Below are 458,058 nucleotides of genomic sequence, written 5' to 3'. Positions count from 1 at the left end.
AGGATGGCGGCCGGCTTGCCGACGAGGGTGATATGCGCCAGGCCTTCGCTTGCCGCCCGCGCGGCCGCCTGCAATACGCGCACATCGTCGCCCTCGCACAGGACGATGTTTTTCGGCACGGTGCGGGCTTGGGCTATGATGCGGTGCAGGGCTTTCATGGGTACTCCAATTCGGTAAAAAAAGTGCCGGAACCATGGAAGCACAAAGATGGCTCCGGCACATAAAACCCGGCGCGGTGCCGGGGTCATACAAGGATCGGTCAGGGTGGTGTCGGATTACGCCAGCACCACGCGTAGGTTGGGTAGGTTGGATTAGCCCGGCAGGGCGTAATCCAACACTCCAGCAGCAAATCAGACGTAGTCTTTATATTTATCCAAGTGACGCACCGGCTTGCTCAGCGCATCGCGGCGGAACGGGTCGCCCAGCTCGCGCGTGCACATGATTTCGATGATGGTCGTCTTGCCTTCATTCATCTGCATGTCGATGGCCTTCTTCAAGGCTGGGCCCACGTCTTCCAGCTTGTCGACCGTGATGCCTTCGGCGCCCATGGCGCGTGCAATCTCGGCGAAGCTCTGGTTGTCGAGTTCACCGGCGACGAAGCGGCGGTTGTAGAAATCGACCTGGTTTTTCTTTTCCGCGCCCCACTGGCGGTTGTGGAACACCACGGCCGTCACCGGAATGTTGTGGCGCACGCAAGTCATGGTTTCCATCAGGCTCATGCCCCAGGCGCCGTCACCCGCATACGACACGGCCGGACGGTGCGGTGCGGCCACTTTCGCGCCGATGATGGTCGGAAATGCATAGCCGCAGTTGCCAAAGCTCATCGCCGCAAAGAAGCTGCGCGGTTTTTCAAAGCGCAGATAGCTGTTGGCCACCGAGTTGATGTTGCCGATGTCGGTCGATACCATCACGTCTTCCGGCATGGCTTTTTCCAGCTCGCGCAAGACCTGGCGCGGGTGCAAGTAATTGCCCGGCTCTTTCTTTTGCTCTTCGATCATGTCCAGGCTGTACGCATCCTTCTCGTGCGTCCAGTTGTCCAGTTCGTTTTCCCACGCGGCTTTTTCCGCTTGCACGGTGGCAAAGCGCTCCTCGCGCGTCGCGTCGCAATCGAGCGTCTTGCCATCCAGGCGGGAAAGAATCGCCTTGGCGGCCGCCTTGGCGTCGCCGCAGATGCCCACCGAAATCTTTTTGACCAGACCCAGCATCTTGTTGTCCGCGTCGATCTGGATGATCTTGGCGTTTTTCGGCCAGTAATCCATGCCGTGCTGCGGCAAGGTGCCGAACGGTCCCAGACGCGAACCGAGAGCGACGACGACGTCGGCCTGGGCGATCAGTTTCATGGCCGCCTTGGAACCCTGGTAGCCCAGTGGGCCGCACCACAGCGGATGGCTGGCGGGGAACGAGTCGTTGTGCAAATAGCTGTTCACCACTGGCGCGCCGAGGCGTTCGGCCAGGGCCTTGCACTCTTCGATCGCTTCGCCCATGACCACGCCGCCGCCCGAGATGATGACGGGGAACTTGGCTTTGGCTAAAAGTTCGGCCGCCTCATTGAGGCTGTGTTCGCCGCCGGCGCCACGGTCCAGGCGGTTCGGCTTGGGGATCTCGGCCTTGATTTCGCCATAGAAATAGTCGCGCGGGATGTTCAGTTGCGTCGGGCCCATTTCCGACATGGCGCGGTCAAAGCAGCGGCCCGTAAATTCCGCCATGCGGGCAGGATTCGTCACATGGCCTTGGTATTTCGTGAATTCCTCGAACATCGGCAACTGGTTCGCTTCCTGGAAGCCGCCCAGGCCCATGCTCATCGTGCCCGTTTCCGGCGTGATAATGACGACGGGGGTATGCGCCCAGTAGGCGGCGGCGATCGCCGTGACGCAATTGCTGATGCCGGGGCCGTTCTGGCCGATGACGACACCGTGGCGGCCCGATACGCGGGCATAGCCGTCGGCCATGTGGCCGGCGCCCTGTTCGTGCACGACAGGGATCAGGCGGATGCCGGCCGGGGCAAAGATGTCCATCGGGTCCATGAAGGCCGAGCCCATGATGCCGAACATGTCGGTCACGCCATTGGCGGCCAGGGTTTCCACGAACGCTTCGGAAGGCGTCATCTTTTGCGGGCCGGTGGGGGTGGCCGCTGCGGCGGCGGCTTTTTGGTCGGACAAATCGGTCATGGCTCAGTCTCCTTACGGTTTTATGAAAAATCGGTATATTTTGTTCCGATATTTGAAATACGTGTTCAATTTAACGGTTGCGAAATGCGCTGTCAATGAAAATTCATGAAAAATCGGACTGTTTCATTCCTGAATCCGGAATCCGTGCATGTGCACCACTGCTGAAACAACAATGGCGGACTATCCGCAACAGACAGCCCGCCATCGATACCTGCTGCGCTGCGGCTTAGAACTTCAGGCGCATGCCCGCCGTGAAGGCGCTGGAGTCATGCCCAGGCAAGGGCACGCTGCCGCCGCTGGAAGCGTCGCCAACGAAGTTGCTGCCCGCGCCATCGTTGTTGATGCGCCCGTACGAGGTGTACAGATTGGTGCGCTTGGACAAGGCATACGTGTAGCCAATGGCCAGCTGGCGCCCGCCGCGGCGCGCATTCGTGCGGTCATCCTTCTTGATGTACGACGCCATCACGCTACCCGCCGCGCTGACCGGCGCAGACACGCCCAGCATGACGTTGCGGAAATCCGTGCCCGCATCGTCCTTGTCCGTCTCATACGCGGCGTGCAGCTTGGCGGGGCCGAAGTCGTAGGTGCCGCCCAGCAAAGTCACCTTGGCTGTGTTCAGCTCGCTATCCTTGCGGTTGTCGTGCGCCAGGGTCAGCACCAGCGGGCCGTTGGCGTAGTCGATGGAAAAGTCGATGGTGCGGCCCAGGCTGGCACTGTCCGGCTTTTCACCGAGGCCAACCATGATGGCAGCCGACAAACCGTTCACCTTCGGCGTTTCGTACATGATGGCGTTTTTCGTGCGCAGGCTGGCCACGCTCATCAGGTTGAGCGAGGCGCCCGTCAGGCCCGTCTCGAACGGGTCGATATTGTCCAGCGCGGTAAACAGCGGGTTGTGTTGCAAGCCCAGGTTGACGGCGCCGAAGTCGCCGGACAGGCCCACATAGGCCTTGCGGCCAAACAGCGCGCCCTGGCGGTTGGCGCCCGTATCGAGGTCGAGGCCATTTTCCAGCAAGAAGTTGACCTTCAGATTGTTGCCCAGGTCTTCCGTGCCCTTGAAGCCGATGCGGCTGCCCGACTGCACGCCGGTGGCCAGCTTGGTGACGGAACCGTCCGCGCCGCCGTGTTCGGACGTCAGGCCCGCGTCCAGCAAGCCGTACACGGTGACGGACGATTGGGCGCTGGCGCTGCCGGCAAAGAGTGCGGCCAGGACGGCCGCCGCTACGAGTGTGTGTTTCATGTCATCTCCAGGTATTGTGGTTTTTATAAACGCTTGAAACGAAAATCAACTACGGTGCTACAAATCGGGTTCAGGCGATCAGCCCGGCCATCGGCGACGAGGGCGTAGCGTTCATGGCGCCTCCCCCTGAGATATTTTTCAGCATGCGTCCGGCCAGATAGGCCTCGCGTCCGCCCTGCACTGCCAATTTCATGGCGCGCGCCATGCGGATCGGCTCGCGCGCCGCCGCGATGGCGGTATTCATCAGGATGCCGTCACAGCCGAGTTCCATGGCGATGGCCGCGTCCGACGCCGTGCCCACGCCGGCATCGACCAGCACGGGGACCTTGGCTTGCTCGATGATCAGCGACAGATTCCACGGATTCAAAATGCCCATGCCCGAGCCGATCAGGGACGCCAGCGGCATGACGGCGATGCAGCCGAGGTCTTCCAGCATGCGCGCCTGGATGGGGTCGTCACTGCAATACACCATTACCTGGAAACCATCGCGCACCAGCTCCCCGGCCGCTTTTAACGTTTCCGGCATGTTCGGAAACAGCGTCTTTTCATCGCCGAGAACTTCCAGCTTGCACAGTGGGTGCCCGCCCAGCAGCTCGCGCGCCAGTTGCAGGGTGTAGATGGCGTCGCGCGCGTTGTAGCAGCCGCCCGTGTTGGGCAAAATCGTGTATTTCGACGGCGGAATGAAGTCGAGCAGGTTCGGCTCGCCCTTCTCCTGGCCGATGTTGACCCTGCGGATCGTGACGGTGACGATCTCGGCGCCGCTTGCTTCAATGGCGAGGCGCGTTTCCTCGAAATCCTTGTATTTACCGGTCCCCACCAGCAGGCGCGACTGATAGGTGGTGCCGGCCAGAGTCAGGCCGGTCCGTGGTTGGCTGGGGGTGGCGTCGTCTCTCATCGTGGTGCTCTCCTAAGTTGAACCAAGGCGGTCTCTGGCCGGGGTGGCTCCCCGCAAAACGCAAAATCGACGTCGGGCCGCCGTCCCGACACGAGGTCGGCGATCGCCCTGCCCGCGCCGCAGCCCATGGTCCAGCCCAGGGTGCCGTGGCCCGTGTTGAGGAACAACTGGCGGTAGCGCGTGGCGCCGATGTAGGGCACATTCGACGGCGTCAGGGGGCGCAAGCCGGCCCAGTAGACGGGATCGCTGTAATCGCAGGCGTGAGGGAACAGCGCCTGCACGCGGTGCGTGATGGCGGCGCAGCGCACGGGATTGAGTTCGCGCGTGTAGCCGTTCAGCTCGCACGTGCCCGCCACGCGCAGGCGCGATCCCAGGCGCGAAAACACCAGCTTGTGGCCGTCATCCGTCAGCGATACGCTCGGTGCGCTGACGGGGTCGATGATCGGATACGTGGCGGAATAACCTTTACCCGGATACAACATCAGGCGGATGCCCAACGGCTGCAGCAGCGGCGCGGAAAAGCTGCCCATGGCCACCACCACGGCGTCCGCGTATTCCAGGCGGTGGCGGCCTTGCGCGTCGATGCATTCCACGCCCGTGATGCGCTCGCCATCGGACAGCAAGCGCGTCACCATCGTGCCGTACTGAAAATCCACGCCGGCCTTGGCGGCGCGCGCGGCCAAGGCCGTGGTAAACAGATGCACGTCGCCCGACTCGTCGCTGGCCGTAAAGTCGCCGCCGACGATGCGGCTGCGCGCGTGGCGCAAGGCCGGTTCCAATCGCACCACTTCATCGGCGCTGACGGTATTGCGCGGACAGCCCAGTTCGCGCAAGAGCGCGGCGCCCGCTTGCGATTTGTCGAACTCTTGCTGGTCCGTATAGAAATGCAAAATCCCCCGTTCCAGGTGGTCATACTGGATGCCCGTCTCGCGCCGCAGCGCCTGCAAACTCTGCCGGCTGTACTCGGCCAGGGCGACGATCTGGCGCATATTGCGCGACACCCGCGACGGCAGGCATTCGCGCAGGTAGTGCAAGGCCCACTGCCATTGCAGCGGGTCCAGGCGGGGGCGGAACAGCAGCGGCGCGTCGTCCTTGCCCAACCACGTGAGCACCTTGCGCAGGGTGGCGGGATTGGCCCACGGTTCCGCATGCGAGACGGAAATCTGCCCGCCGTTGGCAAAACTGGTTTCCTGCGCGGCGCCCGCCTGGCGCTCGAGCACGCGCACATCGTGGCCCGCCTGGTGCAAATACCAGGCCGATGCCGTGCCGACCACGCCGGCGCCGAGGACAAGGATCTTCATGGCGGGCCCGGCTCGCTTAGCGCGTCAGCAGGACGGCGATGGCGACGAAGGCGGCGATCCACACCGTTTCCATCACCAGCATGATGACGGGACGCCAGCCCAGCGAGGCCAGCGACTGGAACGAGGTTTTCACGCCCAGCGCGGCAATCGCAATGACCAGACAGGCGCGCGAGGCATTGTTGATCCAGCCATTCACTTCCTGCGGGATCAGGCCCAGGCTGTTGGTAATCACCAGCCAGACAAAGCCGATCAGGAAAAACGGCACCAGCGGCGGCGCATCGACTTCGCTCTTGCCATCCTTGCGCTTGAACATGATCGACAGGCCCAGCACGACGGGCACGAGGCAAGCGACACGCGTCAGTTTGACGAAGGTGGCCACGTCGCCCGTATGGTTGCTCACCAGATAGCCGGCGCCCACCACTTGCGCCACGTCATGGATGGTGCCGCCGATGAACACGCCCGCTTCCGTCGGGTCAAAGCCCAGCAGCTTGACCAGCAGCGGGTAGACGATCATGGCCAGGGTCGACAGCGACGTCACGCCCACCACCGTCAGCAGCGTGAACTTTTCGTTTTCCTTGGTTTGCGGCAGCACGGCCGAGATGGCCAGCGCGGCCGAGGCGCCGCAGATGGCGACCGAGCCGCCCGACAAAATGCCTTCCGTGATGGGGCGTTTCAGCCACTTGGCCAGCAGGTAGCCGAAGCCTAAAGTCGCCACCAGGCCGCCGACGACGATCAATAGCGGCGTCACACCGACCGAGGCGATCTGGTTGAAAGTGATGCGCGCGCCCAGCAAGGCCACGCCTGTGCGCAGCAGGATCTTGCTGCAAAATTCGATGCCGGGCTTGCAGGTGGGGTCCGACGCGAGGAAGTGGAAGGCCAGGCCGAAGAACAGCGCATACAGCAGTTGCGGGCCACCGTAATTGCTGGAAATAAAGGTGGCAGACAGGGCGATCACCAGCGCGATGGCCACGCCGGGCCAGCTGCGCAGCACGGCGCGGGGGCGCCAGATGGCGACGGCGGAAGACAGGTAGGGAATGTTCTTGTCGACAACGCGTGTTATCGCTGAGGAGTTGGTTTTCATGCGGGTCCGCTCATAATGTTTTAAAAATTGGGACATTTCATCTCGTTTTTTAATAATACACGATGAGCTAGCGAAGTCCACGCTTTTCCATGAAAATCGAAACCCGATGTTCCGGAAACTGACGTTTTAATGATATCGACGCCGTAAACGACAAGCGGCGCGGCCCTTTGCAGGGACGCGCCGCCGTTGCTGATGCTTGAAAGATTATTTTTTGTTCAAACGGGTAATCAGGCTGGACGTGTCGTAACGGTTGCCGCCCGCTTGCTGCACTTCGGCATAGAACTGGTCCGTCAAGGTCGTCACGGGTAAGTCGCTGCCGTTGCGCTTGGCTTCGGCGAGGCAGATGCCCAAGTCCTTGCGCATCAGGTCGACGGCGAAACCGAAGTCGAACTTGCGTTCGATCATGGTCTTGCCGCGGTTTTCCAGCTGCCACGACTGCGCCGCGCCTTTCGAGATCACGTCGACCACCAGCGCCGCGTCGAGGCCCGCGTTTTCCGCAAAGGCGATGCCTTCGCTCAAGGCTTGCACCAGGCCCGCGATACAGATCTGGTTGACCATCTTCGTCAGTTGGCCGGAACCGGAGGCGCCCATGTAGGTGACGGCGCGCGAGAACAGGGCGATGACGGGCTCGGCCCGCGCGTACGCCTCTGCATCACCGCCCACCATCACCGTCAGCTTGCCGTTTTCCGCGCCCGCCTGGCCACCGGACACGGGCGCGTCGAGGAAGAACACGCCCTGCTCTTGCGCCGCCGTATGGATGGTGCGCGCCGCTTCGGCGGAAGCCGTCGTATGGTCGATCAGGATGCTGCCCGGCGCCATGGCGGACAGCAAGCCGCCCTCTTCCAGGATCACCTGGTACAGGTCGTTATCGTTGCCGATGCAGGTGAAGACGAACTCGGCGCCAGCGGCAGCGGCGGCCGGCGTGGCGGCGCTGCTGCCCTTGTGCTGCTCCAGCCAGGCGGCCGCGCGGGCCGGGTTGCGGTTGTACACGGTGACGTCATGCCCGCCCGCCGCCAGGTGACCTGCCATGGGGAAACCCATGACGCCCAAACCGATGAATGCCACTTTTGCCATATTGTCCGTCCTGTCGAGGTATGAATCCGATTATTGTTACATTACCTTGCGCAAGATCAAAGCACTTCGCGCAATGCGGCCATCAAGGCTGCACACTCGGCCGGGTTGCCGATGCTGATGCGCAGATACTGGCTGATGCGCGGTGCATTGAAGTGGCGCACGATCACGCAGCGGGCGCGCAAGCCGGCCGCCAGTTGCGCCGCGTCATGCTGCGGGTGGCGGGCAAAGACGAAGTTGGCCACCGAAGGCAGCACCTCGAAGCCCAGCGCCGTCAAGTCTGCCGCCAGCTGCTTGCGGCTGGCGATGACGGCCTGGCGCGTCTGCTGGAAATACGCTTCGTCGTGCAGCGAGGCGACGGCGCCTGCCAGCGCCAGCCGGTCCAGCGGATACGAGTTGAAACTGTTCTTGACTCTTTCCAGCGCCTCGATCAGGTCCGCATGCCCGAAGGCACAGCCCACGCGCAAGCCGGCCAAGGAGCGCGATTTCGAGAACGTCTGCACCACCAGCAAGTTCGGATAACGCTCGACCAGGGCCACGGCGCTTTCGCCGCCAAAATCCACGTACGCTTCATCAACCACCACCACCGCGTCGGGATGGGCGCGCAACATCGCTTCCACGCCGGCCAGCGGCAAGTCCACGCCCGTGGGCGCGTTGGGATTGGGGAAGATGATGGCGCCGCACGGCCCCTGATAGTCTTCCGGGCGGATGCGCATGGCGTCGTCGAGCGCTACCGTGCGGTAATCGATGCCATACAGTTTGCAATACACGGGATAGAAGCTGTAGCTGATGTCGGGGAACAACAGCGGCGCATCGTGCTTGAGCAAGGCCATGAAGGCCAGCGCCAGTACTTCGTCGGAACCATTGCCGACGAACACTTGCGCGCTGGTCAAGCCGTGGTAGTCGGCCAGGGTTTGCTTTAGTTCGCTGGCGGACGGGTCCGGGTACAGGCGCAGGCTGTCGTTACTTGCTTCACGCAGGACGGCCAGCACCTGCGGCGACGGGCCGTAGGGATTTTCGTTGGTGTTGAGTTTGACCAGGTCGGGCAGTTTCGGCTGCTCGCCGGGGATGTAGGGGGTCAGCTCGCTGACGATGTTGCTCCAGAATCGGCTCATTGCTTTGCTTTGGTATGGGGGCAGGATGGGGATACGGTAGATTACCATGGCAGAGGTAGATCAAGGTGGCGGGGGCGCTGGGAGTTACTGCCTGAATGAAGGAAAAATCGCCTTGCGCTGCGCGCTTTGGGCGGTTTTTCTACCTGCCTTGTTGCGCTGGTGGCTTGCATATGTGGTGGGCATAAAAAAAGCTCCCTTGCGGGAGCTTCTTCTATGTATTCTGGCGGAGAGGGTGGGATTCGAACCCACGGTACGATTTAACGTACGCTTGATTTCGAGTCAAGTACATTCGACCACTCTGCCACCTCTCCGTTTACTGCGGTCTATTCATTCAAACTGGCGTGCCGGTTTGAACGAGGCGCTATTTTAGCATGGGGATTGTTGGGTTGGGTAGGGGTTTATTGGCGATTTGCAACTTGGGGCTGGCAATTAAAACCAAAACCTATATGGACGATTCGGGGAGCCCCGCGCAAATATGCGCGGAGCTTCGAATCCCACGCGCAAGGCGCGCAGGCGCCTTGCTCCTCTTCGCCGGCACAAATAAAAAAAGCTCCCTTGCGGGAGCTTTCTCTATTTGTTCTGGCGGAGAGGGTGGGATTCGAACCCACGGTACGATTTAACGTACGCTTGATTTCGAGTCAAGTACATTCGACCACTCTGCCACCTCTCCATTTACTGCGGTCTTTCCTCGCATTGCTGCGAGAAGGCAAGATTATAGCAGCCCGCAACAAAAAGAAAAGGACTATTTTTAAGCCTTCAAATGCGTCAGGCCACCCATATACGGACGCAGCACGGCCGGGATCTCGACGCTGCCGTCTGCTTGCTGGTAGTTTTCCAGCACGGCGACCAGGGTGCGACCCACTGCCAGGCCGGAGCCGTTCAGGGTGTGCACCAGTTCCGGCTTGCCGGCGGCGTTGCGGAAACGCGCCTGCATGCGGCGGGCCTGGAAGGCTTCGCAATTCGACAGTGACGAGATTTCGCGATAGGTGTTTTGCGCCGGCAACCACACTTCCAGGTCGAAGGTCTTGGTGGCGCCGAAACCCATGTCGCCCGTGCACAGCGACATCACGCGGTATGGCAGGCCCAGGCGTTGCAAGATCGCTTCCGCATGGCCGACCATGTCATCGAGCACCTGGTACGACGTGTCCGGATGCACCACTTGCACCATTTCCACCTTGTCGAACTGGTGCTGGCGGATCATGCCGCGCGTGTCGCGGCCGTAGCTGCCCGCTTCCGAGCGGAAGCATGGCGTGTGGGCCGTCATTTTCAGGGGCAATTGATCGAGCGCCAGGATTTCATCGCGCGCGATATTGGTCAGCGTCACTTCCGATGTCGGGATCAGGTAGAAGGTCTCGCCCTCGCCTTCCGCGCCGCCTTTTTTCACCGAGAACAGATCGGCTTCGAACTTCGGCAACTGGCCCGTGCCGCGCAGCGAGTCGGCGTTGACCATGTACGGGGTATAGCATTCCGTGTAGCCATGCTCGTCCACGTGCGTGTTGAGCATGAACTGCGCCAGTGCGCGGTGCAGACGGGCGATGCCGCCCTTCATGACGGAGAAGCGCGAACCGGTCAGCTTGGTGGCCACTTCGAAGTCCAGGCCCAGCGGGGCGCCCACGTCGACGTGATCCTTGACTTCAAAATCAAACGTGCGCGGCGTGCCGACCTTGCGCACTTCCACGTTGCCCGCTTCGTTTTCGCCCGCTGGCGTCGATTCGTGCGGCAAATTCGGTACGGCCATGATGAAGTCGCTCAGCTTGGCTTGCACCAGGGTCAGCGCTGCTTCATCGGCTTTCAGCTCATCGCCCAGGCCGGCCACTTGCGCCATCACGGCCGAGGTGTCTTCCCCCTTGCCTTTCAACATGCCGATTTGCTTGGACAGCGCGTTGCGCTTGCCCTGCAGTTCCTCGGTGCGCGTCTGGATCGCCTTACGTTCGGCTTCGAGGGCGGTAAAACCGGCCACGTCGAGCGGGAAATTGCGCGTCGCCAGGCGTTCTGCGACGGTAGCGATGTCTTTACGGAGAAGTTGGATATCTATCATGGGTGGATGGCGGTGCCGATGTATCGAAAGCACTCATTGTACCAAGACCCGTTCAGTTCTTTATGAGTTTTGCGCACGCTCCACCATCGTCATGGCGGCATGGCTGGGCACTCGCGCCCGCTTTACAACTTGTGTTCAGATAAAGGCGGCTTTTTCGGCAGCGGTCAGGCGGCGGGCGCTGACTGTCACGACGGGCATCGTGCTGTCGGCAGCCTGGGCGATCAAGGTGCTGCTGGCGCTCACTTCCACGGTGTTCGCGCCGGCGGTGGCGAAGCTGGCGCCGATGGCGATGATGGCGGCGGCGACAAAGGTGATTTCCATGTTTTTCAGTGCGTGCATGATGTGACTCCTGGTTAGTTTGCGTCGTTGACTGCTGCTGGTATGGTGGTACTTTAGCCAACGGCGACAAACAACGCCACCGGCTTGCGACCAGCGGCGAAAAACAGGGAGCGAACGGTGAAAAACAGGCACTGAAACGCAAACAATAGTTACAAGGCCTCATGCACCAGGCGGCCCAGGCGGCCAATCGCCTGCTCGATGCGCGGCGTCCACGCATTGCCGCAATTGAGGCGCAGATAATTGCTGAACTTGCCCGAGGCCGAGAACAGCTGGCCCGGCATATACGCCATGCCGTCAGCGATGGCCTGGCCATGCAGGGCCAGCGCATCGACTTGCGGCGGCATCTGCACCCACAGCACGAAACCGCCCTGCGGCTCGGACAGCATGCACTCGGCCGGAAAGCTGGCCACCACGGCGTCGGACATGCGGGCGATGCGCTGCACCAGGGTGCGCCGCATCTTGCGCAGCTGCTGGTCGTAGCTGCTGCCTTCCAAAAAATCGGCCAGTACGGCCTGGAAGAAATGGCTGGTGGCGCCGCTCGACACGGTTTTCAGCAAGGCCACTTCCTGCGCGAAGCGCCCGGCCAGCACATAGCCGACGCGCGAGGCGGGCGTGATCGCCTTGGAAAACGAGGAGCACAGCAAGACGTTGCCGCTCGTATCATAGGCCTTCACGGGCCAGGGACGCTGCGGCGCAAAGCACAGGTCGCCATATACATCATCTTCCACCAGCGGAATATTGAATTCCGACAGCAGGCCCGCCAGCCGCTTCTTGTTTGCTTCCGGCATGACGCAGCCGAGCGGATTGTTAGCGTTCGGCACGAACAGACACGCTTGCACGAGGCCGGCGCGCAAGGCCAGCTCCAGCGCATCGAGCGACGGCCCCGTCTTCGGATCGGTGGGAATTTCCAGCGCCTTCATGCCCAGACTTTCTATCATCTGCAGCAGCACGAAATACGTGGCCGACTCGATGGCGATGGTGTCGCCCGGTTTGGCCACGGCGCGCAGGCACAGGCTGATCGCTTCCGTGCAGGAATTCGTCACGACGATCTCGTGCGGGTCCAGCTTGCCCCAGTCCAGCGCGCGGCGCGTCACCTGGCGCAAGAAATTGCCTTCGCTGACGTCGTAGCAGCTGACCTTGCTCAACAAAGCGGGCTCGCGCCGCGCGACAAAGCTGATGGTGCGCTGCATGCGCTTGATCGGCAATATTTCGTCCGGCGGCCAGGCCGTGCCCAGCTGCACGATATTCGCCGTCTCGTTGTCCTTCAGCACGCGCATCAGCAGATTATTGATGCCGACAAAGGCCGGCTCCTTCAAATGCTGGGCGTCGGCACTGCACGGGCGGCGCGGCGCCCGGTGGCGCACGAAATAGCCGGACTGGGGCCGCGCGTCGACCTGCCCCCGGTCTTCCATCAGGCGCAAGGCTTGCATCACCGTGCTGACGGAAATGCGTTTTTGCTGTGCCAGGTGGCGGATCGATGGCAGGCGGTCGCCGGGCGCAAACACGCGCGCGTCGATCAGGGCGCCCAGCTCGTTGGCCAGGTGCTCATACAGATTCAAATGCGCGCTCATGTTCATCCCTTCAGTATGCGGCTGCCGCGCGCGGCACGCACAGATACAGTTGCCCGATTTTTTGACAAGCACAGTGTACGGCAAGGGGCACTGTGATCATCACAATTTCGTTTTCCTGCATCTGTCATGGTTTAAGGCAAGCGCCTAAGCTGTTCCTGTCAGCACAACAGGAGCGATGCCATGCATACCGACCACGAATTACGCAGCGAACGGCCCCTGCGCCTGGAAAAAGCGCACGCCAGGGTCATCGAATGCCTTTCCGGCATGGCGTGGATCACGGCCTACGCCCAGTTCGAGGATTGCGTGCTGCGCAGCGGCGAACGCTACACGATACCGAATGACGGCCTGGTGCTGGTCGAAGCCGTGGGTAGCGGACGCATCCGCGTGCACGGGACCGCCGCACCGCGCCCCGCCCTGCTGCGCTGGCTGCATCGGCACCGCCCTCAAACATTAATCACAAGGAATACATGATTCAAAAACCACTGCGCGTCCTCGTCACGGGCGCCGCCGGCATCATCGGCACCGCTTTCTGGAAGCGCCGGCACGGGGAATTTTCCCTGCGCCTGGCCGACCTACACACAGGCAAGCTGGCCGAAGCGCCCTGCCCGTCCATGCAGCTCGACGTGGGCGACTATGCCGCCTGCCTGGCCGCCTGCATGGATACCGATGTCGTGCTACACCTGGCCGGCGTGCCGCACGCCAGCGCCGATTTCGATGCGCAATTGCTGCAGCCGAACATCATCGGCACGCACAACATCTTCCGTGCGGCACAGACGCAGGGCGTGAAAAGAGTGGTGTTTGCCAGCAGCGCGCAAGCCATCGAGGGCTATCCGCTCGATATGCAAGTGCATGAGCACATGCCGGCCCGGCCCGCCAACATGTATGGCGCCAGCAAGGCCTTCGGCGAAGGCGTGGCTTCCGCGTTCGCGCACCAGCATGGCATGACGGCAATTGCCGTGCGCATCGCCAACGTGGCCCACTTTGCGCCAGGCCAGCAGCACAGCGCGCGCGACATCGCCGCCTTCATCAGCGAGCGCGACGTGGTGCAGCTGCTGGCGCGCTGCGTCAGTGCACAAGTGCCGGCCGGCTACCACGTCGTGCATGGGGTGTCGGACAACCGCTACAAGCGGCTGGCCATCGAAGCGACGCGCCAGCTGGTCGGCTACGCGCCGCAGGATGACGGTTTCAGCTTGCTGGGCTTATAGCCTCAGCCCTTGCCGGCTGGTTTTCCTGCTTTTCTGTCCAGCTCGCGCAGCCAGGCCAGCTTGTCGGCAATTTTACTTTCCAGGCCGCGCGGCACGGGCTGATACCAGCCCGGCTCGGCCATGCCGTCCGGGAAGTAGGTTTCGCCAGCCGCATACGCATCGGGTTCATCGTGCGCGTAGCGGTAGGCGTGGCCGTAACCGAGTTCCTTCATCAATTTGGTCGGCGCATTGCGCAAGTGCACGGGCACTTCCTTCGACTTGTCTTTCTTGACGAAGGCCATGGCCGTATTGAAGGCGTTGTAGCCGGCATTGCTTTTCGCGGCGATGGCCAGATAGATCACGGCTTGCCCCAGCGCCAGCTCGCCTTCGGGCGAACCGAGCCGCTCATAGGTTGCCGCCGCGTCGTTGGCCATGGTCAAGGCGCGCGGGTCGGCCAGGCCAATGTCTTCCCAGGCCATGCGCACGATGCGCCGCGACAGATACCGCGGGTCGGCGCCGCCATCGATCATGCGGCAAAACCAGTACAGGGCCGCATCCGGGTTCGAACCGCGCACGGATTTATGCAGGGCGGAAATCTGGTCATAGAAATTGTCGCCCCCCTTGTCGAAGCGGCGCGAATTGAGGGTCAGCGCATTGTCGACAAAGGCCGCGTCGATTGTCGTCGTGCCCGTCGAGCTGGCGGCCGTCTCGGCCTGCTCCAATAAATTCAGGAAACGCCGCGCATCGCCATCCGCGTAGCCGATCAGGGTGTCGGCGGCCGCCTCGTCAAACGTCAGGTGCGTCAGCGCCGTCGATTGCGCCTTGGCCAGCAGCAGCTTCATCTCGTCTTCGTTGAGCGATTTCAACACATACACTTGCGCGCGCGACAGCAGCGCCGAATTGACTTCGAAACTGGGGTTTTCCGTCGTCGCGCCAATGAACGTCACCAGGCCCGATTCGACGAAGGGCAGCAAGGCATCCTGTTGCGACTTGTTGAACCTGTGGATCTCGTCGACGAACAACAAGGTGTGCTTGCCGAACTGGTCCAGGCTGTGGCGCGCCTGGTCCATGGCTGCGCGAATATCTTTCACGCCGGCAAACACGGCCGACAGGGCGATGAATTCGCTGTCGAAGGCGTTCGCCATCAGGCGCGCCAGGGTGGTCTTGCCCACGCCGGGCGGCCCCCACAAGATCATCGAATGGGCCTTGCCCGCCTCGAATGCGAGGCGCAGCGGCTTGCCCACGCCCAGCAAATGCGTCTGGCCGATGACTTCGTTGAGGGTAGCAGGCCGCAAGGCTTCGGCCAGCGGCTGGCGCGGTGCGGTGGAAAAGAGATCCGCCATAATGAGTTACCTAATAAGAATGCAAAAGCCCCGCATCGCTGCGAGGCTGGCTCATACGCAACGCGCGACAGTCTTAATTGTTGATGACGTCCGCGCCCTTGGGCATGACAAATTTAAAGTGATTGGCAGACAAGGCCGGATTTTTCTGGAAATTCTTGAACGACAGCACCGAGGTCTGCCCGAACGAATCGCGCAATTCCATCGCTTCCGGCACGCCATTGCGCAGGCCGATGGTGATTTCATCGAAGGTCGTGTCCTTGGCTTTCGGCGTGGCTTTCAGCCATTCCAGGCCATCGCGCGTGCCCGCTTCGGCCAACGTAAAGTTCTTTTCCAGGTCGTTGCTGCCGAACAAGATGGCCGCTGGCGAGGAACCGAGCGCGTCGCCCAGCTTCTTGACTGTCACCTGGCTCAAATCCTTGTCGTAGATATACAGCTTGTCGCCATCGGCTTGCAGCAATTGCTCGTACGGCTTCAGATAGGTCCAGATGAACTTGCCTGGACGGGCGAATTCAAACGTGCCGCTGGCGGGGGTCGATACTTTCGCCTTGCCGCTGGCGTCCGCCTTCTTGACTTGCCGCTGCACGAACTCGCCTTTGGCCGACTTGGTGCCGGCCGCAAAGCTCTTGAATTGCTCCAGCGCGCTGGCCGAGGCGCTGGCGGCGAACAGCAGGCTGCAGGCGACGCTGGCCGCGCCGATGATCATTTTTGTTGCGAAAGTCGTGTTCTTCATTCTGTTTTACCCTTGTTCACTACTCGCCGCCGGCACCAGGATTTCCCGGTTGCCATTGGATTGCATGGTTGATACCACCCCGCTCTGCTCCATCTGCTCGAGCAGACGGGCGGCGCGGTTGTAGCCGATGCGCAAATGACGCTGCACCAGCGAAATCGAGGCGCGGCGGTTTTTCAGCACCACCGCCACCGCCTGGTCGTACAGGGCATCGGCCTCGCCGCCCCCCTCGCCCGGCGCGCCGCCTTCGGCGCCATCGCCTTCCAGGGTGCCGCCTTCGAGGATGCCCTCGATGTAGTTCGGTTCGCCCTGCAGCTTCAAATAGCTGACAACGCGGTGGACTTCTTCATCGGACACAAACGCGCCGTGCACGCGCATCGGCAAGCCGGTGCCGGGCGGCATGTACAGCATGTCGCCCATGCCCAGCAAGGCTTCCGCGCCCATCTGGTCGAGAATCGTGCGCGAGTCGATCTTCGACGAGACCTGGAAGGCGATACGCGTGGGGATATTCGCCTTGATGAGGCCCGTAATCACGTCTACAGATGGGCGCTGCGTGGCCAGAATCAAGTGCAAACCGGCGGCGCGCGCCTTTTGCGCGATACGCGCGATCAATTCCTCGACTTTTTTACCCACCACCATCATCAAGTCGGCCAGCTCGTCGATGATGATGACGATGGTCGGCAGTTTATCCAGTGGTTCCGGCGAGTCCGGCGTCAGGCTGAACGGATTCGGGATGTGCTCTTCGCGCTTTTTCGCGTCGGCAATCTTCGCGTTGTAGCCGGCCAGGTTACGCACGCCCATCTTGCTCATCAGCTTGTAGCGGCGTTCCATCTCGTTCACGGCCCAGTTCAGCGCGTGGCCCGCCTGGCGCATGTCGGTCACGACGGGCGCCAGCAAGTGCGGGATGCCTTCATAGACGGACATTTCCAGCATCTTCGGATCGATCAGGATCAGGCGCACGTCGAGCGGGTCGGATTTGTACAGCAGCGACAAAATCGTCGCATTGATGCCCACGGACTTACCGGAACCGGTGGTACCGGCCACCAGCAAATGGGGCATCTTGGCCAGATCGGCCACGACGGGCTTGCCGGCGATATCCTTGCCCAGCGCAATCGTCAGGCTCGACACGCCATCGTTGTAGACCTTGGAGCCGAGGATTTCCGTCAGGCGCACGATCTGGCGTTTGCTGTTCGGCAGTTCCAGCGCCATGTAATTCTTGCCGGGAATGGTTTCCACCACACGAATCGACGTCAGCGACAGCGAACGGGCCAGGTCGCGCGCCAGGCCGACGATCTGGCTGCCTTTGACGCCCGTGGCCGGCTCGATTTCATAGCGCGTCACCACAGGGCCGGGGTAAGCGACCACTACCTTGGCATCGACGCCAAAGTCCGACAATTTCTTTTCGATCAGGCGGCTCGTAAATTCCAGGGTTTCCACGGACACCGTTTCCACCACGGGCGGCGCCTCGTCGAGCAGGGACAGCGGCGGCAGCTTGCCGTCGCCGGGGGTGTCAAACAGATGCGCCTGGCGCTCCTTTTCCACGCGCTCCGATTTCACCACGCTCACCACCTGCGGCTCGATCTTCACGGGCGGCGCGGCCACGTGCTTTTCCACATGCTTGGCGCGTTCGATGACCACCACTTCGTCGCGGCGCACGGCGGCCACTTCGCCCTGGCGGCGGTCTTCACGGTCCTGGTAGCGCAGCACGAACCAGTTGAAGGCGTCTTCGATGGCGCCGCCGATGCGTTCGGCCACTTGCAACCAAGAAACGTGGAAGAACAGGCTGAAACCCAGGCCGAACAGCAGCAACAGTAATAAAGTGGCGCCCGTGAAACCGAAGGCCACGTGGGCCGAGTGGCCCACCAGCTGGCCCAGCACGCCGCCCGGCTCGCGCGGCAGCTGCACGTGCAGGCTTTTCGCCATGCGCAGGTATTCCAGGCCCATGCTGCCAATCAGCATGATGGAGAAGCCGACGATGCGGATCAGCATCTCGACATGGTGTTCGCGCTCCACCTCTTCCTCTTCCAGCAGGAAGCGCTTGCTCAGGCGGCGATAGCCATTCCATACCGTGCGCAGCAGCCAGATGCACCACCACCAGGCGGAAAAGCCGAAGATATACAGCAACAAATCGGAAAAGGTCGCCCCCAGCTTGCCGCCCAGGTTGGCCACCTTGTCGACGGAGGTCGCGTGCGACCAGCCCGGGTCGAGCTTGTTGAAGCTGGCCAGTATCAGCACGAAATACAGGGCAAACGCGGCCAGCGCGAACCAGCGCGCCTCGGACAGCAGCCGCACCAGCCGGTTCGGCAGAGGCCGGCGTTCGACCGGTTTACGGGTGTAGCTATTTTGATTGGCCTGGGCTGGTTTAGTCATTCTGGGAAGCGCTGCAAGGTGATAAATGTTTCTGAAAGGGAATTTCCCATAATAAGGAAGTATTCTAAGCCATATATGCCCCGGACGGCCCCACGATTCGTCGCTACAGGCGGCTTGGTCTATAATCGTGGATTGCTTGCGCAAGCGCAATACGCCCTTGTTCTTCGCGCGTATGCCCCCAATTCGGACAGACCCCACTCATAGAGAAGCCTCCCATGACCACTACCAAACACGCCCGCGTTTTGATCCTCGGCTCCGGCCCAGCCGGCTACAGCGCCGCCGTCTACGCCGCCCGCGCCAACCTGAACCCGATGCTGGTCACCGGCGTGGAACAGGGCGGCCAGTTGATGACCACCACGGACGTGGAAAACTGGCCCGGCGACCCGATGGGCGTGCAAGGCCCGGACCTGATGCAGCGCTTGCTCCAGCATGCCGAGCGTTTCAATACGGAAATCGTGTTTGACCATATCCACACCACCTTCCTCAACGAAAAGCCGATCCGCCTGAAAGGCGACAGCCACGAATACACGTGCGACACCTTGATCATCGCCACGGGCGCATCCGCGCAATACCTGGGCCTGCCATCCGAAGCGCACTTTATGGGCAAGGGCGTGTCCGCCTGCGCCACCTGCGATGGCTTCTTCTACCGCAACCAGGAAGTAGCCGTCGTCGGCGGCGGCAATACGGCCGTAGAAGAAGCGCTGTACCTGTCGAACATCGCCAATAAAGTCACGCTGATCCACCGCCGCGACAAGTTCCGCGCCGAAGCGATTTTGATCGACCGCCTGAACGCCAAGGTTGCCGAAGGCAAGATCGTGTTGAAATATAACCACACCCTGGAAGAAGTGACGGGCAACGACAGCGGCGTGACGGGCTTGAACATCAAGTCGACCATCGATGGCAAGGTCGAAGCATTGAGCGTGCACGGCGTGTTCATCGCCATCGGCCACAAACCGAACACGGGCATCTTCGAAGGCCAGCTGGACATGCACAACGGCTACATCAAGACGAAAACCGGCCTGGAAGGCATGGCCACCGCCACCAGCGCGCCGGGCGTGTTCGCCGCGGGCGATGTGCAAGACCATATCTACCGCCAGGCGATCACCAGCGCCGGCACCGGTTGCATGGCAGCACTGGACGCCCAGCGCTACCTGGAAGGCCAGGAGTAAGCGTCGCATGGCGTCGATGAAAGACTTTGCCGACCTGAAAGCGGTCAGCAAGCAGCTCAAGGAGCAGGCCGATGCGCGCGCGCAAGCCGCGGCTGAGCGCGCCCAGCAGGTCAAGGTGCAGGCCGTGGAAAGCAATCTGTTCAAGGCCAGCATCGGCGGCGTCAAGCGCCTGCCCGAGTCGGACCGCTACGTGCCCAGCGTGCCCAAGGCGGGCGCCATGGCGGCCCAGCAGCCGGCGCGCAAGCTGACGCCCGAAGAGGACCATGCGGCCGTGCTGCGCGAGTCGCTGTCGGACTTGTTCGAGGTCGACCATTACCTGGAAAACGATCCGGCCCTGAACTACGCCCGCCCCGGCGTGGGACCGGACGTGGTGAAAAAGATGCGCAAGGGCCACTGGCCCATCCAGGATGAGCTGGATTTGCACGGCTTGCGCCGCGACGAGGCGCGCGACGGCATCGGCGCCTTCTTGAACCAGGCAACGCGGCGCAAGCTGCGCTGCGTGCGCGTGATCCACGGCAAGGGTTTTGGCTCGAAAGGCCAGGAACCGGTCTTGAAATCGATGGTGCACAGCTGGCTCGTGCAAAAGGATGAAGTCATCGCCTTTTGCCAGGCGCGCCGCTCCGAAGGGGGCGATGGCGCCCTTGTCGTATTGCTTTCTTCCGCCCTGCAGCCCATCCGCTGAGCACCGCAGCAAGAAATTACAATTCAGTAACAAGTTAGCCCACGCGCACGGCCCCGTTTGTCACCATTCGGGGCCGTGTCATGTTAACCTGTGACAATTATTTCCTGCTTAGCGTCTCGTGCACGCGCTCCCCCCATGATGCCACCCCAACTACCGCCTGGCTCGCTGATCAAGATCATCGAGGTCATCGCCATCCTGGTGGGCGCATTTTCCGGCTTCATCGAAGCGCGCCGCAAGCGCATGGACCTGGTCGGCGTATTCGTCGTGGCCTTCATCACGGCGTTCGGCGGCGGCACCCTGCGCGACATCCTGCTCGACAAGCGGCCCCTGTTCTGGGTCTCGCACCAGGAATACGCGATTCTGATTTTCGTGCTGGCCCTGACGGCCGCGCCCTTGATCCAGCATTTGCGCCAGATCGTCTCGGAACGCCTGATCGTCATCGCCGACGCCATCGGCCTGGGCATGTTCGCCATCGCGGGCGTGGCCGAAGCGACGCGCGCCGGCATGCCGCTCTTCATCGCCTCGATGATGGGGGTGATTACGGGGATTTTTGGCGGCGTGATGCGCGACATCGTCTGCAATGAAGTGCCGATGGTATTTCGCGACGGCAAACCCTACGCCATTTGCGCCTTTTTCGGCTGCTGGGCTTATTTATTGCAGATGCACTTCGGCGCCCAGCACGACTTCGCGCTGTGGACCAGCGCCAGCGGCATCACGATACTGCGCCTGATATGCTGGAAATTCGACATGCGCTTGGGGCGGTGAAGCGCGCTGCTGCGCAATCCGGCAGCTTTGGTGGCTCAGCAGCGTCGGCTTACGCGCTGGCGCGCTAAGCCGACCTACGGCCAGACAAGCGATACATCGCGTAGGTCGGATTAGGTCTGAAGGACCGTAATCCGACAACATTGTTGACCCAGACTTACACCGCGTCCGGACCCGTTTCACCCGTGCGGATGCGGATGACTTGCTCCACGTCGCGCACGAAAATCTTGCCATCGCCAATCTTGCCCGTGCGGGCCGCCTTGATGATGGCGTCGACCACCAGTTCCGACACGCTGTCGTCCACCACCACTTCGACTTTGACTTTCGGCAAGAAGTCGACCACGTACTCGGCGCCACGGTACAGCTCGGTATGGCCCTTCTGGCGGCCAAAGCCCTTCACTTCCGTCACGGTCAAGCCCGTCACGTTCACATCGGCCAGGGCCTCGCGTACTTCGTCGAGCTTGAATGGTTTGATGATGGCGGTAATCTGTTTCATGGCTTTCTCCTTATTGGTAATCGTCAGTTCTTCATTAGCTGGCTTAACGGGACCCCGCAAAACCGTAGCGAGCAAGTTCAATACCGGGTTGAGTAGCGGAGCCGTACTTTAGTACGGTGAGCAACGGATGCCCGGTAGTGAGCTGCGCAGTAGGTTTGGCGGGGTTCCCCACGTTATTCGTAGAATTTCGAGGTAATCGGGTAGCGCCAGTCGCGGCCGAAGCCACGGTGCGTGACGCGGATACCCACCGGCGACTGGCGCCGCTTGTATTCATTGATCTTGATCAGGCGCGTGACCCGGGCCACATCGGCCGGCGGGTAGCCAGCCTCGATAATCTCGGCGATCGGCCGGTTTTCTTCCATGTACAGCTGCATGATGCCGTCGAGTACGTCATACGGCGGCAAGGAATCCTGGTCCAGCTGGTCGGCGCGCAGCTCTGCCGACGGTCCGCGCGTCAGGATGCGCTCGGGAATCACGTCCGAGACACTGTTGCGGTACGCGCACAGGCGGTACACAAGCGTCTTGGCGATATCCTTGATGACGGCAAAGCCGCCCGCCATGTCGCCGTACAGGGTGCAATAGCCGACCGCCATCTCGCTCTTGTTACCCGTCGTCAGCACGATGCTGCCATGCTTGTTCGACAGGGCCATCAGCAAGGTGCCGCGGATGCGCGCCTGGATGTTTTCTTCCGTCGCGTCTTCCGCCAGCCCCGCGAACTCACCGGCCAGGGTGGCGCGGAAGGCGTCGAAGGTTTGCTTGATCGGAATTTCATCGTAGCGCACATTGAGGCGTTTTACCATGTCGCGCGAATCGATCCACGAGATATCGGCCGTAAATTGCGACGGCATCATCACGGCGCGCACCTTGTCGGCGCCCAGCGCGTCGACGGCGATGGCCAGGGTCAGCGCGGAATCGACGCCGCCCGACATGCCGATCAGCACGCCAGGGAAACCATTCTTGCCGATATAGTCGCGCACGCCCAGCACCAGCGCCTGGTACACCTGCGCTTCCGTCGTCAACGGCGTGGCCAGCGGCTGCGGCACGGGCGTGGCGCCGTCGAACTCGACCAGCTGCAAGTCTTCCTCGAAGTGGCGCAACTGGGCGCAAATCGTGCCGGCCGCGTCCATGACGAACGAGTCGCCGTCAAAAATCAGCTCATCCTGGCCACCGACCAGGTTAGCGTACACGAGGGCCATGCCTTGCGCGCTGACGTTCTTGCGCATGGTTTCATAGCGCAGATGCTGCTTGTTCATGTGATACGGCGAGCCGTTCGGCACCAGCAGCACTTGCGCGCCAGCCGCGCGGGCGCGCATCGGCGCGTGCTCGAACCACGTGTCTTCGCAGATATTGATGCCGAAACGCACACCCTTCACGCCAAATACGAAAGCCTGGTCCGCCGAGGTGAAATAACGCTTTTCATCGAAAACGGTGGTATTGGGCAAGTCGTGCTTGCGGTAGGTGCCCAGCACTTCGCCATTGACCAGCACGGAGGCGGCATTGTGGCGCACGCCCTTCTCGTCCTGCAGCGGCAAGCCCACCACCACGTGCAAATCGGTGAACTGCGCCAGGTCCGCGGCCAGGCCCGCAAACGCTTCCTGCGTTTTTGCGTAGAATGCATTGCGCAGTAATAAGTCCTCGGGTGGATAGCCGACCAGCGACAGTTCCGGGGTGAGCACGATATCGGCGCCCGCTTCAAAGGCGCGGCGGGAAAGGTCGAAGATCTTGGCACGGTTGCCGGCCAGATCGCCGACCGTACTATTCATTTGAGCAATTGCGACTTTGACTGTCATGATGATGATGGATATTTTCGTTCTATTAAACAAGACAGGGGCGCGCAGGCTGACGGCGGCGCCCCGAGAGTGATGAATGCACACTACAACAATGAATTATCGCACGGCTATCGTCTCTACCCTGGCTGAAATTGGCGAAGCGGCCTGGTCTGAACTGCTGGCCAGCCAGCAGGATGCCACTCCCTTCCTTTCCTATGCCTTCCTGCACGCGCTGCACGAGTCCGGCTGCGCCAGCGCGGACACGGGCTGGCAGCCGAATTACCTGGTGCTGTGGCAAGGCGAGACCCTGGCCGCCGCCCTGCCCCTGTACCTCAAAACGCACTCGTATGGCGAATACGTGTTCGACTGGGCCTGGGCCGACGCGTATCAGCAGCATGGCCTGGAATATTACCCGAAACTGTTGTCGGCTATTCCCTTTACGCCCGTGAGCGGCACGCGCTTGCTGGCCCGCGATGGGGAAGCCCGCGCCGCCCTGCTGGCCTTCCTGCAGACGCAGCAGCAAGCCAGCAAGGTGTCGTCCTGCCACATCCTGTTCCCGCCGGAAAGCGAAGCGCGCCAACTGGAAGAAGCCGGCTACCTGATGCGTAGTGGCGTGCAGTTTCACTGGCTCAATCCCGGCTACACGGATTTCGAGCAATTCCTCGCCACCCTGGAACACAAGAAACGCAAGAATATCCGCGCCGAACGGCGCAAGGTGCGCGAAGCGGGCGTGACCCTGCGCCAGGTGCGCGGCGTCGATGCTGTTGATGCCGACTGGAAGCTGTTCCACCGCTGCTACAGCAATACCTATGCGGAACACCGCTCGTCGCCGTACTTAAGCCTGGAGTTCTTCCAGCGCATCGGTGCCAGCATGCCGCAGAACATTTTATTGGTGATCGCCGAGCGCGAAGGCCGGGCCATTGCCGCCTCGCTGGTGATCCATACCAAGGACACCCTGTATGGCCGCTACTGGGGCGCGCTCGAGCACGTACCCTGTTTGCATTTCGAGACGGCCTACTACCAGCCGCTGGAATTTTGCATCGCCAACGGCATCGCCACCTTCGAAGGGGGCGCCCAGGGCGAGCACAAGATGGCGCGCGGCTTCCTGCCGCAAAAGACCTGGTCGGCCCACTGGCTGGCGCACCCGGCCTTCGCCGACGCCGTGCAGCGCTTCCTCGAACGCGAACGGGGCGGCATCGATGCCTACCTCGATGAATTGAACGAGCACAGCCCGTTTCGCAGCTAGAAAAGTAAAAACGCTCCCGGCCATCGCTGGCGGGGAGCGTTTTGAACGGTGAGCGGCAGTGAAGCGCCCCGTTATTTATGCTTTTGCAGCATCTGCCTTGTAGGCGGCGACGCCGTTCAGGATTTCTTCCTTGGCCACGTCAGGACCATACCAGCCGTCGATCTTGACCCATTTGCCTTTTTCCAGATCTTTGTAGTGCTCAAAGAAATGCTGGATCTGGCGCAAGCGCAGCTCATTCAGATCTTCCGGCTTTTGCCAGTGGCTGTAGATCGACAGGACCTTGTCGACTGGCACGGCCAGCACTTTCGCGTCTTCGCCCGACTCGTCGGTCATTTTCAGCACGCCGATAGGACGGCAGCGCACGACCACGCCCGGGATCAGCGGGAACGGGGTGATGACCAGCACGTCAACCGGGTCGCCATCCGGCGACAGGGTGTTCGGCACATAGCCGTAGTTGCACGGGTAATGCATGGCGGTACCCATGAAGCGATCGACGAAGATCGCGCCGCTTTCCTTGTCGACTTCGTACTTGATCGGATCGGCATTCATCGGGATTTCGATGACGACGTTGAAATCGTTCGGCAGGTCGCGGCCGGAAGAGACGTTATTCAAACTCATGGGGTTCCTCATTAGCGGATTGTGTTTTAACCGCGCAATTATAGCGAAGTACAGGCGGCTTGTGCGATGCAGCAGCGGCCAGCCGGCGTTTTGCGCAACAAGCCAACAACAGTGGCATGCACGCTCCGCTGGTCACCGCAGCCTGCCAGCGAAAGAATAAACAGGCTGCCGGAAACAATAAGTAGAAACACCTAAGTAATACTACGACCACTCCACAGATAATATCTTGAATACCTGTGCATTTTCATTTCAATATCACCCTGCAGCAGGCATGGTTATTATAAGACGAATTGCATTTATTACAGCGATTTATAACAACAATCTCACCATCATTCATCCCGCGATGTCTTCGCATAATGACGCAGGCGCTTCACCATGCTACGCCGAACGCTTGCGCAGCCCCGCAATCCACTCTTCCAGCATAATATTTGCGCTTATTTGAAGCATGTATTTGATTCAAATAGCTCCCCAGCCAAAAAAGGGCGCGACCAGAAGATAATCACCAATTCTGATAAACTGTCACATTCTGGTGATTCCAAACTTTGTATATTCTGCAATCGACGCTCTCCCTGAATTCAATATGGCGCATCAACGCGCCACCGATAAATCCTTGCAAAAAGGAATATGATGATTCCCTCTTTCCGGCCCGGTCCTTTATTAAAGGTCACCGGCGTTATTTTCGTTCTGTTCGGCCTCGCCCTGCTGGGCGGCGGCATCTGGCTGGCCACGCTCGGCGGCTCCTGGTACTACTTGCTGGCCGGCATCGGTATGCTGATCGCAGGCGTGCTCGTCTTCAAAGGCAAGCGCAGCGCGCAAGCGTTCATGGCGCTGCTGCTGATCGCCACCCTCATCTGGTCCGTGATTGAAGTGAAATTCGACTGGTGGCAATTGCTGCCACGCCTCGACATCTGGTTTGTCGCCGCCGTCTGGCTGCTGCTGCCCTTCGTCAGCCGCCGCCTGGCCCCACCCGCCGCCGAGAAACAGCCGCAAGCGGGCAAGATGGCGCTCAGCGCTGCCGTGGCCCTGACCGTCATCGCTGGCGTCATCGCCCTGTTCCAGGATTACCATGACCTGCATGGCGAGGTGCCGGCCGAAAACATGGCCGCCACCGCCGCCGGAGATTTCGCTCCCGGCGTCGAGCACAACGACTGGTCCGCGTATGGCCGCTCCGGCTATGGCGACCGCTATGCGCCGGCCGCGCAAATCACGCCGGCCAATATTTCCGGCCTGAAAGAAGCCTGGACCTACCACACGGGCGACTTCAAGGGTCCGAACGACCCGGGCGAGATCGCCAATGAAGTCACGCCGCTGAAGGTCAATGACATGCTGTACCTGTGCACGCCGCACAATATCGTCATCGCCCTGAACCCGGACACGGGCAAGGAAATCTGGCGCCACGATCCGAAGATCAACCGCGATGCGGCCAGCTACCAGCACATGATCTGCCGCGGCGTGGCCTACTGGGACGTGAACGCGGGGCGTGCCAAAAACAATCCGGCCCCCGAAGCTGCCAGCATGGAATGTCCGCGCCGCATCCTGGCGCCGACCATGGATGGCACCATGATCGCCGTCAACGCCGATACGGGCGAGTCGTGCAAGAGCTTTGGCAACAACGGCGTCGTCAACCTGTATAAAAACATGGCCATGATCAAGCGCGGTTTCCTGATGCCCACGTCCCCGCCGGCCGTGGCGCAAAACGTGGCCGTGATCGCCGCCAGCGTGACAGACAACCATTCGACGGAAGAACCATCGGGCGTGATCCGCGGTTACGATCCCGTCACCGGCAAGCTGCTGTGGAACTGGGACCCGGCCACGCCGGAAGATACCAAGCCCTTCCCTGAAGGCAAGAACTACACCAACAACTCGCCCAACTCGTGGGGCGTGGCCAGCATCGATGAAAAGCTGGGCATGGTGTACATTCCGATGGGCAATGAAACCCCCGATACCTGGGGCGGCAACCGCAACAAGAATGGCGAGAAATTCAACAGCGCCATCGTCGCGCTGGACCTGGCGACCGGAAAAGTGCGCTGGGTGTACCAGACCGTGCACCACGATATCTGGGACATGGATATCGGCGGCCAACCTTCGCTGGTCGACATCGACACGCCGAAAGGCAAAGTTCCCTCGGTTGTTGCCACGACGAAACGCGGCGATATCTACGTGATCGACCGCCGCGATGGCAGCCTGGTCGTGCCGGCGCCGGAAAAACCTGTGCCGACGAGTAATCCTGCCGCTGGCGACACCTTGTCGCCCACGCAGCCGTTCTCCGCCCTGACCTTCTTGCCTGAGCGCAATATCAGCGAAGCGGACATGTGGGGCACCACGCCGTTCGACCAGCTCGTCTGCCGCATCATTTTCAAGGAACGCCGCTATGAAGGCCCGTTCACGCCGCAAACGGCTGGCAAGGGCGCCGTCATCTCGCCGGGCCCCTTGGGCATCTTCGAATGGGGCGGCGCGGCCATCGATCCCGTGCGCCAGTTGTTGATCGTCAACCCTGACTACATGGGCTTCCTGGAAAAACTCGTGCCACGCGCCGAAACGACGGCCAAGGGCGGCACGGGCGGCGAAATGGGCTTGCAGCCACAGACGGGCGTCCCGTTCGCCGTGGAAATCAAGGCCTTTTTGTCGCCACTGGGCTTCCCATGCCAGGCACCGCCGTGGGGCTATGTGGCCGCCGTCGACCTGCGCACCATGAAAAAAGTGTGGATGCACAAGAACGGCACCACGCGCGACAGCGGTCCCGTGCCGATTCCCTTGCCACTGGGCGTGCCCAGCTTGGGCGGCATGGTCACCACCGGTGGCGGCGTGACCTTCCTCAGCAGCACGCTCGACTACTATATCCGCGGCTACGATGTCAGCAACGGTAAAGTACTCTGGAAAGCGCGCTTGCCGGCAGGTGGCCAGGCTACGCCGATGAGCTATGTGTCGAACAAGTCGGGACGCCAGTTCGTCGTCGTCATGGCTGGCGGCCACGGCTCGCTGGGCACGAAGATGAGCGATACCCTGGTCGCGTATGCCTTGCCGGAAGGCACTGCCGCAGCGAAGAAGTAAAGCTCGAAGAAGTAAAGTAGCAAGGTAACAGCGCAAAAAAAAGCCGTTCAGTCTGCACTGAACGGCTTTTTTACGTCTGATGAAATGGCTTACAGGATGGTCGCCAGCGCGCACTGCCGGTAATGCGCGGCGGCCTGTTCCGTCTGCTGCAAGGCATCGTGCATCTGCGCCAGCTTCAGGTGGGCGTCGCGCACCATTTGCGGCTCGTTTGCGTCCGACAAAGCCTGCTCCAGGTGACGCTGGGCCTTGCCCCACAGTTTTTGCTTGAGGCACAGGGTACCCAGGGTCAGCGCCAGTTCCGCATCCAGCGGACGCTGTTTCATCCATTGCTCGCAATGCTCGATCTGCAGCAGCAGGGCCGGCGTGCCGGCGGGCGCCGCCGCTTCGCGGTAGGCGCGCACGACGCGCTCATCCCAGTCGGCGGCCAGCGACTCTTCGCACACGAGGCGCGCCTCATCGTGCAGGCTGCGCGCATTCAGGGCCGTGGCGGCGCGGCAGGCGATATATGGCTTGACCCGATCGCTGCTGGGCACGGTGGACCAGACGCGCATCAACGATTCGGCGTCATGCGAGGGGTCGGACAGCAAATGGTCGTAGGCCAGCTCGCGCAGGCGCGACGACAGGGCCGGATGCAGGGCGCGGTGCTTGTCGAGCGAACGCACGAGGCGCAGCACTTCCGGCCAGTTCTTCGCCTGCTGCTCGGCCTTCAGCGACCATTGCAGCGCGTGGATATGGCGCGTGCCGCTGGCATTGAGTTCGCGCACGGCCGCCAGGGCCGCTTCCGGCTGGTGGTCGTCGACCAGCAATTCCGTCACCGTCATCAAACGGGCCGTCTTCAGGCTGGCATCGCCTTCGACACGGGCCAGCCAGCTGTCGCGGCGCTCGGACTGGCGCATGCGGTGCGCGGCGCGCGCGCCGATCAGCGCGGCCAGGCCGGCATTTTCTTCCAGCTCGGCGGCGCGCAGGGCGGCTTTTTCCGCATGGCCGAAACGGCCTTCGAACAGGGCTTTCAAGGCTTCGCGCAAGCCCTTGTTGCCATCGCGTTCACGCTTGCGCTGGCGATAGGCCGCCACTTGCGCCGGCATGCGCACGGTGCCGCGCACGGCGCGTACCAGCAGGTACAGCAGCACGAACAGCACGACCTGCAGCAGCAGGAAGAAGTTCAGCGACAAATCGATGCGGTACGGCGGATAGAACAGTACCACGTTGCCGGGGTTGAAACGGGCCGTCACGGCGATACCGATCGCCGCGGCCATCAGGGCGAGTAACCAGAGAAATAGACGCATGGGCTCAGGACTTCGCTTTGTAGTTGCGCACAGCCGCCAGGCTGTCGGACAAGGTTGGCATTTCGATGGCCAGGTTGCTGCCCTGCACCTGGCGCAACAGGGCTTGCGCCGTCTGCGTGTTCTTGGCGCGGGTGTCGAAATACTTGGCCAGCGCATCCTGGGCGGCGATCAAGTCATTCCTGAATGCCGTTTCATTGCGCGACAACAAGGCCATGCGGGCATTCAGCAGGCGCAGCTTGACGTTTTCCCGCAAGAAATACGATTGCGTCGGCGACAGCATCAGCGCTTCCGGCGTATCGACCCGGCGGATGCGGATCAATTGACGCACGTCATTCCACATGTCGCCGCTCCAGGTATTGAAGCCGTCGCGCACTGTTTGCAGCAGCGGTTCCGGCGCCGGCGGTCCGACCAGCTTGCCGCTGGCATCGCGCACGGGCTTGGCCTTGGCCTTGCCCGGTTTTTCCGGCGCGGCCGGCAAGGCCGGCGTTTCGTCGGACAGCATCGGCAAGGCGTCGATCTGGGCGATCACGGCGTCGAGGCGCAGGGCCACGCCCGTCGAATCGACGCTGGGCAGGGCCTTGAGTTTTTCCATGTCGCGCCCGATGGCGCGGCGGATGGTGATGAATTGCGGCTTGTCGGAACGCGACAGGCTGCGGTCGGCGTTTTGCAGGGCGATCAGTGCACCGGGCACGTTGCCGGCCAGTTGCAGCTGCTGGCTGGCCGTCGACAGCACTTGCTCGATTTCCGTCAGCGCCCACTCGTCGCGGTTCTTCGACAAGTCGTTATACAGTTGTTCCAGCGCCAGCTGCTGGCTTTGCGTTTCGCTCTGGCGGTTTTCCAGCGCGCCCACCTTGATTTGCAGCTCTTTCGTGCCTTCTTGCACGTTGCGCGCCAGCACGCCCGTTTCGGCGTTGCTGACATCGCCCTTTTGCAGGCGCTTGGCCACTTCTTCGCGCAGGTTGCGGATCTGCTTGCTGGTCGACCAGCTTTGCGCAGCCAGCAGCACGGCCAGCACGATGACGGCGATGCTCATGGGCTTTTGCAGCTGTTCGAGCAAGGTCGGCGCGCGGCCAGCAGGTTGGTCGGCCGCCTGCGGCGCCGTCTTCACGGCGCTGCCAGGCGTTGCATTCGGTTCGGAGAGTGTAGGCATTTCGTTCATGGTCGTGATTGTAACGCGGCGAGCACTCCTGCGTCGCCTGATCCTGTCAAGGTGACACGGGCAAAACCCAGGGCCGCCGCCGTTTGTGCAATGCGCGCGTGCGGCACGATCAAATGCTGCTGTTGCATTTTCACAACAGCCATCTTTTCATCGCCCATTTCGCCCAGCAGCGCCAGCAAACCGCGCAGCGCTTCCGAGCTGGTGATGATCCAGTCATTATTATGCTGCAACAGGTTTTCCAGGGTCGCGCGCAAGGCTGGCGTCAGCGTTGGCACCTTGCGGCGGTAAGCCGTGACGAACTCGACTTGGGCGCCGGCGGCGCGCAAGCCGTCAGCCAGATAGTCGCGTCCGCCGTCGCCGCGCACGATCAGCACGCGCTTGCCGCGCAGGGCCGGCAAGTCCAGCGCCAGCAACAGATGTTCGGAATCGCTGCGCGCCGTGTCAAACGGGCTGGTGATGCTGGCGTTGGCGTGCGTGACGCCATGCGCGGCCAAGGCCATCTTGCTGCCCTCGCCCACCACGGCCAGCGGCACGCCAGGCGGCCAGGCGGGCAGGTGCGCAAAGACGCAATCGATGGCGTTGGGCGAAACAAACGCCACCAGGTCGTATTGCGCCAGGCGCGCCAGCACGGCTTGCAGCTGCGCGCATTCGTCCTCGCCGTCCAGCGCGTGGATTTCCAGCAGCGGCAGCAGGGTCACGGGCCAGCCCAGCGCCGCAATTCTGGCGGCCAGCGGCCCCGCCTGCGCCGCAGGCCGCGTGATCACCACGCTGTCAGGCATGCGGCGCCAGGCCTTCATGGTTGTCGGGCGTGACCGCGCACGAGGCGAGGATGCCGGCGGCATCTTGCCCGCGCAGCAGTTCGGCTACTTGCTCGCCCAGCTGTTCCGGCGCGCTGGCCGGGCCACTGACGTCGGCGCTGGCCATGCGCGCGCCATCGGGCGTGGCGACCATGGCGCGCAAGCGCATCTGTTCGCCCTCGACGGTGGCAAACGCGGCCAGCGGAATCTGGCAGCTGCCGCCGAAAATCTTCGACACCTTGCGCTCGGCCGTGACGGCTTGCGCCGTGGCCGTGTGGTTCAGCGGCGCCAGCAGGCGCACCAGGTCGGCGCCGTCGACGCGGCCGCTGCGGATTTCGATCGCCATGGCGCCCTGTCCTGCGGCCGGCAGGCTGTCTTCCGGCGCCAGCACGGCGCGGATGCGCGATGCCAGGCCCAGGCGTTTCAGACCGGCGGCGGCGAGGATGATGGCGGCGTAATCGCCACGGTCCAGCTTGCCCAAACGCGTATCGAGGTTGCCGCGCAGTGGCAGGATCGTCAGGTGCGGGTAGCGCGCGGCGATCAGCGACTGGCGGCGCAAGCTGCTGGTGCCGACCACGGCGCCGTGCGGCAACTCGGCCAGGCTGGCGTAGTCGTTCGATACAAACGCATCGCGCGGGTCTTCGCGCTCGAGGATGGCGGCCAGGCTGTAGCCTTCTGGCAACTCCATCGGCACGTCTTTCAGCGAATGCACGGCCAGGTCGGCGCGGCCTTCTTCCATCGCCACTTCCAGCTCCTTGACGAACAGGCCCTTGCCGCCTACCTTGGACAGGGCGCGGTCCAGAATCTGGTCGCCGCGTGTGGTCATGCCGAGAATTTCAACGCTACACTGCGGATACAGGGCGGCCAGGCGCGCACGCACATGTTCAGCTTGCCACATGGCAAGGCGGCTCTCGCGCGTGGCGATCACCAGGCGGGCGGGAATGGTCAATTCGTTCGGGGTCAATTCGGATGCTTTCAAAACAAGTTCTTTCGCTGTGGCTGTCGTTGTCATTATCGTTGCCAATTCGCCCGTCCGATATCAATTTATATCGAAAAGGCACCCGGCGTCGCTATAATCGTTATCCCTTGGCCTAGAAGGCCAAGTCAGGCTAGCGTCCATGTTGAAGACCACAAATTTTATCATGCGCCCCCTCCCCTCTGCGGCCAAACGCCCGGTGCGATCCACATTCCCTTGCTTTTACACTTACTTTGGTTCTTTATTATGCTCAATGACGCAGTAGCACCAGAAATAGTTCCAGCGGCCGGCTCCGACAAGGACGCGCCACTGAAAGAAGATATCCGCCTGCTGGGCCGCCTGCTGGGCGACGTGCTGCGCGAACAGGAAGGCGACGCCGTCTTCAATGTGGTGGAAACCATACGCCAGACGTCCGTGCGCTTCCGCCGCGAAGCGGACGCCGGCGCCGCGCTGGAACTCGACGCCATGCTGAAAGAACTGAGCCGCGAACAGACGATTTCCGTGGTGCGCGCATTTTCCTATTTTTCACACCTGGCCAACATTGCGGAAGATCAACACCACATCCGCCGCCGCCGCGCCCACCTGCTGGCCGGCTCGCCAGCGCAAAAGGGCAGCATCAGCTTCGCGCTGAAAAAGCTGCGCGCCGCCGGCGTGCCGCGCAAGACGGTCGACACCTTCTTCCAGGAGGCGCTGATCGCCCCCGTGCTGACGGCCCACCCGACGGAAGTGCAGCGCAAGAGCATCCTCGACGCCGAGCACGACATCGCCCGCCTGCTGGCCGAGCGCGACCTGCCGCAGACGCCGAAAGAGCGGCACGCCAACCTGCAACTGCTGCGCTCGCGCGTCTCCACCCTGTGGCAGACGCGCATGCTGCGCTACTCGAAGCTGACGGTGGCCGACGAAATCGAAAACGCCCTGTCCTACTACCGCATCACCTTTTTGCGCGAACTGCCGGGCCTGTATGACGACATCGAGGACGACATCGCCGCCGAGTACCCGAACGGCGACGGCACCATCGAACCGATCAATGCCGCCTACGTGCAGATGGGCAGCTGGATCGGCGGCGACCGCGACGGCAACCCGAACGTGAATGCGGGCACCATGCAGCATGCGCTGGCGCGCCACGCCACCACCATCCTCGATTTTTACCTCGACGAAGCGCACGCGCTGGGCGCGGAATTGTCCGTCTCGACCCTGATGGTGGGCGTGAGCGCCGAACTGCAGGCACTGGCCGACCAGTCGCCGGACGCCTCGCCGCACCGCAGCGACGAACCGTACCGCCGCGCCCTGATCGGCATCTATGCGCGCCTGGCCGCCACCGCCCGCGCGCTGGGCGCCACCAACATCCTGCGCAAGGAAGTGGGGCCAGCGGCCGCCTATCCGGACGCGGGCGCCTTTGTCGCCGACCTGCGCACCATCGTCACCTCGCTCGAATCGCACCACGGCGCGGCCCTCGTGCGCCCGCGCCTGGCCACCCTGGCGCGCGCGGCCGACATCTTCGGCTTCCACCTGGCATCGCTGGACATGCGCCAGACGTCCGATGTGCACGAGCGCGTGCTGGCCGACCTGTTCGCGCAAAGCGGCGTGGCCGCCGATTACACGTCGCTGTCCGAGGAAGACAAGCAGGCACTGCTGCTGAGCGAACTGGCCCAGCCGCGTTTGCTGTACTCGCCCTACATCGCCTACGCCACGGAAACGGATTCCGAGCTGGCGATCCTGCGCGCGGCGCGCGACATCCGCCAGCGCTACGGCGCGCGGGCCATCCGCAACTACATCATTTCGCACACGGAAACCGTGTCCGACCTGCTGGAAGTGTTGCTGCTGCAAAAAGAAACGGGCTTGCTGCGCACCGATTGGCAAGCTGGCGAGAGCACGTGCGAGCTGATGGTCATTCCCCTGTTCGAAACGATCCCCGACCTGCAGCGCGCGGCCGGCATCATGAGCGAGGTCATGGCTTTGCCTTTGGTCAAGCAATTGATCGCCAAGCAGGGACAGTTGCAGGAAGTCATGCTCGGCTATTCCGATTCGAACAAGGATGGCGGCTTCCTCACATCGAACTGGGAACTGTACAAGGCGGAACTGGCATTGGTGAGCGACTTCCAGAAGGCCGGCGTCAAGCTGCGCCTGTTCCATGGCCGCGGCGGCACGGTAGGACGCGGCGGCGGACCCAGCTACGAAGCAATCCTGGCCCAGCCGCCGGGCACCGTCAACGGCCAGATCCGTCTGACGGAACAGGGCGAAATCATCGCCTCGAAGTTTTCCAACGCGGAAATCGGCCGGCGCAACCTGGAATTGCTGGTCGCCGCCACCCTCGAAGCGAGCCTGGCGCCGCAGGCGGCCAATCCCGCGCACGCAAGCGAACTGGCGCAGTTCGAAGCCGTGATGGCGCAGCTGTCGGACCTGGCCTATCACGCCTACCGCCACCTCGTGTATGAAACGCCGGGTTTTACGGAGTACTTCTTCTCGGCCACGCCGATTGCGGAAATCGCCGAGCTGAACCTCGGTTCGCGCCCCGCCTCGCGCAAGGCCAACCAGCGCATCGAAGACTTGCGCGCCATTCCCTGGGGCTTTTCCTGGGGCCAGTGCCGCTTGCTGCTGCCGGGCTGGTTCGGTTTCGGCAGCGCCATCGAGGCCTGGATCGACCAGGCTGACGGCGCGTCGAAAGATGAAAAAATCGCCACCCTGCGCGCCATGTACGCCGAATGGCCGTTCTTTGCCACCTTGCTGTCGAACATGGACATGGTGCTGGCCAAGACGGACCTGGCGATTGCCTCGCGCTATGCGGAACTGGTGGCAGACCAGGACTTGCGCGAACGCATCTACAAGCGCATCACGGACGAGCATGGCAACACCTTGCGCTGCCTGGAGCTCATCACCGGCAACACGGAGCGCCTGGCCGGCAATCCGCTGCTGGCCCGCTCGATCCAGAACCGCTTCGCCTATCTCGACCCGCTGAACCACTTGCAGGTGGAATTGATCAAGCGCAACCGCGCCCTGTCGGCGGAAAGCAAGATCGACGAAAGGGTGCACCGCGGCATCCAGTTGTCGATCAACGGCGTGGCGGCCGGTCTGCGCAACACGGGCTGATCGCGCCAGGCTGCCATCGGCAGACAAGGGCCGGCACCGCAAGGGCCGGCCCTTTTGCTTGCCCAATTGCAAAATATTCTCAATAAAACAACAATTGGTATTACACTAGCGGTTGACACCTTCCCAACTTAGGCCCCATGCACACCGCAGCGGCCAACCATGACGCCAGGGACGCGGATGAGCAAATGGTCGATTGAAACGCTGAGTGCTGCCTGCGCCGCCCTCATCCTGATCATGCTGGGCTGGCTGGCCGGTGCGGCCTGGCCGGCGCTCGACTTCTGGGAGCATGTCTGGCTGACCCTGCTGCTGGCGACCGCCGCCGGCACGGCCATGTGGCTGATGCGCAGGCTGCGCGCCCACCTCGCCAGCACGCGTTCGCAACTCGACGCCAGCCTCCTGCGCTACCAGAACCTGAGCGAAACGGCGCAGGACGGCATGTGGCAAACGGATGCGCAAGGCCGCATCCTGTACGTCAACCAGCGCCTGTGCGACATGCTGGGCCTCCCCGCCGAGCTGCTGCTGAACCACTCCATGGAGGAATTCCACGACGAGGCCACCTTGCTGCGCCTGTGTCCGCTACGCCAGACGGCGAGCGATAGCTGCATGGGCGAATTGCAATACCGGCATGGCGACGGTACACAGCGCTGGGCCATGCTCAGCGGACGCCGCCTGTACGACCAGCACGGCACTGTGACGGGCGCACTGGTGCTGGCCAGCGACATCACCGAACACAAGCGGGCCGAACACGCGTTGAGCCTGGCCCATGCGGAGCTGGAAAGCCGCGTGGCCCTGCGCACAGCCCAATTGCTCGATGTCAATCTCCAGCTCTCCGCGGAAATCGCCATGCGCGCACAAACGGAAGCGGCCCTGGCGCGCAGCGAAGAGCGGCTGCAGGACATCATTTCCATGATGCCCCTGTCGCTGTTCCTGAAAGATGCCGATTCGCGCATGCTGCTGATGAACCAGGCCTGCGAGCAGCAATGGGGCGTGCAATTCCAGGATATCGCCGAAGGACGCGACGTGCAGCACTTCCCTGCGGAGCAGACCCAGGGATTCCACACGGCGGACCAGGAAGCGTTTGCCAGCCGCCAGGTGGTGATCCGCGAAGAACTGGTATGGAATGCGCGGCTGCAGGAAAACCGCCTGCTGCAGACGCATAAAAAACCCATCTTCGATGCGCAAGGACGGCCGCAGATGATCATCGCCATGGGCATCGACATCACGGAAAGCAAGCGCAACGAGGAAAACCTGCAGCGTACCCTGGCCCAGCTGCGCGAACTGAGCGACCACCAGCAAACCATCAAGGAACAGGAAAGACGGCGCATCGCGCTCGACATTCATGACGACCTGGGCCAGAACCTGATGGTGCTGCGCATCGATGTGTCGCTGCTGCACGCGCGCACGGCCACCACCCACCCGCGCCTGCACCGCCACGCACAGCGCGTGCTCGACACCATCGACGCCACCATCCGCTCGGTACGCACCATCATCAATGACTTGCATCCCAGCACCCTGGAACTGGGACTGGGCCCGGCGGCCGAATGGCTGATCCACCAGATGGAAAGCCGTGGCACCATCCGCTACCGGCTCACGCTCGACAGCGAGGCGCCCGACCTTGGCCTGGACCAGCGCCAGACGTCGGCCATCTTCCGCGTGCTGCAGGAATCGTTGTCGAACATCGTGCGCCACGCCCAGGCCAGCGAAGTGGAGGTGGCGCTGGAGCAAGATGCGGACGCCATCGTCCTGCGCATCAGCGACAACGGCATCGGCATGCAGCCGGGCGACCACGGCAAGCGGGCCGCCTTCGGCCTGAAAAGCATCCGCGAACGTGTCCATGCGCTGGGCGGCGAATTGCGCATCGACAGCCAGGCGGGCCGCGGCACGGCGCTGGCCATCCACCTGCCCCAGCAGGCAGGCCAGCAGCATGTCGATCATGCCAAAACACAAAAATCAGCAAAAACAGTAGTAAATTAAGCATGTATTTGCAGCATAAAAAAGGATAGCAAGTTTTTTCTTTGAGGAAACTATCATGCCCCACGGTTCGCCTGCTTCCCGCCCCACTGCTCGGTCTGCTCCTGCTGGCCGCCATCCCCAGCGCCAGCGCCACCATGTATGCCGAACGCGGCTTCGGTGAGAGGGATGGCAATGGCAGCATCGCATCCGACCTGAACCCGGCCGGCATGCGCGACCTGGGTATCCTGGGCGGCGCCAGCAGCTATGCAAGCGGCCTGAACACACATGGCGCGGTGGTGGGCACGGCGCAGCGCGGCGACGGCTACCGCCGCGCCTTCGTCTACCGCCCCGGCACGGGCATGCAGGAAATCGGCACCCTGCCCGGCGGACGCATCAGTTCAGCCACTGCCATCAATGACGCCGGCCTGGTCGTGGGCGCGTCGGATACGGAGCAGCGCCGCTGGCACGCGTTTGCCTGGGACGGCAAGCGCATGCTCGATCTGGGCGCCATGATCGGCCAGGGCGACAGCTACGCCACGGCAGTCAACGCGGCCGGACATGTCGTCGGCAGCGTCAGCATCAAAGGCTTTGAACCGATGACCTTTGTCTACAAGGAAGGCGTGATGACGGTGCGCCGCCGCGACGACGGCCTGTACCTGACCAACAAGATCACCGATGCGGGCCTGGTGGTCGGCGCCATCTACACGGCGCACAAGTTCCAGGCCTTCGCCGTGCCGTCGCAAGCGGCGCTCGCACCGCAGCGCAGCAATCCATTGGACTGGCTGCTCATCACCATCCTCATCTCCGCCAGCGGCGTGGTGCTGTACAAATTGCAGCGCAACTATCGCATGGGCCTGCTGGGCGCGCGCACGCGTTTCATGTAAGCCAACGCTACGGATGGACGAAAAAAAAAGAGGCTTGCGCCTCTTTTTTTGTGTACTTGCCCTACGCTTAGTTTTGCGTGAGGAAAGTCTTGAGTTTGTCCGAACGCGAAGGCTGGCGCAGCTTGCTCATGGCTTTCGCCTCGATCTGGCGGATGCGCTCGCGCGTCACGTCGAACTGCTTGCCCACTTCTTCCAGCGTGTGGTCGTTCGACATTTCCACGCCGTAACGCATGCGCAGCACTTTCGCTTCGCGCGGCGTCAGCGAATCGAGCACTTCCTTGATCACGTTGCGCATCGACGCATGCAGTGCGGCGTCCAGCGGTGCCAGGGTGGTGTTGTCTTCGATGAAGTCGCCCAGTTGCGAATCGCCATCTTCGCCCATCGGCGTTTCCATGGAAATCGGCTCTTTCGCGATCTTCATGATCTCGCGTACCTTGTTTTCCGGCATTTCCATCTTGACGGCCAGGGTCGCCAGATCCGGTTCGCTGCCCGTTTCCTGCATGATCTGGCGCGAGATGCGGTTCATCTTGTTGATCGTTTCGATCATGTGCACAGGCACGCGGATGGTGCGGGCCATGTCGGCGATCGAACGCGTGATCGCCTGGCGGATCCACCAGGTGGCGTAGGTCGAGAACTTGTAGCCGCGGCGGTATTCGAATTTATCGACCGCCTTCAGCAAGCCGATGTTGCCTTCCTGGATCAGGTCGAGGAATTGCAAGCCGCGGTTGATGTATTTCTTGGCGATCGAAATGACCAGACGCAAGTTGGCGACCGTCATTTCGCGTTTTGCGTGACGCGCACGCTTTTCGCCGGCAGCCATCTGCTTGTTGATCTTGCGCAAGTCAGCCAGCGGCAGGGCCACGCGCGCTTGCAGGTCGATCATCTTCTTTTGCAGTTCCTTGACGGCAGGCACGTTGCGGCTGAGGATGGCGCTGTACGGATACTTGCAATCGACTTCGCGGTCGACCCATTCCAGGTCGCATTCATTGCCCGGGAACACCTTGATGAAGTGGGCGCGTGGCATGCCGCATTTGTTCACGCACAGTTCCAGCACGGCGCGCTCGATGTGGCGCACCTCTTCCATCTGGCCGCGCAGGGTATCGCACAGCTTTTCGACGACCTTGGCCGTGAAGCGAATGCCCAGCAATTCCTGCGAAATGGCTTCCTGCGCCTTGACGTAGGCTTTCGAGTTGTAACCCTCGGGCGCCTTGCGCATCTTCTCGTACTGCGTCGAAATGACGTTGAATTTCTCCAACGCATTCTTTTTCAGCTGCGCCAGCTGCTCGCTGGAGAAACCGGCCGCGCCGCCATTGGCGTCGCCATCTTCTTCCTCGGCTTCTTCTTCCTCTTCCTCGTCGTCACCGCTGGCGGCAGCGGGCGCGGGGGCAGCGGCAGGCGCAGGTGCGTTGCTTTCGTTCAAGTCGACAAAGCCGTCGACCACTTCATCGACCTTGATTTCGTCGCGCGCGATTTTTTGCGACAGCGCAACGATTTCGCCGATGGTGGTGGGGCAGGCGGAAATCGCCTGGATCATGTCTTTCAGGCCGCCTTCGATGCGCTTGGCGATCTCGATCTCGCCTTCGCGCGTCAGCAGCGCCACGGCGCCCATTTCACGCATGTACATGCGCACGGGGTCGGTGGTGCGGCCGAAGTCGGAGTCGACCGTCGACAGGGCGGTCGCGGCAGCCGCTTCCACTTCATCGTCGCTGGTGACGGTGGCGACGTTGTCAGTCAACAACAGGCTTTCCGCGTCAGGGGCGCGCTCGTAGACGGCGATGCCCATGTCGTTGAAGGTGGCGATGATGCCTTCGATCGCTTCCGGATCGATGATGTTTTCCGGCAATTGGTCATTGATCTCGGCATAGGTGAGGAAACCGCGTTCCTTGCCCATGTTGATCAAGCCCGTGATCTGCTTGCGGCGGCGTTCCAGGTCCGCTGCCGAGGCTTCCGGATCGCCCAGTGCATCGGCCAGGCCGCCCTTGGCCTTGCGGTCGCGCGCTTTCGACACGGCCTTCAATTCGGCGCGCTCGACAGCGTTGAGTGCTGCCACTTCATCGTTTTCCGGCGTGAATTCGCTTGGCTTGCGGCCACGGCGGCCTGGTACCTTGACGGTCGGCAAGAAGTAATTCGAGGTATCGATGGCGGCCAGGGCATCGGCGTCGGTGGTCTTGCTGACCACTTGCGCGCCGGTGATGATGGTCACGGGCGCCACTTCAGGCTTGGCGCGCACGACTTTCGAACGGGCTGCCGTCACCACCTTGTTCGTGGCGGCGCTTTCGCTGATCTTGCGCGGCGCGGCCGGGGCCTTGGCGCCGGGGGCGATCTTCACGCTTGGCGTCTTGACCGGTGCGGCTTCGGCGGCCTCGGCCACGTCGGCAACAGCCTCGGCAGCCGGGGCGCTGACGGCCGCTTCCACAGCCGCATCGGCCGGTGGCACGGCGGCCAGGCGCGAGCGGCTTTTCTTCACCACGGTGACGACGGTGGGCGCCGTCGTGACGGTCGCTTCCGGATTCGCTTGCGCATTATCGATGAAGTAAGATAAAGTCGTTTTGGGTACGGCAAGTGGTGCCGCGGCTGGGCGTGGCGCCTTGGCGGACAACGTTAAAGTTTTTGGCGTATTCTTCATGAGATATCTCTTAATGCGAGACCAGATGGTGTCGGCGCGAAGTGAATGATTCCACCTAAGCCTGCGAAACCGGACTCGATGGAGCGTATTGTTGCGGCTGCCGTTAACGGCAGCGGCGCCTTCTTATCAGGGCGCTCAAAGCCCGCGCATCCCGTAACGAGGGCGGCGGGGCCGAAGCCGGATCAGATAAATAAGCGATGTACATTGCGGAATGAAAAAAAGCCCGTACCAGAACGGGCTTGAATCTATTGTTGTTCAGTGAAGACACAGCGGAGAGCAAGATTATGCACGAAGGCCAGTTATCTGGATAATTGATAAGCAAAATATCTGATATCAAAAATACCAATAATGATGGCCCTGCACCGCACTGCTCCTATCCCCTGCACACCTGAGCCAGACCGTCAAATACGGGGTCCAGTCATCAGCGCAAGCCGACATTATACACATTTCCCGCATTTCGCGCTGCATGCACTGTAGTACCGCCCCGCTTATCTGTGCGCAAGTTGCCAAAAAAGACAATGCACTTGCCTGTGGCGCGTGCTATGCTCCCCTTTTATAGCCCAACCAATGATGTCGATGACCAGCTCCACGCCAGACCAGCAAGCCACCACTCCTGACACGCCAGTCGATGCAGCCCCTGCGGCAGCACCGGCCGCAGCGGCGACCACGCCGGCACCTGCCGGCCTGACCGCGCGCGCGCTGCTCAAGCAGTTCCAGGAGCAATTCCCGCCATTCCGCGATTGCCTGCCCTTGTCGATCGGTATCGACAAGCAGATCCTGGCGCGCCTGCCGGACCTGGACCGCAAGCTGATGCGCACGGCGCTGGGCATCCACACGGGTTCGCTGCGCTACCTGCGCATGATGGAAAAAGCCAAGATCCGCTACGACCTCGACGGCACTGCCGGCGCGGAAGTGACGCAAACCCACCGCGACCACGCCACGCAAGTATTGCAGCAGCGCTTCAAGAAAGAAGCCGAGCGCAAGAAAGCCGAACGCGACGCGGCCGCCGCCGAAGAAGCGAACCGTTTGCGCCTGGAAAAACTGAATCAGCTGACCGCGAAATTCTCGCGCAAAGGCTGATCCGGTTTCATGGACACAGCTGCCGCACCGCCACTGCCCCCGTATCAAGGCATTGCACTCGAGCACGTCAAGCTGGTACGCACCAGTGACGATGCAAAAGCAGCCATGGCCGCCCTGCTGGCGGCCGACGCCATCGGCTTCGATACGGAATCGAAGCCGACGTTTGTCAAGGGCGAGTCCTCCACGGGACCGCACCTGATCCAGCTGGCCACCGACGACATCGCCTACCTGTTCCAGGTGGGCAGCACGCCGGCGCCGGCCCTGGCCGAACTGAAAGCCATCCTCGAATCGAGCACCACCCTGAAGGTGGGCTTTGGCCTGTCCGACGACGTCAAGCGCCTGCGCAACAAACTGGGCATTGTTCCAGCTCAGGTGCTCGACCTGTCCGTCGCCCTGCGCGGCGGCCAGCGCAACGACCTGGGCGCGAAGACGGCAGTGGCCAAGTTCTTCGGCCTGCACCTGCAGAAATCGAAAAAAATCTCCACCACCAACTGGGCCACCTCGCGCCTGACGGAAAAGCAGATCCTGTACGCGGCCGACGATGCGCAAGTGGCCCTGCGCGTGTACCGCCGCTGGATCGCCGATGGCGGTAAAGTCACACCGCAAAAAGCCCCGCGCGCCAGCACGCCACCTGTCCCGCCGCCTATCGCCGCCTGAGCCGGCGCGCCATCCTGCAGCATGAGCAAGAACAAGTCCATCGGCACCAGCCAGGCAGCGATCGCCGCCGCCGAACAGGCGCTGGGGCGAACGCTGCCCGCGTCCTACGTGCAATGGTTATTGGTCAACAATGGCCGCGCGCTGGGCGCCTTGAGCGTGTTTCCCGTCTACGATGAAGCGAATGCGCGCAAGACGTGGGAATCGATCGCGCGCCACTACAACACGAGCTGGCAGGAATGGCTGGAGAATGTGGATGGCGGCAACGATGCGAGTACCCTGCTACCCTTTGCCCAGTTCGGCACTGGCGACTATTACTGCTTTGACTATGCGCAAACGGGGCCGAGCGGTGAACCGGTGGTTGTGCTGTGGTCGCACGAAACAGGCGCCACCAGCACGGTGGCGCCCGACTTTGCGACATTCCTGATACTGCCCGGCCGTCCGGGATGAAACCCGGCGGCCGGCGCAAGCTTATTTGACGAGGCGCAAGGTCAAGGGATAACGGTAAGTGATGCCATTGCTGGCCTTGACGGCCGCGACGATCGAGCACACCAGGTTGGCCAGCGCCACCACCCAGAACAGGAACAGGCCAATCAGCACGAACGACAGGATGAAGCAGGCGAAATACCAGATGATCAGGGTGATCTGGAAATTCAGCGCTTCGCGGGCGTTCTCGGCCGAAAATTTATCCGCATCATCCTTCTTGATCAAATAAATGATCAGCGGCGCCACCCAGCTGGTGAACAAGCCGCCAACGTGGGACAAAATGGCCAGCGTCGTATCTTGCGTACGCCCCACTTCGGGCTGCGTGTTATCCATTATCATTCCCATCATTAGTTATAGATACACCAATATAACAGCAATATTTCTTTTTGGAATGAAACACTTGCTGCCGCAAGGGACTTTTTTTCACGCGCCGCTTGCCGCCGCCAGCGCCAGCCGCCCCAGCGTGGCGATGGCGTCTTCCAGCTGCGGGCTCCACGGGTGGCCGTAATTGAGGCGGATGCAATGGCGAAACGCGCGCGTGGCGGAAAAGATGGGGCCGGGCGCGATGCTGATGCCGGCCGCCAGCGCGCTGCGGTGCAAGGCCAGCGCATCGACGCCTACGGGCATCTCGACCCAGACGAAATAGCCGCCCTGCGGCCGCGTCACCCGTGTGCCGGGCGGAAAATGCACGGCGATGGCTTGCAGCATGGTGTTTTGCTGCGCCGCCAGGGTCAGCCGCAGCTGGCGCAAATGGCGGTCGTAGCCACCGTGCATCAGGTAATCGGCCAACGCCATCTGCAGCGGTATCGGCGCCGACAGGCTGGTGGTCAGTTTCAAACGCTCGACCTGGCGCGCGTAGCGGCCCGCCACTGCCCAGCCCAGGCGGAAACCGGGCGCCAGCGTCTTCGAGAACGAACTGCAATGCATGACCAGACCCGCGCTGTCATGGCTTTTCGTCAGGCCGGGGCGCTGCTTGCCGAAATACAGCTCGCCATACACATCATCCTCGATCAGCGGCACGCCATGGCGCGCCAGCAGTTCCACCAGTGCGCGTTTCTTTTCCGGCGGCATCAGGCTGCCCAGGGGATTCTGGAAACTCGTCATCAGCCAGCACGCCTTGGGCTGGTGGCGCTGCAGCAACTCTTCCAGTGCCGCCAGGTCGACGCCGTCGCGCGGACTGGTGGCGATCTCGACGGCCTTGAGTTCCAGCCGCTCCAGCGCCTGCAGGCAGGCATAAAAGCTGGGCGACTCGATCAGCACCGTGTCGCCGGGCCGCGTGACGGCTTGCAGGCATAGGTTCAGCGCTTCCAGCGCGCCATTCGTGATGACGATGTCGTCGCTGGAAACGGGCACGCCGTCGAGCTGATAGCGCAGCGCGATCTGGCGGCGCAATTCCGCATTGCCCAGGGATAAATCCGTGACCGTGCTCCACGGGTCGAGGCGGCGCATGCTGGCCGACACGGCCCGCGCCAGCCGTTCCATCGGGAACAGATGCGGACTGGGAAACGCCGAGCCGAAGGGCACGATATCGCGCACGCCGACGGCGCCCAGCACCTCGAAGACCAGGTCGCTGACATCGACGGTGGTGCTGGCGTCGAGCGGGCGCGAGCTGTCCGGCTCTGGGGCCAGCGCGGCGCGCTGCGGCGCCACGTAATAGCCGGAGCGGGGCCGCGAGACGATCATGCCGCGCGCTTCGAGCAAATAATACGCCTGGAACACCGTCGACGGGCTCACGCCCCTGCGCGCATGCTGCTGGCGCACGGAAGGCAACTTGTCACCAGGCAGCAACAGCTGCGTGCTGATCATGGCGGCGACTTCTTCCGCCAATTCTTCATAGCGTTTCAATCCTGCTCCTCAAACTGATCCGTATTTTTATTGCACAACTGATCCTGTCACAGTGACAGCGCCCGTTATATGCTAGGGTAACAACATCCGGGCAGCAACACCGGCACGCCATATCGACCGACGAGACAGGTTACTTTTCCATGCAACTCTCCATGCTACTGCATTCCCCCCTTGTGCTGGTGCTGGCCCTGGCTTGCGCCTTGCCCGGCATGGCGCTGGCCGCACCGGCCAGCGTGCCAGCCGGCCACGACAGCCTGGAACAGCGCATCAAGGCGTGCACGGCCTGCCATGCGCCGAAGGAACGCCACGACGCCTTCTTTCCCCGCATCGCCGGCAAGCCGGCCGGCTACCTGTACCACCAGCTGCTCAATTTCCGCGAGGGAAGGCGCCAGTATCCGATGATGAACTACATGGTCGAGCACTTGCCGGACGATTACCTGCGTGAAATCGCCGAGTATTTTGCGGCGCAGCACCCTGCCCCGCCGCCAGCCCAGCCCAGCAGCGCCGGTGCGACAGCCCTGGCGCGGGGCAAGCAACTGGTGCTGCACGGCGACAGTGGGAAAAAGATTCCCGCCTGCATCGCCTGCCATGGCGAGAAACTGGCCGGCGTGGCGCCCGCCATCCCCGGCTTGCTGGGCTTGCCGCGCGACTACATCAACGCCCAACTGGGCGCCTGGAAGAACGGCATCCGCCGCGCCCATGCACCCGACTGCATGGCGCAAGTGGCGCAGCGCCTGTCGGACGCGGACGTGGGCGCCGTCTCGGCCTGGCTGGGCACGCAGGTGGCCAGCGCCGACGCGCGTCCCGCCAGCGGCATCGCCCTGCCCTTGCCGCTGCACTGCGGCGGCGTGCCAGGCTCTACCGCGCAGGTGGCGCCATGAAGAAATGGATGATCGCGGCCGGCCTGGTGCTGATCGCCGGCGGCAGCGCCAAGTTCCTGCTGTACCCGGACGACGACATCGGCCCGCCCGCCGTTGCCAGCACCCTGAGCCAGCAACAGCTGGTCGCGCGCGGCGCCTACCTGGCCAAGGCGGGCGATTGCATGGCCTGCCACACGACGCGCGGCGGCGTGCCCTACGCGGGCGGACGGGCCTTGCAGACGCCGTTCGGCAAGGTGCTCTCGCCCAACCTCACGGCCGACAGGGAAACGGGCATCGGCAGCTGGACGGCAGACGATTTCTGGCGCGCCATCCACAACGGCAAGTCGAAAGATGGCCGGCTGCTGTATCCGGCCTTTCCCTACACCAGCTACACCAAGGTGCAGCGCGAAGACAGCGACGCCCTGTACGCATATTTCCAGAGCGTGCCGCCGCACAAGCAGGCGAACGCGCCGCACGCGCTGCGTTTCCCCTACAACCAGCAGATCGCGCTGGCCGCCTGGCGCGCGCTGTATTTCAAGCCGGGCGTATACCAGCCGCTCACCAGCAAAAGCATGGAGTGGAACCGCGGCGCCTACCTGGTGCAGGGCCTGGGCCACTGCAGCGCCTGCCATAGCAGCCGCACCACCCTGGGCGGCAGCGACGACGGCCTGTCGGGCGGCCTGATCCCCGTGCTGGGCTGGTATGCGCCCTCGCTGACGTCGGACGCGGAAGCGGGCCTGGGTGACTGGGACACGGCGCATATCGTGGAATTGCTGCAAACGGGCGTCTCGCCGCGCGCCACCGTCTTCGGCCCCATGGCGGAAGTCGTGCGGCAAAGCTTGCAGCACATGGGCAGCACCGACGTGCAGGCGATGGCCGTGTACCTGAAAAGCTTGCCCGGCCCCGCGCAAGCGGCGAAAAAGGCGCCGCGCGAGACTTCGGAGCAAGCTCGGCAGCAACTGGCGCTGGGCGCGAAACTGTATGAAGCGCAATGCGCGAGCTGCCACCAGGCCGACGGCAAGGGCGTGCCACCCGGCTACCCGCCGCTGGCCGGCAACCGCGCGCTGACGACGGACTCGGCCGTCAACGCCATCCGCCTCGTGCTCAACGGCGGCTTTGCACCGGGGACCACCGGCAACCCGCGTCCCTACGGCATGCCGCCGTTCGGCCCCGTCATGGATGACGCCGAGGTGGCAGCCGTGGTCACGTATCTGCGCGCTTCGTGGGGCAATGATGCACCGGCGGTGTCGGCCCTGGAAGTGAACAAGTACCGCAGCGTGCCGCTGGAGTAGCCCTCAATCACCCCCCTAAGCCCGGCTACAGCCGGGGTCGGACCCTGAGGGTCCGACCCCAGTGGTGCGCGGGTTACCCATAAAAAAACCGGCTCGCGCCGGTTTTTCAAGTCAAACAACCGTTCTCAACGGAACTTGCTTTTATGTCCCGTCTTCAGATCCAGCGCATAGCGCACGCCATTGTCCGTCAGCATGACTTCATCGGGCGGCTCTTCGCCGGCCAGGGCGCCGTCGATCAGGGGCAATCCTTCGCCCTTGCGCATCAGGTCGTCGCAGCGCTCGTACACGTTGACGCAGCCGGTGGACGCCATCAGCGATTGCACGATGGCCACTTTCCAAGCGTCGACGCCACCGGCGTTGAATTCGCAGATCAGATAGCCTTGCACGCCGCCAAACAGCTGCACCACCAGACCGGGCAAGCCCTCGTCTTCACCCTTGATCAGGGTCAGCAGCTGGTTCTCGCCAGCCTTCTTGATGGCTGGCAGCTTTTTCTCAATGGCGGCCTTGACCCTGCGCTTGATCAGCGCGTGGTCGACCGGTTCGTCTTCCTTGAAGCTCCAGATGCGCGCGCGGATCTGCGACTTCGAATTGTAGGCGGCGCGGGCGATGAACTGCTTCGAAGAACTCTGCACGATGGCCGTCGAGCCGGGCTTCATTTTTTCCTGCGGCTTGCCTTCGACTTTTTCAATCGCGGACGCGTAAATCCACGATTGGCCCAGCAAGCTCTTTTCCTTGCCCTGTTTGATGGTGATGATCAGCATGTAATTCCAGTAGTGTGAGCGGCGCGTACCGCTCGTCGTATGTCCAATACCGGCATGATACCTCATGCCATCCTGTCGCATCTTCCTGCATTCCATGCCGCCGCTGGCGCAGTCTGTCGCAGGGCGCTGCGCAGGCGTGGCCCGCTGGCATACCATGCAGGCAGTCCAATTCAAAACAGGGAGCAAGAATGACACAGCCACTTTTCCATCCGCGCCATGCCAGCGTCGCTACCGCCCTGCTGCTGGCAGTCTGCGCCCTGGCCATACCGGCCGCGCCGGCGCTGGCGTCGCCGCTCGACTGGATCTCCGGCAACAGCATCCAGGGCAGCGGCAAGCTGCAAAAACAGACGCGCGAAGTGGGCAGCTTCCATGGCGTGGCGCTGAATGTGCCGGGCACGGTCGAGCTGCGTATTGGCAACACGGATAGCATCACCATCGAGGCTGACGACAATATCCTGCCGCTGGTCGAGACGGTGGTGGAAAACGGCACCCTGCGCATCCGCCCCGCCAGGCGCAATACGTTTTTCCGCCAGAGCAGCCTGACCATCGTCATCCAGGCGCGCCAGGTGGAACGCATCAGCGTGGGAGGCTCTGGCAGCATCACGGCGACGGGCTTGCGCGCCGAGAAACTGCGCTTCGACGTGGGCGGTTCCGGCTCCATCGATGCGCGCGACCTCGACAGCCGCGCGGTGGCTATCGCCATCGGCGGCAGCGGCAACTTCAAGGCCAGCGGCAAGACGGAGCAGCTGACGGCGTCGATCGGCGGCTCGGGCAATATCCAGGCGAGCCGCCTGGCCGCGCGCGAGGTGCAGGTGAGCATCGGCGGCTCGGGCGAGGCGCAAGTATGGGCCAAGGATGACTTGAGCATCAGCATCGGCGGCTCGGGCGAAGTGAGCTACTACGGCGACCCGCGCATCAGCCGCAGCATGCAGCGCTCGAGCAGCATCAAGCGCCTGGGCGCTGCGCCGAATTAAGCGCCCGCAATGACAAAAGCCCGGAGCGATCCGGGCTTTTTGCGTTTCAAACCGTCAACATCAGCGCGCCGGCTTCACCGGTTCGCGCTCGATCAAGACCGTGTTGACGCTGTCGGTCAGCCAGATCTGGCCATCCTGGATCGTGCATTGCAGCTGCATGTTGCGCTGCGCCAGCTTGCTCATGTCTTGCGCCGCGTCGGATGGCAGGTTGATCACGGTCAAGTTCTTCGCCCGTTCCAGCTTGTTCGCGATCTGCTTCCACCAGATGTGGCTGGTTGCGCCATAGCTATAGACGATGACCTGCTCCGAACGCCCGCAGGCCTTCAGGATGCGCTTTTCGTCGGGCTGGCCCACTTCGATCCACAACTGGATGGCGCCCGTCAAGTCTTTCTGCCACAGGTCGGGCTCTTCCGTGTCGAACAAACCCTTGGTGAAGGTCAGCGCCTCGTCGGCGTGGATGGCGAACGCCAGCAGGCGCACCATCATGCGCTCATCCGTTTCGGACGGGTGGCGCGCCAGGGTCAGCGCGTGATCCTGGTAGTAATTGCGGTCCATGTCGGCGATCTGCAGATCGGCTTTGAAAATTGTTGCTTTAAGGGCCATCGTATTTCTGTCTCGGTAATGTGAATAGTGAAGTCGGTATCAGCGGAAAACCACGGTCTTGTCGCCATTTTTCAGGATGCGGTGCTCGACGAACCATTTCACGGCGCGCGCCAGCACCACGCACTCGACGTCGCGGCCGATGGCCGTCAGGGTCTCGGCATCCATCGCATGGTCGACGCGCTCGACATCCTGCTCGATGATCGGGCCTTCATCGAGGTCGCCCGTGACGAAATGGGCCGTCGCACCGATCAGCTTGACGCCGCGGTGGTGCGCCTGCGCATACGGCTTGGCGCCCTTGAAGCTGGGCAGGAAGGAATGGTGAATATTGATGGCGCGGCCGTCGAGCGCCTGGCACAGGCCGGGCGAGAGGATTTGCATGTAGCGCGCCAGCACCACCAGGTCGATCTTGTGCGTGTCCATCAGCTCGATGATCTTCGCTTCCTGCGCCAGCTTGGCCGCTTCCGGCGCGCCGGCCGCCAACGGCAGGTGGTGGAAGGGAATATTGTAGCTGGCCGCCAGCTGGTAGAACTCCATGTGGTTCGAGACGATGGCGGGGATTTCCACGTTCAGCAAGCCGCTCTTGTAGCGGAACAGCAAATCGTTCAGGCAATGGCCGATCTTCGACACCATCAGCATGACGCGCGGCTTGACGCGCGCATCGTGCAATTGGCCATGGAATTGGCCATTGAGCTGCATGACTTGCGACAGCTCGGCGAAGTCGCTGCGCAACTGGGCGTCGCTGACGGCGCCGTCTTCCAGCGCGAAATGCACGCGCATGAAGAACAGCTGGGATTCCTGGTCGCCGAACTGGGCGGAATCGAGGATGTTGCAGCCGTGTTCGGCCAGGAAGCCGGACACGCGGTGCACGATGCCGCGCTGGTCCAGGCAGGACAGGGTCAGGATGTATTCGGGATGCGTCATGGTCGCGGAATAAGGCAAAAAAGGTGGGCTATGCTCGGCTCAGCCACGCGCGCCGGCCATCGGCTGCGCTGCCGCGAGCCGGCTATTGTCGCACGGCCGGGCTTGTAAACCTGCATTTTCCACACAAGCAGCATGGCTGCCCGCAGCGGCAAGCTGATTGACGTTCCTTTGATCTGGCACAAAGTCATCGCTTTTTTCAGGCGACCAGGCACCATTCTCGCGCAAAACCGGCACCTGGCGTGGAACCTGGCACGCCGTCCGGCGTCTATCTCTTTGCTTGTTTCAGCACACGTCGCATCCGGCACACCGGGTGTTTCTCGGACCAGATTTTCATTGAGGTAGAACATGTTCACCAACAGTATCCCCCCCAGTCTCAGCCCCGCCCTGAAGTCCCACCTGAAGGCCCAGTGCAATTTCGCCACAGAACTATCGCGCAAGCTGTTCGATACGGCGCAGCAACTGAGCGAGCTGCATCTGCGGCTGGCGCAAGACTTGCTGCAGGAATGGAGCAACGCCAGCCAGCAACTGCTGTCTGCGCGCGACACGGGCGAGTTCATGTCGCTGGCCGCGGCCCAGTTGCAGCCGGGCAGCGACAAGCTGCGCCAGTACCAGCAGCAACTCGGCAACCTGGTCGCCAACGCCAATGTCGAGATGAACCGCACGGCAGAGAACCACCTGCCCGAAGCGAGCCGCACGGCCGTGGCCTTCGCCGATGAAGTGGTGCGCAAGACGGCCGAAGAAACGGAAAAAGCCACGCAGCGCCAGCGTGACATGATCGAAAAAATGCATGCCTCGGGCCACCGCGATGGCGCGGGTCACGGCCGCGAGACCGGCAGGCAATCCGATCAGGCGCATTGAACAGTGACCCCACCCGACAGCAAGGAGAGCGACATGGCTAACAGTAATGAGCAGGGCAAAGGTGCTGGCAGCAGCCAGAAAGCCGGCGAACCGGGCAGCAGCAAAGGCACGAGCAAGCGCGGCTTTGCCGCCATGAACGAGGAGCAGCAACGCGAAATTGCCAGCAAGGGCGGTCAGGCAGCCCATCAAAAGGGCACGGCGCATGAATTCGACTCGGAAGAAGCACGCCGGGCCGGACAAAAAGGCGGTGAAGCCGTCAGCCGCAACCGCGAACACATGGCGGAAATCGGCCGCAAGGGCGGCGAAAGCCGGCAATCGGCCCAGCGCGCCAATGAAAGCCGCGGCAGCACGGCGGCACGCGGCGGCAGCGCCGAGCAACAGTCGAAGGCTAGCCGGCAGGGCAACAAGGACGGAGACGACAAGGGCTGACCTGGCTGGCCTGGCACGCGGCTTGACGACGGTACGGGGCGGCCCTGGCAGCCCCGTACCGGGGCAGGCGCAGCGCGGGGCGCAGCGGTATGGTACATTCTCGCCTTACTGACACATTCGCGCCCCGCCCTTCCCCGCATGCAGCCATCCCTGAAATACCTGAGCGCCTATTCCGAACAAACGCAAGCGCAAGTGCAACAACTGATCGCGCAGGACAAGCTGGGCGAAGTGCTGTTAAAACGCTACCCGAATGCGCATGATGTGCGCAACGACAAGGCGTTGTACCAGTACGTGCAAGACTTGAAGAATGAATTCCTGCGCAATGCCGAGCCCATCAACAAAGTGGCGTTCGACAGCAAGATCCACGTGATCCAGCATGCGCTGGGCTTGCATACCTCGATCTCGCGCGTGCAGGGCGGCAAGCTCAAGGCCAAGCATGAAATCCGCGTGGCCACCATGTTCAAGGAAGTGCCGCTGGAATTTCTGCGCATGATCGCCGTGCACGAACTGGCGCATGTAAAAGAAAAGCAACATGACAAGCCGTTCTACAAGCTGTGCACGTATATGGAACCGCAATACCACCAGTACGAATTCGACGTGCGCCTGTACCTGACCCAGCTCGACCTGTCGGGCCAGCGCCTCTGGTCGTGACGCGCGGCGCTCAAGCACTTTCCAGGGCCTAGGGCGCGCATTCCTTCAGGCGTTGCAGCAGCGCGGCGGGATCGGCGTCGGCATTGAGGAAGGCTGCGTGCTGTGGGCGGATGAAGCCCTGTTCCTTGCCGTTATCCACGAACGCCAGCAAGCCATCATAGAAACGGTCGACATTGAGCAAGCCAATGGGCTTGGCGTGCAAGCCCAGCTGGGCCCACGTGAGCATCTCGAACAGCTCTTCCAGGGTGCCATAGCCGCCGGGCATGGCGATGAAGGCGTCGGACAGGCTGGCCATCATTGCCTTGCGCTCGTGCATGTCCTTCACGATGAACTGGCGCGTCAAGCCCATGTGGCCCACTTCGCGTTCAACCAACTGGGTGGGAATCACGCCCGTCACCTCGCCGCCCAGGCGCAGCACTTCATCGGCGATCACGCCCATCAGGCCGACCTTGCCGCCGCCATACACCAGTGAAATATTTTCCGCCACCAGCACGCGCGCCAGTTCGCGCGCCGCCACCGCATAGTCGGGCGAGACGCCCGCGTTGGCGCCACAGTACACACATAAAGCCTTGATCACAGTAGTCCCTAGTCTTTCAATTCATCGATCGCCGCCTCGACTTCGAGGCGTTCCTTGGCGTCCAGTGCCAAGCACTCGGCCGCCTTTTCATACAGGGCCAGCGCTTCCGCCAGCTTTTTCTTTCCGTCAAGCATGTTCAAGGCGCGCGCATACTCGCTGTGCGCCAGCGCCGAATACGGCGTCAGGGCCAGCGCCGTCTTGAAGTGCTGATAGCCATCTTCCTTGTTGGCGCCATAGGTCAGGCTGCCGATCATGGCGCCGACCTTGTCGATAATTTCCGTATGATAAATCCCGAACGCAATATGCGCTTCCGCATGCATGGGCGCTACAGTCATGGTGCGGTCCAGGCTGTTGCGCACGCGCGCGCCCATGCCCTGCGCCAGGGCCTTGACGACGGAGGTGCCCAGCGCATAGCGGCCCAGGCTATACGCATGCCAGTAGTAGCCGGCCGGGTTGTCCGGCTGTTCGCTCTGCTGGCGCTCGCAGCGCTCCGCCACTTCTTCGTACATGTCGAGTTTCTGGCGGTCCTCCACTTCCAGGTGCGTGGCATAGATGCAGGTCGCCTTGTGCGCCACCGCATAGCCGGGCACGCCGACGGCCAGGCCCAGCTTCACGGCGCGTTCGAAGTCGCCCGCGTGGAAGGCCAGCCAGGCTTGCACCAGCGCCGGATGCGTGGGAAACGGTTCCACATCGCCCGCATGCAGGCGCGCCCAGGCCGCTTCCAGGGTTTGCGGCGTGTAGACATAGGCTGCGTCCGGATAGGGGAATTGTTTCCAAGCCATATATCTCTCCTGTAAATGACGACGTGACGCCAGCAACCGAGTCAGTCGTTCTTGAGTTTGGTCACATACTCTTCCGACAGTTTGCGAAACAGCAAATGCGTTTCATTGCGTAAATACGGGCCGATCAGGGACAACACCTGGTAGCAGCCGCGTGCCAGCGCATCGGACATCGATTGCTGCTCGCTGTACTTGCGCGGGTTGCGCACATATTCGTACGACAGCCAGTAGGTGGCGACGACCACCATATTCGTCGCCATGGCAGCGACTTCCATGTCCGACGCTTCCAAAGACTGTTCGCTGCGCAAATCTTCGCACAGCTGCGTGGCCACCTTGATCTTGTGCGCCAGGATCAGCTTGAAATGCAGTTCCAGCTTGCGGTTGCGCGACAGCAAATCATTGAGGTCGCGATAGAAAAAACGGTAGCGCCAGATCAGTTCGAACATCAGGTGCAAATACAGCCAGACATCCTCGATATTCGAACGGCGCCCGTCAGGCACGGTCAGGATGCGTTCGATTTCCGCCTCGAACTGGACGAAGATCGAGTTGACGATGTCATCCTTGTTACGGAAGTGGTAATACAGGTTTCCCGGCGAAATATTCATCTCTTCCGCAATCACGGTCGTCGTGATATTCGGCTCACCAAACTCATTGAACAGGCGCAGCGACAACTCCAGGATGCGTTCGCGGGTACGGCGTGGTGCTTTTTGTAGCATGGCGGGCAATCTCTCTGTGTTCTGCCTCAAGCATACCACCTAAGATAGCCGCAATGAAACACTGCGCCCCACGGCGCAGGTGAAAAACGCAGGCAAAAAAAAAGCCTGCGCGAGCAGGCTGGAGGAATGCTGCGCCAACTCAGGCCGGCGCTGCTTTTTTCTTCGCCGCCACTCTCGCGGCGGGTTTGCTCACCGCTTTGCTCACTGGATTGCTCACTGGCTTGCTCACCGGCCTGGCTGCGGCGCGCGGTGCGGCCCTGGTCGCCGGCTTGGCAGGGGCCTTGTCGACGGCCGACTTCGGTGCCGCCTTCGGCGCGGCTTTCGCTACGCTGCTCGGCGCCGCTTTCACGGCGGGCTTGGCCACCGCCTTCGGCTTGGGCGCCGGCGCGGCCTTGCCCGACAGCGCTGCCACCTGCAAGCTCAAGGCATCGATCTTGGCATGCAACGCGGCGATATCGTTTTGCATCGGCACGCCGATGGTGGCCAGGGCACGCGCCACGCGCTCTTCAAACACCTGTTCCAGCTTGTCCCAGGAGCCGCTGGCCTGCTTGCCCACGCCATCGGCCAGTTTGCTGACGCTGTCGCCGACATCGGCCACCTTGTCTTCGGCGCGCTTCTGGAATTCCGTGCCTTCCTTGACCAGCTTGGAAAACACGCGCCCACCCTCTTCCTGCGCCTTGGCGAAGGCACCGAGGCCCGCTTGCCAGATCTGCTGCGCGGACGAGCGCACGGCGCTCGCCAATTCCTTGTCTTCCGTCAATTCCTTCAATTTCTTCACCATCGCCCGCTCCCGTCATATGAAAGGCCATGCCACTTCATGGATGCTTTTATTCTAGAGAGCAAAACTAGAGACGGGAGTCTAATTCGATACAAAGCTGCGTCTGAACGTGCGCCAGCACACGCAGTGGCAAGCGTCTAGGCGGCCGCTTTCACCGGGCCATGCAGCAGCTTGTGCAGGCGGAAGCCTTCGCGGATGTTCTCGCGCAGCACGGCGCCTTTCCACGGCTTGGTATAGAAGCGGTCGACGGCGCCGCGGTTGATGGCCGCCATGATGGGCGTCAGGTCGGCAAAAGCCGACAGCATGATGCGGAAAGTATCGGGGCACAGGTGCTTGACACGCTCCATGAATTCGGTGCCGCTCATGAGCGGCATGCACTGGTCGCACAGGATCACCTGCACCTTGTGGCGCGCCAGGATGTCGAAGCCCTCGGCGGCCGTCTGCGCCGTCAGGATGCGGTAGCCATCCTGCGCCAGGAAGTCGCTGAGCACGTCGAGCATGAAGACATCGTCGTCGACGATCAGCAAGGTTTGCTGCTCTTCGCTGCCCGCGTCCTGCGGCGCCTGCAGCAGCTTGCCCGCCATCAGCATCTGCTCGAATTCTTCCTGTGGCACGGGGCGGCTGAAATAATAGCCCTGCATCTCGTCGCAGCCGTGGCGCCGCAAATAAGCCAGCTGCGCATCGTTTTCCACGCCTTCGGCGATCACTTCCAGCTTCATGCTGTGCGCCATGCTGATGATGGCCAGCACGATGGCCGCGTCGTCCGGATTGCTGGTCACTTCGCGCACAAAGGCGATGTCGATCTTCAGCTTGTCGATGGGGAAGCGCTTCAGGTAGGCCAGGCTGGAATAGCCGGTGCCGAAATCGTCGATGGAAATCTGGATACCCAGCGCCTTCAGGTTGCGCAGCACGGCGATGGTTTCCTCGGCGTTCGACATCAGCGAGCTTTCCGTCAGCTCCAGTTCCAGCAGGTCGGGCGCGATATCGTGCTTGCTGATCGCCTTGAGCACCTCTTCTTCCAGGCCGCCGACAAAAAACTGGATGCCCGAGACATTCACCGACAGGTGCACGGGGCCAATGCTGCTGGCGCCCCATTCGCTGATCTTCTTGCAGGCTTCGTCCAGCACCCAGTTACCGACGCGCACGATCAGCCCCGTTTCTTCCAGCAAGGGGATGAACAGGGCCGGCGAAACCATGCCGTGGCCGGGGCGGCGCCAGCGTATCAGCGCCTCGGCGCCGCTGATGCGCCCCGAGATGATATTCACCTTGGGCTGGAAGAACAGCACGAATTCCTCGTTGTCGATGGCACGCCGCAGGGCATTTTCCATGTCCAGCCGCGCCATCGATTGCGCGTTCATTTCCGCCGTGAAGAAGCGGAAGGCGTCGCGCCCGGCCTCCTTGGCGCGGTACATGGCCGTGTCGGCATACTGAATCAGGGTGTCCGCATCGACGCCGTCTTCGGGGAACACGGAAATGCCGATGCTGACCGTCACCGTTACTTCGTGGCCCTGCAAGTCGAAGGGCTTGCGCATCGCTTCGCGGATCTTCTCGACCACGCCCACGGCATGCTGGACGCCTTCCGGCAGCACCAGGATGGTGGCAAATTCATCGCCGCCAAAGCGGCCGATGGTATCGCGCACGCGCAGGCAATCGACGAGACGGCTGGAAAACTGGCGCAGCAGGTCGTCGCCGATGGTGTGGCCCAGGGTGTCATTGATATTTTTGAAGCGGTCGATATCCATGAACAGCACGGCCACGGCCCACTGGTGTTCGGCCGCCTGGGACAGCGAATGGGTCAGCGAGGCGTAAAACTGGCTGCGGTTCGGCAAGCCCGTCAAGGTATCGAAATGGGCCAGCTTCATCAGGCGCTGCTCGGCATCCTTGCGCTCGGTGATGTCGCGCGCCACGGCCACCAGAATCCAGCTCTGCCCCGAGCGCAGGGTACGCCGCTGCACTTCCACCGACAGCGGCGAGCCATCCTTGCGTTGCAGTTGCAATTCCGTCATGGGCCCGCCCTGGTCGCCGGCCAGCAGCTTGTTGTACAGTTCTTCCAGCTGGGCCTCGCCCTCGTTCGCGCGCCCCGGCCCCACGCGCAGGAAATCCTCGCGTTCAAAGCCCAGCATGCGGCAGGCAGTCTGGTTGACGTCGACGAAGCACATGCCGGCGCGGTCGACGAGAAAAATCGCGTCGGCCGTGGCATCCATCGCCAGGCGGAAGCGGCGCAAGTCTTCATCGAGACGGATGCGCGCCGCCATGTCCAGGGTCAGCTGCTCGTGGTGGCGCTTGATCTCGTCGTACAGCAGCAGGTTGTCGTAGGCGACGGCGATCTGCGCCGCCACCGTGGCGGCGACCCGTTCGTCGACTTCGGAAAATTCATTCGCCCCCAGCTTGTCGACCAGGTACAGCCAGCCGTGGCTGCGCTCGCGCGAAGCGATGGCAACGCCCAGGAAGGAATGCACGGGCGGGTGCGTGTCGGGCAGGCCCAGCGCGCCGGGGTCGCCCTTCAAGCCATTGACACGGTAGGGCTGGCGCTGTTCCAGCAAGCGGTTCAGGATGCCCGTGCGCGGCGCGCTGGCAATGCGCTCGAGGTCTTTCTCGGCGCCGCACGAAGAAAAATAACTGAGTTTCTCGGCGCCCTCTTCCAGCACGCCGATGCAGGCATACCTGGAGACGCAGATATTCTGCGCCACCTTGCAGCCCGCCTCGATCAAGGCGCGCGGATCGCGTTCGGCGCCCAGTTCAATGCCCAGCTCGATCAGGGCCGTCAGGCGCAGGCTCACCGCCTGCAGGCTCGACAGAGAGCGCGACAAGCGCTCCGTCATGATGCCCAGGTCTTCGGGCATGGCGGCATGGCTTTCGCGCAGGCTGACCAGCTGCGAAATCTGCTGGCTGCTGGACTCGACTTCGTCGAGGTAGCCGCTGACCTGGTGATCGATGCCGGCCAGCTTGCCAGTGGCGGGACGCGCCGCAGCACCGCCCGGCACAATGGGCGCCTGGGCGGCCGCCGGCATCAGTCCCAGCGCCTCGTTGACCGTGCGCACGATGACTTCAGGATCGGACGGCTTGGGCAACACCCAGCGCACGCCGCACGCCTGCGCCAGCAAGATCGCTTCCTGCTCGCGGTAGGTGGCCGTATAAAAAATGATGGGCACGGCGGTCAGCGCGGGATCGGCATGCACGCGCGTGACGAATTCATAGCCGTCCATGTTCGGCATGAGGATGTCGGAGATGATCAGGTCCGGCCGCTCGGTGCGCAATATTTCCAGCGCGTCGGCGCCATTGGCCGCCTCCAGCAGGCGGTGGCCGCCGTAGCCCAGCAGTGCGGTCAGGAATTCGCGGTTCAGCACATGATCGTCGACGATCAGGATGGTCGCTATGTCGTTTTTAACTGGCGTCGACGGCGCCCCGGGTAAAAAAGATTCCAGCTCCGCCACGAACAGGTCCGGCTCGATCGGCTTGCCGATATAGCCATTGAAACCGGCTTCGAGCAGGCGTTCGCGGTCACCCACCATGGCCAGCGCCGTCACGGCCAGGGCCGGGATCTTGCGCAGCAGCGGGTCTTTCTTCAGCTCGGCCACCACGCCATAGCCATCGAGCTTGGGCAAATGCACGTCGCAGATGATCAAGTCCGGCAATTCGCTGCGCGCCATGCGCACGCCCTCTTCGCCGTCATAGGCGGCCAGCGGCGTGTACCCGAAGGCACGTAACAGGTACACCATCAATTCCATATTGGTGGCGTTATCTTCGATAATCAGGATACGTGCGGACAATTAGCACCCCCATGAAAACTGCATAGTCTCATTTTCTGCCTGTACCGATTTTTCCGCTTGCGCGGCAACATGCTGATCCTACAACATCCTGCCATGCATCCCCGCAAATATCTCGCATGCGGCTCGCTGTGGCGCGGCGCATACGGCCTCGGCAATCATTGCTGGCCGTCACCTTCGTGCTGCTAGCTTAATACAGGACGCCTGTGGAAAACAGCATTTTCTGGGCCTGTACCTGTTAAACCTGGGCAACAGCAGAGTCAAAAGAGACAGTCTTGCCATGCTGATAAAACACAACAGGATTCAGGAAAAATGCGGGCTGGACGGGGTCTGGGCGACTTCGTCCTTGATAGTGATTTCCGCTAACAGCCGGCGCAGCACGCGCGCATCGCTGGCCAGCGCCACATGGCCGATGCCGCCGAAGGCCAGATTGCGCGCGCCGGGCAAGTGTGCGGAAGTTTGCGGCACGACAATATTATCGTGATGCGAGTACATCGATGTGATCAGGGCGCGCGTTGCCGGTGCCTCGCTGGCGGCCAGCTGCGCCAGCCAGCCGCTCGGTGCGCCATCGATACGGCTCATCTGGCGCGCATTCGCGCCCGCCGCCAGGTTGGCCAGCGCCGTGCCGTGGTGCGGCGTGCCGATGGTGATGATGCGCGCCACGCGGGCCGCGCCATAATGGCGCAGCCAGGCACGCGCCACCAGGCCACCCATGCTGTGGGCGACGAGCATCACGCGGTCGCTGCCCGTGCGAGTACACAGCTCGGTGATGGCTTGCTCGACCTGCGGCACGAACGCCTCGATGTCGCCGTTGATCGGTTCCAGGTCGATCGCCTTGTGCACGATGCCCGCCTGCGCCAGCTGCCGGCTCAGCTTTGTCCAATAGCCGCGGTTGCACACATAGCCGTGCACCAGCAGCACCGGCAAGCCCTGGCCAGCCGTGATGCAATCGGCCGCATGCAGGCGCGGACGCAGCATGCCCCACGACGAGGTCCACAAGGTGGCGCACAGTTCGCCGAAAAACAGACGCGCGGCACCCATGGCGCCCAGCCGGTATTCAAGCGGTACCGGGCTGCCCAGGCGCCGGCTTTCCCAAAAATTGCGCGCCACGATCAGCGCGCGCACGGCCAGCAGCATGGCGACCGCCAGCAGCAGAGCCAGCACCGGCGAGACGACGCCCCACGCCTGCATCGCCAGGTACGCCACGCCCAGCACGGCCAGCACCTGCAGCAGCATCAGCCACTTGAGGATGCGCGCGATCATGCGGCGGCTGGGGCGGCGACAGGCATGGGCACGGGGGCCGGCTTGCCCGTCAGTTGCTGCGCCAGGCCGCTGGCCAGGCGCGCCGCCAGCGCATAGATGCTCAGTTGCGGATTGGCGCCGATCGAGGTGGGGAACAGCGAACCGTCGTGCACGGACAGGTTGCGCACGCCGTGATAGCGGCCGTCGGCGCCCGTCACGCCCAGGCGCGCATCGTCCGACATGGCGCAGCCGCCCATCACGTGGGCCGACACCACGCGCGCCAGCAGCGCCTGCATCGGCAAAGCGCCGATGGCCTGTTTCGCCTGCGCCCAGCTGGTGTAATGGCTGGCCAGTTCATGCACGGGATAGACACTTTTCGCGCCGGCGGCGAACTGGATTTCCGCCATCGACAGCAGCGCGCGCCGCGCGCCATCCCAGATAAAAGGCGTCAATGGATAGTCGAGCACAGGCGCGCCGAAGCTGTCGATGGACACGCTGCCGCCCGCCGAGTCGTGGTGAAAGCCGTCGCGCAGCAGCGCCAGCAAGCCGTGCACATGGGGGAATTCGCGCATGGTGCGCGCATGTTCATCGCCGAAGCCGCCCATGGTGGTGGCCATCAGCAGCGGGTGCAAAGGCGGCGCTTCGAGCTTGTAGCCGATGGGGCCATCGATGGGTGCCAGGTGCAGGAAATGGTCGGAATAAATCGTCTGCGGCGCGCCCGCATAGGCATCGACGCGCTGGGGGAACAGGCCGGCCGAGATCAGCGTCGGGTGCAAAAAGGTACGCTGGCCCAGCAAGCCGTGCGGGTCGGGCGCCTGCGAGCGCAGCAGCAGCGCCGGCGAATTGATGGCGCCGCCGGCCAGCACAAAATGCTTCGCCTTCAGCGTGAGACGCACGCCCGTCGGCACTTGCCCGGCGGCGTCCAGCGCCGTCACCTGCAAGCTGTCGATGCGCTCGCCCTGGAAGCTGAAACGCTCGGCGCGCGCATGCACGAGCAGGCCCGCGCCCAGCGCCAGCGCCGAGGGGATCGTCGTCACCAGCATCGACTGCTTGGCATTCGTCGGGCAACCCATGCCGCAGTAGCCGAGGTTCCAGCAGCCGTTCACATTGCGCCGGATGGCGGCCGTGGGGATGCCCAGCGCCGTGGCGCCACGGCGTAGCAGATCGTTGTTTTCATTCGGCGGCACGGCCCAGTCGCTCACGTGCAGACGTTTTTCCATCATGGCAAACCACGGCGCCATGGCGTCCACCGAATAGCCGGACAAGCCAAAGTGCTGGCGCCAGTATTCCAGGGTGCCGGGCGGCGTGCGAAAGCTCGAGGTCCAGTTGACGGTGGTCGAACCGCCCACCGTGCGCCCCTGCAGGATGTTGATGGCCTTGTCGCGCGTCTTGCGCGCGGCCGATTCCTGGTACAGCGCGGGATAAGCGTCCGCTTCGCGCATCTTGAAGTCTTTCGAGGACTTCAAGCCGCCCTCCTCGACGATCAGCACTTTCAGGCCGGCCAGCGCGAGGATTTCCGCCGTCACACCGCCACCGGCGCCGCTGCCGATGACGACGACATCCGCTTCCATGGTGCGGTCGGTGCGGAGGGTGCTGGCGTCGGTGACGTTCCAGCCGGCGGCAATGCCGGCGGCGATGGGATCGGGTATGGGGGATGTACTCATGGATGCTCTCTTAACTCAGCTCGGGCAGCGGTCCCGGATAGCCGATGGCGGCCCAGTGGGCGGCATCGGCATACCAGGCGCCGAGGATCAGGTCGTGCAGGGCCAGGTAGGCCGTCTGCAGGGTGGCCAGGCGGTGCGTGCGCCACGACTGCAGGAAGGCGGCCACCTGGGCCGGGTCGGCCTCGGGCCAGCCATCTTTCACGCCGGCGACGAAGCGCCGCGCGGGCGCCAGCGCCAGCAAACCAAACAAATCCTGCACTTCCTGCTGCGCCGCCAGCGGCAAGCCATGAATGGCCGTGTCCACGCCGGCGATGGCGCCGTCGAGGGCCTTGCTGCGCGCATCGCCCCCGTGCGGCAAGGCCTCGCCCAGCATGGCCGGCACGATGGCCGCCAGCGCCGCACGCGCCGCACCATCGAGCACGAAGCGGCCAGGCGCCGCTGGCCCCCGCAGCGCGCGGTACGCGGCGCCGCTGGCAGCCAGCGCGCAGGCGCCCAGCACACCCAGTTTCAGAAACGATCTGCGTTGCAATCCCATGTGTCCCCTTGTTTTGTACGGCCTTTTGCAGGCCAGTGTACGCCAAAGGCCGTGGGCGTTTGAACGCAAAAACTAGAGCGGCGCGTCTAGTTTGCGCGACTGGAAGCACAGCAGCAGCATGGCCAGCAGCGCCGCCAGCGCGCCGCCGATGGCGATGCTGGGCAAGCCGAAGGTGACAATCAAGGTGGCGCCCAGCGCGCCGCCAAGGGCCGTGCCCGCATTGAAGGCCGCGATATTCAGGCCCGCCGCCACGGCGTCGCTGCCCGGGCAATGCCGCTGTGCCAGGAGCAAGAGGCGCATGGTCGACAGGGTCACGAGGGCAAAGAACAGCATGCCCAAAGTGCCGCACAGGGCCAGCATGGCAAACGGATGCGTGCGCAGCACATGGAACCCCAGCAGATTACACGCCAGCGCGGCCAGGGCCAGCATGGCCGCACGATCCGCGTGTGCGGCATCGGCGCACTGCCCACCCAGCAGGTTGCCGCCGATGGCGCACGCGCCAAAGCACAGCATGGCGGCACTGAGCCAGCCCGCATCGAGTCCGCCCAGTTGCAGCAGGAAGGGCGAGATATACGTGAAAAAGCTGAAGGTAGCCACGCTGACCAGCGCCGCCACGCCGGCCGCCAGCAGCAGGGGCGGCTGCAAGATGGCGCGCAAGCTGGCCAGCGCCGATACGGCAGCGCCCTGCTGGCGCGCGGCCGGCATGGCGCAGCGCAAGCCGGCGCCGCCGCACAGGGCCAGCACGCCGATGGCGGCAAACACCCAGCGCCACGACGCGACGGCGCCCAGCCACGTCCCCAGCGGCACGCCACCGGCCAGTGCCAGGGTCAGGCCCAGCCAGACGATGGAGAGCGCCCTGCCCGCGCGGGACGGGTCGACCAGACTGGTGGCCGCGTGCGAAGCCACCGCCATGAACACGCCATGCGCCAGGCCCACGACAAAGCGCACACCGAGCAGCGCACCCAGTGCCGGCGCTTGCGCCATCGCCACGCTGCCGGCCGCCAGCACGAGCATGCTGGCCACCAGAATCTGGCGCGTGGGGCGGCGCGCCAGCATCGCCGTCAGGATCGGCGCACCGATGGCCGCCCCCAGCGCATACGCGGCGATGGCGCCGCCGGTCGCCGCCACGCCGGCGTGCAGGTCGCGCGCCATGGGCGACAGCAAGCCGGCGGCGATGAATTCGCACAGGCCGAAAGCAAAGCTGCACAGCGACAGCCAATAAATAGAGGGAGGCAGCGCGCGGCTGCGCGAGGACATGGTGGACATGGCAGTTCCTGACAATCAAAAACGCCATGCTGGCCCCTGGCCCATCATCTGTAAAATATCTTATTTATATTGAAACGAGACTTTGAATGTCTCAATGGCTGGAAAAGTGCCGCAGCTGCGCCAGCAACCGCTCGCGCACGGGAGAGTCTCGTTGCGAATCCCACGCCATGTACAGATCCAGCTGGCGCAGCGCTTCGGGCGCGCTGCTTGCCAACGGCAGCATGACGACACCCGCAGGCGCGCACACGGCCAGGCTGGCTGGCAGCAGGGCCACGCCGAAACCGGCCGCCACCAGGCCCAGCACCGTTTGCAAGCGGCGCGCCTGCTGCACCACGTGCGGCACGAAACCCGCATGCAGGCACAGGCTGGCCAGTTGATCGTGGAACCCCTGGCCCAGCGCGCGCGGCGAGGCGACGAAATCGTCACCGGCCAGGTCCGCCAGATCCACCCTTGCCTGGCCCGCGCAACGGTGGCCGGATGGCAGCGCGATCACGATGTCTTCACCCGACAAGCGCTCGAAACGCAAGCCCGGCGTGCTGCGCCCCGGCGCGCGCAGCAGGGCGATATCCACCTCGCCCTGCTCCAGCCACTCGACCTGCTGCTGCGTCGACGCTTCGCGCAAGGTGAATTGCACGGCGGGCGAGGCGAGGCGGAAGGCGCGCAAAGCATGCAAGATGTGGGCATACGGGGTGATGTGGATGAAACTCAGGCGCAAGTGCCCCTCGATGCCCTGCGCCACGCGGCGCGTGGCGGCCACGCCCTCTTCCAGGCTGGCCAGCACCTGGCGCGCCGTGGCCAGGAAAGCATCCCCCGCTGGCGTCAGGCTGACCTTGCGATTCGTGCGCTCGAATACGGGGTAACCCAGGGCTTCTTCCAGGCGCAGGATCGCCTGCGACAACGGCGGCTGCGCCATGTGCAGCCGTTCTGCCGCGCGGCGGAAGTGCAGTTCCTCGGCGACGGCGATGAACTGGCGCAGCAGCCGCGTCTCGATCATGGGCCTTTTTTGGCGACCGCCAGGATATGCCGGGCGATGCCGCGCAGGATATTGACTTCTTCCGTCTCCAGCCCCGTGCGCGAAAACAGGCGTTTCAGGCGCGGCATGAGTTTTTTCGGGTTGTCGGCATCGAGGAAGTCGATGGCCACCAGCGCCTGCTCAAGATGCGCATACATGCCGTCGACCTGCGCCAGGCTGGCCGCGTCGCCATGGAAACCGACGGGGCTGGCGAGCTGCCCATCGCCGAGGGCCGCCACGCGGCATTCATAGGCGACCACTTGCGCCGCCTGCGACAGGTTCAGCGACGAGTAAGCGGGATTGGCGGGGATGTTGATCAGCACATTGCACTGCTCGACGATCTCGTTGGGCAAGCCGAAGCGCTCGTTGCCGAAGATGACGGCAGCGTGCAAGTCTTCGCTGGCGGCCAGCTGGCTGGCGATGGCGCGCGGGGCCGTGACGGGCGGCGAGAATTCGCGCAAACGGGCCGACACGGCGGCCGCGTAATTGCAGCCTTCGAGCGCCTCGGCGATGGAGCCGACGATGCGCGCGCCGGACAAAATATCCTGCGCGCCGCTGGCGAAGGCCACCGCTTCCGCATCCGTCAAGGCGTCGGGAAAACGCGGGTTGACCAGCACCAGATCGGAAAAACCCATCGTTTTCATGGCGCGCGCGACGCCGCCAATGTTGCCAGGACGACTAGTTTCGACAAGAATAAATCGCAGGCGTTTGAAAAGAGACGTGTTGATTTCGGGCAGATTCATTTAAAATAGCGCTATTGCGCGGTATCGATACAGGAAATTTCGGGAAACGGAGTCACAAAACGCTGACGCCAGGCCGGGATTTTAACCACTTCGGCACCGCTCCGCTCTTTAATTCATTCTTGCACTCTATCGTACCGGCGCCGCAAGGCGGCCATGGGCGGTCGCGTGCTTTTAACGGAAGCTCACATGCACCCAATGCTCAACACGGCGATCAAAGCCGCCCGCCGCGGCGCCGCCGTCATCAATCGCGCCTCTTTTGACCTCGACCGCGTCGTCGTCACGGAAAAACAACATAACGATTTCGTCACCGACGTCGACCAGGCGGCCGAACAAGCCATCATCGAGGTGCTGTCCAAAGCCTACCCGGACCACGCGTTCCTGGCTGAGGAATCGGGAGCTTCCGCCAACTCGCACGACGAGAATGAATATCAGTGGATCATCGACCCGATCGATGGCACCACCAACTTTATCCACGGCTTCCCGCAATACTGCATCTCGATCGCGCTCGCGCATCGCGGCGTCGTCACGCAAGCCGTCATCTACGATCCGGTCCGCAACGACCTGTTCACGGCCACCAAGGGCGCCGGCGCCTACCTGAACGAAAAACGCATCCGCGTCACCAAGCTGGACCGCATCTCGAACGCCCTGCTGGGCACGGGCTACGTGGCCGGCAGCGCCCGCGCACTGGACGAATACCTGAAGATGTACGCGATCATGGGTGAGCGCAGCCAGGGCGTGCGTCGCGCCGGCTCGGCCGCGCTTGACCTGGCCTACGTCGCTTGCGGCCGCCTGGACGGCTTCTACGAAAAAGGCCTGAAGCCCTGGGATATCGCTGCCGGTGCCCTGATGATCACGGAATCGGGCGGCATCGTCGGTGAATTTTCCGGCGAATCGGACTACCTGTACAAGGGCGACGTCATCGCCGCCAGCCCGAAGATCTTTGGCCAGATGATCACGCTGCTGACGCCTTTCGCCTGATTGACAGACGCGCTCTGATGTAAAAAAAGCTGCCGGAGGAAACTCCGGCAGCTTTTTTATCGCCCAAATGTATAGTGATCAGTCGCTGACCGCATACGACGTCGACGTCAGGATGCCATTCGGCGTGCGTACCGTCACCGTCAACAAGCCGTTGCGCACGTTGTTCGGCTGGCACGCGGTGCCGATCTGGGTCACGTCGCTGATCATCTGCACGGGATAGATCCAGTTTGCGGAACTGGCGCTGTCCATGCTCGGCACGACAAAGCTGGTGCCGCTGACGATGCTGCCATTGCTCGCCGAGAAGGTGATCGTCGTGCCGGCCGGCAGAGGATTGCCAGGCAAGTCCATCGCCTGCCCCGTAACGGCGGCACGATTCATGGCAAACACGGTGTCATTGCTATCGCGGATGGCGAGCGGGAAGGTGCGTACCCGGTTATCGAACACGCTGCCATCGACGCACTTGTCCAGATCAATGGTGGCAGCGCCCAGCGGCGTGAAACGCGCCGTGCTGCCGGACAGCACCTGCACCAGTGCCTGGCGTATATGCACGGTGTTGGCAACCGTCGTATTGGCGCTGGAAGCAGCGCGTCGGATGCCATTGTATTGTCCATCACCGGCCTGGTCCCAGATGCCGTTGCCATTCGAATCAGTTGGTTTTTCGGGACTGACAAGCACGGCGTTGCCCGTGCTGTAGGCGTCATCCTTGAAATTGGCATTGCTGCCAACAATGGCGCGGTCATTGCGGAACGGTTCACCGAGGTCGACATAGCTTTCACCGGTATCATACAAATTGTTGCTATTCGCATCGACAAAGCTCTCCTCGCCCAGGGCAACCGCCAGGATGGTCACGCGGCCGTCAAGCGGGCGGGTGCTGCCGGGGCAGAAACGCACGCTGCACGAACCCGGTATGCCCTTCTGCGTGATCACCGTACCGTCCGTCAAGGAAGTGTTGACCAGGCCCGTCAGGCAGGATGCATCGACGGTGCCGCCTTCGGCCGTGAAGCTGACGGCCGTGCCATCGGGCACGGGATTGTGGAAATGATCGCCCAGGCGCGCCGTGATGGTGGCGCCCGTCGGTGCGGTGCAGTCGGCAAAATCGCCGCCTTCCGTATTGAACATCGATGTGCTCAAGGTAAAGCTGTCCTGCTCGGGTATGCCGGTGGACACCACCAGTTGGTCCGACACCGTCGACAGGCTGGTGCCTTGCAGGCTGGCCGTGACGCGGATCGGCGTACTCATGGTGCCGGAAGCGACCGTGGTGCTGACGCTGCCATCGGCGCCGCTGGTCGATTGCGCCGGATTGAGGCTCAGGCCGCCTGCCGTGGTATTGAGCGAAAAATTGACCACTTTGCCGCTGACGGGATTGCCGTTCCTGTCGAGCACCTTGAAGGTGACGATGGACGACTCTTGCCGGCCCGCACCGCCCGTGCCTTTCAGGGCGATGTTTTGCGGCAGCGCCGAGACAAAGCCGATCTGGCCGGCACTGGCCGTCTGCACCGTCAGGGTGCCCGTCTGGCTCAAGGTGGTGGCATTGAAGACGGTGCTGGCCGTGATCACGTCGGGCGCGCCGCAGCCCTTGTCGATGTATGAGGTGCTGGCCACGCCATTGACCGTATTCACGGGGCTGCTGATGGCCGCCTTGCCGGCTGCGGCGCAAGGCGAGCTGAAGACGACAGACTGTACCGGCGCATACACGGCCGCGCCATTCATCACCGTCACGCTCAGGCCGGCCGTGCCGCCCGCCGACAGGGTCGCCGGCACGACGCCCACGCCGCCCAGGGTCAGGGTCGGGTAGACCACCGTGTAATTGATATTCGACGTCAACACGCTGCCGTTCACCGTGGCGCTGGCCGTCAGCGCAAAAGCGCCGCTCTGGCTACCGGCCGCGATGACGATGCTGGCCACGCCGTTCGCGTCCGTCAGGGCGCTGGCCGCACCCGGGGTGAAGCTGGCGCTCTTGTCGCTGCTGTTCAAGGTCAGCAAGACACCCGACAGCACCGCACCCTTGCCATCCTTCACGACGGCTTGCACGGTGGCGCTGTTGCCCGGGCTGACCGAAGTGGTCGCCTTGCCGGCCCCGTCTTTCAGGCTCAGCGCCAGGGTCGCCGGCACCGGTGTCACGGGAACCACCGGCGTGACGGGTGGCACCACGCAGCCGGGCAGGTTCGGATTGCGGCCCGGGTCCAAGGTGCTGCAATCGCTGCTGCCGGAACCGCCACCACCACAGCCGGCCAGCAACGTCACTGCCGTGCCGGCAGCCAGACACAGCGCCCAGCGCGCCGGCACACCGCTACTCATCAATCCAGACATTCACTTCTCCCTGTTATTTTGCTGCTGATCATGTGTTACTGCTATCTTGTTCAAGCCTGGTCGCGTCCCAGGATCAGGCGGATGCCGGCGCCGCGCCCCTGGCTGGCGACGGCCACCAGTTGCACGGCCTCCCCCCGCTGCGCCAGGGCTAGACGCAAGGCATAGGCCTGGCGTGCGTGGCCGGGCGCGTACAGGATCTGGCTGCGTTCCTGGCGAAAGCCGGGCTGGTTACGCAGCCGGCTGACCGCCATGCCCCGCGCCTGCACGCGCAAGCGCATCTGCGCCGCCATGCCGCGTATGCCATTGCCATTGATGATTTCGATCTCGGCCAGCGCCTCCGGCGCGACGGCCACGGCTGGCGCGGCTGGCGCGGCCGGCACCAACGCCAGCTGCGCCGCCTGCACCAGTTGCAAATTATTGCGCGCCAGTGCCGTGCCACCATCGCGCGCCATCGCCTGCTCGAGCATGCTGGACGCTTGCGCCAGCTCCCCTTGCAGGTAATACACATAGCCGAGATTATTCAGGGGCTGGGCAGCCTCGGGAAAGTCGCGCACCAGCACCAGCAGCGCCGTGGCGGCCTGTTCAAGCCGGCCCTGGCGCGCGTCGAGCACGGCCAGCGCATTGCGCGCCGCCAGTTGCTGCGGATCAAGGGCGATCGAGGCGGCAAAGGCTTCGGCGGCAAGCACCAGCTGGCCGCGTGCCTGGTAGAACTTGCCCAGTTCAAAATACGTGACGGCATTCTGGCCGGCGGAATGGCTGGTGCGCTGCACGCCCTGGATCTGCCACTGCGGCGGAGCATGGCTGGCTGTGCAGCCCGACAACAGCAGGAATGCAAGCATATACAAGCCTGACCTCCCGAACCTGCTCAATAGCGGCCTCATACCGCCCCCATCGCTGGCAGCAGGGCGCGGCGAATCTGCAGCAGGGCAGGCCCCATGAGCACCACCAGCAAGGACGGGAAAATGAAGAAAATCAGGGGAAACAGCAGCTTGAGCGCAATCTTCGCCGCCGTTTCCTCGGCGCGCTGGCGCCGTTTGGTGCGCAGCTCGTCCGACTGCACGCGCAAGGAGGCGGCGATGCTGGTACCGAAACGCTCCGCCTGTATCAGCAGGGTCACCAGCGCGTCGACGTCTTCCACGCCCGTGCGCAGGGCCAGGTTGCGCAAGGCCTTGTCCTTGGCGCTGCCGGCCCGCAGCTCCAGCGTCACCAGTTGCAACTCCTCGGCCAGGATCTCGCTTTTCATGCCAATTTCCTGCGCCACGCGTGCCAGCGCCGCATCCATCGCCAGGCCCGCTTCGACGCAGACGGTCATCAAGTCCAGCGCATCGGGAAAGGTTTCGAAGATTTCGCGCTGCCGCTCTTTCAGGCAATGCTTGAGCCATAAGTCGGGCAGGTAATAGCCGAGGGCCGCAGCCAGCACCAGCCACAGGAACAGCTTGTGCTCGCCATGGCGCAGCAGCAGATACGCCAGCAGGGGAAACAGCAGGGTCAGGCCCGTCTTGGCCGCATAAAACAGCGCCGGCGCGGAGCTCTTGCGCCAGCCCGCATTGATGAAGCGGATGCGGATGGGCGACTCTTCCCAGCCATCTTCAGGCAAGGATAGCTTGGCCAGCGGACGGGTCAGACTGATCAGGTGTCCCAGCCAGCGCTGGTTCATCCGGCCCACCTTGCCGGTATCTATTTTCTGGACGTCCAGGGTATCGAGGCGCATTTGCACCGCGTTGCCCGCGAACAGACGCGCCAGCACCAGGACGATGCCGAACACGATCAGGAACAGCACCACCAACAGGCCAATCTGCAAGCCGCTCATCGTGCCACCTTCTGTATAGTCAATTGCATCATTTCATGGCCTCACACGCGAATCCGGACAATCTTGCGGATCACAAAGACGCCCACTACCAGCATGCCAAAGGCGAACCCGACCATCTTGCGGCCGCCGCTGTCCGTATACAACACGGCGAGGAACTCCGGGTTTGTCACCTGCATCATCAGCGCGGCGGCGAAGGGCAGCGAACCGAGTATCCAGGCCGACATGCGCCCTTCGGCCGACAGCACGCGCACCTGGCCCATCAATTTAAGGCGGTCGCGGATGATGGCGCTGATACTGTTCAGCAACTCCGTCAGGTTGCCGCCCGTTTCACGCTGGATCAGCACGGCGATGACGAAATAGCGCAGGTCCGTGCTGGGCACGCGCGCCGCCAGGCCCGACAGGGCATCGGACATCGCCACGCCGAAATTGACTTCGTCAAACACGGCGCGGAATTCATCGGCCAGGGGCCCCGTCATCTCTTCGCCAACCATTTTCAGGGCCGTGGGAAAGGCGTGGCCGGCGCGCATGGCGCGGCTCATCATGTCCAGAGTCTCGGGCAACTGCTGCTCGATGCGCACCAGCCGGCTGGCCTTGGCACGGGCCACGAGCAAGAACGGCAGCGCCGCGCAGAAAAAAATCAGCAGCAGACGCAGATACCAGGGCAAGGGGCTGAGGCTGCCCAGCAGCAGCCCGAGTAGCAAGCCCAACAGGCAATAGCCGAGCAACTTGCCCACATTCCAGTTTTTACCCGACTGCAGCAGCAAGCGGTCCAGCCATTGCACGCCAGGGAGTGCCTCCAGCAAGCCCTGTACGCCCGCATGCGCGCTGAGCTGCCGATCCTTGGTGATCGACACGGTTTTCTGCGCGTCGTCGCTGGCCGTATTCATCGCCCGCAAGCGGCGCGCCACGCGCCCGGCGCCGGCGCCGCGCGACTGCAGGTTGAAGTATACGGCGCCGACCAGCAGCATGACCGCCAGGAAGATCAACAGATACACCAGATACGAGAGATAGCCCATGCCGCGTCAGCGCCCGGTACCTGTCGGCTCGAAGACCGCGCTGGAAATGCCGATGCCAAAACTCTTCAGGCGTTCCAGGAAATGGGGACGGATGCCGCTGGCCGAGAAATACCCGACGACCGCCCCGCTCTCCCCCACCCCCGTCTGCTTGAAGCTGAAGATTTCCTGCATCGTGATGACATCGCCCTCCATGCCCGTGATTTCCTGGATCGACGTGACCTTGCGCTTGCCGTCGATCAGGCGCGACACTTGCACCACCACCGATATGGCCGAGCTGATCTGCTGGCGGATGGCCTTGCTGGGCAGGTTGGCGGCCGCCATGCTGATCATGTTTTCCAGTCGCGTAATGGCGTCGCGCGGGGTGTTGGCGTGGATGGTGGCCATCGAGCCTTCATGGCCCGTGTTCATCGCGCCCAGCATGTCGAGCGCTTCGGCGCCGCGCACCTCGCCCAGGATGATGCGGTCGGGACGCATCCGCAGGGCATTGCGCACCAGCGCGCGCTGCGACACTTCCCCCTTGCCTTCGATATTCGGCGGGCGCGTTTCCAGGCGCACCACGTGCGGCTGCTGCAATTGCAGCTCGGCCGCGTCTTCCACCGTGACGATGCGTTCGGTATGGCCGATAAAGCCGGAAATCACGTTCAGCATGGTGGTCTTGCCGCTGCCCGTGCCGCCGGAAATGAGGATATTCATCTTCGCCTTGCCCAGGCCCTGCAGCACCTCGGCCATCTCGGCCGTCATGCTGGTGTAGGCGACCAGGTCGGCCAGGCGCAGGGGATCGACGGAAAAACGCCGGATCGACATCACGGGCCCGTCGATGGCCAGCGGCGGGATGATGGCGTTGACGCGCGACCCATCGGGCAGGCGCGCATCGACCATGGGGCTCGATTCGTCGATGCGGCGGCCCACGCGCGAGACGATCTTGTCGATGATTTTCATCAGATGGGCATCGTCATTGAACACGACATCGGTCAATTCCAGCTTGCCGCGCCGCTCGACGTACACTTGCTTGTGACCATTGACGAGGATATCCGACACAGTCGGGTCCGACAACAAGGTTTCCAGGGGGCCAAAACCGAGCATCTCGTTGCGGATGTCGCGCGTCAGGTTCTTGCGCTCGACATCGTTGATGACCACGGCTTCTTCGTCGAGCAGGCGCTCGACCAGGCTGCGCAACTCGTCGCGGATCTGTTCCTGCGTCAGCCGCTGCATGCTTTCCAGGTCGACGCGCTCGATCAGCAGCGCGTGAATGCGCTGTTTCAGCTCGCGGTAACTGCGGTTGTCGATGGCCGGCGCGCGCTGCGGCGTCAGGGTAGCGATCTTGCCATTACCGAGACGCTCGCGGATCGACAGGCTGGGGGCGGGAGAAGTTGCCATGAGAATTCCTGTTCGTGTGGTGTTAGGCGCGCCGCAGCATGCGGCTCAGCCAGCCCTGCGGCACGGCTTCGGCGCTGACGCCCGTCAGGCTGGAGGCAAACTCCTGCAGCGAGCGCGTGATGGGGCTGTTCTTATCCAGCTGCAAGATCGGCATGCCCTGGTTGACCGATGCGGCGGCCGACGCATAATGATTCGGCACCGTGCGGTCGATCGTGGTGCCATACGCCGCCTCCAGGTCCTGCAGGCGGATTTCGCCACCCTTGTCGTGCCGGTTGACGATCAGGCGCACCTTGTCCTTGTCGTATTCGAGCGAACGGAACATGCCCAGCAGGCGCTTGCCATCGCGGATATACGGCAAGGTCGTTTGCAGGATGGGGAAAATCAGGTCCGCGTGGTCGAGCGCACGCACGCTGACCGCATCGAGGTTGCGCCCCACGTCGAGCACCACGAAATCATACTGGCGCCGCGCCAGCTTGATGATGGCGTCGATATGTTCGGGCAGCACTTCGCTGGCGTGGGCCGGGTCTTCCGGTGCCGCCAGGACGCTGAAATTGGGCAGCACATTGAGCATGCTCGAGGCGAGGAACGACGGGTCCAGGCGGTGGATGTCGCGCGTCACATCGGCCAGCGTGGCCAGCGGTTTGCTCTCGGAGACAAACAGCGAGGCATCGCCGAAGTGCAGGTTCAGGTCCAGCAGGGCAACACGCTTGTGGCCGCTGGCTGCCAGGGCATAGCCGAGGTTGGTGGCAATGAAGGTGGCGCCACTGCCGCCCTTGCAGGAAATGAAGGCCAGCACCTTGCCATTGCCATTGTCGCGCCGCTCGAGTTTTTCCTCGATGCGCTCGAGCGCCGGGTAGATGCTGGCGGCTGCGGCCGGCGACGGCAATACTTCGCGTACGCCGGCACGCATGGCTTGCAGCAGGAAGTCGGGCGACTGCTGTGGACACAGCAGAATAACGGCCAGGCGCGGAAACTGATTGCTCAGGCGCTCGATGGCGGCCAGGTCGGCGCCATCGTTGCCGGGCCGGTCGAACATCAGCACATCGGGCAGCTCTTGCGCCGAATACAGTTGCTCCAGCGGTCCGCTGCGCGCATCGACGTCGTCCGCCGGATTGCGGTTGCCGACCAGGCGGCCCAGCTCGGCCAATACTTTTTCATCCCGGGATATGATGGCGATTTTCACGATATACCTTGCCTGTTCTGTGGTAACGGCGACATGTTCATTGGCGTCCGAGGCTGATCGTCATGCCGCCCGATTGCGGCACCGGCGCGCTGAACGACTTCTGGTACGCGTTGTAGCCCGCCACCGCCGCCTTGCCATCGAGGCCAGTCACCGGGTCGCGGTTCAATCCCGCCTGCGGGTTGATCACTTGCTGGGCGCGCAGCAAACCGACGCTGCGGCCAAAGTTGCGGTCGAAGTGCGGCGTGGTGGTGCAGCCGCTGGAGGCAAACGACGCCAGCAGCACGCACAGCAGGGAAAGGAATGGAGGACGCTGCATGCTCACTCTCCTATTGAATGTCGAAGCCGGTCGCCGCTGCGGCGCCCGGTTGTTTGTCGGCCGCTGGCGGCGCCTTGGGCTTGCCTTCCATCTTTCCTTGCAGGAAAAACTGCGCGCGGCTAGGCGCCACATAGGCATCCGTCGGCAGCACGTAGTCGCCGGCCAGCGGCTTGACCAGGTGCGGCGTGATGATGAACACCAGTTCGGTGCGGTCGGTCTGGAAATCGCTGCTGCGGAACAAGGCGCCCAGCACGGGAATCTCGCCCAGCATCGGCAGCGCCTTGATATTCGTGGTCACGTTGTTCTTGATCAGGCCGCCGATGGCAAAACTCTGGCCATCGAACAATTGCACCGTGGTGGTGGCGCGCCGCGTGGTGAACGCCGGCAGGATGGCGCTGCCGGCGGTGCCGCCCGTGGTGATGCCGATGCCGTCCTTGTTCAGTTCCGACACTTCCGGCGCCACCTTCAGGTTGATGCGCCCGCCATCGAGCACGGTGGGCGTGAACTTGACGGCGATACCGAATTCCTTTTCTTCCAGGGTGATCTTGTTGGTGGCGCTGTCTTGCGAGACGGGAATGTAGATCTTGCCACCAGCCAGGAAGCTGGCCTCCTGGCCGCTGATGGCCATGATGTTCGGTTCGGCCAACACTTTCACGAGGCCGTCGCGCTTTTGCGCATCGAGCGTGAGGAAATTGCCGTTTTTACCATTGAAACCATCGATCATGCTGGGGTTGCCACTCAACAAGTTCGACAGGAAACTATAGGTCCAGTTGCCGCTGCTGGCGCGCGCGCCGATGCTGGCGCCCAGCTGGTCGACGAGGGTTTTCGAAACCTCGGCAATCTTCACTTCCAGCATCACCTGTTGCGGCGCGGCGATGGTCAGCATGTTGATCACGCTCACGCCGGCGGTGCCAGCACCGGTGGCACCGCCGGCAGCGGGCGCTGGCATCACACCCGCTGTGGCAATGGGCGCCGCCGCTTCGCTGGCGCCGCGCTGTGCGAACGCCGTGGCCATGGCCATGATCTGGCTGGCCTTGACGGCATCCGAGACCATGCCCGTCAGCACGATTGCGCCGCCGGCCGAGCTGGCCTTGAGATCTGTTTCTCGCGGGAACACAAGCGCCAGCTGCGCCTGCAAGCCGTCGGCATCGACACCGACTTCGATATCGACGATCACGGGACGGTGATCCTTGTCCCACAGAATCAGATTGGTACTGCCCGGTGCCAGGCCCCAGATATACAGCTCGCTGGAACTGCCCAGCAGCCTGGCGCCCGCCACCTTCGGATCATTCACGGCGATCTGCGAGACGGCACGCGTCAGGCTGCGCAAGGTCGACTTGCCAACGGACAAGCGGATCGGAGGACCCAGCCGGGCGATATCGGCCCCCAGCGACAGCGGGGCCGCCTGGCTGACGGCCTCCACCTTGCGCAAGGCGGGTGCGGCGCTGGCGCCGGGCTGCCACAGCAAGCTCGCCGTCAAGCCACTCAGGGCCAGGGCCAAGGTCAAGCGGGGCCTGACGATACGGGTACGAAATGAGGTCATCAACTATCCCTGGTTCTGAAATTTTTAAAATTGCTGGACACGCGTGTCCATGCCCGTGATCACTTTGACGCTCTCGGCCGGTGGTGCGGGAGCACGCGGCGCCTGCCGCGCTGGCGCTGGCGCAGCCGCACGCGGCGCGGCGACCGGCTCCAGCGGCTTGAGTCCCAGCAGCGATTCCTTGGTGGCGCCGTCCGTGTTGACGGGCGCCGGATCGATCTGGTTGCGCAACACCAGCGACAAGGTACCCACGCTACGCGCCAGGTCGAGCTTTTCCACCTGGTCCGGCGTCAATTCCAGGGTCACCGCATTGACCACCTTGGGCTTGTTGTCGTCGCGGTTCGATTCCTGCGCCACGGCCAGCACCAGGATGCGTTCAAGCACGATCTTGGAAATGGCCAGTTCCGCGCCACCGCTGGCCTTGGCGCGGTCATCCTGGGTATTGACGAGGATGTCGACAAAGTTGCCAGGCAAGGCAAAGCCCGCCACCCCGACCACATCGTTGACGCGCACGGTCATGGCGCGCTTGCCATCGGCCACGATGGACGACAGGCCGCCACTCGTGCCCGGCGGCGCGAGCTTGCTTTCCAGTACCGGTTCACCGAGGCTGATGGCCGTGCGCGTGATGCGCCCGTCGAGAGCCTTGCTGTCGGCAAAGGCGCCGGGCGGCTGCGCGCCGGCGGGCCAGTCCATGCTGCGCAACATGAGCGGAGTGATCTTCGTGCCCACGCCGATATCGACCAGGGCCACGACGATCTTCTGGTTCGACGGCGTACTCTGGCCGCCCATCCAGATCGCCGCCGTCAGCACGGCGGCACCGGCCAGCACCAGGGCCAGCAGCAACATGAGTAAAGCACGGGTATTTCGCATCGTTTTTCCTCTGACTTCAGCTTGATTTCGGTTCACGCCGCTCTTGCACGGCCATGTCATCAGCGCCATGGCGCTGATTCGCGCCGGCAAAATAATTATTCCAGGCCCAGTCCAGCACCTGCTCATTCAGTTGCACCGCCGTGCCCTCGTAGCGGGCCAGGTCGCGCACCTGGCGCAGCAGGTCGCGCGGATAGCAGGCCAGCAAGGGCGTCGCGCCGCGCGCATGGCGCTGCAGCAGGAAGGCAAAGGCGGCGGCGTCGAACTCCACACCATAGGCGGAGCAAGTCTGGCGAAACACGGTTTCGTAATGCGCTGCGCTGAGTGCCGGCACTTCGATCTTGTAGCCCAGGCGGCGCAGGAAGGCCGCATCCGACAAGCGCTCGGGCAGGAAATTCGAGGAAAACACCACCACCACGTCGAACGGCACCTGGAAGGTGTGGCCGTTGTGCAGCGACAGGTAATCGATGGCGCGGTCCATCGGCACGATCCAGCGGTTCATCAGCTCCAGCGGCGAACAGCGCTGGCGCCCCAGGTCGTCGATGATGAAAATGCCGTTGTTGGCCTTCAGGTGCGGCGGCGCGCGGTATAAACGCGTCACGCTGTCGAAGCGCAGGTCCAGCATTTCCAGGGTCAGCTCGCCGCCGGTGAGCACGGCCGGACGGCGCACGCCGCGCACCCAGCGCGCGTCGAGCTGCACGGCGCGCTCGATGCCGGCCGGCGCTTCCGGCTGCTGCGCCGCCGGCAAATGCAGCACCGGGTCATAAAAGGGCACGACTTCGCCATCGACCATGATGGCGTAAGGCAAGGCAATGGCCCCTTGCAGCAAGTCTTGCAAGCGTTCGGCCAGATACGTCTTGCCGCTGCCGGCGGCACCGTAAATGAAAATGGCGCGCCCGGAATTCATGGCCGCGCCCAGCTGGTCGAGCACGGCCTGGTTGACCACCACGCCGTCGAAGCTGGCCTGTACCTGCGGGCGCGTGACATGCATGTTGGCCACGCTTTGCGCCGCCACCTGCGCATTGTAGGCGGCCAGCGGCACGGGGCATGGGCCCGCATAGGCATTGCGCGCCAGGCACTCGAGGGCGCGCTGGCGGCCGCTGTCCGTCAACTGGTAGTGAATGTCGGCATCTGTGCCGCTAGCGCCGCGGCGCATGACTTCGCACATTTTTTCCTGCCGCATGAAGACCATGACGGGATCGATCACGCCCAGGCCCAGCTTGACGTAGCTGGCCAGCTCGGGCAGGTGCAGCTGTCCCCGCTGGAACAGCACCTTCACCAGCAATTCGACCAGGAAAAAGAAGGGCAAGCCCGTCTCTTCGACGGTGCGCGGAGCACGCATGGCCGCCGGCGCGGCAAGCAGATCAGCAGGCATGGACACAGGTACTGAAGACGCCAGGGATCATGCGAACTTTCCCAGCTGGCCACCGGCGGCCAGCAGCAGATACAACAAGGTACCGCTGGCTATGGCGATGGCATACGGCAACTGGCCGCTGGGCTTGGCAAGCGCATCGATATCGGGCCGTTGCGTAGCGATGGCGCGCATCAGGCTATTCAGCACCAGGTGATAGCTGTTGCTCGCCACCTGGCGCAGCGTGCCGTGGAACGCCGCCACGGCCAGCGCCAGCACGCCGCCCGCGAGCAGGCTGGCCAGCAAGCAAAAGAAGACGGTCTGCGGGCCGACAAAAGCGCCCACCATCGCCATCAGTTTCACGTCGCCGGCGCCCAGCGCCTTGATCGCGTACATCGGCATCAGCAGCGACAGGCCCAGGGCCAGGCCGCCCAGGGCTGGCCAGAAGCCGAGCGCGCCGGGCGTGGCCGTCAACAGGCCTGCACCGACCGGCAATACGGCGTTGAGCAACAGTCCTGCCAGCGCGCCTGAAAACACCAGGCGATTTGGAATGCGGCGGCTGCGCACGTCGTGGTACACGGCCAGCAGCAGCAAGCCGGCCAGCAGGACTGCCGGCGACCAGCTCAGGAAAAGATCGGTGTACATAGATTATCCGGCGCAGGAAGGACAAGGATTCGGTACAAACAACAATGGCCCGGCGCCATGCAGCAAATCCGGGCCACCATCGGCGCGCGCCCGAAAGGGGGGGGGGCGACACCATTGCACACGTGGCGATTACGAGGCCGCTTACTTCAGACTGGTCGATATTTTTTCAAACACCTTACCCAGATCGGTGCCCACGGTAGTTACGACGCCAACGATTGCAACAGCGATCAGCGCGGCGATCAGGCCGTATTCAATTGCGGTCACGCCATCTTCTTCAGCGATAAAGTTTTTGATGAAATTCATGATTAATCCATTCAGAGTAAGTGTTAACAACGTCATATGGGACTGCTGATACAAGCAGTAAATTGCTCACTTATGAACCCTTGCAGATGGCCAGCAACGCAAGCAGGAACACCACGGCCATCAGCGACAGCAGCAAAGCATGTTCGAAAAATGAGTTACCACTTTGATCTTGCAAGAAATACGCAAGCTCACCCGTCCCACCATCGTTCAAGCGCATTTCCAGCTCCTGTCACCGTTCGCATTTTCAATCTGACTAACTCAGCGACGATCACCGATTGCTGATAAAGGTATTGTATGGAAATACACATTGATACCAATCAGACAAAAGTCATTTTGTTGCCGGTACAAAAGAGCCTATTTTCCTACACGGCAGCAGTACATTTGTACTGGCATCAGCATTCCTGGGGCGCCGCCAGCCCGTTCTTCACCGCGTACACATACAGCTCCAGGCGGTTGGCAACGTCCAGCTTGCTGTAAATCGATGTCAAGTGATTGCGCAAGGTTTGCTCGGAAATGAAAGCGCGCTGCGCGATGGTCTTGTTGAGTGCCCCATTGCCTTCGACCATCATGGCGACTATCTTGCGTTCCTTGAGGGTCAGCAGGGCAATGCGCGCCATTTCGGGATCGGGCGGCGCCGGCATGGGCGCCGGCTTGATCAGCGCTCCCAGCAGACTGCCCAGCAAGGCCTGGTCCAGGCACAATTCGCCCCGATGTACCCTGGCAATGGTATCGATCACCTGCTCCGCCGCCGCCTCCTTGCCGATCACGCCGCGCGCGCCGCTGCGCACGGCGCGGCCCAGCACCTCCTGGTCGCGCGTGCCGCTGAACATCACCGCCCGCGTGACGCCATTGGCCAGCAGCGCGGGGACGAAGTCGACGGAACACACGCCGGCGAGGTCCACGTCCAGCACGACAATATCGGGGCGCAAGCTCTCGGCCAGCTCCAGCGCGCGGCCTATCGTGCTGGTGCTGGCGACGACCAGCATTGCCGGCTGCGCCTCTTCCAGCAGTTTTTCCAGTCCCCACAACATGGTTTTATGATCATCAACCAGCATGACGCGGATAGGATGCAAACTTGACATACGATGGCCTTTAACGGGTCAGCCGTGACGTTCTTGCCGTCAGACTGGAATTTCAATATGCACGGCGGTGGCGCCATCAGCGCCTTGGCTGACCTGCACCCTACCGCCCAGCGCCATGGCGCGTTCAGCAATGGAGGCAGGCATGAACTCGGCGCGGGACGACGTTTCGCCCGCATTCTCTATCGATATCGACAAGGCATGCGCATCGCAAACGAGTGTCACACGGCCCTCGCGGGCGGTGGTGTGCTTGCGGATATTGCTCATGCCTTCATTGACGATCTGGAACACTTCGGCTGCCAGCCGGTCACTGAGATCAAACGCACTGTCCGAGACGATCTCGATCGTGATGCCAAAAAACTTCTTGAGCTGTTCCGCCTGGCGCCGCAACGCCACCAGCAAGGTCACCTGTTCCCGCTCCGCGCCGCCGCGCACCGTCTGCGCCATCCGGCGCAGGTCGCCAATCACCTGGCCACTCATGTCGATCAGCTTGTCGAGATCGGCCAGCAAAGGGCTGTCGGTGGCCACCTTGGCGCGCAAGGCGCTCAAGCCATGGCGCAGGCCGATATACGGCTGGATGGTCGAATCGTGCAAGTCGCGCGCAATCTTTTGCCGCTCGCGGTACGCCGCGCCGGAGGCCAGCTTGTCGAGAATGGCGATGTTTTCAATCAGGGGGAACACTTGCGCCACGATATGCAGCAGGAATCTGGCGTCGGCCCGGGTCAGCCGGTTCTTCGCGGAGATCACGTAGATGCGGCCCAGTCCCTTATGCAAAGGCAGGGGCACGCTGATGAAGGAGCGCGCATCGAGCAGTTCGGCCAGCGCCGTGCCCTGCGGCCCATCCGCATCGAGCCGCTGCCATTTCACACTGCCGCGTTCGACTCCCGTGAGCACGCTCGCCAGCCCCAGGCGCGCGCGCAAGGACGGCGCGTACAGCACGCTCTGGCTGGCATTGAACACCATCAGCGGCGCCACTGCCGCTTCGCTCAGCTGGCTGACACGCCCCGCGTGTCCGCCTTTCTCTTCGAGCGCCGTACGCAACTGCCACTGCGCCGCATCGCCCTCGCGCATGACCAGGATACAGCTGCTGGCGTCAAAAAAAACTCGCGCTTTCTGCAAGACCGACGCCACCGTATGGTCGACGCCAAAGCGGGGATTCGATTGCTGGCTGACCTCGCGCAACAGCGCCAGGCGGCGCTTCTGCAACAGCCCCAGGCCGCCCCAGTACGCAATCATGTAGCCGAGCGCCATGACAAAGGTCGTACGCAGCAACAGGTGCGAAATGATCAGTTCAGGGGTCGACGCCACCGATGCCAGCACCAGCAGAACACAGGAGGCGAGCGTGATGCGCGCACCTTCATCGAGTCCGCGCTGAAACGCCGCCGCCAGGATGACGAAGAAAAAGAAAGGGAAAAAATAGCTTTCGGCACCGCCGGTGCCATACACGATCAGCCCGCACCACAGCACGTCCAGCCAGGATATCAGCTTGCCATGCACCACCGGATGCTTGAAATAAAGAAAAACAAACAGTACTGCGCTATGCAGCACATACGAACACAGGATCAACCAGGCCAGCTGATTCGGCACACCCAGCTTGCCGGGGTTGATGATCAGCGTTAATAGCGCCGTCACCGACAGCAGCAGGCGCATGCCAGAGATCATGACCAAATCTGCCTGATCGACCAATGGCAATGCCGTATCGGCATTCGGTTCCTCGTGCAGTTGTTGCTGTTGCAGCATGCTGATTTATTCACTTTTCAAAAACACCATCGGCTGGGTCGACAGGACAATGGTTGATTATTTTTTAATTTCTTAAGCCTCCGCATCTTACTCTCAGGAACCTTACTCAGGGGTATGGCGTATTCAATTAACTACATTTATTACAAGAAACTTGATTTATATGCACTTTAGTGCCAACCTTGCGCACTCGAAGCAAGCTACAATGAAGCCCGCCCCATGGGCGACAGGCCCACCATCACACCGATGCCGGCGCGCGCCTTGATACGGATACCAGACATGATGCTCAACCAGGCCAAATCCCTCCGCCCCCCGCAAGGCAGATTCAGGCAATGCGGCTCCGCCATCGTCGAGTTCGCCATCATCGCACCGGCTTTCCTGCTGCTGATGATCGGCATGATTGAACTGAGCATGGCGTATTTCGCCAATCTCACCATGCAGCATGCGGTACGCGAAGGCGCGCGCTATGCCGTGACGGGCAACAAGGATCTCGATCCCGCCAGCAGCAACCAGCAGCGCTACCAGGCCGTCATTCAAAAAATGAAGGATAGTTCGATGGGCATCTACGACAAGGTCAATCCCGTCATCACGGTGAACGGCACCAGCGGCACCAGTGCCGGCATGTTCGGCAACAGCGGCGATATCGTCGTCATCTCCGTCGCATACAACTGGAAATTCGCCACGCCGATGATGGCCGCTTTCTACAAGGACGGCAAATCGTCCAACGTCGTCGCCGCCACCATGCGCAATGAAAGCTTTGGCGGCTTATGATGCGCCACCGCTCGCGCCCTCTGCCACAGCGTGCCGCGCGCGGCATCGCCGCCGTGGAATTTGCCATCGTGCTGCCACTGCTGGCCGTGCTGCTGTTCATGGTGGTCGACCTGTCGCGCGCCATCCAGGCCAAGATCATCCTGCTCAACATCAGCCGCGAGGGCGCCAACCTGGCCTCGCGCTCGACCACCGACCTGAGCGGCTCGGGCCAGAGCATCATGGATGCGCTGGCCGCCAGCACGCCGCCGCTGGACATGAACAAGCGTGGCATGATCTATATCACCAAGATCATGGGCTACACGGCGAAGAGCGGCTTGCGCAATATCGTGCTGGAACAGTACCGCTGGGACGCCGGCGCGAAAGTGAGCGGCTACCTGCCCGCCAGCCAGGTGTGGCGCTGCGGCAGCTGGAGCAATGGCACGTGCACCAATATCGCCAAGGCCGACAGTGCCCCCGCAGTGTCACTGATGTCGGGCCAGCTGTCCGATGGCGAACTGATCTACGCCGTGGAGACTTTCTATAATTTCGACATGCTGTTCGGCACATTGAAAATTGGCAACAGCACGACGCCCATCCTGGGCCCCGACCTTAATTCGATGACGGTATTCTGATGCGCATTCCACACAAGCGGCAAAGCGGCCAAGTGCTGATCATGGTGGCGCTGTCGGCCGTCGTCCTGATCGCCTCGGCGGGCCTGGCCATCGATTCGGCGCTCGGCTACTTCGTCAAGGCCAAGCTCAATGCGGCCGTCGACTCGGCCAGCCTGGCGGCGGCGCGCGGCGTGACCCTGGGCGACACACAGGCAGCGCAGGCGGCCAACGCGCGCCAATCGGCCAAGGAATTTTTTAACATCAACTATCCCGACAAATTCCTGCTCTCCACGCCCGTACTCAATCCCGTCGGCGTGGTTTTCGACAGGGGCACCGTCACCATCGACGTCTCGGCCACCGCCTCGATGCCCGTCTCGCTGATGGGCATACTCGGCTTCAAAACCCTGAACGTGGCCGCCAGCGCGCAAACCATCCGCAAGGACCTGGACATGGTGCTGGTAATGGATACGTCGGGGTCGCTGTCCAGCAATGCGGCCGCCGTGCGGGCCGCCGGCAAGTCATTCCTGAATAAATTCAATTCCACCGTGGACCGGATCGGCTTGCTGCATTTTTCCAGCGGCACCGTCATCGACCTGCCGATCAAGAAGCTCGACCGGGGCTTCAACCGCACGCAAGCGAGCACTGCGATCGACAACTACAGTTTTAGCGGCAATACGAATTACTCGGAAGGCATGTGGCGGGCACGCGAACAGCTCAATGGCATCAGCCAGTCCGACCGCTCCAGCCTGCGCGTCATCGTCTTCTTTTCCGACGGTGCGCCCACTGCCTTGTCCTCGTATTTTTTCCCCGCCACCAGCGGCAACTGCACGGAGGCCGGGGCGCTGGCCGTCTCCGCCACGCGGCCCTCCAGCGGCAGGGCAACGAGCGGGCTGTATCGCATTGATGCTGCCTCGCAAAGTCTTCCCTCCAACTGGTGCGCGGCTAGCCTGATCAACAAGCTGCCTGCCTGGTATAACGCCCACCAAACCAAGGCCCAGGCCGATGCCGCGGCGCCAGGGGAATTTCCCATCTTGACCAATACGCCGCGCAAGGTGACTGCAGACATTTCCACACGCACGCTCCAATACGACAATGTGCACCGTGCAGCGCGCAACTTGCCCGAAGCGATGGCAAGCAAGTCGCGCCTGGAAAACACCTACATATTTACCCTGGGCATGGGCGCGGGACTGAAGGCCAAGGAAGGCCCGGACAACGAGGTGGGCGAAGACTTGCTGCGCTGCATGGCCAATACGGCCGATGCGCCAGTGCGCTGCCGCAAGCCGACCGAACCCGTGGGCCTGTACTGCTATGCGGCCACGGAAAGCGACCTGAGCCCCTGCTTTACGCGCCTCGCCTCGGCCATTTTGCGTATTTCCAAATAAAGCCTGGCCATCTGCTAGAAGGCAAAGCAGCTGCAGCCCAAGGTGCCCCAGAAGCCGGAAAAGTCGGAAATCGGCACGGCCGACTTGCGCGCCCGGTCGTGGGCATGCGCGTGCACGCCGCAGGCGCCCGCGCACTGGTGCGGCAGCAGGGCTTGCGCCGGCCTGGCCGCAGGACGGTAGTGGCCCGGCACCGTGCGCACGGGCGACCACTCGGGCAGCACGGGAATCAAAGGCGGCGCCAGGGTCGCAAATTCTGCCTGTCCGTAGACGATCTTGCCGCCCACCATGGTCAGCACGGAGTCGATGGACTTGATCGCCTCTTCCGGCACGGCGAAATAATCGGCCGACAGTACGGCAAGGTCGGCCAGCATGCCCGCGCGGATGCGCCCCTTTTTGCCTTGCTCGCTGGAAAACCAGGCGCTGCCCGCCGTCCACAGTTCCAGCGCCGTGTCGCGCGACAATCTGCCCGCCGCCTCCGTCAGGGCCAGGCCGCCCACGGTGCGTCCCGACACCAGCCAGTACAGCGCCGTCCACGGGTTGTAGCTGGCCACCCGCGTGGCATCCGTGCCGCCGCCGACCGGTACACCCGCGTCCAGCATGCGCTGCACGGGCGGCGTGGCCTTGGCTGCGTTGGCGCCATAGCGCTCGACGAAATATTCGCCCTGGAAAGCCATGCGGTGCTGGATGGCGATGCCGCCGCCCAGCGCCCTGACGCGGTCGATGTTTTTCGGGCTGATGGTTTCCGCGTGGTCGAACAGCCAGTGCAAGCCGCCGAACGGCGTGTCGCGGTTGACCTTTTCGAACACGTCAAGCATGCGGCTGATCGATTCGTCATAGGTGGCGTGCAGGCGGAACGGCCAGCGCTGCTCGACCAGGTGGCGCACGACCTTTTCCAGCTCGTCTTCCATGCCGGCCGCCAGCTCGGGACGCGGCTCGAGGAAATCCTCGAAGTCGGCAGCGGAAAACACCAGCATTTCGCCAGCGCCGTTATGGCGATAGTAATCCGTGCCGTCGCCCGGTTTGACCATGCCGGTCCACTTCTGGAAGTCCTGCAGTTCCGCGCCCTTGTTTTGCGTGAACAGGTTGTAGGCGATGCGGATGGTCAGCTGCTCTTTTTGCGCCAGCTCATCGACGACGGCGTAATCCTCGGGATAATTCTGGAAGCCGCCGCCCGCGTCGATGGCGCTGGTGATGCCGAGCCGGTTCAGTTCGCGCATGAACTGGCGCGTGGAATTGACTTGCCATTCCAGCGGCAGCTTCGGGCCTTTTGCCAGGGTCGCATATAAAATCATGGCGTTCGGCCGGGCGATCAGCAAGCCGGTCGGGTTGCCGGCAGCGTCGCGCACGATTTCGCCGCCGGGCGGGTTCGGCGTATTTTTATCGTAGCCGACGGCGCGCAGGGCGGCGCGGTTGAGCAGGGCGCGGTCGTACAGGTGCAGGATGAAGACGGGGGTATCGGGCGCGGCCGCGTTGATTTCGTCGAGCGTCGGCATGCGTTTTTCCGCGAACTGGAATTCGGTCCAGCCGCCCACCACGCGCACCCATTGCGGATTCGGCGTACGCAAGGCTTGTTCCTTGAGCAGGCGCAAGGCGTCGGCCAGCGAAGGCACGCCTTCCCATCGCAATTCCAGGTTGTAGTTCAAGCCGCCCCGGATCAGGTGCAGGTGCGAGTCGTTCAGGCCGGGAATCACCGTGCGGCCAGCCAGGTCGATCAGCTGCGTGGCCGGACCGCGATGGCGCATCACGTATTCCACGTCGCCCACGGCGAGAAATTTGCCATCGGCGATGGCGACGGCGGACGCCAGCGGCTGCGTCCGGTCAACCGTGTGGAAACGGCCATTGAGTAATATGATGCTTGCGCTCATGCTGCTTCTCCTGAATCAGGTGTTGGACGATACATCGATGAAATCTCAATGGCCTTCGCTGGCGTTGAACATGGATTTGGCGTAGATCAGGCCCAGGCCGTAGCCGCCGCCGTGTGCCACGGCCGTCGCCACCGTCTCGTTGTAGGTCTCGCCACGGGCCCAGTCGCGCTGCAATTCGAGCAAGTATTGCACGGACGTCAGCGGCTGCGCGCCCGCCTGTATCATGCGCTGCATGGCCATCGCATGGGCTTCATCGGAGACGTCGCCGCTGGCGTCGGCGATCACGTAGACGTCAAAACCCTGCTCCAGCGCCGACAGCGCGGGGCCGACGATGCAGACGGAGGTCCACAGACCGGCCAGCACGATCTTGCCCTTGCCGTAGCCATTCACCTTGTCGGCGATGCGCGCATCTTCCCAGGTGTTCATCGTGGTGCGGTCGATCGGCGCCTGGTCCGGGAAGACGGACTGGATTTCATCGAAAATGGGGCCGGAGAAGGATTTGGCGGCTACCGTCGTCAAAATCGTCGGCACCTTGAACTCAAACGCCGCCTTGGCCACCAGGGCCGCATTGTTGCGCAACAGGGCCAGATCGATGGAGCGGGTTGCGAACGCCATCTGCGACTGGTGGTCGATCATGATCAGGGTGTGGTCGTTCGGGGTCAGCAGTTTTTGGGCGGCTTGGGCGGTGGCGATAGGCATGATGTTTTCCTTGGTGAAAATAATTGAATATGAAAAAAGATGGTACTGCATGGCGCTTCTGCTCCTGATATGCTGCGAAGCTGTGCGTGCCGGGCCAGTGCCATGCAGTATGCATGCACAAAAACGAAAACAAAAACGGAAAGAATACAAAGTTATAGTCAATTTTTTCGATGATATAGAATAGACCACCGACATACGCACAAGGGGAAGAACATGGGATTTGAATTCAGGATCACGGCCAGCCTGGCGCAGGACCAACGCCAGCACATCGCGCAACTACTGGCGGCGCTGCCGCAGGCGCCGTGCGCACCCGGCAGCGCCATGCCAGAGACCGATATCCGGCTGACGGATGCCGGCCTGTATATATGCCAGCACCTGCGCCCGGATCCGTGGCACGGCCTGGAGACCGTGCGCGCCTGGCTCGATGCCCATGGCGTGCGCTACGCCGTCGACGAGATCGACGACTAAGCGCCATGGCATGACCAGCAACAAGGGGAGGCGCGCCAGCCCTCCCTTTTCTTTACTTGCGACATTGCAAAGCTGAAACAAAACAGGCGCGTTTTTGCCATGCTGTTATACTTCGCGTGTGCGGCACATATGACCAGTCCCCTTGCCGCTGTCTTTCGACCCCTAATCTGATTGCCTGCGACTGGCGCCCCCCGATGGCGACAGGCCGATCTCACAATAAAGTTACCATGTCCTTTTCCTCCCTCGGATTGTCCGACGCTATCGTACGTGCCGTTACCGAACACGGCTACACCGTGCCGACCCCGATCCAGACGCAGGCGATTCCCGCCGTGCTGGCTGGCGGCGATTTGCTGGCCGGCGCACAAACCGGTACCGGCAAGACGGCCGGCTTCACCCTGCCCTTGCTGCACCGCCTGTCGACTGACGCGAATGGCGCAGCCATCACCAGCAACACGTCCACGCGCCCGATCCGCGCCCTGATCCTGGCACCGACGCGCGAACTCGCCGCGCAGGTCGAGGAAAGCGTGCGCACCTACGGCAAATACACCAAGCTGAACTCGACCGTGATCTTCGGCGGCGTCGGCATCAACCCGCAAATCAAGCAGCTCAAACACGGCGTCGACGTGCTCGTCGCCACGCCGGGCCGCCTGCTGGACCACATGGGCCAGGGCACGGTTGACCTGTCGAAAGTGGAAATCCTGATTCTGGACGAAGCCGACCGCATGCTCGACATGGGTTTCATCCGCGACATCAAGAAAGTGCTGGCCGTGCTGCCGCCGAAACGCCAGAACCTGCTGTTCTCGGCCACGTTCTCGGAAGAGATCAAGGCCCTGGCCGACGGCTTGCTGAACAAACCAGCCATGATCGAAGTAGCGCGCCGCAATTCGACCGTGGAAGTGATCCAGCAAAAGATCCATCCGGTCGACCGCGACAAGAAGCACCCGATGCTGTCCTACCTGATCAAGTCGAATAACTGGACGCAAGTACTGGTATTTACGCGCACCAAGCATGGCGCGAATAAACTGGTCGAGCAACTGGGCGCGGACGGCATCGGCGCCCTGGCCATCCACGGCAACAAGAGCCAGTCGGCGCGCACGCGCGCCCTGTCCGAGTTCAAGGATGGCACCCTGCAAGTGCTGGTCGCCACCGACATCGCCGCGCGCGGTATCGATATCGACCAGTTGCCGCACGTCGTCAACTACGACTTGCCGAACATCCCGGAAGACTATGTGCACCGTATCGGCCGTACGGGCCGTGCCGGCGCCAAGGGCGAAGCCGTGTCGCTGGTCTGCGTGGATGAGCACGAAATGTTGAAAGACATCGAAAAGCTGATCAAGCAAACCCTGCCGCGCGAAGTCATCGCAGGCTTCGAGCCAGACCTGAACGCCCGCGCCCAGCCTGTGCAATTGCGCAGCGGCACCGGCGGTCACCGCAACAACAGCCGCGCGCCAGCGGGCGCCGTGGTGCGCGTGAAAACCGGCGGTAGCGGTGCCAAGCCACGCAGCGCCGGCCCGGCGGGCGGCGGTGGTGGCGGCGGCAACCGTTCCGGCAATGCGCCGCGTTCGGCGGCTTCGCATCGCTCCGGCGGCCGCGGTCGCTAATACACGCTGGTAAGCGCGTATTGCAGCAATAAAAACCGTTCCAGGACTTGTTTCTGGAACGGTTTTTTTATGCACGCCACCGATTGCCGATTTGGGCTAGGATAGAGCCCATCATCCTCACCTGCGTGCTGCCATGCCGAACTTCGCTGCCAACCTCAGCATGATGTTTACCGAACTGCCCTTCCTGGACCGCTTTGCCGCCGCCAGGGAAGCGGGCTTCGATGCCGTCGAATTCCTGTTTCCCTATGCCGTCGAGGCGCAACAGATCGCCATGCGGCTGGAACGCCACCATCTGCAGCTGGCAGTCTTCAATTTTCCACCCGGCGACTGGGACCACGGCGAACGGGGCATCGCCTGCGATCCGCGCCGGGGCGAAGAATTCCGCAGCAATGTGCAATTGGCGCTCAACTACGCGCTGGCGCTGGGCGCGAAACAGCTGCACTGCATGTCCGGCATCGTGCCACCCGGCATGAGCCTGGAACGGGCGCGGCAAAGCCTGATCGGCAACCTGCAATATGCCGCCGACGCCTGCCAGCCGCACGGCATCCACGTGCTGATCGAGCCGATCAACCGCTACGACATGCCCGCTTACTTTCTGAACCATAGTCAGCAAGCGGCCGACATCATCGCCGACTGCCAGCGCAGCAATATTTTCCTGCAATACGACATCTATCACATGCAGCGCATGGAGGGCGAACTGAGCAACACCATCCGTGCCCTGCTGCCCCTGATCCGCCACATCCAGATCGCCGACACGCCGGGCCGCCACGAACCGGGCACGGGCGAAATCAACTATCGCCATCTGTTCAAGCTGCTGGACCAGGTCGGCTACGCTGGCTGGGTCGGCTGCGAATACCGTCCTGCGGGCGATACCGTGGCCGGACTGGGCTGGCGCGAACAATTGACGGGCATCTCGGGCACAAGCGGCGCCTGATCGCAGCACGCTTGCGCCCGCACAAGGCGGGCAGCGCAGGCCGGCACGACAATACCTTTCCATACAGTATTTCCTGTCGAGAGGTAACGTGTCCGCCCTACCCGCCCGCCATGGCCGCAACCTTGGCCTGCACCTGCACCTGCACTTGTACCTGAGCCTGAGCCTGAGCCTCTTCCTGGCTGGCGTGCTGTGCGGCTGCGCCACTCCACGCACCGAGCTGGCGCAGGTGCGCGCCCTGGCCGCCGGCACCGATGCCTTGAACGCCTTCAGCGAACTGTCGCAGCGCCACGTCGACACTTACCAGCGCGCCCGTCCCTATCTGTCCCCCGCCGAAGACGCGCGCGAACGCCTGCTCGATGCCCAGCGCCGCGCCGCGCAAGCCGATGTCGCGCGCCTGACGCAAGCCGTGCGCCTGTACCTGCAGGCGCTGGGCCGGCTGGCGCAAGCCGACGCGTATGACGTGCAGCCCGAACTGACCAGCGCCAGCGCCGCCATCCGCGCCTGGCCCGGCAGCGGCATCGATGACCGCCATGTCAGCGCGTACACCCTGTTGCTGCAGCAACTCTCGCGCCTGGCCGGCGCGGCCAGCCAGCAGAGGCACCTGGCGCAGGTACTGCACGACGGCGATGCGCCGCTGCAAGCCCTGCTGGCCGCGCTCGACAACTTGCTGGCGCTGTACGACAAGAGCGGCGACAACGAGCGCGACATGGTGCTCGGCTTGCTGGACGTGGAAATCGCGTATGCCGACACGCCGCAGCAGCGCCTGTTGGCCGTGCTGGCGAAAAACATGCAACAAAGCAAAACCGAAGAGTATCGCCTGCTTGGATTGCGCCATACCCTGGCGCGCCGGCAACTGGCGGCACTGGGGCGCGAACACGCCCAGCTCGCTGCCGCCCTCACCACCACGGAGGCAAGATGGACGGATCAGTAGGCAGGAGCAGCGACAGCGAACGCCGCGAAGCGGCTCTCAGCAGCGCCATGCGCGTCGAGCAACTGGCCGACAGCCTGTCGCAGGCGGCCGTCACCCTGCATGGCGCCGTCATGCGCGCCATCCGCAAGCGCGCCAGCCAGGGAGAAAACGGTATCAGCCACAGTCAGGCACAAGCCGTCTTCGCACTGGAAGTGGCCTTGCGCCAGCAAGCCAACCAGCTGTATGCCGATGCCGCCGGGCATACGGTGACCGGCCTGGAAACGGCGCAGCGCCAGCTCAGCGGCCTGCTCGACACGGTGCGCCTGCGCATCGCCCGCAACGACGACGTGCGGCACTGGATCAGCCTGGCGACGAGCTTGTTGCACCTGGGCAGCGCCGTCCTCGCCGGCAATCCCGAGCGCATCCTCAGCACCCTGGGCAAGGTGCGTGAGCGGCTGCAAGAGATGACGCCGGACTGATTGAATTTGTCCGGCCAGCGCCTATACTGGGACGTCCCTGCATGGCAATCGTGCCCGCGGGACCACCAGAGGAGGCCAATATGCGTATCGAACCGTATTTGCAATTCAGTGGTAATTGCGCGCAAGCGCTGGAATACTACCGCCAGCACCTGCATGGCACAGACCTGTGCCTGATGCCGTTTCGCGGCTCGCCGGGCCAGGAGCAGGTCAAGGAAGACTGGTACGACAAGATCATGCACGGCTCCGTGCAGCTGGGTTCCACCATGCTGATGGGCTCGGACGGCGGCTGCACCGAGGATGGCGCCAAGGGCATGAGTGGCTGCTCGGTCTGTCTGACCCTCGACACGCCGGAGGAAGCGGAACGGGTCTTCGACGCGCTGGCGCGTGACGGCAACATCCAGATGCCGCTGGAAGAAACGTTCTGGGCCAAGCGCTTCGGCATGCTGAAAGACCAGTTCGGCGTCGCCTGGATGGTCAACTGCCTGAAGGAGCCAGCATAGAACAGCCCGTGCCTGCCTGCGCCGCATCAAACGCGGCGCGGGCGGTAGCGCAAGCAGAGCGGCCAATCTTGGACTACCATGATGGAAGTAACCTCTACCGGGTGACAACCATGAATGGATTGCCGCAAGACCAGTTGCAACGCCTGCAAGGCTTGCTGGAGCAACGCAAGCTGGCGTTGCTGGAACAGATCGAGAACGAGGCGGCCGAAGCCAATGCGCGCGCCTCACTGCTCAATGAAATCGAAGCCTCGCCGGCCGACAACGCCAGCGTGCACACCTTGAACGCCCTCGTCAGCGAAGCGGCCGAGCATAACCTGGCGCAGCTGGCCATCATCCGGCACGCGCTGGCCAAGTTTGCCGATGGCAGCTACGGCCAGTGCGACAACTGCGGCGAAGCCATCGGCCTGTCGCGCCTGAACGCCCGCCCGGAAGCGCGCCTGTGCATCGATTGCCAGACGCGGCTGGAAAAAGCCCAGCGCTGAGCAGCGTGACCGTACCATGACGGCTGCGCAACAACAAAGGGCAAGGCATCGCTGCCCTGCCCCCTGTTTTCCAGCGTACCTACGATGCTGCCTGTCGTCCTCCGCCAGCATCGTGCGTGCCGGCTGGGTGGACGGGTCTCCTCTACTGCCATTGCCCTGCTTCAAGTATCCAGCTGTACGCTGATTAACTCATGTGCTGTCCGCCATTGATGGCGATGTTCGCGCCCGTGACGAACGCCGCCTCGTCGGAGGCCAGGTAAGCCACCAGGGCCGCCACCTCGTCCGGCTCGCCCAGGCGGCCCAGGGGAATCTGCGGCAGGATCTTCGTTTCCAGGATATCGGCCGGCACGGCCGTCACCATCTGCGTGCGCAGGTAGCCGGGCGAGACCGTGTTGACGGTGATGCCGTGGCGCGCCACTTCCAGCGCCAGCGCCTTGCTGAAGCCATGCACGCCCGCTTTCGCGGCCGCATAGTTGCACTGGCCGAACGCGCCCTTCTGGCCATTGACGGACGAGATATTGATGATGCGGCCCCATTTTTTTTCCAGCATGGGTTCGAGCACCTGCTTGCTCATGTTGAACAGGCTGTCGAGATTGGTGCGCATGACCTCGGCCCAGTGCGGCAATTCCATCTTGCGCATGCTCTGGTCGCGCGTGATGCCGGCATTGTTGACCAGCACGTCGATGCGGCCGAACTGCGCCAGCACGCTGGACACGGCTTCGCTGCAGGCAGCGAAATCGCTCACGTCGATGGCCAGCGGGTGAAAATAATACTGCTGCGCCTGTTGCTCGTCGAGCCAGCTTGCCACGCGCGCATTGCCCGGCGTATGTGCCGCCACAACGGCAAAGCCCGCCGCATGCAGGCGGCGGCACAAGGCCGTGCCCAGGCCGCCCATGCCGCCCGTGACCAGTGCTACCTTTTGTTCCGTCATTGCTGTCTCTCCCCGCTTGTTATGGTTGTTCTGCGTGGGATCAAGTGTAGGAGCAGTTTTTATCTCCAGCTTTGCGCCAGATCAAGTGCTCAGCCTGATGCAGTCGTGCGCGGCCGGCACCCCGGACTGTGCCAGAATGGTTCCCTACCGCACAGCGAGAGGACAGGCCATGACGTACAAGACCGTATTGCTCCACATCGACGACAGCGCCGGGCGCGCCGCCCGCATCGACGCGGCTGCCAGCATCGCCCAGGCGTGCGGCGGCCACCTGACGGGCGTGGCGCTGACGGGCGTGTCGCGCCTGCTGTACCAGAACCAGCCCGACCTCGACGCCGACCCGAACCTGAGCTTGCATTTGAACTTCCTGCGCGAACGGGCGACGCGCGCCCTCGACGGTTTCGAAGCACAGGTGCGCGCGGCCGGCGTCGCCTCGTTCGAACAGCGCGTGCTCGACGACGAGGCGGCAGGCGGCATCAGCCTGCTGGCCCGCTATGCGGACCTGGTCGTCATCAGCCAATACAATGCCAAGGATAAATCGCCGTCCGTGATGCGCGACTTTCCCGCCTATGTGCTGCTGCATTCGGGCCGCCCCGTGCTGATCGTGCCGTACGCGCCGCCGCTGCCCTTGCTGGCGCCGCCGGCGGCCGCGCGCAATGTGCTCATTTCCTGGAACGCCAGCAAGGAAGCGAGCCGCGCCGTGAGCGCCGCCCTGCCCCTGCTGCAGCGCGCCGGGCAAGTCCACGTCGCCATCTTCGATGCCCAGGTGCATGCGGCCGAACACGGCGAACAGCCGGGCGCCGAGCTGACGCACTACCTGGCGCGCCACGGCGTGGAAGCGCGGCTGCATTTGCTCGATGGCGGCGGCGTGCGGCGCGGCGATATCGGCGAAGCGCTGCTGTCGCAGGCGGCCGACCTGTCGGCCGACTTGCTGGTGATGGGCGCGTATGGCCATTCGCGCCTGCGCGAAACCATCCTGGGCGGCGTCACGCGCACGATTCTGCAGAGCATGACTATTCCCGTGCTGATGGCGCACTAGGCCTTTGGAAAGACGGCAGGGTTAGCCGCCCTGCCAGGGCTGGCTGCGGATCTTCGCCACCTGGCGCTGCGCCAGCCACTGCCACAGCTGCAGCGCGTCGCCCTGCGGCAGGGCCGACATGTGGCGCGGACTGGCCAGGGCGATTTCGCAATCGCGGTCCGACCATTCCTCGAAAGTGACTTCGCCTCCGCTAGCGACCTCGACCTGATACATCAAGCCGTCGTCGTAGCCAAAGCGCAGCAAGACGGCGGCCGGGCTGCCGTCCGGCGTGGCGCCGCGGTAGACCTCGGCCAGCGCATCGGCCAGCTGTGCCGGCGAGGGCGCGCAGATGTCGCGCCCATCGGCCCGTGTCAGAATGAACCATGCCTGTGTCATGACGCGCCCTCCTATCCATACTCGTTAGCATGCGAGGCAAGTACTACAGGCAGTCACCTTGGTCCAGTGTCACTACGGGCGCGCGGAAACTATCCCTGTCGGCATTGTTTACCAATAATTACCAATACTAACAAGTATCATACCTAAAATTGCATGCAGCGCGGCATTTATGCATGTTGCGCGGCGGGCGCGCCGATTCACGCCACCAGCACGGGAATGCTGAGCGGATCGAAATCGTGCCAGTCGCCGTTGGCGATCGTGCCTTCCGCTTCCTCGATATGCTCGGCGCCCAGACGGTGCAGCGCCTCGAGCGCCCGTTCGCGCTCGTCGAGGCCACCCAGCGCGACGGCGATCAGCATGCCAGGGTGGCGGGGATGGCGGCGGTTTTCGCCCTTGTTTTCGCCATGTTTTTCGGACTCGCCCGCCTCCTTCATTTTATTGAAACTGTAGAGCGAACCCACGTGGGCGCCCACCAGCGCGCCGACGACGGGACCGAGCGGCCCTGTCGCCAGGGTGGCGGCGGCGCCGATGCCGGCGCCCACCACCGCACCCACGGCCACGCCTTCCACTACGCCTTCCGGCGTCTCTTTGGCGCCGGGCGACATGTCGCGGTCGCCGCCGAGCGCGTGCAAATCGTGCTGCCCCGGCTGGTTGACAAAGAAGGCGCTGATGCGGCTATCGGAAAACCCCGCCTGGTTCAGGGCGGCGCGCGCGGCGTCTATCTGTTCCTGCAACTGAAAATGACCTGCGATGATGCGTGACATGATACGGCCCTCCTGGTCGGCTGCGGGCGCACCGTGCGCCACCGTTCCAGCGTGCGCCTGACCACCGCGAAATACCGTTCGCTTACGCACACAGCCGCTCACTCACGCCCACTCCTGTGCCCACTCATGCGGATACGCCGAACGGGCTGCGTATATCGGAGAGGAATTGTTGTGCGCGCGCATGTTGTGGCCGCGCAAAGAAATCCTCGGGCGTGGCGCGTTCCAGCACGTGCCCGTGATCCATGAACCAGACGCGGTCCGCCACCTCGCGCGCGAAACCCATCTCGTGCGTCACGCACACCATGGTCATGCCGCCCTGCGCCAGGTCGCGCATCACTTGCAGCACTTCGCCCACCATTTCCGGGTCCAGCGCGCTGGTCGGTTCGTCGAACAGCATCAGCGGCGGCTGCATGGCCAGCGCGCGGGCAATCGCCACCCGCTGTTGCTGGCCGCCCGACAGGGCCGCCGGCATGGCGCGCGCCTTGTGCGCCAGCCCCACCCGTTCCAGCAGGGCCAGCGCCCGCTCCTCGGCTTCGCGCCGGGTCAGGCCGCGCAAGCGCTGCGGCGCCAGCGCGCAATTGTCCAGCACCGATAAATGGGGAAACAGGTTGAATTGCTGGAAGACGAAACCGATGTGCGAGCGGAATGCATTCACGTCCAGCCCCGGTGCGTAAATATCCTGGCCCGCCACCGTGATGCGGCCCGAAGCGATCGCCTCCAGGCGGTTGATGGTGCGGATCAGGGTCGACTTGCCGGAACCGGAGGGCCCGCACACGACCAGCACCTCGCCCTTGGCGACGTGTTCATTGATGCCGCTCAAGGCATGATAGTCGCCATAGTATTTGTTGACGTTGTCAAAGGTGATCATGCTGCCGCTTTCAAAAGACGCGCCTGGCGCCGCTCAAGCCAGAAGGCGGCACGCGACAGGCTGAAACATAAAACAAAGTACGTCATGCCCAGCAAAAAATACACTTGCACGGGCTTGGTCAGCACCAGGCCATTGACTTGCGAGGCGATGAACGACACCTCGGCCAGGCCGATGATGGTGCCGAGCGAGGTTTCCTTGATGGTGGAAACAAACTGGTTCACCAGCGAGGGCAGCATGTGGCGCAGCGCCTGCGGCAGCACCACCGTGCGCATGCTGTCCAGATAGTTCAAGCCCAGCGAACGTGCCGCTTCCACCTGTCCCTTGGGCACGGCTTGCACACCCGCGCGCACAATTTCCGCCAGATAAATGCCGTCGAAGATGACGAGGGCCGCCAGCATGGTGCCGAATTGCCCGCTTTCATGGCCAGTAATACTCGGCAGGAAGAAATATGCCCAGAAGATGACGAGCAGCAAGGGGATGCCCCGCACCACATGGATCAGCGCGGCGACGGGCCAGCGCAGCAGGCGCCAGGGGCTCAGGCGCGCCAGCCCCAGCAACAAGCCGAGCGGCAAGCTGAGCACCAGCGCCAGGCTCGCCAGCAATACCGTCAACGCCAGGCCGCCCAGCGGCCCCTCGGGATAGCGTCCCACGAGGAAATACAGCCAATAATCGTGGATGAGTTCCAGCATCAGGACACCTTCCTTTGCAGCAAGGCCGCCAGGCCCGCGATCAGCAGCGAAACGGCCAGGTAGGCCGCGCTGGCGAAAACGAACGCCTCCACGCTGCGGAACGAGGCCGCTTCCACGCGTTGCGTCTGGTACATCAGCTCGGCCACGCCGATGACGGTGGCGATGCTGGTGTTTTGCCACAGGTTCAGGGTTTGCGATAGCAGCGGCGGCGCGGCCAGTCGCAGCGCCTGCGGCACGATGCACAGGCGCATGGTGGAGAGAAAGCTGAAGCCCAGCGCCCGGCCCGCTTCGAATTGCTGGGCGGGAATGGCACGGATGCCGCTGCGGATGTCTTCCGCCATGTAGGCGGCCGTGTATAAGGTCAGGGCCACGATGGCGCTGGCCGCTTCGATATTGCCGGCATACAAGCGCTCCTTCCACGAGTCGGGCAGCAATTCGGGCGCGCCGAAATACCAGAACAGGAAGTGGGCCAGCAAGGGCACGTTGCGGATCAGCTCGACGTACGCGGCGCCCAGGCCATTAAGCAGGCGCGACGGCGCCAGGCGCAGCATGGCCACGCCGCACGCCAGCGGCAGGGCCAACAGCAAGGTAATGCCCATCAGTTGCAAGGACAGCAGCAAGCCGGAGACCAGCCAGTCGCAGTAGTCGCCGGACAGCAAAAAGTTCAGATCAAACATGCGGAAGCGTCAGGCGAGGTTCAGGCGTCGATCTTGTCCGATTCAATTTTAAATGTGCGTTTCTGGAACTTCACATTGCTCGTCGGGCCATACCATTTGAAAAACAGTTTTTCCGCCTCGCCCGATTTTTCCAGTCCCCGCAACACCTGGTCGACGGCTGTTTTCACGCCTTTCTCTCCCTTGCGGATGCCGAAGGCAAACACTTCCTGGCTGATGTTTTGCGGCAGCACAAGGTAATCTTTTTGCGCGGCGCCCAGCTTGGCGTAGTTGTTCAGCAGCGAGACTTCATCGTCGACATAGCCGACACCCTTGCCCTGCTGCAAACCCAGATACGCCTGGCCCGCCGTCTCGAACGTCACCACGTCCACGCCGGGCACGGCCTTGCGGATGTTCGGTTCCTGCGTGCCGCCCTTGACGGTCAGCACTTTCTTGCCGGCCAGGCCAGCGACCGTCGTGATATTGCTGCTTTTTTTGACCAGCACGCGCTGGCCCGTGTAAAACGTGGACAGGGAAAAATCGATCAGCGCTTCGCGCTCCTTGTTGTGCGTCAAGGACGCCGTCAGGATGTCGATGCGCCCCTGCTGCAATTCGGGAATGCGGGCAGCCACGGCCAGCTGTTTCACGACCGCTTTGACGCCGAGGCCCTGGGCGATGGCGCGGCACAGGTCCACTTCATAGCCGACCAGCTGGCGCGACTTGGCGTCGATAAAACTGTTCGGCTCGTCCGTGCCCAGGGTGCCGCAGACCAGCTCGCCTTTCGCCTTGATGGCGGCCAGCTGGTCCGCTTGCGCCACCTGAGTGAAGGCGATGGAGGTGAAAAGAAGCGCGGCGAAGTGAAGACGGTTCTGCATGGGATTCCTCTGGTGGCGTAATGAATGCCGCCATTAGACCGCAGCGCCCTTATTTCCAAAAAGGAATCTTTTCACCATTGTTTATAAAGAATTCATCTAAGGCGAATGATCGCCGCTTTTGCCCCCACCGCGCCCGGATAGCGGGGATCGAGTTGCAGCGCCTGCCTGTAGGCCTCGACAGCCTGCTGGCGCAAGCCTTGCTCCACATAAAACTCGGCCAGGCTGTCTTGCAGATTCGCATCGCGCGGATGCAGGCTGACGGCCGCCTGCAACACAGCCATGCCTTGGCCCACGGCGCCGCTGCCTTTCAGGCGATACGCTTCCAGGTTCAGCGCCGCCGGGCTGGCCGCGCCCAGCGGGTCGCGCTCCAGCGCCAGGCGCAGGGCGGCAATGGCGGGTTCGGTCTTGCCGGCGCGCAGCAAGATCAAGCCTTGCAGCGCATGCGCGCGGTCGCTGAGCGGATACAGCGCCACGGCCAGGCGACTGATCGCCAGCGCAGCCTCTGCCTCGCCGCGCGCGGCCGACCCTTGCGCCAGCTCCAGCAGTTCCGGCACGAAATCGGGATAGGCGCGCTGGCCGCGGAAGGCCGTGCGCAGCTGGCTATCGAGTTCAGGAATGGACGCGGGCGCTACCGGCCAGGCGATGGCGGCCGTGCGGTCCCAGCTGGCGGCCAGGGTCACGATGGCTTGCTCGAAGGCGGGGTCAAAACGGGGCAAGGTGCCGGTCGCTTTGCTTTGCGACAACAGGACATAGTCGCGCGCAAACGCCAGCGCGCCGCCGCGTGAATAGGTGCCCAGGTCGATGCCCGACTGGCGCAGCGCCTCGGCCATGCTGGCACCGGCCACCAGAAAGGCTCTTCCGCCGGCGGGATGGCGGGCCGCCTCGATGAAGGCGCGCGCCGCCGTGGCGTCCGGCGCCAGCGCCTGGCGGTTGATTTGCAGGAATGCCTCGCGCGTGGCGGTGGCGTCGGCATACGGCTCATGCGTGCGCTCGGCATGCGCCCTGCCCTCCTCGAACAGGCCTTGCGCCACCTGGTAAGCGCGCTGCGCGCCGGCCTCGGCGATATACGTATTGAGCTGCCACGGCTCGCCCGTGACGACCTCGAACAGGCGCTGCACGAAGGCCTCGGGATTGACGCGCTCGAGATTGGCGGCGACGGCAATGGTCAGCTTGCGCGAGGGAAAGCTGTACAGATACGTGACGGTTTCCGGCTGCTGGCCGCTGTGCGCGATGGCGTAGCGCCCACCTGCCGGGAAGATTTCCCAGCCCATGCCGTAATTCGTCAAGCGGCCCGCGCGCGTGGCCATCGGCTGCACCATGGCGGCCACGCTGGCTGCCGACAGTATCTTGCCTGCATGGACGACCCTGCCAAACGCCAGCATGTCGGGCACGCTGGCGCGCGTGCCGCCAGCCGAAAAGCGGCTGCTGATGTCGACGAATTCGGAATTCTTCCACTCCTTGCCGGCCAGCCGGTAGCCGCGCACGCGGTGGGCGATCACGGCGTCCGGATCATCCAGCACGATAGCGTCCATACCCAGCGGCCCCCATACGTGGCGCCGCATGTAGCCGCCATAGCTTTCGCCCGAGGCGCCCTCGATGACGGCGCCCAGCAAGTTGTAGCCATAGCTGGTGTAGCGGAAGCGCGTGCCCGGTTCGGCGATCAGGTCGAACTGCTCGAAGACGGCGATGGACTGGCGCGTATCCTTGTGCTCCTTGAAATGCTGCTCCACCTTGCTGTCGCGGTAGGCGTCGATGCCGCCCAGGTGGCCCAGCAGCTGGCGCACCGTCACGGGGAACGCTTTGACGGGGAAGTACGGCACATAGGTTTGCACGGGTGCATCCAGGTCGACCTTGCCCTGTTCGACCAGCTGCAAAATGGCCACCGCCGTCATGGGCTTGGTGACGGACGCCAGCCGGTAGCTGGAGCGGGCCGTGGCCGGCACCCGGTTTTCCAGGTCGGCATAGCCGTAACCTTTTACCCATTCCACATCGCCCTGGCTGAAACCGACGGTGACGCCCGGGATGCGCTGCGTGGCCATGCGCTGGGCAGCCCAGCCGTCGAACTCCATCAGGCGCGCAGCCAGCGCAGCGGAGGGAGCAGATGAGGGAGCGGAGGCGGCCTGCGCCACGCCGCACAACAGCGCCAGCGCGCCGGCGAAAGCATAGTATTTGCTGCTTTGCATAGTCATGATTCCATGGTGAGGGCCGTGTGCACAGCACGGCGCTGATGCATGGTAAGTGTCTTTTACACACTGTTGGCGGGCCGTGCACGAAATGCACGCAGCCCGCACGAACGGCACCGAAGACGATGAAAATGTTGCAAAGGGTTGGCAAATGAGCAGCTACAATGCCCGCCATGCCCTCCTTCTTCCGCTACCTGCTGCGGTACTGCCTCGCTTGCTGCCTGGCCTTGCCCTCTTTCGCCTGCGCCATGCATCCGCTATCGCTGGACGACGGCTGGCGCACCTGCGGCAACACGCCGTCTGCGCCCGCCGCGCTGCAGCAGCTGGTGCGGCCAGGCCTGTTGCTATGCGTGGAACGCGAGGTCACCCTGGCCGCCACGCCGTCGTCGACGCAACTGCTGGTGCTGTCGGCCTTGGCCGCCAGCGAACTCTGGCTCGATGGCGACAGGATCGGCAGCAATGGCCAACCGGCCCGCCAGGCCAGCGGGGAACGCGCGGGCGACATCGATTTCGCCATCCACCTGACGCCACAGCAATTGGCCATGGGCAAGCATCATCTGCGGTTGCTGTTGTCGACGCAACAGGTGCCGGCGCACCTGGCGTCGCCCTTTTATGCGCTGTACCTGGTCGACCGGCAAGACTACCGCGCGGCGCTGGCCTGGTACCGGCTGCCGCCGCTGCTGCTGGCCGGAGCGCTGGGCGCCGTCGCCCTGCTCTTCCTCGTCTTGACGGCGCTGTACCAGCGGCAACGGCACTGGGCCATGTTTGCCGCGCTGTGCCTGGTGGCGGCGCTGCTGCTGGTGGCGGAACTGTGGCGCAGCTTTGCCGGCTATGCCTATCCCTTGCACATGCCGCGCCTGTACGCCGTCTGCGCCCTGACCTGGCTGTTTTCCACCTTGCTGCCCCTGTATTTCTATACGGCTTACCGCCTGCCGCGCTGGCCGCTGGCGGCGGCAGTACTGCTGGCGTGCATCGCGCTGGCCGGCGCCTTGCCCACGCATTTCGACGCGCGCTGCTGGTGGATGTTTCTGACGGGCCTGGCAGCGAGCCTGGCGCTGAACCTGATCGCCGTGTGGCGCCGCCTGCCGGGCAGCCGCGGCGGCACCTTGATCGCGTTGGCCTCGTGCGCCCTGTTCCTGCTGACGGGCAGCCAGTTTGCCGAGGGCGGCTTCGCCCTCGTCGTGTGCTTCTTGCTGCTGCCCCTGTGTGCGCAATTGCTGGCGCAGCTGCTGCGCGAACGCGGCAAGGCGGCGCGCGCCCAGCAGCTGGAAAACCAGCTCTTGCGCAAAAGCATGCAACCGCATTTCCTGATGAATTCCCTGAGCCTGATCAGCGAACTCAATGCGCAATCGCCGCAGGCGGCCGAAACCTTCATCGAGGCGCTGGGCGCCGAGTTACGCATGCTCAACGAGTTTGCCCAGCAGCCCAGCATTGCCCTGACGCAGGAACTGGCCCTGTGCCAGAATTACCTGAGCATCATGGGCACGCGGCTGCAGCAACCGTGCAGCCTGCAGCTCGATGGCGAGGCGGCGGGCATTACCGTGCCGCCCGCCATGTTGCTGACGGCGCTGGAAAATGCGTTCAGCCACAACCGCTACCGCCACGGCGCGGCTTTTATCCTGCGCATCGCACAACATGCGCAAACGCACGTGCTCACCCTGCTCCTGCCCGAAGGCGTAGCGCGCCCGCATGCGGGTAGCGGCGTGGGGGAACAGTACATCCGCGCCAGCCTGCACGCCGTGTTCGGCGATGCTGCCCACTATGCCAGCGAACAGCATCAGGCAGGCTGGCGCCTCACCTTTACCTTGCCGGCGGCGCCATGAATGTGTTGATACTGGAAGATGAACCGCTGATCGCGCAAGGTCTCGAACGCGAGGTGCGTGCGCATTTCGGCGCGCGCCTCAGCAATCTCGTGCTGCATGACAATGTGCCGCAAGCGCTGGCCACCCTGGCGCAGGAGCAAGTCGACTTGCTGCTGCTGGATTTGCATCTGCACGGCGCCGATGGCTACGACCTGCTGCGCCTGGCCCAAAAGGCCCCGTTCCAGACCATCATCGTCTCGGCCCACGCGGAACGCTCGATCACGGCCTTCGAGTTTGGCGTGCTCGACTTCGTTGCCAAGCCGTTCAGCCGCGAACGCCTGCACAAGGCGCTGCAACGCTATACGGGGCGGCACACGGAAGCTGCCTCGCTGGCCGTCAAGAAACGGGGCGCGCTGGAATGGATCGCCTTGGCCGATATCGACCATGTGCAAGCCGATGGCCACTACAGCAACATCGTGCTGCGCAGCGGCGAACAGTACTTTCACGACTTGCCTATCGACAAGCTCATGGCCCTGCTGCCGCCCCACTTCCTGCGCGTGCACCGCTCCTACATCGTCAACAGCCTCGGTTTCAAGCGGCTGCAGATCGCCGCAGGCGGCAAATACGCGCTCGACACGCAGACCAGCACGGGCATTCCCGTCGCGCGCAGCAGCTATCCCGCGCTGAAACAGCGGCTGCTGGGTTAACGTCCCCGCTTACCAGTGCTGGGCAAAGTTGGGAAATGGCGAGGCCATGTGCTCGGGCTCCACGGGTGGCGCCATCCAGTCGCGCGGGTCGACCTTGTAGTACTGCAAGAATTGCGCATACAGTTCTTCGTGGTGCTCGGCCATCTGGTAGGGCTTCTCAAAAAAGGTTTCCGTGGCCACGGCAAAGAATTCGGCGGGATTCGTGGCGCCGTAATGGTCCATCACGCTGTGCTGCTGGTAGATGGCGTCATGGCGCAGGTTGTCGAAGTCGCGCGACAGCACCGTGGCCCAGCTGCGGTAGCTCGACACGCTGGGCAGGTAGGGCGCGCCATTTGCGGCGCCCGATTCGCTGTCGAGCTGGTGGGCGAATTCATGCAACACCACATTGTGGCCATCGGTCCAGTCGGCCGCACCGCGCTGCACATGGTCCCAGGCCAGCACCACGCGGCCATCGCCCCAGGATTCGCCCAATAAACCATTGGCCGATGGCGTGACCACACCGCCCGGCCCCACTTCATTGCGCGTGACGATGAATTCAGTGGGATACACGAGGATGGTGTCGAGTTCCGGATACACCTGGGTCTGGCGATTCAGCAGCAGCAAACAGGCCTGGCCGGCGATGGTGTAGCGCATCTCGTCCGTGATCTCCAGGCCGCCGCAACCGACGAATTTCTTCTGGTACAGGAATTGCACGACGAGCCGGCGCAACTGTTCCTGCAGCGGCGCCGGCATGCGGAGATACACGGGAATATTCTTTTCCAGCACGGCCAGGCCTTCAGGCGGCAAGGGCGTGGACAGGGCCCGCTTCAAGCGCCAGCGGGGAAACCACAGCGACAAGACGATGGCGGCCGTGACGAGGGCGATCCACAGCAGCGGATTCATGCGGCGGCCCGTTTCGGGCAAGGCAGTGGCGGACACGATAACAAGGCGGCGTAGGCAGACAAGGACAAGCTCCTTCGAATGAACCCGCAGCGGGACGAGCGGGCAGTCCAGCCCACATGGGGATGCTTGCAGTCTTTTCAATCAGACTACGTGAAACGGCCTGCCTGAACGCCAAAAGCCGGGTTGCAACCCGGCTTCTATTACGTCACAACGCCTGACAAAACCGTCGGGTGTTACTCGGCAGATTTTTGCTGTGGGGCACCAAACAATGCGGCGACGAGCGGATCGCGCGTCACGGGACCGCGGTTGACGCGGATGGCGTAATGCGTATCATCGGCCAGGATGTGGAAATGGCGGCCGCTGCCTGCCATGCTTTGCTCGCGCAGGCCGGGACGATCCTTGCGCGGTGGCGCGCCTTCGCGTTTCGGCTGGACGATGGCGGCCAGGAAGGCGCGCACGCGCTCAGGATCTGGCGTCAGCTGGTACACTGCCTTGCCTAGGTAGGTGGCCGTGCCTTCGATGTAGCGGGCCAGTTCGATCACGCCCGCTTCGCGCAAGTCGCGGATGTATTTGCGGGCGCCCGATGGAGAAAACTTGAGGAACCAGGCGATTTCATCGGCCAGCATCTCGTGCAGCGACAATTCGCCGATCAGCTTTTGCATGTTTTCGATGCGGCGCAGGGTGGCCGACGTCGAACGCACGCGCTCGATCGGTGCCATGGAAATGGGATTCAGGCGCTCCGGGGGGATGGGTGCTGCGCGCTCTACCATTTGCGAGCCTTTTTCGGGGCTACGAAGTTCCTGGTGCGCTGCCTTTAATTCGCTCTTCACGTGAGACTGAGTCATTGCATGCATTTGAATACTCCTTTTAAACGATTGCCGGTAGCCCGGATTGTTAAGTTCTTGGCAATTTTTATACCAGAACACCACGAATCCTGAGCGTCTGGACACAGAATGCCATCCTGCTCTTCCTTGGTCTGTGCGTTAACGAACATTAGGAACAAGAAAGTGAAAAATATTTCCTCACTGAATTATTTCCACAAAGCATCTACATGCAGTGACATTTCTGCGCTCAAGGTGAAGTGGCGAACAGAAGCATCGGCATTCTTGCCATAAATTCAAGCTTCACGCGCGGCGCCCGCCGCCGCCTCGCGATACCTCGACTCTTGCAAAGGAATCATCATGAAAATACCTGCCCTGTTGGCCGCCGCCTTGCTCGTCTCCCTGTCCGCCTGTAAAAAACCGGCAGATGCGCCCCTGCCCGAAATGGCACCGAACCCCGCTTCCGCCCCGCAGGTGATGCCCGCCCCCGTCACGCCAGCCGTACCGGAAGCCGGTCCCGGCCACGTGACGCCGCCCGCGCCGCTGACCGACCCAGCCACCGCGCCTGCACTGCCGCCCGCCACGGCGCCGAAATAACCCCGCCAACCGGCGATCGATCAGGCGCCCGCGTGGCGCCGCCCCTACTCCACGGGGGAGTTACGCGTTGCCAGCCTGTTTGCAACGCGTTTTTTTACGATTGGAGTCGGCCACGCCGTGAAGGTTCACCCGCATGCCGTCCCGCAAGCGCCGCGCCAGGAATGCGGCAATCCGCACAAGCTTTCCCCTCGCCGTGCGGAAAGACGGAATATCGATATTTTCCATTTTCAATAGAATCAAATTAAACCTTTATAAACAATCACTTGCAATAAACGCCAAAATGCGCTCCACTGGCACGGAAGATGCTTTTATATTTTCATAACCGCCATCAGAGCGGCAGCCTGACCCAATATAAAAACCATCTACCTTTTTGGAGACAACAGCATGGCAAGCACCTTCCGCATCTCGTCCTTCCTGAACACCAAGGCACTGGCCGTGGCCGTCGCACTGGCCGCGCAATTCCCGCTCGCCGTCCACGCGGCCGACCTGGTCCGCCTGGGCAACCTGAAATTCGCCCATTACGGCGCCGTTGCCTACATGAAGGAAATCGCGCCCAAATACGACCTGAAAATCGAGGAACGCATCTTCGCCAAGGGCCTCGACATCGTGCCAGCCATGATCGCCGGCGAAATCGACGTCTCCGCCAGCGCGCTGGAAGCGGCCATCACGGGCCGCGCCACGGGCTTGCCCGTGTACCTGGTGGGCGGCTTCGCCAAGGGCGGCGTGCAAATCGTCGGACGTCCCGATCTGAACATCAAGGGCATTGCCGACCTGAAAGGCAAGAAAGTCGGCGTCACGCGCGGCGGCCCGCAGGAAATCCTGCTGTTTGCCGAACTCTCCAAGGCCAAGCTGACCTGGTCCGACAAGCCGGGCAAGGACGTGCAGATCCTGTACATGGGCTACCCTGACCTGAACCAGGCTCTCTTGACCCGCGACATCGACGCCATGAGCCAGTCCGAGCCTTACTCCACGCAGGCGATCCACAAGAAATACGGTTCGGCCATCCTCAAGCCGTATGACACGCCGCTGGGCGAGCCCGTGCGCGCCCTCGTCATGACGGAAAAGATGTACAAGGAAAAGCCGGCCGTGGCCCAGCGCTTCATGGATTGCTTCGTCGCCGCCACCCGGGCGTTTTTGGCCGACCCGAAACTGGCGGAAAAATACGTGCGCGAATCGATGTTCAAGAACCAGATCACGTCCGACGATTACCGCGATGCCATCGACAACGCCATCTTCACGGAAGACATCACGCAGAGCCACGTGCAACTGACCACCGACTACATGGTGAAATTCGGCGTGGGCCGCATGGCCAAGCCGCCTGCCGCCAAGGACTGGGTCAAGCTCGACCTGCTGGAAAAAGCCAAGAAAACCTACGCTCCACGCTAATCTGAAAGTGTCACGATGAATATTCAAATGATGAAACGCTTCGCGCACGGTGCCATCGTGCCCGTGGTCGTGCTGCTGTTCTGGCAAGCACTGTCCACGTTCGGCTGGATCAACCCGCAAATCCTGCCCTCGCCCGTGGCCGTGGTGGTGAAATGGTATGAATACCTGATCCCCATGCAAGCGTACACGCCCGAAGCGGGCAATTACCTGGTGTGGATGTTCTCCGGCGAACTGCCGCACGACGCCTGGGCCAGCCTGTCGCGCGTGCTGGGCGGCTTCGCCATCGGCGCCGGCCTGGCCTTGCCGCTGGGCTTGCTGATGGGTACCAACAAGACCATCTATAAACTGTTCGACCCGCTGGTGCAGGTGCTGCGCCCGATTCCGCCGATCGCCTACATTCCGCTGGCGATTTTGTGGTTCGGCCTGGGCAACCCGCCCGCCTTCTTCCTGATCAGCATCGGTTCCTTCTTCCCCGTGCTGATGAATACCATCGCCGGCGTGCGCCAGGTCGACGGCATCTACATCCGCGCCGCGCGCAACCTGGGCGCCAGCCAGATGACGATGTTCCGCCGCGTCATCCTGCCGGCGGCCACGCCGTATATTTTGGCCGGCGCGCGCATCGGCATGGGCACGGCCTTCATCGTCGTGATCGTGGCCGAAATGATCGCCGTCAACAGCGGCCTGGGTTTCCGCATCCTGGAAGCGCGCGAGTACTTCTGGTCTGACAAGATTATCGCCGGCATGTTTACCATCGGCCTGTTCGGCCTGGCCATCGATATGGCCATGAATGCACTGAATAATCATTTGCTGCAGTGGCACCGCGGCCTGGAACACTGAGAGGAACGGCCATGACCACGATCAATATCAATGCAGTCAATAAAATCTTCACCACGGGCGGCGCCGACGTCATCGCCCTGAAAGACATCAACCTGGAAATCGCCAGCGGCGAGTTCATCTGCCTGCTGGGGCCGTCCGGCTGCGGCAAGTCGACCCTGCTCAATGCCATCGCCGGCTTCTCGCAGCCGACGTCGGGCCAGATCCTGGCCGGCGGCAAGCTGATCACCGAGCCCGGCCCCGACCGCGGCATGGTGTTCCAGGAATACGCGCTGTTCCCGTGGATGACCATCGAGAGCAATATCGCTTTCGGCCTGGAAATCGCTGGCAAGACGCCGGCTGAAATCCGCGAACGCGTCGACATGCTGCTGAGCATGCTGGGCTTGACGGAATTCCGTGCCCGCTACCCGAAAGACTTGTCGGGCGGCATGCGCCAGCGCGTGGCGATTGCCCGCGTGCTGGCCCTCGATTCGCCCATCATGCTGATGGATGAACCGTTCGGCGCGCTGGATGCCTTGACGCGGCGCAACCTGCAAGATGAATTGCTGAAAATCTGGAAAGTCTTCGGCACCACCATCGTTTTTGTCACGCACTCGATCGAGGAATCGATCTACCTGGCCGACCGCACCATCGTCATGACCTACCGTCCCGGCACCATCAAGCGCGACGTGGCCATCGACCTGCCCCGCCCGCGCGACCCGAGCGACCCCGAGTTCAACCGCCTCAAGCGCATGCTGGGCGAGATGGTGATGGAAGAGCAGCAGCGTCATCACAATGCGGAAACGATGGCGAGTACGGCAGATTAGTCGTCGTGCGACCATACCCCAAAGCAAGTGCCGGGGTCGGACCTTAAGGTCCGACCCCAGTCCTTCGCTTTGGGGTCACATCTATTCAACCCGACACACGGAGCACCATGGCACTCGGCAAATGGACACTGAGACAAGCGCTCGGCCCCCTGCTGGCCGTGGGTTCGCTGGCCGTGCTGACGTGGGCGTCGTATGCCTGGGTCAAGCAGCGCCAGCTCGATGAATTGCACCGCACGCTAGACTCGCGCGCGGAACTGTATGCGGCGTCCATCGGCGGCGCCCTGAATAAATACGAATTCCTGCCCCTGGCCGTGGCCCAGAGCGATGCCGTGGCGCAATTGCTGGAACAGCCCGGCGCCGACAGAGTCACGCAGATCAACGCCTACCTGGTCGACATGAACCGCCGTGCAGGCGCCTTTGCCGTCTACGTGCTCGACGACAAGGGCACGACCCTGGCATCGAGCAACTGGCAAGACCGCAGCTCCTACGTGGGCGTCAACTACGGCTTCCGCCCCTATTTCAAGAACGCGATTGCGGGCGGCATCGGCCGCTTCTACGGCATCGGCTTTTCCACCTTCGAGGCCGGCTATTTCATTTCCCAGCCCGTGCAGCGCGACGGACGCATCATCGGCATCGTCGCCGCCAAGGTCAACCTGGACTGGATCGAGCAATCGTGGCGCACGCCTGGTGCGGGCGAACAGATCTGGGTCAAGGATGCGAATGGCGTGATCATCCTGGCCACCACACCCGCCTTCAAGTTCAAGACCCTGGCACCCCTGTCGCCGGCCGCGAAGAACGATATCAGCGCGCAGCGCCAGTTTCTGCAGGAAAACCTGCCCATTTTGCCGCACAAGGTGCTGCGCCAGTTCGCCGACGGCGCCAGCGTCATGACCCTGGAGCGCCAGCAGTCGGGCGACACGCCGGCCCTGTCCGGCAGCGCCGACAAGGCGGACTACCTGGCCGTGAACCGCGCTCTTGGCCCACTGCAATGGCAAATCACCGTGCTGGCCGAACTCGACCAGGTCAACGAGGCAGCGCGCAACGCGGCCATGGCCGCCGCGCTGGGCTGGGCCTTGCTGCTGCTGGCCCTGATGTATGCGCGCCAGCGCCGGCGCCGCATCGCCGACAAACTCAATGCGCAACAAACCCTGGCGCGCGCCTATGAACAGCTGGAAATCAAGGTCGAGCAGCGCACGGCCGACCTGGTGCACGCGAATGGCCGGCTGCAGGCGGAAGTGGCCGAGCGCGAGCGCGCCGAGCAAACCTTGCGCTATGCCCAGGCGGAACTGGTGCAAAGCGGCAAGCTGGCGGCCATCGGCCAGATGGCGGCCGGCGTCACGCACGAGCTGAACCAGCCGCTGGCCGCCCTGCAGACGTTTTCCGACAATGCCAAGGTGTTTCTGGCACGCGGGCGCATCGACGATGCGCTCGACAACCTGTCGACCATTTCCGACCTCGTCAAGCGCCTCGGCTATGTCACCTCGCAACTGAAAGGCTTTGCGCGGCGCAGCGACGATGCGCGCAAACCCGTCAGCGTGCGCCAGGCGTTTGCGCAAACCATGCTGCAAATCCGCACGCGCAAGCATTCACAGCGCCTGACCCTGCATGAAAGCTGGCCCGAGGACGACATCATCGTGCTGTGCAACGCCATCGGCCTGGAACAGGTGTTTACCAACCTGATCACCAACGCCATGGATGCCGTGCCGGAAAGCGAGCCCGTGCAGATATGGTTCCAGGTGCGCCGCGAAGGTAGCCTTGCCGTGCTGCATATCACCGATAATGGCCCCGGCATCCCGCTGGCCTCGCTCGACAAGATCTTCGATCCCTTCTATACCACCAAGGAACACGGGCTGGGCTTGGGATTGTCGATCAGCGCAGGCATACTGCGCGCGGCCGGCAGCGCACTGGCCGTGCGCAACCGCAGCGCGCAGGAAGGGGGCGGCGCACAATTTACCATCACCCTGAGCTGCGACCCGGGGGAGAGAGACGAAGGAAACATCTGATGCACGAGAATAATTTTGAAGGCATGCAAGTGCTGCTGGTGGAAGACGATGCCGTCGTGCGCAAGGGCGCCCGGCAATCGCTGGAACTGGCAGGCCTGCAAGTGACGGCCGTCGCCACGGCCGAGGAAGCGCTGCCCTGGCTGGTGCCCGAATTTGCCGGCATTTTATTGAGCGATATCAAGCTGCCCGGCATGGATGGCTTGAAACTGCTCGATATCGCCGTGGCGCAGGATGCCAGCCTGCCCGTGATCCTCGTCACGGGCCACGGCGACGTGTCGATGGCCGTGGGCGCCATGCGCCGTGGCGCCTACGATTTCATCGAAAAACCGTTTTCCGCCGACCTGCTGGTGGAAGTGTGCCGCCGCGCGCTCGACAAGCGCCACCTGGTGCTGGAAAACATGAACTTGCGCCGCCAGCTCGAACAGCGGGTCGGCATCGAAGCGCGCATCGTGGGCCGCAGCGCGGCCATGGCCAAGGTGCGCCAGCTGGTGCTGAACCTGGCGCCAAAGTCGGCCGACATCATCATCCTCGGCGAAACGGGCACCGGCAAGGAACTGATCGCGCGCTGCCTGCACGACTTCAGCGAGCGGCGCGACCACCCTTTCGTGGCCATCAATTGCGGCGCCCTGCCCGAATCGATTTTTGAATCGGAACTGTTCGGCCACGAGGAAGGCGCATTTACCGGTGCGCAGCGCCAGCGCATCGGCAAGATCGAATACGCGAATGGCGGCACCCTGTTTCTCGATGAAATCGAAAGCATGCCGCTGGCCTTGCAAGTGAAACTGCTGCGTGTGCTGCAGGAACGGCAAGTGGAGCGCCTCGGCTCGAACAAATTGATTTCCGTCAATTTCCGCGTCATCGCCGCCGCCAAGGAAGACTTGAGCGTGCTGGCGGAACAGGGCAAGTTCCGGCCTGACCTGTATTACCGCCTGAACGTGGCCAGCCTGACGCTGCCCGCCCTGCGCAACCGGCGCGAGGATATCCCGCTGCTGTTCGAATTCTTCGTGCTGCAGGCGGCCTTGCGCTACGGCCAGCCGGCGGCCCTCGTCAGCGGCGAACTGATCGCGTCGTTGATGGCGCAGCGCTGGGCCGGCAATGTGCGCGAGCTGCACAATGTGGCCGACCGCTTCGTGCTGGGCTTGCTCGACGACACCCTGAGTCCGGCCGGCTGCCGCGAAGCGTCGCTGGCCGAGCAAGTCGACACCTTCGAAATCTCCATCATCGAGGAAGCCTTGCGCCGCCACAACGGCAACGTCATCGAGGCGGCGGCTGCCTTGAATATCCCGAAGAAAACCCTGTATGACAAGCTCAAGCGATTTGATATCTCGACGGAACAATTCCGTTGATCAGTAGCAAGTAGCCGACACAGCCATGAGGCGCCGTCCTACCCGTGCCGGCGGACTCCTGTGTGAGAATGCCAGCTCACATCAACACTTGCACTGGACACTGCCATGAAAACCGCCGCTCTCTTGCTGGCCGCCACCCTGATGACCGTCGGCGGCGCCTGGGTCCAAGCCCAGTCGACGACGAATGTCAACCAGACGGGCAACCACACCAATAACCCGAATGATCCGGGACAGAAATCGGACCAGTCCGACAAACTCGACAACAAAGGCAAGCTGGTGCACGACGCCAAGCCCGGCAAAACGCGCACGGACAAGCGCAGCCGCCGCGGCAAGCCCGTGGCCACGCCGGACACCCCGGCCGCCAGCGCAGCGGCCACCTCGCCACCAGCGACGCCGCGCTGAACTACAGCACGTGGCGATCGAACAGCCAGGTGCCATAGCGTTCGACAAAGACATAAGTGTTGAAATAGTGGGGCTGAGTATGACTGAGTCCCACGAACTCGACCGTCAAGCTGATGGTCTGTGCGTCATGCACGGTCCAGTTGTATAAGCGGCGCTCAAGAAGATAATTGTAGTCATCGATACGCGGCGGCTTGATCAAAGCCAGTTCGCCGTTGCGGGTCGTCACCATCCGTATCGCATGCGCAGGCTGGCGTACCGCCCCTGTTATCTGAAAAAAAACCACGACAGGATTGATGGCCGCCTTGACGACCACCAGGTCGTCGGCACGGGTGATGGCGGACAAGTCCACGCGCCGCTTGAATTTCCGGTTGGGCGCCTCATTCATGAAGCCCAGATCCAGCGCGCCTGGCACAGGCGCCGAAGCGGCGCGCATGTCATACGGCGCATCTTCCGCCTGCGCGGCTGGCAGCACGAGCGCGCCGCACAGCAGGGACAGCAATATCGATAATCGTAATGTCATGGGCTAACTCCTGCAACGATCCATGCCGCGAAACGCGCGGCCCGCTGATGCCGGTCGCAGGTGGCCCTGATGCCGCCCGCGTCTCAAGCATAAGGCAATCGTGCACTCATGAACAGTAGCCGCACGCTATCATCGCATCATTAAAAAATAACAAGGATGGCAATGAAAGCAGCATGGCAAACGATGCTTGCGGCAGGCGTACTGGCCGCCGCCGGTGCACAGGCGGCGCCCACGGTGGGCGAGTGCATGGAGCTGACGACGGGCATCAAGTTCAGCAAGAACAACGGCGACGCGCAAGTCAACGTCGAGGAAACCTTCGAGGGCAAGAAGCTCAAGGGCATCCAATTGATACTCGACGGCGGCGTCTTGCTGGCCACGTCCTACCAGGACATCCGCGACGGCCAGGTATTCCTGACCGGCATGGTCCATTACAACGAAGACGGCAGCGTGCGCAGCAAGAACGTCTACGCGCCGCAATCGGCCATCCCCGCCAACATGCGCCCCGGCCAGGAAGTGCGCGTGCAGTTCTCGGACACGCAGACGAGCACCCACTACCCGCTGGCCGGCCTGTCCGACAAGATCACCACCTCCACGCGCACGGACAAGCGCGATTTCTCGATCACCTTCCTGGGCTGGGAACGCCTGGAACTGGGAGGCCGCCGCTTCCCCGACGCCTGCAAGTTCGAACTGCGTGACGTCGGTGGCAAGAGCAAAGGCAAAAGCGGCGAATACGTGTGGTACGCGCAAGGTTACGGCGTGATCATGACGGACAAGCTGGACCGGGATGGCGAGGTGCAGCCAGCGTATCGCATTGCACTGACGAATATCCTCAGCGCGCAGTAACGCAGAAGGCCGCATTCTTTCCCGCAAAGTTTGCGCAAGCACAACTAATCCGCCATTGCGCCCCTCTACACTGTCCTGTCTGGTCAGCATGGAGCGGCGATGGCGTATCCCAAACTTCCCTACACCAGCGGCAAGAGCAGCGCCCTGCTCCATTGCGGCCGCATGCAGGATGCCATCGTGCGCATCCGCCCTGAACTGCCAGGCAACATCATCGTCATCCATGGAGTCAATGACGTGGGCACCAGTTTCGGCGCCGTGGAAAAGGGTTTATGCCAGGGACTCGACGCGCGCATGTACGGCGGCGGCCACGTGTTCACCCCAGCCGCGTACCGTATGCCGCAGGAATCCGACAAGCGTGAAGTGATCGCCGATCCGGACGCCGTGTATTTCAAGCGCCAGCCTGATGACACGACGTACAGCCCCGTGATCCCGTTTTACTGGGGCTTTCGCGAACGCAGCAACGCCAGCAAAGTGGTCAACGGCCAGAACACGGACCGCTACGGCAATCGCCTCGACAAGGACATGTCGAAGAACGGCGGCCCGTTCGGCAACGCCACCAACACCCTGCCGGACATGTGGAACAAGGGATTATTCTCTCCGTACGACGTGGGCGGCGACCCCGTGCGCCCGCTGATGACGGCGCCGGGCCGCATGTACATGGTGCTGGCCGCCAAGCGCCTGGCCGCGCTCATCGCCATGATCCGCGACTACGATAACAACGACGTGGTCTCCATCGTCGCGCACAGCCAGGGCTGTCTGATCTCGCTGCTGGCGCAGGCTTTCCTGCTCGACGAGGGCAAGCGGCCCGCCGACACCTTGATCCTCACGCATCCGCCCTACAGCCTGGTGGAAGACACATCCATGTTTTTCGGCGCAGCGGAAAAGAGCCGCATCTTCGGCGGCGGCCGGGATGCGGCAATGGAAAGCCAGTACGACGCCATCGACAACCGCCAGACCCTGCATGCGCGCCTGCAAACCTTGGCGCAGATCGTGCAAGGCGTGGTCGAAAAGAAACATGTCACGCCCGCCTTTACGCAAATCAAGGATCACGCCGTCTGCCACGGCATGGCGGGCGCGGCATGGCGCGCGGAAGCGGACCGCGACAACCGGGGCAAGGTCTACCTGTACTTCTGCCCCGAAGACATGACGGTAGCGCTGGACAATATGCTGGGCATCGGCTGGCAGGGGATACCCGACCACATCGATGGTCATGGCCTGTCCAAAACCAAGGGCAAGACGGACAAAAGCATCTGGGGTGACGGCCCCACCTATTGGGAAAAGGAATTCCAGCGCCGCCAGCCGCTGGCGGAACTGGGGGCGGGATTCTACCAGCGCGTATTCACCAACAAGCAGCGGCTCGATGCGGCTGGCAAGAACAAAGGGCCGGTGCTGGTGGGCCTGCCGCCGCACGACTTCGCCCTGCGCCTGGACGGCGAGGACGACCATACCCACGTGGCCGCAGCCAACCGTGGCCATCGCGGCAACCATGACGAGGCGCCGTGGCCGCCCGTCAAACCCAGCAAATGGAATATCTTTTCCACGGAAGTGGGACGGCGCGAAGGCTTGCGCACGATCAATGGCGAAGCGCTGCGCGTGCCCAGGGCCGCCGTGCTGGACGGTGGCGAGATCCGCCCTGGGCAATTCCCCAAGAATTCCGACCAGGCCAAGCTGCCGCGCGACCAGCAAGGACCGTGCGAAGAAGTCGATCCGATCGATGCGGCCATCGCCATTACCAGTAAAAAAGGCGTGCGAAAACTCCCGAGGGAAGTTGTCGATGACCCACGCCCCCTGCACGACCGGAAATCGGAGTACAACTATGGCCCTTTCAGTCCGTCCGCACTCAAACAGGTGGAGCAAGCTCTCAATCTGGGCAAAGAACCGGGAGACTGGCGCAAGCTGGAACGCGTGGCCCGCTACCCGCGCGGCGGCGACCTGCTGTACATCGACCCACTGGAGACCACGAACGAGGCACGCAAGCGCTGGCAAAACGAGGTCAGCCCAAAATCCTTCCACGGGGCCATCATCGGCAACGCGGACAACCACCGCAACGTGACGGCGTATGACGTGGCCATCGGCAGCGGGAAGGCGAGCAGTGATCCAAGGTTTTATGAATATTTGTGCGCCGTTGCCGACTGGCGATTACAAGGCGATATCCGTAATCCAGTGCGACCATCCATCCCCCGATGGAGTGACTTCAAGAAAAAATTTGCAATCTACCTGGCGGCAGAACCTGCGCAGCGCCAGCTCATTATCAAAGGCAATGCCGACTACTACAGCTCGGGAGTGTTGCCAGCCTTCGTGCCTGCCTTGCAGGCGGGTCTACCATCCACTGTTGTGTGTGAAACAATCAACGGCAGGCGTACCGAATCGGTCGTCACGCCAGTCGTCCACAAGCCAAGCGACGATATCCCAAAATGAAAAGTACATTTCCACGCTTACGATATCCACTCGGTGCCGCCCTCATCGTGTTGGCTCTATTTGGGTCTTTGCTGATCGGTCCGTCACCTTTCTTATTGGAGTCCACGATGCGTAGTAAATTATGGCACCACCTGCAATGGCTGTTGCTGATCCCGCCCATCGTCGCGGCTACATTGCTCGGTTCTCGCTGGCTGTATTCGTCCAAGCCTGTGGCCGTCGCACAGCCGCAAGTGCAACAAGCGGCGCCCAGCGAACAGGACAAGCGGGAATATGTGCTGGAAGTGATCGGTCTGGGCGTCACCCTGGACAAATACCGGCAGGGAAAACTGTGGGAGGCGCTGCAGAAGGGAAACGCCTATGCCAGCATCCGCGAACAGGACAAGGAAAAATACACCTGGGATGCCATGCAAAGAGCTGGGATAGCAGGTGGCCGTGGCGGCGACACGCTGGAAAATGGGGCGAGGGATACTCCCATGTATTTCGGTGTTCCCGTCTTTAACGCGGAACCACCTATCTTTAATTCGCGCATGCTGGACAGCCCCGACTCACCAGCCATAGGCCTGGCCGGTGGCGCCGCGTCATCCGGTCTGCACTGGCATCTGTTCGCCAGTGGTCCACGCCGCCTGAGCGAACATCCGGACCGCATACTGGAAGAGGTATTTGCCTTTTTCGATGCCCATCCCGACGTGCCTTACATCGTGCTCAATTCGGAAGACAGCATGCCCACGCGCGACCTGTACAGTCCTGACAACTCTCCGCCGCTCACACATGACGGCCGCTACATTCCCGAAATGCCCGACGCCTCCGCTCTGTTCGTGCTGGCCCGGCGCGATCGCATCGACGCCGTGCGGAAGTTTGCCTATGACGATGCGCCGCCAGAAGACAGCGTCGATGACTTGAATACCTACGGTGTGGCGCGGCGCCTGTATCTGGCATATGACGAATTGATGCGGGCCGTGCCCCATCCAGACAAAAAAGAAGACCCGAGTGCATTCACCCAGCGTCAGCCCTCAATCGCCGAATGGCTCCCCGTCGCAGCGCAATTCGCCCAGCGCTCGGATATTCGCGGCACGGGCAGCTTCAGCATGGTCGACAGGCTCAAGCACAAGACTTATCAGCCACCGAAAGACTGGCAACCCACACCCTGGTTTCCCCTGCCCTTCAACAAGGAGCAGCTGGCCCAACTGGACCGCCTGCCGACCTTCGGCTTCATCCACCGGCCCACGTTCGTCAGGATGGTCGACAAGGATGGCAAGCCCCTGACGCGGCGCGATCAGCGCGAACAAGCCTTGCAGGCGGGCTGGCAAGAAGCCTTGCGCAGCTTGCCGGAAGCCGAGCGGCCCGCCGCGCCGGCGCGCCTGGTCGCGGCGACGGGTGGCAATCAGGCGCAGCTGGTGGCGCTGCACAAGACCTTGCTGAAACATGCGGAAGATGGCGGCACGGAACTCGACAGCGGTAAGCCGGCGCAATGGATAGATACGGACCAGCGCCTGGGCAACACGGGCGCGGCCACCCTGTTCGTGCAGATGGCCATCGGCGTGATGGGCAGCTACCGCGATGGCGGCGTCAGCGCGGTGGTGAACCTGCGCAACCCGGACGAAGCGAGCATCGTGCTGGTCAGCCCGCCATCGGACGAAAAACGCCGTACGCAAAAACACCCGCACGGCGGCGATGTGCTGCGGCATTACGCCACGCCGGCCATCGACCCGGCGAATTATCCATCGAACTGATTATTTACCCTGTACGGCAAGCTGCGCCAAGGCATTCCCACGCACCTGAAACGCCACCTGCGCCACCGTCTTGCCGGCATCATCGACGAGGGCCAGCGCATGCTTGCCCGGCACGGGGCGCCAGCTGATGCTGTCAAGAGCCGCGCCCATGTCCTTGCCGTCGAGCACCCAGCGCAAGCCGTGGCTGCCTTGGGCCTGGAAGAACACGCGCTGCAGGGCGGGCGGGATGTCGGGGTCGATGGCGAGGATGCTATCTTCGGCCGGATACACGATGGCGGGCGGCTTCACGGTGTCGCCCAGCACGGCGATGACGGGGCTTTCCGTGCCTGCGATAAACCATTCGCGGCGCGGCGCTTCCAGCGCGGGTTGATACGCCACCATCTGCTGCAGCACGCCGGACGGCGCCTTCGGAGCATGGCTGGGCACGTTCTTGTGCAGGTAGTCCATCACGTCGCGCCAGACGGGCGCGGCGCCCGTCACGCCGGACACGTCCCACATGGGCTTGCCGTCGAAGTTGCCCACCCACACGCCCACCGTGTAGCGCGCCGAGTAGCCCATGCACCAGTTGTCGCGCATGTCCTTGCTCGTGCCCGTCTTGACGGCGCTCCAGAAATTCGTTCCCAGCTCGTTGCGCAAGCCGAAGGTCATGCTGCGCGCGGCGCGGTCGGCCAGGATGTCGCCAACGATGAAGGCGGCGCCCGCGTCCATCACGCGGCGCCTGTCCTTGCCCGCCTGCCCCGGCTGCAGGCTGGCGGTGCTGTACAGCCCGCCATTGGCCAGCGCGCGGTAGGCGTTGGCCAGTTCCAGCAGGGTCACTTCGGACGAGCCCAGCGCCAGCGAGGGGCCGTAGTATTCGGCCGGTTCCGTCAGGCTGGACAGGCCCACGTCCTTCAGGCGGTTGTAAAAGCCGTCCTGCCCCGTCAGCAGCACCGTGCGCACGGCGGGAATGTTGAGCGAGCTGGCCAGGCTGGTGCGGGCGCTGACGTAACCTTTGAAATTGCGGTCGTAGTTTTGCGGCGCATACATGCCCGACGCCGTGGCGACGTCGAGCGGCGAGTCGTCCATGACGGAGGCGGCCGTCATCAGCCGGCGCTCGATGGCCAGTTCATATAAAAATGGTTTCAGGGTGGAACCGGCCTGGCGCAGGGCCGTCACGCCATCGACGTGGCTGCCGCCCGCGTTGCCGACATAGGCAAGGACTTCTCCGCTGCGGTTGTCGAGCACGATGATGGCGCCATCGTTGACATTGCGCTCGCGCAAGGACGCCAGTTGCTGGCGCAGGTTTTCCTGCGCGAAACGCTGCAGGGGGCCGTCGAGGGTGCTACGCACGGAGGCGCCCGATTGCTTGAGCAGCTGCTGCGCCACTTGCGGCGCCGGCGCGAGGTCGGCGTACAGGGCCGTGCGCTGCAAGGCCGTCTGCACGCGCTGGCCGATCAGCTGGCAACTGCTGTCCATGCGCCACTCTTTAGCCAGCGCGCAGGCGCGCCGCGTGACGGTGGCCGACGGCGCATTTGGCGCCCGCACCAGGCTGGCCAAAATGATGCCATCGGTCTGGTTCAGGCCCGACGGCGCCTTGCCGAACAGGCTGTACGAGGCGGAGGCGATGCCCTGCAGCTCGCCGCGGAACGACACCAGGTTCAGATACGCTTCAAAAATCTGCGCCTTGCTCCAGCTATCCTCGATGGCTTGCGCCGCGCGCATCTGGTCCCATTTCTGGCGCAGGCTGCGTCCGCCCGCGGATGCCTGCAAGTCCGCATCGAGCTGGCCCGCCAGCTGCATGGTGATGGTCGAGGCGCCCCGAGGCTTTTTCGAAAACAGATTGTCCCAGGCGGCCGTGGCCAGCGCGGACACATCCACGCCGCCATGGCGCATGAAGCGCTGGTCTTCCGCCAGCAGCACGGCCTGCTGCACGGCCGGTGAGATATCGGCCAGCGGCACCCACGGCAAGCGCCGCACCTTCATGTCCACGCGTAACGATTGCAGGGGCGCGCCGCTGCGGTCCAGCAACTGCGCTTCCGAGCTGCGGTAGGCGGCTTGCACCTGGGCCGGCGTCAATATCGCTTCAGCGAAAACCGGGCCGGCCAGCAGGCCGCCCATCAGTAAAACAAACCCTTTCACTGCGCCACCTTCACGTTCGCGTTCGGCGACTCGCCAAACATTTCGGGCGAATACATGGCTTCGATGCGCGTGGCCGGCAGGCTGAAATCCCCGGCATTGTTCAGGCGCACCGTGTATTCCACGCTCCACGTGCCTTTTGGTACAAACGCGTAATACGCGCGGAAGGCGTCGAAGGCCCGTTCCTCGAACGTGGGCCAGACCCAGCCCGTGGATTTTTCACCGGCCGTCAGCAGCTGCGAATCGCGGCCCAGACCATTGCCCAGCACGGTAGCGCTGGCGGGGATCGGATCGTCGACCACCACCCAGCTCATGTCTGCCTGCGCCGACAAATCCAGGCGCACGCGGTAGACATCGCCGCGCGACCAGTGGTCAGTAGTTTTCTGTTCCACTGGCGTAATGGTTTTCTTGATCGTGTAGCCGCTGGAGACGGGCGCCTTGAGCGGGATGGCCGCCAGGCTTTGCACGGTGGCCCACGGTTTGCCGGTGCCGCTGTGCGCCAGGCCCAGGCTGTCCGTGCCCTTCGGCCACGCCTGCAGCACGGGTCCGACCTTCGCCGCACCATTCCACACGAGCGCTTGCGTATCGCCGCCCAGCTTGACGGCGCTGGCGCCCGTCACTGGCGTGGATTCGAACTTGGCCGAGAATTTACTGATGGCCAAGGTGCCCCAGGCGTTGGCCACCGTGGTATCCCAGCGGCCCTTTTTCTGGCGGCCCATGCTGCCGCGCACCACGCGGCCGATATCATCTTTCCACGCCGGGTCGTCCATCACGGCCAGCAACAGGCGGTTGGCGTTGACGTCGCCGGACACCATCAGCCACCACCAGTTATCCTTGCGCTCGGTGGAAAAGCCCATGGTCGTGCCCTGGAAGTTCAAACGGCTGCGCAGGATCTGCTGCGCCTCGGCCAGCAGCGCATCGCGGCGCGCCAGGCTGGGCGTGCGTTGCAGCAACAAGCTCCAGTCGATGACGGCGGAAGTGGGCCACAGGTTCGGGCTGATGCTGATGCTCTCCAGCGCATCGGGCGGCACTTTATTGGAACGCGACAGCGCTTCCAACGCAGCGAGCTTACGCACGGCCAGGTCGGTCGTGGCCAGCGCGGAATGGCGCACGATGCGCCCCTGCACGAAGGCCGTCAAGGCTGCTTCCATGCGGTTCTTCGTCTGTTCGGGAATCGCATAACCCGCTTCCCGGGTGGCCGACAACACATACGCCGTCAGGCTGTCGCTGCCCTGCTCCATGATGGGGAAGTATTTCAGCAAGCCGTCGCTGTCCAGGTAGGCCGGCAAGCTGGCGGCCAGCTTGTTCCACGCCTCCTGGTCTTGCAGGGCGATGGCCTTCGACGTATTTTGCTCGAAGCAGGTGTAGGGGTAGGCCGCCATATACTCGCGCACGCCGGGCAGCTCGCCGCCCAGCTTGGCGACAAAGCTGGTCTGGATGCCGCCGCGGCCCGGCAAGGCGCCGGCCGGCATCTGCACCGACATATTCGTCGGCTTGTCGACCTGCAGCAAGGTAGCCTGATAGGTGCGCACGGGCGTGACCTGGCCCACTTTTTGCGTGATTTTCAGCTTGTCCGTGTGGTTTCCCGCCTTCGCGCCTATCTCCCACACAATCTGTTGGGCACCGAGCGGCACCTGGTAATCCCACCCCACCTCGCGCGCTTCGCCCGCCGCCAGGCTCAAGCTCTGGCGCGGCAAGGCCTTGCCGGCCGCCGTGGCGTTCAGTTCCACGCTCAAGGAGGCGGCCGAGGTGTTGCGCACGGTAAAGCCCGCGCGCAACTGGTCGCCTTCGCGCACGAGGGTCGGCAAGCCCGACATCAGGATCAAGTCTTGCGAGCTGCGGATGTCCGTGCTGCCCGTGCCAAACAATTCCTTGCCGGCGCTGGCAATCGCCACGATGCGGAATCCCGTCAAGGAATCGTTGAGCGGCACTTGCAGCGTGGCTTCGCCCTTGGCGTCGAGCTTGACGGTGCCTTTCCAGAACAGCAGGGTATCGAACAGCTCGCGGCTGGCGCCCTTGCCGCCGCCACCGCCGGCAGGGAAGGCTTTGCGGCCGAAGTGGCGCTTGCCGATCACCTGCATCTGCGCCGTCGCCGTTTCCACCTGCAGGCTGCGCTGCGCCATCATGGTATCGAGCAATTTCCAGCTATCGTTGGGCATCAGTTCCAGCAAGCCCGTGTCGACGGCCGCCAGCGCCACTTCGGCACCGGCCGGCAAGGCTTTGCCGTCGGCGCGGCGCACGCGCACGGACACTTCCGCCTTGTCGCGCGTTTTATACACTTCCTTGTCAGACACCACCATGACATTCAGCTCATGCGCCTGCCAACCCACGTTCAGCGGCGCAATGCCCATCTTGTAGGCCGGCTTGCCCAGGTCGACCAGGGCCGTCGGCTGCACGCCATCGACACGCCCCCGCACGACAAACACGGACACATATACATTCGGCGCGTAATTCGCTTTGACAGGGATATTCACCACCGGTTCCCGGCCATTGAGCTGGCGCACATAGGTGTCGAGGATGCCTTCGCGCTCGACCGTGATCAGGGCCGTGCCCGAGCGGAACGGCATGCGCACCTGCAAGCTCGCTTCCTGGCCCGGTTCGTAGCGTTTCTTTTCCGGCAGCACATCGATACGGTCATTGTCGCTGGCGTTGAACCACCAGTCGCCGCTGCCAGCCACCCAGGTTTCGCGGTTGGCGACGGCTGCGTTGCCGGCCGCATCCTGCGTGCGGGCGCGCAACACCAGATTGCCGCTGGCGGGCGCCTTCACGTCGCACATCAACAGGCCTTTATTGTCCGTCTTGCCATTGCAAGCGGGACCGAGCTTGACCACTTCGCTGCTGTTTTCATACGCATAGAAGCCGCCGATCAGGCGGCGGCGGTGCGAATAGCTGTTGCGCTGGAAGAAATCGACGGCAACCGGGGCATTCGCCACGGGCTTGCCATTGGTACCAAGCACGGCCACCGTGAACTTGAAGGCATCCTTGCTCAAGGCCCAGGCATCGGGCTTGATACCGATCACATAGTTTGACGGCCACAGCGGTACGCGCGTGGCAACCGAGGCTGTCTCGCCATTCGCATCCTGGAACGCCATTTCCGCCACCAGGTCGCGCGGCGTGGACAGCTGGGGCAGCTGGTCGATGACGATGCGCGCGCCGCCCGCCTTGTCGAGGGTCAAGCTTTGCGTGCGCGCGGCAGCTGCGCCGGCGCCGGCTGGTCCGCCATGGCCTTCGTCCTGCCATTCGCCCTCATCGTCGTCGTAGCCCGTGCCCTGTTTCACCAGGCCTTCCTTCACGTCGCCATTGCTGAAGCTATAGTCAGGATAGTCGGCAAACGTCACGCTCTTGTCTTGCAGCACCGTGCGCAGCTTGACGGGTGCGTTCGTGGCGGCGCCGCCGGCCAGGTAGGTGATTTGCGCATCGAGGGCCAGCTGTTTCACCTGCACGGCGGGTGCTTTCGGGCCCTGCAGCACGGCTTTCATGGTCGGCACGCGGAACGCTTCCACGCGGAAACTGCCGGACGGGCGGCCCGCCATGGTGACGCTGTATTCGCCCTGCTTGGCGTCGGCGGGAATGACCCAGTCGTTTTCCGCAGTGCCGCTGGCCGACCAGCGCAGTGGTAATTGATAGTTCTGGTCGCTGCCCTGGTGCGTGATGACAACGGAGGTGGCGCTGCCGGGACCGTTGTTCTTGTCGACCAGGCTCATGCCTTCGGCCGTGTGCTTGCGAATAAAATGCTTCATGTGCACGGTTTCGCCGGCGCGCAGCAAGGTGCGGTCAAATACCGTGGCCAGCAAGGTGTTGTCGGCGCGCGTGTCGTCCGTGGGCAAATTGAAACGCCAGGCTTCGATGCCGCCCACCCAGTCCGACAGGGTAAACGTCATGTCGCCGCCGCTGCGCGCACTGATAAAGTAGCGGCCATTGTTCTTGCAGCTGGAAGCGGCCAGCTCGCCGGGGATGTGCGCCACGCCGTCCGCGCCAGTGGCGCCTTGCCACAGCAGCTTGCCGCCGCAGTCGCGCACAGCCACTTGCGCTTTCGTAACAGGCGCGCCCTTGTCGAGCGACGTCACCCACACGAGCGACGATTGCGCGCCATGCTTGAAGTGGGCCGCCAGATTCGTCACTAGCGCGGCCGTGCGTATGTAGGCCGTGGTCGGTTTGCCCAGCAGCACTTTGCCGAGGATGGGGCTGGCCAGCTCGACCACATAAAAGCCCGGTTTCAGCAAAGGAATACCGATCACTTCAAAGGTTTTTTTGCCATCGGGACGGGGCAGGCTGATGGGACGCGTACCGGACGCATCGGCCAGCACGGATTTGCTCATGTTGCCCGCATATTGCGCATACGGTTGCCAGTATTCGCCGCCGTCGCCATTGCCGGCCAGGCGCTGCATCCACTCGATGATGAACTTGTCGTCATTGTCGGGCACGCGCAAGGTGGCGCCCGTGGCGGCAGCCGAGGCTTGCGCGACTTCCTTGCCCGACAGCACAGGCTCGATATTGCGCACCGTCACGGGCAGCAAGCCGTCGCCCTTCGCTTCGATGATGCCGAACGGCGCCGGGAACTTCAGCAGCGGCGGCTGTTCACCCGTGCGCACCGTCATGGGGAAGCGCGCGCGGTTGAGCAAGGCACGGCCAGCGTCATCCGTCAACTTCGGCGGCAGGTTCAGCACAAAACTGGCTTGCACGGGGAAGGGGCCGTTGAAGGTGGCGCCATACAGGAATTCCGCCTTTTCTTCGTCTTTTGAAATCGTCGGCGCATACGTCTTGCCGCCGCCCTTCAGGGTCATGGCGCGCACCTGCGCGGCGCTCACGGGCGCGGAAAACTGCACGCGCATGGGCAGAAAGGGGATGCACTGTTCCTTCGGATTACTGCGCTCGCAGCTGAATTTGGCCGTGAAATCGGGGCGCGTCTTGTACTGCAGGGTTTGCGCCTTGTCCGTGGCAATGCCGCTGGCGCTGGCGATGCCCTCGCCCCACACCAGCGACACCTTGGCGTTGGCGGGGAAGCTGCGCTTGCATTGCAGCACGGTGACGGGCAGCGGCGGCGCGCCCTTGCTGGCGACGGGCATGCCCACTTTCCAGAGCGTACCCCGCTTCTTGAAGTAGACAGTCAGGTAGCGGTCGAGGAAGCTCTTGCGCAGGGTCAATACCTGCTCCAGTTCCTTGCCTTTGAACAGACGTACGGGAATCTTTTCATTGATGCCATCGGCGCGGCAATACGCGTTCGCGGCCACGCTGGCCTCGTTCGGCGCAGCGTCCAGGCCCAGCACGAAGATCTGGTTTTCATCGATATATGGCTGGCCGTCATACGGCACGGCCTCGACGATGGCCGGGCCTCCCGTGGAAAAGCGGTAGGACGTCGTCCCTTGCAAGGGCTTGCCCGCCAGGTCTTTCAGCCCCGGCTTCAAGGTAAAGCTGCACGCCACGCCGGCCGGCAAGTCGCGCTCGAAATCATAATTCCAGTTGCGCTCGTCGGCCCAGCGCCCCGCACCCGCCACGACGGCAGGCTCGGCCTTGCCGCAATCGATGGCGAACGGCGCGGGCAAGCCCATGTCGCCGAACGGCACCATCGGCGTGGCGAACTGGGCCCGCACCTGGCGCACGGCCTTGACCGTGCCGCTCGGTGAAAACAGGGCCACGCCGCTATCGGCCCAGGCCGGCATAGCCAGGCCCAGCGACAGCGACAGCGACAGCGACAGACATAGCCGGCCCAGCTTGCCAGACAGCGGGGAAGAAAAAGCACGGGACAGGTCAGGCACGGGTGACTCCTTGATGAAAAGTGGCGGAGCTGGCTGCGGCGCGCAAAAGTTGCCTGGAGGAAGCCACACAAGGCAAGCGAACGCGGCAGGAATACAACATCAATGTAATAGTAGTTATCAAGCTCATCATTGTTGCTAATATACAGTGGCATGCGGGTAACAAGTCGTACGATTGCCTCTTGCCACGCCCCAGGAAATGGCCGTGATTGCAAAACTTTGCCGATGCGAATTAGTTTTTTTCAACACTAAAGTCTTTGTCGTGAATCTGCAACACCATTGATATACCACAATGCTTTGTGCGCCAACGCACGGACGTTGCGAACCTGCCATCGTATTCTCTACTCCAACAGCAGTGCATTTATCGCAAGATAGCGCACCTGGAATGGTTGTCTATCTCTAGCAATAGCATGTCTGGCAGTAGTCGCATTGATGCAGCAGAGAAAATCTCTTATCAACGTTGGGAGTTACTTGTGAATAATCTAAAAAAAATCGCCGTTGCCGCCGCAGTACTGTGCTCCTCCCTCGGCGCACAGGCCCAGGAAATCAATCCCTCCTGGTACATTCAACCTAGCATCAACGCACTCAAGCCAGATTCCGACTTTGCCACGGATAAAACCGGCTATGGCGCAGGCTTGCGTTTCGGTAAGCCTGTTTCCCCGGACTGGGATATCCAGCTGGGCACGACGTACGCCCGCTCCAAAGATGGCGGTCAGCGCTACCAGCAAAATACGCTGGGCGTAGACGGCCTGTACATGTTCTCGCGTAAAGCCTTCCGTCCCTTCCTGCTGGTCGGTGCCGGCATGCAGCGCGACAAGGACACCAGCTTCGCCTTCGGTGAACGCACGAAGAGTTCGCCATACGCCAGCGTGGGCCTGGGCTTCCAGTCCAGCATCACGGATCAATTGTCCCTCCAGGCTGACGTACGCAATGTGCACGGTTTCCTGCGCGGCAATACCTTCGACCCAAGCAGCAAGTCGAACAACTACTACGTCACCGTGGGCCTGAACTTCGCGTTCGACAAACCACCTGCACCGCCGCCACCACCGCCACCACCGCCGCCAGTGCGTGAAGAAGTCGTCGTGGTCGTGCCGCCACCACCACCGCCACCACCGCCACGCTTTGAAAAAGTGACGATGGCGGCAACGGAACTGTTCGCGTTCGACAGCGCCAAGCTGGGCCCGACACAGACCAAGCTCGACGAAATCGCCCGCGTGCTGAACGCAGCGCCGGACGTCAACAACGTCGTCATCAGCGGTTATGCCGACCGCATCGGTTCGGCCAAGTACAACCTGAAACTGTCGCAACAGCGCGCTGATGCAGTCAAGGAATACCTGGTCGCCCACGGTGTCGCCGCCAACCGCCTGTCGGCCGAAGGCAAGGGTTCCACCAATCCTGTCGTCACCTGCGATAACAAGAAGCGTGCCGACCTGATCAAGTGCCTGGAACCAAACCGCCGCGTTGAAGTGGAACAAATCACCATCGAACGCCGCGTGCAGTAAGCTAACAGTGGTACGCCACTTGTGAATAAAAAAAGGGGCTCGCGCCCCTTTTTTGCATTGAAAGCCAGCATGAATTTTTCTACCCGTTATCCCAAACTGGCCGGCCTGGCGCCGTTCAGCAAGCAAATGCGCAGTGTCATCGTCTGTTCCGTCACCGAATGGCTGGAACATCGCGCCTCCAGCAAGGGCGCCGCCCTCGCCTACTACACCCTGTTTTCCATCGCCCCCATCCTCGTGCTGGTGATTGCCATCGCCGGCTTTTTCTATGGCCCGGCGGCCGCGCGCGGTGAACTGATGGGACAACTGCAGGGTTTGCTTGGCACGCAAGGCGCCGAAGCCATCCAGCTGGTGCTGGCCGGCGCGAAGAACCATGATCAGGGTCGCATCGCCACCCTCATCGCCAGCGCCCTGCTGCTGTTTGGCGCCACCAGCGTGTTTGCCGAACTGAAAGCCAGTCTCGATGAAATCTGGCAAGTACCACCGCTGAAGGAAGCGGGCGCCTGGGACATGCTGCGCACGCGTTTGCTGTCCTTCGGCCTGGTGCTGGTACTGGCCTTCCTGCTGATGGTGTCGCTGGTGGTCAACGCCGCCATGGCCATTCTCGCCAACTTCTGGGAAGGCGTGTGGAAAGACACGGCCGTGCTGTTTACCATTTTGTCGAACCTGATCGGCTTTGCCGTCATCGCCAGCCTGTTCGCCGTCATCTATAAAATGCTGCCGCGCGTGCACCTGTCCTGGCGCGACGTGCTGATCGGCGCCATCGGCACGGCCTTCATGTTTTCACTGGGAAAGTATGCGATTGGCGTATATATCGGCAATAGCGGCGTGGCCAGCAGCTATGGCGCGGCCGGTTCGCTGGTGGCCCTGCTGCTGTGGGTGTATTACTCGGCGCAAATCTTCTTCCTGGGCGCCGAATTCACGCGCCAGTTCGCCCTGCAACTGGGCAGCATGAAGGATATGCCGAAGAATGACGATGGTGATGTGCAAGTCAAGATATTGAAACGCCACCAGTCCTGAACAGACTGACGCATGTAAAAACGGCGCCTGCGGGCGCCGTTTGCATTTTAGAGAACTACTCGCCCAGCAGCTCGGCCACCACTTCCATGCCCTGCACGCGCTCGGCCACCACCTTCACCATGACGATGATGGGCACGCCCAGCAACAAGCCCCAGACGCCCCACAACCAACCCCAGAACAACAGGCTGATGAACACGGCCGTGGGATTCATGCGGGCGATGCGTCCCGTCATCCAGGTGGTGACAAAGGTGCCCACCAGGGTAGCGATGGCCATCGACGTGCCCGTCACCAGCAAGACCATTTGCAACGATTCGAACTGCAAAAAGGCGACCAGGCCCGTGGCGATGGTGATGAGCAGCGGGCCGAAATACGGCATGATGTGCAGCAAGCCGGCCACGATGGCCCACGCGCCCGCGTTTTCCAGGCCGATCACGCGCAAGGCGATCCACATCATGACGGCCAGCAAGCCATTCGTGACGAGCAGCATGAACATATAGTTCTGGATCGAGGTATTGATGTCTTCCAGGATGTGCACGGTGACCTTCTTGCGGCTCAGCGACGGTCCCGTCAGCTTGACGAGCTTGCGCTTGAAGGTATTGCCCGACAGCAGCAAAAAAAACACGAGGAAGATGACCATGGTCGCCTGGCTGAGAAAGCCCACCAGGCCCAGCGAGCCGGCCCAGACCCAGTCCATGATCTTGAAGTTGGGTGCCTCGGCGGCGGCGCGGCGGTTGTTGCGGCGGGCCTCGGCGCCGGCGGCCACTTGCTCGATTGCATTGGCCACGGCCTGCATCTTCTGGAAGGTGCTGTTCTTGCCGCCCGTGTTCTCGGCGATCAGCCGCGACAGTTTCTGTGTGGCGGCCGGCAACTCTTCCACGATGGATTCGAATTCGCCCTGCACGCGGTCGATCACGACGACGGAACCGAACAGTATCAGGGCCGTGACGATCGTGGTACCGATGGCGCGCGGCAGGCGCAGCTTTTCCAGCCAGGCAACGACCGGATTGAGGGTATAGGCAATGAAAATACCGAAGATGACGGGAATGAGGAATTTCTGCGCCCATTGCAACGCATAGATGAAGCTGACGGTGGCGATGATGCCCAGGGCAAGGCCGCGCGCATTGACATGCAGCGGCAGACGCAAGGATGCGTCCAGGTGCTCCCCGGGCATGCCGGGAGGTGGCCCGGCAGGCTCGGTGGAGGCAGCCGCCACCGGCTCGGGCGGGGTATCTGTAGGCTGGATATGCATGCGATTCCCGCGACGGTCGGTGGAGGGCCGCCGCGCCAGCCCTGGGGCTGGGCGCTGCGGCAGGTCAGGCCATTACTTGACGCGGATGTCGTTTTTCACCGACTTCACGCCCTTGACGCCACGCGTAATTTCGCCCGCTTTGGCGGCATCGGCTGGCTGGGCCACGAAGCCGCTCAGCTGAACCACGCCCTTGAAGGTTTCAACGTTGATTTCCGTCGATTTCAGGGTAGGCTCATTGAAGATGCTGGCTTTCACTTTGGTGGTGATGGCCGCGTCGTCGATGTACTCGCCCGTGCCTTCTTTGGTTGGGGTCGAAGCGCAACCTGCAACGGCGAACAGGGAAGCGATGAACAGGCCAGTAGCGATAGATTTAGTGAATTTCATGGTTTTTTCCTTAGGAGTGGTCAATCAATGTGCTCACAATGAGCTTCTTATACCAGTGTGGTGACTGTGCGCCGGATGGCGCTCAGTAGCCAAACTGGGTTTTTGCAGCCTTGATACAGTCATCCTTGGCTGCGCCGGCCAATGCATCGCATTTTTCTGTCGCGACCTTGTACTCGGCTTTTCTCTTTGCTTCACGCGCATCGCTGCGCGCTTCGATGACTTTCTTGTCTGCCTTGGCGTCAGCCAGGGCCGCCACCTTGGTGGACTTGGCCAGCTTGACGCAGACATCCTTGTCGTTGCCCGTCAGCGCATTGCAGCGGGCCAGGTCGACGTCGTAATTGGCATCGGCAATCTTGATGCGCGCCTTGGTGTAGGCACGCAGGGTATTCGTATATTGCGCCTGAGCAACTGCTTCATCGTAGGTGCGCACGGCCTTCGCTTCGGCGATGCAGACATCCTTCGGGTTGCCCGTGATTTTTTCGCACTCGGCATGCGCCAGCTTGTAATTCAGGCCCGCCTGTTCATTGGCTGCCTTGTAGGCTGCTTTCGCTTCCGGCGTGGCGGCCACTGCCTGGCCGCCCCAGGCGGCGCATGCCAGGCTGACGACGATGGCGGTGAAGAGCTTATTCTTGTTCATATTGTATTTCTCCCTGGTGGTACCAAGCATGTCTGCTTGGCATGACTACCGTTTTACGTGGATAGTCGCCGCTCTTCTGTACGCTGCCGTACACAAGTAATTTATTTTGCAAGCAGGAGGCAGACAGGGAGAAATAACAACGTTTTGCTGGGTCGCTCCAACCCACAATGCCAGATTCGACCGCAAATAAGTGCGTGCGGCAGCGTACAGACCAAGGACAGGGGCGTGACTAAGATGGCACTACACCCTCACCTCGTCAGGAGAATAAAATGAAAACCAACGCCACCTTGGCTGCACTGATGCTCGCTGCCACCGCCGTGCTCAGCGGTTGCGCCACAGGCCCTACCCAGTCACAACAGTATTACCCGGCCAACCAGCCTGAGTCCGCCATGTACGGCACCGTTGACTCCATCCAGATCGTGCAAGGCGGCGGACAGAGCAGCGGCGCCGGCGCCGTGGTCGGCGGCATCGCCGGCGCCCTGCTGGGCAATACCATCGGTTCGGGCAGCGGACGCACGGCCGCCACCGTGGCGGGCGCCGTCGCCGGCGGCGTGGTCGGCAACCAGGTGGAAAGCCGCAGGCAGCAAGCGCAGGCCTACCAGATCAGCGTGCGCCTCGACAACGGCGAATACCGCACCGTGGTGCAGGACAACGCGAATGACTTGCGTCCGGGCAACCGCGTGCGCGTCGTTGACGGCCGCGTCTACCGCTATTAATTTTCGGCGGAGCTTGCCAGCAAGCGTCCGCCATCCCGCATAAGTCGTACGATAACAAGGAGTTGCCATGGGCACCATTATTCTGATCATCTTGATCCTCGCCCTGGTCGGCGTCCTGCCTACCTGGCCGCATAGCCGCAACTGGGGTTACGGCCCCAGCGGCATCGCTGGCCTGGTCGTCGTGATACTGATCCTGCTATTACTGACGGGCAGGTTGTAAAAAAAGGCGCTGCGGCGCCTTTTTCATTTCAAGGAGGAAATATCATGACTATCCACAACACACTCTTGGCCACCCTGTTCGCCTGCAGCCTGGCGCCACTGGCACTGGCCCAGACGGCCATGCCGCAGCCGGGCGACCCGCAACGCTGGTACCAGGAAGACAGCACGGCGCAAGCCCAGCTGCGCACCCTGCGCAAGGAAATCGCCGCCGCCCTGGCCGAGGCCAAGAAAGCCTGCCATTCGGAACCCTCCGCCACGCGCGCCAGCTGTCTGAAGGATGCGCAAGAGACTTACCGGCAAGACATGGCGAACGCGGAAAAGCTGCGCGAGGCAGCCCATCCGCAGTGAGGATCAGGCGGCGTCGCGTTGGTAGGGTGGCAGTTCGTGCACCACGAGCGGCGTGTCTTGCGTGACAAAAGCCAGCCAGCCGGCCGCCTTGATCGCGCGCAAGCCGTCTTGATAGCCCTGCTCCCAGCGCCACTCGATGGAGCCCCTGGAGAAATTGATATCCTTGGCCGCCATGTGCCAGTCGCGCCCCGCGTACGGCAGGCGCACGATGTGCATGGTGCTGTCGCAGCCCAGCGCTACCAGCTCTTCCGTCTGCTGGCGGTTGTGCTTTGTGTCGGGCAAACCGGCGTAGAGTTCGCGCAATTTGCGCTGCAAGGTGTGCGTATTGACATAATCGGCGATATGCCGCTTCGAGCGCGAGGCGAAGGTGACATCCTTTTGCCGCGTCTGCACTTCATCGAGGGTGGTCGGTTCCGGGCCTTCCGAACTCCATAAATCCACCATGAAGACCAGCGTGTCGACGTGGGGCGTGTCGTCGAGCACGGTTTCCAGCGGCGTGTTCGAGTACAGGCCGCCATCCCAGTACAGGTCGCCATCGACGCGCACACCGGCAAAGCCGGGCGGCAAGGCGCCGCTGGCGCGGATATGGTCCGCTGTCAACGGTTGCTGCTGGCTGTCGAAACTGGTGAGGCTGCCGCATTTGACGCGCAGCGCGTTGACCGTCAGGCGCATGCCGCCCGGCTGGTTCAGGTAATCGAAATCGACCAGTTCCTCAAGGGTGCTGGCCAGCTCGCTCGTGTCGTAATAGCTGGCATCTTCCGGCTTGACGGCAATGCCGGCGGGAAACAGGCTGAAGGCACGCGGCTTGAAGAAGCCGGGCACGCCGCGCAGCACCGTATCGAGCGTGGCCAGCCAGATGTTCGAGCGGCGCTGCTGGTCGGACACCAGGTTCATGTCGATGCTGTCGCGGTGCGCGACGCGCTGCCAGAATTCCTTCAGACGCACGAGCCGGTCCTCGTGCTTGTTGCCGGCCAGAATGGCGGCATTGATGGCGCCGATCGAGGTACCCACCACCCAGTCGGGCGCCAGGCCATGTTCGTGCAGCGCGTGGTAGACGCCAGCCTGGTAGGCGCCCAGTGCACCGCCACCCTGCAGTACCAGCACGATGCGCAGGCGCGAGGGATTTAACTGATTGATCGGTGTCGTCGAATTCGTCATCAAGATGGCCCTCTGTCCGCCGCGCGGAATGCGGCGTAAATCATTGTAAGGGATTGCGTCAGTGCGTGTCGGACCTTGGGTGCAGGCAAAAAAAACGCCGTCAATGACGGCGTTCCTGTGCAACATGGCTGGCGTTCAGCGCTTGCGGCGCAGCCAGCTGGCGGCAACGGCGGCCACGGCCAGGAGGACCAGGGCCGGCTTGACCAGCTTCTTGCGTCCGATGAACGATAGCGCCGTCAGCACGTAGGGCATGGCGCCTTGCAAACGCATGCCGCCCGGCGCCAGCAGGGACTCGACGCGGTGGCCGGCAAAGCCGACCGCCGTCTCCACCACGCCCTGCAACAGCGATTCGGGACGCAATGCATAACCCACGTTGGCGCGCGCATGCACGATGCCCACGCGATACATTTCGCCCTGGGCGATCAGCAGGCGCTTGCGGGCGGCTTGCGCCGCCAGTTTGTCGTTTTCCGACATGAATTCTCCTCGTGAGGCCGCTTACATCAGCATGTCGCGGTCGGCCTTCAATTCCGCCATGGTGGCCGGCATGGACAGCTTTCCTTGACGCAGCATGGCGCGCGCATACAAGACCAGCGCGATGGCCAGCAGTACGAACACGACCGTCATGATCGCCAGGATCTTCCAGCCCAGGCTATCCCAGGCCAGGAAAACGATCAGCACGCTGCCGTAAGCGATGGCAAACAAGCCCGCCACCGTCGCCAGCGCGAAAATGACCACCAGCTGCAGCATGTGATTGCGCACTTCCGACAGTTCGATGGTGGCCAGTTCCAGCCGCGACAACATCAGTCCGACAGCGTTTTTGGCCAGGCCGGCGACCGAGCCGATCAATCCCGGCCCCTGGTGAGACGAAGCAGACTTGTCCATATCGCTCCTGACAGTGGATTACTTGCGGCCCAGGATGAAGCCGACCAGCACGCCGACGCCAGCGGCGACGGCCACCGTGCGCCATGGGTTTTCCTTGACATAGCCGTCCGCCTGGGAGGCGAGCTGCTTGGTGGCAACGATGGCCGATGCTTGCGCTTCGTGCGCCTTGGCCAAGGCGGCGTCCAGGGTTTTCATGCCCTTGACGCGCACTTCATCGGCTTTTTCGCCGGTCAGGGCGGCAGCGGCGCTGAACAGGGCTTGCGCATCCTTGACCAGGGTTTTGACATCGTTGTTGACGGTGGTGATATTATTTTCCAACATGGTTTAGCTCCTTAGCTGTGGATGAATGTAGTTACTATACCTACTTTACTCAAAAACACTATTCCATTAGATCGCGCATATCATCGGCGTGCTCTTCCTCGACAGCCATGATTTTGATCAACAAATGGCGTGTGGTCGGGTCTTTGTCGCCAATTTTCACGATCATCTGGCGATACGACTCGATTGCCACCCGTTCCGCGATCAGATTGGCACGCACCATGCTTTGCACGTCTTCGGACTCATCATACTCGGCATGGCTACGTGCAAGCAATGTTGCAGGATTAAAATCTGGCTTGCCATTCAATTGCACGATGCGTTCGGCCAGCCAATCAGCGTGTTCCTGCTCCTGCTGCGCGTGTTCCAGGAACTCGGCCTTGATGCTGCCGTTGCCGCGCCCGCTCACGGTGTAGTAATGGCGTTTATAGCGCGCAATACACACCAGTTCGGTGGCCAGCGCCCCATTCAACAGGGTGATCAACTCCTGGCGGTCGCCCTGGTAGCCGGCCGTCACGGCGCCGTCGTCCAGGTTTTTGGCGGCCGCGCGGATGGCGGCCGTATCGATGCCAGCTGGAATTTCCACAGATGTTTGGGTCATGATGTTTCCTTTCAAGTCTTGCATGGGTATCCACCGGCCAAGCTGCGGCCGGTGCTGCCTTTATACTGCCGCACTGGGCAGCGTTGTTCCCAATACTATCGGCGGGCGGGAATGGCCGTATTATCTTCCGACAAGACGATTTCCACCCGGCGATTCAGCTGGCGATTCGCCGCGCTGTCATTGCCGGCGGCCGGATAGGCGGCGCCATAGCCTTTCGTGGCGATGCGGTCGCGGCTGATGCCTTGCTCCAGCAATGCATTGCGCACGGATTCGGCGCGGCGTTGCGACAGTTGCAGGTTATGCGCGGAGCCGCCCGTGCTATCCGTAAAGCCTTCGATCAGCACGGTGCGCTGCGGGTTGTTTTTCAGTACGTCGGCCAGCTTGCGCGCCGTATTCGTGCCATCGGCCGTCAGGTTTGCCTTGTCCGTGCCAAACAGCACGTCACCCAGGGTGATGACCATGCCGCGTTCGGTTTTCTTGGCGGCCAGGTCGGCCAGCTGCGCTTCGAGTCCGGCGGCGCGGGCTTGCGCATCGCGGGCCGATGCTTCAGCCGCTTGCGCCTGGGCCTTGGCCGCTTCCGCATCCGCTTGCGCCGACTGGGCGCGGGCCGTGGCCTGGTCAGCCTGCTGCGTGCGCGCATCGAGGCGCAACTGGTCGCGCTGCTTGCCGGCGTTGGCGACATCGGCTTCCGCGGCTTTCTGCTTGGCGACTTCTTGCGCCGTGGCTATCTTTTGCTTGGCCAGGTAGGCCAGCTTGTCGACCTTTTCGCTGTCATCCTGGCGCGTGGCGGCCGCGTTCGCCGCTTCCAGCGCTGCGCTGGCTTCGCGGAATTCGCGTGGTGCATAGGTCGACACCAGCGGGTTCGATTGCGCCGCCATGTAGTCGCCGCGCGTCTGGTCGAGCAGGCTGGTGGTGGTCGGTGCGGAGCTGCAGGCGGCAACTAAAGCGGCCATGGCCAGCAGGCCGGGAATCGTGGTGTAGGTAGATTTTTTCATGATGGAATCCTGTTATTAGTTATTGTTGTTGTTGCTTATTGTTTTGGGGCTTGCTGATTGGCACGGTCGAGTTCTTCGCGCATGACGCGGATGTTCTCGTTGATCTCATCGGCGGCGCTGGTGGCCTTGGCCGAGTTGGCCTTGCTTTGCGCCAGCTTGGCATCGGCTTGCGCCTGGTCGGCCAGGTCGCGCGCCAGTTTGTAGTCGCGGTCTTTCAAGGCTTGGTTAGCCATGCGCATTTTTTCGCGGGCCGAACGCATTTCATCGGGGGCCAGTTCGGCGGCGCCGGCGCTGGCGGCGTTATCGACGGCGGCGCGCGATACGGCGACATCGGCCGTGGCTGGCGTTTTCAGGCTGGAGCAGCCCGTCATCAGAACAACGGCGGTGAGGCAGGCGGCCAGAGCGGTCATGGGGGTTTTGATGAAATCTCGGTTTGTCATTTTTTTTCTCCTGGAGAATGTTAAGCGGTAGGGTTCAACGTCGGTACATCTGAAATCAGGAACTGCGTTTGATGTATGACGTTATAGGCTCCGGCTCCCCACATATCCGTTCGGTGCCGCACATAGAGTAAGAAATCGACAATACTTGCATGGGCAACGTGCGCCAGCGCACCTGCACGCCAGCAAAACCTGAAACGGGACCGGTTTTGTAGCGATTCCTGTAGCATCGTGTCTACTTGTCCAGAAAGAATCAGCTTATGCCCCTCTCCCGCCGCCAGAAAATCGCCCTCGCCAGTGCCACCGTACTCATCGCATTACCCGTCGTCGCCGCCGTCGCCCTGCTCAATATGGACTGGAACCGCGCCAAGCCCTGGCTCAATGCGCGCGCCAGCGAAGCGCTGGGCCGGCCGTTTGCGATAGCAGGCGACCTGTCGCTGACATGGCAGCAGCCACCGGCTGCGGGGCAACAAAGCTGGCGCGCCTACCTGCCGTGGCCACACTTGCAGGCCAAGGATGTGCGCCTGGGCAACCCAAGCGCCATGGCAGGAACGGATGAGCCAGCGCAGCTGGCCAGCGTGAGCCAGCTGGCGTTTTCACTCAATCCCCTGGCCCTGCTGGAGAAGAAAATCGTCATCCCGCAATTGCGCTTCGACACACCGCAGGTGCGCTTGCTGCGCAAGCAGGACGGCAAGAACAACTGGACCTTCGACAAGCAGGAGCAGCCGTCGCCGTGGCAACTGGAACTGCAAAGCGTGGTCTTCAGCAAGGGCAGCGTGACCCTGGACGATGCCGTCACGCACACAGCGATGCGCGCCGACGTCGACACCATCGCGGACGATGCGCGCTACGGCATCGCCTGGAAGCTGTCGGGCAAATACCGCGGCGAAAGTATCCAGGGCGGCGGCAAGGCGGGCGGCGTGCTGTCGCTGCAGCAGCAAGGCACGCCCTTCCCCATCCAGGCCGACATGCGCGTCGGCGGCAGCAGCGTGGCCATCGAAGGCACGCTGACGCGCCCGGCGGACCTGGCCGCGCTCGACGTGCGCCTGAAAATATCCGGGCCCAGCATGGCGCGCCTGTATCCCTTGACGGGCGTGCTGCTGCCGGAAACACCGCATTTCAGCACGGAAGGCCATTTGACGGGCACCCTGGCGCCGCGTGGTGGCGAATGGGTGTACGACCAGTTCAGCGGCAAGGTGGGTTCCAGCGACATCAGTGGCAAGCTGGCGTTTTCCGCCAGCACGCCGCGCAAGCGCCTGACGGGCGCAGTCCACTCGCGCCTGCTGCAATTTTCCGACCTCGGTCCGCTGGTGGGCGCCGATTCCAGCGCCAGCAAGAAGGAACGGGGCGTGCCGTCGACGCAGCCGGCCGGCCGCGTGCTGCCGGTGGAAACCTTCAAGACGGAGCGCTGGACCAGCCTGGACGCCGACGTGCGCTACACGGCCGATAAAATCACGCGCGACGCCGAACTGCCGATCAGCAAGCTTGACACGCACGTGGTGCTGACGGATGGCGTGCTGTCCCTGACGCCGCTCAACTTCAACGTGGCGGGCGGCACCCTGACGTCGCAGATCAGGCTCGACGGCAGCGGCAAGGTCATCGCCAACGGCATCGCGGCCGAACTCAAGGCCAGCGCGCGCCATCTGCACATCCAGCAACTGTTTCCCCGCCTGCCGGCCCTGCAGGCCAGCGTGGGCGAAATCAATGGCGACGCGTCGCTGTCGGCCACGGGCAATTCCGTCGCCAGCCTGCTGGGCAGTTCGAATGGCGAAGTGCGCGCACTGATCAACCGGGGCAGCATCAGCAAGCTGTTGCTGGAAGAAATGGGCTTGAATATCGGCAGCATCGTGCTGACCAAACTGGTAGGCGACAAGCAGGTCAAGCTGAACTGCATGGCCGCCGATTTCGTCGTCACCAAGGGCTTGATGCGCACGCGCCAGTTCCTCGTCGACACGGACGATGCCGTGCTGCATGTCGACGGCACGGTGAACCTGGCCAACGAGCAGCTGGACCTGACCTTGCAGCCGGACAGCAAGGGCTTGCGCATCTTTTCGCTGCGCTCGCCCTTGTATGTGCAGGGCACTTTCAGCAAGCCCGACGTGAGCGTCGACAAGGGCGTGCTGGCCCTGCGCGCCGGCGGTGCCCTGGCGCTGGCCGTGGTGGCGCCCGTGGCCGCCCTGCTGCCGCTGGTCAATACCGGCCCTGGCGAGGACAGCGAATGCGCAACCCTGCTGGCCCAGGCGCGCGTGAAACCGGTGGCGCCGAAACCGGGCAAGACACCGCGCAAAAGCCGCTGAACAAGATGGCAAGAGAGGGCGGCCGTGCATGATTACAATTGTTACACCCCTATGTGCGTTGCCGAACAGACCCTGCCTTGCCACAATCCTATTCTGTGATCGTGCCTGAAACACCAAGACGTGGCGATACGAAGTCCCACCGGCCCACACCATGCCGGCGCCACGAGGTCCGAATTCATAGGAGAACTATCATGCAAATCATTAAAAAAATCGCCGCTACCACTTCCGTTGCCGCTCTGCTGCTGAGCTTGACCGCTTGCGCCAACATGTCGGGCCAGGATAAAAACACGGCCATCGGCGCCGGTGTCGGCGCCGTTGCCGGCTCCGTGCTGACGGGCGGCAGCGCCGTCGGCGCAATCGGCGGCGCCGCCGTCGGCGGCGTGATCGGTAACCAGGTCAAGCCGAAGTAATTGGTACTCAAGAAAGCGGGGTGGGTGCCCAGGCGCCCGCCCCGCTTTTTTGCGTCCGCGGCACGAGGATGAGGAAGATCAGACGAAGACGTTGGCCATGCCGATGGCGCCGCTGTCCTTGACCAGCGCGTAGCAGCGGCAGGAGACGGCTTCCAGGCCGGCAGAATCGAGGATCTCGATATTGCCGCGGCTGTAGGTGATGAGTTTTTGCTGCTGCAGCGCGCTGGCCGCCTTGGTCACGCCGACCCGCCGCACGCCCAGGGTGTGGGCGAGAAATTCATGCGTCAGGTGAAATTTTTCCGACTGAAGGCGGTCGCGCGTGATCAGCAGCGAACGGGCCAGGCGTGCCTCAAGCACGTGAAAGCGGCTGCACACGGCAATCTGGATGGCTTGCGCCAGCAAGGTGTCCGTGTAGCGGTACAGCAAACGCTGCAGGGAATCGAGCTGGGCGAACTCGGCGCAGAACTCGGCCCGCCCGATGCGGCTGGCCGTACCGGAACGTTGCACCACGGCACGCACTTGCGCCAGGTCATGGCCCAGCGCGACAGAAGCGCCCAGCACGCCTTCGCGGCCGACGGAGCCCACTTCCAGGGTCATGCGGCCTTCCGCCACGGCCAGCAGCGAGATCAGGCAATCGCCGGGGAAATAGATGTGACTGATAGGCTGGCCCGGTTCGTACAGCACCTCGCCCACCTCGACCGTGACGCTCTCGAACAGCGCCGTCAGGTGCCGCAAGTCGTGCTCGGGCAGGCTGGCCAGCAAGCGGTTACCGGCATCCAGCGCGCCCGCAGGCGTGCCCATGCCGGATCGGCCTGCATCGCGGGACAGGGTCATGCTGGCGTTCGTTGGTGGCATTGCTTTTCCTTGGTGTCGTTACAACTCGACATAATTTTTACTTAGCCTACGGTGCACTACCGTGCCTGTATGTACGGTGACGCACGGAAGCGGGGCACGCGGCACAGCACACTGGCTGCATGCACGGATAACACGCACTACCCATTTCATTATTTCAAAAAAACCAAGGAGCTCTCCATGACTACCACCACCAAATCCCTCCATCCGCTGGTGCTTGCCGCCGCCGTCGCCGTCCTGCTGTTTTGCGGCGTGGGCACGGCGGCCCTGATGGGCTGGCTGCCCTCGTCCCAGCGCGATGCCCAGCCACTGGCGGCCAGCACCTCGGCCGAACAGCTGGCCAGCCTGCAGGCGAACCAGCCGCAAGCGAACTTGCAACCGTCCAGCGCGCAGCCGCTGGCCGCCCTGCCGCCGCAGCAACAGCAGCAGCAACCCGTGCGCCAGCCGCAACAGCAACCACAGCAGCAATACGCGGCAGCCGCCCCGGCGCCGCAGGTATGCAGCAATTGCGGCGTGATCGAAGCCATCCATGAAGTCAATACGCGCGCCGAAGGCAGCGGCGTCGGCGCGGCCGGCGGCGCTGTCGTCGGCGGCTTGCTGGGCAACCAGGTAGGCGGCGGCCACGGCAAGCAACTGGCCACCGTGCTGGGCGCCGTTGGCGGCGCCGTGGCCGGCAACCAGATCGAAGGCAGCGTGCGCGCCACGCGCAGCTACAACATCGTCGTGCGCCTCGATAACGGCAAGACGCGCACCGTGCACCAGAGCGCCGCGCCGAACTGGCGCCAGGGCGACCGCGTACGCGTCGTCAACGGCGGCTTGCGCGCCATGGGCTAAGCGGCCGCCAGCCGGCGTTTAAACCGAACACACACCCGGCCTGTCCGGGTGTTTTCTTTTTAGCCATGTTCGTTGGCGTACAGATGAGTTTTCCGTCCCGCGAGATGATGCACTCAGGAAAGTTCAACGAATATCTTCAAGGAGCTGCGATGGAAAACGACAAGGCAGGCAGTAAGCGGATCTGGCTCGGCTTGATCGGAGCCGGCATCCTGGCCACCGCGCTGGGCTTCTGCGCGCTGGACCTGGCGCCATTGCAAGCGAGCGCGCCCGTGTTCGGCGTAATGCTGCTGCTGACCGGCGGCATGGTCAGCTGCCTGGCGGGGGCCGTCGGCATGGCCGGCATGCTGGCCTGGATACCGGGCATGGCAGATGACCATGCTGACCGGTCCCGATAGTTGATCCTTGTGTACGACAGCGTACAGAACTCAAGCGAAACAAAGTAGACACTAAGTCATGGCATCAGCGTTCAGCGACCCAATCGCCGCGCAATGACAAAAAACCGATGACGGCGCCACGCGCCAGTGCCTGCAAGGCTTGGGCCGCCGCCGTCATCCACACATTACTCTCGGAGGACACATCATGCTGTATACAATCGCCGTCGTACTCATTATTCTTTGGCTGCTGGGCCTGGTAACTTCCTATACCATTGGCGGCTTCATCCACATCCTGCTGGTGGTCGCCGTGATCATGGTGCTGCTGCGCCTGATCAGCGGGCGCGGCTTATAGCCCAGGCCGTTAGCCTGGCCTGAGAAGAGCGGCGCGCGTGCAAACGGGCGCCGCTCTTTTGCCGCTTTTAGCGACAGTGGGCACGCACTGGCAAGCAGTGGCATTTTGCAGTAACGTGTACGGGTAGTCCTGGGTATGTCCCAATAACAAAACAAGGAGAAAATCCATGAAAGAAACCTTCAAAAAAGGCCCTGGCGCCAAATCCCTGATCGGCATGCTGGTGATCGCATTGGCCGCCAGCGGCTGCGCGGACATGTCCTCGACGCAACGTGGCACGGCCACGGGCGCCGGCATCGGCGCGGGCCTGGGCGCCTTGATCGGCGGCACCACCGGTGGCGGCAGCGGCGGCCGTACGGCCGGCGGCGCCCTGCTCGGTGCGGCAGCGGGCGCCGTAGTCGGCAATATCTGGTCGAACCGCATGGAAAACCAGAAGCGCGCGATGGAACAAGCGACACAAGGTACCGGTGTGCAAGTGTCGCAAACGGCCGATAACCGCCTGAAAATGGAAATCCCCAGCGATATTTCCTTCGACACCAACCGCGCCGACATCAAGGGCAACTTCCGCCCGATTCTCGACCGCTTTGCTGCCACCCTGAATGAAAACCCGAACACCACGGTCAGCATCGTCGGCCATACGGACAGCACGGGCAGCGCTTCCATCAACGAACCGCTGTCGGTGGAACGCGCGGCCCACACGCGCGACTACCTGGCCATGCGTGGCGTGTCGCCAACGCGCGTCGTCACGGAAGGCCGCGGCGCCCGCGAGCCGATCGCCTCGAATGCCGATGCCTCGGGACGCGCACGCAACCGCCGCGTGGAAATCTACGTAGCCGAAATGGCGCCACGCTAAGTTGGCTTGATTCAATAAAAAAACCCGCCGGCAAGGTCACTTGCCGGCGGGTTTTTTCCATTGAAAACAGCTTATTTCGACGTCGTTGCCTTGGCGCCGCTCTCACCCTCTTTCGCCACCTTGGCAAAATCGCCCGCCGTCACGACCGACACGGCCGATGGCTTCAGGTACTCGCGCAAGCCCTGGTTCACTTGCGCCAGGGTCAAGGCGGCCACTTTCGTTTCCAGATCCTTGTCGTAGGCCATGGTGCGGTCTTCGGCAAGGTAGCCGGCCAGTTCGCGCGCCAGGCCGCTGTCCTGCGTGCGGCCCACTTCCTGGGATTGCAGCCAGCCCTTCTTCGCCTCGGCCAGTTCCGCTTCCGTGAAGCCGTCGGCCAGCACCTTGGCGATTTCCTCGCGCAGCGCCGCTTCCACCTTGACCGTGTTTTGCGGCGCGCTGATGGCGTAGGCCATCCAGTAGCCGGCCGGCTCGCGCGACGGGATGCTCACCTGCGAACCGACGCCGTACGACAAGCCTTCCTTCTGGCGGATGCGGTCGGCCAGGCGGCTGCGCAAGGCGCCGCCACCGAGCATGTGATTGGCCATCAGCAAGGCCGGATAGCTGGCGGCATCATCCTTGAGGGGAATCGGCTGGATGGCGAACAGCACGCTATTCGCCTTGTCCGGCGTTTCCAGGGTGACTTTTTCGCCGCTGACGGGCTTGACGGCGTCGGGAATGCGCACATACGGCTGCTGCGCCTTCCAGCTGCCGTACAAGCTGGCCACTTGCGCCTTCAGCGCGGCCGGGTCGAAATCACCCACGGCGGCAAAGGTGGCGTTCGACGCGCCATAGTAGGCGCCATGGAAGGCTTGCACATCGGTTACCTTGATGGCTTTCCATTGTGCCAGTTCAGCCGGAAGAGTGGCCACGTGGCGCACATGGCCTTCCGGCGTGGCGTCGAGCAGGCGACGGAAGGCGTTCACGGCCAACGGCTGCGGTTCAGGCAATTCCTGCTCGGCGCGGCCGACTCTTTCGCGCTGCAATTCCAGGAATTCCGTTGCGTTCAGGGCCGGCTTTTGCAACACTTGCGCCAACAGATCCATGGCGGCCGGCAAATTCTCGCGTTTGCCCATCAGCATCGCGGTCACGCCCTCGGCGCCGCCCGTGATCGCCACTTGCGTGCCCAACTGGTCGAACTTGTCCTTCACTTCCTGGCGCGACAGTTTATCCGTGCCGCGCGACAACAGATTGGCCGTGTAGCTGCCCACTTGTCCCTTGCCGCGCAAGCTCTCTTCGCTGCCGAGCTGCAGTTTCAGCACGACGCTGACGGTGCTGCCCTTGGTTTTCTTCGGCAGCAAGGCGCCCTTCAAGCCGTTTGGCAAGGTGAAGCGCTGGGTGCGCGCTTCAATATTGTCGGGGCTCGGGTCGAACGCCTCGCCCTGCGCCACCACGGCGCGGCCCGTGTAGCCGGCCAGTTGCGGCGCCACGTCGGCGTAGGCCGGCACAACGGTGCGGTCCGGCGCATCGGTGGGGATGAAACGGCCCAGGGTGCGGTTCGAGCTCTTCAGGTATTTCTCGGCGGCCGCCTGCACCTGCGCCGTCGTCAGCTTGTCGAGCTGGTCGCGCTGCAGGAAGAACAAACGCCAGTCGCCGGCCGCCAAGGACTCCGTCAGGGCAATCGTCAGGCGCGCCGTGTTCGAGGTGGCCAGTTCGATCTGTTTGTTCAGCTGCTGCTTGACGCGCGCCACTTCCGCCTCAGTGACCGGCTGCGACTTCAAGTCTTCCAGCACTTTCAGCATGGCCGCTTGCGCCGCATCCAGGTTGCCATCGACGGGCACCAGAGCGCCGAACAGGTTGTAGCCCGGCTCCAGGTTGCTCACCGAGTTGTATTCGATCTTGCTGGCCAGCTTGGTTTCCACCAGCGCCTTGTGCAAACGGCCAGCCGGGGCGTCCGTCAGCACGTGGCCGAGCACCTCGATGGCGACGGCGTCCGGGTTGCCGGACGGCGCCACGTGGTAGCCGGCGCCGACGAATTGCGTGCCGCCGCTGCGGCGCACCGTCACGGCGCGCTCGCCATCTTGCACGGGCTCGGCCGTGTAGGTGGGTTCGATCACGCGCGTGGGTTTCGGGATCTTGCCAAACAGGTCATTGATCTGTTGCAAGACCTTGGCTTCATCGAAGCGGCCCGCCACCATCAGCACGGCGTTATCTGGCTGATAATATTTATGATAGAACGCGCGCAAGCGGGGAATGTTGACTTGCTCGATGTCGGAACGGGCGCCGATGGTCGACTTGCCATAGTTGTGCCAGTCGTAGGCGATAGCCTGGATGCGTTCGCTCGTCACGCCGATCGGATCGCTCTCGCCCATTTCGAACTCGTTGCGCACGACCGTCATTTCACCTTTTTGCGTCTTCGGGTTCCACAGGTCGTTCTGGTCGATGGCCGCGTTGACCATGCGGTCCGCTTCCATGGCCAGCATCTGGCGCAGGTTGTCGTCGTTGGCGGGGAAGGTGGCGTAGTAATTGGTGCGGTCGTACCAGGTGGTGCCGTTGAACTGCGCGCCCGTCGAGTTCAGGATCTCAACGGGGGTTTTCGTGCCCTTCTTGATGCCGAAGTTGGCGCTGGGCTTGAACAGCAAGTGTTCCAGCAAGTGGGCCATGCCCGTTTCGCCATAGTTTTCATGGCGCGAACCGACCAGGTAGACGATGTTGGTGGTCAGGGTGGGCTTGCTGGCATCGGGGAACAACAGCACGCGCAAGCCATTGGCCAGGCGGTATTCGGTGATGCCTTCGACGGACGTGACCTTGACGGCGGCGCCGCGGTTGGGTGCGGCCTTGCTGGCTTTCTGGGTCGGTGCGGCTTCCACCGGGGTGGCGGCCAGGATGAACGACGGCGACAGGATGCCGGCGGCAAGCAGGAGGGCAGTAATTGGTTTCAAGGCAAAGTCCTGGTAACACTACGTTATATAGAAGCGCAAGCGCCATACGATACAAACGCAACGATTGTCGCCGGGCCCGCGCTGCGTCTTCGCTGCCCGGTGCAATGATTGCTCTCACAATTTACGGCATACTTATCAGTTACGCAAGTCCCTGTCATCAGGCTGTTATGTGCCCGTGTTATACTCGCCGTTCCAGAACTATCTGCCTGTATATGAGACGAGCTCTCGTCCTGCTCTGCCTTTTTGTTTTCATCGCCTTGCCCCAGGCGTTCGCCAGCATGGCTTACGCCAGTCCTTCCCCATTCCAGCATGCAATCGCGGCCGGCGCTACCGCCACGCCCGCCTTCGGCATCGACTGTCCCGACGCCAGCCTCCACGCCGGCTTGTCCGGCGACAACTGCGACGCCGAAGAATGCGACAACGATCCCATCACGCTGTACCCGACCTCGCGCCAGGGCGCGCCGTTTTGCGCCATCATTTGGCAGGCGGGACCGGGCGCACTTGCCGAAGCGGACGCGCGGCAGGCCACCCGGCCGCCGCGCGTCCGCCACTGACACCGCAGCACGCAGCGCATTCAGACCCGGGGCAATCCGCCGCCGGGCACGCTTTATATTGATTGACTTTACAAGGTTACACACATGGAATGGTTATTTGACCCGACAATCTGGGTCGGCCTGCTGACGCTGGTCGTACTGGAAATCGTACTGGGTATCGACAACCTGATCTTCATCGCCATCCTGGCCGAGAAACTGCCGCCGCACCAGCGCGACAAGGCGCGCGTGCTGGGCCTCACCCTGGCCCTCGTCATGCGCCTGGGCCTGCTCTCGCTGATTTCCTGGCTGGTCACCCTGACCACGCCACTATTTTCCCTATCGACATTCTCGTTTTCGGGACGCGACCTGATCCTGCTCTTCGGCGGCCTGTTCCTGCTGTTCAAGGCGACCAGCGAGCTGCATGAGCGCCTCGAAGGCATCACGCATGCCCAGACGGGCCCGAAAGTCTACGCCGGCTTCGGCCTGGTGGTGGCGCAGATCGTCGTGCTCGACGCCGTCTTTTCGCTCGACGCCGTCATCACGGCCGTCGGCATGGTCGACAATCTGTACGTGATGATGGCGGCCGTCGTCATTTCCATCGTCGTCATGATGCTCGCCTCGAAGGTGCTGACGCGCTTCGTCAACGCCCACCCCACCGTCGTGGTGCTGTGCCTGAGCTTCTTGCTGATGATCGGCCTCTCCCTGGTCGCCGAGGGCCTGGGCTTCCACATTCCGAAGGGCTATCTGTACGCCGCCATCGGTTTCTCGATCGTCATCGAGTTCTTCAATCAGCTGGCGCGCCGCAACTTCCTCAAGCTGCAATCGAACGCGCCGCTGCGCGACCGCACGGCGCAAGCCGTCCTGAGCCTGCTGGGCGGACGCAAGGGCCGCGAAGCCGTCGAAGAGCATGAAGTCAAGGCAATGCCCGATGTCTCCGCCTTCGGCGTGGAAGAGCGCAACATGGTCAGCGGCGTGCTGACCCTGGCCGAACGCTCGATCCGCTCGGTGATGACGCCGCGCGGCGACGTCTCGTGGGTCAACCTGAACGACAGCAGCGAGAAGATGCTGCAACTGCTGCGCGAAACGCCGCACAGCATGATTCCTGTCTGCAATGATGACCTGGACAATGTGGTCGGCATCGCGCGCAGCAAGGACCTGATCGAAGACCTCGTCTCGCATGGCAAGATCGACCCGGCCAGCATGCGCGAAGCCGTCGTCGTGCCGGAAGCGGCCGGCGTGCTGAAAGCCATGGAAACCCTGAAGCGCTCGCGTGGCCAGCTGGTGCTGGTGGTTGACGAGTTCGGCACCGTGCAAGGCGTGCTCACGCCGATCGACATCCTCGAAGCCATCGCCGGCGAATTCCCCGACGAGGACGAGCTACCCGACGTGGAGGTGCTGGGCCCTGGCCACTGGCGCATCGATGGCGCCACCGACCTGCATTACCTGGAGCAAGTGTTCGAGACGGAGTCCCTGGTCAGCGAAGACGGCGACTACAATTCGCTGGCCGGCTTCCTGCTGGCGCATTTTGAAAACATGCCGGCCGTGGGCGAAGTGCTGGAACTCGATGATTTGCGTTATGAAATCGTCGAAGCGGACGAGCGCCGCATCGCCTGCGTGGACGTGCGCCGCATCGAGCCCGATCACAGTTTGTAACACAATGGCAGGCGTGCCCCGCTTGCCATGCCGTATGCTGGGAGCTGCCTTTTTTGGAGACGCCAACATGAAACACTCTTTGCTACGCCTGACCCTGCTGGCTTGCGCCGCCTTGGGCGCCCAAGCCAATGTCATGGCCGCCACGCAGGCCGCCGCCATCAAGCCCGGCCTGTGGCAAGTCGACAGCAAGATGGCCTCGCCCGACGCCGCCACCGACAACGCCATGTCCATGGTGTTGCAGCAACTGGGCAACCTTCCTCCCGATCAACGCAAGCAACTGGAAAGCATGGCCGCCAGCCGCGGCATGGCCATGCCCACCGTGGGCGCCGACGGCGCCGTGCGCGTGACGGCCTGCGTGACGCCGGACATGGCTGCGCGCAAGCAGATTCCCACGGGCCAGCCCGGCGACTGCAAATCGAAAAATACGGATATCGCGGGCGGCATGCATGTGTCGTTTACGTGCGCCAACCCGAAATCGAGCGGCGAAGGCAAGGTCATGTTCACCGGCGAGCAGGCGTTCAGCATGCAACTGGCCGTGACGACCAGCGCGCGCGGCACGCCGGAACAGGTAAATGTGACGAGCAACGGCAAGTGGCTGGGCGCCAGCTGCCCGGCCCCTGCTACGACAGCAGTTCAGAAGCCGTGACGGAAGCCCAGATTAAAAGTCGCGTCACCGCGTCCCGCGTCGCTGGCGTTGCCCACCGTGTAGCGGGCGCCGTTCTTGTTGTGGATCTTCGCGTAGGACGCGTAGAAATCGCTGCGTTTTGACAGAGAATACGTGAGGCCGACGGCCACCTGGCTGGCGTCGCGGTTGGCCAGATCGCGGTCATCCTTGTGCACCCAGGACGCCAGCAGCTTGAAGCCGCCCACGGGCACGGACACGCCCAGCAAGGTGTCGCGGCTGTCCGAGGACGACATCGACAGGGCCAACGAGCTGTAGGCGTTGTTCGGGTCCCACGGCGAACTGCCATAGCCCTTGTTCACGCCCACGGCGGCAAAGGCGGTGGCCACTTTCAGGTCGATATTTGCCGCGATCAGGGTGTTGCGGGCCGACATGTCGATGGCGGGCAAGGTGCCGGAGGCGAGGATGAAGTTGTTCTTGCGCTGGTGCGACACACTGACATTCACGGCGCCGGCCGAATAGCCGAGCGTGGCGCCATACGCGCGGTTGTTGGCGCTGCTGTACGGCGACTCGCCAAAACTGTAGATGGCGCTGGCGGACACGCCGCGCAAGGCGGGCGATACGTATTTGACGGTATTGTCGTAGCGTTTCACGCTGTAGCCGGCCAGGTTGCTGGCGCTGCCGGCCATGCCGCCCTTGAACGGGTCGGCCACATCGGTGAGCGCCAGGTACTGCAGGTTGTACTGGCGCCCCAGGGTCAGCGCGCCCAGGCGGCTGTCGAGGCCCACGTAAGCCTGGCGGCCGAACAGCCGGCCGTCTTCCGACTGGCCCGTGTCGTTCTGCACGCCCGCTTCCAGGGTAAATATGGCGGACACGTCATTGCCCAGCGCTTCGCGGCCCTGCAGCCCCAGGCGCGAGCCGGACGCGACGCCGCCGGACACCTTGCTGCTGGCGCAATTGGCGGCACAGCCCCGCTCGGCAACGATGCCCGCGTCAAGCACGCCGTACACGGCAACATTACTCGATGCGGCACTGCCCGCGCCATCGGCGGCCTGGGCCGCAGCGCCCAGCGCGAAAGGCCCCATCCCTATCACAGCAAGCGCAAAATACGAGGTCTTCATGATAAATATCTCGGTGACGTGGGTGAAACTTCCCGGTATTGATCAGGACATGCGCTGTATGTCACATCTCAGTGTTACCTTATCCTCGCTTTTTGTCCAGCCATCCGTGCGTTGTACAACAGAAACTTCAGCTTAGTCCCAGGAAACACGTCGCGCACTGACAACACGCAAGTTTGACCATGATTGTGGCAATCTGCGGCAAAATGGCGTTAAAAGCAGGCCCTGCCGCAAAGCAATGTTCGGTGGCGAACGTTGCGCGATTTGACGCAGGCGGTACACTACTGGTTTTACCGACAGCGGCTCGCCCGTTTTTTTTGCATGCTAGCTATCCTCGAACGCATTGACCCCAACTCCAGCAATATCGACTTGCTGGTGGAATTATTCAACTCACTGCGTCCCAAGCGCCCGCACGACAGCGCTACCGCGATCGCCAACGTGCGCACCCTGCGCCAGCTTCTCAAAGGTAACCCCGCGCAAGCGCGCGCCCTGCACGAATACGTGCTGCGCGTGCTGGCCGCGCGCCGCCACGCCAGCCTGTACACGGACATCGGCGTGCTGTCGAACAGCGGTTTTTTCACCGAATTGAAACGCCGCATCGCCTACCGCATGCTGCCACCCGCCTTGGGCGACGAGTACCTGAACGACGCGCTCGACCAGGTGCTGTACCTGAAGACCGATTATTTATGGATCAGCAACGTGCCCGCCACGGACTGGCTGGAACTGTTCGACGTGCTCACCAGCGACGATATCGAGCTGGCCATCGGCGACGGCAATATCATGCTGCCCGGCATACTCGACGCCATCCGCACCCTGTCCTACCGCGTCTGCGCCATGGGACTAGAACCGGAACTGACGCGTTTCCACAATGAAATCGAAGTGTTCCAGTCGCCGTTCATGGTGCAGAACACGGAAGTGAACGCCTACCTGGACGCTTACACGAATTTACTGCAAGGCAACATCGAGCACATCGAGGATGCGCGCCACCTGCTGGTGATGCTGGACCAGTGCGATGCCGTCATCGCCAAGATCCGCAAGAAGGCCCTGTACCAGGGCACCAGCATTCCCCTCACGTATTTATTGGTGGCGCTGGCGCAAAGCATCGACCGCCTGCGCAAGCTGCTGTTCCTGGTCGACACGAGCGGCGAGCTGCCCAGCTCCGCCAACGTGGATATCGCCGCCATCACGGTGGACGCCACGCAAGACTTGCTGCACCCGCAACCGGTCAGCCGCCGCCGCGCGGGCGCCGTGGGGCTGGCGCTGGAACTGATACGCGCGCATAACCACAAGTACAAGGTCAGCGACCTGTTTTCCGACAATATCAACTTGCTGGCGCGCAATGTGACGGAAAACGCCAGCCGCACGGGCGAACATTACATCGCGGAAAACCGCCGCGAGATGGGCGCCATGTTCCTCTCGTCCGCGGGCGCGGGCGTGATCATCGGCTTCATGGCCCTGTTCAAGATATTGATGTCCTACCTGCGCTCGGCGCCGCTGGTCGAAGCCTTCATGTTCAGCATGAATTACTCGATCGGCTTCATGTTCATCCACTTGCTGCATTTCACGGTGGCCACCAAGCAGCCGGCCATGACGGCCTCGCGCATCGCCGCCGGCCTGCACAGCAAGGATGGCCGGAATATCGACCTCGACAGCATGGCGGAACTGATCAACAAGGTCTTCCGCACGCAAAACATGGCCGTGCTGGGCAACCTGGCCACTGCCATTCCCACGGCATGGCTGATCGCGCTCGGCTACAAGGCGATCACGGGCCACCACCTGGTATCACCGGAAAAAGCCATGCACTTGCTGCACGATATCGACCCCATCGGCAGCCCCGCCATCTTTTACGCCATGATCGCTGGCGTGTGCCTGTTCGTGGCCGGCCTGATTTCCGGCTACTATGACAACCAGGCGCTGTACACGCGCTGGGCGCAGCGCATCGCGCAATTGCGCGGCCTGGGCCGCGTCATCGGCCAGGATCGCTTGCAGCGCCTGGGCTTGTACCTGGAAAACAACCTGGGCGGCCTGATGGGTAATTTCTATTTCGGTATCCTGCTGGGTTCCATCGGCACCCTGGGTTTCCTGATCGGCTTGCCCATCGATATCCGCCACATTACCTTCTCGGCCGCCAACTTTGCCACGGCGCTGGTGGGCCTCGACCATAACATGAGCTGGCAGCTGGCCGTCAAATCACTGTCGGGCATCTTCGCCATCGGCACGGCCAACCTGCTGGTCAGCTTCGGCCTGGCCCTGTGGGTAGCGCTGCGTTCGCGCCAGGTGCGCTTCAAGCACGGCATGCAATTGTTGAAGATTCTGGGCAAGCGCTTCCTGCGCTCGCCCATCGTCTTCTTCTTCGGCTCGAAAAACCCGCCACCCCTGGCACTGCTTGACGACTCGGCAAACCTGTCACTGACAAACAAGGCTCAAAAATGATCAACAGGCGCATGCAATCCTGCCTCACCGCCCTACTGCTGTGCTGGACCCTGGCTGCATGCGCCTCGCTGCCCGATGTCAAGAATCTCAACACTACCCTGGCCCCCGTGGCCAGGCCCAATGTAATCACGGGCAAGGGCGCCTTGCTGAACGTCAACAGCCGCGCCGCCCTGCTCAACAAGCGCTGGGCCAAATCCGGCATGGACTTGAAGGCCCAGGCTGCGCTGGAAGAGGCGGCCACGGGCGTGCCTTTGATCAAGGGCAACAAGGTAACCCTGCTGTTTGACGGCCCGCAAACGATGGCCGCCATGTTCCGGGCCATCAGCGAAGCGAAAAACAGCATCAACCTGGAAACGTATATCTTCGACCAGGATCCGCTGGGCCTGAAGTTTGCCGACATGCTCATCGAAAAGCAGCAATCGGGCGTGACGGTCAACGTCATCTACGACAGCGTGGGCACCCTCGGCGTGCCACAGGCGTTTTTCGAGCGCATGCGCGCGGCCGGTGTGCACCTGGTAGCCTTCAACCCCGTCAATCCCGCCAAGCTCAAGGGCGACGACTGGAAAATCAACAACCGCGACCACCGCAAGGTGCTGATCGTCGATGGCAAGACGGCGTTTACGGGCGGCATCAACATCAGCGATACCTATGCGAAAAGCTCGCTGTTCCGCTCGAAATCGAAACCCACCGACAAGAAGGACGTGGGCTGGCGCGATACCCACGTGAAAGTGGAAGGCCCGGCCGTGGCCGCCTTCCAGTGGCTGTTCATCCGCACCTGGGCCCAGCAAGACCAGGCCGACTTGCCGGACGCTAATTATTTCCCCGTACTGTCCGAAGTGGGCGACAAGCTGGTGCGCGTGCTGGCCAGCGAACCGGACGGCGGCTTCGAAATCTACAAGGCGTATATCCTGGCCATCCAGGAAGCCAAGAAATCCATCCACATCACCTCCGCCTATTTCGTGCCCGACCAGCAGACGGTCGATGCGCTGGTGGCCGCCGCGAAACGTGGCGTGGACGTCACCGTGGTGCTGCCCGGCGTGTCCGACAGCGGCCTGGTATTCCATGCTGGACACGCGCTGTATGACCAGCTGCTGGCCGGCGGCATCCGCATCTTCCACTTGAAACTGGCCGTGCTGCACGCCAAGACGGCCGTCATCGACGGCGCCTGGTCAACGGTAGGTTCGACCAACATCGACATGCGCAGCTTCCTGCACAACAGCGAACTGAACGTGATCGTGCTGGGCGACAGCTTCGGCCGTGAAATGGAAAACGCCTTCCAGGAAGACTTGCGCGACTCGGAAGAAATCACCAGGGCGAAATGGGAAACGCGGCCCATCTCGGACCGCATGAAGGAGTGGGCGGCGCGTTTCATGAACTACTGGCTGTAAGGCACAGAGCTGTGCCCCGGCAGGTCGGCGTAGGTCGGCGCAGGCGTAGGTCGGCTTAGCGCAGCGTAAGCCGACACCATCACGAAAACCACCACCACCGCCAACAATAGCGTCGGATTACGCGCGGCTTCGCCGCGCTAATCTGACCTACAGCGGCCGCAAACTGGCCCACACGCCGCCCTGGCGTGCAAACGCTTCCGTGCTGACCTTTTCAAAGTCGGCGCTGTCTTCATTCCAGCTGTAGCGCTCGACTCTGATGCCGCTGTCTTCGATTCGGATGACATTGAACGAGTTCGACTCGCCCCTGCCCCGCGTTGACGTGGCCGTGCCCGCCTGCACCATCAGGGCAGCGTAGCCGTCGATCTTGTAGCGCGCCGAGGTGTCGCCTGCATGGCTGGCGTGCAAATGGCCGGCCAGCAACAGATCCACGCCACATTCGGAAAACATTTGCAGTGCCAGCGGCGCGCGGTCGACCAGGTCATCCTTGTCGAAATGCTCGGGCAAGTCAAAGGGGTGATGCGTGACGATGATGCGCGTCAAACCGGGAGGCAAACGGCCCAGGCGTTCACGCAGGACATCGATCTGCTCGTGGCTGATGCGGCCATCCTTAAACGTCAGGGAGCGGGCCGTGTTGATGCCCAGCACGGCGATTTCCTCGTCCACGTATTCGGGTGACAAATCGTCCGTCACGTGGCGCCGGTATTTCACCAGCGGCGTCAAAAAGCGGGAAAAGACGTTATACAGGGGCACGTCATGGTTGCCCGGCACGATGATCTGCGGCCCCGGCAAGCTGTCGAGAAAAACCCGCGCCTGCTGGAATTGAACGCTGCGGGCGCGCTGGGTCAGGTCGCCCGAGACCACCACCAAGTCCGGCTCCAGGCGCTCGACCAGCGCGCGCAGGGGCGCCAGCAGGGCCGCATCGACCCTGCCAAAATGCAAATCAGATAAATGCACGAGGGTACGCATGGCCTACTCCCGGGCTGGCGCTGGCGCCGGCGCGGGCACGATCACCTCCAGCGCGGCGGGACGGATGCGATAGCGCAGCGGCGTATTCATGATGGTCACTTCGCCATCGGTGGCCACGCGCAGGCGGCGGTGTTTCGTGGCGATTTCCAGGTCATTGGCCGTCAGCATATCGAAATCCTTGGCTTGCGAGAGTTTGCCGAACAGCGCGTGCAAGGCCAGTTTCAGCAAGCCCAGGCGGCCCGGGCGCTGCGCCACGTAGAGGCTCAGCTGGCCGCAATCGAGCCGCTCGCGCTCGCCGATATTCAAGCCTTCCATCAGGTATTCATTATTGCCGATGAAGACGAAAGGCGTGCGGCGCGCATGCACGGCGTCCTTGAGTTTCAATTGCACGCTGAGAAACGGATAGCGGCGCAAGGCCGCCACCAGCGCCCAGCTGAAGGCCAGCCACTTGCCCCGTCCCAGCCGGCGCTGCTGCTTTTCGCGGTCGCGCACGATATCGGGATACAGGCCCAGGCTGGAATTGTTCAGGAAGATGCGGCCATTGACTTCACCTACGTCGACCAGGTGCGGCACGCCCTGCGCCACATTGGCGATGGCCGCATCGAGCGCCAAAGGAATATTCAAATCCTTGGCGAAATGGTTCAAGGTGCCCAGCGGCAAGACGCCAAACGGCGTGCCGCTGCCGACCACGACAGAGGCGACGGCATTGATGGTGCCGTCGCCGCCACCTGCCACGACGATGGGCGCGCCATCGCGCAAGGCTTGCTCGGCCGTGGCGATCATGTCGGCGCCGCTTTGCGCCAGGGTGATGGCGGCGTCGAGGCCCACGGCCAGGAACTGGGCTTCGAGCTGCTGCGCCCAGTCGGGCGCATAGCCGCAACCGGCGCCCGCATTGATGATGACTGCAATCTTGCTCAGGATCGTTTCCCCTTATTTGGTTTGCCGGATATGCCGGCGGCGGCGCAGGGTCGACACGCCGGCGATGCAGATGGCCAGCCAGCCATAGCTTTCCGCCATGGCTGCCAGCACATCGCTCAGGTAATGCGCGCCCAGGTAGATGCGGCTGAAACCCACGAGTGACGCCATCAGGAAAGCGCCCAGCGCGATGGCGATGCGCTTGCCCCACGCGTTCGGTGCCGTCTGGCAAATCAGGTAGGCGGCCAGCAAGCCGTACAGGGCAGTCGAGGTGGCCGTATGGCCACTCGGAAAGCTGTACGTAGTCAAGGCCGTCTGCAGGAGCGGTTCATCAAAACTGGGCCGCGCACGGACAAAGATGTACTTTAGCAGCAGGTTCAAAAACATGACGCCCGGCATGGTGATGACCAGGGTAAACAGCCAGTAATCGGCGCCCTTGCGGTGCAGATACCAGCCCAGCAGGGTGGCCAGGGTGATGGCGCCGATTACGCCATGCATATGCGTGACGACCAGCAGGCAGCTGGTGATCCACGGCACGGCATGCTGGTTGAACCACTGCGCCACCTGCAAGTCGATCACGGTGATTTGAGCCATGCCCATCACCGCTTCGGCGATCTCGTGGAACACCACGATGGCCACCAGCATCAGCGCCACGCCCACCGTCATATGCAGGCCCAGCTCGCCTTCGGGCGACAGGCGCGCCTCGACGAAGCGGCGCAGTTTCGTGGTCCAGCCCGTGGTCATGCCCATGTCATTCTTCTCTTGCAAACTACTTACTCCTCAAATCAAGCGGGATGATCAAAAAAACCACACCATTAAAAAAATACTGTTTATTCATACAGTAGCTGTGTTTTCATACAGTAGTTATGCTATTCTGATGACTCGTTCAACACATCTCCCTCAAAGGAATTGTCATGGCAACATTGAATAGCGGTTTTGGCTCACGCTTCGGCCTGGAATACGCCCCAAGCTCTTTCCTCGTCCGCATGGGCAAGCGCGAAATCCTCGTCTGCCGCGACTTCCGCAAGCGCTACTACACCGTCAATCCCCTGATCGAGTGCGGTACGGGCATCGAGCCGGGCTATGTTGAAGTGCTGCTGATGCGCCGTTGGCTTTTAATATTATCTAAAGCGCATTAAGTCCACCTTAACCGCGTAGCGGTCCAGGTGTTCGGCCCGGCCACGCCGGGAACGCGCCAGTACCGGCCAGCGGCAACGCTGGCCGACCCCTCATTACTGTGCGCGTTCCGGTGCGGCCGGGCTGGCAGGTGTTTGCACTGGCAGCACCTTGTCAGACACATTCGCTTCGTACCACAAGGTCACGAACAGCACCATCACGACGGGACCGATGAACAGGCCCACGAGGCCCAGGGTTTCCACGCCGCCCAGAATGCCGAACAACACGGCCAGGAAGGGCAAGCGGGTGGCGTTGCCGATCATGCCGGGACGCACGAAGTGATCGGCCACGAACAGCACCACGGTGCCCCACACGGCCACGCCGATGGCGGCGCCCACATTGCCCTGGATGACCAGCAAGGCGGCCGCGCACAGGTAAGCCAACGGTGCGCCGAAGGGGATGATGGCCAGGATGCCGGTGGCGAACGCCCACAGGGCCGGTGATGGCAAGCCGGCGATGGCGTAGGCGATACCAATCAGCACGCCTTCAGCCAGGCCCACCAGCACCAGGCCGTTGACTGTCGCGCGTATGGCTGTGGGAATCTTTTGCGCATAGCGGCCCCAGCGCTCAGGACGCAAAAAATGGCTGCCGACGGCCGTGATCTGGCGCGTCAGCGCTTCGCCATCCTTGTAAAAGAAAAACAGGCACAGAAAGGCCAGGCCGAAATCGACCAGGCGGTGGAATACGTCCGCGCCGAGGATTTTCAGAATGTCGCGCGCGGAATGAAAGCCGCCCACGGCACTGCCCGCAAAGAAGTGACCGAGACCATGGGGCTGGCTCAGGGTGGCTAGCCACCAGTCGCCGATGGCGCTGCCGGCCAGCGGAATATGCGCCACCCAGTCCGGCACGGGCAAGCCGTCGGTATTCGCATGGACGACAAAATTGGCCAGCACGGGCACTTCGCGCGCCGCCTGCGCCACGCCGAACAGCACGGGGATGATGAAGATGCAGGCGAACGCCAGGGTCAGCACGGCCGCCGCGATGATGGTGCGCTGGCCCAGCGCCGCGCGCACGCGCAGGTACAAGGGCCAGGTGGCCACGCACAGGATGCCGGCCCACACGAGCGGCAAAAAGAAACGCTGCATGACGAAGGCCGTCACGGCAATCAGGGCCAGGGAAAAGCCTGCGCTGACGATGTCGCGCTGGGTATCGGTCATACCACTCCATTCGTGCCCGGCGCCACAGGCCGCCAGTATTCGCCATGCGCCAATTGCGCAGGCGTAGCGTAACACGGAGGTTCGCTGATTTACACGAGTCCCAGCTCCACCGGTTTGACGCCGGAAAACACGTGCTCGAGTTGCGCCGGCGTCAAGCCGAAGGTGCGGCGCAGCAAGCCGCCCAGTACGGCGCGGTATTCATTCAGCACGGGCATGTCGCGGTTCTGGAACAAATTCGCCTGCGAAATCGCCACCTGTTCGCCCGCCACCTGCTTGCCCTTGATCCCGCCGCCCAGCACCCAGAACACGCTGCCGTGGCCGTGGTCCGTGCCGCGGTTGCCGTTTTCGCGGAAGGTGCGGCCAAATTCGCTGACCACCACCACCACGGTGTTGCGCCACTCGCTGCCCATTTCCTGCGAAAACGCAGCCAGGCCACGCCCCAGCTCGTCGAAACGCCCTGCCAGATAGCCGTTGGCGCCACCCTGCCCCACATGCGTATCCCAGCCGCCCACGTCGACGAAACCGATATTGTATTTGTCCTTCATCAAGCGGGCGATGCGCTGCGCTTCCAGTTCAAAACCCTTGGTACTGATGGCGTTGCGGTTGGCCGCCTGCATCTCTCCCGTCAATTCCTTCGTCACATCGTCGCGCACGGCAAAGCCCGCGCTGACCGGTTGCTGCAAGGGCGTGCCCTTGTACATGGCGGCGATGAGCTCACTTTGACGCGCATCAATGCCCGACTTGCCTACCGAGCGCAGCCCCATGTTCGGCACTTGCACGCCGCCCTGGAAAATCAGGGGCAACTGGTCGGTGAAGGAAATCGCGTGCTTGCCCTGATTGGCATTCAGGCTTTGCGCCAGCCGGTTCAAAAAGCCCGAGCGGAAATCGCGGCGTCCGCCGATCTCCTGCCCCAGCTCGATGCTGTCCTGCGTCTCGAAATGGCTGCGCGTCAAATCCGTCGTGCCCGCAAATGGAATGAAGGCCGCCTCGCCGCCGTTGAACATGGGGTAGATGGTCTCGCGCAAGGCCGGATGCAAGGCCCAGTCCGCGTTCAAGGCCAGCGCGCCGTTTTCCGCACCGGGTTTCGCGATGGCGATATTCGGCCGCGCCGCATAGTAAAAATCGCTGCCGACCGGCACCAGCAAGTTGTTCGCGTCATAGCCGCCGCGCAAAAAGACGAACAACAGCCGGGCATTCGTGGCGGGTGCGGCCAGCAAGCTGCCCGCATGCGACAGCAAGGGCGCGGCGGCCAGGGCTTTCAACAGGTCACGACGGTGCATGGCGATTCCTTCAGTGTCAACTTAGCGGTGCATCATTTCGGGTGATGAGAGCAAGAAGGTGTTCCACTCCTGCGGCGAAGCGGCCTGTTCCAGGGCCTGGCGCGTGGCCGGGCTCAAGGTCGGCTGCAGCGACTGGTAATACAGAGCGCTGGCCAGCTGGGGAAACGCCACTTTTTCCTGCGGCTGCGGGCCCTCCGTCTTGAACAGGCCGGCGCTGCCCGAACCGATGGTGCGGGCGATATCGAAACGCGTCGTCATCTGGCCGGGGCTGGCCCAGGACGCATCCGTCAGCGGATAGCCATCGGGCGTCTGGCGTCCGTACAGAGGCTGGCCCATGCGCGAAAGCCAGTTCAGCAAGGGGCCCGCGTTGAGGATGGGCTTGTCGTCATAGCTGAGGCGCACGGCCGACACCACATAATGCATGGGGTCCTTGAATTTCTTGCCCAGCGACTGCCTGAATTCGGGACTGTTGAACATGGTCTGCAGCACGTCGGCGATCATGCCATCGTTTTTCTGGAAGGTGGCGGCCATGCGCGCCACCAGCGGCGCGGGCGGATTGTCGCCCACGAAATACTGGGCCAGCTTGCCGCTGATGAAATGCGCGGTGGCGGGACTGCGGCTGAGGCGATCCAGCGCTTCGTCGAGTTCGGCCAGCCCCCTGCCCTTCACCGTTTGCCCGAGGAATTGCTTGTCGCCGTAATCGTGGCGGTTCGGGTTGAATTCGAACAAGCCCCGGCGCACATATTGCGATTGCAAGGCCGGTTTCACTTTCGGCGTGTCCCCTCCCAGGTTGACGCCCACGCCGGTCAGGATGCGCGCCAGTTCCTGCACGTCCGTCTGGCTGTAGCCGCCGTTGACGCCCAGGGTGTGCAACTCCATCAGTTCGCGCGCATAGTTTTCATTGATGCGCTTGACGGCGTTGGCTTCATTGTCCAGATAGCGCAACATGGCCGGATGGTGGACGGTCGCGCCCAGCAAGTCGCGAAATTTCCCCAGGGCATGCGGCGCGATGGCGTTCGCCTCGTAATCGCCCACCATGGCGCGCAAGTTGTGCTTGCCCTGGTGCACGCTGAAATGGTTGAGCCAGAACCAGCTCAGCTGTTGCTGCAGCTGGTTCGGCGAATACACGTCCAGCAACAGCGAACGCGTGGCCGCCTCGCGCGCCAGGCGGTTGAGTTCCTGCTGGTAATCCTTTTGCGCCTGCTGCTTCGCCATGTCGTCCATGACGGCGGCCGACTCCTTGCGCTTTTGCTCCATCGACATCACCAATTGATCGAGCGGTACCTGACTGATGGTCATGGCGTCGATCTGCGCCTGCACGGCGGGCGGCAGGCTGGTTTTACCTGGGTGCAACTGCGCCTGCAGGTAAGCGCTCCAGCCTTCCTTTTGCAACTGGCGCACGCTGCCGCCATTCACGCCCCAGCTGACCCGTTCCAGCATGGCGATGCCTTGCGCGGCATTGTCGGGCAAGGCGGCGGCATGCTGCGCGGCCGGCGGTGCCGTCGCGGCGCAGCCGGCCAGCAACAGCAGGCACATCAAGGTCGTCGGCAACAGTCGGTTCGGGTTCATGGCCATCCTTCAAGCGGTTTCATACAGAATGCCTGAGGGTACGCCCAGCTTGACCCGCGCATGATTGCGATTTGCAACGAGTTGTAATCAAAAATATTATTTTTGCAATTCCGCACACTTGTCGCGCAGGAAATCGCGCAGCTGCAGCACCAGCGGCGTCACCTGCGCCCGGTGCATGCACAGCAGCTGCAAAGGCGCGGCCTCGCCCGCCACCTCGGGCAGCAGCACCTGCAGGCGGCCGGCCGCCACGTCGCCGGCAACGTCGAGCCGCGATTTATAGGCGATGCCCAGGCCCGCCACGGCCCAGCGCCGCACGAGGTCGGCATCGTCGGCGCTGCGGTTGCCGCTCACTTGCACGGTGACTTGCTCGCGCTGCGGCAGGCGATAAAAAGTCCAGCGGTCGTGCAAGCCATCTTCCAGCGCGAAGCGCAGGCAATTGCGCTGCGACAAGTCTTCCAGCGCCAGCAGGGGGCCGTGCGCGCGCAGGTAAGCGGGCGAAGCCACCAGCACGCGGTCGTTGGCAGGCGCGATGGGCATGGCGACCATGCTCGAATCGTCTTGCTGCCCGTAACGCAGGGCAATATCGACTTGCTGGCGCACCATGTCGGCCACCCGGTCGCTGACGCTGAGCTGGTACTGCAGCTTGGGATGGCGCAACTGGAATTCGTCCAGCCAGCCCAGCATCAGATTGCGACCCAAGTCGGAAGGCATGGCAATTTTCAAGGTTCCGCCGAAACTGTCCTTGCCGGCCAGCAGCGCGTCGTGGCCCGCGCGCAGCAGGCGCAAGGCTTCGCGCGCGTGTTCCAGGTATTGCGTGCCTTCCGCCGTCAAGCTCAGTGAACGCGTCGTGCGGGTCAGCAGGCGCAAGCCCAGCTCCCCTTCCAGGCGCTTGACGGCGGCGCTGGCCAGCGCGGGCGAAATGCCGATCTCGCGCGCGGCCGCCGACAGGCTGCCCCGGTCGGCCGTGCGGACAAACACCTGCAAGTCATCGAGTCGCAGCAATTTTCAACATTCCTTTGAAAGTGTTTCGGCACACGCCCTCTTTTTCCCTGGCGAGAAAATGGCCATGATACGTCATCAAGCCTGTATGGCGTAGGTCGGATTAGGTCCGAAGGACCGTAATCCGACAACATTGTTGGCGTGGCCGATGGTGGTGTCGGATTACGCGCGGTACAGCCGCGCTAATCCGACCTACCCAACTCCATCACTGTTTTACCAAAGGAAGAATATGAAAGCCATCGCCTACCACCACAGCCTGCCCATCACGGATGCAGCCGCCCTGCTCGACATCGAATTGCCCACGCCCGTCGCCACGGGGCGCGACCTGCTCGTCGCCGTGCACGCCATCTCCGTCAACCCCGTCGACGCCAAGGTGCGCAAGAATCGCGCGCCGAAAGAAGGTCAGCCGGAAGTGCTGGGCTGGGATGCGGCTGGCGTCGTCACGGCCGTCGGCCCCGACGTCACCCTGTTCCAGGTGGGAGATAAAGTCTGGTACGCGGGCGCCATCAACCGCCCCGGCAGCAACAGCGAATTTCAATTAGTCGACGAGCGCATCGTCGGCCACATGCCCGCCAGCCTGGACTTTGCGCCGGCCGCCGCCCTGCCCTTGACGGCCATTACGGCCTGGGAATTGCTGTTCGACCGCTTGCAGCTCAGCCGCGACAAGAGTCTGACGGGCAAGTCGCTTCTCGTGATCGGCGCGGCCGGCGGCGTCGGCTCCGTGCTGGTGCAGCTGGCGCGGCAATTGACGGGCGTGACCATCATCGGCACGGCCTCGCGCGCGGAAACGGCTGACTGGGTCAAGGAACTGGGCGCCCACCACGTGATCGACCACAGCCTGCCGCTGGCGCAGGAAATCACGCGCCTGGGCTTGCCGCCCGTCGATTATGTGATCAGCCTGAACCAGACGGACCGCCACTTCGACCAGATCGTCGAACTGATCGCGCCGCAAGGCAAGTTCGCCCTGATCGACGACCCCGAGCACATCGACGTGCGCAAGTTCAAGGGCAAGAGCGTGTCGCTGCACTGGGAACTGATGTTTACCCGTTCGCTGTTCCAGACGGCCGACATGATCCGGCAGCATGAACTACTGGAAGAACTGGCGCAGCTGGTGGATGCGGGCACCATCAAGACCACCCTGGCCGAGCGCTTCGGCACGATCAATGCGGCGAATCTGAAACGCGCGCATGCCCTGCTGGAGAGCAATACGGCCAAGGGCAAGATTGTGCTGGAAAATTTTAATTAATCAGGTAATCAGGATGGCCCGGAAATCATTAACATTCGTCAAGGTCGGGCCAGTGATTACGGAATCGCCCAGCGCCTGGAAGAAGCCGTGACCATCGTTGTTATCGAGGCTCTCGCGCGGCTTGATGCCCAGCGCCCAGGCGCGCTGCAGGGTGTCGGGCGCCAGAACCGCGCCGGCGATGTCTTCCTGGCCGTCGACGCCATCCGTATCGCCGGCCAGCGCGTGGATGCCTTCGTGCCCGTCGAGCGCGATGCCCAGCGCCAGCAGAAATTCCACGTTGCGTCCGCCGCGGCCATTGCCGCGCACGGTGACCGTCGTTTCACCGCCCGACAGCAGCACGCACGGGGCAGGAAACGGCTGGCCGCGCAAGGCCGTTTGCAGCGCGATGCCGGCCATGACTTTGCCCACGTCGCGCGCTTCGCCTTCCAGGCTGTCGCCCAATATATACGGTGTGACGCCGGCCGCGCGCGCCACGCCAGCGGCTGCTTCCAGCGCCATCTGCGGCGTGGCGATCAGGGTTGTCTGCGTGCGCGCCAGCCGCGGATCGCCGGGTTTCACCGATTCGCCGCGCCCGCTTTCCAGCACTGCGCGCAAGCTGTTCGGCAAGTCCATGCCGTAGCGGCGCACGATGGCCAGCGCATCCTCGCACGTGGTGGCGTCGCCCACCGTGGGACCGGAAGCGATATCGCCCAGCTTGTCGCCGGGCACGTCGGAAATGGCCAAAGTGATGACTTGCGCCGGATGGCAGGCGGCTGCCAGGCGGCCGCCCTTGATGGCGGACAAATGGCGGCGCACGCAATTCATTTCGCCGATGGTAGCGCCCGAGGCCAGCAGCGCGCGGTTCAAGGCTTGCTTGTCTTCCAGGCTGATGCCGTCCAGCGGCAAGGCCAGCAGCGACGAGCCGCCGCCCGAAATCAGACACAGCACCGTGTCGTCCGCCTGCAAATTACCCACCAGGTCGAGCATGCGCTGCGCTGCCTGCATGCCGGCCGCATCCGGCACGGGGTGCGACGCTTCCACGATCTCGATGCGCTCGCACGGCACGGCGTAACCGTAGCGCGTCACCACGAGGCCAGACAACGGGCCCGGCCAGTGCTGCTCCACGGCGTGCGCCATGGCGGCCGACGCCTTGCCGGCGCCGATGACGATCAGCCGCCCCTTGGGCGCGGGCGGCAGATGGGGCGGTACGCAGTGCGATGGCTGGGCCGCTTCGATGGCGGCCTGGAACATGGCTTGCAGCAAGGCACGCGGCGCTGGGGTGGTCGTCATGGTGTTTCCTCCGGTATCCGAACCCGATCATAGCAGTGCCGCCAAGCGGGCAGCTACAATGAGGGCAAAATTACTCATAGGAATGCAATGTACGACGCCATCGAATGGACCAGTCTGGCCCGCACTTTCGGGCTGTTTACCGTCACAGCCGTGGCCGAACTGCTGGGCTGCTACCTGCCCATGCTGTGGCTGAGCAACAAGGGCAGCGCTTGGCTGCTGTTGCCGGCCGCCCTCAGCCTGCTGGTCTTCGTGTGGCTGCTGACCTTGCATCCAGCCGCCAGCGGCAGGGTGTATGCCACGTATGGCGCCATCTATATCGCCACGGCGCTGGGATGGCTGTGGCTGGTGGACGGCGTCACGCCCGCCTGGACCGACATCGCCGGCGTGGGCCTGGCCCTGGCTGGCGCCGCAGTCATTGCCATGGGGCACAAGACGGCTTGACGTGCATCAGGCACCGTGCGCGCGGAAGTTCGTTTCCGCCGACCACACGGCGCTGGCGCGGGCCAGCAACACGGCTTCACCATCGGCCAGCCAGTCGTCCGCGTCGGCGATCTTCCACATGGCTTGCAGCAGCTTGCGGCGCAAGTCGGGATCATCGATTTCATCGAGCAGGCTGTCGATCACGCCATTGGCCAGTTGCACGGCGCCATGCACGGTCGAGGTCAGCATGTCGTCACACAAGTCTTGCAGCAGCTGTTGAAAAGCGGCTGGCGCCAGGTCGATATGCTCGAGGATCTTGCTGCGGTGCATGGCTTGCAGCTCGGTGCTGGCCAGGTTGCCATCGACTACCATCATCAGGGCCAAAATACGTCCCGCTGCCTGGGGACTGTTCGCTTCATAAGTACGCATGATTTTCTACTCTTTCTATTAGTCAATTAAAGGGCACGCCTCCGCCAGGCGGGGCGCGCCGTAGTGCATTTACTTCTTGTCGCTGCGGGTGATGAATACACTCGCCACGCAGCTCGATACGATCAGCACTGCCACCACCAGCAACGACGCTTCCACCGGCACGTGGTACCACGGCATGATCAGCATCTTGGCGCCGATGAACACCAGCACCATCGCCAGGCCATACTTGAGCATGTGGAAGCGGTCAGCCACATCCACCAGCAGGAAGTACAGGGCACGCAAGCCCATGATGGCGAACAGGTTCGACGTGAAGACGATGAACGGGTCCGTCGTGATGGCGAAAATCGCCGGGATCGAATCGACCGCGAAGACCAGGTCCGTCACCTCGATCAGGATCAGCACCAGGAACAGCGGCGTGACATAGCGCAAACCGCCCTTAGCCACGAAGAAACGCTCGCCATGGTCGCCATCGGCTACCCGCAAGTGGCGGCGGGCAAAGCGCAGCACCGGGTTGTTCGCCACGTCCGGCTCTGAATCGGCCGCCACCAGCATGCGCATGCCGGTAATCAACAGGAACGCACCAAACAGGTACAGCACCCAGCTGAACTCGCTTACCACCCATGCGCCGGCCATGATCATCACGGCACGCATGACGATCGCGCCCAGCACGCCATAAATCAACACGCGGCGCTGGTACTGGATCGGCACCTGGAAGGCGCTGAAGATCAGCAGGAAGACGAACACGTTATCGACCGACAGCGCTTTCTCGATCAGGTAGCCGGAGAAAAATTCCAGCGCCTTCTGATTGGCGATCTCGGGTCCGGCCGTGCCGTTCAGATACCACCACAGGCCACCGTTGAACAGCAGGGCCAGGCTGACCCACACCAGCGACCACGTCGCCGCTTCCTTGACGCTGACCTTGTGCGCCTTGTTGCCGCCGAAGACGAACAAGTCCAGCGCCAGCATCGCCAGAACAAAAGCGATGAAGCCGGCCCACATGGGTGCCGTTGCAATACTCTCCAGACCGTTCATCGCTGGCCTCCGCAACTGTCTGTTTCTATCCTGATGACCATGGCACTCTCCTTGCATGAATTGAGCAGCCATCATAGTCTGAATATAAACATCGAACAAATCGAATATAATTGACGAATACATCGAAAAACTCGATGTATTCGCTTTAGGGAAAAGCATGTCGACACTCAACTTCAAGCACTTGCGCTATTTCTGGATGGTGGCCAAGACGGGCAGCATCGCGCGCGCGGCCGAACAGCTGCACCTGACGCCGCAATCGATTTCCGGCCAGCTCAGCGAATTTGCCGACACCCTGGGCGTGGAACTGTTCCGCCGCAGCGGGCGCCAGCTGGAATTGACGGACACGGGCCGGCGCATCCTCAGCCATGCCGAAAGCATTTTCAGCACGGGTGATGAATTGCTGGAAATCGTGCGCGACCAGTCGCGCACGGCGACGACGACGTTTCGCGTGGGCTGCGCCGATTCCGTCTCGAAACTGATCGCCTGCCGCCTGGTTGAACCGGCGCTCCGCCTGGCCGAACCGCTGCGCATCATTTGCCGCGAAGGCCGGCTGGCCAGCCTGCTGGCGGACCTGGCCGTGCACCGGCTCGACCTGATCATGGCGGACCGCCCCATGCCCGCGCATTTGAGCGTGCGCGGTTTCAACCATTTGCTGGGCGAAAGCGGCATGACCCTGTTCGGCACGCCAGCGCTGGCCGCCACCCTGACGGGGGACTTTCCGCTATGTCTCGATGGCGCGCCGCTGCTGCTGCCGGGCGAAGACTTCGCCATTTACGGGCGCTTGCTGCAGTGGCTCGGCGACAACCATCTGCACCCGCGCATCGTCGGCGAGTTCGACGACAGCGCCATGATGAAGGCCTTCGGCCAGTCCGGCGCGGGCCTGTTCTTTGCGCCCACCGTGATCGCGCCCCAGGTGTGCGAACAATATGCCGTGGTGGCGCTGGGCCGGGTCGACAGCCTGGTCGAGCAAGTGTATGCCATCACCACGGAACGGCGCCTGAGCCACCCGGCCACCATCGCCATCAGCCAGAGCGCGCGGCACGAGCTGTTTGTGTAGCAGCCCCAACACCGCAAGCCATAAATACATTCGAACAAATACATCTATATAATGGCAAGTCTCCCCGACGCCCTGCGCGCCCCTTCCTGGACTTGCCGCAATGAAGCACTTGCACGACATCCCCTCTGCCTTCAAGCATGAATTTGCCAACCCGCGCCTGTGGTGGTCGCGTGCCGTCGTCGTCGGCATGGCCGCCATCGCGGGCCTCGTCGTCGTGGGCTTTACATGGCTGGCGGAGGAAGCGCTGGACTTGTTTCTCTTTTTCAACGGCAAGGCCTGGTGGTTCGCCCTGCTGTGGACACCGGCCTGCGCCGCCCTGCTGGTCTGGCTGACGCGCCGCTACGCCATGGGTGCGGCCGGTTCCGGCATCCCGCAAGTGATGGCCACCCTGGACCCGGCCGTGGCACCCGAACAGCGTTCGCTGTTCGTGTCCCTGAAACTGAGTGCCGCGAAAATCGTCCTGACGGCGGGCGGCTTGCTGGGGGGACTCTCGCTGGGGCGCGAAGGACCGTCCGTGCAAATTGCCGCCGGCGTGATGCTGGCCGCGCGCCGCCTGCTGCCGCGCCACTCGCAGGTGAGCGCCCATTCCCTGCTGGTGGCCGGTGGCGCGGCCGGCATCGCGGCCGCCTTCAACACGCCGCTGGCGGGCGTCATGTTTGCCATCGAAGAATTGTCGCGTTCGCCCGAGCAGCGCAACAGCGGCCTGATCGTCGCTGGCATCGTGCTGGCCGGCATGATGGCCGTCTCCATCCACGGCAACGCCACCCATTTCGGCATCATCCATCCTGGCCCCATCGGCCTGGCCTTGGCCTTGCCAGGTTTACTGGTCACCCTGGTTGCCGGCGTGGCCGGCGGCCTGTTTGCCCGGCTGCTGCTAGCCTCCGCCCGCGGCAACCCGCTGGGCAAATTGTCTGCATGGAGAAAGGGCCGTCCCGTGCTGTTCGCCGCCGTCTGCGGTGTGCTGGTGGCGGCCATCGGCATCGCCAGCCACGGCGCCACGTTCGGCAGCGGCACCGTGGCCACGCGCGCCATGCTGGAAGGTTCCAGCGACGCCTCGCCCGCCTTTGTCGCCTTCAAATATGTGGCCACATGGCTGACCGTCTGGTCGGGCGTGCCGGCCGGCATCTTCGCCCCGTCGCTGGCCATCGGCGCCGGCATCGGCCACGATATCGCCGTGCTGCTGCACTACCCGCACGCGCCGGCCCTGATCGCGCTGGGCATGGTGGGTTTCCTGGCCGCCGCCACGCAGGCGCCGCTGACGGCGTTTATCATTGTCATGGAAATGGTCGACGGCCACGGCATGGTGCTGAGCCTGATGGCCTGCGCCGTGGTGGCCAGCACCGTCTCGCGCGTGCTCAGCGAACCGCTGTACGGGGCGCTGGCGCAACTGCAGCTGCAACGGCTGCCGGCGCCGCCCAACTAGAAATGGCTGCAGGGGCGCAGCAAGCTGCCGTCCTGCCATGCGCAGACGGTACGCATGCCATCCTCGCCCCATCGGTGCTCCAGGCCGTGCTTGCGCCCGTCGACATACTCCACGGCATGCAGCGGCGTGCCATCGTCGCGCCAGCTTTGCGTGCTCAGCATGACGCCATCCTCGAACATGTTTTTCTGGTCCAGCTGGCCATTTGCGAAATACAGCAGCGACCAGCCCTGCGGCTTGCCATGCAGGAAATTGAGGCGCGACTTTTCGCGGCCGTCCGGCCACCAGGTCTGGTGCAGGCCGTTGCGCTGGCCTTCCAGATACGGCCCCCGCTCGGCCAGCCAACCGTTCGGATGAAACGCTTGCGCCTCGCCCGACAGCACGCCGTCGGCAAAATGCGCGCGGTTGCTGATCTGGCCATGCTCGTCAAAGCTCAGGTACTCGCCATCGGCGGGCTGGCCCGCGTGGTAGCGCATTTCATGACTCAGCTGGCCATTCGCATGATAATGGCTGTGCAAGCCTTCGTACTCGCCGTCGCGGTAAGCCTTGCGGCTCTTCACCGCGCCGTTTGCATGGTATTCGACGTTCACGCCGTCGAAATCGCCCTCCCCGTTGCGCTCTTCCAGCAGGGCCAGCCGGCCATCGGCGAAATACACGCTGCGCTGGTAGACGTAGCTGGGTGACTCCAGGTCCATGCTGCGCAGCCAGGCATCCATGTGCAGCTTGCCTGGCGGCTGCGCGAAATGCAGCTGCCAATGCCAGGCCTGGCGGGCCGCATCGTGGCGCAGTGGCGCGCGCTGCTCGTACACGGCAGCAGCGGCTGCGGCAGGCTGGTAATCCGCGTCAAAATACAGGGAAGCTGGCGCCTGCCCGGAAGGCAAGGCCGGAGTGGCAATGGACATGGGAGGGGAACCGGCCAGGATGGCGGCCAGCAAAACGGAAGTGAATATCTTCAATGCATGCTTTCATCAACGCTGCGACAGCGCCGATGATAATGGCAAGCGGGGCGCTCCAGCCACACGCTTGCGCGTCACTACATGGTGAAAGGAAACGGCTGCATGCCCGCCTGCCTGTCATCGGGGGCGACCACGGCCAGCAAGGCGTTCAAGCCCTGGTTCAGGTGCGCCAGGCTGTCGGGGTCCAGCTGGGCCAGCGCACTGGGCAGCAAGCCGCGCGCCGGCTGCGGCGCGCCGGCGATCACGGCCTGGCCCTCCGCCGTCAGGGTCAGCGTGACCACGCGCTGGTCGGGCTGGTCGCGCGCCTTGCGTACATAGGCTTTTTTCACCAGCGCGTCGACCAGGTTGCTGGCCGTCGTCTGGTGGATCGACATCGTGCCGGCCAGTTCGCCCATGCGCAAGCCTGGGCGCTCCAGCAATTCCTGCATCACCCACAATTGCGCGCCCGATACGCCGCATTGCTTCTCGATCTGCGCCGAGTGCCGCTGCGCCGCGCGCATGACGACGCGCATGTTTTGCAAGGCCAGGCCCTGTGCCCGGGCCACCGCCGAAACTTCCGCTTCCACCACCATTGCCTCCAGTTGTCAGACCCGGCTGCGCGCCTGCTGGCGGGCCGGAATCCCTGCATGATACCTGCAAAGGCGGCCCTCCACTAACTGCCTGTTACAGACTGTCCATCGCGCCAGGCCTGCTCCAGCACTAGCTTGCCGGTCTTGTCCCAGTGGCGCTCGATGCCGTGCTTCTTGCCATGTTCGTAAGGCACGATCTGCCGCAGGCTGCCATCGCTGTACCAGGTCTGCAGCAAGCCGTGGCGCTGGCCTTTGACAAACGGCGTCACGCTGGCGCGCACGCCGTTGGCATGCCAATCCGTCGTATCGCCATGATCGCGCCCCTGCGCGTCTTTCTGCCAGGCAAACACGGGCCGGCCATTCGGAGCCCACGTTTGCAAGCTGAGCACGGCACCTTTCCGGTACAGCGACTTGTTCGACACGACGCCGTTGCCATGGCTTTCAAACGACCAGCCGTCGGGCTGGTCGTGCACCCACATGGTCCTGGCCAGCACGCTGCCATCCTGGGCAACCGTGACAAACTCGCCCTCGCGCTTGCCATTCACAAACTGTCCCCGTTGGAACAGCTTGCCATCGTCATAAAACGATTCCTGCACGCCATCCATCTTGCCATTGCGTCGATACGAGCGGTGGCTGACGGCGCCGTTCGCGCCATACGACACTTGCTCGCCATCGGCCATCTCGTCGCCGTGATACAGCGTCTTGTGCGCCAGCTGGCCATTCTCGTGATACGTTTCCGAGATGCTGTCGCGCCCGTTCGGCAAGGCGGTCACCCGCTGCTGGACCTGGCCATTCTCGAAGTACACGCAGCCGCCGAGCAGCTCCTCGCCCTGGGCATTGAAGTAGGTTTCGCGCAGCAGTTGGCCATTCTCGTAGTAATGCTTGCGAAAACGCACGAACCTGACCTGGCTCAAGTCCAGGTCGGTGGTGTAGGTTTCAAAGGCCAGCATGCCTGGCGTGTCGGGAAATTCGAGCCGCACATGCCAGGCGCCCAGCGCCTCGTCGCGCACGGGCGGCGTGCGCAGCGCGTACACGGCGCGGCGCTGATTGCTCGGCATGAAATTTTCATCCAGATACATGGTCTGCTGTTCCTCCTGTAGCGTTGGCGTTGTCGTTGGCGCCAGTTCCTGTGCCGCCAGCGGCAAGGCCGCACCCAGCGCGGCGGCCAGCAGCCAACGCCGCGTTTGTTGATTCTTCATGTTGCTCCATTGATCATGTTGCTTTGCGGCCACCATCATAAAGGCAAGCGCCGTTCGCCATGGGCACGATTGCCGCCCATGAAAAAAGGCCGGGACGGACCTGCTGGTCCGGCTCCGGCCCGGCGGATGCACTGGCGCGCCAGGCGCCAGGTGTCAGGCTTCAGCTCACGCCATTCTTAACGGGAGACAACTGGCTCGCATGCAGCCGTGCATATGCGCCGCCCTGCTGCAGCAAGGCGGCATGGCTGCCCGACTCCACCAGGCGCCCGCCCTGCATGACGACGATGCGGTCGGCGCTTTCGATAGTCGACAAACGGTGGGCGATGACGATGGTGGTGCGATTGCGCATCAGCACTTCCAGCGCCGCCTGCACCTGTCGCTCCGACTCCGTATCGAGCGCGCTGGTCGCTTCGTCGAGCAGCAGAATCGGCGCGTCCTTGTACAGGGCGCGGGCGATGGCAAGGCGCTGGCGTTGTCCGCCCGACAGGCGCGAACCGTTCTGCCCCGCCTGCGTTGCGTAGCCTTGCGGCAACTGCATGATAAAGTCGTGCGCGTAGGCGGCGCGCGCCGACGCTTCGATTCTGTCCTGGTCCGGGGCCGGGTCGCCATACGCGATATTCGCCGCCATGGTGTCATTGAACAAAATCACATCCTGGCTGACGAGGGCGAACTGGCGCCGCAGGGCCAGCAGCGCGTAGTCGCGCAGGTCGACGCCGTCGAGCAGGATCTGCCCGCCGCTGACGTCGTAGAAGCGCGGCAGCAGGCCCAGCAAGGTCGTCTTGCCGCCGCCCGAGCCTCCCACCAGGGCCACCGTTTCGCCGGCGCGGATGTCGAGCGTGATATCGCTCAAGGCCGTGGGCGCATCGGGATCGTCGCTGTTGTAGCGGAAGTGGACGTTTTGCAGCGACAGATTGCCCTGCACGGCCGCCGGGGCCACAGTCCCCGGGTCCGGTTCCAGCGGGGTGTCGATCAGGCCGAAGACGGATTCGGCCGCCGCCAGGCCCCGCTGCAGCGGCTCATTGATTTTGGTTAAATTCTTGATCGGCGACTGCATCGCCATCAGCGCGCCCATGAAGGCGACGAAGGCGCCCGGCGTGATGGCGCCGCTTTGCGCGCGCAGCATGGCAAAGTAAATCACGGACGACAGGGTAATGCCGACGAGCATCATGATGAAGCCGGAATTCATGGCCGAGGTGGCGGCATGTTTGACGGCCAACTGGCGGTTGCGCTTGACGACGTCGACGAAGCGCGCCTGTTCATAGTCTTGCCCGCCAAAGATCTTCACCACGCGCTGGCCGGCGATGCTTTCGTCCAGCACGGACGTCAGCTCGCCCACGGCTTGCTGCGAACTCTTGCTCAGGTGGCGCATGCGGCGTCCCGCCAGGGTCACGACGATGGCCACGATGGGCATCGAAGCCATGCAGAACAGCGCCAGTTTCACATCGATGCTGAACAGCAAAATCAGATAGCCAATGGTGGCGACGGAGTCGCGCACCATCACGTTGAGCACGTTCAAGCCCGCCTGCGACACCTGGCTGGCGTCGAAGGCCACGCGCGACTGCGTCAAACTGGTGGTGGTGGTATCGAAGAAGCGGCTGGGCAGGCGCATGATGGTGGCGAACATTTTTTCGCGCAAATCGGCCTGCACCCGGCTCGATAGCCATACGGAACCGTAATCGCCGGAAAAGCTCGACACCATGCGCAGCACGGCCAGGCCCAGGATCGTGGCGGGAATCACCCACAAGTCTACCTGTCCCGCATGCGCGGGCAGGAAGCGGTCGACCCAGCCCTGCAGCATGCCCATCACGCCGGATGCGGGCGCGACCTGCTCGCTGGCCGTCGTGCGCATGGCATCGACGACGTTTTGCAACTGGCGGATTAACAATACATCGGTGGCGGACGCCACGCCGACAGCCAGCAAGGTGGCGGCAACGATGGCGCCATAGCGGCGAAACTGGCCGGCCAGGCGGAAGAACAGGAGGCGACTTTGCTGCATGTAGTTGGAAAAAGTGAGGGTAAAGCGTGATTCTAACCGCTGCCAGACTTACCTAAGCAGGTCGCACTAAGTTATTGTGATTTCTGACTTCCATAACCGACGCTCTGCGGTGTTGCCCGCTGCTAGCAGTGCTCGCACTGCGTCGCAGCGGGCGCCTTGCAGAGCATCCGGTTCTGTTCGTCATAACTTCACAATAATTTCCCACGACCTACTTAGACGAAAGTCGCACCTTGCCGGCGCAGAACCGGCAAGGGCCATGCGCGGGAAATCAGCTCTTCGCTATTGTCCACGCGGCCGTGCCGGCCTTGCAGACTTTCAGCTTGAGGGTCTGTTCCTGGCCCTTGGCGCTCAAGCCCACCTGTACCTTGCGGCAGGTTTGCGCGTCCGTCTTTTGCGTGTCGCTGGCCGTGATCTCGGCGGCGATGCGCACGGAATTGCGCAAGCCTTCATTGCTCCATTGCACGGTTTCGCCATCCTTCTTGTCATTGAGCACGTCGGCGACGGCTTTCACGAAGACCGGCTTGTCATTCTTGTTCAGGTAAGCCATCGGCGTATCGGCCAGGAAACCCAGGCCGACGGCGGAAGCGGAAGCGCTGCAGGCTGCCAATGCCAAGGCGGCGACGATTTTCCGATAGTGTGTACGCATCATGTCCTGCCCTTTAAAGTGAATTCGATAGTAGCTACAGTATGACCCGAAATGACTCCGGATCATACTTTTAACGCAGGCATTCTATATTTGTTTGCGCAAAGCAAGTGTACGCTTGAGCTGGTACCGCGTTGCCTCGCGCCACAAGCTGGCTGCGGCCAACAGCGTTGGCAAGCCCGCACGCCTGCCGCATAATGCGCCCATGTTCAAACTGACTTTTCTCGGCACGTCTTCCGGCGTGCCCACGCGCCACCGCAACGTCACCTCGCTGGCCCTGCAAACCACGCACAACCGCGACTGGTGGATGATCGATTGCGGCGAAGCCACGCAGCACCGGCTGCAGCGTCTGCCCTTGTCCGTGCACGACCTGGTGGGCATCTGCATCACCCACGTGCATGGCGACCACAGCTATGGGCTGCCGGGCTTGCTGGCCAGCGCCTCGATGACGGGGCGCAAAAAACCCCTGCTGCTGATCGCCCCGGCCGCCATCAAGGCCTGGATCGACGCGACCCTGCTGCACACGGAACTATTTTTGACGTATCCGCTGATCCACATCGACGTGGACAGCGCGCCAGTCGTGCATGAGGAAGCGGGCTTGACCATCTCGCGCCATGCGCTGTCGCACCGCGCGCCAAGCGTCGGTTATCGTTTCGCGCTGGAAACGAGCAGATGGAAGCTGGACAAGGCGGCCCTGCAGGCAGCGGGCGCGCCACCCGGCCCCGCCTGGGGACTGTTGCAGGCGGGCCAGGATGCGATCCTCGACGATGGCACGGTCTTGCGCGCCACCGCTTTCCGCCAGACGGAAACGCAGTGCGCCACGGTGGTGATCGGCGGCGACAACGACACGCCGGCGTTGCTGGCGGACGCCTGTGCCGGCGCGCAGCTGCTCGTGCATGAAGCCACCTACACGGAAGCGATGCTGCAAAAGGTGGGCCCCGGCCCCACGCACAGTTCCGTGCAGCGCGTGGCGCAGTTTGCCGAAGCGGTCCGCTTGCCGAATCTGATCCTCACCCACTTCAGCGCCCGCTATCACAATGCGGACGGCATGGCCGAGCTGGAAGCGGAAGCCCGGCTGCATTACTCGGGTGAATTGTTCCTCGCGCGCGATTTCGACAGCTATGAACTCGATGCGGCGGGTGTACTCACCAAGCTGCCGACAAAGAAATCTAGTGGGGATTGACGCCGTACTGCGCCGCATATTCAGCGGCCAGCGCGCGCGCCGCCTGCTGCTGTGACGGCGTGAGGATTTCCAGCAACTGGTCGCGGTTCTTGATCGATTGCGCGCTGCCCGCCTCGGCCGGCATGGCGATCCAAGCATACGCCTGCACGTAATCGAGCTCCACGCCCTGCCCTTGCGCGTACAGCAAGCCGTATTCATTCTGCGCGGAAAGGGAACCGGCCTCGGCCGCCTGCTTGTACCAGAACGCCGCCTCGGCGTAGTCTTGCGTTACACCATCGCCCTTGCGGTAAGCCTGCGCCAGGTTGAATTGCGACTGGCCATCGCCCGCCTCGGCCGCCTGGCGCCCGTAGGCCAGCGACTGGGCCATGTCTTGTGCGACGCCATCGCCGCTCGCATACATCAGGGCCAGGTTGGCCAGCGACGGTGGAAAGCCCGCTTGCGCCGCCGCCGTGAACAGTTCCACCGCTTTCGGCACGTCTTGCGTCACGCCATGGCCCTGGTAATACAGGCTGGCCAATAAATGCTGGCCGGCCGGTTCGCCGGTGCGCGCAGCCGCGTCGAATTGTTTAAAGGCCTCGGCGTAATTGCCGTCGTTATAAGCGAGGATGCCCGCTTCATTCAAAGATTCGGGAGAGGATGTCATCAGAATTCCTTAATCGTGGATTTTTTGGCATTGTACACAGCACTGTTCCGCGCCGAATGCACGATAGGAACGGTGTGGCGCATTGCCCAAATCCTGCGTTATGATCGTTCACCGCACGATTAAATCCCGGCATAACGACAAATGCCAGCCCAAGAATATCTCCATGAAACTGATTGTTTTGCTTTTATCCCTGATTTCCACCTCGGCTTATGGCGCCACGCTGCACCTGGACAAAGCCGCGACAGGCAAAGTGCGGCAAGCGGCCGATATCCGCTATGCGAATCACGATGAAAAGCAGACCTACCAGCTGAAAATCGGCAAGCAGTGGATAGCTGGCAGTTGCAGCAGCAGCGGCACGGGCAATTTGCATGCGCTGCTGCTGGACATGAATTTCGACGGCCATGCCGACCTGTGGGTGACCGGTTACACGGATAGCCAGGGACGCGTCCGCTGTTCCGACGTGTGGCTGTGGGATGCGCCAGCGAGGCAATACCGTTTCAACAAGCCCTTATCGGCGATTCCGAATCTGGATATCCGCATCGCCGATCAAGCAATCGCAGGCGGCATCGCCAATTGCGGCTGCGCGGCGCAATGCTTTTATGAAGACAGCTATGCTTGGCAAGCCAGCAAATTAATTACCACCGCCCGGCGCGAACAGGATTGCGAGCGCTACCGGGAATACCGCTTGAATGATAAAAACGACTTGATCATCGTCAAGGATGAAATCATCGATAGCGGCAATCCTGGCCAGCAAGCCATCGAGAATACCAAAGCCTATGACTGGCAGCGCCACGCGCACATCATGCGCAAACCGTGGGAATAAATCCTTCACTACCATCGAACAATGAACACACACATGACGACACATCCAGCATCGATCACTTTCCATGCCGCCAAGGCGGAAGACACCCCGGCCTTCATCGCATTGCGCGGCAAGACGCGGCAAAACGCCATTTCCAGAGAACGCCTGGCAGAAGTGGGCATCACGGCCGACACCTGGGCGGACATGATGCGCTCAGGCAGCCTGCCCGGCCAGGTCTGCCATCATGACGGCCACCTGGTCGGTTACTGCTTTGGCGAGCGCGACACGGGCGAAATCATCGTCCTGGCCCTGCTGCCTGAATTCGAAGGTCTGGGCATCGGCAAGACCTTGCTGGAATTGGTAATGATGGAGCTGCGCGCGCAGGGCCATCAACGGCTATTCCTCGGCTGCTCCAGCGACCCCGCCTCGCGCTCCTACGGCTTTTACCGCTACCTGGGCTGGACCGCAACGGGCGAGACCGACAAGTATGGCGACGATGTGCTGGAGTTTCGCTGGACGGCCTAGGCTTTAACGCGATTGGCATCCCACACGCGCAGGATCTGCGTAATGGCAGGGTCAAACACGGCATAGCCCACACCGTCGCGGGCCTGGATAGCCACGCCCGATAAAAAACTGTCAAACACGGCCGCCAGCGCCACTGCATCCGTACCCGCAGGCAATTCACCGCTGGCCATGCCCCGCTCGACGCAATGCACGAAGCCGGCGCGCGTGCGCACGCGCGAAGCGGTCAGAGGCGCGGCCACGGCCGAATGTTCGGCCGTCGGCGCGCTCATGCAGCCGAGCGCCACCATGCAGCCCGGCGGATGCCCCGGCTCGGACTGCATCGCCGCCGACTGGCGCAAGGCCTGCTCGACAGCCGCGCGCGGCGCCAGTCCATCGTCCCACAAACACTGCGTCACGCGTGCAAAGGTGTCCAGATAGCATTGCGCCGCCTCGCGGAACAACGCTTCCTTCGAGCCGAACGCCGCATAAAAGCTGGGCGCGGAAATGCCGCCGCCCAGGCTCGCCTTGAGCTGGCTCAAGGACGTCGATTCATACCCTTGCTGCCAGAATAAAAACATGGCCTGCTCGACCGCTGCCTGCCGGTCGAACGTGCGCGGCCGTCCCATTTGCGCCATTTATCGCTCCTTCTCATCTACTCATAGGCCACTTACATACTACTCGATACAGAAGTCATTGACAACGGAACGCGCCATCGCCTATATTTGTACCGATCGATATATATGTCACCACGACGGTCAGGGGCAGTCCTGCGCCTGATCTCTTTACAAGGATGTTTGCCGTGAATCACGCCACACTCACTACCGGAACCAGCGCTGCGCTGGCCGACCGCCTCCCCGTCGCCGGCCTGCTGGCCCTGGCCATGACGGGTTTTATCTGCATCGTCACGGAAACCCTGCCCGCCGGCTTGCTGCCGCAAATCAGCGCGGGCCTCGGCATCAGCGCCGCGCTGGCCGGGCAAATGGTCACGGCCTACGCGCTCGGCTCCCTGCTGGCAGCCATTCCACTCACCATCGCCACGCGCGGCTGGCGCCGCCGCAACGTGCTGCTGCTGACCATCATCGGCTTTCTCGTGTTCAATACCGTCACGGCCCTGTCGTCCCACTACTGGCTGACCCTGGCGGCCCGCTTCTTTGCCGGCATGGCGGCCGGGCTGGCGTGGAGCTTGCTGGCCGGCTATGCCCGACGCATGGTGGCGCCGCACCAGCAAGGCCGCGCTCTGGCGCTGGCCATGGTGGGTGCGCCAATCGCCCTGTCGCTGGGCGTGCCGCTGGGTACCCTGCTCGGCTCGCTGGTGGGCTGGCGCGCCGCGTTCTGGATCATTTCCGCCCTGACATTAGTCCTGATCGCCTGGGTGCTGGCGAAAGTACCGGACTACCCGGGCCAGTCCGTCCATGAGCGCCTGCCCCTGCGCCGCGTTTTCACGACACCGGGCGTGCGCCCCGTGCTGGCCGTCGTCATCACCTGGATGCTGGCGCATAACATTCTCTACACCTACATCGCCCCGTTTGTGGCGCCGGCCGGATTGACGGGACGCATCGACCTGGTCCTGCTCGTCTTCGGCGCCGCCGCCATGGCCGGCATCTGGATCACGGGCAAGCTGGTCGAGCGCCACCTGCGCGCCAGCGTGCTGGCCAGCCTGGCCGTGTTCGCCGCGACGGCCCTGGTGCTGGGCATGGCCTCGCACATTCCCGCTGTCGTCTACCTGGGCATGGCCGTCTGGGGCCTGAGCTTCGGCGGCGCGGCAACGCTGTTACAGACGGCGCTGGCCGACACGGCCGGCAGCGGCGCCGACGTGGCCTTGTCGATGAATGTGGTGGCGTGGAATGGGGCGATTGCAGCCGCGGGCGTGGTCGGTGGCGCCTTGCTGGAAACCTGGGGCGCGAGCGCCTTTCCCTGGGCCATGGTGGCGTTGCTGGTGCTGGCTTTCGTGTTCGCCTGGTCGGCCAGCGCGCACGGTTTCCGGCCGGGCCGGCGCAGCGGCAGCGGCAGCGCGCCCGTGGCCGGGCATTGAGGCGACCGTTTAATCAGCCGCCGGCACCGTCACGATGCGGGGCACGTGCCCCGTATACGCCAGGAAACTGGCCAAGGTGGCATGCGACAGCGCCACGGTGGCCGTGTTGCGCAGCGGATGGGCTTGCACAGAATCAGCTTCCCATACGGCCTGGTCCAGCACCAGTTCCACCGCCTGTGCGCCGTCGTGTATCAGCGCAAACAGGCTGACGGAGCCGGGTGTGATGCCCAGGTGCTGCAGCAGGCGCTCGGGCGAGGCCATGCTCAACTTGCTGGCCGTCAGCAAGCGCCCCAGTGCCGCCAGGTCGATGCGCTTGTCGAACGGCACGATGACGAGAAAATGCCGCCGGCCCTTCTCGTCGCGCACGAACAGGTTTTTCACCATCAGGCCGGACATGGCCGGCACGTGGTTCAGTGCTTCATCGATGGTGTGCACGGCCGGGTGTTCGACCAAGGTGTAGTCACCGGCACTGCTTGCCAGCCAGCGGGACAGGGTTTCTTGCATGGTGATTTTCTCAGCGCAGGCGCGTGTGCGATGGGCAATTGTAGCGCCGCGCCGCATGGTGCGCTTGACTAAGGCTTGCTTTCGTCCTCTTTCTTGTCAGCGGCCGCCAGCCCCCAGTCATTCCAGCCTTCGCCAAACAGTTCGATGGGGTGCTGCGTGCGTTCGGAACCATTGCCGCAGCGCATGGCGTCCGGCGGGCAATACTTGTCGCAGCCCCAGCAGATGCGTTCGGGGTTCTTGGGGTTCAAGGGAAAGGGCTTGGCCATGGCGTGGGGATGCAGTCGGTTGAGGTCTCTTCGACGACTCTAGACCTGGCGCGGGGGGCGGTCAAACGGATTTCGGCAGGAAATTTGCTCAAGTCAAGTTTGCGAAGATTGCTGTCGCGGCAGCTGGCATCCTGCGGTCACCCAGGAGACCAGCGAATGTCATTCCCTCTCATAACTGGTCACCGCATCATTAGCATTACTCTTGATGACCTTCATTATTTTGGCATTGCCTTTATACTTCATAATCGCTTTACCGCGTAGAAAAGGACGTTTCCAGTCGCGCCGTAGACAAGATGCATGCCCGCATTTAACGCTCGTCAAGACCGAGGCGGCCAGGTCACACAAGCAGGCACGCTGAAACTTATCGGATAAAGAACAAATTTGGCAAAGGATTATAAGTATGTTGCTACCGTTACGATTGCATAAACGCGTGTACGCCACCCTTGCTGGATCCTTTTTTCTTGTTGCGGGTGCCTCATCGGCATTTGCCAGCACGCTTGACGAGGATCGGACACGCGGTGACATACATGGATTGTTTGAAATAAGGGAGGCTGCGGTACAGTTCATTGCAGCAGAGAATCTTAAAAATGGAACAAAGTGGCAAGCCATGGAGCCGAACCGGAAGATTCTGGTTGCCAAATGTGCGGTATCTCTGCGCGTGAAATGGGTTCCGAAGAGCCATGGCCTGTCTGGACCGAATGTTGCGGTAAGTTGCAACCAGACCGTAAAGCCGACGATGCAAAAGAAGTGGGAAGTGTTCGTCCCCATCAACAAGGGGCCGATGGCGCATACATGAGCACATCGGGGTCATTCCATGGCATTGCACACGAACTGAGGTGCTGGACGTCATAGAAGCTGACTCAACCGAGGAGATAAGCGGAACCACGCGGCGCGGTCTTAAGTAGGTCGTGGGAAATTATTGTGAAGTTATGACAAACAGAACCGGATGCTCTGCAAGGCGCCCGCTGCGACGCAGTGCGAGCACTGCTAGCAGCGGGCAACACCGCAGAGCGCCGGATATGGAAGTCAGAAATCACAATAATTTATTGCGCCCTACTTAGCACTGGCACCACAATTTCGCTCCTGAATCGCTAAACTGGTGCAACCGAACAACGGAAGATATAATAATCGATTCAGATTTTATTAATACAAGACCACATGAAAATAAAAATATCATTCATCGCTTCGCTAGGAATGCTATCGCTCATTCAAGCATCACCATCCTTCGCGGATAATATCAACGGGAAAAATCTCTATATACAGCGATGCGCCGTGTGCCATGGAACAGATATCAAGGGAACTGGCCCACTGGCGAATAAAAGCAATCCTCCCACGCCTGACCTTACAACAGCCGCCTTCAAAAAACGCCTGAAAGATTATCCGGGCGTTATTGTTTCATCAGTCATACTTCGCCCGAATGGCGACTTGATTCCAAAAACCTTGCGAGAAAATGGCGTAAAAATATCGCCGTACGCATGGAAGGTTCAGGATTTCCGCGACTTGAATCAATACATGAGTGGTGTGATTGCAAAGACTCGATGATTTCCAGGCAAGATTGGTGCGTGGAGTTGCCGTTGGAGGATTCAGCGCGGGCTGGGCCGGCAGGCCCGGCGCTTCAAATCTCGCACGCAGGACGCGAAGCCAGCAAACGAACATCGACATTCTTCGAAATATCAAGAGTGCAATAAAAAAGCCAGTCAACTGACTGGCTTTTTTTGATTTATGTTGGACTTTCTTGAAACTGTTTTGCATTGTCACAAATTTCATACCATGCAGGCTTGGAGCCAACATAAACATGAAATTGTATTCTTACCTCAGGATCATCATCCAGGCAGTTAACTGATATTGGAAATGAATCACTCTCTGAACCAATTTCCCCCAACGAAGTCCCGCAATTTTTGCAAAAAGTTCTTGCATATTTAAACGGAGGCTCTGGCTCATATCGCTGAATAAATTCCCGCCCCTCCAGCAAGGTAAAAGAATTTTTATCAACAAAGGCCAAGGCACTCGCTCCAGCCTTCCGACAACGAGAACAGTGACACATGCCCATCATGCTTGGGGGGGATGCCAATTCAAACTTTACTGAGCCACAGCAGCAACTGCCTTTGATCATGAGGTGTCCTTTTTGAAAGTTGACACTGTATTTTTACACAGTACTTCTGGACAGGCAAGGTCCACATGGTGAAATTTTCAGAAGTTAAAGCAGACGCACCGTGTGGGCCCGAGGGGCCAGATACCGATCAGATACTGACAAAAACTGACAGTCGACCCACGTATGATCGGCAAATCAAAAACTAAAAGATTACAGGGTTAAATTCACCATGACTACTTTTACGCATTCTTCAGGCCACTACTTATCCGTTGATGATGCCGAAATATACTTTGAAATCATAGGCAATCCGAAAGGGAGTCCATTGCTGTTACTGCACGGCGGCTTAGGCAACCTGACAGACTTCAATGGCATTGCCGCTCAACTTGCAAGTGAATTCAGATTGATTGGCGTTGATTTTCGTGGACACGGCAAGTCGACGCTCGGAAAATCCCGCCTGACCTATCAACGACATCAAGCAGATGTTGAAGCTATTCTGGCGCACTTGAACATCGATTGTTTTTCCATACTGGGCTTTAGTGACGGTGGCATCACTGCCTTGCGCATGGCCGCTGAAACCCCTGCGCGGATCAAGGGACTGGTGGCGGTGGCGGCTCAAAGTCAAATGGAAGCGGACGACCCGATCCTTCCCATGTTAAGTGGCGTGACGGCTGAGTTCTGGGAGGCAAAGTTTCCCGATGCAGTCTCCTACTACAGAGAGAACAATCCAGAACCAGACTTTGATGCGTTGATCAAATCGGTTGTCTCGCTCTGGACAAATATCAAACACAGCGCTTACCCAGGCAGTCTGATCAAGCAGATCACGGCACAAACGTTGCTGGTGCGTGGCGACGAAGATCATCTTTGTTCGTTAAAGTGCATCGCTGAACTACGAGATCAAATAAAAGGTTCTGTCTTCCTGAACATCCCATATGCGGGGCACGAGGTCTACAAAGATTCTCCTGTTTTATTCATGAAGGTGGTGCACGATTTTCTTACCCATCAGATTACCAAGACATGTTAGTTGTCTAGTTTCGTGCTGATCTGCATTGGCGACACCAGACGGTTCCGGGTGCGAATTTTTGGTCAATCATTGCTTTGCGAAGGGACTCAGGGCGCGAGGTTCAGGTCTGCCATTTGGCACACGAAGTGATGCGTTGAGTGCAGTGCGCGCCGTCGGTGCGCGGTGTTGCCGCGCAGTGGCTGCAAGGAGAAGATTCGAAGGGCTGGGCCGATAGGCCCAGCCCTTCGAATCCCAAGAACAGTGTAACCCGTCGCTAGTTTTTAATCCTTCAAAATACTTCATACATTTCAGATGATTACGCGCGATTTCGTTCCGCAATCAGTGTTTTTCTAGCGCCTAACAACGTGCTGTTTTCACCGCCCTACACGGACGATGCGGACATCCAATAATCATAAATAAATGACTACGCAAGCTGCAGCTGCCAATATCCCACATCAATCCACTGATCAAATTTACGGCCGACCCGCTTGAACATGGCCACCTTCTCGAATCCCAGGCGTTCATGCAAAGCGACACTGGCGTCGTTAGGCTGTGCGATACCGCCGATAACCACCTGCAGCTTTCGCTGACGTAAATCATCGATTAGCGTGCTGTAAAGCTGCAGGCCAACTCCCTGCCCCATATACTCATGCGCCACGTATACCGTCGATTCGACCGAAAAACGATAGGCGCTCCGCGCACGCCAGGGCGTTGCGTAGGCATAGCCGACTATCTCTCCGTCACGCTCAAAGACGTACCACGGCAACTGCGCGCCGACAGAGGCGATACGCTGGGCCATCTCATCGATGCCCACTACGTGCTCTTCAAACGTGATGGTGGAACTGCTGACGTAATGGTTATAGATCGTGGCGATCATGGCGGCATCGGCGGTAGTGGCAAGTCGAATCATCAGGGGGATCCCAATAAACGTGAAGTGACAGGAGGTGGCACGGCCGCAAGCTGCGCATGGCGCTTTTTAATGGTATTCCAGCAATAACTGATCCACTTGTGCCTCATGGCGCATTGCGCTGGGACGGGTCGCGCAGGAATGCCGGCGAAGGCCCTGTTCCTCCAGAACGCGCCCGCTCCCGTCCGGCGGCCTCGGCCCACCAGATCAGCTGGGAAAAGGTGCGCTGGATATAGGAAACCCAGCGCGTACTGTCGACTTCGGGCGCAAAGGTACCATCTGCAGCGAAAACAGTGTGTGCAGCCGGGATGTGCACCATGGCTGACACCGGCAAACAACCCAGCTCGGACAGAAAAGCGCGCATGCCCACCGCCGCCCGCACGCCCCCCCACTGTCCTGTCGAATAAGTCACGATGGCACTGGGCTTGAAGGCAAACAGGGAACTGCCAAAATGGTTCAATAAATGCGCCAGTGCCGGACTCATCGAATGATTGTATTCGGGGCTGACCATCACATACCCATCGGCGCTGGCAATCTCACTTGCCAGGTGTTCCAACGGCAGGGGTGCCCGCCCCTTTGCATAGGAAAAGTGCGGCTTGAACACTTCACCCAGGTCGTAATCGAGTGGATCGATGAGCACCACATTGTGGCCATCGCGGCCGCACTGCGCCGCGCACGCCTTGGCGACGCGTTCGCCCACGCGCGCCGGCAGGGGCGGTGTGCTGGTGCGAATCGAACCGAGAAATACCAAAATTTTCATGTTGCCCTTTCCAGCCAAGACCTCGGCCGCGTCACACATCAGACGGCGCTTTGTCCGATGGCTTTGATCTCATGCTGGATCGCGTTTTTTTCCAGCATGTGCAGAGGCAAGCTGACGAAGACGTTCATTCGGGTCATTATCTGACGGAACACCTTATGAAATACCGCGCGCTTTTCTTCGTCGGTGCCGATCACTGCAGCAGGATCTTCAAAGCCCCAGTGCGCCGAAAGGGGATGGCCTGGCCAATAAGGGCAGACCTCGCCGGCCGCGTTGTCGCATACAGTAATGATGAAGTCCATGTGCGGTGCGTCTGTAGTTCCAAAGTCATCCCAGCTCTTGCTGCGCAGTTTTTCGAGCGGATAGCCGGTCGCTTCAATTTGCTCGATGGCGAATGGGTTCACGCTGCCACCCGGATGGCTACCAGCTGAAAAGCCGCGAAAGCGCCCCTTGCCCATAGTAGAGACCAGCGCCTCGGCCATCACGCTACGGGCTGAGTTTCCAGTACATAGAAACAATACGTTGTACACTTTTTCGGTCATGACGACTCCTTCAAACAATGCATGGTGGGTAAGCGGTTCGATTTGTACGTTTGGATTCATACAGCGTCACAGACAATGCCTTGCCCAGTAATGCAAGGTGCACCACCGCAGCAGTTATCGGTCAAGAAACCGATAAGAGCATTCATGTTGTCAACATCCGCTGCGTAGATGACAAAGCGTCCATCCTGGCGCGGCACGATAAGGCCCGCGTGCACCCGTTCCTTTAAGTGAAATGACAGGGACGATGGCGGGATACCGATGTGTTCGGCAATCTTCGTTGCCGCCATTCCTTGTGGCCCAGCCTGGATAAGCAGGCGAAAGCTGGCCAGACGCGATTCTTGCGCCAGCACAACTAAGGCAGCAATAACTTTTTTGGTTTCCGTATATCCCCAAGTCAATTCCATAATTCTATAATAGTAGAATTATGGAATGAAAGTAAAGCTGTTTATGCCACGCCGCCCCTAAGTTAGGTCGGCTGGATTAACTGTTTGGCCCAGCATTGCGCGCATGGCCGCGCTCGATGCGGCCCTGTTCGAATGACATGTAGGGGCGGCGCGAGGACTACGGCGCGAGGGTCTGGTCCGCCATTCGTACACGAACTGATGCGTTGGCCGTCGTTACAGGCTGGCTCAGTCGAAAAACTGATTAGAACTACGAACGCGCGCCTGCGGCGCGCGATGCTGCCGCGCAGCGGCAGCGGTTGGAGGATTCGAAGGGCGCGAAGGCGCCCTGCTCGCTTCCGCCAGGAAATAGAGAAACCGCTTTCTGAACTGACCCCAGATAGTTGCCCGGCCCCTTGCTGTCGCGCATGGTTTGGCGCAGGTTGTCCACGTCGTGCGTGTTGGCGGCGGCGTCCATCATGTAGAAGACGAAACCGGCGTGCGAACCGTTCTTGTAGTACTTGCGACGGAACAGGGTGGCCGCCTCATTAAGCCAGGCCGATTGCAGCGCGCTCAAGTACTGCGGCACGCCGTACAGCTCTTGGTTCACGTCCGGTTCCATCAGGTGGAAGACGTGGCCCTTGTCGAACTGCAGCGGGCGGCCGCCACCAGCAAAGCCGCCCTGGCACAGCGCGCCGACCACCTCACCCAGGAGCAAACCCATGCGAAAACTGAACGCGACCGTTTTAACGATGACGTGCGCAGCGGCGCTGTGCGCCTGTCAATCCCCGTCACCAGCGGCCAGTGCGCAGCCACTGCAGATTCCACCGCTGCCGCAAGCGATCAGCACCAAGCGCGCGCCGAACTTGACCCAGCGACTGCGGCAGCTCTTGACGCCATTGCCGGCGACGGCGACGACGCCACCCGCCAGCTGAACGCCTGTATCGACGCCTACAACACCGTGCGGAACACCTACCATGTACAAACCGAATAGCCTGCGCCAGCACCTGGCCGCCGCCATCCCCGACCTGCAGCGCGATCCCGACCGCCTGCTGGTCTTCGCCGACGAGGGCAACGTGGTGGCGTCGGCCACCGCCTCCCTCTCCTTCGAATACCGCTTCAAGCTCAACCTGATCGTGACCGATTACGCGGGCGACGCCGACGCCATCATGGTGGCCCTGATCGCCTGGCTCAAAGTGCATCAGCTCGACCTGATGGCCAATGAGGAAACGCGCAAGCACGGCATCGCCTTCGAAGTCGATTTTAATAACCATGAGACGGTCGACATTTCCATCAAGCTGGACCTGACCGAGCGCGTGGCCGTCAAGGCGGGCGAAGCGGGCCGCCTGGACATCAAGCACCTGGCCGAGATACAGCACATGCCAGCCTATGCGGACGAGTTCTGGAAGCTGTATGACGGCGACACCCTGCTGGCCGAATGGCGCACCCCCGAGGCGACGCCATGAACGACGACCTGCACGCGCTGGAAGCCTGGGCCGGCGCCCTGCTGGCCAAGCTGCAGCCGGCCCAGCGCAGGGCAATCAATCACAAGGTAGCCATCGACCTGCGCCGCAGCCAGGCGCAGCGCATCAAGGCGCAGCAGGGGCCGGATGGCGCGGCCTATCCGGCGCGCAAGCGGCGCAAGGAATTCAAGGGAAAGAATGGACGCATCAAGCGGCAGAAGGCGGCTATGTTTGCCAAGATTCGCACCGCCAAGCACCTGAAAGTGAAGGCGACCGGCGGCCAGATCGAAGTTGGCTTCTTTGGCTGGGCGGCGCGCGTGGCGCATGTGCATCAGTTTGGCCGGCAAGACCACATTACCAAAAAAGGGCCCGTCTACAAGTACCCGGAGCGGCCGTTGCTGGGCTTGAGTGAACCGGATCGGACGTTGATACGCGAATCCTTACTACACCATATTACGCCGAACTAAGACACGCGGAATCAAACTTTCAAGAGCCGTCCAGAGAGCTTTTGATGCATTGAGTGTGTAATACTATGCTACCTCCGTTATTCTTTAGACTTGTTCAGTCGTTTTGGAAAGGTAGTTTTAAATGGTCAGTGACTTATTGTATGAACGGGCTGTGGCATATGTGACGCAAGAGAATGACACCTCTTGTGCTGGGTTACAACGAAATTTAGATATCGGTTACGAAAAAGCAGTTGAGCTGAGGGTACAGATGGAGGAAAACGGAGTTTTCCTAAACTTAAAAATGACGACCTGCAATGAAAATATAATCAAGGTCGATCACACAATAATGGAAGAAGACTCGAAGAATGTAGCCGAACCGTTTTTCAAGCCATGGATTGGCGCCGATTACGCGGCATCGGACGAGCGTCTACTTATTCTAGGCGAATCCCACTACGGTGACGAATCGATGTCTGGCAACTCTACTATTACATTCACCCAAGAATATGTGGACGGACAAAATCATCGTTTCTGGACATCGATTATGCAAGTCGTGCGTGGCCAGCCGTATTGGGAACTGGACCGGAGAGAATTCTGGCAAAGTGTCGCATTCTATAATTACGTACAGCAGCCTGTTGCTGAAACGGCTAAGGTCGCACCAACCTCGGAAATGTTTTCCTTGTCGAGAGATGCTTTTTTTCGGTGCTAAGTCAGTTGGCCCCAAGAAAAATCTTGGTTCTTTCTAATCGCCTTTGGGAAAACATGCCTGCAGGTGGTCTGCCGGGTCCGCAGCTTTCCTTTGAACAGGGCACGAGAGAAACTTTACTATATCAATATGAAGGCGGTCAGGCATTGGCTTCCTGGGTTCCCCATCCTTCTTACAACTTTAGTTGGCCCCAATGGCATCCAATGATTAAAGCATTACTTGAAAAAAAATTTTTGCAGGAAGGCGTTACTGCAGAATAAAAGCGAATGCGATGCAGGCGTTCGTTGTGAGTACTCAGATGGTAGCCGCAACGTGATAGGGTCCTTGGGCACTAAGGAATTGCCTTGCTACGTCATCAATTCTCAGGATGACGTGAGTTAGCGCATCAAACACCGCCATAGTCACTAAGCTGTTTATCAACCCGCCCCCGCGTGCATCCGCACGCGGACTTCGGCAACATGCACTGCATGAACGCCGACCTGTCCGACCTCCTCCGCTTGCTGCAAAACCTGATCCGCCTGGGCACCATCGCCGAGGTCAAGGGGGCCAAGGCGCGCGTGCGGCTCGGGCCGACACTCACCACCGAATGGCTGAAATGGACCACCCGGCGCGCCGGCAGCACGCGCACCTGGTCGGCGCCCACCGTGGACGAACAAGTCATTGTCTTTTCCCCTGGCGGCGACCTGACGCGCGGCATCATCGTGCCGGCGCTGTACTCCCAGGAATTTGACGCGCCAGAAACCAGCGACACCATCCACACCACGCATTATTCCGACGGCGCCGTGGTGCAGTACGACCACGCCGCCCACGCCCTGACGGCCACGCTGCCCGGCGGCACCGCCACCATCACGGCCGACAAGGTCACGTCGAACGCGCCCAGCACCATCTGCACGGGCGACCTGACCATCATGAAAAACCAGATCGTCAAGCAATCCACCACCGTGGAGGGCGCCACTACCCTAAACGGCGGCGTGAACGCCAAGGCCGGCGCCGCTGGCGGCGTGGCCATGGCCGTGCAAGGGACGATCAAAGCCAGCGAGGACGTGCTGGCCGGCGCCATCAGCCTGGCCAAGCATGCGCACGGCGGCGACAAGTCGGGCGGGCCGCAAGCATGATGGGCATGCACGCCGCCACCGGGCGCAGCCTGACGGGCCTGGGCCACTTGCGCCAGTCGGTCACAGACATTCTCACTACGCCCATCGGCTCGCGCATACGGCGCCGCCGCTATGGTTCCGAAGTGCCCGAGCTGATCGACCAGCCTCTGAACAGCGCCACGCAGTTGCGCATCTACGCGGCCACCGCCTTTGCCCTGCGCCGCTGGGAACTGCCTCCACTTTAAAGGCGTGTGCCAACTGACGCCCCTCAAAATACTCATTAAAGAATTTTCGAGTAATTCCAGAAAAGGTAGAAGTCTTTGCCCCAAGAGCTTTTGGAGTTTCAGAAACAAGTTCCGCAATATCAAATCTGCTTAGCGGCTGACCAGTCATGATTTGTTTTGGTATAGGTCCCAGCGATTTCCGTAGAGATCCTCAAATACCACGACCGTTCCGTACTCTTCCTGACGCGGTTCCTCACAAAAGTGAACGCCTGCGGCCTTCATGGCACCATAATCTCGCCAAAAATCGTCTGTGTGGAGGAAAAGGAAAACCCGCCCACCACACTGATTGCCAATAAATACCTGCTGGCTGTCGTTTGAGGCACGAGCCAACAAAAGATTACAATCGCTTTCTGGGTTCGGCGTTACAACCACCCAACGTTTCCCTGCTTGTGGCGTGTCTTCGACCACCGTAAATCCGAGTTTTTCTGTGTAGTACTCGATAGCCCGATCGTAATCGTCGACGACGATAGCCACATACCCCATGCATCTTTTCTGCGTTCTCAAAATTCCAATCCTTCCATTTTCGCCAGCTGGCGGCGAGGGTTTTCACGGCTGAAGCCGAATAACATTCGTACCTACTATGCTACCTACGAATGAACATTGGAACAAAAATTCTTTGCGCACACGCCCCCAGGCGCGACGGCATCAAGGTAAGAGTAAAGTCAGCGCCGTCTTGAGCCTGGCGTTGATTTGGCAGATGATGGCATCACACCGCTGGGAAGCGGCATGTTTTTTAAGCTGAGGGGAGCTGCGCGGCGCAGTTCCAGGGCAGGAAGTCGTCGACCGGCTGACCGGATGATCGGCGATATTGGTTGCGCGCCCCTACCATTAGATCCAGGGCGAGCAAATGGCAGTCTGCTGCCATGACCCCGACGGCTGCTCCCCGCTTTTGTCGGCACTGACCCCGCTGTTTTTGTTGGCAATGCTAGCGCCGCGTAGAGATTTTGCTGAAAACAAACGACCTGGACCAAGCATTCCACCATCCGTCGCAAATCCAGGGAACCTCGGACAACGCTCGATAAGATTAGCCCATCCAATTAATGAAAGGGAAACTTATGCGCCTTCGTCTATGGCTACTGCCAGTCCATGCTTCAAGCCGCGCGCTACGTATGGGAGCCTTGCTGGGGGTGGCGGCATGTAGCGGCTCCGCCCACGCGGGCGAGTCGGATATAGCCGAGCGTATCGCCAGCGGGCTGCGGCAGCGGGTGGACATCGCAGGCGAGCCGACGCAGACCTTCGATATCCAGCAGCGCCTGCGCCGCTATAAGGTCTCCAGCGTCAGCGTGGCGGTCATCCGCGACGGCAAGATCGCCTGGGCCGGCGTCTACCGGCAACCGTCCGCACCTGCGGCCGACACCGACACGCTGTATCAGGCCGCGTCCATCAGCAAGGGCGTGACCGGCGCGCTGGCGCAGCGGCTGACGGGCAGCAGCAAGCTCCAGCTCGATAGTCCGGTGGACGCCTGCCTGCGGCCGTGGAGCCTGCCCTCCGGACAGCAAAGCCCCGAGCATCCGGTGACCTTGCGCAATTTGCTCAACCACACCGCAGGGGCGACCGTGTCCGGCTTCCCCGGCTATCCACCGTCGCAGGCGATCCCTACGGACCTTCAGGTAATCAAGGGCGAGCCGCCGTCGCTCACGCCGGCGGTCGCCATCCAGACCATCCCCGGCGCCGCCCATGCGTATTCCGGCGGCGGCTACACCATCGCCCAAGTCGCCATGCAGCAATGTCTGCGCACGCCTTTTGCGGAGTTGATGCGCCAGCAAGTACTGCAGCCGCTGCGGATGCGGCGCAGCACATTCGCGCAGCCATTGCCGGCGGCAGAACACAACCGCGCGCGCGGCCACTACGCCGACGGCAGCGAAGTCGAAGGCGGGGCCTTCGTCTATCCCGAACTGGCGGCCGCCGGCCTGTGGACCACGGCCAGCGACCTGGCGCGCTTCGCCATCGGTGTCCAGCGGTCGTGGAAAATCGGCACGGCCTTTCTGAGCACCACCCAGGCGCGCGATCTGCTGACGCCGGCGCTGAACAATTATGCGCAGGGCTTCTTCGTGGTCGGCGATGGCGAGCACAAACGCTTCATGCATTCCGGCGGCAACACCGGTTTCAAGAGCACCTACGCGATGTATCTCGACAGCGGCAACGGTGTAGTAGTAATGACCGACGGCGACAACGGCAGCTATCTTGGCGGCGAGATCGTCAAGGCGGTGGCGTCCGCCTACGACTGGCCGGACTTCAAACCTCGCCTGGCCCAGATGGCACCGCTGGACCTGGCAACGGCCACACGCCACGTCGGCATCTATCAGCTCGACAACTTCGAGGGCCGTTTCGCCAACCGCTACGAACTGCGCTTCGACGGCAAGGACTGGACAATGGTGATGCCGGACATCGGCGCCACCCGGCTGGTGCCGACCGGCAAAACCAGCCTGGTGTCCCCCGAGACCGGCGACATCATCGAACTGATGCAGGATGACGCCCAAGACCTGCTGTTAATCGGGGGGCGCAAGGCCCACCGCAGCCCGGACAGCTGAATCGGCAACGGTAGCGCCAATTCGGCAAGAGCGTACGAGGCGGTGCTGGTAAGCTACCCTCACGACGAGTATCCAGACTAGTTGCGGAAATCACTTCCGCAACTAGTCAACTTAAGAAAAGAAAAATTATTGTCTTTTTGGTAAGACATGGATCGAAAAAACAAGGACTATTCCATAGTTCTGGCGGAAGCGGTGTACCGCGATTATCTCAGCTTTATGCGCCTTTTAAGCCGCCATACGCCAATCGTACCTACTCTACCTACGCATGAAAATCGGCACAAAAAGTCTTTGCGTACCCGACTGCGAGGGAATCATAGTGGTTGGCACATATTATCGAGCAAGCGAAAATAGCTCGATTTCAACGCTGAGCGGGCAATAAAATCAATTGGCAAGTTGCTTCGTTCTCCAGCGCATTAAATCGACTTCGCACGAATTTAAAAGATCTCCAGCGCCGGAGCCTCCCATCACAGAGTCGCCGACCCACCGGCACTGCGCAACCTTGAAGCTCTCGAAAGCTTTCTGAGAATTGCGCAACGAGGTCAGGGCTTTGACAGTCGCACTTGAATCAATTTCCTTTGTATTCGCCTCCAATTTTTGGTAGGCGCTATTCATTTGCGACTTGGCTTCCCGACGTTTCCCCTCAAGGCAAGACTGCAACGCTGTCCGGGGTTGATCGCCAATAGCGCTGTAGCACTCGTTCAACGCCCCAACCGGAGCGTTGCTGGTCACCGTAGCTTTTGCAGCGACGGTAGCAGAAGTAGTTGCAATATCGACCGCGCCATTTGTCATTGCACTCATGTCAGGTTTAGCGGGCACTTGAGCATTTGCCAAACCAATAGCGAACACAGTTGTGATAACGACCACAGAAATGAGTTTACTCATATGTATTTATCCTTTGTAAAAACGTGCAACGCAGCGCTACCTACGACTTTCCGCAAGCAGGGAGCTGCAAGGTGTGGGCTGTGAAGCTAGTGACGAAAAATCGCGGCAACAGAACGCAGAGGGATCACTTCGTATGCTTGACAAACGAATGCCTGCAGGGTGCCGTCAAACGGTGCACAGCCTGGAATTGTCCAAAGAGTGTCTCGTACAGCGGCTCGTCTCCTAGTACGCCCGACTGACCGCCAAGAGACAGGCTTATTTCACTTCCAATATACATCACACGCGGATTCAAGCTGTGTACGCATGGCATTGATTGGGGTGCGAGGGTCTGGTCCGCCATTCGGACACGAACTGATGCGTTGGGTGGCGTGGAAGGTGGCTCAGTTGGAGACCTAATGAGAACTACGAACGCGCGCCCTCGGCGCGCGGAGCTGCCGCGCAGCGGCAGCAGGTGGAGGATTCGGGGCGGGCTGGGCCGGTAGGCCCAGCCCTTCGAATCTCACACGCAGGGCGCGAAGGCGCCCTGCTCGCTTCCGCCAGGCAATAAAAAACCGCCCGAAGGCGGTTTCTCTATTTCCTGGCGGAAGCGGTGAGATTCGAACTCACGAACAGTGTAACCCGTCGCTAGTTTTCAAGACTAGTGCCTTCAACCACTCGGCCACGCTTCCTGATGGCAGCATTATACATAAAGGTCACTGGCTTACCAATGGCTAGTACTCCGGTGGCCTTATTTCCCCCTAGCGGCAAGGATTGGGGTCGTACCCGGCGGGTACGACCCCGGCTCTTCGCCTGTGGGTTCAATACCTGCGCTGGCACTCCACAGCAAAGCTCTACAGCCCCCAGTTTTCCCGCAGCGCCTTCTCGAACTCCAGCGCTGGCAACGGGCGCGAGAACAGGTAGCCCTGCACTTCGTCGCAGCCGGAGCTCTTCAAAAATGCCAGTTGCTCGGCCGTTTCCACGCCTTCCGCGATCACTTTATGGTGCAGCTGCTGGGCGATACTGATGATGGTGCTGGCGATGGCGCAGTCGCTGGCGTCTGTCGGGATGCCGGTGGTAAACGAGCGGTCGATCTTTAGCGTGTCGATGGGGAAACGCTTGAGGTAGGACAAGCTTGAATAACCGGTGCCGAAGTCGTCCAGCGACAGGGCCACGCCCAGCGCCGTGATGCGGTCCATGATGCCGATCACGCGCTCGATGTTGTGCATCAGCGTGCTTTCCGTGATTTCCAGTTCCAGCCAGGCCGCATCCAGGCCGTAGCGGGCCAGGGTCGCCGCCACTCTGGCGGGCAGGGCCGAGGTGAATTCGCGCGCGGAGACGTTGACGGCCAGGCGGATCGGCGGCAGGCCCGCCAGCTTCCACGCTTGCGCCTGGGCGCAGGCCGCTTCCAGTACCCATTCGCCCACTTGCACCACCAGGCCCGTCGATTCGGCCAGGGGAATGAACTCGGCGGGCGGGATCATGCCGTGCTGCGGGTGGTGCCAGCGCACCAGCGCTTCGGCGCCGATGATGCGGCCGCTGCCCAGCGCATATTTCGGCTGGTAGTGCAGCAACAGTTGCTGTTCCGATAATGCCTGGCGCAAGCCTGTTTCCAGGCGCATGCGCGCCTGCATGCCCAGGTTCATGTCCTGGCTGTAGAAGGCCACGCTTTCCGCTTCGCCGCCACTGTCCTGCTTGGCGCGGTACATGGCGATGTCGGCCAGGCGCAGCAGGGTTTCCGCGTCCTGCCCGTCTTGCGGATACACGCTGATGCCGATGCTGGCGCCCACGCGCAAGTCGTGGCCTTCGATCAGGAACGGTTGCATCAGGGACGCGAGCAGCTTTTGCGCCACCAGGCTGGCCTCGAAGTGCTGGCCGATGTCGAACAGGCCCACGGCGAACTCGTCGCCCCCCAGGCGCGCCACCAGGTCCTGGTCGCGCAATACCTTGCGGAAACGCAGCGAGACCTGGCGCAGCAGTTCATCGCCGATGCGCCGGCCCAGGGTGTCGTTGATCAGCTTGAAACGGTTCAGGTCGATGAACATCACGCAGCCGAGCATCTTGCTGCGCTGCGCCACGGAGAGGGCCTGGTCAACCAGCTTGGCCAGCAAGGTGCGGTTGGGCAGGCTGGTCAGCGGGTCGTAGTAGGCCAGGTGGTGCAATCGCTCTTCGGCCAGCTTGCGTTCCGTGATGTCCGTCAGGTAGGCGATGAGTCCGATGGGTTTGTCGTCCATGTCTTGCAGCGGCGACAGGGACAGGCTGGCCCAGAAGATTTCGCCCGACTTCTTTCGGCGGCGCACCTCCATCAGGCGCCCTCCCTGCTCCAGGAAGGCGTCGTGGAAGCCCGTATCTTCGTCGTCGTACAGGAACAGGATGTTGCGTCCCACGGCTTCCACCGAGGTGTAGCCGAACAGGCGCTCGGCGCCCTTGTTCCAGCTGGTGATGTAGCCCGTCAAGTCCATCGTCAGCACGGATTCGTGCAACTGGTCGAGGATTTGCGTCTGCTGCGCCAGCAAGGCTTCGACTTGCGCAAACGCATGGGTCGAGCGTTGCGCCAGCGAATGCACCTGCAACACGCCGGCCGTCAGCGAGGCCAGGCTGGCCAGGTGGCGGCGGTCGGCGTCGTTGTACAGGCTGCGTCCCGCCACGCTGTAGTGGCCGAAGCAGTGGCCGTCAAAACTGATTTCCTGCAGCAAGGCAGGCGTGTCGCTGGGAAAAATCGCGGACGATGCAGCGGCGTCCATGCTGCCCGCAGGCAGGAACTGGCCATGCGGGCTGGCCATCACGGCGCTGGCGATGCGGCCCAGCTCAGCCACCAGCGCGGGACCGCGCAAACGCACGACGGCATCGCACAGGGCGGCGCTGTCACCGAGGTAATCCGACACCGGCAGCAAGGTCATGCTAGAGGTTCCGGCTGACCTGGATGGCCCATTGGTAGGCCTGTAGCAGGCTGCGCCAATAGGTTTCTCCATCGATGCCGGCACGGCGCAAGACTTCGGGCGGCGGCGTGGCGCTTTCGACCAGCGCCAGCAAGTTGCCCAGCTCGCCATTGCGTTCCAGCAAGGCGTCGTTGACGTCGGGTGCCAGGTTCAGGGTGGCGATGATCTCTTCCATCGGCATGCCCAGCAGGACGTCGAGCAGGGAAAACACGCCCGCCATGAAGGCCAGGTCTTGCGCATCGCGGTCGCCACCGCGCAGCTGGCACAGCGCTTCCATCTGCGCCGCGCGCACGGCCGCCAGCGGCAGCAGCGCGTGGATCTTGCCATCGTCCTGTTGCCGCGCATACAGCAGCAGTTGCAGCCAGCGCTGCAGCTGGCGCCGGCCCAGCAGGCTGATGGCCTGGCTGAAGCTGGTAATCGGCGCCGTAAAACCGAAGGCGGCCGAATTGACCAGTTTTAATAGATGATAGCTGAGCGACGGGTCCTGTTTGAGCGGCACTTCCAGCTCGTGCGCGTCGGCATCGCGTGCCAGCAGGCCCAGCAGCGCCAGCAAGCGCCGGCGCGAGGTGGCGTCTTCCGGCTCGCTTTGCTGGCGCGCATGTCGCAAGGCGTAGTCACCGGCAAACCAGCTCACGCCGATTTCTTGCAATGCGGCAAGCTGGCCCGCGTCGCCGATGTTGTAGGCCAGATGCGGCCCCGGCAAGGGCAGCAGCTGATGCAGGGCCGGGCGTGCGCCCGCCGCGTCAAAACTCAGCGCGCGCGCGTCGACCTGCGCCGCCACCACGGGACCGGCATCGGCGCCATCGAGCAGGATGCGATAGCCGGCGTCGCGCCATTGCTGGCATTTTTTCTGGATTTGCTTGTCGCCCGCAAACTGCGCCGGCAAACGGAAAATGGTGCGTTGCGGCGCCAGTTGCGCCAGCACGGCATCGTCCACGCCATGCGGGTCGGCCAGGGGAATAATGCAGTCGAGCGGTGCCAGGAAGGCATACGCATCGGCAGCGGCCAGCGCCGCCAGCAGCGGCGCCGTCGAGGCCTGCGGTACATGCAAGGTGACAGCGACCCACTCGTTATGAGCATTGGCCACTGCTTGTAATCCCACCAACGGAAACAGGTTTGATTCAGACGCTGACATCGGTATCTCAGTGTGGGTAGGGCGCCATAGTAAATAAACTGACCAGCATTGGCAACCCTGGCCCGACAGGGATGCCATTTCGACAGCGAGAATCATTCTATCCGAATCTCACCCGTGAAACAGTTTAATTTTGGCAATAAATATTCAAAAAAAACACTCCCCCCGGGAGACCCGCCTGTCATGCGGGTTTGAAAAAATCACCGTGACGCGAGCGCCGTTCAGGCGCCGCCGCCATGCGCATGTTCGACCGCATATTTGATCAATTCGGCCTGCCCTTCGATGCCCAGCTTGCGCTTGATGTTCAGGCGGTGCGTCTCCACCGTGCGCACGCTCAGGTCCAGGTCGCGGGCGATCTGCTTGTTCGACTGGCCCGCCGCGATGTGTTGCAGCACTTGCTGCTCGCGCGTGGTGAGGAAGGAATCGTGCACTTGCGGGCGCGATAACTGCCGCGCCAGAGCCGCGCTGTAATAAATGCCGCCGGACATCACCGTCTCGATGGCGAAGACGATATCTTTCCCTGGAGCATCTTTGAGCACATAGCCGCGCGCGCCGGCGGCGATGGCTTGCGACACATATTCGAGCTTGTCGTGCATGGACAGGATCAGCACGGCAATCTGCGGAAACGCCTGCTTGAACAGCGCCGTCGCTTCGATGCCGTTGATGCCACGCATATTGATATCCATCAACACGAGATCCACCTGATGGAGGCGCGCCTGGGCCAGGGCTTCGTCGGCGCCGCCCGCCTCGGCGACCACGTCGAAATGCGCCACCGCCTCCAGGCGCGCGCGCAAGCCGTCGCGCACGAGGGGATGGTCGTCCACCAGCAGGATGTTGATCGTCTCGGTCATGTTTCGGTATCTTCTCGGTATCTGTCAATCAGTGTGTCGGTGGAAGGGCGAGCCGCGCCAGCACCAGGGTGCCGGCCGGCGACGAGGTGATGTGCAGGCTGCCGCCGATGGCTTCCATGCGTTCCGTCATGTTGCGCAGGCCAATGCCGCGCTGCGGATGCAGGGCGATGCCGTCGAAGTCGAAGCCGCCGCCATTATCCTCGATGCGCAATTCCACCGCCTTGCCCGCCTCGCGCAGGCTCACTTCCACGCCGCGGGCGTGGGCATGGCGCTCGCAATTGGTCAGCGCTTCCTGGGCGATGCGGAACAAGACGGTATTGACCATGTCGGGCAAGCCCTCGCCCGCCGCCGCCGGACTGGCCGTGAAACTGGCTTGCGCGCTGCTGCTGTCGTTAAATTCATGCACCAGGTGGTCGAGCGCGGCGGCCAGGCCCAGGTCGTCGAGGATGGCCGGGCGCAGGTTGTGCGAAATGCGCCGCACCTCGCCCAGCACCTTGTTCAGCTGCTCGGCGGCCCGCTCGAACGTGGCGGGCGCCTTTTCTTTCTGCTCGGCATTACCGGCCAGGCGCGCGATGCCCGCCTCGATTTGCAGCTTGATCGACACCAGCCACTGGCTGATGCCGTCATGCAAGTCGCGCGACAGCCGCGCCCGCTCCTCTTCCTGCGATTCGACCACGCGCTGCGCCAGCACTTTCAGCTTGGCGTCGGCCACGCGCAATTCGCGCAGGTTCAGCACCAGGCCGCAAGCGGCCACCAGCAAAGAACCGAGGATGGCGATGGCGGCGATCAGCTCCATGGTCGAGCGGATATTGCGCGACTGCTGGGCGTCAACCTTGGCCAGCGCCTGGTCCACGTCATCCATGTAAATACCGGTACCCATCATCCAGCCCCATTCCGGCATCAATATCACATAGCCGAGCTTGGGCGCGGACTTGTTGCTCGAGGGCTTGATCCAGTTGTAGCGCTCGAAACCGCCGCCGCTCTTCGCGCGCTGCATCAGGCGCTGGATGGTCAGGTTGCCGTCCGCGTCGCGCAACTCCCACAGATTCTGCCCCACCAGCTCGGGCTGGCGCGGATGCATCAGCGACTTGCCCTGCAAATCATAGATGAAGAAGTAGCCATCATCGCCATAGCTGAGGGCGGACAGGATGCGCTTGGCTTCCTCTTGCGTGGCGGCATCCTTGCGGCCCGAACCATATAACGAGGCGATGGAATGGCTGGCCAGGGTCACGTAATGCTTGAGCTCGGCCTCCTTGCTGGCCAGGTACGCTTGCTGGATGGTGGCGCGCTGCTGCTCAGCCAGGGTAATCGCCTGGTGCCGCACGGCAAACGCGATGGCGCACAGGGCGAGGATGAGCGGCGTGATGGCCAGGAAGATGACTTTCTGTCTGAGTTTCATGGCCTGGCGCGCTCCGGCGGCGTCGATGCTGGTGGGAATACGTGATTTTACGTCGCGGCGCCGTGATCGGCCTGCGTAGTAATACTGAGCGTTACTGCGTAGTGGTGCGCTTGCGGCGATTATACGATTCCTGAATACTTGCCATAAGCTGCAAATACACCAAAAGTCACATCAAACTGGCGACGACCAGGACCCGCAGCACACATCATCGCACGGCACAGCGCCCGTCAATCTCTGGAGGAAGCATGAACCGCATTTTCAAACAGCTCGGCTGGGCAGCGCTTGCGCTTGCCGGCGCCGGATCCCTGGGCGTCGTCGCCCTGCAACGTGGCGAACCGATCAGCGCAATCTGGATCGTCATCGCCGCCGTCTGCGTCTACCTGATCGCCTACCGTTTCTACAGCCTGTTCATCGCCGACAAGGTGCTGGGCCTGGATGCACGCCGCATGACGCCGGCCTTCAAGCACAACGATGGCCTCGACCACGTACCGACCAACAAATATGTGCTGTTCGGCCACCATTTCGCCGCGATTGCCGGCGCCGGCCCCCTGGTCGGCCCCGTGCTGGCTGCGCAAATGGGCTATTTGCCCGGCATGCTGTGGATTTTGGCAGGCGTCGTGTTTGCGGGCGCCGTGCAGGATTTCATCGTGCTGTTCATTTCCATGCGCCGCGACGGCCGCTCGCTGGGCGACCTGATCAAGGCTGAACTGGGCGAAATTCCCGGCATGATCGCCTTGCTGGGCTGCTTCATGATCATGGTCATCATTTTGGCCGTGCTGGCCTTGATCGTCGTCAAGGCGCTGACCGGTTCCCCATGGGGCAGCTTCACCGTGATGGCGACGATTCCCATCGCCCTGTTCATGGGCGTGTACTCGCGCTTCATCCGCGTGGGCCGCATCGGCGAAATCTCCATCATCGGTTTTGTCTTGCTGATGCTGGCCATCATCGGCGGCCAATATGTGCAGGAACACGCCGTGCTGGGCCCGATGTTCACGTTCACGGGCACGGAACTGACGTGGATGCTGATCGGCTACGGCTTCATCGCTTCCGTGCTGCCCGTGTGGCTGCTGCTGGCACCGCGCGACTACCTGTCGACTTTCCTGAAAATCGGCACGATTCTGGGCCTGGCCATCGGCATCATCGTCGTCGCGCCTTACCTGAAAATGCCGGCCATGACCAAGTTCATCGACGGCTCCGGCCCCGTCTGGTCGGGCAATCTGTTCCCCTTCCTGTTCATCACGATTGCCTGCGGCGCCGTCTCCGGCTTCCACGCGCTGATTTCCTCGGGCACCACGCCGAAGATGATTGAAAACGAAAGCCACGCCCGCTTCATCGGCTATGGCGCCATGCTGATGGAATCGTTCGTGGCCATCATGGCCCTGGTAGCCGCCTCGACCATCGAGCCGGGCATCTATTTCGCCATGAACAGCCCGGCCGCCCTGATCGGCACGACAGCCGAGTCCGCCGCACAGGCGATTTCGCAGTGGGGCTTCTACGTGACGCCGGAAATGCTGACGCAGACGGCCAAGGACGTTGGCGAGCACAGCATCATCTCGCGCGCGGGCGGCGCACCGACCCTGGCCGTCGGCATGGCGCAGATTCTTTCCGGCGCCATCGGCGGCAAGGCCATGATGGCCTTCTGGTACCACTTCGCCATCCTGTTCGAAGCGCTGTTCATCCTGACGGCCGTCGATGCAGGCACGCGTGCGGGCCGCTTCATGCTGCAAGACTTGCTGGGCAGCTTCGTACCTAGCCTGAAAAAGACGGAAAACGTCATCGCCAACCTGCTGGCCACGGGCCTGTGCGTGGCGGCCTGGGGCTACTTCCTGTACCAGGGCGTGGTCGATCCATTGGGCGGCATCAACACCCTGTGGCCGCTGTTCGGCATCGCCAACCAGATGCTGGCAGCCATCGCGCTGATCCTCGGCACCTGCGTGCTGTTCAAGATGAAACGGGGACAGTATGCGTGGGTGACGATTACGCCGACCATCTGGCTGCTGCTGTGCACGCTGACGGCGGGCTGGCAAAAGATCTTCGACGCCAACCCGCGCGTCGGCTTCCTCGCGCATGCGAAGAAATACTCGGCGGCATTGGACGAAGGCACCTTGCTGGCACCGGCCAAGTCGGTGGCGCAGATGCAGCAGATCATCTTCAACGATTACCTGGACGCCGGCCTGGCCGCCTTCTTCGTCATCGTCGTGATCAGCGTGCTGTTCTTCGGTATCCGCACCATCATGAAGGCGCGCGCCGACAGCCAGCCAAGCACCAAGGAATCGCCGTTCCAGGCCATGCCCACGGTGCAATGATGATCGACGAAATCATCAAGGCTGGACGGTATCTGGGGCAAAGCATGCGGCTCATGTGCGGCTTGCCCGAGTACGACACCTATGTGGCGCACCGGGAAGTGACCCATCCCGGCGAGCCGATGATGACGTATGAAGAGTTCTTCCGCGAACGCCAGGAAGCCCGCTACGGCGGCGCCGGCAAGCGTGGCGGCTGCTGTTAGTAGTGGGGTCAGACCCTTCGGGTCTGAGGTGTCCCGGTTTTAATGGAGAGTCACTCCCTCGCGGTGCGGGGGATTTTTAATCGATGCGTAATGCACCTCAACCTCGATTGGGGTGCGGTATTTCAAGCTTTGATGCAAGCGCATCCGATTGTAATACACCTCGATGTAATCGACGATAGCAGCCTTGGCCTCTTCGCGTGTGGCATACGTCGTATTGTGCGTGATTTCGTTTTTCAGCTGCGAGAAGAAGCTCTCGGCCACGGCGTTATCGTGGCAGTTACCACGCCGGCTCATGCTGGGCCGCAACTGATGCTCCTGCAGCACGCTGCGATAGGCCGCCGATCCGTACACACTGCCCTGATCGGTATGACAGATCAGATTGGCAGGCGGCTTGCGCTGCGCAATGGCCATCCTCAAGGCCGCGATGGGTAGCATGGCAGGCTGCGACGTATCCATCGACCATCCCACCACCCGGCGTGCAAACAGGTCGAGCACGATGGCCAGATGCAGCCATCCTTCACGCGTACGTATCGACGTGATATCGCCCACCCAGGCCGTATTGGGCGCGGCAACATTGAACTTCCGTTGCAACAAATCAGGCGCTGGAGGCTCGGTGTGTTGATGTGTCTGCATGACACGAAAGCGCTGCCGGCGCATCGACGTAATGCCATCGAGCTTGCGCAGGCGTGCCACGCGGTGCTTGCCGCAGATGATTCCCTGCGCATGCAACAGCCGCCAGGTCTTGACCGCGCCCGGCGCACAGCGATGTTCTGCATGGAGGCGCTTGATGTCCTCGCGCAGCGCCAGATCGACAGTGTCATGCAAGCTGGGCAACCGTTTCGCGGCCGCATAATAACTGCTGGGACTGACCTGCAGTACCCGGCACATCGCGGCGAGCCGAAACTCGGCTTGGTGCGCGGTAATGAAAGCGTACTTGTGCTTTAACGCCGCGTTAAGTACGCATCGAGCTTTTTTAAGATGGCGTTCTCCTCCAGCGAAGCCTGCAGTGCACGCTTTAAACGGACATTCTCTTTGGCCAGATCCGTGGTCGAGACAGGCGTTACCACTTTCGGCGCCGGCAGTTCGCCAGCTTGCTTGAGCGCGGCAGCCCACTTGTACAGCTGATTGCGGCGGATGCCCAGTTCCAGCGCCAAGGCGGCCGGGCTGCAGCCAGGTTCCTGCATGCGCTCTACAGCAGTGAGTTTGAACTGCCTGGAGAAAACGGTGCGTTCCCGCCGCACTTGCGTAGCGGGAACAGCGTCTGATACGGCAAGCGATGGCTTCTTGGTCATGATGGATTCCTTTGGATGTCACTATTTTCTCAAATTAGTGACCCTCCATCAAATCCGGGCTAGCTCAGTCTGACCCCGGCTTTTCTCCGGGTTTGATTTCATTAGCCCCAAAAGCAAATACTGGGGTCAGTCCCTGCGGGATCGACATGTGCCCCATTGGGGCACATGTCCCCGACGGGTCCGACCCCACCCCTCGTTGTTTCATCTCGTATAAGTTCCCCTCCCCTCTCTTCCCTTAGACCCACATCAACATCGGGGTGTGTCTTCGCGTCTATATTTTTCCAATAGGAATTAAATAACAGTCAACGGGCGACCGGGGGAAGCAGCGAATTCATGTTCAATTTCCAACGCTCCAGCATCAGCCAGAAGCTGACCATGATCTCGGTACTGTCCTCGGGTTGCGCGCTGCTGCTGGTGTTCGTGGCGTTTGCGCTGACGTCCGTGCTCAGCCACAAGAATGATGAAGGCAAGCAATTGCTGTCGCTGGCGGGCGTGATCGGTGCAGCCAGCGCGGTGCCCTTGCTGGTGGGCAAATCGGCACAGCCGCAGGCCGAACAGGTGCTGGCCGCGCTGGCCGCGCGCGACGAGGTGGCCCAGGCGGCCCTGTTCGACCGGGGTGGGCGCCTGTTCGCCCTGTACCGCGCGCCGCAGCATGCGGATGGCCTGGCAGCACCGGAAGACATGGACCCGGCCCTGCTGGCCGACATGGCCGTGCAACCCGTCACGCAAAGCGCGGGCACGACCCTGGCACCCGCCATGCGTTTGTACCGTCCCGTCTACCGGCCCGGCGAGCCGCAGCAGATCCTCGGCGCCGTGCTGATTGAGGCAGACCTGAACCACATGTGGCGCGACATCGGCCGCCACGTGGGTGCCATCGGCGGCGCCACCGTGCTGTCCTTCCTGATCGCCGTCTTCCTCGCGCGGCGCTTCAAGAGCGTGATTGCCGAACCGATCACCAAGCTGATTGATACAGCGCAAAAAGTGTCGAGCAGCCAGACCTACAGCCACCGCATCGCGCACCAGCGCAGCGACGAGCTGGGCGTGCTGATCGACAGTTTCAACGACATGCTGGCGCAGATCGACAGCCGCGACAGCACCCTGGCCAATTACCGCGACCAGCTCGAGCGCCAGGTGGGCGTGCGCACGGCGCAACTGGAAAAGGCCAAGGATGCGGCCGAGGCGGCCAGCCAGGCGAAGAGCGCCTTCCTCGCCACCATGAGCCATGAAATCCGCACACCGATGAATGGCGTGCTGGGCATGACGGAACTGCTGCTGGCCAGCCCTTTGAGCCCGCAACAGCGCCACTACACGAGCATGGTGCAGCGCTCGGGGCAGAATTTGCTGGTGATCATCAACGACATCCTCGACTTTTCCAAGATCGAGGCTGGCAAGCTGAGCGTGGAGTACATCCGCTTCAATTTCCGCGAATTGCTCGACGACATAGAACACGTGTTCGCGCCGCAGGCGGAAGCAAAAAACATCAGCCTGGAATTCGATATCGCGTTTGACATCCCCATCGCCATCTGCGGCGACCCGAACCGTTTGCGCCAGATCATCGTCAATCTGCTGGGCAATGCCATCAAGTTCACGGAAACGGGCAAGGTCACCGTGAAAGTGACCGTGTGCAGCGAAGATGCGCCCAGCGTGGGCTTGCGCTTCGAGGTGCACGACACGGGCATCGGCGTGTCGAGCGAGGCGCAGACGCGCATCTTCGAATCGTTCTCGCAGGCCGATGGTTCGACCACGCGCAAGCACGGCGGCACGGGCCTGGGCTTGACGATCTCGAAACAGCTGGTGGAGCTGATGGGCGGCACTATCGGCGTCGATAATGCTTTAACGCAAGGATCGATCTTCTGGTTCGAAGTAAATTTCGATAAGCGGCGGGTCGACAACGATGACCCGTCCTTCAACCTGAAAACCACACGAGGGTTACGCGCCTTGATCGTCGACCACACCCCCGCCACGCGCGCCGTGCTGGAGCGGCAGCTGGCCAGCTGGCACATCGTCAGCGACAGCGCCGGCACGGCCAGCGATTGCCTGGGCAAGCTGCGCGCGGCCGCGCAGGCGGGCACGCCGTATGCCGTGGCCCTGCTCGACATGGAATTGCCGCGCACCAGCGGCCTGGCCCTGGCCGCCACCATCAAGAGCGACCCGTTGCTGGCCGACCTCAAATTACTGCTGCTGAGCACGGAACAGGCGGCGGCCGATCCCGTGCAGCGGCGCGAGGCGGGCGTGGCCTTCCAGCTGATCAAGCCGGCCCGCGAATGCGACCTGTTCGACTGCATCGTCACGCCGCCGCGCGCCAGCGAGGGCATGCGCATCCATCCGCCGCACGCGGCGCGCCAGGTGGGCCGGCGCCAGCGCCGCCGCGTGCTGCTGGCCGAAGACAATCGCGTCAACGTGGAAGTGGCGCTGGCCATGCTCGACAGCCTGGGCCTGGACGTGGTGTGCGCGCACAACGGCGAAGAAGCCTTGCAGGCGGCGCAGGCCGAGGATTTCGATTTGATACTGATGGATTGCCAGATGCCCGTGATGGACGGCTTTGCCGCCACGGCGGAAATCCGCCGCCATGAACAGCAGTGCGGCCACGCGCGCGTGCTGCCCATCGTCGCCATCACGGCCAATGCGCTGCAGGGTGACCGCGAAGCGTGCCTGGCGGCCGGCATGGACGATTACCTGAGTAAGCCTTTTACGCAGCAGGACCTGGGCCACACGATTGCGCGCTGGATCACCCTGCCGCGCGCGGCCAGCGTGCACCACAGCGAGGCGCCGGAGCCGGAGCCGCAGACATTGCCGGAGGTGCCGCCGCCGGTGTCCGCCACGCCGCCTTCCGGCCAGCCGCTGAACCGGCAGGCGCTGGAAAACATCCGCGCCCTGTCGCGCACCGATGGCGATGCGCTGCTGGAACGGGTCATCCTGGCTTTTACCAGCGAGACGCCGCGCCAGTTGAGCGCCATGCGCGCAGCGATTGCCGGCGCAGATGCGGAAGCGCTGCGCAAGGTGGCGCACAGCCTCAAGTCGGGCAGCGCCAACGTGGGCGCCGATGGCCTGGCGCAGCTGTGCAAGGAGATGGAAAAACTGGGCCGCGCCGGCAGTACCGAGGGCGCGGCTGCCCTGCTGCAGCAGATGCAGCAAGCCTTCCTGGCCGTACGCGAATCGCTGAGCGCCATCCTCGTGAAGGAACACTGACATGACAGCGCCCCTCCCTCCCCCACGCGGCCTGGTGCTGGTCGCCGACGACGATCCCGTGATGCGCTTGCTGATGCGGCAAATGCTCACCCAGGTAGGCCTGGACGTGATCGAGGCCGAAGACGGCGTGCAGGCGCTGGCCAGCTACAAGCACAGCGGGCCGGATCTGGTCATGCTCGACGTCGACATGCCGGCCCTGGACGGCTTTGCCGTATGCCGCGAAATCCGCCGCCAGGAAGTGGGCGGCACCGTGCCCATCATCATGGTCACGGGCGGCGACGAGCTCGAAGCGGTCACGCGCGCCTACGAGGTGGGCGCCACCGACTTCATTTCCAAGCCCATCAACTGGCCCATCCTCGGCCACCGCGTGCTGTACGTGCTGCGCGCCAGCGACGCCATCGCCCGCCTGCGCATCGCCGACGCGCACAACCGCGCCGTGCTTGCCGCCATCCCCGACACCTTCTTTCGCCTGAATCGCGAAGGCTTTTATCTCGACTATGAACAGGGGCACGATGCCAGCGCCGGCTTTTCCCTCAGCGACTGCGTGGGCAGCCATATCGGCGATGTGCTGCCGCCCGAAATCGCCGCGCGCCTGCTGGACCAGGCCCACGCCGTGCTGGCCACGCAGCATATCGGCTCGGTCGACTACACGCTCACGCACGAAGACAGCACGCGCCATTTCGAGGCGCGCCTCGTGGCGACAGGGGCCGACGAGGTGCTGGGCCTGGTACGCGACATCAGCGAGCGCAAGCGCACGGAAGAGCAGATCCGCCGCCTCGCCTATTGCGACAGCCTGACGGGCATCCCCAACCGCCAAGCCTTCCTGGAAACGCTGGAACGCGAACTGCTGCGCTCGAAAGAACACGACAAGAAATTCGCCGTGCTGTTCATGGACCTCGATGCCTTCAAGCGCATCAACGACACCCTGGGCCACGACGTGGGCGACCATTTGCTCAAGGTGGTGTCCGAGCGCCTGCGCGAAACCATCCGCCCCAGCGACCTGGTGCTGCGTGCCGAACACGAGTTTGAAGCCAGCTTCGGCGGCAGCAACCTGGCGCGCCTGGGCGGCGACGAATTCACGATTTTGATACCCGACCTGGAGCGCGTGGAAGATGCGCTGAACGTGGCGCACCGGGTCAAGGAAGCCATGCGCCGGCCCTTCATGATCGAGGCGCACGAGATTTTTGTGACGGCCAGCATCGGCATTTCGCTGTATCCGGAAGATGGCGAGGACTGCAATTCGCTCTTGAAATATGCGGACACGGCCATGTACCACGCGAAGAACTGCGGCAAGAACAATGCCAAGCTGTACAGCTCATCGCTGACGATGGAAATCATGAGCCACGTCAAGATGGAAGTCGGCTTGCGCAAAGCCTTGCAGAACAACGAGCTGTACCTGCTGTACCAGCCGCAGATCGATGTGCCCAGCACGCAGATCGTCGGCGTGGAAGCGCTGGTGCGCTGGCGCCATCCCGAGCGGGGCATCATTTCGCCCACGGAATTCATCCCGCTGGCCGAAGAGACGGGCCTGATCGTGCCCATCGGAGAATGGGTACTGCGCACGGCGTGCAACCAGGCCAAGGCCTGGCAAAGCGATGGCGGGCGCGCCATCCGCATGGCTGTGAACCTGTCGGCCAAGCAATTCAAGGATGAAAACCTGATGCAGATCGTGCTCTCGGCCCTGGCCGACACGGGCCTCGATGCGCGCCTGCTGGAACTGGAATTGACGGAAGGGACGTTGATGGACGATGCGCGCGCCACCATGGTGACCCTGGAGCAATTGCGCGGCATCGGCGTGTATCTGTCGATCGACGACTTCGGCACGGGATACTCGTCAATGAATTACTTGAAGCGCTTCGACGTGCGGGCCTTGAAGATCGACAAGAGCTTTATTGCCGGCTTGCCGCAGGATACGGAAAACGCGGCCATCACGCGCGCCATCATCGCCATGGCACATGGCTTGAAAATGGTGGTGGTAGCCGAGGGCGTGGAGACGGACGAACAGTTGCTGATGCTGGAAGAATACGGCTGCGACATGGCGCAAGGCTATTTCCTGGGCCACCCGTCACCGCACGACACGATCACGGCCATGCTGGCCAGGCAGGCGGGCCAGCTGGCCAGCCTGGAAACTAGAGCACTTCGAAGGCAAGGATTTGCGTGACTTGCTGCGCGTTGAAATTATCGTCGGAAATCATCACCAGGCTGCGGCGGCCGTTTTCCAGGAGCGGGCCCCAGCTGATGCCTTCGATATTGTCGATTCTTGCCAGGCCGATCTTTTCCAGGTCCAGCAGCAGTCGCTTGCGCGCCGGCACGTACTTCGCGCCGGCCAGCGCCGGGATGGCCTGGATGTCGCTGGCGCCATCGGTGTCCATCGCGTAGATGCGCACATGGTTCGAATACACGCCATCGGCGTGCTCCACGCCGGCCCGTTCCACCACCAGCACCTGATGGTCGTTGACGGCAAGAATTTCCGACACGCCATTGTCCGCTTCGCGCCCCGGCGCAGGCCGCGACGCCACGGCTTCAATCGGATACGCATACTGGCGCAGCACGGTGCCGGCGCGGTCCAGGCGCGTGATGCGCACCACGGAGCCATGATCTGGCGTGGCCAGCGGGCCATCCTGGTACAGCGCCGCTTCCATGCCCAGCCACAGGCTCTTGCCATCCGACGAGAACGACAGTGCCTCGAAGCTCATGTTGTTGCGCGAGCCAAGTTCTTCCTGCGAAACCTTGAACATGGCCGGCGTGGGCAAGGTGGCCAGGTAGTGGCCGCCGCTATCGGCGTGGCGCACGAACGGGTGCAGACCCACCTTGCGGTTGCCTTCGCTGCCGTACCACAGGCTGCCGTCCTGCGGATCGACGCGGATGGTCTCGATGTCGGGCACCTGGTCGCCACTCTCCAGCTTGGCATGCGCCAGGTTCGGGTAGCGGCTGCCGTCGGGCTGCGTGAAGAAATGCACGCTGTTCAAGGTCACGCCCGTAAACGCCTTGCTGTCGTAGGACAAGGCAGCGCGGTAGAAGCGGGCCGGATTGATTTCCGAGCGGTCATCGCTTTCCATCACCCAACTCTTGTTGGCCGCATCGTAGTCGATGCCGGACAAGCCGCCCACCGTGGTGCCTTCGAACACCTGTTTCAAGGCGATGCGCTGCTCGCCGATCAGGCGCAGGCCGGCAATCGGCGCGTCGTGCGGGAAGCTGGCGCAGGCGGAGAGAAGGATGGATACAGCCAGCACGGGGATCAGGCGCACACTCAGGGCGCGGAAGGACGACTGCTTCACTCAATTCCTTTATGAAAACCAAAGGGCGGAATCCGGGGTCGGACCCTGAGGGTCCGACCCCAGTCCTTGCCTGGGGTTAAAATGATTTGCCAAGCTAAACCTACACCACCCCATCGGCCTTGAGTTGCGCGATGGCGGCCGCATCGTAGCCGAGCGACGCCAGCACTTCATCGTTGTGCTGGCCCAGGGTCGGCCCCAGCCACTGCGTCTTGCCCGGCGTGGCGGACAGTTTCGGGCTGATGGCGGGCAATTTGACGGGCGTGCCATCGGCGAAATGGTGTTGTTCGAACATGTCGCGGGCGAGAAATTGCGGGTCGCTCAGCATATCGCGCACGGAGTAAATTTTGCCAGACGGCACATCGGCGGCCTTCAGCACGGCCAGCGCGCTGTCTATCGTGTGGGTGGCGCACCAGGCTTGGACGGCGTCGTCGATTTCCTGCGTGCGCGCCACCCTGCCATCGTTGCGCGCCAGTTGCGGGTCGCCCGCCATGTCGATGCGGCCCATGGCCAGCATCAAGCGCTTGAAGATGGCGTCACCGTTGCCGGCAATCACGATGTTTTCGCCGTCGCCCGTCGTGTAGGTATTCGAGGGTACGATGCCGGGCAGGGAACCGCCCGTGCGCTCGCGCACCACGCCCGCCTGGTCGTATTCGGGCACCAGCGACTCCATCAGGTTGAACACGGATTCGTACAGGGCCACGTCGACCATCTGCCCTTCGCCGTGCTCGCGCCCACCGGTCACGTCGCGGTGGCGCAGCGCCATCATGGCGCCAATCACGCCATGCAGGGCCGCCACCGAGTCGCCGATCGACACGCCCACGCGCACGGGCGGACGGTCGGCAAAGCCGGACACATAGCGCAGGCCGCCCATCGATTCGCCGATGGCGCCGAAACCCGGTAAATCCTTCATCGGTCCCGTCTGGCCGAAACCGGACAGGCGCACCATGATCAGGGACGGCTTGATCTGCTTGAGCTGTTCGTAGCCGAGATCCCACTTTTCCAGCACGCCGGGGCGGTAGTTCTCGACGATGATGTCCGCTTCCAGGGCCAGCTGGTGCGCGATGGCGCGGCCCTCGGGCGTTTTCAGGTTCAGCGTCAGACTTTTCTTGTTGCGTGCCTGCACCGACCACCACAGCGAGGTGCCATCTTTCAGCACTCGCCAGGTACGGATGGGGTCGCCGCCATCGGGCGACTCGATCTTGATCACGTCGGCGCCGAATTCGGCCAGCATGCGGGAGCAGAACGGCCCCGCGATCAGGGTGCCCAGTTCCAGCACTTTAATGCCCGCCAAAGGACCAGCCGACGTTTTCTCTTGCATGATTTAGGTTGCCCTGCGGTCGAGCATCGCGCGGGCAATCGTGCCCGCGTCGACGTATTCCAGTTCGCCGCCCACGGGCACGCCGCGGGCCAGGCGGCTCACGCGCAAGCCCCGCGCCTTCAGCATTTCGCTGATGTAGTGGGCCGTGGCTTCGCCTTCATTCGTGAAATTGGTGGCCAGCACCACTTCACCGACCACGCCATCGTTGGCGCGACCGAGTAATTTTTCGAGGTGGATATCTTTCGGGCCGATGCCATCCAGCGGAGACAATCTGCCCATGAGGACGAAATACAGGCCCTTGTAGGTGAGCGTCTGCTCGATCATCAACTGGTCGGCGGGCGTTTCCACCACGCACAGCAAGCGCTTGTCGCGCTCTTCGTCGAGACAGGTCTCGCACACTTCGTGTTCGGTAAAGGTATTGCACAGGCCGCAGTGATGCACGGCATCGACGGCCTGGAACAGGGCGCGCGACAGCATGGCCGCGCCTTCCCTATCGTGCTGCAACAAATGAAACGCCATCCGCTGCGCCGACTTGGGGCCGACGCCGGGCAGGCGCCGCAGCGCCTCGGTCAAAAATTCAAGCGACTTGGACATGGATCAACCCTGCCCCGTGCTACAGATCGAGCGCATGCGGGATTGCATCAGAATGGCATTTTGAAGCCGGCTGGCAAGTTCATGCCGCCGGTCAAGCCTGCCATTTTTTCCGCGGACGTCGCTTCCGCCTTGCGCACGGCGTCGTTGAAGGCGGCAGCCACCAGGTCTTCCAGCATGTCCTTGTCGTCGGCCAGCAGCGACGGGTCGATGGAAACGCGCTTGACGTCGTTCTTGCACGTCATGACGATTTTCACCAGGCCGGCGCCGGACTGGCCTTCCACTTCCACCAGCGCCAGTTGGTCCTGGGCCTTTTTCATGTTGTCTTGCATTGTTTGCGCCTGCTTCATCAGGCCAGCCAGTTGATTTTTCATCATGAGAATGCTCCGTTCAATTCAGTTTGTGAGTGTGTTAATCATCAATGCAGGGTTGGCGCGGCAGAGCCGGCCGGTGCAGGGGTAATCGTTCCCGGCACGACAAAAGCGTCGAATGCACGCTTCATGTCGAGCACGAAGGGATCGCTGGCGATGGTTTCTTCCGCTTGCAGCTGGCACGCCTCGCGGTGCGCCTGCGCTTCCGCGCTGGCCGTGTACCAGACGGCGCCCAGTTCCGTGTCGACCGCGACCTTGCGGCCGAAGCGTTCGGTCAGCGCGGCCGCCAGTTTTTCCACGTTGGCCGGGCTGCGCCACGTGTCGATCGGCACGCGCAGGCGGAACGTGGTGCTGTGGCCATCGTGCAGGCATTCAATCAGCTCGGCCTGCACGGCCAGCTGCTGCGCCACGCCGCGCAAGGGCAGCACGGCGGCGACGGCCGGCCAGTTGCCATCCCAGTCCAGGCCCGGCACGGGCGTGATCACATACGGCCCGCTGGGCGCGGCTTGCTTGGCAGCACGCTGCGGCATGACGACGGCGGGCTGCTCGGAACTTTGCGCGGCGGGCGCCGACACGGCGGCGGACGCGCTGTCGTCGGAAAATTCGGTGACCCACGGCGGCAAGTCGTCATCGGCGGGCGCCTGCTGTGGCGGCGCCTGGCGTGCCGGCTGCATGGGTGCGGGTGCGGGTGCGGGTGCGGCCACGGGAGCTTCCATCACGGCCACGGGCGGCGCATCGTCCCACGGCGCCGGCGCTTTCGCGGCGGCCGGTGGTGGCGGTGCAGCCTGGACCGGCGCGGCCGGCGCGGTGACGGCAGCGGCTGGAGCCGGTGCGGGAGCAGCCGGCTTGGGTGCCGATGTCGGCGCCGACGGCGCGCTGCCCGGACGGCCTTTCGAGGCGGCGCGGGCCGCTTCCAGCGCCGCATTGATGGCGGCGCGCGCGGAACTGATCGGCGCGCCCGAGGCTGCCGGAGCAGCCGCAGCCGGACCAGCAGTCGGCGGCGGCGCGGGGGCGGCTACTGGTGCCGGCGCCGGTGCAGCTGCGCGTGGCGGCGGCGCTTCGCTGCGCGCCATGCTGGCGGCAGCCGCGGCGACGACGGCGGGCGGGGTCACGGTTGCATGGCTGGCCACGCTGTTGGTGGCGGCGCGGGAGGCCGGTGCGGATGCGCCAGCGGCGGCGCGCGCGGCGGCGACAGCGGCGGGACGGTTGCCCGTTGCAGCGGCTGGTGCCGCTGCCGGCACGCCATCGGCGCCGCCTATGCCAGGCCGAAAGGCCAGCATGCGCAGCAAGGTCATGGTAAAGCCCGCGTACTCATCGGGCGCCAGGCCCAGTTCATTGCGGCCATGCACGGCGATCTGATAAAACAGCTGCACTTCTTCCGCGTCAAACGCGCCGGCCAGACGCACGATGTCCGCGTATTCCGGCAAATCCTGCGGCAAGGCGGCCGGCACGGTTTGCGCCAGCGCAATACGGTGCAGCAAGGTGCCCAGATCCTGCAGCGCGCCGTTGTAGGACAGGCTGCGCGAAGCCATCTCGTCGGCCACGGCCAGCAGATCGGCACCGTCCTGCTGCGCCAGCGCGTCGAGCAGGCGCACCAGGTACGACTGGTCGAGCGCACCCAGCATGCCTTGCACGGCGTCAAGCGTCACTGCGCCTGCCGCGTACGCGATGGCCTGGTCCGTCAGCGACAGCGCATCGCGCATGGAACCGTGGGCGCCCTGGGCCAGCAGGCGCAAGGCCGGCTGTTCGAAGGCGATGCCCTCTTGTCCCAGGATATTGTCCAGGTGGCTGATGATGTGGCCGGGCGGCATCTGCTTGAGGTTGAACTGCAGGCAGCGCGACAGCACGGTCACGGGAATCTTTTGCGGGTCCGTCGTGGCCAGGATGAACTTGACGTGTTCAGGCGGCTCTTCCAGCGTCTTCAGCATGGAATTGAACGCGTGATTGGTCAGCATGTGCACCTCATCGATCATATAGACCTTGAAGCGCGCATTGCTTGGCGCGTAGACCGCCTGTTCCAGCAACTGCGCCATTTCATCGACGCCGCGGTTCGACGCAGCATCCATCTCTATATAGTCGACAAAGCGTCCCGCATCGATCGCCGTGCACGCTTCGCACACGCCGCAAGGCTGGGCCGTGATGCCGCCCGTGCCATCGGGGCCGATGCAATTGAGCGACTTGGCCAGGATGCGCGACAGGGTCGTCTTGCCGACGCCGCGCGTGCCCGTGAACAGGTAGGCGTGATGCAATCGGCCGCTGTGCAAGGCATGCGTGAGCGCGCGCACGACGTGCTCCTGGCCGACGAGCGTCTCGAAATTCTTGGGGCGGTATTTACGGGCGAGGACTTGATAGGACATGCTGAGATTTTACCATGCGATTTTGCGGGTGATCCTGCGCGGCGGGCGCAAGCCTCATGGCCGGGCCATTCACTATGGCAAACGCGGCAAAGCAGCAATTGTATAACATGGAGGGTGGCATTTCTGGAAAATCAGGCAAGCATGCGGACTGGCAAAACACAGTGCCGCAAAACAAAAAAGCCGCCAACGGCAGCTTTACTGTTTGTTTCCCGAAGGAGGCGAGCCTGATCTGCGGCACTCATGGTTAATAGCCGTGGCTGCTTCGTTCCCGACCTGACCAGGTTAGCCATGCCACGATGCGCAGGGGCCCGCCAGGGACAATTATAACCGACCTGCGCAAGATTGGGGAAGTTGGTGCGCGACCATGCTAACCCAAAGGCAAAATCTGGGGTCGTACCCTGAGGGTACGACCCCGGCATCTGCTCTTGGGCTGGCCTTACAAGCCCAGCTCTTGCCAGATACCATCCACCTTGGCCTTCACTTCCGGCGTCATGGCAATCGTCGTGCCCCACTCGCGCGTCGTTTCGCCCGGCCATTTATTCGTCGCATCGATGCCCATCTTGCTGCCCAGGCCACTGACGGGCGAGGCGAAGTCCAGGTAATCGATCGGCGTGTTGTCGACCAGGGTGGTGTCGCGGATGGGGTCGACGCGCGTGGTGATGGCCCAGATGACCTCTTTCCAGTCGCGGATATTCACGTCTTCGTCGACCACCACGATGAACTTGGTATACATGAACTGGCGCAGGAAGCTCCACACGCCGAACATCACGCGCTTGGCGTGGCCCGCGTACTGCTTCTTGATCTGCACCACGGCCATGCGGTAGCTGCAGCCTTCGGGCGGCAGGTAAAAATCCGTGATTTCGCTGAACTGCTTTTGCAGCAGGGGCACGAACACTTCGTTCAGGGCCAGGCCCAGCACGGCCGGCTCGTCGGGCGGCTTGCCCGTGTATGTGGAGTGGTAAATCGGGTCGCGGCGCATGGTGATGCGGTCGATGGTAAACACGGGGAAACTGTCCTGCTCATTATAGTAGCCAGTGTGGTCGCCATACGGCCCTTCCAGCGCGTGTTCATAGCCGCTCGGATGGTTTTCGTCCGGGTAGATATGGCCTTCGAGCACGATTTCGGCCGAGGCGGGCACGCGCAGCTCGCTGCCAATCGCTTTTACCAATTCCGTGCGGCTGCCGCGCAAGAGGCCGGCGAACTGGTATTCCGACAGGCTGTCCGGCACCGGCGTGACGGCCCCTAATATAGTAGCGGGATCGGCACCGAGCGCGACGGCGATCGGATACGGCTTGCCCTTGCTTTGAATCGCATGCTCGCGGAAGTCCAGCGCCCCGCCCCGGTGCGCCAGCCAGCGCATGATGACCTTGTTGCGTCCCAGTACTTGCTGACGATAGATGCCCAGGTTTTGCCGCTTCTTGTTCGGGCCCTTGGTGATCACCAGGCCCCAGGTGATCAGGGGCGCGATATCGCCGGGCCAGCAATGCTGGATGGGCAGGCGCGCCAGGTCCACGTCATTGCCTTCCCAGACGATTTCCTGGCACTTCGCGCCGCGCAACTCTTTCGGCGACATGTCCCACACGGATTTCACCAGCGAACCGAGGCCCAGCAAGTCCTTGAAATCCTTTGGCGGTTCCGGTTCCTTCAGGCGCGCCAGCACATGGCCGATCTTGCGCAACTCGCTGACATCTTCCGCGCCCATGCCCAGCGCCACGCGGCGCGTGGTGCCGAACAGATTGCCCAGCACCGGCATGTCGTATCCGGTCGGATTATTGAACAGCAAGGCCGGTCCGCCAGCGCGCAAGGTGCGGTCGCACACCTCCGTCATCTCCAAAATCGGCGAAATGGGGGTCGAAATAGGCTTAAGTTCACCCATTTGTTGCAGCTGAGAAATAAAATCTCGCAAATCTGAATATTTCATGTGTTTTTAATTTTTTTTGACGTCGGACGCCGTTGCTGAAGGATCTATGCCAAGTAATTGATTTTATTGGCTTTTGGCACAATGCAAGACAAAAAGTAAGACATAAAAGTAATAAAGAATCGATTCGTTAGTATTGACTTGATATAAAACGGCTTCTACAATTCGCCCAACTTGAAAGAGCACGCCGGCCCAGGGCTTGATTTTAGCGTTTCTCTTTCATTCACGGAGTCGGGGCTCCACATGACATTTTAAGGAGTGTTTTCAAAAGGCGTCTGCCTTACCCCCGGTAAAAGTTGTATTGCGACTGATCCAATACCAGCATGGGACCGATCAGCTCAAGCAAGCAATGACGGCGTTTCTCGCACGCATCCATACGCGGCGGAAACGATGATATTTCTGATGCACGGCATTGGCAGTACCCACAACACCGCGAAACCGCGGAGGGACTGCCTGTTGACGCGACATTTCGGGGAACTCTATGACTCATCGTAGCACTGAAGCAGCATTGCCTGCTTCAACCGTGGCTGGCCAGCCAGCGTTGGCGCGTTTGCGCGCCCGCGCACAAGCCATTTCGGCACGTGGTGTATTGACTACGGCGCAACACACACTGACAGTCTTCGGCATTTCCGCCCTGGCACTGATCGCCCTGCTGATGTTCCGCCCCGACTTGGGCAAGCAACTGACGCACAGCCTGTTTCCGCTGCCGATGGCAGAGGCGCAAGCCGTTGAAGCGCCGGCCCTGTCAGCACTGATGGAAGCGCCTGCTTCCGTGCAAATGGCCGCCGCCAACGAGGCACCATTGACCAAGGAAGAAAAAGCCTTGCTGGGCACGCAAAAGCAGCAGCAATGGGTCACCAACTGGCTCTCCAAGCGCTACCGCGTGGCCAACGATGCGACCAATATGCTGGTCTCGACGGCGTACCTGACGGCGCGCGAAATCAAGCTGGATCCGCTGCTGATCCTGGCCGTGATGGCCATCGAATCGGGCTTGAACCCGTTCGCGGAAAGCCCGGTCGGCGCACAAGGCTTGATGCAAGTCATGTCGAAAGTGCACCATGAGCGCTTCCAGGAAATGGGCGGCGTGCAAGCAGCCCTGAACCCGGTCGCCAACATCCGCGTCGGCTCCCTGATCCTGAAAGACTACGTCACGCGTGGCGGTTCCGTCGAAGCGGGCTTGAAAACCTATGTCGGCGCCGCCAACTTCGCCACCGACTCGGGCTACGGCTCGCGCGTGCTGGCCGAATACCGCCGCCTGAAGCAAGTATCGGCTGGTCAGCGCGTGCCGACCAGCACGCCGGTGATGGCATCGAACACGCCAGCGCCAGCCAAGGCGCCGGCAGCGGTAGCGGAAAGCGGCATCACCATCAAAGTATTGCCCCACAACGAGATCGCCGGCCTGTGACCCTTTAAAAGCCCTCACAGGGGCATCCAAAAAGCTGCACCAATGAAAAAGCCACCGCACGCAAGTGCCGGTGGCTTTTTTGTTGCCCTGCGGCAGCGGCCGCAGGAACTACGCTCTATATTACTTGCGCTTGTTGGCGCCCACTTCTTCCTCGCGGAATTTCACTGCCAGCTTGTCCAACACGCCGTTCACATACTTGTGGCCGTCGATACCGCCAAACGACTTGGCCAGCTCGACCGCTTCGTTGATGACGACGCGGTACGGGATTTCCATGTTGTTCTTCAGCTCGAACGCGCCGATCAGCAGGATGCCGTGTTCGATGGGCGACAGTTCCGCGATGTTGCGGTCGATCAAGGGAGCCATGCTGTCGCGCAGCGCCAGCGAATCCTTGATGGCGCCGTACAGCAGCACCGTGAAATGATCGCCATCGGCCTTGTCGAAACCATGCGCGGCGCGAATATTGTTCACGACGGTGGTCGCGTCTTCATTGTTCAGCAGCCACTGGTACAAGCCCTGCAGCGCAAACTCGCGCGCGCGGTGACGCGGCGTGCGGTTTTTGCTGGGATTGGCGAGCAAATTTTTCTCAGTCATGATTGTTACCTGTTCTTAAGTACGTGTTCACTACAAATTCCGGCGAGACAGCACGGCGCGCTTTTCAACGCGCCGCAGCCAACCGCGTGTCAGAACGTTCGAGAAAATGCTCAGAGCAAGGCGCGAGCCCGAAGACAGTACGAATGTACGGCGAGGGCTTGCAACGCAGCTATGGGCGTTTTATCGGACGTTCACTACACGGCTAGTCCTCCTCGGATTCTTGCAACTCTTCTAGCGCTTGCGCTAAATTAGCCATTTCCACTGCCACGCGTGCCGCTTCGGCTCCCTTGACCAGCATGCGCACTTCCGCCTGCTCGTCGTTTTCGGTCGTCAACACTGCGTTGGCGATGGGGATGCCGTAATCGAGACCGATGCGCGTGATGCCTGCGCCCGATTCGTTCGATACCAGCTCGAAGTGATAGGTTTCACCGCGAATCACGGCGCCCAGTGCGATCAGGGCGTCGAATTGCTCGGTTTCTGCCATTTTTTGCAGAATCAGTGGGATTTCCAGGGCGCCCGGCACGGTCACGTGCAGGATATCTTCATCGGCCACGCCCAGCTTGCTCAACTCTTCCAGGCATGCCGACAGCAAGCCACCACCGACGATTTCATTGAATCGTGCCTGGACGATACCGACGCGCAAACCTTCGCCGGCAAAATTGGTTTCATAAGTTCCTACGCTCATCATATGCCTCTTTATAAGTGCTCAGCGGCGGCGCCGTGCGCCAGGCCGCTGAAGGTGATTAATTACTGCTGGCCTGGATGGCACTGAAAACCCGTCACTTCCAGATCGAAACCGGCCATCGACGGCATCTTGCGGGGGCTGGCCAGCAATTGCATCTTGCTCACGCCCAGGTCGCGCAGGATTTGCGCGCCGATGCCATAGCTGCGCAAGTCCATGCTGGCGGCGCGGCCTTTCGGCTTGGCTTGCGGCGTGTCCAGCGCGGCGAACTGGGCAAACAGCTCGCTGGAGGTCTCGCCGCAGTTCAGCAAGACCATCACGCCACGCTCGGACTGCTTGATGGCCGCCATCGAGGCCGCTACCGTCCACGAGTGGGTGGTCGCTTCGCTTTCCAGCACGTCCAGCAGGGAAACGGGCTGGTGCACGCGCACCAGCGCTTCCAGGCCGGGCGCCAGGTCGCCATGCACGAGGGCCAGGTGGGCCGACGCGCTGGGCTTGTCGCGGAATGCGATCAAACGGAATTCGCCGTGCGCCGTGTGCAGGGTGCGCTCGGCAACGCGCTCGACCAGGGACTCCGTCTGGCTGCGGTAATGGATCAGATCGGCAATCGTGCCGATTTTCAGGCCATGCTGCTCGGCAAACACCAGCAAGTCCGGCAGGCGCGCCATGGTGCCGTCGTCCTTCATGATTTCGCAAATCACAGACGCGGGCGTCAGGCCGGCCATGGCCGTCAAGTCGCAACCGGCTTCCGTATGGCCTGCGCGCATCAGCACGCCGCCTTTTTGCGCTTTCAGCGGGAAGATATGGCCAGGCTGGACGATATCGCTGGGCTGCGTGCCCTTGGCCACGGCCACCTGGATGGTCTTGGCGCGGTCGGCGGCGGAAATGCCCGTCGTCACGCCTTCGGCCGCTTCGATGGAAACAGTAAAATTGGTGCCGTAGGCGGTGCCGTTGCGCGACGTCATCATCGACAGGTTCAGCTCGTCGCAACGCTCTTCCGTCAGGGTCAGGCAGACCAGGCCACGCGCATGCGTGATCATGAAATTGATGGCTTCAGGCGTCACGAAATCGGCGGCAAGCACCAGATCGCCTTCATTTTCCCGGTCTTCTTCATCGACCAGTATCACCATGCGGCCGGCGCGTAATTCAGCGACGATCTCTTCGGTGCTGGATATAGACATATTCATCCTCGTATGACGCCGGTCAAAACCTGCTGCGTGTCGGTTTTGCCAAGCGTTGTTATGTTAATGAAACTAAAAACTACAACATGGAGCGCGAATACTCCACGGATTTCCGGGAATTTTCTTATAACCTGCTATTTTAAAGGATTTAGCGCTTGCAGACCTGAAATAAGACAGCTTTGCGGCACGGGCGCCGCAGCCTGCCCTAAAACGCGCCGATTCCTCGATCCAGCGCAAACGGCGGCGGCAAAACGCGCGCCGCCAGCCTTGCGAAGAGCATAAGATCAGCCGGTCACCGCCACGGCGCTGACGCCCCACTTGCAACGACACCCCACACAGGAGCGGCAATATGAAAACCAACGGATCGGCCATCTGGTCAGGCGGCATCAAGGACGGCAAGGGCGCCATCAGCACGCGCAGCGGCGCCATGCAGGAATATCCCTACGGCTTTGCCAGCCGCTTCGAAGGCAAGCCCGGCACCAATCCCGAAGAATTGATCGGCGCCGCCCACGCGGGCTGCTTCACCATGGCCCTGTCGCTGATCCTCGGCGAGGCGGGCCTGACGGCGGAAAAGATGGAAACGACGGCCGAAGTGACTCTCGACAAGGTGGACGACGGCTTTGCCATCACGGCCGTCCACCTGATCCTGAAAGCAAAGATACCGGGCGCCGACCAGGCAACATTCGAGGCATTGACGGGCAAGGCCAAGGCCGGCTGCCCCGTATCGAAATTACTTAAAGCTAACATTACCCTGGACGCTACCCTGCTGCCCTAGATTTTCGTCACGGGCTTGACGGGCTCCACGGCAGCGACGGGCGCCACCAGCGGCAGGCGCGAGTCGCTGGCCGGCAATGGCCGGTTCATCAAGCCCGGATTCAGCGCTGCATTGTTCAGGTTATACGCGGCGATGGCCGCCGCCACGGACGGATCTTGCGACGAGGGCGGCGGCACGGCCATGCCCGCATTTTGCGCGGCCAGCGCTTGTGCCTGGGCATTTTGCTGGGCCAGCTGGGCTTGCGCCGTCGCCAGGCCCGCATCGGCTTGTACTTGTGCTTCGCCTGCCAGCGACTGAGCCCGGTCGGACGCCGCCCGTATCGCCCCCGCAGCCTCCTCCTGCTGCGCCTGCTGATCGGTATTCATGCGTTCGCTGTCGATGCGCCGGGCATCCACGCGCAGGCTGTCTGCCCGCTGCGCCTGCAGCAAGTCCGGCTCATCGATGGTGACGGCTGCCGGCGACGGAGGCCGCAATTCCTGCAAGTCCTGGTTCAACTCTTCCGTTTCCAGTTGCTGCTGCAGTTCCAGTTGCCGTTGTGCAATGGCAGCCGTTTGCGGCGGTGCCGCATCAACGGCCTGCGGCTGCGCGGCCTGCACGGCGCTGGACGGCAGTGCTGCACCCGCCAAATCCGCTTCGACCACGGCCGCCAGCGGCGCGCCCTGCTGCCGGACCAGCACGGCGCCCACCTGTACCAGCACGTCCGTTCCCTGTTGCAAGGCATCCAGGGTGGCGCTACTGTCGGCCGCATATGCGGCTTGCAAAGTTGCTGCGTCGACATCTTCATTGCGCAAATCGATGCCGATGCGGGCCAGTTGCGCTTGCGTGAGCAAGCCACCGTCCTGCGCCAGCGCGGCGGCCGCATCCGTGGTGCCATCGCCCGACAGCAAATCGTAGCGCTGCGCCAGGCTGCCCGGCGTGTCGCCCGCCGTCGCCAGCTGGCTGGCATCGATGCCGCTCGTTTGCAGCTGGGCGAACGATTCCGTCAGCTGTCGCGCCAGCGCCAGCAAGTCGTCATTGACATTCACGGGGGTATTTGCCGTGCCGGCCTGCTCTGCGACGCCCTGCAAGGCCAGCAGTTGCCGGCGCGACAAGGCCACGCCGGACAGGAACTGCCCCAGCGGCGAGAGGTCGACCTGGGTCGATGACAGAGCGGCAAGGGCGGCCGCCGCGCTGGACGACGGCACGGGCAGCGCCGGCGCCAGAGGTGCCGTTGCGCCCACGCGGGGCGTGGCCGGTATGACATTGGGCACGGTTGCGCGCGAAATCGGGTCCATGGCTAGCCTCCACTGCGGAAAGCTTCATAGTATGCGCGTCTGCAAGAAAAGCAACACACGCTTGGCAAGATGCGAAGGCCGGCGGGGGTGTTGCTGTGTTCCGTTGCTGTGTTCAGTTGCTGTGTTCAGTTCCGGTATTCAGTTCTTGTTTCAGGCGGCGGCCTTGTCCAGCGACAGCATGCGCTCGACATAGCGGGCGATCAGGTCGATTTCCAGGTTGACCTTGCCATCGACCGTCAGGTGCTTCAGGGTCGTCATGGCGATAGTGTGCGGAATCAGGTTGATCGAGAAGCGGCAGCCATTGACGGCACCCGCGCCCAGGTCTTCCACGCGGTTGACGGTCAGGGACACGCCGTTGACGACGACGGAACCTTTGAAGGCCAGGTATTTCGCCAGTTCATGCGGCGCTTCGATGACCAGCTCCCACGATTCGCCCACGGCTTCGAATTTGCGCACGATGCCCAGGCCGTCGACGTGGCCGGACACCAGATGGCCACCCAGGCGCTCGGCCAGGGTCAGGGCTTTTTCCAGGTTCACTTCCGTGGTCGTATCGAGACCCACGGTGCAATTGAGGCTTTCGCGCGAGACATCGACGGCAAAGCCCGTGTCCGACTTTTCCACCACCGTCATACAAGCGCCATTGATGGCGATCGAATCGCCCAGGGCCACGTCGGCCAGCGGCAAGCCGCCCGCGTGGATGGTCAGGCGCACGCCGGCGTCGAGGCCGCCGTCGAGTGCTTGCACGGTTTCAATCTTGCCGATGGCGGCAACAATTCCTGTAAACATGGAGCTAACCTTATAAAAAATGTGAGTGTATTAATTGCGCTGCGCGAATCTTGCAAGGATACGCAAATCCTCGCCCACTTGCTGAACCTGGTGAAACTGCAAAGTGCGCTGCTGTTTGAGATCCGTCAAGGCAGGCAAGGCAAACATGCCTTGCGCATCGCCCAGCAAGGTGGGCGCCAGGTAGACCAGCAGCTCGTCGACGCAGCCTTCGCGGATCAGCGAGCCGTTCAGTTTGGCGCCGGCCTCGACGTGGACTTCATTGCATTGCCGGCGGCCCAGCTCCAGCATCAGCGCGGCCAGGTCGACCTTGCCGTCCCCGTTCGGCAACACGATGACTTCCGCGCCCAGGGCATGCAGCTGCGCCTCTTTCTCGGGGTTGGCGACGGCCGCCACGATCCACGTGCCGCCGCCTTGCAAGATGCGCGCATCGAGGCTGATGTCGAGCCGGCTGTCGACGACGATGCGGCGCGGCTGGCGTGGCGTCTCGACGGCGCGCACGTTCAATTGCGGATCGTCCGCCTTGACCGTGCCGATGCCCGTCAGGATGGCACAGGCGCGCGCGCGCCAGGCATGGCCGTCGGCACGCGCCTCCGGTCCCGTGATCCACTGGCTTTGTCCATTGTGCAAGGCAGTCATGCCGTCCAGGCTGGCCGCCGTTTTCATGCGCACCCACGGCTTGCCGCGCTGCATGCGCGAAAAGAAGCCGATATTCATTTCATATGCCTCGTCAGCCAGCACGCCCATGCTGACGGCGATGCCGGCCGCTTCCAGCTTGGCCAGCCCCTGCCCCGCCACCAGCGGATTCGGGTCCGTCATGGCGGCCACGACGCGCCCCAGCCCCGCGCGCACGAGCGCATCGGAACAGGGCGGCGTGCGGCCATGGTGGTTGCACGGCTCCAGCGTGACGTACGCAGTGGCGCCGCGCACGTCGTTGCCGCGCGCCGCCGCATTCGCCAGCGCTTGCACCTCGGCATGATCCTGCCCCGCCGCCTGCGTCACGCCAGCGCCGATCACCTGGCCATCCCGGACGATCACGCAGCCGATGCGGGGATTGGGCGAGGTCGTGTACAAGCCGCGCGCCGCCCATTCCAGCGCCAGGCGCATGCCATCGATATCGTTGAGTATTTCCACGGGCTTCTTTGATAGTGAGTAATAGATAAGTCGGGTTACGAACTGTCGGCCACGCCGCTACAATTGGTCGCCTGCTGCTGCGGATCGCACACGCGCACCCGGCCCAGCATATTGATTTTAATATGCCGCACCTGCTTTCCCAAAGTCAGGGACAAGGTACCCCAGCGCGCCGCCAGGCTATTGGTCGCGCTGCAACTGCGTCCTGCGCCATTGTAGGCGATATAAAACGGCGCCGTGGCCGAGGAAAACGCAAACTGGGCCGCAATGCCCGCCGGCAGCGGTCCCTGACGCAACAGCAATTCGTCGCCGTCATCGAACGCCAGGTTGGCATTGCGGTCGATGAATGCCAGCCAGCCCGTGCCCCAGTCCGTGCCACCAGGCCCGGCCGGCATCAGCAGCACGCGCTGTCCCCGCGCCATCGCCTGCGCCCGCGTCAATTCGATGGCCGAGAACAAGTCCGTGGCCGCCGCGCGCACCTGCTGGCGCGCCAGCAACTGCTGCAGGCTGGGCATGGCGGCGGCCGTCAGCAGCGCGGCGATTGCCAGCACGGCCAGCAATTCGAGCAAGGTGTGCCCTGTCCGGCGCGGGTGCTTGCGCGTGCTCATGACTTAGGGCCAGCAACGGCTGGCGGGGCCGCTGCTGCCGCGCTGGCCCGTGCTGCTCAAGGACAGGACACCACAATCGGCATCCTGGAATTGCGCATCGACCTTGGACGTGCCCGGCATGGCCCGCAACAGCACACATTGCCCTATCGTCGAGCCGGAACAGGCCAGCGCCTCGATTTCATACGCGCTGGCAGCCGCGCTGGCAGCCGGCCCTTCGCCGGACCACCACGGAAACGCTTGCACCTGCGGTGCCGGCGAGGCCGAGGAAAAAGCCAGGTAATGATTGTTTTGCGAATAATAACGTTCCTGCTGCTGCATCAGCCGCAGCAAGGTCGCCTGTCCCTGCACCCGCTTGGCGCGCACGACATGGCCGTGATAAGCGGGTACGGCCAGCGCCAGCAGCAGGCTCATGATCGCCAGCACGGACAGCAGTTCGATCAGGCTGAAGCCCAAGGCAGCTGCCGGCGCGCCATCGTGTGCAGCGGGCCAGTGCCGCCTTGCCAACGTCCCCATGCGAACCCTCCTTTCCAAAAAACGCCAGCCGATGCCCCCCCCTTGCTGGCCCTACTTTTTCTTGGCCGCCTCGTGCAATTCGCGCCAGTTCGCCACTTCGCGCCAGCTCAGGCGCCGCGCTGGCAGCGGCGCGCTGACGACCTTGAGCACCGTCCCGCTGGCCGCACCGGGCAAGCCAGGTTGCAGCACGGCCAATTCCTTGCGCCCCTCGGCCCGCCCTGCCGCCGTCGCGGCGCCCACCGTGCTGTTCAACTCCAGCGTCAGCGGCGGCGCGCGCGCCAGGCCATCGAACAAGCGCCCCGTCTGCGCGCCCGCCTGCACGACGCCGGCACCATCGGCGGCAAAGCCGCTCAGCACATCAAGCACGTACAGGCGCGTGGCCGGCTTGCTGCAGGGATCGCGCCCGGGAAGGACGGTATTGAACAGCACCTTGCCGGCGGCCAGCACGGGACTATTGATGCTGCGTTCGCCCGTCTGCGCCGTATGGAGAAAATCGAGGTACCAGCCGCGCATGGCCTCGCTGCCCGTATAGCGCAGCTCCGCGCCGTCGACGCGCACGCCGCCCACCGCCTCGCCCAAGCTGCGCGGCTCCAGGTCGGCCCGGCTGCGCGTGGGGGATGTTTCCCGCAAATCATCGTGCACGGCATAAAACGACTGGGACAGAAAGGCGGCAGGCCAGGTATCGGCCGTTTCGACCAGCTTGCCCGTGCCGAACAGCAGCACATAGCCGCCACCGGGCGCGTACGCCACGCTCGGTTGCTGCGTCACGGGCTGGCGCCGCCCCTGCGCGTCGCGCGCGACAAAGACCAGCTTGCGCCCCTGGCCCTCCTTCCACGGCGGCCCGCCGGCCATGCCGAGACGCCAGATATTGCCCTGCAAATCGCCCGCATACAGATACGCCAGTGCGCCATCGCCGCCCGGCACCACGGCGGGCGGCCCCAGCGCGTGGAGGGCGGCATCGGCGTCCTCATCAGTTTCATGGCCATCGCCACCGCTGGCCACGGGCACCTTGAGCCGGAAGTAATTACTTCCCAACAGCCAGGGTGTGCCAGGCGCCTTGTCCAGCGCCAGCAGAAAAATGGCGGCGGCCGCTGCGGGCGCCGTCGTATCTTTGCCGTCGTCAGCATGGTTGTTGTAGCCGCTGGCAACGATGGCAAAATCGCGGTAGACCACAGCGCCCTCCTTGCCGCCCATGTTGATGCGCGCAAAGGATGGCGGGGCGCGCACGTTGCCCATCAGCTTGTCGTCGCTGTCCGTGAATTCCCACAACGCTCCGTCTTGCGCGAAGCGCGCCGGGTCGGTGATGTCGAGCGCAAACACGCCTTGTGCCCCGCCGCCCATGCCCGCCGCCAGCACCGTCTTCCAGTGTCCCGACGCCAGCACTTCCGCCGTAGCTGCCGCGCCATCGAGCAGCGGACCCGGACTGTAGTGAGTGCTCGCAGCGGCTGCCGCCGCGTGCAGCAGCGCCTGCGGCAGATAGGCAAACACTTCGCTGCCCGTGCGCGCATCAAAGGCATGCAGCAAGCCATCGTTGGCGCCCACATACAACATTCTGCGCCGCTGCAGCAGCGCCTGGCGGTGCAAGCCATAGCCGGCACCTGGCATGCCCAGCCCGGGCGCGCCCACGTACAGCAGATTGCCGTAGGGTGCCGCCCCCAGGCTGCCTGACCTGCGCCGCAGGAAGCCGCCCGGCTGGCCCACCTCGTGCGTGCGCTGGCCCAGCAGGTACGCCAGGCGCACCTCCCCTTGTCCATCGCCGCCGTCGAAGGCACTGCGCTGCTCCGCATCGAGCCGCGTCCAGGCCAGCGGCATCAGGGCGCCCTTCGCGTCGAGCGTGTAGACGGGACGCAAGGACGCGGGCGTTCCATCAGGTGCCACCTTGTCCAGCCCGCCGGCGCGCCACCATGGCTTGCCGGGAAGCAGTGCGCCATCGGCGCCCACGGCAAACGCGGTGCGCGACAAACTCATGCTGCCATCGGCCAGGCGCAGCTGCGTCTGGAACCAGTATGCCTCTTCCGTGCCGCTGGCCAGCGCCATCAGGGCCGGCCCGGCAAGCGCCGCCGGCAAGGTAGCCTTGTCGGCGGCAGCAAAGGCTGCGCGCAGTCCCGCGATCAGGGCAGCCGGGTCGCTGCCGGGCAAGTAATGAGCGGGCCAGCGGCCATCCACGCTCCATTCATCGAACGCGCTGCCCGTTGCGCTTTTGAAGGGGTTGGCGTCGCCGTTCGCATCGATAAAACCGCCATATTTGGCCGCCAGCAGCAAGGGCCTAGTGGCAGGAGAGGCAGCCGGGTCGCCCTGGCGCAAGTCGCCCGCATAGTGCTCGACCTTTGCGACGCCGTCGTTCTTGCCGCCAGGACGCAGTGGCTGCACATGCGACCAGTAGGCCAGCCCTGCCGCATGGTAGCTGGCGCCGCCCGTCCCGTCGGCCAGCAGTTCCAGTGCCGCCAGTTCCGGCCATGGCGCGGGATTGCCCTGCGCGCCGCTGCTTTCCAGGCTGCCCACCGCGTGCGTCCAGGCCATCGCATCAAATGGCGGCGACGCAAAACCATCGGCGGCGCGGACAAGGTCGCCGTTGGATGCGGGAGTTAGTGGGACATTGCCGGGCACGTAGCGGTCGAGCACCATGCCCGCATCGCCGAGGCTGACGATGCTGTGGCGCTGGCAACTGGCCGTTTGCGGGTCGCTCCATGCGGTCACGACCGGCAAGCCATCGTCGATGGCGGGCGGGGCCGTGGCAGGCGGCACCGGGGCGCTCGCCTGCCTTCCCTGCAGGTAGCGCAGCGATTCGTACAGCAATTCGGCCAATGGCGCCGCCCCTGCGTATGCACCGGGATGTCCGGCGTTGCTGCGGCCCAGGCCATTGATGTAAGCGGTCACCCCGCCGCCAGAGCCCGCAGCTTGAGAGCTATAGACGCCAGTGGCTCGATTCCATTCGGCGTCGGCATTGTCTTGCGGCATATAGTCGGGCGCCGCCCAGCGCTGCCGTCCCACATGGGCCAGCGGCGCGCGCAGCACGCCGCCATACACGGTGCCGGCGCTGGCGCTCACGCCGTTCAAGTGGCCAAACACGCCCACGCGCACCCTGCCGCCATGGCGCTGCACGGCGCCCACCGGCTTGTAGTGCTTGCCATATGCCAGGCATAAATCGTCGCGCAGCGGCCCTTCTTGCGTGTCGCAGACGCGCACGCGGGCGAGGAACACACCGTGCGTGGCGGCAGTGCCGGGCGCGTTGCAACTGCCGCCCGGGGGCAAGCTGGCGTCGCCGAACAGCAGGCGGTTGCGGCAGGAAACGATAGCCAGTTGCGCCAGCGCAAACGGCGTCGCCGCCGCCACGCCAGCCTGCAAGACCTTGCGCGGGAAAAAGACAGGGTGGGCAAAGAAGTCGATGGGGCTGTCGGCATCGGGCAGCCAGGCACGCTGCAGCACCGTCTTGCTCACTTCGTCGATGACCCGGTCGCCGCCCGTCAGCGCATAGCGGACGATATCGAGCATGCTGGCGCTGGCCCAGTTCAGAAAGTTGCCACTGAAACTATCGCCGCCGCAGCCGTGCAGCGCATCGGCCCGTTTCAACACGGAGAAATAAGCGGTCGCCACGCGCAAATCGGGCTGCATGACGCCATCCTTGCTGCGGTACGGATAGCTGTAGCACATGCGCGCATGGAAGTACCCCAGGTACTCGCGCTGCGGCGCATAGTCGCCGCCATGTGCGGCAGCGGCTGCCGCATGCGTGAGGGACAGGTTGAGCAGCAGATTCGGCGGCACCCTGGCGCCGTGCAAGCCCGCATCGGCCCGCGCCAGCGCCACCGTCGGCTGGGCCGCGACGGCACTACAAGCCAGGCAAGCCAGCAGCGTCAGGCAGACGGACCACAAAGCGAATGAGCAAGCCCTCATGGCCCCGCTCCCGCCGCCTCTTTGCGATAGTAGCTTTGCAGCACGACTTGCGTGCTTTCCTGCGCGCCAAAACCGATGGCCGTGATGCGGTACACATAGCTTTCCGTGGCCAGGCCGCCAGCCACTGCCGCCGCCTGCGCGCCGGGCGGATGAAACGGCAGCAGCTCGATCAGGTAGCGGGGCCGGCGCGACGGCAGGAAACCCTGCCCCGTCTGCATGACGGCGCCCGTGAACTGGCCATATGGCACCGTGCGGCTGCTCCCTTCGGCGCCATCGAGGTCCGTACTTAGCCAGAGTGCCGGCGCCTCCGGGGCTGCGGGCAGGCACAGGCCCAGTGCGCCTGCCTCGCCACAGCCGTCCGCGAACCCGGCCGCGCTGCCTGGTGCGAAGAGGCTGCTACGCCCCGGCGCACCGGGCAAGCCTTCGATATCGTTTTGCGCATCCACCAATGCCTCCTCCGCCGCCTGAAACGCGATCTGCCGATCGCGCTCGCCGCGTGCTGCCTTTTCGCCCTGCAAGGCCATCTGCGCCGCCGATATGCCCAGCAGCAAGATGATCACTAGCAGGCACAGCACATACACGAGGGTGGCGCCACCGTGACGTACCCGAGCTGCGCACCAAGGTTCGCAACAGCGCCCGCCCGCGCCAGCCATCGCGCCGCCCGCCTAGGCCGGCCCGTTGCGCAGCATGATGCTTGTCTGCACCAGTTGTCGCAGCCGCGAGCGCGTTGCTATGGGCAAGGCCGTGCGCGCGATGCGCACGCCCGTGTCGCCAGCGCCGTGCGCCTCGGCATACGCCTGGCCGAACAGGTCGAACTGCGCCGGCCCCAGGTCCGCCATCTTGTCCGCCTGGCCCGCTTCGCCATGCAACAGCAGCGCCACGCGCACGCCGGCCACGCGCTTCCAGTGCGTGCGGCGGTGCAAATCGCGCTGGCGCGCGGCCGCATCCGCACCCACCAGCACCAGCGCCACATCATAGGCGTCGAGCGCGCTGGCGTTGACATAGCGGTTCGCCACGCCGTCGGGTGGCGTATCCGTGTCGAGGCCATACAGCACCTGGAAACCGTCGACGCCGCGGATGATGGCGTCCGCACCCCAGCCGTTCGCGCCGCGGTATTTGCAGCGCAGTTCGCCTTCGCCATCGGCGCCCTGGGCCACATAGAAAATGCTCCAGCCCCGCTGCGCCTGCGTTTGCGCGGCGCCCACGCCGAAGCCGGCGCAGTTGAGCACGGAACCGTCGCCGCCCTCTTCCTTGCCGGCACCGTAATAGCGCAGGGCCAGCACGTCGCTGCCATGCAGGGCGCCGGGCAGCGCGCCGCTGATGCCCTCGCTGTTCTTGCCCAGGCTGTGCGCGTCGAGCCCGGCGATATTCGCGCTGTCGTGCGCGGCATGGGCGACGGGCGCGGCGCTACTGTCCCAATTGACATAGGCCGTCTGGCGCACGGCGCGGGCGATGGTGTCGAGCGCATAGCGGCCGTTATCATCCAGGCGCGCGCTGGCGGACTGGTCGCCATAACTGCCGCTGGCCGCCAGCAGCACGCTACTGGCCGCCAGCATCAGCAGCGCGCCCAGCGACAGGGCCACCAGCAATTCGACGAGGCTCATGCCGCGATGCCAGCGCAAGACCGTGTTCATGCGCCGCCTCCCAGCTGGAATGCCAGCCTGGGCAGCGACTCGCCTGCCGCATTCAAGGCCGGCGAGCCATCGGGCTGTCGGCCGCGCCAGCCCAGCTTGATGACGATGGGCGCGCCCTTGCCGCCGTTGCACGCCCACGGCAAGCCCTGGGCGGCGGCATCCCATGCAGGCGCGTCGCGGCAGATATGCAGGCGCGCGCCGGGCAAGGCCGCATGCAGTTGCTGCTTCCATTCGGCGATATCGAATTGCGCCAGTTCGGCCGCGCTGCAGGCGGCAGCACCGAGGCAGTCGGGCGCGCCACCGCCGGCTTCCGCGTCGTCCGCCGCCGCGTAGGCCACGTTCAGGTAGGGATTGCCCGTATCGGGGCCATTCATGAGTACGCTGTTCGCGCGCATGCGCTCGGCCATGCCGGCGGCCAGTTGCACGCCTGCCGACAATAGCGCCGACTCGTGGCGCGCGCGCAGGGAATGCAGTTGCAGGATGCTGGCGCCCAGCAAGCCCAGCGCCAACAGCAGCAGCGACACCAGCACCTCGACAAGGCTGCTGCCACCCGCAGGAAACATGGTGCGACCGCCATTGCGCATACGCTACTCCCTTCCGCAGACAGAGTCGCAAGAACAGGCGGCCCAGCTACACGATAGGCGCGCGCAAAAAAACGGGTCTGCGCTGGCGCAAACAGCACGGCGATAAGGTGAGAAGAACAGCGTAGGGATTGATCAGACCGCTTGCCAGGCGAACGTTGGCGTGGTGCACACGGGGCGCAGAACCGGCCCCGTTTTCAAGTTTTCAATAGGTGAGCGTCAGGGCTTGCTGCGCGCCTGGCCCACTTCGGCGATCGCATCCTGGAACTCGGCCAGGTCTTCGAAATTCTTGTAGACGGAGGCGAAGCGGATGTAGGCGATCTTGTCGAGGCGCTTGAGTTCTTGCATGACGAGCTCGCCGATATAGCCGGAATCGACTTCGCGCAAGCCGCTGGTCAGCAATTTTTCCTGGATGGAGGCGATGGCCGTATCCACGGAGGCGGCCGCGACGGGACGCTTGCGCAAGGCCAGCATCAAACTGCCGCGCAACTTATCCGCAGCGAACTCCGTCCGGCTGCCATTCTTTTTGACGACGGCCGGCATGATAAGTTCAATGCGCTCGTAGGTGGTAAAACGCTTGTCGCATTTGCCGCAGCGGCGGCGGCGCCGAATGGCATCCCCTTCCTCCGATACGCGCGTATCGAGAACCTGGGTGTCGCCGTGCTGGCAAAATGGACATTTCATGGGCTGGCTACAACTTTATAGTAATAATTACGGGAAATCGCCGCCCTTGTACAAAGGGCGCCCGAATCACTCCGGGCGCCCTTGGGCACGAAGGAATGTGTCATACAGAATCTTACTCTGTATGACACATTCTGGACAAATAATTATGCGTACACAGGATGCGCGTCGGCCAGCACTTTCACGGCCGCTTTCACGCGCTCGATGGTGGCGGCGTCATGCGGATTGTCCAGCACGTCGGCGATCAGGTTGCCCACTTCTTCCGCTTGCGCTTCCTTGAAACCGCGCGTCGTCATCGCCGGGCTGCCCAGGCGGATGCCCGAGGTGACGAAAGGTTTTTGCGGGTCGTTCGGGATGCCGTTCTTGTTGCAGGTGATGTGCGCGGAACCGAGGATGGCTTCGGCTTCCTTGCCCGTCAGGTTCTTGGCGCGCAGGTCGACCAGCATGACGTGCGATTCGGTGCCGCCGGAAACGATGCGCAAGCCGCGCTTGATCAGGGTTTTCGCCAGCACGTCGGCGTTCTTGACCACTTGCTTCTGGTATTCGACGAATTCCGGGCTCAGCGCTTCCTTGAAGGCGACGGCCTTGCCGGCGATCACGTGCATCAGCGGGCCGCCCTGGATACCGGGGAAGATGGCCGAGTTGATGGCTTTTTCGTGTTCGGCCTTCATCAGGATGATGCCGCCACGGGGGCCGCGCAACGATTTGTGCGTGGTCGAGGTGACGAAGTCGGCGAACGGCACCGGGTTCGGGTACAGGCCGGCGGCGATCAGGCCGGCGTAGTGAGCCATGTCGACCATGAAGTAGGCGCCCACTTCCTTGGCGATCTTGCCGAAGCGTTCGAAGTCGATCTTTTTCGAGAACGCCGACGCGCCGGCGATGATCAGCTTTGGCTTGCGTTCGCGGGCCAGGCGTTCCATTGCCTCGTAATCGATGTCTTCTTCCGCCGTCAAGCCATACGACACGACGTCGAACCATTTGCCGGACATGTTCAGCGGCATGCCGTGGGTCAGGTGGCCGCCTTCGGCCAGCGACATACCCATGATCAGGTCGCCTGGTTTCAGCATGGCAAAGAACACGCCCTGGTTCGCCTGCGAGCCGGAGTTCGGCTGCACGTTCGCGCATTCGGCGCCGAACAGCTGTTTCACGCGGTCGATGGCCAGTTGCTCGGCCACATCGACGTATTCGCAGCCACCGTAGTAACGTTTGCCTGGATAACCTTCGGCATATTTATTCGTCAGCTGCGAGCCTTGCGCTTCCATTACGGCTGGCGAGGTGTAGTTCTCCGACGCGATCAGTTCGATGTGGTCGTGCTGGCGCGTGTTCTCTTTTTGAATGACGGCGAACAATTCAGGATCGACGTTGGCGAGGGTGTGATCTTTTGCAAACATGTAAAAACTCCAAGTATGAGGGTGCTTGTACTGGCAGGTTGGATCGAATGAGGGGAGCCGGCGTTAAGTGAATAACAACATTGGACAGGCAGCCTCTTCGTGCTTTTCCATAGTGGCTACCCAGGCGAACGGCTGATGAAAAATCTCACGTTTCCCGGTGGGTGCCCACCTTTCGCCGGTTTGCCGATCGCCATCCAGGGAGATCGCCCGACTTTTCGCCAGTCACGTGAGACGTAATGGAAATCAAATTGTAAGTTAAGTGCCCAAATTGAGCAAGGAATGCAACCGTGCGGCTATAATCGCGGCGCGCCATCGCAGCCCGGGCATGGCCACAGGCCGCCCCGCAGCATGGCTGCGGCTCTTAAGCTGAACGTAAACCTGGCTGCGGCATGTAAGCGTATGTTACGAAGCTTGCCATTGCGCCCCCCGGATTTACAATGCTGCGGTGCAACTTATATGCAGCTTTTGCATGGCTTTCCAGCAAGCGCCCACAGTCACAAGAAGAAAAATCGCGTAAAATGTTGCTCAATCTCACTACTGGCGCAATAAACATGCCTTCAGTCTTTACCTGGAACGTACGTGTCTACTATGAAGACACCGACGCCGGCGGCATCGTCTATTACGCAAATTACCTGAAATTCTTCGAACGCGCGCGTACCGAATGGCTGCGCGCCATCGACGTGGGCCAGCAGGAATTGCTGGAACAACACGACGCGATGTTCGTTGTCAAAAGCGTCAACGCCGACTATCATGCGCCAGCCAGGCTCGATGACACGGTAAGATTAACCTTAAGCATAGAAAAAATGGGGCGCGCCTCCATCGTTTTCCTGCAACAAGCCTGGTGCGGCGACCGCCTGCTGAACACGGCCCGCGTCAAGATCGGCTGCGTCGACTCGGCATTGCGCCCGCGCGCCGTGCCTGATGCAGTGGCGGCCCGCATGCGCGCTGCCTGAGCCCTACCGCCACCCCCCGGACAATTCACCCAACAGACTGCCAGCCAATGAACGTTACACAAGATCTTTCTTTCCTCGCGCTCATCTCCAATGCCCATTTGATCGTGCAACTGATCATGGCCCTGCTGCTGCTGATTTCCCTGACCAGCTGGACTTACATTTTCCGCAAGATGTTTGCCGTGCGCCAGGCGCGCAAGCAAACCATCGAATTTGAACGCAGCTTCTGGGCCGGCGGCAACCTGCATGCGCTGCATCAAAGCGCCAGCGGCAACCGCGACCAGAGCGGCGCGCTGGCCCGCATCTTCGATGCCGGCATGGGCGAATTCATCAAGGGCAAGGCATCCTACGGTTCGCGCGAAGCGCTGGACGTGGGCGCCGTGCTCGACGGCGCACGCCGCGCCATGCGCGCGGCCTTCCAGCGTGAAATGGACGTACTCGAATCGCACCTGGCCTTCCTCGCCTCCGTCGGCTCCGTCTCGCCCTACATCGGCTTGCTCGGTACCGTCTGGGGCATCATGAACGCCTTCCGCGGCCTGGCCAACGTGCAGCAAGCCACCCTGGCCGCCGTCGCGCCCGGCATTGCCGAAGCGCTCATCGCCACCGCCATCGGCCTGTTCGCGGCCATTCCCGCCGTCGTCGCCTACAACCGCTTTTCGCATGACATCGACCGCCTGGCGATCCGCTTCGAGAGCTTCGTCGAGGAATTCTCCAACATCTTGCAGCGCCAGTCGCGCTAAAAGGGAGCAAGGTCCATGGGTTCCTCATTCAATAGCGGCGGCATGCGCGGTGGCCGTGGCCGCAAGTTCAAGTCCGAAATCAACGTCGTGCCGTATATCGACGTGATGCTGGTGCTGCTGATCATTTTCATGGTGATGCCATCGTCGAACAATCCCAGCGTGGTGAACCTGCCCAACGCGGAACGCTCGGCGAAACCGCCCGATGACTATATTCAGATCGTGCTGAAACCGAATGGTTCGCTGTCGATCGGCGTCATCGGCAAGGAACAGTTGTCGCCGGAAACGGAACCGAACCGCGACGCCCTGCTGCGCAAGCTGCGCGGCTTGCACGAGAGCAATCCCGACTATCCCGTGATGATCGCGGGCGACAAGGAAAGCAAGTACGACGATGTGATCCAGCTCATTTCGGAAGCGAAAAAGATGGGCATTACCAGAGTCGGCCTGGCCACCAAGTAAGCGCATTACCCTGTTTCCAGACTTGACCGTTTTTAGATAGACTAGACTTTGCAGACCAAACAAATCGACCATGTACTCGGCAAGCCTTACAGCGTGCCGCGCGAACGCAGCCGCTGGCCCTCGCTGGGCCTGGCGCTGGCGATGCACCTTGGCCTGCTGTTTTTCCTGTGGGTGGGCGTACACTGGCAAAATACGGAACCTGTCGCCGTCGAAGCGGAAGTGTGGGACCTGAAAGTGCAGACGGCCGCGCCGCCGCCCGAGGTGGCGACGGAACCGGAGCCGACACCGGCGCCGCCGCCGCAACCGCAAGTGGAGCAGCCGGCCCCGCCGCCACCGCCGCCGGTGGCAGCGCCCGAGCCGAAGGTTGACCTGCGCGAGGCGGAGATCGCCCTGGAACGCAAGAAGGCCAAGCTGAAAGAAGAAAAAGAGAAAGCGGCAGCGGAAGAACGCCGCAAGCAGGAATTGAAGGAACGCGAAGAAGAAAAGCGCGAACTGGAAAAACAGAAGCAGAAAGAAAAAGACAAGGCTGACAAGCTGGAAAAAGAAAAAGCCGACAAGCTGGAGAAAGCCAAGGAAGCCAAAGAAAAAGCGGCGGAAGAAAAAGCCGAGAAAGAACTGGCCGATAAAAAAGCCGCGGCCGAAAAAGCCGCCAAGGCGAAAAAAGCGGCAGCAGAAAATGCCGCCGCCGAGAAAGTGCGTTCCGATGCCATGAAACGGATGATGGCGCAGGCAGGCAATGGCACAACGGGCACGGCCGCGAAAGCGACCGCGCCACGCAAGGACAGCGGCTATGTCGCTGCCCTGACGAGCAAGATCAAGAGCAATATCGCGTACAGCGGTAGCACGGACGTGCCGGGCAACCCGCGCGCCGTGTTCAAGATCGAGCAACTGCCAACTGGGGAAATTATTTCGGTCCGAAAGATTAAAAGCAGCGGTCTGCCGGCGTATGACAGCTCGGTGGAAAACGCCATTAATAAATCGTCGCCACTGCCGAAGAAAAAAGACGGCACCGTGGAACGCGAGATTGAACTCATATTCGAGATGAAGGATTTGCCTAAATGATGATCATGAAAAAAATGAGCTATGTCGTGCTCTGTGCCGGCCTGATGCTGGGAGCCTCCGGCGCCCAGGCGCAGCTGCGCGTGGAGATTACAGGGATCGGCAGCAACCAGATCCCGGTGGCTGTCGCCAGCTTCGTCAATGAATCGGCGGCGCCGCAATCGCTGTCCGGCATCATCAAGGCCGACCTGGCGCGCAGCGGCGTGTTCAAGCTGATCGACGCCGATGCGCCCGTATCGGAAACGGCGCCCGTCAGCTACGACCAATGGAAGTCGCGCGGCGCCGACGCACTGGCGGCTGGCAGCGTGCAAAGCATGGCCGATGGACGCCTGGACGTGCGCTACAAGCTGTTCGACACCATCAAGGGCGCGCAGATTTCCAGCATGAACAATGCTGCCGCGCCGCAGTTCAACCGCCTGCTGGCGCACAAAATCGCCGATGACATCTATGAGAAACTGACGGGTGTCAAAGGCGCGTTTGCCACGCGCATCGCTTACGTCACGCAATCGGGCCGCGAATACCGCCTGGAAATCGCCGACGCCGATGGCGAAGGCATCCAGGTCGCCCTGCGCTCGAACGAGCCGATCATTTCGCCGTCGTGGTCGCCGGATGGTACCAAGGTGGCGTATGTCTCGTTTGAAAAGAAAAAACCCATCGTTTACGTGCAAAACCTGGTGACGCGCCAGCGCACCATCGTGTCGAATGAAAAAGGCAGCAATTCGGCGCCCAGCTGGAGCCCGGACGGTTCGCGCCTGGCCGTGGCCCTGTCGCGCGATGGCCATACCCAGGTCTATACCGTCAATGCCGATGGCAGCGGCTTGCGCCGCGTCAGCAGCAGCAGCGGCATCGATACGGAACCCCAATTCTCGGCCGATGGCCAAAGCATTTACTTCACCAGCGATCGCAGCGGCGGACCACAGATCTACCGCATGTCGGTTGGCGGTGGCGACGCCAAGCGCGTGACGTTTGGCGGCTCCTACAACATCAGCCCGCGGATTTCGTCCGACGGGAAGACTCTCGCTTATATTTCCCGTCGCGACGGCAATTTCCAGCTCTACGCGCTCGACCTGGCTAGTGGCCAGGAACTGCGCCTGTCGGACACCGCCAACGACGAATCACCGAGCTTTTCGCCCAACGGGAAATATATCATGTACGCGACCGAATCCGGACGACGCAAGTCGCTGGCAGTGGTATCGGTGGATGGCCGCGTCAAACAGCGTTTGACTACGCAAGCTGGCAATATCAAGGAGCCCACCTGGGGTCCTTTTATGAAGTAAATGCTGTACAGTTTCACCTTTAACCATGACCCGGAGAATAAAAATGAGTAACTTTAAAAGCTTGGCTTTCATCGCCGCTACCGCAGCCCTGCTGTCCGCCTGCAGCACCCCAGTCAAAGTCGCAGAAACCCCAGTGGTTGAGCGCGCTCCTGAAAAAGTCGTCGCTCCAGTTGACACCCGTCAAGTTCAGCCAGTAACGACCGCATCGGTCGATCCACTGGACGATCCAAAAGGCGTGCTGGCTAACCGCAGCATCTACTTCGACTTCGACAAATACGTCGTACGCGAAGCAGACACCGCAGTTGTGCAAAACCACGCTGGCTACCTGGTGAAAACGCCTAGCCGCAAGATCCTGATCCAAGGTAACACCGATGAACGCGGTGGCGCTGAGTACAACCTGGCCCTGGGCCAGAAACGTGCTGAAGCCGTGCGCAAATCGATGGCCGCCCTGGGCGTGCCAGAAGGCCAAATGGAAGCCGTGTCGCTGGGCAAAGAAAAGCCTAAAGCTCAAGGCAGCAACGAAGCAGCATGGGCAGAAAACCGCCGCGCTGACATCGTTTATTGATGTTCACGGGTGAGCGCCGCAGCATTGACGCTTACCTAACTGGCCAGTCATAGGCATAATAATGGGGCGCAGCGCGGTGATTCACCGCCCGGCGCCCCGTTTGCATGTTTTGCGTAACCTTTGAAAGCCCGACCCATGATGACATTCTCGAAAGCCGGCGTCGCCGCCGCCTTGATGGCCGCGTTTGCCTACCTGCCCCTGCACGCCAACGCCGCCCTGTTCGACGACGACGAAGCGCGCAAGGCCATCCTGGAGCTGCGCGCCAAGGTGGACGCCATGGCACGCGACCTGAACAGCCGCATCGACACCAAGGCGGACAAGACCAGCACCTTGAGCCTGCTCAACCAGCACGACCAGACCATGCAAGAGATCGCCCGCCTGCGCGGCCAGATCGAAGTGCTGGGCAACGACCTGACGAATGTACAAAAACGCCAGAAGGATTTCTACACCGACATCGACGCGCGCCTGCGCAAGCTCGAGCCGCGCCAGGTCACCATCGATGGCCAGGAAGCGGCCGTGGGCGTCTCCGAGCAAAGCGCGTACGAGTCCGCATTCGGCCTGTTCAAGTCCGGCGACTACAAGGGCGCCGTCACGGCCCTGGACGCCTTCGTGAAACGCTATCCGGAATCGGCCTACGCGGCCAACGCGCAATACTGGCTGGGCAACGCCTATTACGCCCAGCGCGACTGCAAGAGCGCCATCACGGCCCAGCAGGCAGTGCTGAAACACTATCCGGACAGCCCGAAAGCGCCCGACGCCATGCTCAACATCGCCAGCTGCTACACGGAGCTGAAAGACAAGCCGAACGCGACCAAGACCCTGAACGCCCTGATCTCGCGCTACCCGGACTCCAGCGCGGCACAAGCGGCCAAGGAACGGGGCGGCAAAAAGTAAAACGGGGGAAAAAGTTGCCCGTTAGGTTTGACAGAATCCCGGGCACCCCCTATAATCTTCCTTCTTCGGGTCGTTAGCTCAGCTGGTAGAGCAGCGGACTTTTAATCCGTTGGTCGCAGGTTCGAATCCCGCACGGCCTACCACGAATACGCAGTACTGATCTGCTTGCGAGTTGTACCAGCAAGCATTTTTTTACAGCACAGTGTTACCGAAGTTGTTGTAAAAAGTTTTTGGGTCGTTAGCTCAGCTGGTAGAGCAGCGGACTTTTAATCCGTTGGTCGCAGGTTCGAATCCCGCACGGCCTACCAAATACTATGAAGAAGCCAACCGTTCGCGGTTGGCTTTTTTGTTTTCAGCAGCATCACTTGCACGGGATGCCCCCACCCCTGACACAAATCAAACGCCTTATCACCTGCAATACAACTTTGTCGGACTGCCGTATAATCAGACCATCATGAACGCCACCCCATCCTCGACCCCGTCCGAATTTGCGACAACGGAAGCTGCCGAAACCTATGAGCACTGGTTTCGCGCAAAGGTGCTGGCGTCGCTCAATGATGACAGGCCTGCCGCACCGCACGAGACAGTCATGCTGCAACTGAGAAAAATCGTCACGCCGCAGACTGACGGACATGCTGCCGATTCAATGGAAGGTTGAAGCGCAGGAAGATTTGACCGCGATACTCACGTATATCGCGCAGCGCAACCGGCCGGCGGCGTTGCAGCTTTACAATGACATCGACCACGCCATCTCCCGACTTCCCTGCCACCCTTACCTATACCGGCCCGGAAGAGTTTCAGGTACGCGCGAAATGCTTGCCCACCCAAACTATGTCGTCGTGTATCGCGTTGAAGCAAGCGCGATAGAAATTCTTGCCTTCATGCATACACGGCAACTATATCCTTAAGCCCCTTCTCCCGGCATATCGGAAACCAATCCTTAACGCGACACCAACGCCGGCCGCCCCGCCAGATGTGCCACCACACCGCCCATCACCCGCCCCAGCGGCACCTCCACCCAGCGGTAAAACGCCGCCCCGGCCGCCAGGCTGGCGCCCCAGGCCGTCAGCATGCCCAGCGCCTGCCACTCCGGTTCGAGCGGCACATACGTGATAAATAATGCATTGACCAGCAGGCTGACGGGAAAGTGCACGAGGAATACGGCATACGAGATGCGCCCCAGGACGTTGATGATGCGCCAGGCGCGGCCCTGCGAAGGCGTGCGGGCGCGGCCGAACAGGAACAGGGCGCAGGCGACGATTAGGGCCAAGGCGATGCGGCTGCGGTAGTCGACGGCCAGGGCCAGCAGGACGGGCACGGCGGCCATGACCATGAGCGCGGTCATGACACCGGGCTTGCGCCTGGGGTCGCTGGCCCACCAGGCCATGAGTCCCAGGCCATAGCTGCCGAAGAAATACGGCGCCCAGTTGTCCCAGTCCGCGTCGAGATTGAAATACAGCAAGGAAAAGGTGATGCCCACGGTGACGGCCAATGGCATCAGCCAGTGCCCGCGCCGCTGGCCCGCCAGGCGGCCGCCCAGCCACAGCAGCGATACCGTCAGCAGGTACAGCTGGAAATCGATGGCCACGTACCAGGCGCCGGCCGACAGCGATTCATAGCCCAGCACGCCGTGCAGCAGCAAGGCATGGGCGCTCAACTGGCCCAGGGTGACGGCGGCCGACATGGAGTCGTGCAGCATCCAGATGCCAGCCACAGGCGTGATGATGGCGGCGAGCAAGGTGGCGGCCAGGAAAGGCGGCGCCAGCTTGGCATAGCGGCGCCAGATGGCTTGCAAGGGGCTGGAGATGCCGGGATGGCCGGCGGGCGAGAGGGATTTGGCGACCAGAAAGCCGCCGATGACGAGAAACACTTGCACGGCGATGCGCGCGCTGCCGCCCAGCCAGTCCAGCAACTCGGGCCACAGGGGGCGCACGTAGTCGGACATGGGGCCGTAAAACGCCAGGTGGTGCAACACGATCAATTGCGCCGCGCCCGCCTTTAAACCATTGATCCAGCCAAACTGCGGACGATTTTCCAGGTCCGTCTGTACTACCACTGCTGCTGCCGTCATTCCCATCCCTTGCCATGCCAGGTAGTGTCGCCAGCCCATCGCGCAACAGGCGCGCGGCCGAGGATTTACCGAAAGGCCGACATGATAGCCGAGCCTGGCAAATGGCGGGGCACGGCAGGCGGCTAAGCCGCCGGTTTTTCCGCCTCCGGCGCCGCGGGCGCCAAAGGCTGCTGCGCCAAAATGGCATCGAGCAAGCCGGGGAAACGGCTCTCGATATCGGCGCGGCGCAAGGTATTCATGTGCGTCGTGCCCGCGTTTTCCGTGTAGACCAGGCCCGCTTCGCGCAAGACCTTGAAATGGTGGGAAACGGTCGACTTCGGCCGCCCGCCGTCGAGGTCGCCGCAGGCGGCCGCGTCCACTCTGGCCAGGTGGCGCACGATGTCGAGGCGGATGGAATCGCTCAAGGCATACAGCACTCTTTCGAGCACGAATTCGCTGGCGGGAGGATGTTTGTGTGGACGCATGAGCAGAATCATACAGCATGCGCTATACTAATTCCATTATTCGAATATTTACGAACTACCGAATCAGCATTTCCCTATCTACCACCAACACACACAAAGGCCACCATGTCCGCCCTCTTCCAACCCTACACCCTCAAAGACATCACCCTGCGCAACCGCATCGCCGTGCCACCCATGTGCCAATACATGGCCGTCGATGGCCAGGCCAACGACTGGCATCTGTCGCATTACGCAGGCATGGCGCGCGGCGGCGCGGGGCTGGTGATCGTCGAAGCGACGGCCGTGGCGCCGGAAGGCCGCATCACGCCCGGCTGCACGGGCATCTGGAACGATGATCTGGCACAAGCCTTCGTACCCGTCGTGAAAGCCATCAAGGCGGCCGGCTCCGTGCCCGGCATCCAGATCGCCCACGCGGGCCGCAAGGCCAGCGCCAATCGCCCATGGGAAGGCGACGACCATATCGCTGAAGGCGACGCGCGCGGCTGGCAAACCATCGCCCCGTCCGCCATCGCCTTTGGCGGCGGCCTGCCGAAAGTGCCACGCGCCATGGACCTCGACGATATCGCCCGCGTGCAACAGAACTTCGTCGACGCAGCCGTGCGCGCGCGCGAAGTGGGCTTCGAATGGCTGGAACTGCACTTCGCCCACGGTTACCTGGCGCAAAGCTTTTTCTCGTCCCACGCGAACCAGCGCGACGATATCTATGGCGGCAGCGTGGAAAACCGCAGCCGCTTTTTGCTGGAAACATTGAAAGCCGTGCGTGCCGTATGGCCCGAGCACCTGCCGCTGACGATCCGCTTCGGCGTGCTGGAATTTGACGGCCGCGACGAGCAAACCCTGCTCGAATCGATCGGCCTGGTGCGCCAATTCAAGGATGCCGGCATGGATATGCTCAGCGTCAGCATGGGCTTCACGATTCCCGACGTCTCGATTCCGTGGGGGCCGGCCTTCATGGGCCCGATTGCCGAGCGCGTGCGCACGGAGGCGGGCGTGCCCGTCTCGTCCGCCTGGGGCTTCGGCACGCCAGCGATTGCCGAGCGCGTCGTCAAGGAAGAACAGCTGGACGTGGTCATGGTCGGCAAGGCGCACCTGGCCAATCCGCACTGGGCATACTTTGCCGCCAAGGAACTCGGCGTGGAACGCGCCTCGTGGACCCTGCCGGCGCCGTACGCGCACTGGCTCGAGCGCTATTGATCATCGTTGAGCGTTGCCGGATGCCCCTCCAGGGGCAGTTCCGGCAGGAACAGCAGGAAGACCAGCCCCACTAGCAGCAGCACGGCGCCGGCGCCAAACACGCTGGCGATCGCATGGCGGTAGACTTCCACAGTATGCAACTGCGGCGCCTGGTCCGCGTGCGCGCCCAGCGCCGAGACGGCTTCCACGCCATGCTGGTGCAGCTGATGCGCCAGGATGGCGCCGGACGCCGTCACGCCCAGCAAGCCGCCCAATGAGCGGAAAAAGGCCAGCATGGCCGTGCCCACGCCCCGGCGCGCCAGCGGCAAGGCATTTTGCACGGCTATCGTCATGTTCGGCATCACCAGTCCCAGCCCCGTGCCGAGGAGGAAGATGGCCGGCTCGATGATCCAGTAACCGCGCGACGTTGCCATGGCCCAGGCCAGCACGGCAAACGCCAGCACTGCCACGCCCAATCCCGCCACCTGCACCATCTTGTACTTGCCCGAGCGCGACAGCACGCGGCCGTTGAACATCGACGACACCACCAACCCCACCATCATGGCCACCGTCATCACGCCCGACTCCGCCGGACTGGTGCCCATCACCAGCTGGAAGAACAGGGGAAAGAAGACGCTGGCGCCCATCAAGCCCATGAAGGTCATGGCCATTACCAGGCTGGCGATATTGAAGGTGCGGTTTTCGAACAGGTCGGGCGGCAGCACGGGTTCATCCACGCGGCTCACGTGGACCGCCAGCCAGATACCCAGCAGCACGGCAATGCCGCCGCACACCTTGATGGCCAAGGAATCCCACGGCCACTCCGTGCCGCCCAGCGCCAGCACCAGCAGGGCCGCCGTGATGGCGCCCGTCAGCAAGGCAGACCCCAGGTAGTCGATCTGGTGCGCATGCGGGCGCGCGGGTTTGCGCATGGCGCGCGCAATGATGACAAAGGCGGCCGCGCCGATGGGCAGGTTGACATAGAAAATCCAGTGCCACGACAAGGCATCCGTGATGACGCCGCCCAGCACGGGCCCCAGCACGCTGGTGACGGCATACACGATGGGCACCATGCCTTGCCGCTTGCCCCGTTCGGCCGGCGGCACGATGTCGCCGATGATGATTTGCGCCAGCGGCATGAAGCCGCCCGCACCCAGGCCCTGGATGGCGCGGAATATGATCAGTTCCGTCATATTCTGCGCCAACCCGCACAGCACGGAACCGAGCAAAAAGGTCAGCAGGGCCGTGAAGATCATCGGGCGGCGGCCGTACTGGTCGGCCAGCTTGCCGTACAGGGGCATGGTGGCCGTCGAGGCCAGCACATACGCCGTCACCACCCACGACAGATGCGCCATGCCGCCCAGGTCATCGACGATGCGCGGCAAGGCCGTGGCAACGATGCTCTGGTCCAGCGCACCCAAGCCCAGCACGGCCATCAGGCCCAGATAGATGGCGCGCACTTCGCGTTCGGTGACGGGTTTTACGGCATCGGAAGCTTGACCGTGGCCGCTCATGCCTGGCCTATCTCAAGCAGCGGCTGCATGGCGGCGGCCAGCGCATCGATCTGCTGCGGAGTCAGACGGGCGATGCGCCGCGCCAGCGCATCGCGGCGGCGCGCGCGCAAGGTCTCGAGCACGGTCAGCCCTTGCGCGGACACCTGCAGGCCAGAGCGGCGCCGGTCTTGCGGATCGGGCGCGCTGCGCTCGACCAGCCCCGCTTCTTCGAGCGACTTGACTTGCGCGCTGACGGTCGGCCCGCGCACATTCTGCAGCCGCGCCAGCGCGGCCACGCCGATGCCCGGTTGCTCGTGAATCAGCGCCAGCAGCATGTATTGCATCATCGACACACTGCCTTCCAGCTCGCCCCCTTCGCGCTGCATGGAACGCAGCAGGCGCTTGAAGGCAGTACGCAATTCATCGGACAGCGCCAGCGCGCGTGCGGGGATGGGCAGGTCTTCGGTAGTGGACATAGGAATATATAAGTAGGTAGGCTATCTACCAATATTATGCCCTACCCGGACACCATGCAAGGTTTTTCCATCCGCGCCCTTCCCAAAACCGCCTTTGGCCGTCATAATAGCCGCCCTTGGGTCGTTAGCTCAGCTGGTAGAGCAGCGGACTTTTAATCCGTTGGTCGCAGGTTCGAATCCCGCACGGCCTACCAAGAATTTGTGGTTCGTTTGCAAGTCTTCATGGCAAGCACGCACCGCACAGTGTTACCGCAGTTCAGTTGTAAAAAGTTTTTGGGTCGTTAGCTCAGCTGGTAGAGCAGCGGACTTTTAATCCGTTGGTCGCAGGTTCGAATCCCGCACGGCCTACCAAATACTTCAGAAAAGCCCACGAATTTCGGTTCGTGGGCTTTTTGCTATTCTGCTCCATCTCTGGTCGCTTCGGTAGACCTCCCGCCTCTCCTTGCTCTCAGGGTCAGCGGACTTTTTCTCTCATCAGGCAGATCCAAACCTGCCTTGGGACAGGGAAAATGGCACGGCTTGACTACCTGACCAATCGCTCCGAATGGGGTCCGGTAATCTTTTCGAGCATTCCCTCGTCTTTCGCCGGCTGCAACCTCTAAGCCGCGCGTTCTGCTTCAGACGCTATGACCACAGTTCCTTGCCTACTCGTCTGCACTCATACGACCGGAAAACTATATTTACCCTGAAGGCAACTACTCTCATACACTGAGATATGGCAAACTTCCGCCTTCGGCCAGTACCTGCCGTACAGCGTACGTTTTTTTGGGAAATAGCAGACATTCAAAAAGCCAGGCGTGCTCTGCACGCAGTCAAACAGGCTACACCAGTAGATCGGCCTTTTCAGGTCTTGGACCGATGATCTGAGTCAATCAGCAATGCACCGGACACTTACCGTTAATTTCGACGCAGTGTGCATTGGCTTCGGGGTATTTCAGTTGCTTAATAATTAATGTGACGACTATCTCATTTTCTCCACGCTTCTCAGAAGGTCGGCCGGCACTCAATACCGGCGATCAGCCCGGGGCGTTTGCCTAAAGCTTGATTGGTTTCTGCTGAGCACCATGCCAATTTGCGATACCATACGCCTGACAACCCCGCAGTCGGAATGCAAAGAAGAGAGATGCAGCTAGCTCCAAAAATAATGGGTTTGGGATGCAGACCAACCCGAGAACGCTGCGCATCCCACAAACAGTTACCGCGGCTAGAAACAGGACTTCTAGAGCAGTCTTGCTCAGCTTGCGCGAGTCGCACTAGCAACCTTCGGGACAAGATTTCAAGTCAAAAAATCGTCGAATATACGAGCAACAATGCCTATCAGCGGTGGTCTTTTGCTTTGACAAGACTATTAACATAGAAACAAAAATCAGAGGATGGAATGGCTAAGTCGGAAAAAGAATTCGAAGCACGTAAAGACACAACGGGTGGCGGAAACAAATTGAAGGTGCTGACGAATAAGAAAAACGAGAACAAGAACGAGAAGGGAACCGATCAATTTGTGCGCGACCTTCTGCGCGAAATTGGAGAAACAAGACCTTGGGAGCAAGAAGGCGGCCCTGAGTGGAAGCGCAAGGCACTTGCGGGCGGTTCCAAGACGAAGGCAGGTAAGGGCGAGGGAAAGCCAGAATTTGTGTTCGTCGTCGATGGATTCATCGTTATTATCGAAGACAAGAAGGAAACCCGCTTTGCACGCTTTCTCAAAGAAGGCCAAGTGGCCACAGACTTCCCGCACAGAGAGAATTACGCGCTCAACGGCGCGCTTCATTATGCGCTGGTGATGTTGCGCAATGGAGCGCCGCATAAAAAAGGCATCTTCGCTGTCGGCATCGGCGGCGACGAGCGACACCATGAAATCGCAGTGGCATACGTTGCGCCCGGTCAGATCAAGTTGCTCGACGATCTAGACAACCTTGATGTCTTCGGGGCTGATGCGGTTTCCGAATACCACTCGGTCGCAGTGCTCGGGAACAAGCCGCAAGCGGAAGTCCGGTTAGACACCGTGAAAACAGCCGCTTCTAAGTTGCATGAGGGAATGCGCAACTATGGTTCAGTTGAGAATCATCGCAAAGCCCCACTCGTGTCTGCAATTTTGCTAGCTTTAGAAAAGCCTGGCTTCGACGTCGACGATCTGAAAGGTCTATATGACGAAAAGCTGCCGGACGACTGGGATGGGGCCAAAATTTACAAGGCAGCCCATGATTACATGATCTCGAAGGGATTTGGGCCGCAGCAAAAGATCGGCACATTGCTAGACCAATTTTCTTTCATCAACCAGTCTATTCCGCTGAACCGCACGCGTGATGATCTAGGAATGAGCCCGCTCAAGTGGTTCACGCAGATACTCAAGACGGAGGTCCAAAAAGTCGTCACCGATCCATCAATGGTTTCTTTCGATGTGCTCGGCAATTTCTACCATGAGTTCATTTCATACGGCGGCGGCGACGGCAACACGTTGGGCATCGTGCTTACGCCGGAGCACGTTACGTCGCTGATGGTCGACCTTATCGACGTCCGTTCTGGCGATTGGGTGCTTGACCCTGCGGCAGGCACAGCATCGTTCCTTATCGCCGCGATGCACCGAATGTTCAAAGATGCCGGCGACAACGAGACGACGAGAAATGACATTCGCAAGAATCGGCTCCATGGAATAGAACTGCAGGATAAACTGTTTGCCATCGGCACAACGAACATGATTTTGCGCGGCGACGGCAAGGCGAACTTCCGCCGAGATTCGATTTTCGAAGCCCCGATGCACGAGATGCGCGGCGATAAATTCGACGACAAAGGCAACTTGGTGCTGGGGCATGGATTCACAAAGGTGCTTTTGAATCCTCCATATTCGCAGGCGAAAGACGGGACTACGCGCCATCTGTCGGAGTTAGCTTTCATTGAAAAAGCGTTGTCGTTCCTAAACCCGGGCGGGCGGCTTGCAGCGATCGTTCCTCAATCGGCAATGGTCGGCAAAACCACAGAAGACAAGAGCCGCAAGGCGTCGATTCTGTCAAAGCATTCGCTTGATGCGGTAATCACGATGAACAACGCAACATTCGCGGATTCAGGGGTTTCAGTGCATCCTGTGATCGCGCTATTCACAGCAGGCAGGGCGCATTCAAAAGACGCAAAGGTCAAGTTCATAAATTTCCAAAACGACGGATACAAAGTCCAGAAAAACCGCGGGCTCACCGATGATGGAACGGCGTCATCTCGACGCAAGCATTTGCTCGAAGTCTTGCGAGGCGACACGGTCGATGACACGAGTTTTATCGTCCGCTCGGAGATAACGGCGGCAGATGAATGGCAGCACTCGTATTTCTACTTCAATGACCAGCCACCGTCGGTTGAAGACTTCATGACTACTATTGCAGACTACCTTGCGTGGCAAGTCGATATGCATGCTCACGGTTATGGCGATCTCATCGATCCGGCCAAATCACATTCTGTTGCCAATTCATCTGATGACAAGGCGGAATGCGCATGAACATATACAACAGTCTAACCTTCGCACCGGTATATGTTGTAAGCGTAGAGGGACAGCAAGAAGGGCTGTTCCATGCGTATAAGGGCAAGCGCCTAAACGCGGCAGACAGACTTCCGGGTCAGACGCTGTTTGTCGGCGGTTCGCGGGTGAACAACAGTATCACTGATTTCGCAGATACGCCTCTGTTGTTCCCGGGCGGATGGCTGACCCTGATTTACGACGGCGACGGCGGGACCGGTCACGCAAAATACCAACCTGCTCCGTTTAGCGCATCGGATGTTATTATCGCATTAAAGCCGCTGTGCGACTCGGCCAAAGAGCCCGCCTTGTTGTTGATCGCGAGTATGCTCACACAGCAATGTGTTCCCAAGTTCGGCTACGGCTACAAACTGACACTGAGTCGGCTTGGCCGCCAGAAAATCATGGTCCCAGTGACAACCAATTCCGCTGGCGAGCAGGTTGTTGATTGGGACGGCTTGACGCGTCTTGGTGAAAAGCTGATGGATGATGTTAAGAAACGCGTGCAGACCGTTCGAAAGTCAGTTCCAACAGACAGCACTGTACTGCCTGAGTTGAGTTACGCACCTAAGCTGATCACCGATGTTTTTGAATCAATGCGCGCGGCCGGCAAGTGGTTTGATCTCAGCAAAGCAATCACATCCGGCACTCCATCGGTACCTTATGTTGCACGTTCAGGCGGCGGAAACGGAATTGGGACGTTTCTACCGCATCAAGGCATCGATCCGCCCAACACAGGGAATGCAATCACAATAGGGGTTTCAACGTCTACTGTGTTCTATCAGCCAAAGGCCTTCTACTCGAGCAAGGAAATACAAGTTCTTCGGCACCACAAACTTTCAGACGACAACGGATTGATTCTCGTCGCACTGCTGCGCGAGCAGATGAGCAAGTTCCGATGGGGCAACGGAGCATCCCTGGAGCGCCTAAAAGCAACCCGGATCATGGTACCAGTGATGACCGATACCGGAGGAAAGCAAGTCATTGATTGGGATGGGATGAGTCGCTACGGCCGTGCTCTTCGTACGTTAACGGAGCGCAAGATAAGCTCCGTGCTGTAACCCTTTGCGGTTTTTTTGAGAATCCATAAAAGGTAGGCGGCAAGCCAACTCGAAATTTCTTGAGCTGCAGTTTATTACTGGGTCAACTGACTGCTTATGGTCTATTGCGTTGAAAAATCCAGTTGAGCACGCGGAGTGCCGGGGTCACAGAGTGCCGGGTTCAGGTCCGGCATTCATACACGATTTCAGCCTTGGCCGTCTCTATCTGCAGCAAGTTGCACTTTATCAAACACCGATATTGCTCGATTCACTGCCATGCCCTTCCCCATATCTACCCGGCGTCACGCCCATCACCCGCTTGAACATGGCGATGAAGGCGCTGACGTTGTCGTAGCCCAGGTCCAGTGCAATCGTCGTGACCGGCTGGCCGGCGGCCAATAATTCCAGGGCGCGCAGGATGCGGGCGCGCTGGCGCCAGGCGGAGGGGGTAAAGCCGGTCTCGATCGTGAAACGGCGCGCCAGGGTGCGCGGGGATACGCCAGCCCAGGCGGCCAGCGCTTCCACGCCCCGCTCGTCGGCCAGGTCATCGAGCACGGCGCGCGCCACGCGCAGCAGGCGCGGGTCCGTGGGCAAGGGCAAGCCGAAGGATTCGTGCGGCGCGGCGGCGATCTCGTCGAGGATCACGCCCGCCACGCGGGCTTGCCGCACGTCCAGCGCGCCCTCGTCCCAAGTGCTGGCGCGGGCCACCGCCTCGCGCAGCAAGCCCGAGACGCGCATCACGCAAGGCGCGGCGGGCAAGCCGCCGCAACTGGCCTCGTCCACATACACGCTCCAGCCCGCAAACGGGCCGTGCGAGCGCAGCGCATGGACGTGATGGGGCGGCATCCACACGCAGTGGCTGGCCGGCACCACCCACTGCCCGCTGTCGGCGGCAACGGAGAGCAAGCCACGCATGGCGCCGAACAGCTGGCCGCTGGCATGGTGGTGCGCCGCCGTCACCCGTTCCTGCGGCTGGGCAATGCGCAGGGCGCGCAGCGGCGACGACGACGATGCTGCAAAAATTGGCGGATTTGACGTATCGAATGACATAAACACCGCAGGCAAGACAATCTAGCCATCATACAGTGAAGTCTTTCCAACCTTCAGGAGTTCACCATGCGTGCAGAAGACGTATTAGCCGATCAACAAAACCAGGGCCAGTTCAATGGCGTCACCGTGCGCAAGGGCACGGTGGGCGCCTTCCTCGCCAATGCCAGGCTATGGCTGGACGACGCCAGCAGCATCGACGAAAAGGCCGTCGCCGAGCGCGACATTGTCGACGCCTTGCCAGCCCTGCACGCGCTGGGACTGTTCGATATCCTGCAAGTGCGCGACACGGCGCTGCGCAAACTGGTGGCCGCGGCCGCGTGAACGGGGGGACTGACTCGTGCCCGGCGCGCATTTCCTCTATCATGCTGCTTTGCCCGCCTTCGCACCCGCCATGCCGTTTACCATTGCCACTCCCGTCCACAGCGAACTGATCATCAAGAAAAGCCGTTTCATCGGTTGCGTGCAGCCGATGACGGACCGCGCCAGCGCGCAGCAGGTGGTCCATGACTTGAAGGCGCAGCATCCGGGCGCCTGCCATGTGTGCTGGGCCCTGCTGGCGGGTGGGCAGTCGGCGGCCGTCGATGATGGAGAACCGAGCGGCACAGCCGGGCGGCCCATGCTCGACGTGCTGCGCCACCAGGACCTGGAAGGCGTGCTGGCGACTGTCGTGCGCTACTTTGGCGGGATCAAGCTGGGTGCGGGCGGCCTCGTGCGCGCCTACACGGACAGCGTGGCGCAAGCGTTGTTGCAGGCGGAAAAAACGGCCATCGTGCGCCAGCGCAGCCTGCGCTGCACGGTGCCATATGCGATGGAAGGCATGCTGCGGCGCGAACTCGATGGCGCCGGCGCCACCTTGCTGAACGTGGAACACGGCGACGCCGTGCTGTTCGACTTCAGCCTGGCGGAAACGGCGGCCACCGCCCTGCTGGCGCATCTGCATGAGGCGGGCAATGGGCGGATAGCCTGGCTAAAAGTTGAAGCCGAAGAGGAAGAGTAAAACCTACAGGTCGCGCGGCCGCTTAATCTGCAGCAAAATGAAATGTATCCACGCCAGCGCCGGCAACACCAGCAACAGCAGCATTAATCCGGCCGGCATGTCCGGCACGAAACGCACGAAGCAGGCAAGAAAAGCGGCGATGGCCAGCCAGAAGCGCCAGTTGAACGCATAGGCCTTGCGCGCCACCGTCGCCAGCGCAATGCGCCAGAATTCCAGCAAGACCCACACGCCACCCGTCAGCAGCAGAGCGGCCAGGGCATGGTCTCCGGGGGCGTCGGCCCAGGTGCGCACCAGGTTGTACAGCAGCACCGGATAGCCGGCCGTGACGGCCAGGGTGGCTGGGCCGGCGGCGATGACAGCTTCAAACAGCTGCCCTTTGGAACGATGATCCACTAAACCTTGCTCCTCAAGCCACGACGCCCGAATGGGCGGCGGTCACTTGCAGCGCGCCGGCCGCGTCCTGCGTCCAGACGCGCGTAAAACGGAAGTCGCCATGCGTTTCCACGTCGTGATAACTGCCCGTCAGCTGCATGCGCACGGAGACCACGGCCACGTGGCCGTTGATGCGCACATGGCGCTCGGAGGCGCGCAAGTCCGTGATGGTCAGCAGGCGCTGCTCGTGCGCTGCCAGGTCCGCATGCTTGCTCAGCAAGTGCCCCAGGTGATTGGTAAACAACAAGTCATCGGCCAGCAACACATTCAATACAGCCACGTCGGAGGCCATCATGGCCAGGCGCAAGCGCTCTTCCGCATCGAGTACTTGGGCTTCCGTTAAAGCATTCATCTTTTTCCTTAAAATAGTACGCCAGATTAGCAAACGAACAAACGTGCAATGCTGGCATGAAATCTTCCTTTTCACAATCATCCGGCAGACCTATTCCTGCGCTTATGCCTGTGAAGCATATTTATATAGCGTAATATTCGCAGCGGTATTGCGCAAAACGCCACCATAGTACTGTACAGTGTTTGCCCTTCCGCCCCGGGCTGGGGCAGCTGTCAGTGGTAGTACAGTTTTATGTGCTGCGTGCAGTCTCGAATAAAACCAAGATAAGGCCCCTTCATGGCAATTAACATCATTCTGAACCTGCTCGTAGCGTTGCTCGTCTTCGCCTTCATGTTCCAGCAGCAACGCAAACACGCGACGTTTACCGTGCGCGTCTTTACGGGCCTGGGCCTGGGCGTGCTGCTCGGTGCGGCCGTGCAAGCGCTGTATGGCGCGGGTTCGCCCATCATCGCGGGCACCAATGAATACATCGACATCGTCGGCAGCGGCTATGTCAAACTGCTGCAAATGATCATCATGCCGCTGATTATGGTCTCCATCATTTCCGCTATTCTAAAACTCAAGGATGCGAGTTCCCTGGGCAAGATCAGCGCGCTGACCATCGGCACCCTGCTCATTACCACCACGATCGCCGCCGCGCTGGGCATTTTGATGGCCAAGCTGTTCGGCCTGACGGCCGTCGGCCTGACCTCGAGCGCGGCCGAAGTGGCGCGTGGCGTGCAGCTGCAAGGCTCGCTGGAAACGGCAAAAGCCCTGTCCTTGCCGAAACTGCTGGTCAGCTTCGTGCCGACCAACCCCTTCCTCGACATGACGGGCGCGCGCAAGACGTCGACCATCGCCGTCGTCGTGTTCTCCATCTTCATCGGCATCTCGGCCACGGGCATCGCGGCGAAAAAACCGGAAATCTTCGCTTCCTTCGAAAGCTTCATGAAAGTGGCGCACGCCATCGTCATGCGCATGGTCACCCTGGTGCTGCGCCTGACGCCGTACGGTGTGTTTGCGCTGATGTTTGAAGTGGTGGCCTCGTCGAGCTACACGGACATTTTAAAGTTGATCAACTTCGTCGTCGCCTCGTACAGCGCGCTGATATTGATGTTCCTCGTGCACCTGGCCATCATCGCCGGCGTGGGCCTGAACCCGCTGCGCTTCGTGAAAAAAGTCTTCCCCGTGCTGGCTTTCGCGTTCACGTCGCGCACGAGCGCCGGTTCGATCCCGATGAGCGTGCAGACGCAAACCCAGCGCCTGGGCACGCCGGAAGGCATCGCCAACTTCGCCGCCTCGTTCGGCTCGACCATCGGCCAGAACGGCTGCGCCGGCATCTATCCAGCCATGCTGGCCGTGATGATCGCCCCTACCGTCGGCGTCGACCCGTTCACCGTCAGCTTCCTGCTGCCCTTGCTGGCCATCATCACCATCGGTTCCGTCGGCGTGGCCGGCGTGGGCGGCGGCGCCACGTTTGCCGCGCTGATCGTGCTGTCGGCCATGGACTTGCCCGTCGCACTGGCAGGCTTGCTGATTTCCGTCGAACCGCTGATCGACATGGGCCGTACGGCCCTGAACGTCAGCGGCTCGATCACGGCCGGCACCGTCACCAGCCGGGTCATGGGACAGACCGACCTGGCCGTCTACAACAGCGACGACGCGCCCGACTTGGACGAAGCGGAACACGCCGCCTAAGAAGCCATCCACCGGCGCGCCGCGCCTTGCCGCTTTCGTCTATATTTATTCACAATAAATACAGAGGAAGGCGCAAGGCGATGGAACAGAAATGGCCGCAGCAAATCTGGATCGTGCGTCACGGCCAAAGTGCCGGCAACGTGGCGCGCGATGCAGCCGAAGCGGAAAAACAGTTATTGATCGCCATCGCCGAGCGCGATGTCGACGTCCCCCTCTCCGAGCTTGGCGCGCACCAGGCGCACGCCCTGGGTGACTGGTTCGCCACCCTCCCCTCTGAACAACAACCGACCGTCGTGCTGTATTCGCCCTACGTGCGGGCGCAGCAGACGGCGCAAGCCGTGCTGGCGCGCCTCGATGCGGACAGCCTGAACTCCGTGGTGGCCGACGAGCGCCTGCGCGAAAAGGAATTCGGCATTCTCGACCGCCTGACCGTGCACGGCATCGCCAGCAAGTACCCGGAACTGTACGAACAGCGCCAGCACGTCGGCAAATTTTACTTCCGCCCACCGGGCGGCGAAAGCTGGTGCGACGTCATCCTGCGCCTGCGCAGCGTGCTCGACACCATCACCCGCGAATACCGGGGCGAACGGGTGCTGATCGTCGGCCACCAGGTCATCGTCAACTGCTTGCGCTACCTGCTGGAACGCTGCGACGAGCACGCCATCCTGGCCATCGACAAGGCGGCCGACGTGCCCAACTGCGGCATCACCTCGTATGCCTTCAACCCCGCCCTGGGCAGGCACGGCAAGCTGCAGCTGGACCTGTGCAACTTCGTCGCGCCGCTGGAAGCGGCCGGCACCCCCGTCACGGCCCAGCCCGACATGCCGGCCGCGCCCAAATCCTGATCCTTCGGAGGCCTGCGTGGACGCTATCGACAGCACGCCTTGCCTACATCACGCCTTCCCTGCTGCGTTCCTGGCGGCATAAAAACAACAGCATAAGCATATCCAGAAAGAATCGTTAGCGCCGGCGGGCGCCTCCCTTAAGCTCATGGCAACTGTTTCCACACCGACACTAATCGAGCCCAAAGGACCACGCCGTGCATCCGCGCCACTTCTATCCTGTATCTGCCACTCCCGCCACGCCGCTGCGCGCCATCGTGCTGGCCTGCGCCATGCTGGGCGCACCGTCCGCCTGGGCACAAGATGCGCAAGCTACCACCGGCAGCGCCAATGAAACGGCCAGCGCCAGCATCGACCAAGTCACCGTCGTCGGCTCGCGCGCGCGCAACCGTACCGTCTTCGACAGCAGCGTGCCCATCGACCGTTTCGGCGCGCGCGAAGTGAGCAATGCGCTGTCGACTGGCGACGTGGGCGCGGCCCTGCAAAACCTGTCGCCGTCGATCAACTTCCCCCGCATCGAGTCGAGCGGCGCGTCGGATTCCGTGCGCGGCATCCAGCTGCGGGGCCTCGCGCCCGACCAGGTGCTGGTGCTGATCAACGGCAAGCGCCGCCACACGAGCGCCGTGCTGGACACGGAAAGCAGCTTTGCCGGCACCGTACCGGTCGACATCAACGCCATTCCGCCGAACGCCATCGACCACATCGAAATCCTGCGCGACGGCGCCGGCGCCCAGTACGGCAGCGATGCCGTGGCGGGCGTGATCAACATCGTGCTGAAAAAGGCGCGCACGGGCGGCGCCGCCTCCGTCAGCTATGGCACCAACCACACGCATTTCGACCCGACCGATCGAACCCTGACGGATGGCCAGACCGTCATCGTCAACGCCGACTATGGCGTGCCGCTGGGCGAGGCCGGATTCTTCCGCTTCGGCGCGGAAACGCGGCGCCGCTCGCCCACGGAACGGGCCGGCCCCAGCGACGCGGGCTGGACTTCCTACAACTTCACGCCGGCTGACCAGGCGCTCGACGGCAAGGTGGTGTTCAAGTCGGGCGACTCGCGCCAGCGCAACAACTACCTGTTCTACAACACCCAGCTCACCCTCGCGAATGGCCTGGATCTGTACTCGTTTGCCACCCTCAACGAGCGCAAATCCGACGGCAGCGCCTACTTCCGCTATCCGGGCGACCCGTCGAATGTGCCGGCCCTGTATCCGAACGGCTACCGCCCCGTCACCAACGGCGACAAGCGCGACCTCAGCATCGTGGCCGGCGTGCGCGGCAGCACGGGCGAGTGGAACTGGGACGCCAGCGCGCGCCACGGCAGCGACCGCTTTGACTACGGCGTGAGCCACTCCGTCAACGCTTCGCTGGGCGCGGCCAGCCCCACGCGTTTCAAGCTGGCCGGCTTCGACTTCCGCCAGAACGCCTTGAACCTGGATGCCACGCGCAGCATCGACATCGGTTTGCCCGCCCCTTTGAGCCTGGCGGTGGGCGCCGAATGGATGCGCGAAACCTACACCAGCTCGGCCGGCGACCCCGCTTCGTATGCGGCCGGCAATTTTACCGACGCGCCACCGGGCGCGCAGGCGGGACCGGGCTTGCGCCCATCGGACGCCTACGACGGCAGCCGGCAAATCCGCTCCGTGTATGCGGACGTGGAAAGCGACCTCACGCCGCGCCTGCTGGTAGGCGCCGCCGCCCGCTATTCTGATTACAGCGACTTTGGCAGCGCCAGCACGGGCAAGCTGTCGACGCGCTATAAAGTAACCGACACCTTTCTCGTGCGCGGTTCGCTGTCGAACAGCTTCCGCGCACCGGCCCTCGTGCAGACGGGTTTCCGCTTCGCCACACTGAACTTCAACGCCGATGGCACGGCCCTGCAAACATCGGCCCTGCTGCCGGCCAGCGACCCGCTGGCGCGCAGCTTCGGCGCGCAACAGCTGAAACCGGAAAAGTCGACCAACGTCTCCCTGGGCCTGGCCTGGAAACCGGCGGCCGCCACCAGCGTGACGGTGGACGCCTATGTGATCCGCATCCGCGACCGCATCACGCGCTCGAGCGATTTGCAGAGCGACGCCGTCACCGCCTACCTGGCCGCGAATGGCCGCAGCGACATCCAGTCCGTGGCCTACCTGGCCAACCTGCTCGACACACGCACAAAGGGCCTGGACGTGGTGCTGAACCACGACCTGGCGTTCACGTCAGGCAAGCTGAACCTGAACGCGGCGCTGAACATGAACAAGACCAGCCTCGACAAGGTACGCCAGAGTTCCGCCGCGCTGTCCAATATCGATCCAAGTCTGACCCTGCTGACGGAGACGAGTTTGTTCCGCATCAAACATGCGTCCCCGAACAGCAAATTGATACTCGGCGCCGACTGGCAGACGGCTGGCTGGGGCGTGCAGGCGCGCGCCACGCGCTTCGGCGAGCTGAAAGATTTCTCGTACGACAGCGATGCGCCCCTGATCGACGGCATCCCCGCACAGCGCTTCGGCGCCGTCTGGTCGCTGGACCTGGAAGGTCAATTGAAACTCAGCAAGCAATTGACGGTGAGCGTGGGCGGCAACAACATCCTCGACCGCTATCCGCAGCGCGTGCGTGAAACGAATAACGCCACGTATGGCGGCGCCCTGCCCTACAATTTCATCAACCCCATCGGCGTGAACGGCGCGTATTTCTACGCCAAGCTCAGCTACACGTTTTAACGTTACGGAAAGAACCCATGATCATCAAGAAAATTTTCCACCTCGTCGCCGGCGCCTGCCTGAGCGCCCTCCTGCTGTCGCCCGCCCAGGCTGCCGCACCGCTGGTACTGATGACGGACTTCGGCACGGCCGACGGCGCCGTGTCTGCCATGCATGGCGTCGCCTATGGCGTCGACCCCAAGCTCACTATCTCGGACCTCACGCACCAGATTCCCGACTACGACATCTGGCTGGGCGCCTACCGCCTGTACCAGACGGCCAATTACTGGCCGCAAGGCACGGTGTTTGTTTCCGTCATCGATCCGGGCGTGGGTACCAACCGCAAGTCGGTGGTGCTGAAAACCAAGGGTGGCCGCTACTTCGTGGGGCCGGACAATGGCCTGTTCACGCTGATCGCCGAGCGCGATGGCGTGGCCGAATTGCGTGAAATCGATGAGAAGGTCAACCGCCTGGCGGGATCCGCCGAGTCGTACACCTTCCATGGCCGCGACGTGTACGCGTATGTCGGTGCGCGCCTGGCGTCCGGCGCCATCAGCTATGAACAGGTGGGCCCGCCATTGCCGAGCGAATCCGTGGTGAAGATCGCCTATCAAAAACCTGTCCGCGACGGCAATACCATCCGCGGCATCGTGCCCGTGCTGGATGTGAAATATGGCAATGTGTGGACGAATATTCCGAAATCGCTGCTCGACGAATTACAGGTGAAACTGCATGACCCGCTGCAAGTGCGCATCTTGCACAAGGGCAAGCAAGTGGCCAAGGTCACGGCGCCCTTCGAGCACACGTTTGGCGGCGTCGCCAAGGGCAAGCCCCTGGTCTACCTGAACAGCCTGCTCGACGTCGCTATCGCCATCAGCCAGGGTGACTTTGCCGCCCAACACCACGTCGCCTCGGGCGTGGATTGGGAGGTGGAAGTGAGCAAGGCCCCTGCCGCTAAATAAATGTCATTACGCGGCCAGGGCATCCTGCCCTGGCCCAACTGGCCATATCCATTGCGGGTTTGCGCTACGTCAAACCCAGCGCTCTGCCCGCCCCCGCCAGCACCAGGCTTGTGCAAGTCCAGTGAACCTGTGCCGGCCCACCCGCTCTAAACCTTGCAAGCGATGCCAGCCATGTTTCAGATACGCAATCTGGCGAGGCATGCGTTTCCACGACAGTCTTCCACTGAAAAGGAACAATCATGACGGCTCCACTCCTGACCACCAGCAAGCTCGTCCTCGGTAGCGCCATCGTCTGTGCGCTGCTGGGCGGTTGCAACAAACACAGCGACACCAGCACCACCGCCACGCCCGCTGCCACTGCGCCGGCAACGCCGCCCGCCACCAGCGGCACGTCCGGCACCACAGGCACGACCAACCCGGACACCACCACGCCGGCCACGCCAGGCATGACACCGGGCACCACCACCAATCCCGATGGCACGACCACGCCGCCATCGACCACGCCGCCGAACAACGGCACTCCACCGGGAACAGGCACAGGCACCACGCCGCCACCGCGCAACAGCTAGCGCACACCGGTCCGCAGCGTCAACTGACAGGCAAAAAAAGAGCCTTCCGAGGAAGGCTCTTGAAATACCACGGCGCAGCGCAAGCTGCGCCTTGGCCCGGTACTATTTTTGCAGGCTGACCGACGCCGCTTTCGGCGTACGGCGTCCCATCAGGAACAGCACGGCCTTTTTCAGCATGCGGTAGACGAAGCGCACCATCAGCAAGGTCAGCACGCATTCGAGCAAGGTCAATATCATGGCCACGATCACGGGCATGCGCGCGGCGCGGCGGTGGAACTTGGCCACGGCGCCATCGCGGGCGATTTCGATGCTGTCATAGAAGGTCGGCACGACCAGCAGGGTCAGAATCGTCGAGGTGATGGTACCGCCGATGATGGCGATCGCCAATGGACGGTAGAACTCGCCGCCCTCGCCCAAGCCCAGCGCCACGGGGAACATGCCGGCGATCAGCGCAAACGTCGTCATCAGGATGGGGCGCAGACGCATGCGGCCCGCATACATCAGCGCGTCCTCGCGGCCATGGCCCTCTTCCTCGCGCTTGCGCGCCGCGTCCAGCAGCAGGATGGCGTTCTTGGCGACCAGCCCCATCAGCATGATGATGCCGATAAAGCTCATCAGGTTGAGGGTGTTATTGGTGATCACCAGCGCCACCACCACGCCGATCAGACTCAGCGGCAAGGACATCATCACGGCCACTGGCGCCGTGAAGGAACCAAACTGCATCACCAGGATCAAATACATCAGGCCGATACCCATCACCAGCGCGATCAGCATTTCCGTGAACAGCTCTTGCTGGTCCTGGCCGGCGCCACCGAGCGCCAGGCCGTAGCCGGGCGGGAAGTCGATGGAGTTGGCCAGTTTCATGGCGTCGCTCGTCACTTCACCGTTCGAGCGGCCTTGCGCATTGGCCGACACGGTGATCGTGCGCTTGCCATTCTTGTGCTCGATGCCGGACGGGCCCTTGCCCATGGTGATGGTGGCGATCTGGTCGAGCGGCACCATTTGCGACGTGCCCGTCACGCTGATCGGCAGGCGCTCGATGTTTTCCGATGCCACGCGGTCATCGGGATGCAGGCGCACGGCCACGTCGCGCGTTTCGCCCGTCGGATCGACCCAGTCGCCCACTTCCACGCCGGCAAACGCCACGCGCAGCGATTGCGCCGCATCATTGACGGAAATGCCCATCGAGTTGGCCAGGCCACGGTTGAGCTCAATCTGCAGCTCGTTCTTCGGGTCTTGCTCGGACAGGCCCACGTCGACGGCACCGGGAATGGCGCGCAGCTTATCCATGTAGGCGTTGGTAATTTCCATGAGTTTACGCGAATCCGGACCCGTGAATTCCACCTGGATGGGTTTTTGCGAACCATTGCTCAAGTCATCCTGCACCACGTATTCGGCGCCCACCAGACGCGACATCTTCTCGCGCAGCTCGACCGCGATTTCCTTGGCCGAACGCTTGCGGGTGTTGCGCTTGCCGATGTCGACATACACTCTTCCGCCGCCCGCATTGATGGAGCTGTTGGTATCCTTGGTTTCAGGCAAGGTGCGCGCCAGCACGGCCGCCGCTTCCAGTTTCAGACGCGAATACTCGATGCTGCTCGACGATGGCGTGCGCACATTGATCATCAGATTGCCCGAATCGGATGCCGGCAGGAAACTCGTGCCGCCATGCGTGGCGTGCAGGGCAATGGCGCCCACCAGGCTGCCGAAGGCGATGACGGCCATCCAGCGGCGGTGATGCAAGGCCCAGGCGATCACGCGGCCATAGCGGTCCGCCTGGTGGTCGAACCAGTGGTTGAATTTCTCCAGCACGCGGCCGATGCCCTTTTTCGGCGCCGCATGTTCCTCGACCGGGTCGCCCCAGTAAGCCGACAGCATGGGGTCGAGCGTAAACGAGATGCCCAGGCTGACCAGCACCGAGCACGTCACCGTCAAGGCAAACGGACGGAACCACTCGCCAGATATACCAGGCATGAAGGCCACGGGAATGAAGACGGCGATGATGGAGAACGTCGTGGCGGCCACGGCCATGCCGATCTCGGCCGTGCCTTCCAGCGCAGCCGTACGGCGATCCTTGCCCATCTGCATGTGGCGCACGATGTTTTCGCGCACCACGATGGCGTCATCGATCAGCACGCCGATGGCCAGCGACAGGCCCAGCAGGGTCATGAAGTTCAGGGTAAAGCCGCACAGCCACACGGCAATGAAGGCGGCAATCACGGATGTCGGCAGGCTCAGCGCCGTGATCAGGGTCGAACGCCACGAGTTCAGGAAGGCGTAGACGACGAAAATCGTCAGCACGGCGCCCAGCACCAGCGATTCGATCACGTTGTTCAGGCTATGCTGGGCGTTTTCGCCGCCGTCGCGCGTCACTTGCAGGATCGTGCCTTTCGGCAAGGTCTTATTGATTTCCGCCACCATGTCGCGGATCTTGTTGGCCACGCTGACGGTGGAGGCGTCGCGCACGCGGGTAATCGATATGCCCACGTTGGGCTTGCCGCTGCGCATGCTCAGGCTGTTGACTTCGGCAAAGCCATCCACGATGGTGGCCACTTGCGCCAGGCGCACGATTTCCTCGCCGCGGCGCTTGATCACCACTTTTTCGAAGTCGCTTGGCGACTCGATGCGGCCCACCAGGCGGATGCTTTTCTCGTCCAGAATGCCGCGCACCTTGCCCACCGGGGCATTCGTGTTCTGGTTGCGCAAGGCGGTGACGACGTCGCTGACGGACACATTGTATTCACGCAATTTTTCCGCGCGCAGCAGCACGGACAGCTCGCGCTTCAGCGAACCGCCCACATTGACCAGCGCCACGCCATCGACGGTGCGGAATCGGTCCGACAGCACGTCCTCGGCCAGGCGCGAAATTTCCGCGTGGCTTTGCGTATTCGACGACAGCGCCAGTTGCATGATCGGTTCGGCAGCCGGGTCGATGCGCTGCAGGATAGGCTCGCGCATTTCCGTCGGCAACTTGTAGCGCACGGCGGCAATCGCATTGCGGATATTGTCGGACGCTTCGATCAAATTGGAATTGAACGAGAACTTCAGGAAGATGGTGGCCGAACCTTCATTCGAATCGCTGTTGACCTCGGTCACGCCGGAAATGCTTTGCAAGGACTTTTCCAGGCGGTTCACCACTTCGCGCTCGACCGTATCGGGCGATGCGCCAGGGTAAGGAATGCTGACGACGATGAAAGGCACTTCAACGTCCGGATTCTGGTTGACGCGCAATTTCTTGAGCGCCAGCAAGCCGACGCACATCATCGCCAGGATCAGAACGATGGTGGCGGTGGGCCGCTTGATACTGAAATCGGAAAGGAACATGGCTTAGTTTCCTTTACCGGCAACGGCGGTGCTGCTGCTGGCCACGGCGGCAGCGGGCACGGCCTTGGCTGCCGTCAATTCCACCTTCTGCCCATCCTTGAAGGTCGAACCGGGCGTGCGCAGCACGGTATCGCCGCTGGCCAGGCCGCTTTGCACTTCCCACTGGCCCGTGCGCACATCGCGCGCGCCGATGCGCAGTGTGACTTTATGCAGAGCTTTATCCTTGACCTTCCACGTGTACGTGACGTCGCCCGCCTTCACCAGCGCCGAGTCGGGAATCATCAACGCGCTGATGCTGTCCGTCTCGATGCGCCCTTCCGCATACAGGCCGGCCACGCGCGGTTGTTCCTTGTCGTTGAAATCGACCAGCACGGCCACCTGGCGCGTGACGGCATTGGCAGCAGGATCGACACGGCGCACCTTGCCCGCGAAATCCTGGCCCGGATACCCATTGATGCGGAACAGCACGGGCTGGCCCACCTTGACGACACCGATCTTGTCGGCCGACACCAGGCCTTCCAGACGCATGCTGGTCGGATCGATGACCTTAATCAATTCCTTGCCGATTTGCGCCGTATCGCCATTCGATACCTTGCGCTCGCTCACGATGCCGTCGAACGGCGCGCGCACGAGGGTGCGCTGCAGTTGCTGGCGGGCCTGGGCGGCGCGGCTTTTCGCGGCGGACAGATCGCTTTGCGCATTGTTGCGGCGAATTTCCGCGTCTTCCAGCGCCTGCGTCGAGGTCATGCCCGAGGCGCGCAGGGTTTTCATGCGCTGGAACATGCGTTCGGACTGTTCCAGCACCTGGCTGGCGGCACGGCTGGCTTCCTCGGCCGAATTGAGGCTGTCGCGAATGGACGTTTCATCCAGGCGCACCAGTACATCGCCCCGCTTGACGACTTCACCATTTTCCTTCATGACCTGGATTACTACAGCCGACACTTCGGCGCGCAAGTCCGCGTTGCGCTCCGGTTGCACGGAACCGGTGATGACGGGCCCCGAGGCCAGTGCATTGCTCTGGATGGTCAGCAAGTCTTCCGGGGAGACCAGCAAATTGACGGCGGCGCCCGCCTGTTCCTTGGCTCCTTTGTCACCCTTGCCGGGATCTTTGGACTCTTTGCCGCAGGCGGTCAGGGCGGAAGCGATTGCCAGAACAAACAGGGTTTTGCGCAACATGGGTAATTCTCCGGATAGATAGCACCGCTACCGTCCCCACGGCCCGGATAGGGCTGCAGGCGTTAGCAAGCATTTATTTTTATTTAAACCACAAGCGCCAAAGTATCCATGAGCGTGTCCGGGCATGTCAATCGGCCGTTTCCTGTAATGCTTTAATCAATGGATGAAACGTAGTTTTTACGCCCTGAAACGCAAAACCCCGCCTTGAAGCGGGGTTTTGCGTTTCAGGGAAAGCGGGCTTAGCGGCTAAAAACGGTGTTGATCAGGAAGCCGATCGCCACGCCCGTGCACAGGCCACCGGCGATTTCCACCAGGGTATGGCCCATGCGCTCGCGCAAGGTCTTGTGCGCGGCGCTGGCCGCTTCCCCGGCCAGGCGGTTGATGGCCGCCGCCTGCTTGCCCACGTGCTGGCGCAGGCTGTTGGCGTCGATGATGACGATGAAGGCCAGGGTCACAGCCACACCGAAGGCGGGGTGCCCGATGCCTTCGCGCAAGGCGATCAACGTTGCCATGCTGGACACGACGGCACTGTGGTTGCTGGGAAAGCCGCCATTGCCGACCAGGCCGAACGCCCATTGCCGCGTGCGGACACTGTTGATCAGAAATTTGATCGGTCCGACCAGGATCCAGGCGATCAGGGGCGTGACGAGGTAAGCGATATCCACGAGAATTCCTTCTTTTATATGTAGAGAGTGTGTCTGGAGAGACGGGCGCGCCGCAATTATCGCAGATCATCCGCGCCAGCAGAACTGTCTGGCGTCAGACTATAAAACGCGGCCCCGGGCGGCAACTAATATAAAATCATGGCATATACAACAATTGACGTGTATCAACACTGAGTGCGGCGCGCACAGCGGCGCGGATAATCAAACGTCTTTCACACTTGCAACGGGGTCCTCATGCGGCATTTCAGAATTTCCTTTTTAGTCACTTTTATCCTGATGGCGGTGTCAGGCTGGTGGGGTTACAGCCATGGCGGCATGCCCGGCCTGATCAATGCCCTGTGGATCACGGGCGTGCTGGGCATCATGGAAGTGTCGCTGTCGTTCGACAATGCCGTGGTGAATGCCTCGGTCTTGCGTCACTGGAATGAATTCTGGCAAAAACTGTTTTTGACGGTCGGTATCCTCGTGGCCGTCTTCGGCATGCGGCTGCTGTTCCCGCTGGTCATCGTTTCCGTCGCCACGGGCCTGGGCCTGGTCGATGTCTGGACCATGGCCACCACCACGCCGGACGTGTATGCCAAGCACCTGACGGACAACCATGCGCAAGTGGCAGCCTTCGGCGGCGCCTTTTTGCTGCTGGTGTTCCTGAACTTCCTGTTCGACGATGAAAAAGAATTGCACTGGCTGGGCTGGGCAGAGGAAAAAGTCAACGCGCTGGGCACCGAAAGCCTGGCCGTGCTGATCACCATGGGCGCCGTGGCGGCCTGCGTGGCGATGGGCCCTGCGGATGAAAAATACAGCGTGCTTGCTGCCGGCATCGTCGGCATCGCCGTCTACATCGGCGTCAACTGGATCAGCGGCTTGCTGGAAGAAGGCGAACCGGACTTGCAGGATGACGCAGAAGAAGGCGCCGCGCCAGCCAAAAGCGGCAATGGCGACCTGGTCAAAACGGTCGCGCGCGGCAGCATCGGCGGCTTCCTGTACCTGGAAGTGCTGGATGCCTCGTTCAGCTTTGACGGCGTGATCGGCGCCTTTGCCATCACCAACGACGTCGTCATCATCATGCTGGGCCTGGCCATCGGCGCCATGTTCGTGCGCTCGATGACGGTCTTCCTCGTGCACAAGGGCACCCTGGACGAATTCGTCTACCTCGAGCACGGCGCCCATTATGCGATCGGCATCCTGGCCTTGATCATGCTGGCGTCCGTCAAGTACCATATTCCGGAGTGGTTCACGGGCCTGTCGGGCGTGGCCTTCATCCTGGTCTCGCTGTGGTCATCCCTGCGTTATCGCAAACGGCACGCGGCACAAGCTTGAAATCGGGGGTTGCGCCCCCAGTTATGAGAGTAATGGCACGAGCGCCTTGCGCTCATCCCATGAAGGAATGTTTGAGTTTAATTACTAAAAGGAGCACCACATGGCAATCAGTTTGCAAAAAGGCGGCAACGTCAACCTGAGCAAGGAAGCACCGAACCTGAAGAAGATCATCGTCGGCCTCGGCTGGGATCCTCGTTCGACGGATGGCGCCACCTTCGACCTTGACGGTAGTGCTTTCCTCCTGAAAAGCGACGGCAAAGTCCGTGGCGACTCTGACTTCATCTTCTACAACAACCTGAAGTCGACCGACGGTTCCGTCGTCCACACGGGCGACAACACCACGGGCGAAGGCGATGGCGACGATGAGCGCATCGAAATCGACCTGTCGCGCGTACCAGCCGACATCGACCGCGTCAGCATCACTGTCACCATTCACGACGCCGACGCGCGCCGCCAGAACTTCGGCATGGTCTCGAAAGCCTTCATCCGCTGCCTGAACGCGGAAGGCGAAAAAGAAATCGCCCGCTACGACCTGTCCGAAGACAGCTCGACGGAAACGGCGATGATCTTTGGCGAAATCTACCGCTACAACGGCGAATGGAAGTTCAAGGCCATCGGCCAGGGCTTCAACGGCGGCCTGGGCCCTCTGGCCCGTTCGTTCGGCGTCAACGCTTGATTTTTTCATGAGCTAAACGCAGCCGCCTGAATATCCTCAGGCGGCTTTTTTTTGGAGATTTATCATGCCAGTATTTAGTGTCACGGGCGACGTCGATCCCTTCCTCCACGTCAGCATGAAGCAGGGCGAAACCATCTATTGCGAATCGGATGCGATGGTGATGATGGAAACGGCGCTGGACTTGAAAGGCAAGATGACGGGCGGCTTGGGCAGCGCCATCATGCGTCGCTTCGCGAATGGCGAATCGTTCTTCCAGCAGCACATCGAAGCGGTGCGCGGCAGCGGCGACTGCCTGCTCTCGCCCACCCTGCCGGGCGCCATCGAGGTGGTCGACGTGGGCGCGCGCCAGTACCTGCTCAACGACGGCGCCTTTGTCGCCGCCACCTCGGGCACGGAAATGAAGGTGCGCACGCAGAGCCTCGGCAACGCGCTGTTCGCCCAGTCGGGCGGCTTCTTCGTCATGGAGACGGCCGGCACGGGGCAAGTGGTGGTGTCGGGCTTCGGCTCCATGTTCCAGCTCGACGTCGAGCCGGGCAAGGATGTCGTGATCGACAATTCCCACGTGGTGTGCTGGGACAATAGCCTGAAATACGAGATTTCCGTGACCACGGGCGGCGGCTCGGGCGGCGGCGGCATCGGCGGCTTCCTCGGCAATATCGTCAATAGCGTCACCAGCGGAGAAGGCATCGTGCTGCGCTTTTCCGGCTCGGGCAAGGTCTTCATCTGCTCGCGCAACCGCGACGCCTTTTTAAAATGGACGGCCAGCGGCAAAGCTAGTTAGAGGCACCTGACCAAACCTACTGCGCGTCGGCATAGGCGGCCTGCGATGCTCACCGTACTTGAGTACGGTTGCGCTTCTCGGCCACCTCTTCCTTCCGCTCGCTACGGTTTTGTCAGGCGCTGTTAGTTTGCTGCTCAACGTTATAGTTCAAAAAAATCTAAGGCCAGGTTAAGTCTGGCCGTTTAGAATTCCCGCGCGCGCACCTGCGCGCGGCTTCCCCTATTTTCACCCGGTCCCCGTACATGCAAAGAGTCTGGTTCAACAAAACATTTTCCTCGGTCGGCACGGCCATGCGCCTGATCCGCGAGGCCGACATGGCCGCCACTGGCGGTGTGCCGCGCTATCACATCGTGTGCAGCAATACGAACGCGCACGCGGCAGCCTTCTTGTCGGCCCACGAATACGCGGTCGAACCGTCGGGACTGACGGGCCACAACTATGTCGAGTGGTGCCTGGAATTTTGCCGCGAACGGGGCATCACGATTTTCTGGCCCGGCAAGGAAGCGGGCCTGATCGGCAGCGCCAGCGCGCGCTTCGCCGCCCTCGGCACGCGCGTGCTCAGCGTGGCCACCGAAGAGGTACTGGACCTGATGCACGACAAGGCACGCTTCTGCGACGGCCTCGATCTGCCCATGGCGCGCCCGGCCGACTACCGCGCAGTCACCACCATCGAAGAATACGACGCCGCCTGGGCCGAGCTGCGCCCGCTGCATCGCAAGCTGTGCATCAAGCCGTCCGAATCCGTGTATGCCCTGGGCTTTGCCATACTCGATGAAGAGCGCAGCAGCGCCCAGCTGCTGCTGGCCGGTGCCGCCTACCAGGTCAATGCGCAAGAGCTGCGCAGCGGCCTGGCGCAGATGGCAACGTTCAAGACCCTGCTGCTGATGGAATACCTCGATGGCCACGAATACAGCACCGACTGCGTCGCCGACCAGGGCAAGCTGATTTGCGCCGTGCCGCGCAAGAAGCTGCACGGGGGCGGCAGCGGCCAGTTGATCGAACTGCGCGACGACTTGCTGGCCGCCTGCGACAAACTGGCGCGCGACTACCGCCTCAATGGCGTCTTCAACGTCCAGTTCCGCGAAGGCGCGAACGGCCTGGCCTTGTTGGAGATTAACCCGCGCATGTCGGGCGGCATCGGCATGGCGTGCGCGGCGGGTCCCAACCTGCCCTACCTGGCGCTGGCCGGCTTCGACCAGGGCTTTGACAAGCTCAGCGTGCCCGCCATCCACGAAGGCATGCGCGTGGGCGAAGCCGCCTACGCCGTGGAGCTGCCATGAAAAGCGTCAGGAAGCAGATGCCCACGGGTGAGCTGACCCTGAAAGTGGACGAGGCGCGCTTTCCGCTGGACTGGCTGATCGGCTTTGCCGCACGCGCCAACGCCAAGCGCGGCTTCCTGTTCCTGTCCAAGGTGCTGGGCAAGCACTGGCCCGTCACGCCGCGCGCCATGCAAGCCATCCACGACGACCTGGCCGCGCAAATCCCCCCCAGCCTGCCCGGCCCCGTGGTCTTCATCGCCATGGCGGAAACGGCCGTCGGCCTGGGCCAGGGCGTGTTCGAGGCGTGGCTGCGCGCCAACCCGAATGGAAAAGCGCTGTTTTTGCACAGCTCGCGCTACCGCGTGGGCAGCGTGCCCTTCTTCGAGTTCGAGGAATCGCACAGCCACGCGCCGCGCCAGTTTTTGCATTTATCGGACGCGGCCAGCGCGCTGTTTTCCACCGCGCGCAGCCTGGTGCTGATCGACGATGAAGCGTCGACCGGTAACACCTTCGCCAACCTGGTGCAAGTGTGCCGCGCGCGCTATCCGCAGCTGGAAAAGCTGCACCTGGGCGTGATCACCAATTTCATGGGCCAGGCCGCCAACGCGGGTCTCACGCAGCGTTTCGGCCTGCCCACCACCATAGGCGCGGCGCTGTCCGGCCACTACGCCTTCCAGGCCGGCGATGCGCCCGCGCCGGTAGCGGCCAGCGCGCAGCGCTTCGAAGCGAATGCGGAACGCGGCGCCAGCCCCGCCTTCGGGCGCATCGGCGTGGGCCGCGCCTTGACCCCGCCGCAAGGCCTGGCGGTGCAACTGGCGCAGGAAATCGGCGCCGGCGACTCCGTGCTGGTGCTGGGCACGGGCGAATTCATGCACCCGTCGTTCCTGCTCGCGCGCGAACTGGAAAGCCTGGGCAAGAACGTGGTCGTGCAATCGACCACGCGCTCGCCCATCCTGTCGTGGGGCTCCGTCGGCCATATCGTCCACTGCGACGACAATTACGGCGAAGGCATCGCCAATTACCTGTACAACGTGGCGCCTGGCCAGTACCAGCACGTTTTCATCTGCCATGAAACGCCGGCCAGCCCGGCCCTCATGCAACTCGCCGGCCAGTTGAATGGCCGCCTGTTCCACTTTCAGTCAGAGACCAAAATTGAAGAAATTCCTGTTTGTTGATCTGGACGACACACTGTTCCAGACCCCGAAAAAATGCCCGGGCGAGACCGACCTGCAAGCGGCCGCCTATTTGAAAAATGGCGACGCCTGCTCGTTTACGACGGCGCGCCAGCGCGCCTTCTTTGAATTCGCGCAAAGCGGCATGACCCTGATCCCCGCCACGGCGAGAAATGGCGACGCGTTTCGCCGAGTCGACCTGCCGTTTACCAGCTACAGCGTGCTCGATTACGGCGGCATCGTGCTGCAGCCGGGCGGCGCGCTCGACGCTGGCTGGCTGGCCCTGATGCAAAGCGACATGCAGACGGCGCTGCCCGGCCTGCAGGACGCCATGCGCATCATCGACGATTTCCAGATCAAGACGGGCATGCCCTCGCGCGCGCGCCTGATCGAGGATTACAACACGCCGTTCTACATCGTCGTCAAGGACCATGAAGCGCGCGGCGAACGCCTGGCCGACATCGAAGAGCAAGTGCTGCAGCAGTGGATCGCCACCGAAGGTTCGGACTACTTCATCCACCGCAACGGCAACAACCTGGCCGTGCTGCCGAAGACCCTGAACAAGGCGCGCGCCGTGGCTTACCTGCGCGCGGAGCTGGAAGCCGAACATGGCCCCATTCTCAGCTTCGGCATGGGCGACAGCCGTTCGGACGCGCGTTTCATGGCAGCCTGCGATTACGCCATCATCCCCAACGGCACCCAGCTGGCGGCACTCACGGTGGCGGTGCTATGACCGACAGCACACAGCATTTCAGCGGCAGCTACCGCCAGGAAGACGTGGAGTTTTTGCTCACGCCGATGGCGCTCGAACCGATCCTCGATCTGGCCGAAAAAGAGCGCTTGATCCAGTCCGGCCAGCGCCACTACAGCGAGATGCTGTCGCCAGAGTCCCTGCCCTCGCCCGCCTACCTGTCCCTGTTCCAGAGTGCATTCGCGGCCAACCGCCTGCAGATGGCGCGCGACTGCCTGCGCCTGGCGGCGCTGATCGCGGCGCGCCGCACTGACGCCATCACGCTGGTGTCGCTGGCGCGCGCCGGCACGCCAGTGGGCGTCATCCTCGGGCACTTGCTGCGCCAGGTATTCCAGCGTGAGTGCAGCCATTATTCTGTCTCCATCATCCGCGACCGCGGCATCGATGCCAATGCCCTCAAGTACATCCTGGCGCAGGGCCACAGTGACGCCTCCATCGTCTTCGTCGACGGCTGGACGGGCAAAGGCGTGATTTCGCGCGAACTGCGCCAGACCGTCAATGATTTCAACGCGGCCAATGGCACGGCCATCGACGGCGGCCTGTTCGTGCTGGCCGACCTGGCCGGCACGGCCGCCTGCGCCGCCTCGGCCAGCGACTACCTGATCCCGTCGAGCATTTTGAACGCCACCGTCTCGGGCCTGGTCAGCCGCTCCGTGCTCAATGATGCCATCGGCCCCGACGACTTCCACGGCTGCGTGTACTACGCGCAGTTCGAAGCGCACGACCAGTCGCGCGATTTCGCCGACGGCCTGGTGGCCGACGCCACGGCGATCGCCGCCAGCAGCGGCGTCCCGCTGGCCGAAGCGAGCGATGCGCCAGCCATGGCGGCGCGCTCGCAAGCCTACATGGCCGCCGCGCAGCAGGAATACGGCATCAGCGACATCAACCTGATCAAGCCCGGCATCGGCGAAGCGACGCGCGTGCTGCTGCGCCGCGTGCCCGAGCGCCTGATCGTGCGCGACACGAATGCGCCGGACGTGGCACATTTGCTGCTTCTGGCGCAGGAAAAAGCCATACCCGTCATAGTAGAACCGGCGCTGCCCTACCAGGCGGTCGCCCTTATCAGGAGCGCAGTCGATGGATAACAACTCCCTACACCCACAAAGTGAGCATAAAGCGGCGCTGGGCGCCTCCATGTATGTGCCGACCACGCACAAGGACTTGCTGGCGATCGCCAATGGCGACAAATTCAGCCATTTGCGCTCGGTCATTCTTTGCACCGAAGACGCCATCGCGGAACGCGACCTCAGCTACGCGCTGTTCAATTTGTCGCTGGCGCTGCAAAACATGTGCGACGAGTCCGATACCTTGCGCTTCGTGCGCGTGCGTAATCTCGAAGTACTGGCGCGCGTGCTGGCCATGCCCGGCGCCGACAAATTGAGCGGCTTCGTGCTGCCGAAATCCACGCGCCACAATTTCGCCGCGTATTTTGAGCTGGTGCGCCACACGCACCACTTGCTGATGCCGACGCTGGAAACGGCGGAAGTGTTCGACGACGAGGAAATGAAGCAGTTCCGCATCATTTTGTCGGCGCCGGAAGTGCGGCGCCGCATCCTGGCCCTGCGCATCGGCGGCAACGACTTATTGGCCCTGCTGGGACTGCGCCGCCCCACCAGCGGCACCATCTATCAAACGCCGCTGGGCCAGGTCATCGGCCGCCTGGTGACCATCTTCAAGCCGCACGGCTTCCAGCTGACGGCGCCCGTCTTCGAGCACCTGTCGCAGGGCAGCTGGCTCGATGCCGAAGTGGCGCAGGACATGGCGCACGGCATGATCGCCAAGACGGCCATCCACCCGGACCAGGTGCCGCAAATCGAGCGCCACTACCAGGTGGCGCAGTCGGACATCGAACTGGCGCTGCGCATCATCGACCCGGATAGCCCGGCCGTGTTCCGCATGCAGGAATCGATGTGTGAAGTGGCGACCCACTCAAGCTGGGCGCAGCGCATCATCGAACAGGCGCGCCTGTTCGGCATCCGCCATGTGGCCGACGCGGCACCGGCGCACCTGCCGACTATCTCATTGACTCAACTCTCAAGCGACGAAGGGATTGCACGACCATGACCAATTTCACACGCGGACAAAAAGGCAAACTGGCTGACCTGGGCTTGAATGGCCCGTTTGCCGTCACGCTCGATATCGTTTCGGGTTCGATGGAAGTGGACGTCAGCTGCTTCGGCGTCGATGCGGCCGGCAAGCTGTCGGACGACCGCTACATGGTATTCTTCAACCAGAAAAGCGCGCCGGACAACGCCATCACGGTGGACTTGAACGGCCCCCGTTCCGTGTTCCAAATCGACCTTTCCCGTCTGCCCGCCTCGATCGACAAGCTGGTCTTCACGGCGGCGACGGAGCAGGGCAGCATGCGCGCGCTGGGCAACTCCAGCATGGCGCTGGGCCAGGCAGCCACGTTTGCCTTCACGGGCAATGACTTCCAGGACGAAAAAGCCGTCATCATCGGCGAGCTGTATCGCCGCGACGGCAGCTGGCGCTTCGGCGCCGTGGGCCAGGGTTTTGCGGGCGGCCTGGCGGCGCTGCTGAAACACTTTGGCGGCAGCGAAGCGGGGGCATCGTCCCCTGCTCCCGTGTCCACGCCAGCAGCGCCACCGCCACCGGCGAATAAAATCTCGCTGTCGAAAATCCGCCTGGAAAAACGCGGCGACAAAATCTCGCTCGACAAGCGCGACAGCGGCGGCTATGGCCGCATCAAGGTCAACCTGAACTGGAACCAGAACGCGTCGCAAGGCCAGGCGCCGGCCTCGAAGCTGGACACGGGCTTCCTGGGCAAGCTGTTCAACAAGCCGGCCAGCCGTTCGGGCGGCATCGACCTCGATATCGGCTGCCTGTTCGAAATGAGCAATGGCAGCAAGAGCGCCGTGCAAGCCTTGGGCAACAGCTGGGGCGCCTACGACCGTCCGCCGTACATTCACCTGGAAGGCGACGACCGCACGGGCAGCATCAGCAGCGGCGAAAACATCTTCATCAACGGCACCCATTTCGACCAGATCAAGCGCGTGCTCGTGTATGCCTTCATCTACGAAGGCGTGCCAAACTGGGCCGCCACCGATGGCATGGTGACGATCGAGATCCCCGGCCAGCCGACCGTGGAAGTACGCCTCGACAGCGACAGCCAGCACGCCATGTGCGCCATCGCCATGCTGGAAAACCACGGTGGCAACCTGCAGGTGACAAAACTGGTGGAATACTTCGGCGGCCAAGGTAAAATCACGGCGCACCAGGCCATGGACGAAAGATATAACTTTGGCCTCAACTGGAAAGCCGGCCGGAAAGACTAACTCTTTCTCCAACTAAACAATTCACCCCCAACCATGACCCCTACGACCAAAAAAGTCACCTTCGCCTTCGTCATCTTCCTCGTGGCCGGCTTCCTGCTGCTGGCCGCGTACACGTGGATGGCCCTCAGCTTCTCGTACTCGGAAGGCGAACGGGCGGGCTACCTGCAAAAGTTCTCCAAGCGGGGCTGGATTTGCAAGACATGGGAGGGTGAATTGCTGCTGACGGCGCTGCCGGGCACCATCCCGGAAAAATTCCAGTTCAGCGTGCGCGATGAAGAAGTGGCGAAGCAACTGACGGCTGCCGCCGGCAAGCGCATCCTCGTCACCTACAGCCAGCACAAGGGCGTGCCGACGCAATGCTTCGGCGAGACCGAATATTTTGCCGAAAAAGTCGTCTTGAGCCAGTAACACCACAATTCAGCACCCTCGCGCCGGCCAGCCCTTCCAGGCCGGCGCCTCCCTCCCGCCTCATCATTGGCGCGCATCACACATTCCCGCTTTCTTATACACTTGTGACAAGTTCTGGCCAATACAGTTCATAAATGTAGTCAATGTGCAAGATTCTTGCTCAATCGCATGACACTGCGCCAGCCTATCGTTAGGGTGTATTCACCCGTCACTGGAAACCGCATGCGCATACCATTTACCGTCCTGGCCCTGCTGGCCGCCTCGCTCACCCCGTCCGCCCAGGCACAGGATATCTCCGGCATGGCCGGCGCCCTGAAAGTCAGTTCGACCAATGAGCGCACCTTTGTCGGCGCCATCAGCTACACGCAGCCGGTAGGCAATTACAATGCGGTAAGCCTGTCGTATATCAACGAAGGCCACCCGGAAGACCATCACCGCGACGGCATGGCGGGCCAAGTCTGGCTGCGCACGAAAAAAGTGGAGCAGGGCCTGATGCTGGGCGCCGGCGTGGGCCGCTACTTCTTCTTCGACACGGCCAAGACGGATGAAGCGCCGCACAATTTCGACAATGACCATGGCTGGGGTTCCATCGTCAGCCTGCAGGCACGCTGGCAGTTCGACAATCGCTGGTATGCGCAAGCGCAGCTCAACCGCATCCGCCCCAGCGGCAAGGACAACACCACGCACCTGCTGATCGGCGCCGGCTACCGCTATGACGGCGTGCCGGGCGCCAAGCTGCACTTGCAGAACTGGGCGCACGACGACACCTTGACCTTATCGACCGGGCACACCATCGTCAACAGCTTGCGCTCCGAATCCTCGCGCCCGTTCACCTTGGAATACCGGCGCGCAGCGGGAAAATACGTGGACTGGACGGTCACCGCCCTCGATGAAGGCAATGCCGACCTGGCGCACCGGCGCGGCGTGGCCACCCAGCTGTGGCTGATCCGTTCACTCAATGAAAAGGTGGAATTCGGCATGGGTGGCGGTCCCTACCTGGCGTGGGATGCGCGCGATACCCAGGGCCACGGCACGCGCCTGACAGGCTTGCTGTCAGCCACAGCCCGCTACCACTTCGACCGCCGCTGGGTGGCGCAAGTGGCGTGGAACCGGGTCATCACCGATTATCACCGCGATGCGGATGTGATTTTGGTGGGGGTGGGACGGAAGTTTTAATGGAAATACAGACGCAACCCAAACCTGGGACTGGGGTCGGACCTTAAGGTCCGACCCCGGCTGTTATCGGGTTCTCAGACTCTCAGCGCGAACGCCAGACGGCACCGACATCATTCGGCTGCGTCAATCTCTCGATCACTTCGCGCGTCAAACTGGCCGAGCTGACTTGTTCGGCTTTTGCGCGGGCGGCGCTCAAGGAGCTGGAAAAGACCGTTTGCGGCTGCTCCAGGCTGGCGCGCAGGGCAGCCAGTTCGCGCTCTTGCTGCTGCGCGCGCGCCGTGTCCTGTTCCAGCAATTGCTGCCTGGCGGCGGCCATCGCGCGCGTGGTCTCGGCGGCCTTGCGCTGCAGGGCAGCATGCGCCTGGGCGCTGGCCAGCAACGCTTGCTGCGCGGCGAGTTTTTCGCTGGCGGCCTGCTGCGCGACCCGTTCCAGCTGCTCGCGCTGGCGCATGGCGTCGAGCGCCTGCTGTTCCATGGCGGCGCGTGTTTCGGCGGCCGCCGTTGCCTGCTTTTCCACTTCCAGGCGACCGGCGATGGCTTGCGAGGCGCGCTCTTCGGCGCTGCTGGTCTGGCGTTGCTGTACCAGTTTTTGCGCGATCAAGGCCAGCGACTCGCGTTCGGCGGCGACGAAATCACGCTCGGATGCCAGCAGCGCGTCGGCCGCTTGCGCCTTGTCTTCTTCCACGCGGGCGCGCTCGCTATGCACTTGTCCCAGTTCCACGGCCAGGCGCGCCTGCGCCTGCACCGCTTGCGCGGCAGCCGCTTTCTGCTCGCCTTCGACCAGCGCCTGGTCCATCAGGATGCGAATGGCGTCGGCTTCCTTTTGCGCCGCTTCCCGCAAGGCCTGTTCGGCAGCGTGCTGGCCGCGCAGCAGTTCGGCTTGCGCGTCTTCTGCGGCGATGCGTTCCTGCGCCGCGTGACACGCCAGCGCTTCCGCTTCGAGTTTCTCTTTCAAGGCGGCCAGGGCGGCTTGTTCGGCGCCCAGACGCTCCTGCTCAGCTTGCAGCAATTGCTCCGCCTGCCGGACTTTTTCCTGCGCCAGTTGCGACGCCTGCGCCTGCGCAGCCAACGTCGCATTGCCGGCATCGACCGCGGCCTGCTCGGCATCATTCTGGCTGGCCGCCAGTTCCGACGCCTGGCGCGCCTGTTCGGCGCGTTCGTGCGCCAGGCTGACGGCGCGCTGCTGCTCTTCCAGTTCGCGCGCAGCTGCCACGGCGGCTGCCTGCTCGGCCGCTTCGCGCGCCTTGGTCTGTTCCAGTGCGGCCGTTTCCGCTTCCAGCTTGGCGTGGCCAGCGATTTCCGCATCCTGTTCGGCCGCTACGCGGGCCAGCGCCACGGCGCGCAGCTGGCGGTCCACCTCGATGCGCGCCTCGGTGGCGGCCAGGATGCGCACGTCGGCATCGCGGCGCGCCTGCGCGCTGGCCACGGCGACCATTTCCAGGCGCTCGCGGTGAATGGCCGCGTCGCGCAATTCCTTTTCCGTCTGCAGGCGCAAACGCAGCGATTGGGCCGCATGGCGTTCCGATTCCGCCTGCGCCAGGGCGATGGCTTCGCGTTCCTGCTCCAGGTGCGCCAGCGCGCGCGCTTCTTCCAGGGCGCGCACTTCGGCGGCGGCGCGGTTGAAGGCCGATTCCAGCGCGATCTGGTCGGCGCGCTCGCGCTGCACCGTCAAGTCCAGCGCTTCGCTTTCCGCTTCGGCCAGCATCTGCGCCGTCTGGCGCGCACCGTGCGCATGGCGCTCGCGTTCACGCGCCAGCACGGCGACTCTGGCGTCGGCCGAGGCGATGCCCACCATTTCTTCCTTGGCCGCCTGCACGGCGGCGACGCGCTCGACGGCTTGCAGGCGCGCCTGCTCCGTCTGCACCTGCAATTCTTCGGCGGCGCGGGCGGCCTGCTCGGCCAGTTCCGACTGCACCGCCACTTGCTCGCAGGCGCGCAAGCGGCTTTCCTGTTCCGCGCGCGAACGCTGTTCGGCGGCCAGGCGGATGGCATTGTCGGACTCCACGCGCGCGCGCAGTTCGGCCGTCTCCTGCTTGACCGCTTCCAGACGGGCCACGCTGGCTTGCGCGGCGGCGCGCATGGTATCGAGACGTTCGCGGTTGGCGGCAATCGCTTCTTCGGCTGCCTGCGCATTTTGCTGTGCTGCGGCAGCGGCGGCCGCGTCGATGGCGGCGCGGTCCTCGGCCAGCGAGCGCACGCGCGCCTCGGCCAGCGCGCGGCTTTCGGCGGCGCAGGTGGCCTTCGCTTCCGCTTCCACGCGGGCAATCGCCTCGTGGATGGCTTTCAATTCCATTTTCTGGCGTTCGGCGGTGGGCGCCTTGCTGTCGGTGTCAGTTGCCGGCTCGGCTTGCGGTTCGGTGTGCAATTCGGGCGCGATGGCGACTGCCGGTGCTTCCGCCTTGCGCTCCAGGTCCTTGAAATCATGCAGCGAGACCATGCTGTCCTGGTCGAACTCATCGTCGGCGGAGTACGCGACGGTGAGGGAGGCGGCCTGGCGCGGATTTTGCTGTGCTTGCATGATTTCTCGCTTATTCGGGTGAATTCTTTTGCTTATGGGAATTTATTAACACCATTATCGAGTAAGCGCCTGCAAATCAGCACTGCAAGAAGAGCGACTTTTACCACGCTTTTCGAACGTTTAGGTCAGACAGGCCACAATGGCGCTTCATCCATCAGCGCCACCTGCTCCCTGAGTTCAAGGATGCGGTCCTGCCAGTAGCGCTGCGTATTGAACCACGGGAAGGCGACGGGGAAAGCGGGGTCGTCCCAGCGGCGCGCCAGCCAAGCCGAATAATGGATCAGGCGCAGGGTGCGCAGCGCTTCGACCAGGTACAGTTGGCGCGGGTCGAAATCGCAAAAATCTTCGTAGCCGGCCAGGATGTCGCTCATCTGGCGCACCTGGTCGCTGCGCTCGCCCGACAGCATCATCCACAGGTCCTGGATGGCCGGACCCATGCGGCTATCGTCGAAATCGACGAAATGGGGGCCGGCGTCCGTCCACAGCACGTTACCGCCATGGCAATCGCCATGCGTGCGCAGCACGGCCACGTCGCCCGCGCGGTCATAGCAGCGCTTGACGCCATCGAGCGCCTGCTGCGCCACGCTGGAATACGCGGCCAGCAGTTCTGGCGGCAGGAAATTGCCCTCCAGCAAGAACTCGCGCGGCTCGACGCCAAACGTCTGGTGATCGAGTGCCGGCCGTTCCTTATAGGTGGACAGCCCACCGACGGCGTGGATGCGGCCGATGAAGCGCCCTATCCATTCCAGCGTGGCCGGATCATCCAGCTCGGGCGCGCGGCCGCCGTGGCGGGGGAAGACGGCAAAGCGGAAGCCCTGGTACTGGTGCAGGGTGCTGCCGTTGATGGACAGCGCCGGCACCACCTGGATTTCGCGCTCGACCAGCTCGGACACGAACGCGTGCTCTTCCAGGATGGCCGCATCGCTCCAGCGTGCGGGGCGGTAAAACTTGGCCACCAGGGGCGCGCTGTCTTCGATACCCACCTGATAGACGCGGTTTTCATAGCTGTTCAGGGCCAGCAGGCGGCCATCGCCGCGCAAGCCCACGCTGTCGAGCGCGTCGAGCACGCAATCGGGGCTGAGAGCGGAAAAGGGATGGACGGGCCGGTCGTCCTCGTGCGGCTGGTTTTCATTGTGCATAAGCGACATTGTAAGGCGCACGCGAGCCGCCGGTGCAAACACTTCGGTGATGAAGCGCTGCAAGGCGTATACTGGCGCCTTACATTCAATCAAAGAGCAAGCCATGCAACTCGAACAGCCATTATCAGAAAAAGAATTCGACGAATTAGACCAATTCCTGTTGTCGGAGCGCTGCTCCGAAGACGCGATGACCATGGATATGCTGCACGGCTATCTGACGGCCGTCGCCATCGGCCCGGAACCGATCATGCCAGCCGAGTGGCTGCCGCGCGTGTGGGGCGAAGATGCCGAAGATGCACCGAAATTCAAGAACAGCAAGGAAGAAGAACGCATCGTCAACCTGATCATGCGCTTCATGAACGAAGTGCTGGTGACGTTTGAAGTGGCGCCGAAAGAGTTCGAAGCCCTGTTCGTCGAGCACGACTACGAAGGCCAGACCCTGATCGACGCCGAAGCCTGGTGCTGGGGCTTCTGGGACGGCATGGAACTGCGTCCTGGCTCGTGGAGTGAAATCTGGACCTCCGAAGTGGCCGAGCTGATGCAGCCGATCTACCTGCTGGGCGCCGACGAAATCAAGGAAGAAGAACTGAAACTGGTGGAAGACCCGGTCAAGGCGCACAAGCTGGCGCAGGAACTGGAAGCGAACCTGCCGGCCATCCACCGTTTCTGGGTACCGCGCCGCAAGGCACCGGTGCAAACCATGAAGCGCGAAGAGCCGAAAGTGGGCCGCAACGACGACTGCCCTTGCGGCAGCGGCAAGAAGTTCAAGAAATGCTGCGGCGCCGAGCCGGCAGCCGAGTAATACCTTCGCATTACCCTGCGCCGGGCACTGTCCCGGCGCAGTTCTCTTCTTCGCAGCCCCCCCCAATTCGTTCGCCGCCACTGTTGTTGCCAGGAGATTGCGCCAGCCTTTTTACTTGCCTATAATCAAGAATAATCGGTGCATTCATTTGTGCTCCAAGACAGCGCATGCCAGACCGCCGCATGTCCTGCCCGGTCCTCTTCACATCATGGAAATTCCAGCCTGTTTTGCTATTAGTCGGGGACTCAGTAGAAAATGAGTACTACAAAGCGGATAGAAAACAAGTGCATGGATTGCGAATATACGTGGTTCCCCAGAGGGAAAGACCTATCCATAAAGTGTCCCAACTGCGGGAACCGCAATATTGGCTTCTCAAGTATAGGCCGCTCCGGCATGGGCTACTCCATGCGCAGGCTACTCTCCAAGAGCCTGATGATTCTCGGCGTTGTTATCATCGGCTTTGTAGCATTTGGTCCACGAATGGAAAAGGAAGCTCCTTCGGCAAAGAGCCTGGCTACAGAGACAGAGCCTACTGCGAGCGGCACGGAGCTTCCCCCGTCCGCAGCCCCACGCTTAAAGAATTCCATCGTAGTAAACGAGGAAATAGCGCCACCACAAACAATCTCGGTTCAACCACTCCCCATGGCACAAAATGAACGCGTTGTCACCGAGGATGAGCTTAAGCTATCTCAAAAAGTATTCGCCGATAGTTTGCTGGCATTGCAGGCTTGTGACGACAGTACGGATGATGAGAGCAAAAGTCGTTGCATCGCCCTGCAATGCGCCAAGGCGGAACTGGCACCGACTCTGACATGCATGGATAGGCAGGCAAAAGAGTAATTTTTCTGGCGTCCGTCCGGCCTTAACATCGGCATTGCCACCGCAGGAAGCTCCTTGCTTGGCGCTATAATCGCCGCATGAAACTCCCCGACCTGAACCTGCTCGTTGCCCTCGACATCCTGCTCGAGGAAGGCAGCGCCGTGGCTGCGGCGCGGCGCATGCATCTGAGTGCGCCGGCCATGAGCCGCACCCTGGCGCGCATCCGCGACGCCATCGGCGACCCCGTCTTCGTGCGCTCCGGGCGGGGCCTGGCGCCCACCCCGCGTGCGCTGGAATTGCGCGAGCAGGTGCGCGGCGTGGTGGAGCAGGCGCACGCCATCTTCACGTCCGGCCGCGAAGTCGACTTGCGCACCCTGGAACGCACCTTCAGCCTGTGCGCCAACGACGTGTTTGTCGGCGCCTACGGCGGCAAGCTGCGCGACCTGCTGGCCGTGCACGCGCCGCACACGGTGCTGCGCTTCGTGCCCGAAGGCGATGGCGCCACGGAAAACGACGCCCTGCACGCGGGCCGCATCGACCTGTACATCAGCGCGCGGCGCGCCTTTGCGCCCGACATCAAGCTGCAGCAGCTGTTCTCCAGCGGCTTTGTCGGCATCGCCCGCAGCGACCACCCGATCTTCGACGGCCCCATCAACCTCGACAGCTTTACCGAGTACGAACATATCAGCGTCTCGCGGCGCGGCCTGGCGCGCGGCCCGTTCGACACCATCCTGGCCGAGCGGGGCTACACGCGCCGCGTTTCGCTGATCAGCCCCAACTTCCAGTCGGCCATTTTCGCCGTGGCCGATTCGCGCCTGCTGCTGCCGCTGATGCCCACGCCGCTGCTGGCCATCGTCGAGCGCCTGGGCCTGAAGCTGCGCACGTTCGAGCTGCCCATCCCCGTCGACAACGTGGAAGTCTTCCAGGCCTGGCACCCGCGCCTCGACCACGACCATGCGCACCGCTGGCTGCGGCGCATGATCAAGGACTTGTGCACGGGGTCAGACCCTTGCGGGTCTGACCCCAGCATTTGATTTGGGGGGAGTTTGATTTGAACTCACCCGCCAGACGCCAAACCCAACGACAAAGACCGGGGTCCGACCCCACTCATCATTGCGTCTGACGCAACTCAGACTTCATCAATGATCAATTTTCATAACATTTAGCGCTACCTATACTGCGTGGACTGATCCTCATCCACGGAGTTGCCTGTGTCTGCTGTACCGTTTCCCGGCGCCACCCCCGCGGCCGCGCCACCCGCGCCACCCGCACCTCCCGCACCTCCCGCCTTCGGCCTGCGCCTGGCCACGGGCCTGACCGGCGTGCTGCTGGCCGTGCTGGTGTCCGGCCTGAATGAAAACATCACCAAGGTCGCGCTGGCGGACATCCGCGGCGCCATGGGCATCGCGCGCGACGACGCCAGCTGGCTCGTGGCCCTGTACGCGGCCGCCTCGGTATCGGCCATGGCCTTTGCGCCATGGTGCTCCGTCACCTTCTCGCTGCGCCGCCTGACGGCCAGCGCCATCCTCGTCTGCATGGCCGCCGGTCTGCTATGCCCGTTCGCGCCGAACCTCTCCGTGCTGATGCTGCTGCGCGTGGTACAGGGCGCGGCCGGTGGCGCCCTGCCACCCATGCTGATGACAGTGGCGCTGCGCTTCCTGCCGCCGAACATCAAGCTGTATGGCCTGGGCGGCTATGCTCTGAGCGCCACCTTCGGTCCCAGCCTGGGCACGCCGCTGGCCGCCTTCTGGACCGAGTACCTGGGCTGGCAATGGGCCTTCTGGCAAATCGTCCCGGGCAGCATCGTCGCCCTGCTGATGGTGTCCTGGGGCTTGCCGCAAGACCCGCTGCGCCTCGAACGTTTCCGCCAGTTCGACTGGCGCGGCCTGCTGCTTGGACTGCCCGCCATCAGCATGCTGGTCATCGGCATGCTGCAGGGCGAGCGCCTGGCGTGGTTCGCCTCGCCGCTGATCTGCGTGCTGCTGGGTGGCGGCGCCGTGCTGCTGGTGCTGTTCTTCATCAACGAATGGTCGCATCCGCTGCCGTTTTTCAAGCTGCAGTTGCTGTCGCGGCGTAACCTCAGCCACGCCCTGCTTACCCTGGGCGGCGTGCTGTTCGTGCTGCTGGCCGTGATCCTGATCCCTTCGTCCTACCTGGCGCAGGTGCATGCTTACCGTCCGCTGCAAACGGCGCCCGTGATGCTGATGGTGGCGCTGCCGCAGCTGATCGCCCTGCCGCTGGTGGCCGCCCTGTGCAATCTGCGCGCCGTCGACTGCCGCTGGGTGCTGGCCATCGGCCTGGCCCTGCTGGCCCTGTCCTGCGTGCTCGGTGCGCGCATGTCGCCGGACTGGATCCGCACGCATTTCTACCTGCTGCAGGCGGTGCAGATTTTTGCGCAACCGATGGCCGTGATTCCCTTGCTGCTGCTGGCCACCACGGGCCTGGCGCCGCAGGATGGCCCGTTCGCCTCGGCCTGGTTCAACACCATCAAGGGCATGTCGGCCGTCGTCGCCACCGGCGTGCTCGATGCGCTGATCACGCGCCGCAACCATTTTCACTCGACGGTGCTCAGCGAACACCTGGGCAACCTGCCCGGCGCCGTGGACACGGCAGGCTTGGCACAGCGCATGCATGCGCAAGTCGTCACCCTGACCTCGTCCGACCTGTACCTCACCGTGGCCGCCATCGCGCTGGCCATGATTGTGATCATTCCCATCCTGCCGACGCGCGTCTATCCGCCGCGCGCCGCCTGACTTTTACTTCACGAAAGAGCTTCACCATGCAAAAACCCATACTGCGCTCGCGCGCCTTTCTTCTCGGCCTGGCCCTGCTGGCCTGCGCCCTCGCCTTTTGCGCCTGGCAACTGCTGTTTTCCCCCAGCGAAGAACAAGGCACCGACGACGCCTTTGTCAGCGCCGACTACACCGTGCTCTCCCCCAAGGTGGGTGGCATCGTGCGGGACGTGCTGGTGGAAGACAACCAGACTGTCAAGGCGGGCCAGCTGCTGGTGCGCATCGATGACCGAGATTACCAGGCCGCCGCCGCCTCGGCCCGCGCCGACGTCGCCGGCGCCGAAGCGCAGCTGGCGAATGCCCGCGCCACCTTGCAGCGCCAGCAATCGGTGATCGAGCAGGCCAGCACCCTGGTCGACGCCAACCAGGCGGAAGACAAACTGGCGCAGCAGGAGCTGGCCCGCTCAACGCACCTGGCCGGCCAGGGCGCGGGCAGCGTGCAGAACGCGCAGCAGGCGCAATCGCGCTTCGACGTGAGCCGCGCGCGCCTGGCGCAAAGCCGCGCCGCCCTCGTTGCCACCCGCAAGCAGACGGACATTTTGCAGGCGCAGCAAGGCGCGGCCGAAGCGGCCCTGCTGCGCGCCCGCGCCAGCCTGCAACGCGCCGAACTGGATCTGTCGCATACGCAGCTGCGCGCCCCCATCGACGGCATCGTCGGACGCCGCGCCGTGCGCGTCGGCGCCCTGGTGGCGCCTGGCGCCAGCCTGCTGGCCGTGGTGCCATTGAACCGCAGCTTCATCGTCGCCAACCTGCAGGAAACCCAGTTGACCCACGTGCGCCAGGGCCAGCGCGCCAGCATCGCCGTCGACGCCTATCCGGGCGTGCTCCTGCACGGCACGGTGCACAGCATCGCGCCCGCCACGGGCGTGACGTTTGCCGCCATCGCGCCGGAAAACGCCACCGGCAATTTCACCAAGGTGGTGCAACGCATCCCCGTCAGGATCGCGCTCGATCCGGACCAGGATGGCGAACATCGCCTGCGCGTGGGTATGTCGGCCGAAGTGCGCATCGATACGGCCATGCGCCGCCAACAGCTGCAACAGGTGAGCGCACGATGAAAGCACTGATACTCATCACGGCCCTGGGCCTGGCCGGCTGCGCCAGCGTCGGCAGCGACTTCCAGCGCCCTCACAACGATCTGGGACAGCAATGGCGCCAGGCGCAGGATGCCCGTTTCGCCGCAAGCCAGGATGGCGCCATCGAACAGCGCTGGTGGGACAGCTTTGGCGACGCGACTTTGTCGTCCCTGCTGCAGCGCGCCGCCGACGCCAACCTCGACCTGCTGGCGGCCGCCAGCCGGCTGGAACAGAGCCGCGCCGCGCGCGGTGTGGCCGGCGCCGCGCAAGGCCCGTCGCTGGGTGCGAATGGCAGCTATGGCCGCGCGCGCAACAGCGAGCAGGGCTTGAGCGACCCGTCGCGCAACAACGGCCAGGCCGCCTACAGCCTGTGGCAAGGCAATCTCGACGCGGCCTGGGAACTGGACCTGTGGGGCCGCGTGCGGCGCGAAGTGGAAGCGGCCGATGCGCGCGTCGACGTGGCCGTGGAAACGCAGCGCGGCGTGCTGCTGGCCGTGCTGGCCGAGACGGCGCGCGACTACATCGAATTGCGCGGCGCGCAGCAGACCCTGGCCATCACGCAGCAACTGCTCGATATCGCGCGCCATACCTTGAACCTGACGCGCATCCGCTTGCGCGAAGGCGCGGCGACGCAGCTCGACGAGGCCGAGGCGGCGGCCCACGTGGCTACCATCGAAGCGCGCCTGCCGCCGCTGCAGCAGCGCGAAGCGCGCCTGGGCAATGCCCTCGCCCTCTTGCTGGCGCTGCCGCCGCAGTCCCTGCAGGCGGAACTGGCGGCGGACAAGGACATTCCGGCCGTGGCCATGCAGGTGCAACTGGGCGTGCCGAGCAGCCTGGCCGAACGGCGTCCCGACATCCGCCGTGCCGAAGCGCAGCTGCACGCGGCCACGGCCGCCATCGGCGTGGCGCAAGGCGATTTTTATCCACGCATCACGCTCTCGGGCAGCATCGGCCTGCAAGCGATGCAGCTATCCGATATCGGCTGGGACGCCAGGCGCTTTGCCTTCGGCCCCGGCTTCAGCGTGCCCCTGTTCGATGGCGGCCGCCTGCGCGGCAACTTGCAATTGCGCGAGGCGCAGCAGCAGGAAGCGGCCATCGCCTACCGCCAGACGGTGCTGGCCGCCTGGCACGAAGTGGAAGATGCGCTGTCTGGCTACCAGGCCAACGCCCGCCGCCAGGCCAGCCTCGATGAAGCCGTCAAACAGGGACGCCGGGCGCTGGGCAGCGCGGAGCTGCAGTACCGCCAGGGCGGCACGGACCTGCTCAACGTGCTGCATGTGCAGAACACCTTATTGAACAACGAAGCGGCGCTGGTCGACAGCCGCGCCACCGCTGCGCTGTCGCTGGTTCAGGTCTACAAGGCGCTGGGCGGCGGCTGGCAGGCATTTTCAACCAACTCGCAAGGAAGCACGCCATGAAACCGAATCCCGCACATTTTTCCATCCACGACGTCAGCGACTTTCCCATCGTGCGCTTTCGCCCTGAAACGGCCGTTACCGGCTATGCCCCGCTGTGGGAAAACGACATGGAAGCCCTGCTGCGCCATGGCGCACCGTTCGTCCTACTGTTCGAAGAGGAACTCAGCGATGAAGCGCATATCGACCGCAAGCGGCGCGGCCTGTGGCTCAAGCACAACAAGGTGGCGCTGGCCGCCCTTTGCCGTGGCCTGGTATCGGTCGAGGCGGACGCGGAGCAGCGCGCGCGCCTGCAGGCGATGGCGGCCGGCGCCATGAAGGCGTTCGGCATCGTGCAGGAAGTCGCCGCCACGCGCGAACAGGCCGAGGCCCTGATGGTGTGGCTGCTCGGTAGCGGCCAGATGGCGCGGCCGCGCGCGGCGGACGTCTGGTGAGTGAATGAGTCAGGCGGCTCTGCGCACCGCGCTTCTGGCAGGGATGACGCACACGTCGCCATCGCTATTGGTCGCCGTCGTCAGGGCGATGCCGTACAGCGCGGCCAGGGCGGGAACGGCGCCGGCATCGCTGGCGATATCGGCGACCAGCTGGCCCGAACGCACCAGCAGCAGCCGGTCAAAACCCAGCAAGGCGTGATTGATGTCGTGCAGGATGGCGACGACGGCGTGGCCGCGCGCGGCGCAAAACTGCTGCAGGCTATCGAGCAAATCGAACTGCAGGCCGGGATCGAGCGCCGCCAGCGGTTCGTCGACGAGTATCAAGCCATTTTTCACATCCCACATCTGCGCGAAGAGGCGCGCCAGCTGCACCCTGGCCTGCTCGCCACCGGACAGGGTGTCCAGGCGGCGGCCCAGCAAATGCGCGGCGTGCGCCAGGGCGGCCGCGTCCTGCACGATCCGTTCCAGTTGGGGGTCAAGCAGGCGCGCCACCCGTCCCAGACCGATCACCAGTTCGCACTGCAATCCAAAAGCCACGTTCGAGCCTTGCGGCAGCACGGCGCGGCGCAGGGCCAGGTCGGCCAGCGGCCACTGCGCCAGCGGCCGGCCCGCGAATATCACCTGTCCCGCCTGCGGCTGCAATTCGCGCGCCATCAGTTTGAGCAGGGTCGACTTGCCCGCGCCGCTGGGGCCAAGGATGGCGACGCGCTCGCCGGGCGCCACCCGCACATTGAAGGGGCCGAAATACTGCTGGCCCAACTGGGTGGTGGCGAAGGAGAGTTCCAGCAGTGGCGTCATGTTCACCTCTAGGCGCTGGCGTGGCGGAAGCGCCGCAACAGCATCAAGAAAAATGGCCCGCCCAGCAAGGCCGTGAAAATACCGACGGGGACTTCCGCGGGAATGGCGACAGTGCGCGCCAGGGTGTCGGCCAACAGCAGCAGCAAGCCGCCCATCAGCATCGCCAGCGGCAGCACGCGGCGCTGGTCGGCGCCCAGCCAGGTGCGCACCAGGTGCGGCGCGATCAGGCCGATAAAACCGATGCCGCCGCACCAGGCGACGGCAAACCCCGTCAGCACGGCCACCAGCACGATCACCTGCGTGCGCAGCCGGCCCACGTCGATACCCACGTGCAGCGCCTGCGCCTCGCCCAGCGCCAGCGCATTCAATGAACGCATCAGGAAGCGCGTGGCCCACAGCGCGCCGGCCAGCACCAGCAGTAAGGCCGCCACCTGGCGCCAGCTGCCGGCCGACAGCGAGCCGAGGGTCCAGAAAGTCAGAGTGCGCAGCTGGTCGTCGCTGGCCAGGTAGATGCACAGGCCCATGACAGCCACCGTGATGGCATTGAGCGCCACGCCCGTCAACAGCAGGCCGACGATGGAGCCTGGCGTGGCCCAGCGGGCGACGCGGTCGAGCAGCACGCAAATGAGCATGGCGCCGGCAAACGCGGCCACCGGCAGCAGCCACACGCGCAGCTCGGGCGCCACGTGCAGGCTGGCGGCGAAGACGATGGTGGCCGCGCCCGCGCAGGCGGCGCCGCTGCTCACGCCCAGCAGCCCCGGGTCGGCCAGCGGATTGCGAAACAACCCTTGCGTCAGGCCGCCGGCCAGCGCCAGCGCGGCGCCGATCAGGATGGCAAACAGGGCGCGCGGCAAGCGGATATGCCACAGCACGTATGCGCCACCGGATAGCGCATCGTCGCTCGCTTGAAACGGCGCCAGCCAGTCGGCCAGTGTCACGGGCACGGCGCCCGCCTGCACGGCGATGAGCAAGCCGCACACCAAAGCGGCTGCCAGCAGCCCGCCAGCACCCCAGCGTGGCCAGCGCCACGGAGCGACGTGCATCAGCGAGGCGACGTTCATGCGGCCATGGCTTTGGCAAACGCTGCGTCGAGCTCCATCAGCGCCTGCGGCATGCGCGGGCCAAAGCCCAGCAGCAGCATGGCTTCCTGCGAGACGATGCGGTGCGTGCGCCCGGCCGGCGTCTGCGCCAGTCCTGGCAATTTGAGGATGCCATCCACGCCGCCCGATGCCTTCAGACCCTGGTCCGTGACGAGCACGATATCGGGCCGCGCGGCGATCACGGCTTCCGGCGTCAGGGGCTTGTAGCCGGCGAATCCCCCCTGGCCGCCCATCACGTTGACGGCGCCCGCGTACGCGAGCATGGCATCGGCACCCGTCTCGCGCCCGCCCACCATCACCTGGTTCGGCGCATGGGCGAGAATGAACAGCACGCGCACGGCCGATTGTATCGGTGATTGGCTGCGCTGGCGCACCTTGCCCAGGGCGCCGTCCCACTGCTGCTGCAAGGCTTGCGCCAGGCGCGCGGCGGGGTCGGCACGGCCCGTGATCTGGCCCACCTGTTTCACCCGTTCGAGCAAGCCTTCGAATTGGTTATTCGCGCTCAGCACCGCCACCGGCACGCCCGCGTCGCGCACCTGACGCAACACCGCTTGCGGCCCCGCTTCCTCGGTGGCGATCAGCTGCGTGGGCGCCAGCGACAGCACGCCCTCGGCCGACAGGGTGCGCGCGTAACCCACTTGCGGCAGCTGTTGCGCCACGACCGGATACAGCGACGTCGTATCGACGCCCACCAGTTCGCCCTGCGCTCCGAGCGCGTAGACGATTTCCGTCAGGGCGCCGCCGACGCTGACGATGCGCCGCGCTTTCGCCACGGGTTTACCCGCGTCGGACACGGCGGCCAGCACCTGCATCGGCGCGGCCAGGGCCAGTGCTCCCGCCCCCATTTTTTTCAGCGCGATGCGGCGCGCCACGCTGGCGGCGATCATGCGGCGCATAGTTCGCCCTCCTGCGCCACTCTGTCGACGATATGGCGCCATTCGCACAATTCATGCACGCCCGGCTTGCGTTCGCCGAAGAACATGACGATGGTGTCGCCCCTGGCGTCGAACAGTTCCACCGACGTCACCAGGCCATCGACTGTCGGCTTTTTCACCACCCAGGCGCTGGCGATATGGTCTTCGCGCAAATGCAGGTTGAAGCGCGTGTCGAGGACATTGATCCATGGCCCCATCACGGCGATCTTGTGCACGGGGCCAGAATGGATCTGGATCATGCCGGCATTGCCGACGAAGGCCATGATGGACACCTTTTCGAGGGCGGCATCGTTGAGCAGGTCGAGCACGCAGGATTTGTCGATCTGCTGCACGAAGCGCGGCTCGGCCAGGCGCAGGCCTTGCAGGCGCGAGACCGCATATTTTTTCAGCACGGTGAAAAAGTCGTGCGTGTCGCGCAAATCGGCCCAGGCGGCGCGAAAGCCGGCCACGTCGATCTGCGCGTCGGGCAATTCAGCCGGCGGCGCCGCCGGCGCCGTCACGGCAATGCCGGCCGCCTGATCCGCATCGGCAAAACGCGCCACCAGCGCGTCGTAGGCGGCCAGGTCGCTGTGCGGCTTGAGGAAAATCTTGTGCACGGCATGGCCGGCCGCATCAAAGAATTGCAGGCTGCGCTGCACCGCGTTTTCGCCCTCGTTCACCTCGCGGACGGCAAAGCCATGCGCCCAGTGGCGGTAAAACACGCGCAAGTCGATGTCGCCACCAAGCACCAGGCCCACATGATTGTTGTGGCTGGCTTTTCGATAGACGCCCGTCTTTTCATGCACGCACGAGGCGTTGCGCGTCAGCGCCATGACTTCGCCCAGCGGTTCCAGCGCGGCGATGATGGCGGGCCAGTCAGCTTGCAGGCGCTCGGCGCCCAGCAAGGCGCCATCGGCCAGCGACAGGCCCGCATGCGCGGCGATCAGCTCGCCTTCGGCAATGCCCAGTTCCTCGGCGATGTCGCGGTGGCGGGCCTTCTTTTCGCGGCGCAGGCGGGAAAATTCGCTGGCGACCAGCTCGGTATTGCAAATGGGGAACGTGCTCGACACGGTGTCTCCTTTCAAGGCGAACACTGGCTGGCATGCGGAGGGCTGGCTGGTGATGGGGGAATCTTGCAGTCAATTATAAATGAGAATCATTCGCAATCAAGATTTTATGTGCAAAAAAAAACGCCGCGACAGGAAACCCGTCGCGGCGCCAAAGGAGACCGATCGATACAGCCGATCAGTTCAGGAAAACAGGATCAGGCGCTGGCCTGCACGCCCGGCATGGCCGCCGCCTTGGGCGCGGGACGCTGCGCCAGCAAGACCACGGCAGCCAGCACCATGGCGCCGCCCAGCAATTGCGTGCCGCTGACGGTTTCTTTCAGCATGGTCACGCCGAACGCCATCGTGATCACAGGTTCAAACGTGGAAATAATGGACGCCTTGGCCGCGCCGATTTGCGCCACACCGGCAAAGAAGGCGGCAATCGCGATGGCCGTCGAGAACAGGGCGATGGCGCTGACGGCCAGCCAGCCCGTCGCCGTGCCCGGCAAGGCCACGCCTTGCCACAGGGCAATCGCAGTATTCGACAGGCCAGCCGTGCCCAGGATCACCACACAGGCGGCCAATGGGTGAATATTCTCGCGGCTTTTCGACAGGCTGTTGCCAAACAGGATGTACACGGCGTACACGCCGGCGGCCATCAATGCCAGCGCGATGCCGATGGGCTGGCCCTGCAGCTTGCCGCCCAGAGTGATCGCCATGCCGGCAATCGCCAGCGCCATCAGCACCAGCATGCGCCGGTCCAGCTTTTCCCAGCCCAGCGCCAGCGCCAGGATCGTCACCAGCACGGGATACACATACAGCAACATGCCGCACAGGCCACTGCTGGCATACATCAGGGCATTGAAATAGCCTTGCGACTGGGCTGTATACATCAGGCCCATCAGCATGTAGCCGGCCAGCAGGCGGCCGCGCGGCAAGCGCCAGCCACCGAGCCACACGAGCGGCAGCAACAGCATGGCGGCGATGACGAAACGCAAGGCCAGCATGGTCGACGGGTTGACCCCGGACGCATAGGCCGCCTTGGCAAACACTGCGGAACTGCCGAAACCGGCGGCCGACAGCAACACCAGCGCAACAGCGCGGCGATCAGACATGACTAAACCTCTTTGAGTACGCCAGGGTAAACCTGCTGCGCGTCGCGCTTTGCGGCCGGCGATGCTCACCGTACTGAAGTACGGTTGCGCTTCTCGGCCACAAATCACTGCCGCTCGCGACGGTTTTCCCAGGCGTTGTAAATATTAATGCCAAGCAAGGCTGGAAGGTGATGCGTACGTGAAATGCATGCGTGAATCATATTGCGGGTCACTTCACGTAATGACGGCATCATATTCGCTTGCGCAAAATGAAACAAACCAATATTCTTCACGGATAGGCCGAATATTACTGAGGCTCAATTCTCTTGAAGAGTGTCATGTCACGTCCCTTGCCCCCGCTCGCCGCCCTGCACGCCTTCGAGGCGGCTGCCCGCCATGAAGGCTTCCAGCGCGCGGGCGAAGAATTGCACGTCTCGGCCGGCGCCATCGGCCACCACGTAAAACAGCTGGAAGCGTGGCTCGGCGTCGTGCTGTTCCAGCGCCTGCCGCGCGGCGTGGTGCTCACCAGTGCCGGCCAGCGCTATGCGGCCTCGCTGGGGCCGATACTCAACCAGCTGGCCGACGTCTCCGAACAGGCGCGGCGCCAGGGCGATGACAAGGTGGTGACGGTGACGGCCACCAGCTCGCTCGTCTCGCGCTGGCTGATGCCGCGCCTGGGCAGGCTGCGCGACCGCTATCCGCAGATCGAGCTGCGCGTGCTGGCCTCGATGCATCCGGTCGACCTGGCGCGCGATGGCGTGGATGTGGCCATCCGCCTGGGACCAGGCCGCTATCCGGGCCTCAAAGTGGATTTACTCATGGAAGAATGGTTTTCCGCCGTCTGCAGCCCCGGCTTTCGCGCCAACGCGGCCAGCCTGCGCCAGCCCGCCGACCTGCTGCGTTACCCGCTGCTGCACGACGAGCCGGAAGTGCACCTGCCCGGCGAAATCGACTGGACGCGCTGGCTGCACAGCTGCGGCGTGCATTACAGCGGCAATAGCGGCAACAGCGGCGCGCGCTTTTCGCACACATACTTATGCTTGGACGCGGCCGCCAGCGGCCAGGGCGTGGCCATCGCCGCCAGTCCCCTGATCGGCGACGACCTGCGCTCGGGCCGCCTGGTGCGCGTCTTCGAACACGCCGTGCGCGGTCCCCACTGCTATTATCTGCTGCGCTCGCCCCAGGCGGAAACGCGTCCCCTCGTGCATGCATTCTGCGAATGGCTGATCGCCGAGGCTCGCGCCGACCAGGAAACCGTCTGGCCCACCGTGGAGAGCGCATGACGAACAGGGAACTGGCGCGCAGCGCCACCTATATTGTCCAGCATGAATATGAACAAGCCACGGTGACGGCGGCCGATGGCCGGCAAGCCAGCCTGGGCGAATTCTATGGCGATCCGGCCGTGGCCTTGATCGATATCCATGAGCAATGGTGCGCCGTGGCGGGCGAGGGATTGGTGCTGTGCCGGCTGGGACAGCCGTTCGGGCAGAGCGCGGAATATTTCCGCCAGCCTGGCGAAGTGCGCTGGATCACGGCTTTACGACAAACGGGGCCGTTTGCGCTGGAGTGGCAGGATGAGTATGGCACTTGGCACAGCCTTGTCTTTGAGGCGGCGGATGTGTCGGCTTACGCGCCAGGGCGCTAACCCGACCTACGCCAGCGGCGGTAACGGCTCGTAGGTCGGGTTAGCGCATAGCGCGTAACCCGACAACACCATTACAATTTAATAAAATGCTCGCGGTAGTACTTCAGCTCTTCGATCGATTCCAGAATATCGGCCAGGGCCGTGTGCTTCTGGTGTTTCTTGAAACCGGTGGCGATTTCCGGCTTCCAGCGCTTGCACAGCTCTTTCAGTGTCGATACGTCCACATTGCGATAGTGGAAGAACGCTTCCAGCTTCGGCATGCCGCGCACCATGAAGCGGCGGTCCTGGCCGATGGTGTTGCCGCACATGGGCGACTTGCCTGCCGGTACGTATTTCTTCAGGAATGCGATCAGTTCCGCTTCCGCCTGCGCTTCCGTCACGGTCGACGCTTTCACCTTGTCGATCAGGCCGGAGCGGCCATGCGTGCCCTTGTTCCAGGCATCCATCTTGTTCAGCGTTTCATCCGACTGGTGGATCACGAACACGGGGCCTTCGGCCAGCAGGTTCAAGTGCATGTCCGTCACCACCACCGCCACCTCGATGATGCGGTCGGTATCGGGCTCCAGGCCCGTCATTTCCATGTCGACCCAGACCAGGTTCATCTCATTTGGACGTGCCGGGACGGCGGGTGCGGGGGTGGATGCAGAGGTGGGTGCAGATAAGTCGGTCGCTTGTGACATAATTCTCTCTTGGCCTAATCAAACTAAATAATCAGCCATTTTCTCACAGGCACAGAATGTATTCACTCGCGTTTTCGATTTTGTTTGTATCCGTCCTCCTTTTGACCCTTGCCGTGCGCTTCTGGCTCGCTTCGCGGCAGATCCGCCACGTGCTGGCGCACCGCGCCGCAGTGCCTGCCGAATTCGCGGAAAAGATCCCGCTGGCCGCGCACCAGAAGGCGGCCGACTACACGGTGGCCAAGACCAAGTTCGGCTTGCTGACCTTGCTGGTCAACTACGCCGTGCTGATCGGTTTCACCTTGCTGGGCGGCTTGCAATGGCTGGCGCTGTCCCTGAATGAATGGATGGGAGCGGGTTCGCCCATGCTGTACCAGATCGGCCTGATCGCCGCCTTTGCCGTCATTTCCGGCCTGATCGACCTGCCATTCGAGTACTACCAGCAGTTTGTGCTGGAGCAACGTTTTGGCTTCAACATGATGAGCAAGAGCCTGTTTTTCACGGACTTGCTCAAGAACATAGGCATCACGGCGGTATTGGGCCTGCCGCTGCTCTGGGTCATTCTTGTCTTGATGGCGAAAAGTGGCGACCTGTGGTGGTTCTATGCCTGGATCGTCTGGAGCGCATTCTCCTTGCTGATGATGATCATCTATCCGAACTTTATTCAACCGCTGTTCAACAAATTCACGCCCCTGGCCGATGAATCGCTGAAAAGCCGCATCGAAGGCTTGATGCAGCGCGTGGGTTTCGCTTCGAAAGGCTTGTTCGTGATGGACGGCTCGAAGCGCAGCGCCCACGGCAATGCGTATTTCTCGGGTTTTGGCGCCAACAAGCGCATCGTCTTCTTCGACACCCTGCTGTCGCGCCTGGCGCCGCAGGAAATCGAGGCCGTGCTGGCGCATGAACTGGGCCACTTCAAGCTCAAGCACATCGTCAAGCGCATCGCCGTGATGTTCGTCATCTCGCTGGGCTTTTTGGCGCTGCTGGGCTTCCTGAAGACGCAGCCGTGGTTTTACGCGGGCCTCGGTGTCGATCCCGTGGCGCTGGCCTTGACGGGCCAGCCGACGGACGCGCTGGCGCTGCTGCTGTTCATGCTGGCCTTGCCCGTCTTCACTTTCCTGCTGGGACCGTTGACCTCGCTCAGCTCGCGCAAGCACGAATTCGAGGCCGATGCCTTTGCCGCCACGCACACGCAGGCGGACGACCTGGTCTCGGCGCTCGTCAAAATGTATGAAGACAATGCGTCGACCCTGACGCCCGACCCGCTGCACTCGGCCTTCTACGACTCGCATCCGCCGGCCAGCGTGCGCATCCGCCACCTGAAAGGGGCTACGACATGAATACGCCATCGACTTCGCAAGACCTGACCCAACTGAATTGCTCGCCACGCCAGCAGGCGTTGGGCGACACGGACATCGCCACCCTGCACGCCCTGCTGCCCCAGTGGACGCTGCAAAATGGCAAGCTGTGCCGCGACTTCGGCTTCAAGAATTACTACCAGACCCTGGCGTTCGTGAACGCCCTGGCCTATATGACCCATACGCAAGACCACCATCCGGAGCTCATCATCACTTACAAAACCTGCGCCGTGCGCTACGATACGCACTCGGTCAACCAGGGCGCCGGCGGCCTGTCCGAAAACGACTTCATCTGCGCCGCCAAGGCCGACCTCATCTACCAGAGCAGCCAGGTGGCCCCATGAGCGAAGGCAAGTTAACAGGCGTCATCATCGCCGCCCACGGCCGCCATTACCTGGCCGACGTGGACGGCGCCAAGCTGCAATGCGTGACGCGCGGCAAGAAAACCAATGTGGCCGTAGGTGACATCGTGCACCTGACGCGCACCTCCAACGACCAGGCCGTCATTGACCGCATCGAGGAACGCAAGACCCTGCTGTACCGCTCGGACCAGTACAAATCGAAGTTGCTGGCAGCCAACCTGACGCAGCTGTTCATCGTCGTGGCGACGGAACCGGGCTTTGCCGACGACCTGATCTCGCGCTCGCTGGTGGCGGCCGACGCGGCCGGCATCGCGGCGCGCATCATCCTGAATAAAACGGACGTGACAGCCTCGCTGGAGCGCGCCCGCGAACGCCTGCTGCCATATTCTTCGATGGGCTATCCCATCGATGAAGTGTCGGCGCGCGCCGAACCGGAGCACGCCGTGGCCACCCTGGCGCCGCTGCTGGCGGGCCAGTCGTCGATCCTGATCGGCCAGTCAGGCATGGGGAAATCGTCGCTGATCAACCTGCTGGTACCGGACGCAGACATCGCCGTGCGCGAAATCTCGGCCGCGCTCGACACGGGCAAGCACACGACGACCTTTACGCGCCTGTACAAACTGGACGAACTGGGCGCCAACAGCTCCATCATCGATTCGCCCGGCTTCCAGGAATTCGGCCTGTACCACTTGTCCGAAGGCATGCTGGAGCGGGCCTTCCGCGAATTCCAGCCCTACCTGGGCGGCTGCAAGTTCTACAACTGCCGCCACCTGATCGAACCGCAGTGCGCCATCCTGCAAGCATTGTCTGAAGGCAAGATCGCCAAGATGCGCCATACCCTGTACGGCCAGTTGCTGCACGAATCGGCGCAGACGCTGTATTGAACGCACGTGGCGCCCGTCCCCTGAGCGGGCGCCAAACCGATAAAAACATTACCACTGCAAATTAAACAGAATTAAATTCTGCTGACAAGCCCGCTTTCTCGCATTCATTCCAAAACCATCCATCGTCCGATTTCGCGTTTCAGCGCCGGATTCCTGCATTTCATCGCTTTGAGCTGGCATGGCGCCGGGCCACTTGCTACCTTGGCATTGTCCCCGCCAGCGAACCTGCTGGAGACAACATCAGTCTAACTCCAACCAGCATTTTGATCACAAGGTGAAATCATGAAAGCATCGTTCTCGCGTACCCTCGCCCTCGGTAGCGCCGCCCTCGTCCTCGGCCTGTCTTGCCTCAGCGCCAGCGCGCTGGAAATCGGCGAACAGGACAAGGTCCAGGTCTCCGGCACGGTCTATAAACTGGCCCCGCAGGAATTCAGCCAGTACGGCAATCGCTACATGCTCGACACGGGCGATACCTTGCTGCTGCGCCAGCAAGTCAACCGCTATTTCACGCAAATCAAGGGGCAGCCCGAAGTAGAACTGTTCGGCCGTGCGCCGGGCGTCTTTGAAACGGCCAGCGGCACGCGCCTGGAATTTCGCAACGATGGCGACGTCGTCGCCATTAGCGGACTGAGCAATATTCCGGGCGCCGTCGCCAAGGCGGGCGACACGGCCAGCACCGGGCACTTCGCCGGCCGCTAAAGCAGCGGCACGGCGACCGGCTGGCAAGCCATTGCCAGGCTGTCCACGGGGCGTGCATCAGCCGGCAGCGGCTGATGTACGCCCCGCCTGCTTTGCGCAGCCTGAAATAGCGCGCGCAAAAAATACTGTCGAGCCTGCCAAACAACTGCATCCGAATGCAGCTTACAATGCGATCCAATAAGGTGTCACTGGCCGCTGGCCAACACCATCGCCTTGCGGGAGATTTCGGATGGAAATGTTCGCACTCGAACATGACATTGCACAGTGGGAAGACACACTGCGGCCATTGCGCGCCCTGGAGCGCCTGCCCTTGCTGATGCTGCTGGCATGGCATTTGCGCCAGCGCAACTGCGGACAAGCACTGCACCATGCGGCCGAAGCGGCGGCCCTGCTGCCCCAAGCCCAGCTGCCGGCCCACGCCCTGGCGATCGCGCAGGCGCGTTTGCAACTGGTGCAGGCGGAAGTGGCATGGCTGCAAGGTGCGCTCGATGCGGCTGAAAGCCTGGCCATGGCGGCGCACGCCATCCTGTGCGAGCACAGCGACGGCGCCGGTTGCGCCGACGCCCACTGGCTGCTGTCCTCGATCGCCGTCGACCGGGGCGACCATGCCCGCTGCGATGCCGAGCTGCTGGCCGCTGCCGGACAAGCGCGCAGCGCCGGCGATGCGATGCGCGCCAGCCTGGCCGACGCGGCCACCGCGCGCTGGGCCGTCTTGCGCGATGCGCCGGCCGCACAGGCCCGCTGGGGCAAGCACTTCCAGGCCGACAGCGGCAAGCTGCCTGCGCCGCTGGCCGCCTGGGTGCATGACTTCCGTGGCTTGCTGGCGCATACGTCGCGCGACCTGGGCGCGGCTGCCGGCCATTACATGCAAAGCTATGAAGCGGCGCTGGAAAGCGGCCAGCTGCGCGGCGCCATCACGGCCGCCATCAATATCGGCGACTGTTTCTCCAGCCTCAACGACAATGAATCGGCCCTCGAATGGATGCAGTGCGCGCTGGACCTGGCACGCCCCACCGGCTGGCCGCGCAGCATCGGCGCCTGCCAGACGCATACGGCCGAAACCATGCGCAAGCTGGGGCGCCTGGCCGCCGCCGAAGACTTGCTGCGCGAAGCGCTGCACCTCCTGGCGCCCATGTCGGGAGCGCGCACGTATGCCAACGCGTTGCTCCACCTGGGCGAACTGAGCCTGGACAAGGGCGACTACGACACGGCGCTCGATGCCTTCAGCCGCCTGGCGCAGCGCGCCGAAGCGCTGGGCCAGGCCGATTTCCGCAGCATGGCCCAGCGCGGCAGCGCCCACGCGCTGTCCTACCTGGACCGCCCGGACGAGGCGCTGCAGGCGGCCGAGCGGGCCCGGCAGTTGGCCACGGCGCAGGGCGACGCCATGCACCAGGTGGCGGCGCTGCGCGTGCTGGCCATGCTGCATGCGCGCCACGAGCTGCCGCCGCCGGCAGGCATGCAGGAACGCAATCCGGCCTTGCATTTCCTGCACCAGGCGCTGCAGGTAGCTTCTTCCATCGAAGGCTATGTGCCGCCCGGCGAACTGCTCGATGCGCTGGCACGCGAATACGCGCATGCGGGCGACTATGCGCGCGCCTACGACATCGCCCTCGATGCGGGCGTGGCACGCGAAAAAAGCCACACCCAGCAAGCCAGCAACCGCGCCACCGCCATGCAGGTCTATCACCAGACGGAACATGCGCGCTCGGAAGGCTATCACCACCGCGAGCTGGCCGCTTCCGAAGCGCGCCGCGCCGAAGTGCTGCAGCAGACCAGCGACACGCTGGAACGGCTGTCGGCCATCGGCCAGGAAATCACCACTCACCTGGACGCCAGCGCCGTGTTCCAGGTGCTTGACCGCCACGTGCATGCCTTGCTGCCAGTCAACACCTTCGCCGTCTACATGCTCGATGCCGCCGGCACGGCGCTGCGCCGCGCGCACGGCATGGAAGCGGGCCGGCCCCTGTCCGACAACGCCATTCCCCTGAGTAATCCACGCGCCTACTCCGTGCGCTGCCTGCTGGGCCGGCGCGAAGTGTATATCGACCAGGTGCCGCCCAAGCGCCACGCCTACACCGTACCCGGCACCCTGCATAACCAGAGTGTGCTGTACGTGCCCTTGACGGTGGGCGAGCGCGTGCTGGGCGTGATGACGGTGCAGGCTTGCCATGCCCACGCCTACGGCGAACGCGAGCGGTTGATCTTCCGCACCCTGTGCGCGTATGGCGCCATCGCGCTCGACAATGCCAGCGCCTACCGGCAGCTGCAAGATGCCCAGGCGCAACTGGTGTCGCAGGAAAAACTCGCCGCCCTCGGTTCCCTGATGGCCGGTGTGGCGCATGAACTCAATACCCCGATCGGCAACAGTCTGTTGATCGCCAGCACCATGCAGCAAAAGACGGAAGACGTGGAACGCCTGATGAACGGTCCCGGCCTGCGCCGCTCCGACCTGGCCGCCTACATCGACGATGCGGGCAAGGCGTCGGCGCTGGTGATGCGCGGCCTGCACAGTGCGGCCGACCTGGTCAACAGCTTCAAGCAGGTGGCGGTCGACCGCACCACGGAACAGCGGCGCCAGTTTGACCTGCAACAGGTGAGCAATGAAATCATCGCCACCGTCATGAACCGCATCCGCAGTTCGGGCCACCGCATCGAGACGGACATCGCATTCGGCATCGCCATGGACAGCTATCCGGGCCCGTTCGGCCAGGTGATCACCAACCTGATCAACAACGCCCTGCTGCACGCGTTCGCTCCCGCGCCCAACGATGGCGGCGCCGGCGCGGGCTGCATGCGCCTGTCCGCCACGCTCGATGGCGCGCGCGTACAGATCGTCTTTGCCGACAATGGCGGCGGCATTGCCGAACAGCATCTGTCGCGCATCTTCGACCCCTTCTTTACTACCAAGCTGGGCCAAGGCGGCAGCGGCCTCGGTTTGTCGATCAGCTACAACATCGTCACGGCCTTGCTGGGTGGCACCATCCAGGTGACCAGCAGCGCCGCCGGTACGCGTTTCACGCTCGATCTGCCGCTGCTGGCGCCGCAGAACGATGCGGCCACGCCGGCCAACATCTATTGAGCCGGCAAGAGCCTGGCTGGACGCGGCCACTTGTCTACACAAGTACCCGTCCGGCCAGTCTTTCCAATCTAAAAGCAAAACCCTTATAATTGAATGGCTGAAGTCCCTGCCATTGCATGATTTACAACTTGGCAAACCGCATCGACCCGCGCGACAAACAGGCACGGGCACCGATCAACACAGCAGCGCGCCGGGCGAGGCAGTCATCAGACGAGATGTTGTACGCTGATGCAACCCGGCGGGAAAGGCACGCCGCCGGCGGCCTGCGCATCTTCAAGTGGTCATTATGTCGATAAAAAAACCGATCAAGCACTACCTCCAGTTCTCCGATTTCACGTTGGAAGAGTACGAATATGTGATCGAACGCGCCCATCTGATCAAGCGCAAGTTCAAGAATTACGAAATCTACCATCCACTGATCGACCGCACCCTGGTGATGGTCTTTGAAAAGAACTCCACCCGCACGCGATTGTCGTTCGAAGCGGGCATGCACCAGCTGGGCGGCGCCGCCATCTACCTGAACACGCGCGATTCCCAATTGGGCCGCGGCGAGCCGGTGGAAGACGCGGGCCAGGTCATGTCGCGCATGTGCGACATCATCATGGTGCGCACGTTTGGCCAGGAAATCATCGAGCGTTTCGCCGCCAATTCGCGCGTGCCGGTGATCAATGGACTGACCAATGAACACCACCCGTGCCAGGTCTTTGCCGACATCTTCACCTATATCGAACACCGCGGCTCGATCGCCGGCAAGGTCGTCGCCTGGATCGGCGACGCCAACAACATGCTGTACTCGTGGCTGCAGGCGGCCGAAGTGTTCGGCTTCCACGTCAACGTCTCGACGCCGCAGGGCTACGACATCGACCTGGCGCAAGTCAAAACGGAACGCTATACCTTCTTCGCCAACCCATCGGACGCCTGCGAGGGCGCGCACCTGGTCAACACGGACGTGTGGACCAGCATGGGTTACGAAGCGGAAAACGCGGCCCGTATCGCCGCCTTCGACGGCTGGATCGTCGATGGCGCGAAGATGGCCCGCGCCGCGCCCGACGCCCTGTTCATGCACTGCCTGCCCGCCCACCGCGGCGAGGAAGTGGCCGCCGAGGTGATCGACGGCCCGCAATCGGTGGTGTGGGACGAGGCGGAAAACCGCCTGCACGTGCAAAAAGCGCTGATCGAATACCTGTTACTCGGTAAAATCAACTAATTCGCCAGGCACTGCAACCATTCTGGCAGCATCGCAATACATACATCGACAACGACAACTGGAAGCAATATGAGCGACATTAAAAAAGTAGTCCTGGCCTATTCCGGCGGACTCGACACCTCCGTCATCCTGAAATGGCTGCAAGATAACTACCAGTGCGAAATCGTCACCTTCACGGCCGACCTGGGCCAGGGCGAAGAACTGGAACCGGCGCGCGCCAAGGCCATCAAATTCGGCATCAAGCCGGAAAACATCCATATCGAAGACGTGCGCGAAGAATTCGTGCGCGATTTCGTCTTCCCGATGTTCCGCGCCAACACCGTGTACGAAGGCGAATACTTGCTGGGCACCTCGATCGCCCGTCCGCTGATCGCCAAGCGCCTGATCGAAATCGCCAACGCCACCGGCGCCGACGCCATCTCGCACGGCGCGACCGGCAAGGGCAACGACCAGGTGCGTTTCGAACTGGGCGCCTACGCGCTCAAACCTGGCGTGAAAATCATCGCCCCATGGCGCGAGTGGGATCTGCTGTCGCGCGAAAAACTGCTGAAGTACGCGGAAGACGCCGGCATCGACATCGACATGAAGCACAAAAACGGCGGCGCGCCGTACTCGATGGACGCCAACTTGCTGCACATCAGCTTTGAAGGCCGTCACCTGGAAAACCCGAGCGCCGAAGCGGAAGAAACCATGTGGCGCTGGACCGTCAGCCCTGAAAACGCGCCGGACGAAGCCGAGTACCTGGACATCGAATACGAAAAAGGCGATATCGTCGCCATCAACGGCGTGCGCATGTCGCCTGCCACCGTGCTGGCCGAACTGAACAAAGTGGGCGGCAAGCATGGCGTGGGACGCCTGGACCTGGTGGAAAACCGCTACGTCGGCATGAAATCGCGCGGCTGCTATGAAACCCCGGGCGGCACCATCATGCTCAAAGCCCACCGCGCCATCGAGTCGATCACCCTGGACCGCGAAGTGGCCCACCTGAAAGATGACCTGATGCCGCGCTACGCGTCGATGATCTACAACGGCTACTGGTGGGCGCCCGAGCGCGTTGCCCTGCAAACCCTGATCGACCACACGCAGGAAACCGTGAACGGCTGGGTACGCATCAAGCTGTACAAGGGCAATGTCATCGTCGTCTCGCGCGATTCGAAGACCGACTCGCTGTTCGACATGAACATCGCCACCTTCGACGAAGACGGCGGCGCCTACAACCAGGCCGACGCCGGCGGCTTCATCAAGCTGAACGCCTTGCGCATGCGCATCGCCGCCATCGCCCGCGAAAAGCGCGGCCAGAAGTAATTGCTTACAGGGAGGCACCGCCTCCCGTACCAACCCAAGCCGCCCACGGGCGGCTTTTTTACGTCTGGAACGCACTGGTCCGCGATTTACGCCCCTGCGCGCCCCTGGATTGCCCCCCCGTTTTGCTGTCGCCGTGGCAAAATGCTACAGTGCAATTTAGTCGAAACTTCCCGCTTCCGGAGCCACCATGTTCAAAGACCTGAGTATCAAGAATAAACTGTACCTGGGCTTCGGCTCCATCGTGGCCATCATCCTGATCCTGCTGGGCGTCGCCTACAACAGTTTTTCGCGCCTGTCGGAGGCCAATGCATGGGACCGACATACGATGGACGTGCTGGTCGAGATCGACAAGATTCACAATTCCGTCCTGCAAATCCAGGTGGAAGTACGCGGTTTCATCCTGACCGGCAACGAAGCCTCGCTGAACCCGGAAACGGACGAGATGGCAGTGCTGAGCCAGCACACGCAAAAAGCCATCAGCATGACGACCGACAACAAGGTACAGTCGGAACGCTTCCGCAAGATCGACGCGCTGACCAGCACCTGGGTCAAGGAGTGGATCAATCCGCTAATCGAAAAACGCCGCGCGCTGGGCAATGGCCCGGGCGCCACGGAAGCGGTGGCGCGCACCATGCCGCCAGGCGGCTACCCGGCCGTCAAGCAAGCCAACAAGCTGCTCGACGAAGTCGCGGCCGAAGAGTCGCGCTTGCTGGCCGAGCGCACGGCCAATACGGAAAAATTGCAGGAAACCATGCTGCTGACCCTGGCCCTGGGCGGTCTGCTGTGCGTGGTGCTGGCGCTGGGCATTTCCTACCTGCTGGGCCGTTCCATCCTCGGTCCGCTGAACAACCTGACCGATGCCGTCGGGCGCATCGCCGGTGGCGAGCAAAACGCGCGCGCCGCCATCCTCTCGCGCGACGAGCTGGGCAAGGTGACGGAAGAATTCAACCGCATGGCGCAAACCATCCAGGACAACCAGGCCAATGAGCTGGCCGCGACCAACAGCTTGCGGGCCAAGGTCGATTCGCTGCTGGAAGTGGTGTCGAAGGCGGCCTCGGGCGACCTGACGGGCAAGGTCGGCATCACGGGCAGCGACGCCATCGGCCAGCTGGGCAATGGATTGGCGAAGATGTTTGAAAACCTGCGCAGCCTGCTCAACAATGTGCAAAAGGCCGGCATCCAGGTGACGACGTCGGCCACGGAAATCGCCGCCTCGGCACGCCAGCAGGAAGCCACGGGCATCGAGCAGGCGCAAACCAGCGTGGAAATTCTCAGTACCACCAAGGAAATCTCGGCCAATACGAGCCAGTTGCTCAAAACCATGGAAGACGCCACGGCCGTGGCCGACTACACGACGAATGCCACGGCCGAAGCGCAAAACAACCTCAAGCGCATGGATTCGACCATGCAGCACATGGTCTCGGCCACCGACTCCATCAATGCCAAGCTGGCCGCCCTGTCGGAAAAAGCCAGCAATATCAATAGCGTGCTGATCACCATCACCAAGGTGGCCGACCAGACCAATATCCTCTCGCTGAACGCCGCCATCGAGGCGGAAAAGGCGGGCGAAGCGGGCCGCGGCTTCTCCGTGGTAGCCACGGAAATTCGCCGCCTGGCCGACCAGACCTCTGTTTCCACTTGGGATATCGAGCAAATGCTCAAGGAAATGCAGTCGGCCGTGTCGGCCAGCGTGATGGGCATGGATAAGTTTTCCGAGGAAATTCGCCGTAGCGTGGGCGAAGTGCGGCAAGTGGCCGAACAGCTGTCGTCCGTGATGGACCAGGTGCAAAAGCTCACGCCGCAATTTGATGCCGTGCTGCAAGGCATGCAGTCGCAAGCGATAGGCGCGTCGCAAATTTCCGACACCATGATGCAGCTCAACGACGCCACCCAGCAAACGGTGGAATCCTTGAAAGCCACCAGCGAAGCGGTGCACCAGCTGCAATATGCGGCGGGCGACCTGCAGTCGAGCGTGTCGTCCTTCGCCGTCACCATCTGATCCCATGAAAGTACTGCTCTTTCACATCGGACGCGACCGCTATGGCCTGCCCCTGGCCAGCATCGTGCGCGTCTTGCCGCTGCTGGAGCTGAAACAATTGCCGCTCACGCCAGACTATGTGGCCGGCCTGATGGACTTGCACGGTAAGCCCGTGCCGGTGATCGATCTGTCGCGCCTGGCCGGGCTGCCGGCCGCCGCCGCGCAGTTCGACACGCGCATCGTCATCGTCGACTACCGCGCGCCTGGCGGCGCCACGCATGCGCTGGGCTTGATGGCCTCGCAGGTGCGCGGTATCGCCGACATCGACCCGCAAGGGCTTGAAGACAGCGGCGTGGCCACGGCGCCGTTCCTGGGCCAGGTGGCCAGCGATTCCGACGGCATCGTGCAGCTGGTCGAACTGGCACACCTGCTGCCGCCCGACGTGCGTGCGCTGCTGTTTCAAGACGCGAGCGCGCAATGACGGCACAAGCCCTGCTGCGCCGCGCGACCGGCCTGTCCGTCTCCAAAACCGTGGCCGAGCGGGCCGTCGGCCAGCGCATGGAGCAAACGGGCTTTAGCGATAGTGCCGCCTACCTGCAGGCGCTCACGCCGGCCGAAATGACGCAGCTGATCGAACTGGTGGTGGTGCCGGAATCGTGGCTGTTCCGCGACCCGCAGGCGTTCTACGCCACCGTCGAACTGGTGCAGGAACGCTGGGCGCGCGGGCGCGCCACGCGCATCCTGTCGATTCCGTGCGCGGGCGGCGAAGAACCGTATTCGATGGCCATGGCGCTGCGCGACGGCGGCGTGCCGAAACAGGCTTTCAGCATCGACGCGTATGACCTCAGTCCCGGCTGCATCGAACGGGCGCAGGCCGGTGTGTATGGCCGCAACGCCTTCCGTGCCCAGGACGTGGCCTTCCGCGAGCGTTATTTCACGCACGTGGCCGATGACGCCTACCGCATCATCGACGCCCTGCGCGAACAGGTGACCTTCAGGCAGGGCAACCTGCTGCAGTTCGATACGGCCACCTGCAGCCGCCATTACGACGTCATCTTCTGCCGCAACCTGCTGATTTATTTCGACAAGCCGACCACGCGCACGGCCATCCATAACCTGTCCGCCCTGCTGGCCGACGACGGCATGCTGCTGGCCGGCTACGCGGAAGTACCGTCGTTTTGCCAGAACGGCTTTGCGCCGCTGCAGTTCCGCCAGGCCTTCGCGCTGAAAAAGGACGCCACGCCACCGGCCGCCGTGATCCAGGTGGCCGCCTTGCCGCCGCCGACGCGCACGCTGCGCAGCGTGCCGCCCGCGCCACGGCCCGCGCCGGCCCGCGCCGCCCCTGCGCCGGCGGCGCGTCCGCGCCCCGTGCCGGTGCCGGCGCCGCAGCCACCGGCGGATCTGCTGGCCGAAGCGCGCCGACTGGCCGACCGTGGCCAGTTGCGCGAGGCGGGTGAAAAATGCCACGCTCACCTGGCCCGCGTGCCCGAGGCGGCCGAAGCGTATTTCATGCTGGGCATCATCAATGAACTGGCCGGCAAGATGGACCTGGCCGACGACTACTGGCGCCGCTGCATCTATTTGCAGCCGGACCATTACGAGGCGCTGTGCCACCTGTCCCTGCTGGCCGAACGCAATGGCAACCACACGGCCGCCACCACCCTGAAGGCGCGCGCGGCGCGCATCTATCAGCGCCGCCAGGCGTCCAACTAAGGGGCAAGCATGACCAACCTCATCGCCACCGAGTCCTCCGCCGGCATCGACGACTGCTGGAACCATATCGGCGTGGTCGGCGACCAGAGTTGCCCCAGGCTGCCAGCCAATGTACATTGCCGCAACTGCGACGTGTATGCGGGCGCCGCCCAGCGCAACCTGCAACGGCCCGTGGACGCACATTACCAGCGCGACTGGGCCAGCCACTTCCGCCAGATCGATGCGGGCGGCGAAGTGCGCGACAGCTCGGCGCTGGTGTTTCGCATCGGCCGCGAATGGCTGGCACTGCCCACGCGCGTGTTCGATTCCGTGGCGCCGCAAGCGAAGCCGCACGTGCTGCCGCACCGCAGCGGGCGCGGCCTGTCTGGCATCGTCAATATCGGCGGCAAGCTGTATCCGTGCATGTCGCTGGCCAGTTTGCTGGGCATCGACGAACAGGGTGCGCCGCCGGCCCGCGGCCGCCACACCTTTGCGCGCCTGCTGCTGATGCGCTGGGAAGAGCAAGCCTATGCCCTGCCCGTGGCCGACCTGCACGGCATCGTGCGCTATGCCTCGGGCAGCGTGCAAACGCCGGCTGCCACCATCAACAAGGGCCTGTCGCGCTATCTGTCTGGTGTCATCACCGAGGGCGACATGCGCATCGGCTGCCTGGACACGGCGCTGATCGGCTTTCAACTTGCGAGACTATTACGATGAGCCAGGACCAGCACGGCGACCTGAGTGCCTTTTCCATGCTGGACCTGTTCCGCATGGAGGCGGACAGCCAGACCCAGATTCTCACCGATGGCTTGCTGGCCATGGAGCGCCATGCGGGCGACGCGGCCGCCGTCGAATCGATGATGCGCGCGGCGCACTCGATCAAGGGCGCCGCCGCCATCGTCGGCCTGCAAGTGGTGGTGCAGCTGGCGCACGGCATGGAAGACAGCTTTGTCGCCGCCCAGCATGGCCGCCTGAAACTCACGCCGGAGCGGGTCGACGTGCTGCTGTCGGGCGTCGACCTGATCGTGCAGCTGTCACGCCTCGACGATGCGGGCGCCGAAGCGTGGCTGGCCGCCAACGCAACGCAGATCGACCAGACCCTGAACGCCATCGCCGGCATCGCCGAGCTGCCCGAACTGCCGGCCCTGCCCCCGCTGCCTTCGCCTGTGTCGTCGTCCCCCGCCGAACTGCAAGCGACGGTGGCCGGCGGCCTGGCGGGCGAGGAAGTGGAGTCGGCTGCCGCCCACGCGCCGCGCACCGGCGCGCCAGCCAAGGCCCAGGCGCAAAATTTCGACAAACTGCTGTCGCTGGCCAGCGAATCGCGCATCAATGCGCACCAGATGCACCCGTTCATCGGCGCCCTGCAGCGCTTCAAGCGCAACCAGAGCAGCCTGTTTTCCGCCATCGAACAGCTGCATGTCGCCATTGCCCGCTCGGGCGACCCGGACCTGATGGAAAAATCCCTGCTGGCACTGCACAAGACGCAGCCCCTGAAGCAGTTCATGCTCGAGCACATCGCCGACATCGAAACCTATGAACGGCGCCTGCTGGCCGTCTCGCAGGGCATGGTCGACGAAGTACTGGCGCTGCGCATGCGCCCTTTCCGCGACGGCATCCACGCGTTCCCGCGCATGGTGCGCGACCTGGCGCGCAGCCTGGGCAAGGAAGTGCAGCTGGAGATCGACGGCGAAGACACTTTGGTCGACCGCGACATCCTGGCGAAGATCGAAAGCCCGCTCAACCACATGCTGAGGAATGCCATCGACCATGGCATGGAAGGCCCGTACGAGCGCATCGACGCTGGCAAGGCAGCAATGGGCACGATATGCATGGAAGCGCGCCACCGCGCCGGCATGCTGAGCATCGAGATCAGCGACGACGGGCGCGGTGTCGACCTGGAAAAAATCCGCCAGTGCGTCATCGAGCGCAAGATGGCCAGCCCCGCCATGGCCGCCGCGCTGTCGCCGGGCGAGCTGCTGGAATTCTTGTTCCTGCCCGCCTTCAGTCTGAAAGCGACGGCCAACCAGTTGTCCGGACGCGGCGTGGGCCTCGATATCGTGCACGAGACGATACGCCAGCAAAACGGCACGGTGCGCCTGGAGTCGGAGCCGGGACGGGGTTTTCGCGCCCTGATTACCCTGCCGCTGACGCAGTCGATCGTGCGCGCGCTGGTGATCGACATCCAGGGCGAGGCCTACGCCATCCCCATCGTCAAGGTGGAAAGCGTGGTGCGCGTGCCGCAAACGGCCATCCATACCCTGGAAAACAAGCAGTTCTTTGAACTCAAGGGCGAGCATCTGGGCCTGGTGTCGGCGGCGCAGGTGCTGGAGCTGGGCGAAACACCCAGCTGCGCCGACGATTTGCCGGTGGTGGTGATCGGGCGCGGCAAGCAAAGCTATGCGCTGGTGGTCGACGCCATCCGCGGCGAGCAAAGCCTGGCGGTGCAAGCCATCGACCCGATCTTTGGCAAGATGCGCGACATTTCCGCCGCCGCCCTGCTCGACGACGGCGAGCCGGTGCTGATCCTCGACGTGCCCGATTTGCTGCTGTCGATCGACAAGCTGCTGCACGAGGGCGGCCTGCACCAGCTGGCGCAGGCCGGCCACGCGCAGCAGCGCCGCGCCAAGCGCATCCTCGTCGTCGACGATTCGCTGACGGTGCGCGAAATGGAGCGCAAGCTGCTGCTGGCGCGCGGCTTCGACGTCGACGTGGCCATCGACGGCATCGACGGCTGGAACGTGGTGCGCAGCGGCGAGTACGACCTGGTGATCACCGACGTGGACATGCCGCGCATGGATGGCATCGAGCTGGTCTCGCTGATCAAGAAAGACCTGCACCTGCACAAGCTGCCGGTGATGATCGTCTCGTACAAGGACCGCCCGGAAGACCGCGCGCGCGGCCTGTCCGCCGGCGCCGATTATTATCTGACCAAAGGCAGCTTCCACGACGAGACCTTGCTCGACGCGGTGGCCGACCTGATAGGAGATGCCCGCTTATGAGTCGTACTTCATGAAAATTGCCATTGTCAACGATGTCGCCATGGCCGCCGAAGCCCTGCGCCGGGTAGTGGCCAGCACGCAGGAGCACCAGGTGCTGTGGATCGCCCGCACGGGACTGGAGGCCGTGCGCATGTGCGAGGCCAACCGTCCCGACCTGATCCTGATGGACCTGAACATGCCGGAGATGGATGGCGTGGAAGCGACGCGCCTGATCATGGAGCAAAGCCCGTGCGCCATCCTGGTGGTCACGGGACGCCCGCAGGACAATGTCAACCAGGTGTTCCGCGCGCTGGGCGCCGGTGCGCTCGACGTCACGGCCACGCCCGTGCTGCAGGGAGAAGTGGGCGGCGACAGCGAACTGCTGGCCAAGATCAAGACCATCGGCAAGCTGATACGCCACAGCGCCGAAGCGCCGCCGCCGCGCCAGGTGCAAGCGAACGGCGAGCGCGGCGATGGCCAGGTCACCACCCTGGTGGCCATCGGCGCCTCGACGGGCGGGCCGTCAGCGGTAGCCAAGGTGCTGTCCGGCTGGACGGCGCCGCCCGGCTGCGCCATCGTGGTGGTGCAACATATCGATGAAACCTTCGCCTCGCACTTCGCCAAATGGCTGGACGATCAACTGGACATGCCGGTGCGCGTGATCGCCGAGGGCGACGAACTGGTGGCAGGCAGCGTGCTGGTCGCCAAGACCAATGATCACCTGCTGCTAGATCAAAATTATCGTTTGGGGTACGATGCGGCACCACGCGACTATGTCTACCGTCCTTCCGTCGATGTCTTCTTTCATTGCGTGGCACAGCACTGGCGCGGCGATGCCATCGGCGTGTTGCTCACAGGCATGGGCCGCGATGGCGGCGATGGCTTGCTGGCCATGCGCCGCGCGGGCAAGACGACGATAGCGCAAGACCAGGCCAGCAGTGCCGTGTATGGCATGCCGCGCGCGGCAGCCGAACTCGATGCAGCGCAGCAAATCCTGCCATTGGATAGAATAGGCGCCAGCCTGCGCAACCGCCTGGGCGCGAAACTCAACAATGGGTGGGAGTCCTCCCCTAACATCTGAAAAGAATGCAATGCCAGAATTTTCCTCCAGTTTCACCCTGCATGAGCCCGCATTGACCGAATTCAAGGTCAGCGTGCTGCTGGTGGACGACCAGTTGATCATTGCTGAAGCAATCCGGCGCATGCTGAGCGACCAGCAGGATATCGAGTTTCATTACGTGACCGACGCCACGCAGGCGCTGGACACGGCGCTGCGCTTGCAACCGACCGTCATCCTGCAAGACCTGGTGCTGCCGGGCATCGACGGCTTCGCGCTGATCCAGCTGTACCGCGACAACGCGGCGCTGGCGCATGTGCCAGTGATCGTGCTGTCGGCCAAGGATGACCCGAAACTGAAGGCCCACAGCTTTGCCGTCGGTGCCAATGATTACGTGGTGAAACTGCCGGACCGCCTGGAATTGCTGGCGCGCATACGCTACCATTCGAATGCGCACATCAGCCGCCTGCAGCGCGACCAGGCATTTCGTTTCCTGCGCGAAAGCCAAAAAAACCTGGCCGATGCCAATATCGAATTACAGAAACTTGCCGCCCTCGATGGCTTGACGGGCATCGCCAACCGCCGCCGCTTCGATGAAACCTTGCAATTCGAATGGCAGCGGGGCCAGCGCGACAAGACGCCGCTGAGCCTGCTGTTCTGCGATATCGACCATTTTAAAAGCTATAACGATCACTTTGGCCACCTGGCGGGCGATCTGTGCCTGAAAAAAGTGGCCGCCGTGCTGACGGAACATCTGAAACGCCCGGCCGACCTGGCAGCCCGCTATGGCGGCGAGGAATTCGCCCTGATCCTGCCGGAAACAGAAGCGGCCGGCGCGCTACTGATCGCCGAAGCGTGCCGGCGTCACCTGGAGGGCTTGCAGATCGAGAACCCGGCGGCAAGCACGGGCATCGTCACCATCTCGATCGGCGTGGCCACCATCGTGCCGTCCCCGGACTCGACGGTCGAGCAACTGATCAACCGCGCCGACCAGGCCCTGTACGCGGCCAAGCGCGGCGGACGCAACAGCGTGTTGAGCGCCGCTGACGTCGAAGACTGATTTTTAACTGAAGGAAAGTGAAGCATGAGCACACAACTGGACAATGTCAGCGTCGTCAAAAAGTCGAATATCTACTTTGACGGCAAGTGCGTCTCGCACAATGTCATCCTGGCCGATGGCACGAAGAAAAGCGTGGGCGTGATTTTCCCGTCATCGCTGCGCTTCAACACGGGCGCGCCGGAAACGATGGAAATCGTCGGCGGCCTGTGCAAGGTCCGCCTGGCCGACGCGACAGAATGGAACAGCTTTGCCGCGGGCACGCAATTCAAGGTGCCGGGCAATAGCCATTTTGATATTGAAACCGTCGAAACTGTCGACTACGTCTGCCACTTCGGCTAATCAGACAAACACAGGCTCGGGCGACAGGCGCACGCCATATTTCGCCTCTACATCATCCTGTATCGCTGCCGCCAGCCGGGTAATGTCCGCGCCACGAGCGCCGCCATTATTCACCAGAACCAGCGCCTGCTTGGGATACACTCCCGCGGGCCCCAGGTTTTTTCCCTTCCAGCCACACTGATCGATCAGCCAGCCGGCTGCCAGCTTTTCCGTACCATCGGCTTGCGCATGGTGCACCAAGGTGGGAAAACGTTCCAACAAGGCAAGACACTGCTCGCGTGACACCACGGGATTCTTGAAGAAACTGCCCGCATTGCCGATCACGGCCGGGTCGGGCAATTTACGCCGGCGTATCGCCATCACCGTTTCAGCCACCTGTTGCGGCGTCGGTTCGGCAAGATGGCGCTCGGCCACGGCCTGTGCCAGTTCCGCATAGCGCAAGTTCGGCTGCCACTCGGCAGGCAAGGCAAACGTCACTTCCAGCACGATCAGTTCGCGCCCGTCCGCCTGCTTGAAGATGCTGTCGCGGTAAGCGAAACGGCAAGCATCGCGGTCCATGTCGAAGACGATGCCGCTGGCGCTGTGCATGACGCTCACGCTATGCAGATAATCCTTGATTTCAACGCCATACGCGCCAATATTCTGGATAGGGGCCGCGCCCACGGTACCGGGGATCAGCGACAGGTTTTCCAGCCCGCCCACGCCTTGCGCCAGGGTCCACTGCACGAAGTCGTGCCAGTTTTCACCGGCGGCGGCGGTGACGAGTATCGTCTCGAAATCGGCCTGCGCCAGGCGCATGCCGCGCGTGGCCATGTGCAGCACGGCGCCGGGAAAGTCGCCCGTCAGGACGATGTTGCTGCCGCCGCCCAGTATCAGGCGCGGCATGGCGGACAAGGCGGGATCTTGCAGCGCGGCCTGCAATTGGGCTTGCGACGTGATGCGTACGTAGGCGGCCGCATTGGCCGTGATGCCGAAGGTATTCAGGCGCTGGAGGGAGTAATTGTGTTCGATGGTGAGCTCTGGATGCATGGGATAGGGGAATTTTGCTCGATTATAGAGCGAAAGCGACAAAAAACCACCGCAGGACAAGGGCGACTTGCCCGTTGTCCGTTAAAATGTCGCATCTTTAACAGGGCCGTCCCATGGCGCAGAATCAGCCGCCAAGGCCCAGTGCGCCGAGCGCGCGCTCGCTTTAACAAGAAAAGGAACAGACCATGCCATCATTTGATGTAGTCTCCGAAGCCGATATGATCGAAGTCAAGAATGCCGTCGAGCAATCCAACAAGGAAATCACGACCCGCTTCGACTTCAAGGGCAGCGACGCCCGCGTCGAACACAAGGAAAACGAACTGACCGCGTTTGCGGACTCGGAATTCCAGCTCAGCCAGGTGCGCGACGTCCTGACGAACAAATTGACCAAACGCAAGGTCGATGTGCGCTTCCTCGACGAAGGCGACATCAAGAAGATCGGCGGCGACAAGGTCAAGCAGATCATCAAGATCAAGAATGGCATCGAATCGGATGATGCCAAGAAAATCGTGCGCGTCATCAAGGACAGCAAGATGAAGGTACAAGCGAGCATCCAGGGTGAAGCCGTGCGCGTCACGGGTGCCAAGCGCGACGACCTGCAGGCGGCCATGACCATGCTGCGCAAGGACGTGCCCGACATGCCGCTGGAATTTAACAATTTCCGCGATTAATTTCGATGCGGCGCGCGATCCGGCCCGCGCTTGCACCAGCATGCTGGCAAGCTGTCCCGGAGAGCCTGCCCGCTTGGGGTAGAATTGAAGCTGCGCACAGCTACATGCGCCCGCGCGCCCGACCGGCAGCGGGCTTGACCGTACATCTGGCTCAGTGATAACCACGGTAGTCTAAGGATAGCAATGAAACGTGTTGATGATTTCCGCCTGCGATTTGGCAAAAAAGAATATGTGCCCATCATGATAGGCGGAATGGGTGTGGATATTTCCACGTCGGAGCTGGCCCTGGAAGCGGCCCGGCTGAACGGTATCGGGCATATCTCCGATGCCATGGTGGAAGACGTGTCGGATCGCCGTTTCGACACCACCTTCGTCAAAGACAAGACGAAACTGTACAAGTTCAACATCAATAATAGCGACAAGGCCGTGGTGCAGTTCGACCTGGGCCGCCTGGCCGAAGCACAGCGCCTGCATATCGGCCGCACCATGGAAGCGAAAAAAGGCGATGGCTTGATCTTCGTCAATTGCATGGAAAAGCTGACCATGAATGGCCCCCGCGAAACCTTGCGCGTGCGCCTGAATGCGGCGCTGGACGCGGGCATCGACGGCATCACCTTGTCGGCCGGCCTGCACTTCGGCTCGTTTGCGCTGATCGCCGACCATCCGCGTTTCCGCGATGCCAAGCTGGGCATCATCGTCTCGTCCGTGCGCGCCTTGCAGATTTTCCTGCGCAAGAACGCCAAGCTGGACCGCCTGCCCGACTTCATCATCGTCGAGGGACCATTGGCCGGCGGCCACCTGGGTTTCGGCATGGACTGGGCCAATTACGACCTGCACACGATTACCGCTGAAATCCTCGCCTACCTGAAGACGGAACAGCTGGACATCCCGCTGATCGCCGCTGGCGGCATTTTCACGGGCAGCGATGCCGTCTCCTTCCTGGAAGCGGGCGCAGCTGGCGTGCAAGTGGCGACGCGCTTCACCGTCACCGAGGAATGCGGCTTGCCAAACAAGGTCAAGCAGGAATACTACAAGGCCTCAGAAGAAGACATCATCGTCAACGGCGTCTCGCCGACGGGCTACCCGATGCGCATGCTGAAAAACACGCCCGCCATCGGCGCCGGCATCCGTCCAGGCTGCGAATCGTATGGCTACCTGCTCGACGCGACGGGCAATTGCGCGTACATCAACTCGTACAACCGCGAAGTGGCGGCCCATCCGGAACAAAAAACCGTCGTCGTGATGGACAAGACGTGCCTGTGCACGCACATGCGCAACTTCAACTGCTGGACCTGCGGCCATTACACGTATCGCCTGAAGGACACCACGCACAAGCTCGACAACGGCGAATACCAGATCCTGACGGCCGAACACGTCTTCAAGGACTACCAGTTCAGCGTCGACAACCAGATCGCCCTGCCGGAAAAAGCAGTCCAAGGCTGAATATGCTCAGCCTGAACTGAAAATGGCGCAGCCTGCGAAGGCTGCGCCATTTTTTATGCGGGAAGCATATCTCGCAATGCCCGCTCGATCACGTCGAACTGTGGCCGCCGCAGCACGTCTTCCTGCAGGCAAGCATCCATCATGGCCTGCAGGCCGGGCAAGGACGTCGCGCCATGCGCGATCAACTCGCCCAGCAGTACGCCAAAGGCGCGCGCCTCTATACCCTGCAGCAAGTCCCCTTGTGGCGAACCGGGCGCAAACATGGACGCTGCGCCAAAGTCGCCCAGCAGGCAGGCGCCACCATCCGCATGCAGGATATTGTGGCCATACAAATCACCATGCACGATGCCGCGCGCATGCAACTGGCACACGGCCGAGGCGATGCCATGGGCAATGGCCAGCGCTTGCGGCGTATCAAAGCGCACGCCATCGGCATACACATCGCGCGTGCATGATGCCAGGCTGGGTGGTCCCGCCAAATTGCGGAAAGCGGCATCGATGAGCGGCATGACCAGGCCCATCGCCTGTTGCGGATGCCCATCGAGCGTCCCAAGGATGGGAATCAGGCCCGCGTGCGTACCCGCGCCGACACAGGCGGCCATTTCGCTGCGCGGCAAGCCGTCGCTGGTCATCGCCCCCTTGAATACTTTGACGGCGACATCATCACGCCCATCGAGGCGGGCACGGTATATCACGCCAGATGCTCCCTCGCCCAGCTGCTGCGCCAATGCCAGGCGGGACCAGGCCACACCCGCCACGCCGGCATCGCTCAGGGCCGCCAGTTCGCGCACTTCCGTGAACGGGTTGCCCGCGTACGCAAGCCAGCTCAGGCACGGCAAAGACAGCAGGCAATCGGGCAGCGCCGTGAAACGGTTGGCGGCAATGCGCACCAGTTCCAATTGGCGGCAATTGGCCAGGGAGGCGGGCAAGCTCGCCAGACAATTTCCCGCCAGCATGAGTTTCTGCAATGCACCACACTTGCCCAACTCATCCGGCAAGACTTCGATGGCATTGTCGGTCAGGGTGAGCCAGCGCAGCCTGGGCGGCAAGGCTGCGGCTGGCACGTGGTCGATCCGGTTCGCCTTGAAACCGATCATTTCCAGCGCAGGACAGGAACCGAGCACGGCCGGCAAGGTGGTGAACAGATTATCCGAGCAAAAAATGATGCGCAGCTTGTGCAGGCGCGGCAAATCGTCAGGCAGGGAGGACAGCGCATTGCCCGATAAATCAAGGATTTCCAGGCTGTCGGCCAGGTCGAATATCTCACGGGGAAAGTCGCTCAAGCCGCAGGACAGCTTCAGGCGGCGCACGCCGACCAGTTGGCCAGTGTGTAATTGTTCCAGTGTATGCACAGCAGACAAGATATCCCTTTCAAAAACCCGGCAAGCGCTGGTATCGCTCAATCCAGCGGACGTAAAAAAACCCCCACCGGATCACCGATGGGGGTTTTTTCGAATAACAAGCCTGACGATAACCTACTTTCACACTGGTTGCAGCACTATCATCGGCGCAAAGTTGTTTCACGGTCCTGTTCGGGATGGGAAGGGGTGGGACCAACTTGCTATGGTCATCAGGCATAACTTGTACTGGCATTTGTCCTCAGTGGAGCGACAAAGCCTGAATCTGGAAGAAGCAAAGATTGGGTAATGAATAGTAGTATCAACAAACGCACAACGTTGTACCGTCTTATCCTCTGTACCTGCTAAGGTTATAGGGACAAGCCGTACGGGCAATTAGTACTGGTTAGCTTAATGCATTACTGCACTTCCACACCCAGCCTATCAACGTCCTGGTCTCGAACGACCCTTCAAAGAGCTCAAGGCTCTGGGAAATCTCATCTCAAGGCAAGTTTCCCGCTTAGATGCTTTCAGCGGTTATCTCTTCCGTATTTAGCTACCCGGCAATGCCACTGGCGTGACAACCGGTACACCAGAGATACGTCCACTCCGGTCCTCTCGTACTAGGAGCAGCCCCCTTCAAATTTCCAACGCCCACGGCAGATAGGGACCAAACTGTCTCACGACGTTTTAAACCCAGCTCACGTACCACTTTAAATGGCGAACAGCCATACCCTTGGGACCGGCTACAGCCCCAGGATGTGATGAGCCGACATCGAGGTGCCAAACTCCCCCGTCGATATGAACTCTTGGGAGGAATCAGCCTGTTATCCCCAGAGTACCTTTTATCCGTTGAGCGATGGCCCTTCCATACAGAACCACCGGATCACTATGTCCTACTTTCGTACCTGCTCGACTTGTCAGTCTCGCAGTTAAGCACGCTTATGCCATTGCACTATCAACACGATGTCCGACCGTATCTAGCGTACCTTCGAACTCCTCCGTTACACTTTAGGAGGAGACCGCCCCAGTCAAACTGCCTACCATGCACTGTCCCCGATCCGGATAACGGACCAAGGTTAGAACCTCAAACAAACCAGGGTGGTATTTCAAGGTTGGCTCCACGAGAACTAGCGTCCCCGCTTCAAAGCCTCCCACCTATCCTACACAGATTGGTTCAAAGTCCAATGCAAAGCTACAGTAAAGGTTCATGGGGTCTTTCCGTCTAGCCGCGGGTAGATTGCATCATCACAAACATTTCAACTTCGCTGAGTCTCGGGAGGAGACAGTGTGGCCATCGTTACGCCATTCGTGCAGGTCGGAACTTACCCGACAAGGAATTTCGCTACCTTAGGACCGTTATAGTTACGGCCGCCGTTTACTGGGACTTCAATCAAGAGCTTGCACCCCATCATTTAATCTTCCAGCACCGGGCAGGCGTCACACCCTATACGTCCACTTTCGTGTTTGCAGAGTGCTGTGTTTTTATTAAACAGTCGCAGCCACCAGTTTATTGCAACCCTTTCACCCTCATGGAGTAAACCAATCAAGCTACCGGGGCGTACCTTTTCCCGAAGTTACGGTACCAATTTGCCGAGTTCCTTCTCCCGAGTTCTCTCAAGCGCCTTAGAATACTCATCTCGCCCACCTGTGTCGGTTTGCGGTACGGTCTCGTATGACTGAAGCTTAGAGGCTTTTCTTGGAACCACTTCCGATTGCTTCATGAATAAATTCACTCGTCTCAACCCCTTGAATTCCGTACCCGGATTTGCCTAAGTACCTTCTATGAGCCAAAAACCAACTATTCCAACAGTTGGACAACCTTCCGCGATCCGTCCCCCCATCGCATCATACGACGGTGCAGGAATATTAACCTGCTTCCCATCAGCTACGCATCTCTGCCTCGCCTTAGGGGCCGACTCACCCTGCTCCGATGAACGTTGAACAGGAAACCTTGGGCTTACGGCGTGGAGGCTTTTCACCCCCATTATCGCTACTCATGTCAGCATTCGCACTTCTGATACCTCCAGCATCCTTTACAAAACACCTTCGCAGGCTTACAGAACGCTCTCCTACCATATCCAATAAAGGATATCCGCAGCTTCGGTGACTGGCTTAGCCCCGTTACATCTTCCGCGCAGGACGACTCGATCAGTGAGCTATTACGCTTTCTTTAAATGATGGCTGCTTCTAAGCCAACATCCTGACTGTTTTAGCCTTCCCACTTCGTTTTCCACTTAGCCAATCTTTGGGACCTTAGCTGGCGGTCTGGGTTGTTTCCCTCTTGACGCCGGACGTTAGCACCCGACGTCTGTCTCCCAAGCTCGCACTCATCGGTATTCGGAGTTTGCAATGGTTTGGTAAGTCGCAATGACCCCCTAGCCATAACAGTGCTCTACCCCCGATGGTGATACTTGAGGCACTACCTAAATAGTTTTCGGAGAGAACCAGCTATTTCCAAGTTTGTTTAGCCTTTCACCCCTACCCACAGCTCATCCCCTAATTTTTCAACATTAGTGGGTTCGGACCTCCAGGGCGTGTTACCGCACCTTCATCCTGGCCATGAGTAGATCACTTGGTTTCGGGTCTACACCCAGCGACTGATCGCCCTATTCGGACTCGATTTCTCTACGGCTTCCCTATGCGGTTAACCTTGCCACTGAATGTAAGTCGCTGACCCATTATACAAAAGGTACGCAGTCACGGAACAAGTCCGCTCCTACTGTTTGTATGCACACGGTTTCAGGATCTATTTCACTCCCCTTCCGGGGTTCTTTTCGCCTTTCCCTCACGGTACTGGTTCACTATCGGTCGATTACGAGTATTTAGCCTTGGAGGATGGTCCCCCCATATTCAGACAGGATGTCACGTGTCCCGCCCTACTTGTCGTACGCTTAGTATCACCGGTCCAATTTCACATACGGGGCTATCACCCACTATGGCTCCCATTTCCAGGGGATTCTGTTATCGGTCCGACTATCACGTACAGGCTCTTCCCATTTCGCTCGCCGCTACTTTGGGAATCTCGGTTGATTTCTTTTCCTGCAGCTACTTAGATGTTTCAGTTCGCCGCGTTCGCCTTGCATACCTATGTATTCAGTATGCAATACCCTAAAAGGGTGGGTTGCCCCATTCGGAAATCTGCGGATCAAAGTGTGTTTGCTCACTCCCCGCAGCTTATCGCAAGCTACTACGTCCTTCATCGCCTGTAATCGCCAAGGCATCCACCATGTGCACTTATTCGCTTGTCCCTATAACGTTAGCCTCTCATCATTTGCATGACGAAAGAGCGCTACAGGGATAAGAAAGTACAACGTTGTTGCTTGTTTGTTGATACATACAATCATTACCCATCAAGTCGCCTCATGCATTGCTGCACGCATAGACTTGATCAATAAATAATCTTTACTTCTTCCAGATTGTTAAAGAACGAAACAGCTTTGATCGCTAAAAGATCAAATCTAAACCCAGAGGCTTACATTTGTACTTTCGAGTAAAACGTGGTGGAGGATGACGGGATCGAACCGACGACCCCCTGCTTGCAAAGCAGGTGCTCTCCCAGCTGAGCTAATCCCCCTGAGATTTTACTAATTAGCTGGTAGGGCTGGTTGGACTCGAACCAACGACCCCCGCGTTATCAACACGGTGCTCTAACCAGCTGAGCTACAGCCCCAACGCGGTGCTACTACGACTACTGTTTCTTCTTAATTAAACAGCCGATAAGTGTGAACATTTGATGCGTGAACCAGTTACCTGATTCGTGCAAACTCTAGAAAGGAGGTGATCCAGCCGCACCTTCCGATACGGCTACCTTGTTACGACTTCACCCCAGTCACGAATCCTACCGTGGTAAGCGCCCTCCTTACGGTTAAGCTACCTACTTCTGGTAAAACCCGCTCCCATGGTGTGACGGGCGGTGTGTACAAGACCCGGGAACGTATTCACCGCGACATGCTGATCCGCGATTACTAGCGATTCCAACTTCATGCAGTCGAGTTGCAGACTACAATCCGGACTACGATACACTTTCTGCGATTAGCTCCCCCTCGCGGGTTGGCGGCGCTCTGTATGTACCATTGTATGACGTGTGAAGCCCTACCCATAAGGGCCATGAGGACTTGACGTCATCCCCACCTTCCTCCGGTTTGTCACCGGCAGTCTCATTAGAGTGCCCTTTCGTAGCAACTAATGACAAGGGTTGCGCTCGTTGCGGGACTTAACCCAACATCTCACGACACGAGCTGACGACAGCCATGCAGCACCTGTGTACTGGTTCTCTTTCGAGCACTCCCTGATCTCTCAAGGATTCCAGCCATGTCAAGGGTAGGTAAGGTTTTTCGCGTTGCATCGAATTAATCCACATCATCCACCGCTTGTGCGGGTCCCCGTCAATTCCTTTGAGTTTTAATCTTGCGACCGTACTCCCCAGGCGGTCTACTTCACGCGTTAGCTGCGTTACCAAGTCAATTAAGACCCGACAACTAGTAGACATCGTTTAGGGCGTGGACTACCAGGGTATCTAATCCTGTTTGCTCCCCACGCTTTCGTGCATGAGCGTCAATCTTGACCCAGGGGGCTGCCTTCGCCATCGGTGTTCCTCCACATATCTACGCATTTCACTGCTACACGTGGAATTCTACCCCCCTCTGCCAGATTCTAGCCTTGCAGTCTCCAATGCAATTCCCAGGTTGAGCCCGGGGATTTCACATCAGACTTACAAAACCGCCTGCGCACGCTTTACGCCCAGTAATTCCGATTAACGCTTGCACCCTACGTATTACCGCGGCTGCTGGCACGTAGTTAGCCGGTGCTTATTCTTCAGGTACCGTCATTAGCAAGAGATATTAGCTCTCACCGTTTCTTCCCTGACAAAAGAGCTTTACAACCCGAAGGCCTTCTTCACTCACGCGGCATTGCTGGATCAGGCTTTCGCCCATTGTCCAAAATTCCCCACTGCTGCCTCCCGTAGGAGTCTGGACCGTGTCTCAGTTCCAGTGTGGCTGGTCGTCCTCTCAGACCAGCTACTGATCGATGCCTTGGTAGGCTTTTACCCTACCAACTAGCTAATCAGATATCGGCCGCTCCACGAGCATGAGGTCTTGCGATCCCCCACTTTCATCCTTAGATCGTATGCGGTATTAGCGTAACTTTCGCTACGTTATCCCCCACTCTAGGGTACGTTCCGATATATTACTCACCCGTTCGCCACTCGCCACCAGAGCAAGCTCCGTGCTGCCGTTCGACTTGCATGTGTAAGGCATGCCGCCAGCGTTCAATCTGAGCCAGGATCAAACTCTTCAGTTTAATCTCTGTTTAATGTCATTTCTGACAGGTCGGACAGTATCACTACCATCCAAATCTTTTGCATTGCAAAAGATTTGCTCACTCAAAAAACTGACAGGCTACTTCCAAAGAAGTATCCTATTTCATTATTTCTTGTGAACATTTGATATTTTAAGTTAGACGCCAATCCGAAGATTGACGCTGCACTTACATCAAATGCCCACACTTATCGACTGTTAATTGTTAAAGAACGGTATTCGGTACTGCTTTCGCGCTATCGACAAAGCGTTGTGTTTGTCAGCTGCGAAGAATGGAGAGTATGAAGCTTTTTCAGCATTTCGTCAACCTTCTTTTTTGCCCGCTTCACTCGGCATTTGCATGCAGCGTTCAGCGAGGGGGCGAATTATAGCCTTGGGCTGCGCGTCCCGCAAGGGCTATTTTGATTCCGCACCTCCCCTCACCGCCCAGCAAGCCTTGTCTTCACTTCAAGCGCCTTTTTGTGCAGCCTGTCGCAATCGGCTGGCTTAGTTCGTGGTCTTTAGGCACAGTGGCAACATCAGACTCTGACGCACCTCAACAAGGGGTTAAACTTGCCCGCTGCGTCGATTAACTCTTGTACTTGAAAGTGCTCCCATGCTTCCGATTTCCAGCCTGCCCCAATTGTTGAAAACCATCCTCGCTTGGGTGCAACGGGCATTCGACGCGACGACAACCTGGGTTACCCAACTGTCTTGGTGGAAATTTTTCCTGTTCGCGGCGCTGGCCCTGATCGCCGGCTCCATTTTGCAAGATGAGCTGTTCTCGTCCAGCCCGGACGAAGAAGTGGTCATCAAGTCGCATAAACGCAGCAGCAAGGGAACGGGCGAAACCAATATCCTGATCGACGATACCGGCATCCATTTCAATCCCCGCAATAGCAAGAGCCGGCGCAGCAGCGCGGCCGACGCGGCCAGCGATCCGGCCGATGCCGCCGAGGCGGACGCCCAAGCCAGCGCCGTACCGCCAGAGCCGCCTCAACCACCGGCCGCCCCCGCCAAACCCAGCTACCCTGTAACAACCAATGCTTCGGGGGAAGAAGTCCATATTGAATTGCCACCACAAATCGGCGAAGAGCTGTCGAATGCCATCGAAGAAGCTGTCGATGATGCTGCGGAGCAAAAAGTGTCGCGCTACCACCAGCAAGCGTCGACCTGGTTCAAGAGTTTTGTATCCTTGCTGGTGCTGGCCCTGTTCGCCATGAAAGCCCTGGTTGGCGGCAAAAAACGCGCCGAAGCGGAAACTGTCACAGCGAATGAGGCGGCCGAACGCGAATCCATGCAGCGCCAGCTCAGCGAAGCGAAGATGCAGATGATGCAGGCGCAAGTCGAGCCGCACTTCCTGTTCAACACGCTTGCCTCCGTCGAACACTTGATCCAGGTTGATCCACCGCGCGCGGCCAAGATGCAGCGCAGCCTGATCCAGTATCTGCGCGCGGTGCTGCCGCAAATGCGCGACAACGCCCTGATTACCAACCTGGGCCGCGAAGCGGACATGGTGCAAGCGTACTTGAACCTGCTGAAAATGCGCATGGAAGAACGCCTGACCGTCGATTTCCAGATTCCCGATGGCCTGCGCAGCGCCGCGTTCCCGCCCATGATGCTGCAATCGATGGTGGAAAATGCCATCAAGCATGGCCTGGAAGTCAAGCCGGAAGGCGGCACCCTGCGCATCGTGGCCGAAGTGGCGCACAGCAAGCTGCGCGTGATCGTCACCGATGACGGCCTGGGCTTTGGCGTGGTACCCAGCGATGGCACGGGACTGGGTTTGCCTACCATCCGCGAACGCCTGAAGCTGCTGCATGGCGACCAGGGCAGCCTGACCATCACGCCCAACCAGCCCAGCGGTGTCTGCGCCGTGATCGAAGTGCCCTATCAGCTGTCTAAATAAGACAGTTGATAAAAACGCTAAATCATTGAATAATCAATCTTCGCCTGTTCACACTAGAGACCTATGCCTACCGCTATTATTGCCGATGACGAAAGACTGATGCGCGACCAGCTGCGCCTGCGCCTGGGCCAGGCCTGGCCCGAACTGGAAATCATTGGCGAAGCCAAGAATGGCGACGAAGCGATCGAACTGGTGGAGCAACTCAAGCCCGACTTTGCCTTCCTCGATATCCGCATGCCGGGCAAGACGGGCATGGAAGCGGCGCAAGTGATTGGCAGCAAGACGCATATCGTCTTTGTCACGGCCTACGATACCCACGCCGTCGAAGCCTTCGAGCGGGGCGCCGTCGATTATGTGCTCAAGCCGCCCGAGCATGAGCGCTTGCTGGTGACGGTGGAGCGCCTGAAAACGCACCTGAACAAGCCTGCGCTGGACGTCAACAGCAGCGTGACGGCCATGCTGTCGCAACTGGCGGAAAAAATCACGGCCAAGCCCACCTATTTGCAATGGATACAGGCCAGCATCGGCCAGGACTTGCGCATGATCCCTGTGGAAGAGATTTTATTTTTCCGTTCGGACGAGAAATACACCTGCGTGCAAACCGCCAAGTACGAGGCACTGATCCGCAAGCCCGTGCGCGATCTGGCCGAAGAGCTCGATCCTGCGCTGTTCTGGCAAATCCACCGCGCCACCCTGGTCAACGTGAATGCCATCGAAGGCGTGACGCGCGACATCCGCGGCCGCCACCTGGTACTCATCAAAGGCAAGTCCGACAAGCTCGAAGTGAGCCGCAGCTTCTTGCACCTGTTCAAGCAAATGTAAGTCGCTCGCCGCCGCCCGGCCCATGCCGGCGCGGCGCCTTGATCTCTTCCTCCCCCCTTCCTGCGCCACATCAAGCCACGCCGCCCCAGCAGGCATAGGCTACATGAAGTCCCACTCTCCATCGCTGTCTTGCCTGCCTTCGTACACGTTCGCAAGGAGAAGCCCATGCCCGACCGAGGCAGTCCCACACTGCTGCGCATCCTGCCGCTGGGCATGGCGGCGGCGCTATTGCTGTGCTTGTTTCCTCCGCTGAAAGCCCGCCGGCAACGGCAGGCGCGCGGGCAAGCCATCATCGACAGCGCCAGCGACGCCATCATCAGCATCGACAGCGGGCAAATCATCCTGCATGCGAACGCGGCGGCAGCCAGATTGTTCGACGACACGCCGGCCGGCATGCGCGGCAGGCGCCTGGGCCACTATATCCTGCGCGACTTGCGTACCCTGGACGGCCTGGGCAAGCACGATGGCGATCCGCCGTTTGGCGACATCAACCAGGAGCTGCGCCTGACGGGCCGGCGCGCCACCGACTACACGCTGACGGGACGGCGCAGCGATGGCGCCATGTTTCCCCTCGAAGGCTCGCTCTCGGCCATGCAAGAAGACGGCCATAGCGTGTTTACCATCATCGTGCGCGATATCAGCGCGCGCCAGCAGATGCATGCACAGCTGGCCCGCTCCTTTTCGCAATTGCGTGAATTGTCGAGCGCTCTGCAATCGATCCGCGAAGAAGAGCGCAAGCATATCGCGCGCGAACTGCATGATGACCTGGGGCAATTGCTAGCCACCTTGCGGGTCGACCTGACTCTGGTGCGCCAGCACTCGGATACCACCGTGGCTCTGCAAGCGTTGCTGCACAGTATGGACGGCTTGCTGGTGACGGCCATCACTTCGCTACGGCGCATCGCCAGCAACCTGCGTCCGCGCGCGCTCGATGAAGGAGGTTTGTATTTCGCGCTGCAAAAATTGCGCCACGACTTCCTGTTGCGCCGCGCCATCCATTTTGACTTGCTGGCCGACGAGGCCGACCTCGTGCTCGACGACGCGCGCAGCACGGCCATCTACCGCATCGTGCAAGAAGCGCTGACGAATATCGCGCGCCATGCCGAGGCCAGCCACATCACCATCGCCCTGCACCGCATCGATTCCTCGCTGGCGATCACCATTCAGGATGACGGCCGCGGCATTGCCGAACATGACCTGGAAAAAGCTGCGGCCCTGGGACTGCTGGGCATGCGCGAGCGGGTGTGGGGCTTGAACGGCAGCATCCATATCGGCGCCGATAGCGAACTGGGCGGCACGCGCATCGACATCTCGCTGCCCATGCATGCCGGGGCGGCAGAAGCCGCAACGCAATAAAAAAGGCGCCCGCAGGCGCCTTCACTCCATCACATCGAATGATGCTTAGAATTTGTGTGCCAGGCCGATCTGGTACGAAGTCAGCGACTTGACGCGCTCGCGGCCAGCGTAAGCGTACACGTCGGTACGCTTCGACAGGTGATAATCGTAGCCGAAGCCGAATTCCTTGATGGTGTCCCGATCCTTGAACTTGTTGTTGCTTTGCTCTTGCTTGCCGTACGACACTTTGGCATCGCCGCCGCCAACCGTGTAGTTCAGGCCGATCAAGTAGGACTTGAATTCGCCGTTGGCAGCCACCTTGGTGTCGCCTTTCGAGTAGGCGGCCGTAATCTTGGCCGGGCCGAATTTATAGCCGCCACCGATGGACCACAGGTCAGGCTTGGCGGCCGTTGCCGTTGCTTGCACGGCTTTCTCGTAGCCGGCGTGCAAGCTGATCGGGCCATTATCGTAGGTTGCCAGGCCGATCACGCCTGCGTCAGCGCTGTTGACTTCGCTCAGTACGTATTGCAGGCTGCCCACGAAACCTTCAAAGCTTGGGCTGTTGTAGGTCACGGCATTGTTGACGCGCGACGAGCCGACACCCGAACGCAGCAGGGTTTCATTGTTCTTGCCGACCACGCCATAGGTATTGAATGGATCGACGCGGGCGATGGTGCCATCGACCAGATTCTTGGTGCGGCCCAGGATGGCGGTACCGAACGCGCCTTTCAAACCCACGTAAGCCTGACGGTCGAACAACACGCCCTTTTGCGCGCCGGTGTCAGCCAGGAATTCACTTTCCAGGTTGAAAATTGCGGACAGGCCGCCACCCAGATCTTCCGTACCCTTGAAACCGAGGCGCGACGCATTGTTTTCGCGTTGTACCGTCGGCTGGCCAGTGGTCTTGGCGATACCGAGGTCAACCAGACCATACACGGTAACGTTCGATTGTGCTTGCGCCGTAGCTGCTGCGAAGGTGCCGATGATCAATGCTGCCAGAGTAATTTTTTTCACTTGAGATTCTCTACATTAGGTTGGACAAGTTGAGCTGCTGCTGAGCTGCTTAGCTGCTGAACCGAATCATGCCCACGAAATACTTCAACAATATGACATCGACAAGATGTTGCTTTTTGGCACAACATCGTGTCACATAAAAACAACAGCCGAAAAAAAACCGCCCGAAGGCGGTTCATGCGGCGTGAGGCCTATTTACCGTAGGTCGGATTAGCGTGGCAAGGCCACGCGTAATCCGACAACATTGTTGGCAAGGCGGCGGTGTCGGATTACGCGGCTGCGCCGCTAATCCGACCTACCATATAGACAGATCAGCTTTATTTCAGGCGGCAGCTCAGCAGCCAGTAGTATTCCAGGCGCTTCATGCGGATTTCACGAGCCGAGTGGGCAAACTTCTTGCGCAGATGACTATCCGACGGGAAATTCTTCAGCACTTCATAGCGCTCGCCCGCCTCCGTCGTGCGGAACTGGTGGGTATTGCCCAGCAAGTCAGTGCGCGCGATGACCGTGCTGCTGCCATCGACATAGGAATTGTCGATCAGCACCAGCAGGATGTCCTTGCCCAGCTTGTTGCGCAATTGCTTCAGGTATTTGTCCTGGTCTTCGCGCTTGACGTGCGACCACCAGAAACCGGCGAACACGGCCGTGAACTTGCCCAGCACATCATCGGGCAAGTTGAATGCGTCGAGCTTGGCGAAGGTGACGTTGTCGGGCAAGCCGCGGGCTTGGGCCAGCGCCAGCATTTCATCGTTGATATCGGTGGCCAGCACGGACTCGGCCGACTCGGCGACCACTTCCGTCCAGTAGCCGGTACCGCAGGCCAGTTCCAGCACGGTGTGGCCTTCCAGCACGTCGGCAACCTTGTCGCGCAACACTTCCAGGTCTTCCTGGCGTTCGGGCTTGTCATAGACGCGCTCGTACTGCTGCGCGATGGTGGCGTAATATTTGGCAAGCTGATCGGTAATCATTGTTTCTTCTCTTCTTAAATAATCTTGGCCAGGCACATCGCCCGGCCGACTTCATGCATTGTTATAGTTCGTAGTGCTCTTTATCACCGCTCATCGCCTGCTCAATGAGCTTGCGGTTCAGGGTCGGCGTCAGCAACTCGATAAAGGTATAAATATAGCTGCGCAAATACGCGCCCTGCTTGACGGCTACGCGCGACACATTCATGCCGAACAGGTGGCCGACAGGGATGGAGCGCAAGCCTTTGTCGCGTTCGGCATCAAAGGCCATACCCGCTATGATACCAATCCCCATGCCCAACTCGACATAAGTCTTGATGACGTCGGCATCGATGGCTTCCAGCAAGATGTCCGGCTTCAGGCCGCGCAGCACGAAAGCGTGGTCGATCTTGTTGCGTCCGGCAAACGCGCTGTCATAGGTAATCAGGGGGAAGGCAGCGATTTCTTCCAAGGTTACGGACTTCGATTTGAGCAGCGGATGGTCGACCGGCACCACCACCACATGCTCCCATTGATAGCAGGGCAAGGTAATCAGGCCATCGATGGCGGCAATCGATTCCGTGGCGATGGCAAGATCGGCCTGGTCGCGCTGCACCATCTCGGCGATCTGGCGTGGGTTGCCTTGCAGCAAAGATAAGCGTACCTTGGGGAACTTCAGCATGAACGCTTGCACCACCTTGGGCAAGGTGTAGCGCGCCTGCGTATGCGTGGTGGCAATGGTAAAGCTGCCGCTGTCCTGCGCCGCGAATTCCTTGCCGATGCGCTTCATGCTGTCGATTTCCTGCATGATCAGCTCGACCGATTCCAGCACCAGGCGGCCCGGCTCCGTCAAGCCGCGGATGCGCTTGCCGTGGCGTGTAAAAATATCCACGCCCAGCTCTTCCTCCAGCTCGATGATGGCTTTCGATACGCCCGGTTGCGACGTAAACAAGGCCTTGGCGGCATCCGTCAGGTTATAGTTCTGACGGACCGCTTCGCGCACGAAGCGCAGTTGATGGAGATTCATTGCTGGTTTGCCCTAGATTGCCGTAATTTACCGAGTTTCCGCCCTACCCATGATTTTGCGTTCATGCATATACGCATATCGCATATAAGCAAATGCGTACTAAGTAGTTTGGAATAAACACTAAGTTTATTACTATTGCGGGTACTTTGGGGGTGCAAGCATGACTTTGTCTTATATAGTCTCAGGATTTGCCGTAGGATTACTCGTAGGAATGACCGGCGTGGGCGGCGGCTCGCTGATGACGCCGCTGTTAACCCTGCTGTTTGGCGTACCGCCCTCCGTGGCCGTGGGCACCGACCTGGCGTTCGCCTCGATCACCAAGAGCGCCGGCACCCTGACGCACCGCCTGCGTGGCACCATCCGCTGGGATATCGTCAAGCGCCTGTGCATCGGCGCCCTGCCTGCCGCCGTCGTCGCGACCCTGGCGCTGAAATCATTCGGCACCCTGTCGCCGGAAATCGGCCAGATCATCCGTTACTCGATCGCCGCCTCCGTGCTGCTGACCGTCGTGGCGCTGATCTTCAAGGGCCGCATGCTGGCCTGGATCAACGCGCACCCTGAGAAACAATTACAAGGCAACAAACTTGCCGCCGCGACCATCATCGCCGGCGCCGTGCTGGGCGTGCTGGTGACGGTCTCGTCGATCGGTGCCGGCGCCATCGGCGCCACCTTGCTGGTGATGCTGTATCCACGCATGACCTCGGCCGAAGTGGCGGGCACCGATATCGCCTACGCCGTGCCCCTGACTGCCATCGCCGCCCTGGGCCACTGGTGGCTCGGCTCCATCCACTGGGAATTGCTGGCCTCGCTGCTGGTCGGCTCCCTGCCCGGCATCACGCTCGGCTCCTGGGTGGCCCGCTCCGTGCCGGAAAAGTTTTTAAGAGTGCTGCTGGCGATGACCTTGACCGGCGTGGCAATAAAGCTAATCTATTAAAGACAAGAGCAGTATCCAGAACATCATCCCAGGCAGTCTTCCAGTACCCCGGCTTTTTTAGGAATTGATATGTACCATTACGATCAGTACGACCACCTCATCATCAAAGAGCGCATCGCCCAGTACCGAGACCAGGTTGCGCGCCGTATCGCCAATGAACTGACGGAAGAGGAATTCATCCCGCTGCGCCTGCAAAACGGCCTGTACATGCAACGCCACGCCTACATGCTGCGCATCGCCGTGCCGTACGGCTTGCTGTCGTCGACGCAGATGCGCATGTTCGCGCACATCGCGCGCAAGTACGACCGCGGCTATGGCCACTTCACCACGCGCCAGAACATCCAGTTCAACTGGATTGAGCTGGAACAGACTCCCGATATCCTGACGGACCTGGCTTCCGTGGAAATGCACGCGATCCAGACATCCGGCAACTGTATCCGGAATACAACATCGGACCCGTACGCCGGTGTCGCCGCCGATGAAATCATCGATCCGCGCCCGTACGCGGAAGTATTGCGCCAGTGGAGCACCTTCCACCCCGAGTTCATCGCCCTGCCGCGTAAATTCAAGGTCGCCATCAATGGCGCCGAGGAAGACCGCGCCGCCATCGCCGTGCACGACATCGGCTTGACGGCCGTGCGCAACGCCGCTGGCGAGGTGGGCTTCAAGGTCATGGCCGGCGGCGGCATGGGCCGCACGCCGATTCTGGGCAGCGTCGTGCGCGACTTCCTGCCATGGCAGCATTTGCTGACATACATCCAGGCCATCATGCGCGTGTACAACCTGCACGGCCGCCGCGACAACAAATACAAGGCGCGCATCAAGATTCTGTTGAAAGCCATCGGCGTGGAAGAATTCACGCGCCAGGTGGAAGCGGAGTGGGTCGACTTGAAGGATGGTCCGGAAACATTGACCACCGAGGAAATGCAGCGCGTGGCGGACTTTTTCAATCCGCCCGCCTACCTTGCCCTGCCGGAACTCGACTACAAGGCCGAACACGCGGACAACAAGGCGTATGTGAACTGGCTGGCGCGCAACGTCAAGCCACACCAGCGCCCCGGCTATGTGGCCGTGGTGCTGTCGCTCAAAAAAACGGGCGTGCCACCGGGCGACGCGACGGCCGAACAGATCGACTTCGCGGCCGATCTGGCCGACCGCTACAGCTTTGGCGAACTGCGCGTGACGCATGAGCAAAACCTGGTGCTGGCCGACGTGGAGCAATCGAAACTGTTCAAGCTGTGGCAGGAAGCCAAGGCGCACGGCCTGGCCACGCCGAACATCGGCTTGCTGACGGACATGATCTGCTGCCCCGGTGGCGATTTCTGCTCGCTGGCGAACGCCAAGTCGCTGCCGATCGCCGCCGCCATCGCGGAACGCTTCGACAGCATCGACTTCCAGCACGACATCGGCGAGATCGAACTGAATATTTCCGGCTGCATCAATGCCTGCGGCCACCATCACGTGGGCAGCATCGGAATCCTCGGCGTCGACAAGGATGGCAGCGAATGGTATCAAGTGTCGATCGGCGGCGCGCAAGGCAACAACGCGGCCATCGGCAAGATCATCGGACCATCGTTCTCTTCCCTGCAGATGCCTGAAGTCATCGGCCGCCTGCTGCACGTCTACGTGCGCGACCGCCACGAAGGCGAGCGCTTCGTCGATACGGCCCAGCGCCTGGGCCTGGCGCCGTTCAAGGAACACGTATATGCAACGCCGATCACGGTCGGCAACCTGGTGGGAGAAGACGAATATGTTTGAAGTACGCGAAGAAATCATCAAGAACGCCGCCGTGGTGCCAAATACCTGGGGCTTGCTGCGCCTCGATGAAAACGACACGCCGGAAACGGTCGTCGTGCCTGCCGGCAAGGTCATCGTGCCGCTGCCCGTGTGGCAAGCCCAGCGCGACACACTGCTGGCGCGCCTGCCCGACATCGGCGTCTGGCTGGCCAGCGACGAGCGCCCGGAAGAACTGGCCGCCGACGTGGCGCAACTGCCCGTCATCGGCGTGGACTTCCCGAAATTCACGGATGGCCGCGGCTATTCCATCGCCTTCAACTTGCGCGCCCGCCTGGGTTTCCAGGGTGAATTGCGCGCCATCGGCGACGTGCTGCGCGACCAGCTGTTTTCCATGCACCGGGTCGGCTTTGACGCGTATGCCACCCGGCCCGACCGCAGCATCCATGACGCCCTGAAAGGTTTATCGGTCTTTTCAGAAACCTACCAGGCCTCGTGGGATCAGAAATCGCCGCTGTTCCGCCGCCACCAGCGCGAAGGCCAGAATCCTGACCTCGACAACGCAGCCGGCATCTGAGGACCAATCATGAGCGATCTGACTTCTTTGATTGACGCCACCGAGCAAACGCTGACACGCATCGCCGCGGAGTTTTCGCCGGCCGTGTTCGCGTCCAGCCTGGCAGCCGAAGACATGGTGCTGACCGACATGATTCTCAAGGCAAAGCTGCCAATCGGCATCTTTTCCCTGGAAACAGGCCGGCTGCACCAGGAAACCCTGGCCGTGCTCGACAAGGTGAAAACCCGCTACGACCACGACATCACCCTGTACCGCCCGCAACCGGAAGCGGTGGCGGCCTACGTGGAACAGAACGGTCTGAACGCGTTCTACAACAGCGTCGAGATGCGCCGCGAATGCTGCCGCATCCGCAAGGTCGAACCGCTGGGCCGCGCCCTGGCCGGCAACAAGGCCTGGATCACGGGCCAGCGCCGCGCCCAGTCCACCACGCGCGCCGAATTGCACGTGCAGGAAGACGACGCGGCACATGCGATGACGAAATTTAATCCGCTGGCCGACTGGTCCGAGCAGGATGTGTGGGACTATATCCGTGCCAACGACGTGCCCTACAACGCGCTGCACGACCAGGGCTACCCGTCCATCGGCTGCGAACCGTGCACACGGGCCGTCCAGCCGGGCGAAGATGTACGGGCCGGACGCTGGTGGTGGGAAAACCCGGATTCCAAGGAATGCGGCCTGCACATGGTGGACGGCAAATTGATACGCATCAAATCCGTGGCAGCCTGAACAGGCACAACAGACTCAGCAGAACAAGAAAGCACCCATATGAGCAATATTTTGAACCAGCGTCACCTCGACAGCCTTGAATCGGAAGCCATCCACATCCTGCGCGAAGTGGCGGCCGAATCGGCCAATCCCGCCTTGCTGTTCTCGGGCGGCAAGGATTCCGTCGTCCTGCTGCGTTTGGCCGAAAAAGCCTTCCGCCCAGGCAAGTTTCCATTCCCCCTCGTGCATATCGACACAGGCCACAACTTCCCGGAAGTCATCACGTTCCGCGACAAGAAAGTGGCGGAACTGGGCGAACGCCTGATCGTCGGCTCCGTGGAAGATTCGATCCAGCGCGGCACCGTGCGCCTGCGCAACCCGGCCACGGATTCGCGCAATGCGGCGCAAGCCGTGACCTTGCTGGAAACGATTGCTGAATACAAGTTTGACGCCTGCATCGGCGGCGCGCGCCGCGATGAAGAAAAGGCCCGCGCCAAGGAACGCATCTTTTCCTTCCGCGACGAATTCGGCGCCTGGGACCCGAAAGCCCAGCGCCCCGAATTGTGGGACCTGTATAACACGCGCGTGCATCCCGGTGAAAACATGCGCGTCTTCCCCATCTCGAACTGGACCGAACTGGACGTGTGGCAATACATCGCCCGCGAAAAGCTGGAATTGCCGCCGATCTACTTTGCGCACGAGCGCCAGGTGATCCCGCGCAACGGTTTATTGGTGCCGCTGACGGACCTGACGCCGCCACGCGAAGGCGAAACGGTGGAAACGCAAGTCGTGCGCTTCCGCACGGTGGGCGATATCTCGTGCACCTGCCCCGTCTCGTCCGATGCGGCAACGGTCGACGCCATCATCGCCGAGACGGCAATCACGCAAATCACGGAACGGGGCGCCACCCGCATGGATGACCAGACTTCCGAAGCCTCGATGGAAAAACGCAAGAAAGCAGGGTATTTCTAATGAACGCAGCAATCTCCAACACCACCTCCACCGACAGTTTAGAGCGCGGCATGTTGCGCTTTATCACGGCCGGTTCCGTCGATGATGGCAAGAGCACCCTGATCGGACGCTTGCTGTTCGACAGCAAGGGCATCTTCGCCGACCAGCTCGACGCCATGTCGCGCTCCAAGCACAAGCGCACGGTGGGCGACACGGTCGACCTGTCGCTGCTGACGGACGGCCTGGAAGCGGAACGCGAGCAAGGCATCACCATCGACGTGGCCTACCGTTATTTCGCCACGCCGAAACGCAAGTTCATCATCGCCGACACGCCGGGCCATGAACAGTACACGCGCAACATGGTCACGGGGGCGTCCACGGCCGACGCCGTCATCATCCTGATCGACGTGTCGAAAGTCAAACTCGGTGACGATGGCAGCGTGGAATTGCTGATCCAGACCAAGCGCCATTCGACGATTGCCCATTTGCTGCAGATCGAGCACGTGGTCGTCGCCGTCAACAAGATGGACCTGGTCGACTACGATGAGACGGTGTACAACCGCATCGTCGCTGCCTACCGCACATTCGCCCAGTCGCTGGGCTTGAAAGACATCACGCCGATCCCGCTGTCCGCCTTGACGGGCGACAACGTCGTCGAACGCGGCGACAAGCTGGGCTGGTACACGGGCCCGACCCTGATCGAGCTGCTTGAATCCTTGTCCGTCTACGACGAATCGCACGACACGCCTTTCCGCTTCCCGGTGCAACTGGTGGCGCGCCACAATGGCCACGAAGCGAACGACTTCCGCGGCTACATGGGCCGCATCGAGGCGGGCAAGGTCAGCATCGGCGACACCCTGGTGGTGCAGCCCTCGGGCCAGACGGCAACGGTCAAGGATATCGTCACGCTGGACGGCTCGCTGAGCACCGCCGTGGTGGGCCAGTCCGTCACCCTGCTGCTCAATGAATACCTCGACATTTCGCGCGGCGACTTGCTGGCCAGCAGCGAGCGCCCTGCCACCCTGCTGAAAACAGTGGTGGCCGACGTGTGCTGGCTGTCCGAAGACGCGCTGGACCTGCGCCGCAAGTACTGGATCAAGCACGGCACGAAACAGACGGCGGCGAAAGTGACGGCGATCGAGTCGATCCTCGATATCAATACGCAGCAGCGCCATCCGGCCGAAGGCTTGAAGCTGAACGATATCGCGCGCATCAGCCTGAACGTGCAGCAGGCACTGGCAGCCGACGCGTATGCCGATATCCGCGCCACCGGTGCGTTTATCCTGATCGATGAAGTGACCCACCAGACGGTCGCGGCAGGAATGATCCGCGTCAGCTAAGGAAGGCAAGCACCATGAACAACTCCGCATCTCTCCCCGGCAAGGTCTATTTGATCGGCGCCGGCCCCGGCGCACAAGACCTGATGACCTTGCGTGGCGCGCGCCTGCTGGCGCAAGCAGACGTCGTGCTGCACGACGCGCTGGTGACAAGCGAGATGCTGGAGCTGTGCCCGCAGGCGCAAAAAATTCTTGTCGGCAAGCGCTGCGGCCAGTTGTCGACGGCGCAGGCGTTCATCAACAAGCAATTGGTCGACAATGCGCGCAAGCACGCCATCGTGGTGCGGCTGAAAGGGGGCGACCCCATGCTGTTCGGCCGTGCCGACGAAGAGCTGCGGGCACTGGAAGAAGCGGGCATCGCTGTCGAAGTGGTGCCCGGCATTACCACAGCCCTGGCGGCGGCGGCCGCTACACAGCAACCACTGACCAAGCGAGGCGTCTCGCGCAGCGTGGCCTTCTTTACCTCCAGCACGGCGCCGGGCGAAACGGAGCAGACGCGCATTCCCGACTGCGATACCTTGGTGCAATACATGGGCGGACGCGAAGCCATCGCCACGGCGCAGCGCCTGCTGGCCCAGGGCCGGCGCATCGACACGCCCGTGGTGGTGATTGAAAACTGCAGCCGCCCGGAGCAGCGCATCGTGCGCCTGACGCTGAGTGCTCTGGCACATGGCCTGGGCGACACCCACGGCCCCGTGCTGGTGATGCTGGGCGACGCCATGGCCGCGCGCGCGCACCAGGCCATCGAAGATGAGGCTGCTGTTCTGCTGCGCCATGCCTGAATAAATACAGCGTATTTTACCGACTTTAAAGTCAGTAACCGACGTCTTCAAAAGAAACATGATACGATGCACCCGCATCTTTTCTCGAGAAGTTGTTGCGTGATAGCAATCAAATCACGCTACACCCCGCCATAGCGCTTGCTGTGCGGCCTCCCCGCTGACGGGAACCGCGCAGCAGTCTCCCCGAAAAAAGCTGCGCCCGCAGGCTGCAATACCGCGCCGCGCAACTTTAGCCGTTACGATCACACATGAATTTCTCTTCCGTGCGCGAAGCCCTGACTTCGCTCAGCCGCAGCAATGCCGGCGTCGCCAGCGCAGTACTCCTGAGCATGGCAGCCTCCATCGCCCTGTGGACGGTGTTTCCAGATATCGACGATGAAAACCATTTACTGGAATGGCTGCAGGCGCTGTTCCTGGCCCTGGCCTGTACGGTGCACGGCGTGCGCGCATGGCAAGAGCCTGACCGCCAGTCCCTGCGTTTCCTCATGCATGCAGGCTTGTCGGCCCTGCTGTTCGGCTTCCTGCTGCGCGAACTCGATATCGACCAGTTCGGTACGGCACCGGCCTGGGCACAGCTTGAAAAAGCCCTGCGCGTGGTGGAATTGCTGATCCTGATACGCGTGCTGATTTTCTTCGCGCCGCGCGCGCGCAAAGTCTTTGCCCATGCCGGCCTGATTTTCAGCATGCGCATCACCATCCTGACAGCCATCGGCGGCTTGCTGATGGTCGCTGGCTGGCCTTTCGACAAGAAGGTATTTCACGGCATGCCGGATGCTTACGCGCTGCTGGGCGAGGAAGTCTTCGAACTGGGCGCCTATTTGCTGCTGTTTCTCGCGTCGCTGTCCGACACCACGGCCGCCGCCCGCATCAGCCTGGCGCCGAAGAAAAAAGCGGCTTAACCGTCTTCAAATTTCAAAGGAAGACGGCAGCGGCAGCAGCCGCTGCAAGGTCGCGGCCACGCGCTGCAGGCGCGGATCGTCATCGTCGGCCTCGTCGCAGGTATCGTTGATACAGAAAAACGGCAAACAGCCGAAACGTGCCGCCAACGCCTCGAGCTGCTGCGGCGCATCCACATCGCCGCTGGCGATATGCAGCGGGTCGAGCATGCGCGAGCGCGCCAGTCCCTGATGCACCATCCAGCGCGGCACCAGGTCGGGCAGCAGTGCCGGCACCTGCCAGGAACGGAACACCGTCGCGCGCACGTTGGCAAACATGGCCGGCGCCAGCCCTTCCAGTGCATGCAGCGCGCTTTTCAGCATGGGCCGCGGCGCATGCGCATACAGGTGCGGTTCATGCCGGTAATCGGCGTACTGCGCCGACAGCCATTGCCGCGACAGGGTGGCGCAATTCACGGGCGCCGCCACGTCGGCGCGCAAGCCCTGCAAATCGGGCTGCAGCGCACTCTCCGTAAACACACTCAGATGCCCCTCCCCTTCCTCACCGAACCAGAACGCGGGCTCGAACGGCGCGCCAAAAAATACGTCGTCGTTCAGGTACAGGAAGCGTTCGGACAAGCCGGGAATATGGTGCAGGTATGATTCGATATGGCCGGAGTCGAACACGGGCAGGGAGGCACCGGGCATCAGGCTGGCATGGTCGATTACCGTCAGGCGTGGTGAGACGCGCAGCCAGTGGGGCACTTGCCGGTCCGTCAGCAGGTAGATGTGGCCGTGGCCGGGGAAGAAGCGCTCGAGCGCGCGCAGGTTGTAGCGCAGTTCGCCGTTGTCGCGGTAGCGCCCCGCCACGTTGCCGTGCAGGGCCAGCTGGCCGGGATGCGCCTGCGCCCAGGCGGCATAGGCGTGCCGCCGGCGCGTGCGCCATGCGGGATCGGCGCCGTCAACCCACAGGTAGACGATGTCGATGTCGATGCCGCTCAAGGCAGAGGGCTGGAGCCTGGCGCCGCCACGCAGTAATCGGCGATGGCAGCGAGCACGCTGGCGTTCTCGCCCACCGCCTCGACCACCTTCAGGCGCAGTGCCGGATGCTGCTGGCGCAGTTCTTCCAGCAACAGCGGCAAGTCGCGCAGCACATGCCCGCCCTGCCCCAGGAACACGGGCACCACGGTGATATCCAGGATGGCGCCGGCGGGCAGCTCGGCCAGCAGGGTCGCCACCAGCTCGGGCAGGCGCGGCGTCATCAGCTCCAGGAAGGCCAGGTGCACGCTGGTGCCGGGCATGCGCGCCTGGGTCAGGTCGCGCAGGCGCTCGAAGGGCGCAGCCCACGATGCGGCGCGCGCGCCATGGGCAAACAAGATCAGTGCCTGTTGCACGTTCGTCTCCATTAGTGTCTTTCCACCCACCACAAGGCGCCCAGCGCCAGCAGCAGATACAGGGTGCTCGGCGCCACCGCCGTCAGGAAGGCCGGCCAGGTGCTGAGTAGCCCAAGATGCGAAAACAGCGTGTTGACCAGCATGAAGCTCACGCCGATCATGATGCCGATGAAGATCTTCAGGCTGATGCCGCCGCTGCGCGTGTGCATGTAGGCGAACGGCAGCGCCAGCGCCATCAGCACGAAGATGGCCAGCGGATCGATCAGCTTTTTCCAGAAAGCGATGCGGAAACGCTCGGTTTCCTGCTTGTTCTCGGCCAGGTGGCGCGTGTACACGGCCAGTTCGCTGGCCGACATGCGCTCGGGGTCGGAAGCCGACACCGTCAGGATCTTCGGCGTCACTTCCGACGTCATGTCCTTGCTGGCGCTCTGTACCGTGCGCACCAGGCTCGTTTCCTGCCCAAAGTAGTTCGCCAGCTTCGGTTCGAAGCCGGGCGAGGTCGCCGCGCTGTTCGAGAACGAGGTTTCCGTCACATCGGTCAGGCGCCAGATATTATTGCCCTGATACGTCGCCCCCTTGGCCACGGTCAGGGTGCGCAAACGCATATCGGTATCAAATTCATACAGCTTGACGTTTTTCAGCTGGCCGTCCGGACGCGCTTCGCCCACATTGAAAAAGCGCGAACCGGTGACGGTGCCCGTCAGGCCGTCGCTCTTGACCATGTCCTTGGTCCACAGGCCCGAGCGAAACTCGCTCGACACGGCCGCGCCGCGCGACGTCAGCTTGAGGCGTTCGGCCAGCGGCTCGGTACGCGGCGTGATCAGCTCACCAAAGATGAAGGTGATGACCACGAAGACGATACCGATGCGGAACAGGAAACCGGCCGCCATCGCCGTCGACATGCTCGAGGCGCGCATGATGGTAAATTCGGAGCTGGCCGCAAACTGCGCCATCGTGTAGATCGTGCCGATCAGTGCCGCGATCGGCATCACCTCGTACACATGGCCCGGCACCAGTACCAGCACATACAGGAAGGCATACTGGATGGTGTAGCCGTTGCGGCCCACCTTGGGCAGCTCGCCCGTCAGGTCGATGAAGGCTTGCAGTGCCAGGAAGGCCAGCAGCACGAACAGCACCGCCTGGAATATCGAGACCGCAAAATAGCGCTGTAAAATCTTCATTTCGATACCGCTTTACTTGGTTTGCCGGCGCGGCGCGCGCGCTTGAAGGACGCCAGCAGGACCAGCGGATGATAGCGGTGATTCACATTCAGGCGCCACGCAAACAGCGCCACCACGGCCAGTGCCGCCAGCAGGTGCAGCGGCCACCAGGCCAGGCCGAATGTCAGGCGCCCCTGTTTCACGCTCGCTTCGACGACCTTGATAAGATTGCTGTACGTAAAGAAAATCAGCAGGGCCACGATCAGATTGGCCGAACTGCCGGCGCGCGGATTGACAAAGCCCAGTGGAATGGCCAGCAGGATCAGCATCAGGCCGATCATGGGCGCACTGACGCGCCACAGCAATTCAGCCATGGTGTATGGATTCGGATCGGCGATGAGCGCCATGGTGCTCATCGCGCGCACGCCCAGTTCCGCGCCCAGTTCCTGCTGCTTGCTCTCGATGCGCATGATGTACTGCTCGAATTCCATGGTCTGGAAGTCCGCCTGCGTCGGCACGCCCTGGTAGCGGCGGCCGCTCTTGAGCACCAGGAAGCGTTCGCCCTTGGCGTCGGTATTGATCACGCCTTCCTTGGCGACGACGACGACGGCGCTGCCTTTTGCATCGACGGTATTGACGAAGACGTTCTGCACCACGTTCTTCTCGCCGCTGACGCCCTCGACGAAGAAGATGCGGTTGCTGCCGGCCGATTCGCGGAACTGGCCCGGCGTGACTTTCTGCAGGTCTTCGCGCTTTTCAAAGCGCGCCACATATTCATCGCTTTTCTTTTGCGCCCACGGCGTGGCGTACAGGCTCAGGATGCCGGTGGCCAGCACCAGCGGCAGGCCGAAGCTGAGCACGGGCCAGATCCAGCGCGACAGGCTCAGGCCGGAGGCAAACCACACCACCATCTCCGACTCCTTGTAGCTGCGCGTGACGACCATCAGCACCGAAATGAAACCGGTCAGGATGATGATGGTGGGCAGCTGCATCAGAGCGGAAAAAACCATCAGCGACATGACGTCGGCCGACGCAATCTTGCCGCCCGCCGCCTTGCCGAGAATACCGATCAGCATCCAGGTGAGCAGGATGCTGAATAAAACAGTGAAGGTGGCCCCGGCGGCACTAGCCAATTCACGTCGAAGGGCGCGTTGAAAGATCATTCGGAGTTTATAATTCGGGTCAGTTAGTTGAGTAACACGTTACTAGTAAATGAAAACGGAGAACCAAATGGACTTTAGCATAAAAGCATTCGATACCAAGAGCACCCTCGGCACGGCCAAAAGCGGATGCATCGCGGTTGCGGTATTCGAAAACAAAAAACTGTCGCCAGCGGCAAAATCGCTGGACAGCAAGGGTGCGATTTCGGCTGCGCTGAAGTCCGGCGACATCAGCGGCAAGCCAGGCAGCACCTTGCTGCTGCGCGCAGTCGATGGCGTCGCCGCCGAACGTGTTCTGCTGGTAGGCATGGGCAGCGATGAAACTGTCAGCGAAAAAAGCTTCGCTACCGGTGTACAAGCGGCCCTCAAGGCTTTCGGCTCGCTGGGCGCTGCGGACGCCATTATCGCATTACCGCTGACGGAAGTGAAAGAGCGAGACGTAAATTGGGCAATCCGTTGCGTGGTGCAAGCCGCCCACGACAGCGAATACCGCTGCGACTCGCAAAAAAGCAAAAAAGATCCGGCACCAGCAGGCGTGCGCAAGATCGCCCTGGCAGCGCCGGCAACGGCAGCCACGCGCGGCGCGCTGGCGCAAGCCATCGCCATTGCCAACGGTTCCGACCTGACGCGCAAGCTGGGCGACCTGCCTGCCAACGTCGCCAACCCGACCTACCTGGCCAACACGGCCAAGCAGCTGGCCAAGGATTACAAGTTTGAAGTCGAAGTGCTGGACCGCAAACAGCTCGAAGCGCTGAAAATGGGCAGCTTCCTGTCCGTCACCAACGGCAGCGAACAACCGCCAAAATTCATCGTCCTGAAGCACATGGGCGGCAAGGCCAAGGATGCGCCAGTGGTCCTGGTCGGCAAGGGCATCACCTTCGACACGGGCGGCATTTCGATCAAGGCCGGTCCTGGCATGGATGAAATGAAGTACGACATGTGCGGCGCCGCCTCGGTACTGGGCACCTTCCGCGCCATTGGCGAAATGAACCTGAAGCTGAACGTCATCGGCGTCATCGCCGCGTGCGAAAACATGCCATCGGGCCGCGCCACCAAGCCGGGCGACATCGTCACCTCGATGAACGGACTGACCATCGAAGTGCTCAATACCGACGCCGAAGGCCGTCTGGTGCTGTGCGACGCGCTGACCTACGCCGAACGCTTCAAGCCGGCAGCCGTGGTCGACATCGCCACCCTGACGGGCGCTTGCGTCGTCGCCCTGGGCCACCACAACAGCGGCCTGTTTACGCGCAGCGATGCGGCGCATGACCTGCTGGCCAATGAACTGCTGGCAGCGGGCAAACAGTCGAGCGACACGGCATGGCGCATGCCGATCGAAGAAGCCTACAACGAGCAGCTGAAGTCGAACTTCGCCGACCTGGCCAACATCGGCACGCCAGGCGGCGGCTCGGTGACGGCAGCGGCGTTCCTGGAAAACTTCACCAAGAAGTACACCTGGGCGCATCTGGACATCGCCGGCACGGCATGGAAATCGGGCGGCGCAAAAGGCGCGACCGGCCGTCCAGTGCCCCTGCTGACGACGTTCCTGATCAATCGGGTCTAAGTTGACGCCTTGCCGGTAGCGCCCTGCGCTACCGGCGTCGCGAAACAGCCGCCACGGTCACTGACCCTGGCGGCTTTTTGACGTGTAGTTGAATCAGTAGACGACGGGATTGGGCAAAGGCGATGGCGCCACCTTCGGCTGCACCACCGATTCCGGCACGGCGGCCGCTGGCGGCGGCAACGGAATCGGCGCGGGCGGCGGCGCCAGGCGCGCGGGGTCTTGCATGACGATGGTCAAAATCGATGGATAATCGAAGCCGGCGCCGGTGTTGCGGTCAACGAAATAGCCGACACCCAGGGTCAGGATGACATTGCCCCAGACGCTGGCATTGAGCTTGGGATCGATGTGGTCGTCCGTGGCGATGGCGGGTGAACCGTGCTTGCGGCAATCGACCTTCAGAGGCTCCTGGCTCTTGCGGATGGTAATGCGCCCCGGCGTGGTGACGAACCACTTGCCCACGTCGTTGCTGAGGATACAGCCGGCGCCATTGAGCTCGCGGTTGTCCTGGATGGTTTGCACCAGCACCATCTGCTCGGTATTGCCGGTCAAGGTGGCGCAGCCGCCCAGCGCGAACAGCAGCGCCCCGGCGGCAAAGGCGGCAAGGGGGGCAGACAGCGGCACACGCATGGGTAGCTCGCTTAACGGACGGGAATCGGCTGGTCGCCGGGCACGGCGACGGCGGTGACGCTGTTTTTCGGGCTGCCCTCGATCAGGCGGTCGGAATACACGAGGTAGACCAGCGCATTGCGCTTGCTGTCGACCATGCGCACCACGCGCACATGCTTGAAGAAGATCGAGGCACGCTCGGTAAACACTTCTTCCTGGCGCGGCAGCTTGCCCTTGAATTGCAGCGGCCCCACCTGGCGGCAGGCGACGGCCGCATCGGCCTTGTCCTCGGCCAGGCCGACGGCGCCCTTGATGCCACCGGTCTTGGCGCGCGACAGATAGCAGCTGACGCCAGCGACACGGGGATCGTCGTAGGCTTCGACGACGATCTTGTGGTCAGGGCCGATCAGTTTGAACACCGTGTCGACCGAACCGATGGTTTCGGCATGCGCCGCGGTGCAGGCAAAGCCCAGCACCAAAGCGGCAGGCAGCAATTTACGCATGAAATAATCCCGGGCACGCACGCAGGCGGCCATCAGTTGATGGGAGCGAAACGCTGGACCATGACGCCTTCGACTTCGATCAGTTGAAAGAACACGTCTTTCGGCCGGGTCCAGATGGAACCGTCCGCGGCGCGATACACGATCATCGGCGTCAGATCCGCTTCCAGCGTGGCTTCGCACACCAGTTCATAAATGCCGCCCTTGTAGTGTCGATAACGCATCGCCGTCCCCTCAAGCCGTTGAATCTTCGCTCTTGTCGTCGGCCAGTGCCTTCTGCTTCATCTTCAGGCCCTGGATCACTTTCAGTATGCCTTCCATGCCGGCAGCGCCATCGGCACCGCTGAAGGCGTCAAGCACTTCATTGAGCACCTTGTTGCGCACGATCGCCTCATCGGAGGACATTTCCAGCGCGCGCTGGGCTTTCGCCGCCTTTTCGGCCGCGCTCACGCGCGGCTTGGCCGCCGTCTTGCCATGCGTCAGAGCTGCCTGCCAGATAACCCAGCGGCGCTGGGTCTCGAAAATCAGGTACTCATCCGGTTTGTCTTCTCTTCGCCGCACAATGTGGCCGTCACGCTGCGCCCACGCTTCAAATGCAGTTCGCATTTTCTTCCTTTGCAAATGCTACGCGCAAGTCTCACTATTAAAACTGCAACATTTCAAAATAGTACCATCTATTGATGTTGCAAAACAGTCTCATAGATATAGTACTGCAATTTATATAACAAGTCTGGCGGCGCCAAGGACGGAACTGACGCTCCGCCCCGGCACAGTGGTCATGTAATCGGAATAGCAATTACAACTAATTACAACTGCTTCCTGTTCGGTTCTCAACTTGGCTGTAACAAAGCCGTGTGACACAGTTGTTACATTGTGCCATTTTAGTAGTTTTTATCGCGTTTCAGCGAGAAACTTTACACCTTTGTCGCGTTAAACGGCGAGACGCAGCCTGCCACGCCAGCCATTTATGCCAAATCAAACATAGGGGTTGATCAATCATACACAAAAACATAATATTCATGCGCTACGATTGGCTAAATATAAATACTTTATGAACACTCTTTTTCCCTATGGGAAAATAAGGTGCTTGCGCGACAAGCGGCGGGCAGCACGCCGGCGACACGCATGCGGTAAGATTCGCGCTTATCGATACCTATTCAAGCAAGGATTTTTCCCATGAAACTCGCCACCTGGAACGTCAACTCACTCAAAGTGCGCCTGCCGCAAGTGCTGCAGTGGCTGACAGACAACCCGGTCGACATACTCTGCTTGCAAGAGACCAAGCTCACGGATGACAAGTTCCCCGTCACCGAGATCGAGGCGGCCGGTTACCAGGTGGTCTTCAGCGGCCAGAAAACCTACAACGGCGTGGCCATCCTGTCGAAGCTGCCGATCACCGACGTGGTGAAGAACAATCCCCGCTATGAAGATGCGCAGCAGCGCATCCTGGCCGCGACGATCGGTGGCGTGCGCGTCGTCTGCGCCTACGTGCCGAACGGCCAGAGCATCGAATCGGACAAATACGAGTACAAGCTGGGCTGGCTGTCCGCCCTGCACGACTGGCTGGCCGAAGAAGCGCTGCAGCACCCGCAGCTGGCCGTCGTGGGCGACTACAATATCGCCCCCGACGACCGCGACGTGCACGACCCTGTCGCCTGGGCCGGCCAGGTGCTGGTCTCGGACAAGGAACGCGCCGCCCTGCAGCGCCTGTTCGACATCGGCCTGACGGACGCCTTCCGTCTGTTCGAGCAGGCGGAAAAATCGTTCAGCTGGTGGGACTACCGCCAGCTGGGCTTCCGCCTGAACAAGGGCTTGCGCATCGACCATATCCTGCTCTCGCCCGCCCTGGCTGGCCGCTGCACGGCGTGCGTGATCGACCGCGTGCCCCGTAAATGGGAACAGCCGTCGGACCACGCGCCGGTTGTGGCCACCATCGATTAAACGCTGCGTCTCTCTAGCAGCACCTGCGCATTAACCGCCGGCACGGGCGCGGAGAACAGATAGCCCTGCGCATAGCGGCAGCCGTTCGCCTGCAGCAGGGCGAACTGTTCTTCCGTCTCCACGCCCTCGGCCACGGTCGACAATTGCAGGCTGTCGGCCAGCGCGATGATGGCCGCCACGATGGCGCGGTCTTCCGCGCTGTGTTCCAGGTCCTTGATGAAGGCACGGTCGATCTTGACCTTTTTCACGGGGAAGCGCTTCAGGTAGGCCAGGCTGGAATAGCCGGTGCCGAAATCGTCGATCGACAGGCGCAGGCCCATGCCATTAATCTGCCGCAAAATCTCCAGCGTATGCTCGCCGTGCTGCATCAGCGCCGTCTCGGTGATCTCGAATTCCAGCAGCGCCGGATCGATGCCCGTTTCCCGCACCACGTCGCCGATGGCCGCCACCAGGCCCTTGTGCATGAACTGGCGCGGCGACAAATTCACCGCCAGGGGCACGGGCTGCAAGCCCTGGCGCTGCCAGGCCATGCTTTGCTCGCACGCCTGGCGCATGACCCATTCGCCCACCGGCACGATCAAGCCGTTTTCCTCCATGATGGGAATGAAGCGGTCAGGCAGCACCAGGCCGTGGCCAGGGCGGCGCCAGCGTAGCAGCACTTCCATGCCATGCAGGCGGCGCGTGGCGATATCGATGATGGGCTGGTAAAACAGTTCGAACTGCTGCAGCGCCAGCGCCGTGCGCAAGCTGCTTTCCAGGTCGAAGTGCAGGGCCGCCGCCTGGTTCATCGTCTGCGTGAAGAACTGGTAGTTATTGCGGCCATTGCCCTTGGCGTGGTACATGGCCGCATCGGCATGGCGCATCAGGGCGTCGACATCGCCGCCATCGTCCGGATACACGCAGATGCCGATGGACGGCGTCACGTGCAGCACGTGGCCGTCGAGCGGAAAGGCGGGCGTCAGCGCCTCGATGACCTTCTCGGCCACGCGCGCCGCCTCGTCGGTGTCGCGGATGCCCGGCACCAGGACGACGAATTCATCGCCGCCCAGGCGCGCCACCGTGTCGCTGGCGCGCACCGCGCGGCACAGCCGAGCAGCCACTTCCTTGAGCAGCACGTCGCCCGTCATGTGGCCCAGCGAATCGTTGATGGTCTTGAAACGGTCCAGGTCGATGAACATCACGGCCAGCTTGCGCCCGGAGCGCTGCGAGGCCAGCATGGCCCGCTCCAGGCGGTCCGACAGCAGTGCGCGGTTCGGCAAGCCCGTCAGGTTGTCGTGATAGGCCATGTGGTGCACGCGCGCCTCGGCCTGGCGCCGTTCGGCGATCTCGCCCTGCAGCAGCAGATTGGCGCCGGCCAGTTCGGCCGTGCGTTCGTGCACGCGCAGCTCCAGTTCGTCGCGCGCGCGGCGCACCGCCTCGGCCGCCTCGCGGCGCGCCGTCACGTCGTCGACCAGCCACACGGAACGGCCATGCGCATGCGCCAGGTCGAACGGCCGGCCGGACAGGCGCGCCCAGAAGCGGCTGCCATCCTTGCGCACCAGCTGGTATTCCGACATGTGCACACGCCCCGCCGCGAAGTCGCGCGCCGTCTCGCCGCGTGCCGTCTTCCACGCGGCCACGTCCGGATACAGGGCCTGCACCGACAGGCCGTTGATCTCGCCGGGGCCATAACCGAACAGCTCTTCCATCTTGCTGTTGGCACGCAAATTGTAGCCGCCCTCCACCACCGAGATGCCCAGCACGGCGCTGTCGAGGATGGCCTGGTTTTCCAGCAGCGCATTGCGCAAGGATTCTTCGGCGCGCTTCGCTTCCGTGCGGTCCTCGATGATCCAGATGGTGCCGGCGGCGGGATCGTCCGGATTGACGACATAGGCGATCAGCTGCGCCCACAAGGTCGTGCCGTCGCGGCGCATCATTTCCACTTCCGTCTGGAACGGCTTGGCCACCGACAGGAAAGGGAAGGCCGCCGCGCCCAGCAACTCGTAGGACTGCTGCGACACGTACAGCGCGCGCCCGGGCAGGCCCAGCGCCTCGTCGCCGCTGTAGCCGAACATCGCGGCAAAGCCCAGGTTGTAGCGCGTGATCTGGCGGTTCTTGGTATACAGGATGCTCACCGAGGCATTCGTCATGATGGCCGCCACTTCCATCTGCGCCTGGCGGCTGTCCGTGACGTCTTCGAGTATCCAGATGGTGCCCTGCTCGCTATGCGCCTGGTCGACGGCCTTGGCGCGGATGCGGCACCAGAACAGGCTGCCATCGCGGCGGCGGAACAGCACCTCATCCTGCTCGTACGGCAAGCCCTGCCCCAGCAGGGGCGTGGCTTGCACTCCAAACGCTGCGTAGGCGGCGGGCGAGGGAAACAGCTCGGCGGCGGGCAGGCCCGTCATCTCCTCCTGCGCGTAGCCGAACATTTCGGCGAAGCGGGGATTGCAGCGCAAGACCAGGCGCGAACGCGAAAACAGGATGCCGACGGACGCATTGTCGAGGATGGCCTGCTGCTCCAGCATCAGCTGGCGCGTGGCCTCCTCGGCCGCTTTCTGCGCGCTGCGGTCGTCGAACAGCCAGATCGTGTCGCGCAAGCCGCGGTCGGTCTGGCTCTCCGGGTTCAGCACGTAGCCATACGCCAGCGCCCAGAATGTGGAACCGTCGCGGCGGCGCATCTCCATCTCGCCCTGGAACGGCTGGCCGCGCCGCAGCAGGGGCGACGCTTGCCGCACCACGTTCTCGTAGGCCGCGCGCGACGGGTACAGGTCGGCGACGGCCAGGCCCACGCCGCTGTCGCCATCAAAGCCGAAGCATTCGGCGAAGCGGCGGTTGTAGCGCAGCACGCCCTTGTCGCGCTGAAAACCGATGGCCAGCGGCGCGTTGTCCATCACGGCCTGCATTTCCAGCATGGCGCGGCGCAGCTGGTCTTCATCGCGCCGGTGGTCGCTGATATCTTCGATGATCCAGACCGTGCCGTCATGCGTATTCAAGGGATCGACGGCGCGCCCGTGCAGCCGGCTCCAGAACAGCGTGCCATCCTGGCGCCGCAATTCCAGTTCGGTGCGGTATGGCTTGCCCTTGGAAAGCAGCGGCGCCGCTTCCAGCCCCAGGATGCGGCAATGCTCGGCGGAGCGGTACAGCACCGCGCCCGGCATACCGGTCAACTGGTGGCGCGCATAGCCGAACATCTCGGCGGCGCGAATATTGCACTCCTCGATGAAGCCGCCCCTGGAAAACACGATACCGACGGCCGCGCTTTCCAGGATGGCCTGCTGTTCCAGCAAGGTCTTGCGCAAGGCGTGCTGGTCGCGCTGCTGCACGCTGATGTCGGCAAATACCAGGGTCGCGCCCGGCAAGCCATCGCCCACCGGCAGCGGCTTGGCCCATACCTGCACGGCGATGGCCGCATCGATTCCCTCCAGGCTGCTGTCCCAGTGCCGTTCGCGCCCGGCCGCCCCCAGCGCGCCACGCAGCATGCTGCTGCTCGACGCGCGGTAAGCATCCGTGAAACAGTCGGCCAGCAGGCGGCCCGACACATCCCTGCCCAGCAGGGCGCTCAAGGCGCCATTCACCGCGACCACCATGCCGCAGGCATCGCAGGCGCAGGCGGGCAAGGCGATCAGCTGCAAGGCATCGGCGATGAAATCGGGACTGGTCGGTACGCGGTTCATGGACACCATGGGTCGGTTGTTAGCGGTCGGAATGCACCTGACCAATATATTCGTCAGGCATCATAGTGCTGTTAGATCATAAACCAGTTTCCCGGGGTTTTTTCATATTCCTTATTGGCAATACCTGAAACACCACAGACCACTTGCAACACGCCCGTTGCAGCGGCGTTGCATGGCAAGAAAATGAAACAAATCGTTTAGAATAAAGCATGCGCCGCCCTCCCCAACCTCCGCTCGACCACCGCGACAAACCCGTCATCTGGACCGTCTCCGTCTCGCGGTTGTTCGACCTGTTCCGCGACATCACGCTCGAATACGACGACCTGGCGACGATTGAACCGATCAACCTGGGCTTCGACGACGCCGTGCGCCACATCCGCGAACGCATGGCCACGGAGCGCTGCGACGCCGTCATCGCGGCCGGCTCGAACGGCGCCTACCTGAAAGGCCGGCTGTCGGTACCCGTCATCATCGCCAAGGCCAGCGGCTACGACGTGATGCAGGCACTGGCGCGCGCGCGGCGCATCTCGCCGGACATCGGCGTCGTCACCTACCAGGACCCGATGCCGGAACTGGCCGAATTTGCCGCCACCTTCGGCTTCCAGATTGCCCAGCGCACCTATGCCACCGAGGAAGACGCGCGCGCGCAGATCAATGAACTGAAGGCGGCGGGCGTCAAAGCCGTCGTCGGCGCGGGCCTCGTCACCGACCTGGCCGAGGAGGCAGGGCTGGCCGCCGTCTTCGTGTATTCAGCCACGGCCATCCGGCGCGCCTTCGACGACGCGCTGGAACTGGCCCGCCTGACCCAGATCGAATCGAACCGGGGACGGCGCGCGGTGGTGGCCGACACCCTGCGGGCGCGCCACGGCCTGCACGATTTGCGCGGCGAATCGGAAGCGATGGAAGCGCTGCGCCAGTCGGTGGTGCTGTATGCCCGCTCGCCGGCGACGGTGCTGATCCAGGGCGAGACGGGCAGCGGCAAGGAGCTGGTGGCGCAGGCGATCCACCGCGAAAGCCCGCGCAGCCTGGGCGCGAACCGGCCCTTCATCGCCATCAATTGCGGCGCCATCGCCGAGTCCTTGCTGGAATCGGAGCTGTTCGGCCACGAGGATGGGGCCTTTACGGGGGCGCGCCGGGGCGGCCACGCGGGCCTGTTCGAGGCGGCCAACCACGGCACCCTGTTCCTCGATGAAATCGGCGAAATGCCGCTGGCCCTGCAAACGCGCTTGCTGCGCGTGCTGGAAGAACGCGAAGTAGTGCGCGTGGGCGGCACGCGGCCCATCGCCATCCAGGTGCGCATCATCAGCGCCACCCACTGCGACCTGGAACAGCGCATCCGCGAAGGACGCTTCCGCGCCGACCTGTTCTACCGCCTGGCCGTGCTGCGCCTGCATTTGCCGGCCTTGCGCGAACGCGCCAGCGATATTCCCGGCCTGACCGAATGGTCGCTGAAAAACGCGCTGGCCGCGCTGGGCGCGCGGCCGCACCCCAACCTGCACGCGGAAATCCAGGCCTGCGCGCCGCTGCTGCGCCGCTACGACTGGCCCGGCAACGTGCGCGAACTGCGCAACCTGGCCGAACGCCTGGCCCTATTCCTGGCCGCCGAACCGCTGCAGGCGCTGACGCCCGCCTTCGTGCTGTGTGTGGCGCCGGAACTGGCGCAAGGCGCCAGCCCGGCCACGGCTTTGCCGGCGCCGGCTGCCGCCGCACCGCCGCCCCCGGAAGACGAAAGCGCCAGCGCCGTACTGGCGCGGTTCGGCGGGCGCCGCGACGCGGCTGCCCATTACCTCGGCATCAGCCGCACCACTCTGTGGCGCCGCCTGCGCGCCGGCTGAGGAGGGGAACAGGGCCGCTCATCCCTGCCTGCCGCCGCTCATCCCGCGCTGCTGGCGGCGGGCCGCCTGGCCCGCTAGCATCGTCGTCAAGGAGGAAACACCCCATGAAAAAGACGATATCCGCATTGACCTTGCTTGCCTGCGCACTGCTGACAGGCGCCGCCCACGCGGCCACGCCAACGGCGTTCACGGTCGACATCACCGGACAAGGCCGCCCGTTGATCCTGATTCCCGGCCTGGCGTCCTCGGGCGAAGTCTGGCAAGGCACGGTGGCGCGCCTGTGCGGACCGAAAACAGGACGCGCCTGCCATGTGCTGACCCTGGCCGGCTTTGCCGGCGTGGCGCCCATCGAAGGCGACCTGCTGGCGCAGGCGGAGCAGCAACTGGCCGACTACATCAGCACCCAAAAACTGGGCCGGCCAGCCATCATCGGGCATAGCCTGGGCGGCTTCCTGGCATTGAAGATGGCCATCGACCATCCGGCCCAGACGGGCAAGCTGCTGATCGTCGACTCGCTGCCGGCGCTGGGCGCGGTGCAAATGCCCTCCATAACGCCGGAACAGCTGCAAGCCATGTCGAGCCAGATGCAATCGGCCATGCGCGCGCAGGATGCGGCCAACTCCAGCGCCAGCCAGCGCCGCACCGTCGCCGGCATGGCCAGCGCGCCGGCCGACGTGGAGCGCATCATCGGCTGGGGCCAGCGCTCGGACCGCGAAACGGTCATCCGCGCCATGGGCACGCTGATTGCCAGCGACCTGCGCCAGGACGTGGCGAAAGTGCAGTCGCCCACGCTGGTGCTGGGCACCTGGATCGCCTACAAGGAGTATGCGCCGCGCGCCGCCATCGAAGCGACCTTCCAGCAGCAGTATGCACAGCTGCCAGGCGTCAAAATCGCGCTGGCCGACACGGCGCGCCATTTCATCATGTACGACCAGCCGGACTGGATGCATGCGCGCATCGAACAGTTCCTGGAGTAGGCAGTGAACGCACCCTTGCACCGGCCGCCGCTGCTGACCAGGATCAACTGGTACTGGACCTTCCAGCTGGCCTGCTGGGGTGCACTCGCCCTGTTCAACAGCGTGTATGGCGGCTCCTCGCAGCTGCGCATCGTCATGACGATTGCCTGCTGGGGTTCCTTGGGCGGGCTGTTGCTGTCGCACCTGTGGCGTGGCGTCCTGCGCCGGCGCGGCTGGGCGGCGAACGGCTTGCGCTGGAAACGCATCTTGCCCTCGCTGGCCTTGCTGGCCGCCATCCAGACGGCCAGCGTGACGGCCGCCTTCCACGTCATGTATCCGCCCGACGTCCTGCGCGGCCTGGCATGGCTGCCCGGCGCGCTGCTGTTCTGGTTCGGCGTCTTCCTGACCTGGACGGTGTTTTACTTCACCACGTTGTCGCTGCGCCGCGCCGCACACCTGGAAGCGGAAACCCTGCGCCTGCAGTTGCATGGGCGGGAAGCGGAACTGCGCGCGCTGCAGGCGCAAGTCAATCCGCATTTTTTCTTCAACAGCCTCAATAGCGTGCGCGCCCTGATCTTCGAAGACCGCGAGGCGGCCGCGCACATGATCGACCAGCTGGCCAACCTGATGCGCCACGCGCTGCAATCCAGCCAGCACGCCACGGTGCCGCTGTCGACTGAACTGGACGCCGTGCGCGCCTACCTGGCGATCGAGCAGTGCCGCTTCGAGGATCGCCTGCGCGTCAGCTTCGCGATCGAGATAAGCGCGCCCGAGCTGGAACACGTGCGCGTGCCGCCCATGGCCCTGCAAACGCTGGTGGAAAACGCCGTCAAATATGGCGTCGAAACAAGCGCCGACGGCGGCGACATCCGCATCACGGCGCAGCGCGGCGCTGGCATCGATGCGCTGCAGATCGAGGTGGCCAACACGGGCGAGCTGCGCAGCGCGTCCGGCTCCACCGGCATCGGCTTGCGCAATGCGCGCCAGCGTTTGCAGCTGGCTTGCGGCGAGCACGCCAGCCTGGAACTGCGCCAGCAGGCGGGCTGGGTATATGCCACCATCCATTTGCCGGGGAAAATATGAACGGCCAGCCGCTCAAGGTACTGCTGGTCGACGATGAGCGCCTGGCGCGCGCCGAGCTGCGCCGCCTGCTGGCGCCGCATGTGCAGCGCGGCGCCGTGGAGATCGTCGGCGAGGCGGCCAGCGCGGCCGACGCCATCGCGCAGATCGGCAAGCTGCGCCCGGACCTGCTGCTGCTCGACGTGCAGATGCCGGGCGGCTCCGGCTTCGACCTGCTGGCGGCGCTCGATGATGCGCCCGACGTCATCTTTTGCACGGCCTTCGACCAGTACGCGCTGCAGGCGTTTGAAGTGAGCGCCCTCGACTACCTGCAAAAACCCGTGCAGGCGGCACGCCTGGCCACGGCCCTGGCGCGTGCCGGCGCGCGGGCGCACGCCATGCCGCCGCCCGCGCCGCGCAAGGTCTTCATCAAGGATGGGGAACGCTGCTGGTTTGTCGCGTTTGACGATATCCGCCTGCTCGAATCGGAAGGCAACTACACGCGCGTGCATTTCGGCGCACAGCATCCGCTGATGCTGCGCACCCTGAACCAGCTGGAAGCAAAGCTCGACCCCACCCTGTTCTTGCGCGCCAACCGGCGCCAGATCGTCAACCTGGCGCAGGTGGCGCAACTCACGGCAAATGCGGCCGATGGCCTCGACCTGCACCTGCTGGACGGCAGCGTGGTGGAAGTATCACGCCGCCGCGCGCAACAGTTCAAGGCCGCCTGCGGCCTGTAACGCGACTACTTCAGCGCGGGGATAGGCTGCGCCTGGAAGGCGGGGCGCGGCTGCTCCTTGAGCTTTTTCGCCAGCATGTCGAGCGCCACTTCCAGCTGGCGGTCGGCGCCGACGAAGGTGGCGTGCGGCGGATTTTCCACCTCGACGTCCGGCACCACGCCCACGCCTTCGATCAGCCACTGGCCATCGATGCCGAACTGGCCGTTTTCCGCCACGCGCGCCATGCCATTGTCGGCCAGGCGCGTATTGTCGCTGAGCCAGACGCCGGCGCCGGCCGTGCGCTTGCCTACCAGCGGCGCCAGTTTCAATGCCTTGATGCCCGCGGCGAAGGTCTCGCCATCGGAGTACGTGAGCTCATCGACCAGCACCACCAGGTGGCCGCGGAAAGTGTTCTGCATGTTCGACGATGGCTGCACGCCCGGCGGCGCCCAGTAGGCCCAGGCCTTGCGCAGCAGTTTTTCGATGATCCAGCTGTCGATATTGCCGCCGTTATTGCGCCGCACATCGATGATCAGGCCTTCGCGGTTGATGTTGGCGTAAAAGTCGCGCGCGAACGAGGCGATGTCGTTCGCGCCCATGGCGCGCAGATGCAGGTAGCCGATGCGCCCCTGCGAGGCGGCCGCCACCTGCTCGGCGCGGCTCAATTCCCAGTCGCCATAGCGCAGCGCCGTCTGTTTCGCCATGTTGACGGGCGTGACGATGACGGCGCGCGGCGCACCTTTACCTCGTTGGACCTGCAGCAGCACCTGCTTGTCGGCCTGGTTCAGCAACAGGTCGCTGATATCGCGCGCGGCCAGCACGTCCTTGCCATTAACGGCCGTGATCACGTCGCCCGCCTTCACATCCACTTCGGGGCGCGACAGCGGTGCGCGCACCGAGGGCAATTCCGCTTCGCTGCGGTAGACATGCTCGACCAGGTAGCCCTCGCTGGTGCGCGCCAGCACGGCGCCCAGGCCGGCCGGCGTGCCTTCCTGCTCCGTGCGGCGCAATTCGCCGGGACGGATCTGCGAATGCAGGGCGCCCACTTCGGCCACCATCATGCCGAGTAAATCATTGAGTTCGGCGCGGTCCGTGACCCGCTCGACCAGCGGCGCATATTTGTCGCGCGCCGCCTTCCAGTTCACGCCGCGCATCTTCGCGTCGTACAGGAAATCGCGGTGCAAGCGCCAGGCGTCGTTGAACATCTGCTTCCATTCCAGGCGCGGATTCGACACAAACGTCCAGTCGTCGACTTTTACTTTCGCCTTCGACAGGTCGGCTGGCAGCTTGGCGCCCGCCTCGATCACCAGCATCTCGCCCGGCCCAGTAGCTGCTGCTGTCCTGTAGTACAAATGCTTTTTATCCTGCGCCAGGTCGAATTCGCGCACATTCGCCACCAGCAGTTCCGGTTTGGAGCCGGTATTGCCGATGGCGAGCGTTTTCAGGCTGAACTTGTTCTCGCCGCTGTCGCGCTCAAGGAAATACAGGCGCTTGTCATCCATGGCCAGCGCACCGTAATTGCCCGCCGCCAGCGGCACTTCATACAGGCGCTCGGCCAGTCCCTTGAAGACGACGTCCGGCAGCGCCGCCGGCGCTTTCTTCACGCTCGTCTTGCCGCCGGCCTTCTCCAGGGCCTTTTCCGCCGCCAGTTCGGCCGCCTTTTCATCGTCCGTCTCGGCCGGTTTCACTCCCGGACGGCTCAGCTCATCATCGGGCTGGAACGGGAAACGGTTGCCCGGCTGCAGCGCCAGCGCATACACGCCGATGCGCTTGTCGAACACGGGCCCCATGTTGCGGTCGCCCCACGGCGACCCGTTGGCCAGCTGAAAATTGCGCGCCGACATGAAGTACAACCAGCGCCCATCGGGCGAAAACACGGGCGAACCGGACGTGTAGCGGTCGCTGGTGACGAATTGCAGCTGCTTCGAGGCGAGGTTGTACAAGCCGATCTGCTCGCGCTGCTCGTTGCTGGCCACACGCACGATGGCCAGGTTGCGGCTGTCGGGCGACCATTGCACTTCGTCATGCTTGTCCACGCCCGCCTTGCCCGCGTCGTCGATCAATTGATTGCCCTTGGTGGCCAGGTCCAGCAGCCAGAAACGGCCCTTCTTGTCCGTATGCGCCAGCCAGCGCCCGTCGGGCGACGGATACAGTTTCCAGCGGTGATTGTCGCCCTGCGTCGTCAACTGCTCGCCCTTGCCCGAACCATCGGCGGCGTACTTCCAGATTTCGTTCTCGCCGCTCGTATCGACGATGGCGAACACGGATTTTTCGTCGCTGGAAAAGACGGCGTCGCGCGCCCGCGCCCCTTCGGGAATGGCGATATCGACGCGGCGCAAGCTGCCCGTGCCGGCGATGCTGACGCGGCCCCTTGCCGTGAGGATGATGCGCTCATCCTTGCCCGACAGCTGCACATTGGAGAGGGTATCGAGCGGCGAGCGGATCTGGCGCGCGCGCTGCTGGTCGAAGTCGGACACGAGGCTGATGGCCAGCGCCTGCGACTCGCTGGCGCCGGGGGCGTTCAGGTCCAGCACGTGCAAATCGGCACCCAGCTGGTAGACCACCTTGCCGTCGCCCAGCGCGGCGTTGCGTACGTCCCACTGCGTGTGGCTGGTCAAGGCGCGGCGATCGGAGCCGTCGGGCAGCATGCTCCACAGGTTGTCGCTGCCGCCCGCGTCGCTAATGTACACCACGCGGCCCTGCCACCACATGGGGCGCTTGTTGTTGCCCGCCAATACAGCAGGGTCCGTGTGCATGCGCACGGCCTCGCCCTTGCCGCCCAGGTCATAGCGCCACAGCGTGGCATGCGCACCGCCCCGGTAGTTGCGCACATTGTCGTTGGTCACAGCCAGGCCGAAACGCGTGAAAAACAGCGTCTTGCCCGCATCGTCGAGCACGGCGTCGTTGGCGTCAGCCACGGGAAACACGCGGCGCGTCTGTTTCACGGGGTCGATGGCGGCGACGATGCGGCGCGAAGCGGGGCCGTCCGTATTTTGCGTGCTGACCAGCACTTCGCCCTGCGCCGTCCAGCCCAGCACCAGCACGCCGCCATTATCAAAGGAAATGCGGCGCGGCAAGCCGCCCGCCAGCGGCATCACATACGCTTCCTGCGCCCCTTCGTAGGCGGCGGAAAAAGCCAGCCACAGGCCGTCGCGCGAAATCGCCGCGTTCGTTTCATAGCCGGGATGCGTGGTCAGGCGCTGCGCCGCGCCGCCACGCACGCTGCTTTTCCACAAGTCGCCTTCGGCCGTGAAGACGACGGTGTCGCCGCGTACGGCGGGAAAACGGAAATAGCTGCCGGCAGGCGCGGTGGCGGCGGCCGCAGCGTCAGCCAGCAGGCCGGCGGAAAACAACAGGAAGGCGAGAGTGCGGGAAATTTTCATGTGGGCATCCAGATAGCGGTCAGGTGGCATGGACATCATGTCGATACCGGACAGCAATTCTGGCATAAGCGCGACCAAAGAAAACCTTCTTTATTGCCCACAAAAGCGTAAAAAAAACCCGCGCCACTTGCGTGGGGCGGGTTTCTTGCGCACTGCGTCGCAGCGTAAAGCGATTACTCCACTTCCACCGTCTCCGGTGCCGCCGTCGGTGCCGCGTCTGGCGGTTCCGGGAATTCCAGCAAGACCTGGTCCTTGTCGTCGAGGTCGACGGTGACCCGTCCGCCGCTGACCAGGCGACCGAACAGCAGCTCGTCGGCCAGGGCCTTGCGGATCAGGTCCTGGATCAGGCGCGCCATCGGCCGCGCGCCCATCAGCGGGTCGAAGCCTTTCTTGCCGAGGAAAGCACGCAGCTTCTCGGTAAACACGGCTTCGACCTTTTTCTCGTGCAACTGCTCTTCCAGCTGCATCAGGAACTTGTCGACCACGCGCAGGATGATGTCCTGATCCAGCGCGCGGAAGCTGATGGTCGCGTCGATGCGGTTACGGAATTCCGGCGTGAACATGCGCTTGATGTCGGCCATCTCGTCGCCTGCCTGCTTGGAGTTGGTGAAACCGATCGAGGCTTTCTGCAAGCTTTCCGCGCCGGCATTGGTGGTCATGATGATGATCACGTTGCGGAAATCGGCTTTGCGGCCATTGTTATCCGTCAAGGTGCCATGGTCCATCACTTGCAGCAGGATATTGAAAATGTCCGGATGGGCTTTTTCAATTTCATCGAGCAGCAAGACCGAATGCGGCTTCTTGGTGATCGCTTCCGTCAGCAAGCCACCCTGGTCGAAACCAACATAGCCCGGTGGCGCGCCGATCAGGCGGCTGACGGCGTGGCGTTCCATGTATTCCGACATGTCGAAACGGATCAGCTCGATGCCGAGGATGAAGGCCAGTTGCTTGGCCACCTCGGTCTTGCCGACACCGGTAGGACCGGAGAACAGGAAGGAGCCGATCGGCTTGTCCGTCTTGCCCAGGCCGGCACGCGCCATCTTGATGGCCGAGGCCAGCGCGTCGATGGCGGGATCTTGCCCGAAAACAACGTTGCGCAAGTCGCGGTCGATCGTCTGCAGCTTGCTGCGGTCGTCCTGGTTGACCGTTTGCGGCGGAATGCGCGCGATCTTGGCGATGATGTCCTCGATCTCGGCCTTGCCGATGGTTTTCTTTTGCTTCGACTTCGGCAGGATGCGCTGCGCTGCGCCCGCTTCATCGATGACGTCGATCGCCTTGTCGGGCAGATGGCGGTCGTTGATGAAGCGCGCCGCCAGTTCGGCCGCCGTCGACAGGGCCGAGGCCGAGTATTTCACGCCGTGATGTTCTTCGAAGCGCGACTTGAGGCCGCGCAGAATCTGGATGGTTTGCTCGACGGTCGGCTCGTTGACGTCCACTTTCTGGAAACGGCGGGAGAGCGCATGGTCTTTCTCGAACACGCCGCGGAATTCCGTGTACGTGGTCGCGCCGATGCATTTCAATTGACCATTTGCCAGTGCCGGTTTCAGCAAGTTGGAAGCGTCCAGGGTGCCGCCCGAAGCCGAGCCCGCACCGATGATGGTGTGGATTTCGTCGATGAACAGGATGCCGTTCGGATTGTCCTTCAATTGCTTGAGCACGGCTTTCAGGCGCTGTTCGAAGTCACCGCGGTATTTGGTACCGGCCAGCAAGGCGCCCATGTCCAGCGAATACACGACGGCATTTTGCAGGATTTCCGGCACATCGCTTTGCGTGATGCGATAGGCCAGGCCTTCGGCGATGGCCGTCTTGCCCACGCCCGCCTCGCCCACCAGCAGCGGATTGTTCTTGCGGCGGCGGCACAGGATCTGGATCACGCGGTCGACTTCTTCCTCGCGGCCGATCAGCGGGTCGATCTTGCCTTCGGCAGCGGCCTTGTTCAGGTTTTGCGTGAACTGGTCGAGCGGGCTTTCCTTTGGCTGACCCTCGACAGGCGCGTCTTCCACGCCTTCGGAGGCTTTCGCGCTTTCCGTCGACTGGTCCTTGCGCACGCCGTGCGAAATGAAATTGACCACATCGAGGCGCGTCACGCCCTGCTGGTGCAGGTAGTAGACCGCATGCGAATCCTTTTCGCCGAAGATGGCCACCAGCACATTGGCGCCAGTGACTTCCTTCTTGCCATTCGAGGCGGACTGGACGTGCATGATGGCGCGCTGGATGACGCGCTGGAAACCAAGCGTCGGCTGGGTGTCGACTTCGCCCGTGCCAGGCACGGTCGGCGTGTTATCGCTGATGAAATTGGTGAGGGTCTTGCGCAGGTCCTCAATATTGACCGCGCAGGCACGCAACACCTCGGCAGCAGAGGGATTGTCCAGCAGTGCCAGCAGTAAATGCTCAACCGTGATGAATTCATGCCGTGCCTGCCGAGCTTCGACAAACGCCATGTGCAAACTTACTTCTAATTCCTGCGCAATCATACTTCCTCCATCACGCACTGCAGGGGATGCCCCGCCTTGCGCGCATGCGTTAAAACGAACTCCACTTTGGTACACGCTATATCTTTAGAGAACACGCCGCACACTCCTTTGCCGTAGCGATGAACACTGAGCATGATTTGCGTCGCCGTTTCACGGTCCTTGTTGAAATACTCCTCAATGATAGCCACCACAAACTCCATCGGGGTGTAGTCGTCATTGAGCAAGGCCACCTGGTAGAGCGGTGGCGGCTTCAGCACTTGCCGCTCCAGCAGGGTTTCTGTGTCGTGCTTGGTTGCCATACGCTTATTCTAATGCTTTCACAGTGGTTGTCATGCGCAATATCTACGCCTTTCCAATTGTTTTCAATCTTACGCGTTTTCTTAATAGTGCGCAGATGGCGACCTTGCTGTCAAAATCAAGAGTTGCTTTTTTGGTTGCCGTGAAGAATTTGGCAATCTCGATGGAAAAGCGCTTGACTTCATTATTTATTCCGCCAACAATGCTGTATCGACTGTTGCAGTAATGTACAGCTTGATAAGAAGTGAGACGTCGAGGAGGGGGCAAGAAGCTTCTTGCTTTTATGGCTCGTGTGATTTGTTTTAATTTTGAAAGTTCTTTTTATGGCAACAGGTACAGTTAAGTGGTTCAATGATTCCAAAGGTTTTGGCTTCATCACTCCAGATGATGGCGGCGAAGATTTGTTTGCTCATTTCTCCGCAATCAACATGAACGGTTTCAAGACCCTCAAAGAAGGTCAAAAAGTTCAATTCGAAGTCACGCAAGGCCCTAAAGGCAAGCAAGCTTCCAACATCCAAGCAGCCTAAGCATCGCCGGCCCTCAGATGTGAAAAACCCCGTTGTCAAACGGGGTTTTTTTTCGTCCACAGGGTGCGCTGCACCCTGCCCTGCCCCGCGTGTTACATGTGCTCGATCATCACGTCGCCGAAACCGGAGCACGACACTTGCGTCGCGCCTTCCATCAGGCGGGCGAAATCGTAGGTGACGCGCTTCGAGGCGATCGATTTTTGCATGGACGAAATGATCAGGTCGGCCGCTTCCAGCCAGCCCATGTGGCGCAGCATCATTTCCGCCGACAGGATCAGGGAACCGGGGTTCACATAATCCTTGCCTGCATACTTCGGCGCAGTACCATGCGTCGCTTCAAACATGGCCACGGAATCGGACAGATTGGCGCCGGGCGCGATGCCGATGCCACCCACTTGCGCCGCCAGCGCGTCGGAAATGTAATCGCCGTTCAAATTCAAGGTGGCGATGACGCTGTATTCGGCCGGACGCAGCAGGATTTGTTGCAGGAACGCGTCAGCAATGGAATCCTTGACGATGATGTCGCGGCCCGTCTTCGGATTCTTGAACTTGCACCATGGACCGCCATCGATCAGCTCGGCGCCGAATTCCGTTTGCGCCAGCGCATACGCCCAGTCGCGGAAGCCGCCTTCCGTGTATTTCATGATGTTACCTTTGTGCACGATCGTCACGGATGGCTTGTCATTGTCGATCGCGTACTGGATGGCCTTGCGCACCAGGCGCTGCGTGCCTTCGATGGAGACGGGCTTGATGCCCAGGCCGGACGTGGCCGGGAAGCGGATCTTCGTCACGCCCATTTCATTGATCAGGAAATCCATCAATTTCTTGGCTTCGGGCGAGCCTTGCTGGTACTCGATGCCGGCGTAGATGTCTTCCGAATTTTCGCGGAAAATCACCATATCCGTCTTTTCCGGCTCTTTCACGGGCGATGGCACGCCCGTGAAGTAGCGCACGGGACGCAGGCAGACATACAGATCGAGCTGCTGGCGCAGGGCCACGTTCAGCGAGCGGATGCCGCCGCCGACGGGCGTGGTCAGGGGGCCCTTGATGGAGACGACGTAATCTTTCAGTACGGCCAGGGTTTCTTCCGGTAGCCACACATCGGGACCGTACACATTCGTCGATTTTTCCCCCGCGTAGATTTCCATCCAGCTGATCTTGCGCGCGCCGCCATAGGCCTTGGCCACGGCAGCGTCGATCACCTTGATCATGACCGGGCTGATATCGATGCCCGTGCCATCGCCTTCAATGAAGGGAACGATGGGATTATCTGGTACATTCAGCGAAAAATCGGCGTTGACGGTGATTTTTTGGCCGTCAGCAGGTACAGTGATATGTTGATACATCGTGATCTCCGAAGTGGGACACACCGCTGGCGGGCAACACTGGCCGGCGACGCGCTCTGCGGTTGCAGAGTTTACAAAAACAAGTCCGAACATGGTGGCAACAACGCACTTTAGCAGGGAAAGAATAGCCGGGCCATCTGCGGCGCCAAAGAACCTCGTTGCCATACCGCCCATGTCTTCTATAAGACATAAGACTGCGTTTCACATTATGCACCACTATCTTACAGGGCGCCACGCTTTTGCGGCGCCGACCAGCAGCCACCACCGCTCACATCCATTCATCTACCAGCATGCCACTCATCCTCTTCAATAAACCATTCCAGGTCTTGTGCCAGTTTTCGCCGCAGGACGGCCGCGCCACGCTGGCCGACCATTTGACCATTCCCGGCATCTACCCGGCCGGCCGACTCGACGCCGATAGCGAAGGCTTGCTGCTGCTGACGGACGACGGCCGCCTGCAGCACGAGATCAGCCACCCCGACCGCAAGGAAGCAAAAACCTATTTGGTGCAGGTTGACGGCGTGCCCGATGCGGCCAGCCTGGCGCGCCTGCAGGCGCCACTGGACCTGGGCGACTTCATCACCAAGCCGTGCAAGGCCGTGCGCATCGCTGAGCCGGACTGGCTGTGGCCGCGCAACCCACCGATCCGCGCGCGCGCCGACAAGCCGACCTCGTGGCTGGCGATCACTTTGAAAGAAGGAAAAAACCGGCAAGTGCGGCGCATGACGGCTGCCGTCGGCCTGCCCACCCTGCGCCTGGTGCGCAGCGCCATCGGCCCGTTCTCGCTGTCCAGCCACCCTCTGCTGCCCGGCGAATGGTGCGAAGTGCCAGCGGAGAACATTGGCAAGGCGTGAACAGGACAAGAAAAAACGGCTTCAGCACTGAAATTTTGCCAATAAGCACTATTTATTTTTAGATAATGCATTAAAATCATCTGACCTTAACATGACGGAAAAGGAAAGATGATGACAAAAGTAATACTGATGTTGGCCGCCTCCCTGTTTGCCGGCGCCGCACTGGCGCAATCGGGCGCAAAGGTGCACGCTTCCGCAGCGACCGATGCCGTCAAGCCGCCACCGGCATCGGCAGCCAGCCATGCCTCGGCTGCCACCGATGCCGTCAAGCCGGTGCCGCCGGCGTCGGCTACCGTCAACGCCTCGGCCGCGACGGATGCGCCGCGCCTGATTCCCCAGCCGCGCAAGACCAGGCAGCCGGCCGCTGAAGCAGGCAAGCCGGTGAAGTAAGCGTCGTTCCCGGGGTGACGGCAGCGACCATGTTGCTGTAACCCCACGCTTTCGGTACGGCCAGGCAACATGCTTGACCAGGCAGCCGCCTGCATGGCTTAATCGCCGCTTCGCAGCCACCGTCCCGCGCCATGAAAAATCCCCTACGCCATCTCAGCCTGTCCATCGCCCTGCTGGCATGCGCCAGCATTGCCCAAGCGCAGAGCGTGCAGCTGTCGGCCGGCATGCATTTGATCCAGGCGGAAGTGGCCGCCACGGAAGAACAGCGCGAACAGGGTTTGATGTACCGTGAGAAGATGCCGGCCAATGCGGGCATGCTGTTCGTCTTTGGCAACCCGTCGACGCAATGCATGTGGATGAAAAACACGCCGCTGCCCCTGTCCGTGGCCTTTATCGATGCCAGCGGCAAGATCGTCAACATCGAAGACATGCAAGCGCACACGCTCGACAGCCACTGCTCGACCAAAACCGTGCCCGTGCGCTATGCGCTGGAAATGAACCTGGGCTGGTTCAGGCAAAAAAACATCAAGCCGGGCATGAGCATCGGCAACCTGCCCGCGACGCGTTAGGCCGTAGCGGCCGCAGTCAGTCGCTGGCGGGCACGGCCGCAAAAACCGCACAAAAAACGCGAAAAAACGCGAAAAAACCCGCCAGAACGAATCTGCGGGTTTTTGCTTTTCAACCAGTGCCAGCGTACCGGCACAGGCAAGACCACCGTGGTGGCTTGCCTGCTGGCGAATATTAAGCGGACAGTGCTTTCAAGGCAGCTGCCAGACGGCTCTTATGGCGAGCTGCCTTGTTTTTGTGGATGATCTTCTTGTCAGCGATACGGTCGATGGTCGACACGGATGCTTGGAAGATTGCAGCAGCAGCTGCCTTGTCGCCGCCCTGGATCGCTTTGCGAGCAGCTTTGATAGCCGTGCGCAAGGTCGAACGTTGGGACGAATTGTGTGCGTTTTGCTTAACTGCTTGACGAGCGCGTTTGCGCGCTTGTGCGGTATTTGCCATGGAATTTCCTAAAACAGGGTCAAAGTGCGTTTGCAAACATTAGTGTTTGCCAACCGGTGCGTTCTGTGCGTCTGCCGAACCATGTGTGCCAAACCAGTGCCTGTCAAACATTAGTGTCTGCGTAACAGAATTCTGTACAGCCTTCGATTATAGCGATATTTTCATGCGGGGGCAAATCAAAAAACCATGTGTGACACCAAAAACACCTGAAAATGGGCCCGGCAAGGGCGAATCGACAGCGAATCGGCCGCAATTGTTACCATATTTTAAGCGTTTAACGGTAGCGCGCCCGGCTATAATCTGCCCCCATGAACTTGCTTAAAACCCTCGCCGCCATCTCCAGCATGACCATGCTGTCCCGTGTAACCGGATTATTGCGCGAAAGCCTGTTCGCGCGCGCCTTTGGCGCCGGCGCCTACACGGACGCCTTCATTGTTGCCTTCCGCATCCCCAACCTGTTGCGCCGCTTGTTTGCCGAGGGTGCGTTCTCGCAAGCCTTCGTGCCGATCTTGTCTGAATACAAGAACCAGCATGGCCAGGAAGCGAGCAAGCAACTGGCCGACCACGTGGCCACCACCCTGGTCTGGGCCACTTTACTCGTGTCCGCCATCGGCATCGTCGGCGCGCCGTGGTTCGTGTATGCGATCGCCACGGGCCTGACCAAGGACGCGGGCGCTTTTGACGCGGCCGTGTGGATGACGCGGCTGATGTTCCCTTATATTACTTGCATGTCCTTCGTGGCCCTGGCGGGCGGCATCCTGAATACCTGGCGCGAATTCAAGATTCCCGCCTTCACGCCGGTGCTGCTCAATTTATCATTCATCGCCGCCTCGCTGTTCCTCGCGCCGCACCTGAAACAGCCGATCTATGCCATGGCCATTGCCGTGTTCGCCGGCGGCCTGCTGCAGGTGGCCATCCAGATTCCCGCGCTGATCAAGATCGGCATGCTGCCACGCCTGTCGCTCAATCCCGCCATCGGCCTGTCCGACGGCGGCGTGCGCCGCGTGCTGAAAAAGATGGGACCGGCCGTGTTCGCCGTCTCGGCAGCCCAGATCAGCCTGATGATCAACACCAGCATCGCCTCGCGCCTGGCGGAAGGCAGTATTTCCTGGCTGTCGTATGCGGACCGCCTGATGGAGTTCCCGACCGCCATGCTGGGCGTGGCCCTGGGCACCATCTTGCTGCCCAGCCTGTCAAAGGCCAACGTGGATGGCGACAAGATGGAATACTCGGCCCTGCTGGACTGGGGCTTGCGCCTGACTTTCCTGCTGGCCCTGCCCGCCGCCGTCGGCATGGCGACCCTGGCCACGCCGCTGATCGCGACATTATTTCACTACGGCAAATTCACGGCCGAAGCGGTGGCCATGTCGACGCAACCGCTGGTGGCCTACAGCCTTGGTCTGATCGGCATCATCCTCGTGAAAACCCTGGCGCCCGCGTTCTATGCGCGCCAGGACATCCGCACGCCCGTGAAAATCGCCATCGGCGTGCTGATTGCCACGCAGTTGATGAATCTGCTGTTCGTGCCCTACATCGCCGTGGCCGGCCTGGCCCTGTCGATCGGTCTGGGCGCCTGCCTGAACGCCTCTTTTCTCTACTGGGGCTTGCGCAAGCGCGACATCTACCAGCCGAAACCGGGCTGGGCCAAGTTCTTCCTGCGCCTTTTGCCGGCACTCATCGTGATGGGCGGCGTGGCGTATGCTGGCGCCATGCGCATCGACTGGATCACCATGCAAGCCCATCCGCTGCTGCGGGCCGGCGCGCTGGCCCTGCTGGTGAGCCTGTGTGGCGTGGCGTACTTTGCCACCTTGTTTTTAGTTGGCTTCCGCTTCCGCGACTTCAAGCGCAGCGCCTGACACGCGGCGCTGGCCCCGCTGCCTGCGCCCTGCCATCGGCAGGACGCCCCGCGCAATGTGGCGGGGCGAAAAAAAACCCGCCGAAATGCAGGCGGGTTTGGCGATACGACAAGACAGCGTGATCAGGCTGCCTTTTTTGCGGCACGGCGACGCGCCATGAAGCCCAACAAGCCCAAGCCGCCCAGCAGCATGCCATAGGTTGCTGGCTCAGGCACGGCGCTGACGGTGTACGTCCCCGAGTAATTGCCGCCAGCCAAGGCGTTACCGTACAGTTGCAGCTTGAACGGACCGACACCGGTGTATTCCACGCCAAAGAAGCGCAGGCTGCCAATCGATAATGATTCACCCAGCTTGCCGTTCAAGTTCGATGTCAGCGCATTAAACGAAAGGTTCTGGCCGGAAATCGACAAGCCGATGTTGTACTTGCCCGCGCCCAAGCCGTTGAGGAAGATTTCATCGAGGCCGCCGGACAGGATGCCATCGTCTACGACGGCGCTGAAGGCATGCGCGCTGCCATCAGCATTAACATTGATGACTTGATCACCTGCATAAGCACTGAACGACGCCGCAGCCAGAATGCCGGCAGCGATAAATTTCAATTTCATAGTTTATCCCTTAAATAGTCATTTATGGCTGCGATGCGCAGGCCACCAATAGTTTTAGTACTAAGTAATTCACAATATTTTCCTGAGAATTACTTGAAGTACTGAACAGAATAGTAGCATAAATGCATTTAATTACTTGCAAATATTTTATCTAAGTTTCATCGGTGATAACCATTTACGGACTGAACTATTTGCCTACATCGAGCACTTTCCATAGGTAAATAGTTCCGCACGCATCGTCCCGCCGCCAGCCGCCCGCTAGCGGGGCACTGGCACTGCGGCGGCGTCGCCTGGCAGCTCGGCCGGAGCCTGAATCTGGGGCGCTTCTGGCGGCGCGTCTTCTTGCTGCGCAGAAATAGGCTGGGGAAATAACGATGGCGGGGGTGCGGCGGCACCGCCTGGCGAAAGTGCGGCCGATTCATTTGCCAGGCCGGCTTCCCCAACCTGCGCCGCCGGCTGGAGCGCTTGTGCGTCGACCATGAAATGCCATTCCGACAGCCGCGCCTTGCCGTCGAAACCGGCAAACCGAGCCTCGAAGTTCCCTACTTTCAACGCTGCGGCCGGCGACAGACTATGCACACCGATGATGCCATTGCTGCCGGGCTGGTACAGCAAGCCCCATTCGGCACGCCCCGTGATGGGGTCGACGTACAGCTTGCGCAGATGGCGGCGCAGCTGCGGCACGCGGGGGTCGCGCAGCAAGGCGGAAAGCGTCGGCGGCTGTTGCGGCTGCCCCGGGGGCGTGGCGGCAGCATAACTGCGCAGGGCATCGGAAAACTGCGCGCCGATGTCGAGCAGCTCCTGCTCGGCCGCCTGGCGCTGCAGCAGGGAACCCATCTTCAGGCCGGCCGCGCCCACCAAGCCCAGAATGGCCACCAGGATGATCAGCCCAAGGTAGGTGAAGCCGCGCTGGCGGTGCGCACGAGCATGCATCGCAGCTACCAGTCGGCAAACGGCGTGCCGTTGCGGTCCTTGCCAGGCGCGCCACTCTTGACGTCATACACCTGGCCCGGCGTATCGTCGGGCGGCGCCACGATCAGCCATGTCGCTTCGCTCTCCGTGATGGGGTCGATGGGCATGGCGCGCAGGTATTTCTTGTCCACCAGTTGCTCCAGGGTATCGGGATAGCGGCCCGTATCGCCGTGGTACTGGTCGATGGTGATGCGCAGATTGCGCAAGTTGTCCGCCAGCACGGTTTCCTTGGCCTTGTCCAGGCTGGGAAAATAGCGCGGCACGGCCAGGGTCAGCAGCAGCGCCACGATGCCGAGCACCACCAGCAGTTCGATCAGGGTAAAGCCGCGCGCGCGCGCAGCATGGTTATCGGCAGCCATGGTTCACCATAAGCGGTAAGGCACATTGTTCAGGCCAGTCTTGCTGGACGTGCAATACACATCGTAGACGTCGTCCCCCTCGCGCGGCTCGGTCGCCTCGCTGGCGTAACTGCGCCGGCCCCACGTCTGCGCATCGCTGAGGCTGGCATCGGCATTGAACGGGTCGCGCGGCACGCGGCGCAGGAAGAACATCTTGCTGCGTTTCGGGTTGCGCTGGTCCGGTACGCCCTCGACCAGCAGTTCCAGGCTTTTCGGGTAGCCGCTGGCGTCCGTGACGCGCACGATGCGTCCTTCGTCGCCGGCGCGCTTGTACGCGTCCAGAGCCTGGCGGATATCGCGCAAGGCGCGCCGCAAATCCTGTTCCTGGCGCCGCTGCATGGCCACCTGCGTGACGGGCACCACCAGCGTGGCCAGCACGCCCAGGATGGCCAGGGTCACCAGCAGTTCGATCAGCGTAAAACCGCCGTGCGCGCGCGCCAGTCTCATTTGGCAACCGGCACCGGCTGGCTCGACGAGAACGGCAAGGGCGCCGCCTGCAACGGCACGGGCTGGCCGGACGATATCGGCAGGGGCGACGCGGCCGGCTCGGGCGATGGCGCCACTTCCGGCGCGGGCACGCTCTGCGGCAAGGTCGATGGCACCTGGCCCGGCACCATCAACGGCTGCGGCGGCGCCGCCTGCATGCCGACGGCCGACGGGCCGGAACGCACGACCACCGTGCCCGGCATCTGCGTGGCTGCCTTGGCCGCCATGTCGGGGCGGCGGCGGAAGCTGCCTTCCGTGCCGGCCGAAAATTCCGATTCCTTCGCTTCCGGACGCTGTACCGTGCGCACCAGGTGCGGCGTGATCGACAGCACGATCTCGGTCTTCTGGCTGTCATCCTTGCTGCTGCCGAACAGCCGCCCCAGCACGGGAATATCGCCCAGGCCCGGCACCTTGTTGCCCGAGCTGCGCTCTTCATTGCTGATCAGACCCGCCAGCACCTGGTTTTCGCCATCCTTCAATTGCAGCATGGTCGAGGCCTGGCGCGTGCCGATCTGGTACAGGGTCGAGCCGCTGCGGGTGGTGGTGGCCGCGCCCAGGTTGCTCACTTCGAGCGAGATGCGGATACCCACTTCATTGTTCAGATAGATGGTCGGCTCGGCGTTCACCGTCAGGCCCACGTCCAGGTAGCTGACGGATTCGGAAGCGAAGCCGCCCGTGCCAGGGGAAATGGTGGTGGTCACCACGGGCACCCTGTCGCCGATGACGAACTTCGCCTTTTCGCGGTTGCGCACGCGGATGCGCGGATTGGCCAGGATGTTGGCGTCGCCGTCCGTCTTGTTGACATTTGCCGTCACGGCCAGGTTGCTCACGCCGATAGTACGCTGGTTCAGATTATTCAAGTCGTTGACGGTCAGCCCCATCCCGCCCGAGGTGGAAAGCGGCGTCAGGGTCAGGCTCGTCGGCCAGGCCACGCCCAGTTCCAGCAGGCGGCTGCGCTTGACTTCGAGGATTTCCAGCTCCAGTACCACTTCCGCCTCGGGCACGTCCTGCAACGCGATCAGGCGCTCGGCCAGGCGGATCGCCTCGGGCGTGTCGCGCACGATGACGAGGTTGAGTTTTTCATCGGCCACCACGTCGCGCGTCTTCAAAATAGTCTTGAGCGTGTTGGCTACCTGCCTGGCGTCGGCATTGGCCAGGAAGAAGGTCTTCACCAGCACTTCCTGGTACTCTTTCAATTTTGCCGCCACGTTCGGATAGATCAGAATCGTGTTCGCATCCATCACCTGCTGCTCCAGCTGGTTCGTCACCAGCAGGAAGTAGATCGCCGATTCCACCGTGCTGTTCTTCAGGAAGATCGAGGTTTTCGCATCGGCCTTGACGTCCTTGTCGAAGACGAAATTGAGGCCGGAGCGGCGCGCAATCAGTTCGAACACCTGTTTTAATGGCGCGTCGCGGAACTCGATGCTGATCGGCTGCTTGTACGATTTGGCCAGGCCCGATTCGACGACAGGTGGCGCCGTCTTCTCATTGACTTCGCGCAGCAGCGCGCGCGCGCCCGCATGGTTCGGCTGCTCCGTCAGGATGGCGTTCAGGCGCTGGCGCGCGGGGTCGTAGCGCTTGGCGTCGATATCCTTCTGCGCTTCGGCCAGCAGCTTGCCCTGCCGCTGCGCGCGTTCGAGCGCGCGCAAGCCGCTGTTGGCGCGCTCGTTCTGCGCATCGATGTCCAGCACGCCAAGGAAAGAGGCGCGCGCCAGCTCGCCCTGCCCCGTTTGCGCCTGGCGCTCGGCCCGCTGCAAGCCGGTGCTGGTGGCCCGTTCGCGCGCCTGCAGGTAGGCGCTGCGGTACTGCACGTTGCCGGGGTCCTGCTGCAGCGCTTCCTGCAGCTTTTGCAGGCCGGCAGGCACCTGGTTTTGCGCGATCAGCTCGCGCCCGTCGCGGTAGGCCTGCTGCCCGGCACAGCCGGACAGCAGCACCAGCAGTACCGGCAGCAGCGCCGATGAAAAGGAACGAGACATCACTCGAATACTCCAATGTTGAGCTGCTGAACCTGGTTCAACGGCAGATAAGTGAGCGTCATGACGGGCGGCGCGATCGTCACGACCTTGTAGGCGCCATCGATAACGGTATTGGCACGCACGATATACGTCTTGTCGGCGCGCGACAAAAACACTTCCCAGGCGCCATCGGCGACCGCCTTGCCCAGGTAGACGAAGGGCAGCGGCGGCGCCATCGGCGGCGCTGGCGGCGGTGCGGCGCTGGCCACCATTTTCGGTGGCGGCGGAGTCCAGTTCTGGCTCTGGAAGACGCCATCGGCGCCGCCAAAGGTGTCGCCGTCCTCGCCCGCCACCTCGCTGCGCGGCAGCAGAGCCAGGATGGCTGGCTGCGCGACGGCAGGCCGGGCAGCGCGCTGGCGCGCGGGCGCCACGGCCCGCTCGACCGCCTCGGCCACCTCGGAGACGGGCTGGCGCTCGCCAAACAGCAGCAAGGCGCCCGCGCCCAGCACACCGGCCAGCAGCAGGTAATGGCGCGGCGTCATGGTGCTTCTCCCGCGCTGTCAGCTAAATAAAAGGTCAGGCGCAAACGCGCTTCGAGCTGCGTGTCGGCGATCTGCTCGCGGCGAAAACTCAGTTCATCGAGCGAGGCGAACGGCATGGCGCGCAGCGCCTGCAGCGCAAACTGCCACACAGCCGCATAACTGCCCTTGAGTGGCAAGGTCACCTGGTAAGTGGCGACGCGGCTGGCCTTGTCGTAGCCGCTCTTGTACTCGCCCTGCGCCAGCTGCAAGCCGTTTTTCGCGGCCAGGTCGAACAGCAGCTTGACTTGCTGCTCGACGTGGCGCTGCTGGCCCAGCGTCGCATGGAAGCGCGCCAGGTTCTCGCCCGATGTCGCCACCGGTGCCGCAGCCACTGCGACCAAGGAAGCCACCGGCAATGGACGCGCTTCCAGCTGCGCGGCCACGGCGCGCTGCTGCCAGGCCCAGGCCCAGGCGGCCATGCCCAGCACCAGCAAGGCCACGGCCAGGCAGGCGGGCGCGCCCGCGCGGCGCAGCAGCAGTTGCGCGCGCAGGCGCAAGGCATGGAGGTCGATGGCCATCATGGCGCCCCCCAACGTGCTTCGAGCTGGAAGCGCAAGGGCCGGTTCGGATCGAGTTCATTGATTTCATGGCGCAGCAACTGCACGCGGATGCCAAACAGCTGCTGCTGCTTCAATTGCGCCACATACGCCACCATGGCGTCGCTACTGGTGGTTTCGGCCGTGATTTTTAGTATCCGCTTGCGCGCGTCCGGCTCCAGCGCCAGCAGCGCGATGCCGGGCGGCGTGGCGCTCGCCAGCGCATCCTGCAGGTCGCGCCACGGCAGGTTCAGTTGCAGGATGGCCGCATTCACGGCCGCCGCCTGCGCCGGCGCAATCGGCACGATCGCCACAGGTGCCGGCCCCTGCGTGGCTTGCGCGACGCGCTGCTGCGCGCGCTGCCATTGCGCCTCGCTGGCCTGCTGGCGCTGCAGCGCGGCACTGCCGCTGTATGCCGCCGTGGCGATCAGCGCCACGCCCAGCACCCCCGTGATCCATGCCCATGCGGGCACGCGGTGCAGGCTGCGGCGCCAGCCTGGTGGCGCGAAATCGATATCGAGGCGCGTCATGCCAGGCCTGCGCTGCGCGCCAGCCGCGCGGCGGCCGACAAGGCGCCGTCCCCGTCTGGCGTAGGGAAAATCTGGCAGTGGAACGCTTTCGCCTGCGTCAGCCATGCGGGCGGCGGCGCGCCGCACAGCTGCAGCAGCGCCGGTGCCGGCACGCCTTGCAGCAGCGCTTCGCGCATCAGCGTCTGCTCCAGCCAGCCATGGCCAGCGTCCGCGGGCACGGGCAACGCGCGCACGGCGCGCAGGCAGCCATCGTGACGCACGCCCAGGGTCAAGGTGTTCTCCTGCAACTGGCCAAACCAGGCGCCAGGCTTGAGCGCGCCATGCCAGCGGTTCCAGTGGCGCGCAAATTGCGGCGTAATAAAAATCAGGGAAAGCTTGCGCGCTTCGGCCACGCGCGTCAGCTGCGCCAGCAGCGCGCGCGGCACGGCGCAGAAAAACGGCGCGCGCGCGTCCCAGGCGTGGCAGCTTTGCCACAGGCCGGGAGGATCGCCATACAGCGACTGGAAACGCAGCGCGGCGGCCGCCTCGATATCGGCCAGGCGCGCGGCGCCCTGCGGCATGTCCACTTGCCACAGGCGCGCCAACGCATCGTCGAGCACCACGGCCAAGGGCCAGCGCGCGTATTGCCCCGCCGGCAGCATCTGTTCCAGCGCCTGGCCCAGGGCGGCAAAGTCGCCATGCAGGCCGGTGTCAGGCACATACGCGACCTCGCGCAGCAGGGCCCATGCCGGTGCGCGCCAGCGGCTGCTGCACCACAGGCTGACGCTGCCCGCCGCTACGCCCAAACGCAAACCCATTCCAAAACTTCTACGCATGCAGGGTGACCCTCTTGATTTCCGTGATGGTGGTGGCGCCCCGCTTGACCAGTTCCAGCGCCGCCAGCCGCAGGCTGCGCGTGCCGTTCGCATACGCTGCCGCCTTGATCTGGCGGATCGGCTTTTTGTCGACGATGAGTTCGCGGATTTCATCGGTCAGCACGAGAATTTCGGCGATCGAGCGGCGCCCCTTGTAGCCCGTGCCGCGGCAGTCGCCACAGCCCTTGCCCTGCTTGAATTCATATGCATCAACGTCGGCGCGCACCAGCCCCACGCTGGCCAGCTCACCATCGTCCGGCGCGTACGGCGTGGCGCAGTGGGGGCAATTGGTGCGGATCAGACGCTGCGCCCAGATGCCGTTCAGGGCCGAGACGAACGCATACGGGTCGATGCCCATGTGGGTAAAACGGCCGAACACGTCGAATACATTATTCGCATGCACGGTGGTCAGTACCAAATGGCCCGTGAGGGCCGACTGCACGGCGATTTCCGCCGTCTCGCGGTCGCGGATCTCGCCCACCATGATTTTATCGGGGTCGTGGCGCAGGATCGAGCGCAACCCCCTGGCAAAGGTCAGCCCCTTCTTTTCATTCACGGGTATCTGCAAAATGCCGGGCAGCTGGTATTCGACGGGGTCTTCGATGGTGATGATCTTTTCGCGCCCGTTATGGATTTCCGTCAGCGCCGCGTACAGGGTCGTGGTCTTGCCAGACCCCGTGGGACCGGTGACGAGCAACATGCCGTAGGCTTCCTGCGCCAGCGCGCGCAACGCTTCGAGCGATGGGGCGTCAAAGCCCAGCGCTTCGAGCGTCAGCGCGCCATATGCCTCGATCATGGCGCGCTTGTCGAGAATGCGGATGACGGCGTCCTCGCCATGGATGCTGGGCATGATGGAGACGCGCAAATCGATTTCGCGCCCGCCCGCCTCGACGCGGAAGCTGCCATCCTGCGGCACGCGGCGCTCGGCGATATCGAGTTCGGCCAGCACCTTCAGGCGCGAGATGATGTGTTCGGCCACTTCGATGCCGTTGACGGATGTGGCGTGATCGAGCACGCCGTCGACGCGGTACTTGACGGCCAGGCCGCCGGCCGTGCTTTCCAGGTGGATGTCCGAGGCGCCCGCCTTGAGCGCGTCGTACAGCGTCGAGTTGACCAGCTTGACGGCGGGGCTGGCCGCTTCCGAGACGCTGGCGAATGACAGCACGGCGGCCGTCTTGCCATCGCGGCGCGCGTCGTTCGCTGCGCCAGGCAGCAGGTTGTCGACGGCGCGCGCCGATTCTTCCTGCTTCGACAGGTAGGCGCCGATGTCGGCCTGCAGCGCCAGCCGCACGGTCAGGCTGGCCTGTCCCGCGCGCGCGCCCAGCCAGGTTTGCAGGTCGAGGTCGAACGGGTCGGCAATCACGCCCACCAGCTGACCATCGGCGGCGCGCAGCAGCACGCTGTGGCGCGCCAATGCCTGCGACAGCGGCAGCAGGTCGAAGGCGGGAACGTAGGCCAGCATGTCGGCCGTTTCCAGCACGGCCAGGCCGAACGGGCGCGCCAGTTCACGCACCACGGCGCGCGCCTCGAGGCCGCTCAAGTGCTGCAATTCTTCGACCAGGCTGCGCTTCGATTGCCGGCACACGGCGCGCGCGCGCTGCAGCAGCGCCGCGTCGATGGTCACGCCGGGTGCGCTGGATTCGGGACTGGTGTGCATCATGAAATATCGCCTGCAAGGTCAAAGATGGGCATGTACAGCAGGATCACGATGGCGCCCACGATCAGGCCGATGGCGGCCATCAGCAGCGGCTCGAAGGTGCGCGTGAAGCGGTCGATCCAGCGGCTGATCTCACCGTCATAAAAGGCCGCCGACTGCGTCAGCATGGGGCCCATGTCGCCCGTGCGCTCGCCCACGCGCAGCATGCGCAGGGAAATCGGCGTCGTCAGTTGATGCTGCTCAAACGCGGACGACAGGGGCTGGCCCGCCTCGATGGCGCCGCGCGCGCCCTGCAGCGATGCCTGCATGCGCGGCGAGACCATCGCTTGCACGGTGGATATTGCCTGCACGATGGTGATGCCGCCTTCTGCCAGCATGCCCAGCGTCAGGTACAGGCGCGACAGTTCATAGATGCGCACGCGCTCGCCGATGCCGGGCAGTTTCGCCAGCAGGCGCGCCACGCCGCCGTGGCGCAGCACGCGGCGCAAGGCCGCAAACACGACGCCACCGGCAATAAGCAGCCCGAGCAACAGCAGCACGCCATGCTGCGTGACGAACTGGCCCCAGCTGAGCATGACTTGCGACATCCACGGCAAGTTGCGCCCGGCGCCCTGGTACACCTCGGCAAAGCGCGGCACCACATAGCTGATCAGGAAGGCGCTGACGCCGCCGCCCACGGCCAGCAGGATGGCCGGATAGATGGCGGCGCTGACGATTTTTGAACGCACCGCATCGATGCGCTGCTGGTAGTCGATATAGCGCGACAGCGCGCGCGGCAAGTCGCTGGTGCCTTCGGCCGCCTTGACGATGCCAATGTAGAGCGGTGGAAACAGTTCGGCCAGCTCTGCCAGCACGGCGGAAAAACGTTTGCCTTCGCGCAAGCCTTCCAGCAGGCGCGTGAGCACGCTGCGCGTGGCCGGCGCCGCTTCCTTTTCCAGCAAGGCTTCCAGCGCTTCGACGATGCCCAGACCCGCATTCAATAGCGCCAGCAATTCCTGGCTGAACAGCAACAGGGGCAGCGCGCGCGCGCGCTGGCGTCCGGCCGCGCTGAACGGCGTGGTCCGCAGGGGACGGATGGCGCTGACGAACAGGCCGCGCGCCTCGGCCTGGCGGCGCGCGTCCGCTTCGTCGCGCGCGTCAATCACGCAAGTCGACAAGGTGACCGCTGCCTGGTCCGTGGAGAGCGCGCGAACTTCAAACTGCATGATGGCGTTTCCGTGAGGGAGGAGTGGCGCTGGCGCTATTGCGCGCTGATGTCGGCGTTGTCGCCGCTGCCACCGGGCTGGCCATCCTTGCCCATCGAGACGATGTCGTACTCGCCCTTGCTGCCAGGTGCGCGGTATTGATAGGCATGGCCCCAGGGATCGAGCGGCACGGCCTTTTTCAGGTACGGTCCATTCCAGCGCGTGCCCGCAGCCGGCGGCGCCACCAGCAGTGCGCCCAGCCCTTCTTCCGTGCTCGGGTAGCGCCCCACGTCGAGGCGATAGGTATCGAGCGACTTTTCAAACGCCTCGATCTGCGCCTTGGCCACCGTCACTTCCGATTTGCCCAGCTGGGCAAAATACTTGGGGCCGACATACGCCGCCAGCAAGCCGATGATCACGATGACGACCAATAATTCGAGCAATGTAAAACCACGCGCACCGCGCGCTGCTGCCAAGTTATGCTTGTGTGCTGCTTGCATCCGCGAACTCCCTCTTGCTTACCTTCGACATTGCCCCCCCATGCGCAGCTGATGGCCGCACGCAGGAGTGACACGCTTGCCTGATGCATATCAGGCTACCATGCCGCTTATGGTTAATACAATCTTTTCTTTGCATTGTAAATAACAAAATTTCAGCAAAAAAACATGAACTTGCGCAAAACGCCAGGTTGCGCCGCGCGCGCCGCCTGCCGCGCAGCACGCGTACAATCAGTGCACGGGTGGCATGCCGCCGCCGCGCACCGAAGGAGCATGCATGTCCGCATTCCATCTGAGTCTGGCCATTTTCGCTGGCGCCATGGCGCAGCCGGCAGGCGCATCGGCCGCCCCCGCGCGCCAGGCGTATATTGTGCAATTACCCGTGCAATTGCTGGCAGCGGCGCCAACGGCAGCCGCGCCAGGCGCGGCGCAGCGCGAAGCCCGGGCAACACAGGCCGAGGCGCAACGGCGCGCCGTGCTGGCGCTGGTGCCCGAGGCCAGCGTGCAACACCACTACACGGCCACGCTGAACGGCTTTGCCGCCCTGCTCACGCCCGACGAGGTCAAGCGCCTGCGCGCCAGTCCCCTCGTCGCGCGCGTCTCGCCCAGCACCGAAGAGCATGTCAATGACAGGGGCGCGCGCAGCGTGCCCGATGCGCAGCGCTGACGCCTGGCCCGGGTCGGCACAGCCGGTGCCTACGCAGCGGGCAGGCGCTGGCGGCGGCGCAAGGCAAAGCCGATCAGCGCCAGGCCACCCGTCAGCATCATCCATTCCGACGCTTCCGGCACGGCCGATATCGACGCGATGCTGGCATAGGTGCTGCCGGCGATGCTGGCGGGCAAGCCGCCATTGAGCGGCGTCAGTTCGAACTGCACCAGGTTGCCATTCACGTTGCCCAAGTATGAACCGGCGCTGGCGTCGAGCAAGCCCACGCCGAAGGTCGTGCCCGCGTTGCCGGCCGTGTTCAGGAAGTCGCCGCCAAAGACCACGTTGAAGGCGAACTTGCCGCCCAGGGTCACGTTGTGAAACCAGTCGTTGTAGGCGCCGCTATTGCCGAAGGTCAAGGTACCGGGCACGCTGCCGCTGACATTGCCTTCCTGCGATTCGAGCGCGCCAAAGGCGCCCGAGAAGTTGCTCAAGGTGGCACTGGCGCCTGGTGCGGGGCTGTTGCCGGCGATAAAGGCAAAGTCGAGGAAGCCGGCGCCGGAAAACTGGCTGGTGTCGATTTCCACGTGGTAACTGAGCGGGCCCGCAAGCGCCAGGCTGGAACTGCCAGCGAGCAAGGCGGCCAGCACGGCGTGGCGCAAGGTACGGCTGAGTGTCGTTGCAAACATGATGATGTCCTTAGAAGTTGCCGGCGAAGATGCTGGCCGAGTAGTGGATCGTCACTTTCGACGGATTGCTGAAACTGACGGAAAACGAAGCCGTCGCACCCGGCGCCAGGCTGGCCGCGTTCACCGTGACGTAGGGGGCGCCCGCATGGCTGCCCGTGGCGTTGCTCAGGCTGATGCCGGCCGGCAAGCCGCCGAACACCACCTGGAACGGGCCGCTGAGCGTGCTCGTGCCCGTATTGGTGAAGGCAAACGTCCCCGTGTATTTCTGCGTCACGCGGTTGAACGTCAGGCCCGAGCTGGCTTGCGCCACGGCGGCCGTGATGTCGCGGTAGGCGGGCTGCAAATCCAGGCTGACGACGACGGGGTCGTGGTCCGAGGCGCGGTATGGCAAGGCGTTGTACAAGTCTTGCGGCTTGGCCGCATCGATGTTGTAATCGATCACTTCCGGCTCGTCGGCATTCACATGCCACTCGGCAACTCCGGCCACTTGTGGGCTCAGCGCGGCGCTGGCCAGCGCATGGTCGAGGTAGCCGCTCTGGCCGCCAAACACATACGAATACGGTATCCCGGACGGGCGCACGAAACGTTCGAGTTCATTGACGAAGCCGGCGCCCGTGATGACCTGGATCGGGTCTTCCGCGCCATACGAATTGAGGTCGCCGATGACCAGCACGTCCGCGTCGCCGGCAGCGGCTGCTACTTGCGGCACGAAACTGCCCACCAGCCGCTGCGCCTGCTGCACGCGCATGGCGTTCCAGCAGCTCTGGCTATCGTTCTGGTCTGCGTCCAGCCCGCCCGACGGGCAGCTGCCCTTCGATTTCAAGTGGTTGACGACCAGCGAGAATTTCTCGCCATTGCCGGCGCGGAAGGTTTGCGCCATCGGCGGACGGTTGTTGATGGCATTCGCATCCGACAAGGCGCCGCCCACCAGGCCCAGCTTGGCCGGCTTGTAGATCATCGCCACGCGGATGGCATCCGTGCCGGTGGCGGCCGGTTTCGGCACCACGGCATAGCTCACGCCACCGATGGCCGCATTCAGTTGCTCGACCAGGTAGGTGACGGCCGTCTCGCCATTGTTCTGGATTTCCATCAAACCCACCACGTCGGCATCGATGGCTTTGAGTTCGGCGACGATCTTGTCGCGCTGGCGCACGAATTCAGCCAGGTTGTCGGCACCGCGGCAATTGCTCTTGCTTGTCGACGTGCCCAGGGTACAGCCCTGTCCCGTCTGGCCAAACACGTTGCTGCCATTCGTAAAGGTCGTGAAGAAATTGAGCACATTGGCGCTGGCCACCTTGACGTTACCAGCAGGCAATTCCGGGCCGGCCGCACGCGGGTTGTCGCGTGAAAACTGCGGCGCTTGCGTCGGCTGCAGTTTGTACGCGGCACCGCCACCGCCGATGGCGCCAAAGTCGACCACGCCTGTCAGGTCGGCCACCGTATCGCCGCTGCGCACGGTGTTGTCCTGGCCGATGTAAGGAATGGTGGGCGGCGTCACGAAAATGCCATCGTCGAGCACGATGAGATTGTTCGCATTGGCCGCGATCAAGGCTTGCGCTTCGTTTGATCCGGCTGGGTAACGGTTGGTCGGCACTTCGCGCCGTCCGGCCGACAGGGTCAATTCGCCGCGCGCGCCCAGGTAGGCGTTCTGCGACACGGTCAACGGCTGCGTGAAGCGCACCAGCATGCCTTCCACGGCGGCCAAGTTATCGTTTGGCAAGGTCACATTCGTCGGCACGACGGCGTGGCCGGCGCTTTGCGTGAGGATGGCCGTCACGTCCTTCAATTCCGTGTAGGAATTTTTCGCGCCCGTGGGCGTGTATTCAAACACCGTGCCCGTCACGCGCACCAGTTCGCCCGGCTGCACCGTGGAAACGGTATTGCCCGTGTAGACAAAGATGCCGTCCGAAGTCGATGGGTCGCCGTCGCCGGCCGCATCCTGGATGAAGAAGCCGGTGCCCACTTTCAGTGTCACCACGCCTTCGGTAGTCTGTACGGAATTGGCGTACGGGCTGGCCGCGCCGCTGCCCTGGATTTGCGGAATCGTATGGCTGATGGCGGCCAGGCCCTGCACGGCCACATCCACCTTGCACGAGGCTGTCTGCTGCTGGTCGTTGCTGAAACTGACGATGACGGGGTAATTACCCACCGGCACGCCAGCGGCCACCAGCAGGTTCACGCTGGCGCTTTCGCCAGCCACGCCGGCAGCGCTGAAGCTGGCAAGGCTGATGCCGGCCACGGCGGGCGAACTCAAGATGGCGGCATTCACGACGCCATCGACGTCGGAAGCGCGCAGCACGGCGTTGCCGCCATTGCCCACGGCCAAGGCCAGGCTGGCGGGGCAGTTGGTGATGATCTGGTGCACCACGGGGCCGCCGCAGGCATTGCGCGGCGAGGCCGTGTTGCGCGGCGTCACGCTGCCGCTGGCGAAATCCATGCCATTGTCGTCCGTATCGCTGCAGCCGCCGTTCGCGCGCGCAATAGACAGGGTATTCGATGGCGCGGGCGCCAGATTGCCCTCGAAACCGTTGGCCGTACCGAAGCCGACCAGGTCGATGACGGCTGCGCCCGTGGGGCTGGCGCCCACCTGGGCCGTCTTGCTATTGCTTAACAGCACCTTGCCCGTCGTGCCCGACATGGTCAGACTGCCCGAGGCATCGGGCGTGGGCAAGTCCTGCGTGCCGCCCGCGCCCTTGGCTTGCTGCACCAGCAAATACTGGCCAGGTTGCAAATCGATAGCCGGCAAGGCCGTCACGGACCAGCTCGTATTGGCAGCGGCGCCGTATTGCACGCTCCAGTTGCTCAGGTTCACGGGACTGGCGCCACGGTTGAACAATTCAATGAAATCGTTGCGGTACAGCGCACCCGTATTGCCGCCACCGCCATACACTTGGCTGATGACGATATCGGAAGCGGCCAGTGCCGGCATGCCCAGCGACGACAGCAAGCCGGCCATCAGGGTCAGGCGCCACGGCGCGGCGCGCAGGGACAGTCCGGGCAATGCAGGGCGAACCGGCGTGTAACTATTTTTCATAAAAATTCCTGGTGGAAACTTAAAGTTCCGTCTGCCAATACAAGCAGCCGGCGTTGAATTTCAGGCAATAACATTGGTCAATCAAATAGTCTTTTTACTATTAATTCATAGTAATATTCAAGCGTGACAGCTTGATGACAAAAGTTGATGAGAATGCATGCACTTTGCACGTACAGGAATGGCAAGCTGGACTATCACACAATATTTTGTTGCATAAAAGTATGCGCAACTGTATGAAATGATAATAAAAATAAGCTATGGGAAATTGCGTAGAGTACAAGTATGCTACCATCTGTTTGCGCGAGATAAACATCTGGCGGCAAACAGCAGAGATAGGAAAGATTGATCATGAGAAAAAATAGTTACCCTTCATACTCAACACTGTTGCTTGCAGGATCTCTGCTGCTGCCCCTGCTGCCGGCCCAGGCGAATACCTACGCTGGTTACTATGTCAATCCGCAAGCCGTGCCGCCTGGCAAAAAACCGAATTGCGCCCAGTCCATGCAAGATGGAAACACGAAAGCGCAGGGCCAGGGCGCATCCGGCGTCAGCATGGAAAGCGTGAACAGCCCGTGCAGCCTGTCCAATGGCGATATCAATTACGATGAATTCAAGAATGATGGCGTCGCTCCCGGCCCGGTCAGCAGCGTCGGTGACGATGCCGCCTACCACCGCAGCCTGCCCAGCGACGATGCCAAGACTGGCGTCAAACGCTTGCCATCGGATGCACTGGAGTTCACCAGCGTGAGCAGCCGTCCGCTCGCTACCATACCTGGCGCCTTGACCAGCACGGGCACGGACAGTTTCAATGCGGCGTCAACGTTGCAGCCTTTCGCGCCGGCTGGCTGGGTCGGCTGGCCTGCGGCGAATGCTGGCGGCACCGAACGCCTGGCAGCTGCCAGCTTCGTCAGCCCCGACGCCACCGGCGGCGCTTCCGGCGACCCTGGCGTGTTTGGCACCAATTCGCCCGTCGCGGGCGTGGAGACGCCAGAGACGCCCGTCGTCACGCCGCCCATCGTCACGCCACCGGTGGTGACGCCGGTCGATCCGAATATCCCGGCCATCCCGGAAGCATCCACCTGGGCCATGCTGCTGGCCGGACTGGCCCTCGTCAGCCTGGCGCTACGCCGCCGCAGCAGCTAATGTCTGTCAGCGTCGGTATGGCGTACTCAACGGTTCGCCGATGAAGATACCCTGCGCCGGCCAGGCCACGCTCTTCCAGTAAGCCTCGATCGCCGTATCGCCGGACAGATAGCGCTGCAGCAGCACCGTCGGTTGCGGAAACTTCTGCCAGTAATTACACGGTTCGCTAACACTACCATAACTGGCCGTGGCGCCCGCCTCGAGCCAGCGCAAGCTGCTCATCTGCCCCGTCCCCAACAAGTCGCCGCCATACGACGTCAAATGATCGGCCAGCGCGCCCGGTGCAAACTTGAGCGTGTCGAGCTTGGCCACGCGCGCCATGCCCGTCTGGTAGACCATGATGTCCGTTGCGCCGTCGAGCTCGTCGGCGCGCAGGCGCTTGATGTTCAGTTTTTTTGTCGGCAAACGTCCTGCCGGCGGAAAAAACGGCGCACGGCTGTTGCGCGCCGTTTCACCGGTCGTCAAATAATACGCATTCGCTTCCTGCAAGCGAAAACCGGCGCTGACGCCACGCTCGATCAGCTGGCGCGCCTGCGCCACCGATTCGGTGGGCAACAGCATGCTCAGGCGCATCTTGTATTGCGCATACGGCAGGCCGTGCGCGGCATTGAAATAAGGGCTGGGCTGGCTCGCGCCACAACTGCGTGCACACAGTCCCGCATCGACGCCCAAGGTGTAGGCGGCAGTGATGGAATTGCATTCGACGGCATACGGCGCCGTCCAGACCATCAGCACGGCCTGGATTTCAGGGCTGAGCTGGCTGTCGATCTGCTTTTTCAGAGTGGCGAACTCGACGGCGCTGAGCTTATGCGGACGATTGGCGATGCGCACGTGAACGATATTGGCAGCCGGTATATTGCGCGCCTGCCGATAATAGTCGGCGATGGCCACGCTATTGGGCTCATCGTCGTTGACCACCAGCGCCAGCTGCCCGGCCGATAGCGCCGGCGACATGGCGGGGGCGACAAACTGGGCGCGGGCGTCGGCCTGCACCAGGACGCTGGCGAGCAAGGGGATGAGCAGGTATTTCAAAGCGGAGAGACTGGCCTGTGCTGGTCGAAGGGGCAAGAGACGCTTGCGGCATGCTGCTAATCTACCTTGAAAGACTTGGCTTTACCAAGCAATATTGCCGGCAAATGCTGCTCGATGAAAACCTCGGAACGCCAGAACCGTCGCCCTGGCGCTCCATGCGGACTTAAGTATTAGACGCGTTTGTAGACATCTTCGTAGCGCACGATATCGTCTTCGCCCAGGTAGCTGCCGGACTGCACTTCGATCAGGTGCAGCGGCAGGCGGCCGGGATTTTCCAGGCGATGCGTCATGCCGATAGGAATATAGGTCGACTGGTTTTCACTCAGCAATTTGACTTCATCACCGCACGTCACCTGCGCCGTGCCGCTGACGACGATCCAGTGTTCGGCGCGGTGATGATGCATCTGCAGGGATAGCTTGCCGCCAGGATTGACCGTAATGCGCTTGACCTGGAAACGGTCGCCGACGTCGATGCCTTCGTAGCACCCCCATGGGCGATACACCTTGGTGTGCTGCAAATGCTCGGTACGGCCCGTGCTTTGCAAGTGGGAAACTACTTGCTTGACGCGCTGCACCTGGTCCTTGTGCACCACCAGCACGGCGTCCGCAGTTTCCACCACGATCACGTCCTGCACGCCGATCAGCGCCACGATGCGGCTTTCGGCACGCACCAGCGAATTGCTCACGTCGTCCAGGTACACATCGCCGCGCACGGCATTGCCAGCGGCATCGCGCGGCAAGACCTCGCGCAGCGCGGACCAGGAGCCCACGTCGCTCCAGCCGATATCGGCCGGCACGACCACGGCGCGGCTCGTGTGTTCCATCACGGCATAATCAATGGAGTCGGCGGGACAGGCGGCGAACTCCTTCTCGCTCAGGCGGCAGAAATCGAGGTCGCGGTAGGCCAGGCGTACTGCCGCTTCGGTGGCATCGGCCATGGCGGGCTGGAATTGCGTCAATTCCTGCAAATAGCTGGCGGCGCTGAAGAGAAACATGCCGCTGTTCCAGAAGTAGTCGCCACTGGCAACAAAACCGGCCGCGCTCTGCGCATCGGGTTTTTCCACGAAGCGATCGATCTGGTAGCACGCTTCGCTGCCCGCGATGGCGGCGCCACGACGGATGTAGCCATATCCCGTTTCCGGCGCCGTCGGCACGATGCCGAAGGTGGCCAGCGCTCCTTGCGAGGCGGCCTGGAGCGCATTGTCGATGGCAGCATGAAAGGCCGCCCGGTCTTCAATGACGTGATCGGCAGGCAACACCAGCATGATGGCTTGCGGGTCGAGCGCTTGCAAATACCAGGCGGCGGCGGCGACGGCCGGCGCCGTGTTGCGGCCCACCGATTCGAGCATGATGGCCAGCGGTGCGATGGCGATATCGCGCATCTGCTCGGCCACCAGGAAACGGTGCTCGTCGCCACAGATCAGCAGCGGTGCCATCATCTCCGGCCAGCCAGCCAGGCGCAGCGCCGTTTCCTGCAGCATGGTTTTGTCTGATACCAGCGGCAACAACTGCTTGGGCAGCGCTGCGCGCGACAGGGGCCAGAGGCGGCTGCCGGCGCCGCCGGACAGGATGACGGGATAAATCTTCATGGTGGACGTCCTCTATTTATTTCAATAATGCAAGTTCAACGGCGCTGCGGCGCTTGCTGCGCCGGTCGCGCGCGTTCGACCATTGATCGGTCAGGCATTCGGACACGTGTTTCATGTCTCCGTTGCGGTCGACACTGTATTCCTTGAAGACGATAACTTCTTCCAGAGCAATGTTCTGCAGCACGCGCGTATATTCAAAAAGCACGCTGCGCACCACGCGCGCACCGGAACAGATATGGCTACCATGACCGATCCAGGTGGGGCCGATGATGGTGGCGCCCGCTTCGATCTTGCAGCCCGAGCCGATATACACGGGCCCTTCGATGTGCGTGCCTTCCCACTCGATGCTCGTATTCAAGCCCACCCAGATGCCCTCTTCCAACTGTACTCCAGGCACGTCCATGTGGGCCACTTCCCCCATCATGACGCTTTGCGATACTTCCCAGTAATCCTTGATGTTGCCGATATCAATCCAGTTGAAGGTGCGCGACTGGGCGTAGAAAGGCAAGCCTTTTTCTGCCAGCAAGGGAAACAAGTCCGAGCCGATGTCGAAGACCGTGTCCTTCGGTATCAAGTCCAGCACGGCAGGCTCGAAAATATAGATACCGGTGCTGACATGGTTCGACAGGGCCGTTTCCTGGCTGGGCTTTTCCTGGAACGCCTTGATACGGCCATCCTTGTCGCTGACCACCACACCATAGCTCGACACCTTGTCCCACGGCACTTCGCGCGTGATCACGCTGGCCAGCGCCCCCTTGCGGCGATGCTCGAACAGGGCCGACTGGATGTCGAGGTTGATCACCGCATCACCGCACAGGACGATGGTGGTATCGTCAAAAAAGCCACCGAATTCCTGGATCTTCTTCATGCCGCCGGCCGAGCCTATCGGCTGCGGCACCACCACGCCGGCATCGGTCAGATAGCCTTCGAACGAGTAGCCGATCTGCACGCCATACTGGTGGCCGTCGCCGAAATACTCTTCGATCTTTTCATGCAGGTAACTGACATTAACCATGATGTCGCGCACGCCATACTTGGCCAGATGCTCGATCAGATAGGCCATCACGGGCTTGCCCAGGATGGGGATCATGGGCTTGGGTAAGTCATAGGTCAGCGGGCGCACGCGCGTCCCCTTTCCTGCCGCCAAAATCATTGCTTTCATTTCACGCTCCAATGTCTATGGGGACGCCGAACTCTGCTTGCGCCTGCCCGAAGCCGTAGAATATCACCAATTTGGCAACACTATTACCTTTTTTATATTATTTGTTGCGCAGTGCAACATGCCAGACTGTCATCTTTGCTGGCGAGCGCGTCAGCGGTATTTGGCGCACTCGCGCAGGAATACCAGAATATCCCAGGTATAGCGTCGCAGCAGCCGGCGCGGCTCTTGCAGCAGACGGTAAAACCACTCCATGTGGATGCGCTGCACAAAAGCGGGCGCGCGCCGCTTGCCGCCGGACCAGAAGTCGAACAGCGCGCCCACGCCCACCAGTACGTTGGCGTCCAGGGCATCTTGATGGGCGAGTATCCAGCGCTCCTGGATAGGGTTGCCCATCGCCACGAGCACGACCTGGGCGCGCGTCGCATTGATTTGCTGCACCAGATCGGGCGCATTGCCGATGCCGGCATGGCCATCGCAACTGCCGACGACATCCTGCCCCAGCACCGTGCGCACATGCGTCACCGCCTTGGCCAGGATGTCGGGTTGCGCGCCCAGCATGAACACGCGCAGCGGCTGCGCGCTTTGCTCGAACAAATACGGCGTGAAATCGGTGCCATTCAGATTCGCGGCGAAACGGCGCCCCTGCATCAGCCTGGCGGCGATATCCATGCCGACACCATCGTTGACGATGAGGTAGCGACGCGAGGGATCCGCTTCCAGTACGAAGCGGTTTTTCACGATAAAGTTGGTATTGGCAAAAAACAGCGCCGTCTTTTCCCCACGCGCGATGACGCCCAGCAAGTGCTGCGCAAGCCACTCGCGCGTCGTGCTCAGCACGGGAAAGCGGCTGATGTTGATGGTTTCTGGTGCTTCCATGGTGCTTGTGCGCCTCCTTCAATCCGCGGCAGCGCCGCGGTGCTTCAAATTGCGTAATTGTCTGAGCAGTGAGAATGGATCAAAGCCCCCTGCCGTGCCGCGCAGCGCGCGCCCCAGCAGCAGCATCGGCAGCAGATAGGCGATGGCGCCGGCAAACAGGGCCAGCACCAGCAGCACGATGGCGCTGCCCTGCAACCAGCGCGCCATCGCATACAAGGTCAGCAACAGTGCCGCAGCGCCCGCCAGGACAGGCTGCAGCGCCACCAGGAAGGTCGTCCAGGGCAAATCCATGGCCTTGCATGCCAGGTGCTGCGACCACGGCAACATCAGCAGGTAGGCGGCGGCAAACGACAAGCTCATCGCCAGCAAGCCATACTGGCTGAAGCAGGCGGCCAGGACCACGGCCAGGCTCAGCTGCAAGATACCGAGCAGCGGCGGCCAGCGGCTGTGTCCCAGGGCAAACAGCACATAGTTGTTCAGTTCCGCTACCGAAGAGAGGCAATACAGCAGTGCCAGCGCGGCGATGGTGCTACTGGCAGGCAACCATTTCTGGCCAAATACCGTTGCCACCAGCGGCTCGGCCAGGGCGGCCTGGAACAGCAGCATGGGCAGCATCAGGAACAGCATCATCACCAGCAATTGCAGGTAAGCATGGCGCAGCTGCTCGGGCTTGCCGCTGGCGGCGGCGAACACGGGCAGCGACACGCGCAGCAGCGACGCCGTGATGACCAGGTACACGGCCGACGTCAGGCGCTTGGCCAGGTTGTACAGTCCGGTCGCATACGGCCCCAAAAAGATACTCACCAGCAAGGAATCGCCATTGCTGTTGGCAAAGGACAAGATGCCGGAGACGCTGACCTGGCGCACATCATGCCAGTAGCGGCTGGGCCGCGCGCGCCACGCCAGGCTGGGCAGCCAGCCGCTTTGCAGCACCACCAGCAGCAGTGCCAGCCCGGCCGCCATCACTTGCTGCACCACCAGCGACATGGCGCCCCAGCCACGGTAGGCGAGTGCAATACCGAGCACGCCACCGAGCATGACGGACACGGTGGAGCGGATGGCCAGTTGCTTGAATTTCATCTGCCGCACGAGCCGCGCTTCGTAGGAACGCACCATGCCGAAGAACAGGATGGAAAGGCTCATGCCTTGCAGCACGGGCGCCAGCGATGGCGCGCTGAACAGCGCCGAGACGGGGCCGGCGCTCAGGAACATGCAGGCGCACAGCAACAGGCCGGCCGCCGTGCAGCGCCAGAACAGCGCCGAATAGGCGCCGTCATCGGGTTCTTTCGCGCGTATCACGGGCATGGCCAGTGCGTCGAGCACGACCAGGCGCGAGAACAGAATGAACAAATGAGCAATCGTCAACAAGCCGAATTCGGCAGGGTTGAGCAGCCGCGCCAGGATGGCGAAGATGATGAAGGACAAACCCTGCTGGGCCAGATTGTCGAGCACGGCCCAGAAGGAGCCGGACGCCATGCCAGGCGCCTTGACGTTGCCTTCGGCTTTGCTCTCGTTCATGCTGCTGCCCCGCTCACGGGCGTGCCTTGTAGCTGGCCACGGTCGCGCTGACGAAATCGCTGATGCGCGCGGCGATCGTGCCGATATCGAAGCGGTGCGAATGCTGCAGCGCATTTTGCGCCAGGCGCATGCGCGCAGGCTCGTCCGGTTCCAGCACGTCGCGTAGCAAGGTGATCAGTTCGTCGTGCTGGCCCGAGGCAAAGGTGTAGCCATTCTCGTTTTCGCGGATGCTCTCGGCGATGCCGCCGGAACGCGCGCAAATGACGGGCACGCCGTAGGCCAGCGCTTCGACCACGATGCGGCCAAACGGCTCCTTCCACTTCGACGGCACCACCAGCACGTCGAACAGCGGATACACGTCATCGGGCTTGACCCAACCCATGAACTCGACGTCGGCATCGCCGAATTTTTCACGCAGGCTGGCCACATACGCTTCGTCCTCGCCCGTGCCGCCGATCAGGAAGCGCACATTGCTGTTCGGTCCCATCAGGCGCGCCGCATCGGCCAGCACGTCGACACCCTTGTGCGGCGCCAGCACGCCCATGTAGCCAACGACCAGCTTGCCGTCGCGCGCCTTGGGCACCCGCCCCGCGATGGGGAACACGGGACCGGGAATGACTGCCGAGGTGGCGTGCTTGAAGTAGCCCAGTTCCAGATGTTGATCGACAACAAAACGCGTTTCGCCAAAGACCCCGTCCACCAGGTGCGACATCGGCTTCTTTCCCACTGACAACACCTTGCAACTGCCGCACTGGCCCGTGCAATTGGCGCCGTTCTTGAACAGGCCGCCACGCCAGCAAGCCAGAAAGTAACTCTGGATGACGTGTACCACGGGCACCTTGTGCATGCGCGCCAGCAACCAGGTTGCCACATTGATGTTTTCAATGCTGACCGTCATGACGACGTCGGGCCGGAAAGCCTTGACGTGCGGGCGCAAGCGCCAGTAGGCGCGCGGATTGAAATTTTCCAGCACATGCCACAACATCTTCAAGGCTGCCGGGCGTTTGGTAAAAAAGTAGTCCCAGTATACATTCGGCGAGCGCATGATATGCACTTCCACGCCCTTGTACTGTTCCACGCCGGCGGCGTCGCCGACAGTGACGACGCGCACCTCGTGCCCCTGGGCCAGCAAGCCGCTGGCGATCATGAACGAGCCTTCCGGCCCGCCCCCTTTGCCGCGGGGAGGAAAGGCGGCACACACAAGCAAAATTTTCAAGTCGGCGCCCGATCAGTAAAAAGAGAGAAAAAAGTGGACATCGCGTCAGCTGACGGTGGCCCTGTTCTTGACGCCCAGGCGCGTGAACATGCCTTCGATCCGTCCGGCGTACTTCTTGCCGAGGGTTTTCACGGCCAGCGCGCAATAGCGTTCCACCGTATAGAAGTACAGGGTCGCCAGCGCAATGATCAGCATGAAAGTCAGCGCGACGACGACGGGATGGGTAATCTCGTCCGGATACAGTTTCTTGACCCAGTACAGCACCGGCATGTGCAGCAGGTACAGTGAAAAACTCAGGCTTCCCATCAGCCGCAGCAAGGGATTGCCGAACAGCAGGCGCGCGCTGAGGGAGTCGAAGGAAAAGACGAAAACAAAGAAGGCCACCAGCATCGCCATCACCAGCGTGCTGAGGTTTTCATGGGGCATGCGCTCGCTGAGCTGGATGATGCCGCATTCGACGCCAAGGAAAAGCAGCAACAAGCTCACATGGATGATATTGATCAACTGCGGCTGGTGAAATTCAATGTGCATCTTCCGGCGCACCACGCCGGCCAGCACGCCAAAGGCAAAGTAGTGCAGATTGGCGCCCACAAACGTGCCCGGCAGGCTGCGGCGCAGCATGATCAGCAGCACGCAGGCGAAGACGAGAAAGACCAGTGGCAAGGCATTCTTGGTCGACACATAGTGGGCCGTCGCGCTCCACAGCAGCAGGAACAGGACATAGAACTGCACTTGCGGGTCTATCGTCCAGAAGACAGACTCGTTACCGATGAACAACAGATGACGCAGCAAATTGTGTGCGCCGATCTGATACACGAACTGCGGGTCGAAGCAAGTGAAGATGACGAAGGACGCAAGGATCGTGAACAGGTAGACGGGCGCGATGCGCGTAAGGCGCGCCAGGCTGTAGGCAGTCACATCCTCGGCACAGAATTTCTTGTCGATATACAGGTAGGACAAGAGAAAGCCGCTGAGCGAGAAGAAAAACATCACGCCCAGGTTATGGAAATGGTGCGACAGGCGCAAAAATCCTTCGCTACCCATGTGGGCGTAAATCACCATCAGCGCGGCAAAACCGGCCAGACCGGAGATTAAATCGATTTTCTTGTTCACTCAGATAGCTCACCGGTTATGAAGGAAAAACATAGCCGTCTCGGCTGCTCCTGCAATCGGTGCATCAACACACCGCCGCGCAGCATTATTATAATTAGATTAATCTTTATTGCCTGCATATTAGGACATGCAGCTTGAAATAATTACCTTTTGCACCACGGTTTTAATAAGGAAGCATCTTTGACGCCAGCTTATTTTCGCTTGCGCAGCAGTTCTTCATAGATTGCCACGTAGCGCGCGCCGATGTGATTCCAGCTGTACTGCTCGGAAAAATGCTGCAATTGCATGCGCCGCGCCGCGTACGCATCCTGGTCTTGCGCATGCGCGGCGGCAATTGCCGCCATCGTCTGCGCCACGTCGCCAGTGTGCAAGATACCGAGCTGCGCCTTTTCCAGCAGCTTGCGAAATGGCGGAATATCGCTGAGCACGGGCGTCAAGCCCGCGCTCATCGCTTCGATGGCGGCGATGCCAAAGCCTTCATGACGCGACAGGCAAATATAGTAGCTCGACTGCGACATCAGCTCGGCCAGTTGCGCATCGCTGGGATTGGCGACGATGCTGACGCGTTCGGCAATCCCCTTCTCGCGCGCCAGCGCTTCCAGGTCGGCGCGGCTGAGGTCATACTCGCGCCCGGCAATCACCAGGCGCCATTCAGGATGGCGCGCGGCCAGTCCGGCAAACAGGTCCAGCGTTTCCTTCAATCCCTTGTTCGACGACCAGCGCCCGAAGTACATGATGCACGGCAACTTCGTGGCGGAACCCTTGGCCTGGTACTTTTCCACATTGACGCCGTTTTCAATCACCGTCAGGCGCGGCGCCTTGATGATCTTGCCGAACAGATTGCCGTCATTGTCGCTGGTGCCGACCACCCGCGCATAGGCGTGCGAGGTGGCGCGCGTGACGGTATGGAAGAAGATCGTCTTCAGGCGCGAAGCAAAGCTGGTATGAAAGAAGCCGCCATGGGTGGAGGCAAGCAGCGGACGTCGGTGCAGCCACTTGGTGGCGGCCAGGAAATCATAGGCAAAATCGACGCCATGCACGTGCACCACATCATAGTCGCCCAGCAGCCGCACCACGCTGGGCGAGAACGGATAGCGCGTGGAGCCCGAGTAGGGAATACGGATCACGCGCACGCCATTGACCACCTCTTCTGCCGGCAGGATGTCGGCCGGGTTCACGAATACGCGGTTCAGCGTGATGATGGTGGGAATATGGCCGTGGCAACGGGCTTGGTAATGGGCAATATTTTGTACGACATCTTCCATGCCACCGATCGATGGATAGTACTGGCGAACAACATGTGCAACTTTAATCGGCATAATGGGCTTTCCCGGCAACAAATTGGCCGGAGCGCAGCGGAGAGGCCAGCCATTTCTTGTCGCGCACGGCGCAACAGCCGAGCAAGAACCAGAGGACGCCGGCCGACTTCAGCGCGAACAGGGAGGTACCGCTGATGCACAGGATCAGCGACATATAGATAACGATGTAGGTACGGAAGCGCTCGCCGTGTTCGTCGCGCATCTTGATCATCCACAGGCCGATCCACAGCACCACGCAGCCAAACAGGCCAAAGCGCGTCAGGATGATGGAATAGCCCATGTCGCCGAAGTTGATGTTGTAGCCGGCCAGTCCGAAAATTTCCGCCGTGCCGAAACGCACCATGGTAATGCCGCTCGAATACAAGCGACCAGGAATATTGTCGCTGTAGCGCCCATCGTAATACAGGCCGAACAGGATCAGGATGACGGCGCACACGAAAGGCAGCAGCATCACCAGTCGATTGCCGCGTCCCGAAAAAAGCAGGCGCATCAGCACCATCACGCCCACAGTCACCAGGCCATAGCGCGAATCGGCCAGGGTGATCATGATGGCGGCGGCGGCGAGAAAAAAGGCCATCGAACGCCATTGCTCGCGGCCCTTGGACAAGCCCCATGCGGCCACGATCACGGAAAAGTTGCCGAGCGAGACAGGTTCGAGAAATACGGACGAAACGCGATGGTTGCCCAGCAGGAAAGGCAGGATGGTGCGGCCGATGCCGGCCGGGCGGATACCGTTCAGCGCCAGGGTACTGCCTTCAGCCCAGTTGGTACTGGTGGTTATATTACCTTGCGCCAGGTAATACGAATACACATTGAACAGCTTGGAATACACATCGACCAGCAGCAACTCGAAAAAGCCCACCGCCAGCACGATATAGATAATGATTTTCAACAGACGGTCGGCGTATTTCTCGTCACCGAAATTGCGCCCAAGAAAATAGAAGAGCACCAGGATGATAATGTCGCGGAAACCCTTGGGATCGAGCGAACTGCGCAGCAAGGCCAGCAGCAGCAAATACGAGGCGATCAGGGTCAGGATGGCCACGAAAGACAATTCGATGCGGCGCAACAGCAGCACGGCACAAGTGACGTAGATGCACAGCTCGGAAAACGCCACCAGCGCCGTCGATGCCTTGAAGAAATGCGTGTGCACAAAGCACAGCACGGCCTGGTAAACCGTGGCGGCGATCAGGATGGCCAGCAACAAATGGCGCTTGTTGCTCTCCTCGCCAGCGTCGGGCAGGCTGGCGTGAGCGGGGCGGGCGTAGAGTGTCATGCTTGTTTCATCATCGGTTAATAAGACAGATTGGTCAGGCTGCACGCCGTGGTATTGCTAGTCATCGAACTTGCCGGCGAGTTTTTCCGTCGGCGCCTTGCCGATATGGGTAAACAGGGCATTGACGAACTGATCCTGCAACGCATATGCCGCCGTCTTGTCGGCCTGGATGCTCGAGACGCGGAACAGCAAGCCATCGGGCACCTTGCCGCCCAGGCCATAGAACAGCTGGAGCAGCTTGCGCCCCACGCCGGGCAAGGTGGCGCGATCGCCAACGGTAACCCAGTAGGTAATCGGCTCATTGCGGCTGCCACTGACTGCCACCAAGCGGCGCACGGGAATGTTGCGCTCGGCCGCCTTCAACGTGCCAACGTCGTTGCTGGTGATGGCAAAGCCTTGCGCCGTATAGCAAATTTCGGGGCGGTGTGCCTGCGTCGCTTCGCCGCGCTGGTCATCGCCATAAGCGACCGACAGCAAGATGCGTTCGCCAGCGGCGTTCACATAGGTGCGCGCCAGCGTTTGCGTGTAAATCTTCGCCAGCGCAGCCTCGGCTTCCGGGTTGACCACGGCGGCTGCCGCATCGCGCTCTTCATGCCACTCGCCAAACTCGGCCGGCACCAGTGCCGTCAGATCCAGCATGGGCTTGCCTTCGGACATTTTGACCGTGGGCGTCACTATCTTCGTCAGCACCGAGGTCGATACCATCAGCACGCCCAGCAGCAGGCCCGCGAACAGCGTCTTGCGCTGCCTACCTTGCAGTGTATCAAGCATGTTTTTTCTCCCGCCGCTGCACATACGACTGCAACAGCCAATCAACGCCCAGGATCAGCAACAGGGCGGATATGAACAGCACCATGCCCGCAAAACCATGCAGGAAGCCCTGCCCTGCCGCGTCGCCGAAATAATACGTAATCAGGGTCAAGGTCATCACGCGGATCACATTGGCCGTAAAGGAAATCGGCACGATCAGTACAGCCAGCACGCCGTTGCGCAGGGCCGACGTATGGCGCACCAGATTGAGGTAGAACAAACCCAGGGCTTCGAGCGTAAACAGCGTGTGCAAACCGGCGCAGGCATCTGCTACCATCAACTGATATTGGCCCATCTGCAAAATCACGCCGCTGCGGGCGATCGGATAACCAAGGAAAAACAGCACATGTTCAGTGACATACGACACAGCCGTCTTCATCGGCATCGTCAACATCGCCACCAGGATGCCGGGCAAGGGAATCATGAACAGCATGAAGAACAGGGGGAACCACATGATGCGCAAGGCCAGGGTGCCGCGCTTGATCAACAGCACTGCCGCCAGCAGGACGATGTAGGAGCCGATTTCAAAGATGGAAAACTGTTGCGAGCGGCCCAGCACATACATGACCAGGCCCACCACGGCGACGATCCAGCCGGCCTTGGAGGTAGGCTGGCCTTCGGTTCTTGCCATCATTTCCGGCCACTTGCGGTACAGCAGCCAGGTCGACAGCACGAGGATGATCGGGCCATGCGCCTGCTCCTCGCTCATCCACAAGCCAGTGATCAAGTCATAAAAGGACGGGACGTACAGGGCCAGCAAACCGACCACGACCGGTCCCCATTCGGGAATGGCGGCCTTCCACCACGGTATCACGGCGTCGCGCGAGCTTAAGGAAGAGGTTTGCATCACTACCCCATGAATGACTGTCGTATCAAAAGCGCCTGCCTTACCGAATGGTACAGCACCGCATCGTTGGCATCGGTTAAACCTCGGCCTATCGTATTTGCAAGATAGCTCCCCCAGAAACCTTTAAAGGATAAGAAACTATTTTAACAAAACATTAAGATTATAACGGAGCCGCGACGCTGGTCAAGCTGAAATACTGCATTTGGGCAGGCTATTTTTTCGTCCACGCGCAAATATTGGCAAAATAGACAAATCCCTGTGCAATCAATCACTTGCCATACGGAAAAATGATTCTCTTGGTTAACTTTAACCTGCCGCAGTTGCCACGACGGAAACGGACTGACACAAACGGCAACACACGCACTTCAGCAGCAAGCTACACGATGAAACGGGGCGCATGACCGCGCCAACTGACGCGGCCATGCGTGTGCAACAAGCGATGTGGCACGCTACGCCACCGTCTATTTTTGCCACTCGACCTGCAGCAGGGACAGGGAATTGCGCGTCACGCCCACGACCGGCTGCACACTGAAGATATAATTCTTGCCCCACCACGCGCCCGCTGACCAGTACGTCCAACCGGCCCATGGCGCATTACGCATCGACGTCAGCGCCGCCTGCAAGGTGGGCCGGCACTCTAGCGTGTCGGCAACGCCAAATTCGCCCATGAATACCCTTTGCTTGTTGGCCACGGCCCAGACCCTGACCTTTTCGAGGATATCAGTCAGCTTCGCCGGTGAGATGCAATCGGCCTTGGTTCCCGAGTAATTCGAGTCGACATACTGGTGCACCTCGATCAGGGTGCGTCCCAGCGGGTCTTTCACGCTAGCAAAAGTCGTGGCGTTGGACACGCCGTCGCGCGGCGTGGCCCAGTCATGCGCGCCACTATAGGTACCGCCAGCAATGACGACCAAGTGTTTCGCGTCATTTTCACGCAATTTTGCCAGCGTGGCCTTGGACGTTTCGCCCCATTGCCTCAGGCTCGTCAGCACCGGCTCGTTCATGAGTCCAAGCGCGACCGTATCAACATCAGGGAAGGCTGTACTCATGCGTACCCAGAAATCGGCGAAGTCCTCGGTCGTGGCGCCAGGCCTGCCCAATGGAATATTGTTGTAGGCACCATAGTTATGCGCATCGAGCAGCACACACACGCCGTGCGATTTCGCCGTCTCCACCACCCTGGCAATAAATCTGAGCTGTGTCGGGTCGAGCGGGCCGCCCACGACCGGCTGCAAGCGTTCCCAGCGGAACGGCAGGCGCAGCATGTTCGCGCCCAGATTGGCAAAGTAGCTGATATCGCTCGCGCTCGGATACATGAAATCCTTGAATACGGTACCGGGAATCTTGCCACCATTGAATTCTGCTCCGGCCAGATTGACGCCGCGCAAGGGCGCCTTGTCCAGGCAAGTGGCGCCGACAGGCACGGCAACGGCCATCGCTGCGGCCAGCAACACGCCCAGCGCGCCCCGGCGCAAACGTCCTGCGCCCGCCATGGCGCTGCCGGCATCTGCCCCCCCGTGATCGCCGCTCAATTGTCGGACTGTGTCGAACAGAAATTTCATGTTGGCATCCCTCCATTGTGGAAATACATCGTTTGCCACTATACATTTCCCATCCTTGCTGGCGCAATACAAACCAGGCCTGGCTTGATATTGAGCATGGCTGGCCTTGTCAATACGTGCATCGTGTTGCCACCGGCAAGCATTCCCCCTATCCGACCGCAAGCGGCCATCTTTGCCGAGCAACGGCCCGCTCAACGAGCGATAGTTGAATCATAAGCGCTAATTGCTACGACGCCAGGACAAGCCGCTCTATTTCATCATGGAAAAATTCGTGTGCCGCTTGCTCACATCATGAAAATGGCCGCACAGGGCGGCCAGGCAAGCTCGGGCAGAGGAAGCGTGCATATCATGCCTGCTCAGGCACGATATGCGCAGGGGCAGCAACAATGTGGGGTTAAAACTCTTGCATAACGGTACCGACAATTTCAACACCGTTACGCTCCAACTGTTCGGCGAAGGTTGCCAGATCGGCCAGTCCAGTGGCATTCTTGCGCGCCACCAGCAAGGCGCCGCCCGCACGCGCAGCAACGGCCAGCGCGTCCGAGCCGCTGGAGAATGGCGCGACGTCGTACAACACCACGTCATAGCGCGAGGCGACTTGCTCGTTGAGCGTGGCAAATGAAGTGCGGCTAAGCAATTCCTGCGGATTCGGCGGCAAGGTGCCCGCGCTCATGACCGACAAGGCAACAAACGAATCGATCTTGGCGATCGCGTCCAGGTCGCCGCGGCCAGCCAGCAGGTCCGACAGGCCCTGGCGACCTTTCAGGCCGAAGAATTCCTGCTGTTGCGGCGCGCGCAAGTTCGCATCGACCAGCAAGGTTTGCTCGCCGAGCTGAGAAAAGACCACGGCCAGGTTGGCGGCAAAGATGGCTGCGCCATCGTCCGCATTGATACTCACCACCACCAGCGCCTTGTGGCCGCGTGCGAACCAGCGCAGCATCAGCTGGCTGCGGATGGCGCGCAAGGTTTCGACTTGCTGGCCAAATGGCTCGTACGCGGCAAGCAGCTTGTCCGAAAAGTTGCCGGTGCCGCGCGGCAGGTAGGGATAATTGAACTGGCGTGCGAGTACCTGCTCGATATCGGCTTCGGTGATCAGGCCCAGGCGCTGCGCCGCTTCACCAAAACGGATGCCCAGTTCCTTCTGCATGCGCAGCACGCGTTCGGCATTTTCCGGCGTGATCTTGCCCGACTCCAGCAGCAAGCCGCCGATGCTGGAATCGCCAACGTGCGCCGTGTGGGCGCCAGGTGCTGGTACATGCCCAGCCAGTGCAGGATGATTCATTGTGTTTCCTATCGAATTAATTCAAACGCAAGCGGCTCGACAACACCGACTTCAGGGACTTGAAGCGGCGGCGCTTCGGCGCTTGCCAGGCGATCACGCCCAGCACCGGAATTTGCAGCGCATCGAACAGATCGCGTTCGGAGCGCACGCGGCGGTCCAGCATTTCCAGCAGAATACTCAAGCCCAGGCCCAGCAAGCCGCCAAAGAAGAAGGCAAGCACGGTGTTGAGGATGACTTTCGGCCCCGCCGGCGCGACCGGCGGCACGGCAGGATTGAGGATCGATATATCGGACTGTTCGGCCTGGCCTTCGATGCTGGTCTGCGAAAAACGCTGCGACGTGGCGTCGTAGGCGCGCTGGGCGCTTTCGACATCCTTCATCAGCACGCCCATTTCATCGCGCGTGCGGTTCAGTTCCAGCACCTTGGTTTTTTGCGCCGCCATGGCGCCACGGATGGCACCTTCGCGCTGCTGCAAAATCTGCGCATTGTTGCTCACGCTGCCTGCAGTGACACGAATAGCCGTTGCCAGGTCGCTGCGCAATTTATCGAGTTCCGCCTTGGCGCTGATGTATTGCGGGTGGTTCTGCGACAGGCGCTGTGAAATCTCGGCAAACTTCGATTCGGCCGTGCCGAGGGCAATCTTCAAATTCTGGATCATCGGATTTTGCGCCACATCGGGCGATTCCAGCGACGATGCACCTTGCGCCATGCGCTGGCGCGAGGTCGCTTCCATCGACTGCGACTGCGCCATCACCAGTTGCTGCGACAAATCGTTCAGGCGGTTCGATTCCACGTCGACGCGGTTATCCAGGCTGACGATGCCATTTTCCTGCTGGTACTTGGACAAACGGCTTTGCGTGGCTTCCAGTACATCGCGCATCTGGCGCGTCTGGTCATTGAAATAGGCCGAGGCTTTTTTCAAAGGCTCAACTTTCAGCTGGATGCTGACGCGCTGGTACTCTTCGGCAAAGGCATTCGCGATGGCGGCCACGAAACTCGGGTCCGAACCGCTGAAACTGATTTCTACAACGCTACTTTCACGCGAAGGGACGACCTCGAGTTTTTTCAGCAACAGATCGGCCAGCCAGTCACGCACCGCGCCCTCGCCGCCCGTGGCAGCGTTGAACTGGGCGATGACGGCAGGATTTTGCGCCAACTTCAGCGAATCGACGACATGCAGGGCAACGTTCTTGCTGCTGATGATATCGATTTGCGTCGCCATGTAGCCGGCCATCAGTTGACCCGGCATTGCCAGGCCCGTGACGGTATCGACGCCCTTGTAATTAAGCAACACGGATGCCGTACCCTTGTACGTCTTGGGCAGGAGCAGGCTGATCGCCAGCGTTGTCGCCACCACAATCACCAGGGTGATCCAGATGACGCGCTGGCGAGCGCGCAATATCAGTAAAAACTGGGAGAAATTCATAGAAACCGTCTCATATCATTGCAAAACAATCGGTGCAAAATAAGCAGCAAGGCTGCTGCCATCATCAGAGCCTATCCCAGCAGAAGACGCTCACTGCTGGAATCGGCTCTTAAAACCAGCTTTCCTTCACATACACCACGTCGTCGCTGAGCAGCAGGTCATCGTGATTGGCATCGAGGATCTGCAACTTGCCATCCGGCCCCCGGCGCTTGATGCGAATGTTGCGCTCGGTGCCGCGCTGGGTCAGGCCACCACCGGCCGACAGCGCCTGCAGCACCGTCATCGAGCGCTCCAGGCGCATGGGGCCTGGACGTTGCACTTCACCATAAATATAGATGCGTGGCGCGCGTTCTACAAATACAACATCGTTGGCGGCCAGGTCAAAATCGCGGTTCAGGTCGGAAGTACGCACCATTTCCACGACATCGACGACATCGGTAGTGGTCTTGCCATCGCGTTTGCGGATCAGGCTGACCGTATCGCCGCCCTCGGGACCGATGCCACCGGCCAGCGCCAGCAAGTCAAGCAGGCTGCGGCGGCCATCGACCGGATAACGGCCCGGTCGGTTCACCTGGCCCAGCACCGACACTTGCTGACTTTGCAACAAGGTAACGATGATATTGACTTGCGGCTTTTTCACAAAACCGCCCGTTTCGAGCTTGTTGGCAATCTTCTTTTCCGCCTCGGCGACGGCCATTTTCATGACGTTGACCTGGCCGATCAGGGGGAACGTGATGTCGCCCGCTTCGCTGACGCGCGTTTCCACGCCCAGATCCGGGTTGCCGTAGACGGAAATCTTCAGCACGTCGCCCGCGCCGAGCACGACTTCTCCGGCATTGGCACTGCCCAGCGTGAAGGCCAGCAGTGAAGTCATTATCAAAAGTATCAGTCGTTTCATCATCAGCTCGATCTCGTCGGTCATTACGGTTAGTTATGCAAAATATCAATGGTGCCAGACATGCTTATTTCAGGCCAGCAACGCCCCGTGCGGTAGCCGCAGCACTGGCGCTTGCCGAGGCGGCAGACGCCGCACCCGACGCCGCAGTGGCAGCAGAAGCGGCAGGCTGGTTCAGATACTCGATCTTGGCCGCTGCGCGCAGGCGCTCCATTTCTTTCTTGGCGGCATCCTTGGTCCTGGTATTGACCAGGTACTGCTCGATCTGCGGCGCGGCGGCGGCCAGCTTGACCGGCACATCCTTGATGTCGACGATCGTCATCAGCATCGCGCGTTCACCTTCATTGATGATGAACAGCTGGCCTTTTGGCATGGCTTGCAACTTGGTCACCAGCTCCGGCGCCAGGTCCGTCGTCGTGCGCGACACCTGGGCACGCGCAAAACCGATCTTGTTGCTCTCCATCCAGGCCGCTACCTCATCGAGCGACTTGCTCTTGTCGATCACTTGCTTGAGCGCATCGTTCATATCCTTGCTGGCGATCAGCAACTGGCGCATGTCGAACTGCTTGCGATTGCTGAACAACTCAGGGTGCTTGTTGAAGTAATCTTCCACTTCGGCCTTGCTCGGAGGCGCCATGCCGCTCAATTTCTTTTGCATGTAGGCCTGGCTGATGATCAGCGCCTTGGCCCGCTCGACGGCTTGCATGACCTTCGGATCGCGGTCGATCTTTTCTTTCAACGCAACATTCTCGACCACTTGGCGGTCGATCAGCGCTTCGAGCAATTGTTTGCTGGCCGCTTCCTGCTGCGCCGCCGGCACGCCGGCGCGCTGCAATTCCTCGTTCAGCTGCAGCGCCGTGATTTCTTCGCCATTCACGCTGGCGAGCGCCTGGCCCACCTTCTTCTGCTTATCGCCACCACAGGCGGCCAGGCCGGCCACTGTCAACAGGATAACGCCAGCGGTCAGGATGCGTTGTTGTACATTCATTCGTTTCATTTTCATCGGACTCGCCATCTCAGAGGGTTCAACATGTTTTCAAGCGCTGCCACGCTTTTCGGGCAGGCGGATCAAAACGATGCATGCACTACATTGTTTCAGCACGTTATCTTACAGGCCCTGCAATCACTTTAGCATGCAACAGGTACAAATTATGCAACAGAATTATAGAAATCACAAATGATGCAACTAATTTTCTTTGGTCAACATAAAAGCCAGACGCCGGGCAAGCTGGGAGTTGTCACCACGCCACATTGCTTGGCTGTGCGGCAATCTTCTTGATAGTCTCTCACGCCATCAATGGGCATTTTCCCGTTTCAGCACCACTTGCACCGTGCGCACCACAATCCACAGGTCCAGCCACAGCGACCAGTTACGCAGATAGTCCAGGTCGAAATGCACGCGCGCTTCCATCTTGTCGAGGGTTTCCGTCTCGCCCCGCAAGCCATTGACCTGCGCCCAGCCGGTAATGCCCGGCTTGGCCTTGTGGCGCAACATATAGCCCTTGATCAACTTGCGATACTGCTCATTGTGCGCAACTGCGTGCGGTCGCGGGCCAACAATACTCATGCGCCCTTGCAACACATTGATAAACTGCGGCAACTCATCGAGCGAACTGCGGCGCAGGAAAGCGCCGATGCGCGTCAGGCGCTGGTCATCCTTGGTGGCCTGCACCACCTTGGCACCGTCTTCCGACACCGTCATCGAACGGAATTTATAGACGATAATTTCTTCGCCATACAGGCCGTAGCGACGCTGCTTGAAAATGACGGGACCGGGCGAAGTCAGCTTCACGGCGATGGCAATCATCAGCATCAGCGGCAGCAGGCACAACTGGATCAGGCAGGCGAGCACCAGGTCGCTCATGCGCTTGATCGTGCTGTTCCAGCCTGTAAATGGCGATTCGCAGATGGCGATGACGGGCATGCCGCACACATTGTCAAAACGCGCCTGCATCAGGTCAAATACATAAATATCCGGCAGGAAATACACCGAGGTGGTGGTGTCCTGCAATTCATCGAGCAACTTGCGGATGCGCGGCTGCGCCGAGATGGGCTGGCTGATGAAAATCATCTTGGTCTGCTTGCTGCGCACGTAGGCGGCAATCTCATCCATTCGGCCCAGCATCGGGTGATGCATGCCCTCTGGCCAGCGCTCCTCTTCCCGGTCGTCAAAGTAGCCGTCCACCTGCATGAACAGGTTCGGGTGCTTGCTGATGGCGTCGGCAAAGCGCACGCTGACATTGTTGGCGCCGATGATGGCGACAGAGCGCACTTCGTCGCCGTTGCCCTGGATGGAATGCGCGCGGCGCACCGCCAGTTGCAGGAAGATCAGCAGCAACGGCGTGATGACAAACCAGGCATACACGGCCTTGACATGATAATGCTGCGCCAGGCCGCTGACCACGCCGAGCATGACCAGGATCAGCGCCGTGACGGCCCAGCCGACGATCACGTCGCGCGCATAGGCCCACATGCGCCCGGCACGCCAGGCGCGATACGGGTCGATATGCTGATAGATGGTCGATGAAATGAAAAACGCCAGTATCATCAATATCAGCGCATAACCGTCGAAGGAAGAACCGAGTACGATCGAGCACACATACAGCGTGACCATGATGACCAAGGGGTCGAGCACACGCTGAAAAAAGGAAATCAGAGGTATATCGTTAATCGTCATTTTACTTTTCAGAATTGAACATTGGCGGAGAACGAAACCCCTTGGGATCGGTAACTATTGCTGCCCACGAGAGGATTGCCGCTGCGCCTGCTGCGAAATACATCCGCTTCCAGCGTGATGTTGCGCAGTGGTGTGTAAGTCAGCCCCAGCGAACTGCTGGTGCTCGCATCGGACAGGCCATTCAAGGCCGTGAAGCCATTGATGGTGCTGAAATCACGCTTCTCGTGCTGCAGCTGGGCATTGACACCCACCTTGGCCGTAGCGCTCCAGAAGGCCGCAACGCTGGCGCCCTTGTTCAGGCTGCTACCGACGATGCCGCCTTCAACCACCTGGAATTCGCGCCACAGTGCCGCATTGAATCGCAATTTTCCCGTCGCCACCCAATCGGCAATCAGGCGGCCGTTGGTGCCGCTGCTGCTGCCCGAACCCGACAGCGGATGCGTACGCCGCACCCAGCCGCCGAGGAACGACAGCTTGGTCGGTCCGCTGACGAGCCACAGCACATTGGCCTTGATTTCATCCTGCGTGTAATCATTATCGGAAAAACCCGTCCCTGCGCCGCCTTTGAATTGATAGTCCGACTTCAAGCGGCGCAGCTGTACGCCCACCTTGCTGCCGCTGGCGGCGAGATAGTCGAGACCGAGTTCGGTCGCGTCTTCCGAGCGGTTGTTGATCTTTTGCGTGAGCAATTCATAGTCCGCATCGAAGCGCGAGACACCTGCGCGCACCTGCCAACTGGGATGGAACAGCCAAGTCACATCCGCATAATGGCGGCGCTGCGTGCGCAAATTGCGCTCCTTGGAATTGGTATCGGCAAATGGCGTCAGCGTTTCAAGGTAGCTGGTACCCAGATGGCCCTGTACGTGGTTGCCCAACTGCCAGGCCCAATCGACCAGCGCGTCCTTGCCGTTGTAATCGAGTTCCGTGTTGCGGTTGAAGGTCACGCGGCTCAGCTTGGCGTAGCCCGTGAACAACTGCCGGCCGATGGGACGTTCGAACAGGAAGCCGCCTTGCACCGTCCGGCTGGTATCGCTCAGATCCGGCGTTTGCCCCGGAAACTCGCTCAGGCGCAGCAAGTTGTCGTCATAGGCAATCGACGTCCGGAGGAACGGATGGATGGTGTCGCTGATTTCGGCATGGACGGCCGTGCTGAAGGCAGCGCCGATCAGCAGCGACAGCGCGCCCAGGCGCGACGTGCGAAAAACAGCTGGTGCGGCATCACGCGCGGCGCACTTTTTTTCAGTCAAGCTCAACATTTTTTTCATCTTTGTGATTACTGCATTAACTGCATTAATTAATGGCGCCGATGACGCGACTACCAATAAGCCCATTGCCCAGTCATGAGTACCCAGACACCCAGCAAGCCATTCGTCACGCCATGCGCGATGATGGCCGACCACAGGGTGCGAAAACGCACGTAGAGCCACCCATATGCCAAGCCGGCAAGAATGCCCGCAAACCACAAATTATGTTCAAAGCCAAACAGTATCGCCGTAATAAGAATATAGCGAAATCTCAGCAGTGACGGTTCAACGGCCAGAAAATTCGGCGATTGTAACCAACGCAATAGAAAGGAGCGCCAGAACAACTCTTCCATCACGGGCACCACCAACGCGGCACCGGCGATGCGCGCCACCACCAGCGGCCAGTCGTAGCCATTACCGGAGCGCGGATCGAAACCGGCCGACTCGCCGATGACCATCCAGGACGCGCCCAGGTTGAGCCACAGCACCAGCACGACGATGCCCGTCAGCACGGCCCAGACAATGGCACGCCATCCCATGACCGCCGGACCGGGCCAGGCCAGCTCCGTATAGTGCCGGCGATATAGCCATAGCAGAGCCAGAACGACGCCAATTTTCACCACATACAAATAGCGTAGTTGCTCCTGAGCATAGCCCGCCCATATTAACACATCAGCAATAAGAATAAAAAATAGATAAGTAAAAAAAGGCAGCACGCGTGGCAGCGCGAGTCGGTCAAACATGAAGGCGCTCCCCCGTTTCCGGTCTGGTGATGGCTGGCAAATACAGATTGCTTGCGGCTGGCGCCGCTACAGTAACAACACGGGGAATAGTATCAGCAATATTGTCTTTGATGCATCAACAAGACGCAATGCCGCTCCGGGGTCTGTAACGGAGAGTATGTTGCCGCCCGACACGCTACACGCGTCGGGCGGCAACACCCGCTTCAGCCAGAGTTTATCACTACAGTATCAATTTTGATATTAATTGCCGCAGGCGGCAATCAATGAAAGGCAACTCAGCCTTTGGCGCGCGCTTCGATCGCTTCCCACTTTTCCAGCGCTGCCAGCAACTCTTTCTCGATTTCCGCCACGCGCGCATTGAGGCGTTTGCCTTCGGCCGGCGTTTTCTTGTAGAAATCGGGATGCGACAATTGCCCTGCCAGTACGGCTTGCTCATCTTCCAGCGCTGCCATGATGTTCGGCAGTTCGTCGAGTTCGCGCTGTTCCTTGTAGCTGAGCTTTTTCTGCTTCGCCGCCGGTGTGGCAGCCTCGACCTTCACGGCCGGCTTGCTGGCTGGCGCCGTGGCGATCGGCAAGGTGCGCACGCGCTCCCAGTCCGTGTAGCCGCCGACGAACTCGCGCCACTTGCCCTCGCCTTCGGCGACGATCACCTGCGTGACAACGTTGTCGAGGAAGGTACGGTCATGGCTGACGAGGAAGACGGTGCCGGTGTATTCTTCCAGCAACTCTTCCAGCAATTCCAGGGTATCGATATCCAAGTCATTGGTCGGCTCATCGAGCACCAGCACGTTGGCCGGCTTGGCGAACAGGCGCGCCAGCAGCAAACGGTTGCGCTCGCCACCGGACAGCGATTTGACGGGCGAACGGGCGCGTTCCGGCGCGAACAGGAAATCGTTCAGATACGTCATCACGTGGCGGCGCTGGCCATTGATCTCGACCCAGTCGCTACCCGGCGCGATGGTTTCCATCAGGTTCGCTTCCTCGTTCAGCTGCGTGCGCATCTGGTCGAAATACGCCACTTGCAGCTTGGTGCCCAGGCGGATGGTGCCCGTGTCGGACTCTTCCTGGCCCAGGATCATCTTCAGCAAAGTGGTCTTGCCGGCGCCGTTGGCACCGATCAGGCCGACCTTATCGCCGCGCAAGATGGTGGCGCTGAAATCCTTGACGATGACCTTGTCGCCATAGATCTTCGAGACGTTTTCCAGGTCCGCCACGATCTTGCCCGAGCGTTCGCCGGCCGACACGTCCAGTTTGACTTGTCCCTGCTGGTCGCGGCGCGCATTGCGCGTCAGGCGCAGCGCTTCCAGGCGGCGCACGCGGCCTTCGTCGCGCACGCGGCGCGCCTTGACGCCCTTGCGTATCCACACTTCTTCCTGCGCCAGGAACTTGTCGAACTTGGCGTTTTCCACGTCTTCGATTTCCAGCTGCTCGGCCTTGCGTACCTGGTACGCCGTGAAGTTGCCCGGGTACGACAGCAAGCGGCCACGGTCGAGTTCGATGATGCGCGTGGCTACATTGTCGAGGAAGGAGCGGTCATGGGTAATGAACAGCACGCTGCCCTTGAAATCGCGCAACAGGCCTTCCAGCCACAGGATGGAGCTGAAATCCAGATGGTTGGTGGGCTCATCGAGCAGCAGCACGTCGGGCGCGGAGACCAGCGCGCGCGCCAGTGCGACGCGCTTTTGCATCCCGCCCGACAGGGTTTTCATCAGCATGTCGCCCGTCAGGTTCAGACGGTCGAGCACGGTTTCCACCTTGTTCGGCAAGCTCCACGCATCGGCCGCATCGAGTTTGACCTGGATGTCGTGCATGCGTTCCATCAATTCGTCGTCATTGCCCTGGCCAAACTGGCCCGTCAACTCGTCGTATTCCTTCAGCCAGGCTTGCGATTCGCCCATGCCGGAAGCGACCGCGTCGAACACGGACATGTCCGGGTCGAATTGCGGTTCTTGCTCCACATACGCGATCTTGATGCCTTGCTGCATGACCAGCAAGCCGTCATCGAGCTTGAACTTGCCCGAAATGACCTTCAACAAAGAGGATTTACCCGTGCCGTTGCGGCCGATCAAGCCCACCCGTTCCGAGTTTTCCAGTGAAAATTCCGCGTGATCGAGCAGCGCGACGTGACCGAACGCAAGTTGCGCCGATGAAAGAGAAATGACAGCCATAATGAGTAAGAGTGCTCGGGCGCCGTTTCCTGCACACCGCGTGGTGCGCAAAACAGCTGCCGATTAGATGAATGAAGCACGCATTGTACCGATACTCGCGCAAGCATAGGCATATCTTGCAAACTGTCGGCTATAATTGCGCTCGATTCGCGACACATGGGACGTCTTGCACGCCCCCCTGCCGCCGGATCCGGCATGGCCACTTGCCACGCCTGAGCGTCCTCCCCGTAGCACAATGGATAGTGCACATGCCTCCTAAGCGTGGGATACTGGTTCGATTCCAGTCGGGGGGACCAGTCGTATTTTCGACTCCCCCACACAAATCGTCACTTATCATTTAAAAACAGTCGCTTAGGCTTATTTTTGGTTCATCGCTTTTACCGGGGAAGGCATCCTTGATTTTGAGGAAAAAATATGCAGAGTCCCGGAATCCGTAGGCCATCCGTTTGATGACTTTGATGCGCTTGTTGACGCCTTCAAGAATGGACGAATTCATCGGATAGATGGCGGAGACGATGATGCCCCGGACGTATTTGCGTAAGCGCTTGGTGAATTTGATCACGGGGGCGATCTCGCTCTCGAGGGCGAGGCGCATCCAGCGTTTCCATCGACGCGCGCCCTCGCGAACGGATGGCGCGAACCAGATTTCTTTGAGTTCGGTTTTGAGCAAATAGACCGTTGCCAGAGGGGCGTTGGCCGCGAGCAGTTCGTCAAGTTTGATAGCACGGTCGCCCTCAAGGTTGTCGCGATTGCGCAGCAGAAGCCAACGGCTACGCTTGATGACCTGGCGCGCTTTGGCATCGTCGCGCAGCGCGTTTGCCTGGTCTACACGCACCCGGTCAACGATCTCACGGCCAAAGCGCGCAACGACATGGAAAAGATCGTAGACGACTTCGGCGTTGGGACATTGCGCACGCACTTCGAGATCCATCGCCGTGTTCATATCCATCGCCACAGCCTCGATTCGGGCGCAGCCTTCTGCGCCCAACGCCTCGAAAAACGGCCGAATGGCCGCCCGACTATTGCCTTCACCAACCCAGAGCACACGCATGCGCTGAGCATCGAGAACGACTGTCGCATAACGATGGCCTTTGTGCAAAGCGAATTCATCCATGACGAGGCGCCGCACGTCGCCAGCGGCGAACTGGCCGTGCAGGTGTGCCAAGCGCTGTAGGTCAATGGCCTTGATGGTGTGCCAGTGCAGGCCTGTCAGCTGGGACACGTGCTTGATGGGGATAAGCTGTGCCAGCGCCTCCACCCAGACCCGGACGCGGTGAGTCATCCGCGAGCGCCGGTCCAGCCAGGAGATATGCTCTGTCACCCGGGCATTGCAATGATGGCAGTCCAGGCGCCGGATTGCTACCTTCACCCAAACCCGTCGATCCAAAATATCCCGATCCCGGATGCGCCGCCAGCGCCGCTCATGAACTAGAGCACAAGGCTGCCGGCAGCTACCGCAAAGCGCGTCGGCAGTGGGGCAGGCGTTGAGAACGATCAGCAGCGACTCGTCGTCCTGTTCGACGACGGAAACGACAATATGCCCTTCCCAAAATGGAAGAGAAGACATAGCATTGAGCATGGCGGCGAGAGTGGTAAGGTAATTGGTTTGTTTGGCGACAATCAATTAATCAATTCAAAACCCTTGCCGCCACCCCCTCCCAGCAAAAAACGTCAAGCCGGTCGTTCCCCATTAACCGCGATGAACCAAAAAAAAGGGGACGGGATGGCGCGCAGGCTGCCATGCTTGGCACTCGCGAATCCAAAACCTTCTCGACAAAAGGCGAGGCCATCAGTTGGTCAGCCGAACGCGAGACGGAGATACTGTAGCGCCATTACGGGCGATACGGTGCTCTATAGCGATGACCATCATTGAGCAAGTGGGGCGCGCTGGCCATCCGCTCGGCCGCATATCCGGCATTCCACGCACTGTCGGATGAATCAGGCGCCCACCGCCCGCCCGGCAACCATGCCATGCGGGTGACGCGCAAGCAGTTGCAATGTGCTCCCTGTCGGCAAATAAACACCACGCCTATCTGGGGTCTCAGTTCGCCGTCTTCGCCAGCACGGCACTGGATGGACAGGCAACGCGCTTGCGCGGCAACATTAACAGGGAGACGACCTTGTTGCGCTTTGCCAACTCCCAAAAAATGAGCGGGACGATGATTGCCGTCGTGATGGAAATACCCGCCACCAGGAAGCCGTTATTCAGCCAACGCAGCAACAACGTATCGAGCTTGAGCATGATCCATGCATGAAAAATGAGGATGAACAGGCTGCCACGCCCCAGATATGACAATACCCTGGATACTACGGCGGAGCGGTTCAGCAGGCTGCATACAGACAGCATGACATAAATCCCGCACAAGGCTTGCAGCGTCGAAACAAACAACGAATCGTAACGACGCTGGTTGAAATCTATCGTGAAACCGAAATAATAGTGTAGCGCCAGCATGGCCGAAAATGCCAGGCCCAGTACCAGCCAGTTCAAGTGAAATGCCTTGACGTTGCTCGACAGAAAATGGCCCAGCAAGAAAAAAACACCCGTCAACAACAGAATATCGGCACTAAATGGCAAGCCGCAATCGAACAGCGCTGGGCCGAACTCGACTATACGCAAACAGACCGGATTTTCCATGCCACTATCAAAACCCTGCATGACCAGATAGCCGGCTACGGACATAAACAGCAGCAAGACAATACGCCGCGGCCAAGTACTAGTCAGCGGGCGACCATAGGTGAGAAAAATAGCGGTGCTGACATACAGCAGCCATAGATGTGGCAGGAACCAGGTCGGCGTCCAGGTCAGGGTAAATCCCGTGCCGTACAATAGCCCCAGGAAGATCGTATCCATGGTGCCCAAGCCCAACAGTACTTGTAGCAGGCCGATCACGATCACCACTACGGCGCAGGGCTTCAGCCAAGCATCCGCGCGTAACCAGGCAATCTCCTTCACGCTGCGCATGCCGATGGCAAAGGTCGTGCCTGAGATGAAGAAGAAAAAGGGGAGCCGGAATGTTTTGAGGAAATCGCCAGCTTCGCTATAGCTGGCTGAAAAAATCGCATTGTGACCAATGACAATGAGCAATATGCCCAGGCCTTTTCCAACATCGATCATCGCCAAACGCACCTTTACAGGCAAAGGCGCAGTGCTTGCCGCAGATGCAGGAACAACTGGCGTCTTTTTCATTGATTCGTCTCAGAAATACATCGATGAAGCTTGATGGCAATGCGTCCGGGCAGGTAAATCAGGCACTCCAATGACTGGCAAGCGAGATAAAGATGACTATATACCAAATATAATTATCAATAATAACACGAATTACATCCCTTTCACACAAGAAAATATCACTCACATTGCACAACTTCGCATATCGTCGATAGCACGTTAACGGCCACTATGGCCGCAATGGCAGCGATGGCAGCACCGCCGTCACCTCGATCTCCACTTTGGCGCGATCCTCGATCAGGCCGGCCACCTGCACCGCCGTCATGGCAGGAAAATGCTTGCCGATCAGCTCACGGTAGGCGACGCCGATTTGCGGATACGCCGCCACGTACTCCTTCTTGTCGAGCACGTACCAGTTCATGCGCACGATATGTTCGGGCAAGGCGCCCGCCTCGGCCAGCACGGCGACGATATTTTGCAGCGCCTGGCGCACCTGTCCCGCGAAATCGTCCGTGTGAAACTGCCCCTGCGCATCCCAGCCTATCATGCCGCTGACATACACCGTGCGCCCGCTGGCGGCCACGCCGTTCGCATAGCCGCGCGGCCTGGCCCATCCTGCTGGTTGCAGCACTTGCATCGTGTTCTCCTGATTGTTCATGCCGTTCATGCGTCCACCGCCGCCTCGCGCAGCAATTCGCGCGCGATGATCAATTGCTGTACTTCGCTGGCGCCTTCATAGATGCGCAAGGCGCGAATTTCGCGGTACAGGCGCTCGACCGGATGGTCGCTGACCACGCCCATGCCGCCAAACAGCTGCACCGCCGCGTCGATCACCTGCTGCGCCGTTTCCGTGGCCGTCAGCTTGGCCATCGCCGCCTCCTTCGTCACCTTGCGACCCTGGTCGCGCTGCCAGGCGGCGCGGTAGGTGAGCAGTGCGGCCGCGTCGATGCCGGTGGCCATCTGCGCCAATTTCGCCTGCGTCAATTGAAAATCCGCCAGAGTCTGGCCGAACATCTGGCGCTTTGTCGCGTGGCGCAGCGCTTCATCGAAGGCGCGCCGCGCAAAACCCAGCGCGGCGGCGGCCACCGAGGTGCGGAACACGTCGAGTGTGGCCATCGCCACCTTGAAGCCCTGCCCCGCGTCGCCCAGGCGCTGCGACACGGGCACGCGGCAATTGGCAAAGCGCAGGCGCGCCAGCGGATGCGGCGCGATGACGGCGATGCGTTCAGCGATTTCCAGGCCAGGATTGTCGGCATCGACGATGAAGGCGCTGATGCCGCGCGCACCGGGCGCTTCGCCCGTGCGGGCGAACACCACGTAAAAGTCGGCGATGCCGCCATTCGAGATCCACGTCTTTTCGCCATCGAGCACATACGCGTCGCCATCGCGCCGCGCCGCGCACGCCATCGCCGCCACGTCGGAACCAGCCTGCGGCTCGGACAAGGCAAAGGCAGCGATGCGCTTGCCACTGGCCACGTCCGGCAGATAGCGCGCCTTGTTCTCCAGGCTGCCGAACAGGCCGATGGCGCCGGAACCGAGTCCCTGCATGGCGAAGGCGAAATCGGCCAGGCCGTCGTGGCGCGCCAGGGTTTCGCGCATCAGGCAAATGGCGCGCGTATCGATCTTGCCATCGGTGCCGGTGGCGTACGCCAGCCAGCCGTCCTGCCCCAGTTGCGCCACCAGCGCGCGGCAAGCCGCATCGACGTTGGCGCCATGCGCACCGTCCAGGTGCTGCGTCGCCCAGGCATCGAGCTCGGACGCAAGCTGCGCATGACGCGCCTCGAAAAATGGCCAGTCCAGATAGCTCGTATCACGCATGTCAATTACCCTCGAATTGTGGTTTTTCCTTCGCCACGAAGGCGTGATAGGCGCGGTGGAAATCGTTGGTGGCCATGCAAATGGCCTGCGCCTGCGCTTCCGCCTCGATGGCTTCATCGACGCCCATGTTCCACTCCTGCTGCAGCATTTTTTTCGTCATGCCGTGCGCGAAGGTGGGGCCGCCGGCCAGGCCGGCGGCGAACAGCTGCGCCGCGTCGGCCAGTTCCTCCGGTTCGACCAGGCGGTTGAGCCAGCCCCAGCGCTCGGCCTCGGCGCCGGCCAGGGAGCGGCCCGTGTACAGCAGTTCGGCGGCGCGGCCCTGGCCGATCACGCGCGGCAGCAAGGCGCAAGCGCCCATGTCGCAGCCGGCCAGGCCCACGCGGGCAAACAGGAAAGCCGTCTTGCTGCGCGCCGTGCCGATGCGGATATCGGAGGCCAGCGCCAGCATGGCGCCAGCGCCGGCGCAAATGCCGTCGATGGCGGCAATGATGGGCTGCGGGCAGGCGCGCATGGCTTTTACCACGTCGCCCGTCATGCGGGTAAACGCCAGCAAGCCCGGCATGTCGAGCTGCGTCAGCGGGCCGATGATGTCGTGAACATCGCCGCCCGAACAGAAATTGCCGCCGCTGCCAGTGATCACCACGGCCTTGACGTCGTCCGCATGCGCCAGCGCGCGGAACAGCTCGCGCAATTCCGCATACGAATCGAAGGTCAGCGGATTCTTGCGCTCGGGCCGGTGCAAGGTCAAGGTGGCGACGCCTGCGTCGACGGAAAACAGAAAATGCCGCGCGGCGTAATGGGCCAGGCTGGCGCGGTTGCCTGGCAGGTCTTGCGGCTGGCCGGGTAGATGGCGCATGGTCAGTCCTTTATGGAAATGTCATTGAGTTGCTGTTTCATCTGCGACAGCAGGTCGATCAGTTGGGTTTTGTCGTCCGGCGTCACGCCCTGCAGCAGTTCGGCGATCCAGCCTTCGTGCACGCGCGCCATCTCGTCGAAGGCGCGCCGGCCGGCAGGCGTCAGCTTGACGCTGTACGAGCGGCGGTCCTTCGGGTCGACCACGCGCAGCACCAGTTTTTCCTGCTCCAGCTGGTCGGTGATGCCCGTGATATTGCCGCCCGTGACCATCATGCGCTTGGACAGTTCGCCCATGCGCAAGCCTTCGGGAAAGCGCTCGAGCTGCGCCATCAGATCGAAGCGGGGCAAGGTGATGCCGAAAGTGGCGCGCAAGCGCGTGCGCACCTCGTTTTCGATTTTCACCGTGCACGAGAGCATGCGCAGCCACAGCTTGAGCGACTGGTGGTGGTCCTGCGTCAGGCGGCTGGCCAGATCCAGCACCGGTTCGGCCTGCGGGAGGTCGCGTTCATTGTCCATTTTATCCATTGTCTACATGACTTCACCGCCGGCGACGGCGATCGATTGTCCATTCATGGCGGCCGACGCGGGCAGGCAGAGCCAGGCCACCGCATCGGCCACTTCCTGTGGCTGCACCAGCCGCTGCTGCGGATTGCCAGCCGCCAGTTCCGCGCGCGCCGCTTCTTCGCCGCGCCCCGTCTTGCGCACGATGTTCTGCACGGCCTGCGCCACCATCTCCGTTTCCGTGTAGCCCGGGCAGACGGCGTTGACGGTGACGCCGCGCGGCGCCACTTCCAGCGCCAGCGCGCGCGTCAGGCCGATCACGCCGTGCTTGGCGGCGACGTAGGCGCTGACATAGCGATAACCTTTCAAGCCCGCCGTCGACGCCACGTTGACGACGCGTCCCCAGCCCGCTTCCAGCATGGCCGGCATGGCCGCCTGGCAGCAGTGAAACACGCCCGTCAGGTTCACGGCCAGCATCTGCTGCCAGATGGCGGCATCGGTCTTGCCGAATGGTGCCGCGTGCGCCTGGCCCGCGTTATTGATCAATATATCGATGCGGCCGAAATGCGCGGCGGCCTGCGCGAAACCCGCCCGCACGGACGCTTCCACGCTCACGTCGAGCACGCAGATGGCCACCCTGCCCGCGTGACCCGCCTCTTCCAGCTGCATGCGTGCGCGCGCCAGTCGCGCGCCGTCGCGCCCGGCCAGGGTGACCCGGGCGCCCGCGTCCAGCAAGGCGCCCGCGCACGCCAGGCCAATGCCGCTGCCGGCGCCCGTCACCAGCGCATGTTTGTCGGCCAACGCGCCGTCCCGTCGTTCCTTGTTCATGTCATCCTTCCAGCAGCCGCGCGGCCACCTGTTGCGGGGTCAGGCCCGTGCTGGCGGCGGCCAGCTGGCGCTCGCGCTGCAGATTGCGTTCCAGCTGCTGCTGGCCCGGACGGTACTGTTTCGGCCAAGTAGCGCCTGCCCCGGCGCCGCTGTAGCCGATGCGCGCCATTTCCGTCAGCGTCCAGGCCGGGTTGGCCAGGTGCGGCCGGCCCACGGCGCACAGGTCGGCGCGCCCGGCGGCGATGATGCTGTTGGCGTGGTCGGCTTCAAAAATCGAACCGACGGCCATGCTGGCGATACCCGCCTCGTTGCGCACGCGGTCGGCGAACGGCGCCTGGAACATGCGCCCGTACACGGGCTGTTCGAGTTTGCTGACCTGGCCCGAGGAACAGTCGATCAGGTCGGCGCCGGCCTGCTTGAACAGGCGCGCGATGACGACTGCATCGTCGGGCGTGATGCCGCCTTCGACCCAGTCGTGGGCCGAGATGCGCACACTCATCGGCTTGTCCTGCGGCCAGGCGGCACGCATGGCGCGAAACACGCGCAAGGGATAACGGCAGCGGTTTTCCAGGCTGCCGCCATACTCGTCCGTACGACGGTTGGTCAGCGGCGAGATAAAACTCGACAGCAAATAACCATGCGCGCAATGCAGTTCCAGCCAGTCAAAACCGGCGACGGCTGCCGCCAGCGTGGCGCGCACGAAATCCTGCTCGATGCGCGCCAGATCGCTTTCCGTGGCCGCGCGCGCCAGCTGCGACACGCCGGCCAGGTACTGCTGCTCCGAGGCAGCCAGCAGCGGCCAGTTGTCCTCTTTCAAAGGCAGGTCGATGCCATCCCACATGGGGCGCGTCGAACCTTTCGGCCCCGCGTGGCCCAATTGCAGGGCGATCTTCGCATCGCTGTTGGCATGCACGAAATCGACGATGCGCCGCCAGGCCTGCGTGTGCGCTTCGCTGTACATGCCGGGGCAGGCGGGCGTGATGCGCGCGTCGGCCGACACGCACGTCATCTCGGCAAACACGAGACCAGCGCCGCCCATGGCGCGCGCGCCCAGGTGCATCAGATGATAGTCGCCCGCCACGCCATCGACGGCGCTGTACTGCGCCATCGGCGAGACGGCGATGCGGTTTTTCAGCAGCACGCCGCGCAAGCGGAAGGGCGTGAGCATGGGCGGCATGGCTTCGTCCGGCAGCGTCACGCCGGCCTGTTCGCCCGCGCGCCGCGCCAGCCACCGTTCGTAATCGGCCACGTAGGCGGGATCGCGCAGGCGCAGGTTTTCGTGCGAAATACGCTGACTGCGCGTGAGCATGGAATAGGCGAACTGCGGCGCCTCCATGGCGCTGTAGCGCTCGACGTTTTCAAACCACTCCATGGAATTGCGCGCCGCGCTCTGGATTTTCAGCACCTCGATGGCGCGCAGCTGCTGGTAGGCGGCCAGCGCAGCATCGGTATCCCCATGCTGGCCGAAGCAGCGCGCCAGCTCGATCGCGTCTTCCAGCGCCAGCTTGGTGCCCGAACCGATCGAGTAATGCGCCGTGTGGGCTGCGTCGCCCATCAGCACGACGGGCACGCTATCGTGCACATGCACCCACTGGCGGCAAACGATGCGCGGGAAGGTGATCCACTGCGCCGAGCCGCGCAAGTGCGGCGAATTGCTCAGCAGGCCATGGCCATCGAGTTCCTCGGCGAACAGCGCCTCACAAAAGGCGATGCCCTCTTCCTGGCTCATGGCGTCCAACCCAGCCGCGCGCCACACGTGTTCCGGCGTTTCGACGATGAAGGTCGACGTATCACCGTCATATTGATAGATATGCACCTGGAACCAGCCGTGTGGCGTCTGGCGGAAGGCAAACGTAAACGCCTCGAATTTCTTGCGCGTGCCCAGCCAGACGAAGCGGCAATGGCGCTGCTCGATGTCGGGCTGGTAGCTGGCCGCATAGCGCGTGCGGATGCGGCTGTTCAAGCCGTCGCTGGCGATCACCAGGTCGGCGCCGTACTGCTTCGCGATGGCCTGGTCGTCCTGCACTTCCGTCTCGAACACCAGCTGCACGCCAAGCTCCTCGCAGCGCGCCTGCAGGATATTGAGCAGGCGCTTGCGGCCGATGCCGCAAAAACCATGGCCGCCAGAGCGCACGGTCTCGCCCTTGAAGTGGATCTCGATATCGTCCCAGTGGTTGAACGCCTGCAGGATGGCGCGCGCCGTCGGCTCGTCCGCGTTGGCCAGGTTGCCCAGGGTCTGGTCGGAAAACACCACGCCCCAGCCAAACGTGTCGTACGGGCGGTTACGCTCGATGACGGTGATGTGGTGCGCGGGGTTCTGCTTTTTCATGAGCAGGCTGAAATACAGGCCGGCGGGACCGCCGCCGATGCAGACAATATTCATGCGGTGTCCGTGCGAAGTTTGAAGCGCTGCAGCTTGCCCGTTTCCGTGCGCGGCAGAGAAGGCAGGAAACGGATGGCGCGCGGGTATTTATACGGAGCGATCTGCTGGCGCACGAAGTCCTGCAGTTCGGCCGCCAGCAGGTCACTGGCCTGGCAGCCGTCCTTGAGCACGATGTGCGCCTCGACGATCTGGCCACGCTCGGCATCGGCGCGCCCGACCACGCCGCATTCGGCCACGGCCGGATGGCGCAGCAGCGCCTCTTCCACTTCCGGGCCGGCGATGTTGTAGCCGGCCGAGACGATCATGTCGTCACTGCGCGAGCGGTAATAGAAATAGCCGTCGGCATCCATCTCGAAGGTGTCGCCCGTCAGGTTCCAGCCGTTCTGCACGTACTCGCGCTGGCGCGGGTCGGACAGGTAGCGGCAACCGGTGGGGCCTTTCACGGCCAGGCGGCCCGTCACGCCGGGCGGCTGCGGCACGCCGGCGTCATCGACGATGCATGCCTGGTAGCCGGGGATGGCCTTGCCGATGGCGCCGCGGCGGATGCCTTCGCCCGTGGCGGAAATGAAGATGTGCAGCATTTCGGTGGCGCCGATGCCGTCCGTCATGGCCAGTCCCGTCGCGGCCTGCCAGGCGTCGCGCGTGGCCAGCGGCAGCGCCTCGCCGGCCGAGACGGACAGGCGCAGGCTGCGCAAGTCGTGCTGCGCGGCCAGGGGCGCCATCTGGCGGTAAAAGGTGGGCGCCGTGAAGCAGATCGTGGCGTGATAGGCGCCGATGGCGCGCAGCAGGGCCTCGGGCGTGAGTTTCTCCAGCAGCACGGCGCAAGCGCCAAAGCGCAGGGGGAACAGCAGCAGTCCGCCCAGGCCAAAGGTGAATGCCAGCGGCGGCGTGCCGATGAAGATATCGTCGGCGCGCACCTGCAGCATGGAGCGGGGAAAACAGTCGCAGATGGCCAGCAGGTCGCGCTGCATGTGCATGGTGCCCTTGGGGACGCCCGTCGTGCCGGAGGTAAAACTGATCAGGCAGACGTCGTCGGCTGCCGTGTCGCATGCAGCAAACGGTGCATCGTGGGCCGCCATGCGCTGTTCCAGTTCGGCGCCGGCGGCGCCAAAGCACAACATCGGCGGGCATGTCGACACACCGTCGAGTTCCGCGCGCAAGCCCTGCGCGCACAGCACGGCGTTCACTTCCGCCTTGAGGATAATCGTGGACAGTTCGCGCGCGCGCAGCAGCGGCATGGTCGGCACGGCGATGCAGCCGGCCTTCAGCACGGCCAGCAGGCAGGCGGCCATCATGGGCGTATTCGCGCCGCGCAGCAGCACGCGGTTGCCGGGGATCAGGCCCAGGTCGGCGCGCAGCACGTGGGCGATGCGGTCGACCTGGCGCGCCAGCTGCGCGTAAGTCCAGCGCTGGCCGTCGGCAAGGATGGCCGTGCGTTCGCCGCCACCGCTGGCGACGGCCGCATCGAGCAGCACCGCGACGCAATTGAGGCGCGGCGGATACTGCAGCTCGGGCAAGTCCAGGCACAGCTGCGGCCAGAGTGCGCGCGGCGGCAAGTGCGCGCGCGCAAAGTCGTCCTGGGGAGATGCGGTGCTGGGCGAAGGGTCGCTGCTCATGCTCATCCTGGCTGGTAGCGGGCGCGTGCACATGGCCCGGAAGCAGATACTTTAAACCTAAAGTATTTTCCCGGCAAGCAGAAAACAGCAGATTCAGTCGGCGCCGTCCTGTTGGCGTAGCAAACGCGCCTGCTGCGCCACGCTGCGCGCCAGTGCGGCCAGCGCCGCCTGTATCTGGCCGCCATCGAGCACCGATGCCTGCAGCAGGTCCATCATCCCGGCCTCCGCGCCATGCAAGCCCAGGGTGCGGCAACCGAGGTGCAGCCGTTCCAGCTGCTGGCGCGCCTGGGCCGGTTCGCCACGCGCCAGCAAGGCGTCGACCTGCTCGCTGGCGGCGCCCACCTGCCCCTGGAAACCCGTCAGATACGCCAGCAGGCGTTCGCTGTCGATGCCGAGGCGCTGCAGGGTGTCGCGCGACGCTTCGGCCGGCAAGGCGGAGATGTCGAAGCAGGCGTCGATATGCTGGCGCACCTGCTCCGGCTGGAAGGGCTTGACGATGTAGCCTGCGGCACCGGCCTGCACGGCGTCACGCACCGTGTCCTGGTCATTCGCCGACGACACCAGCACCAGCGGCATGGCGTCGAGCGTGCTGTCGGAGCGGATTTTCTGCAGCAGCTCCATGCCGGACAGGCGCGGCATGCGCAAATCGCAAAAGCACAGCGACGGCCGCAAGCCCCCTTCGAGCTGCTCCCACGCCGCCGCGCCATCTTCGGCTTCCACGATATCGTGCACGCCGCAGCTGTCGATCAGATGCATCAAGACCATGCGCGACACGACATCATCGTCAACCACCAGTACTTTCATTGCTTTCTCCATTGCCGGCGGCGTCAGGGGCCTGGCCGTATTCTACCCAGTTTCGCCGCGCGTTCGAAGGCCGGCATTGCCTATTTTACATTTCCTGGCCCGAAACGGCTATTTGCGCCAACAGTGCGCGCAATTGCGGCAAATGCAAGGCCACCTGCGTCCAGCGCCCAGCGTCCGCCGCCTCTTCCATTTCCGTGCACAGCATGTGCAGCTGCGTTTCATCGAGATAGGCGGCGCTGCCCTTCAGGCCGTGCAGCAGGCGCCCGGCGTTGTCCCTGTCCTGCGCCGCCAGGGCGGCGTCGAGTTCACGCAAACGCCCCTCCAGGTCGGCGACGAAGGCGACGCGGATGCGCCGTTGCAGTTCACCGCTGCGGATGGACTGGGAGGGTGCCGCGACGGGCGCAGCCGGCGCGATGCCGAACAGGGCATCGAGTTCGGCCTGCCCCCGCGCGCTGGCGCGCGGCACGTTCGACGGCATGCGCGGCAACATGAAACCGCGCTGCAGCTGGCGCTCGATGGCGCGCGCCAGCAAGGCATGCAGCGCCGCTTCGTCGACCGGTTTGCTGAGGAAATCATCCATGCCGACGCCCAGATAGCGGCTGCGGTCTTCATCGCTGGCATTCGCCGTCAGGGCCACGATCATCAGTTCTTGGTCGCGCACGGGCTGGTCAGGCCAGCCGCCCACGCGGATCAATCGCGTTGCCGTGGCGCCGTCCATCTCCGGCATGCGCCCGTCCATCAGGATCAGGTCATAGCGCGTATGCACGCAGGCCGCCACCGCCAGTACGCCATTGGCGACCACATCGACCCTGTGCCCCAGTTCTTCGAGCATGACGCGGATGATGATCTGGTTGGTGGGGAAGTCTTCCGCGCACAACACGCGCAACTGGTGGCTGTGCGGCGCCAGCGCCACCTGCGGCACCAGCGGCGGCGCCACGCCATCGGCCAGCGGCAAGGTGAAGGCAAACGTGCTGCCCTGCCCCGGCGTGCTGGCCACCTCGATCTCGCCCTGCATCAGTTCGACCAGCTGGCGGCAGATCGCCAGGCCCAGCCCCGTGCCGCCGTAGCGCCGCGTGGTGCTGGCGTCGGCCTGCTCGAACTTCTGGAACAGGCGCGCCATCGCGTCCGCATCGATGCCGATGCCGCTGTCGCTGACCGTAAAGCGGATCAGGTTGACACGGCGCCCGCCCCTGCCGCTGGCCACGCCAGCCCGCTCGACGCAGACGCTGACGCCACCGCGCTGGGTGAACTTGAAGGCATTGCCGACCAGGTTGACCAGCACCTGGCGCAAACGGGTTGGGTCGCCCACCACGAAGGGCGGCAGGTCGGGCGCAAAATCGATGGTAAAACCGATGCTGCGCGCGGCCGCCTGCTCCTCGAACAGGGTGACGACCGTTTCGATGGCCGCACCGAGCGCGAAGTCGATATTTTCGATACTCAGCTTGCCCGCCTCGATCTTGGAAAAATCGAGCAAGTCATTGATGATCACCAGCAGCGACTGGGCATTGGCCTGGCCGCGCAGGATCTGCTCGCGCGTGGCATCGTGCAGCTGCTCGTCGCGCAGGGCAAAGCCCAGCATGCCGATCACGCCGGCCAGCGGCGTGCGCATCTCGTGGCTCATGTTGGCCAAAAATTCCGACTTCTGGCGCGTCGCATCCTCGGCCTTGCGCTTGGCCAGGCGCAGGCTTTCCTCGTTTTTCGTCAGGCTGCTGTTGGCTTCCGCCAGCTTTTCCGACTGCGCCAGCACTTCGATTTCCTTGCTCTGCAACTCGGCCGTGCGTTCGCCGACCAGTTTTTCCAGCTCGTTCTGCTGGCGCCGCAGCGCGCGCACGCGCTGCCGGTAAGCGCCATACACGGCGCCCAGCAGCAGTGCCGCCATCAGGGTGCGGAACCACCAGGTTTTCCAGAACGGCGGCAGGATCGTGATGGCCAAGGTGGCGCCGCTCTCGTTCCACACGCCATCCTTGTTGGCCGCCTTGACGCGAAACACATAATTGCCCGCATCGAGGTTGGTGTAGGTGGCAAAGCGCCGCCCCGCATCCGTCATGACCCAGTCCTGGTCGAAGCCCTCGAGCCGGTAGGCGAACATATTGCGCTGGGGCGCAGCAAAATGCAGGGCTGCGAATTCCAGCGAAAAGACGCTTTCACGGCTGGTCAGCACCAGCTGGCGCGTATGATCGATGGCCGTCCTGAGCACGTGCGCGAATTCGCCGCGGCCGATGGCCACCGGCTTGTTGAAGATCTGCAGTTCCGTGATGGCCACCAGCGGCGGCACGCGGTTGTCGTGGATATCCTGCGGCACGAACGCCGTCATGCCGTTAAAACCGCCGAAATACATGGTCCCGTCCAACGCACGCAGCGCCGCACCATCGAAGTACGAGCCTTCCACCGTGCCATCGGCGCTGTCGTAGTTGCGGAACAGGCCGCTGCGCATGTCGAGCCGCGTGATGCCGCTATTCGTGCTCAGCCACAGTTGCTCGTTATCGTCGCCGAGGATGCTGGCGACGGCATCGTCGGCCATGCCATCCTTGCGCAGGAAGCGCCGGAAGCGGATGTCGCCCTTCGCATCGACATCCATGCGGTTCAAGCCATTGGCCGTGCCCACCCACAGCACGCCGCGCTTGTCCTCGTGCAGATAGTGCACCTCGTCGTGGCTGAGGCTATGCGGATTTTGCGGATCGTGGCGGAAATGCCGGAAGTGGCCGCTGGCGCGGTCCAGCAAATCGAGGCCGTGAAATGAGCCTATCCACAGCCGCCCCTTGGCATCTTCCAGCACGGGCCGCACCATGTTGTCGGACAGGCTGTGCGGGTTGGCCGGATCGTGGCGGTAAGTGGTAAAGGTCCGGCTGGCGGGGTCGAAACGGTGCACGCCGCCGCGCGTCGAGACCCACAGCATGCCGCTGCGGTCGCTCACGACATTGCGGATGGTGTCGCTGTTCGGATCGCCGGCGGCAAAGCGCATGGTAAAGAAACGCCCGAGTGCCGGATCGAAGCGGTGCAAGCCCGTCGAGCCGCCCACCCACAGCACGCCGTCCGGCGCCTTGTACAGGGTGGTGACCTGCTCGTCGCGCGACATGCCGGGCGAACTGCGCAGGTCGAACAGGCGCGAGCTGCCGTCGCGCGTATCGTACAGTTTCAGGCCGCCCTTGGTGGCCAGCCACAGCTTGCCATTGCCCGCATCGGCCACGGCGCGCACTTTCTTGTCCGCCAGCGCGCCCACATCGCCGGGCGCACGCGCCATGCGCGAAAAGCCGCCGCTGCCCAGGTCGACCCGGCTCACGCCGTTGTACCAGGAGCCGACCCAGAAAGTGCCCGCGCGGTCGCGGTACAGCGACGACAGCTGGTTGTCGGCGACGCTGAATTTGTCGCCCGTCTGGTGCCGGTACTGCAGGAAGGTGTCGCTCTCGGGCAGCCAACGGAACAGGCCATCGGCATTGCTGCCCAGCCAGACGGTGGCGTCGATATCCTGGTACAGGCTGGCCACGCGGATGGCGGAAAAACCCTGTTTTTCATTCAGGCGCAGGCGCGACTGCGGTGCCTGGCCGGCGCCTCCCAGGCGCCAGCGCTCGGCGCCGGCCATGGTGCCGATCCACAGATTCTGCTGGCGGTCCACCAGCAGCGACTGGATCACGTTGTACTTCGAACCGGGCTCCGTGTCGACGGCGAAATGCTCGAAGCGGTCGCTGCCCGGCGCCAGCATGTCCAGGCCCGTGACGGTGCCTATCCACAGCCGCTGTTGCGCGTCCAGCGCCAGCGCCTTGATTTCATTATCGCCCAAGCTGTGCGGATTGCCCTCTTCATGGTGCCAGGTGCGGAAGGCGCCCGTGGCGGGGTCGAAATGCTGCAAACCGTCCGAGGTGGCGATCCAGAAGCCGCGCGCGCCATCGTCAAGAATGGCGTGGATATGCCGGTTGCCGTTGCCGCGCTTGCTCTTTTCGGCCGGGACGAAATGCGTGAAGGTCTGACTGGCGGGGTCGAAGCGATCCAGGCCGTTGTCGGTGCCCACCCACAGCTGGCCCTGGCTATCGACGTGCAGTTCGCCGACCCAGTTGTCGGCCAGGCTGGTCTTGTCGCCCTCGATATTCTTGTAGACGACCATGCGATAACCGTCGTAGCGGCTCAGGCCAGACTGGCTGCCGAACCACATATAGCCCTGCCGGTCCTGGGCGATGGCCAGCACCGATTCCTGCGCCAGGCCCTGTTCCACGCTGAGCTGATCGAAACGCAGGGTGGGCGCAGGCGCCGCCGCGGCCGGGCCGCCCGGCAGCAGCAAAGACAACAGCAATACCACTTCGCAAACACGTCGAAATACCAGCACAATCGTCCTGTCAAAAAAAACGCGAAAAAAACGCACGCCGCTCCAAGGGCCGTCTCAGGAACCAAAAAACGCCAGGACATCATCCTTGCGGGCCTGCGTATCGCGCTGTCCAAGACGGATCAGCTCGTTAGTATACGTCGATTCGAACAATAAATACGATGCCAGCGCCGCGCCGCGCGCTTCGGCCGCGCCGATGCCCGACAACATGGTGCGGATGGGACGCGGCAAACTGCCGATATGCCGGCTGGCGATGGCGTCGAGCCGTTCGGACGGCGCGATGACCAGCAATTCCACGGGACGCAAGGCCGTCTTGCCCAGCAACTCGGGCGGCAGCATCGACAGGGTCAGGTTGATGCGGTTCAGGCGCTCGATGTCTACGGCCAGGCCATCGAGGAAGATCGACGACAGCGCGTGCCCGGCGATCTGCGCCAGGCTCGGGTAGCGCGCCGCTTCGGCCGCGGCGGGCGCCGGTTCCGTCATGCGCCCCGCCCCCACCACCAGCACCTTGTTCGCCCCCAGGTGGATGGCCGGCGAAATCGGCGCCAACTGGCGCATGGAACCGTCGCCGCAGTATTCGCGCTGGCCGCCCACGTACAGCGGCACGGCAGGAAAAATGAAGGGGATGGCGGCCGAGGCGAGCAAGTGCTCCACGCCGATCTGGTCTTGCAAGGCCAGGCGCTGCGTGCGCACCCACGGCGCGATATCCTCGGCCGTCTGGTAAAACGTCATGTGGCGGCTGCCCGAATACGACGACGCCGTCACGGCCAGCGCATGCAGCAGCCCATCGGCCAGCGCCGCGTCCAGGCGCGGCAGGTCGAGCATGCGGTGCAGCAGGCTGACCAGCGGGGTATTGTCGAGCAGGGAATTGGGCGGCGAGGCATGCCACTGGCGCAGCAGCCAGCCGAACGACAGCAGCGACAGCCAGCGCGCGCCCGAACGGATCACGCCCAGCGAATCGGCGCGGTAGACTTGCTCGACCTGGATATGCTGCCACACGTCGAGCAGCTTCTGCACGCCTTCGCCGAAATTGTCGGCGCGGCAGGCCAGCGCCGTGGCGTTGATGGCGCCGGCCGAGGTGCCGCAAATGATGTCGAACGGGTTGCGCGCCGGCGCCCAGCCCGCTTCCCACAATATCGCCGAAATTGCCTGCAGCACGCCCACCTGGTAGGCGGCACGGGCGCCCCCTCCCGTGAGTATCAAGCCTGTTTTATTTTGTATTCCCATGCCGGCAGATTAGCAGGGTCTTGATGCTTTGTGGAAAAGATTCGGGGGTGATTAGTCTCCTCGAACCATCCCTTCTCTTCTCGGGTCCGCCCCCCCAAACCAGAAATCCTTGCCATGCGCATGCAGGCGCATGATGCCCTGCAGGCCGGAATTCTGTTCGATGACGCGCACCTCATGGCCCATCGCTTGCAGTGCCTCGACTTGCGCGGCAGGCGCGCGCCCCTTTTCCAGCTCCGTGGGGCCATTGCGGCTGCCGAAGTTCGGCAGGTTGATGGCTTGCTGCACGTTCAAGCCCCAGTCCATGGTGCCGACCAGCACCTTGGCGACATAATTGATGATGGACGAGCCACCGGGCGAGCCCGTCGCCAGCACCAGCTTGCGCGTACCCTTCTCAAACACCAGCGTGGGCGACATGGCGCTGCGCGGGCGCTTGCCCGCCTCGACACGGTTGGCGATGGGGCCAGCGGCATCGCGCGAATCGAACGAGAAATCCGTCAGCTGGTTGTTCAGCAAAAAGCCGTCGACCATCTGGCGCGAGCCGAACGCGTCTTCCACGCTGGTGGTCATCGACAGGCCGCCCCCAAAAGCATCGACCGCCACCAGGTGCGAGGTCGACGGGCGCTGCAGCGCGTTATCCATGCCCCACGCCACTTGCATGCCGGGCGGCGTGCCGGGCAAGGCTTTCAGCATGGATTTGTCGCCGATCAGCGAGGCGCGCTGCGCCAGGTAGCTTTTATCCAGCATCGAGGCGATGCCCTTGCCGGGCAGCGGCACGAAATCCGTGTCGGCCACGTAGCGGTTGCGATCCGCGTAGGCCAGGCGCCCCGTTTCCGAGAACAAATGGATCGCCTGCACATCGAGCACACCGTCGACGGGCGCATATGGGCCGATGTCCTTCACTTCCAGCATGCCCAGCATCTGCGCAATGGCGATGCCGCCCGACGATGGCGGCGGCATGCCGCACACGGTCCAGGCCTTGTAATCGCTGCACACGGGCTCGCGCACCTTGGCGCGGTAGCCGGCGATGTCTGCCGCCGTCAGCTTGCCCGGATTGCTCGGGTGCGACGCCACCTTGGCGGCGATGTCGCGCGCGATACGGCCCTGGTAAAAGGCGTCGGCGCCGCCACCGGCGATCTCGCGCAGGGTACGCGCCAGTTGCGGGTTTTTCAGCACATGGCCGACGGACCAGGGCTTGCCGTCCTGGTCATAGAAATACGCGGCGGCGACAGGGTCGCGCTTCAGGGCCTGGTCCCAGCTCAACAGGCCGTTGAGGCGCTGGCTAACGGGAAAGCCGCCGTGCGCCAGTTTGATGGCGGGGCCGAACAGGGTCGCCCACGGCAGCTTGCCGTGTTCCTTGTGCGCCAGTTCCAGCATGCGCAGCACACCCGGCGCACCCACGGAACGCCCACCCACCACGCCCGTGGCGCGCGAGACGGGGCTGCCGTCGGCATTCTGGAACAGGTGTTCGTCGGCGCTGGCGGGCGCCGTTTCGCGTCCGTCGAACGCTTGCACGCCCTTGGCCGTGGAGTACAGCAAAAAGGCGCCGCCGCCGATGCCCGACGATTGCGGTTCGACCAGGGTCAGCACCAGCTGCGTGGCAATGGCCGCGTCGATGGCGCTGCCGCCTTTTTTCAGCATCTGGTAGCCGGCATCGGCGGCCAGCGGATTGGCGGCGGCGACCATGAATTTCTGCGCCGCCCAACCACTTTTTTCCGCATACGCGGTGGCGATTTCCGGCGCCTTTTGCGGCACTTCGGCAAAGGAAGGATGGGCAGCCAGAGCTCCCAGCAAGGTCAGGCTCAGCGCCAGCGGCTTCAATGTGATCATGGATTCTCCGATAAAAAAAGGGCGCACAGCCGAGCAAGGCTGTACGCCCCATACGGGGGTATCCTACATCAAATCACGCCGGGCTTATTTCGGTTGCATGCGGATCGCGCCATCCAATCTGATTGTTTCGCCATTGAGCATGACGTTTTCCACGATGGCTTTCACCAGCTGCGCGTACTCGCCGGGCTTGCCCAGGCGCGATGGGAACGGCACCATCTTGCCCAGCGCATCCTGCACTTCGGCCGGCATGCCCAGCAACATCGGCGTCTCGAAAATGCCGGGCGCCACCGTCATGACGCGGATGCCGTTGCGCGACAGGTCGCGCGCCATCGGCAGGGTCAGTCCCACCACGGCCGCCTTCGACGACGCATACGCGGCCTGGCCGATCTGGCCATCGTAGGCTGCCACGGACGCCGTGTTGATGATGATGCCGCGCTCGCCCTCAGCGGTGGCATCCTGTTTCGCCATGGCATCGGCCGCCAGGCGGCACATATTGAAGGTGCCCACCAGGTTGATGTTGACGACTTTCTGAAACAGGGCCAGCGGATGCGGGCCATCCTTGCCCACGGTTTTCACGGCCGGCGCCACGCCGGCGCAGTTGACCAGGCCGCGCAATGTACCGAGCTTGCCTGCCGCTGCCACCACGGCCATGCCGTCTTCTTCCGACGTCACATCGCACTGCACGAACACGCCGTTCAGTTCAGCGGCCAGCGCCTGGCCCGCCTCCGTCTGCACGTCGGCCAGCACGACCTTGCCGCCAGCGGCCGTCAGCATGCGCGCCGTGGCTGCGCCCAAACCCGATGCGCCGCCCGTGATGATGAATACATTGTCCTGAATCTGCATGAAATCTCCTGAGTATCCTGAGTAATAAGGGCCGTGTTCCCGGCGCCCGATGGTTGCATCGGTACATGATGCCATCATTACGTTTACGTAAACGTAATGTCGGCGACAATTGTAGCCACTTTTACGCGCGCTCAGCGAAAACTTGCAGCGGCAAGCAATGGCAAGGCTAAAAACACTGCATGAAAGCGCCATTGCGGTGACAGATGCGGCCGTTGGCATCGAGCGTGGCATTGCCCGCGCCGTTGTAGCGCGCACCGGCCGCATCGCGGCAACCGCCCGTGTCGCAGGCACCGATGGGCTGCGGCGCGCCGGGCATGGGCACGCTCGGGCCGGGCGGCGGGGGTGCCATGGGCACGACAGGCGGCGCCGTGCGCTGCACGGGCATGCGGCCAATTACTTGCGCCACGGAACGGCGCGGCTGCACGGGCGGTGCCGGGCGGCATGGTTCCACCACCAGCTTGCCGCTGTCACGCGGGTCGAGCTGGCACACAGGCAAAGCATCGGAAACGGCCTGCTCCTGAGCGCCTGCATGGCCGCCAGCGAACAGCAGGGCGCAGGCCAGCGCCGATATGGTTTTGATCATCGTCTTCATGTCCCCTCCCCGAGCATCGATCATACCGCTTTCATTATTGGCACACGCCGCGCCAAATGCCATGCACCTGCTGCAACGGTGTTTTATTTCCCCTCAGCACTTTCCTTCTTGCCAGGATGGCATTACAATAAGAACGATTCTTATTCTCATTAACGGAATTCGAGCGCAGTTTATTCTATTCATTGATACCCGAGCCACCCGGAAGGCAGCCAGGAAATAACAACATCCGGAAAGTCCACCATGACCAAGCGCAGTCCCGCCTTCGCAACCTTCGTAGCCCCCGTCGCCACTCCCGCCCGCGCCATCCATTCCACCGCCCTGCTCCTGCCCTGCCTGCTGTCGCTGGCCGTCAGCAGCGCCTGGGCCGAAGGCAATGTGGCTGCCGATCCCACCATGAACACGGTGGTCGTCACCGCGTCCGGCACGGCCATCGACATCAAGGATGCGCCGGCCAGTATCAGCGTCATCACGCGCGAGGAAATCGAGCGCCAGCCCGTGTATGACCTCAACACCTTGCTGCGCCGCATCCCCGGCGTGACGGGTGGCACCAGCCCCGTGGGCGAGGAATCGAAGATCAAGCTGCGCGGCTTGCCCGACAAATACACCTTGATCCTGGTCGATGGCAAGCGCATGGGCAGCTCGGCCGACACGGCGTACCGCCCCGACCTGGGGCGCCAGGACTTGAACTGGATCTCGCCCGAGATGATCGAGCGCATCGAAGTGGTGCGCGGCCCCATGTCCTCGCTGTACGGCTCGGACGCCATGGGCGGCGTGATCAACATCATCACGCGCAAGGTGCCGGGCAAGTGGAACGGTTCAGCCACGGCCAACTACACGCAGCCGCAGGACAGCGGCCGCGGCACGGCGCACCAGCTGGGCGTGAACCTGGCCGGCCCCCTGTCGGAGTCGGTGGGCATGCGCCTCGGCGTAGCGCAATCGAAGCAAAATCCCGATGAGCGCAGCAGCGGCAAGGCGGGCGGCATCGGCGGCGAGCGCAACCAGACCGTGAGCGGTCAGTTGAACTGGGCACTGAACAACAAGCACAGCCTGTCGCTGGACGCCAGCTATGGCCGCCAGGAAGCGAGCGATTCGCCCACCGTCAACGCCAATGGCAGGCCAGTGTTCAGTGCCTGGGGCGCCAGCAAGCTGATACGCAAGAGCGCCAGCCTCGGCTATGACGGCCGCTATGATTTCGGCAAGGCCAAGGTCAACCTGTACCACAACGATTATGACAACCAGTTCATCGGCACGGTGGCCAAATCCAAGGACAGCACGCTGGACGCGACCCTGGAGAAACGCCTGGGCTGGGGCATCGAGCAATTATTGGTGATGGGCGGCCAATGGAAACACCAGGAATTGACGAATACGGACACCATCGGCACCGTGCCCACCGATTACCTGGGCAATCCCGTGAGCGGCGCCACCTTGTCCGGCACCACCTCGGCCCTGTTCGCGGAAGATCAGCTGTTCCTGCGCGAGGACTTGACGGCCACGGCCGGCCTGCGCCTCGATCACCACAGCAAGTTCGGCAACCACTACAGCCCGCGCCTGTACCTGGTGTACCACCCGCTACCGGCCTGGACCATCAAGGGCGGCGTGTCGCAAGGCTTCCGCGCCCCCAGCCTGAAGGAAAATGCACCGGGCGCCGCTACCCAGTCGGGCGGCAACGGCTGCAACGGCTTGCGCCCGATGGGCTACATCACGGGCGGCTGCTACATGGCCGGCAATGCGGACTTGAAGCCGGAAACGAGCACGGCGGCCGAACTCGGCGTGGCGTATGAGCACAACGGCTGGGATGCAGGGCTGACGTATTTCCACACGGATTTCAAGAACAAGATCGACTACACGCCGCTGGGCTTCTTCCAGGGACAATGGTGGACCAAGATGACGAATATCCAGAAGGCGCGCACCAGCGGGCTGGAAGGCACGTTGACCATTCCGCTGACAAAAAATGTGAACTGGCGTAACAACCTGACCTATATGGCGGAAGCGAAAAACCTGACGACAGGCGTCAACCTGCTGTCGACGCCGAAAGTGTCGCTGTATTCGGCGCTGGGCTGGCAAGTGAACGACCAGTTGTTCGGCGAAGTGTCGGCCCAGTACACGGGCAAGGAACTGGACGCCGAAACGCGCTCCTCGATGCGCCGCAAACCCAACAAGGCCTACACCATCGTCGATGCCATCGTGTCGTACAAGATTACGCCAAACTGGACCGTGCGCGGCGGCGTGGAAAATCTGTTCAAGAAGGGCCCACGGAACGACGGCCTGGTCGACTATTACGTGCCGGGACGCCGTATGTTTGTCGGCCTGACGTCGCGCTTCTGACGCGGCACCGCCCTGCAGCATGTGCTGCGGGGCGGCAGGGAGTAACTGGCCCTACTGCGCCGGCAACACTTGCACCGGCGTGGCCGGCGCCAGGATGGGCGGCACGGGCGCGTGGATGGGCGCCGGCGCCTTGACGGCCAGCCAGCCCGTGGCCGGCAACAACGGCACCAGCAGCAGGGCCACGATATTGATGATCTTGATCAAGGGGTTCACTGCCGGGCCGGCCGTATCCTTGTACGGGTCGCCCACCGTATCGCCCGTGACGGCCGCCTTGTGCGCGTCCGAACCCTTGCCGCCGAAGTGGCCATCCTCGATGTATTTCTTCGCATTGTCCCAGGCGCCGCCGCCCGTGGTCATGGAAATGGCCACGAACAGGCCCGTGACGATGGTCCCCATCAACAGCCCCCCCAGCGCCGCTGGCCCCAGCAGCATGCCGACGACGATGGGCACCACCACCGGCAGCAGCGACGGCACGATCATTTCGCGGATGGCCGACGCCGTCAGCATGTCGACGGCCTTGTCGTATTCCGGCTTGGCCGTGCCTTCCATGATGCCCTTGATATCGCGGAACTGCCGGCGCACCTCGACCACCACGGCACCGGCCGCGCGGCCCACGGCTTCCATCGCCATGGCGCCGAACAGATACGGTATCAGGCCGCCGATGAACAGGCCGACGATGACCATGGGGTTCGACAAATCAAACGTAATGTGATGGCCCACCGATTCGAGCGCATGCGTGTAGTCGGCAAACAGCACCAGCGCGGCCAGGCCCGCCGAGCCGATGGCGTAGCCCTTGGTGACGGCCTTGGTGGTGTTGCCGACGGCGTCGAGCGGATCGGTGATGGCGCGCACGGAATCGGGCAGGCCCGACATTTCCGCGATGCCGCCCGCGTTATCCGTGATGGGGCCATACGCGTCGAGCGCGACGATGATGCCCGCCATCGACAGCATGGCCGTGGCGGCGATGGCAATGCCGTACAAGCCGGCCAATTGATACGAGACGAGGATGGCGACGCAGACGGCCAGCACCGGATACGCCGTGGACTTCATCGACACGCCCAGGCCGGCGATGATATTCGTGCCGTGGCCCGTCGTCGACGCTTCGGCGATGTGGCGCACCGGCTTGAAGTCCGTGCCCGTGTAGTACTCGGTGATGTACACCATCAGCCCCGTGAGGACGATGCCGACGACGGTGGCGCCCAGCATCTTGTAGCGCATGGCGTCGTCGGGCCACAGCAGCCACGTCACGACGGCAAAACCGACCAGAGAGAGGCCGGCGGCCCACCACAGGCCCGTGTACAGGGCCGACATGATCTTCGCGCCCGGCTTGGTTTTCACCATCGAGCAGCCGACGATGGAGGCGAGGATGGAGACGGCGCCCAGCAGCAGCGGGTAGATGATGGCCGTGCTGCTGGCCTCTGCCATCAGCAGTGCGCCCAGCAGCATGGTGGCGATCAGGGTCACGACATAGGTTTCGAACAGGTCGGCCGCCATGCCGGCGCAGTCGCCCACGTTGTCGCCCACATTGTCGGCGATGACGGCCGGGTTGCGCGGATCGTCCTCGGGGATGCCCGCCTCGACCTTGCCCACCAGGTCCGCGCCCACGTCGGCGCCCTTGGTGAAGATGCCGCCACCGAGCCGCGCGAAGATGGAAATGAGCGAGGCGCCGAAGGCCAGGCCGATCAAAGGCTTGATCAAATCATGCTGGGTCAGGCCGGGCGCGCCCGTCGTCACCAGCAGCCAGTAGAACAGGGTCACGCCCAGCAAGCCCAGGCCGACCACCAGCATGCCGGTGATCGCGCCGCCCTTGAAGGCCACGTTGAGGGCCTGGTTGATGCCCAGCGTGGCCGCCTGCGCCGTGCGCACATTCGCCCGCACCGAGACATTCATGCCGATGAAGCCGCAGGCGCCCGAGAGCACGGCGCCGATCAAAAAGCCCAGCGCGGTGTGCAAGCCCAGCAACAGGTAGATGGCGATCAGCAGCACCACGCCCACAAACGCGATGGTGCGGTACTGGCGCGCCAGGTAGGCGGCCGCGCCCTGCTGGATGGCCAGCGCGATTTCCTGCATGCGCGCGTTGCCGGGATCCTGGCGCAGAATCCAGCTACGCGACACCAAACCGTAAATGACTGCGACCACGCCGCAGGCTACCGCAAACCACAAACTGGCTGCCATATCGTCCCCTTCTGTTTTTATCCGACGTCATTGCCAACAGCTGCAGACCGCACCGGGTAGGCACGCGCAGCCAGGAAAACACGACCTGCAAAAAACCTGAACCACGAAAACGTTATGCATCCAGCCATGCTGGCAGTCTGCCTGAAAAGCGGGCAGAAAAAAAGCGGACACTCAGGTCCGCTTTTGAAAAACTGCTTATTCCGCCAGGGCGGCAAAGGCGCTGTCGCGGATTTGCTCGACCGGACCGACGCCGGCGATGCGGCGGTATTTCGGTGCGCCCGGCAGGCCGGACTTGGCCCAGTCGTTGTAGTAGCCGAGCAAGACCTTGGTCTGGTTGTGGTAGACGTCCAGGCGCTTCTTGACCGTTTCCGCCTTGTCGTCGTCGCGCTGGATCAGCGGTTCGCCCGTGATGTCATCGACGCCGTCGACCTTCGGTGGATTGAACTTGACGTGGTAGACACGGCCCGAACCGGGGTGGCTGCGGCGGCCGTCCATGCGCTCGATGATCGATGCGTCAGGCACGTCGATTTCCAGCACGTAGTCGACATTGATGCCGGCATCTTTCATGGCGTCCGCTTGCGCGATGGTGCGCGGGAAACCGTCGAACAGGTAGCCATTGGCGCAATCGGCTTCCTGCAGGCGGTTCTTGACCAGGCCGATCATGATGTCGTCCGACACGAGGCCGCCCGCATCCATGACTTTTTTCGCTGCCAGGCCCAGTTCCGTGCCTTCCTTGATCGCCGCGCGCAGCATGTCGCCCGTGGAGATTTGTGGAATGTTGTATTTTTCTTTGATGAAGTTAGCTTGGGTGCCCTTGCCGGCACCGGGTGCTCCTAAAAGTATCAGACGCATTGAAAGTTCCTAAAAAACAGATTTTGGATGGTGGTATGTGTAATTATTTTTTTTAGATGATGTTGCTATGGCTATCTTTCCCTACGAAACTTACCACAAAAAATCCCCGGAGCGCCAGTTTGCTATCGAATTGCTATGCCCTGATTGATCAAAGCCAGCAATTAGCGCGACGGACGTTTCAAAATGTGGTTTTTACTGCAGGCGCACAAATTATATTTGCACGCCTGCCGTTTTGCGGGTAATGCCTACAGGGCGCCGTAGTGGGCTTGCACCCTGGCAAGATCTTCCGGCGTGTCGACACCAGCGGCCGGCGCGCTATCGGTCACGTGCACGGCGATGGCAACACCATGCCACAGCACGCGCAACTGCTCCAGCGCTTCGATGGCTTCCAGCGGCGAAGCGGAGAGCGTGGGATACGTTTGCAAAAAAGCATTGCTGTACGCATACAGGCCAATATGGCGCAGCGGCACATAGCCGGCCGGCAGGCTGTCTTTCGACTGCGCGAAGCCGTCACGGTGCCAGGGAATCGTCGCACGCGAGAAATACAAGGCGCGGCCATTCTTGTCCAGCACGACCTTCACCACATTCGGGTTGAAGGCATCAAGCACATCATGCAGCGGATGCGCGCACGTGGCCATGGGCACGGTACTGCTGATCTGCGCCGCGCAGGCGGCCAGCAGGGCCGGATCGATCAGCGGTTCGTCGCCCTGCAGGTTGACGACGACGGCGTCCACTGGCAAAGCGAGCGTGCGCGCCACTTCGGCGATGCGGTCCGTGCCCGACGGATGATCGCTGCGCGTCATGCACACTTCCACGCCATGCGCGGCGCAGGCGGCGCGAATGGATTCATGGTCGGTGGCGACGATGACGCGCGCCGCACCAGACAGGGCTGCCTGCTCGGCCACGCGCACCACCATGGGTTTGCCGCCCAGGTCAGCCAGCGGCTTGCCCGGCAGGCGCGTCGAGGCCAGGCGGGCCGGGATGATGACGATGAACGCCATCGTTATTCCACTGCGTCTTGCAAGGTGCGCGCTTCGTCCGCCCACATGATGGGGATGCCATCACGGATAGGATAGGCCAGGCGGTCGGCGCGGCAAATCAATTCCTGCGCCTTCTTATCGTGTTCAAGCGGACCCTTGCAAACAGGGCAGACCAGGATATCAAGCAGTCGAGCGTCCACGACATTTCTCCACAATTTGTTGGGCCAGCGCGCTATCGATGCGCGCACTGACGGGGACGACCCACAGTCTCGGGTCATCTTTGAGATATTCAATTTGCGCACATTTTACTGCATCCTTCTCGGTGATCAAGATCAGATCCGTGTCGAGTGCCGCAAATGGCTGGTCGAGGAAGTCGTGATGGTCGGGCAAAGGCAGTTCCGTAAAATCCAGTCCGGCGCCGCGCAGCATGGAAAAGAAGCGCTGCGGATTGCCGATGCCGGCCGCCGCCACGATGCGCTGGCCGCTGGCTGCCAGGGTTTCAAGCGTCAGGCTTTCGCCGCGGTTCGCCATGCGTTCGGCTACGCCACCGGCCAGCAGCATCTGCACCACCAGAGAGCCCTGTGGCGCAACCCTGGCCACGAGTGCCGGCGCCAGCTCCGGCGCATTGATCACCGTCACATCGCGCCGGCGGCGCGGCGATTCGCGCAGCGGACCGGCCGGCAGCAACCAGCCGTTGCCCGCGCCGCGGCCGTCGAACAGCACGATTTCCACGTCGCGCTGCAAGGCGTAATGCTGCAAGCCGTCGTCCGTCACCAGCACGTCGACCTCCGGGTGTGCGGCCAGCAGCGCCCTGCCCGCTTGCGCGCGGTCGCGCCCCACCATCACGGGGCAGCCGCCTCGCTGGAAGATCAGCAGCGGCTCGTCGCCCACCTGCTGCGGCGTGGAAGCTGCTGTCACTGCGCGCGGCAGCCGGTCGGCGCTGCCATGGCCGCGTGAAATGACGCCCGGGCGCATGCCCGCATCGCGCAAGGCTTGCACCAGCCAGATCGTCAGCGGCGTCTTGCCCGTGCCGCCGATAAAGATGTTGCCGACGACGACAACGGGCACGGGCAGGCGCGTCGATGTCAACACACCGGCGCGGTACAGGCCGCGCCGCACGGCACTCAGGGCGCCGAACAGCAGCGAGACGGGCCACAGCGCGCACGCCAGCGGGCCGCGCGTCAGCCAGGCGCGGGTCAATGTGGTTTCAAGCTTGGCGGGGGAAGGTGTGGGCATGGGGGTCAAATAAAATTGGAACCCAAAATCAACACCTGGGGTCGGACCCTGAGGGTCCGACCCCGGCACTTCGGTTGGGGTTGGAGGTTTGCCTTACTTGCCACCCGCTTGCGCCGCAAACGTCAGCTTTTCATAGCCGGCCAGACGCGCCGCTTCCATCACGTGGACGACCATCTGGTGCATGGCGAACTGGTCGGCATTGACCACCACCACGGGCGTCTGCGCGGGCGCCTTGCCGCCATTGGCCGCCTTGGCTGCATTTTGCAGGGCATCGGCCAGGCCGGCCACGTCGCGGAACGAGACGGGTTCGCGGTTGACCGTGTAGTTGCCCTTGGCGTCGATGGTGACGTCGATCTGCTGCGGCTTGTCCTTGGCTTGCTCGGCGTCGGCCGTCGGCAAGGTGATCTGCAGCTCCGTAAATTTGCTGTAGGTGGTGCTGACCATCATGAAGATCAGGATCACCAGCAGCACGTCGATGAACGGGATCAGGTTGATTTCGGGGTCTTCCCGCCCCTTGCCTTTGCGGAAGTTCATTGGCGGCCACTGTGGACGATGTCGACGAACTTGACCGCTTGCTGCTCCATGTCAATGACGAAGCTATCGACAAGGGCGCGGAAGTGGCGGTAGAAGATCAGGGCCGGCATGGCGATGGCCAGGCCAAACGCGGTGTTATACAAGGCGACGGAAATACCGTGCGACAGCGCCGAGTTCGACGCGGTGGCGCCGGGCGAGGCAAAAATCTCGATCATGCCGATCACCGTGCCGAACAGGCCCATCAGCGGCGCCAGGGTGGCGATGGTGCCCAGGGTCGTCAGGAAACGTTCCAGCGTGTGGGCCACGCCGCTGCCCGCCTCTTCGATCGATTCCTTCATCACCTCGCGCGGCGCGTCCACATTGCGCAGGGCGGCGGCCAGCACCACGCCCAGCGGCGAATTGTCTTCCAGCTTGGCTACCGTGTCCGGCGTGATCTTGCCGCTGCGATACACCTGCACCACTTCATCGAACAGCTTGCGGGGCAGGATCTTGGCGCGTCGCAAATACAGCAGGCGCTCGATGATCAGGGCCAGGGCGACGATGGAAGCGATCAACAACAGCCAGATGGGCCAGCCAGCGGCTTGAAATATAGCGAGCAAAAGAAACTCCTGGTAAAGGGAAGGCGGTGAATCGCCCGGACAACCTGTATTGTACCGAGCGCCGAAGAGCGATGGCATGTCGGCGCGGGAATGGCGCAATGTAGCGCGTTGCCGCGCCGGCGGCAAGTGGCGCCCGCATGCGTACTTGTCCACACGGCGCGGCGGGCGGGCGCGGCCAGCGCACAGTTTTGCACACTTTGTGTGGATAAGATTGTGAGCAAGCATGAAGTCCAGCATGCAAGTGCTTGATTTACATGGAAAATATCATTCTGCGCAAAATACAGGCATAGCAGCTTATCGACAGTAGTCAATGTCAATAAATTAATAGTTACAGAGTTCTGCACATTAACTGTGGACAAGATTGTGCGCAAAGCCGAGGAATTTAATTAAGCCATTGATTTTAAAGGATATTAAATCAATGCACAAAAAAGTGGCAAGCAGAGCGAAACATGCGGCATTTCCAGCGTCAAAGTTCTGCACACAATCTGTGGACAAGATTGTGCGCAAGCGCAAGAATAGACGCCAAGTACCTTGATTTATATCGTTTTTATTGCCCTGCATAAAAATGTAGCAGGGCCTGAAAAGCGCAGGTTTTCAGGCCAAAACCCATCGTCAAACACTACTTTTCCATCGCCAATACAGTTCCACACATAAAGTGTGGATAAGATTGTGAGCAAGCCGATTGACTCCCTGCAAGACCCTTGATTTAAAAGGAGTTTTTTTCAATGCTCAAAAATAAGGCAGCAACGCAGCCTGTGCATGCCGTGGAGAACCCGGACAAACCACGAAACGGTTTAGGCAGTTTTGCACACATTCTGTGGATAAGATTGTGAGCAAGGCGTATACCTGGATGCTACACCCTTGATTTATATGGTTATTTTTATGCTGCGTAAAATTCAGGCAAGCCATGCCATGGCCGTTTCAGTGGATAATGCCGGCGCTGCGCCAGAGTTCTGCACATTTTTTGTGGATAAGATTGTGCGCAAGGCCAGGCATGCGATACTAAGCGCTTGATTCCTATGTACTTTATTTCCGTGCGCAAAAATGTAGCAGGGCATTTTCCTTTGCCGAAAGGGGCCTATCCGGCAACAATTGTCCAAGGCAAAAAGTTCCGCACACTTTCTGTGGATAACTTTGTGCGTAAGTGGCAGTGGCTGCACTGATGTGCTTGATATTAAAGGTTTTTTTCCCTGTGCACGCAAATCAGGCATACGGGAATTCTGCATGAAATCAAATACTTAGAAATAGAACTTGTTGTTTTGCGCGATATATGACATAAGCATGACCTCGCCGATAATATGTGGACAGCTTGCTTCTTTCCCCTTGCCAGATGATGAACGACACCCCGACTGACAGCGGCTTTGCCGCCCCGCCCGTGCTGACCGTCAGCGCCCTGAACCAGGCCGTCGCGCGCCTGCTCGAACGCTCGTTTCCCCTAACCTGGATCGCCGGCGAGATTTCCAACTTCACGCGCGCCGCCTCCGGCCACTGGTACTTCACCCTCAAGGATGACGGCGCCCAGGTGCGCGCCGTGATGTTCCGTGGCCGCGCCCAGTTTGCCGGCTTCACGCCACGCGAAGGCGACAAGGTCGAAGTGCGCGCCCTCGTCACCCTGTACGGCGCGCGCGGCGATTACCAGATCAACGTGGAAGCCATCCGCCGCGCCGGCGTGGGCGCCCTGTATGAAGCGTTCCAGCGCCTGAAGGAAAAACTGGCCGCGCAGGGCCTGTTCGACCAGGAACGCAAGCGCGCCATCCCCATGTTCGCGCGCAGCATCGGCATCGTCACCAGCCCGCAGGCGGCCGCCCTGCGCGACGTACTGATCGCGCTCAAGCGCCGCGCGCCACACGTCTCCATCATCCTCTACCCCACGCCCGTGCAGGGCCAGCAGGCGCCGGAAAAAATCGCGCACGCCATCCGCACGGCGTCAACAAGGGCCGAATGCGACGTGCTGCTGGTATGCCGTGGCGGCGGCAGTATCGAAGATTTATGGTCGTTCAACGATGAAGCCGTGGCCCATGCGATCGCCGACTGCTCCATGCCCGTGATCAGCGGCGTGGGCCACGAGACCGATTTCACCATCGCCGACTTCGCGGCCGACCTGCGCGCGGCCACGCCGACGGCGGCGGCCGAACTGGCGGCCACGCCGCGCGCCGACTGGCTGACCTCCCTGCGCGCCGATGCGGCCGACTTGCGCCGCGCCATGCGCCGCCGCCTCGACGACGCGGCGCAGACGCTGGACCGCCACAGCCGCCGCCTACTCAACCCGAAGGCGCAGCTGCAGCAGCAGCGTTTGCAGCTGCTGGCCCTGTCGACGGCCATGACGCATGCGGCGCGCGCGCCCGTGAACCAGTCGCAGTACGCGCTCGAACGCCTGCGTTCGCGCTGGGTCGCCTTGCGGCCCGACGTCACGGCGCCGCGCGCCCGCCTGGTGGACATGCAGCGGCGCGGCGGCGCGGCCATGGCGCAGCTGGTGACGCAGCGGCGCCACCGCCTCGACGGCCTGGCCGCGCAGCTGGAACTGTTGAATCCGCAGCGCACCCTGGAACGCGGCTACGCCATCCTGCGCGACGAAAAGGGGAATATCGTGCGCTCGCCGGCGCAGCTGCAGGCGCGCCAGAACGTCAATGTGCGCCTGGCCGAAGGCAGCGCGCAGATCGGCATCGCCAGCGTGCAAGCCACTTTGGAATAAAAAAGGCCGGGTGTCGTCACCCGGCCAAAACATGCTACTGAGAGCTGCCAAATACTGTTGATGTAACCCCAGAAGCAAACCCGGGGGTCGGACCCTCAGGGTCCGACCCCAGCTCTTTTGCCGTTGGGGTTAACAACATCAGAACTTCATCGACACGCGCGCACCAAACGTGCGCGGCGCGTTGTAGAAGGCGCCGTAGATCTGCTGTGTGGGCTGGCATGGCATGCCCACGTCCGTGCAGATTTCATTGACGTCCAGCTTGACCGCCTTGTCCGTGGCGTTCTGCACGAACGCTTCCACCGTATAGGCCTTGTTCGCCGGCTGGAAGCGCAGGCTCAGGTCCAGCGTGGTGTAGGCTTCCTGGCGCTTGACGCCGGCATGGCCCGGCACGTCGCCGTTGAAGGCCCCCGCACCCACGTACGACATGGTTTCATAGTGCACCGAGGCGCGCGGCGTGAGCTGGCCGCCGGCAACATTGAAATCATGCTCGTACTGGACGGTCGTGGAAAACTTCGGCGCATGCTTCATGGTGCTGCCGCCCACGTTCACCAGTGGCGCCGTCGAGCCGCAGGACTGGCCATTCGCGCGCGCCGCGTCGACGTCGCACGACATGAAATCATCGTACACGGCTTTGAGCCAGGTGGCGTTGCCCGTCAGGCGGTCGACCTTCGTTGGCCGCCACACCCACTCCGCTTCCAGGCCCTTGACGGTGGCGCCAGCCGCATTGAAGTTGGCCAGCACGCTGTTGACCACTTGCGATTCGAGCTTGTCCTTGTACTTCATCAAAAACGCGTCGAGGTTCAGGGTCAGTTCGCGGTTCAGCAAGTCCGACTTGAAGCCGATTTCATAGCTGGTCAGCTTTTCCGGCTTGGTGGTGGCGCCGCCGTCGCCGATGGCCGGCGAATGGAAGCCCGTCGTCACGGAACCGAACAGCAAAATGTCCGGACGCAGCTTGTACTCGATGCGGCCCAGCCAGGTGGCCTGACCGTATTTCAGGTCGGCCGTATTGTCGCCCGGCGTATTGCCGCAGCTGGCCGCCGTGATGGCGCCACCGGGTCCGATATTGTGCGTGTTGGCCAGGCCCGTTCCGGGCGTGACCAGCTGGCGCAGCTGGTCGGCAGTGAGGACCGTGGTGCCCAGCGGCGTATTCGCGGGCCAGTTCGGGCAGGCCCAGTTCTTGCCACCGATATCGAATTTGTGGTCTTTCGTGTAGCGCGCGCCGGCCGTCAGCTTGAGCGTATCGGTCAGCTGCTGGCTGACCTGGCCGAACACGGCTTTCGATTTGAGCTGGCGGTCGCCCTGAATGAAGGACATGGCCGAGGCATACTGGCCCACGGTCGGCTGCACGAAAATCACGGCGCCGTTGGCGATATCCTGCTGCACGGCCGCCTGCGAAATCTGGCTGCGGTCGATATCGAAGCGCACCTTGTTCTTTTCATTGAAGAGGAACAGGCCGGCCACCCACTGGAACGGCGCATCGTCGTCCGAGCGCGCCTGCAGCTCGTGCGAATAGCTGTCGAACTGCGCCCAGTCGGTGCGGTTTTCCGATTTGAAGCCGGGGAACAGGCCCGCATCCGAGTCGTTGCTGTTCTGGCGCTTGTAGCGGCTCCAGCTGCCCAGGTACGTGAAGTCCAGCGCATCGGTCGGCTTGTAATTGAGCTTGCCCTTGTAGGTCAAAATCGACTGGTCCAGGGTGCCCGGCGTGTCGATCAGGGCCGAACGCAGCTTCTCGCCCGGCTTCGGTTCGGCTGCCAGGTAGACGTTGCCGGCGCCCTGGTCGAGGAAGTAGTCGGCGATGAAGGTGCCGCGCAGCTGCGGCGTGAACTTCCACAGCAGCGAGGCGCGCACGCCCATCTGGTCGCCGGCGCCATACTTGGCCGTGCCCGGCATGACGTTCGAGCCGCGGCGGAAGTCCACCGTGCCGTCGTGACTATCCTTGATGGCGGCGATGCGCAGCGCCACGTCGTCGGACAACGGGATATTGAGCATGCCCTGCGTCTGCAGGTGGCGCTTGTCGCCCACGGTGATGCCGGCCGAGCCCATGAACTTGGCCGTGCTCGGCGCGGCCGACACGAGGTTGACGGCACCCGCCGTCGAATTGCGTCCGTTCAGGGTACCCTGCGGTCCGCGCGCCACCTCGACGTGACTCAAGTCATACATCAGCGCCGTGGCGCCCTGGGGGCGCGGCGAATACACGCCATCGACATAGAAGGCGACGGCCGGGTCGCCCAGCTCCGTGTGGTTGGCCGAACCGACGCCGCGCATGTAGACGTGCACGCCGCCCGAGTCGCCATGCTGCTCGACGACGAGGCTCGGCACCATGGTCGCCAGCGAGGCCAGATCTTTCACTTGATTGTTTTGCAGGGTGTCCTGGTTGAAGGCGGTGACGGCCAGCGGCGTCTCCTGCACGAAGGTGTTGCGGCGCGTGGCCGTGACGACGATGCGGTCCATCTGTTCGGCGGCCGGTTTTGCCGCGTCAGTGGCTGCTGTGTCCTGTGCCAGCGCGGCGCCGCTGCCCAGCAAGATGAATTGGGCGAAGGTCGCATGCGCCAGGCTGAGGGCGATGGTATTGCGTTTGAGCTGTTGCATTATTGTTGTCTCCTGTACCGCTGGTTGAATGATGATCACATAGCTCTTTGGCTATTGCTGCACATTTTTTTGGGTGTCAATCTGAAGTCATGTCGCCTCCGTGCGGGGTCAATGGGTGGCCACGGCGCGCCCGGCCGTGTCGAATAGAAAGGCATGCCCCTCTTCCGGCGCGAAGCCGATGGCGCTGCCCTGCGCCAGCGCGTGGCGCGCCTCGCCATGCAGCTTGATGGCCACCGCATGCGGGCCGCCGTCGATGCGTCCATCAAGCGTCGCGTGGATGATCTGCGCGTCGCCCAGCTGCTCGATCAGCGTGACCGTGGCGCCGTAGCCCTCATGGCGCGGCACCAGGCGCAAATGCTCGGGGCGTATGCCGACCAGCATGCCGGCCTCGCCACCGAGCTGGCTGGCCAGTGCCGGCACGGCGGCGCACGGCAAAAAGTTCATGCGCAGCGCGCCGATGAAGCCGGCCACGAACTGGCTGGCCGGATGGCGGTACAGGTCCAAAGGCGCGCCCACCTGCTCCAGGTGGCCGCCGTGGAAGACGGCGACCCTGTCACCGAGGGTCATGGCCTCGACCTGGTCGTGCGTCACATAGATCATGGTGGTGCCCAGTTCCTGGTGCAGCTTGGCCAGCTCGATGCGCGTCTGCACGCGCAGCGAGGCATCGAGATTGGACAGCGGCTCGTCAAACAAAAACACCTTGGGCTGGCGCACGATGGAGCGGCCGATGGCCACGCGCTGGCGCTCGCCGCCGGACAAGGCCTTGGGTTTGCGGTCGAGCAGGTGCGTGATCTGCAAAATCTCCGCCACCTTGCCGACGGCCGCGCGCACCTCGGCTTCCGGCTGGCCCGCCAATTTGAGGGCAAAGCCCATGTTGTCGCGCGCCGTCATGTGCGGATACAGGGCGTAGCTCTGGAAGACCATGGCGATGCCCCGCTCGGCCGGCGCCACGTCGTTGGCTAGCAGGTCGCCGATGCGCAGCTGACCCGCGCTAATATCCTCCAGACCCGCGATCATGCGCAGCAGGGTCGACTTGCCGCAGCCGGACGGCCCGACGAAGACCATGAATTCGCCGTCATGGATATCGAGGTCCAGGCCCTTGACGATTTCCGGGCCGTCGCCGTAGGTCTTGCGGATGCCGCGCAGGGAAATGGCGGCCATGTCAGTGCTCCCCGGCCAGGGCAACGGCATGGGACGCGCGCTGGGCGATAATAAAATCGCGGTACCACAGGGCGCTGTCCTTGAAGCTGCGCTGCTGCGTGGCGTAATCGACATACAGCATGCCGAAGCGCTTGGCGTAGCCCGAGTTCCACTCGAAGTTGTCCATCAGGCTCCAGTAGAAATAGCCGCGCACGTCGATGCCCTGCGCGATCACGGCGCGCAAGGCGTCCAGGTGCAGCTGCACGTATTCGATGCGCGGCGCATCGTGGATCTTGCCATCGACGGGCTTGTCGGCCACGGCCATGCCGTTTTCCGTGATGTAGACGGGCGGCAGCCGGTACTCGCGGTGCAGGCCCACCAGCAGTTCCGTCAAGCCTTGCGGATAGGTTTCCCAGCCCATGTCGTTGACGCCGAGCTTGCACTCGGGCTTGCGCGGCGGCGTCTCGGCGCTCATGAAAGCGCGCGTGTAGTAGTTCACGCCGAGGAAATCGATGGGCTGTTTAATATCTATGAAATCGTTTTCAAAGATGGCCAAAGCGGAAGCATCCGGGTGTTTCAGGGCCAGCGCCGGGTAGCGGCCCTTGAAGATGGCGTCCATATACCACTGCACCGAGCGCGCATATTCGAGGTCGGCCAGCGCGCGGTCCTGGGCGCTGTCGGTGGCCGGCGTGGCCGTCCATTGATTGAGCACGATGCCCAGTTTCGCCGGCACATTCACGGCGCGCATGGCTTGCATGGCCAGGCCGTGCGACAGCAGCAAGTGGTGCGACACTTGCACGGCGGCGGCCGGGTCGGCCATGCCGGGGGCGAACTGGCCCGTGCCGTGGCCCAGCACGGCCGTGCACCACGGTTCGTTATGCGTGGCGATGCTGGCGACCTTATGGCCGAAGCGCCGCGCCACCTCGGCCGCATAGGCGGCGAAGTGGTAGCAGGTGGCGCGATTGAGCCAGCCGCCCTCGTCCTGCAAGGCTTGCGGCAAGTCCCAGTGGTACAGGGTCAGATGGGCATCGAGGCCCTTGGCGGCCAGCGCGTCGAGCAGGCGCGCATAAAAGTCGAAGCCGGCCTCGTTCCAGGCGCCGGACCCCGTCGGCTGCACCCGTGACCAGGACATGGAAAAACGGTAGGCGTTCACGCCCAGCTTGGCGATCAGCTCCACGTCCTCGGCATAGCGGTGATAGTGGTCGCAGGCCACGTCGCCATTGCTGCCGTCGATGATCTTGCCGTCGGCATGGCTGAAGGTATCCCAGATGGACGGGCCACGGCCGTCGATGGCGGCTGCGCCCTCGATCTGGTAGGCGCTGGTGGCCACGCCCCAGGTGAAGGTGGCGGGAAAGTTGGTATCGGTGTCGTCGTTATGCATGGTGGTCATGTCAGTGTGAGGGGTTGAGATAAATGTGTGGATCAGCCTTTGACGGCGCCCTGGGTCAGTCCTTCAATTAAACGCTTCGAGGCGACAAAAAACATCAGCAGCAGCGGCAACACGGCGATGGCGGCGCCCGTCATCAGCGCGCCCCACTCCGTGTTGTTCGGCGCCTGCATGCTGCGCAGGGCCAGCGGGATCGTATAGTTCTCGACCGAGCGCATGACGACCAGCGGCGTGATGAAGTTGTTCCACGAGTTGATGAAGGTGATCAGGCCCAGGGTGCCCATGGCGGGGCCGATCAGCGGCAGCACGACACGCCAGTAGATGGCGAATTCGCCGCAGCCGTCGATGCGCGCCGCCTCGATCAGGTCCCTCGGAATGGCCGTGCCGATGTACTGGCGCATCAGGAAGATACCCAGCGCGCCGGCCGCTCCCGGCACGTACAGGGCGCGCGGCTGGTCCAGCCATCCGAGGAAATCCATCAGCATGAAGGTCGGGATCATGTTCATGAAAGACGGGATGATCATCGACGCCATCACCAGGGTGAACAGGGGCCGCTTGAAGCGGAACTCGTACATGGCGAACGCATAGCCGCCCAGCGAGCAAAAGAATAAAGTCAGCGCGGTGGTCATCAGGGCCACGTACAGGCTGATGCCGATATTGCGCCAGAACGGCAGGCGCTCCTGCAGCAGCTCGATGTTATTCAGCAGGGCGGTGCCGAACCAGCGCGGCGGCGGCAGGCTGTAGATCTCGGCGCTCGTGTGCGTGGCAAAGACGAACATGAAGTAAAACGGCGCGACCATGATCAGGGCGCCGATGGCCACCATGGCGTAGGCCGTCCAGCGGGTAGTTTTCATTTGGCCTCCCTGCGCTCGTTGCGGCTGAAGATGCGGTTATTCACCCAGGTGGTGCTGGCGATGATCAGGAACAGCAGCCAGGAAATGGCCGACGCCGTGCCGAAGTCGCCCGAGGAAAACGCCGTCTTGTAGACGAAGATGGCCGTCGTCATCACCGACTGGCTCACGCCGCTCGATTCGGCCACCAGCACGAACGGTTCCTCGAACAGCTGCAGATTGCCCATGATGGTGAGCGTGACGGCCAGGTAGATCATGGGGCGCAGCTGCGGCAGGGTGATATACCAGAATTGCTGGCGTTTCGAGGCGCCATCGATAGTAGCTGCTTCGTACAGATCTTTCGGGATCACCTGCAGCGCGGACAGATATAGCACCAGGTTCCAGCCCAGGTAGCGCCAGAAAATGACGAAGGCAACGGCCGGCTTGATGAACAGCGAGCTGCCCAGCCAGTCGATCGATTCGGCAGGGAACAAGCCGCCGACCAGCGGCAGGCTGGCGCACCATTGGAGCAGCACATTGATCTGCCCATAGTCGCGCGAAAACAGCGTATTGAAGACCATGGCGATGGCCACGCTGGAGGTGATGAACGGTAAAAAGTAAATCCCGATCACCAGGTTGCGCGAGCGCTTGAAGCTGTTGTGGATGAAGGCTGCCAGCGGAATGGCCACCAGGTGCTGCGGCACGCCCGAGGCCAGCGCCAGCCACAGCGTGTTGCCCAGCGAGCGCAAGAACCACGGGTCGCTCAGCGCGTACTTGTAGTTGTCCAGGCCCACCCACTGCATGGCTTCCACGCCGCTGGCCGCTTCCCACTGGTTGAACGACAAATAGATGGAAAACAGCAGCGGGAACAGGCTGAAGACGGCGAACAGGATGAAGAAGGGGCTGATGAAAATATACGGCGCCCACTGCTTCATGTTGTAGCGCTTTCTGGCGGGCCGCGCCGCAGCAGCAGCGGGCGCGCCCTCGGTACAAGGCATGGAGGTAGTCATGCTGCTCCTAGCGCCGCGCGCGGTGGGTGATCAGGGCCTTGGCGTCGGCCAGCGCCGTCTTGATATCCTTGTTTTGCGCCAGCACGCTTTCCAGTTCCATGTTGACGATGTCGCGCGCCACGGCGTCGAACTTGTCGACGCGGATGACGGGAATCTTCGCCGCCGTGTCGCGCGCCAGCAAACGCGTTTTCTGGCCGCCGAAATACGCCTGCGGCTCGTCCATCATCGGGTCCGCATACGCCGCCTTGAGGGCCGGGAAGGCGCCGATCTCTTTCAGGGAGTGCAGCTGGATATCCTTGTTGACGGTCATGAACTTGATGAATTCCCAGGCTTGCACCTTGTTGCTGGCCTTTTTCGGGATGCCGTAAAAGGAGCCGCCATACGACGCCAGCGCGCCGGCCGGCAGATTCGCCGCGCGCCACTGGCCGGCGGACGCCGGCGCCAGCCACTTGGCCAGGTGGCCGCTGAGCCACGATCCCATCATCTGGCTGGCCACCTTGTCGCGTTTGAAGCCTTCGGCCCACTCACCCGTCCAGGCCACGGTGCGCGCGTCGATGCCCGCCACGCGCGCCGCCTTGGCCAGTTCGAAGGCTTTCACGAAACGGGGCGAGTCGACCAGCACCTGGCCCTTGTCGCCGAAATAGATGCCTTCGCCATCCTTCAGATTGGCGCGTATATAAATGTCGGCCAGGTCGCTGGCGCCGGCCAGCAGATAGGTGCCGGTGGCGGCCTTGAGCTTCTTGCCAGCGGCGATGTACGATTCCCACGAAGCCGTCAAATCGCTTTCCTTGATGCCCGCCTTGTCCATCAAGTCCTTGCGGTAGAACAGGGTGCCCGGCCCCAGGTCGGCCGGCATCGCGCCCAGGGTGCCGCGCGAACTGGTCGCCTGCACGAAGGTGAACGGCACGAACTGGGCGCGGTACTGCCCTGCCCCGTAAGGCGGCTGCAGCAAGTCTTCCATGCCCTTCGATTCGGCGAAGCTGCCGACATAGCGGAAGTCGATGGCCATCACGTCGGGCAGGCGCGCGCCAGCCGCCAGCGCCGTCGTCATCGAGTTGTGGTGGTCGTCGATCTGCAGGCTGACCAGCTTGACCTTCACTTGCGGGTACAGCTTTTCCCACAAGGGCAAGGCCGTCTTGACGGCGCGGTCCAGGTCGGGGAAGGAGGCGACAGTGATGGTCGCCGGGACCAGCGCCGGCAGGACGGCGGCAGGCGGGACGGCTGCGGGCGCGGCGGCCACACTGGCGGCCAGGGTCAGCGCGGCCAGAGGGGCGGCGCCAAGTATGCTTGACTTCATTATTTCATCTCCGTTTATTGAGCGTCTTCTATCTTGAAAACGTTTTCACAACATGTATCCATTTAACACCGCAACGAAAATCAAGTCAACCGAAAAAGTTGTCATTTATTTTAAGATGGCTGACCGACATGCTGCCGACACTGCCCCTTCTCCTATGAAAAGCGGGAAAAATGGCGCTTGAAAAAACTGTGGCTTTTTATGAAAACGTTTTCAGACGCCGACCCACGTCCTTTTGGCCGTTTATGGTAATCTTTCACTGAAAAGGTTTTCAGAGCACTGACAACCAGCCATCTTGATACCCAGGAATCACCTTGAACGATAGCGCCCACGCTGCTCCCCCTTCCACCCTGCTCGACGTGGCCCGCCAGGCTGGCGTCTCGCCCAGCACCGTCTCGCGCATTCTGAACGGCACGGCCAGGGTCTCCGACGACAAGCGCGACGCTGTGCTGGCGGCGATTGCGCACATGAAATTTGCGCCGAACCAGATGGCGCAGGGTCTGAAAAAGGGCCGCTCGATGACCATCGGCATCGTGGTGCAGGATATTTCCAGCCCCTTCTTCGATGAAAGCCTGCGCGGCGTGGACGACGGCTTGAAAGACACGGGCTATGCCTCCGTCATCGTCAGCGGGCACTGGAATGCGCAGGAAGAGGCCGACCGCATCCGTTTGCTGCTGGCGCGGAAGGTCGACGGCATCATCCTGCTGTCCGGACGCATCTCGGACCAGAGCGTGCTCGATTTCTCGCAGCAGCGGCCCATCGTCTCGACGGGCCGCCTGCTGGCGACGAAAAGCGCCATCGGCTTCAAGCTCGACAACGAATACGGCGCCTACCTGGCCGTGCGCCACCTGGTGGAACTGGGACACCGCCGCATCGCCTTTGTCTCCGGCCCCGCCAACAACACGGATGCGGCCGAGCGCCTGACGGGCTACCAGCGCGCGCTGCGCGAAGCGGATATCGCCATCGATCCGAAGCTGATGGTGGAAGGCGATTTCCACGAGGCAAGCGGGATGCTGGCCATGAACCATTTGTTCGATACGCAGCAGCAATTCAGCGCCGTCTTCGCCGCCAACGACCTGTCCGCCTACGGCGTGCGCCTGTGCCTGTACCGCAAGGGCATCCGCGTGCCCGACGATATCTCGCTCGTCGGCTTCGATGACTTGCCCGGCTCGTCTTACACGACGCCGCCGCTGACGACCATCCACCAGCCGCTGTACGACATCGGCCGCATCGCCACCGAAGCGCTGCTGGGACTGATCAATGGCGAAGCCGTGCAGGCGGCCATTCCGCCGCTGGAACTCATCGTACGCGAGACCACCCGCCGCATCCGCTGAGGCTTGCGGATGGGCACACAGCGCCCGATTCAAGCTAAACGAGAATCACTACGCCAACGGCATCCACGACGCGTGTGGGAATCTGCAGCAATGGCGCATCCGCTTTACAATAGTGGCTCGTTCAGCAAGAATGCTTGGTTCAAGCACGCAAGGCTCAACCCTCCGGCCCCGGCCGGAAGACTCCGAACACTCACCATAAAGGGACATCACATGGAACATACTCTGCCACCACTGCCGTATGAAATGGACGCTCTGGCGCCGCATATTTCGAAAGAAACCCTGGAATACCACTATGCCAAGCATCACCAGGCGTATGTCACCAACTTGAACAACCTGATCAAGGGTACCGAGTTCGAGAACCTGTCGCTGGAAGACATCATCAAGAAATCGTCGGGCGGCATCTTCAACAATGCGGCGCAAGTATGGAACCACACCTTCTACTGGAACGGCATGAAGCCGGCCGGCGGTGGCGCTCCTACCGGTGCCGTGGCGGACGCGATCAACGCCAAATGGTCGTCGTTCGACAAGTTCAAGGAAGAGTTCACCAAGTCGTGCGTGGGCAACTTCGGTTCGGGCTGGACCTGGCTGGTGCAAAAAGCCGACGGTTCCGTCGACATCGTCAACACCTCGAATGCCGGCTGCCCTTTGACCACCGGCGACAAGCCACTGCTGACCTGCGACGTCTGGGAACACGCTTACTACATCGACTACCGCAACCTGCGCGCCAAGTACGTGGAAACGTTCTGGGGCCTGGTCAACTGGGAATTCGTTGCCAAGAACTTCGCGTAAGCGGTTCCTGACAACGTAAAACGCACGGACCGGCGGCCTGCGCCGCTGTGACGTGTCCTGGAAAGAAGCCTGCGCTTGCGAGCGCGGGCTTTTTTTATGTCCACGCAGAAAGTACATGTGGGCGGCAGGCACTGGTCAAACGAACAAGATCGGCATGCAGAATGTTATAAGATGCGCAAGCGCACGCCCGTGCTCATCGGCCAGCTTCGCCGCCATCCCTTGTTGAAAGAAAACAATGAAAAAATTCATGCTTGCCCTGCTCGTCCTTGCCTCCGGTTCCGCCTTCGCCAACTCGGCCTGCGACACGCCGCGCAACGACTTCGACGGCCTGTATTGCCTGAACAAGGTGTACCAGGAAGCGGACAAGGAACTCAACGCCAACTACAAGAAGCTGAGCGCCCAGCTCGATGCCAGCGGCAAGCAAAAGCTGAAATCAGGTCAGCTGGCGTGGATCAGCAACCGCAACCAGAATTGCTCCAAACGCGAATCGTCGGGCTTTTATGTGAACCTCGATTGCGCCACCCAGACCACCATCGAACGCGCGCAATTCCTGCAAGACCGCGTGCGCGAATGCGTCAGTGCCGGCTGCCAGAACAGCAAACTGTGAACTGAAGCTGCGCTGGCGCAGACGGGGCAGGCTCAGGCCGGCAAGCGGGCCGCCTTGAAGCGCCGCCAGGCCTTGTGCATGCGGCCATCGGTGCCCTGCGCCTGCGCGCGCGCCGCCAGATAGCCGCGGATGAAGGCCGCGTGCAGCCGCAGCCCATCCTGGGCGGACGGGTCAGCCTGGTCGGCCTGGACATCGGGCAATTGCTGCAGCAGCCGGTCGGCCACCTGCACATCGTTGAGCCAGCCCAATTCATCCTGCAGGGCCGACAAGCGCCCCACATACGGTTGCACGGTGCGCGCGGCAAACAGCGAGGCAAAAAATTCCGTCGCGTAACGCGTCTTCTTGGCCGCGATGCGCACCTGGTGGCGCTGCTGCGGCGAGGCATGCAGCAGGCGCTTGCCGCGCTTCATCAGGCGGCGCTGGTCCTTGCGCACGGTAGCCTGGGCAAACGGGGAAACGGGCGCGTCCAGCCGCCGCACCTGGCGCACGGAACAGCTGTCGCGCCAGGCGCGCGCCTGCAGCCAGCGCTGCAAGCCCAGCATGCAAGCCGTGCAGCGCGCCGAGGTGACGGCCTGGGCGGCCTCTACGTGCTTGAGGCGTGCCTGCGCGTGCGCCGCCGCTGCCAGCGCCGCCGCATCCGCTTGCGCCTCGCCATCGAGTTGCGCCAGGGTATTGCCAGCCAACACATCCCAGTCGCGCGCCTCGCCCAGCGCGCCGCCCAACCAGCCGAGTTCGTTCTTCAAGCCGTCCGGCAGCGCCAGCAGGGACTTGAACATGCCCAGCGCCGAGCGCAGGCGCCGCAAGCCCACGCGCATCTGGTGCACGCTTTCCACATCCGCGCCCGCCGCCACGCCATCCTGGTTGCCGCTGACCTGCTCCAGGCAATTGCCGGCGATGGCCAGGAACGCCTGCTCCACCGACATCGCCGCGTCCAGCGCCAGGGGCTGCGCCTTGACGGCGCGCAAGGGTTGCTGCGCGACCAGGCGGTAACCGCGTTCCGCCTTGCTCATGTGGCCCAGTTGCAGCGGCACTTCCTGCAGCAGCGCCAGCGCCACGTCGAACAGGCTGGCGGCCTGCCCTTGCTTCAACTCCAGCTCGATCTCGCTGACGGCCACGCTGTATCCCACACCATCGACACCATTGGCACCATCGGCACCGTCCGCACCGCGTTCAATGACGCCCTGGTCCAGCACGCATTCGATCTGGTCGCCCTGCGGCGTGCGCAACTGCCAGACGGTGCGCTCGATGCGCGTGGTAAACACGGGCCGCAAGGCGTCGCGGATGGCATCCTGGCGCAGCAGCGCGCGGATGGGCTGCTTGCGGCCGATGGCGGCGTCGAGTGCGGCGAGGTCCGGCTGCGGCCCGGGCACCTCGCCTTCCCATTCGTGGCGGCTGTGCAAGCCGCCGCTGACCGTGCCGCCCGCCTTCAGGGTTTGCACCCAGCGCCCGTCCACCTGGCGCACGCGCAAGCCAGCCTGGTGGCGGCACAGCTGCAAATCGGGCGTATCGACATAGATATCGTGCATCTGCAGCACCAGTGGCCCTTGCGCGGACTGCGCCAGCAACGGGTGCGCGCACAGGCGCGAGGCATCTTGCGGCGCCAGCAACAATTTCAATTCGATTTCCATGACCGCTCCTTGCGAGATTCCTCAACGCTTATTGTAAAGCGCGTCCCGTCGCGCGCAAGGCGCATGCACGCACACCTTGATTTTGCGCCAAAATAGGCGATTCATTGACAAGGAGATGCCATGACCTACCACGCCGCCAAGAACCGCTACGACAGCATGCCATATCGTACCTGCGGGCGCAGCGGGTTGAAACTGCCGCTGCTGTCGCTGGGACTGTGGCACAACTTTGGCGATAGCAACAGCCTCGCTTCCCAGCGCGACATGCTGCGCACCGCGTTTGACCTCGGCATCACGCACTTCGACCTGGCGAATAACTACGGCCCGCCGTATGGCAGCGCGGAAAGCAATTTCGGCAAGCTGCTGCGCGACGATTTTTTACCGTACCGCGATGAACTGATCATTTCCACCAAGGCGGGTTGGGACATGTGGCCCGGTCCGTACGGCCAGGGCGGCGGTTCGCGCAAATACGTGCTGGCCAGCCTGGACCAGAGCTTGCAGCGCCTGGGCCTCGATTACGTCGATATCTTTTATTCGCACCGCTACGATGCCGACACGCCGCTGGAAGAAACCATGGGCGCACTGGCCAGCGCCGTGCAGCAGGGCAAGGCGCTGTACGTGGGCCTGTCGTCGTATTCGCCGCAAAAAACGGCCGAGGCGGCCGCCCTGCTGAAAGAATGGAAAGTGCCATGTCTGATCCACCAGCCGGCCTACAACATGCTCAACCGCTGGATCGAGGAAGACGGCTTGCTCGACACCCTGCAAGAGCAAGGCATGGGCTGCATCACGTTCACGGCGCTGGCGCAGGGGCTGCTCAGCGACAAATACCTGGACGGCGTGCCGCAGGATGCGCGCGTCAACCGCCCAGGCGGCGGTTCGCTGACGCAACAGCACCTGAGCGCGGAGAACCTGGCCCGCGTGCGCGCCCTGAACCAGATCGCCGCACAGCGGGGGCAAACCCTGGCGCAGATGGCGCTGGCCTGGGTGCTGCGCGATCCCCGCGTCACGTCGACCCTGATCGGTGCCAGCAGCAGCGCACAAATCCGCGAAAACGTGGCCGCGCTGCAGCAACTGACGTTCACGGCCGACGAGCTGGCCGCCATCGACGTGCAGGCGCGCGAAGGCCATATCAATCTGTGGGAAGGTCCGTCGCGGGCCGTGTAAGGCGTTCACGGCGGCGCTGGCGGCGACATTGGCGGTGGCAACAGGGCCAGCAGTTCCTGCGCCACCTGCCGGCGCCGCTCGGGCGTGGCGTACACGCCCACGTCCACCTGCGCGCCGCCCGCACCGGTATCGTTGATATGTATCAACTGGCGCGGCCCATGCGACACAGCGATGCGCGTGCGCCACGGCGAAAAGTGGTGGCGCCGGCAATGGCCGGCGCTGACCTGTTCGATGATCAGCTCGCCGTCGCGCAGGGCGATGTGCTCATAGTCGCGCGCATGGCGCAGATAATGCAGCAGGGCGATGGCCACCAGGCCCAGTTCGGCGAACGAAAAGACGGGAATGGTCCAGATGCCGCGCAGCGCAAAGGCGGCGGCAATCGTCAGAGAAAACAGGCACAGCAAACCATAGGCGCGCAGCAACTGGCGCGCCGTCAAGGCACTGTGGCGCGCCAGCAGCCATTGCGGCTGCTCGCGCGAGTGATCGCGTGGCATGATGCCTCCCGCACTCTCTCCCCCATCACCGCAGCGGCCTTCGCCGCCGCAGGCTCAGCCAGGTCGTTCAGCCAGCTTGCGCCCGGCTCAGGCGCCCATGCGCAGCAGCGCATGGCCCACATGCTGCCACCAATGATCGCGCGACTTGACCTGCCTCAGGCAAGACATGTCGATTTCCGCAGGGAAGACGCGATCCTGGCACGCCTTCGTTGCCAGGGCATAGCGTTGGTTTTCCGCCGCCGCCAGGGCCACGACGAGCCAGAACACCAGCGCCAGCAACACCACCAGCAAACTCCAGGCCAGGTGATTGGTGTTACTTTTTATGCCAAAAAACTCGCGTAGCCGCGTCTCGCGGTACATCGACATCAAGTCTTTTTCTTTCTCTTGCGACATCTGCGTTTGCATCCTCTGACATCCTATCCTGTGCCGGCCGGCTGGCCCTGGCGGCGCGCACGCCGCCTTGCCTGCATTTTACGCTGATGGCGCAGGAGAGATAGTAATTCGTGGCGACAATTCGCCCTCGCCTTCCTCTGCCGGCGGCACGGGCGCCAGGCGCTCGACATGATCGACGTCGATGTCGCCGCCATCGGGTGCCCCGTTGTGCGGTTCCACGCCGGCCCGCTCGCCCGTGCCGGCCGCATCGCTGTCGTTGTCGAGCTCTTCCGCATCCTGGCCGGGCACGCCCTGCATGTCGCTGCCGCTGTCGGAACTGTCGCTGGGTCCCAGCGCGCCCTTGCCGTGACCGCTACCCAGAACGCGGTCGGGAGTGACGGGCAAATTGTCCGGATCGAGTGTGCTGCTGCTCATGGCTGACTCCCGTTGATCAAAAAACCAGCTTACTCCCCTGGACCGGCCAGCGGCGCACGCCTGCACGGCACCTCCTCTGGGGAATTGCGGCATCGCACAACTATTTTCATAAATTACTTCACAAATGTACTATTCATTGCTATAGTTAATTCAAGTAAGCATCTTCTCACCCAGAAATTGCTTCATCGGCGGCACGGCGCCCACCAGCGCCTTGCCACCGAACCGACCGGTACGTGGCGAGCCGGCCCATCCACCCAGCCATCATGCACATATTGGAGTTTCATCATGCAAGCCAAATCACTCATCACAGCATTGTTTGCCATCACCACCGCTACCTCGGCTTTCGCCCAAAGCGCCGCGCCTGCCACCAGCGAGCAACTCACGCGCGAACAGGTCACGGCCGAATACATCCGCGCCCGTAACGCCGGCGAAATCGCCACCAGCGAAGTCGACTACCCGAAAATGCCGGCCACCGCCGCCAGCAAAGTGACACGCGAACAAGTCATGGCCGAGTTCTACGCCGCCCGCAAGGCTGGCCTGATCCCGCAAACGGAAGCAGACTTTGATGTCGCGCAAACGACCAAGCACGTCGTGCAATAAGAAACCCGTCAGCCGGTTTCAGTCAGTAACAACTCAGTTGCGGCGCAGCACTCGGGCCACTCCCGAAGCTCCCGCGGCGAGCTGTCAGCATTCCCCCCACACGATCTCTCCCGGAGTCCCTGCATGCCCCTGCACCGCCGTTTGCTTGCCGCCAGCCTGATCCTTGCCTTGAGCGCTTGCGCCGACATGGGCCATATCGCGCCGCAATCGGCCATGCTCGACGCCAATAAACTGCAGGGTAGCCAGGCCATGGATGCCGCCGCCAGCGCCGCCATACAATGGCCACGCGCGCAATGGTGGCAAGACTTGCACGACCCCCAATTGAACCGTTTGATGGAGCAGGCGCTGGCCGACAGCCCTACCCTGCGCGGCGCCCAGGCGCGCGTGCGCCAGGCCGAGGCGCTGGCCGGTGCGGCGCAAGACAAGACCCGCCCGCAGGCCGAGGCCAATGTGTCCATCAACCGCGAACTGTATTCGCTGCACGGCAGCACGCCGGCGCCGCTGGCCGGCAACTACGCCTGGCGCAACCAGGCTACCGTCACCGCGTCGTACGACCTGGACCTGTGGGGCCGCAACCGCGCCGCCCTGTCCGCTGCCCTGGGCGACGTGCAACTGGCATCGGCCGAATCGCAGATGGCCCGCCTGGCGCTGGAAACGGCGCTGGTGCGCACCTACATCCAGCTGTCGTATGAGTTCCGGGTGCAGGACGTGATCGAACGCAGCCTGGCGCAGCGCGCGCGCATCCTCGACATCACGCGCCAGCGCAAGGCCGCCGGCATCGGCACGGACATTGACGTGGCGCAAATCGAAACCACCCTGCCCGCCGGCCGCCGCCAGCTGGAACAGTCGGCCGAGTCGCTGGCCCTGCTGCGCAACCAGCTGGCCGCCCTGGCGGGCAAGGGTCCGGCCGCCGGTGCGGCGCTCACGCGTCCCGTGCTGCGCCTGGACCAGCCGCTGGCCATTCCCGCCGCCCTGCCGGCCGACCTGATCGGCCGCCGCCCCGACATCGCCGCCCAGCGCTGGCGAGTCGAAGCGGCGGCGCTGCGCATCGACGCTGCCAAGGCCGAGTTTTACCCGAACGTCAACCTGGTGGCCTTTGCCGGCTTCCAGGCGTTTGGTTTCAGCCATTTTCTGGACGCCAACTCGGACATCCGCGGCATCTCGCCCGCGCTGAGCCTGCCCATCTTTGCCGGCGCCCGCCTGCGCGCCCAGCTGGGCAGCCAGACGGCCGTGTACGACGGCGCCGTGGAGCAGTACAACGCCACCGTCATCAACGCCATCTCGGACGTGGCCAACGCCGTCACCCGCGCCCAATCGCTGGCAAAGCAGCACCAGCTGACCGTGCAGGCGCTGGCCACGGCGCAGCGCGCACGCGACCTGGCGGAAAAGGCCTACAAGGCGGGCATGAGCGACGCCATCGCCATGCTCAACACGCAAGTGGCACTGCTGGCGGAAGAACAGCAGCAGGCGCAAAATGGGGCGCGCGAACTGGATCTGTACGTTTCCTTGATGAATGCATTAGGAGGCGGCATCTAGTGTGGCAATCCTGGCATTGCCCTAGCTCAACAAGATACAATCGGAACTTTATTCACACATGAAGGAATTGACATGACCGCTTTTGACGCCACCTCCAAGCGGCTGCAAAACATCCGCACGCGCATGCCAGGCTTCCCCATGGAACTGATGCGCCTGCTGCGCATGACGTACCACATTCAAAAAGGCATGAAGGACCTGACCAATGCCGCGCTGAAAAAGCATGACCTGGTCGATGCCAGCTACATGGTGCTGGCCGTGCTGTACGGCACGGATGACGAAACCTCGAACGCCTGCACCCTGGGCATGGCCTGCCATGAAAAGCCGGCCAACCTGACGCGCGTCTGCAACGACCTGGAAACGCGCGGCCTGATCCACCGCGGCACGCGCCCCGGCGACCGCCGCTCGGTGATGATCTCGCTGACCGACAAGGGCCGCGCGCTGATCGAAACGGCGCTGCCCGACGTGTACCAGGAAACCTCGGCCCTGTACGAGGGCTTTACGCAAGAAGAGCTGCAAGTGCTCGACAAGCTGTACGTGCGCCAGTTGCGCAACCTGAATAATCTCAACAACCAGAACTGATAGCCTATCGATGACGCCAGCCACAACACCTACATATGGCCCCCTGAGCCGGGCGGTCCACTGGCTGGCGCTGGCGCTGCAAGACTGGCGCACGACGGAAGGCGAACGCTGGATCTACGTCGGCAAGACTCTCATCGCCGCGTTCTGCGCCCTGTGGCTGGCCTACCGCCTGGGCCTCGATTCGCCCAGCACGGCGATGACCACCACCATCATCCTGGCCCTGCCCAGCAGCGGCATGGTGCTGGAAAAAAGCTTTTACCGCCTGTGCGGCACCCTGCTCGGATGCACGGCCGCGCTGACCCTGATCGGCCTGTTCCCGCAGCAGCCCGTGCTGCTGTTCGCCGGCCTGGCCCTGTGGGTGGGCCTGTGCACGAGCGGCTCGGCCCTGCACCGCAACGCCCAGTCGTATGTGTACGTGCTGGCCGGCTACACGGCCTGCATGATCGTGCTGCCCGCCATCGAGCAGCCGATGCAGGTGTTCTCGCTGGCCGTCACGCGCGTGGCCGAAGTGGGCCTGGGCATCATCTGCTCGGCCGTCGTCTCCAGCGTGCTGCTGCCGCGTCACCAGGGCACGCAGGTGATGCGCACGGTACAGGCGCGCTATGGCAAATTTCTGACCTTTTGCCAGGACGTGCTGCAGCAACAGCTCACGCCGGCGCAGGTGGAACTGACGCATTTGCAGTTTGCCGCCGACGTGGCGGCGCTGGAACTGGGCCGCTCGGCCGCGCTGTTCGAAGTGACCAGCAAAGTGGGTCACGTGCGTGCGCAAAACCGCAAGCTGCACGCCTTCAACGCCACCTTCATGACGGCGCTGACCACCTTCTATACCTTCCACCGCCTGTTCGACCGCCTGCAGCGCGATGGCGAAACCCAGGTCATGCAGGCGTGCGCGCCCCTGTACGCCATCGTCGCCGAGGCGCTGCAAGCGACGCCGTCGCAAGACTCGCTCGACACCATGCAGCGGTATCTGCAAACGGCGCTGGCGCAGGCGCGCACAGATATTGACGCGGCGCCAGTCGCGCATGCGCAGCGCATCGACTTCGACACCGTGTGCGAACTGCTCGAACGCTTCGCGCGCGACATGAGCCGCTTTCACGAAGTGTATTTCAGCCTCGTTCATGACACGCCGCTGGAAGTAAGCACGCCGCAGGCGTATGCGCCGAAGACGCCGCCCGCGCTGGTCATCGCCAGCGGCGCGCGCGCGGCCATCAGCCTGGCCCTGCTGGCGCTGGGCGCCTACTTCCTCGCCTGGCCCTACGCCAGCACGGCGATGCTGATGGCGGCCGTGTTCTGCGCGCTGGCCTCGTCCTCGCCGCGCCCCATCCTGATGATCCGGCAAGTGCTGACGGGCTTTTTCATCGCCATGCCGCTGTCGCTCGTCTGCGTGTATTTCGTGCTGGTGCACGGCGACGGCTTCCCCATGCTGGTACTGAGTTTTACACCGTTCCTCGCCGTCGGCCTGTATCTGATGACCAATCCCGCCAAGCTCGGCGTGGGCCTGGGCGTGTCGACTTTCATCACGCAGATGGCGCCGGCGAACGTGATGCATGTCGATGGCGCGGCCTTTTTGAACACGGGCATGGCGCTGATCGTCGGCCTGATGCTGGCCGCCCTCGTGTTTGCCGTGCTGCTGCCCGAGCACACGATGGGCCACAAGGACCACATCGGCCGCGCCCTGTGGCGCGAAGCGCTGCATGCGTGCACGGCACCGGCGCGACGAGTCAAGCATCGTTTCGACAACCGCGTGCGCGACCTCCTCAGCCAGCTCAATGCGGCGGCCGGACCGGCGCCGGGCGTGGCCACGCGCGCCGTCGTGCGCCAGGCCTTGACCCTGCTGGAAATCGGCCATTCCGTGATCGAACTGCGCGAACTGATCGCAACCGCCCGCCCGGGCGCCACGCGCCACGCGCTGCAGCAGTGCGTGGAACACATCGCCGGCTGGCTGCGCACGCGCAGCGACACGGCACTGCAAGCGGCGCTGGCCGCCACCCTGCAGGCGGGCGCCGTGGTGCGCGCAGCCCAAACGGAAGTCGATGCAAGCGCCGAACGTAGCGCGCGCCTGCAGACCGCGCTGGCCGACCTGCACTCGATCTACACCTCATTACTCGACCATATGGCGCCTGGCGCCGGAGACCACCATGCCGCGTGAATTCGCCCTGTTCGGAATTCTGATTCCTACCCTGCTGCCGCTGTTCATCCTCAGCATCGGCCTGCAAACTCTGCTCGACCGCGTGCTGGGCTGGCTGGGCGTGTACCGCATGGTGTGGCACCCGTCGCTGGCGCGGCTGTGCATCTTCATCGCCATCTTCGGCGCGCTGACCTTATCGCTGTACAAATAGCTCTGCAAATAAAAAAAACTGTTCAACCCCATCAAGGAAAGGCTACCGACATGGTAAGCAAACTGACCCGCTACGCCATCACCCTGCTGCTGCTGGCTGCAGCCCTGTGGATCGGCAAGACCGTCTGGGACCGCTACATGGAGTCGCCGTGGACGCGCGACGGCCGCATCAAGGCCGACATCGTCAACATCAGCGCCGACGTGGCCGGCACCGTCACGGACGTGCTGGTGCGCGATAACCAGGTGGTGCAAAAGGGCGATGTGCTGTTCGTCGTCGACAAGGAACGCTATGCCAGCGCGCTGGCGCAGGCCGACGCCATGCTGGCCACGCAAAAAACGGAAATGGGCCGCCGCGGCAAGGAAGCGCAGCGCCGCGCCAATCTGGACGCCAGCATCATCTCGACGGAAAGCCGCGAAAGCGCGGCGTTTGCCGCCAGCTCGGCCTCGTCGCAAGTGCAGGCCGCCGTGGCCGCGCGCGCGCTGGCCCAGTTGAACCTGGAACGCACCACCGTGCGTGCGCCCGTCAGCGGCTATGTAACGAACCTGAACGTGCACAAGGGCGATTTCGCCGCCGTCGGCGCCCCCAAGCTGGCCGTCATCGACAGCGCCTCGTACTACGTCGTCGGCTACTTCGAAGAGACCAAACTGGGCCTGCTGGCGCAGGACGACAAGGCGGAAATGAATCTGATGAGCGGCGGCACCCTGCATGGCCACATCGAAAGCATCGCGCGCGGCATCACTGACCGCGATGCCGCCACGGGCCGCGAACTGCTGGCCGACGTCAATCCCACCTTCAACTGGGTGCGCCTGGCGCAGCGCGTGCCCGTGCGCATCCACATCGACGAGCAATCAAAAGGGCATTTTCTGGTGGCCGGCACCACCTGCACCGTGGTGATCACGCCCCATTCGGCGCCGGCCAAGGCCGCGCCAGCCAAAGCGTAACCTTTAGCGCCCGCCCGCCACGTCGAGAATGCTGCCCGTCACATACGTCGCGCCCGGCCCCAGCAGATACACGATGGCGTCGGCGATTTCTTCCGGCTCGCCACCGCGCTGCATCGGCACGCCGGACGCCAGGCGCGCCACCCGTCCCGGTTCGCCGCCAGACGCGTGGATGTCCGTATAGATGATGCCGGGCCGCACGCCATTGACGCGGATGCCTTCGGCCGCCACTTC

The 458,058-nt window shown here is 62.3% G+C and carries 413 protein-coding genes, 10 tRNA genes, 3 rRNA genes, 1 other RNA gene, 3 pseudogenes and 1 riboswitch (2 of these 431 cut by a window edge); of the genes and pseudogenes, 182 read left to right on the top strand and 248 right to left on the bottom strand.

Features of this window, described 5'->3' with window-relative positions; translation table 11 throughout:
- The 13 genes from pta to C8C92_RS10275 all read right to left on the bottom strand — a co-directional run.
- Positions 1–158: the 5' portion of a phosphate acetyltransferase gene (gene pta, locus C8C92_RS10335; RefSeq protein WP_099759954.1), read on the bottom strand. 844 nt of this gene lie to the left of the window's left edge; 158 of the gene's 1,002 nt are visible here — the first part of the coding sequence; its start codon is at positions 156–158; its stop codon lies off the left edge, out of view.
- 192 nt (positions 159–350) lie between these two features.
- Entirely contained in the window at positions 351–2,168 is a 1,818-nt protein-coding gene (xsc, locus tag C8C92_RS10330) for a sulfoacetaldehyde acetyltransferase (RefSeq protein WP_116743721.1), read from the bottom strand.
- 226 nt (positions 2,169–2,394) lie between these two features.
- Positions 2,395–3,405, bottom strand: a complete 1,011-nt coding sequence (locus C8C92_RS10325; protein WP_116743720.1) for a porin — start codon at positions 3,403–3,405, stop codon at positions 2,395–2,397.
- Between the two features lie 70 nt (positions 3,406–3,475).
- Positions 3,476–4,300 (bottom strand): thiazole synthase, encoded by an 825-nt coding sequence (locus C8C92_RS10320; RefSeq protein WP_116743719.1) that lies wholly within the window; start codon positions 4,298–4,300, stop codon positions 3,476–3,478.
- Positions 4,297–5,601, bottom strand: coding sequence for a D-amino acid dehydrogenase (locus C8C92_RS10315; protein ID WP_116743718.1), 1,305 nt, complete (start codon positions 5,599–5,601; stop codon positions 4,297–4,299). Before C8C92_RS10315 ends, C8C92_RS10320 begins: the two co-directional genes overlap by 4 nt.
- A gap of 16 nt (positions 5,602–5,617) precedes the next feature.
- Positions 5,618–6,682, bottom strand: a complete 1,065-nt coding sequence (locus tag C8C92_RS10310) for a YeiH family protein (protein WP_077401830.1) — start codon at positions 6,680–6,682, stop codon at positions 5,618–5,620.
- Positions 6,683–6,886: 204 nt separating this feature from the next.
- Positions 6,887–7,756: an NAD(P)-dependent oxidoreductase gene (locus C8C92_RS10305; protein WP_116743717.1), complete on the bottom strand. Its 870-nt coding sequence runs from the start codon at positions 7,754–7,756 to the stop codon at positions 6,887–6,889.
- Between the two features lie 56 nt (positions 7,757–7,812).
- Positions 7,813–8,868, bottom strand: coding sequence for a histidinol-phosphate transaminase (gene hisC, locus C8C92_RS10300; protein ID WP_116743716.1), 1,056 nt, complete (start codon positions 8,866–8,868; stop codon positions 7,813–7,815).
- Positions 8,869–9,089: 221 nt separating this feature from the next.
- A tRNA-Ser gene (locus tag C8C92_RS10295) sits at positions 9,090–9,179 on the bottom strand.
- A 269-nt stretch (positions 9,180–9,448) separates the two neighbouring features.
- Positions 9,449–9,538, bottom strand: a tRNA-Ser gene (locus C8C92_RS10290).
- A 78-nt stretch (positions 9,539–9,616) separates the two neighbouring features.
- Entirely contained in the window at positions 9,617–10,906 is a 1,290-nt protein-coding gene (gene serS, locus C8C92_RS10285) for a serine--tRNA ligase (RefSeq protein ID WP_116743715.1), read from the bottom strand.
- A gap of 135 nt (positions 10,907–11,041) precedes the next feature.
- A complete protein-coding gene (locus tag C8C92_RS10280; protein ID WP_099759963.1) occupies positions 11,042–11,245 on the bottom strand; it encodes a hypothetical protein in 204 nt (67 codons plus the stop codon).
- Between the two features lie 149 nt (positions 11,246–11,394).
- A complete protein-coding gene (locus C8C92_RS10275; RefSeq protein ID WP_116745913.1) occupies positions 11,395–12,816 on the bottom strand; it encodes a PLP-dependent aminotransferase family protein in 1,422 nt (473 codons plus the stop codon).
- A gap of 180 nt (positions 12,817–12,996) precedes the next feature.
- Between C8C92_RS10275 and C8C92_RS10270 the strand changes: the two genes are divergently transcribed.
- The gene (locus C8C92_RS10270) at positions 12,997–13,287 is read left to right on the top strand and encodes a DUF2917 domain-containing protein (RefSeq protein WP_116743714.1); all 291 of its coding nucleotides are present in this window, start codon (positions 12,997–12,999) and stop codon (positions 13,285–13,287) included.
- Positions 13,284–14,021 (top strand): NAD(P)-dependent oxidoreductase, encoded by a 738-nt coding sequence (locus C8C92_RS10265; protein ID WP_116743713.1) that lies wholly within the window; start codon positions 13,284–13,286, stop codon positions 14,019–14,021. Before C8C92_RS10270 ends, C8C92_RS10265 begins: the two co-directional genes overlap by 4 nt.
- Before the next feature lie 2 nt (positions 14,022–14,023).
- On the opposite strand, the gene C8C92_RS10260 is transcribed toward C8C92_RS10265, so the two are convergent.
- From C8C92_RS10260 to C8C92_RS10250, 3 genes are all read right to left on the bottom strand, one after another.
- Entirely contained in the window at positions 14,024–15,343 is a 1,320-nt protein-coding gene (locus C8C92_RS10260; protein WP_116743712.1) for a replication-associated recombination protein A, read from the bottom strand.
- A 73-nt stretch (positions 15,344–15,416) separates the two neighbouring features.
- Positions 15,417–16,073, bottom strand: a complete 657-nt coding sequence (gene lolA, locus C8C92_RS10255; protein ID WP_243420167.1) for an outer membrane lipoprotein chaperone LolA — start codon at positions 16,071–16,073, stop codon at positions 15,417–15,419.
- Between the two features lie 6 nt (positions 16,074–16,079).
- Positions 16,080–18,440 carry a DNA translocase FtsK gene (locus C8C92_RS10250; protein ID WP_116743711.1) on the bottom strand — a complete coding sequence of 787 codons (2,361 nt, stop codon included), beginning with the start codon at positions 18,438–18,440 and terminating at the stop codon, positions 16,080–16,082.
- 215 nt (positions 18,441–18,655) lie between these two features.
- Here C8C92_RS10250 and trxB point away from each other — a divergent pair, with 215 nt between their 5' ends.
- From trxB to C8C92_RS10235, 3 genes are all read left to right on the top strand, one after another.
- Positions 18,656–19,609 (top strand): thioredoxin-disulfide reductase, encoded by a 954-nt coding sequence (gene trxB / locus C8C92_RS10245; RefSeq protein WP_116743710.1) that lies wholly within the window; start codon positions 18,656–18,658, stop codon positions 19,607–19,609.
- A gap of 7 nt (positions 19,610–19,616) precedes the next feature.
- Entirely contained in the window at positions 19,617–20,291 is a 675-nt protein-coding gene (locus C8C92_RS10240) for a Smr/MutS family protein (protein WP_116743709.1), read from the top strand.
- Between the two features lie 135 nt (positions 20,292–20,426).
- Positions 20,427–21,056 (top strand): trimeric intracellular cation channel family protein, encoded by a 630-nt coding sequence (locus C8C92_RS10235; protein ID WP_096234652.1) that lies wholly within the window; start codon positions 20,427–20,429, stop codon positions 21,054–21,056.
- Between the two features lie 154 nt (positions 21,057–21,210).
- On the opposite strand, the gene C8C92_RS10230 is transcribed toward C8C92_RS10235, so the two are convergent.
- Together C8C92_RS10230 and C8C92_RS10225 are read right to left on the bottom strand one after the other, a co-directional pair.
- A complete protein-coding gene (locus tag C8C92_RS10230; RefSeq protein ID WP_034758685.1) occupies positions 21,211–21,549 on the bottom strand; it encodes a P-II family nitrogen regulator in 339 nt (112 codons plus the stop codon).
- Between the two features lie 173 nt (positions 21,550–21,722).
- The gene (locus tag C8C92_RS10225; RefSeq protein ID WP_099759971.1) at positions 21,723–23,339 is read right to left on the bottom strand and encodes an NAD+ synthase; all 1,617 of its coding nucleotides are present in this window, start codon (positions 23,337–23,339) and stop codon (positions 21,723–21,725) included.
- A 91-nt stretch (positions 23,340–23,430) separates the two neighbouring features.
- Between C8C92_RS10225 and C8C92_RS10220 the strand changes: the two genes are divergently transcribed.
- A complete protein-coding gene (locus tag C8C92_RS10220) occupies positions 23,431–24,564 on the top strand; it encodes a GNAT family N-acetyltransferase (protein ID WP_116743708.1) in 1,134 nt (377 codons plus the stop codon).
- A 75-nt stretch (positions 24,565–24,639) separates the two neighbouring features.
- On the opposite strand, the gene ppa is transcribed toward C8C92_RS10220, so the two are convergent.
- A complete protein-coding gene (ppa, locus tag C8C92_RS10215) occupies positions 24,640–25,182 on the bottom strand; it encodes an inorganic diphosphatase (RefSeq protein WP_071078556.1) in 543 nt (180 codons plus the stop codon).
- Between the two features lie 627 nt (positions 25,183–25,809).
- On the opposite strand from ppa, the gene C8C92_RS10210 reads away from it, so the two are divergent.
- On the top strand, positions 25,810–28,233 hold the full coding sequence (locus C8C92_RS10210) for a membrane-bound PQQ-dependent dehydrogenase, glucose/quinate/shikimate family (protein ID WP_116745912.1): 2,424 nt from the start codon (positions 25,810–25,812) through the stop codon (positions 28,231–28,233).
- A gap of 89 nt (positions 28,234–28,322) precedes the next feature.
- Here the strand turns inward: C8C92_RS10210 and C8C92_RS10205 are convergent, their stop codons facing one another.
- The 4 genes from C8C92_RS10205 to hemC are packed head-to-tail and all read right to left on the bottom strand — an operon-like array spanning position 28,323 to position 32,454.
- A complete protein-coding gene (locus C8C92_RS10205) occupies positions 28,323–29,519 on the bottom strand; it encodes a heme biosynthesis protein HemY (protein ID WP_099759974.1) in 1,197 nt (398 codons plus the stop codon).
- 4 nt (positions 29,520–29,523) lie between these two features.
- The gene (locus C8C92_RS10200; protein ID WP_099759975.1) at positions 29,524–30,678 is read right to left on the bottom strand and encodes a uroporphyrinogen-III C-methyltransferase; all 1,155 of its coding nucleotides are present in this window, start codon (positions 30,676–30,678) and stop codon (positions 29,524–29,526) included.
- Complete coding sequence (locus C8C92_RS10195) at positions 30,675–31,457, bottom strand: uroporphyrinogen-III synthase (protein WP_099764209.1); 783 nt, start codon at positions 31,455–31,457, stop codon at positions 30,675–30,677. The genes C8C92_RS10200 and C8C92_RS10195 overlap by 4 nt, the downstream gene beginning before the upstream one ends.
- Complete coding sequence (hemC, locus tag C8C92_RS10190) at positions 31,450–32,454, bottom strand: hydroxymethylbilane synthase (RefSeq protein WP_099759976.1); 1,005 nt, start codon at positions 32,452–32,454, stop codon at positions 31,450–31,452. Before hemC ends, C8C92_RS10195 begins: the two co-directional genes overlap by 8 nt.
- A gap of 243 nt (positions 32,455–32,697) precedes the next feature.
- On the opposite strand from hemC, the gene ppc reads away from it, so the two are divergent.
- The 3 genes from ppc to C8C92_RS10175 all read left to right on the top strand — a co-directional run bounded on the left by ppc (position 32,698) and on the right by C8C92_RS10175 (position 38,375).
- Positions 32,698–35,538: a phosphoenolpyruvate carboxylase gene (gene ppc / locus C8C92_RS10185; protein WP_099759977.1), complete on the top strand. Its 2,841-nt coding sequence runs from the start codon at positions 32,698–32,700 to the stop codon at positions 35,536–35,538.
- 177 nt (positions 35,539–35,715) lie between these two features.
- On the top strand, positions 35,716–37,512 hold the full coding sequence (locus tag C8C92_RS10180; protein WP_165829360.1) for a PAS domain S-box protein: 1,797 nt from the start codon (positions 35,716–35,718) through the stop codon (positions 37,510–37,512).
- A gap of 41 nt (positions 37,513–37,553) precedes the next feature.
- The gene (locus C8C92_RS10175; protein WP_133250730.1) at positions 37,554–38,375 is read left to right on the top strand and encodes a hypothetical protein; all 822 of its coding nucleotides are present in this window, start codon (positions 37,554–37,556) and stop codon (positions 38,373–38,375) included.
- A gap of 67 nt (positions 38,376–38,442) precedes the next feature.
- On the opposite strand, the gene rpoD is transcribed toward C8C92_RS10175, so the two are convergent.
- The gene (gene rpoD, locus C8C92_RS10170) at positions 38,443–41,001 is read right to left on the bottom strand and encodes an RNA polymerase sigma factor RpoD (protein WP_116743705.1); all 2,559 of its coding nucleotides are present in this window, start codon (positions 40,999–41,001) and stop codon (positions 38,443–38,445) included.
- Positions 41,002–41,577: 576 nt separating this feature from the next.
- Between rpoD and C8C92_RS10165 the strand changes: the two genes are divergently transcribed.
- From C8C92_RS10165 to C8C92_RS10155, 3 genes are read left to right on the top strand one after another with little or no spacing between them, the layout of a single operon-like run.
- Positions 41,578–42,081 carry a ProQ/FINO family protein gene (locus C8C92_RS10165; RefSeq protein WP_165829359.1) on the top strand — a complete coding sequence of 168 codons (504 nt, stop codon included), beginning with the start codon at positions 41,578–41,580 and terminating at the stop codon, positions 42,079–42,081.
- 9 nt (positions 42,082–42,090) lie between these two features.
- Complete coding sequence (locus tag C8C92_RS10160; RefSeq protein ID WP_099759982.1) at positions 42,091–42,738, top strand: 3'-5' exonuclease; 648 nt, start codon at positions 42,091–42,093, stop codon at positions 42,736–42,738.
- A 21-nt stretch (positions 42,739–42,759) separates the two neighbouring features.
- Positions 42,760–43,185, top strand: coding sequence for an SMI1/KNR4 family protein (locus C8C92_RS10155; protein ID WP_116743704.1), 426 nt, complete (start codon positions 42,760–42,762; stop codon positions 43,183–43,185).
- 21 nt (positions 43,186–43,206) lie between these two features.
- On the opposite strand, the gene C8C92_RS10150 is transcribed toward C8C92_RS10155, so the two are convergent.
- The gene (locus C8C92_RS10150) at positions 43,207–43,554 is read right to left on the bottom strand and encodes a DUF4870 domain-containing protein (RefSeq protein WP_205704538.1); all 348 of its coding nucleotides are present in this window, start codon (positions 43,552–43,554) and stop codon (positions 43,207–43,209) included.
- Between the two features lie 90 nt (positions 43,555–43,644).
- Positions 43,645–45,066: a PLP-dependent aminotransferase family protein gene (locus C8C92_RS10145; protein ID WP_116743703.1), complete on the bottom strand. Its 1,422-nt coding sequence runs from the start codon at positions 45,064–45,066 to the stop codon at positions 43,645–43,647.
- A gap of 152 nt (positions 45,067–45,218) precedes the next feature.
- On the opposite strand from C8C92_RS10145, the gene C8C92_RS10140 reads away from it, so the two are divergent.
- Positions 45,219–45,947 (top strand): c-type cytochrome, encoded by a 729-nt coding sequence (locus tag C8C92_RS10140; protein ID WP_116743702.1) that lies wholly within the window; start codon positions 45,219–45,221, stop codon positions 45,945–45,947.
- Positions 45,944–47,218 (top strand): cytochrome c, encoded by a 1,275-nt coding sequence (locus C8C92_RS10135; RefSeq protein WP_116743701.1) that lies wholly within the window; start codon positions 45,944–45,946, stop codon positions 47,216–47,218. The genes C8C92_RS10140 and C8C92_RS10135 overlap by 4 nt, the downstream gene beginning before the upstream one ends.
- A gap of 125 nt (positions 47,219–47,343) precedes the next feature.
- Here the strand turns inward: C8C92_RS10135 and C8C92_RS10130 are convergent, their stop codons facing one another.
- On the bottom strand, positions 47,344–47,979 hold the full coding sequence (locus tag C8C92_RS10130; RefSeq protein ID WP_070224987.1) for an SAM-dependent methyltransferase: 636 nt from the start codon (positions 47,977–47,979) through the stop codon (positions 47,344–47,346).
- 188 nt (positions 47,980–48,167) lie between these two features.
- On the opposite strand from C8C92_RS10130, the gene C8C92_RS10125 reads away from it, so the two are divergent.
- A complete protein-coding gene (locus tag C8C92_RS10125; RefSeq protein WP_116743700.1) occupies positions 48,168–48,953 on the top strand; it encodes a head GIN domain-containing protein in 786 nt (261 codons plus the stop codon).
- Between the two features lie 60 nt (positions 48,954–49,013).
- Here the strand turns inward: C8C92_RS10125 and C8C92_RS10120 are convergent, their stop codons facing one another.
- The gene (locus tag C8C92_RS10120; protein ID WP_099759990.1) at positions 49,014–49,556 is read right to left on the bottom strand and encodes a YaeQ family protein; all 543 of its coding nucleotides are present in this window, start codon (positions 49,554–49,556) and stop codon (positions 49,014–49,016) included.
- Between the two features lie 39 nt (positions 49,557–49,595).
- Positions 49,596–50,477 (bottom strand): formyltetrahydrofolate deformylase, encoded by an 882-nt coding sequence (gene purU, locus C8C92_RS10115; protein WP_116743699.1) that lies wholly within the window; start codon positions 50,475–50,477, stop codon positions 49,596–49,598.
- Positions 50,478–50,822: 345 nt separating this feature from the next.
- Between purU and C8C92_RS10110 the strand changes: the two genes are divergently transcribed.
- The 3 genes from C8C92_RS10110 to C8C92_RS10100 all read left to right on the top strand — a co-directional run bounded on the left by C8C92_RS10110 (position 50,823) and on the right by C8C92_RS10100 (position 52,415).
- Positions 50,823–51,335 (top strand): phasin family protein, encoded by a 513-nt coding sequence (locus C8C92_RS10110; protein WP_116743698.1) that lies wholly within the window; start codon positions 50,823–50,825, stop codon positions 51,333–51,335.
- A 33-nt stretch (positions 51,336–51,368) separates the two neighbouring features.
- Positions 51,369–51,764 carry a KGG domain-containing protein gene (locus C8C92_RS10105; RefSeq protein ID WP_099759993.1) on the top strand — a complete coding sequence of 132 codons (396 nt, stop codon included), beginning with the start codon at positions 51,369–51,371 and terminating at the stop codon, positions 51,762–51,764.
- A gap of 138 nt (positions 51,765–51,902) precedes the next feature.
- Entirely contained in the window at positions 51,903–52,415 is a 513-nt protein-coding gene (locus tag C8C92_RS10100) for a YgjP-like metallopeptidase domain-containing protein (protein ID WP_071078582.1), read from the top strand.
- A gap of 28 nt (positions 52,416–52,443) precedes the next feature.
- On the opposite strand, the gene C8C92_RS10095 is transcribed toward C8C92_RS10100, so the two are convergent.
- The 11 genes from C8C92_RS10095 to C8C92_RS10045 form a co-directional block, all read right to left on the bottom strand.
- Entirely contained in the window at positions 52,444–52,989 is a 546-nt protein-coding gene (locus C8C92_RS10095; RefSeq protein ID WP_165829580.1) for a TIGR00730 family Rossman fold protein, read from the bottom strand.
- Between the two features lie 11 nt (positions 52,990–53,000).
- Entirely contained in the window at positions 53,001–53,774 is a 774-nt protein-coding gene (locus C8C92_RS10090; RefSeq protein WP_116743697.1) for a hypothetical protein, read from the bottom strand.
- A 41-nt stretch (positions 53,775–53,815) separates the two neighbouring features.
- Positions 53,816–54,487, bottom strand: coding sequence for a TetR/AcrR family transcriptional regulator (locus tag C8C92_RS10085; protein ID WP_034758777.1), 672 nt, complete (start codon positions 54,485–54,487; stop codon positions 53,816–53,818).
- Positions 54,488–54,626: 139 nt separating this feature from the next.
- Entirely contained in the window at positions 54,627–55,268 is a 642-nt protein-coding gene (locus tag C8C92_RS10080) for a phasin family protein (RefSeq protein ID WP_116743696.1), read from the bottom strand.
- 134 nt (positions 55,269–55,402) lie between these two features.
- A complete protein-coding gene (locus tag C8C92_RS10075) occupies positions 55,403–59,035 on the bottom strand; it encodes an EAL domain-containing protein (protein ID WP_116743695.1) in 3,633 nt (1,210 codons plus the stop codon).
- Between the two features lie 300 nt (positions 59,036–59,335).
- Positions 59,336–60,295, bottom strand: a complete 960-nt coding sequence (locus C8C92_RS10070) for an alpha/beta fold hydrolase (protein ID WP_116743694.1) — start codon at positions 60,293–60,295, stop codon at positions 59,336–59,338.
- On the bottom strand, positions 60,292–61,938 hold the full coding sequence (locus tag C8C92_RS10065) for a GMC family oxidoreductase (protein WP_116743693.1): 1,647 nt from the start codon (positions 61,936–61,938) through the stop codon (positions 60,292–60,294). The genes C8C92_RS10070 and C8C92_RS10065 overlap by 4 nt, the downstream gene beginning before the upstream one ends.
- A gap of 10 nt (positions 61,939–61,948) precedes the next feature.
- Entirely contained in the window at positions 61,949–62,473 is a 525-nt protein-coding gene (locus C8C92_RS10060; protein WP_116743692.1) for a hypothetical protein, read from the bottom strand.
- 72 nt (positions 62,474–62,545) lie between these two features.
- A complete protein-coding gene (locus C8C92_RS10055; RefSeq protein ID WP_243420166.1) occupies positions 62,546–63,739 on the bottom strand; it encodes an MFS transporter in 1,194 nt (397 codons plus the stop codon).
- 91 nt (positions 63,740–63,830) lie between these two features.
- On the bottom strand, positions 63,831–64,733 hold the full coding sequence (locus C8C92_RS10050) for a LysR substrate-binding domain-containing protein (protein ID WP_116743691.1): 903 nt from the start codon (positions 64,731–64,733) through the stop codon (positions 63,831–63,833).
- Positions 64,730–65,494 carry an RNA methyltransferase gene (locus C8C92_RS10045; RefSeq protein ID WP_116743690.1) on the bottom strand — a complete coding sequence of 255 codons (765 nt, stop codon included), beginning with the start codon at positions 65,492–65,494 and terminating at the stop codon, positions 64,730–64,732. The genes C8C92_RS10050 and C8C92_RS10045 overlap by 4 nt, the downstream gene beginning before the upstream one ends.
- Before the next feature lie 195 nt (positions 65,495–65,689).
- On the opposite strand from C8C92_RS10045, the gene C8C92_RS10040 reads away from it, so the two are divergent.
- Positions 65,690–66,472 carry an inositol monophosphatase family protein gene (locus C8C92_RS10040; protein WP_035826389.1) on the top strand — a complete coding sequence of 261 codons (783 nt, stop codon included), beginning with the start codon at positions 65,690–65,692 and terminating at the stop codon, positions 66,470–66,472.
- Positions 66,473–66,550: 78 nt separating this feature from the next.
- On the opposite strand, the gene C8C92_RS10035 is transcribed toward C8C92_RS10040, so the two are convergent.
- The 15 genes from C8C92_RS10035 to C8C92_RS09970 form a co-directional block, all read right to left on the bottom strand.
- Positions 66,551–68,782: an Ig-like domain-containing protein gene (locus C8C92_RS10035; RefSeq protein ID WP_116743689.1), complete on the bottom strand. Its 2,232-nt coding sequence runs from the start codon at positions 68,780–68,782 to the stop codon at positions 66,551–66,553.
- A gap of 50 nt (positions 68,783–68,832) precedes the next feature.
- Entirely contained in the window at positions 68,833–69,621 is a 789-nt protein-coding gene (locus tag C8C92_RS10030; RefSeq protein WP_116743688.1) for a LytR C-terminal domain-containing protein, read from the bottom strand.
- Between the two features lie 38 nt (positions 69,622–69,659).
- Positions 69,660–70,592, bottom strand: coding sequence for a type II secretion system F family protein (locus C8C92_RS10025; protein ID WP_116743687.1), 933 nt, complete (start codon positions 70,590–70,592; stop codon positions 69,660–69,662).
- A gap of 41 nt (positions 70,593–70,633) precedes the next feature.
- A complete protein-coding gene (locus C8C92_RS10020; protein ID WP_099760006.1) occupies positions 70,634–71,608 on the bottom strand; it encodes a type II secretion system F family protein in 975 nt (324 codons plus the stop codon).
- A gap of 6 nt (positions 71,609–71,614) precedes the next feature.
- Entirely contained in the window at positions 71,615–72,985 is a 1,371-nt protein-coding gene (locus C8C92_RS10015; protein ID WP_180287796.1) for a CpaF family protein, read from the bottom strand.
- A gap of 22 nt (positions 72,986–73,007) precedes the next feature.
- Positions 73,008–74,168: an AAA family ATPase gene (locus C8C92_RS10010; protein ID WP_099760007.1), complete on the bottom strand. Its 1,161-nt coding sequence runs from the start codon at positions 74,166–74,168 to the stop codon at positions 73,008–73,010.
- Positions 74,169–74,205: 37 nt separating this feature from the next.
- Complete coding sequence (locus C8C92_RS10005; protein ID WP_099760008.1) at positions 74,206–74,484, bottom strand: pilus assembly protein; 279 nt, start codon at positions 74,482–74,484, stop codon at positions 74,206–74,208.
- 10 nt (positions 74,485–74,494) lie between these two features.
- The gene (locus C8C92_RS10000) at positions 74,495–76,027 is read right to left on the bottom strand and encodes a type II and III secretion system protein family protein (protein ID WP_116743686.1); all 1,533 of its coding nucleotides are present in this window, start codon (positions 76,025–76,027) and stop codon (positions 74,495–74,497) included.
- A gap of 24 nt (positions 76,028–76,051) precedes the next feature.
- Complete coding sequence (cpaB, locus tag C8C92_RS09995) at positions 76,052–76,894, bottom strand: Flp pilus assembly protein CpaB (protein ID WP_116743685.1); 843 nt, start codon at positions 76,892–76,894, stop codon at positions 76,052–76,054.
- Between the two features lie 16 nt (positions 76,895–76,910).
- Positions 76,911–78,266 (bottom strand): ATP-binding protein, encoded by a 1,356-nt coding sequence (locus tag C8C92_RS09990; protein ID WP_207780989.1) that lies wholly within the window; start codon positions 78,264–78,266, stop codon positions 76,911–76,913.
- A gap of 27 nt (positions 78,267–78,293) precedes the next feature.
- On the bottom strand, positions 78,294–78,887 hold the full coding sequence (locus C8C92_RS09985; protein ID WP_243420165.1) for a prepilin peptidase: 594 nt from the start codon (positions 78,885–78,887) through the stop codon (positions 78,294–78,296).
- Positions 78,888–79,028: 141 nt separating this feature from the next.
- On the bottom strand, positions 79,029–79,190 hold the full coding sequence (locus tag C8C92_RS09980; protein ID WP_116743684.1) for a Flp family type IVb pilin: 162 nt from the start codon (positions 79,188–79,190) through the stop codon (positions 79,029–79,031).
- 70 nt (positions 79,191–79,260) lie between these two features.
- On the bottom strand, positions 79,261–79,407 hold the full coding sequence (locus C8C92_RS27440) for a hypothetical protein (RefSeq protein ID WP_165829357.1): 147 nt from the start codon (positions 79,405–79,407) through the stop codon (positions 79,261–79,263).
- Positions 79,408–79,582: 175 nt separating this feature from the next.
- Complete coding sequence (locus tag C8C92_RS09975) at positions 79,583–80,272, bottom strand: response regulator transcription factor (protein ID WP_243420164.1); 690 nt, start codon at positions 80,270–80,272, stop codon at positions 79,583–79,585.
- A 39-nt stretch (positions 80,273–80,311) separates the two neighbouring features.
- Entirely contained in the window at positions 80,312–82,009 is a 1,698-nt protein-coding gene (locus tag C8C92_RS09970; RefSeq protein ID WP_116743682.1) for a histidine kinase, read from the bottom strand.
- Between the two features lie 216 nt (positions 82,010–82,225).
- On the opposite strand from C8C92_RS09970, the gene C8C92_RS09965 reads away from it, so the two are divergent.
- Genes C8C92_RS09965 through C8C92_RS09955 form a run of 3 tightly spaced genes read left to right on the top strand, consistent with a single transcriptional unit; the run spans position 82,226 to position 84,749 of the window.
- A complete protein-coding gene (locus C8C92_RS09965) occupies positions 82,226–82,777 on the top strand; it encodes a TadE/TadG family type IV pilus assembly protein (RefSeq protein WP_243420163.1) in 552 nt (183 codons plus the stop codon).
- Positions 82,774–83,388: a TadE/TadG family type IV pilus assembly protein gene (locus C8C92_RS09960; RefSeq protein ID WP_243420162.1), complete on the top strand. Its 615-nt coding sequence runs from the start codon at positions 82,774–82,776 to the stop codon at positions 83,386–83,388. The genes C8C92_RS09965 and C8C92_RS09960 overlap by 4 nt, the downstream gene beginning before the upstream one ends.
- Positions 83,388–84,749 carry a VWA domain-containing protein gene (locus C8C92_RS09955; protein ID WP_116743681.1) on the top strand — a complete coding sequence of 454 codons (1,362 nt, stop codon included), beginning with the start codon at positions 83,388–83,390 and terminating at the stop codon, positions 84,747–84,749. The genes C8C92_RS09960 and C8C92_RS09955 overlap by 1 nt, the downstream gene beginning before the upstream one ends.
- 14 nt (positions 84,750–84,763) lie before the next feature.
- Here the strand turns inward: C8C92_RS09955 and C8C92_RS09950 are convergent, their stop codons facing one another.
- Positions 84,764–86,614, bottom strand: a complete 1,851-nt coding sequence (locus C8C92_RS09950) for an amidohydrolase (protein WP_116743680.1) — start codon at positions 86,612–86,614, stop codon at positions 84,764–84,766.
- Between the two features lie 45 nt (positions 86,615–86,659).
- Entirely contained in the window at positions 86,660–87,313 is a 654-nt protein-coding gene (locus tag C8C92_RS09945; protein WP_116745909.1) for a hydrolase, read from the bottom strand.
- A 213-nt stretch (positions 87,314–87,526) separates the two neighbouring features.
- Between C8C92_RS09945 and C8C92_RS09940 the strand changes: the two genes are divergently transcribed.
- The 7 genes from C8C92_RS09940 (at position 87,527) to C8C92_RS09910 (ending at position 92,687) form a co-directional block, all read left to right on the top strand.
- Positions 87,527–87,781: a hypothetical protein gene (locus C8C92_RS09940; protein WP_116743679.1), complete on the top strand. Its 255-nt coding sequence runs from the start codon at positions 87,527–87,529 to the stop codon at positions 87,779–87,781.
- 227 nt (positions 87,782–88,008) lie between these two features.
- Positions 88,009–89,382, top strand: a complete 1,374-nt coding sequence (locus C8C92_RS09935) for a DEAD/DEAH box helicase (protein ID WP_116743678.1) — start codon at positions 88,009–88,011, stop codon at positions 89,380–89,382.
- 133 nt (positions 89,383–89,515) lie between these two features.
- A complete protein-coding gene (gene otnI / locus C8C92_RS09930; protein ID WP_116743677.1) occupies positions 89,516–90,316 on the top strand; it encodes a 2-oxo-tetronate isomerase in 801 nt (266 codons plus the stop codon).
- 88 nt (positions 90,317–90,404) lie between these two features.
- On the top strand, positions 90,405–91,247 hold the full coding sequence (locus C8C92_RS09925; RefSeq protein WP_116743676.1) for a hypothetical protein: 843 nt from the start codon (positions 90,405–90,407) through the stop codon (positions 91,245–91,247).
- A complete protein-coding gene (locus C8C92_RS09920) occupies positions 91,232–91,705 on the top strand; it encodes a hypothetical protein (protein WP_116743675.1) in 474 nt (157 codons plus the stop codon). The genes C8C92_RS09925 and C8C92_RS09920 overlap by 16 nt, the downstream gene beginning before the upstream one ends.
- 80 nt (positions 91,706–91,785) lie before the next feature.
- Entirely contained in the window at positions 91,786–92,205 is a 420-nt protein-coding gene (locus C8C92_RS09915; RefSeq protein WP_116743674.1) for a VOC family protein, read from the top strand.
- A 110-nt stretch (positions 92,206–92,315) separates the two neighbouring features.
- Positions 92,316–92,687, top strand: a complete 372-nt coding sequence (locus tag C8C92_RS09910) for a TraR/DksA family transcriptional regulator (RefSeq protein ID WP_116743673.1) — start codon at positions 92,316–92,318, stop codon at positions 92,685–92,687.
- 184 nt (positions 92,688–92,871) lie between these two features.
- Here C8C92_RS09910 and phbB read toward each other — a convergent pair whose 3' ends face one another.
- Positions 92,872–93,618, bottom strand: a complete 747-nt coding sequence (gene phbB, locus C8C92_RS09905) for an acetoacetyl-CoA reductase (RefSeq protein ID WP_116743672.1) — start codon at positions 93,616–93,618, stop codon at positions 92,872–92,874.
- 169 nt (positions 93,619–93,787) lie between these two features.
- Here phbB and C8C92_RS09900 point away from each other — a divergent pair, with 169 nt between their 5' ends.
- On the top strand, positions 93,788–94,654 hold the full coding sequence (locus C8C92_RS09900; protein ID WP_116743671.1) for a universal stress protein: 867 nt from the start codon (positions 93,788–93,790) through the stop codon (positions 94,652–94,654).
- 21 nt (positions 94,655–94,675) lie between these two features.
- On the opposite strand, the gene C8C92_RS09895 is transcribed toward C8C92_RS09900, so the two are convergent.
- The 7 genes from C8C92_RS09895 to C8C92_RS09865 form a co-directional block, all read right to left on the bottom strand.
- Entirely contained in the window at positions 94,676–95,029 is a 354-nt protein-coding gene (locus C8C92_RS09895; protein WP_071078622.1) for a hypothetical protein, read from the bottom strand.
- 197 nt (positions 95,030–95,226) lie between these two features.
- On the bottom strand, positions 95,227–95,793 hold the full coding sequence (locus C8C92_RS09890) for a glycine zipper domain-containing protein (RefSeq protein ID WP_116745908.1): 567 nt from the start codon (positions 95,791–95,793) through the stop codon (positions 95,227–95,229).
- Positions 95,794–95,917: 124 nt separating this feature from the next.
- Positions 95,918–96,661: an amino acid ABC transporter ATP-binding protein gene (locus C8C92_RS09885; RefSeq protein WP_116743670.1), complete on the bottom strand. Its 744-nt coding sequence runs from the start codon at positions 96,659–96,661 to the stop codon at positions 95,918–95,920.
- Positions 96,658–97,350 (bottom strand): amino acid ABC transporter permease, encoded by a 693-nt coding sequence (locus C8C92_RS09880; protein WP_116743669.1) that lies wholly within the window; start codon positions 97,348–97,350, stop codon positions 96,658–96,660. The genes C8C92_RS09885 and C8C92_RS09880 overlap by 4 nt, the downstream gene beginning before the upstream one ends.
- Positions 97,350–98,027, bottom strand: coding sequence for an amino acid ABC transporter permease (locus tag C8C92_RS09875; RefSeq protein ID WP_116743668.1), 678 nt, complete (start codon positions 98,025–98,027; stop codon positions 97,350–97,352). Before C8C92_RS09875 ends, C8C92_RS09880 begins: the two co-directional genes overlap by 1 nt.
- A 20-nt stretch (positions 98,028–98,047) precedes the next feature.
- Positions 98,048–98,878: a transporter substrate-binding domain-containing protein gene (locus C8C92_RS09870; RefSeq protein WP_116743667.1), complete on the bottom strand. Its 831-nt coding sequence runs from the start codon at positions 98,876–98,878 to the stop codon at positions 98,048–98,050.
- Positions 98,879–98,970: 92 nt separating this feature from the next.
- Positions 98,971–101,061: a serine hydrolase domain-containing protein gene (locus C8C92_RS09865; RefSeq protein ID WP_165829355.1), complete on the bottom strand. Its 2,091-nt coding sequence runs from the start codon at positions 101,059–101,061 to the stop codon at positions 98,971–98,973.
- Between the two features lie 164 nt (positions 101,062–101,225).
- Here C8C92_RS09865 and C8C92_RS09860 point away from each other — a divergent pair, with 164 nt between their 5' ends.
- Entirely contained in the window at positions 101,226–102,884 is a 1,659-nt protein-coding gene (locus C8C92_RS09860) for a sensor histidine kinase (RefSeq protein ID WP_116743665.1), read from the top strand.
- The gene (locus tag C8C92_RS09855; RefSeq protein WP_116743664.1) at positions 102,881–103,570 is read left to right on the top strand and encodes a LytTR family DNA-binding domain-containing protein; all 690 of its coding nucleotides are present in this window, start codon (positions 102,881–102,883) and stop codon (positions 103,568–103,570) included. The genes C8C92_RS09860 and C8C92_RS09855 overlap by 4 nt, the downstream gene beginning before the upstream one ends.
- 9 nt (positions 103,571–103,579) lie before the next feature.
- Here C8C92_RS09855 and C8C92_RS09850 read toward each other — a convergent pair whose 3' ends face one another.
- Together C8C92_RS09850 and C8C92_RS09845 are read right to left on the bottom strand one after the other, a co-directional pair.
- Positions 103,580–104,452, bottom strand: coding sequence for a M90 family metallopeptidase (locus C8C92_RS09850; RefSeq protein ID WP_116745907.1), 873 nt, complete (start codon positions 104,450–104,452; stop codon positions 103,580–103,582).
- A 233-nt stretch (positions 104,453–104,685) separates the two neighbouring features.
- A complete protein-coding gene (locus C8C92_RS09845; RefSeq protein WP_099760033.1) occupies positions 104,686–105,222 on the bottom strand; it encodes a winged helix-turn-helix domain-containing protein in 537 nt (178 codons plus the stop codon).
- A gap of 411 nt (positions 105,223–105,633) precedes the next feature.
- Between C8C92_RS09845 and C8C92_RS09840 the strand changes: the two genes are divergently transcribed.
- Positions 105,634–105,870, top strand: coding sequence for a hypothetical protein (locus C8C92_RS09840; RefSeq protein WP_099760034.1), 237 nt, complete (start codon positions 105,634–105,636; stop codon positions 105,868–105,870).
- A 60-nt stretch (positions 105,871–105,930) separates the two neighbouring features.
- Here C8C92_RS09840 and C8C92_RS27435 read toward each other — a convergent pair whose 3' ends face one another.
- Complete coding sequence (locus tag C8C92_RS27435; RefSeq protein WP_165829353.1) at positions 105,931–106,110, bottom strand: hypothetical protein; 180 nt, start codon at positions 106,108–106,110, stop codon at positions 105,931–105,933.
- Positions 106,111–106,254: 144 nt separating this feature from the next.
- Between C8C92_RS27435 and C8C92_RS09835 the strand changes: the two genes are divergently transcribed.
- The 6 genes from C8C92_RS09835 to C8C92_RS09810 all read left to right on the top strand — a co-directional run bounded on the left by C8C92_RS09835 (position 106,255) and on the right by C8C92_RS09810 (position 112,647).
- The gene (locus C8C92_RS09835; protein WP_116743663.1) at positions 106,255–107,256 is read left to right on the top strand and encodes an ABC transporter substrate-binding protein; all 1,002 of its coding nucleotides are present in this window, start codon (positions 106,255–106,257) and stop codon (positions 107,254–107,256) included.
- A gap of 15 nt (positions 107,257–107,271) precedes the next feature.
- On the top strand, positions 107,272–108,093 hold the full coding sequence (locus C8C92_RS09830; protein WP_096234589.1) for an ABC transporter permease: 822 nt from the start codon (positions 107,272–107,274) through the stop codon (positions 108,091–108,093).
- 11 nt (positions 108,094–108,104) lie between these two features.
- Positions 108,105–108,896, top strand: a complete 792-nt coding sequence (locus C8C92_RS09825; protein WP_100876234.1) for an ABC transporter ATP-binding protein — start codon at positions 108,105–108,107, stop codon at positions 108,894–108,896.
- A 107-nt stretch (positions 108,897–109,003) separates the two neighbouring features.
- Positions 109,004–110,899 carry an ATP-binding protein gene (locus tag C8C92_RS09820; protein ID WP_116743662.1) on the top strand — a complete coding sequence of 632 codons (1,896 nt, stop codon included), beginning with the start codon at positions 109,004–109,006 and terminating at the stop codon, positions 110,897–110,899.
- A complete protein-coding gene (locus C8C92_RS09815; protein WP_096234587.1) occupies positions 110,899–112,245 on the top strand; it encodes a sigma-54 dependent transcriptional regulator in 1,347 nt (448 codons plus the stop codon). The genes C8C92_RS09820 and C8C92_RS09815 overlap by 1 nt, the downstream gene beginning before the upstream one ends.
- A 105-nt stretch (positions 112,246–112,350) precedes the next feature.
- Positions 112,351–112,647 carry a hypothetical protein gene (locus tag C8C92_RS09810; protein ID WP_099760037.1) on the top strand — a complete coding sequence of 99 codons (297 nt, stop codon included), beginning with the start codon at positions 112,351–112,353 and terminating at the stop codon, positions 112,645–112,647.
- A gap of 1 nt (position 112,648) precedes the next feature.
- Here the strand turns inward: C8C92_RS09810 and C8C92_RS09805 are convergent, their stop codons facing one another.
- The gene (locus tag C8C92_RS09805; RefSeq protein WP_133250729.1) at positions 112,649–113,167 is read right to left on the bottom strand and encodes a hypothetical protein; all 519 of its coding nucleotides are present in this window, start codon (positions 113,165–113,167) and stop codon (positions 112,649–112,651) included.
- A 162-nt stretch (positions 113,168–113,329) separates the two neighbouring features.
- Here C8C92_RS09805 and C8C92_RS09800 point away from each other — a divergent pair, with 162 nt between their 5' ends.
- From C8C92_RS09800 to C8C92_RS09790, 3 genes are all read left to right on the top strand, one after another.
- Complete coding sequence (locus C8C92_RS09800) at positions 113,330–114,010, top strand: hypothetical protein (protein ID WP_133250728.1); 681 nt, start codon at positions 113,330–113,332, stop codon at positions 114,008–114,010.
- A gap of 99 nt (positions 114,011–114,109) precedes the next feature.
- Positions 114,110–116,428, top strand: coding sequence for a DUF3274 domain-containing protein (locus C8C92_RS09795; protein ID WP_116743661.1), 2,319 nt, complete (start codon positions 114,110–114,112; stop codon positions 116,426–116,428).
- Between the two features lie 107 nt (positions 116,429–116,535).
- Positions 116,536–118,158, top strand: coding sequence for a DUF2875 family protein (locus C8C92_RS09790; protein WP_165829351.1), 1,623 nt, complete (start codon positions 116,536–116,538; stop codon positions 118,156–118,158).
- Here the strand turns inward: C8C92_RS09790 and pbpC are convergent, their stop codons facing one another.
- Both pbpC and C8C92_RS09780 read right to left on the bottom strand, forming a co-directional pair.
- The gene (gene pbpC / locus C8C92_RS09785; RefSeq protein WP_116743659.1) at positions 118,159–120,255 is read right to left on the bottom strand and encodes a penicillin-binding protein 1C; all 2,097 of its coding nucleotides are present in this window, start codon (positions 120,253–120,255) and stop codon (positions 118,159–118,161) included.
- 17 nt (positions 120,256–120,272) lie between these two features.
- Positions 120,273–126,029, bottom strand: a complete 5,757-nt coding sequence (locus C8C92_RS09780; RefSeq protein WP_243420161.1) for an MG2 domain-containing protein — start codon at positions 126,027–126,029, stop codon at positions 120,273–120,275.
- A gap of 470 nt (positions 126,030–126,499) precedes the next feature.
- On the opposite strand from C8C92_RS09780, the gene C8C92_RS09775 reads away from it, so the two are divergent.
- Positions 126,500–127,528 carry an OmpA family protein gene (locus tag C8C92_RS09775; protein ID WP_116743658.1) on the top strand — a complete coding sequence of 343 codons (1,029 nt, stop codon included), beginning with the start codon at positions 126,500–126,502 and terminating at the stop codon, positions 127,526–127,528.
- A gap of 69 nt (positions 127,529–127,597) precedes the next feature.
- Entirely contained in the window at positions 127,598–128,545 is a 948-nt protein-coding gene (locus tag C8C92_RS09770) for a YihY/virulence factor BrkB family protein (protein WP_099760045.1), read from the top strand.
- A gap of 55 nt (positions 128,546–128,600) precedes the next feature.
- On the opposite strand, the gene C8C92_RS09765 is transcribed toward C8C92_RS09770, so the two are convergent.
- From C8C92_RS09765 to C8C92_RS09755, 3 genes are all read right to left on the bottom strand, one after another.
- Positions 128,601–129,689 carry an AI-2E family transporter gene (locus C8C92_RS09765; protein WP_099760046.1) on the bottom strand — a complete coding sequence of 363 codons (1,089 nt, stop codon included), beginning with the start codon at positions 129,687–129,689 and terminating at the stop codon, positions 128,601–128,603.
- A 177-nt stretch (positions 129,690–129,866) separates the two neighbouring features.
- Positions 129,867–130,178 (bottom strand): BON domain-containing protein, encoded by a 312-nt coding sequence (locus C8C92_RS09760; protein ID WP_096234579.1) that lies wholly within the window; start codon positions 130,176–130,178, stop codon positions 129,867–129,869.
- An 82-nt stretch (positions 130,179–130,260) separates the two neighbouring features.
- The gene (locus tag C8C92_RS09755) at positions 130,261–130,815 is read right to left on the bottom strand and encodes a hypothetical protein (protein ID WP_046682431.1); all 555 of its coding nucleotides are present in this window, start codon (positions 130,813–130,815) and stop codon (positions 130,261–130,263) included.
- A gap of 269 nt (positions 130,816–131,084) precedes the next feature.
- Here C8C92_RS09755 and C8C92_RS09750 point away from each other — a divergent pair, with 269 nt between their 5' ends.
- From C8C92_RS09750 to C8C92_RS09740, 3 genes are all read left to right on the top strand, one after another.
- The gene (locus tag C8C92_RS09750; protein WP_116743657.1) at positions 131,085–131,531 is read left to right on the top strand and encodes a glycine zipper 2TM domain-containing protein; all 447 of its coding nucleotides are present in this window, start codon (positions 131,085–131,087) and stop codon (positions 131,529–131,531) included.
- 67 nt (positions 131,532–131,598) lie between these two features.
- Complete coding sequence (locus C8C92_RS09745; RefSeq protein WP_010396415.1) at positions 131,599–131,751, top strand: DUF3309 family protein; 153 nt, start codon at positions 131,599–131,601, stop codon at positions 131,749–131,751.
- Between the two features lie 44 nt (positions 131,752–131,795).
- A complete protein-coding gene (locus tag C8C92_RS09740; RefSeq protein WP_116743656.1) occupies positions 131,796–132,098 on the top strand; it encodes a hypothetical protein in 303 nt (100 codons plus the stop codon).
- Positions 132,099–132,101: 3 nt separating this feature from the next.
- On the opposite strand, the gene C8C92_RS09735 is transcribed toward C8C92_RS09740, so the two are convergent.
- The 7 genes from C8C92_RS09735 to C8C92_RS09705 all read right to left on the bottom strand — a co-directional run bounded on the left by C8C92_RS09735 (position 132,102) and on the right by C8C92_RS09705 (position 136,489).
- Positions 132,102–133,256, bottom strand: coding sequence for a patatin-like phospholipase family protein (locus C8C92_RS09735; protein ID WP_116745905.1), 1,155 nt, complete (start codon positions 133,254–133,256; stop codon positions 132,102–132,104).
- A gap of 135 nt (positions 133,257–133,391) precedes the next feature.
- Entirely contained in the window at positions 133,392–133,730 is a 339-nt protein-coding gene (locus C8C92_RS09730) for a hypothetical protein (protein WP_099760049.1), read from the bottom strand.
- Between the two features lie 21 nt (positions 133,731–133,751).
- On the bottom strand, positions 133,752–134,138 hold the full coding sequence (locus tag C8C92_RS09725; protein WP_099760050.1) for a phage holin family protein: 387 nt from the start codon (positions 134,136–134,138) through the stop codon (positions 133,752–133,754).
- 18 nt (positions 134,139–134,156) lie between these two features.
- The gene (locus C8C92_RS09720; protein ID WP_034786336.1) at positions 134,157–134,459 is read right to left on the bottom strand and encodes a DUF883 family protein; all 303 of its coding nucleotides are present in this window, start codon (positions 134,457–134,459) and stop codon (positions 134,157–134,159) included.
- A 58-nt stretch (positions 134,460–134,517) separates the two neighbouring features.
- A complete protein-coding gene (locus tag C8C92_RS09715) occupies positions 134,518–135,054 on the bottom strand; it encodes a ferritin-like domain-containing protein (RefSeq protein ID WP_099760051.1) in 537 nt (178 codons plus the stop codon).
- A 95-nt stretch (positions 135,055–135,149) separates the two neighbouring features.
- Positions 135,150–136,049, bottom strand: a complete 900-nt coding sequence (locus C8C92_RS09710; RefSeq protein ID WP_116743655.1) for an OmpA family protein — start codon at positions 136,047–136,049, stop codon at positions 135,150–135,152.
- Between the two features lie 35 nt (positions 136,050–136,084).
- The gene (locus C8C92_RS09705) at positions 136,085–136,489 is read right to left on the bottom strand and encodes a DUF4398 domain-containing protein (RefSeq protein ID WP_071078649.1); all 405 of its coding nucleotides are present in this window, start codon (positions 136,487–136,489) and stop codon (positions 136,085–136,087) included.
- Between the two features lie 257 nt (positions 136,490–136,746).
- Between C8C92_RS09705 and C8C92_RS09700 the strand changes: the two genes are divergently transcribed.
- Both C8C92_RS09700 and C8C92_RS09695 read left to right on the top strand, forming a co-directional pair.
- Positions 136,747–138,783, top strand: a complete 2,037-nt coding sequence (locus C8C92_RS09700; protein WP_116743654.1) for an AsmA family protein — start codon at positions 136,747–136,749, stop codon at positions 138,781–138,783.
- A 191-nt stretch (positions 138,784–138,974) separates the two neighbouring features.
- A complete protein-coding gene (locus tag C8C92_RS09695; RefSeq protein ID WP_096234572.1) occupies positions 138,975–139,193 on the top strand; it encodes a glycine zipper 2TM domain-containing protein in 219 nt (72 codons plus the stop codon).
- Between the two features lie 78 nt (positions 139,194–139,271).
- Here C8C92_RS09695 and C8C92_RS09690 read toward each other — a convergent pair whose 3' ends face one another.
- Complete coding sequence (locus C8C92_RS09690) at positions 139,272–139,994, bottom strand: Crp/Fnr family transcriptional regulator (protein ID WP_116745904.1); 723 nt, start codon at positions 139,992–139,994, stop codon at positions 139,272–139,274.
- Positions 139,995–140,225: 231 nt separating this feature from the next.
- On the opposite strand from C8C92_RS09690, the gene C8C92_RS09685 reads away from it, so the two are divergent.
- The 4 genes from C8C92_RS09685 (at position 140,226) to C8C92_RS09670 (ending at position 142,455) form a co-directional block, all read left to right on the top strand.
- Positions 140,226–140,879, top strand: a complete 654-nt coding sequence (locus tag C8C92_RS09685) for a glycine zipper 2TM domain-containing protein (RefSeq protein ID WP_099760055.1) — start codon at positions 140,226–140,228, stop codon at positions 140,877–140,879.
- Between the two features lie 83 nt (positions 140,880–140,962).
- Positions 140,963–141,274, top strand: a complete 312-nt coding sequence (locus C8C92_RS09680; protein WP_133250727.1) for a hypothetical protein — start codon at positions 140,963–140,965, stop codon at positions 141,272–141,274.
- A 184-nt stretch (positions 141,275–141,458) separates the two neighbouring features.
- Entirely contained in the window at positions 141,459–141,605 is a 147-nt protein-coding gene (locus C8C92_RS09675; RefSeq protein WP_010396376.1) for a lmo0937 family membrane protein, read from the top strand.
- 166 nt (positions 141,606–141,771) lie between these two features.
- A complete protein-coding gene (locus tag C8C92_RS09670; protein ID WP_243420160.1) occupies positions 141,772–142,455 on the top strand; it encodes an OmpA family protein in 684 nt (227 codons plus the stop codon).
- Between the two features lie 71 nt (positions 142,456–142,526).
- Here C8C92_RS09670 and C8C92_RS09665 read toward each other — a convergent pair whose 3' ends face one another.
- Positions 142,527–145,373, bottom strand: coding sequence for a pitrilysin family protein (locus C8C92_RS09665; RefSeq protein WP_116743653.1), 2,847 nt, complete (start codon positions 145,371–145,373; stop codon positions 142,527–142,529).
- Between the two features lie 278 nt (positions 145,374–145,651).
- Here C8C92_RS09665 and C8C92_RS09660 point away from each other — a divergent pair, with 278 nt between their 5' ends.
- From C8C92_RS09660 to C8C92_RS09650, 3 genes are all read left to right on the top strand, one after another.
- On the top strand, positions 145,652–145,927 hold the full coding sequence (locus tag C8C92_RS09660; RefSeq protein ID WP_099760059.1) for a hypothetical protein: 276 nt from the start codon (positions 145,652–145,654) through the stop codon (positions 145,925–145,927).
- 84 nt (positions 145,928–146,011) lie between these two features.
- Entirely contained in the window at positions 146,012–147,559 is a 1,548-nt protein-coding gene (locus tag C8C92_RS09655) for a TerC family protein (RefSeq protein ID WP_099760060.1), read from the top strand.
- A gap of 67 nt (positions 147,560–147,626) precedes the next feature.
- Positions 147,627–148,205: a DUF3617 domain-containing protein gene (locus C8C92_RS09650; protein WP_116743652.1), complete on the top strand. Its 579-nt coding sequence runs from the start codon at positions 147,627–147,629 to the stop codon at positions 148,203–148,205.
- On the opposite strand, the gene C8C92_RS09645 is transcribed toward C8C92_RS09650, so the two are convergent.
- Entirely contained in the window at positions 148,193–149,302 is a 1,110-nt protein-coding gene (locus C8C92_RS09645; RefSeq protein WP_116743651.1) for a porin, read from the bottom strand. The genes C8C92_RS09650 and C8C92_RS09645 overlap by 13 nt on opposite strands.
- Positions 149,303–149,620: 318 nt before the next feature.
- Here C8C92_RS09645 and C8C92_RS09640 point away from each other — a divergent pair, with 318 nt between their 5' ends.
- The gene (locus C8C92_RS09640; protein WP_116745903.1) at positions 149,621–151,732 is read left to right on the top strand and encodes a site-specific recombinase; all 2,112 of its coding nucleotides are present in this window, start codon (positions 149,621–149,623) and stop codon (positions 151,730–151,732) included.
- A complete protein-coding gene (gene cls, locus C8C92_RS09635) occupies positions 151,729–153,120 on the top strand; it encodes a cardiolipin synthase (RefSeq protein WP_116743650.1) in 1,392 nt (463 codons plus the stop codon). Before C8C92_RS09640 ends, cls begins: the two co-directional genes overlap by 4 nt.
- 147 nt (positions 153,121–153,267) lie before the next feature.
- On the opposite strand, the gene C8C92_RS09630 is transcribed toward cls, so the two are convergent.
- The 3 genes from C8C92_RS09630 to C8C92_RS09620 are packed head-to-tail and all read right to left on the bottom strand — an operon-like array spanning position 153,268 to position 155,769.
- Positions 153,268–154,086 (bottom strand): metallophosphoesterase, encoded by an 819-nt coding sequence (locus C8C92_RS09630; RefSeq protein WP_116743649.1) that lies wholly within the window; start codon positions 154,084–154,086, stop codon positions 153,268–153,270.
- Between the two features lie 3 nt (positions 154,087–154,089).
- Positions 154,090–155,004: a diacylglycerol kinase family protein gene (locus C8C92_RS09625; RefSeq protein WP_116743648.1), complete on the bottom strand. Its 915-nt coding sequence runs from the start codon at positions 155,002–155,004 to the stop codon at positions 154,090–154,092.
- A gap of 12 nt (positions 155,005–155,016) precedes the next feature.
- Entirely contained in the window at positions 155,017–155,769 is a 753-nt protein-coding gene (locus tag C8C92_RS09620; protein ID WP_306594675.1) for a phosphatase PAP2 family protein, read from the bottom strand.
- Between the two features lie 146 nt (positions 155,770–155,915).
- On the opposite strand from C8C92_RS09620, the gene C8C92_RS09615 reads away from it, so the two are divergent.
- A complete protein-coding gene (locus C8C92_RS09615) occupies positions 155,916–156,140 on the top strand; it encodes a hypothetical protein (protein ID WP_010396348.1) in 225 nt (74 codons plus the stop codon).
- A 93-nt stretch (positions 156,141–156,233) separates the two neighbouring features.
- Here the strand turns inward: C8C92_RS09615 and C8C92_RS09610 are convergent, their stop codons facing one another.
- From C8C92_RS09610 to C8C92_RS09595, 4 genes are all read right to left on the bottom strand, one after another.
- Positions 156,234–157,334 (bottom strand): AI-2E family transporter, encoded by a 1,101-nt coding sequence (locus C8C92_RS09610; protein WP_116743647.1) that lies wholly within the window; start codon positions 157,332–157,334, stop codon positions 156,234–156,236.
- An 89-nt stretch (positions 157,335–157,423) separates the two neighbouring features.
- Entirely contained in the window at positions 157,424–158,614 is a 1,191-nt protein-coding gene (locus tag C8C92_RS09605) for a DUF1501 domain-containing protein (RefSeq protein WP_116743646.1), read from the bottom strand.
- Positions 158,615–158,635: 21 nt separating this feature from the next.
- On the bottom strand, positions 158,636–160,183 hold the full coding sequence (locus tag C8C92_RS09600) for a DUF1800 domain-containing protein (protein WP_116745902.1): 1,548 nt from the start codon (positions 160,181–160,183) through the stop codon (positions 158,636–158,638).
- Positions 160,184–160,279: 96 nt separating this feature from the next.
- Positions 160,280–161,185, bottom strand: a complete 906-nt coding sequence (locus tag C8C92_RS09595) for a LysR family transcriptional regulator (protein ID WP_116743645.1) — start codon at positions 161,183–161,185, stop codon at positions 160,280–160,282.
- Positions 161,186–161,411: 226 nt separating this feature from the next.
- Between C8C92_RS09595 and C8C92_RS09590 the strand changes: the two genes are divergently transcribed.
- Complete coding sequence (locus C8C92_RS09590) at positions 161,412–162,428, top strand: zinc-binding alcohol dehydrogenase family protein (RefSeq protein ID WP_116743644.1); 1,017 nt, start codon at positions 161,412–161,414, stop codon at positions 162,426–162,428.
- Here C8C92_RS09590 and C8C92_RS09585 read toward each other — a convergent pair whose 3' ends face one another.
- Positions 162,429–163,697 carry a glycerate kinase gene (locus C8C92_RS09585; protein WP_116743643.1) on the bottom strand — a complete coding sequence of 423 codons (1,269 nt, stop codon included), beginning with the start codon at positions 163,695–163,697 and terminating at the stop codon, positions 162,429–162,431. It abuts the gene before it with no gap.
- An 87-nt stretch (positions 163,698–163,784) separates the two neighbouring features.
- Here C8C92_RS09585 and C8C92_RS09580 point away from each other — a divergent pair, with 87 nt between their 5' ends.
- Entirely contained in the window at positions 163,785–164,138 is a 354-nt protein-coding gene (locus C8C92_RS09580) for a YnfA family protein (protein WP_116743642.1), read from the top strand.
- Positions 164,139–164,144: 6 nt separating this feature from the next.
- On the opposite strand, the gene C8C92_RS09575 is transcribed toward C8C92_RS09580, so the two are convergent.
- Positions 164,145–164,546 (bottom strand): TerB family tellurite resistance protein, encoded by a 402-nt coding sequence (locus C8C92_RS09575; RefSeq protein ID WP_116743641.1) that lies wholly within the window; start codon positions 164,544–164,546, stop codon positions 164,145–164,147.
- A gap of 69 nt (positions 164,547–164,615) precedes the next feature.
- Positions 164,616–165,578, bottom strand: a complete 963-nt coding sequence (locus C8C92_RS09570) for a TerC family protein (RefSeq protein WP_116743640.1) — start codon at positions 165,576–165,578, stop codon at positions 164,616–164,618.
- A gap of 157 nt (positions 165,579–165,735) precedes the next feature.
- On the opposite strand from C8C92_RS09570, the gene nhaR reads away from it, so the two are divergent.
- Positions 165,736–166,635, top strand: coding sequence for a transcriptional activator NhaR (nhaR, locus tag C8C92_RS09565; protein ID WP_099760074.1), 900 nt, complete (start codon positions 165,736–165,738; stop codon positions 166,633–166,635).
- A 100-nt stretch (positions 166,636–166,735) separates the two neighbouring features.
- Positions 166,736–168,058: a chloride channel protein gene (locus tag C8C92_RS09560; protein ID WP_096234553.1), complete on the top strand. Its 1,323-nt coding sequence runs from the start codon at positions 166,736–166,738 to the stop codon at positions 168,056–168,058.
- Here the strand turns inward: C8C92_RS09560 and C8C92_RS09555 are convergent.
- From C8C92_RS09555 to C8C92_RS09535, 5 genes are all read right to left on the bottom strand, one after another.
- Entirely contained in the window at positions 168,055–169,011 is a 957-nt protein-coding gene (locus C8C92_RS09555; protein WP_116743639.1) for a toxin-antitoxin system YwqK family antitoxin, read from the bottom strand. The two genes, C8C92_RS09560 and C8C92_RS09555, sit on opposite strands and share 4 nt — an antisense overlap.
- Before the next feature lie 77 nt (positions 169,012–169,088).
- Positions 169,089–169,583 carry a MarR family winged helix-turn-helix transcriptional regulator gene (locus tag C8C92_RS09550; RefSeq protein WP_099760076.1) on the bottom strand — a complete coding sequence of 165 codons (495 nt, stop codon included), beginning with the start codon at positions 169,581–169,583 and terminating at the stop codon, positions 169,089–169,091.
- 80 nt (positions 169,584–169,663) lie between these two features.
- On the bottom strand, positions 169,664–170,779 hold the full coding sequence (locus C8C92_RS09545) for a toxin-antitoxin system YwqK family antitoxin (RefSeq protein WP_165829349.1): 1,116 nt from the start codon (positions 170,777–170,779) through the stop codon (positions 169,664–169,666).
- Between the two features lie 160 nt (positions 170,780–170,939).
- On the bottom strand, positions 170,940–172,775 hold the full coding sequence (msbA, locus tag C8C92_RS09540) for a lipid A export permease/ATP-binding protein MsbA (RefSeq protein ID WP_116743637.1): 1,836 nt from the start codon (positions 172,773–172,775) through the stop codon (positions 170,940–170,942).
- Positions 172,776–173,043: 268 nt separating this feature from the next.
- Positions 173,044–173,424, bottom strand: a complete 381-nt coding sequence (locus C8C92_RS09535) for a hypothetical protein (RefSeq protein WP_116743636.1) — start codon at positions 173,422–173,424, stop codon at positions 173,044–173,046.
- A gap of 112 nt (positions 173,425–173,536) precedes the next feature.
- Here C8C92_RS09535 and C8C92_RS09530 point away from each other — a divergent pair, with 112 nt between their 5' ends.
- The gene (locus C8C92_RS09530; protein ID WP_243420159.1) at positions 173,537–174,601 is read left to right on the top strand and encodes a ribonuclease Z; all 1,065 of its coding nucleotides are present in this window, start codon (positions 173,537–173,539) and stop codon (positions 174,599–174,601) included.
- Here C8C92_RS09530 and C8C92_RS09525 read toward each other — a convergent pair.
- On the bottom strand, positions 174,588–175,244 hold the full coding sequence (locus C8C92_RS09525) for a tetratricopeptide repeat protein (protein ID WP_116743635.1): 657 nt from the start codon (positions 175,242–175,244) through the stop codon (positions 174,588–174,590). The two genes, C8C92_RS09530 and C8C92_RS09525, sit on opposite strands and share 14 nt — an antisense overlap.
- Positions 175,245–175,407: 163 nt before the next feature.
- Here C8C92_RS09525 and C8C92_RS09520 point away from each other — a divergent pair, with 163 nt between their 5' ends.
- Together C8C92_RS09520 and C8C92_RS09515 are read left to right on the top strand one after the other, a co-directional pair.
- Positions 175,408–176,067, top strand: a complete 660-nt coding sequence (locus tag C8C92_RS09520) for a hypothetical protein (protein ID WP_099760081.1) — start codon at positions 175,408–175,410, stop codon at positions 176,065–176,067.
- A 33-nt stretch (positions 176,068–176,100) separates the two neighbouring features.
- A complete protein-coding gene (locus C8C92_RS09515) occupies positions 176,101–176,571 on the top strand; it encodes a GNAT family N-acetyltransferase (RefSeq protein WP_099760082.1) in 471 nt (156 codons plus the stop codon).
- On the opposite strand, the gene C8C92_RS09510 is transcribed toward C8C92_RS09515, so the two are convergent.
- Positions 176,568–177,185 (bottom strand): TetR/AcrR family transcriptional regulator, encoded by a 618-nt coding sequence (locus C8C92_RS09510; protein ID WP_116743633.1) that lies wholly within the window; start codon positions 177,183–177,185, stop codon positions 176,568–176,570. The two genes, C8C92_RS09515 and C8C92_RS09510, sit on opposite strands and share 4 nt — an antisense overlap.
- Before the next feature lie 245 nt (positions 177,186–177,430).
- Here C8C92_RS09510 and C8C92_RS09505 point away from each other — a divergent pair, with 245 nt between their 5' ends.
- Positions 177,431–178,582, top strand: a complete 1,152-nt coding sequence (locus tag C8C92_RS09505) for an MFS transporter (RefSeq protein ID WP_207781073.1) — start codon at positions 177,431–177,433, stop codon at positions 178,580–178,582.
- 9 nt (positions 178,583–178,591) lie between these two features.
- Here C8C92_RS09505 and C8C92_RS09500 read toward each other — a convergent pair whose 3' ends face one another.
- Both C8C92_RS09500 and C8C92_RS09495 read right to left on the bottom strand, forming a co-directional pair.
- Positions 178,592–179,086 (bottom strand): prolyl-tRNA synthetase associated domain-containing protein, encoded by a 495-nt coding sequence (locus C8C92_RS09500; RefSeq protein WP_116743631.1) that lies wholly within the window; start codon positions 179,084–179,086, stop codon positions 178,592–178,594.
- 68 nt (positions 179,087–179,154) lie between these two features.
- On the bottom strand, positions 179,155–179,352 hold the full coding sequence (locus tag C8C92_RS09495; RefSeq protein ID WP_096234537.1) for a DUF3079 domain-containing protein: 198 nt from the start codon (positions 179,350–179,352) through the stop codon (positions 179,155–179,157).
- 400 nt (positions 179,353–179,752) lie between these two features.
- Here C8C92_RS09495 and C8C92_RS09490 point away from each other — a divergent pair, with 400 nt between their 5' ends.
- Both C8C92_RS09490 and C8C92_RS09485 read left to right on the top strand, forming a co-directional pair.
- The gene (locus C8C92_RS09490) at positions 179,753–180,148 is read left to right on the top strand and encodes a hypothetical protein (RefSeq protein ID WP_116743630.1); all 396 of its coding nucleotides are present in this window, start codon (positions 179,753–179,755) and stop codon (positions 180,146–180,148) included.
- Positions 180,149–180,510: 362 nt separating this feature from the next.
- Complete coding sequence (locus tag C8C92_RS09485; RefSeq protein ID WP_116743629.1) at positions 180,511–180,894, top strand: cytochrome c; 384 nt, start codon at positions 180,511–180,513, stop codon at positions 180,892–180,894.
- A gap of 178 nt (positions 180,895–181,072) precedes the next feature.
- Here C8C92_RS09485 and C8C92_RS09480 read toward each other — a convergent pair whose 3' ends face one another.
- A complete protein-coding gene (locus C8C92_RS09480; protein WP_116743628.1) occupies positions 181,073–181,465 on the bottom strand; it encodes a GFA family protein in 393 nt (130 codons plus the stop codon).
- 208 nt (positions 181,466–181,673) lie between these two features.
- Here C8C92_RS09480 and C8C92_RS09475 point away from each other — a divergent pair, with 208 nt between their 5' ends.
- Complete coding sequence (locus C8C92_RS09475) at positions 181,674–182,465, top strand: alpha/beta hydrolase (RefSeq protein ID WP_116743627.1); 792 nt, start codon at positions 181,674–181,676, stop codon at positions 182,463–182,465.
- A gap of 403 nt (positions 182,466–182,868) precedes the next feature.
- Here the strand turns inward: C8C92_RS09475 and C8C92_RS09470 are convergent, their stop codons facing one another.
- The 5 genes and pseudogenes from C8C92_RS09470 to C8C92_RS09450 form a co-directional block, all read right to left on the bottom strand.
- A complete protein-coding gene (locus tag C8C92_RS09470; RefSeq protein WP_116743626.1) occupies positions 182,869–183,354 on the bottom strand; it encodes an arsinothricin resistance N-acetyltransferase ArsN1 family B in 486 nt (161 codons plus the stop codon).
- A 103-nt stretch (positions 183,355–183,457) separates the two neighbouring features.
- On the bottom strand, positions 183,458–184,111 hold the full coding sequence (locus tag C8C92_RS09465; protein ID WP_116745900.1) for an NAD(P)H-dependent oxidoreductase: 654 nt from the start codon (positions 184,109–184,111) through the stop codon (positions 183,458–183,460).
- A 38-nt stretch (positions 184,112–184,149) separates the two neighbouring features.
- Positions 184,150–184,650: an arsenate reductase ArsC gene (locus tag C8C92_RS09460; protein WP_116743625.1), complete on the bottom strand. Its 501-nt coding sequence runs from the start codon at positions 184,648–184,650 to the stop codon at positions 184,150–184,152.
- A 56-nt stretch (positions 184,651–184,706) separates the two neighbouring features.
- Positions 184,707–185,054: a metalloregulator ArsR/SmtB family transcription factor gene (locus C8C92_RS09455; RefSeq protein WP_116743624.1), complete on the bottom strand. Its 348-nt coding sequence runs from the start codon at positions 185,052–185,054 to the stop codon at positions 184,707–184,709.
- Positions 185,055–185,430: 376 nt separating this feature from the next.
- A pseudogene (locus tag C8C92_RS09450) lies at positions 185,431–185,682 on the bottom strand (capsid portal protein); the annotation flags it as partial.
- 70 nt (positions 185,683–185,752) lie between these two features.
- Here C8C92_RS09450 and C8C92_RS27725 point away from each other — a divergent pair.
- The 7 genes and pseudogenes from C8C92_RS27725 to C8C92_RS09420 all read left to right on the top strand — a co-directional run.
- On the top strand, positions 185,753–185,965 hold the full coding sequence (locus C8C92_RS27725) for a hypothetical protein (RefSeq protein ID WP_243420158.1): 213 nt from the start codon (positions 185,753–185,755) through the stop codon (positions 185,963–185,965).
- A gap of 42 nt (positions 185,966–186,007) precedes the next feature.
- Complete coding sequence (locus tag C8C92_RS09440; protein ID WP_116743623.1) at positions 186,008–186,496, top strand: phage tail protein; 489 nt, start codon at positions 186,008–186,010, stop codon at positions 186,494–186,496.
- A complete protein-coding gene (locus C8C92_RS09435) occupies positions 186,493–186,960 on the top strand; it encodes a phage virion morphogenesis protein (RefSeq protein ID WP_116743622.1) in 468 nt (155 codons plus the stop codon). The genes C8C92_RS09440 and C8C92_RS09435 overlap by 4 nt, the downstream gene beginning before the upstream one ends.
- Before the next feature lie 121 nt (positions 186,961–187,081).
- The gene (locus C8C92_RS09430) at positions 187,082–187,645 is read left to right on the top strand and encodes a DNA translocase FtsK (protein ID WP_116743621.1); all 564 of its coding nucleotides are present in this window, start codon (positions 187,082–187,084) and stop codon (positions 187,643–187,645) included.
- Between the two features lie 23 nt (positions 187,646–187,668).
- Entirely contained in the window at positions 187,669–187,902 is a 234-nt protein-coding gene (locus C8C92_RS27200; protein WP_133250725.1) for a hypothetical protein, read from the top strand.
- Positions 187,903–188,109: 207 nt separating this feature from the next.
- Positions 188,110–188,757, top strand: coding sequence for a phage baseplate assembly protein V (locus tag C8C92_RS09425; protein ID WP_116743620.1), 648 nt, complete (start codon positions 188,110–188,112; stop codon positions 188,755–188,757).
- Positions 188,754–188,966, top strand: a pseudogene (locus C8C92_RS09420) (GPW/gp25 family protein); the annotation flags it as partial. The gene C8C92_RS09425 and the pseudogene C8C92_RS09420, both read left to right, overlap by 4 nt.
- 159 nt (positions 188,967–189,125) lie before the next feature.
- Here C8C92_RS09420 and C8C92_RS09415 read toward each other — a convergent pair.
- On the bottom strand, positions 189,126–189,503 hold the full coding sequence (locus C8C92_RS09415) for a VOC family protein (RefSeq protein ID WP_207780986.1): 378 nt from the start codon (positions 189,501–189,503) through the stop codon (positions 189,126–189,128).
- 626 nt (positions 189,504–190,129) lie between these two features.
- On the opposite strand from C8C92_RS09415, the gene C8C92_RS09410 reads away from it, so the two are divergent.
- Positions 190,130–191,551, top strand: a complete 1,422-nt coding sequence (locus C8C92_RS09410; RefSeq protein ID WP_165829345.1) for a serine hydrolase domain-containing protein — start codon at positions 190,130–190,132, stop codon at positions 191,549–191,551.
- Positions 191,552–191,932: 381 nt separating this feature from the next.
- Here C8C92_RS09410 and C8C92_RS09405 read toward each other — a convergent pair whose 3' ends face one another.
- The 6 genes from C8C92_RS09405 to C8C92_RS09380 form a co-directional block, all read right to left on the bottom strand.
- Positions 191,933–192,433 carry a lysozyme inhibitor LprI family protein gene (locus C8C92_RS09405; protein ID WP_116743617.1) on the bottom strand — a complete coding sequence of 167 codons (501 nt, stop codon included), beginning with the start codon at positions 192,431–192,433 and terminating at the stop codon, positions 191,933–191,935.
- Between the two features lie 578 nt (positions 192,434–193,011).
- Positions 193,012–193,101 (bottom strand) — tRNA-Ser (locus tag C8C92_RS09400).
- A gap of 162 nt (positions 193,102–193,263) precedes the next feature.
- Positions 193,264–195,309 (bottom strand): EAL domain-containing protein, encoded by a 2,046-nt coding sequence (locus C8C92_RS09395; protein ID WP_116743616.1) that lies wholly within the window; start codon positions 195,307–195,309, stop codon positions 193,264–193,266.
- 1 nt (position 195,310) lies between these two features.
- Positions 195,311–196,435 carry an HDOD domain-containing protein gene (locus tag C8C92_RS09390; protein ID WP_347708464.1) on the bottom strand — a complete coding sequence of 375 codons (1,125 nt, stop codon included), beginning with the start codon at positions 196,433–196,435 and terminating at the stop codon, positions 195,311–195,313.
- Positions 196,436–196,701: 266 nt separating this feature from the next.
- Positions 196,702–197,331: a response regulator transcription factor gene (locus tag C8C92_RS09385; RefSeq protein ID WP_116743614.1), complete on the bottom strand. Its 630-nt coding sequence runs from the start codon at positions 197,329–197,331 to the stop codon at positions 196,702–196,704.
- 28 nt (positions 197,332–197,359) lie between these two features.
- Positions 197,360–198,730 carry a cache domain-containing protein gene (locus tag C8C92_RS09380; RefSeq protein ID WP_116743613.1) on the bottom strand — a complete coding sequence of 457 codons (1,371 nt, stop codon included), beginning with the start codon at positions 198,728–198,730 and terminating at the stop codon, positions 197,360–197,362.
- Between the two features lie 245 nt (positions 198,731–198,975).
- Here C8C92_RS09380 and C8C92_RS09375 point away from each other — a divergent pair, with 245 nt between their 5' ends.
- Positions 198,976–201,036, top strand: a complete 2,061-nt coding sequence (locus C8C92_RS09375; protein WP_099760107.1) for a carbon starvation CstA family protein — start codon at positions 198,976–198,978, stop codon at positions 201,034–201,036.
- Positions 201,036–201,236, top strand: coding sequence for a YbdD/YjiX family protein (locus tag C8C92_RS09370; RefSeq protein WP_010396213.1), 201 nt, complete (start codon positions 201,036–201,038; stop codon positions 201,234–201,236). The genes C8C92_RS09375 and C8C92_RS09370 overlap by 1 nt, the downstream gene beginning before the upstream one ends.
- A gap of 39 nt (positions 201,237–201,275) precedes the next feature.
- Here C8C92_RS09370 and C8C92_RS09365 read toward each other — a convergent pair whose 3' ends face one another.
- Positions 201,276–202,160, bottom strand: a complete 885-nt coding sequence (locus C8C92_RS09365; RefSeq protein ID WP_243420400.1) for an IS3 family transposase — start codon at positions 202,158–202,160, stop codon at positions 201,276–201,278.
- A 17-nt stretch (positions 202,161–202,177) separates the two neighbouring features.
- On the bottom strand, positions 202,178–202,528 hold the full coding sequence (locus C8C92_RS09360; protein WP_099759988.1) for a transposase: 351 nt from the start codon (positions 202,526–202,528) through the stop codon (positions 202,178–202,180).
- 333 nt (positions 202,529–202,861) lie between these two features.
- On the opposite strand from C8C92_RS09360, the gene C8C92_RS09355 reads away from it, so the two are divergent.
- Together C8C92_RS09355 and C8C92_RS09350 are read left to right on the top strand one after the other, a co-directional pair.
- Positions 202,862–205,717: a response regulator gene (locus C8C92_RS09355; protein WP_116743611.1), complete on the top strand. Its 2,856-nt coding sequence runs from the start codon at positions 202,862–202,864 to the stop codon at positions 205,715–205,717.
- A gap of 1 nt (position 205,718) precedes the next feature.
- Positions 205,719–207,878: an EAL domain-containing protein gene (locus tag C8C92_RS09350; RefSeq protein ID WP_116743610.1), complete on the top strand. Its 2,160-nt coding sequence runs from the start codon at positions 205,719–205,721 to the stop codon at positions 207,876–207,878.
- Here C8C92_RS09350 and C8C92_RS09345 read toward each other — a convergent pair.
- The 7 genes from C8C92_RS09345 to ubiD form a co-directional block, all read right to left on the bottom strand.
- The gene (locus tag C8C92_RS09345; RefSeq protein ID WP_116743609.1) at positions 207,847–208,995 is read right to left on the bottom strand and encodes an esterase-like activity of phytase family protein; all 1,149 of its coding nucleotides are present in this window, start codon (positions 208,993–208,995) and stop codon (positions 207,847–207,849) included. The genes C8C92_RS09350 and C8C92_RS09345 overlap by 32 nt on opposite strands.
- 100 nt (positions 208,996–209,095) lie before the next feature.
- Positions 209,096–210,313: a CaiB/BaiF CoA-transferase family protein gene (locus C8C92_RS09340; RefSeq protein WP_099760111.1), complete on the bottom strand. Its 1,218-nt coding sequence runs from the start codon at positions 210,311–210,313 to the stop codon at positions 209,096–209,098.
- 3 nt (positions 210,314–210,316) lie between these two features.
- On the bottom strand, positions 210,317–210,907 hold the full coding sequence (gene recR / locus C8C92_RS09335; RefSeq protein WP_071078710.1) for a recombination mediator RecR: 591 nt from the start codon (positions 210,905–210,907) through the stop codon (positions 210,317–210,319).
- Between the two features lie 47 nt (positions 210,908–210,954).
- Positions 210,955–211,281 (bottom strand): YbaB/EbfC family nucleoid-associated protein, encoded by a 327-nt coding sequence (locus tag C8C92_RS09330; RefSeq protein ID WP_116743608.1) that lies wholly within the window; start codon positions 211,279–211,281, stop codon positions 210,955–210,957.
- Between the two features lie 41 nt (positions 211,282–211,322).
- Positions 211,323–213,632, bottom strand: coding sequence for a DNA polymerase III subunit gamma/tau (locus C8C92_RS09325; RefSeq protein WP_116743607.1), 2,310 nt, complete (start codon positions 213,630–213,632; stop codon positions 211,323–211,325).
- Between the two features lie 214 nt (positions 213,633–213,846).
- An RNA gene (ffs, locus tag C8C92_RS09320) (signal recognition particle sRNA small type) lies at positions 213,847–213,945 on the bottom strand.
- Between the two features lie 123 nt (positions 213,946–214,068).
- Complete coding sequence (gene ubiD / locus C8C92_RS09315; RefSeq protein ID WP_099380300.1) at positions 214,069–215,553, bottom strand: 4-hydroxy-3-polyprenylbenzoate decarboxylase; 1,485 nt, start codon at positions 215,551–215,553, stop codon at positions 214,069–214,071.
- A 478-nt stretch (positions 215,554–216,031) separates the two neighbouring features.
- Between ubiD and C8C92_RS09310 the strand changes: the two genes are divergently transcribed.
- Positions 216,032–216,955, top strand: coding sequence for a lytic transglycosylase domain-containing protein (locus C8C92_RS09310; protein WP_165829343.1), 924 nt, complete (start codon positions 216,032–216,034; stop codon positions 216,953–216,955).
- Between the two features lie 120 nt (positions 216,956–217,075).
- On the opposite strand, the gene nusB is transcribed toward C8C92_RS09310, so the two are convergent.
- From nusB to ribBA, 3 genes are all read right to left on the bottom strand, one after another.
- Positions 217,076–217,546: a transcription antitermination factor NusB gene (gene nusB / locus C8C92_RS09305; protein WP_071078713.1), complete on the bottom strand. Its 471-nt coding sequence runs from the start codon at positions 217,544–217,546 to the stop codon at positions 217,076–217,078.
- Positions 217,547–217,748: 202 nt separating this feature from the next.
- Positions 217,749–218,231: a 6,7-dimethyl-8-ribityllumazine synthase gene (gene ribH / locus C8C92_RS09300; RefSeq protein ID WP_099760114.1), complete on the bottom strand. Its 483-nt coding sequence runs from the start codon at positions 218,229–218,231 to the stop codon at positions 217,749–217,751.
- A gap of 62 nt (positions 218,232–218,293) precedes the next feature.
- Complete coding sequence (gene ribBA, locus C8C92_RS09295) at positions 218,294–219,409, bottom strand: bifunctional 3,4-dihydroxy-2-butanone-4-phosphate synthase/GTP cyclohydrolase II (RefSeq protein WP_071078715.1); 1,116 nt, start codon at positions 219,407–219,409, stop codon at positions 218,294–218,296.
- Between the two features lie 349 nt (positions 219,410–219,758).
- On the opposite strand from ribBA, the gene C8C92_RS09290 reads away from it, so the two are divergent.
- The gene (locus tag C8C92_RS09290) at positions 219,759–220,184 is read left to right on the top strand and encodes an OsmC family protein (RefSeq protein ID WP_116743606.1); all 426 of its coding nucleotides are present in this window, start codon (positions 219,759–219,761) and stop codon (positions 220,182–220,184) included.
- On the opposite strand, the gene C8C92_RS09285 is transcribed toward C8C92_RS09290, so the two are convergent.
- The 11 genes from C8C92_RS09285 to glyA all read right to left on the bottom strand — a co-directional run bounded on the left by C8C92_RS09285 (position 220,181) and on the right by glyA (position 232,671).
- Positions 220,181–221,458, bottom strand: coding sequence for a hypothetical protein (locus C8C92_RS09285; protein ID WP_099760116.1), 1,278 nt, complete (start codon positions 221,456–221,458; stop codon positions 220,181–220,183). The two genes, C8C92_RS09290 and C8C92_RS09285, sit on opposite strands and share 4 nt — an antisense overlap.
- 150 nt (positions 221,459–221,608) lie before the next feature.
- Positions 221,609–222,244, bottom strand: a complete 636-nt coding sequence (locus tag C8C92_RS09280) for a riboflavin synthase (protein WP_116743605.1) — start codon at positions 222,242–222,244, stop codon at positions 221,609–221,611.
- Between the two features lie 30 nt (positions 222,245–222,274).
- Complete coding sequence (ribD, locus tag C8C92_RS09275; RefSeq protein WP_116743604.1) at positions 222,275–223,375, bottom strand: bifunctional diaminohydroxyphosphoribosylaminopyrimidine deaminase/5-amino-6-(5-phosphoribosylamino)uracil reductase RibD; 1,101 nt, start codon at positions 223,373–223,375, stop codon at positions 222,275–222,277.
- 35 nt (positions 223,376–223,410) lie between these two features.
- Positions 223,411–223,980 carry a GspH/FimT family protein gene (locus tag C8C92_RS09270; RefSeq protein ID WP_116743603.1) on the bottom strand — a complete coding sequence of 190 codons (570 nt, stop codon included), beginning with the start codon at positions 223,978–223,980 and terminating at the stop codon, positions 223,411–223,413.
- A gap of 3 nt (positions 223,981–223,983) precedes the next feature.
- Positions 223,984–224,493 carry a type IV pilin protein gene (locus tag C8C92_RS09265; RefSeq protein WP_116743602.1) on the bottom strand — a complete coding sequence of 170 codons (510 nt, stop codon included), beginning with the start codon at positions 224,491–224,493 and terminating at the stop codon, positions 223,984–223,986.
- Positions 224,494–224,544: 51 nt separating this feature from the next.
- The gene (locus C8C92_RS09260; RefSeq protein WP_116743601.1) at positions 224,545–228,384 is read right to left on the bottom strand and encodes a PilC/PilY family type IV pilus protein; all 3,840 of its coding nucleotides are present in this window, start codon (positions 228,382–228,384) and stop codon (positions 224,545–224,547) included.
- Positions 228,381–228,965, bottom strand: coding sequence for a PilX N-terminal domain-containing pilus assembly protein (locus tag C8C92_RS09255; RefSeq protein WP_099760122.1), 585 nt, complete (start codon positions 228,963–228,965; stop codon positions 228,381–228,383). Before C8C92_RS09255 ends, C8C92_RS09260 begins: the two co-directional genes overlap by 4 nt.
- 84 nt (positions 228,966–229,049) lie before the next feature.
- Positions 229,050–230,018, bottom strand: a complete 969-nt coding sequence (locus tag C8C92_RS09250) for a PilW family protein (RefSeq protein ID WP_116743600.1) — start codon at positions 230,016–230,018, stop codon at positions 229,050–229,052.
- A complete protein-coding gene (gene pilV / locus C8C92_RS09245; RefSeq protein WP_243420157.1) occupies positions 230,015–230,602 on the bottom strand; it encodes a type IV pilus modification protein PilV in 588 nt (195 codons plus the stop codon). The genes C8C92_RS09250 and pilV overlap by 4 nt, the downstream gene beginning before the upstream one ends.
- Positions 230,603–230,818: 216 nt before the next feature.
- Positions 230,819–231,283, bottom strand: coding sequence for a transcriptional regulator NrdR (gene nrdR, locus C8C92_RS09240; protein ID WP_071078724.1), 465 nt, complete (start codon positions 231,281–231,283; stop codon positions 230,819–230,821).
- Positions 231,284–231,426: 143 nt separating this feature from the next.
- Positions 231,427–232,671 carry a serine hydroxymethyltransferase gene (glyA, locus tag C8C92_RS09235; RefSeq protein WP_116743599.1) on the bottom strand — a complete coding sequence of 415 codons (1,245 nt, stop codon included), beginning with the start codon at positions 232,669–232,671 and terminating at the stop codon, positions 231,427–231,429.
- Positions 232,672–232,782: 111 nt separating this feature from the next.
- Positions 232,783–232,907, bottom strand: a riboswitch (ZMP/ZTP riboswitch).
- 315 nt (positions 232,908–233,222) lie between these two features.
- Between glyA and ybgC the strand changes: the two genes are divergently transcribed.
- The 11 genes from ybgC (at position 233,223) to C8C92_RS09185 (ending at position 239,520) form a co-directional block, all read left to right on the top strand.
- The gene (gene ybgC / locus C8C92_RS09230) at positions 233,223–233,624 is read left to right on the top strand and encodes a tol-pal system-associated acyl-CoA thioesterase (RefSeq protein WP_046682324.1); all 402 of its coding nucleotides are present in this window, start codon (positions 233,223–233,225) and stop codon (positions 233,622–233,624) included.
- Between the two features lie 47 nt (positions 233,625–233,671).
- The gene (gene tolQ, locus C8C92_RS09225) at positions 233,672–234,361 is read left to right on the top strand and encodes a protein TolQ (protein ID WP_071078726.1); all 690 of its coding nucleotides are present in this window, start codon (positions 233,672–233,674) and stop codon (positions 234,359–234,361) included.
- 15 nt (positions 234,362–234,376) lie between these two features.
- Positions 234,377–234,817: an ExbD/TolR family protein gene (locus C8C92_RS09220; protein ID WP_242428498.1), complete on the top strand. Its 441-nt coding sequence runs from the start codon at positions 234,377–234,379 to the stop codon at positions 234,815–234,817.
- Positions 234,818–234,865: 48 nt separating this feature from the next.
- Entirely contained in the window at positions 234,866–235,879 is a 1,014-nt protein-coding gene (gene tolA / locus C8C92_RS09215; protein ID WP_116743598.1) for a cell envelope integrity protein TolA, read from the top strand.
- The gene (gene tolB, locus C8C92_RS09210; RefSeq protein WP_099760126.1) at positions 235,876–237,153 is read left to right on the top strand and encodes a Tol-Pal system beta propeller repeat protein TolB; all 1,278 of its coding nucleotides are present in this window, start codon (positions 235,876–235,878) and stop codon (positions 237,151–237,153) included. Before tolA ends, tolB begins: the two co-directional genes overlap by 4 nt.
- Positions 237,154–237,196: 43 nt before the next feature.
- Positions 237,197–237,718 carry a peptidoglycan-associated lipoprotein Pal gene (pal, locus tag C8C92_RS09205; protein WP_096234468.1) on the top strand — a complete coding sequence of 174 codons (522 nt, stop codon included), beginning with the start codon at positions 237,197–237,199 and terminating at the stop codon, positions 237,716–237,718.
- 135 nt (positions 237,719–237,853) lie between these two features.
- On the top strand, positions 237,854–238,612 hold the full coding sequence (ybgF, locus tag C8C92_RS09200; protein ID WP_099760127.1) for a tol-pal system protein YbgF: 759 nt from the start codon (positions 237,854–237,856) through the stop codon (positions 238,610–238,612).
- 67 nt (positions 238,613–238,679) lie between these two features.
- Positions 238,680–238,755: transfer RNA gene (locus tag C8C92_RS09195), tRNA-Lys, on the top strand.
- A gap of 89 nt (positions 238,756–238,844) precedes the next feature.
- Positions 238,845–238,920: transfer RNA gene (locus tag C8C92_RS09190), tRNA-Lys, on the top strand.
- Between the two features lie 146 nt (positions 238,921–239,066).
- Positions 239,067–239,270, top strand: coding sequence for a stability determinant (locus tag C8C92_RS27430; protein WP_143451697.1), 204 nt, complete (start codon positions 239,067–239,069; stop codon positions 239,268–239,270).
- On the top strand, positions 239,245–239,520 hold the full coding sequence (locus C8C92_RS09185; RefSeq protein WP_116743597.1) for a type II toxin-antitoxin system RelE/ParE family toxin: 276 nt from the start codon (positions 239,245–239,247) through the stop codon (positions 239,518–239,520). The genes C8C92_RS27430 and C8C92_RS09185 overlap by 26 nt, the downstream gene beginning before the upstream one ends.
- A gap of 32 nt (positions 239,521–239,552) precedes the next feature.
- Here the strand turns inward: C8C92_RS09185 and C8C92_RS09180 are convergent, their stop codons facing one another.
- Together C8C92_RS09180 and C8C92_RS09175 are read right to left on the bottom strand one after the other, a co-directional pair.
- Positions 239,553–240,683, bottom strand: coding sequence for an acyltransferase (locus C8C92_RS09180; RefSeq protein ID WP_099760129.1), 1,131 nt, complete (start codon positions 240,681–240,683; stop codon positions 239,553–239,555).
- Positions 240,684–240,805: 122 nt separating this feature from the next.
- On the bottom strand, positions 240,806–241,147 hold the full coding sequence (locus C8C92_RS09175) for a helix-turn-helix domain-containing protein (RefSeq protein WP_099764232.1): 342 nt from the start codon (positions 241,145–241,147) through the stop codon (positions 240,806–240,808).
- 105 nt (positions 241,148–241,252) lie between these two features.
- On the opposite strand from C8C92_RS09175, the gene C8C92_RS09170 reads away from it, so the two are divergent.
- Positions 241,253–242,341, top strand: coding sequence for an NADH:flavin oxidoreductase/NADH oxidase (locus C8C92_RS09170; protein ID WP_099760130.1), 1,089 nt, complete (start codon positions 241,253–241,255; stop codon positions 242,339–242,341).
- On the opposite strand, the gene C8C92_RS09165 is transcribed toward C8C92_RS09170, so the two are convergent.
- Complete coding sequence (locus C8C92_RS09165; protein WP_243420156.1) at positions 242,335–243,834, bottom strand: MDR family MFS transporter; 1,500 nt, start codon at positions 243,832–243,834, stop codon at positions 242,335–242,337. The genes C8C92_RS09170 and C8C92_RS09165 overlap by 7 nt on opposite strands.
- A complete protein-coding gene (locus C8C92_RS09160; protein ID WP_116743596.1) occupies positions 243,831–244,289 on the bottom strand; it encodes a MarR family transcriptional regulator in 459 nt (152 codons plus the stop codon). Before C8C92_RS09160 ends, C8C92_RS09165 begins: the two co-directional genes overlap by 4 nt.
- A 118-nt stretch (positions 244,290–244,407) precedes the next feature.
- Here C8C92_RS09160 and C8C92_RS09155 point away from each other — a divergent pair.
- The 4 genes from C8C92_RS09155 (at position 244,408) to C8C92_RS09140 (ending at position 248,846) form a co-directional block, all read left to right on the top strand.
- Positions 244,408–244,483 (top strand) — tRNA-Lys (locus C8C92_RS09155).
- 81 nt (positions 244,484–244,564) lie between these two features.
- Positions 244,565–244,640, top strand: a tRNA-Lys gene (locus tag C8C92_RS09150).
- A gap of 1,027 nt (positions 244,641–245,667) precedes the next feature.
- Complete coding sequence (locus C8C92_RS09145; protein WP_116743595.1) at positions 245,668–247,767, top strand: N-6 DNA methylase; 2,100 nt, start codon at positions 245,668–245,670, stop codon at positions 247,765–247,767.
- Complete coding sequence (locus C8C92_RS09140) at positions 247,764–248,846, top strand: restriction endonuclease subunit S (protein WP_116745896.1); 1,083 nt, start codon at positions 247,764–247,766, stop codon at positions 248,844–248,846. Before C8C92_RS09145 ends, C8C92_RS09140 begins: the two co-directional genes overlap by 4 nt.
- A 225-nt stretch (positions 248,847–249,071) precedes the next feature.
- On the opposite strand, the gene C8C92_RS09135 is transcribed toward C8C92_RS09140, so the two are convergent.
- Entirely contained in the window at positions 249,072–249,875 is an 804-nt protein-coding gene (locus C8C92_RS09135; RefSeq protein ID WP_116745895.1) for a helix-turn-helix transcriptional regulator, read from the bottom strand.
- A gap of 66 nt (positions 249,876–249,941) precedes the next feature.
- Between C8C92_RS09135 and C8C92_RS09130 the strand changes: the two genes are divergently transcribed.
- Together C8C92_RS09130 and C8C92_RS09125 are read left to right on the top strand one after the other, a co-directional pair.
- Positions 249,942–250,196, top strand: a complete 255-nt coding sequence (locus C8C92_RS09130; RefSeq protein WP_116743594.1) for a hypothetical protein — start codon at positions 249,942–249,944, stop codon at positions 250,194–250,196.
- 70 nt (positions 250,197–250,266) lie between these two features.
- Positions 250,267–250,872, top strand: a complete 606-nt coding sequence (locus tag C8C92_RS09125; RefSeq protein ID WP_116745894.1) for a YigZ family protein — start codon at positions 250,267–250,269, stop codon at positions 250,870–250,872.
- A 3-nt stretch (positions 250,873–250,875) separates the two neighbouring features.
- On the opposite strand, the gene C8C92_RS09120 is transcribed toward C8C92_RS09125, so the two are convergent.
- On the bottom strand, positions 250,876–251,265 hold the full coding sequence (locus C8C92_RS09120) for a hypothetical protein (protein ID WP_116743593.1): 390 nt from the start codon (positions 251,263–251,265) through the stop codon (positions 250,876–250,878).
- Between the two features lie 13 nt (positions 251,266–251,278).
- Positions 251,279–251,656: a nuclear transport factor 2 family protein gene (locus C8C92_RS09115; protein ID WP_116743592.1), complete on the bottom strand. Its 378-nt coding sequence runs from the start codon at positions 251,654–251,656 to the stop codon at positions 251,279–251,281.
- A 276-nt stretch (positions 251,657–251,932) separates the two neighbouring features.
- Between C8C92_RS09115 and C8C92_RS09110 the strand changes: the two genes are divergently transcribed.
- The 5 genes from C8C92_RS09110 (at position 251,933) to C8C92_RS09090 (ending at position 258,390) form a co-directional block, all read left to right on the top strand.
- The gene (locus tag C8C92_RS09110; RefSeq protein WP_116743591.1) at positions 251,933–253,333 is read left to right on the top strand and encodes a cation:dicarboxylase symporter family transporter; all 1,401 of its coding nucleotides are present in this window, start codon (positions 251,933–251,935) and stop codon (positions 253,331–253,333) included.
- A gap of 80 nt (positions 253,334–253,413) precedes the next feature.
- Complete coding sequence (locus C8C92_RS09105; protein WP_116743590.1) at positions 253,414–254,178, top strand: histidine phosphatase family protein; 765 nt, start codon at positions 253,414–253,416, stop codon at positions 254,176–254,178.
- Between the two features lie 194 nt (positions 254,179–254,372).
- Positions 254,373–256,880, top strand: coding sequence for a TonB-dependent receptor (locus C8C92_RS09100; protein WP_243420155.1), 2,508 nt, complete (start codon positions 254,373–254,375; stop codon positions 256,878–256,880).
- Between the two features lie 17 nt (positions 256,881–256,897).
- Positions 256,898–257,821 carry an S-adenosyl-l-methionine hydroxide adenosyltransferase family protein gene (locus C8C92_RS09095; RefSeq protein ID WP_116743589.1) on the top strand — a complete coding sequence of 308 codons (924 nt, stop codon included), beginning with the start codon at positions 256,898–256,900 and terminating at the stop codon, positions 257,819–257,821.
- A 239-nt stretch (positions 257,822–258,060) separates the two neighbouring features.
- On the top strand, positions 258,061–258,390 hold the full coding sequence (locus C8C92_RS09090; RefSeq protein WP_116743588.1) for a hypothetical protein: 330 nt from the start codon (positions 258,061–258,063) through the stop codon (positions 258,388–258,390).
- Between the two features lie 102 nt (positions 258,391–258,492).
- Here the strand turns inward: C8C92_RS09090 and C8C92_RS09085 are convergent, their stop codons facing one another.
- From C8C92_RS09085 to C8C92_RS09075, 3 genes are all read right to left on the bottom strand, one after another.
- A complete protein-coding gene (locus C8C92_RS09085) occupies positions 258,493–261,714 on the bottom strand; it encodes an efflux RND transporter permease subunit (protein WP_116743587.1) in 3,222 nt (1,073 codons plus the stop codon).
- Between the two features lie 3 nt (positions 261,715–261,717).
- A complete protein-coding gene (locus C8C92_RS09080; protein ID WP_099760142.1) occupies positions 261,718–262,890 on the bottom strand; it encodes an efflux RND transporter periplasmic adaptor subunit in 1,173 nt (390 codons plus the stop codon).
- Between the two features lie 239 nt (positions 262,891–263,129).
- Positions 263,130–263,555, bottom strand: coding sequence for a divergent PAP2 family protein (locus C8C92_RS09075; RefSeq protein ID WP_071078753.1), 426 nt, complete (start codon positions 263,553–263,555; stop codon positions 263,130–263,132).
- A 234-nt stretch (positions 263,556–263,789) separates the two neighbouring features.
- Between C8C92_RS09075 and C8C92_RS09070 the strand changes: the two genes are divergently transcribed.
- The 11 genes from C8C92_RS09070 (at position 263,790) to C8C92_RS09020 (ending at position 274,391) form a co-directional block, all read left to right on the top strand.
- Positions 263,790–264,872: a DUF475 domain-containing protein gene (locus C8C92_RS09070; RefSeq protein WP_099760143.1), complete on the top strand. Its 1,083-nt coding sequence runs from the start codon at positions 263,790–263,792 to the stop codon at positions 264,870–264,872.
- A gap of 100 nt (positions 264,873–264,972) precedes the next feature.
- Positions 264,973–265,548, top strand: coding sequence for a TerD family protein (locus C8C92_RS09065; protein ID WP_116743586.1), 576 nt, complete (start codon positions 264,973–264,975; stop codon positions 265,546–265,548).
- Between the two features lie 64 nt (positions 265,549–265,612).
- A complete protein-coding gene (locus tag C8C92_RS09060; protein ID WP_116743585.1) occupies positions 265,613–266,329 on the top strand; it encodes a TIGR00266 family protein in 717 nt (238 codons plus the stop codon).
- A gap of 242 nt (positions 266,330–266,571) precedes the next feature.
- Positions 266,572–267,609 (top strand): ATP-grasp domain-containing protein, encoded by a 1,038-nt coding sequence (locus C8C92_RS09055; RefSeq protein ID WP_116743584.1) that lies wholly within the window; start codon positions 266,572–266,574, stop codon positions 267,607–267,609.
- Positions 267,606–268,763: a phosphoribosyltransferase domain-containing protein gene (locus C8C92_RS09050; protein ID WP_116743583.1), complete on the top strand. Its 1,158-nt coding sequence runs from the start codon at positions 267,606–267,608 to the stop codon at positions 268,761–268,763. Before C8C92_RS09055 ends, C8C92_RS09050 begins: the two co-directional genes overlap by 4 nt.
- The gene (locus C8C92_RS09045; protein ID WP_116743582.1) at positions 268,741–269,493 is read left to right on the top strand and encodes an HAD family hydrolase; all 753 of its coding nucleotides are present in this window, start codon (positions 268,741–268,743) and stop codon (positions 269,491–269,493) included. Before C8C92_RS09050 ends, C8C92_RS09045 begins: the two co-directional genes overlap by 23 nt.
- Positions 269,490–270,596 (top strand): cysteine protease StiP family protein, encoded by a 1,107-nt coding sequence (locus C8C92_RS09040; RefSeq protein ID WP_116743581.1) that lies wholly within the window; start codon positions 269,490–269,492, stop codon positions 270,594–270,596. The genes C8C92_RS09045 and C8C92_RS09040 overlap by 4 nt, the downstream gene beginning before the upstream one ends.
- Entirely contained in the window at positions 270,589–271,575 is a 987-nt protein-coding gene (locus C8C92_RS09035; protein WP_116743580.1) for an HpcH/HpaI aldolase/citrate lyase family protein, read from the top strand. Before C8C92_RS09040 ends, C8C92_RS09035 begins: the two co-directional genes overlap by 8 nt.
- Positions 271,572–272,807 carry a TerD family protein gene (locus C8C92_RS09030; protein ID WP_116743579.1) on the top strand — a complete coding sequence of 412 codons (1,236 nt, stop codon included), beginning with the start codon at positions 271,572–271,574 and terminating at the stop codon, positions 272,805–272,807. Before C8C92_RS09035 ends, C8C92_RS09030 begins: the two co-directional genes overlap by 4 nt.
- A gap of 33 nt (positions 272,808–272,840) precedes the next feature.
- Positions 272,841–273,215 carry a hypothetical protein gene (locus tag C8C92_RS09025; protein ID WP_099760150.1) on the top strand — a complete coding sequence of 125 codons (375 nt, stop codon included), beginning with the start codon at positions 272,841–272,843 and terminating at the stop codon, positions 273,213–273,215.
- 222 nt (positions 273,216–273,437) lie between these two features.
- Positions 273,438–274,391, top strand: a complete 954-nt coding sequence (locus C8C92_RS09020) for a hypothetical protein (protein ID WP_116743578.1) — start codon at positions 273,438–273,440, stop codon at positions 274,389–274,391.
- Between the two features lie 82 nt (positions 274,392–274,473).
- Here the strand turns inward: C8C92_RS09020 and C8C92_RS09015 are convergent, their stop codons facing one another.
- Together C8C92_RS09015 and C8C92_RS09010 are read right to left on the bottom strand one after the other, a co-directional pair.
- Complete coding sequence (locus C8C92_RS09015) at positions 274,474–276,909, bottom strand: hypothetical protein (protein WP_116743577.1); 2,436 nt, start codon at positions 276,907–276,909, stop codon at positions 274,474–274,476.
- 125 nt (positions 276,910–277,034) lie between these two features.
- Entirely contained in the window at positions 277,035–278,048 is a 1,014-nt protein-coding gene (locus C8C92_RS09010; RefSeq protein ID WP_116745892.1) for a serine/threonine protein kinase, read from the bottom strand.
- Positions 278,049–278,151: 103 nt separating this feature from the next.
- Here C8C92_RS09010 and C8C92_RS09005 point away from each other — a divergent pair, with 103 nt between their 5' ends.
- The 7 genes from C8C92_RS09005 (at position 278,152) to C8C92_RS08975 (ending at position 285,386) form a co-directional block, all read left to right on the top strand.
- Complete coding sequence (locus C8C92_RS09005; protein ID WP_099764237.1) at positions 278,152–278,850, top strand: UPF0149 family protein; 699 nt, start codon at positions 278,152–278,154, stop codon at positions 278,848–278,850.
- Positions 278,851–279,243: 393 nt separating this feature from the next.
- The gene (locus C8C92_RS09000) at positions 279,244–279,690 is read left to right on the top strand and encodes a hypothetical protein (protein ID WP_116743576.1); all 447 of its coding nucleotides are present in this window, start codon (positions 279,244–279,246) and stop codon (positions 279,688–279,690) included.
- A 77-nt stretch (positions 279,691–279,767) separates the two neighbouring features.
- Positions 279,768–280,703 (top strand): LysR family transcriptional regulator, encoded by a 936-nt coding sequence (locus tag C8C92_RS08995; protein WP_116743575.1) that lies wholly within the window; start codon positions 279,768–279,770, stop codon positions 280,701–280,703.
- A 177-nt stretch (positions 280,704–280,880) separates the two neighbouring features.
- Entirely contained in the window at positions 280,881–282,422 is a 1,542-nt protein-coding gene (locus tag C8C92_RS08990; RefSeq protein ID WP_116743574.1) for an MFS transporter, read from the top strand.
- 26 nt (positions 282,423–282,448) lie between these two features.
- On the top strand, positions 282,449–283,519 hold the full coding sequence (locus C8C92_RS08985; protein WP_116743573.1) for an HlyD family secretion protein: 1,071 nt from the start codon (positions 282,449–282,451) through the stop codon (positions 283,517–283,519).
- On the top strand, positions 283,516–284,955 hold the full coding sequence (locus tag C8C92_RS08980) for an efflux transporter outer membrane subunit (RefSeq protein WP_116743572.1): 1,440 nt from the start codon (positions 283,516–283,518) through the stop codon (positions 284,953–284,955). The genes C8C92_RS08985 and C8C92_RS08980 overlap by 4 nt, the downstream gene beginning before the upstream one ends.
- Positions 284,952–285,386 carry a hypothetical protein gene (locus C8C92_RS08975; RefSeq protein WP_180287807.1) on the top strand — a complete coding sequence of 145 codons (435 nt, stop codon included), beginning with the start codon at positions 284,952–284,954 and terminating at the stop codon, positions 285,384–285,386. Before C8C92_RS08980 ends, C8C92_RS08975 begins: the two co-directional genes overlap by 4 nt.
- A gap of 9 nt (positions 285,387–285,395) precedes the next feature.
- Here the strand turns inward: C8C92_RS08975 and C8C92_RS08970 are convergent, their stop codons facing one another.
- The 5 genes from C8C92_RS08970 to C8C92_RS08950 all read right to left on the bottom strand — a co-directional run bounded on the left by C8C92_RS08970 (position 285,396) and on the right by C8C92_RS08950 (position 290,362).
- Complete coding sequence (locus tag C8C92_RS08970) at positions 285,396–286,184, bottom strand: ATP-binding cassette domain-containing protein (protein ID WP_116745891.1); 789 nt, start codon at positions 286,182–286,184, stop codon at positions 285,396–285,398.
- 8 nt (positions 286,185–286,192) lie between these two features.
- Entirely contained in the window at positions 286,193–287,245 is a 1,053-nt protein-coding gene (locus C8C92_RS08965) for an iron ABC transporter permease (protein WP_207780985.1), read from the bottom strand.
- Positions 287,242–288,180: an ABC transporter substrate-binding protein gene (locus C8C92_RS08960; RefSeq protein ID WP_099760158.1), complete on the bottom strand. Its 939-nt coding sequence runs from the start codon at positions 288,178–288,180 to the stop codon at positions 287,242–287,244. Before C8C92_RS08960 ends, C8C92_RS08965 begins: the two co-directional genes overlap by 4 nt.
- A complete protein-coding gene (locus C8C92_RS08955) occupies positions 288,168–289,268 on the bottom strand; it encodes a ChuX/HutX family heme-like substrate-binding protein (protein ID WP_207780984.1) in 1,101 nt (366 codons plus the stop codon). The genes C8C92_RS08960 and C8C92_RS08955 overlap by 13 nt, the downstream gene beginning before the upstream one ends.
- Before the next feature lie 194 nt (positions 289,269–289,462).
- Positions 289,463–290,362: a DMT family transporter gene (locus tag C8C92_RS08950; RefSeq protein WP_116743571.1), complete on the bottom strand. Its 900-nt coding sequence runs from the start codon at positions 290,360–290,362 to the stop codon at positions 289,463–289,465.
- Between the two features lie 317 nt (positions 290,363–290,679).
- Between C8C92_RS08950 and gcvA the strand changes: the two genes are divergently transcribed.
- Complete coding sequence (gcvA, locus tag C8C92_RS08945) at positions 290,680–291,624, top strand: transcriptional regulator GcvA (protein ID WP_071078774.1); 945 nt, start codon at positions 290,680–290,682, stop codon at positions 291,622–291,624.
- Positions 291,621–291,986 carry a hypothetical protein gene (locus C8C92_RS08940; protein WP_116743570.1) on the top strand — a complete coding sequence of 122 codons (366 nt, stop codon included), beginning with the start codon at positions 291,621–291,623 and terminating at the stop codon, positions 291,984–291,986. The genes gcvA and C8C92_RS08940 overlap by 4 nt, the downstream gene beginning before the upstream one ends.
- A gap of 71 nt (positions 291,987–292,057) precedes the next feature.
- Here C8C92_RS08940 and orn read toward each other — a convergent pair whose 3' ends face one another.
- Positions 292,058–292,666, bottom strand: coding sequence for an oligoribonuclease (orn, locus tag C8C92_RS08935; RefSeq protein ID WP_180287809.1), 609 nt, complete (start codon positions 292,664–292,666; stop codon positions 292,058–292,060).
- Between the two features lie 56 nt (positions 292,667–292,722).
- Here orn and C8C92_RS08930 point away from each other — a divergent pair, with 56 nt between their 5' ends.
- The 15 genes from C8C92_RS08930 (at position 292,723) to C8C92_RS08860 (ending at position 310,661) form a co-directional block, all read left to right on the top strand.
- Positions 292,723–294,003: a M48 family metallopeptidase gene (locus C8C92_RS08930; RefSeq protein ID WP_116743569.1), complete on the top strand. Its 1,281-nt coding sequence runs from the start codon at positions 292,723–292,725 to the stop codon at positions 294,001–294,003.
- On the top strand, positions 294,000–294,365 hold the full coding sequence (locus tag C8C92_RS08925) for a 4a-hydroxytetrahydrobiopterin dehydratase (RefSeq protein WP_116743568.1): 366 nt from the start codon (positions 294,000–294,002) through the stop codon (positions 294,363–294,365). The genes C8C92_RS08930 and C8C92_RS08925 overlap by 4 nt, the downstream gene beginning before the upstream one ends.
- Positions 294,362–295,267 carry a ribosome small subunit-dependent GTPase A gene (gene rsgA / locus C8C92_RS08920; RefSeq protein ID WP_116743567.1) on the top strand — a complete coding sequence of 302 codons (906 nt, stop codon included), beginning with the start codon at positions 294,362–294,364 and terminating at the stop codon, positions 295,265–295,267. Before C8C92_RS08925 ends, rsgA begins: the two co-directional genes overlap by 4 nt.
- A 282-nt stretch (positions 295,268–295,549) precedes the next feature.
- Positions 295,550–295,966: a hypothetical protein gene (locus C8C92_RS08915; protein ID WP_099760163.1), complete on the top strand. Its 417-nt coding sequence runs from the start codon at positions 295,550–295,552 to the stop codon at positions 295,964–295,966.
- 235 nt (positions 295,967–296,201) lie between these two features.
- Positions 296,202–299,045, top strand: a complete 2,844-nt coding sequence (locus C8C92_RS08910; RefSeq protein ID WP_243420154.1) for an ATP-binding protein — start codon at positions 296,202–296,204, stop codon at positions 299,043–299,045.
- Between the two features lie 286 nt (positions 299,046–299,331).
- A complete protein-coding gene (gene argF / locus C8C92_RS08905) occupies positions 299,332–300,252 on the top strand; it encodes an ornithine carbamoyltransferase (protein WP_099760165.1) in 921 nt (306 codons plus the stop codon).
- Between the two features lie 69 nt (positions 300,253–300,321).
- The gene (locus C8C92_RS08900) at positions 300,322–301,557 is read left to right on the top strand and encodes an argininosuccinate synthase (protein ID WP_099760166.1); all 1,236 of its coding nucleotides are present in this window, start codon (positions 300,322–300,324) and stop codon (positions 301,555–301,557) included.
- A gap of 187 nt (positions 301,558–301,744) precedes the next feature.
- Positions 301,745–303,556, top strand: a complete 1,812-nt coding sequence (locus C8C92_RS08895; RefSeq protein WP_116743566.1) for a methyl-accepting chemotaxis protein — start codon at positions 301,745–301,747, stop codon at positions 303,554–303,556.
- 4 nt (positions 303,557–303,560) lie between these two features.
- On the top strand, positions 303,561–304,016 hold the full coding sequence (locus tag C8C92_RS08890; RefSeq protein ID WP_116743565.1) for a chemotaxis protein CheW: 456 nt from the start codon (positions 303,561–303,563) through the stop codon (positions 304,014–304,016).
- Entirely contained in the window at positions 304,013–305,248 is a 1,236-nt protein-coding gene (locus C8C92_RS08885; RefSeq protein ID WP_116743564.1) for a protein-glutamate O-methyltransferase CheR, read from the top strand. The genes C8C92_RS08890 and C8C92_RS08885 overlap by 4 nt, the downstream gene beginning before the upstream one ends.
- A 9-nt stretch (positions 305,249–305,257) precedes the next feature.
- Positions 305,258–305,944: a chemotaxis protein CheW gene (locus tag C8C92_RS08880; RefSeq protein ID WP_099760170.1), complete on the top strand. Its 687-nt coding sequence runs from the start codon at positions 305,258–305,260 to the stop codon at positions 305,942–305,944.
- Complete coding sequence (locus C8C92_RS08875; protein WP_116743563.1) at positions 305,941–308,226, top strand: hybrid sensor histidine kinase/response regulator; 2,286 nt, start codon at positions 305,941–305,943, stop codon at positions 308,224–308,226. Before C8C92_RS08880 ends, C8C92_RS08875 begins: the two co-directional genes overlap by 4 nt.
- Before the next feature lie 10 nt (positions 308,227–308,236).
- The gene (gene cheB, locus C8C92_RS08870) at positions 308,237–309,286 is read left to right on the top strand and encodes a chemotaxis-specific protein-glutamate methyltransferase CheB (RefSeq protein ID WP_099760172.1); all 1,050 of its coding nucleotides are present in this window, start codon (positions 308,237–308,239) and stop codon (positions 309,284–309,286) included.
- 10 nt (positions 309,287–309,296) lie between these two features.
- Positions 309,297–310,322, top strand: a complete 1,026-nt coding sequence (locus C8C92_RS08865) for a diguanylate cyclase (RefSeq protein WP_116743562.1) — start codon at positions 309,297–309,299, stop codon at positions 310,320–310,322.
- 24 nt (positions 310,323–310,346) lie between these two features.
- Positions 310,347–310,661: a pyrimidine/purine nucleoside phosphorylase gene (locus C8C92_RS08860; RefSeq protein ID WP_099760174.1), complete on the top strand. Its 315-nt coding sequence runs from the start codon at positions 310,347–310,349 to the stop codon at positions 310,659–310,661.
- On the opposite strand, the gene murB is transcribed toward C8C92_RS08860, so the two are convergent.
- The gene (gene murB / locus C8C92_RS08855; RefSeq protein ID WP_099760175.1) at positions 310,662–311,690 is read right to left on the bottom strand and encodes a UDP-N-acetylmuramate dehydrogenase; all 1,029 of its coding nucleotides are present in this window, start codon (positions 311,688–311,690) and stop codon (positions 310,662–310,664) included.
- A 185-nt stretch (positions 311,691–311,875) separates the two neighbouring features.
- Here murB and C8C92_RS08850 point away from each other — a divergent pair, with 185 nt between their 5' ends.
- Together C8C92_RS08850 and C8C92_RS08845 are read left to right on the top strand one after the other, a co-directional pair.
- Entirely contained in the window at positions 311,876–312,361 is a 486-nt protein-coding gene (locus tag C8C92_RS08850) for a YajQ family cyclic di-GMP-binding protein (RefSeq protein WP_010396032.1), read from the top strand.
- A gap of 183 nt (positions 312,362–312,544) precedes the next feature.
- Positions 312,545–313,804: a nitronate monooxygenase gene (locus C8C92_RS08845; RefSeq protein WP_071078790.1), complete on the top strand. Its 1,260-nt coding sequence runs from the start codon at positions 312,545–312,547 to the stop codon at positions 313,802–313,804.
- Positions 313,805–313,857: 53 nt separating this feature from the next.
- Here the strand turns inward: C8C92_RS08845 and C8C92_RS08840 are convergent, their stop codons facing one another.
- The 6 genes from C8C92_RS08840 to C8C92_RS08815 all read right to left on the bottom strand — a co-directional run bounded on the left by C8C92_RS08840 (position 313,858) and on the right by C8C92_RS08815 (position 320,445).
- A complete protein-coding gene (locus C8C92_RS08840; RefSeq protein WP_116743561.1) occupies positions 313,858–315,156 on the bottom strand; it encodes a leucine-rich repeat-containing protein kinase family protein in 1,299 nt (432 codons plus the stop codon).
- Positions 315,157–315,266: 110 nt separating this feature from the next.
- Positions 315,267–315,379: ribosomal RNA gene (rrf, locus tag C8C92_RS08835) — 5S ribosomal RNA — on the bottom strand.
- Positions 315,380–315,516: 137 nt separating this feature from the next.
- A 23S ribosomal RNA gene (locus C8C92_RS08830) occupies positions 315,517–318,392 on the bottom strand.
- A 250-nt stretch (positions 318,393–318,642) separates the two neighbouring features.
- Positions 318,643–318,718 (bottom strand) — tRNA-Ala (locus tag C8C92_RS08825).
- A gap of 19 nt (positions 318,719–318,737) precedes the next feature.
- Positions 318,738–318,814 (bottom strand) — tRNA-Ile (locus C8C92_RS08820).
- Between the two features lie 100 nt (positions 318,815–318,914).
- A 16S ribosomal RNA gene (locus C8C92_RS08815) occupies positions 318,915–320,445 on the bottom strand.
- Together the 16S, 23S and 5S rRNA genes with 2 tRNA genes alongside form the textbook arrangement of a ribosomal RNA operon.
- Before the next feature lie 612 nt (positions 320,446–321,057).
- Here C8C92_RS08815 and C8C92_RS08810 point away from each other — a divergent pair.
- From C8C92_RS08810 to C8C92_RS08800, 3 genes are all read left to right on the top strand, one after another.
- Positions 321,058–322,350 carry a histidine kinase gene (locus C8C92_RS08810; RefSeq protein ID WP_116743560.1) on the top strand — a complete coding sequence of 431 codons (1,293 nt, stop codon included), beginning with the start codon at positions 321,058–321,060 and terminating at the stop codon, positions 322,348–322,350.
- Between the two features lie 63 nt (positions 322,351–322,413).
- A complete protein-coding gene (locus tag C8C92_RS08805; RefSeq protein WP_096234411.1) occupies positions 322,414–323,172 on the top strand; it encodes a LytTR family DNA-binding domain-containing protein in 759 nt (252 codons plus the stop codon).
- A 165-nt stretch (positions 323,173–323,337) separates the two neighbouring features.
- Positions 323,338–324,528, top strand: a complete 1,191-nt coding sequence (locus tag C8C92_RS08800) for a PAS domain-containing sensor histidine kinase (RefSeq protein WP_116743559.1) — start codon at positions 323,338–323,340, stop codon at positions 324,526–324,528.
- 45 nt (positions 324,529–324,573) lie between these two features.
- On the opposite strand, the gene C8C92_RS08795 is transcribed toward C8C92_RS08800, so the two are convergent.
- The 3 genes from C8C92_RS08795 to C8C92_RS08785 all read right to left on the bottom strand — a co-directional run bounded on the left by C8C92_RS08795 (position 324,574) and on the right by C8C92_RS08785 (position 327,492).
- Positions 324,574–325,521 carry a porin gene (locus C8C92_RS08795; protein ID WP_099760179.1) on the bottom strand — a complete coding sequence of 316 codons (948 nt, stop codon included), beginning with the start codon at positions 325,519–325,521 and terminating at the stop codon, positions 324,574–324,576.
- Between the two features lie 317 nt (positions 325,522–325,838).
- A complete protein-coding gene (locus C8C92_RS08790) occupies positions 325,839–326,489 on the bottom strand; it encodes a class I SAM-dependent methyltransferase (protein ID WP_099760180.1) in 651 nt (216 codons plus the stop codon).
- 61 nt (positions 326,490–326,550) lie between these two features.
- Entirely contained in the window at positions 326,551–327,492 is a 942-nt protein-coding gene (locus tag C8C92_RS08785; protein WP_071078844.1) for a CysB family HTH-type transcriptional regulator, read from the bottom strand.
- A 160-nt stretch (positions 327,493–327,652) separates the two neighbouring features.
- Here C8C92_RS08785 and C8C92_RS08780 point away from each other — a divergent pair, with 160 nt between their 5' ends.
- The 8 genes and pseudogenes from C8C92_RS08780 to C8C92_RS08750 all read left to right on the top strand — a co-directional run bounded on the left by C8C92_RS08780 (position 327,653) and on the right by C8C92_RS08750 (position 335,411).
- Positions 327,653–328,426 carry a sulfite exporter TauE/SafE family protein gene (locus C8C92_RS08780; RefSeq protein ID WP_096234406.1) on the top strand — a complete coding sequence of 258 codons (774 nt, stop codon included), beginning with the start codon at positions 327,653–327,655 and terminating at the stop codon, positions 328,424–328,426.
- Positions 328,427–328,495: 69 nt separating this feature from the next.
- On the top strand, positions 328,496–330,184 hold the full coding sequence (locus tag C8C92_RS08775; protein ID WP_116743558.1) for a nitrite/sulfite reductase: 1,689 nt from the start codon (positions 328,496–328,498) through the stop codon (positions 330,182–330,184).
- The gene (locus C8C92_RS08770; RefSeq protein WP_096234404.1) at positions 330,177–330,737 is read left to right on the top strand and encodes a DUF934 domain-containing protein; all 561 of its coding nucleotides are present in this window, start codon (positions 330,177–330,179) and stop codon (positions 330,735–330,737) included. The genes C8C92_RS08775 and C8C92_RS08770 overlap by 8 nt, the downstream gene beginning before the upstream one ends.
- A gap of 9 nt (positions 330,738–330,746) precedes the next feature.
- Positions 330,747–331,463: a phosphoadenylyl-sulfate reductase gene (locus tag C8C92_RS27720; RefSeq protein WP_243420153.1), complete on the top strand. Its 717-nt coding sequence runs from the start codon at positions 330,747–330,749 to the stop codon at positions 331,461–331,463.
- Between the two features lie 33 nt (positions 331,464–331,496).
- Positions 331,497–332,414: pseudogene (cysD, locus tag C8C92_RS27715) on the top strand (sulfate adenylyltransferase subunit CysD); the annotation flags it as partial.
- Positions 332,414–333,733 carry a GTP-binding protein gene (locus C8C92_RS08760; RefSeq protein WP_116743557.1) on the top strand — a complete coding sequence of 440 codons (1,320 nt, stop codon included), beginning with the start codon at positions 332,414–332,416 and terminating at the stop codon, positions 333,731–333,733. The pseudogene cysD and the gene C8C92_RS08760, both read left to right, overlap by 1 nt.
- Positions 333,734–333,747: 14 nt before the next feature.
- On the top strand, positions 333,748–334,512 hold the full coding sequence (gene cobA / locus C8C92_RS08755; RefSeq protein WP_116743556.1) for a uroporphyrinogen-III C-methyltransferase: 765 nt from the start codon (positions 333,748–333,750) through the stop codon (positions 334,510–334,512).
- 248 nt (positions 334,513–334,760) lie between these two features.
- Complete coding sequence (locus tag C8C92_RS08750) at positions 334,761–335,411, top strand: hypothetical protein (protein WP_133250723.1); 651 nt, start codon at positions 334,761–334,763, stop codon at positions 335,409–335,411.
- A gap of 6 nt (positions 335,412–335,417) precedes the next feature.
- Here the strand turns inward: C8C92_RS08750 and C8C92_RS08745 are convergent, their stop codons facing one another.
- From C8C92_RS08745 to lptF, 4 genes are read right to left on the bottom strand one after another with little or no spacing between them, the layout of a single operon-like run.
- Positions 335,418–336,389 carry a stealth family protein gene (locus tag C8C92_RS08745; protein WP_116743554.1) on the bottom strand — a complete coding sequence of 324 codons (972 nt, stop codon included), beginning with the start codon at positions 336,387–336,389 and terminating at the stop codon, positions 335,418–335,420.
- Complete coding sequence (locus C8C92_RS08740; RefSeq protein ID WP_116743553.1) at positions 336,386–336,793, bottom strand: CbiX/SirB N-terminal domain-containing protein; 408 nt, start codon at positions 336,791–336,793, stop codon at positions 336,386–336,388. Before C8C92_RS08740 ends, C8C92_RS08745 begins: the two co-directional genes overlap by 4 nt.
- Positions 336,793–337,962, bottom strand: coding sequence for an LPS export ABC transporter permease LptG (gene lptG, locus C8C92_RS08735; protein WP_096234398.1), 1,170 nt, complete (start codon positions 337,960–337,962; stop codon positions 336,793–336,795). The genes C8C92_RS08740 and lptG overlap by 1 nt, the downstream gene beginning before the upstream one ends.
- Complete coding sequence (gene lptF, locus C8C92_RS08730) at positions 337,959–339,104, bottom strand: LPS export ABC transporter permease LptF (RefSeq protein WP_116743552.1); 1,146 nt, start codon at positions 339,102–339,104, stop codon at positions 337,959–337,961. The genes lptG and lptF overlap by 4 nt, the downstream gene beginning before the upstream one ends.
- A gap of 67 nt (positions 339,105–339,171) precedes the next feature.
- Here lptF and C8C92_RS08725 point away from each other — a divergent pair, with 67 nt between their 5' ends.
- The gene (locus C8C92_RS08725; RefSeq protein ID WP_116743551.1) at positions 339,172–340,665 is read left to right on the top strand and encodes a leucyl aminopeptidase; all 1,494 of its coding nucleotides are present in this window, start codon (positions 339,172–339,174) and stop codon (positions 340,663–340,665) included.
- Between the two features lie 93 nt (positions 340,666–340,758).
- Here C8C92_RS08725 and C8C92_RS08720 read toward each other — a convergent pair whose 3' ends face one another.
- From C8C92_RS08720 to C8C92_RS08705, 4 genes are read right to left on the bottom strand one after another with little or no spacing between them, the layout of a single operon-like run.
- A complete protein-coding gene (locus C8C92_RS08720) occupies positions 340,759–341,292 on the bottom strand; it encodes a hypothetical protein (protein ID WP_207780983.1) in 534 nt (177 codons plus the stop codon).
- An 11-nt stretch (positions 341,293–341,303) separates the two neighbouring features.
- Positions 341,304–341,774 carry a CreA family protein gene (locus tag C8C92_RS08715; protein ID WP_071079295.1) on the bottom strand — a complete coding sequence of 157 codons (471 nt, stop codon included), beginning with the start codon at positions 341,772–341,774 and terminating at the stop codon, positions 341,304–341,306.
- 32 nt (positions 341,775–341,806) lie between these two features.
- Positions 341,807–341,995 (bottom strand): DUF1653 domain-containing protein, encoded by a 189-nt coding sequence (locus C8C92_RS08710; RefSeq protein WP_034782199.1) that lies wholly within the window; start codon positions 341,993–341,995, stop codon positions 341,807–341,809.
- Between the two features lie 10 nt (positions 341,996–342,005).
- A complete protein-coding gene (locus C8C92_RS08705; RefSeq protein ID WP_099760191.1) occupies positions 342,006–342,377 on the bottom strand; it encodes a hypothetical protein in 372 nt (123 codons plus the stop codon).
- 570 nt (positions 342,378–342,947) lie between these two features.
- Here C8C92_RS08705 and xth point away from each other — a divergent pair.
- Positions 342,948–343,712, top strand: coding sequence for an exodeoxyribonuclease III (xth, locus tag C8C92_RS08700; protein ID WP_116743550.1), 765 nt, complete (start codon positions 342,948–342,950; stop codon positions 343,710–343,712).
- On the opposite strand, the gene C8C92_RS08695 is transcribed toward xth, so the two are convergent.
- Positions 343,709–347,368 (bottom strand): EAL domain-containing protein, encoded by a 3,660-nt coding sequence (locus tag C8C92_RS08695; protein WP_116745888.1) that lies wholly within the window; start codon positions 347,366–347,368, stop codon positions 343,709–343,711. The genes xth and C8C92_RS08695 overlap by 4 nt on opposite strands.
- Positions 347,369–347,577: 209 nt before the next feature.
- Between C8C92_RS08695 and prpR the strand changes: the two genes are divergently transcribed.
- The 4 genes from prpR to C8C92_RS08675 all read left to right on the top strand — a co-directional run bounded on the left by prpR (position 347,578) and on the right by C8C92_RS08675 (position 351,958).
- The gene (gene prpR / locus C8C92_RS08690) at positions 347,578–349,203 is read left to right on the top strand and encodes a propionate catabolism operon regulatory protein PrpR (RefSeq protein WP_116743549.1); all 1,626 of its coding nucleotides are present in this window, start codon (positions 347,578–347,580) and stop codon (positions 349,201–349,203) included.
- Between the two features lie 104 nt (positions 349,204–349,307).
- Entirely contained in the window at positions 349,308–350,180 is an 873-nt protein-coding gene (locus C8C92_RS08685; protein ID WP_116743548.1) for an alpha/beta hydrolase, read from the top strand.
- Between the two features lie 3 nt (positions 350,181–350,183).
- Positions 350,184–351,242, top strand: a complete 1,059-nt coding sequence (locus C8C92_RS08680; protein WP_243420152.1) for a histidine kinase — start codon at positions 350,184–350,186, stop codon at positions 351,240–351,242.
- On the top strand, positions 351,239–351,958 hold the full coding sequence (locus C8C92_RS08675) for a LytTR family DNA-binding domain-containing protein (RefSeq protein ID WP_099760195.1): 720 nt from the start codon (positions 351,239–351,241) through the stop codon (positions 351,956–351,958). The genes C8C92_RS08680 and C8C92_RS08675 overlap by 4 nt, the downstream gene beginning before the upstream one ends.
- Positions 351,959–351,963: 5 nt before the next feature.
- Here C8C92_RS08675 and C8C92_RS08670 read toward each other — a convergent pair whose 3' ends face one another.
- The 3 genes from C8C92_RS08670 to clpS form a co-directional block, all read right to left on the bottom strand.
- Positions 351,964–355,320, bottom strand: coding sequence for a S41 family peptidase (locus C8C92_RS08670; RefSeq protein ID WP_243420151.1), 3,357 nt, complete (start codon positions 355,318–355,320; stop codon positions 351,964–351,966).
- Between the two features lie 173 nt (positions 355,321–355,493).
- Complete coding sequence (clpA, locus tag C8C92_RS08665) at positions 355,494–357,794, bottom strand: ATP-dependent Clp protease ATP-binding subunit ClpA (protein WP_099760197.1); 2,301 nt, start codon at positions 357,792–357,794, stop codon at positions 355,494–355,496.
- The gene (clpS, locus tag C8C92_RS08660; RefSeq protein WP_096234388.1) at positions 357,791–358,093 is read right to left on the bottom strand and encodes an ATP-dependent Clp protease adapter ClpS; all 303 of its coding nucleotides are present in this window, start codon (positions 358,091–358,093) and stop codon (positions 357,791–357,793) included. The genes clpA and clpS overlap by 4 nt, the downstream gene beginning before the upstream one ends.
- Before the next feature lie 321 nt (positions 358,094–358,414).
- Between clpS and C8C92_RS08655 the strand changes: the two genes are divergently transcribed.
- Positions 358,415–358,618, top strand: a complete 204-nt coding sequence (locus tag C8C92_RS08655; protein ID WP_010395943.1) for a cold-shock protein — start codon at positions 358,415–358,417, stop codon at positions 358,616–358,618.
- Between the two features lie 92 nt (positions 358,619–358,710).
- Here C8C92_RS08655 and icd read toward each other — a convergent pair whose 3' ends face one another.
- On the bottom strand, positions 358,711–359,964 hold the full coding sequence (icd, locus tag C8C92_RS08650) for an NADP-dependent isocitrate dehydrogenase (RefSeq protein ID WP_099760198.1): 1,254 nt from the start codon (positions 359,962–359,964) through the stop codon (positions 358,711–358,713).
- A gap of 290 nt (positions 359,965–360,254) precedes the next feature.
- Here icd and C8C92_RS08645 point away from each other — a divergent pair, with 290 nt between their 5' ends.
- The 3 genes from C8C92_RS08645 (at position 360,255) to C8C92_RS08635 (ending at position 361,777) form a co-directional block, all read left to right on the top strand.
- Complete coding sequence (locus tag C8C92_RS08645; protein WP_116743546.1) at positions 360,255–360,818, top strand: pseudouridine synthase; 564 nt, start codon at positions 360,255–360,257, stop codon at positions 360,816–360,818.
- A gap of 111 nt (positions 360,819–360,929) precedes the next feature.
- Positions 360,930–361,208, top strand: a complete 279-nt coding sequence (locus tag C8C92_RS08640; protein WP_133250722.1) for a hypothetical protein — start codon at positions 360,930–360,932, stop codon at positions 361,206–361,208.
- A gap of 131 nt (positions 361,209–361,339) precedes the next feature.
- The gene (locus C8C92_RS08635) at positions 361,340–361,777 is read left to right on the top strand and encodes a DUF192 domain-containing protein (RefSeq protein ID WP_116743545.1); all 438 of its coding nucleotides are present in this window, start codon (positions 361,340–361,342) and stop codon (positions 361,775–361,777) included.
- A 172-nt stretch (positions 361,778–361,949) separates the two neighbouring features.
- Here C8C92_RS08635 and rpsT read toward each other — a convergent pair whose 3' ends face one another.
- Entirely contained in the window at positions 361,950–362,216 is a 267-nt protein-coding gene (gene rpsT / locus C8C92_RS08630; RefSeq protein WP_010395935.1) for a 30S ribosomal protein S20, read from the bottom strand.
- A gap of 308 nt (positions 362,217–362,524) precedes the next feature.
- On the opposite strand from rpsT, the gene murJ reads away from it, so the two are divergent.
- Positions 362,525–364,072, top strand: a complete 1,548-nt coding sequence (gene murJ / locus C8C92_RS08625) for a murein biosynthesis integral membrane protein MurJ (protein WP_099760201.1) — start codon at positions 362,525–362,527, stop codon at positions 364,070–364,072.
- Between the two features lie 122 nt (positions 364,073–364,194).
- On the opposite strand, the gene C8C92_RS08620 is transcribed toward murJ, so the two are convergent.
- The 12 genes from C8C92_RS08620 to gspG form a co-directional block, all read right to left on the bottom strand.
- Positions 364,195–364,677: an FxDxF family PEP-CTERM protein gene (locus tag C8C92_RS08620; protein ID WP_099760202.1), complete on the bottom strand. Its 483-nt coding sequence runs from the start codon at positions 364,675–364,677 to the stop codon at positions 364,195–364,197.
- Between the two features lie 258 nt (positions 364,678–364,935).
- On the bottom strand, positions 364,936–365,610 hold the full coding sequence (locus C8C92_RS08615) for a type II secretion system protein (protein ID WP_243420150.1): 675 nt from the start codon (positions 365,608–365,610) through the stop codon (positions 364,936–364,938).
- 5 nt (positions 365,611–365,615) lie between these two features.
- Positions 365,616–366,008: a prepilin-type N-terminal cleavage/methylation domain-containing protein gene (locus tag C8C92_RS08610; RefSeq protein WP_099760203.1), complete on the bottom strand. Its 393-nt coding sequence runs from the start codon at positions 366,006–366,008 to the stop codon at positions 365,616–365,618.
- A gap of 3 nt (positions 366,009–366,011) precedes the next feature.
- Positions 366,012–366,494 (bottom strand): type II secretion system protein, encoded by a 483-nt coding sequence (locus C8C92_RS08605; RefSeq protein ID WP_099760204.1) that lies wholly within the window; start codon positions 366,492–366,494, stop codon positions 366,012–366,014.
- Complete coding sequence (locus C8C92_RS08600; protein ID WP_116743544.1) at positions 366,491–368,509, bottom strand: secretin N-terminal domain-containing protein; 2,019 nt, start codon at positions 368,507–368,509, stop codon at positions 366,491–366,493. Before C8C92_RS08600 ends, C8C92_RS08605 begins: the two co-directional genes overlap by 4 nt.
- A complete protein-coding gene (locus C8C92_RS08595) occupies positions 368,509–369,030 on the bottom strand; it encodes a hypothetical protein (RefSeq protein WP_099760206.1) in 522 nt (173 codons plus the stop codon). Before C8C92_RS08595 ends, C8C92_RS08600 begins: the two co-directional genes overlap by 1 nt.
- Positions 369,027–369,590, bottom strand: coding sequence for a hypothetical protein (locus tag C8C92_RS08590; RefSeq protein ID WP_116743543.1), 564 nt, complete (start codon positions 369,588–369,590; stop codon positions 369,027–369,029). Before C8C92_RS08590 ends, C8C92_RS08595 begins: the two co-directional genes overlap by 4 nt.
- On the bottom strand, positions 369,587–370,135 hold the full coding sequence (locus tag C8C92_RS08585) for a hypothetical protein (RefSeq protein WP_116743542.1): 549 nt from the start codon (positions 370,133–370,135) through the stop codon (positions 369,587–369,589). Before C8C92_RS08585 ends, C8C92_RS08590 begins: the two co-directional genes overlap by 4 nt.
- Complete coding sequence (locus tag C8C92_RS08580) at positions 370,132–370,932, bottom strand: hypothetical protein (protein WP_116743541.1); 801 nt, start codon at positions 370,930–370,932, stop codon at positions 370,132–370,134. Before C8C92_RS08580 ends, C8C92_RS08585 begins: the two co-directional genes overlap by 4 nt.
- A 10-nt stretch (positions 370,933–370,942) precedes the next feature.
- The gene (locus tag C8C92_RS08575) at positions 370,943–372,646 is read right to left on the bottom strand and encodes a GspE/PulE family protein (protein ID WP_099764242.1); all 1,704 of its coding nucleotides are present in this window, start codon (positions 372,644–372,646) and stop codon (positions 370,943–370,945) included.
- Positions 372,646–373,851, bottom strand: a complete 1,206-nt coding sequence (locus tag C8C92_RS08570) for a type II secretion system F family protein (protein ID WP_099760210.1) — start codon at positions 373,849–373,851, stop codon at positions 372,646–372,648. The genes C8C92_RS08575 and C8C92_RS08570 overlap by 1 nt, the downstream gene beginning before the upstream one ends.
- A gap of 35 nt (positions 373,852–373,886) precedes the next feature.
- Positions 373,887–374,330, bottom strand: coding sequence for a type II secretion system major pseudopilin GspG (gspG, locus tag C8C92_RS08565; protein ID WP_099760211.1), 444 nt, complete (start codon positions 374,328–374,330; stop codon positions 373,887–373,889).
- A gap of 274 nt (positions 374,331–374,604) precedes the next feature.
- On the opposite strand from gspG, the gene C8C92_RS08560 reads away from it, so the two are divergent.
- Positions 374,605–374,994 (top strand): protease inhibitor I9 family protein, encoded by a 390-nt coding sequence (locus tag C8C92_RS08560; protein ID WP_165829339.1) that lies wholly within the window; start codon positions 374,605–374,607, stop codon positions 374,992–374,994.
- A 29-nt stretch (positions 374,995–375,023) separates the two neighbouring features.
- On the opposite strand, the gene C8C92_RS08555 is transcribed toward C8C92_RS08560, so the two are convergent.
- Positions 375,024–375,662, bottom strand: a complete 639-nt coding sequence (locus C8C92_RS08555) for an NF038129 family PEP-CTERM protein (RefSeq protein ID WP_099760213.1) — start codon at positions 375,660–375,662, stop codon at positions 375,024–375,026.
- 10 nt (positions 375,663–375,672) lie between these two features.
- Complete coding sequence (locus tag C8C92_RS08550; protein ID WP_099760214.1) at positions 375,673–378,696, bottom strand: ExeM/NucH family extracellular endonuclease; 3,024 nt, start codon at positions 378,694–378,696, stop codon at positions 375,673–375,675.
- 384 nt (positions 378,697–379,080) lie between these two features.
- Here C8C92_RS08550 and C8C92_RS08545 point away from each other — a divergent pair, with 384 nt between their 5' ends.
- Positions 379,081–379,839: a PEP-CTERM sorting domain-containing protein gene (locus C8C92_RS08545; RefSeq protein WP_099760215.1), complete on the top strand. Its 759-nt coding sequence runs from the start codon at positions 379,081–379,083 to the stop codon at positions 379,837–379,839.
- A gap of 6 nt (positions 379,840–379,845) precedes the next feature.
- On the opposite strand, the gene C8C92_RS08540 is transcribed toward C8C92_RS08545, so the two are convergent.
- From C8C92_RS08540 to C8C92_RS08445, 20 genes are all read right to left on the bottom strand, one after another.
- Positions 379,846–380,871, bottom strand: a complete 1,026-nt coding sequence (locus C8C92_RS08540; RefSeq protein WP_347708463.1) for a TIGR03790 family protein — start codon at positions 380,869–380,871, stop codon at positions 379,846–379,848.
- 170 nt (positions 380,872–381,041) lie between these two features.
- On the bottom strand, positions 381,042–382,460 hold the full coding sequence (locus C8C92_RS08535) for a mannose-1-phosphate guanylyltransferase/mannose-6-phosphate isomerase (protein WP_099760216.1): 1,419 nt from the start codon (positions 382,458–382,460) through the stop codon (positions 381,042–381,044).
- Between the two features lie 16 nt (positions 382,461–382,476).
- Entirely contained in the window at positions 382,477–383,622 is a 1,146-nt protein-coding gene (locus tag C8C92_RS08530) for an NDP-sugar synthase (RefSeq protein WP_116743539.1), read from the bottom strand.
- Between the two features lie 150 nt (positions 383,623–383,772).
- Entirely contained in the window at positions 383,773–384,498 is a 726-nt protein-coding gene (locus C8C92_RS08525; protein ID WP_099760218.1) for a WecB/TagA/CpsF family glycosyltransferase, read from the bottom strand.
- An 18-nt stretch (positions 384,499–384,516) separates the two neighbouring features.
- Positions 384,517–386,016 carry a lipopolysaccharide biosynthesis protein gene (locus C8C92_RS08520; protein ID WP_099760219.1) on the bottom strand — a complete coding sequence of 500 codons (1,500 nt, stop codon included), beginning with the start codon at positions 386,014–386,016 and terminating at the stop codon, positions 384,517–384,519.
- 13 nt (positions 386,017–386,029) lie between these two features.
- Positions 386,030–387,232, bottom strand: a complete 1,203-nt coding sequence (locus tag C8C92_RS08515; RefSeq protein ID WP_071078893.1) for a glycosyltransferase — start codon at positions 387,230–387,232, stop codon at positions 386,030–386,032.
- A 45-nt stretch (positions 387,233–387,277) separates the two neighbouring features.
- A complete protein-coding gene (locus C8C92_RS08510) occupies positions 387,278–388,345 on the bottom strand; it encodes an acyltransferase (protein ID WP_116743538.1) in 1,068 nt (355 codons plus the stop codon).
- A 191-nt stretch (positions 388,346–388,536) separates the two neighbouring features.
- Positions 388,537–389,664, bottom strand: a complete 1,128-nt coding sequence (locus C8C92_RS08505) for a glycosyltransferase family 4 protein (RefSeq protein WP_116743537.1) — start codon at positions 389,662–389,664, stop codon at positions 388,537–388,539.
- Complete coding sequence (locus C8C92_RS08500; RefSeq protein WP_099760223.1) at positions 389,654–390,940, bottom strand: polysaccharide polymerase; 1,287 nt, start codon at positions 390,938–390,940, stop codon at positions 389,654–389,656. Before C8C92_RS08500 ends, C8C92_RS08505 begins: the two co-directional genes overlap by 11 nt.
- Before the next feature lie 57 nt (positions 390,941–390,997).
- Positions 390,998–391,711 (bottom strand): exosortase-associated protein EpsI, B-type, encoded by a 714-nt coding sequence (epsI, locus tag C8C92_RS08495; protein ID WP_099760224.1) that lies wholly within the window; start codon positions 391,709–391,711, stop codon positions 390,998–391,000.
- Positions 391,704–392,597, bottom strand: coding sequence for an exosortase B (xrtB, locus tag C8C92_RS08490; RefSeq protein WP_099760225.1), 894 nt, complete (start codon positions 392,595–392,597; stop codon positions 391,704–391,706). The genes epsI and xrtB overlap by 8 nt, the downstream gene beginning before the upstream one ends.
- A 461-nt stretch (positions 392,598–393,058) precedes the next feature.
- Positions 393,059–394,159 carry a glycoside hydrolase family 5 protein gene (locus tag C8C92_RS08485; RefSeq protein ID WP_099760226.1) on the bottom strand — a complete coding sequence of 367 codons (1,101 nt, stop codon included), beginning with the start codon at positions 394,157–394,159 and terminating at the stop codon, positions 393,059–393,061.
- Between the two features lie 394 nt (positions 394,160–394,553).
- Positions 394,554–395,441 (bottom strand): chain length determinant protein tyrosine kinase EpsG, encoded by an 888-nt coding sequence (gene epsG, locus C8C92_RS08480; protein ID WP_099760227.1) that lies wholly within the window; start codon positions 395,439–395,441, stop codon positions 394,554–394,556.
- Positions 395,442–395,457: 16 nt separating this feature from the next.
- Positions 395,458–396,867, bottom strand: coding sequence for a chain length determinant protein EpsF (epsF, locus tag C8C92_RS08475; RefSeq protein WP_099760228.1), 1,410 nt, complete (start codon positions 396,865–396,867; stop codon positions 395,458–395,460).
- Between the two features lie 109 nt (positions 396,868–396,976).
- Entirely contained in the window at positions 396,977–397,741 is a 765-nt protein-coding gene (gene epsE, locus C8C92_RS08470) for a polysaccharide export protein EpsE (protein ID WP_243420149.1), read from the bottom strand.
- 88 nt (positions 397,742–397,829) lie between these two features.
- On the bottom strand, positions 397,830–398,750 hold the full coding sequence (locus C8C92_RS08465) for an EpsD family peptidyl-prolyl cis-trans isomerase (RefSeq protein ID WP_243420148.1): 921 nt from the start codon (positions 398,748–398,750) through the stop codon (positions 397,830–397,832).
- 306 nt (positions 398,751–399,056) lie between these two features.
- Positions 399,057–400,439, bottom strand: coding sequence for an undecaprenyl-phosphate glucose phosphotransferase (locus tag C8C92_RS08460; RefSeq protein WP_116743536.1), 1,383 nt, complete (start codon positions 400,437–400,439; stop codon positions 399,057–399,059).
- Between the two features lie 8 nt (positions 400,440–400,447).
- Positions 400,448–401,695, bottom strand: coding sequence for an XrtB/PEP-CTERM-associated polysaccharide biosynthesis outer membrane protein EpsL (gene epsL, locus C8C92_RS08455; protein ID WP_099760230.1), 1,248 nt, complete (start codon positions 401,693–401,695; stop codon positions 400,448–400,450).
- A 59-nt stretch (positions 401,696–401,754) separates the two neighbouring features.
- Entirely contained in the window at positions 401,755–402,426 is a 672-nt protein-coding gene (locus tag C8C92_RS08450; protein WP_116743535.1) for a CAAX prenyl protease-related protein, read from the bottom strand.
- 275 nt (positions 402,427–402,701) lie between these two features.
- Positions 402,702–404,594, bottom strand: a complete 1,893-nt coding sequence (locus tag C8C92_RS08445; protein ID WP_099760232.1) for an ATP-binding cassette domain-containing protein — start codon at positions 404,592–404,594, stop codon at positions 402,702–402,704.
- A 221-nt stretch (positions 404,595–404,815) separates the two neighbouring features.
- Here C8C92_RS08445 and C8C92_RS08440 point away from each other — a divergent pair.
- Positions 404,816–404,890: transfer RNA gene (locus tag C8C92_RS08440), tRNA-Arg, on the top strand.
- A gap of 41 nt (positions 404,891–404,931) precedes the next feature.
- Here C8C92_RS08440 and C8C92_RS08435 read toward each other — a convergent pair.
- The 15 genes from C8C92_RS08435 to C8C92_RS08365 form a co-directional block, all read right to left on the bottom strand.
- Positions 404,932–406,218, bottom strand: coding sequence for an ISL3 family transposase (locus C8C92_RS08435; RefSeq protein WP_347708462.1), 1,287 nt, complete (start codon positions 406,216–406,218; stop codon positions 404,932–404,934).
- A gap of 417 nt (positions 406,219–406,635) precedes the next feature.
- Complete coding sequence (locus C8C92_RS08430) at positions 406,636–407,781, bottom strand: acyltransferase family protein (RefSeq protein ID WP_099760233.1); 1,146 nt, start codon at positions 407,779–407,781, stop codon at positions 406,636–406,638.
- Between the two features lie 208 nt (positions 407,782–407,989).
- Positions 407,990–408,397, bottom strand: a complete 408-nt coding sequence (locus C8C92_RS08425; RefSeq protein ID WP_116745884.1) for a RidA family protein — start codon at positions 408,395–408,397, stop codon at positions 407,990–407,992.
- A 26-nt stretch (positions 408,398–408,423) separates the two neighbouring features.
- Complete coding sequence (locus tag C8C92_RS08420) at positions 408,424–409,578, bottom strand: acyl-CoA dehydrogenase family protein (RefSeq protein ID WP_116743534.1); 1,155 nt, start codon at positions 409,576–409,578, stop codon at positions 408,424–408,426.
- A 1-nt stretch (position 409,579) separates the two neighbouring features.
- A complete protein-coding gene (locus C8C92_RS08415; RefSeq protein ID WP_116743533.1) occupies positions 409,580–410,434 on the bottom strand; it encodes an enoyl-CoA hydratase family protein in 855 nt (284 codons plus the stop codon).
- Positions 410,435–410,436: 2 nt separating this feature from the next.
- Positions 410,437–410,949, bottom strand: coding sequence for a MarR family transcriptional regulator (locus C8C92_RS08410; protein ID WP_116743532.1), 513 nt, complete (start codon positions 410,947–410,949; stop codon positions 410,437–410,439).
- Positions 410,950–410,961: 12 nt separating this feature from the next.
- Positions 410,962–411,762 (bottom strand): SDR family NAD(P)-dependent oxidoreductase, encoded by an 801-nt coding sequence (locus C8C92_RS08405; RefSeq protein WP_116743531.1) that lies wholly within the window; start codon positions 411,760–411,762, stop codon positions 410,962–410,964.
- A 1-nt stretch (position 411,763) separates the two neighbouring features.
- Complete coding sequence (locus C8C92_RS08400) at positions 411,764–414,145, bottom strand: bifunctional salicylyl-CoA 5-hydroxylase/oxidoreductase (RefSeq protein ID WP_116743530.1); 2,382 nt, start codon at positions 414,143–414,145, stop codon at positions 411,764–411,766.
- Positions 414,142–415,761 (bottom strand): AMP-binding protein, encoded by a 1,620-nt coding sequence (locus tag C8C92_RS08395; RefSeq protein ID WP_116743529.1) that lies wholly within the window; start codon positions 415,759–415,761, stop codon positions 414,142–414,144. The genes C8C92_RS08400 and C8C92_RS08395 overlap by 4 nt, the downstream gene beginning before the upstream one ends.
- A gap of 93 nt (positions 415,762–415,854) precedes the next feature.
- Entirely contained in the window at positions 415,855–416,565 is a 711-nt protein-coding gene (locus C8C92_RS08390) for a response regulator (protein WP_099760241.1), read from the bottom strand.
- 85 nt (positions 416,566–416,650) lie between these two features.
- Positions 416,651–420,850: a hybrid sensor histidine kinase/response regulator gene (locus C8C92_RS08385; RefSeq protein WP_243420147.1), complete on the bottom strand. Its 4,200-nt coding sequence runs from the start codon at positions 420,848–420,850 to the stop codon at positions 416,651–416,653.
- Between the two features lie 87 nt (positions 420,851–420,937).
- On the bottom strand, positions 420,938–422,107 hold the full coding sequence (locus C8C92_RS08380; RefSeq protein ID WP_099760242.1) for a patatin-like phospholipase family protein: 1,170 nt from the start codon (positions 422,105–422,107) through the stop codon (positions 420,938–420,940).
- 51 nt (positions 422,108–422,158) lie between these two features.
- Positions 422,159–423,934 carry a gamma-glutamyltransferase gene (gene ggt / locus C8C92_RS08375; RefSeq protein ID WP_116743528.1) on the bottom strand — a complete coding sequence of 592 codons (1,776 nt, stop codon included), beginning with the start codon at positions 423,932–423,934 and terminating at the stop codon, positions 422,159–422,161.
- 84 nt (positions 423,935–424,018) lie between these two features.
- A complete protein-coding gene (locus tag C8C92_RS08370) occupies positions 424,019–424,777 on the bottom strand; it encodes a 3-hydroxyacyl-CoA dehydrogenase (RefSeq protein WP_071078915.1) in 759 nt (252 codons plus the stop codon).
- Positions 424,778–424,943: 166 nt separating this feature from the next.
- On the bottom strand, positions 424,944–425,369 hold the full coding sequence (locus C8C92_RS08365) for a hypothetical protein (protein WP_116743527.1): 426 nt from the start codon (positions 425,367–425,369) through the stop codon (positions 424,944–424,946).
- Positions 425,370–425,609: 240 nt separating this feature from the next.
- Here C8C92_RS08365 and C8C92_RS08360 point away from each other — a divergent pair, with 240 nt between their 5' ends.
- Complete coding sequence (locus C8C92_RS08360) at positions 425,610–427,694, top strand: TonB-dependent receptor (protein WP_116743526.1); 2,085 nt, start codon at positions 425,610–425,612, stop codon at positions 427,692–427,694.
- A 51-nt stretch (positions 427,695–427,745) separates the two neighbouring features.
- Here the strand turns inward: C8C92_RS08360 and C8C92_RS08355 are convergent, their stop codons facing one another.
- The 7 genes from C8C92_RS08355 to C8C92_RS08325 all read right to left on the bottom strand — a co-directional run bounded on the left by C8C92_RS08355 (position 427,746) and on the right by C8C92_RS08325 (position 434,070).
- Positions 427,746–429,869: a sodium-translocating pyrophosphatase gene (locus C8C92_RS08355; protein WP_099760245.1), complete on the bottom strand. Its 2,124-nt coding sequence runs from the start codon at positions 429,867–429,869 to the stop codon at positions 427,746–427,748.
- A gap of 195 nt (positions 429,870–430,064) precedes the next feature.
- Entirely contained in the window at positions 430,065–430,721 is a 657-nt protein-coding gene (gene adk / locus C8C92_RS08350) for an adenylate kinase (RefSeq protein ID WP_071078917.1), read from the bottom strand.
- A 245-nt stretch (positions 430,722–430,966) separates the two neighbouring features.
- Positions 430,967–431,722, bottom strand: coding sequence for a 3-deoxy-manno-octulosonate cytidylyltransferase (gene kdsB / locus C8C92_RS08345; RefSeq protein ID WP_116743525.1), 756 nt, complete (start codon positions 431,720–431,722; stop codon positions 430,967–430,969).
- Positions 431,723–431,724: 2 nt separating this feature from the next.
- Positions 431,725–431,901, bottom strand: a complete 177-nt coding sequence (locus C8C92_RS08340; protein ID WP_010395789.1) for a Trm112 family protein — start codon at positions 431,899–431,901, stop codon at positions 431,725–431,727.
- Complete coding sequence (gene lpxK / locus C8C92_RS08335) at positions 431,882–432,937, bottom strand: tetraacyldisaccharide 4'-kinase (protein ID WP_116743524.1); 1,056 nt, start codon at positions 432,935–432,937, stop codon at positions 431,882–431,884. The genes C8C92_RS08340 and lpxK overlap by 20 nt, the downstream gene beginning before the upstream one ends.
- A gap of 93 nt (positions 432,938–433,030) precedes the next feature.
- Positions 433,031–433,471, bottom strand: a complete 441-nt coding sequence (locus C8C92_RS08330) for a biopolymer transporter ExbD (protein WP_116743523.1) — start codon at positions 433,469–433,471, stop codon at positions 433,031–433,033.
- Positions 433,468–434,070: a MotA/TolQ/ExbB proton channel family protein gene (locus tag C8C92_RS08325; RefSeq protein WP_116743522.1), complete on the bottom strand. Its 603-nt coding sequence runs from the start codon at positions 434,068–434,070 to the stop codon at positions 433,468–433,470. The genes C8C92_RS08330 and C8C92_RS08325 overlap by 4 nt, the downstream gene beginning before the upstream one ends.
- Positions 434,071–435,400: 1,330 nt before the next feature.
- Between C8C92_RS08325 and xseA the strand changes: the two genes are divergently transcribed.
- Positions 435,401–436,762 carry an exodeoxyribonuclease VII large subunit gene (gene xseA / locus C8C92_RS08320; RefSeq protein ID WP_116743521.1) on the top strand — a complete coding sequence of 454 codons (1,362 nt, stop codon included), beginning with the start codon at positions 435,401–435,403 and terminating at the stop codon, positions 436,760–436,762.
- Positions 436,763–436,900: 138 nt separating this feature from the next.
- Here xseA and C8C92_RS08315 read toward each other — a convergent pair whose 3' ends face one another.
- The 6 genes from C8C92_RS08315 to C8C92_RS08290 form a co-directional block, all read right to left on the bottom strand.
- The gene (locus C8C92_RS08315) at positions 436,901–439,351 is read right to left on the bottom strand and encodes a TonB-dependent receptor (protein WP_099760251.1); all 2,451 of its coding nucleotides are present in this window, start codon (positions 439,349–439,351) and stop codon (positions 436,901–436,903) included.
- A gap of 108 nt (positions 439,352–439,459) precedes the next feature.
- Positions 439,460–440,512, bottom strand: a complete 1,053-nt coding sequence (locus C8C92_RS08310) for an ATP-binding cassette domain-containing protein (protein ID WP_099760252.1) — start codon at positions 440,510–440,512, stop codon at positions 439,460–439,462.
- Position 440,513: 1 nt separating this feature from the next.
- Positions 440,514–441,881, bottom strand: a complete 1,368-nt coding sequence (locus C8C92_RS08305) for a GH1 family beta-glucosidase (protein WP_116743520.1) — start codon at positions 441,879–441,881, stop codon at positions 440,514–440,516.
- A gap of 32 nt (positions 441,882–441,913) precedes the next feature.
- Positions 441,914–442,732, bottom strand: coding sequence for a carbohydrate ABC transporter permease (locus tag C8C92_RS08300; RefSeq protein WP_096234333.1), 819 nt, complete (start codon positions 442,730–442,732; stop codon positions 441,914–441,916).
- The gene (locus tag C8C92_RS08295) at positions 442,729–443,718 is read right to left on the bottom strand and encodes a sugar ABC transporter permease (protein WP_243420146.1); all 990 of its coding nucleotides are present in this window, start codon (positions 443,716–443,718) and stop codon (positions 442,729–442,731) included. The genes C8C92_RS08300 and C8C92_RS08295 overlap by 4 nt, the downstream gene beginning before the upstream one ends.
- Before the next feature lie 7 nt (positions 443,719–443,725).
- Entirely contained in the window at positions 443,726–445,015 is a 1,290-nt protein-coding gene (locus tag C8C92_RS08290) for an extracellular solute-binding protein (protein ID WP_116743519.1), read from the bottom strand.
- A 311-nt stretch (positions 445,016–445,326) separates the two neighbouring features.
- Here C8C92_RS08290 and C8C92_RS08285 point away from each other — a divergent pair, with 311 nt between their 5' ends.
- From C8C92_RS08285 to C8C92_RS08275, 3 genes are all read left to right on the top strand, one after another.
- Complete coding sequence (locus C8C92_RS08285; RefSeq protein ID WP_071078929.1) at positions 445,327–446,346, top strand: substrate-binding domain-containing protein; 1,020 nt, start codon at positions 445,327–445,329, stop codon at positions 446,344–446,346.
- A 210-nt stretch (positions 446,347–446,556) separates the two neighbouring features.
- The gene (locus C8C92_RS08280) at positions 446,557–447,135 is read left to right on the top strand and encodes a Fe-Mn family superoxide dismutase (RefSeq protein WP_096234329.1); all 579 of its coding nucleotides are present in this window, start codon (positions 446,557–446,559) and stop codon (positions 447,133–447,135) included.
- A gap of 235 nt (positions 447,136–447,370) precedes the next feature.
- On the top strand, positions 447,371–447,742 hold the full coding sequence (locus C8C92_RS08275) for a lysozyme inhibitor LprI family protein (protein WP_099760256.1): 372 nt from the start codon (positions 447,371–447,373) through the stop codon (positions 447,740–447,742).
- A gap of 32 nt (positions 447,743–447,774) precedes the next feature.
- Here C8C92_RS08275 and C8C92_RS08270 read toward each other — a convergent pair whose 3' ends face one another.
- Positions 447,775–449,370 carry a CYTH and CHAD domain-containing protein gene (locus C8C92_RS08270; RefSeq protein ID WP_116743518.1) on the bottom strand — a complete coding sequence of 532 codons (1,596 nt, stop codon included), beginning with the start codon at positions 449,368–449,370 and terminating at the stop codon, positions 447,775–447,777.
- 120 nt (positions 449,371–449,490) lie between these two features.
- On the opposite strand from C8C92_RS08270, the gene mgrA reads away from it, so the two are divergent.
- The gene (gene mgrA, locus C8C92_RS08265; protein WP_099760258.1) at positions 449,491–450,531 is read left to right on the top strand and encodes an L-glyceraldehyde 3-phosphate reductase; all 1,041 of its coding nucleotides are present in this window, start codon (positions 449,491–449,493) and stop codon (positions 450,529–450,531) included.
- A 5-nt stretch (positions 450,532–450,536) separates the two neighbouring features.
- Here mgrA and C8C92_RS08260 read toward each other — a convergent pair whose 3' ends face one another.
- From C8C92_RS08260 to C8C92_RS08250, 3 genes are all read right to left on the bottom strand, one after another.
- Positions 450,537–451,025, bottom strand: coding sequence for a DUF2244 domain-containing protein (locus tag C8C92_RS08260; RefSeq protein WP_116743517.1), 489 nt, complete (start codon positions 451,023–451,025; stop codon positions 450,537–450,539).
- Positions 451,026–451,112: 87 nt separating this feature from the next.
- Positions 451,113–451,430, bottom strand: a complete 318-nt coding sequence (locus tag C8C92_RS08255) for a hypothetical protein (RefSeq protein ID WP_099760260.1) — start codon at positions 451,428–451,430, stop codon at positions 451,113–451,115.
- Between the two features lie 66 nt (positions 451,431–451,496).
- Positions 451,497–451,832, bottom strand: coding sequence for a hypothetical protein (locus C8C92_RS08250; protein ID WP_099760261.1), 336 nt, complete (start codon positions 451,830–451,832; stop codon positions 451,497–451,499).
- A 285-nt stretch (positions 451,833–452,117) separates the two neighbouring features.
- On the opposite strand from C8C92_RS08250, the gene C8C92_RS08245 reads away from it, so the two are divergent.
- From C8C92_RS08245 to C8C92_RS08220, 6 genes are all read left to right on the top strand, one after another.
- On the top strand, positions 452,118–452,432 hold the full coding sequence (locus C8C92_RS08245) for a DUF4148 domain-containing protein (protein ID WP_116743516.1): 315 nt from the start codon (positions 452,118–452,120) through the stop codon (positions 452,430–452,432).
- Positions 452,433–452,555: 123 nt separating this feature from the next.
- Complete coding sequence (locus C8C92_RS08240) at positions 452,556–453,968, top strand: efflux transporter outer membrane subunit (RefSeq protein ID WP_116743515.1); 1,413 nt, start codon at positions 452,556–452,558, stop codon at positions 453,966–453,968.
- A gap of 72 nt (positions 453,969–454,040) precedes the next feature.
- Positions 454,041–454,547 carry a MarR family transcriptional regulator gene (locus tag C8C92_RS08235; protein ID WP_099760264.1) on the top strand — a complete coding sequence of 169 codons (507 nt, stop codon included), beginning with the start codon at positions 454,041–454,043 and terminating at the stop codon, positions 454,545–454,547.
- Between the two features lie 10 nt (positions 454,548–454,557).
- Positions 454,558–456,696, top strand: coding sequence for an FUSC family protein (locus C8C92_RS08230; RefSeq protein WP_243420145.1), 2,139 nt, complete (start codon positions 454,558–454,560; stop codon positions 456,694–456,696).
- A complete protein-coding gene (locus C8C92_RS08225; RefSeq protein WP_071078940.1) occupies positions 456,686–456,886 on the top strand; it encodes a DUF1656 domain-containing protein in 201 nt (66 codons plus the stop codon). Before C8C92_RS08230 ends, C8C92_RS08225 begins: the two co-directional genes overlap by 11 nt.
- 50 nt (positions 456,887–456,936) lie before the next feature.
- Positions 456,937–457,827: an efflux RND transporter periplasmic adaptor subunit gene (locus C8C92_RS08220; protein ID WP_116743514.1), complete on the top strand. Its 891-nt coding sequence runs from the start codon at positions 456,937–456,939 to the stop codon at positions 457,825–457,827.
- Positions 457,828–457,830: 3 nt separating this feature from the next.
- Here C8C92_RS08220 and C8C92_RS08215 read toward each other — a convergent pair whose 3' ends face one another.
- On the bottom strand, positions 457,831–458,058 hold the end of the coding sequence (locus C8C92_RS08215) for an SDR family oxidoreductase (RefSeq protein WP_116743513.1). Its footprint extends 519 nt past the window's final position; 228 of the gene's 747 nt are visible here — the last part of the coding sequence; its start codon lies beyond the right edge, outside the window — the gene reads right to left on this strand; it ends in the stop codon at positions 457,831–457,833.

The sequence above is a fragment of the Janthinobacterium sp. 78 genome, from assembly GCF_003096775.1.
Taxonomy (GTDB): domain Bacteria; phylum Pseudomonadota; class Gammaproteobacteria; order Burkholderiales; family Burkholderiaceae_D; genus Janthinobacterium; species Janthinobacterium tructae.
The sequence above is the reverse complement of the archived record's forward strand: the minus strand, read 5'-3'. Positions and strand labels throughout refer to the sequence as shown.

Excerpts from the sequence above, each read along its gene's own strand:
- xsc (WP_116743721.1), bottom strand. The coding sequence starts at position 2,168 with ATGACCGATTTGTCCGACCAAAAAGCCGCCGCCGCAGCGGCCACCCCC.
- C8C92_RS10325 (WP_116743720.1), bottom strand. The coding sequence starts at position 3,405 with ATGAAACACACACTCGTAGCGGCGGCCGTCCTGGCCGCACTCTTTGCC.
- C8C92_RS10320 (WP_116743719.1), bottom strand. The coding sequence starts at position 4,300 with ATGAGAGACGACGCCACCCCCAGCCAACCACGGACCGGCCTGACTCTG.
- C8C92_RS10315 (WP_116743718.1), bottom strand. The coding sequence starts at position 5,601 with ATGAAGATCCTTGTCCTCGGCGCCGGCGTGGTCGGCACGGCATCGGCC.
- C8C92_RS10310 (WP_077401830.1), bottom strand. The coding sequence starts at position 6,682 with ATGAAAACCAACTCCTCAGCGATAACACGCGTTGTCGACAAGAACATT.
- C8C92_RS10305 (WP_116743717.1), bottom strand. The coding sequence starts at position 7,756 with ATGGCAAAAGTGGCATTCATCGGTTTGGGCGTCATGGGTTTCCCCATG.
- hisC (WP_116743716.1), bottom strand. The coding sequence starts at position 8,868 with ATGAGCCGATTCTGGAGCAACATCGTCAGCGAGCTGACCCCCTACATC.
- serS (WP_116743715.1), bottom strand. The coding sequence starts at position 10,906 with ATGATAGATATCCAACTTCTCCGTAAAGACATCGCTACCGTCGCAGAA.
- C8C92_RS10280 (WP_099759963.1), bottom strand. The coding sequence starts at position 11,245 with ATGCACGCACTGAAAAACATGGAAATCACCTTTGTCGCCGCCGCCATC.
- C8C92_RS10275 (WP_116745913.1), bottom strand. The coding sequence starts at position 12,816 with ATGAGCGCGCATTTGAATCTGTATGAGCACCTGGCCAACGAGCTGGGC.
- C8C92_RS10270 (WP_116743714.1), top strand. The coding sequence starts at position 12,997 with ATGCATACCGACCACGAATTACGCAGCGAACGGCCCCTGCGCCTGGAA.
- C8C92_RS10265 (WP_116743713.1), top strand. The coding sequence starts at position 13,284 with ATGATTCAAAAACCACTGCGCGTCCTCGTCACGGGCGCCGCCGGCATC.
- C8C92_RS10260 (WP_116743712.1), bottom strand. The coding sequence starts at position 15,343 with ATGGCGGATCTCTTTTCCACCGCACCGCGCCAGCCGCTGGCCGAAGCC.
- lolA (WP_243420167.1), bottom strand. The coding sequence starts at position 16,073 with ATGAAGAACACGACTTTCGCAACAAAAATGATCATCGGCGCGGCCAGC.
- C8C92_RS10250 (WP_116743711.1), bottom strand. The coding sequence starts at position 18,440 with ATGACTAAACCAGCCCAGGCCAATCAAAATAGCTACACCCGTAAACCG.
- trxB (WP_116743710.1), top strand. The coding sequence starts at position 18,656 with ATGACCACTACCAAACACGCCCGCGTTTTGATCCTCGGCTCCGGCCCA.
- C8C92_RS10240 (WP_116743709.1), top strand. The coding sequence starts at position 19,617 with ATGGCGTCGATGAAAGACTTTGCCGACCTGAAAGCGGTCAGCAAGCAG.
- C8C92_RS10235 (WP_096234652.1), top strand. The coding sequence starts at position 20,427 with ATGATGCCACCCCAACTACCGCCTGGCTCGCTGATCAAGATCATCGAG.
- C8C92_RS10230 (WP_034758685.1), bottom strand. The coding sequence starts at position 21,549 with ATGAAACAGATTACCGCCATCATCAAACCATTCAAGCTCGACGAAGTA.
- C8C92_RS10225 (WP_099759971.1), bottom strand. The coding sequence starts at position 23,339 with ATGACAGTCAAAGTCGCAATTGCTCAAATGAATAGTACGGTCGGCGAT.
- C8C92_RS10220 (WP_116743708.1), top strand. The coding sequence starts at position 23,431 with ATGAATTATCGCACGGCTATCGTCTCTACCCTGGCTGAAATTGGCGAA.
- ppa (WP_071078556.1), bottom strand. The coding sequence starts at position 25,182 with ATGAGTTTGAATAACGTCTCTTCCGGCCGCGACCTGCCGAACGATTTC.
- C8C92_RS10210 (WP_116745912.1), top strand. The coding sequence starts at position 25,810 with ATGATTCCCTCTTTCCGGCCCGGTCCTTTATTAAAGGTCACCGGCGTT.
- C8C92_RS10205 (WP_099759974.1), bottom strand. The coding sequence starts at position 29,519 with ATGCGTCTATTTCTCTGGTTACTCGCCCTGATGGCCGCGGCGATCGGT.
- C8C92_RS10200 (WP_099759975.1), bottom strand. The coding sequence starts at position 30,678 with ATGAACGAAATGCCTACACTCTCCGAACCGAATGCAACGCCTGGCAGC.
- C8C92_RS10195 (WP_099764209.1), bottom strand. The coding sequence starts at position 31,457 with ATGCCTGACAGCGTGGTGATCACGCGGCCTGCGGCGCAGGCGGGGCCG.
- ppc (WP_099759977.1), top strand. The coding sequence starts at position 32,698 with ATGCTCAATGACGCAGTAGCACCAGAAATAGTTCCAGCGGCCGGCTCC.
- C8C92_RS10180 (WP_165829360.1), top strand. The coding sequence starts at position 35,716 with ATGAGCAAATGGTCGATTGAAACGCTGAGTGCTGCCTGCGCCGCCCTC.
- rpoD (WP_116743705.1), bottom strand. The coding sequence starts at position 41,001 with ATGAAGAATACGCCAAAAACTTTAACGTTGTCCGCCAAGGCGCCACGC.
- C8C92_RS10165 (WP_165829359.1), top strand. The coding sequence starts at position 41,578 with ATGACCAGCTCCACGCCAGACCAGCAAGCCACCACTCCTGACACGCCA.
- C8C92_RS10160 (WP_099759982.1), top strand. The coding sequence starts at position 42,091 with ATGGACACAGCTGCCGCACCGCCACTGCCCCCGTATCAAGGCATTGCA.
- C8C92_RS10155 (WP_116743704.1), top strand. The coding sequence starts at position 42,760 with ATGAGCAAGAACAAGTCCATCGGCACCAGCCAGGCAGCGATCGCCGCC.
- C8C92_RS10150 (WP_205704538.1), bottom strand. The coding sequence starts at position 43,554 with ATGGATAACACGCAGCCCGAAGTGGGGCGTACGCAAGATACGACGCTG.
- C8C92_RS10140 (WP_116743702.1), top strand. The coding sequence starts at position 45,219 with ATGCTACTGCATTCCCCCCTTGTGCTGGTGCTGGCCCTGGCTTGCGCC.
- C8C92_RS10135 (WP_116743701.1), top strand. The coding sequence starts at position 45,944 with ATGAAGAAATGGATGATCGCGGCCGGCCTGGTGCTGATCGCCGGCGGC.
- C8C92_RS10130 (WP_070224987.1), bottom strand. The coding sequence starts at position 47,979 with ATGCTGATCATCACCATCAAACAGGGCAAGGAAAAGAGCTTGCTGGGC.
- C8C92_RS10125 (WP_116743700.1), top strand. The coding sequence starts at position 48,168 with ATGACACAGCCACTTTTCCATCCGCGCCATGCCAGCGTCGCTACCGCC.
- C8C92_RS10120 (WP_099759990.1), bottom strand. The coding sequence starts at position 49,556 with ATGGCCCTTAAAGCAACAATTTTCAAAGCCGATCTGCAGATCGCCGAC.
- purU (WP_116743699.1), bottom strand. The coding sequence starts at position 50,477 with ATGACGCATCCCGAATACATCCTGACCCTGTCCTGCCTGGACCAGCGC.
- C8C92_RS10110 (WP_116743698.1), top strand. The coding sequence starts at position 50,823 with ATGTTCACCAACAGTATCCCCCCCAGTCTCAGCCCCGCCCTGAAGTCC.
- C8C92_RS10105 (WP_099759993.1), top strand. The coding sequence starts at position 51,369 with ATGGCTAACAGTAATGAGCAGGGCAAAGGTGCTGGCAGCAGCCAGAAA.
- C8C92_RS10100 (WP_071078582.1), top strand. The coding sequence starts at position 51,903 with ATGCAGCCATCCCTGAAATACCTGAGCGCCTATTCCGAACAAACGCAA.
- C8C92_RS10090 (WP_116743697.1), bottom strand. The coding sequence starts at position 53,774 with ATGGCTTGGAAACAATTCCCCTATCCGGACGCAGCCTATGTCTACACG.
- C8C92_RS10085 (WP_034758777.1), bottom strand. The coding sequence starts at position 54,487 with ATGCTACAAAAAGCACCACGCCGTACCCGCGAACGCATCCTGGAGTTG.
- C8C92_RS10080 (WP_116743696.1), bottom strand. The coding sequence starts at position 55,268 with ATGGTGAAGAAATTGAAGGAATTGACGGAAGACAAGGAATTGGCGAGC.
- C8C92_RS10070 (WP_116743694.1), bottom strand. The coding sequence starts at position 60,295 with ATGATCGCGCGCATCCTCAAGTGGCTGATGCTGCTGCAGGTGCTGGCC.
- C8C92_RS10065 (WP_116743693.1), bottom strand. The coding sequence starts at position 61,938 with ATGAGTACATCCCCCATACCCGATCCCATCGCCGCCGGCATTGCCGCC.
- C8C92_RS10060 (WP_116743692.1), bottom strand. The coding sequence starts at position 62,473 with ATGGGATTGCAACGCAGATCGTTTCTGAAACTGGGTGTGCTGGGCGCC.
- C8C92_RS10055 (WP_243420166.1), bottom strand. The coding sequence starts at position 63,739 with ATGTCCACCATGTCCTCGCGCAGCCGCGCGCTGCCTCCCTCTATTTAT.
- C8C92_RS10050 (WP_116743691.1), bottom strand. The coding sequence starts at position 64,733 with ATGATCGAGACGCGGCTGCTGCGCCAGTTCATCGCCGTCGCCGAGGAA.
- C8C92_RS10045 (WP_116743690.1), bottom strand. The coding sequence starts at position 65,494 with ATGAATCTGCCCGAAATCAACACGTCTCTTTTCAAACGCCTGCGATTT.
- C8C92_RS10040 (WP_035826389.1), top strand. The coding sequence starts at position 65,690 with ATGCTCAACACGGCGATCAAAGCCGCCCGCCGCGGCGCCGCCGTCATC.
- C8C92_RS10035 (WP_116743689.1), bottom strand. The coding sequence starts at position 68,782 with ATGTCTGGATTGATGAGTAGCGGTGTGCCGGCGCGCTGGGCGCTGTGT.
- C8C92_RS10030 (WP_116743688.1), bottom strand. The coding sequence starts at position 69,621 with ATGCTTGCATTCCTGCTGTTGTCGGGCTGCACAGCCAGCCATGCTCCG.
- C8C92_RS10025 (WP_116743687.1), bottom strand. The coding sequence starts at position 70,592 with ATGAGCGGCTTGCAGATTGGCCTGTTGGTGGTGCTGTTCCTGATCGTG.
- C8C92_RS10020 (WP_099760006.1), bottom strand. The coding sequence starts at position 71,608 with ATGGGCTATCTCTCGTATCTGGTGTATCTGTTGATCTTCCTGGCGGTC.
- C8C92_RS10015 (WP_180287796.1), bottom strand. The coding sequence starts at position 72,985 with ATGGCAACTTCTCCCGCCCCCAGCCTGTCGATCCGCGAGCGTCTCGGT.
- C8C92_RS10005 (WP_099760008.1), bottom strand. The coding sequence starts at position 74,484 with ATGCAGCGTCCTCCATTCCTTTCCCTGCTGTGCGTGCTGCTGGCGTCG.
- C8C92_RS10000 (WP_116743686.1), bottom strand. The coding sequence starts at position 76,027 with ATGACCTCATTTCGTACCCGTATCGTCAGGCCCCGCTTGACCTTGGCC.
- cpaB (WP_116743685.1), bottom strand. The coding sequence starts at position 76,894 with ATGCGAAATACCCGTGCTTTACTCATGTTGCTGCTGGCCCTGGTGCTG.
- C8C92_RS09990 (WP_207780989.1), bottom strand. The coding sequence starts at position 78,266 with ATGCCTGCTGATCTGCTTGCCGCGCCGGCGGCCATGCGTGCTCCGCGC.
- C8C92_RS09985 (WP_243420165.1), bottom strand. The coding sequence starts at position 78,887 with ATGTACACCGATCTTTTCCTGAGCTGGTCGCCGGCAGTCCTGCTGGCC.
- C8C92_RS09980 (WP_116743684.1), bottom strand. The coding sequence starts at position 79,190 with ATGAATTTCATCAAAAACTTTATCGCTGAAGAAGATGGCGTGACCGCA.
- C8C92_RS27440 (WP_165829357.1), bottom strand. The coding sequence starts at position 79,407 with ATGCGCTTGAACGATGGTGGGACGGGTGAGCTTGCGTATTTCTTGCAA.
- C8C92_RS09975 (WP_243420164.1), bottom strand. The coding sequence starts at position 80,272 with ATGTCAAGTTTGCATCCTATCCGCGTCATGCTGGTTGATGATCATAAA.
- C8C92_RS09970 (WP_116743682.1), bottom strand. The coding sequence starts at position 82,009 with ATGCTGCAACAGCAACAACTGCACGAGGAACCGAATGCCGATACGGCA.
- C8C92_RS09965 (WP_243420163.1), top strand. The coding sequence starts at position 82,226 with ATGGGCGACAGGCCCACCATCACACCGATGCCGGCGCGCGCCTTGATA.
- C8C92_RS09960 (WP_243420162.1), top strand. The coding sequence starts at position 82,774 with ATGATGCGCCACCGCTCGCGCCCTCTGCCACAGCGTGCCGCGCGCGGC.
- C8C92_RS09955 (WP_116743681.1), top strand. The coding sequence starts at position 83,388 with ATGCGCATTCCACACAAGCGGCAAAGCGGCCAAGTGCTGATCATGGTG.
- C8C92_RS09950 (WP_116743680.1), bottom strand. The coding sequence starts at position 86,614 with ATGAGCGCAAGCATCATATTACTCAATGGCCGTTTCCACACGGTTGAC.
- C8C92_RS09945 (WP_116745909.1), bottom strand. The coding sequence starts at position 87,313 with ATGCCTATCGCCACCGCCCAAGCCGCCCAAAAACTGCTGACCCCGAAC.
- C8C92_RS09940 (WP_116743679.1), top strand. The coding sequence starts at position 87,527 with ATGGGATTTGAATTCAGGATCACGGCCAGCCTGGCGCAGGACCAACGC.
- C8C92_RS09935 (WP_116743678.1), top strand. The coding sequence starts at position 88,009 with ATGTCCTTTTCCTCCCTCGGATTGTCCGACGCTATCGTACGTGCCGTT.
- otnI (WP_116743677.1), top strand. The coding sequence starts at position 89,516 with ATGCCGAACTTCGCTGCCAACCTCAGCATGATGTTTACCGAACTGCCC.
- C8C92_RS09920 (WP_116743675.1), top strand. The coding sequence starts at position 91,232 with ATGGACGGATCAGTAGGCAGGAGCAGCGACAGCGAACGCCGCGAAGCG.
- C8C92_RS09915 (WP_116743674.1), top strand. The coding sequence starts at position 91,786 with ATGCGTATCGAACCGTATTTGCAATTCAGTGGTAATTGCGCGCAAGCG.
- C8C92_RS09910 (WP_116743673.1), top strand. The coding sequence starts at position 92,316 with ATGAATGGATTGCCGCAAGACCAGTTGCAACGCCTGCAAGGCTTGCTG.
- phbB (WP_116743672.1), bottom strand. The coding sequence starts at position 93,618 with ATGACGGAACAAAAGGTAGCACTGGTCACGGGCGGCATGGGCGGCCTG.
- C8C92_RS09900 (WP_116743671.1), top strand. The coding sequence starts at position 93,788 with ATGACGTACAAGACCGTATTGCTCCACATCGACGACAGCGCCGGGCGC.
- C8C92_RS09895 (WP_071078622.1), bottom strand. The coding sequence starts at position 95,029 with ATGACACAGGCATGGTTCATTCTGACACGGGCCGATGGGCGCGACATC.
- C8C92_RS09890 (WP_116745908.1), bottom strand. The coding sequence starts at position 95,793 with ATGTCACGCATCATCGCAGGTCATTTTCAGTTGCAGGAACAGATAGAC.
- C8C92_RS09885 (WP_116743670.1), bottom strand. The coding sequence starts at position 96,661 with ATGATCACCTTTGACAACGTCAACAAATACTATGGCGACTATCATGCC.
- C8C92_RS09880 (WP_116743669.1), bottom strand. The coding sequence starts at position 97,350 with ATGCTGGAACTCATCCACGATTATTGGCTGTATTTCCTCGTGGGACGC.
- C8C92_RS09875 (WP_116743668.1), bottom strand. The coding sequence starts at position 98,027 with ATGTTTGATCTGAACTTTTTGCTGTCCGGCGACTACTGCGACTGGCTG.
- C8C92_RS09870 (WP_116743667.1), bottom strand. The coding sequence starts at position 98,878 with ATGCAGAACCGTCTTCACTTCGCCGCGCTTCTTTTCACCTCCATCGCC.
- C8C92_RS09865 (WP_165829355.1), bottom strand. The coding sequence starts at position 101,061 with ATGCAAAGCAGCAAATACTATGCTTTCGCCGGCGCGCTGGCGCTGTTG.
- C8C92_RS09860 (WP_116743665.1), top strand. The coding sequence starts at position 101,226 with ATGCCCGCCATGCCCTCCTTCTTCCGCTACCTGCTGCGGTACTGCCTC.
- C8C92_RS09855 (WP_116743664.1), top strand. The coding sequence starts at position 102,881 with ATGAATGTGTTGATACTGGAAGATGAACCGCTGATCGCGCAAGGTCTC.
- C8C92_RS09850 (WP_116745907.1), bottom strand. The coding sequence starts at position 104,452 with ATGAATCCGCTGCTGTGGATCGCCCTCGTCACGGCCGCCATCGTCTTG.
- C8C92_RS09845 (WP_099760033.1), bottom strand. The coding sequence starts at position 105,222 with ATGGTAGAGCGCGCAGCACCCATCCCCCCGGAGCGCCTGAATCCCATT.
- C8C92_RS09840 (WP_099760034.1), top strand. The coding sequence starts at position 105,634 with ATGAAAATACCTGCCCTGTTGGCCGCCGCCTTGCTCGTCTCCCTGTCC.
- C8C92_RS09835 (WP_116743663.1), top strand. The coding sequence starts at position 106,255 with ATGGCAAGCACCTTCCGCATCTCGTCCTTCCTGAACACCAAGGCACTG.
- C8C92_RS09830 (WP_096234589.1), top strand. The coding sequence starts at position 107,272 with ATGAATATTCAAATGATGAAACGCTTCGCGCACGGTGCCATCGTGCCC.
- C8C92_RS09825 (WP_100876234.1), top strand. The coding sequence starts at position 108,105 with ATGACCACGATCAATATCAATGCAGTCAATAAAATCTTCACCACGGGC.
- C8C92_RS09820 (WP_116743662.1), top strand. The coding sequence starts at position 109,004 with ATGGCACTCGGCAAATGGACACTGAGACAAGCGCTCGGCCCCCTGCTG.
- C8C92_RS09815 (WP_096234587.1), top strand. The coding sequence starts at position 110,899 with ATGCACGAGAATAATTTTGAAGGCATGCAAGTGCTGCTGGTGGAAGAC.
- C8C92_RS09810 (WP_099760037.1), top strand. The coding sequence starts at position 112,351 with ATGAAAACCGCCGCTCTCTTGCTGGCCGCCACCCTGATGACCGTCGGC.
- C8C92_RS09805 (WP_133250729.1), bottom strand. The coding sequence starts at position 113,167 with ATGACATTACGATTATCGATATTGCTGTCCCTGCTGTGCGGCGCGCTC.
- C8C92_RS09800 (WP_133250728.1), top strand. The coding sequence starts at position 113,330 with ATGAAAGCAGCATGGCAAACGATGCTTGCGGCAGGCGTACTGGCCGCC.
- C8C92_RS09795 (WP_116743661.1), top strand. The coding sequence starts at position 114,110 with ATGGCGTATCCCAAACTTCCCTACACCAGCGGCAAGAGCAGCGCCCTG.
- C8C92_RS09790 (WP_165829351.1), top strand. The coding sequence starts at position 116,536 with ATGCGTAGTAAATTATGGCACCACCTGCAATGGCTGTTGCTGATCCCG.
- pbpC (WP_116743659.1), bottom strand. The coding sequence starts at position 120,255 with ATGGGCGGCCTGCTGGCCGGCCCGGTTTTCGCTGAAGCGATATTGACG.
- C8C92_RS09770 (WP_099760045.1), top strand. The coding sequence starts at position 127,598 with ATGAATTTTTCTACCCGTTATCCCAAACTGGCCGGCCTGGCGCCGTTC.
- C8C92_RS09760 (WP_096234579.1), bottom strand. The coding sequence starts at position 130,178 with ATGAAATTCACTAAATCTATCGCTACTGGCCTGTTCATCGCTTCCCTG.
- C8C92_RS09755 (WP_046682431.1), bottom strand. The coding sequence starts at position 130,815 with ATGAACAAGAATAAGCTCTTCACCGCCATCGTCGTCAGCCTGGCATGC.
- C8C92_RS09750 (WP_116743657.1), top strand. The coding sequence starts at position 131,085 with ATGAAAACCAACGCCACCTTGGCTGCACTGATGCTCGCTGCCACCGCC.
- C8C92_RS09745 (WP_010396415.1), top strand. The coding sequence starts at position 131,599 with ATGGGCACCATTATTCTGATCATCTTGATCCTCGCCCTGGTCGGCGTC.
- C8C92_RS09740 (WP_116743656.1), top strand. The coding sequence starts at position 131,796 with ATGACTATCCACAACACACTCTTGGCCACCCTGTTCGCCTGCAGCCTG.
- C8C92_RS09735 (WP_116745905.1), bottom strand. The coding sequence starts at position 133,256 with ATGACGAATTCGACGACACCGATCAATCAGTTAAATCCCTCGCGCCTG.
- C8C92_RS09730 (WP_099760049.1), bottom strand. The coding sequence starts at position 133,730 with ATGTCGGAAAACGACAAACTGGCGGCGCAAGCCGCCCGCAAGCGCCTG.
- C8C92_RS09725 (WP_099760050.1), bottom strand. The coding sequence starts at position 134,138 with ATGGACAAGTCTGCTTCGTCTCACCAGGGGCCGGGATTGATCGGCTCG.
- C8C92_RS09720 (WP_034786336.1), bottom strand. The coding sequence starts at position 134,459 with ATGTTGGAAAATAATATCACCACCGTCAACAACGATGTCAAAACCCTG.
- C8C92_RS09715 (WP_099760051.1), bottom strand. The coding sequence starts at position 135,054 with ATGACCCAAACATCTGTGGAAATTCCAGCTGGCATCGATACGGCCGCC.
- C8C92_RS09710 (WP_116743655.1), bottom strand. The coding sequence starts at position 136,049 with ATGAAAAAATCTACCTACACCACGATTCCCGGCCTGCTGGCCATGGCC.
- C8C92_RS09705 (WP_071078649.1), bottom strand. The coding sequence starts at position 136,489 with ATGACAAACCGAGATTTCATCAAAACCCCCATGACCGCTCTGGCCGCC.
- C8C92_RS09700 (WP_116743654.1), top strand. The coding sequence starts at position 136,747 with ATGCCCCTCTCCCGCCGCCAGAAAATCGCCCTCGCCAGTGCCACCGTA.
- C8C92_RS09695 (WP_096234572.1), top strand. The coding sequence starts at position 138,975 with ATGCAAATCATTAAAAAAATCGCCGCTACCACTTCCGTTGCCGCTCTG.
- C8C92_RS09690 (WP_116745904.1), bottom strand. The coding sequence starts at position 139,994 with ATGGGCACGCCTGCGGGCGCGCTGGATGCCGGTAACCGCTTGCTGGCC.
- C8C92_RS09685 (WP_099760055.1), top strand. The coding sequence starts at position 140,226 with ATGACTACCACCACCAAATCCCTCCATCCGCTGGTGCTTGCCGCCGCC.
- C8C92_RS09680 (WP_133250727.1), top strand. The coding sequence starts at position 140,963 with ATGAGTTTTCCGTCCCGCGAGATGATGCACTCAGGAAAGTTCAACGAA.
- C8C92_RS09675 (WP_010396376.1), top strand. The coding sequence starts at position 141,459 with ATGCTGTATACAATCGCCGTCGTACTCATTATTCTTTGGCTGCTGGGC.
- C8C92_RS09670 (WP_243420160.1), top strand. The coding sequence starts at position 141,772 with ATGAAAGAAACCTTCAAAAAAGGCCCTGGCGCCAAATCCCTGATCGGC.
- C8C92_RS09660 (WP_099760059.1), top strand. The coding sequence starts at position 145,652 with ATGGCTTACGCCAGTCCTTCCCCATTCCAGCATGCAATCGCGGCCGGC.
- C8C92_RS09655 (WP_099760060.1), top strand. The coding sequence starts at position 146,012 with ATGGAATGGTTATTTGACCCGACAATCTGGGTCGGCCTGCTGACGCTG.
- C8C92_RS09650 (WP_116743652.1), top strand. The coding sequence starts at position 147,627 with ATGAAACACTCTTTGCTACGCCTGACCCTGCTGGCTTGCGCCGCCTTG.
- C8C92_RS09645 (WP_116743651.1), bottom strand. The coding sequence starts at position 149,302 with ATGAAGACCTCGTATTTTGCGCTTGCTGTGATAGGGATGGGGCCTTTC.
- C8C92_RS09640 (WP_116745903.1), top strand. The coding sequence starts at position 149,621 with ATGCTAGCTATCCTCGAACGCATTGACCCCAACTCCAGCAATATCGAC.
- cls (WP_116743650.1), top strand. The coding sequence starts at position 151,729 with ATGATCAACAGGCGCATGCAATCCTGCCTCACCGCCCTACTGCTGTGC.
- C8C92_RS09630 (WP_116743649.1), bottom strand. The coding sequence starts at position 154,086 with ATGCGTACCCTCGTGCATTTATCTGATTTGCATTTTGGCAGGGTCGAT.
- C8C92_RS09615 (WP_010396348.1), top strand. The coding sequence starts at position 155,916 with ATGGCAACATTGAATAGCGGTTTTGGCTCACGCTTCGGCCTGGAATAC.
- C8C92_RS09610 (WP_116743647.1), bottom strand. The coding sequence starts at position 157,334 with ATGACCGATACCCAGCGCGACATCGTCAGCGCAGGCTTTTCCCTGGCC.
- C8C92_RS09605 (WP_116743646.1), bottom strand. The coding sequence starts at position 158,614 with ATGCACCGTCGTGACCTGTTGAAAGCCCTGGCCGCCGCGCCCTTGCTG.
- C8C92_RS09600 (WP_116745902.1), bottom strand. The coding sequence starts at position 160,183 with ATGAACCCGAACCGACTGTTGCCGACGACCTTGATGTGCCTGCTGTTG.
- C8C92_RS09590 (WP_116743644.1), top strand. The coding sequence starts at position 161,412 with ATGAAAGCCATCGCCTACCACCACAGCCTGCCCATCACGGATGCAGCC.
- C8C92_RS09585 (WP_116743643.1), bottom strand. The coding sequence starts at position 163,697 with ATGACGACCACCCCAGCGCCGCGTGCCTTGCTGCAAGCCATGTTCCAG.
- C8C92_RS09580 (WP_116743642.1), top strand. The coding sequence starts at position 163,785 with ATGTACGACGCCATCGAATGGACCAGTCTGGCCCGCACTTTCGGGCTG.
- C8C92_RS09575 (WP_116743641.1), bottom strand. The coding sequence starts at position 164,546 with ATGCGTACTTATGAAGCGAACAGTCCCCAGGCAGCGGGACGTATTTTG.
- C8C92_RS09570 (WP_116743640.1), bottom strand. The coding sequence starts at position 165,578 with ATGAACGGTCTGGAGAGTATTGCAACGGCACCCATGTGGGCCGGCTTC.
- nhaR (WP_099760074.1), top strand. The coding sequence starts at position 165,736 with ATGTCGACACTCAACTTCAAGCACTTGCGCTATTTCTGGATGGTGGCC.
- C8C92_RS09560 (WP_096234553.1), top strand. The coding sequence starts at position 166,736 with ATGAAGCACTTGCACGACATCCCCTCTGCCTTCAAGCATGAATTTGCC.
- C8C92_RS09550 (WP_099760076.1), bottom strand. The coding sequence starts at position 169,583 with ATGGTGGTGGAAGCGGAAGTTTCGGCGGTGGCCCGGGCACAGGGCCTG.
- C8C92_RS09545 (WP_165829349.1), bottom strand. The coding sequence starts at position 170,779 with ATGAAGAATCAACAAACGCGGCGTTGGCTGCTGGCCGCCGCGCTGGGT.
- msbA (WP_116743637.1), bottom strand. The coding sequence starts at position 172,775 with ATGCAGCAAAGTCGCCTCCTGTTCTTCCGCCTGGCCGGCCAGTTTCGC.
- C8C92_RS09535 (WP_116743636.1), bottom strand. The coding sequence starts at position 173,424 with ATGATGCGTACACACTATCGGAAAATCGTCGCCGCCTTGGCATTGGCA.
- C8C92_RS09525 (WP_116743635.1), bottom strand. The coding sequence starts at position 175,244 with ATGACATCCTCTCCCGAATCTTTGAATGAAGCGGGCATCCTCGCTTAT.
- C8C92_RS09520 (WP_099760081.1), top strand. The coding sequence starts at position 175,408 with ATGAAACTGATTGTTTTGCTTTTATCCCTGATTTCCACCTCGGCTTAT.
- C8C92_RS09515 (WP_099760082.1), top strand. The coding sequence starts at position 176,101 with ATGACGACACATCCAGCATCGATCACTTTCCATGCCGCCAAGGCGGAA.
- C8C92_RS09510 (WP_116743633.1), bottom strand. The coding sequence starts at position 177,185 with ATGGCGCAAATGGGACGGCCGCGCACGTTCGACCGGCAGGCAGCGGTC.
- C8C92_RS09505 (WP_207781073.1), top strand. The coding sequence starts at position 177,431 with ATGACGGGTTTTATCTGCATCGTCACGGAAACCCTGCCCGCCGGCTTG.
- C8C92_RS09500 (WP_116743631.1), bottom strand. The coding sequence starts at position 179,086 with ATGCAAGAAACCCTGTCCCGCTGGCTGGCAAGCAGTGCCGGTGACTAC.
- C8C92_RS09495 (WP_096234537.1), bottom strand. The coding sequence starts at position 179,352 with ATGGCCAAGCCCTTTCCCTTGAACCCCAAGAACCCCGAACGCATCTGC.
- C8C92_RS09490 (WP_116743630.1), top strand. The coding sequence starts at position 179,753 with ATGTTGCTACCGTTACGATTGCATAAACGCGTGTACGCCACCCTTGCT.
- C8C92_RS09485 (WP_116743629.1), top strand. The coding sequence starts at position 180,511 with ATGAAAATAAAAATATCATTCATCGCTTCGCTAGGAATGCTATCGCTC.
- C8C92_RS09480 (WP_116743628.1), bottom strand. The coding sequence starts at position 181,465 with ATGATCAAAGGCAGTTGCTGCTGTGGCTCAGTAAAGTTTGAATTGGCA.
- C8C92_RS09475 (WP_116743627.1), top strand. The coding sequence starts at position 181,674 with ATGACTACTTTTACGCATTCTTCAGGCCACTACTTATCCGTTGATGAT.
- C8C92_RS09470 (WP_116743626.1), bottom strand. The coding sequence starts at position 183,354 with ATGATTCGACTTGCCACTACCGCCGATGCCGCCATGATCGCCACGATC.
- C8C92_RS09465 (WP_116745900.1), bottom strand. The coding sequence starts at position 184,111 with ATGAAAATTTTGGTATTTCTCGGTTCGATTCGCACCAGCACACCGCCC.
- C8C92_RS09460 (WP_116743625.1), bottom strand. The coding sequence starts at position 184,650 with ATGACCGAAAAAGTGTACAACGTATTGTTTCTATGTACTGGAAACTCA.
- C8C92_RS09455 (WP_116743624.1), bottom strand. The coding sequence starts at position 185,054 with ATGGAATTGACTTGGGGATATACGGAAACCAAAAAAGTTATTGCTGCC.
- C8C92_RS27725 (WP_243420158.1), top strand. The coding sequence starts at position 185,753 with ATGCGAAAACTGAACGCGACCGTTTTAACGATGACGTGCGCAGCGGCG.
- C8C92_RS09440 (WP_116743623.1), top strand. The coding sequence starts at position 186,008 with ATGTACAAACCGAATAGCCTGCGCCAGCACCTGGCCGCCGCCATCCCC.
- C8C92_RS09435 (WP_116743622.1), top strand. The coding sequence starts at position 186,493 with ATGAACGACGACCTGCACGCGCTGGAAGCCTGGGCCGGCGCCCTGCTG.
- C8C92_RS09430 (WP_116743621.1), top strand. The coding sequence starts at position 187,082 with ATGGTCAGTGACTTATTGTATGAACGGGCTGTGGCATATGTGACGCAA.
- C8C92_RS09425 (WP_116743620.1), top strand. The coding sequence starts at position 188,110 with ATGAACGCCGACCTGTCCGACCTCCTCCGCTTGCTGCAAAACCTGATC.
- C8C92_RS09415 (WP_207780986.1), bottom strand. The coding sequence starts at position 189,503 with ATGGGGTATGTGGCTATCGTCGTCGACGATTACGATCGGGCTATCGAG.
- C8C92_RS09410 (WP_165829345.1), top strand. The coding sequence starts at position 190,130 with ATGGGAGCCTTGCTGGGGGTGGCGGCATGTAGCGGCTCCGCCCACGCG.
- C8C92_RS09405 (WP_116743617.1), bottom strand. The coding sequence starts at position 192,433 with ATGAGTAAACTCATTTCTGTGGTCGTTATCACAACTGTGTTCGCTATT.
- C8C92_RS09395 (WP_116743616.1), bottom strand. The coding sequence starts at position 195,309 with ATGACCTTGCTGCCGGTGTCGGATTACCTCGGTGACAGCGCCGCCCTG.
- C8C92_RS09385 (WP_116743614.1), bottom strand. The coding sequence starts at position 197,331 with ATGACCGAGACGATCAACATCCTGCTGGTGGACGACCATCCCCTCGTG.
- C8C92_RS09380 (WP_116743613.1), bottom strand. The coding sequence starts at position 198,730 with ATGAAACTCAGACAGAAAGTCATCTTCCTGGCCATCACGCCGCTCATC.
- C8C92_RS09375 (WP_099760107.1), top strand. The coding sequence starts at position 198,976 with ATGAACCGCATTTTCAAACAGCTCGGCTGGGCAGCGCTTGCGCTTGCC.
- C8C92_RS09370 (WP_010396213.1), top strand. The coding sequence starts at position 201,036 with ATGATCGACGAAATCATCAAGGCTGGACGGTATCTGGGGCAAAGCATG.
- C8C92_RS09360 (WP_099759988.1), bottom strand. The coding sequence starts at position 202,528 with ATGACCAAGAAGCCATCGCTTGCCGTATCAGACGCTGTTCCCGCTACG.
- C8C92_RS09355 (WP_116743611.1), top strand. The coding sequence starts at position 202,862 with ATGTTCAATTTCCAACGCTCCAGCATCAGCCAGAAGCTGACCATGATC.
- C8C92_RS09350 (WP_116743610.1), top strand. The coding sequence starts at position 205,719 with ATGACAGCGCCCCTCCCTCCCCCACGCGGCCTGGTGCTGGTCGCCGAC.
- C8C92_RS09340 (WP_099760111.1), bottom strand. The coding sequence starts at position 210,313 with ATGCAAGAGAAAACGTCGGCTGGTCCTTTGGCGGGCATTAAAGTGCTG.
- recR (WP_071078710.1), bottom strand. The coding sequence starts at position 210,907 with ATGTCCAAGTCGCTTGAATTTTTGACCGAGGCGCTGCGGCGCCTGCCC.
- C8C92_RS09330 (WP_116743608.1), bottom strand. The coding sequence starts at position 211,281 with ATGATGAAAAATCAACTGGCTGGCCTGATGAAGCAGGCGCAAACAATG.
- C8C92_RS09325 (WP_116743607.1), bottom strand. The coding sequence starts at position 213,632 with ATGTCCTATCAAGTCCTCGCCCGTAAATACCGCCCCAAGAATTTCGAG.
- ubiD (WP_099380300.1), bottom strand. The coding sequence starts at position 215,553 with ATGAAATATTCAGATTTGCGAGATTTTATTTCTCAGCTGCAACAAATG.
- C8C92_RS09310 (WP_165829343.1), top strand. The coding sequence starts at position 216,032 with ATGACTCATCGTAGCACTGAAGCAGCATTGCCTGCTTCAACCGTGGCT.
- nusB (WP_071078713.1), bottom strand. The coding sequence starts at position 217,546 with ATGACTGAGAAAAATTTGCTCGCCAATCCCAGCAAAAACCGCACGCCG.
- ribH (WP_099760114.1), bottom strand. The coding sequence starts at position 218,231 with ATGAGCGTAGGAACTTATGAAACCAATTTTGCCGGCGAAGGTTTGCGC.
- ribBA (WP_071078715.1), bottom strand. The coding sequence starts at position 219,409 with ATGTCTATATCCAGCACCGAAGAGATCGTCGCTGAATTACGCGCCGGC.
- C8C92_RS09290 (WP_116743606.1), top strand. The coding sequence starts at position 219,759 with ATGAAAACCAACGGATCGGCCATCTGGTCAGGCGGCATCAAGGACGGC.
- C8C92_RS09285 (WP_099760116.1), bottom strand. The coding sequence starts at position 221,458 with ATGGACCCGATTTCGCGCGCAACCGTGCCCAATGTCATACCGGCCACG.
- C8C92_RS09280 (WP_116743605.1), bottom strand. The coding sequence starts at position 222,244 with ATGTTTACAGGAATTGTTGCCGCCATCGGCAAGATTGAAACCGTGCAA.
- C8C92_RS09270 (WP_116743603.1), bottom strand. The coding sequence starts at position 223,980 with ATGAGCACGCGCAAGCACCCGCGCCGGACAGGGCACACCTTGCTCGAA.
- C8C92_RS09265 (WP_116743602.1), bottom strand. The coding sequence starts at position 224,493 with ATGGGGACGTTGGCAAGGCGGCACTGGCCCGCTGCACACGATGGCGCG.
- C8C92_RS09260 (WP_116743601.1), bottom strand. The coding sequence starts at position 228,384 with ATGAGGGCTTGCTCATTCGCTTTGTGGTCCGTCTGCCTGACGCTGCTG.
- C8C92_RS09250 (WP_116743600.1), bottom strand. The coding sequence starts at position 230,018 with ATGAACACGGTCTTGCGCTGGCATCGCGGCATGAGCCTCGTCGAATTG.
- pilV (WP_243420157.1), bottom strand. The coding sequence starts at position 230,602 with ATGCGCAATGGCGGTCGCACCATGTTTCCTGCGGGTGGCAGCAGCCTT.
- nrdR (WP_071078724.1), bottom strand. The coding sequence starts at position 231,283 with ATGAAATGTCCATTTTGCCAGCACGGCGACACCCAGGTTCTCGATACG.
- glyA (WP_116743599.1), bottom strand. The coding sequence starts at position 232,671 with ATGTTTGCAAAAGATCACACCCTCGCCAACGTCGATCCTGAATTGTTC.
- ybgC (WP_046682324.1), top strand. The coding sequence starts at position 233,223 with ATGCCTTCAGTCTTTACCTGGAACGTACGTGTCTACTATGAAGACACC.
- tolQ (WP_071078726.1), top strand. The coding sequence starts at position 233,672 with ATGAACGTTACACAAGATCTTTCTTTCCTCGCGCTCATCTCCAATGCC.
- C8C92_RS09220 (WP_242428498.1), top strand. The coding sequence starts at position 234,377 with ATGGGTTCCTCATTCAATAGCGGCGGCATGCGCGGTGGCCGTGGCCGC.
- tolB (WP_099760126.1), top strand. The coding sequence starts at position 235,876 with ATGATGATCATGAAAAAAATGAGCTATGTCGTGCTCTGTGCCGGCCTG.
- pal (WP_096234468.1), top strand. The coding sequence starts at position 237,197 with ATGAGTAACTTTAAAAGCTTGGCTTTCATCGCCGCTACCGCAGCCCTG.
- ybgF (WP_099760127.1), top strand. The coding sequence starts at position 237,854 with ATGATGACATTCTCGAAAGCCGGCGTCGCCGCCGCCTTGATGGCCGCG.
- C8C92_RS27430 (WP_143451697.1), top strand. The coding sequence starts at position 239,067 with ATGAACGCCACCCCATCCTCGACCCCGTCCGAATTTGCGACAACGGAA.
- C8C92_RS09185 (WP_116743597.1), top strand. The coding sequence starts at position 239,245 with ATGCTGCCGATTCAATGGAAGGTTGAAGCGCAGGAAGATTTGACCGCG.
- C8C92_RS09180 (WP_099760129.1), bottom strand. The coding sequence starts at position 240,683 with ATGACGGCAGCAGCAGTGGTAGTACAGACGGACCTGGAAAATCGTCCG.
- C8C92_RS09175 (WP_099764232.1), bottom strand. The coding sequence starts at position 241,147 with ATGCGTCCACACAAACATCCTCCCGCCAGCGAATTCGTGCTCGAAAGA.
- C8C92_RS09170 (WP_099760130.1), top strand. The coding sequence starts at position 241,253 with ATGTCCGCCCTCTTCCAACCCTACACCCTCAAAGACATCACCCTGCGC.
- C8C92_RS09165 (WP_243420156.1), bottom strand. The coding sequence starts at position 243,834 with ATGAGCGGCCACGGTCAAGCTTCCGATGCCGTAAAACCCGTCACCGAA.
- C8C92_RS09160 (WP_116743596.1), bottom strand. The coding sequence starts at position 244,289 with ATGTCCACTACCGAAGACCTGCCCATCCCCGCACGCGCGCTGGCGCTG.
- C8C92_RS09145 (WP_116743595.1), top strand. The coding sequence starts at position 245,668 with ATGGCTAAGTCGGAAAAAGAATTCGAAGCACGTAAAGACACAACGGGT.
- C8C92_RS09140 (WP_116745896.1), top strand. The coding sequence starts at position 247,764 with ATGAACATATACAACAGTCTAACCTTCGCACCGGTATATGTTGTAAGC.
- C8C92_RS09135 (WP_116745895.1), bottom strand. The coding sequence starts at position 249,875 with ATGTCATTCGATACGTCAAATCCGCCAATTTTTGCAGCATCGTCGTCG.
- C8C92_RS09130 (WP_116743594.1), top strand. The coding sequence starts at position 249,942 with ATGCGTGCAGAAGACGTATTAGCCGATCAACAAAACCAGGGCCAGTTC.
- C8C92_RS09125 (WP_116745894.1), top strand. The coding sequence starts at position 250,267 with ATGCCGTTTACCATTGCCACTCCCGTCCACAGCGAACTGATCATCAAG.
- C8C92_RS09115 (WP_116743592.1), bottom strand. The coding sequence starts at position 251,656 with ATGAATGCTTTAACGGAAGCCCAAGTACTCGATGCGGAAGAGCGCTTG.
- C8C92_RS09110 (WP_116743591.1), top strand. The coding sequence starts at position 251,933 with ATGGCAATTAACATCATTCTGAACCTGCTCGTAGCGTTGCTCGTCTTC.
- C8C92_RS09105 (WP_116743590.1), top strand. The coding sequence starts at position 253,414 with ATGGAACAGAAATGGCCGCAGCAAATCTGGATCGTGCGTCACGGCCAA.
- C8C92_RS09095 (WP_116743589.1), top strand. The coding sequence starts at position 256,898 with ATGATCATCAAGAAAATTTTCCACCTCGTCGCCGGCGCCTGCCTGAGC.
- C8C92_RS09090 (WP_116743588.1), top strand. The coding sequence starts at position 258,061 with ATGACGGCTCCACTCCTGACCACCAGCAAGCTCGTCCTCGGTAGCGCC.
- C8C92_RS09085 (WP_116743587.1), bottom strand. The coding sequence starts at position 261,714 with ATGTTCCTTTCCGATTTCAGTATCAAGCGGCCCACCGCCACCATCGTT.
- C8C92_RS09080 (WP_099760142.1), bottom strand. The coding sequence starts at position 262,890 with ATGTTGCGCAAAACCCTGTTTGTTCTGGCAATCGCTTCCGCCCTGACC.
- C8C92_RS09070 (WP_099760143.1), top strand. The coding sequence starts at position 263,790 with ATGCGGCATTTCAGAATTTCCTTTTTAGTCACTTTTATCCTGATGGCG.
- C8C92_RS09065 (WP_116743586.1), top strand. The coding sequence starts at position 264,973 with ATGGCAATCAGTTTGCAAAAAGGCGGCAACGTCAACCTGAGCAAGGAA.
- C8C92_RS09060 (WP_116743585.1), top strand. The coding sequence starts at position 265,613 with ATGCCAGTATTTAGTGTCACGGGCGACGTCGATCCCTTCCTCCACGTC.
- C8C92_RS09055 (WP_116743584.1), top strand. The coding sequence starts at position 266,572 with ATGCAAAGAGTCTGGTTCAACAAAACATTTTCCTCGGTCGGCACGGCC.
- C8C92_RS09050 (WP_116743583.1), top strand. The coding sequence starts at position 267,606 with ATGAAAAGCGTCAGGAAGCAGATGCCCACGGGTGAGCTGACCCTGAAA.
- C8C92_RS09040 (WP_116743581.1), top strand. The coding sequence starts at position 269,490 with ATGACCGACAGCACACAGCATTTCAGCGGCAGCTACCGCCAGGAAGAC.
- C8C92_RS09035 (WP_116743580.1), top strand. The coding sequence starts at position 270,589 with ATGGATAACAACTCCCTACACCCACAAAGTGAGCATAAAGCGGCGCTG.
- C8C92_RS09030 (WP_116743579.1), top strand. The coding sequence starts at position 271,572 with ATGACCAATTTCACACGCGGACAAAAAGGCAAACTGGCTGACCTGGGC.
- C8C92_RS09025 (WP_099760150.1), top strand. The coding sequence starts at position 272,841 with ATGACCCCTACGACCAAAAAAGTCACCTTCGCCTTCGTCATCTTCCTC.
- C8C92_RS09020 (WP_116743578.1), top strand. The coding sequence starts at position 273,438 with ATGCGCATACCATTTACCGTCCTGGCCCTGCTGGCCGCCTCGCTCACC.
- C8C92_RS09015 (WP_116743577.1), bottom strand. The coding sequence starts at position 276,909 with ATGCAAGCACAGCAAAATCCGCGCCAGGCCGCCTCCCTCACCGTCGCG.
- C8C92_RS09010 (WP_116745892.1), bottom strand. The coding sequence starts at position 278,048 with ATGCACAATGAAAACCAGCCGCACGAGGACGACCGGCCCGTCCATCCC.
- C8C92_RS09005 (WP_099764237.1), top strand. The coding sequence starts at position 278,152 with ATGCAACTCGAACAGCCATTATCAGAAAAAGAATTCGACGAATTAGAC.
- C8C92_RS09000 (WP_116743576.1), top strand. The coding sequence starts at position 279,244 with ATGGGCTACTCCATGCGCAGGCTACTCTCCAAGAGCCTGATGATTCTC.
- C8C92_RS08995 (WP_116743575.1), top strand. The coding sequence starts at position 279,768 with ATGAAACTCCCCGACCTGAACCTGCTCGTTGCCCTCGACATCCTGCTC.
- C8C92_RS08985 (WP_116743573.1), top strand. The coding sequence starts at position 282,449 with ATGCAAAAACCCATACTGCGCTCGCGCGCCTTTCTTCTCGGCCTGGCC.
- C8C92_RS08980 (WP_116743572.1), top strand. The coding sequence starts at position 283,516 with ATGAAAGCACTGATACTCATCACGGCCCTGGGCCTGGCCGGCTGCGCC.
- C8C92_RS08975 (WP_180287807.1), top strand. The coding sequence starts at position 284,952 with ATGAAACCGAATCCCGCACATTTTTCCATCCACGACGTCAGCGACTTT.
- C8C92_RS08970 (WP_116745891.1), bottom strand. The coding sequence starts at position 286,184 with ATGACGCCACTGCTGGAACTCTCCTTCGCCACCACCCAGTTGGGCCAG.
- C8C92_RS08965 (WP_207780985.1), bottom strand. The coding sequence starts at position 287,245 with ATGAACGTCGCCTCGCTGATGCACGTCGCTCCGTGGCGCTGGCCACGC.
- C8C92_RS08960 (WP_099760158.1), bottom strand. The coding sequence starts at position 288,180 with ATGCGCCGCATGATCGCCGCCAGCGTGGCGCGCCGCATCGCGCTGAAA.
- C8C92_RS08950 (WP_116743571.1), bottom strand. The coding sequence starts at position 290,362 with ATGTCTGATCGCCGCGCTGTTGCGCTGGTGTTGCTGTCGGCCGCCGGT.
- gcvA (WP_071078774.1), top strand. The coding sequence starts at position 290,680 with ATGTCACGTCCCTTGCCCCCGCTCGCCGCCCTGCACGCCTTCGAGGCG.
- C8C92_RS08940 (WP_116743570.1), top strand. The coding sequence starts at position 291,621 with ATGACGAACAGGGAACTGGCGCGCAGCGCCACCTATATTGTCCAGCAT.
- orn (WP_180287809.1), bottom strand. The coding sequence starts at position 292,666 with ATGTCACAAGCGACCGACTTATCTGCACCCACCTCTGCATCCACCCCC.
- C8C92_RS08930 (WP_116743569.1), top strand. The coding sequence starts at position 292,723 with ATGTATTCACTCGCGTTTTCGATTTTGTTTGTATCCGTCCTCCTTTTG.
- C8C92_RS08925 (WP_116743568.1), top strand. The coding sequence starts at position 294,000 with ATGAATACGCCATCGACTTCGCAAGACCTGACCCAACTGAATTGCTCG.
- rsgA (WP_116743567.1), top strand. The coding sequence starts at position 294,362 with ATGAGCGAAGGCAAGTTAACAGGCGTCATCATCGCCGCCCACGGCCGC.
- C8C92_RS08915 (WP_099760163.1), top strand. The coding sequence starts at position 295,550 with ATGAAAGCATCGTTCTCGCGTACCCTCGCCCTCGGTAGCGCCGCCCTC.
- C8C92_RS08910 (WP_243420154.1), top strand. The coding sequence starts at position 296,202 with ATGTTCGCACTCGAACATGACATTGCACAGTGGGAAGACACACTGCGG.
- argF (WP_099760165.1), top strand. The coding sequence starts at position 299,332 with ATGTCGATAAAAAAACCGATCAAGCACTACCTCCAGTTCTCCGATTTC.
- C8C92_RS08900 (WP_099760166.1), top strand. The coding sequence starts at position 300,322 with ATGAGCGACATTAAAAAAGTAGTCCTGGCCTATTCCGGCGGACTCGAC.
- C8C92_RS08895 (WP_116743566.1), top strand. The coding sequence starts at position 301,745 with ATGTTCAAAGACCTGAGTATCAAGAATAAACTGTACCTGGGCTTCGGC.
- C8C92_RS08890 (WP_116743565.1), top strand. The coding sequence starts at position 303,561 with ATGAAAGTACTGCTCTTTCACATCGGACGCGACCGCTATGGCCTGCCC.
- C8C92_RS08885 (WP_116743564.1), top strand. The coding sequence starts at position 304,013 with ATGACGGCACAAGCCCTGCTGCGCCGCGCGACCGGCCTGTCCGTCTCC.
- C8C92_RS08880 (WP_099760170.1), top strand. The coding sequence starts at position 305,258 with ATGACCAACCTCATCGCCACCGAGTCCTCCGCCGGCATCGACGACTGC.
- C8C92_RS08875 (WP_116743563.1), top strand. The coding sequence starts at position 305,941 with ATGAGCCAGGACCAGCACGGCGACCTGAGTGCCTTTTCCATGCTGGAC.
- cheB (WP_099760172.1), top strand. The coding sequence starts at position 308,237 with ATGAAAATTGCCATTGTCAACGATGTCGCCATGGCCGCCGAAGCCCTG.
- C8C92_RS08865 (WP_116743562.1), top strand. The coding sequence starts at position 309,297 with ATGCCAGAATTTTCCTCCAGTTTCACCCTGCATGAGCCCGCATTGACC.
- C8C92_RS08860 (WP_099760174.1), top strand. The coding sequence starts at position 310,347 with ATGAGCACACAACTGGACAATGTCAGCGTCGTCAAAAAGTCGAATATC.
- murB (WP_099760175.1), bottom strand. The coding sequence starts at position 311,690 with ATGCATCCAGAGCTCACCATCGAACACAATTACTCCCTCCAGCGCCTG.
- C8C92_RS08850 (WP_010396032.1), top strand. The coding sequence starts at position 311,876 with ATGCCATCATTTGATGTAGTCTCCGAAGCCGATATGATCGAAGTCAAG.
- C8C92_RS08845 (WP_071078790.1), top strand. The coding sequence starts at position 312,545 with ATGAAACGTGTTGATGATTTCCGCCTGCGATTTGGCAAAAAAGAATAT.
- C8C92_RS08810 (WP_116743560.1), top strand. The coding sequence starts at position 321,058 with ATGCTTCCGATTTCCAGCCTGCCCCAATTGTTGAAAACCATCCTCGCT.
- C8C92_RS08805 (WP_096234411.1), top strand. The coding sequence starts at position 322,414 with ATGCCTACCGCTATTATTGCCGATGACGAAAGACTGATGCGCGACCAG.
- C8C92_RS08800 (WP_116743559.1), top strand. The coding sequence starts at position 323,338 with ATGCCCGACCGAGGCAGTCCCACACTGCTGCGCATCCTGCCGCTGGGC.
- C8C92_RS08790 (WP_099760180.1), bottom strand. The coding sequence starts at position 326,489 with ATGATTACCGATCAGCTTGCCAAATATTACGCCACCATCGCGCAGCAG.
- C8C92_RS08785 (WP_071078844.1), bottom strand. The coding sequence starts at position 327,492 with ATGAATCTCCATCAACTGCGCTTCGTGCGCGAAGCGGTCCGTCAGAAC.
- C8C92_RS08780 (WP_096234406.1), top strand. The coding sequence starts at position 327,653 with ATGACTTTGTCTTATATAGTCTCAGGATTTGCCGTAGGATTACTCGTA.
- C8C92_RS08775 (WP_116743558.1), top strand. The coding sequence starts at position 328,496 with ATGTACCATTACGATCAGTACGACCACCTCATCATCAAAGAGCGCATC.
- C8C92_RS08770 (WP_096234404.1), top strand. The coding sequence starts at position 330,177 with ATGTTTGAAGTACGCGAAGAAATCATCAAGAACGCCGCCGTGGTGCCA.
- C8C92_RS27720 (WP_243420153.1), top strand. The coding sequence starts at position 330,747 with ATGAGCGATCTGACTTCTTTGATTGACGCCACCGAGCAAACGCTGACA.
- C8C92_RS08760 (WP_116743557.1), top strand. The coding sequence starts at position 332,414 with ATGAACGCAGCAATCTCCAACACCACCTCCACCGACAGTTTAGAGCGC.
- cobA (WP_116743556.1), top strand. The coding sequence starts at position 333,748 with ATGAACAACTCCGCATCTCTCCCCGGCAAGGTCTATTTGATCGGCGCC.
- C8C92_RS08750 (WP_133250723.1), top strand. The coding sequence starts at position 334,761 with ATGAATTTCTCTTCCGTGCGCGAAGCCCTGACTTCGCTCAGCCGCAGC.
- C8C92_RS08740 (WP_116743553.1), bottom strand. The coding sequence starts at position 336,793 with ATGGAGACGAACGTGCAACAGGCACTGATCTTGTTTGCCCATGGCGCG.
- lptG (WP_096234398.1), bottom strand. The coding sequence starts at position 337,962 with ATGAAGATTTTACAGCGCTATTTTGCGGTCTCGATATTCCAGGCGGTG.
- lptF (WP_116743552.1), bottom strand. The coding sequence starts at position 339,104 with ATGATCTTTCAACGCGCCCTTCGACGTGAATTGGCTAGTGCCGCCGGG.
- C8C92_RS08725 (WP_116743551.1), top strand. The coding sequence starts at position 339,172 with ATGGACTTTAGCATAAAAGCATTCGATACCAAGAGCACCCTCGGCACG.
- C8C92_RS08720 (WP_207780983.1), bottom strand. The coding sequence starts at position 341,292 with ATGCGTGTGCCGCTGTCTGCCCCCCTTGCCGCCTTTGCCGCCGGGGCG.
- C8C92_RS08715 (WP_071079295.1), bottom strand. The coding sequence starts at position 341,774 with ATGCGTAAATTGCTGCCTGCCGCTTTGGTGCTGGGCTTTGCCTGCACC.
- C8C92_RS08710 (WP_034782199.1), bottom strand. The coding sequence starts at position 341,995 with ATGCGTTATCGACACTACAAGGGCGGCATTTATGAACTGGTGTGCGAA.
- C8C92_RS08705 (WP_099760191.1), bottom strand. The coding sequence starts at position 342,377 with ATGCGAACTGCATTTGAAGCGTGGGCGCAGCGTGACGGCCACATTGTG.
- xth (WP_116743550.1), top strand. The coding sequence starts at position 342,948 with ATGAAACTCGCCACCTGGAACGTCAACTCACTCAAAGTGCGCCTGCCG.
- C8C92_RS08695 (WP_116745888.1), bottom strand. The coding sequence starts at position 347,368 with ATGAACCGCGTACCGACCAGTCCCGATTTCATCGCCGATGCCTTGCAG.
- prpR (WP_116743549.1), top strand. The coding sequence starts at position 347,578 with ATGCGCCGCCCTCCCCAACCTCCGCTCGACCACCGCGACAAACCCGTC.
- C8C92_RS08685 (WP_116743548.1), top strand. The coding sequence starts at position 349,308 with ATGAAAAAGACGATATCCGCATTGACCTTGCTTGCCTGCGCACTGCTG.
- C8C92_RS08675 (WP_099760195.1), top strand. The coding sequence starts at position 351,239 with ATGAACGGCCAGCCGCTCAAGGTACTGCTGGTCGACGATGAGCGCCTG.
- C8C92_RS08670 (WP_243420151.1), bottom strand. The coding sequence starts at position 355,320 with ATGAAAATTTCCCGCACTCTCGCCTTCCTGTTGTTTTCCGCCGGCCTG.
- clpA (WP_099760197.1), bottom strand. The coding sequence starts at position 357,794 with ATGATTGCGCAGGAATTAGAAGTAAGTTTGCACATGGCGTTTGTCGAA.
- clpS (WP_096234388.1), bottom strand. The coding sequence starts at position 358,093 with ATGGCAACCAAGCACGACACAGAAACCCTGCTGGAGCGGCAAGTGCTG.
- C8C92_RS08655 (WP_010395943.1), top strand. The coding sequence starts at position 358,415 with ATGGCAACAGGTACAGTTAAGTGGTTCAATGATTCCAAAGGTTTTGGC.
- icd (WP_099760198.1), bottom strand. The coding sequence starts at position 359,964 with ATGTATCAACATATCACTGTACCTGCTGACGGCCAAAAAATCACCGTC.
- C8C92_RS08645 (WP_116743546.1), top strand. The coding sequence starts at position 360,255 with ATGCCACTCATCCTCTTCAATAAACCATTCCAGGTCTTGTGCCAGTTT.
- C8C92_RS08640 (WP_133250722.1), top strand. The coding sequence starts at position 360,930 with ATGACAAAAGTAATACTGATGTTGGCCGCCTCCCTGTTTGCCGGCGCC.
- C8C92_RS08635 (WP_116743545.1), top strand. The coding sequence starts at position 361,340 with ATGAAAAATCCCCTACGCCATCTCAGCCTGTCCATCGCCCTGCTGGCA.
- rpsT (WP_010395935.1), bottom strand. The coding sequence starts at position 362,216 with ATGGCAAATACCGCACAAGCGCGCAAACGCGCTCGTCAAGCAGTTAAG.
- murJ (WP_099760201.1), top strand. The coding sequence starts at position 362,525 with ATGAACTTGCTTAAAACCCTCGCCGCCATCTCCAGCATGACCATGCTG.
- C8C92_RS08620 (WP_099760202.1), bottom strand. The coding sequence starts at position 364,677 with ATGAAATTGAAATTTATCGCTGCCGGCATTCTGGCTGCGGCGTCGTTC.
- C8C92_RS08615 (WP_243420150.1), bottom strand. The coding sequence starts at position 365,610 with ATGCATGCTCGTGCGCACCGCCAGCGCGGCTTCACCTACCTTGGGCTG.
- C8C92_RS08610 (WP_099760203.1), bottom strand. The coding sequence starts at position 366,008 with ATGGCTGCCGATAACCATGCTGCGCGCGCGCGCGGCTTTACCCTGATC.
- C8C92_RS08605 (WP_099760204.1), bottom strand. The coding sequence starts at position 366,494 with ATGAGACTGGCGCGCGCGCACGGCGGTTTTACGCTGATCGAACTGCTG.
- C8C92_RS08600 (WP_116743544.1), bottom strand. The coding sequence starts at position 368,509 with ATGTCTCGTTCCTTTTCATCGGCGCTGCTGCCGGTACTGCTGGTGCTG.
- C8C92_RS08595 (WP_099760206.1), bottom strand. The coding sequence starts at position 369,030 with ATGACGCCGCGCCATTACCTGCTGCTGGCCGGTGTGCTGGGCGCGGGC.
- C8C92_RS08590 (WP_116743543.1), bottom strand. The coding sequence starts at position 369,590 with ATGATGGCCATCGACCTCCATGCCTTGCGCCTGCGCGCGCAACTGCTG.
- C8C92_RS08585 (WP_116743542.1), bottom strand. The coding sequence starts at position 370,135 with ATGACGCGCCTCGATATCGATTTCGCGCCACCAGGCTGGCGCCGCAGC.
- C8C92_RS08580 (WP_116743541.1), bottom strand. The coding sequence starts at position 370,932 with ATGGGTTTGCGTTTGGGCGTAGCGGCGGGCAGCGTCAGCCTGTGGTGC.
- C8C92_RS08575 (WP_099764242.1), bottom strand. The coding sequence starts at position 372,646 with ATGCACACCAGTCCCGAATCCAGCGCACCCGGCGTGACCATCGACGCG.
- C8C92_RS08570 (WP_099760210.1), bottom strand. The coding sequence starts at position 373,851 with ATGCAGTTTGAAGTTCGCGCGCTCTCCACGGACCAGGCAGCGGTCACC.
- gspG (WP_099760211.1), bottom strand. The coding sequence starts at position 374,330 with ATGCAAGCAGCACACAAGCATAACTTGGCAGCAGCGCGCGGTGCGCGT.
- C8C92_RS08560 (WP_165829339.1), top strand. The coding sequence starts at position 374,605 with ATGTCCGCATTCCATCTGAGTCTGGCCATTTTCGCTGGCGCCATGGCG.
- C8C92_RS08555 (WP_099760213.1), bottom strand. The coding sequence starts at position 375,662 with ATGTTTGCAACGACACTCAGCCGTACCTTGCGCCACGCCGTGCTGGCC.
- C8C92_RS08550 (WP_099760214.1), bottom strand. The coding sequence starts at position 378,696 with ATGAAAAATAGTTACACGCCGGTTCGCCCTGCATTGCCCGGACTGTCC.
- C8C92_RS08535 (WP_099760216.1), bottom strand. The coding sequence starts at position 382,460 with ATGAAGATTTATCCCGTCATCCTGTCCGGCGGCGCCGGCAGCCGCCTC.
- C8C92_RS08530 (WP_116743539.1), bottom strand. The coding sequence starts at position 383,622 with ATGAAAGCAATGATTTTGGCGGCAGGAAAGGGGACGCGCGTGCGCCCG.
- C8C92_RS08525 (WP_099760218.1), bottom strand. The coding sequence starts at position 384,498 with ATGGAAGCACCAGAAACCATCAACATCAGCCGCTTTCCCGTGCTGAGC.
- C8C92_RS08520 (WP_099760219.1), bottom strand. The coding sequence starts at position 386,016 with ATGAACGAGAGCAAAGCCGAAGGCAACGTCAAGGCGCCTGGCATGGCG.
- C8C92_RS08505 (WP_116743537.1), bottom strand. The coding sequence starts at position 389,664 with ATGCCGATTAAAGTTGCACATGTTGTTCGCCAGTACTATCCATCGATC.
- C8C92_RS08500 (WP_099760223.1), bottom strand. The coding sequence starts at position 390,940 with ATGACACTCTACGCCCGCCCCGCTCACGCCAGCCTGCCCGACGCTGGC.
- epsI (WP_099760224.1), bottom strand. The coding sequence starts at position 391,711 with ATGCTTGATACACTGCAAGGTAGGCAGCGCAAGACGCTGTTCGCGGGC.
- xrtB (WP_099760225.1), bottom strand. The coding sequence starts at position 392,597 with ATGCAAACCTCTTCCTTAAGCTCGCGCGACGCCGTGATACCGTGGTGG.
- C8C92_RS08485 (WP_099760226.1), bottom strand. The coding sequence starts at position 394,159 with ATGAAATTTCTGTTCGACACAGTCCGACAATTGAGCGGCGATCACGGG.
- epsG (WP_099760227.1), bottom strand. The coding sequence starts at position 395,441 with ATGAATCATCCTGCACTGGCTGGGCATGTACCAGCACCTGGCGCCCAC.
- epsF (WP_099760228.1), bottom strand. The coding sequence starts at position 396,867 with ATGAATTTCTCCCAGTTTTTACTGATATTGCGCGCTCGCCAGCGCGTC.
- epsE (WP_243420149.1), bottom strand. The coding sequence starts at position 397,741 with ATGACTTCACTGCTGGCCTTCACGCTGGGCAGTGCCAATGCCGGAGAA.
- C8C92_RS08465 (WP_243420148.1), bottom strand. The coding sequence starts at position 398,750 with ATGAATGTACAACAACGCATCCTGACCGCTGGCGTTATCCTGTTGACA.
- C8C92_RS08460 (WP_116743536.1), bottom strand. The coding sequence starts at position 400,439 with ATGACGATTAACGATATACCTCTGATTTCCTTTTTTCAGCGTGTGCTC.
- epsL (WP_099760230.1), bottom strand. The coding sequence starts at position 401,695 with ATGTTGAGCTTGACTGAAAAAAAGTGCGCCGCGCGTGATGCCGCACCA.
- C8C92_RS08450 (WP_116743535.1), bottom strand. The coding sequence starts at position 402,426 with ATGTTTGACCGACTCGCGCTGCCACGCGTGCTGCCTTTTTTTACTTAT.
- C8C92_RS08445 (WP_099760232.1), bottom strand. The coding sequence starts at position 404,594 with ATGGCTGTCATTTCTCTTTCATCGGCGCAACTTGCGTTCGGTCACGTC.
- C8C92_RS08430 (WP_099760233.1), bottom strand. The coding sequence starts at position 407,781 with ATGAAAAAGACGCCAGTTGTTCCTGCATCTGCGGCAAGCACTGCGCCT.
- C8C92_RS08425 (WP_116745884.1), bottom strand. The coding sequence starts at position 408,397 with ATGCAAGTGCTGCAACCAGCAGGATGGGCCAGGCCGCGCGGCTATGCG.
- C8C92_RS08420 (WP_116743534.1), bottom strand. The coding sequence starts at position 409,578 with ATGCGTGATACGAGCTATCTGGACTGGCCATTTTTCGAGGCGCGTCAT.
- C8C92_RS08415 (WP_116743533.1), bottom strand. The coding sequence starts at position 410,434 with ATGCGCCATCTACCCGGCCAGCCGCAAGACCTGCCAGGCAACCGCGCC.
- C8C92_RS08410 (WP_116743532.1), bottom strand. The coding sequence starts at position 410,949 with ATGGACAATGAACGCGACCTCCCGCAGGCCGAACCGGTGCTGGATCTG.
- C8C92_RS08405 (WP_116743531.1), bottom strand. The coding sequence starts at position 411,762 with ATGAACAAGGAACGACGGGACGGCGCGTTGGCCGACAAACATGCGCTG.
- C8C92_RS08400 (WP_116743530.1), bottom strand. The coding sequence starts at position 414,145 with ATGAATATTGTCTGCATCGGCGGCGGTCCCGCCGGCCTGTATTTCAGC.
- C8C92_RS08395 (WP_116743529.1), bottom strand. The coding sequence starts at position 415,761 with ATGAGCAGCGACCCTTCGCCCAGCACCGCATCTCCCCAGGACGACTTT.
- C8C92_RS08390 (WP_099760241.1), bottom strand. The coding sequence starts at position 416,565 with ATGAAAGTACTGGTGGTTGACGATGATGTCGTGTCGCGCATGGTCTTG.
- C8C92_RS08380 (WP_099760242.1), bottom strand. The coding sequence starts at position 422,107 with ATGGGAATACAAAATAAAACAGGCTTGATACTCACGGGAGGGGGCGCC.
- ggt (WP_116743528.1), bottom strand. The coding sequence starts at position 423,934 with ATGATCACATTGAAGCCGCTGGCGCTGAGCCTGACCTTGCTGGGAGCT.
- C8C92_RS08370 (WP_071078915.1), bottom strand. The coding sequence starts at position 424,777 with ATGCAGATTCAGGACAATGTATTCATCATCACGGGCGGCGCATCGGGT.
- C8C92_RS08365 (WP_116743527.1), bottom strand. The coding sequence starts at position 425,369 with ATGAAGACGATGATCAAAACCATATCGGCGCTGGCCTGCGCCCTGCTG.
- C8C92_RS08360 (WP_116743526.1), top strand. The coding sequence starts at position 425,610 with ATGACCAAGCGCAGTCCCGCCTTCGCAACCTTCGTAGCCCCCGTCGCC.
- C8C92_RS08355 (WP_099760245.1), bottom strand. The coding sequence starts at position 429,869 with ATGGCAGCCAGTTTGTGGTTTGCGGTAGCCTGCGGCGTGGTCGCAGTC.
- adk (WP_071078917.1), bottom strand. The coding sequence starts at position 430,721 with ATGCGTCTGATACTTTTAGGAGCACCCGGTGCCGGCAAGGGCACCCAA.
- kdsB (WP_116743525.1), bottom strand. The coding sequence starts at position 431,722 with ATGGCGTTCATCGTCATCATCCCGGCCCGCCTGGCCTCGACGCGCCTG.
- lpxK (WP_116743524.1), bottom strand. The coding sequence starts at position 432,937 with ATGCCCACACCTTCCCCCGCCAAGCTTGAAACCACATTGACCCGCGCC.
- C8C92_RS08330 (WP_116743523.1), bottom strand. The coding sequence starts at position 433,471 with ATGAACTTCCGCAAAGGCAAGGGGCGGGAAGACCCCGAAATCAACCTG.
- xseA (WP_116743521.1), top strand. The coding sequence starts at position 435,401 with ATGATGAACGACACCCCGACTGACAGCGGCTTTGCCGCCCCGCCCGTG.
- C8C92_RS08315 (WP_099760251.1), bottom strand. The coding sequence starts at position 439,351 with ATGCAACAGCTCAAACGCAATACCATCGCCCTCAGCCTGGCGCATGCG.
- C8C92_RS08310 (WP_099760252.1), bottom strand. The coding sequence starts at position 440,512 with ATGGCCGCCATTTCCCTGCGCGGCATCCGCAAGACCTACGGCGACGGC.
- C8C92_RS08305 (WP_116743520.1), bottom strand. The coding sequence starts at position 441,881 with ATGACCACCATGCATAACGACGACACCGATACCAACTTTCCCGCCACC.
- C8C92_RS08300 (WP_096234333.1), bottom strand. The coding sequence starts at position 442,732 with ATGAAAACTACCCGCTGGACGGCCTACGCCATGGTGGCCATCGGCGCC.
- C8C92_RS08295 (WP_243420146.1), bottom strand. The coding sequence starts at position 443,718 with ATGACTACCTCCATGCCTTGTACCGAGGGCGCGCCCGCTGCTGCTGCG.
- C8C92_RS08290 (WP_116743519.1), bottom strand. The coding sequence starts at position 445,015 with ATGAAGTCAAGCATACTTGGCGCCGCCCCTCTGGCCGCGCTGACCCTG.
- C8C92_RS08280 (WP_096234329.1), top strand. The coding sequence starts at position 446,557 with ATGGAACATACTCTGCCACCACTGCCGTATGAAATGGACGCTCTGGCG.
- C8C92_RS08275 (WP_099760256.1), top strand. The coding sequence starts at position 447,371 with ATGAAAAAATTCATGCTTGCCCTGCTCGTCCTTGCCTCCGGTTCCGCC.
- C8C92_RS08270 (WP_116743518.1), bottom strand. The coding sequence starts at position 449,370 with ATGGAAATCGAATTGAAATTGTTGCTGGCGCCGCAAGATGCCTCGCGC.
- mgrA (WP_099760258.1), top strand. The coding sequence starts at position 449,491 with ATGACCTACCACGCCGCCAAGAACCGCTACGACAGCATGCCATATCGT.
- C8C92_RS08260 (WP_116743517.1), bottom strand. The coding sequence starts at position 451,025 with ATGCCACGCGATCACTCGCGCGAGCAGCCGCAATGGCTGCTGGCGCGC.
- C8C92_RS08255 (WP_099760260.1), bottom strand. The coding sequence starts at position 451,430 with ATGCAAACGCAGATGTCGCAAGAGAAAGAAAAAGACTTGATGTCGATG.
- C8C92_RS08250 (WP_099760261.1), bottom strand. The coding sequence starts at position 451,832 with ATGAGCAGCAGCACACTCGATCCGGACAATTTGCCCGTCACTCCCGAC.
- C8C92_RS08245 (WP_116743516.1), top strand. The coding sequence starts at position 452,118 with ATGCAAGCCAAATCACTCATCACAGCATTGTTTGCCATCACCACCGCT.
- C8C92_RS08240 (WP_116743515.1), top strand. The coding sequence starts at position 452,556 with ATGCCCCTGCACCGCCGTTTGCTTGCCGCCAGCCTGATCCTTGCCTTG.
- C8C92_RS08235 (WP_099760264.1), top strand. The coding sequence starts at position 454,041 with ATGACCGCTTTTGACGCCACCTCCAAGCGGCTGCAAAACATCCGCACG.
- C8C92_RS08230 (WP_243420145.1), top strand. The coding sequence starts at position 454,558 with ATGACGCCAGCCACAACACCTACATATGGCCCCCTGAGCCGGGCGGTC.
- C8C92_RS08225 (WP_071078940.1), top strand. The coding sequence starts at position 456,686 with ATGCCGCGTGAATTCGCCCTGTTCGGAATTCTGATTCCTACCCTGCTG.
- C8C92_RS08220 (WP_116743514.1), top strand. The coding sequence starts at position 456,937 with ATGGTAAGCAAACTGACCCGCTACGCCATCACCCTGCTGCTGCTGGCT.